Source organism: Catellatospora methionotrophica (assembly GCF_011297335.1).
Classification (GTDB): domain Bacteria; phylum Actinomycetota; class Actinomycetes; order Mycobacteriales; family Micromonosporaceae; genus Catellatospora; species Catellatospora methionotrophica.
This window is the reverse complement of the sequence record NZ_JAAOTJ010000001.1, coordinates 111,305-572,677: the sequence shown is the minus strand read 5'-3', so window position 1 is coordinate 572,677 and position 461,373 is coordinate 111,305. Positions and strand designations below refer to the sequence as shown.

Below are 461,373 nucleotides of genomic sequence, written 5' to 3'. Positions count from 1 at the left end.
TACCCGGCGGCGAGCCGCCCCTTGCGATGACCCAGGCCGATGACGTCGGCGGCCCGTGCCGTCACCGCGTGCAGCGCCTCCGCGCCGCCCATGCCCAGCGGTGCGAGCTGCGGCACCGCGTGGCGCAGTACGAAGTGCGGCTTCACCGGGGCGATGCCCGCGTCGGTGCCGATCACGATCCGCGCCCCCGCGGCGCGCATCCGGCCCGCGTTGGCAGTGAACCCCGGCATCCGGGTGGCGATGCTCGGCGGCACTGTCTGCCCGTCCAGCACGCGGGTGCCGAAGGTGAGGCTCAGCGCGATGCCGCGCGACACGATCACGTCCAGCAGCCCGGCGGGGATCTCGTCGACCGCGTCGGCGGTCATGAAGGTGGCGTGTTCGATGCTGTCGACACCGGCCTGAACCGCCGCCACCACCGCCGATGTGCCGTGCGCGTGCGCGGTGACCCGCAGCCCGAGCCGGTGCGCCTCCTCGGCCACCACCCGCAACTCGTCCACGGAGTACTGCGCCACCTCCGGGCGGCTGCCGGGCGTCATGTGCCCGCCGCTGGCCATGATCTTGATGACGTCGACGCCCCGGTCGGCCCGTGCCCGCACCGCCGCCCGCAGGTCCGCGGCCCCGGCGGCGGTCTCCCCGAGGAAGTGGCAGTGCCCGCCGGGGGTCGTGATCGGCACGCCCGCGGCTACGACCTCGGGCAGCGTATGGTCGCCGTCCCGCGCCGCCGCACGCACCCGCAGCGCCAGGTAGCCGCGGTCGCCCAGGTCCTGCACGGTGGTGACGCCCCCGGCCGCGGCCGAGCGGGCCGCCGCGCACATCGCCTCGTAGGCCGCCGCGTCGTCGCGTTCGGCCAGCCGGGTGACCGGTTGGGCGGAGGCGTCAAACGCCAGGTGCACGTGCGTGTCGACGAGACCGGGCAGCAGCGTGGCCCCGGGCAGGTCGACGATGTCCGCACCGTCGGGCAGGCCTGCTGGACCCCTCGTGACCGAGACGATCCGGCCGCCGTCGACGACCACGGACGGGGCGGCGAGCAGGGGTCCGCCGCCGCCGTCGAACAGGTGGCCTGCCCGCAGCACGAGCAGTCGCGGCCGGGAGTGCGTGTGCGTGGTCATGCTGACAGGATGGTGCGTCGCGTCCGAGCGCGCCACGCACCGCCGACACTCCAGGGTGGACGAGCGCCGGGAGGCAGGCCATGTCGGGTTACCTGTGGGTCGACCGGGCGGCTCCGGAGCAGGCCCGGGTCGGCGGCCGGATACGGATGCCCGCGCTGTCGCCCCCGTGGCTGGTGGTGTACGAGACACCGGAGCGGGTCCTGGTGAACCGCTGGCCGGGACGGCTGCTACGGGTACGGGCCGTGCCCACCGCGTCCGAGCCGGAACGGGCGGCCCTGGCCGCCGCTGTGGCCCCCATCCGCCCCGGTGCCGGTTACACGCACGCCACCAGTGTCGACGTGCTGGAGGAACTGCCTCCAGGGCTGCCGTTCGGAGCGCACGGCGACGCGGTCGCGCGGGTGCTCGACGCCGCGCGGGCGCTGGACGAGGCGACCGCGTACCGCCTGGCGGCGGCCCGGCACCGCGCCGCGCCGCAGGCCTGCCGGTCGGCCTGGCAGCGCTGGCTGGCCGGACCACGGACGGGCGGCGCGGGATCGCCGATCGGGTCCGGGTCCGGGCTGCTGCACCAACTGGTACGCGACAGTGCCCGCTCGCGGGGCGGCCCACAGGCGTGGACCGTCGACGGCGACGGCGAGGAGGTCGTGGCGGAGCCGTGGGAGTCGGCGTACGGCGCGCTGCGGGGGGCGGCGCTGGCCTACGGCGCACCAGACCTGTCGGACGCGGCGACCATGGCCACGGCCTGGAACGTGGTGTACGGCCCGATGGCGTGACGGCAGGGGAGCGGGCCGCCCTGTTTCCCGGACGACGGGCTCGGGCATCGGCGAGCCATGGTGCGAAAGGTGCTCGCCGCCGGATTGGCGCTCCACCTCGCCGCGTGCGGCGGCGGTCAGGCCGAGCCCTCGCGGCCGGAGACCGGCGATCCCCTGCTGGTGCTGCTCAATCAGCGGCGCGCCGAACTGTCCTGCCCGGCGCTGTCCGGTGACCCGCGACTGGCCGAGGCGGCGCGCCGCCATGCGCGGGACATGCTCGACCACGGCGTACGCGACCACACCGGTTCCGACGGCAGCACCGCCGGGCAGCGCATCTCGGCCACCGGATACCCGGCGTCGGCGACCGGCGAGATCCTCTACTGGGCGCGGGGCACCGGGGACGCGCGGCAGGCGGTCGACGCCTGGATGGACAGCCCAGGCCATCGCGAGATCATCAGTGACTGCGGCCTCACCCAGGTCGGCGCCGTCGAACTGGCCGAGGGTGGCGAGTACGTGGCGGTGGCCGACTTCGCCACCGCGTGACCGGTGCGACGGTCAGCCCGCGTCGCGGCCCTGGCGGGGCAGGACCGACAGGACCCGCGCGATGTGGTCGCGGAACTCCACCATGTAGTCGGCCAGGAACGTCTTGACGGCCTCGTCGACGACGATGCCGTCACCGGGGAACAGCGTGTTGTTGAACTGGATGTAGGCCTCGGGTGCGGTCATCTGCCGGGCGTTGCAGAAGCTGAGGACGCCGCGCAGCGCCTGCTGGGCGAGCGCGGTGCCGATCTGGCCGATGGACGCGCCGATGACCGCCGCCGGGATGTGGTCGAACGAGTTCTTGCCCCACGGCCGCGACGCCCAGTCGATGGCGTTCTTCAGCGCACCCGGTATCGAGCGGTTGTACTCCGGGGTGACGAACAGGATCGCCTGCGAGCGGTGGATGGCGTCCTTGAGCGCGACCGCCTCGGGCGGGTAGTTCGCGTCGTGGTCGGGGCTGTACAGCGGCAGGTTGCCGATCGGGATCTCGGTGAACGACAGCTCCTCCGGCGCGAGCCGGATCAGCACGCGGGACAGTTCCCGGTTGACCGAGGTCGACGACAGGCTGCCGACGAAGTATCCGACGTGGTACGTGGTCATGGCAGAACCTCTCCTGGCAGTCGGCCCGGCTCTGGGCTGGCTGCGCGCTTCTCGGCTGCGACATGAATGCTTATCAGGATAATGGCGTTATAAGGAATGTTTCGACCGCTTCGCCAGTATCGTCAGGAGCATGATGTCGATCTCTGGGAGGACGCGATGAGCACGACCGATGGCTCGCCTGCCCGTGTCGGCGACGTCGACATGAAGCTGGAGGTGGTGGTGCTCCCGGTCACCGACGTCGCCAGGGCGGAGCAGTTCTACGGCCGCCTGGGCTGGCGCTCGGACCAGACCCCGCCCGGATCGGGCGTCGTGCAGTTGACGCCGCACGGCTCCGGCTGCTCGGTCCACTTCGGCACGGGCCTCACCTCGGCGACACCCGGTTCGGCCAAGGCGTTCCTGATCGTCAGCGACATCGTGCGGGCCCGCGAGGCGCTGGTCGCCGCGGGTGTGGACGTCGGGGAGGTCTTCCATCTCGGCCCCGACGGGCCGATCACCGGGCCCGATCCCGAGCGCGGCACCTACCGTTCGCGGGCCGAGTTCGCCGACCCCGACGGCAACACCTGGGTGATGCAGGAGGTCACCGATCGGCTGCCCGGCCGGGTCGATCCAGGGGAAACCACGTACGCCACCGCGACCGACCTGGCCGACGCGATGCGGCGCGCCTCCGAGGCCCACGGCGAGCACGAGAAGCGCATCGGCGCGGCGGATCCCGACTGGCCGACCTGGTACGCCGCGTACATGGTGGCCGAGGCCGCAGGGCAGCCGCTGCCGCAGTGACACCCGAACCCGCACCCGGCTGAGGACCTTCTGCTGGTATGCACAACGGATGAGCGATCCCTACCGGACTCTCGGCACCGGCTACGCCGAGCAGCGCCGCCCCGATCCCCGTCTGGCCGCGATCATCGACGACGCGCTCGGTGACGCCCGCACCGTGGTCAACGTGGGGGCGGGGACCGGCTCCTACGAGCCCGTGGACCGGGCCGTGCTCGCGGTGGAGCCGTCGCCGGTGATGATCGCGCAGCGTCGGCCGGGCAGCGCGTCCGTGGTACGGGCCGTCGCCGAGCGGCTGCCCTTCGCCGAAGGGAGCTTCGACGCCGGCCTGGCCGTGCTCACCGTGCACCACTGGACGGACCCCGCGCGCGGGCTGGCCGAGCTGCGCCGCGTCTCGCGCCGCCAGGTGGTGGTCACCTGGGATCCCGCGGTCATTTCGCGGTTCTGGCTGGTCGCCGACTACCTGCCCGAGATCGCCGACGCCGAGCGAGGGCTGGCCACCTGCGAGTTCATCAGCCGGGAACTGGCCCCGGCGCGGGTGACGGCGCTGCCGGTGCCGCACGACTGCACCGACGGTTTCCTGGCCGCGTACTGGAACCGGCCCCACGCGTATCTCGACCCGGCGGTCCGGGCTTCGATCTCGTCGCTGGCCAAGCTCGACCCGGTCCGGGTGGACGAGGCGATGCGGCGGCTGCGCGCCGATCTGGACAGTGGGGCGTGGCAGGAGCGCCACGGCAGCCCGGACGCCACGGGCACGGCCGACGTCGGCTACCGGCTGGTGAGCACGCCGTAGCGCGGCGCACGCGGCTCGGCGGGTGCCGAGCCGCGTGCGAGCGTCGTTCAGGGCGTGGTCAGGTCGAACCGGGACACCGTCACCGCGCCGCCTAGGGCCTGGGTGGCGTAGTTGAAGATGGCGAACCGGTAGCCCATGAAGAACTGCCAGGCGTTGTTGAGCGTGAACGCCGCGCCCAGCGAGGTGAAGTTGGTCCCGTCGGTGCTGTAGGAGAAGCGGGCCTGGCGTCCGCTGCCGGGTCTGATGTCGGCGTTGGCGCGCAGCCAGATCCGCCCGCCGGAGATCGCCGCCGAGGCGTTCTCGGTGCCGGTGCCGGTGCCGGTGGTGTTCCAGCTGCTGTCCATGGTCAGGCCGTTGGTCATGACGACGCGGGTGGTGCCGTTGTCGCGTTTGACGCCGATCCACGCCGAGGAGTCGCGCAGCATCGCCAGGCCTGCCCGGTCACCGTCGCGCATCGTCGAGTAGTCGAGCTGGATCGTGGCCGTCGAGGTCGGCCCCTGGATGCGGTGCGTGAGGGTGTTGCGGGCGCTGTAGAGGTCGCCGGTGACCGTCGCGGTCTGCAGGCGCAGACCGTTGTTGACGGCGTACCGGCTGGTGTCGGGGTTGTGGTTCCACTCCCACTGGGGTCCCAGTGCCGTGCCACTGAACGTGTCCGTGCCGATCATCGGTTTGACCGTGCGGGTGGTCAGCGGCTTGGGGTAGCTGGTGCCCCAGGCGCCGTTGACGAGCTGGATCTGCGGCCAGCCGTCGGCGGTCCAGGTGACGGGGGCGAGCACGGGGATGCGCCCGCCGGGGTAGGAGTCGACGAACGCCATGTAGTACCAGGCGCCGTTCTGGGTTTGGACGAGGCCGCCCTGGTGGGGCACGCCGCCGCCGGAGACAGGTCCGGGCAGGTTGAGCAGCAGTTGCTGCATCGTGTACGGGCCGAACGGGCTGGACGACTTGAGGATGTACTGCCCGTTGGCGGGCCGGGTGAGGAAGATGTAGTAGCTGCCGTTGCGCTTGTAGAACCGGGCCCCCTCCAGGGTGCCGACCGATGACGGGGTGCTGAAGACCTGCTGGGTGCGGACCTGGCTGAGCCCGTCGGCCGACAGCTGCGCGACGCTGATGTTGCTGTTGCCGTACGCGACGTACATCGTGTCGTTGTCGTCGACGAGCAGCCCCGCGTCGTAGTAGCAGTTGTTGATCGTGGAACGTTTCGACCAGGTCCCGTCGACGGCCGAGGCCGTGTAGACGTAGGTCTTGTTGAACTCCATGCAGCCCATCCAGTAGAACGTGCTGTTGGAGGGGCGGTAGTTCAGCGTCGACGCCCAGATGCCCTTGACGTAGGCGCGCCCGCCGCTGAGGTTGTACGCGCTCGAATGGTCGAGCACCGGCACCGAGTGCCCGGCGAACTCCCAGTTGACCAGGTCGTACGAGCGCAGGATCGGCGCGCCGGGTGAGTAGTGCATGGTGGAGGCGGAGTAGTAGTAGGCGTCGCCGACCCGGATGATGTCGATGTCGGCGAAGTCCTGCCACAGCACCGGGTTGGTGAAGGTCCCGCCCGGCGGCGGGCTGGACGGCGGCGGCGTGCTGCCGACCGGCACGAGCTGCCACTGCTGGTTGTTGCCGCCCCAGTCGTCGTACTGGACGATGTTGGCTCCGTCGGCGGTCGACGCGCCCTGCACCTCCAGGGCCTTGTTGCTGTTGCGGTTGATGAACCGGACGTAGCCGTCGGTCGAGTCGGCCAGCCGCCACTGCTGGTTGGTCCCGTTGCCGTCGGCCCACTGCACGACCGACGCCCCGTTGGCCGTGGAGAGGTTGTAGACGTCGAGGACCTTGCCGGAGTGGCGGGACTTGATCCGGTAGTAGCCGTTGCCGGAGTCGACGAACTGCCACTGCTGGTTGTTGGCGGTGCCCCGGGTCCACTGGGTGATGCGGCCGCCGTCGGCGGTGGAGAAGTTGTACACGTCCAGGGCTTTGCCGCTGTTGCGGTTGACCAGGACGTACCAGGCGCTGGTGTCCACGGTGGCGGCCTGCGCGCCGGTGGTGGCGACGACGGCCAGGCCGGTGGCTGCCAGCACGGTGACCAGGGCGCCGGCCAGGGTCGTGCGCCAGGCTCTGCGCGGTGGGCGCGCCTGCGGGGTGGTGCCGATGCCGGTCACGGCATCCTCCTGTCCGAGATGACGTGGGTTATCGGCGGATGAGCTGCCACTGCTGGTTGGCCCCCGCCCAGTCGTCGTACTGGACGACGTTCGCGCCGTCGGCCGTCGACGCGCCCTGCACTTCGAGGACCTTGCCGCTGTTGCGGTTGACCAGCCGCAGGTAGCTGCCGGACCACACGACGCGCCACTGCTGGTTGGTGCCGTTGAGGTCGGCCCACTGGACGACGGCCCCGCCGTTGGCGGTGGAGAAGTTCGAGACGTCGAGGACCTTGCCGGAGTGGCGGGACTTGATCCGGTAGTAGCCGTCGCCGGAGTCGGTGAACTGCCACTGCTGGTTGTTGGCGGTGCCGGTCGTCCACTGGGTGATGCGCCCGCCGTCGGCGGTGGAGAAGTTGTACACGTCCAGGGCCTTGCCGCTGTTGCGGTTGACCAGCGTGTACCAGGCGCTGGTGTCGATCTGCGTCGGCGCGGGGCTCGACGGGCCGGGGCTGGACGGCGTGCCGCTGTTCAGGGCGTTGAGCGTCGAGGTGTAGGCCTGCTTCTTGTTGCCGGACGAGTCGAACAGCAGCGGGTTCTGGCCGGTGCGCCAGGAGTCGCTGTCCCGGATGCCCCACACGGTGATGCCGTTGCAGCGCGACACGGCCAGGCAGGCGCGGGTGACGGTGTCGTACACGGCCGCCTGGTTCGAACCGGAGATGTCGAGCTCGGTGATCTGCACGTCGACGCCCAGGTTGGCGAAGCGCTGCAGGTTGGCCTGGTAGTCCGACGACACCGAGTTGCTCAGGTGCGACTGGAAGCCGACGCAGTCGATCGGCACGCCGCGGGACTTGAAGTCCTGCACCATGTTGTAGATGCCGGTCGACTTCGCGTTGATCCCGTCGGTGTTGTAGTCGTTGTAGCAGAGCTTGGCGTTCGGGTCGGCCGCGCGGGCGGTGCGGAACGCGACCTCGATCCAGTCGTTGCCGGTGCGCTGCAGGTTCGAGTCGCGCCGCCCGCCGCCGCCACCGTCGGCGAACGCCTCGTTGACCACGTCCCAAGAGTGGATCTTCCCGCGGTACTTGGTGGCGACCTGGGTGATGTGGTTGACCATCGCCGAGCGCAGCGCGCTGCCGCCCATGTTCTGCGCCCAGCCGGGCTGCTGGGAGTGCCAGACCAGGGCGTGCCCGCGGATGGCCATGCCCCTGCTCTGGGCGTGGCTGACGATGCGGTCGGCGTTGGTGTAGCTGAAATTGCCCTGGGACGGCTCGGTGGCGTCCCACTTCATCTCGTTCTCGGCGGTCACCGAGTTGAACTCGCGGTTGAGGATGTTCGCGTAGGTGGAGTCGCTGAGCTTGAACGCGGCGATCGCGGCGCCGAAGTAGCGGCCCCGTTCGGCCGCCGACGCGCCGAGGGTCGTGCCCGCGCTGGCCGAGCTGGTCAGGGCGATGGTGGTCAGGGCGGTGGCGGCCACGAGCAGCGTCGCGGTCAGCGCCGCCCGGAACGATCGGCTGTGCGGTTTCCGTTGCATCTTCGTCTCCTGAAGCGGGTGGGCAGGTCCGTGGAGGCCCGCCCGGACGGTGTCCGGGCGGTGCGGCAGTGCGCTGGTGCACCGATCCGGGCGAGCCTGGGCGGGCCCGGCGGTCGGGTGGTGCCGGTGATGCCGGGTTGCTCTGCCGGGCCCGCAGATCGCGGAGAGTGACCTGCGGACCCGGCAGAGCGACGGTCAGCGCTGCAGGGTGAGCAGGCCGGGCCGGTAGGGCAGCAGACCGTAGTCGCCGCCGGAGTTGGGCGAGCGACCCTGGTAGAGCAGCTGCAGGTTGCAGGGGTCGATGGTCATGGTCTGGTCGGCGTTGCTGCGCAGCAGCTCACCGTGGCTGATGTCGTTGGTCCAGGTGGCTCCGCTGTTGGCCTTGCCCGCGAACGGGTTGCTCTCGCTGGCGGCCTGCGGGGTCCACGAGCCGCCGAGGCTGGTGGCGGTGAAGGAGCGGAAGTACCGGCCCTGCGAGCCGATCGCCTCGACGATCATGAGGTACTGGTTCTGCCCGGCGACCTTGTACACCTGGACGGCTTCGAACAGGTTGTTCGTCGAGTCGCTCATGATGACCGTGGAGGTCGAGCCGAAGCTGCCGGGGAAGTTGCCGATCGGCATGCTCGCCCGGTAGATCTTGCCGTTGTCCCCGGCGAAGAACAGGTACATGTTCGTGCTGTCACCGATGACCGCCTGGTCGATCGGTCCCGTGCCGGAGCCGGAGATGCTGCCGGAGAACAGGGTCTGCGCCGACGACCAGCCGTTGGGGTTGGTGGGGTCGCTGGAGGTCCGGTAGGAGAACGCGGTCGGGCCCCACTGGTAGGCCAGGATCCAGATGTTGCGCGGGGCGAAGTAGAACAGCGAGGGTGCGACAGTGCCCGACGACATGGTGTTCTGGCTGGCCGAGGCCATGTCGGACCAGTTCGTGAACAGGCTGAAGTTCATCGAGCCCCAGCTCGGCCCGTTGTCGTGCGTGGTGGCGTAGACCAGGTGACGGCCGTTGTAGGGCGCGTACGTGAAGTCCTTCAGCGACACCCAGCCCGATTTCGGGTTGGCCAGCGAACCCGTCGACGTCCACCGGTAGGACGACGGCAGGGAGCAGCCGCCCGGCGGCGGTGACGACGACGCGCTCGGGCTCGGCGTCGGGTTGGACCCGACCCGGACGAGCTGCCACTGCTGGTTGTTGCCGCCCCAGTCGTCGTACTGGACGATGTTGGCTCCGTCGGCGGTCGACGCGCCCTGCACCTCCAGGGCCCGGTTGCTGTTGCGGTTGATGAACCGGACGTAGCCGTCGGTCGAGTCGGCCAGCCGCCACTGCTGGTTGGTCCCGTTCAGGTCGGCCCACTGGACGACGGCTCCGCCGTTGGCGGTGGAGAAGTTGTAGACGTCGAGGACCTTGCCCGAGTGGCGGGACCTGAGGCGGTAGTAGCCGCTGCCGGAGTCGACGAACTGCCACTGCTGGTTGTTGGCGGTGCCCCGGGTCCACTGGGTGATGCGGCCGCCGTCGGCGGTGGAGAAGTTGTACACGTCCAGGGCTTTGCCGCTGTTGCGGTTGACCAGGACGTACCAGGCGCTGGTGTCCACGGTGGCGGCCTGCGCGCTGGTGCCGGCGACGACGGCGATGCCGGTGCTCGCCAGTACGGTGACCACCGCCATGGTCAGCACGGCTTGCCACGATCGTCGTCGGGCAGTGGGCGGGGTGCGGGTGATGATGCCGGTCACGGCATCCTCCTTGGAATCAGTCGGGACGAAAAGGGCAGGTCGAGGGCGCGACGCGGCGCCGTCGTAGGCCGCGCGGGTGTCAGGACGGCCGTCCACGGTGCTGCAGGGGGAATCGACGGTCACAGGTCACCGTGGAGCGCGTCATGGAAGACGCCGCCCGCTCCGGGCGGTGGCCGAGGCGCTGCGTGTGTCACGCGCCTGCTGTCCGTCAGTCGAATGTGACCGATAACATGCCGGGCGTCAAGACGACCGAAAATGTTTCAATCGCATTTCTTGCCGCTAGGCGGTCAGCGGCGTCCGGACCCGGAACGCGCTGTCGGCCCGGAACGCCGCCGATCCGTCGTTCTGGTCGACCCACAGCTGACCGCCGCGCCGGTGCATGAACCAGCCCGGATAGTTCGACGACTCCAGCTGGACCGTGCCGGTCCCGGCCACCGGGCGTACGCAGAAGGTGGCGTCGCCGCGGAACAGTGCGGTGTCGATCCGCTCGTCCAGCCGCAGCCGCCACGACAGGTGGCGCAGATACCGCCCGTCAGCCGACCGCAAGGATAAGCACTTCGGATCGTTCAGCCCGGCGACGACCTCGAAGGTCGCCTGCTCCCGTGCCGCGGAGGCGCTCGCGGCCGACAGCGCGGCGAGCACGCCCACGCTGTCGGCGGTGGTGACGTACAGGCCGGGTCCGCCGCCGGCCTCCAGCGACACCGGCCCGGCCGTCAGCGCGCGTGCCGGGCTCGGCTGCACCCGGCTCGGCGTGGGACTCGGGCGGGTCGCCGACGGGCGCGGCACGGCCGGGATCGCGGGTGCGGCCGTCGTGGCCGCAGGCGGCGGCGCGGCGGCCGCCGGGGGCGATGGCGGCGCTGCCGCGGGCCAGGCGATCACGGCGACCGTGGCCGCGGCGACCACGGACCCGGTCGCGGCGGTGGCCGTCACCGGCGCGGCGGCGAACACCTTCGCCAGGTGGCCGAGCACGCCCGCCTTGGTGGCGGCCAGCGTCGCCGATGAGGTCGCGGCGGCCGTGGCGCCCTTGCCGAGCACGGCCGCGGCCAGCGCCAGCGGCACGGGCAGCACGGCGAGCCCGGTGAGCAGCCGCTCGGCGGCGACCAGATCGCCGCTGCCGGCCGCGCAGTCGGCGCAGGCGAGAACGTGCCGGGTCAAGCGCTTGCGCCAGGCCGAGGCCGGTACGCCGTCCCAGCCGGTCACCACGTCGTCGAGCCCGGCACAGCGGGGCCGCCGGTCCAGGGCCGCGACGAAAACGCGGCACTGTTCCAGTTGCTGGCGCATGCGCTGCACCCGGACCCCGGCGTGGGCGACGCTGACGCCGGCCGCTGACGCCAGCTCTGTGCGCGTCAAGCCGCCCGCGACCTCCAGCCACCACAGCGACAGCAGCACGCGGTCGTCGGTCTCCAGCCACTGGGCCGCCCGCGCCGCCTGCCGACGCTGCGCGGCGATGCCCAGCCGCAGCACCGCCAGGTCCTCGAAGGACGCGTGCACGTCGGCTACCCCGGTCAGGGCGTCGAGATCGCCGTCGGGCCGCGGCGTACGCCGCCGCTGCAGGTGGGTGCTCACCTGGCGCACGGCGATCGTGCCCAGCCAGGCCCGGAAGGTGTACGGGTCGCGCAGGCCGCGCAGCTCGCGGACGGCGCGGACCATGGTCTCCTGAACCACGTCGTCCGCGTCGGGGTCGGCGTCCAGAGCCCGGCGCACGATGGTGTAGACGAACGGCAGGTAGGCGTCGAGTAGAGCTTCGAGCGCGCGCCGGTCGCCGGCTTGCGCCGCGGTGACGAGTGCGGCGTCGTCGGGGCTGCTGGTCGGCATGTCCATATCGCTGTCGTGGCGGATCGGGGGAGTTGACTTTGGCTGACGGCGGTCGTCCCGTCAAGGCGGCCGTGCGTGGTTCGGGCAACCGTCACCAGGTGCGACTTCACGTCGGGTTGCCGCATAACGACTTTTCTCGACAACGATCTGGGCGCGACACGCCGGAAAGCATGTGGTGATAAACGTTATGCAGGCTCGATCAAAGTGGTCGCCGTGGCTGATGTCCACTTCGTTTCGGCAGCTATTCGGGATGCTTCCTGCGGGTCTCCACCTGGTGATACGTGCCACGAAAGCGGATTGCCCAGACCATTCCGCGGCAGGGGGACGGTGACTGCCCACTTGAGAACGGAGGGGGACTCTGGCAGTCTCGGCGCATACCGGATCGGCGTGCCCGCGTCGGCTCCGGTCGCATTCCACCGTTGCTCGACTGCTCTGGACGTCGCCGAACCAGGCGCAGTGATGTGAGCGCTAACATAGATGGAGGTAGCTCAAGGTGGGTCGAGGTGCGTCGCCCCGTTCCTCGTTCCGCTCTCCGGCTTCGAACACCGCTCCCGGTGTGGTCACGGCACAGTCAGGCGTCGACCGCACCGGACCGTCCCATCGGAGGTCCTGACCGGAAGGTTGCCTTTCCCGGTGGCATGCGCCGATCAGTCGAGCCCGGTGCGGCCCTCGGCCCAGTAGCCTCGCCCCCCACCCGTGCGTATCTTGGGGACGGTTCCGCCCGATTGCCTGGCAAGTCGAGCGATCATGCACGGGTTAGGGCGCCGCTGCGCCCGTTCGTGCCGCTTCCGTCGGTGGAGCCGCTACGGCCGGTTTCAAGATCGCCTTTCGTGCCATCTTGTGCTGTCTGACCACGCATGCCGACACTAAACAGCGATCTTTCGCGGTGGAGCCTCCCGCGAAGTCGGCTGCCGCAAGACCAGTGCCTTCATCGCCGCGTTCCGCCGCGCCACCGGCCGCACCCCGGCACCTACCTGTCCGGCTAGACACGTTCCGCCGGCCGTAACGGCCCGGACGTCTCCCGCTCCTGACCTGCGCTTTCGGCGCGACGGCCCGACCAGGCACGATCGGACGGCGTACGGCAGACGAGCGGGTCCAGCACAGCGATCGACAAGATCCGTTGTCTCGGTCAGGTAACAGCTATCAACACGTATTGCGCAACCACATCCGCTAGTCACATCCTGGCAACCTCGCTGAAACGCAACTCGTGTTGACGGAGGTTGGAGTGACGGTACGGCGCGCTGACGTGGCGAAGCTGGCAGGAACATCGCCGGCTGTCGTCAGCTATGTCCTCAACGGGGGACGCCCGGTCGCCGCGCACACCCGTGCGAAGGTGCTGGCCGCGATCGAGCAGCTCGGCTACCGGCCCAACGGCATCGCCCGGTCGCTGCGCATGAACCGCACCATGACCCTCGGGCTGGTGGTGCCCGACAACGCGAACCCGTTCTTCGCCGAGCTGGCCCGCGCCATCGAGGAGGAGGCGTTCGCCCGCGGCTACACGCTGCTGATCGGCAACGCCGCCGAGGACGACCAGCGCCAGACCACCTACGTGCGTACCTTCCTGGCCCGCCAGGTCGACGGGCTGTTCCTCGTCCCGGCACACGGCCCGGTCGGCTGCCTGGAGGAGCTGGAGCGCTCGCGGGTGCCGTGGGTGTCGCTGGACCGGCAGGTCGACGGGGCCACCGCCCCGGCGGTGCTGGTCGACAACCGGGGCGGCGCGCGGGTCGCGGTCGAGCACCTGCTCGCCCACGGCCGCACCCGCATCGCCTGCATCGCCGGGCCGCGCGACGTCATGCCCGCCACCGACCGCGTCGCCGGGTGGCGCGACGCGCTGACCGCGGCCGGGGTACGCCCCGCCGACATGCTCGCCTGGCACGCGCCGTTCGGCCGCCGCGCCGGGTACGAGTCGACCCGGGCGATCCTCGCCGACCCGCGCGACCGCCCGGACGCGATCTTCGCCGCCAGCGACCAGCAGGCGATCGGAGCCCTGCGGGCCATCGCCGAGCTGGGCCTCGGCTGCCCCACCGACGTGGCCCTGGCCTCGTTCGACGGCATCGCGCCGGGGGCGTTCACGACTCCGGGGCTCACCACGATGGTGCAGCCCTTCCCGCAGCTCGGCCGGGTGGCCATGGACCACCTGCTCGGGCAGCTCGCGGGCACCGAACAGCAGCCGCAGGTGCTGCCTGTCGAACTGCTCGCCCGCGGCTCGTGCGGCTGCGACGACCCGCCCGGCGGCGGCCGCGCCAGCGCACCGACCAGTACGAACGAAATGGGGAAACGATGACCAGGGTGGCGGTGGTCGGCAGCGTCAACCTCGACCTGACCGTGGCGGTGTCGCACCTGCCCGATCCGGGCGAGACCGTGCTGGGCTCGGAGGTCTCCTTCCGGCCCGGCGGCAAGGGCGGCAACCAGGCCGTCGCCGCGCGCCGGATGGGGGCCGACACGATCCTGTTCGCCGCGGTCGGCGCGGACCAGTTCGGCCTGGACCTGCGCACCGCGCTGCAGGCTGAGGGGCTGCCCGCGGGGAGCCTGACCACGATCGACGGCGCGGCAACGGGGCTGGCCATGATCGTGGTGGAGGGTGCGGGGGAGAACACGATCGTCGTCGCTCCCGGCGCGAACGAGCTGCTCGACGGCCAGCCGCTGACCGCCCAGCTGCCGCAGCTGCTGTCACCGGGCGCGGTGCTGCTGCTGCAGCTGGAGATCCCGCTCGCCACCTGCCTGGACGCGGCCCTGCTGGCGCGCGCGGCGGGAGCGACGGTGCTGCTCAACGCCGCTCCGCTGCCGAAGGTGATGGACCCCGTGTTCGCCGAGCTGCTGGCGGCCGTCGACGTGCTGGTGGTGAACGAGGGCGAGGCGTGGCACCTGAGCGGGCAGCAGGGCGCACCGCCTCGGGACACCGCCGGCTGGCAGCGCCTGGCCGCGCAGCTGACCGCGCACGGACCACGCGTGTGCGTGGTGACCCTCGGCGGCGACGGCGCGGTGCTGGCCGGACCGGACGGGGAGCTGGCCTGTGCCGGTTTCCCGGTGGCGGTGGTCGACACCACCGGCGCGGGCGACGCGTTCTGCGGGGCGCTGGCGGTGTCGCTGGCGCAGGGCCGGGGACCGGCCGAGGCGCTGCGGCGCAGCTGCGCGGTCGGCGCGCTGGCCACCACCCGGATGGGCGCGCAGGCCGCGCTGCCCACCGCCGCCGAGGTCGACGGGTTCCTGACCGGGAACGGGAGGGCCTGATGCGGCGCGACGGGATCTGGCATCCGCGGCTGGCCGAACTGCTGGCGGCGCTGGGCCACTACGACAGCATCGTGCTCGCCGACGCGGGCCTGCCGGTGCCGCGCGGGGTCGAGACCATCGACCTGGTGTGGGGGCGCGGCGAGCCTGCGCTGCTGCCGGTGCTGCGGGCGGTGGCCGGTGAGCTGGTCGTCCAGGAGGCGGTGGTCGCCCACGAGCTGACCGACGCGGCCTTCCTGGCCGGGCTGCGCGAAGCGGTCGGCGGCGTGCCGGTCGCGGCCGTGGACCACGAACAACTCAAGGCGCTGTGCGGCCGGGCCCATGCGGTCGTACGCACAGGCGAGGCGACGCCGTACGCCAACGTGATCCTGCGAGCGGGAGTGGCTTTCTGATGGTGAACGACGATTACGCCGAGCGCGTGTACGCCGGGGTGCTGGGCAAGGTCATCGCGGTGTACCTGGGCAGGCCGTTCGAGGGCTGGACCCACGACAAGATCACCGCCGAGCTGGGCGACGTGACCTACTACGTCAACGACCGGCACGACGTGGCACTCAAGCACCACCTGCTGGTCGTCGCCGACGACGACATCAGCGGCACGTTCGTGTTCCCGCGGGTGCTGGCCCGCCACCCGGAGCCGACCAGCGTCCAGGTCGGGCACACCTGGCTCAACGAGATCGTCGAGAACGTCAGCGTGCTGTGGTGGGGCGGGCTGGGCAACTCCACCGAGCACACCGCGTACCTGCGGATGAAGGCCGGGGTCGTGCCGCCGGAGAGCGGTTCGATCGCCCGCAACGGCACCGTCGTCGCCGAGCAGGTCGGCGCGCAGATCTTCGTCGAGGGCTTCGCGATGACCCGGCCGGGCGACCCGGCCGCCGCCGCGGACCTGGCCGAGCGCGCCGCCCGGGTCAGTCACGACGGCGAGTCGATCCACGCCGCCCGCGTGGTCGCGGCACTGGTCGCCGGGGCGTTCACCGAGTCCGACATGGACAAGCTGCTGGACACGGCGGTCGGCCTGATCCCGGGGGACAGCCTCATCGCCCAGGTCGTCGCCGACGTGCGGGAGTGGTCGGCGCAGGCGTCCGACTGGCGCGAGACCCGCACCCGCATCGACGAGAAGTACGGCTACCACCGCTACGGCGGCAACTGCCACGTGGTGCCCAACCACGCCACGGTCATCCACGCGCTGGTGCACAGCGGCGGCGAGTTCGCCGAGGCGATGAAGGTCGTGTGCACCTCCGGCTGGGACACCGACTCCAACGCGGGCAACGTCGGCGCGATCTGCGGCGTACGCCTCGGACTGGCCGGGCTCGCCGCACCGGACTGGCGCGGTCCGATCGCCGACCGCATGTACCTGCCGACCGTCGACGGCGGCTCCAGCGTCACCGACGCGGCCACCCAGGCCGTCATCCTGGCCAACCACGGCCTGCGCTGGGCCGGACGCGAGCCGCTGGTCCCCAAGGACGGGGCGCGTTTCCACTTCGCGCTGCCCGGCTCGGTGCAGGGCTTCACCGCGTCGTCGGGCACCGGCACGCTGAGCAACACCGCCGGGCGGCTCGACGTCGACGGCCCCGCGACCGTCACCACCCCGACGTTCACCCCGCCCGAGGGCCTGGACATGCCCATCTACGGCATGGTCGCCAGCCCGACGCTGTACCCGGGGCAGACCGTCACCGCCGTGTTCACCGGCGACGCGCAGGTCAGCCTGCTCGTCGGCTACTACGGGGCCGACGACCAGCTGCACACGGTCGCCTCACCGCAGCAGGCGGCGGGCACGCTGCGCGTCCGGGTGCCGGACCTCGGCGGATACCCGGTGGCGTTCGTCGGGTTCCGCACCGACGGCCCGGTGGCCCTGGACCGGCTCACCTGGGACGGCGCACCCGAGGTGCGGCTGACCCGGCCCGCCGGTGGCGGCACGATGTGGCGGCGGGCCTGGGTGCAGGCCGCCGACCAGTGGTTCGACCGCTGGCCCGAGCCGTTCCGGCTGGTCCAGAACCAGGGCACCGGCCTGCTCGTACAGGGCGAGGCGGGCTGGCGCGACTACACGGTCACCGCCGACGTCACCCCGCACCTGGCCCGCGCCGCCGGATTGGCCGCCCGGGTCCAGGGCGCCCGCGACTACTACGCCCTGGAACTGGCCGGACGCGACACCGCCCGGCTCGTATGCGGCGACCGGGTGCTGGCCAGCGCGCCGCTGCCGTGGGAGTTCGGCACCACGTACACGCTGCGCCTGACCGTCGCGGGCAGTCGGCTCACCGGCTCCGTCGACGGGACGGTCCTGTTCGACCTGCACGACGAAACCCTCGCCCACGGCGGCATCGCGCTCGTGGTCACCGAGGGCCGCACCACCACGCACGAAGTGAACATCACGCCCCTCACCTCCTTGGAGTCCTGATGAACCTCGCGATGAACCGGCGCCGGCTGCTCGGCACAGCCGGCCTGACCGCCCTGGGCCTGACCGCGCCCGGCCTGCTGGCCGCGTGCGCCGGTGAGGAGGAGCCGATCGTGCCGGGCGACAACGCCCAGGGCAAGATCGACCTCTGGATCGACGTGCAGGGCGACGCCAACCAGAAGTACTTCACCGACAACGTCGTGGGTAACTTCGAGAAGGCCCGCCCGAAGATCGACCTGAACGCGACCTTCTACAAGGGCGAGGACCTGCGCCGCCTCATCCAGACGTCGCTGCAGGCCAAGTCCGGCCCCGACGTGGTCCGCGGCCCGTCGGCCACCCAGACCATCGCCTGGAGCCGCGCGCACATCCTGGCCGACCTCACCCCGTACGCCAAGAAGTTCGGCTGGGAGTCGAAGCTGGCCACGTGGGCCATGCAGGCGTTCACCAACGACGGCAAGCTCTACGCCCTGCCGATGCGCGTGGACACCATGCTGCTGTACTACAACAAGTCCCTGTTCGCCACGAACGGCTGGCAGACCCCGACGAACCGGTCCGAGCTGGAGGCCATCGCCGCCGACGCCCACGGCAAGGGCATCGTGCCGTTCGGCTCCTCCAACGTCGACTGGAAGGCCGCCGGCGAGTGGCTGATGACGGTCTTCTGGAACCACTACTCGGGTCCCGACGCCCTGCACCAGGCCCTGTCCGGCCAGATCCAGTTCACCGACCCCGTGTTCGTCGAGGCCGTCGAGCTGGTCAAGTCGTACTTCGACAAGGGCTGGATCGCCGGTGGCACCGACAAGTACTTCTCCGTCCCGTCGACCGAGATCGGCGCGAACTTCGGCAAGGGCACCGTGGCCATGGTGCCGCAGGGCAACTGGTTCATGAGCCAGGTCGGCCAGTACTTCGGCGCCAAGGCCAAGAACGACAACGAGTGGGACTGGATGCCCATGCCCGCGCTGCGTCAGGAGGTCAAGTACCCGCTGTTCGAGATCGGCATCGGCGGTTCGCTGGCCGTCAACGCGGCCAGCAAGAACAAGGACGCCGCCGCCGAATACCTCGACTGGTACTACGGCGACAAGGCCGCCGCGCTCAAGCGCATGGCCGACGTGCCCTCGACCTACAACATCCCGGTCGACTTCGCCGACGCCGACATCCCCTCGACCATCGACGCCCGCGCCGGACGCGTGCTGACCTCGGTCAACAAGGCCGTCGCGACCGGTGACTACGGCTACGTCACCTGGACCTGGTGGCCGCCGAAGACCGACGTGTTCATCTACGAGGGCCTGGAGCAGGTGCTCACCGGCAAGCTGACCCCGGCGCAGTACTGCCAGCAGCTCGCCGACAAGTTCAAGGCCGAGAAGGCCGAGGGCAACATCCCGCCGCTGCCCGCACGGGGTCCGGCGAAATGATCGCGCCGTCGGTGACGACCATGGACACCGCGCCGACCGGGGGTAGGCCGAAGTCGCGCGGCAGCAAGCGGGCCTGGCTGTTCCTGAGCCCGCTGCTGATCCTCAACGGCCTCGTCGTCCTCGGCCCAGCCCTGGCCACGGTGTACTACGCGTTCACCGACTGGTCCGGTCTGGGACCGGCGACCTTCATCGGGTTCGACAACTTCACCCGCGCCTTCGCCGACCCGGCCGTGCACGACGCCCTGTGGCACAACGTCATCTGGTTCGTGCTGTTCGGCTCGATCCCGACGGCGATGGGACTGCTCGGCGCGTACCTGCTCTCGCAGGTCAAGCGGTTCCAGGTGCTGTTCCGGGCGCTGTACTTCATCCCGTACGTCGTGGCCAGCGTGGTCAATGCCGCCGTGTGGAAGATGCTGCTGTCACCGACCAGCGGCATCGGCCACGCCATGGGCATCGACCACGCCTGGCTCGGCGACCCGGACACCTCGCTGCTCAGCGTCAACTTCGTCGTCGACTGGCACTGGTGGGGCTTCCTGGCCGTGGTGTACCTGGCCGCGATGCAGGGCGTCGACCCGGAGCTGTACGACGCCGCGAAGATGGACGGCGCCAACCGCTGGCAGCAGTTCACGTCGGTGACCCTGCCGGGCATCCGCCCGACCGTGGTCTTCCTGAGCCTGATGACGGTCATCTGGACGCTCAAGGCGTTCGACTACATCTTCATCATGACCGGCGGCGGCCCCGCCGGGTCCAGCGAAGTCGTCTCCACGCTCATGTACAAGCAGGCCTTCAACGAGTACGAGGCCGGCTACGCGGCCGCCCTCGGCCTGACCATGACCGTGATCATCGGCTTCGTGCTCGCCGGCTACCAGTACCTCAAGCGAAAGGGGTGGGAAGAGTGACCACCTCGACCCTGGAGCGGCCCGCGACGAAGGCCGCACCGCGGGCCGCCCGGCCGATGCGCAGCGAGCGCCGCGCCATGCCCGTCTACTACCTGATCCTGATCGCGCTGGCCGTGTTCGCGATCGGCCCGATGATCGCGCTGCTGTTCAACGCGTTCAAGAACAACGCCGAGATCGGTGCGAACCCGCTGTCGCCGCCGACCTCGCTGAGCCTGTCCAACTTCACCGAGGCGTGGACCCGCGGCGACTTCGCCACCACCATGCTCAACAGCGCGATCCTGTGCCTGGGCTCGGTCGTGGGCACCTGCTTCGTGGCGGGCCTGGCGGCGTACGCGCTCAGCCACCTCAACGTGCGCGGCGGCAACGGCGTGGTCGCCTACCTGTTCCTGTCCAGCGCCCTGCCGGTGCAGCTGTTCGTGGTCCCGCTGTTCTTCATGTGGACCAACCTCGGCCTCACCGACACCCGCCCCGGCCTGATCCTCATCTACATCGCCACCGACGCGCCGTTCGCGGCCCTGCTGCTGCGCTCGTTCCTGCTCAAGATCCCACACGACTTCACCGAGGCGGCCCGCCTGGACGGCGCGTCCGACTGGCAGATCGCCTGGCGGGTGGTGCTGCCGCTGGCCTGGCCGGGGCTGCTCACCGTCGCGCTGATCGTCGGGCTGTGGTCCTGGAACGAGTTCTTCTGGGCCATCACCTTCATCCACGACCCCGAGCTGCGGCCCATCTCCACCAGCTTCATGGCGTTCCAGGACCAGTACTCCACCGACTGGGGCCTGACCAGCGCCGCCGCCATCTTCATGCTCGGACCCGTGGTCCTGCTGTTCCTGCTGCTCCAGCGCAAGTTCGTCGCCGGGCTGACCTCCGGAGGTATCAAGTGACCACCCGCCCCAACGTCATCCTCATCATCGCCGACCAGCTGCGCCGCCAGGCCCTGGGCTGCTACGGCGACCCGAACGTGGCGACCCCGCACATCGACGCCCTCGCCGGGCAGGGGACCCGCTTCGACGCCGCGTCGTCGAGCTACCCGGTGTGCGTGCCGTTCCGGTTCAGCCTGGTCACCGGCGAGCACGCGCACACCCGGTTCATCCCGTCGATCGAGTGGCGCATGTCGCCGGCCGAGCGCACCATCGCCGACGAGTTCAACGAGGCCGGATACCACACCGCGCTGTTCGGCAAGTGGCACCTGTACGGCAACTTCGGCCACTACCCGGGCCACAACGTCGTCAAGGCGTCGCGCACCCCGGTGCCCCGGCCGTTCCAGGGCCGCTTCCAGCGCTTCGCCGGGTTCGACATCTGCAACGACCCGTGGGACACCTACTACTGGAACGAGGACGACCCGACCCCGCACAAGATCGAGGGCTTCCAGACCGACGGGCTGTTCGACCTGGCCATCGAGTACGCCGACGAGCGCGCCCGCGACGGGCAGCCGTACGCCACGGTCCTGTCCGTCGAACCGCCGCACCCGATCTTCACCGCGCCGGAGGAGTACCTGCAGCGCTGGGCCGACCGGCCGGTGCAGGTGCGCGACAACGTCGAGCTGGCCAAGGAGTACAACAAGCGCGGCCCGCACGGCAAGGACCTGCTCGACGACCTGCGCACCTACTACGCCATGATCGAGAACCTGGACGACAACGTCGGCCGCCTCGTCGAGGCCCTGCGCGCCAACGGCCAGCTCGACAACACCGTCATCGCGCTCACCGCCGACCACGGCGAGCTGCTCGGCTGCCACGGACTGCTGGCCAAGCAGCGGCCCTGGGAGGAGTCGATCGGCATCCCGCTGATCGTGTCCGGCGGCGGCGTCGCCACCGCGCGGACCGTCGACGACCCGGTCTGCACCGAGGACCTGTTCCCGACCCTGCTCGGTCTGGCCGGGATCACGCCACGCGACCCGAAACCCGGCCTGGACCTGACCCCGCTGGTCAACGGCACCACCGAACACCTCGACCGGGAGGCGGTGCTGCTGGAGTTCGTCGCCGAGATGCGCCCCGGCCTGCCGTTCCACGACGAGACGTGGCGCGGTGTGCGCAGCCGCCGCTACAAGTACACGGTGCTCGGCGACGCCCACGGCGGCAAGCCGTGGCAGTTCTTCGACCTGGAGACCGACCCGTACGAGCTGACCAACCTCGTCGACGCGCCCGAGCACGCCGAGCAGGCCGCCCACCACCACGGGCTGCTGCGCGACCTGCTCGCCAACACCCACGACCACTACGTGCTGGCCCCCGCCTTCGGGCAGGACGGGCTCAACGAGTGGGACCCCGAGGCGAAGTTCCAGCGCCGCTTCGGCTGACCTTCGCAGGACACCGCAAGGCAAGGACACCGCAAGGCAAGGACACCGCAGACAAGGAGCACCGCCCCCATGCTTCGCAGATCCGGTACCACCCTGCTCGTCACCGCCCTCCTCAGCGCCCTCGTCGCGGCTCCGGCCGCGGCGAACGGCGCGCCCTACACCGGCAAGCAGTACGACTTCGGCGGCGGGATCACCCAGATCTCCGGCACCGTGCCGACCGTCGACGCGATCGCCGACAACATCGCGGCCTCGGCGGCGGCCACCGTCGCCGAGATCGCCACGCACCGCGACACGCTGCCCTACGGCGGCATCTACCCGGCCTTCGGCACCCCCGACCAGCTGTCGGTGTATCCGGGACCGGCCGGGGTGACCGCCTCCGACCAGTACAGCGTCACCGCCGCGCTCGGCGCGGGAGCCCCGCAGAACTCGTTCGCCTACAAGATCCTGGCCCGCAAGACCGACACCAACCGGGAGCTGGACACGTCCTGGACGTCGTTCTCGTTCTCCGGCCCGGTCACCGTACGGGTGACCAAGCTGTCCGCGGGCGCGGCGACCGGCTGCCTGGTCCGGCCCTACTCGGCCGCGATCGCCACCAGCTTCGCCAACAACGTGTGCACGTTCACGATCACCCAGCCGGGCAACCTGTCGGTGGAGTTCGAGCCGAACATCCACAACCCGGTCCTGCACCCGATGATGGTGTTCGCCAACCCGCCCGAGGTCGACGTGCCCTCCCCGAGTGACCCGAACGTGCGGTACTTCGGTCCCGGCAAGCACTTCCTCGGCGCGGGCCAGCAGTTGGTCAGCGGGCAGACGATCTACCTGGCGGGCGGTGCCTTCGTCGAGGCCGCGTTCATCGCCAACGGGCCGGTCAGCAACCTCGCCATCAAGGGCCGCGGCGTCATCTCCGGCCTGTTCATGGACACCGGCAACCAGGACCTGAACAAGGACCAGCCCGGCATGATCGACATCGCCGACCAGGGCTCGCAGAACGTGCTCATCGAAGGCGTCACCTTCGTTGACGCGCCCCGGTTCAACGTCCGGGCGCTCGCGCAGTACACCACGATCCACAACGTCAAAACGATGTCGTGGTGGTACAGCACCGACGGCATGGTCGGCGGCCACAAGAGCCTGCTGGAGAACAACTTCGTCAAGTCCAACGACGACTCGATCAAGCTGTTCTGGGGTGACACCATCGCCCGCGGCAACACGATCTGGCAGCTGGAGAACGGCGCGTCGTTCATGATCTCGTGGAACATCCACGAGGACCCGCAGACGTTCCACGTCTACGACAACGACGTCATCCACGCCGAGCACTACCAGATCGCCAAGACCGCGATCTTCCGGGCGCTGCACGCGGGCAGCGGCACGCTGAGCCGCTACCTGTTCGACGACATCCGCGTCGAGAACGCCACCTGGCGGCTGTTCTACCTGGCCATCGAGAACAACAAGTGGTACGACCCGGCCCAGGGCTACGGTGAACTCGACCAGATCATCTTCCGCAACATCTACGCGTACACGACGTACCAGCAGCCCAACGTGGTCCAGGGCATGGACGCCACGCACAAGGTCCGCAACGTCAGCTTCCAGAACGTGTACGCCAACGCCACTTGCTTCAACAACGCGCAGGCCGGCAACTTCCAGATCGACCAGAACACCACCAACGCCATCCGGATCTACAAGAGCACCGACGGAAGCTGTCACACGTGAGCCACCCGAACATCGTCATCGTCCTGGCCGACGACATGGGATGGGGTGACCTGGGCTGCTACGGCTCGGCGATCCCCACCCCGCACATCGACGCGCTCGCCGCCCGGGGCGTGCGGGCCACCGACTGCCACGCGGCGTCGGCGGTCTGCACCCCCAGCCGGTACGCGCTGATGACCGGGCGCTACGCCTGGCGCGGCCCGCTGAAGAACTTCGTGCTGATGGGCCACGGCCCGGCGCTGATCGAACCGGAGCGGCCGACCCTGGCCAACCTGCTGCGCACCGCCGGTTACACCTCCGGCGCGTTCGGCAAGTGGCACCTGGGCCTGGGCTGGCGGCACCGCGACGGCAGCGTGCGCGACGCGTTCGCGCCCGGTGCGCGGCTGCACGACGACGTCGAGACCGACTTCGGCCGCGACGTCGACTACACCGCCCCGTTCACCGGCGGGCCGCTCGACCTGGGCTTCGACCGGTTCTTCGGCATCGCCGGGTCACTGGACATGCCGCCGTACGCGTTCCTCGATCAGGACCGCACCGTCGGCATCCCCGACCGGGAGAAGCCGTACTACCTCACCGAGCAGCGCCCCGGCCTGGCCGTCGACGGCTTCGACGAGGCGGCGGTGGACCTCACGTTCGCCGCGAAGGCCGTCGACTGGATCAGATCGGTCCCGGCCGACCAGCCGTTCCTGTGCTACGTGACGCCCAGCGCCCCGCACCGGCCGTGCGTGCCGCCCGACGTCGTACGCGGCGCGTCCGGGCTCGGCGACCGGGCCGACGCGGTGTGCCTGGTCGACTGGATGGTCGGGCAGCTCGTCGCGGCCGTCGACGAGCGCGGCCAGCGCGAGCAGACCCTGTTCATCATCACCAGCGACAACGGCGCCGTCACGATCTTCGACGACGACGGGGACAGCAGCGTGCACCGGCCCAACGGCGACTGGCGCGGCCAGAAGGGCGACCTGTGGGACGGCGGCCACCGCGAGCCGTTCGTCGCCAACTGGCCGGGCCGGCTGCCCGAGGGGGCGGTGCTCGACGCCCCGATCTGCCTGACCGACGTGCTGCCCACGGTCGCCGCCGCCACCGGCGTCGCCCTGCCGCAGGGGGCCGCACCCGACGGCTTCGACCTGCTGGACGCGCTGGCCGGAGACGCTTCGGCGGCCCCGCCCGCCGACCGGCCGCTGGTCCACCACAGCCTGGGCGGCCGGTTCGCGATCCGGCGCGGACCCTGGAAGGCGATCTTCGCCGAGGGCTCCGGCGGCGGCTTCTCCGAGCCGTCGATCTCGGCCCTGTTCAGCTCCGGTTCCGGCAAGGCCCACGCCAACCCGCCGTGGGACCGCGACCACCCGCAGGGCCAGCTCTACGACGTCGCCGCCGACCCCGGCGAGACCGTCAACCTGTGGCACGACCGCCCGGAGGTCGTCGCGGACCTCTATCAGGCGCTGCGGGACATCTGCGGCGACGCGTCCAGCGGCCTGCCGTTCGACGTCGTGACCGGCCCGGCGCGGGCATGACGGACAATGTGCAGGTGACGGCCTGTTGCGGGCCCAGTGCCCACCCCGCGTCCTCGTCCGGCGAGCCGCCCCGCGAGCTGGGGTTCGCCGTGCCCGCGCACGACCCGCTGACGGTCGTGCGCGGCATGGTCGCCATTCCGGGCGGCATGTTCCGGATGGGCAGCGAGGACCCCGACACGTTCCCCGCCGACGGCGAGGGCCCGGTGCGGGAGGTGACGGTCGCCGGGTTCCGGATCGACCCGAAGGCCGTCACCAACGCGCAGTTCGCGAGGTTCGTCAAGGCCACCGGCTACCGCACCGACGCCGAGCGGTTCGGCTGGTCGTACGTCTTCCACCAGTTCGTCGGCCGGGAGGCCGCCGCACACGTGCTCGACGCGCACGTGCCGGGAGCCCCGTGGTGGCTGCCGGTGGGCGGGGCGACCTGGCGCGCGCCCGAGGGCCCCGGCTCCGACGTCGGCCAGCGCGCCAACCATCCCGTGGTGCACGTGTCCTGGCATGACGCCGGCGCGTACGCGGCGTGGGCGGGCAAGCGGCTGCCGACCGAGGCCGAGTGGGAGAAGGCCGCGCGCGGCGGCCTCGACCAGGCGCGCTTCCCGTGGGGCGACGAGTTCACCCCGCGCGGGCAGCACCGCTGCAACACCTGGCAGGGCACCTTCCCCCGGCACAACACCGGCGACGACGGCCACCTCGGCACCGCCCCGGTCGACGCCTACCGGCCCAACGGGTACGGGCTGTTCAACACGTCGGGCAACGTGTGGGAGTGGTGCGGCGACTGGTTCAGCGCCGACCTGCACCGCGACGGCGCCCCGCAGACCGACCCGCGTGGCCCGGACAGCGGGCCGGGCCGGGTCGTGCGCGGCGGCTCGTACCTGTGCCACGACTCGTACTGCAACCGCTACCGGGTCGCCGCCCGCACCATGTCCACTCCGGACAGCACCACCGGGCACACCGGGTTCCGCTGCGCCGCCGACGAACCGGGACTACCCCGATGAGCTCCGAACGCCTCGACGTCGACGTACGGTTCCTGCTGGCCAACGAGCGCACCCTGCTCGCCTGGCTGCGTACCGCGCTGACGATGCTCGCCGGGGGAGTGGCGCTGCTGCACCTGGCCGACGCCCGCCCGGCCGCGACCGCCTCCGCGCTGGGCATCTTCGCCCTCGGTATCGTCACGGCCGTGATCGGCTACGTGCGCTACCGCGCGGCGGGCGCGGCCATCCGAGCGGGCGACCTGCCCGCCTCCGGCCGCGGCGCCATGCTGGTCACCGTGGGCGTCGTCGTCTTCGCCGCCGCCATCGTCGCCGTCTACCTGGCCGACCTCAACTGACGATCGCCGCAGTGTCGGGCAGAGTGCACGGACCAGGGGCCCATTGCTGCGGCTTCCCGGAGGCCACGGCATCCCTTCGCTGGTGCTCTGCCAAGCTCACCAGGGATTCTTCGGTATCTGCTGCCCGTCGCGGAGGTAGGAGAGTGCCCACTGCGCCTCCTGCCGCAGGAGCGGGGTGAGGCCGGGCTCCTGCAGTTGCGCCTCGTACAGGGTGATACCCCGGCCGGGATCAGCGTCGGCGACGGCGCGGATCGCGTAGCTCCGGACCACGAGGTGCGGATCACGCAGGGCGCCCTCGATCGCTTTGCGCGCCTTCGGGTCGGTGTGCGTGGCCAGCGCTCGCACGGCGTTGCACCGGTGCAGGAAGTCGGGATGCCTTGCCTGCTCGCGCAGGATCTTCGTCGCGCGCGGATCGTCGATGTCGCCGAGGATCACGATCTCCGTGGTGCCGACGCGGCGGGGTAGCTGCGCGAGGAACTGCTCCGGCGCGATCGAAGCCGCGAGGTGCAGCACAGCCGACCAGCCGTCGACCAGGTCGCGGCCGTTGGCCCGCGTGACGAGCCGCGCCTTGGCCCTGCCGTAGTACAGGTCGAAGACGCGCATCGCTCCCGGCAGCCCGGCGGCTCGCAGGGTGTCCTCAGCGTGCGGTTCCCAGTCGAGCGCGGCGGCGATGGCGGCATCGAGGCTGTCGGTCATCGGCGGACGATAGCACCGGTCGCAGGGGCACCACCTGGAGTCATGCCGTCGTGGGCGCCGGGGCACGGGGTTCCGTCACGCCGGTCGAGCCGAGTTTTATTCTAGCGCTAGAATATGCGCCGTGACGCTGACCGACGCCGAGCTGACCGTGCTGGGACTGCTGCTCGAACAGCCGCGCCACGGCTACGAACTGGAGCGGGTCATCGAGCAGCGCGGCATCCGAGCCTGGACCGCGCTGGGCTTCTCCTCCATCTACTACCTGCTCGACAAGCTCGCCGGGCGGGGCCTGATCGAGGCCGTCGGGGAGGGGCCGCGACCGGCGAAGTCGCGAGCCACCTACCGGGTGACCGGGGTGGGCCGCGACCTGTGCGCGGCGGCGACGCTGGAGGCGCTGTCCGCCCTGACGCCGGTGCGCTCGCGGGTCCTGGTCGCCATGGCGAACAGTCCGGGGCTGGCGGAGCAGGACGTGGCGGCAGGGCTCACCAGGCGGCTCGCGGCGCTCGGGGAGCAGTTAGCCGAGGTGCGCGCCGCCAGGGCGGCTCAGGCTCCGCTGCCCGCCGCCGCGGTGGCGATCTTCGACTACTGCGAAGCCATGCTCCAGGCCGACGCCGCCTGGGCCGAACGCACCCTCGGTGCGCTGACGAAGGAGACCGCGTTGGACAGGTACGACGTCAAGAAGGCCCGCCGCGACCTGTACACCGCACCGTCGAAGGACTTCACCGAAGTCGACGTGCCCGAGCTGCGCTACCTGGCGGTCGACGGCGAGGGCGATCCGAACACCTCCCCGGCGTACACCGAGGCCGTCGAGGCGCTGTTCACGGTCGCGTACACGCTGAAGTTCGCCGGCAAGAAGACCCTCGACCGGGATTTCGTGGTCGGCCCTCTCGAAGGGCTGTGGCGGGCCGCCGACCCTTCGGTTTTCATCACCCGGGACAAGGCCGCCTGGGCGTGGACCATGCTGATCAGCCAGCCGGACTGGATCACCGAGGAGATGGTCCGCGCCGCCGTGGCCGAGGCCGCCAGGAAGAAGGACAATCCGGCGCTGGCCGCCGTCGGGCTGCGCACCCTGGCCGAGGGCAGAAGCGTGCAGATCCTGCACATCGGATCGTACGACGACGAAGGCCCGATCCTGGACCGGCTGCACCGAGGCTATCTACCCGAGCGCGGCCTGACCTTCAACGGCGACCACCACGAGATCTACCTCAGCGACCCGCGCCGCACCGAACCGGCCAAGCTCAAGACGATCCTCCGCCAGCCCGTCAAACCCGCCTGAGCCGGGACTCCATTGTGTACGGTCGACGGCGGACACCACGCGATGCGGAGGCGTTGATGGCTGCTGACGTGCCGGACCGGCACCTGGCGCACCTGGTGGCGTCCGAGAGCAACCCCAGCGGCGGCTACAGCGAGTACGCCCTGCAACCGCTGGGGGTCGCGCGCCCGCCGCACGGGAAGATCACCGTACCGGTCGTCTGCGACGTCTGCGGCATCCCGGTCGAGTGCACCGTGTACAGCGTCGACGCCACGCGCCGGTTGCGGTGGCGGTGGTGGCTGCTCGCGGCCCTGTGCGCCGTCGGGGCCGTGGTGCTGGCCGGTGCGGTCGGCGCGACGTTCGCGGACCACCTGCCGGACCGGCCTGCCACCACCCCGGTGGCCTGGTTCATGGTCGTCGGCTTCATGGCGGTGCCGGGACTGGCCGTGCTGGCGTTCTACCGCCGGCGGGACGCGCGGCGGGAGGACGGCCTGCGCGTGGTGGCACGCTCGGGTGCGCACAGCCTGCGCCCGCCGGGCGCCAGGTTCGACTCGTGGTACGCCACCGAGGGCGGCGGCGAGTAGCCGGATCGTCCGGCGGTGAACCGTGATCGTGTGATCGACCCCACGAATCGTTTGGTGCCCTAACGATATTCGCTATCGTTAGGGAGTCAAACGTTAGGCACTCGAACGAATGAGGTCGCCATTCATGATCACGCCATTCCGGATCGACATCCCCCAAGCCGACCTCGACGACCTGACGGACCGGCTCGCCCGAACCCGCTGGCCCGACGAGGTCCCCGACGCGGCCGGAGAGTACGGCTTTCCGCTGGTCCGGCTCAAGGAGCTGGCCGAATACTGGCGCACCGGCTACGACTGGCGTATCCACGAAGCCGCGCTCAACGAGCTGCCGCACTACATCACCGAGATCGACGGCCAGAACATCCACTTCGTCCACGTCCGGTCCGCGAACCCCGACGCGCTGGCGCTGATCCTCACCCACGGCTGGCCGGGCTCGTTCCTGGAGTTCCTCGATGTCATCGAGCCGCTGTCGCGCGACTTCCACCTGGTGATCCCGTCCATCCCCGGCTACGGGTTCTCCGGGCCGACCCGCGAGCGCGGCTGGGACGCCGTCCGGGTCGCGCGGGCCTGGGCCGAGCTGATGCGCCGCCTCGGCTACGAGCGCTACGGCGCGCAGGGCGGCGACCTCGGCGCGGGCATCTCGATGATGCTCGGCGCGGTGGCACCCGAGCAGGTCATCGGGGTGCACGTCAACTACCTGCCGACCCGGCCCGATCCGGCTGTCGTGGTGTCCGCCACCGACGAGGCGCGCCTGGACAAGGTCCGCGCGCTGATCGCGAACCGGCCGCCCTACCAGGCCCTGACGGCCCTCACCCCGCAGACCATCGGCTACGCGCTCACCGACTCGCCGGTCGGCCAGCTCGTGTGGATCGCCGAACGCTTCGCACAGTGGACCGACCCCGCCACCCCGGTCAGCGACGACCGGATGCTCACCGACATCTCGCTGTACTGGCTGACCAGGACCGCGGCCTCCGCGGGCCGCTTCCACCACGACACCCCGCGGGGTGGTCCGCTGACGTGCCGGGTGCCGCTCGGCGTGGCCGTGTTCGCCCACGACATCACGCAGGCGGTGCGGCCACTGGCCGAGCGGCTCTACGACGTCCGGCACTGGTCGGAGTTCGACCGTGGCGGCCACTTCGCCGCGATGGAGGTCCCAGACCTGCTCGCCGGGGACGTCCGCGAGTTCTTCCAGGCGCTCGGCACGGCGGCTGACCGGTGAGGCGGCTTCAGGCGGCCAGGATCCGCGCCATGGTGCGCCGGCCCATCCGGCTCATCGCCGGGTTGCTGTCGACGTAGTACCAGCCCACGCCGATCGCCTGCTGGAACGCCCAGGCCATGCCACGTTCCCAGGTCGCGTCGTCGCAGCCGAGAGCGGCCCGCAGCACCTGCCGTGGCCCGGGGTCGAGCAGGTGCCACGCGCCGACCAGGTCCAGTGCGGGGTCGGCCGGGTCGAGCCCGCCCACGTCGAGGACCCCGGCCAGGCGCCCGCCCGCGACGAGTATGTTGCCGGGGATCAGGTCGCCGTGGCTCATCACGTCCGGGGCGTCACCGCGCGGCAGTTCCCGCAGCCGCGCCCACATCGCCCGCAGCCGTGGCACGTCGAACAACGCCTCGCTGCGGTCCAGGCAGTGCCGCACCCAGTCGTCGTGCCCGCGCAGCTCACCGCCCCGGCCCCGGCCGCCGAACGTGCGGCCGCCGGTGTCGATCGCGCGCACGTCGCCGATGAACAGGGCGAGGTCGCGCGCGAACGCCGCCGAGCCGCCGGGGTCGTTTTCGGTGGCGATGACGCCGGGCACCCAGGTCTGCACCGACCACGGCAGCGGGTATCCGCAGCCGGGCTCGCCGAGGGCGACCGGCTCGGGTGTCGCGAACCGGGTACGCGATGCCAGCTCGCGACCCGCCGCCGCCTCGGCCACCAGGTCCCGTCGGATCGCGCCGACGTCACCGGCCTGCAGCGGCAGGCGCGCGGTGAGCTCGTCGCCGATCCGGAAGATGGCGTTGACCGTGCCCTGCGAGCGCACTCCGGCAACGGGCAGGTCCCGCCACTGCGGGAACTGTTCGGCGATGAGCGAGGCGACGGTCTGCGCGGTCACGGAGAGCTGTCCGGGATGCATCTGCACCCGGGCAGCATCGCCGGGACCGGCGCGGCGCGGCAACCGCTTTCGCGGCCCCGCGCCGTGCCACGCAGACGCAGGTCACTTGGCCGAGGGGTCGCTGACGCGGCCGATGAACAGCGGGATGCGGTCGGGTCCGCCGACGATGGCGAACGCGAACGGCCGGTCGGCGACGAACCGCGCCGTCGGCGTCGGCGGCCCGCTCATCGCCATGGCGATGCCCGTGACGGCGGCGGCCTCGGTGCCGTACTCGTCCACGGTGATGTTGGCCTTGTGCACCGCCTTCGCGATGAACAGCCCGGGGGAGATGCCGCTGAAGTCCGCTCCGCCGCCGAAAGCCTCCTTGACACCGAGCGCGGGCAGCACGGTGCCGAGATCGATGTCGGACGCGAAGTCCCACTTCGGGAAGGCGACCTCGACCTGCTGTTCGGTGAACGAGCCCCGCAGCCGGGCCAGCACCTGCCCGGCCAGGGTGTCCTCCGGCTTGCCGCCGGGCGGCGGCAGGATCAGCCACATCGCGTACGGGCCCTCGGCGTAGGGGAGTTCGACCGCGGTGACGCCGCCCGTCTCGGCGTAGCGGGTCCGCAGGGAGGCGCGCATGGTCGGCGTCTGGATCACCGTGCCGTCGGCTGGGGTGAACGCGGCGTCGGCGACGTCGAGGAAGTAGGCGCGCCAGTCGGCCTTGAAGTAGATGGTGTTGGCCAGCACCAGCATCGTGCTCGCCGGGAGGGTGTCGAACACCTCCTTGATCCGGCCTGCCGTCTGGCGGTCCACCCAGGCGTTGATCTGCTTCGTCGCGTCGCCGCCGAAGTCGACCGGGCGCACACCCGCCGCGTACTGCTCGGCCAGGGTGCGCAGGAAGTCCGCGCCGATGGTGAGGCCCTGCCGCGGGAACAGGGCGTTGCCGATGCTCACCACCGGCGGGTTGCGCTTTCCGTTCGGGTCGCGCGGGCCCTTTTCCGGCTCTGGCGGGATGTCCACGGTGGCGAGCCGCGCGCTGATGGCGTTGTACGCTTGGTCGCGGCCGGTGGCCGGGAACCCGAAGACGCTGTCGAGCTCCTTGGCGGTCGTGCCGCCCGCACCGGCGCGCACCATCGAGAACGCGAGCGCGATGCTCAGCGGCGAGGCGACGAAGTTCTTCCCCGGCTCGGCCGCCGCCTGGAACACCCGGTGGCCGAAGGCGGTCAGCCCGTCGGCGGTGGCCCCGACCGGTGCGTCGGCGGGCGGGGCGACGTGGTCCACGCCCGCCGCGGTTACCAGTTCCGGGCCGCCGTCCTCGCCGCCGCAGCCGACGAGCGGCACCGCTGCGGCAGCCGCCAGTCCCAGCAGCAGCGCCCGCCGCGTCGCGGTGGCGGTGTCCAGATGTCCTACGTGCATGGTCCCCTCCATTGCCGGTAGTCGACACCTGAGACGCCGCGCTGCCCGTCGCCGGTTCCCCCTCGCCGTGATGGCACGGCCGCGCCGTGGACAGTCAACCGTTAAGTTTGTTAACTTCGACCCCCAGACATCGACAGGTGCCGACGAAAATCCGTTGCTACGTGCCGGAACTCGTACGCGCCCCGGAGCGAGGTGGATCCGATGCGCAGACTGACGGTTCTCATCACGGCGCTGCTCGCCGGGCTCGCGGGCGCGGTCGTCGCGACCCCGGCCGCCGCCGCGCCGACCGTGTGCGCGCTCTACTGCGACACCCGCGACCCGTCGCTGGCCCGCCAGGAGACGTTCCCCGTGCCGGAGGTCAACCTCAACGGGCGTCGCCTGGTCCTGCACGTGTCCGACACCGACCGGATGGCCTGGGCCAGCATCGACCACGGCGTGCTCGGCGACTCCGTGTGGCTCGACCGCACCTGGACCAACGGTTCCACCTGGGACGGCCTGCTCGGCCGGGCCAGCATCCCGGCGACCTGGACCGGCACCCGCACCCTGATGTACAACGTGGGCGATCCCGCAGCGCACCGGCGCGGCATGGTCCGCGCGTGCGGCGACGCGGGCGGTGTCACCTGCACCGCCTGGGCGTACACCAAGGTCTGCGACGCGGTCTGCGACGGAGCCGATCCGGCCACCGCCGTCGGCGACAACCAGCCCGTGCCGGGCACCACGATCAGCAACCGCCGCATCGACCTGCACCTGGACAACCGCGGCCTGGCCTGGGCCACGCTCGCCGCGGGCACCGCCGGTGACGAGGTGTGGCTGGACCGGTCCTGGGACGAGGGCGTCTCGTGGCCGGACGGCTCGTCGCTGGGCCGGATCAGCGTCCCGTCCGGGGCTGCCTCGGTGCGCACCACCATGGTCAACAGCCGTGACCCGCGCTCGCTGCTCTACGGCGGCGCGGTCCGTGCCTGCGGCCGGGCCACCGGCAGCGCGAACGGCAGCTGCACGGCCTGGGCCCGCCCCGCCGCCGACCGCCCGGCCGCCGCCGCGGACGCGCTGGCCTGGGCCTACCGCACCGACACCGCGTGGTGGCCGTCGAGCTGGTGGAACTCCGCGGTCGCGGTCACCGCGCTCGCCGACTACGCGGCACGCACCGGCCGGACCGACTACCGCTGGCTGATCGACCGGACGTACGAGCTGAACAAGGGCGTGATGCCCGCCGGGCAGAAGAGCGGTGACGCGATCGAGGGCAACTTCATCAGCCGCGCGATCGACGACACCGGCTGGTGGGCGCTGGCCTGGGTGCAGGCCTACGACGTCACCCGCGACGCGAAGTACCTGAACATGGCCGTCACCATCGGCAACTACATGCACTCGTACTGGGACGGGGTCTGCGGCGGCGGGGTCTGGTGGAACCGCGAGCGCACCTACAAGAACGCGGTCACCATCGGCCTGTACATCAAGCTCACCGCCGCGCTGCACAACCGCATCGCGGGCGACACGCTGTGGCTGAACCGGGCGAACGCGGGCTGGAACTGGTTCTCGGCCAGCGGCATGGTCAATGCGTCGGGGCTGGTCAACGACGGGATCACCGGCGGCTGCGCCAACAACGGCCAGACCGTGTGGACGTACAACCAGGGGCTGGCCATCGGCGGGGCGGTCGAGCTGTGGCGGGCCACCGGCAACGCGGCACTGCTGACCAGGGCGCGGCAGCTGGCCGACGCGGCGATGAACTCGACCGTGCTGACCCGCTCGGGCATCCTCACCGAGTCCTGCGACCCGGCCAACAGCTGCGACGACAACCAGAAGCAGTTCAAGGGCATCTTCATGCGGTATCTGATGGACCTCGCCGACGCCTCCGGGGTCGCCGCGTACCGGACCTACGCGCAGCGGCAGGCCGACACGATCTGGCAGTCCGACCGCGACAGCCTCAACCGGATCGGCCAGCGCTGGACCGGCGCGACCCCGAACGCCCGCGACTGGCGCACCCAGGCCTCCGGGCTCGGCGCGGTGCTCGCGGCCACGGCCGGTCCGTCGACCCCGCCCACCCAGCCGCCGACCGAGGCCGCGTGGACGGTGAACACGTCATATGCCACCGGCGCCGTCGTGACGTACGCCGGGGCGCGCTGGCAGTGCCGTCAGCCGCACCTGTCGCAGGTCGGCTGGGAGCCGCCGAACGTGCCCGCGCTGTGGCAACGGCTGTGAAGGGCGGTAACTCGGCTGCGGGCGGGCCGGGCCCGCCGTAGGCTCCGGGCTGGGTAACCGGCGGACGGAGATGATCAGGTAATGGCCAGTCAGCTGTATGCGGTGTGCTTCGACGCGTTCCGACCGGGGGAGCTCGCACGGTTCTATGCGGGGGTGCTGGGGCGGCGGCTGGCCGACGACGGCGTCACGATCCTGCCCGACGGCGACCCGGGATACCTGCTCCGTTTCGTGCCGACCGTCGAGCCCAAGACCGCGCCCAACCAGGCGCACTTCGATCTGACCAGCACCTCGCTGGAGGATCAGCGCCAGCGGGTGGACACGGCGCTCGCGCTCGGCGGAGCACGGCTGGACATCGGCCAGGGCCCGGACGCGGCCCACGTGGTGCTCGGCGACCCCGACGGCAACGAGTTCGACGTCATCGAGCCCGGCAACAACTTCCTCGCCGGATGCGGCGTCATCGGGGCCCTGGCCTGCGACGGCACCCGGGCGGTCGGCTACTTCTGGAGCGCGGCGCTCGGCTGGCCGCTGGTCTGGGACCAGGACGAGGAGACTGCGGTCCAGTCCCCGCACGGCGGCACCAAGTTCACCTGGGGCGGCCCGCCGGTGCGGGAGAAGACCGGCCGCAACCGGCTGCACTTCGACCTGACGCCGCCCGCCGGCGACCGGGAGGCCGAGGTCGAGCGCCTGCTCTCCCTCGGCGCGACCCGGCGCGACGGCGGGCAGTGCGAACCCGGCTGGACGGCGCTGGCCGACCCCGACGGCAACGAGTTCTGCCTGCGCTGACGTGCCGTGGGCCCGGGACAACCCGGGCCCACGGCCTCAGGACGTCACGGCGCCCACGGCGCGGCCGTCAGCCAGCTGGTGTCGGCGGCGAAGTTGGCCGGGGCGTCGGCGGCCAGCGTGCCGCCGTTGCCCGCCGCCCACACCTCGCTGTTGTAGTGGCGCAGGTAGCGGTTGGCGAAGTTGTACGACTGCCACGACAGCCCGCTGCCGCTGTTGCCCGGCTGCGCGCAGAACGTCGCGTCGGCCGCGTACAGCGGAGCCGAACTGAACGCGTCCAGCCGGACCCGGTAGTCGGTGTGCCGCAGGTAGTAGCCGGGGAAGTTGCGCGACTCGAACGAGTAGCACGAGTTGTCGGCCAGCCCGGTGACGATCCGGAACGTAGCGTCCTGCTTGAGGGTGGCCGCCGAGGCACCGGCGACCTGGGCGGTGTAGCCGAGGTAGCCCTGGTGGCGCACGTACCGGTCGGTGAAGCCGGGGGTGGTCGCCTGCAGCGACTGGTACGACCCGGCGGTCACGTTCGCGTCACTGCGCCACCAGGCCGTGGTGAGCCGCCACGTGGTGTCCTGGGCCCAGTTGGCGGTCGCGTCGCTGGGCAGGGCGCCGCCGTTGCTGGCGATCCACACCTGGTTGGCGTGGTGGCGCAGGTAGCGGGTCGGGAAGTTGTACGACCGCAGCGACACGCCCTGCCCGCTGTTGCCGTCGGCCGCGCAGAACGTCGCGTCGGCGGCGAACTGGGCGCTGCCGTCGTCGGCCGCCAGCCGCACCTGGTAGTTGTAGTGCCGCAGGAAGCTGCCGGGGTTGTCCCGCGACTCCAGCGAGTAGCAGCCGCTGCCCGCCAGCCCGGTCCGGACCAGGAACGACGCGTTCTTCTTGTCGGTGGCGGCGCTGGTCGCGGTGATGGCCGCGGTGACGGCGACCCCGCCGGAGTGGCGTACCGACCGGTCGGTGTAGCCGGGTGTGGTGGCCCGCAGCGATGTGCCCTTGCCGACGGCCAGCAGCGGCGTCGCCGAGCCCGTGGTCGACAGGGTCAGCACGACGACCGAGTTCGCGGGGAAGGTGCGTACGAAGCTCGCCCCGGCGGCCGTGGTCGTGGTGGTGGGCGCGATCGTGTTCGGGGCGGTGATGCTGTTGCGCGCGTTCGGGTCACCGGTCAGCGTGGTGACCGTCGCCGTGCCGCCGACGGACGTCGCTCCGTTGATCGTCAGCTGGGTCTCGACCGCGCTCGCGGTCGGGTTGACCACGGTCACGTAGACGGTGCCCGACGTGGTGCGGGTGGCCACCGCGCGCACGTCGGCGGACGCGCCGGTCAGCTGCGCCGGCACGACGTGGTCGCCGAGCAGCGTGCCGAACATCTTCTGCACGTGGTAGGACGGCGAGCCGTACGAGGACACCGCGTTGAAGCCGATCAGGTTCGACGACCACTGCCAGTTGTCGACCGAGGTCAGCGCCGGGGCGTAGGCGGCCGCCATGACCAGGTCGGCGTTGCGGACCAGGCCGGTCATGAACGCCGCCTCGCCGATCGCGCCGGACAGGGTGCCGGTCGGGTTCGCCGAGCTGCCGTTGGTGACGCCGTACTCGCCGACGAGCACCTTCGGGCCGTTGCGGTCGGCGCTGTCGTAGCGGGTGGCCAGCGCGGCGATGCCGGCCGGGTTGCCGTTGTAGTAGTGGTCGTCGATGACGTCCATGGGCCGGGAGGTCACCGGCATCGACGCGACGATCTCCAGCTGCGGGTACGCGGCCTTGATCGCGTCGTAGAACATCGGGTACCGGTAGGCGTTGTAGCTGCCGCTGCCGTCGAACCAGTCCTCGTTGCCGATCTCGACGTAGCGCAGCGGGAACGGGGCCGGGTGGCCGTCGGCGGCGCGGCGCGCGCCCCAGGTGGTGCTGGTGCTGCCGGTGATGTACTCGATCTCGTCCAGCGCCTCCTGGACGAACGGCGCGAGCTGGTTCTGCGGCGTGACACTGCCGTTGAGCGTGTATCCGGCGAACACGCCCAGCAGCGGCTCGGCCCCGGCCTGCTCGGCCATCAGCAGGTAGTTGAGCAGGCCGAAGTGGTCGGTGGACCAGTAGCCCCAGGCGTCGTTGAGGTGCCCGGCGCGCTGCTCGACCGCGCCGATGGTGTTCTTCCACGCGAACCGGTTGGCCAGCACGCCGCCTTCGAGGTAGTTGCCGCCGGGCACCCGGATGAAGCCGGGGTTGGTGTCGGCGAGTTTCTGCTGCAGGTCGGCGCGGATGTTGCCGGTCGGGGCGAACGTCGGCGCGTTGCACTGCACCACGGTCAGCCACAGCGTGCGGCCCGCGCCGGTGCCGTTGGCCGACACCACGAACCGGTTGGCGGTCGACACCGGCGCGGACGCCGACGTGGTCAGCGTGGCCGTGTAGCGGGCCCAGCCCGTGCCCACGGTGCCGACGGGCGCGCTGGCGTACACGGTGCCGCCGGTGCTCTCCAGGCTGACCGTGACCGGCCCGAACGCCTGGTCGGCGCGGGCGAAGAAGGAGACCTGGTACGTCGCCGACGGGCGTACGCCGACGCCGTAGAACCCGGCGTTGGCGGCCCCGACACGCTGGCCCGCGCCGTTGGCGCCGACGGTCAGGCGCAGCGAGTTCGGGTTCGCGGCGTTCAGGCCGTTCGCGGTGTCCAGGGCGACCGCGCCGGTGCCGCCGCCGGAGGTCAGCAGCGACCACGAGGAGATGCCGTTCTCCTTCATGGTGGCGTTGCGGACCGTGTTGGCGTTGAGGCCGCCCTCGACGGAGTGGTTGATGTCCTCGACGATGTGCCCGAACTGGGTGCTGTTGACGGCTGCGGTGGTGTGTCCGGCGTCGACGGTCAGCCAGGCGGTCGGTGCGGCCGAGGCGGGCGCGGCCGGGACGGTCGTCGCTCCGGCCGCCAGGGCCAGGGCGAGCAGGATGGGCCGTGCTCGGTGCTGCATGGGGCTCCTCCAGGGACGGTGAAGGGGCGACCGCCCGCCGCTGCGGGGAGGCTCCGGTGTGCCGGAGCGCCGACGGGACGATCGTTGTGAGCGATCACATTCGCTGCTGTCACTGTCTATCCGTCCGGAAGCAGGGCGTCAACGGTTTACGAAAGTTTTCGATGGCGCTCCGTCGCCGTGGCGCGGGGACAGCACGTGACGCCGGCTCGTGGCACCATGCGGCATGGCCGACGTCAATCCAAGAAAGATCGCCGGGATCGTGCTGACCCCGGTGCTGGCTGTGGTGCTGCTGGTGGCGGGGGTGCTCGCGACCGTGCTCGGCTGGGGTCTGACCACCGGCAGGACGATGGACCACGCGGACGTGGACTGGGTCTACCTGCTGGCTGCCGTGGTCGTCTCCGGACTGTTGGCCGCGGCCGCGTACCGCCTCGCGGGTCCGCTGCGGTTGCGCGGCTGGTATGCGGTGCTCGCGGTCCTGGTCCCGGCGGTCGTGTTCGCTGTCCTGCAGTGGGACAAGACCCCGAACAGGCGGGACGGCGGCCTGGTCTGGCTGGCGGGCCTGGTGGTCGTGCTGGCCGTCGCCGCGGTCCTCGCGCGCCGGGGCATGGTCCGGGCGGCGTGGATCGCCGGGGTGCTCGGGGCCGTCGTGATCGCCGACGTGGCGGTGCTGGTGCAGCTCATGCCGTCGGCCGTGGCCGCCGCCGACCCGGCCGAGATCCTCGACCGGTCGTACGCGCCGCTGTGGCTGGTGTTCGCGCTCGTCGACTACGACTTCGGCCTCGACCCGGCCACCTGGTACATCGGCGACGCCCTCGACTTCCGGGAACTCGGCTATCCGATGTACACGCTGATCGCGCTCGGTTTCGTCGTGCGGGCCATGCGGCCCGCATCCGAGCCCGCTATCGAGCCGGTGTCGCAGAGCTGACGCGGATTCGCTGGGCGGGGCGGTCGGCCGCGTGGCAGCCGACCGCCCCGTCGTTCAGTTGACGGTGATCACCACACTGCTGGAATGGGTGGCCCCGACGCTGTCGGTCAGGGTCAGCCAGGCCGTGTAGGTGCCCTTGCGGCTGTAGACGTGGCTGGCCGACGCGGCGTGCACCGTGGCGGTGTTGTCGCCGAAGCGCCACTCCCGGTCCACGATGGTGCGCCCCGGCGGGGCCGTGGACGTGCTGTTGAAGGCGACGGTCAGCGGGCCGGTGCCGGTGGTGGGCGTGGCCGAGACGGTCAGCGTCGCGCCGGTTTCGGACTTGACGCCGCGCCCGTTGAAACGCAGCCAGTCCAGCGCCATGATGTCGGGGTCGCCGGTCTGCCCGGACTTGACGAACTTGAGGTAGAGCGTGAACGTGCCGCCCGGATTGGTCAGCGGGATCGTCGGCGACACCACCGAGTCGTAGCTGCCGGTGACCGGGATGGTCGCCGTGCCCAGCAGTGCCCCGGTGGGGGAGCCGTTGCGGAACTCGATCGTGCCGCCGGTGCCGCCGGAGCTGGCCCCGACCACGACGCCGCCGATGTTCTGCAGGTTGACCGGCCCGATGTTGATCCAGTCCCCGTTGTCGACGTCGCCGAGGCGGCGGCCGGCCTGCGCCGTGGCCCGGTCGAGCACGGTGACACCGGAGGAGGCGTCGAAGTGCTCGGCCTCCATGCTGCGGGTCTGCAACTCGACCTGCAGCGAGCCCACCAGGGCGGGTGCCCCGGTCGCGCCGGCGTCGGTGTACTGGGCGCTGATCAGGGTGAACAGGTTGGTGCCCGGTCCGTGGCCGTCGCCGCCGCCGGACTCGGTGACCAGCGTGCCCGAGCAGCCGACGTAGTTGTCCAGCGGGTGGGCGTGCGAGTCGTGCCCGAGCAGGGTCTGCACCACGACACGGTTGCAGTCGATCGTGGTGTCCTCCGGGTCGGTGACCGTCACGGTGTACGGGATGCGGTCGCCGAACTCGAAGAACCCGCCCTGCGGCACGTTGATGGTCACCGTCGGGCGGGTGTTGCCGACGGTGATCTCGGTGCTGGCCACCGCCGTCAGCCCGCCCGCGCCGGTCACGGTGAGCCGCGCGTTGAACCGGCCCTTGACCGTGTACGTGTACGACGGGTTCGCGGCCGTGGAGTCGACGGTGCCGTTGCCGTCGAAGTCCCACGCGTAGCTGGTCGCCCCCACCGATCCGGCACTGGAGAACGTCACGGCCAGCGGTGCCGGGCCGTTGTCACGGCTCGCGGTGATCTTCGCCGTCGGCGGCACCCCGTTGGCCACGTAGTCGATGCGGTAGATGCCCGCGCCCTCGTTGGAGCCGCCGCGCCCGCTGCCGGACCCGGCCCCGAAGTCGATGACGTACAGCGACCCGTCGGGCCCGAACTCGGCCTCGAACGGCTGGATCCAGCTCATGCCCGCGAAGATGCCGTTGATGGACTGCAGCGAGCCGACCGTGGTCGCCCCGAAGCGCGGGTCGGTGAACGTCTGCGCCGTCTGGTGCAGCGACAGCGTCTTCCACCACTGCCGGGTCAGCTCGTACACGATCCACTTGCCTTCGAAGTACTGCGGGAACTTCGAGATCCGGGGGTTGGCCGGGTCGTAGTCGTAGACGGGGCCGGCCATCGGGCCGCCGCCGCCGGTGCCGAGCTCCGGGAACTGGGCGGAGGCCGAGTAGGCGTACCAGACCAGGGCGGAGCGGGCGGCGGGCAGCGTGGTCAGGCCGGTGTTGTTCGGCGAGTTGTTGACCGGCGCGGCGCAGTTGAACTTCGCCCCCGAGGTGCTGGTCGCGAAGTTGTAGTCGTTGAAGGCGATGTTGTTGCCGATGCAGTACGGCCAGCCGTAGTTGCCCGCGCTGGTCACCCGGTTGAACTCCACGGTGCCCTCGGGGCCCCGGTTGGCGTTGGCGGCCGTCGCGTCGGGGCCGTAGTCGGCGACCATGACGGCGTTGGTGGACGGGTCGATGGTGATGCGGAACGGGTTGCGGAAGCCCATCGCGTACACCTCGGCCCTGGTCTTGGCCGTGCCCGGCGCGAACAGGTTGCCCGAAGGGACGGTGTAGGTCCCGTCGGCCTGCGGCCGGATGCGCAGGATCTTGCCGCGCAGGTCGTTGGTGTTGCCCGAGGTGCCCTGGGCGTCGAACGCCCGGCGGCCGGACCGCTCGTCGATCGGGGTGTAGCCGCTGGACTCGAACGGGTCGGTGTTGTCGCCGATCGCGGCGTAGAGGTTGCCGTCCCGGCCCATCGCGATGGACCCGCCCATGTGCGAGTTGGCGCGGGCCTCCCCGCGCAGCGTCGGGACCGTCAGCAGCCGCTTCTCCGAGCTGAGCGCGATCGTCGACCCGGTGACCGTGAACCGGGACAGGTTCAGCTGGTTCAGTGTCTTGTCCGACCACAGCAGATACAGCCAGTTGTTGGTGGCGAAGTTGTTGTCCAGGGTCAGGCCGAGCAGCCCGTCGGACTGGCTGGTCTGGGCCGGGGTGTAGGCGAAGTCGATCAGCGTGGTGACCGCCAGGGTCGCCTGGTCGATGACCTTCACCTTGCCGGTGCGCTGGATGTAGAACACCCGCCGGTCCGGCGCGACAGCCAGCTCGAACGGGTCGGCCAGGTCCTCGGTCACCAGCGGGACGCGCTGGAACTGCCCGTTCTGGGTGGCGCTGCAGTCGCCGGCGACCGCCCCGGCGGCCCACTCGATGCCGTAGCGCAGGTGGTCGAGGAAGTACGGCTCGGAGAACGACGAGATGCTGTGCCCGCCCGCGGTGAACCAGGACCGGCCGCCGTCGTAGTTCTGGCACCACGAGTACGCGTGGTCGACGCCCTCGTTCATGCCGGGGATGCCGTCGCGGACCTTGATCTGGGCCAGGGTGTGCACCCGGCCGGTCGGGTTGGTGATCCAGTTGTACCACTCCTCGCTGCGTTCCCACAGCTCAGGAAGGTTCTTTGTGGACGGGTGCGCACGGTCGAGCACCTTGACCCGGCCCGGGAACACCCCGCCCGTGGAGCTGAAGTCCGGGTGCTGGTCGAAGATAGTGCCGACCAGCCCGTCGTACCAGGCCCAGTCGCGTTCGCTGGCCGACGCGGCGTGCAGGCCGACCCAGCCGCCCCCGCCCCGCACGAAGTTCTGCAGCGCCAGCCGCTGCGCGGCGTTGAGCAGCGCGCCCGAGGCGGGCGTGGAGTTGGTGTTGTTGAAGACCAGCGCGTCGAACCGGGCCAGGTTCGCGTCGGTGAACGCGGCGGCGTCGGTCGTCGCCTCGACCTCGAAGTTGTTGGCGACGCCGAGCTGCTGGACGGCGGCCACGCCCGCCGGGATCGAGTCGTGGTAGAAGTTCGTGACCTTGGAGAAGACCAGCACCCGGAAACGGGGTGCGGCGGAGGCGGGGCCGGCCACCGACGTCGACAGCACCAGGGCGGCGAGGGCGACGATGGCGGGCACGATGAGACGACGGCGAGTCATGGTGGGGCACTCCCGTGGGGACGGAGGGAAAACGCTTACCGGTCGCCGAAGACGCACATCGTAAATTGGTGAAGGCGAATGCGTCAACAGGTGCGGCAGTCGTGCCGCAGCACCTGTCGCAGCCGTCCCTTAGGGTCTGCTCGGCGATCAAGGGTGCGGAACATGCGGAGGACGCGATGCTGGACATGCCGGGCGGCACGCTGGCGCTGATGGCGCTGATCCACCGGGCACGCAGGGACGCCGCGTCGGCGGACCCGGCCGCGCTGCGTACGACCGCCGGGCACCTGCTGCGCCAGCTCGGTGACGGCACCCTGGCCAACGCCGACCGGCAGGAACTGGACCGGATCTACGACGAGGCGTTCCCGCTCACCGACCCGACCGACGCCGCCGATGTGCTCGACGCGCCCTGGCCGACCACGGCCCGGCTCGGCGCGCTGGAGAAACTGCTCGACGAGCGGTCCTTTCCCGACAGGAGGCTGGATCCGCTCGCCGAGGCCGCGCTCGAAGCCGGCGACCTGCGGCTGTTACGGGCCATCGCGCGCACCCCGCTCGGCGTCGTCTGCGACGACTCGTGGCCGCCGCTGCTCGACGCCCTCCAGGCGGCCGGAGAGCTCGACGACGAACTGGTCACCCGGGTCGCCGCCGACGAGGACTTCGTCCGCGCCCTGGTCAACCCCGCCAAACCCGTGGTCCACGCCGCGACCGGCGACCGGTTCCGGCCCGCCTGGGACGACCACGTCTGGCGGATGCTCCACGCGCCGGACCCCGACTGGGACCGCGTCCAGATCCGGCCCCGGCCGCGCGGGCTGCGTTTCGTACGGTGGGCGCTGGACTTCACCGGCAACTGGCGCGTCGCCCGGCACATCGGCGCCGCCGAGCTGACCCCGGCCGAGCGGGCCGAGCTGGTCGAGTGGCTGCGCGACGCCCCGGCCGAACGCCGCGAGCAGGCGTTCACGCTGCGGCTGGGGGCCGGGGACGCGCAGGTGCTGCTGCCGCTGCTCGGCCTGGCCGGCGGCGAGCGGCTGCTGCGGCTGATCCAGGCCGGTCAGGCGGTCAACCGGGTGCTGCGCCTCGACCGCGCCGCGATCCTCGCCGCGGCCGCCGCTCTCGGTGACGCCGCCGCGGCCCGGCTGCTGAAACTGGCACCCAACGACGTGGTCGCGGCGGCGCTCGGCCTGCGCCGCGGCCCGATCATGACGCGGGTCGCCAAGGACTCGCCGGTCGGGATCACGGCGTACGGGATGCTGCCGCTCGCCGACGGCGAGACCGCGCTCGACCGCTGGGTGGCGCTGCGCGACGTGCACCGGCGCGGCATGGCGCTGTCCGCCGGGGAGCGCCGCCGCCAGCACGAGGCTGCCGTGAACGTCGCCCTGGAGCACCTGGCCCAGGTCGGCGGCTACCCGCACGCGGCGGCGCTGGACGCCGCCGGGCAGGCCCACGCGCCCACGCCGGTGCCGCCGCCGCTGGTCACCGGCGGGTACACGACCGTGACCGGGTTCGACGGCGGTGAGCCGGCGCTCGTCGCGACGAAAGGCTCCCGCGTCCTGAAGACGCTGCCCAAGGCCGTACGCGACGACAAGGCCCTCGCCCCGCTGCGGGAGCAGCACGAACTGCTGCGCGGGCACACCGCGCGGCTGCGTACGATGCTGCACCGCCTGGTCACCACGGGCACGCCGCTGCCGCCCGCGGAGCTGGCCCGGCTGCGCGCCACCCAGGCCGGTGCCGCCCTGCTGCCGCTGCTGGTGTGGCAGGACGGGGAGGGGCGGTTCGGTCTGCTCGACGAGGTGGACACCAGCGGCCCGGTGACCGCGGCGCACCCCGCTGAACTGGCCGCCGCCGGGGTGCTGGGCACCTGGCAGGCCGAGGCGGCCCGGCGCAGGCTGTGCCAGCCGACGTCGCAGCTGTTCCGCGAGTGGTACGCGCCGACCCCCGACGAGGCCGCCGGGCAGGCCACCCGCTTCACGGGCCGCGCGATCGACGGCGGCGCGGCGGGCAGGCAGCTCGTGGCTCGTGGCTGGACGCTGCTCGATGGCGCGCCGCCGCAGGCGATCAGGTGCTTCGGTGCGTACACCGCCGTGCTGGACGGCGTCACGACCGGCTGCTGGAGTGCGGGCGAGGTCGGCTTCGCGCGGCTGGGGTTCCGCGACGGCGGCACCGCCGTGCCCGCCCGCGAGGTGCCCGCGCGAGTGTTCTCCGAGGCGGTACGCGACCTTGACCAGGCAGCCCTGGCGGGACGGCGCAGCGCCGGCGACTACGCGACCGGCCTGGCCCGCGCCCGCGCGGACCTGATGACCGCCGTGTTCGGCGACCGGATCGACCGGGTCACCCGGCACGGCGACACCGTCGTGGTCGACGGCACGCGCGCGGGCTACCGGGTGCACCTGGGCACCGGCGAGGTCATCGTCGGCACCGGCCGGCAGCTCCGCGACCTGCCGTACTCCTTCGGGGAGAACCTGCACCGGTCGCTGTTCCGCACCGTCGACACCCCCGACTACCCGACCCTGCGGGTGCTCACCCGGATCATGCTGCTGGCCGAGGACGAGAAGATCACCGACGAGTGGACGCTGGAGAAGCTCGGCCTGATGGTCCGGACCCCGAACGTGTGCAGCGCGTGCGGCGGCATTCACTGACCCCGTCCTGTGGCGATCAGGGCGCGTGCGAGCCGCGGTGGCGCTCCTGCTCGACGACGGCGTCCAGATCGGCCAGCCGGTCGAGCTGGCGCAGCGGCTGGGCGAGCCGGACGTTGCCGTGCAGCCGCTCCCGGTTGCGGTCCAGGAACGCCCAGTACCCGGCCGTGTAGGGGCAGGCGTCGTCGCCGAGCCGGTGGCGCGGGTCGTAGCGGCACGGGCCGCAGTAGTCGCTCATCCGGTTCAGGTACGCGCCCCCGGCCGCGTACGGCTTGGTGGTGATCGCGCCCGCGTCGGCGTACTGGCTCATGCCGACGACGTTGGCGGTCATCACCCACTCGTAGCCGTCGACGAAGTTGCGGTGGTACCAGTCGGCCAGTGCGGCGGGCTGCCAGCCGCGCTGCAACGCGTAGTTGCCCAGCACCATCAGCCGGGGGATGTGGTGCACCCAGCCGCGGTCGCGCACCCCGGCGAGCACGTCGGACAGGCAGCGGGCCTGCACGGCGTCGGCGTCGAGGTCGGCGAACCAGCGGGGGAGCGCGCGGCGCGCGGCGAGCTTGTTCGAGCTGGGGTAGCGCTCGCCGAGGTGCCAGTACAGGTGCCAGATGTAGTCGCGCCAGCCGATGAGCTGCCGGATGAAGCCCTCCGCGCTGGCCAGCGGCACCCGCCCGGCGCGGTGGGCGGCCTCGGCCCGGTGCACGGCGTCGAGCGGGTCCAGCAGGCCGAGGTTGAGCGGCGCGGACAGCATGCTGTGCGCCAGCCACGGGTCGCCGGTGAGCATCGCGTCCTCGTACGGGCCGAAGGCGGCGAGCCGGTGCGTGACGAAGTGCCGCAGCCGGGCGTCGGCCTCGGCGTGCGTGACCGGGAACAGCCGGGGCCCGTCGCGTCCGGTGAAGACGATGCCTTCCTCCTGCCAGCGGTCGAGATCGGCGCGGACCTCGGCGTCGATGTCGTCCTCGGCGGGCATCGGCGGGGGCGGCACGTCCAGCCTGCCGTCGGCCGGGGGCGGCTCGCGGTTGTCGGCGTCGAGGTTCCAGCGCCCTCCGGTGGGCTCGTCGCCGTCCATGAGCACGTCGTGCAGGACGCGGGCGTGCCGGTAGAAGTCCTCCATGCGCAGCCGCCGCTTCCCGGCCGCCCAGGCCGTGAACTGGTCGGGGGACGTGACGAAGCCACGCGGGCCGTGCACGGTGACCCCGGTCGCGCGCAGCAGGTCCCGCGCGGCGCGCGACGTCGGGTGGCAGGCGTCGAGCGGTTCGCGTACCTTGGCCAGCGCCTCGCGGTAGGTCTCGGTGCGCAGGTGCAGTGCCTGGTCGCCGAGTTCGGCGGCGCGGTGGCGCAGCGCGGACAGCACCAGGTGCGCCTTCTGGCGGTGGAAGGCGCGGCGGCGGAACACCGACTTGGACTCGACGAGCAGCACCGGCTGGCCGGGTTCGTCGAGGAAGTGTGGTCCGAGCTGATCGGCGAACAGCCAGCGGCGCATGGTGCCATTGTCGGCCAGGCCGACGCTGTTACCCGCTGATCTGCGTGGCGTGTCCGGCGGCGGTCGGATGGACGCTCTGCCCGGCGGCGTCGTGTCCGGCGGCGAGTCCGCCGTCGACGATGGCCACGGCCAGCGGCCGGACCGCCTCCGGGGTCACCAGCTCGGCCGGGCCGGTCACCAGGGCGAACAGTGCGCCGCCGTACATCACGAGCATCGCCGGGATGGCGGCCGGTGGGATCGGGAGCCCCACCTCGGCGTGGTGGCCGCCGGTGAAGTCGGCCATCGCCGCGCTCAGGTCGTCGATCGCGGCCGCCAGGGCCGGTCTGCGCAGGCCTTCCAGGCGCAACTCGAAGATCGCGAGATACCGCGTGCGGTGCTGGCCCGCGGATAGCAGGAGCGAGCCAGTGATCAGGTCGATCGCGCGCGTGCGGTCGTCGGCGGCCGTGCCGCGCCCCGCTGACGGGTCGTGGTCGCGGGCGGCCTGCGCCATGTCGGCCTGGTGCTGCTCGATCACGCGCCGGGCCGTCGCCACGAGCAGCGCCTCGCGGGTGCGGAAGTAGTTCGACGCGGTCCCGGCGGGCAGCCCGGCCCGGTGGTCGACGGCCCGGTGGGTGACGCCGTGGACCCCGGACTCGACCAGCAGCGCGATGGCGGCGTCCGCGAGTGACGCCCGCCGCTGCTCGTTGGGTGGTGGCACCCGGTGATTATATGGCACCATCCGTTGTACAACGATCGTAGTGAACGGAGATGTCGTGGAGATTCTGATCGCCGGAGGCGGCGTCGGCGGACTGGCCCTGGCCCGCGGCCTGACCGGCTCCGGTCACCGGGTGCGGGTGCTGGAGGCCGCGCCCGCGCTGCGTACCGGAGGCGCCGCGTTCACGGTCTTCAGCAACGGGGCGGCCGCGCTCGCCGGACTCGGCGTGCCCCTCGCGGGCTTCGGCGGGCGGCTGGACACCCTGCGGTTCGACACCGCGGCCGGGGCGACGATGGTCACCGCCGACCTGGCCGGCGTCGCGCGCCGCATCGGCTTCCCCGTCGTCAGCACGCCCCGCGCGCGGCTGATCGAGCACCTGGCCATGGGCGTCGACGTCGAGTTCTCCCGCGAGATCGTCGGCGTCGAGGTCGGCGAGAACCGGATCACCGTCACCGACGCCACGGGCACCCGGCACGAGGCCGATGTCCTGGTCGGCGCGGACGGCCACCGTTCCGCCGTACGCCGCGCGGTCGTCGATCCGGCGCCCGCCGCCGAGAATCAATGGACCACCTGGCAGGGCCTGACAGCGGTGCTGCCCGAACTCGCGTCCGGCAGCACCGGCGTCTGCGTCGTCGGACCCGCCGGGCTCGTCGGCATGCTGCCCTCCGGCGGCGGACTGCTGCAGTGGTGGTTCGACGTGCACCAGCCGCTCACCGGGTCACCCGCCGCCGCGCTGGCCGAACGTTTCGCCGGCTACGGTCCGCTGGTCGCGGCGCTGCTGAACGAGATCCGCGACGCGGACCTGGAGGCGTTCCGCCACGTCACCCACCGCATCCCGGACCAGTGGGGCAGAGCAGGGGTGACGCTGCTCGGCGACGCCGCGCACGCCTTCCCGCCCACCCAGGCCCAGGGCGCCAACCAGGCGCTCGAAGACGCGTGGGTGCTCAACCGGGTGCTTCGCGAGACCCGGAGCTCACCCGCCGACGCGCTGCGGCGCTACGAACGGCTGCGCGCGCCACGGGTCCGCAAGGTCTCCCGCCGGGCGGCCAGCGAACGGACCAACAAACCCGTGCCCGCGGCACTGCGGCTGCTCACCAGCCTCATCCCGCGCAGCGCCATCACCGCGGCGTACGCGGCACAGCTGCGCGGCGTCAGCAGCGTCCTCAACGGTGAGGCCTAACGCGGCGTCACCAGACCGTCGAGCAGGACGGCGGTCACGTCCTCGCCGACGGTCACCAGGACACGGCCGTCGGCGGAGAAACCGCCCACCGTCATCTCCGGTGCGGTCCACAGCACCTGACCCGTGGCGTCGAACAGCACCGCACCGGCGTCGTCGACCGCGTTGACCAGCGGGCCGTGTCCACCCCACACGCACCGGGTCGACACCGCCGCCAGTGGCGAGTCCGCCGCGAGCTTCGCCGGGACGCCGGACGGCATGACCAGGCGCGTACCCGTCACCGTGTTCCCGGCCAGGTCCAGCACGCACGCCGCGGGGCGTACGTGCCGGGAGCCGCCGGTGTCCGGCAGGCCGCCCGCGACGGCGAGGCCGGTGCCGTCGGGGGCGAACGCCAGGGCGTTGACGGCGGCCAGGCCGGTGTCGTGGCACAGCAGGACCGCGCCGGTCGCGGCGTCGCGAACGACGACCCCGCCGGACGTGCCCGCGTGCGCGAGCCGCGCACCGTCCCGGTCCAGCGCCACCGGCCCGCAGTATGCGGCGCGCACGTGGTGCAGCAGCTCGCCGGTGCCGGTGTCGACGAGGTGGACGCCCCGCGCCGCCGAGCCCGCCACGACCCGCCGCCCGTCGCCGCTGAACCCGATGCGGACCGCCGTGTGCGCCATGTCGCCGTCGGCGGGGTCGGTGGTCTCGGCGAGCGCGAGCTGCCACAGCGGCTCGCCGCCGGGCGTCCGCCAGGCGTGCAGCCGCCCCTCGACCGAACACACCGCGACGGTTCCGTCCGGGCTGAGCTGGGCGTCGAGCGCCTCGTCGTGGAAGCCGGACCCGTCGAGCAGCATCGCCGGGGCGGTTTGGCCGCCGGTGCCCCATACGACGATGTCGCCGCCGTTGTGGTGCCACTCGGCGGCGGCGCACAGCAGCAGCCAGCTCGGGTCAGCCGGAACGGCGACCGCGGTGGCGCCCTCGGAGAAGCACGCGAAGTCGGTCTCGTCGCCATCGTCGGCCCCGGCGGCGGGCGGGCGGCCGTTCTGGACGTCTTCGAGGTCCCCGAGCGCACGCCAGGCCGCCGCCGCGTGCCAGGGACGGTGCACGCCCCGGCCGCGCTCGTCCCACCAGCCGTCGGGCATCGGCCGCAGATCGGCAGGCCAGGTCCGCAGATGCGACACGGCCGCGAGCATGTCCCGGGGCCCGGCGTCGGCGAGCAGGCGGCACACCTCTCGCCAGGCTTCGGCCGAGGGCGCGGCGGCAAGGAGCTCCCGCAGGGTGGAATCCATGGCGTCTCCTCCGTCGTCCCCGTCTTCGGCCGGAGCGTAGCGGGGCAGGCCCGCCCTGAGGGTGACGCCCGCCCCCTCGGGAACGAAACGCCACCTCCCCGGTGGCCGTGGTGCCGGTGGGGCCGGATCGTCAGACGTTACGCGAAGGCGGAGGACCATCTGAATCCTGAAGTAAAGTCACATTTGGTCTCCGTATCGCCGGGTGAGCACCCGGACGAGACCGCGGTGGCCGAAGGCGGTGCTCATGTCCGCAGACGCAGGCGCCCGCACGCCCCCCATCGACGGCGCTGGAGGACCGTGCAGAGGCGTTAGGGAACGATCCTGGCTGGGGTACGCGATCCTGTGGCTGGCCCTGCTGGCGGCCTACGTGACCGCCAACGGCCACGACCTGGCCCAGGCGATCGTCTTCACGGTGGCGAACCTCGCCTCCGTGCTGGCGATCCTGGTCGGCATCCGGCTGCACCGGCCCACCCGGCGGCAGCCGTGGTACCTGCTCGCCACCGGCCAGGCCGTCTACCTGGCGGCGAACATCACCTGGTATCTCGCCCCGGCGGTCGAGGGCCGGCCCACGGCCTTCCCGTCACCGAGCGCCGAACTGTTCCTGCTCTCCTACCTGATCAGCGCGCTCGCGCTACTGCAGCTCATCCGGGCCCGCCGGGTCGGCGGGGACTGGTCGGCGATGCTCGACGCCCTCATCATCGCCATCGCGTTCAGTTGCGTGAACCTGGTGCTCGTCGTCGCACCGCAACTGGCCGAGACCTCACTCACCCCGTACGGTCAGCTGCTCGCCGGGATCTACCCGTTCCTTGACATGATCTTCCTGGTACTGGCGATCAGGCTGTTCCTGGGCGCCGGAGGCGCCCGTGGCGCGCTCGCCCCGCTGGCCGCCTGGGCGGCGGCGCTACTGCTGGCCGACATCGCCTACGGCCTGGGCCAGGTCCGCAGCGCCGGGCAGGACGGCGACTGGTCGTTCCTCGGCTACCTGGCGTCGTTCCTGTTCATGGGCGTCGCCGCGCTGCATCCGGCGATGCGGGCCGTCACCGCCGAACGCGAGCAGCCGCGCATCGCGGGCCGGGTCAGGCTCATCGCGCTCGGGCTGTGCGGCATCCTCGCGCCGGGGATGGTCGTCGCCACGGTGAGCAAGGGGCACCGGGCGATACCGATCATCCTCGCCTGCGCCTCGGCGCTCATGTTCGTGCTGCTGATGCTGCGCGTCGGCGACCTGATCTCGAAGATCATCAAGGCCGGGCACGCGGAGCGGCAGCGCCTGCAGCAGTTCCTGGAGGCCATACCCATCGGGGTCGACGTACGCGACGCCGAGACAGCCCGGCCCGTGTACGTCAACAAGGTGGCCGGCCACCTGCTCGGCTACGACCCCGCACAGGTCATTGGCTACGACGGCTACCCGCACCTGTTCACCAGCGGCACCGCCGAGCCGTTCCCGCCCGAACGCCTGCCGCTCGTGCAGGCGCTGCGCGGAAACGTCAGCAGCGTCGACGACATCGAGGTCGAACACGGCGCGCAGCGGCGGCACCTGCGCGTGGTGGCCGCGCCGATCCGTGAGGGCGAGCGCATCCGGTACGTGCTGACCGCGTTCACCGACATCACCGCCGAGCACCGGATGGCCGACGAGCTGCGCCAGCTCGCCGTCGTCGACGAGCTGACCGGGGTCAACAACCGCCGGGGTTTCCTGCTCGCCGCCCGCACCGAGCTGGCCTTGGCCCGCCAGGCCCGCCGCGCCGGGGTGCTGCTGTTCATCGACGTCGACGGGCTCAAGGCGATCAACGACCGGCACGGCCACAGCGCGGGCGACAGCGCCCTGCTGAGCGCGGCTGACCTGCTCCGCGCCAGCATCCGCCGCCACGACGTGCTCGGGCGCATCGGCGGCGACGAGTTCTGCGTGATGCTCACCGAGGCGAGCACGCTCGGCGACGCCGACCAGTGGGCCGGGCGCCTGCGCGAACGGGTCGCCCGCCACAACGAGTCGGCCCGGGAGCACTACCGGCTCGCCGTCACCGTCGGGGCGACGGTCTTCGACCACGACACGCCGGGCACGATCGAGGATCTGATGGCCCGCGCCGACGAGGCCATGTACCAGGCGCGGGCACAGGACGACGGGCGGCCGGGCAAAGGCCCGGTCCGGATCAACGGCCGGGCACGCGGCGCGAGGCCGCACGAGCCGACCGGCCCGTAGCGCGCTGCGCCGATAGCCGCCGGGCGGCCGATGTCATCGGGTGCGTCGCCATCGCGACAGCCGGTGGTGAGCAGTCTGTCTCAACAGCCGACCGCAGTGTCGCCAATGGAGGATCAGCCCCCGATCGTCACGCCGATGGCAGGTCACCCGGCACGGGGCATACTGCGGTGATCACGCCTGGGAGCAGTGCGGCCCGGGTTCGCCATCGAGAAAGCGAGCGCCTGTTGAAGGCAGATCGTCGTCAAGTGCTGTCCATCGGCGTGTCCGCCGTCGTCGCGGCCGCCACCGCGCCGCTGGCGGCGTCCCCGGCCGCCGCGGCCGGTCCGCAGATCATCGGGCTGGGCCTGCTGCCCGGGATGACCGACAGCGTCGCCACCGACCTCAACGAGCACGGTGTCGTAGTCGGCAACAGCTCCGCGGGTCAGGTCTCCCGCGGGTTCCGCTGGAAGAATGGTGTCCTGACCGACCTCGGCTCCCTTGGCGGGCAGCGGGTCAACGTCACCGGGATCAACAACAACGGCTGGATCACGGGCACCAGCACGCTCGCCGACAACGTCTCCAGCCGCGCGTTCCTGTGGCGGCCGGGGCAGCCCATGATCGCGATCGGCCCGGCGGAGAGCTACGCCGACGACGTCAACGACGCGGGTGTCGTGGTCGGCCACGGCTTCGATCCGGGCTTCGGACGGCGGGGCTTCCGCTGGGAGAACGGCGTGACGACCGTCGTGGAGGACGTGACCGGCGGCTCCGATCTGGACTGGCGCAGGTTCGTGCCCGTGCAGGTCAACGGCAGCGGTGTGATCGCCGGTGACTGCCGTGACCTGGCCGCCCGGTGGGTGAACGGTGTGGTCGCGCTGGCCGGGGTGGCCGGTGCCTGGTCCGGCGGCGTCAACGCGGCGGGCGACGTCACCGTCACCGAGTACGCGCCGGCCGAGCGGGCGTACGTGTGGAAGGCCGACGGCTCCACGCGGCCGCTGCAGGTCCCCGCAGGCGCGGACCGGGTCTGGCCGACGGGCATCAACGCCGACGGCGACGCGGTCGGCAGCGCCAACACCGGCAACAACAACATCAGCCGCGCGGTGTACTGGTCCGAGACCGGCGTGGTGCACAGCCTGCCGAGCCTCGTGCCCGGCGGGCAGGCCGGCGCGACCCGGATCAACAACGCCAGCCAGGTCGTCGGCTGGGCGCGCGCGGCGGACGGCACGAACCGTGCGGTGCTCTGGAAGCCCTGATCCAGAAGTCGGCCCCGCTCGGCACCAGGCGCCGCACGAGGGGCGGACAGTCCTGGCAGTGGTTCTCGCCGGGCGTGCTCGTTGCGGGACGCTCAAGCGTCCGAAGACGAGCACGCCCCGGCGGCGTCCACCTGCCGGGCCGTCACGGCAGGTACGCCAGCATCCCGACCTCGGGGGCCAGCACTCCGGGCTGGGCCAGCGACCGGAAGTCGTCCTCGACCGACGCCCGGTCCGGCACCCCGGCGCGTACGGCGCGGTAGCGGACCGCCGACCAGAGGAACACGTCGAGGTCGTCGAACTGGGTGTGCCCCTCGATGACCTGCTCCTCGTGGAACCACGTCGCCACCCTGCCGTTGGTGAGCACGACGTAGTAGTTGCCGGATCCGTCGGCCCCGATCGACCACACGTCGTCGCTCGGCACCGGTGTTGCGTAGTCGGCGTCGAGGATCTCGCATTCGTTGGCGGCGAAGTCGAACCCGTACGACCAGTCGAAGACGTCCAGGAACTGCGCCATGGTCCGGGAGCGGACCCGGAGGTCGAACGCCGACAGCGCGGCGGCAGCGGCGGGCGGGAGCTTCGCGAGGAACGGCTCGACTGGCCGGACCGACGCCGGGAGGTCCACCCGTGATGCGCCGGGGAACCAGCGGGCCAGGTCGGCGTCGAGGTCGCGGTCGACATACCCGCTGACGTGATCAAGCGTGAGCGCCATCGGCAGATGGTAGCGGCCGCACGGATCGCCCAGACCGCGCCGGTCGGGGCGAACCTGCTGGATTAGTCTGCGCTCACGTGAACGACTGTCCACATGACGCCGGGGGAGAGCACGGGTGGAGCCGGAGATCATCGATCTGGGCGAGATCGGGGACCACGCGGATCCCGGCGGTCACCCGCGACGCCCGGCCCGCCATCTCAGGCTTCTGGCCATGGCGTGCGCGCTGCTGATGGCCGCCTCGCTCAGCGCTGCGGCCCCCGTGCGGCCGATCTTCGAACAGGTCGCCGTGCTGGACCTGACCGGCTCCGCCGCGGTCCGGCTCGACGCCGTCGAGTTGGTGGGCGACCTGGTCCTGGTGCGCGGCGACGAGGCGCTGTCGGCGTACGCGCTGGACGACGGCTCGCTGCGCTGGCGGCTGCCGCAGGCCGCGGTCCGCCAGCGCGACGTCGTATCCCCCGCGCTGGTGCCCGGCGTGCTGGTGCTGACCGACGACTTCGAGGACGGCAGGTCGTCGGTGAGCGTCGTCGACGTCGCGACCGGGGCCGTGCGGTGGAGCACACCCGGCAGCGTCGGGGTCGTCGGCGAGTACGCGCTGGACAGCCGGATCCGCACGGTGTCGCCCGGTGACCACCTGCCGTCCGAGCCCGCCGCGATGGACCTGACCGTGCGCGAACTGCGTACCGGCCGCGCCCGGTGGACGCTGCGGGGTGAGCCGTTCGCGGCCGCCGACGAGACGAGGATCGAGGGCTGGTCGGTCACCCCGCGCGGCGAGTTCACCGTGTAAGACCTCGGCGACGGCCGGGTCCTGCGCCGCGGGAAGGTCGCGTTCCCGCCCGGCGAAGCGCGGTTCGCCACGGTGTACGGCGGGATGCTGGTGGTGTCGTCCCAACTGTCCAACGGCGACTTCATGGAGATCAGGTACGACACGCTGACGCTGCGGGTGGTCGCCCCGACCGGCTCGCCGCTCAGGTTCGCCTGCGGCGAGTACGTCTGCCAGGTCGGTGACGCGGGCGGCAACCGCCTCCCGCTGGCGGTGCTGGATCGCGACACCTTGACCGAGCGCTACCGGCTCGCGCCCGGCATGCACCTGATACCGACGACGCAGGGTGCGATCACGGTCGCGGCCGACGCGACGGCGGCGCTCGGGGCCCCCGCGCGCCAGCTGATCGACCTGGCCGACGGCCACCCGCTGCTGGACCTGACCGGCTGGGGGCTCCAGCTCGCGTTCGACGAGAGCCGGCAGGCGCTGCTGGCCCGCCCGACCCCCGACGGCACACAGTTCGCGCGCATCGAGAACGGGCAGGTCAGACTGCTGGGCACGCTGCCACCGGTCCGCCAGTGTCACTACGCCGCGCAGCGACTCGCCTGCGTGTACGGCGGCAACCGGCTGGGGGTCTGGAGTATCGCCGCGCCGATGTCCTGAGCCGGGCGACCCGCCGCAGCCGTTCGTCCACGAGCGGGTGACGTTCGTCACTCGGCGTGTTTGTCGGCGGCGGGCGACGGCAGCGTCCGGGCCTGCGTCATCGATCACCTCCGCTACACGGCGTGATCGACCAGTGACGGCTAAGTGTTTGTCGGCGCCGACGGGGCTCGTTACGTTGGTGGTCGCATCACGGTTCAACCGACTCCGGGCTGTCCGGAGACCACCCGAGAGCTATGGAGCGTTCGTGACCTACCGGCCAGAGCTGCTGAAGGAAAGCGAACGCTACCGAGGCCGCCGACGCGCACCGGTGCCCTCCCGCCGCAGGTACGCCGCGGTGCTCGCGACCGCCGCCGTCGGCGCCGGAGCGGTGGTGCTCAGTTCGGGCGCGGCCATCGACGACGCCAAGACCGACCCGTTCACCGGTGAGGTGGCCGCCTACGCGCAGTCGCAGGGTGACGGCGCGCGCGCCGACGCCGCCGAGCGCGCCAACCGCAGCGAAGAGCGCACCATGGCCGCGACCGCCGACACGGCCGTCGCGTGGGTGCTGCCGCTGCACGACTACGAACTGCGCACCCGCCACGGCGACCCGCGCCAGGGCATCGACCTGACCGGTCTGCCGGAGGGCACGCCGTTCGCGGCGGTGCACGCGGGCACCGTGACGCAGTCGGGCTGGAACGGCGCGTTCGGGATCTCGATCATCATCGACCACGGCGACGGCGTGCAGACCGTGTACGCGCACGCCAGCAGGGTCCTGGTCCCGGTCGGCCAGAAGGTCGCCGCCGGCGACATGATCGCCCTGGTCGGCAACACCGGCCTGTCCCGCAGCCCCCACCTGCACCTCGAAGTGCACGTCAACGGCGTACCCCAGAACGCGCTGACCTGGTTCCAGAAGCAGGGCCTCGACTTCGACCTGGAGATCGAGTCCCCCTACGGCGCCTGACCCACCACCCCACCCCGGCCTCCGGCCGCCCCCGCCCCACCCCCTGCCGCAACTCTTAAAGAGTTGCGGCATCAGGCTGTCCCCGAGGCCGCGACTCTTTAAGAGTTGCGGCAGGAGGGGGCGCGCGCCCGTGGCGGGCGGGAGGGGGGTGGCGGGCGCGTTTGTGCCATTTCGGGGTGTTCGGGTTGACTGGATTGGCGGGAGACAATATCGTTCTCAGTCTATAAGTTAACTTAACTAACACTCGCGGTCGGCATCGTGACGCGGACCCTGCCTGAGCCCCCGGGAATCCGGTCTCGCGCGGTCGGCCGCCAGGAACGGAGCCCACCGATGAACTCCCCGCCGATCAGGCGCATCGCGCTCTTCGCCGCCGCGCTCTGCGTGGCCGCGACCGTCGAGGTCGCCGCCGCCGCACCGGCCGCGGCCGACACCGTCGGCCCGATCACCGGCGTCGCGTCCGGCAAATGCATCGACATCCCGTCCGGCACCACCGTCAACGGCACCCAGCTGCAGATCTACACCTGCAACGGCACCGCCCCGCAGACCTGGACCGTCGGCACCGACGGCACGATCCGCGCGCTGGGCGGCAAGTGCCTCGACGTCGCGGGCGGCGTCAACGCCAACGGCACCAAGGTGCAGATCTGGGACTGCTCGACGACCAACCCCAACCAGCAGTGGACGTACAGCAGCACGGCCCGCACCCTGGTCAACCCGGCCACCGGCAAGTGCCTCGACGTCGTCAACGGCTCCACCGCCGACGCCGCCAAGCTGCACCTGTGGACCTGCATCGCGAACCTGACCAGCCAGCAGTGGAACCTGACCACCGGCCCGCCGCCCGCGTTCACCGACTACCAGGCCGAGAACGCCACGATCTCCCAGGGCCTGGTCGAGTCCAATCACGCCGGCTACACCGGCACCGGCTTCGTCAACTACGACAACGTGACCGGGTCGTACGTGCAGTTCACCGTCACGGTCGCCACGGCGGGCGTCTACCCGCTGACGCTGCGCTACGCCAACGGCACCACCATCGACCGGCCCATGGACGTCACCGTCAACGGCAGCCCCGCCGCCCCCGGACTGTCCTTCCCCGGCACGGGCGCCTGGCCGACCTGGGTCGACAAGACGATCACCGCGAGTCTGACCGCCGGCACCAACACGATCCGGGCCGCCTCGACCACCGTCAACGGCGGCCCGAACCTGGACCGGCTGCGGGTCACCGCGCCGTCGGACAGCCAGCCGCCGACCGCGCCCAGCAGCCTGCGCGTCGTCGGCGTGGTCCGCCCCACCGGCGTCGACCTCGCCTGGAACGCCGCGACCGACAACGTCGGCGTGGCCCGCTACGTCGTCTACAACGGCGGCAACGTCGTCGCCGAGGTCGGCGGCAACATCCTCACCGCGACGCTGACCCTGCAGCCGAACACGTCGTACGTGTTCAGCGTGCTGGCCTACGACGCGGCGGGCAACCCGTCGCAGGGCAGCAACAACCTGCCCGTCACCACCCCGCCCAGCACCGACGCGCAGCCGCCCACCACGCCGGGAAACCTGCGCGCCACCGGCGTCACCGCGAGCACCGTGACGCTGGCCTGGAACGCGTCCACCGACAACGTCGGCGTACGCGGCTACCGGGTGTCGCGCAACGGCACCCAGATCGCCGACGTGCCGGACCTGACCGCCACCGACACCGGCCTGACCGCCGCGACCACGTACCAGTACACGGTGCTGGCCTACGACGCCAACGGCAACACGTCCCCGGCCAGCACCGTCCTGCCGGTGACGACGTCCACCCAGGCCGGTGGCGGCGACCCGGTCTTCGACCGCAACGTCAACACCCAGCTCGACCTGCCGTGGGGCATCGCGTTCCTGCCCGACGGCAGCGCGCTGGTCGCCGAGCGCGACCGGTTCGAGATCGTCCAGGTGACCCTGGCCGGGCAGAAGACCGTCGTCGGCACCATCACCGAGGCGGTCACCACCGCCGGCGAGGGCGGCCTGCTCGGTCTGGCCGTCGGGCCGAACTTCGCCACCGACCACTGGGTGTACGCGTTCCACACCGCCGCCTCCGACAACCGCCTGGTCCGGTTCAAGTTCGAGAACGGCGTCATCGGCGCTCGCGAGGCGCTGGTCACCGGCATCGCCAAGAACCGTTTCCACAACGGCGGCCGGGTCAAGTTCGGCCCCGACGGCTACATCTACGTCACCACCGGCGACGGGCAGGACAGCAGCCGCTCGCAGAACCTCAACTCGCTCAACGGCAAGATCCTGCGGGTCACCACCACCGGCGCGGCCGCGCCCGGCAACCCGTTCGGCACCCGCGTCTACAGCCTGGGCCACCGCAACCCGCAGGGCCTGGCCTGGGACTCGCAGGGGCGGCTGTGGTCGTCGGAGTTCGGCGACAACACCTGGGACGAGCTCAACATCATCACGCCGGGCTCCAACTACGGCTGGCCGACCTGCGAGGGCACCTGCAGCAACCCGTCCTTCGTCAACCCGGTGCGCACCTGGAGCACCGCGTCGGCCTCGCCGAGCGGCCTGGAGATCGTCAACGACTGGATCTACATGGCCGCCGTACGCGGCACCCGGCTGTGGGTCATGCGGATCACCGGGAACACCACCGACACTCCGCGCGCCTTCTTCAACGGCTCCTGGGGACGGCTGCGCACCGTGGTCAAGACCCCCGACGGCGGGCTGTGGCTCACCTCGACCAACAACGACATGAACGGCGGCACGCCGACCGTGCTCAACAACGTCATCGTGCGCCTGCGCTTCGCCTCCTGACCGGCCCGCGGGCCCGCGCGCACCCGCTCGCGGGCCCGCACCCCAGACCAGCAAGGAGTTCCTGCATGAAGATCCTCAACAGGCCGTTGCGGGCGGCCGGGCTGGCGTCACTGGTGACGCTGGCGGCGCTCGCCGTCGGCGTCACCCTGCCCGCCTGGGCCGCGCCCACCCGCTACGAGGCCGAGTCGGCGACCATCTCACAGGGTGTCGTCGAGTCCAACCACGCCGGGTTCTCCGGCTCCGGCTTCGTCAACACCGACAACGCGGTCGGCTCGGCCGTGCAGTGGTCGGTGACGCTGCCCAGCGCGGGCAACGCCACCCTGACCATCCGGTACGCCAACGCCAGCGGCGCCAACCGGCCCGCCGACATCATCGTCAACGGCACGACGGTCGCCGCGGCCAGCGCCTTCAACGTCACCAGCGCGTGGACGACCTGGACCGACAAGTCCGTCACCGCCCTGCTGGCCGCCGGGACCAATACGATCCGGGTCGCCGCCACCACCGCCCAGGGCACCGCCAACCTGGACTACCTCGACGTCGAGGTGATCACCGCTCCGAGCGAGACGCTGCTGTCACGCGGCAGGCCCGCGACCGCGTCGTCGGTCGAGGACGCCACGCTGCCGGCGGCCAACGCCGTCGACGGCAGCACCACGACGCGCTGGGCCAGCGCGGCCGGGGTCGACCCGCAGTGGGTACGGGTCGACCTGGGCGCGCCGTCGTCGATCACGCGGGTGGAGCTGAACTGGGAGGCGGCGTACGCGACCGGCTACCGGATCGAGGTCTCCGCCGACGGCTCGGCCTGGACCAGCGTCTACAGCACCACCACCGGCAACGGCGGCACGGACGCGATCACCGGGCTCGGCGCGAACGGCCGCTACGTCCGGGTGTACGGCACGGCGCGGGCCACCCAGTGGGGCTACTCGCTGTGGGAGTTCGACGTGTACGGCACCGGACCGTCGGTGCCGCCCAGCCCGTCGGCCCCGCCCAGCCCGCCGACCGGCACGACGCCCGTCGCGATCAACGGGCAGCTGCGGGTCTGCGGCGTGAAGCTGTGCAACCGCTACAACCAGCCGATCCAACTGCGCGGCATGTCGACGCACGGCATCCAGTGGTATCCGCAGTGCGTCAACGACTCCTCGCTCAACGCGCTGGCGACCGACTGGAACGCCGACGTGCTCCGGGTGTCGATGTACGTCCAGGAGGGCGGCTACGAGACCAACCCGCAGCTGTTCACCGACCGGGTGCACGGCTACATCGAGCAGGCCACCGCCCGCGGTATGTACGTCATCGTCGACTGGCACATGCTCACCCCCGGCGACCCGAACTACAACCTGGCCCGCGCCCGCACCTTCTTCACCGCCATCGCGCAGCGCCACGCGAACAAGACCAACATCCTGTACGAGGTCGCCAACGAGCCCAACGGCGTCGGCTGGCCGGCGATCAAGAGCTACGCCGAGCAGATCATCCCGACCATCCGGGCCATCGACGCCGACGCGGTCGTGCTGGTCGGGACCCGGGCCTGGTCGTCGCTGGGCCTGTCTGACGGGTCCAGCGAGACCGAAGTGATCAACAACAAGGTCAACGCGACCAACATCATGTACACGTTCCACTTCTACGCCGCGTCGCACGGCAGCAGCTACCTCAACGCGCTGTCGCGGGCCGCCGACCAGATCCCGATGTTCGTCACCGAGTTCGGCACCCAGGAGGCCTCCGGCGACGGCCCGAACAACTTCACCCAGGCCCAGGCGTACCTGGACCTGATGGCCGCCAAGAAGATCAGCTGGACGAACTGGAACTACAGCGACGACTTCCGCACCGGAGCCGTCTTCACCACGGGCACCTGCGGCACCGGGCCATACGCCGGAACCAGCAGGCTCAAACCCGCCGGGGTATGGGTGCGCGACCGCATCCGCACCGCCGACAACTTCCCGACCGGCTGAGCCGGGCGCGGTGCCGCTCCGGAGTCCCCGGGGCGGCACCGCTCAGTACGGCGCGGGGATGAGCATGTCGATGCAGCGCCAGATGACGGGCTGCCCGACCTGCCCCAGCATCGGGCGGCTGCACACCTCGATGTCGATCCAGCCCTCCCACGACCACCCCATGACGGTGTCGATCTCGTTCAGGCAGGCGTCGCCGTCGAGCCAGTTGTTCCAGGTGCTGACGTGGACCTTGGCGCAGGTCATCGCGCCGGTCGGGTCCAGCGACGACAGCGCCGAGCGCAGGTCGCCGGGCAGGTGCTGGCCGTCGCCGTCCAGTTCGACGCCGGGCCGCTTGATCGCGTACTCGTAGGTGGAGCCGGTCAGGTACTTCCAGCGCATCCCGGTGCCGACCGAGCGCAGCGTGGGGTCGTTCTTGGAGCTGGGGATCCACAGGTGCAGCGACTCCTCGTACGAGGTCGACTGCGGGTATGAGTGCTGGATGACGACGAGCAGCTTGCCGTCGAAGTGCTGCTGGTAGGCGTACGTCTTGGTGACGCCGTTGCCGCAGGCCTTGACGTCGGCGAGGTAGCCCACGCCGTCGGCGTAGATCAGCGCGCGGGCGCACATGCCGTCGTCGGCGGTGTCCTGGATGGTGCCCAGCGTGGTGCGGTCGCCGCCGCTGTCGGTGCCGTAGCCGGTCAGCTTCACCCCGGGAAGCGTCGCGCTGTACTGGTACGACGTGCCGGTGTAGTAGTCCCAGGACGCGCCCCAGCCCGCGCCGCTGGGCAGCGCCTGCGCCGGGGCCGCCACGAGGAACGGCGCTGACGTGAGCGCCACGGTCACGGCCAGCAGCAGACGCCGGAACCGGGTGGTGCGGGGACGAGCGGACACGGCTGCCTCCGAAGGGGACGATCGACAGCTACACCTTCGCCGCTGCGGCGCTTTTCGTGGTCGTGGCGTCGGCGACGCGACAGCGCCACAGCGGACGTCACCGCTGTGGCGCTGCCGGACGCTCAGTTCGGGTTGGCGGCGTGGGTGAGGGTCTCCCAGGCGACGAACAGGTTGTTGGTGCCGGCGGGACGCTGGTTGAGGGTGAGCGTCTGGGTGTTGGTCATGCCGATGCCCAGCCGGAAGTTGAGCGCGTTGAAGCCGACCTCGGTGATCGGGCCGAGTCCCAGGTGCAGGCTGCCGCCGCACAGCCACGACGGCGGGGCCGTGCCGAGCTGGTACTTGCTGTGCAGGCCCAGCGCGTGGCGCAGCCGGTCGGTGAACTCCGGGTAGAGGTCCTGGCCCTGGATGCGGCTGGTCTCGGCGATGTGGGTGGCCGAGGAGATGCCGTAGCCGGTGTGCGTGAAGTCGCGGCAGGTCTCCTGCGACAGCCCGTCGACGAAGGTGCTCTGGCCCTGCCAGTAGTTGATGATCTCGCTCGGGGTGTCGATGCCGCCGCCGGGCCCGTACGGCACCGAGCCGTCGGTGGCGAGGTAGAAGTAGGCGCGCATACGGTTGCGGAACCTGGTCACCGCCCGGTCGTAGGCGCTGCGGTCCTCCAGGAACACCGCGATGCCCAGCGTCGCCTCGTTCATGCTCAGGTCCCAGTTGCCGTTGCTGGTGGTGTTGCCGTTGATCACCTCGGGCAGGTACACGTTGCGCAGCATGGTGGCGAACCGGTTCACGTTGGGCCAGCCCGTGTACGTGTAACGGATGATCTCGGCGGCGCGCGGCCAGGTCGACCCGGCCCACGCCGTCTGCAGTGGCGCGTTGCTGTTGGTGTGGTCCACGATCACCGCCGACCAGGCGTCCATGATCTGGATCGCCTTGTCCGCGTACCGGTTGTCACGGGTGATGTACCAGGCCAGCGCCATCGTGTACGCCGCGATGGCGTCCTCGCGCTCGTCGGTGCAGCCGAGGTTGGGATTGGAGTACGAGCCGCATTCGACCACGGCACGCGGCTTCGGGGCACGGGTCAGCGAGGCGTAGCGGCTGCCCATCATCTGGTCGTACGCCTGCCGCCAGGGCTGGGCGTTGCTGTTGACCTTGCCCCGGACGAAGTCGAGCTGCGCGCGGCTGACCAGCACGCCGGGGTGGGCGAAGGTGGCGGGTGCGGCCTCGGCGCGGCGCTCGGTTCCGGCGGGGACCACGGCGAGCGCGGTTCCGAGCAGGGCGATCAGGGCGAGGGTGAGCGGCATCCGCCGTCGGGTGTGGAGCATCGGCGTCCTCCCTGAGACGGCTCGGGAGCGGCCAAGCCATGAACTGTAAGGTAACTTTCCTTACTAAACATGGCTGATCTCAGGACTGTCAACACCTTCGATATGCCGTCGTCAGCCGCCGTAGGGCCGGGTGATGATTTCGAGGTTGTGCCCGTCCAGGTCCTCCCAGTACAGCCCACGGCCGCCGTCGTTGGTGTTGATCTCGTTCGGTCTGCCGTGGAACGGATCGGCCCAGTAGGTCAGCCTGCGCTCGCGGATGCGCGTCCAGATCTGGTCGAACTCGTCCTCGGTGACCAGGAACGCGTAGTGCTGGGTGCGGATCGGACCGTCGGCCCGTACGACGTCGAGCGACACGCCGTTGGCCAGGGCGACTACCCGGAACGGGCCGTAGCTCGCGGCGGGGGCGAGGCCGAGCAGGTCGACCAGGAAGTCGGCGGTGCGGTCGCGGTCGGTGGCCATGACGATGGTGTGATTGAGCTGTACGGGCATGGTGTCCATACTGCCCGAGAGCGCCGCTGGGGCGGCATGCCTTCACGGGGCCGCCCCAGCGGTGTCCCGCGCCGCTTGGCGCCGGACCGGTCACAGGTGCGCGATGACCAGGTGTCCGGTGGGGTCGAAGTAGGTGTAGTAGTGGTAGTCGCCGTCGGCGGGCTGCCCCACACCGGCCGCGGCCTGCTCGCCCATGTCGCTGGCGTGGAAGCAGGTCGGGATGCAGCCCTCGGAGTAGCCGTAGAAGACCGAGCCGTTGTCGCCGCGGAAGGTCACGTACAGGTCGGCGGTCGCCGACGACAGGCCGGGCGCGTGGGTGCTGCCCGCCGACGCGGTGACCTGTGACCGGTGGCTCAGCGTCGCCGACCCGGTGAACGAGCCGACCTGGATGCTGTGCGCGGCGTCGCCGGACGCCCAGGCCAGCACGATGCCCAGGTTGCTGCTGCCGCTGTCGTCGTAGACGAGCGCGGGACCGGCGACGCTGGTCTCGGGCAGCACGACGCGGTGGGTCAGCGTCATCGTGCCGCCGGTGGCGCAGGCCGCGCTGTTGAGGCGGCCGACGTTGAGGTGCCCGGCCGGGTCGATCCAGGCCACATGGCGTACGCCCGCGGGGTCGGTGGCCAGCGCGGGCGCGTGCGCGGACGCGACCCCGGTGAACGCGGTCCGGCAGGTCAGCGCCGCGCCGGTGGTGTACGCGGCGGTCAGCGTGTTGCCGTTGTCGCCCGCGGGCCACGCGACGTAGACGCCGGTGCCGTCGGAGTCGAGCGCCGCGCCCTCGCCCTGCGGCACCCGCTCCTCGCCGGGCACCTTGGTGATGCGCAGCCCCGCGCTGGTGGAGTAGCCGACGACCAGTTGCTTGGCGGCAGCGGTGCCGGACGATCCGGCCCAGGCGATGTACATCCGGGCCCCGGCCAGCGCCAGCGCGGGCCTGCCGCTGCCGGTGTTGCCGAGCGTGAGCGCGGAAGCGGGCACGCCGCCGGTGGCGGCGAGCACGGTGGCGGCGATCGTGGCGGCGCAGAGGCGCAGCGTGAGCCGTCGACGTTTCATGGGTGGACTCCTGGAGAGAAGGGAAGCGCCGGCGTGGGAGAGCGCTCTCCGGCGGCCACAGTCTCCGGCCCGCACGCGATGCCGTCAAGAAAGGCGTCGATACCTGGACAGTCGGCCGGGCTCAGTGGGGGAACTGTCCCGCCTGCCACATCTCGCGGGTCAGCTCGTACTCGACCTCGCCCAGGTCCGCTCCCGGCAGCGGGTCGTCCCAGGTGGGGAAGTACGTGCGCACGTATCGCATGCCGATGGCCTCCATCACGCCGCGCGACCCGGCGTTCACGGCCATGGTCTGCGCGATCACCCGGCTCTGCCCGACGCCGTCGAAGGCGTGCCGCAGCAGGGCGCGGGACGCCTCGCTGGCGAAGCCCTTCCGCCAGTGCCGACGGAGGATGCGGTAACCCAGGTCGCTGACGGTCGGATCGGCGGGCTGGTCGGGGCCGTGCGCCGGGGGCAGCATCATCAGCCCGATGAACTCGCCGTCTTCCTCACTCGCTGGTGGCGTCGCGCCGGGTGCGCCGCCGACGGGCCCGAACGCTGTCCAGAAACCCAGGCCGTCCACCTTGCCCGCGTGGGCCATCCGGTCGGCATGGGCCGCGACCACCTCATCGCGGGGGCGTGCCCGGCCGAAGAGGTAGCGCAGCACCTCCGGATCGGAGTCGAGCTGCACCTCCAGCTCGAGGTGCCGGTCGGCGAGCGGAACCAGCAGCAGTCGCTCAGTGCGCAAGATCGGTTGGGCCACCCGGCAACGCTCACACGCCCGCCCCCGCCGCGCAAACCGTTTCCGCCGTCACCGCAGCCTGAGCCGCGCTGGATGCCGGGTGCGCGGGGGGTTTGGGGCGATATATTTATGTTCGGCGAGTCGAGAGTAGGAGGGGCGGATAATGCATGTCAATGCGGTCAGTCCCATCGAATGGGCGATCGAGATGCTGTACCAGTCGAAAACGGCCGATGACGTCCAGAGCGCCCTGCGCTGCAGTGCCCGCGCCGCGGTCCAGGCGCAGGGGGTGACCATCGTGCAGCTGGAGGACGGCCAGTGCCACTACCTCTACGAGGACGCGATGAGCCCGCTCTGGGCGGGCCAGCGCTTCCCCGCTACGACGTGCGTGAGCGGGTGGGCGATGCTCCACGACCAGACCGTGGCCATCCCGGACATCCGCACCGACGAGCGCATCCCGCAGGCGGCCTACCGTCCCACGTTCGTCCGCAGCCTGCTGATGGTGCCGATCCGGGTGCAGGGGTCACCGGTCGGCGCGATCGGCGCCTACTGGGCCGAGCCGCACCAGGCGACCGCCGCTGAGGTCGACGTCCTGGAACGGCTCGCCACGGCGGCAGGACAGGCGCTGACCGGCATCTCCGTCGACCGTCCGGGCCTCGGCAGCGGCCTGGCGGACGGCGCGATGGCCGGCTGAGGCGGCCGGACAGCGTGCGGCGGCGGGGATGACCGCCCACATGCGACAGCAGCCCCCGTCGCCGCCCGGCCGAGCGGACGCCTGTCGGGTGCTGCGTGACGCGGCGGTCGACCTCGTCGTGGCCTCGTCCGCCGGGGAGGTGGTGGCGGCACTGGACCGCGCCGTCACCCGGCTCATGCCGCCCGGGTGGGCCCATGAGCTGTGCCTCAAGCTGATCGAGGATCCCGACCCGGCGGACGGCGACCTGAGCGGCCGAGACCCGGGCGGAAAGCTCCTGCCGATCGAGGTGGACACCGCGGTGGGCCGCGCCGGGATCCTGCTGGTCGACCCGGTCACCGCGGGCGACGTACACCTGCGACCGGATCTCGAAGCACTGTCGGTGCAGGCCGCACTGGCGATGGACCGGATCAGGCTGACCGCCGAGGTGGACCGGCACCGCCGCTTCCGCGAGATCGAAACCCTGATGGAGCAGACCCGCGACGTGGTGCTGATCGTCGACGCCGACAGCTGCATCCGGTACGCGAGCCCGTCGGCGCGCCACGTCTTCGGCACCTCCGCCCTGCGCCACGTCAGGCTGCTCGACTTCGTCGCCGCCAGCCAGCGGCCGGCGGCCGCGTTCCTGCTGCGGCACGTGCAGGCGGGCTCGGGCGAGAGCCGCGCCGACTGGACCATCCAGGCGCTGGACGGCCGGACACCGGTGGTCGAGGTCACCTGCCGCGAGCTGCGGCCCGGCGACGCGGCCCGCGACGTGGCGCTCACCCTGCACGACGTCACCGCCCAGCGGCGGCTCGAGCACGACCTGACCGACCGCATGTTCCACGACGCCCTGACGGGGCTGCCCAACCGGGTTCTGTTCGCCGAACGCACCGAACACGCCGTCGCCGCGGGCACCGGCCCGGTCGCCGTCGTCCTGATCGACCTCGACGACTTCGGGTCCGTCAACGACAGCTTCGGCCACGCCGTCGGCGACGAGGTGCTGCACCAGCTGAGCGTGCGGCTGCGCGACATCATCGGCGACCAAGGCCTCGCCGCCCGGTACAGCGGGGACGAGTTCGCCGCGCTGATCACCGACGCCGACACCGCCGCCGACGTCGAGCACACCGCGATCCAGTTGTGCCGGGCGCTGGCCGTGCCGATGCGCACCAGCGGCGGCGCGGTCGTCGTCTGCGAGGCGAGCATCGGGGTCGCCACCACCAGGAACGCCCGCAGTGCGCACGAGCTGCTGCGCAACGCCAACCTGGCGCTGCGGGCCGCGAAGTCGGCCGGGGCCGGGCAGTGGCGGCGGTACGAGCCGTCGATGACCGACCGGACGCGGCAGTCGGAGCTGCGCGCGGCCCTGGGCCGGGCGGTCGGCGAGGACACCCTGTTCCTCGAATACCAGCCGATCGTCGCCCTGGGCACCGGGCGCACCGTGGGGTTCGAAGCCCTGCTGCGCTGGCAGCATCCGGCCCACGGGCGGCTCCTGCCGGGGGAGTTCATCGACCTCGCCGAAGAGTCCGGGCTGATCGTCCCGATCGGCGAATGGGTGCTGGCGAGCGCGATGCGCGCGGCCTGCCGGTGGTCTGCCGGGGCGCGGGCCCGTGCCCCGTACGTCAGCGTCAACGTCTCGGCGCAGCAGTTCCGGTCGGACGACTTCGTCGACACGGTGACGCGGCTGCTCGCCGAGACCGGGCTGCCCGCGCAGCGGATCGTCCTGGAGATCACCGAGAGCCAGCTGCTGCGCGACGACGACAAGGTGTGGCACGCGCTGGAACTGCTGCGGGCCAGGGGTGCGCGGGTCGCCATCGACGACTTCGGCACCGGCTACTCCGCGCTGGGCTACCTGCGGCAGATCCCGCTCGACATCGTCAAGCTGGACCGGGTGTTCGTCCGGGGGCTGGGCACGTCCCGGCGGCAGCGGGACCTGGTGGAGGGCATCGTCACGCTGACCCGGGCACTGAACCTCGACATCGTGGCCGAGGGCATCGAGACCGAGCACCAGCGCCAGGCGTCGGCCGCGACCGGGTGCCGGTACGGCCAGGGCTATCTGTTCTCGACGCCGCTGCCCGAGGCGCAGACACTGCGCTGGCTCGCCGACGGGCGCGGATCGCCCCGGGCCGCGCCGGTCACAGCTCCTTGAGCAGTTCGGACAGGATGATGCGCCCGGCCGCCTCGATCAGCGCCAGGTGCGAGAACGCCTGCGGGAAGTTGCCGAGGTGCCGTCCGGCCTCGGCGTCGAACTCCTCCGCGTACAGGCCCAGCGGCGAGGCGATGGTGAGCAGCCGTTCCATCATGTCGCGGGCGCGGTCCAGCCGCCCGGTCGCGGCCAGCGCCGACACCAGCCAGAACGAGCAGATCAGGAACGTGCCCTCCTTGCCGCTCATGCCGTCGTCGGTCTCGTCGGTGCGGTAGCGCAGCACGTACCCGTGCTCGGTCAGCTCGGTCGCGATCGCCTCTACGGTGTTGTGCAGCCGCTCGTCGTGCGGCGGCAGGAAGCCGAACAGCACCGCCAGCAGCGTCGAGGCGTCCAGGGCGTCGGTCGCGTAGTGCTGGCGCAGCACGCCGCGCTCGCTGACGCCGTGGGCGAGGATGTCGGCGCGGATCTGCTCGGCGGTGTCGCGCCAGGCCGCCGCGCGGGTGCTGTCGCCCCGGATGCCGGCCAGGGTCGCGGCCCGGTCCAGGGCCACCCAGCACATGAGCTTGCTCGACACGTAGTGCTGCGGCTCGCCGCGCGCCTCCCAGATGCCCTGGTCGGGCTCCTGCCAGACGGCGGTCGCGCACTCGGCCTGGGAGACCACGATCGGCCACAGCCGCCGGGGCAGCCGCCTGCTGTGCCGGGTGTGCAGCAGGATCGAGGCGAGCACCGAGCCGTACACGTCGTTCTGCCGCTGGTCGAAGGCCCCGTTGCCGATGCGCACCGGCTGCGCGCCGTCGTAGCCGGACAGGTCGTCGCGGGTCGACTCGGTCAGGTCACGGCGACCGTCGATGCCGTACATGATCTGCAGTGAGCCGTCCTCGGTCGCCTCGACGTCGGCGACGAACTGCATGAACTCCTCGGCCTCCCATTCGAGGTTGAGCCAGTGCAGCGCCTTGAGGGTGAACGTGGTGTCGCGCATCCACGTGTAGCGGTAGTCCCAGTTGCGCTCCCCGCCGGGCGTCTCGGGCAGCGACGTGGTCAGCGCGGCGACCGTGGCCCCGGTGGGCATGTAGGTCAGGCCCTTGATGACCAGCGCCGAACGCTGCAGCGGGTCGCGCCAGCGGTGGTCGGGGATACGCGCCCCGGCCAGCCAGGTGCGCCAGTACTCGGTGGTGGCCTCGATCATGGCGTGCGCCCGGCTGCTGTCCGGCGGGACCCTGGACGGGTCCGCCCAGGACAGCGTGCAGTACGCCCGTTCGCCCGCGTGCAGCACGTGCCTGCCCCGGACCCGCGTCCCCTCGATGCCCAGCGGCAGGTCCGAGCGCAGCCGCAGGTCGGGCGAGCCGTTGACGGTCGCGGCGATCGACGGGTCGTCGGCAGCCAGCGCCCACGCGGCGGGCGTACGCCCGTAGTCGAAGACGGGTTCGCAGACCATTTCCAGCTCCACCTGGCCCTTGAGGCAGACGGCGGTGCGTACGAGCAGGTGGGCGGCGTCGTCGTCGGCCGGTGGCCGGGTGTGCGGGGTGACCGTGTCCGCGCCCTCGCGCGGGCCGATGATCAGCGCGTCGGTGACCAGCAGCCAGCCCGACGTGGTCCGCCAGGTCGTCTCCAGCACGTTGGTGCCCGGCCGGTACACCCGTGCCGTCGGGTGCGCGATGGCGTACGGGCCGAACCGGAACATGCCCGCCTCGCGGTCCAGCAGGCTGCCGAAAACGCTGGGGGAGTCGAAGGCGGGCACGCACAGCCAGTCGACCGACCCGTCGGGGGCGACCAGCGCCCCGGTGTGGCAGTCGGACAGGAACGCGTACTGCGCGATCGGCGGGAACGGTGAGGGCACCGTGGTGTTCTGCTCGGCGGTGACGCGGGCGTCGATCGCTGTCATGCGGCCACCCCGTCGTCGCCGTATCCTGGCAGCCTTGCGGCTTTCAGCACCATGACACCATTTTATGGCATATCTGACGGCAGGGGCGATCCCATCGAAGTGCGCCTTCGGCCGGTCGAGCCGTGTGATGATGGCGGCCGGAAGCCATGAACGCGGACGTCGCCACCGGGGCGGGTCGGGGGGCGGGCATGAGTGCGGAAACCAGCGTCGTCATCGTGGGCGGCGGCTTCGCCGGGGTGGCGTGCGCGCGCCGCCTGGCCGGGACGGACGGCATCCGTGTGGTGCTGCTCGACCGCGGCGGATTCCAGCAGTTCCAGCCGCTGCTGTACCAGGTGGCGACCGCCGAGCTGACCTCACAGGACATCCGCTTCGACCTGACCCGGATCTTCCGCCACCGGCCCGGCGTCGAGGTGCGCCAGGCCGACGTGACCGGCGTCGACCCGCAGACGATGACGGTCACCCTGGACGGCGGCGAGACCCTGACCGCGGACTACCTGGTCGTCGCGGCGGGCGCGCAGCCCAACTTCTTCCACACCCCGGGGGCTCGCGAGCACTCGTTCCCGCTCTACAGCGTCGAGGACGCGCGGCAGGTCCGGGGCCGCATCCTCACCGTGTTCGCCGATGTCGCCCGCGAGCCGCGGCTGGTCGACGAGGGCGCGCTCAACTTCGTCATCGTCGGCGGCGGCCCGACCGGGGTCGAGACGGCGGGCGCGCTGTCCGAACTGATCCACGACGTGCTGCCGGGCGTGTACTCCCAGGCACCCTGCGGCCACGCGCAGATCATCCTGGTGGACCGTGGCCACGCGCTGCTGTCGGCGTTCTCCGACCAGGCGGGTGCGTACGCGGCCAAGCAGTTGCACCGCCGTGGCGTCCAGGTGCGGCTGGGCACGTCGGTCAAGCAGGTCGACGCCGACTCCGTCACCCTGGGCGACGGCGAGGTGATCAAGACACGGCTGGTGGTGTGGGGCGGCGGCGAGCAGGCCGCCGACGTCGCCACGACCGGCGGTCTGCCGACCGGGCGGGGCGGGCGCATCGACGTCCAGCCCGACCTGACCGTGCCCGGCCACCCCCGCGTGTACGCCCTGGGCGACATCGCGAACATCCCGTCGGGCGACGAGCCCGCCCTGCCTCAGCTCGGCAGCGTCGCGCAGCAGTCCGGCCGGTGGGCGGCCGACAACATCATCGCGCAGGTCGGCGGCAAGCCGCCGCACCCGTTCCACTACCGCGACAAGGGCATCATGGCGATGATCGGCACCAAGGCCGCGATCGCCGAGATCGGCCCGCACCGCCACGAGCTGCACGGCCGGTTCGCCTTCGTCGCGTGGCTGGGCGTGCACCTGGAGCTGCTGGGCGAGGTCGACGCGGAGCTGAAGGCGTACATCGCCTGGGCGCAGGAGTTCTACCTGCGGCCGCACCACCGCTCCGCCGCGCTGCTCGACCCGTCGCGCATCGACACCCCGCGCATCGACTGGAGCACCACGGACAGCTGACCGGCCGCTGACCGCGCCCGCCTTACCGGAAGGTAAGGCGGGCCTGTCTGTCCATCCCGGAAATGTCACCTCGCGGCCATATCGTCGGCCATCGACCGGGCGACATATTGGTCTCGGCAGCCGGCACGCAACCGGCGCGACGAGAGGCTGAGGGCGATGAGCACGATGAGCAGACTGCGTTTCCCGGCCGTCACGGCGGCGATCGTGCTGGCACTGACCGGATGTGCCGCCGGAACCGGCAGCGGTGAGGGCGACCCCACCGGTCCGGCGGCGTCAGGCAGCCCCGCACCGGCGGCGGTCACCGAGATCCAGATCAACAAATCCTATTGGTACGCCGGATTCAAGGTCACCGTCGGCACCGCGCGGATCGTCGCGTCGTCCTTCGGCGAGGGCAAAGCCGTGGCGATCGAGGCCGTCTTCCAGAACCTCAGCCCCGAATACCCGCGCAGTCCCACGTCCGACATCGCGCTGACCGTCGGCGACCGCACCTACGCCGAGCTGGACAACCCCCTGTCGAAGCTGACCGAGGTCCCCGCCCAGCGCAGCCAGCCCGGCGTGTACGCCGTCACCGTGGACGAGCACTTCGTGCTCACCGAGGCCGTGCTCGTGGTCGGCAAGCCCACGCTGCGGCAGGCGACGGTCCCGTTCAACGGCCCGGACGGGCTGATCCCGCTGGAGCCCAAACCGGTGTCGATCACCGGCAAGGTGCTGCGGGAGAAGACCGGCAGCGTCTTCATGACCGTGTCCGAGGCCGAGGTGCGCGCCGACGAGCCGCTGCTGCACGGCCAGGCCCCGACCGGCCAGGAGTATCTGCGGGTGACGTTCACCGCCACCAACAACACCGACGCCGGGTTCGCCTGGGTGTTCGACCGCGACCTGCACCTGAGGATGCCGGACGGCACGTCGCTCGCGACCGCCGACAACTGCAGCCGCGCCCAGATCTACCCCGCGCCGCACGCCACGGCCACCGGCGGGCTCGCCTGCTTCCTCGTGCCCGCCCCGGCCACCGGCTCGTACGTGCTGAGCTGGGACCGGTTCGACAAGGGTGCGCTGGCGATAGCCGTCGATTGACGGTCGTAGAATGCCCGCGATGACGGTGGACGCCGGCCGCGGTGACGGAGCACAGGGGACCGGTGCACCCGCGCCGGTCCTGCATCCTGGCGACCCGCGACAGGCGGGCGGTGTGCGGTTGCTCGGGCGGCTGGGCGAAGGCGGCATGGGCGTCGTCTTCCTCGGCCAGGCCGCCGACGGGCGGCGCGTCGCCTTCAAGGTGATCCGGCCCGACTACGCCCGCGACCGGCACTTTCTGGCCCGGTTCGCGGCCGAGGCCGCCGCCGCCCGCCGGGTCGCGCGCTTCTGCACCGCCCAGGTCCTCGACGCGGGGACCGACGGCGACGTCGCCTATCTCGTCACCGAGTACATCGAGGGGCCGACGCTCACCGCCGCGCTGGAGACCGACGGGCCGATGCGCGGGTCCACGCTGGACAGCCTGGCCATCGGCATCGCGGTCGCGCTCAACGGCATCCACGCCGCGAGCATCGCGCACCGCGACCTCAAACCCGGCAACGTCATCCTGTCGCGGGTCGGGCCCAAGGTCATCGACTTCGGCATCGCCCGCGCGCTCGACGACCAGGCCCGCCTGACCGCGTCCGGTGACATCGTCGGCACCCCGGCGTACATGGCTCCCGAGCAGTTCCGGGGCACCGCCACCACGGCAACCGACGTGTTCAGCTGGGGCGCGGTGGTCACCTACGCCGCGACCGGGCGGCCGCCGTTCGGCACCGGCGCGCCGTACGAGCTGATGCACCGCATCCTGACCGACCCACCGCGCCTGGACGGCCTGGAGCAGCCGCTGCGCGGCCTCGTCGCGCAGGCCCTGGACAAGGACCCGGATCGCCGCCCGACCGCGCGGGCGCTGCTGCTCGCCCTCGTCGGCGACGCCGCCGACCCGATCGACGCGGGCACCCGCATCCTGTCGGCACAGTGGACCCCGCCGCCCGCGGCCGCGACCCTGCCTGACCCGGCACCGACCAGGCTGGACGACGACCCGGCGCGGACCGGGCCGGGCGACGGCCCCGCGCGGACCGGGCCGGGCGACGGCCCTGCGCCGACCAGGCCGGGTGACAGCCAGGCCACCGGGCCGCTGCTCGGCCGCCGGGTGGTAGAGCGTTCACCCGCCGGACGGTCCCGCCGGACGCGGGCACTCGGCGCGCTCGCCGCCGCGGCGCTGGCCGCCGTGGTCGTCGTGGCGGCGTCGCAGGGCTGGTGGGGCGGCGATCCCGGCGGGCAGACCCCCGGTGGTGACCCGTCCGTCTCCGCGTCGGCAGGCCAGCCGTCCACACCGGCCGGCCGGGTGTCCACACCGGCCGGGCAGCGGACGCCGTCGGTGGGCGGTTCGGGGCTGCAACCGATCACGATCGGTGTCCGGGTTCCGGAGCAGGGCGAAGTCTCGCTGGGCTTCGAGAAGACCCGCAGCTACCTGCTGCACCTCGACACCGACCGCCGCCTCTACCTGACCGGCTACGTCTGCCGGGACCTGGTGCCCTGGCAGCTCTTCCACCTCGGCGGTGCCCGCGTCGCCGGGGAGAACCTCGGCTGCCTGCAGTACGGTCCCCTGACGCTGCGCGCCGGGGACTACGAACTGCGGCTCGGCGGAGACGGGTTCGAGGGCAGCTTCGCGCTCAAGGTGACCGCCCGGTGAGCGGCGCGGCGGCGCACCTGGAGATGTGGACGGCGGCGGGCGCGTCGGCGGTGCCGCTCGCCGGTGACCGGGTCACCCTCGGCAGCGCCGACTCCAACGACCTGGCCGTGCCCGGCGACCGCCTCCTGTCGCGGCTGCACGCCGTGTTCGAGCGCTACCCGGCCGGCTGGTGCGTACGCGACCTCGGCTCCCGCAACGGCACCTTCGTCAACGGCCGCCGTATCTGGCAGGAGCACGTGCTGGCCGACGGCGACGAGATCCGCGCCGGGTCGTCCCGGTTCGTGCTGCGCTCCGGTAGAGCGCCCGCCGGTCAGGTCACCGAGGCGGGCGCCGCCCCGCCGGAGCTGACCGGCCGCGAACGCGACGTGCTCGTGCAGCTGTGCCGCCCGCTGCTGGCCGGGGCGGTGTTCACCGAGCCCGCGTCCAGCCGCGAGATCGCCGCCGCGCTGGTCGTCACCGAGGCGGCGGTCAAGCAGCACCTGCTGCGCCTGTACGAGAAGTTCGGGATCGCCGGCGAGGGCGAGCGACGCCGCGCCCGCCTGGCCAACGAGGCGATGGCCCGCAACGCCATCACCCGCGCCGACCTCGGCTGAGCGCGCAGTCGCCGACACTGGTGACATCGCCGATGCGCGTACCACCGGTCCAGGACGAATGTCGGCTTATGAAGCTCCCACGCGCCTACCGCGCGGCCCTCGCGGCCGCGGTGATCGTGACGCTCCTCCCGGCCTCGCCCGCGCTCGCCGACCAGCCGACACCCGTCTCGTCCCCGGTGGTCTCCGGGCCGATCCCGGGCACGGTGCCCGGCGACCGGCTCGCCGAGGCCGTCGAGGACACCTACCCGTTCTTCTCCACCCCCGACGACCTGGCCGCCAGCGGCTACGTCGAGCGCGAGTTCTACCTGTCGGGCGTCGCCGACGGCTGGGACCAGCTCGGCAACCAGGTCGCCACCGACGTGCCGTACCGGACCCGGATCGTGGTCCGGCGACCCGCCCAGGACCGGAATTTCAACGGCACCGCGCTGGTCGAGTGGCAGAACGTCACCGCGGGCTACGACCTGGACGCGCTGTGGAACGGCGAGGCGATGATGCGGGCGGGGTATGCCTGGATCGGCGTCTCCGCGCAGCGGGTCGGCGTCGACCAGCTGCGCGGCTGGAGCCCGGCCCGGTACGGCGCGCTCGACGTCACCGGCGAGGGGCGGTTCACCGCCGACGAGCTGTCCTACGACATCTTCGCCCAGGCGGCCCAGGCCGTCCGCGCCCGTGGCAAGGACGCTCCGCTGGCCCGGCTGGGTCTGCGTACGGTCCTGGCGATCGGCGCGTCGCAGTCCGCGGCCCGGATGACCGTCTACTACCAGAGCATCCTGCCGCAGGTCGCGCCGGTGTTCGACGGGTACGCGTTCATCGTCGGCAGCGCGCCGACCCGGGTCGGTCCGGAGCCGGTGTTCCAGGTGCTGTCGGAGACCGACGTGCGCACCCCGGTCCGGCCGTCGCCCGACACTGACAGGTTCCGCCGCTGGGAGGTCGCCGGTGGCGCGCACTCGGGCTGGCGCGGCCAGCAGTACCGGGCCCCGATCTCAGTGCGCGACCTCGGCACGGCGCCGGTCTACGACTGCGCCCAGCCGCCGTTCAGCCGGGTGCCGGTCGACCACGCCACCGCGGCGGCGTACGACCACCTGGTGCGGTGGGTCCGCACCGGCGTCGCGCCGCCGACCGCCCCGCCGCTGGTGTTCAACGCCGACGGGACCAAGGCGCGCGACAGCCTGGGCCTGGCCCTGGGCGGCATCCGGTATTCGCAGGTCTCGGTGCCGACGGCGGTGAACACCGGGGACAACGCCGGGCAGTCGTTCTGCTTCCTGTTCGGCAGCCACCAGCCGTTCGACGAGGCCACGCTGCACGGGCTCTATCCGAGCCGGGCGGGCTACCTGGCCCGCGTCGCGCTCGCCGATCTCGGCAACGTCCGTGCCGGATACCTGCTGCCCGCCGACGCCCGGGAGAACCTGCGGGCGGCGGTCGGCTCCGGAGTGGGCGGCTGAGCACCGGCCTGCCGGTGGGCGGGGGTGGCGCGGCAGCGGCGTGCCGCGTCACTCCTTGCCGGTCAGCCGTCGGGCCAGCACGTCGACGTGGCTGCCGGGGAACTCCTTCACCGCGGTGAGCAGCGTCACCGTGCCCTCGCGCAGGGCCTGGCGCAGCCCTGTCAGGGCCTGCCGCGCGGCGGGGTCGTCGAGCTCCGCCTCGTACCGGGCCACGAACTGCTCGTGCCGCTCCTCGGGAGCCTCGTGGTACCAGCGGCGCAGCTCGGTCGACGGGGTGAGCTCCTTGGGCCACTGCGCGACGTGGGCCCGCTCCTTGGCCAGGCCGCGCGGCCACAGCCGGTCCACCAGGACCCGCAGGCCGTCGTCGGGCGAGGCGGGCTCGTACGCCCGGCGCATCCGCAGGTTCGCGGCCGGGCCGCGTCTGGTCGGCATACGTTCATTGTCCGGCGGCGCGGACCCGCGCGAGGGGTTACCGCGCGCGTTTCGCGGCGAGGCGTTCGGGCACCGGCCACCGCACGTCGCGGGCCAGCCCCAGCTTCTCGAAGATCCAGATGAGCCGGGCGGCGGGGTCGATCTGGCCGCGCAGCACACCGTGGCGAGCCCCGGTCGGATCGGCGTGGTGGGAGTTGTGCCAGCTCTCGCCGAACGACAGGATCGCCAGGGGCCAGAAGTTGGTGGCCCGGTCCTTGCTGACGAACGGCCGGTCGCCGACCACGTGGCAGATCGAGTTCACCGACCAGGTGACGTGGTGCAGCACGGCCATGCGGACCAGCCCGGCCCAGAAGAACGCGCTCAGCGCACCCGCCCAGGTGCCGGTGACCAGGCCACCGACCAGTGCGGGGGTGAGCAGGGACACCGCGACCAGCGGGCCGAACAGGCGGTCGACCACCTGGATGTCGCGGTCGGCGACCAGATCCGGGGCGAAACGCTCACGGTTGCTCAGCTCGCGCCGGAACATCCAGCCGATGTGGGCGTGGAACAGGCCCTTGAGCACCGCGCTGACGCTGGTGCCGTAGCGCCAGGGGGAGTGCGGATCGCCCTCGCGGTCGGAGTAGGCGTGGTGGCGGCGGTGGTTGGCGACCCACTGCGTCGGCGAACCCTCGACGGCCAGCGACCCGGCCACGGCCAGCGCGACCCGCAGTCCCCGGCGCGCCTTGAACGATCCGTGCGTCAGGTGCCGGTGAAACCCGGCCGCGATGCCGAATCCGCTGATCAGGTAGGTGGTGATCGCCAGGGTGACGTCGACGCCGGACAGTCCCCAGCCCCACGCGACCGGGACGGCGGCCAGCAGGCCGATGAACGGGGTCACCACGAAGATCCAGATCGCGATCGCGCCCGCTCGGGACTGCGGCGCGGCGAGCATCGGCTTCGGCTCGTTGACGGGCCGGGGGGCTTCGAGGCGGTCGGCGACCGCCGGCGGACTGGTCACAACCATGCGACTCCTGTCTGAGATCTTCCGTACCTGCTGCGGATAGCGACACGGCCGGGAGCCCAACGGGTTCCCGGCCGTGTTCAAGCTTGCTTTACAGGACGCGAACGCCCGCCGCCTGAGGGCCCTTCTGGCCCTGCACGATGTCGAACTCGACCTTCTGGTTCTCCTCGAGGCTGCGGAAGCCGTTCGACTGGATCTCAGAGAAGTGCACGAAGACGTCGGCGCTGCCGTCGTCGACGGAGATGAAGCCGAAGCCCTTGTCAGCGTTGAACCACTTCACGGTGCCCTGTGCCATGTTGTCTCCTCCTTGGGAGTGGGTGCCGCACCTTGCGACGACCCGAGCCGTTTGCCCCAGCGGCCACATCCGCCCCAAGAGGAAGACGAAACCACCCGCGCGACCTGATCCAGCGGGTGTCAAAAGATCGACTACTGAACTCGCAAAATCACGACCTGGAACGGTACAACTCTCCCACGTCGGATTCTATTCCCTGCGGGCGGTCTCCCGCCTCGCCGAAAAGACAGCTATGACCAGGGTATATCTGGACGCATCAGTCCGCCCTATGAGGTCCGACACCCTGGTCGTCCTGCGTCCCGGCCGGCGTTCGCCGCACTAGAGTCAGCGGTGGGCGGGATCCGCGCCCGGCTGTCGGCATCATGTTCGCGCACCCGTCGAGGGGGAGTCGTGGCCAGCACCTCAGTCATCGCACGCGCACCCGCGCTCACCGGTCAGACGGTCGTCGTGATCGGCGGCAGCGGCGGCATCGGGCTCGAAACGGCCCGGCTGGCCCGCGCCGAGGGCGCCGACGTCGTGCTGACCGGCCGCGATCCGGGACGCCTCGAACAGGCCGCGAGCGCACTCGGCGCACTGGACAGCGCGGCGTTCGACGCCACCGACCCGGCCGCTCTCGAACGGTTCTTCCACGGACTGGCCACACCGGTCGACCAAGTGATGATCACTGCGGGCCGGCCGTACTACGGGCTGCTGGCCGACATGGACGTCGAGCAGGCGCGCCGCTCGTTCGACGAGCACATGTGGCTGCCGATCAACGTTGCCCGTCTCGCCATCGGCCGGGTCCGGCCGGGCGGGACGCTCATCTTCATGGGGGGCACCGGGGCTCGCCGCGCGCGTCCGGGGCTGACGATCGCCGCGATGGGCACCGCGGCGCTGCCCGCCATGACCGCGAACCTCGCCCTCGAACTCGCGCCGATCCGGGTCAACCTCATCGCCGCCGGTTTCGTCGACACGCCCCTGTCCGCGCAACTGCTCGGCGAGGACCTCGACCAGCGCCGCGAGCAACTGCGCGGCACGCTGCCCATCCGGCGGGTCGTCGGACCGGCCGACGTCGCCGCGCTGGCCGTACACCTCATGACGAACACGGCACTGACCGGTGCGACGTACGACATCGACGGCGGTCAGCAGCTGCTGCCCGGCTGAGCCTCAGAGGCCGTCGACGATGTTCTTGGCTTCGCGCAGGCCGAGGCCGGTGTGCTGGCGTACCAGCTTGATCGCTTCGATGGCCCGGCCCTGGTGTTTGAGCGCGCTGGCGTTCGCCATCAGGTCGGGACCGGCCAGGCGCTGCGCCGTGGGCGGCAGTCCGGCCGCAGGCGGCGACGGCAGACCTCCGGCCGCGATCAGGTCGACGGCCCTCACCGCCTCGGCCAGGGACACCCCGGTGGCCTCCCGCCACAGCTTCACCGCGGGGACCTTCTTGCGCTGGGCCATGAGCGAGCGGACCTGCTGCACCAGGGCGTCGCCGCCCGCGGCGGGCGCACCGGCGTGCGCGGCGTGCGCCGAGCGGGCGTGCTCGGTGTTCCGGGCGGCCATCGCGGACCCGAGCAGGTCCGTCGGGTCGGCGCGGCGCCGCCGGACCAGGAGCAGCACGATGACGGCGAGCAGCAGCACGATGACGGCCATCAGGATCTCGGTCATCGCCATACGCTACCGGCCCGCCGCCCGCCGCCAGGTGCTCCCGGCGGCGCGTCCACACCGGACCGGACGGGACGGGACCTGACGCGCACACCCGGCACCGGTTCACGAGGCTGTCGGCACGGCTGCCTCGGCCCGCCGGGCGGGGTCCGGGGTGTCCGCCAGGCGGCGCGCCTGCCGGCCGACCATGACGACCGAGGCCAGCAGCGCCAGGCCGCCGATCGCGTGTAGACCGAAGACGAGGCTGCCGGGGGTGCCCGCGCCGAGTGCCAGGGCGACCTTGGCGATCACCACCTGGACCGTGGTCATGCCGGTGACCAGCAAGCTCGTCCAGATGAGCCGCCGGGGCAGCCGGGCCGCCGCGGCGACGGCGGCCATCAGCAGCGGCAGCAGGAAGATCACGTACCCCAGCACGTGGTGGGGCCGGTAGGCCGCGTCGTCGGTGGTGGCGCCGAACGCGCCGCTCGCGGCGAAGTAGAACTCCGCCACGACGACCAGCAGCAGCAGGGCCGCCATGGCGGTGAAGACTTTACGCATCGGAACTCCCCGGGTCGGTCGCAACGCGGCCGGTGTCGCTCGGACACCGGCCGGATCACCGCGCTCTCGCGCTGGCAGGATGGTGTGTCGCAGGTCCGACGACGCAGCCGGTGGCGATGTGAGGCGACGTGCCCCACCTCACATTCCGGGTGGGCTGGGCGGGGCGCGAGGACCGGGGGAGACGTGGACATCCGCAGCGACATCGCGGACGGCGGCGACGCGATCATGAGCGAACGCCGCCAGCTGATCAATCGCGCGTACCGGCTGCTCGGGTCGTTCAGCGAGGCCGAAGACGCCGTACAGGAGGCGTACGCCCGCTGGTACGCGATGCCCGCCGGGCAGCAGTCCGGCATCGCCTCGCCCGGGGCCTGGCTGACCACGGTCGCCGGGCGTATCTGCCTGGACCTGCTCGGCTCGGCACGGGCCCGGCGCGAGCGCTACGTCGGCGACTGGGTTCCCGAGCCGCTGCCCGACGCCGCCGAGTGGTCGGGCGGCGACCCGGCCGACCGGGTCACCCTCGACGAGTCCGTCAGCATGGCCTTTCTCGTCGTGCTCGAACAGCTGACCCCGGCGGAGCGGGTCGCGTTCGTGCTGCACGACGTCTTCTGCCACTCCTTCGGCGAGGTCGCCGAGATCGTCGGGCGCACCCCGGCGGCCTGCCGCCAGCTGGCCTCCTCGGCCCGGCGGCGCATCCGTGCGGCGCGAACTCCGGCAGACCCGGCCGCCCGGCAGGCGGACCTGGTCAGGGACTTCAAACGCGCCTGGGAGGCCAGGGACATCGGCGCGCTGGTCGGCCTGCTCGACCCCACCGTCACGGCCGTCGCCGACGGCGGCGGCCGGGTCGACACCGTGCTCGGCCCGATCGAGGGCGGCGAGCAGGTCGCCCGCTATGCCGTCCGGATCGCCGACTGGGTGCCGGCGATGACGATCCTGGAGCGTACGGTCAACGGCCGCCCCGGCCTGGTGGCCGAACGGGACGGCGTCGTCATCACGGTCATGGCGTTCGACGTCGCCGACGGCCGGATCAGGCGCATCTGGGCGGTGCGCAACCCCGACAAGCTCCGGCCGTGGACCGGGCGCACACGATGACCAGCCCCGCCCGCACGTAAGATCACCGGACGCGCAGCACCGAGCGGGGGACCGATGACCGACACCGCCGTCACCGTCCCGCAGCCTGCGGACGGGATCAAACCGGCAGGCAGGGTCCGGCGGCGGCTGCCCGGCCTGGCCCTCGGCGCCGTCCTCGCCGTGCCGTCGGCGCTGCTCATCGTGCGGCTGACCGGCCTGGACGCGGGCACACCGCTCGCCGTGCCGATCGTGCTCCTGCCGTACTCGGCCGTGCTCAGCGTGTTCCTGCTAGCCGCCGTGCTCGCCGTCGCCGCGCTGCGTACGCGCTGGGCGGTTGCCGTCTGCGCGGTCCTCGCAGTGGCCCACCTGGTGCTGCTGACGCCCCGCTTCACACCGGACGGGCGGCAGGTCCCCGCCCAGGCGGCGCAGCTGCGCGTGGCGACCGTCAACGCCGACGTCGGCGCGGCGGATCCGGCCGCGCTGGTGCGGCTGGTGCGGGCCGAGCGTCTCGACGTGCTCGCCGTGCAGCAGCTGCCGCCGGCGGGCGTCGCCGCGCTGACCGCGGCCGGCCTGGACACGCTGCTGCCCTATCACGAGCTCCGCCCCGAGTGGGACGCCTCGATCTACTCCCGGTTCCCGCTGAACCGGGGTGGCGCGCTGGCCGCCGACACTGCCTGGCCGCAGACCACCGCGGAGCTGACGGTCGGCACACGTACCGTGCGGCTGGTGGCCGTGCACACCTACTACCCGGTCGGCGACCCGGAGCGCTGGACGCGCGACATGGCCGCGCTGGCCTCCGCCGCCCGTGACAGCGGCCCGGACACGGTCTTCCTGGGTGACTTCAACGCCACCCTCGACCACGCGCCGATGCGCGACCTGCTCGCCGCGGGGCTCACCGACACCCATGACGAGCTCGGCCGCGGCTGGGCCCGCACTTGGCCGGTCGGGATGAACCTGCTGCCGCCTCTGGTGCAGCTCGACCACGTCCTGCACGGCCCCGGACTCGCGGGCGTCTCCGCAGGCGAGCGGACCGTGCCGGGCACCGACCATCGGGCCGTCGTCTCGGTGCTGGCACTACTGCCCGTGTGACCAGCGGGAACCCGCCGCGACAGCGTCGCGCTCAGGCGGCGATCACGCGGGTCAGCCGCCGCCGTGCCTCGTCGGCGGCGGGGTCCCCCAGGTCGTCGTAGATGCGCACGGCCCGCCGCCACGCCTCGGCGGCCGCGAGGGGGTCCGCCATCGCCTCCCGCGCCTCGCCCAGCCGGGTCAGGGTCTCCGCCTCGTGGTAGCGGTTGGCCGAGTCCCGGAACCGTTCGATGGACTGCTCGTAGCACTCCACGGCCCGGTCCAGGTCACCGAGGCGCTGGTGGGCGAAGCCGAGGCTGTCCAACGTCGCGGCCTGGCCCACCCGGTCGTCCATCTGCCGCTGCTCGTCGAGGGCCTGCGTGCAGTCGGCGACAGCCTGCCGGTAGTCGCCGTTGAGGGCGTGCAGGTAGCCCTTGGTGTTCAGCGCCCGCGCCTCGGCGTACCGGCTGCCCATCAGCCGCGACACCCGCAACGCCTCGACGCTGTGCGCCAGCGCCTCGGCCAGCCTTCCGCGCGCGGTGCAGTGCTCGGTGTAGTGCCGCAGCGTCAGGGCGAGGCCGTCCAGGTCGCCGAGCTGGTCGTACAGCGCCAGCGCCCGCTGTACGCGGTGCTCGGCGGCGTCGTGGTCGCCCAGGCGCATGAGCGCACGGGCCAGCATCCGGTTGGCCAGCGCCTGGGCCGCCACGTCGCCGATCCGCTCCGCCGCGGTGAGCGCGGCCTGCTGGGCGGCCAGCTGCTCCTGGAACAGGCCACGGGGGGCCAGGTAGGCGGCCAGCGTCCAGGCGAGCTGGCAGGCGTACCGCTCGAAGCCGGTCTCCGCGGCCTGGCGCAGCACCCGCAGCAGCACGGGGTGCTCGGCGTTGAACCAGGCCACGGCGGCGGCCCGGTCCGGCATCGGCGAGTGGACGTTCGACGGCAGCGCGGGCACCGGGTCGACCGGCGTCCACGTCGGCTGGAGCAGCAGCGCGGCCGGGTACGCGCTGTGCAGGTAGTGGTCGTACATCCGGCTGACCGCGGCACCCCTCGCGGCGGGCTGCTCCGCCGCCCGTGCCAGCTCGGCCGCGTACGACCGCAGCAGGTCGTGCAGCGCGTAGCGCTCCGGCAGATGCTCGGCCAGCAGGTGCAGCCGGGTCAGCTCGTGCAGCAGCGGCGTGACGGCGGCCCGGGGACACCCGAGCAGCGCCGCGGCGGCGTCGCCGGTCAGGTCCGGGCCCGGGTGCAGGCCGAGCAGGCGCAGCAGCCGGGCCGCGTCCGGGCTCAGGGCCCGGTGCGACCAGGAGAACACGCGCCGGACGTCGCCGTCGGCCAGCGCCCCTAGCCGGTCCTCGGCCGGGCGCAGCTGCGCGGCCACGGCTTCCAGCGGGAACGTCGGCTTGGCCGCCACCCGCGCCGCCACCATCGACAGGGCCAGCGGCAGGCGGCCCGTCGCCTCGATCATCTCGGCGGTCGCCGCCGGTTCCGCGGCGAGCCGGTGCGCGCCGAGCCTGCCGCGCAGCAGGCTCATCGACTCCGTGGCGGTGAGCACGTCCAGCGTCAGCGGCCGGGCGCCCTCCGCCGCGACGAGGCTGGTCAGCTGGTCACGGCTGGTCACGACGACCACACAGCGGCCCGCGCCGGGCAGCAGCGGGCGCACCTGCTCGGCATCGCGGGCGTTGTCGAGCACGAGCAGCATCCGCCGGGAGGCCAGCAGGCTCCGGTACAGACCCGTCCGGGCGTCGGTGCTGCCTGGAATCCTGCCGGTCGGCACACCGAGCGCCTCCAGGAGCGCGACCAGCGCGTCAGCCGGGGACAGGGCGTCGGCGTCGGCGTATCCGCGCAGGTTCACATACAGCTGGCCGTCGGGGAACCGCGCGATCACCCGGTGCGCCCAGTGCAGGGCCAGTGTGGTCTTGCCGACGCCGGCCATCCCGCTGACGGTGACTATGTCCACACTGGACGATGTCGCGTCCGCGTTGTCCGCGACGGCGTCGAGCAGGGACAACTCGGCCGCGCGGCCGACGAACCCTGGCCGGGCGAGCGGCAGCTGGCGAGGGGGCGCCTGCGGCGGCTCGCGACCCGGATCGGGTGGCGCGGACACCCTGCCGAGGCGGTGGTGCAGGATGTCGTCGTGCAGCCGGACCAGCTCCGGGCCGGGGTCCATCCCGGTCTGCTCCGCTAGCACCCGCCGTGCCTGCCGGAACGCGGCCAGCGCGCCCGACACGTCGCCGATGTGGTACAGGCTCGCCATGAGCTGCGCCCAGGCGCGCTGCCGCAGGGGATGCCGGTCGAGCAGGGCGCGCAGCCGGGGGATCACCTCGGCCGGTTCGCCGAGCGCGAGCCGGGCCACGGCGTAGTCCTCCTCGGTCAGCAGCCGCCGCTCCTCCAGCTGGGTGACCCGTCCCGTGAGCAACCGCGGCAGGGGCAGGCCCGCGAGCGCGGGGCCGCGCCACATGGCGACCGCCGCGGACAGCTCGGGCTCCGCGCCCACCGGGTCGCCCGCAGCCAGCGCCGCCCGGCCCCGCGCCGCCGCGGCGTCGAAGCGGTCCACGTCCCGCTCGCCCGGCTCGACCCGTAGCAGATAACCGCCTGGCGTGGTGAGGATGCGCTGCTCGGCGGTCGGCGGGTCGGTCAGCGCCAGGCGCAGCCCACGTACGTAGGTGCGTACGTTCGCGGCGGCCGACGCGGGGGGTTGATCGCCCCACAGCATCGACGCCAGCTCACCGGTGGTGACGGACTCAGACGGCCGCAGCAGCAGCGCCGCCAGAATCAGCTGCTGCTTGGTCGAACCGAGCGGGACCGGTCGGCCGTCCAGCGACACCGCCAACGGGCCGAGCAGGTCGAAGTGGATGGACAATCCTCACCTCAGCGTGCCGAGCGCCAGCGGTTGCGGCCAAACGGTTGCGGCCGACGGTTGTACAGCGATGTGCACAAATTGTAGGCCGGTCACCGTACCATCCGGCCGCCCAGCACCTCGAATTCTCTCGATCTTCATTTTCCCTGTGTGCGTCCCGATCCCCCCGTTGAAAGGCACCCCATGTCAGAAAGACTTCTGCGCGCCCTGTCCGGCGTGTGCGCGACGTTGCTGGCCGTGCTGGCGGTCGGCGCCGGCCCGGCCCGCGCGGCCGGCCCGATGCCGTTCTTCCAGCTGCCGTTCCCCTGCGGCGAGACGTGGCGGATGGCCACGTACGCCGGCCACGACGACTACGACATCGACATGACGTTCACGGGCGGCGCCAGCAACGGCCGCCTGATCCTGTCCGCGGCGGGCGGCACCATCAGCGCCGGGTACAGCAGCGGTGGCGGCAACTACGCGGTCATCGACCACGGCGGCGGCTGGCGCACCACGTACATGCACATGATCCAGCCGGCGATCCACAGCTCGGGCTGGGTCGACGGCGGCGTCCCGATCGGCTGGGTGGGCAGCACCGGCAACTCCACCGGACCGCACCTGCACTTCGAGGTGACCCGCGACGGCGGCAAGACCGAGGCGTACTTCAACGGCTCGCCCTCGGGCATCACCTCCGACGGCAGCGCGGCCACCGGCCCGATCTACGTCAACGGCCCGGTGTCCCTGGCGCGCAACGCGACCAGTGCCAACTGCAACGGCGGCCAGCAGGTGTACGAGGCGCACAGCGCCAACGGCTGGCGGATGATCCCGGTCTCCGGTCCAAACGGCGCGGTGACCGCCACGGCCACCGCCGTGATCCAGGTCGGTGGCGCTAAGATCATTTATAGCAGCAAGGGCGGCCAGATCTTCGAGGCGGGCAGCAGCACCGGCTGGAACAACCTGCACACCGGCATCAACGGCGCGCAGGGCACGGCGCTCGCGGCGCTGAACCTCAACGGCGAGAAGCTGATCTACAGCGTCATCGGCGGTTTCGTCCACGAGGCCAGCAGCAACAACGGCTGGCGCAACCTCAACACGGGCATCGGCGGGGTGAGCAACACGTCGATCGCGGTGATCGCGCTCAACGGCGTGAAGTACGTCTACAGCATCGTCGGCGGTTACGTGCACGAGGCGCACAGCGCCAACGGCTGGCGCAACATCAGCACGGGCGTGCCCGCCTCGGCCGTCGCCGCGATCACGGTCGGCACCACGAAGATCCTGTACGCGGTCAACGGCGGCGCGGTGTACGAGGCGGCCAGTAACGCGGGCTGGGCGTACATGGGCACCGGCATCTCCGGCGTGTCCGGCGCGACGATCGCGGCGGCGAACCTCAACGGCGAGAAGCTGATCTACACCATGTACGGCGGTTACGTGCACGAGGCGAGCAGCAACAACGGCTGGCGCAACGTCAACTCGGGCGTGACCGGCTCACGCACCAGCGTGCTGACGCTCAACGGCGTGAAGTACCTCTACCCCAACTGAACCAGCGGCCGGAGCCGCCGTCCGAGGGGAATCAGGCGGCGGCTCCGGCTTGTGGTCAGGAACTTCCAGGGCGGAAAGCGTTTGCGCGGCCGGGGCGGCGGGGCCATAGTGCTTTTCGGGCCGGTGGCAGAGCCGGGTTATTGCGGCGTCCCGAGCCACCTGCCGCACCGGTCCTGGACTGATCGACAAGCGGCGCACCTGTTCGCAGGTCGAGGTCGGGCTACCGTGGCGGATCGAACGTCCAGCTGTTCTCCACGTTCTGCCCGCCGCGTCGCAGGACCGGCCCGAGCAGCACGTCGAGGTCGGGTTCGATCTTCGCCAGCAGGTCGACACCGAAGACGCACAGTGAGCGTTCCCATGGATCACCGAAGGTGCCCAGGCGGATGTCGCCGGTGGTGTAGACGCGGTATTCGCACTGGTCAGGGTAGGCAGGGCCAGGCGTCAGTGGCTGCCCCGGTCTGCCCACGAGCCGGGGGTCGAAGTGATAGCCCTGCGTGCCTGGGTTCAACGCGTACACACGCTCGCCGGGTCGGGTGCACGAGCGCAGGCCGCGTTCGATGATGCGGTGCAGTTCGCCGACGAGGCTGTCGTCACCGTCGATGGCGGCGAGGTGCCAGGTGACGGAGTCGGCCGGCTCGACGAGTCCGTGGTCGGGTGTCTGCGGCGGGAACTCCCACCGCGCGGCGAATCGCTCCATGACGAGTTCGTCGTGCGGGTCGCCGTCGACCCGCCGCACGGGGCGCATCCGCATGGTCGGTCCCGGCGGTGCCCAGTGGTAGGTCTGCACGGTGGTGACCTGCTGAAAGCCTTGATCGACGAGCATCGTCCGCAGGTCGCCGTCGGCTTCGGCGACGAAGTATCGCGAGTCCGATCCCGCCTGCCGACCGGGGTAGTCGCGGCGTCGCGCGGTCCAGTCGATCCACCCCGCCAGGAAGGCGGGATGGTCAGCGGTCAGCCCGCCGATGGCGACGAACTGCGTCTCGCCGACGAACTCCGCCCAGGCGGCGGCGCGCATGCGGCCGTCGGTTTCGAGAATCAGCAAGTTGCGGTCCCAGTGTTGGGAGCCGCCGTCCGCCTCAAGCTCGGCCAGGGTCTTGAGGTGCGGCGACGACCGCTCGGCCATCGCCCGGATCTCGGGCAGCAGCGCGTCGTCTCCGTAGGCGAAATCACGGACCCGCTGACCGGCGGGCAGTGGCCGTCCGACGGCCACCTCGTCGATCGCGCAGATCAGGACCGGGCGTAGCCAGCCGGGGGCGAATCCCGCGTCGAGCAGGTGTGCTGCCACCCCGGCCGGGTCGTGGCCGAATACTCTCCATTCCACCGGTTCGGCGCGGGCGGCGAACGCGGCCTGCTGGCGCCGGATCAGGTCCGCGAGGTCGGCGTCGGGGGCACCCCGGAAATCGACGGTGCCATGGGTGCCGTAGTGGGTGCGTACGACGGGGCCGTCGACCTCCGTCACCGCACCCAGCGGCGCGAACCGGGGCGTCCGGCCGCGTAGTTGACTGTCGTGTTCGGCCAGCAGGTGGTCGACGTCAGGGTTCACTCAGGACACACCTTCTTGGCTCGGCCGGACCTGGCGGAGATCACCGGCGCAGGTTAACGGATTGCGGCCCGTGTGTCAGGGACGTTACGGCCAGATATTGACAGCGTTGATTGAGCACCCTAGGGTCTGGACACCCGCCGTGTAATGAAACGTTTTAATCACGCGATCCCCCTCATAGGAGTCGCCATGCACCGTCCCGTCACCGCCCCCTACGCCCGTGGCCGAGTGGCCGTCGCCCTCGCCGTCCTGCTCGCCTCCGTCGCGATCCTGCCCGCCGCGCCCGCCGACGCCGCCACCCCGGTCAGCGTCAGCGGCGCGCACTGGATCTGGTATCCCGAGGGCGATCCGCGCACCACCGCGCCCGCCGCCCACCGCTACTTCCGCAAGACGTTCACCGCGCCCACGGGCACGGTCAGCGACGCTCAGCTCGTCCTCACCGGCGACGACACCGTCGACGTGTGGCTCAACGGCAAGCCGCTCGCGGGCTCGGCCCGCGTCGTCGACGCCTGGAAGAGCGCCGTCTACGTCGACCTCGCGCCCGCGCTGGTCGCCGGGACCAACACCCTCGCCATCGCCGTGCAGAACACGGCGTCGGGCCCGGCCGGCCTGCTGGGCAGGGTGTACGTCGCGAGCTCCGGCGGCGTCACCGACCTGGTCACCGACGGCGGCTGGAAGGCGTCCCAGAGCTCGCCGACCGGCTGGGAGCAGCCCGGCTTCGCCGACGGGTCCTGGCCCGCCGCCACCGACCTGGGCGCGTACGGCATCGCGCCGTGGAACAGCTCCGTGGTCGCGCCGACCATCACGGGAGCGTCCCCGTTCGCGGTGGGGGAGGGCACCGTCGAGCGGCGGGTCAACCCGCTCGGCGTGGACGCCGGCGCGCCCCGGTTCGGCTGGAAGCTGACGTCGAGCACCTTGCAGCAGTACCAGGCCGCGTACCAGGTGATCGTGGCCAGCACCAGCGCGAACGCCACCAACGGCACCGGCGACGTATGGGACAGCGGCCGCGTCTCCAGCCGCCAGGCCGTCGACGTCGCCTACGCCGGGGCCGCGCTGACCTCGCTGCGCCGGTACTACTGGCGGGTGCGGGTCTGGGACACCCAGGGCCGGGCGAGCGGCTGGAGCGCCGTGCAGTACTTCGAGACGGGGCTGCGCAGCCCGGCGTCGGAGTGGCAGGGCTCGTACATCGGCCAGCCCGCCGTCACCGACGGCCTGACCGGGGCCAGTTGGATCTGGTATCCCGAGGGCGACCCGATCGCCGGGCTGCCGCCGATGACCCGCTACTTCCGGCGCACCGTCGCGCTGTCGTCCGCGCCGACCCAGGCCAGCCTCGTGGTGACCGGCGACGACACCGCCGACGTATGGGTCAACGGCGTGCAGGTCAGCAGTTCGCCGCGGGTCACCGACTCGTGGAAGCAGGCGACCGTGGTCGACCTGGCGGGACGCCTGACCAGTGGCAACAACGTCATCGCGGTGGCGGCGCAGAACACCACCCAGTCGCCGACCGGTGTCATCGCGAAGCTCACCGTCGCGGGCGGCCCGACCGTCACCACCGACGCGGGCTGGAAGGCGTCGCAGTCCGGCCCGTCGGGCTGGCAGCAGGTCGGCTTCAACGACAGCGGCTGGGTCGCGGCGCGGGCGCTGACCGCGTACGGCACCGGGCCGTGGGGTGCGAACGTGATCGTGCGGCGCGCCGCGCCGCTGCTGCGCAAGGGCTTCACGATCAGCAAGCCGGTCGCCTCGGCGCGGCTGCTGACCACGGCGCTCGGCCTGCACGAGACCCGGCTCAACGGGGCGAAGGTCGGCGCGGACACGCTCGCGCCCGGCTGGACCGACTACAACAAGCGCCTGCAGTACAAGGTGTACGACGTCACCGGCCAGCTGCGGCAGGGCACCAACGCGCTCGGCGCGTGGCTGGGCAGCGGCTGGTACTCGGGCAGCATCGGCATGGCCGGGTCGCAGCGCTACGGCACCCAGCCGTGGTACTCCGCGCAGCTGCACATCAGCTACACCGACGGCACCAGCGCCGTGATCCGCACCGACAACACGTGGAAGGTCGCCACCGGCCCGATCCGGGCCGAGGACCTCTACACCGGTGAGGAGTACGACGCCCGGCTCACCGTGAACGGCTGGGACGGGCCCGACTACAACGACGGCGGCTGGGCCACCGCGGCGGTGCGCTCCGGCGCCGCGCCACGGCTGGTGTCGCAGGTGGACAACGGGGTGACCGTGCAGAGCGAGCTGCGGCCCATCTCGCTCAACCAGCCCAAGCCCGGCGTGTGGGTCTTCGACCTGGGGCAGAACTTCACCGGCTGGGACCGGCTGCGGGTCACCGGCGCGGCCGGCACCGTGGTCACGCTGCGCCACGCCGAGGTGCTCAACGCCGACGGCACCATCTACACCGACAACCTGCGGGTCGCGGGGCTTGCCACCGACCGGTACACCCTGGCCGGGACCGGCGCGCAGGAGGTCTGGACGCCGCGGTTCACCGTGCACGGCTACCGCTACGTGGAGGTGACCGGGTTCCCGGGCACGCCGAACCTGGATACGATCACGGGTCTGGCCGCGTGGACCTCGGGTGCCCAGCTGGGCACGCTGACCACGTCGAACAGCCTGATCAACCAGCTCCAGCAGGCGATCCTGTGGGGGCAGCGCTCCAACATGCTGTCCATCCCGACCGACTGCCCGAACCGCGACGAGCGGCTCGGCTGGACCGGTGACATCGCCTCGTTCGCCGCGACGTCCACCTTCAACATCGACATGCAGGGGTTCCTGGACAAGTTCGCCGACGATCTGACCGACGCCCAGCACGCCGACGGCGCGTTCACCGACACCGCACCCGACGCCTGCTGCGGCGCGGGCACGGCCGGATGGGGCGACGCGGGCGTCATCGTGCCGTACACCCTGTGGCAGCGCTACGGCGACCTGCAGGTCGTCAACCAGCACTTCGACGCGATGGCCCGCTGGGTCGACTACCTGCGGTCCACGTCGGGCGCGGACCTGATCCGCAACACCGGCGGCTACGGCGACTGGCTCAACGTCAACGACGACACCGCCCGGGACCTGATCGCCACGGCGTTCTTCTCCTGGTCGGCGCGGATGGTGTCGCGGATGGCCGCGGCCACCGGGCGCACCGCCCAGGCGAGCAGCTACGGCACGCTGGCCGACCAGGTCGCGACCGCGTTCACCAATCGGTGGGTCGCCGCCGACGGCACGGTCGCGGGCAACACCCAGACCGGGTACGTGCTGGCGCTGGCGTTCGGGCTGCTGCCCGCCAACCGGGTCGCCGGGGCGGTGAACAAGCTCGTCGCCGAGGTCGCCTCGGCGGGCGGGCACCTGACCGTCGGCTTCCTCGGGGTGGAGAACCTGCTGCCGGTGCTGGCCGACAACGGCCGGGCCGACATCGCGTACCAGATCCTGCTGCAGCCGGGCTATCCCGGCTGGGGCTACATGCTGGGCAAGGGCGCGACGACGATCTGGGAGCGCTGGGACGGCATCCAGACCAACGGCGCGTTCCAGACCCCCGGGATGAACTCGTTCAACCACTACGGGCTGGGCTCGGTCGGGGACTTCCTCTACCGGCAGGTCGGCGGCCTGTCCTCGGCGAGTCCGGGATACCAGTCGCAGCTGGTCGCACCGCGTCCCGGCGGCGGCCTGACCTCGGCGAAGTCGGCGATGCAGACCCCGTACGGGCAGGCGGTCAGCGACTGGTCGGTGTCCGGCGGGGTGCTGACGCTGCGGGTCACCGTCCCGGCGGGCACCTCGGCGACGGTACGCGTCCCGGCCGCCTCGGCCGCCGCGGTGACCGCACCGGCGCAGGCCGTGGCGTTCGGCTACAGCCAGGGCGCGGCGTCCTACCACCTGCCCTCGGGCAGCTACGTGTTCACGGCACCCGCGTGACCACGAACCGCTGAGTGAGCGGCCCGCCCCTGCTCGGGGCGGGCCGCTTCGTCGATACGTGCTACCGTTCCGGCATGATCTCGCGTCGACAGGGCTGGTGGCCCGCCTCCTAGGCGGTCCTCCCCTGCACGCGTACCCCGCGGCCGCCTCCGGAAGAGGCGGCCGTCGTCGTTGACACGCCCCGACCGGTCGGCCCGACCTGACGAGGACCGACGATGGACTGGACCACGACACTCACCACCCTGCTCGCCGGACGTGACCTGACCGCCGGCCAGTCCGTGTGGGCGATGAGCCAGATCGTGCAGGGCGAGGTCACGCCCGTGCGGCTGGCGGCGTACCTGGTCGCGCTGCGGGCCAAGGGCGAGACCGCCGCCGAGGTCGCCGGGGCCGCCGACGCGCTGCTCGCCCACGCCGTGCCGGTCGAGGTCGCGGGCCCGGCCGTGGACATCGTCGGCACCGGCGGCGACGGCACCGGCGCGGTGAACATCTCCACCATGGCCGCGATCGTGGTCGCCGCGACCGGCCTGACCGTGGTCAAGCACGGCGGCCGGGCCGCGTCGTCGACCTCGGCCGGGTCCGGCGACGTGATCGAACACCTCGGCATCCCGCTGAACCTGCTGCCCGAACATGCCGCGAAGGTCGCCGAGCAGGCAGGCATCGTGTACCTGTTCGCACCGGCGTTCCACACCGGCATGAAGCACGCCGGTCCGGTGCGCCGCGAACTCGGCGTGCCGACGATCTTCAACGTGCTCGCCCCGCTGATCAATCCAGCCCGCCCGGCACACCAGCTCGTCGGCGTCGCCGATCCGCGCTTCCTGCCGGTGCTCGCCGACGTGCTCGCCGCCCGCGGCTGCCAGGCCCTGGTCGTACGCGGCGACGACGGCCTGGACAAGCTCTCGACGGGTACGACGTCGCAGGTCATCGAGGTGCGCGACGGGCAGGTCCGGCGCGGCGTGCTCGACCCGGCGCGGTACGGCATCGCCCGGTCCGCGCCCGGTGCCCTGCGCGGCGGTGACGCCGCCGCCAACGCCGCGACCGTGCACGCGCTGCTCGACGGGAAACCCGGACCGGTGCGCGACGCCGTGCTGCTCAACGCGGCGGCGGCCTGCGCCACGACGGACGGCGGCGACCTCGACGACCGGATCGCGGCTGCCCTGGTCCGCTGCGCCGACGCTGTCGACACCGGCGCCGCCGCGACCACCCTGCGACGCTGGATCGACGCCTCCACGCCCGCGGCGGGATCAGCTCGACGTGGCGAGGTGGCGCACCAACTGCGTACCTGAGGTGACGCCGCCCGTGTCGCGGGCGGCGCCTCGTTCACACCGGTGGACGGCCGGGTGGCGTCCACGGCAGCGCGAGGCGCATGAGGACCTCGCCGTCCGGGTCCAGTTCGCCGGTCGGCACGAATCCGAGCCGCTCGTAGAACCCGGCCGGGCCGCCGTCCTGGGGCACGTAGCTGGTCAGCAGCTCGGTCGCGCCCTCGGCGGTCACGAGGTCCGCGACGTGCCGCACGATCGCCAAGCCGTAGCCCCGGCCCTGGTGGCGCTCGTCGACGAGCAGCTTCCACAGGAACCATGGGCCGTTGATCTCGGGCGGCTGCGGCTCGACATCCCAGCTCAGCATCACGAAGCCGACCGGCTCACCGGCGGCGTAGACGGCCCGGAACCAGGGCTTGGCGTGGGGGTGCGCCGCGGCTTCCTTCAGCGAACCGCGCACCGACGAGACGAACCGCTCCTGCCCGGGCCCGACGCGCAGGTCGAGGACGGCATCGCGGTTGCTGTCGGTGATCTCGCGGAGAACCACAGGCATGCGGCGAGCCTAGCAGCGTGCCCGGCAGGCCGAGCGGGGGTGAAGCACGCCGAGGGAGCGGCGGTCGAAGCCGGAGGGATCTTGCGGCCGTAGACTGCTCGGCATGGACGACTTGACCCTGGACCGGCTGATCGCTCGTACCCTCGTCGCGGACTACGACTGGGACGAAGAGCAGGCCGAGGAGGCGGTGGCCGCGTGGCGGGACCGCGGGTCGGACGGGGGCTGGGACGCCGACGCCATCGCCGAGGACATCCACCGGGCAGCCGAGGACGAGGACTGAACCGGAGTTAGCCGATCGAGACATGGTTGATCGTCTACCTGACAGCTCGGAGACGGGGTTGAGGCTACCGTCGCGGTGATCACTTCCCGTGGAGGAACCGTGTCCCCTCGCCGTCGCGCCATCCTTTCTACCGCCACCGCCCTGGTCCTGGTGCTGTCCGCGCCAGGCCTGGCAGCGGCTTCCGTCTACCTGTCGAACGACTCGGTCACCCTGTCGACCACGCCGCAGTCCTACAACTACAGCACCACCAACACCTCCTGGTCGGTGATGGCGCTGCAGTCGCCGCCCGGCGCCGACTTCGACCTCGCGCTGTCCGGCAACGGCGTCGCGCTGGGCACCAGCACGCAGGGCGCGGGCCGCACCGACTTCATCGCGGTCAACTCCAACGGCGGTTTCCAGCCCCTCGGCCGCTACCTGGCGACCGTCACCGCCTACAGCGGGTCGGGAACCTACGCGGTGCAGCGCCAGACCGGGACCAGCACGATCGTGCTCCCGGCGATCACTCACCCCGGCAGCACCGGTGCCTCCGATCCGGACCTGGCGTTCGCGGTGCTCGCCGACGACGACATCGTCTCCGTCGCCGACATGTGGCTCACCGCCGGGCAGGCCTTCTGGGCCACCACGCCCACCGCCGCACAGCACCTCTACCTGGTCAAGAGCGCGGTAGGCGCGCCGTCGACCTACGCGCGCAACCGGAACGCGGCGGCGTCCGGCCAGTCGGTGGCCGTCGTCGACGGGTGTACGAAGTACACGCCCACGGTCACCGGATGGCACGCCCTGGTGTTCGTCGGCGACCGGGAGCCCGAGCTGCCGCAGGTGCCCGCCGACGGCATCGCCCACGCGCTGAAGCTCGTCGACCCGGCGACCCCGAACACGTGCCCGGTGAAGAACTTCCCCGCCGCCACCCCGTGACGCGACCGCTGCCCGCGGCTCAGGCAGGGTCGTGGGCGGCGGTGTCCCGGGCGTCGGCGGCTGCGGATCGTGGCGCCCGGGCGGCTCGGCGGGTGGTGCGGCTGCTCGACTCGCGGACGACCAGTTCGGGCCGGAAGACCACGTGCCGGTGCTGGTGGCGGTGCGGGTCGTTGGCCTCCTCCAGCAGCAGCTGAGCGGCGGCCCGGCCGAGCTGTTCGCGGGGCTGGCGCACCGAGGACAGCGGCACGGCCGCCGCGGCGGCGAAGTCGATGTCGTCGTAGCCGACGATCGCGACGTCCTGCGGCACCCGTACGCCCCGCATGGTCATCTCCTGCAGCACGCCGAGCGCGAGCAGGTCGTTGGCGCAGAACACGCCGGTGGGCCGCGCGTCGGGGGACAGGTCGGCGATGCGCTCCCCGGCGCGGCGGCCCGCCGCGACCGTCAGGTTGGAGGTCGGCAGGACCTGCAACTGCTGCTTGCCGGTCAGCGCGGCGACCAGCCCGGTGTGCCGGTCGGTCACCTGCGGCAGGGAGAACGGGCCGCCGACGAACGCGATGCGCTGGTGGCCCTGCTGGGCCAGGTGCTCCCCGGCAAGGCGGCCGCCGAGCACGTCGTCGACCGCGACCGAGCAGCGGTTGTGCTGCCCGGAGCCCCGGTCGACCAGCACGACCGGGATGCCGCGCTCGATGAGCTGCTCCAGGCGGGTGTCGACGGCGTCGCTGACCGGGGTGATGAGCACGCCCAGCACCCGCTGCTCCTCCAGCACGTCGAGGTGGCGGCGCTCGCGGGCGGCGTCCTCGCCGCTGTTGAAGATCATGATGTTGACGCCGCCGTCCTCGCCGGCCGTCTCCGCGCCGCGCAGCACGTCGGTGAAGAACGGGTTGGCCAGGTCGAGGGCGACCACGGCGATGGTGCGGCTGCGCCCGGCCCGCAGCTGGCGGGCCGAGTCGTTGCGGACGTAGCCGAGTTCGGCGATCGCCTCCAGCACGCGCTGGCGGGTCGAGGGCGCCACCATGTCGGGGTGGTTGAGCACGTTGCTCACGGTCCCGATGGAGACCCCGGCCCGCTGGGCGACCTCCTTGATGTTGCTGGTAGCCATGGCCCCTCATGCGGTAGGCGGGTGGTCGGCGGATTCACCCTACGCGGCAAATGAAACGTGTCAACAGCCGTTCAACCCGCTGCCAGGTGCTGCACGGGCTGTCTGTGCAGGTCAATCGGGACTTCGACACCGATGATTGACAGGATGGCAACGGGATCGTAGCGTACGAGCCCATCGAGCTCGAAACGATTCAATCATCACTGAGCACTGTGGATCGGAGGTGCCCGTGCCCGCCGAAAGCCCCGTCCTGCTGCACGTCGACCGGCTGACCGTCGAGTTCCCCGGCGTACGCGCCCTGGACGGCGTGCACTTCGACGTGCGGGCCGGTGAGGTGCACGCGCTGGTGGGGGAGAACGGCGCGGGCAAGTCCACCCTGCTCAAGGTGCTCGGCGGGCTGCACCGTCCCGCTGCGGGCGAGATCCGGCTGGGGGAGCGGCGCTACCGGCCGCGCCGTCCCGCCGACGCCCTGCACGCGGGCATCGCCGTGATCTACCAGGAGTTCAACCTCTACCCCGACCTGACCGTCGCGGAGAACGTCTTCTCCGGACGCGAGCCCTACCACCGCCTCACGCGCGGCATCGACTACGCCGAGCTGAACCGCCGCACCGCGCAGCTGTTCGGCACGCTCGGCGTACACCTGGACCCGGCCCGGACCGTCGGCAGCCTGACCGTCTCCGAGCAGCAGCTCGTCGAGATCGCCAAGGCGCTGTCGGTCGACGGGCGCATCATCGTGATGGACGAGCCGACCGCGGCCCTGTCCGCCGACGAGGTCACCCGCCTGCTCGACGTCGTACGGCGGCTGCGGGCCGAGGGGCGCGGCGTCGTCTACGTCAGCCACCGCCTCGACGAGGTGTTCGCCGTCGCCGACCGGGTGACCGTGCTGCGCGACGGCCGCCACGTGCACACCGGCGACCTCGCCGAGACCAGTCAGGAGGATCTGGTGCGGCTGATGGTCGGCCGCGACGTGTCCGCCGCGACCCGCCGCACCGGCGCGGTACGCGACGACGTCGTCCTCGACCTGGACCAGGTCAGCGCGGGCCGGCAGCTGCGCGAGGTGTCGCTGCGGGTGCGCGCGGGCGAGATCGTCGGCATCGGCGGCGTCGCCGGGGCCGGTCAGCCCGAACTGTCCCAGGTCGTCTTCGGGGCGCTCGGCGTCGACACGGGCGCCATGACCCTCGACGGCAGAACCTACCGGCCGTCCACGCCCGCCGACGCGATGGCCGCCGGGGTCGGCTTCCTGCACGAGGACCGCAAGTCGTCCGGCATCCTGCCCGACCTGTCGGTGCGCGACAACCTCACCGTCTCCGTGCTGCACCGGGTCCGCGCCGCGCTCACCCGGCTGCTGTCCCCGGCGGCGCAGACGGCCGTGTTCGCCGAGCACCGGCAGCGGCTCGCGATCCGCGCCACCGGGCCCGGCCAGCTCATCGGCCAGCTGTCCGGCGGCAACCAGCAGAAGGTCCTGTTCGGGCGCGCGCTCGCGCCCGGCGGGCGGCTGCTCGTGCTCAACGAACCCACCCGCGGCGTCGACATCGGGGCCAAGATGGAGATCCACCAGCTCATCGACGAGGTCACCGCGGCCGGTACGGCCGTGCTCATGATCTCCAGCGACCTGCCCGAACTGCTCGGCGTCAGCGACCGCGTGTACGTGCTGGCCGCCGGCCGGATCGTCGGGCACCTCACCGGCGACGACCGCACCGAGGAGAACGTCATCGCCTGCGCCACCACGGGACGGCGCGTCTTCTCGGAGGTGGCCGCGTGACCGGCCTGCTGCGCCGCGCCCCGCTCGCGCTGCCCCTGCTCGGGGTCGCGGTGGCGCTCGCGCTGACCACCGACAGCTTCCTGACCGGCGGCAACCTGGAGAACGTGCTGGTCGCCGCCGCGATCGTGGCGATCCCCGGCCTGGCGATGACGCTGTGCCTGGCGATGGGCGAGTTCGACCTGTCCATCGGCTCGACCGTCTCCCTGGCCGGAGTCGTCTGCTGCTCGGCCATCATCGACGGGGTGCCCGCCCCGCTGGCGATGCTGCTCGCGCTGGCGGCCGGGGCGCTGGTCGGCCTGGCCAACGGCCTCGTCGTGACCAAGCTCGGCGTCACGCCGTTCATCGCGACGCTGGCCACGCTCGTGATCGTGCGCGGGCTGTCGCTGGCCTACACCGACGGGCACGACCAGATCGTCAGCTCGGCCACGCTGAAATACCTCGTCGGCGGACGGCCGCTGGGCGTGCCCATGCCCATCCTGCTCGCGGTCGTGGCAGGTGCGCTGGCCTGGTGGACGGTCAACCGGACCCGCTTCGGGCGCTGGGTCTGCGCCGTCGGCTCGCACCGCGAGGCCGCCCGGGTCTCCGGCCTGCCCGTCGACCGGATCAGGATCGCCGTGTACGTCCTGGTCGGCATGTCCGGCGGGCTGTGGGGACTGCTGATCTCCAGCCAGCTGCAGAAGGGCAACGGGCAGCTGGGGCTCGGCTTCGAACTCGACGCGATCACCGTGGTCGTGCTCGGCGGCACCGCGCTGCTCGGCGGCCGCGCCTCGGTGCTGGGCACCGTGCTCGGCGCGGTGCTCATCGAGACCATCCGCAACGGCCTCAACCTGCTCAACACCCCGCCCGCCTACCAGCGCATCAGCGTGGGCCTGCTGCTGGTCACCGCGCTGGCGCTGCTGGCCCTGCGGCGCACCCCCGCCCCCGCGCCCGCCGTCCGGGAGGTCACCGCATGACCACCACCGACACCCGCACCGCCGCACCGGAACCGGTCCTCGCCGACCGGGCCGAGCGCCCGTCGCTGGGACGGCTCTGGGACACCTGGGGCATCACCGCGATCCTGCTGCTCCTGCTCGCGCTCACGCCGCTGGTCGCGCCCGGCTTCCTGCAACTGGAGAACCTCCAGTCGGTGCTGCGCGAGAGCGCGTACCTGGGGATCGTCGCGGCGGGCATGACGTTCGCCATCGCCGCCGGGGCGTTCGACCTGTCGGTCGGCGGGCAGCTCGCGCTGGTCAGCGTCGTGACCCTGCTGGCGTACGGCGCGGGCGGCACCCCGGCCGCGGTCGGCGCGGCGATCGCCACCGGGCTGGCCTGCGGGCTGGTCAACGCGGGGCTGATCACGAAACTGCGGGTGCCGCCGTTCGTGGCGACACTGGGCACCCTGTTCGTGTTCCGGGGCGTGGCCTACATCCTGACCCAGGACGGGCCGCAGACCCTGCCGTACGACCAGATCGGCTCGCCGTTCGTGAAGATCGGCGGGCTGAACGTCGCCGGGGTGCCGCTGCCATTCGTGATCATGCTCGTGGTGTACGCCGCCGCCTGGGTCCTGCTGCGGCGCACCGCCACCGGCCGCCGCGTGCTGGCCTACGGCTCGTCGCCGGCGGCCGCCCGGTTCTGCGGCATCTCCGCCGGGCGTATCCAGCTGTTCGTCTTCGCGCTGGTGGGGCTCAGCGTCGGCATCGCCGCGCTGACCTACATCACGCGGGTGTGGACCGCCGACGGCTCGGCCCAGGACGGGTTCGAGCTCAAGGTGATCGCCGCCGTGGTGCTCGGCGGCACCAGCCTCAAGGGCGGCAAGGCCACGCTGATCGGCACGTTCTCCGCCGTGCTGCTGGTCAGCGTGCTCAACGACGTGCTCGTCGGGCAGGGCGTGCCCTCGGCATACCAGCGCATCGTGCTCGGCTGCGTGCTGATCGTCGCCCTGACCGTCGACGGGCTGCGGACCCGCTTCGCCGTGCCCGGCTCACTGCGGCGTGCCGTGGCGGGCCTGGCCGGAAGATCAACCGATCCCGACAGCGCCTGACCCCCGGGTATGCCGTCGGGCCAGGCGCTCGACCGAATTTGAAACGAATCAACCGTCCCTAAGTCCCGACACTGGAAGGAACATCGCCGATGTTCAAGAAGGGTCTCCTCCCGCTCGCCCTGGCCGGTGCGCTGGTCCTGACCGGCTGCACCGACTCCAACGCGACCGACCCGAACGCCCCGAAGGACGACAAGGTCGTCGTCGGCTTCTCCGTGTACGACATGCAGTACGAGTTCTTCCAGAAGATGGAGAAGGGCACCCGCGAGGCCGTCACGGCCAAGGGCTGGGAGTTCAAGCTCCACGACGAGAAGAGCGACGAGAACGAGATGGTCACCGGCGCGCAGGCGCTCATCGACTCCGGCGTCGACGTGCTCATCATCAGCCCGTTCAAGCCCAGCGCGCTCGGCCCGATCATCGCCAAGGCCAAGGCCAAGGGCGTGCCGGTGATCGTCGACGACATCGGCGGCGGCGGCGCTCCCTACGACGCGATCGTCATCTCCGACAACAGCGGCGGCGGCAAGCTCGCCGCCGAGTACATGGCCAAGCAGATCGCCGCCAACGGCAAGACCGGCAAGAACGTCGCCTCGATCACCTGCGAGCCGTCCGCGGTCTACGCCGCCCGGCGCAACGCGGGCTTCAAGGAGGCGATCGAGAAGGCCGGGTTCAAGGTCGTTGCCGAGCTGTCGGGCAACTCCAAGGCGGAGGAGGGGTACAAGGTCATGAAGGACATCCTGGCCAAGAACCCCGACGTCGCGGGCGTGTTCGCCTGCAACGACCCGATGGGCGTGGCCGCCGCCAACGCGATCAAGGACGCGGGCAAGAGCCCGGTCAAGGACATCGTGGCCGTCGGCTTCAACGCCGACCCCGAGGCGCTGACCGCGATCAAGGCCGACGGCCTCGCCGCGACCGTCGCCCAGGACCCGACCGCGATGGGCGCGCTGACGGTCAAGCTCGCCGAGCAGGCCCTGAACAAGACCGCGATCACCTTCGACAACGCGGCCGAGCGCGAGGTCTACAACCCCGTGCAGCTGATCTCCAAGGACAACGTCGACACCGTCAAGTGATCCGGGGGCGGGTGGCGGTCCGCCGCCACCCGCCCACCCAGCCAGGAGAGTCACATGAACGACCACGCCGCCGTCAAAGCCGCCCTGCGCGCCATGCGCATCGAGACGCCATCGTGGGCGTACGGGAACTCGGGCACGAGGTTCAAGGTGTACGCGCAGGCCGGGGTGCCCCGCGACGCGTACGAGAAGGTCGCCGACGCGGCGACGGTGCACCGCCTGACCGGCGCTGCGCCCAGCGTGGCCCTGCACATCCCCTGGGACCGCGTCGACGACTACGCCGACCTGGCCCGCCACGCCGCCGAGCACGGCATCCGCCTCGGCGCGATCAACCCCAACGTGTTCCAGGAGGACGACTACAAGCTCGGCAGCGTCTGCCACCCCGACCCGGGCGTACGCCGCAAAGCCATCGACCACCTGCTCGAATGCGTCGACATCATGGACGCCACCGGCTCGAAGGTGCTGTCGCTGTGGTTCGCCGACGGCACCAACTACGCCGGGCAGGACTCCGTCGCCGCCCGCCAGGACCGCCTCGCCGACGCGCTGCGCGAGGTCTACGACCGGCTCGGCCCCGACCAGCGCATGCTCGTCGAGTACAAGCTGTTCGAGCCGCACTTCTACAGCATGGACGTGCCCGACTGGGGCACCTCGTACGCGCACTGCGTCGCGCTGGGCGACAAGGCGCAGGTGCTCGTCGACACCGGACACCACGCACCCGGCACCAACATCGAGTTCCTGGTGACCGTGCTGCACCGGTTCGGCAAGCTCGGCGGCTTCCACTTCAACAGCCGCAACTACGCCGACGACGACCTGATGGTCGGCGCGGCCGACCCGTTCCAGCTGTTCCGCATCGCCCACGAACTCGTGCGCGCCGACGCGATCCGGCCCGACTCCGGGGTGGAGTACATGCTCGACCAGTGCCACAACCTGGAGGCCAAGGTCCCGGCGCTGATCCGCTCGGTGCTCAACGTCCAGGAGGCCGTCGCCAAGGCGCTGCTCGTCGACGCCGCCGCGCTGTCCGCCGCCCAGTTGGCCGGTGACGTGCTCGGCGCGCACGGGGTGCTGATGGACGCGTTCAGCACCGACGTACGCCCGCTGCTCGCCGAGCTGCGTACCGAGCTGGGCATCGATCCCGACCCGATCGCCGCCTACCACGCCAGCGGATACCAGCAGCAGATCGAGGCCGCGCGGATCGGCGGGCGGCAGGCCGGGTGGGGCGCGTGACCACCGCGGACCTGCCCGCGCAGCTCGTCGCCCGCTCGCGGCGGCTGGGCGGCGACCGGCGCAACACCAACTTCGGCGGCGGCAACACCTCCGCCAAGGGCACCGCCGCCGACCCGGTGACCGGCGGCGACGTCGAGCTGCTGTGGGTCAAGGGCTCCGGCGGCGACCTCGGCACGCTGACCACGGCCGGGCTCGCGGTGCTGCGGCTGGACCGGCTGCGCGAGCTGGCCGGGACCTATCCGGGCGCGGACCGCGAGGACGAGATGGTCGCGGCGTTCGACTACTGCCTGCACGGGCGCGGCGGCGCGGCCCCGTCCATCGACACCGCCATGCACGGCCTGGTCGACGCCGCGCACGTCGACCACCTGCACCCCGACTCCGGTATCGCGCTGGCCACCGCCGCCGACGGCCCCGAGCTGACCAATAGCTGCTTCGGCGACCGCGTGGTCTGGGTGCCCTGGCGGCGGCCCGGTTTCCAGCTCGGCCTGGACATCGCCGAGGTGCGCCGCGCTCACCCCGCCGCGATCGGCGTGATCCTCGGCGGGCACGGCGTCACCGCCTGGGGCGACACCAGCGAGCAGTGCGAAGCCAACAGCCTGGAGATCATCCAGGTGGCGCAGCGTTTCCTCGACGAGCACGGCCGGGCCGAGCCGTTCGGGCCGGAGCTGGACGGATACACCCCGCTGCCCGAGGCCGACCGGCACGAGCGGGCCGCCGCGCTGTTCCCGATCCTGCGCGGGCTCGCCTCCACCGACAGCCCGCAGGTCGGCCACTACACCGACAGCGGGCCGGTGCTCGACTTCCTGGCCCGCGCCCGGCACCCGCACCTGGCCGCGCTGGGCACCTCCTGCCCGGACCACTTCCTGCGTACGAAGGTGCGCCCGCTGCTGCTCGACCTGCCGCCGACCGCCCCGCTCGACGAGACCGCCGCCCGGCTGCGCGAGCTGCACCAGGCCTACCGCGCCGACTACACCCGTTACTACCAGGAGCACGCCGAACCCGGCTCGCCGCCGATGCGCGGCGCGGACCCGGCCGTCGTGCTGGTGCCCGGCGTCGGCATGTTCACCTTCGGCGCGAGCAAGCCGGCCGCCCGGATCGCGGGCGAGTTCTACCTCAACGCGATCAACGTGATGCGCGGGGCCGAGGCGGTGTCCCGGTACGTGCCCATCGACGAGCGGGAGAAGTTCCGCATCGAATACTGGGCCCTGGAGGAGGCGAAACTCGCCCGGCTGCCCAAGCCCCGGCCGCTGGCCGCCCGGATCGCACTCGTCACCGGGGGCGGCTCGGGCATCGGCCGCGCCATCGCCCACCGCCTGGCCGCCGAGGGCGCGTGCGTCGTGGTCGCCGACCGCGACGGCGACGCCGCCGACCGGGTCGCCGCCGAGCTGGGCGACACCGACACCGCGATCGGCGTACGCGCCGACGTCACCGACGCCGCCGCGCTCGCCGACCTGGTCCGGGCCGCCTGCCTGGCGTTCGGCGGCGTCGACCTCGTCGTCAACAACGCCGGGCTGTCGATCTCCAAACCGCTGCTGGAGACCACCGAGGCCGACTGGGACCTGCAGCACTCCGTGATGGCCAAGGGCTCGTTCCTCGTCTCCCGCGAGACCGCCCGGGTGATGACCGCGCAGGGCATGGGCGGCGACATCGTCTACATCTCCAGCAAGAACAGCGTCTTCGCGGGCCCGAACAACGTCGCCTACAGCGCCGCCAAAGCCGCCCAGGCCCACCAGGTGCGGCTGCTCGCCGCCGAACTCGGCGAGCACGGCATCCGCGTCAACGGCGTCAACCCCGACGGCGTCGTCCGCGGCTCCGGCATCTTCGCCGGAGGCTGGGGTGCGAAACGAGCCGCCGTCTACGGCGTGCCCGAATCCGAACTCGGCGCCTACTATGCCCAGCGCACCCTGCTCAAACGCGAAGTGCTGCCGGAGCACGTCGCCAACGCGGTGTTCGTGCTCACCGCCGGGGAGCTGTCCCACACCACCGGCCTGCACATCCCGGTCGACGCCGGGGTCGCCGCCGCGTTCCTGCGCTGACCACGAAGGAAGGCACATGACCGAGATCGCCACCGTCGCGGCGGCCGACCTGGGCGCGTCCAGCGGCCGGGTGATGCTCGCCCGCGTCGGGCGCGACCTGCTCGACCTGTCCGAACTGCACCGGTTCGGCAACGAGCCGGTGCGCGTCGGCGGCACCCTGCACTGGGACGTGCTCGCCCTGTACCGGGGCGTCCTCGACGGGCTGCGCGCCGCCGGGCGCGCGGCCCCCGGCGGCCTCGACGGCATCGGCATCGACTCGTGGGCCGTCGACTACGGGCTGCTCGACGCCACCGGGGCGCTCATCGGCAACCCGGTCGGCTACCGCGACGAGCGCACCGAGGGCGTCATGGCCCGGGTGCACGCCCAGCTCGACCCGGCCCGCCTGTACGCCGTCACCGGCCTGCAGAACCTGCCGTTCAACACGATCTACCAGCTCGTCGCGGCACGCGGCACCCCGGCCGCCGCCGCGGCCCACCGGATGCTGCTCATGCCGGACCTGCTGGCGTACTGGCTCACCGGTGAACAGGGCGCGGAACTCACCAACGCGTCCACGACGGGGCTGCTCGACGCGACCACCGGCGACTGGTCGACCGAGCTGATCACCGCACTGGACCTCGACCGGGACCTGTTCGCGCCGGTACGGCAACCGGGGGAGCGGATCGGCACGCTGCGACCCGACGTGGCCGAGACGACCGGCCTGAAACCGTCGGTGCCTGTGCTCGCGGTCGGCTCGCACGACACCGCGTCGGCGGTCGTCGGCGTCCCCGCCGACGGCGACCGGTTCGCCTACATCTCCTGCGGCACATGGTCGCTGGTCGGCCTGGAGCTGCCCGCGCCCGTGCTAACCGAAGCGGGCCGACAGGCCGGGTTCACCAACGAGGCCGGTGTCGACGGCACGGTCCGCTACCTGCGCAACGTGATGGGCCTGTGGCTGGTCCAGGAGTCGCTGCGGGTCTGGTCGGCCCAGGGGCGGCCCGACGATCTGGCGGCGCTGCTGGACGAGGCGGCCCGGCAGCCCGCGTTCGTCAGCGTCGTCGATCCGGACGACCCGGTCTTCCTGCCGCCGGGCGACATGCCCGCCCGCATCGCCGACTTCTGCCGCCGCACCGGCCAGCCCGCACCCGCGTCCCCGGCCGCGCTGGTGCGCTGCATCGTGGAGAGCCTGGCCCTGGCCCACGCGCGTACGGTGCGCCGGGCCCGGGAACTCGCCGACCGCGACGTCGAGGCGGTGCATCTGGTGGGCGGCGGCGCGCGCAACGAGCTGCTGTGCCAGCTCACCGCCGACGCGTGCGGGCTGCCGGTCGTCGCCGGCCCGGTCGAGGCGACCGCGCTCGGCAACGCCCTCGTCCAGGCCCGTGCCATCGGTGCGATCGACGGTTCCCTGGCCGACCTGCGCGGCCTGCTACGCCGCCACACGCCGACCCGCCGATACCTGCCCAGCACCGATCCGGGTCCGGCCGCGTGGACCGGACTTCAGGCCCGGCTCTACAGATGATCACGGCCACCAGCAGGAAATGTCGGCGGTGGTTCAGGGGGCTCGGCCTAGTATCGACGGTGCCCGCCCAAGGCGCGTCTAACCGGTAAGGGCGCGTCCGCAGTCGGAGAGGGTGGCTGCCCGTTCGAGCCGGGCCGGGTCCGTTAGCGCGCCTCGTGCGGGGGTGTTCGGGGTGTGCTGGGATTCCGGCATAACATCGCGAAATGGTACGAGACACTTGGGTGTTCAGGTTGCCGCCTGCCGACGCGAAGGGTGCTCGACGTGCTTATTCTTGCGATTCTGGTGTGGGGTTTCCTGGTCGGCTGGCTGGCCTGGGTGATCGTCCGGGGCGGCGGGTTCCGCGAGGTGCGCTGGCCGCAGGCGGTGGCGGCCGGTCTGCTCGGATCGTTCGTCGGCGGGCTCGGGATCAGCCTGCTCAGTGGCGACGGCCTGGCGCTGCGGCCGTCCGGCCTGATCGGCTCGGTGATCGGGGCCATCGTCGTCCTGCTGATCTGGGGCGCGGTGCAGCGCCGGCGCGAGCGCTGAACCGGACGCCCTCCCCGGCCGGCTGCGCGCCTTCCGCCTGCATCGGGCCGGTGATCCTGTCATCCTGGAGGTGCGGCGGCCGCTCATGCCACCGTGTGGGGTAGGTCAGCGCATGAAGTACGACGAGTCGGTCATCGACCCGAGTGTGCCGCCGAGCGGCACCGGGTGCGTGGAGTGCGAGCAGACCAGCGGGTGGTGGCTGCACCTGCGGCGCTGCACCGCCTGCGGCCATATCGGATGCTGCGACAACTCCCCGGCCCAGCACGCGACCAAGCACGCCGCATCGTCCGGGCACGCGGTGATCTCCAGTTTCGAGCCGGGCGAGGACTGGTTCTGGGACTACCGCACCGAATCGTTCATGAACGGGCCGAAGCTCACCGCCCCCACCCACCACCCCGCCGACCAGCCCACGCCGGGGCCGCGCGGCCGGGTCCCGGCGAACTGGCAGTCCGAACTCAACCCGTGACCTGAGGCGGCCGTGTCCGCTCCCGGCGACCTGGCACGATGGCACTCGTCGTGACACCGCTTGCGTCGCTTACCTCAGGAGCCTTCCGTGCCCATGATCCAGCTGACGGCACCGGCGGGCGCGCTGACGCCCACCGGCCGTGACACCATCCAGAAGACCCTGGCCGCGGTGCTGCTGCGCTGGGAGGGCGCACCCGACAACGCGCTGTTCCGCAGCCTGGCCTGGACCTATCTGCACGAGCTGCCCGCCGGGGCGCAGACCACCGCCGAGGACGACGCGCCACGGTTCCGCGTGGAGATCACCGTCCCGGTGGGCGCTCTGTCCGAACGCCGCAAGTCCGGCCTGGTCGGCGAGATCACGACCGCCGTGCTGGACGCCGCCGGGCTGACCGAGGCCGACGCGCTGCGGGTGTGGGTGCTCATCCACGAGCAGCCCGACGGCACCTGGGGCGCGGGCGGGAAGATCGTGCGCTACGCCGACCTGGTCGCCCTCGCCGCTCAGTAGGGGTCGCGCAGCAGCGGCAGCAGTTGGTCGCCCTGACGGGTGATCTCGGCCAGGTACGGGGTGTCGGACAGGACGAAGTGGGTGACCCCGAGCTGCTGGTATCGGCGCAGCGAGGCGGCGACGTCCGCGGCGGAGCCGACCAGCCAGGTGGTGCCCGCTCCGCCGCCGCCGAACCGGCCCGGGGCGGTGTAGAGGTTGTCGTCCAGCACGTCGCCGCGGGCGGCCAGGTCGAGCAGCCGCCGCTGGCCGACGGCCGCCCGCCAGAGCGGGTCGAGGGCGACCGGGTCCTGCCCGTCGGCCATCTTCGCGACCTTGGCTTCGGCGTCGGCCCAGGCCTGCTCGGTGGTGTCCCGGACGAGGGTGGTGATGCGCAGCCCGAACTCCAGCGGGGCGTGTTCGCGTCCCAGCTTCCGTTCCAGGGCCCGTAGCCGCTCGATGCGTTCCCGGACCCCGTCGAGCGGTTCGCCCCAGAAGAGCTGGACGTCGGCGTCGGTGGCGGCGACCTGTTCGGCGGCCTCCGACGCACCGCCGAAGTAGAGCCGGGGGTGCCTGCGGTCGCCGCGCACGACCGTGCGGGGCACCACGGTGGCGTCGGTGACGCTGAAGTGCTCGCCGCGGTAGGTCACGTTCTCCTCGGTCCACAGCCTGCGGACGATGCGCAGGAACTCCCGGGTGCGGTCGTAGCGCTGTGCCTGGTCGCCGTCGCTGTCGCCGTACGCGGCGAGGTTGTCCTTGCCGGACACGACGTTGACCAGGACCCGGCCGCCGGTGAGGTGGTCCAGGGTCGCGGCGGCGGAGGCGAAGTGGGCCGGTCGCCAGTAGCCGGGCCGGGCCGCGATGAGCGGCTGGAACGTCGTGGTCTGCGTGGCCAGGGCGGTGGCGACGGTGAACGTGTCCGGCCGTCCCCAGCCGGTCCCGATCAGCGCGCCGCCCCAGCCGTGCTCCTCCAGCGCATTGTGGTGATATGGCCGTGTGGGCGAGCGGCACCTGATCTGTCGCTAGCATTGATATGTGCCGGTTCCGGAACATTCGTCGGCTGCGCTGGACGAGGCCGCGGAGACGTTCGCGAGCCTGCGACCGCGCCTGTTCGGGATCGCCTACCGCATGCTCGGCAGTGCGGCAGAGGCCGAGGACATCGTGCAGGAGGCCTGGCTGCGGTGGCAGGCCTACGACCGTGACTCGGTGCGGGATCCGGCGGCGTTCCTGGCCACGACGACGACGCGGTTGGCGATCAACGACCTGCGCTCGGCCCGTTCGCGACGCGAGACCTACCTCGGGCCGTGGCTGCCCGAACCCGTCGACACCGCGGCAGACCCGGCGCTGGGCGCGGAGACGGGCGAGGCGCTCGAAATGGCGATCCTGGTGCTGATGGAGAAGCTGTCACCGACCGAACGCGCGGCATACGTGCTGCGCGAGGCGTTTCATTACCCGTACGGGCAGATAGCGGACATCGTGCAGGCCAGCGAAGACAACGCCCGCCAGCTCGTCAGCCGGGCCCGAAAACGGGTCGCCGAGCAGCGCCGCGAGGCCGTACGCCCGGCGGAGCAGCGCCGCCTGCTCACCGCGTTCCTGGCCGCCGCCCGCGAAGGCGACCTGGTCCGGCTGGAGGAGCTGTTCGCGGCCGACGTGGTCAGCTACTCCGACAGCGGCGGCGCGGTGCGGGCAGCCCGGATCCCCGTCGCGGGCCGGACGACCGTGGCGAAATTCATCGCGGCGTTCGCCTCGACCTACTGGACCGGCGCCGAATTCAGCTGGGTCGAGGCGAACGGCGGGGCGTCGGTGCTGGCCTCACGCGACGGCACGGCGTTCGTGATGTTCACGATCAGCGCGTCGGGCGACGGCATCGAGCAGATCATGTGGGTGATGAACCCCGCCAAGCTCGCCGGTATCGCCGCGGCGGCCCCACCTCGCATGGGGACCGGTGACACCGCGTGACGGCTGCCACGTGCCCGACCGCGCCGGAGCTGTCACAGGTCGCGGGGCTGCCCGGTCTTAGCTGATGGAGGGCCGGCGACTGCCGCCCTCAGGGACAGGAGGTCTGTCATGAAGATCGTGGTGATCGGCGGAACCGGCCTGATCGGGTCGAAGCTCGTCGCCGGGCTCACCGAGCACGGCCACGAGGCGGTGGCGGCGTCACCGAACACGGGCGTCGACACCCTCACCGGTGAGGGTGTCGCCGACGCGCTGGCAGGCGCGAGCGTCGTGGTCGACGTGTCGAACTCGCCCTCCTTCGAGGACGCGGCGGTCATGGACTTCTTCAAGACGTCCACCCGCAACCTGCTCGCCGCCGAGGAGGCCGCCGGAGTCGGGCATCACGTCGCGCTGTCGGTGGTGGGCACCGAACGCCTGCAGGACAGCGGCTACTTCCGTGCCAAGAGCGCCCAGGAAAAGCTGATCAAGGACTCGGCGATCCCGTACTCGATCGTGCACGCGACCCAGTTCTTCGAGTTCGTCCGCAGCATGTCCGACGCGGCGACCGTCGGCGACACCGTCCACTTCGCGCCGGTGCTGTTCCAGCCCATGGTCAGCGACGAGGTCGCCGAAGCCGTCGGCCGTACGGCCGTGGGCACGCCGCTGCACGGGACCGTCGAGATAGCCGGGCCCGAGCAGTTCCGGATGGACGAGTTCTTCCGCGAGGCGCTGGCCGCGCGCGACGATCCGCGCGAGGTGGTCAGCGACCCGAAGGCCGCGTACTTCGGCGCCCTGCTGGAAGAGCGCACCCTGCTGCCCGATGGCGGCGCACTGCTGGGCGAGACGCGTTTCGGCGACTGGCCGGGCCGGACCGGCGCGCCCGCGAAGTGACATCCCGGGGCGCCCGGTTCAGCACCGGCATCCCGAGTATGGAGGAGACATGAACACCCCGACCGGCGACGGCACGTTCCTGCACGAGCTGCAGAACGAAGTCGAAGCCGAACTGACCATGGCCGAGAACGCGCCGACGGAAGAGGAGGCCGCCGCCACACCGATGGACGAGTGGATGATCGATCCGGCGTACGCCCAGAGCGAAGAGGTCGGGCTGCGCAACCTGCTCCGCGCGGTGCAGGCCGTCGAGGACGACGCCGGGCCGGGCGAACGGGGGCGGTCATGACCGCCGGGCATCTGGCCAACCTGCCCGGAGCGTGTCCCGTATCGGCATACGCTCGGCAGGTGAGCAGCGCTCAAGCACACCCGCACGGCAGCCGGGTGGCCGCCCGCGACCACTGTCTCAGCCTCGCCCGCGCCGTGGACCGGCCCACCGGGGCGGCCCGCTACGGGCGCATGTTCCCCGGCCTCGCCCCGCTCGGCACCGACCCGCAACTGCTGATGCGCGCGGGCGTCGACGGCGGGATCTGCGACGCCGCCGTGGCCCTGGACAGCCTCGACCCCAGCCGCGACGACGCCACCGAGGCCGCCGGATGGCCGTTCTTCGGCCAGCTCATCGCCCATGACATCACCGCCGACCGGTCACCGATCATGGGCGGCGTCGACCCGGAGGCGCTGCGCAACGCCCGCGCCCCGAAACTGAACCTGGAGATGCTGTACTCCGACGGCCCGATCGGCTCGCCCTACCTGTACGACATCGCCGACCCGGCGAAGTTCCTGCTCGGCCCGGACGGCGGCGACGTGCAGCGCAACGTCCAAGGGGTCGCCCTGATCGGCGACCCCCGCAACGACTCGCACCTGTTCGCGCTGACCCTGCACATCGCGCTGCTGCGCGCGCACAACCGCATCGTCGACCGGCTGCGCGAGGCGGGCGTGCCCGACCGCGACATCTTCGACAAGGCACGCATCACCCTCACCTGGCACTACCAGTGGATCGTCGTGCACGACTTCCTGCCCCGCCTGGTCGGGACGGAGCTGGTCGAACAGGTGCTCGCCGAGGGCGGCCGGTGGTTCGCGCCGCCGGCGGGACAGGCGTACATCCCGCTGGAGTTCGCCGACGCCGCCTTCCGCTACGGCCACGGCCAGATCCGGCACACCTACCAGCTCGCCGACGGCGGCTCCACGGTGCCGCTCTTCCCGGACCTGGTCGGTTTCGGCCCCGTGGCCGCCGATCGTCGCCTCGACCTCGCACAGGTCTTCGACCTGCCCGGCCACCCGCCCGCGCAACGGGCCAAACGCCTCGACGGGCGGCTGGCCGCCAGCCTCATCGGCCTGCCCGAGCAGGTCACCGGCGCGGTCGACACCGAGGCGTACCGCTCGCTGGCCGTCCGCGACCTGCTGCGCGGCGACACCACGGCCCTGCCCAGCGGCGAGGCGGTCGCGCGGCTGCTCGGTTCCGAGCCGCTGAGCGCCGGAGAACTGGCGCAGGACTGGCCGCAGGGCACGCCGCTGTGGTTCTACATCCTCAAGGAGGCCGAGCACCGTGGCGACGGCGACCGGCTCGGCCCGGTCGGCGGCCGTATCGTCGCCGAGGTCCTCATCGGCCTGATGCGTGCCGACACGGTGAGCTACCTGAGCCTGGAACCGGACTGGCAGCCGAACCTGCCCGCGGCCGGGCCGAGCTTCGGCATGGCCGACCTGCTCACCCTCGGCTTCGACGGCGTCCCCACGGCGTGACCGCGTCCCGGCAGGGCGAGCGCGCTTCAGAGATCCACCACGATCCGATGCGGAGGCATCCCATGGCAGACAATGTTCCGCAGGAGCTGAACTCGACGGCGTTCACCATGCTCCAGGAGGTGGTGCCACCGTTCATCCCGGCCGGCGCGCACGCGATGACCATCGTCGTCGAATACCCGCCCGGCAGCCCCGGAACACCGCCGCACCGGCACTCCGGCCCGGCCTTCGGTTACGTGCTCGAAGGCGAGATGGTGTTCGAACTGGAAGGCGAGCCCGAGCGCGTCGTACGCGCGGGCGAGGTGTTCTGGGAACCGGGCGGCGACGTCATCCACTACCAGGACGGCAACAACCGCGACGACACGCCGGTGCGGTTCACCGTCACCATGCTGTGCGCACCGGACCAGCCGATGCTCGTCCTGGTGGACGAGGAGGAACTGGCCCGGCGCAGGGACCGGCGCGCCCCCAGGCCGTCGTGAGCCGAGGGCGGGAGCCCGCACCGCGCCACTGATCTGACGGGCCGGACCCGCGCCGACGGGTAGCCCCACGACCTCGCCGCCGCGACCCGGCCCATTGCGTGGGCGGGGGCAGACCCGCGCACTGTGGACAGTTCACCGTGCCCGGCTACGATCGCGCCGATGATCGCAGACAGCGACGGTGGTGACTTTCGCCTACTCGGCCCGGTGGAGGTCGTCGTCGACGGCGAGCCGTTGCGGTTCGCCCGTCGCCAGCAACTCGACCTGCTCGCCTTCCTCATGCTGCGCGCCGGACGTGTGGTGGCGACCGGCGAGATCATCGAGGCGATGTGGGGCGGAGCCGCGCCGCGCACCGCGAACGTCCAGGTGCAGAACATGGTGTCCGCGCTGCGAGCCGCCCTCCATGGCCGCAGCGGGCCGCTGGCCACGGTGGACCGTCAGGCTGCCGGCTACGCGCTGCACATCACCGCCGGCAGGCTCGACCTGGCAGCCTTCACGCGGCTCGTCGGCCAGGCCCGTGAAGCGCGTACGCCCGCCGCCGCCGTCGGTCTGCTGCGCGCGGCGCTCGGGCTGTGGCGAGGCACGCTGCCCTTGGCCGGGGTGCGGGCCACGTTCGTCACCGCCGCTCGCCCATACCTCATCGAGCAGCGCGACAGGGCGCTGGAGCAGCTCTTCGACGCCGAACTGGGCTGCGGCAACCACGCGGCGATCGTGCCGGAGCTGACGGACGCGGTGGCCGCCGACCCCGTCCGGCAGCGATTCGTCGCCCAGCTGATGATCGCCCTGCACCGCAGCGGAAGAGTCACCGACGCGCTCGGCGTCTACCGCAACGCCCGGCACACCCTGTCCGACGAGTACGGCCTCGACGTCGGCCGTGAACTGCAGGTCCTGGAGCGGCGCATCCTGCTCGGCGACCACACGCTCGACCTGCCGCTGGAACCCGACCGGGCCGTGGCAGGTCAGGCGGTCGCGCAGCCCGTCCGGGCCGCCCTTCCGGTGCCCGCCCAGCTGCCGTTGGACGTCCGCGGTTTCGCCGGGCGGGGCACGCAACTGGCACACCTCGACGCCCTCGCCGACGGTGCCGCCGCGACACCCCCCGAGACGGTGGTCGCCGTCCTCATGGGCACCGCGGGAGTGGGCAAGACCGCCCTCGCGGTGCACTGGGCCCAGCAGGCGGCGGCCAGGTTCCCGGACGGTCAGCTGTATGTGAACCTGCGCGGATTCCACCCCGCGGCCCGGCCGGTGGAGCCGGGGGAGGCGTTACGCGGCTTCCTCGACGCGCTCGGCATCGCCCCGGAGCGGGTGCCGGCCGGTCTGGACGCGCAGGCGGCCCTGTACCGAAGCCTGGTCGCGGGCCGGCGGATCCTGGTGCTGCTCGACAACGCGGTCGACGCCGACCAGGTCCGGCCGCTGCTGCCGGGCGGGCGTGGCGGCATGGTGCTGATCACCAGCCGTGATCAGCTGATCGGCCTGGTCGCGCTGGAGGGCGCCCATCCGGTGACCCTCGGCGTGCTGTCCGGCGTCGAGGCGCGCGAGCTGCTGGCCGGGCGGCTCGGCGGAGCGCGGGTGGCCGCGGACGTCCAGGCCGCCGACGAGATCGCGGTCCGGTGCGCGCGCCTGCCGCTCGCGTTGGCGATGGTCGCCGCGCGTGCCGCCGTCCATCCCGCTCTTCCGCTCAGGGCGCTGTCCGCCGAGCTGTCCGCGGTCCGCGAACGCCTGCGGCCGCAGGACCCCGACGACTTCACCACCGACGTGCAGGCCGCCTTCTCGTGGTCGTGCCGGCGGCTGACGCCCTCGGCCGCGAGGCTGTTCCGGCTGCTCGGGCTGCACCCGGGCGCGGACGCGGGCGTGAGCGCGGCCGCCAGTCTGGCCGGAGCTCCGGCGGATGCGGTACGCCCGCTGCTGACCGAACTCGCACGCGCACATCTGATCACCGAACACCTGCCCGGCCGGTTCTCGCTGCACGACCTCCTGCGGGGATACGCGGCGAAGCTCGCGCAGCTCAACGAGACCGAGCCGGACCGGCGTGCGGCACTGCGCCGTGTCCTGTCCCACTACCTGCACAGCGCCTACGCCGCGGCGCTGCGCATCTATCCGCACCGTTACCGGCTGGACCTGGCGCCCGCCGATCCCGGCGCGGCGGTGACGCGGTTCGGCGACGTGAACGAGGCCTCGGCCTGGTTCACGTCGGAACACGCCGTGCTGCTGACCGCGCTGAACACGGCCGCCGACGAGAACCTCGCCACGTACGCCTGGCAGCTGGCCTCCGCTCTGTCCACCTACCTGGACCGGTACGGGCACTGGCACGACTGGGTCGCCACCGGGCGCACCGCCCTGGCCGCCGCCGAGCGCTGCGCCGACCGGGCCGGGCAGGCACACGCGCACGGCAGCCTTGGCCTGGCCTACAACCGGCTGAAGCGGTACGGCGAGGCGCACGCCCACCTGCGCCGCGCCGACCGTGCCTTCGGCGAGCTGGACGACCTCGTCGGTCAGGCATACACCAACCTGCGGATGAGCCTGGTCCACGAGGGCCAGGGCGACCGGCACGCGGCGCTGCTCGACGCGCGGCACGCGCTGGACCGGTTCCAGTCGGCAGGCCACCACATCGGCCGGGGACAGGCCCTCAACAGCGTCGGATGGCTGCACGCCCAGCTGGGCCAGCACGGCGACGCGGTCAAGTACTGCGAGCAGGCGGTCGAGGTGCACCGGGAGCTGGGCGACCGGGAGGGCCTGGCCAACGCGCTCGACAGCCTCGGCTACGCCCACCACGGCCGGGGCGACCACCGGCAGGCGACAGTCCACTACCAGGAGGCCCTGGTGGTGCTGCGCCAGCTCGCCGACCCCTACTACGAGACGATCACCCTCACCCATCTCGGCGACACCCACCACGCGGCAGGCGACCGGAGGCCCGCCGCCGACGCCTGGCAGCTGTCCCTGGCGATGCTCGACGAACTGGGCCACCCCGACGCGGGCGAACTGCGGGACAGGCTGGCCCGGCTCGACGAGGCATGACCCGTGTGAAGACCGGATGTGCTCCCGTATGAGGCGCTGCCGCAGGATGAACACGCCTCCGTCCGTCCACATGTGAGGGACCGCGGACAGGACCGGCGGCCACGCTGCCGACCGGCGACGATCCCTCCCGTGCACCGCTACCGCCATGGAAACGATCGCCGTGTCGCACAAGGAGCGAACATGACCCAAGACGACGAACACACCTGCTGCGGGGGCGGCGGCGAACCCGCACCGGGCCTGAGCCGCCGGGCGATGCTGCGCGCGACCGCGCTCGGCGCGGGCGCCATGACCGTGGGCGGCGTGCTGCTGCCCGGCGTCGCGCACGCCGCACCCGCGATCTACAACCCGTTCGGCGCGTACCCGATCACCGACACCTGGGCGGGCCACCTGGCCCGGGGCTCACTCGGCGGCATCGACTTCGGCATGGGAGTGGGCACACCACTGCCCGCCTGCGGCGCGGGCACCATCCAGAACATCCCCTACAACGGCTCCGGCGGCCACACCGTCACGATCCACCACGGTGAGGGCTACCGCAGCCAGTACATGCACCTGTCGCAATTCCTGCTCGGCAACGGCGCGAGCGTCGGCGCAGGCGCGATCGTCGGGCGCTCGGGCGGCGCGGCCGGGGCGGACGGCTCGGGCAGTTCGACCGGCCCGCACCTGCACTGGCACATGATCGACCCGGCGGGAACCAGAATCAGCCCGCTGGTCTACATCGGGCAGAATCCGGGCGGGCAGTCGCGCCAGGTGTACGAGGCGGCCAGCAACAACGGCTGGCGGGCCCTGCCGATCTCCGGCAGCGCCGGTGCGGTCACCGGTTCCGCGGTCGCCACCATCGCGCTCGGCACCACGAAGATCGTGTACAGCCTCAACGGCGGCCGGATCTACGAGGCGGCCAGCAACGCGGGCTGGCAGAACCTGTGGACCGGCGTCCAGGGCGCGCAGGGCACCGCGCTGGCCGCGCTGAACGTCAACGGCGTGAAACACATCTACAACGTCGTCGACGGCTACGTCCACGAGGCCGCCAGCAACAACGCCTGGCGCAACCTGAACAGCGGCATCAGCGGCGTCGGCTCCTCCTCGATCGCGGCGATCCAGCTCGGCGGCGTCAAGTACGTCTACAGCATCGTCGGCGGCTACGTGCACGAAGCACACAGCGCCAACGCCTGGCGCAACCTGAACACAGGCATCCCCGCCTCGGCGGTCGCCGCGATCACCCTCGGCACCACGAAGATCATCTACACGGTCAACGGCGGTCGGATCTACGAGGCGGCCAGCAACGCCGGCTGGCAGAACCTGTGGACCGGCATCTCCGGCGTATCCGGCAGCACCCTGGCCGCGACGAACGTCAACGGCATCAAGCACGTCTACACCAGCGCGGGCGGCTACGTGCACGAGGCTGCCAGCAACAACGCCTGGCGCAACCTCAACTCCGGGGTCGGCGGGTCGACAGTATCCGCGCTGGCGGTCGGCGGCGTCAAGCTCATCTACGCCTCCTGACCTACCAACCCGAGAACGCGCGACCACAGGCGCGGACGGGGCGGGCTCCCGCCCCGTCCGCGCCCTGCCCGGCCTGCGTGAACGCCGACCTCGCTGTCGGGTAAACGTCGAACCTGGGTGCTCTGGGCGGCCATAGAATGCGCCGGGTGGATATCCCGTCGCTGTGGCGAGAGCTTGAGCGAGTCCTGACGCCGATGCTGGCAGAGTTCCGGTCTAAGCGATCGCTTCGTGTCGAGCGCAAGGCGGATGCCACGCTGCTATCCGAGGCTGACGAAGCAGTACAAGCCCAGATCATCAGGTCTGTGCGCGCGGTGGACCCCGACGGGGTGATTCTTGGCGAGGAGGGTGCGCACGGTCGTGATCTGTTGCGCGGGTGCAGCTCAACCGGCCGGATTTGGATCATCGACCCGATCGACGGCACGGCCCAGTTCGTCAAGGCTGATGGCCGTGAGTTTTGTAGCGTCGTCTGCCTCGTTGAGGACCACAGGCCTGTCGCGGCGTTCGTGCTGGCCCCGGAGATCGGTCCTGATCGCACTCCCGTTTGCGTGCGATTGAACGGACAGGGTCACGCAATCGAGATCAACGGCAGGCAGGTCGCCGGGTTGGCGGCGACCGATGAGCCACAGACGGTCTCGGTCACACGGAGTTCAGGAACGCAAGAGCGGTCCTACGAGCAGCAGCTCACTTCACACGGCTACCGGCTGAAGACGCGCACTACGTCACAGACACTCGACATGGTGCGGGTGTGTGTCGACCTGTCGCCCTTCACCGAGCCGGCGCTTGAGCCGTTTGGCCTGTTCTTCCGTCGGCGGCAGAAGATCTGGGATGGGGCAGCCGGTTTGTGCTTCGCCTTCGCCGCAGGACTCTTCGTCGCTGACGGCAGTGGCCGTCCCCGGACGGAGATTGACATCGAGCTCGGTTTGGAAGATCCGGTGTTCGACAGCACCCTGATCGCCACGGATTCCGTTGCCGCCCAGATCGTGGTGGCGGCGTCGGAGGTCTGAGCCGCTCCTTCCGCATCGCCCGGTTTGCGCTCCGTGGGGCGCATCCGCATGTCAGGCGATGGCCGAGCACCGTGCGGGCTATTCACCTACCTGACCGTCCGGTTATGCAACGCCACCGACTGGTGCTGCCGTGGTCGGGTGTGTGCCGGTTGGGGTAGACGGCTGAGGCAGGCGAGCGTAACCACGTCAGGCCGCTCGAATTGTCTGCAGAGCGGCCCGGAAGGCCGCCCTGCATCGCATATTAATGCCGAGTCGGCAGATCGAGCAGCATGCCGTCGTAGAGAGGCGAGTCGGGGAAAGGGCGTACGCCGCCGATGCGCTGCCACCCCCAGGAACGGTACGCCGACCGCGCCGGGCTGTTGATCGGGTCGACCAGAAGTGTCGCGCGCTCTTCGGTCCGGTCGTGCAGGAAGGTGTCGTGGAGTCGGCGGGCGTAGCCGCGCCGCCGGTACTTCTCCTTGACCATGATTTCGCAGATCGCGACGGTGCGCATGCCATCCTCGATCAGCATCTCGGGGTCAACCTCGTCCTGGAGCCCGCTCCACCAGCCCGAGCCCTCAGGCAGCCGGAAGCCCAGTACGTAGCCAGCCAGTTCGTCGCCTACGTAACCCAACGCCAGCGCGAATCCTGCTCGCGAGGCGTAGGCGCTCAGCCGGTCCTGGTAGCGAGGCAAGGAGAAGAACGGGTCCGTGGCGATCTCCGTGGCGTAGACCTCCGCATATGTGTCGAGCACGAGGTCCAGGTGCTCAGCCAGCCCCGCCGCATCGTGGGTGGTGATGATCAGGTCGGAGTGAGTGGTGTGCAAGCCGTGCTCCTTGCGGGTCTAGACGAGGGCTCTGTACCTGGTGACGAAGTTCGTGGCCACCGGGGCAGTGTGGTGCGACGCCATTTTGTTGGCGACCGCCCCGAGTTCGGTGGACAAACGCCAGCTGGTGACGTTGCCGGAGAGGTCATCGAGTGCCGAGTGGGCTGCTGCGGCGGCCTGTTCGACCTCCTGGGCATCGAGGCTGGCCAGGGCGAGGCGAACCTTGTAGGTGGCTCGATTACGGGCGAACCCGTCGGGGTGTGCGTCGATCGACTCGTTGAACAGGCGGATCGACCGGTCGGTCTCGCCCAGCTCCATGGCGCAGGTGGCCTCGATACCGTCGAGTTCATGCCAGGTGACGAACGCCAGCCATTCGGCGACCGGTCGATCCTCATCGCGTTCCAGGTATCGCCGTGCCGTGGAGAGAGCGCGCTCGCACGAGCGCTTTTCGCCGGTGAGCGCGGAGGACATGGCAACGCGAAGCATGGGAATGATCGACAGGCGTGCGTGCTCGTCCGTGGCGCATGCAGCACGTTCGGCCGCATCCGCCCATCGCCGTCCCTCCTTCGGGCTGCCCAGGACGTTGGACATGAAGGCGAGGTTCGCCAGGGCGTGTGTCTCGGCCTCGGCGTCCTGGGCCTGCCGCGCCAGGCCCAACGCCTCGTGGTAGCTGTTGCGCGCTACATCATGTCGACCCGCGTCGAATGCGAGCCAGCCAGCGCACATCTGGACGCGGCTCGTGGCATGGAGAAGCGCTTCCTCGACGTCGCCGGTCAGTACGCCGTTCTCCAGCCACCACCGAGCCTCCGTGGCGTAGCCGACGGCGACCTGCCACAAGCTCTCGCCGCCGAATTGGTAGTCCATGGCGAACAGGCGGTCGACGTGGCGGGGGATCTGAGCTACATCGGAGAGGCCTAGGCGGTAGCCGGCCTCTTTGCGTCCGGGCAACAGGCCGCCGAGTACGGCTCCCATCGTCCCGGCCATCAAGGTGCGCCGTTTCATAGCCTCCGACGTTACCCGTGCCGCGAGGCGGCGTGCGTTGCCTGCTTTCCACGCCGACATCAGTCGGCCGTCCGCACCCAGTGCGGCGTCGAGTGCCTGGGCAACGGCTTGGGAGACGCCTCGGTCACTCTTGCTGAGCTTGCTGATGTAGCCGGGATCGACGTTCGCGGCGACACCGACTTGGCGCACGGACAGGCCTGATTCGGCCCGTAGACGTTTCAACACGGTGCTGAATGCCTCTTCCACGATTCGCTCCTTGGCCTTCAGGCGTTGCCCGGCCCGTGGCGCTACAGGCAACACCTACTGAGTTCGTCACGCACCGTGCACGCTGAGCGGGCGCGGGGCGGTCGTCGAACGTCCGGGTCGCGGCCGCTTCGCAACTAAGTAGACGGTACGCCGGACGGTCTGGGGGATCAACGATGGTCGCTGACGCGAGTCCTACCGAGAGTGACCCTGCCCCCATGGTCACGAGAGCCAAGGAGGTGATCGCGGTGCACGCGGAGGATGCCGATGGATGGTGCACGGGATGCGCGGTCGAGTACGGCTTTGCGACACCGCACCCGTGCACGGCCCGCCGGTGGGCCGACCGGACGCTGTCAATCGCTGGCCGACCATGGGGGACGGGCACATGACAGCGGCGATCATGGCGCGGGGATCTGTGCGGCTCCCTACCACGGCTGAGGAGGCCCAAACACTGGTCGAACGGCACCTGCACGGCGTGCCCTGGACAGGCCGGTGCGTCGCCTGTGGCGAACCGGCACCGTGCCGCTCCCGCGAGCTGGCTCATGCGGCGTTTCAGCGGCTCGGCAAACTGCCGCGGCGCCGCCCCAGACTTCCGGACGCTGCCACCCGGTAGGTCCGGAGCGACGGCCGGCTTGAGCCATCTCCCATGTTCTTCTTGCTGGCTGCCGCAGTCGGGGCGGCGGCAACGCTGCCGCCGCCCCACCCCACAACCTTGGAAGGGAGCAGGGCAACGCGCGCCACCGCAGAACTCCGTCCGGGCGCGTTGGTGATCTTGCCAGGACCTAACTACCGGTCAGCTCGCGGGACATGACCCGGCGCATCGCGGTGACCACGTCTCGCGCGGGGAACCTCTCCGACGCGGTGGCCTCCGCCCGGAACAGGGTGGAGGCCATCCGCTCGGGCGAAGAGCATCGCAACACGGCGACGAGCCACGCTTCGAGCAGCGTCGGATCGTCCGGCAGAACCAGGGCGGCGGCGTCGGGTGTCGGTGTGGGTGTCTCCGGTGGGGGTAAGGGCACCCCACTGGAGACGTACGCCGCCGCAGGCAGCCCGACCCGGTACGGATGGACGCAGGTGGGAGCGCCAGTCGCAAGGTTCGCGCGCCATCCGTGCCGGGGGTCGAACGGGTGGCCGACGCCTGGCCTGTCGACGACGTCGAAGTCCCCGAAGCGGAGCCTCTGAGCAGGGCAGACAGCACACGTCGCATCGCGGACCTCATCATCCGGCTGAAAAAACCCATCGAGCGACATAACGGGAAGGCTAACGCGGCCTGATCCGTCAGCGAACGAGGGGCGATAGCCCGCCGGTCAAGCGGTGCTTGCACGCACCGCGCCGGGGCGGCTCCACTGTGCCGTCGGGCGGCCGTCGAGCCGCCACGGGCGGTCGCTCACCCGAGGCCAGCCGTCGGGGGAGTCCTCCCAGCTCTCCTGCCGGCCGTACACGGTCAGGTCCAGGGCGTGGTAGCTGGTCATCAGCGCCTCGACGCCGCGCCCGGTCGTCCAGTAGGTCTCGTACACCTGGTCGCCGTCACGCAGGTAGCAGGCGATGAACCCGAAGCCGCGGCCGTCGGCCAGCGCCGGGTCCGTGTCGCGGGCCGAATACCAGGGGAACAGGTAGCCCATGAACCGCATCGCGACGAACGCCTTCCTGGACGTCCGCAAAGCGGCGGCCAACCGGGCGGTGCCGTCCGGTGACCTGCTGGAGTGGTCGACCGAGATCGGCCCCTACCCTGACGCGCTGCTGTCCGACGACGACCCGCAGACCAGCGCGCCGGGCCGCGAGACCGTCGAACTGGCCTGATCGCGGCACTGATGTACCTGCCCGGACGGCAGCGGGCCGCCTTCGTGCTGCGCGACGTGCACGGCTGGACGCCGGAGGTCGCGGCCGCGCTCGGCGTCCCGGTCACCGCGGCGGCAACGCTGGAACCCTGGGCGCCGGAGCCGGGTCTAGGCGGCGCAGGTGACCAGGCTGCACCAGCGGCGCATGCTGGTCTCGTCCATGAACAGCCACCGGCAGTGGGAGTCCGCGCAGGACCGGACCGTCAGCCGCCGAGGGTCGGCGAGCAGTTCGGCGGCGCTCCAGGCGGCGGCGTGCAGGGGCAGGCGCAGCCCGGCTTCGAGGCTGGGCCGCCAGCGCCCGCCGCCGTTCTCGTCACGGGTGAACTCCAGGGTCCGGGCGGCGGCCTCGGCGGCGCGGGCGACCGCGTCGAACGCCGCGTGGCCGGGGTGTCCGGTCAGGCAGGCGTACACCTGGCCGCGCAGCGCGCGTGCCTGTGCCAGGGTCCGGTCGGCCTCGGCCGGGTCGCGCCCGGCCAGGGTGAGCAGCCGGGCGACGGTCGGGTCGTCGGCGAGCCCGGTGTAACCCGACCAGACGGCGAGCGTGCGGTAGGAGCGCAGCCACTCCGCGCAGGGCTGTGGCGCCGGGTCGCCCCAGCCGGCGAAGGTGTTGCAGAAGTCCAGGGCGGGGTGGCCGCCGACGGTCCAGGGCAGCGTCTCGTCGCGGATGCGCACCTCGAACACGGCGCGGCGGGGCTGTTCGAGGCGGTTGTCGTTGCGCAGGATACGGCGGTGCAGTTCCTGCAGGTCGGGGCCGGGGTCGACGCCGAGTTCGGTGGCCAGGGCCTGCCGGGTGGCCTCGTACAGCAGCAGGGCGTCGGCCTGGCGGGCGGAACGGTAGTGGGCGGTCATCAGGATGCCGACGAGCCGTTCGCGAAGGGGGTGACGTTCGGCTAGCCCGGCCAGGTCCTTGATCACGCGGGGGTGTCTGCCCAGTGCCAGTTGCGCTTCGGCCCGCGCTTCCAGGGCCACGAGCCGGGCCTCCTCGAGCTGGGCGTCGAGGCGGTGGCGCAGCGCTTCGTCGGCGACGTCGGCCAGCAGCGGTCCCCGCCACAGCCGCAGCGCCCCGTCCAGCAGGCTGGCCCGCGCGGCGGGGTCGGCGGTGTCCAGTGCCCGCTGTACGGAGCGGTGGAAGTCGGCGACGTCGACGCGGTGGTCGTCGGCCTCGACGAGGTAGCCGTCCGCGCGGGTGGTGATGCGCACGCCGTACGGGCTCAGTGCGGCGCGCAGGCGGCCGATGTACGTGTAGACGGCACCGCGTGCGGTGGCGGGGGCGCTGCCGTTCCACAGCAGGGCGATGAGGCGGTCGATGGTGACCAGGTGGCCGAGGTCGAGCAGGAGCAGGGCGAGCAGGCAGCGTTCCTGGCGGCGGCTGGCGATGTCCACGAGGCGGCCGTCGTGGCAGGCCTCGAACGGGCCGAGCAGGCGGAACTCCATACGGGTAGGACGCTCGTCCCTGTCCCGACGGTTGACCTTGCGGCGTGTCGAGCGGGTGGTGAGGCGCGCCGTGAGGCAGGCATGTCGTCGCCGCGGCATGGCCAGGTTCATCCGGTAAGTCCTTTTGCGATGGTCAGGCCGTGGTGAGCCGGTCGGGCCAGGCTGGGCGGGCAAGCGAATGCAACAGGAAGGGAGCTTTCATGCGTCGAGCAGTCATGGCGTCCGTGGTGATGGTGGCCGCGCTGCTGGCCGGGGCCGCACCGGCCCAGGCCGCCGCACCGACCGGCGGGCACGGCGGCTGGGTTCCGGCCCCGTCGGCCGCCTTCGAGCAGCCTGCCGGTGCCCGCTGCGACTTCGCCATCCGCAGCGAGCCGATCCGGGACGAGGTGCGCCAGCTCGTCCTGGAGACCAACGCCGACGGCACACCCAAGCGCGTGGTGTACGCCGGTGACCTCATCGTCAAGTTCACGAACCTGGCGACGGGGGTGTCCGCCGAGGTCGACGCGAGCGGCACCGCGCTCGTCGACTACCACACGGACGGGTCGATGACCTGGTACGTGGTCGGCCCGGTGATCTTCGGGTTCCGGGACGACGGCAGCACCCTGCCCCGTGGCATGTGGTTGATCGACGGCGTCTACACCCTCGCGTTCTCGCCGACGTTCCATAAGACCCTCACGATGGTCCACGGCACGACGACCAATCTCTGCACGCTCGTGGACTGAGTCACGCGTGGCCGGGTGGCAGAACGCACCCGGCCACGCGCCGCCCGTTTGTGGCGCGGATCGCCCGCGCGCGGGCCGCCGCGTACGACCGGGTTCGATACCGTGATCACATGAGTGACGACATCGCGCCCGCCCGTACGGGCCGCCCGTCCCTGCGGGCGATGCTGGAGCGGGCCGAGTCGGGGGTGCTGCTGCTGGGCATCACGCCGCCCCGGCGCAGCGTCTCGCCGGAGCAGGCCGCGCAGATCGCCGAGGTCACCCTCGCCCGGCTGGCCACCGTCGACCTCGACGGGCTGATCCTGTACGACATCGACGACGAGAGCGACCGCAACCCGGCCGAGCGCCCGTTCCCGTACCTGCCGACGATGGACCCGGCCGCGTTCCACCGCGAGCACCTGGATGCCTGGCAGCTGCCGTCGGTCATCTACCGCTGCGTGGGCAAGTACACCGAGCCGGAGTTCGCGGACTGGCTCGGCGAGGTGGACGCCGACCGGGTGCTGAGCGTGTTCGTCGGGGCGTCGTCGAAGGACAAGGGCGTGCGCACGGGACTGACGCAGGCGTACGCGATGCGCGACCGGCTGCGCGCCGACCTGCCGCTGGGCGCGGTCGCCATCACCGAGCGTTACCTGCGCAGCGGTGACGAGCACCTGCGCATGCTGACCAAGCAGGATCGCGGCGCGACGTTCTTCATCACGCAGGTGGTCTACGACGTCGACGCGACCAAGAGCCTGCTGTCGGACTACTACTACACGTGCGCGCAGAAGGGCGTCGCGCCCCGGCCGGTGATCTTCACGCTGTCGGTGTGCGGCTCGCTGAAGACGCTGTCGTTCCTGCACTGGCTGGGCGTGAACGTGCCCCGCTGGCTGGAGAACGCGCTGCGCTACTCCGACGACCCGTTGACCGAGTCGTACCAGCAGTGCCTGGCCACGGCCCGGGAGCTGGCCGCGTTCTGCGGGCGGCTGGGGGTGCCGTTCGGGTTCAACGTCGAGAGCGTGTCCATCCGCAAGGTCGAGATCGAGGCGTCGGTCGAGCTCGCCCGCGAGGTCCGCGAGCTGCTGCGGGGCTGATCCCGGCCTACCAGTAGAAGTCGGGTTCGGTGGGGACCAGCCGGTGCAGCAGCGGCTGGGCCGCTTCGATGATGAGATCCCGGTCGTAGGTGACGACGAAGTCGAACTCCTGATCGTCGTGGCTGCCGGGGCTGCCCAGGTCGCAGGCGAACAGGCCGCCGGCGAAGTGGGTGCCCAGCACGACGACCGTCCACTCGCTGAGCAGCGGATCATCGGGTTGCAGCGGGCCGCCGCGGATACCGGCGACCGGCTGCGGCGGCATGTCCTGGGCGTACACCGCCGTGAAGACGCATTTGGCGGCGAGCCGGCCGTAGCGCCGCAGGGTCGGGGCGTCGAACCGGCGGGCCTGCTGGAACGTCGCCATCAGCACCGCGGGCTCGGCCAGTTCCAGGCACTTGTTCTCCAGGTGCATGCTCAGGCAACGGAGCATCTGCCTGGTGGTGCGGAGGGTGGGCCGGTGTTTGCGGACGACCTCGTACGGGGTCGCCCCGGTCGTGGTGGGGGCGTCGACCTGCGCGAGCACGAGGTCCGCGGGCGGAAACGTCCCGGGCAGGGGCCCGGGGCGGCCGAACAGCCAGCCCTGGCCCAGCGTCGCCCCCATTGATCTCGCGATGGCGAGGTGGCGCGGGGTCTCGATGCCCTCCGCCAGCACGGCGGCGCCGGTCCGTTCGGCCTCGGCCAGCACGGCGTTGATGACGGTCGACAACGACGGCGTCACCGGGCCCTGCACGATGGCCCGATCCAGCTTGATCACGTCGGGGCTCAGCAGGGGCATCATGGCAAGGCTGGTGGGATCGGCCCCGACGTCGTCGAGGGCGATGCGGATCGACCGGCCGCGCAGTGCCAGGATCGTGGCCAGCAGCGAAGCCGGGTCGGCGGCCAGGGAGCGCTCGGTCAGTTCCACGACGCACTGCAGCCCGGCGAGTGCTTGCTCGTGGAGGGCGAGCACGTCCGGCGGCGGCTCGGAACGCAGCGTCGCGGGCTCGACATTGATGAACAGCGGCACCCCGCGCGGCAACCCGGCGTCCAGCGCGCCCCGGAAGGCGGCCGACCCGCACGCCCAGTCGAGCTCGGCCAGGCGCCCGGCCTGCGCGGCGTGCCGGAACAGCGCGTCCGGCATGGCGAACGCGGTGCCGGCGGGCCCGCGAGCCAGCGCCTCGTAACCCACCGTCTGGCCGCCGTCCAGCGCGACGATGGGCTGGTAGACCGCGTGGATCCGGCCACCGGAGAGCACCGCGTCGAACGCGCCCGCGTTCACCCCGACAGGCCCTGCACCGTCATCACGACCCCTCTGACCGTTTCCGCCAGCCGCGTGGCGCCAGTCTGGATCTTCACCCCAAAGCCTATCGGCAACCAGCCCTGACCTGGGGATAATGCGCATCTGGGGGTCGGTGGTGCGTCAGACTCCGGGGGCGGTATGGAAGACCACCGACCACGGCGCCGATGCCCCGGTCGCCCGCTCCGGCGACGGCGGCGTGGCGGTGCTGGCCAGGATCTCACCGGCGAGGGCGGCGAAGCGCTGGGCCGCCGGGTGCGGCGACCGGCGCGGCCAGACAGCGGTGACCTGCTGCCACAACGGGTCACCGGTCAATGGCCGCCAGGTCACGCGCGGTTCGCGGCGGGTCGTGGACTCTCGGTCCAGCGCCACGCCCTGCCCGGCGAGGACGAGGCCGCACAGGAACTCGGGGTTGCGGGCGTGCCGGACCCGGCTCGGCGTGAAGCCCTGCTCGCGGCATACCGCCAGCAGGTGGTCATGCCAGGCCGGGGCGGTCGCGCGCGGGAAGACGACCAGGCCGTGCCCGGCGAGGTCGGACAGCTCCAGCTCGCTCGACCCTGCCAGCGGGCTGGTCCGGGGCAGCACCACGCCGAGCCGGGTCCGGGTGGCCGGGCCGGTGTGCAGGTCGACCTCGTCGATCGGCTGGTGCACCAGGCCCACGTCCAGCCGGGCGGCGGCGAGCAGTTCCAGCTGCTCGGCGGTCGTCAGCTCCTGCAGGTCGACGTCGAGTCCGGGGGCCTGCTCGCCGAGCCGCCGCAGCAGCTCGCCGAGGACCGCGGCCGGGGTCTCCGGGGGCACTCCGGCGCGCAGGGTGCCGAGCGTGCCGTCGCGGATGGTGCTCATCAGGGTGCGCAAACGCTGCTCGGCGGCCAGGAACTCGCGGGCCTCGTCGCGCAGCGCGTGTCCGGCGGCGGTCAGCGCGGTCTCGCGGGGCAGCCGGTCGAACAGGGTGACCCCGAGTTCGTCCTCCAGCCGCCGCATGGCCTGGCTGAGCGGCGGCTGCGCCATGCCCAGGATCGCCGCGGCCCGGCTGAAGTGCAGTTCCTCCGCGACGGTCAGGAAGTAGCGCAGGTGTTTGGAGAGGTCCACCGTCCGACCATAGGCTGACCCGATGTCGATCACGAACCGGATCGCGGACGCGTTCGCGGCGGCGGACATGCGCGGCTGGCTGCACGCCCGCGACCTCGACACCGGCCGCGAGGTCGCGGTCGGCGCGGACGACCAGGTCGTCATCGGGTCCATCTTCAAGATCCTGCTGGTACTGGAGTTCGCCCGGCAGGCCGCCGCGGGCTCCCTCGACCCGGCCGACCGGGTGCTGGTGCGCGCCGGGGACCGGCTCGGCGGCTGGGGGACCGCGGGCTGCGCCGACGACGTCGAGATGTCGCTGCGCGACCTGGCCTACTTCACCATGTCCGTCAGCGACAACACCGCCGCCGACCTGCTGCTGCAGCGCGTCGGCCCGGACCTGCTGCCGCTGCTCGCGCAGGAGCTGGGCCTGACCCGCACCCGGTTGATCGGCGGGCCACGTGAGCTGCTGGCGACCATGATCGCCGACGTCGGGGCGCGCGACGACGAGGAGTTCGCGCGCATCTTCCCGGACCTGCCCGACGAGCAGGTCCGGGCGCTGCGCGTGTTCGACCCGGCGCGCACCAACTCCAGCACCCCCGAGGAGGTGACCCGGCTGCTCGGGCTCATCTGGCGCGACGCGGCCGGGCCGGCGCAGGCCTGCGCGGACGTGCGGGCGCTGATGTTCCGGCAGCTGTTCTGGACCCGGCTGGCCGCCGCGTTCCCGCCGGGCGTACGGGTGGCGGGCAAGACCGGCACGCTGCCCGGCCTGCACATGGAGGCCGGGGTCGTGGAGTATCCCGACGGCGGCCGCTACGCGGTGGCCGTGTTCGCCAGGACCGAGCGGCTGTCCATGCCCCGGCTCGAACTCGACCTGGTGCTCGGCAGAGCCGCGAAACTGGCCGTGGACGACCTGCGCGGCGAGTGACCTGGGCCACTTGTCGGACTCGTCGGGCATCGTCTGAACTGCGCTGATATCCGAATCGATATGGCCGGTGCCGCCCTGTGATCTTGGACGGTGCCACCGGCCGGGTGTTTCGCTGCGGGGGTCATCTTGATCCACCGCACGAGGGGAAACACCCATGTCGAAGCACCCGGTCGACCGCCGCCGCTTCCTGCGTACCGCCGCCGCGGGCACTGCCATGGCCGCCATCCCGGCGACCGCCGCACCCGTCCTCGCCGCCCCGGCCGCCGCCGCGCCGAGCCCCCGGACCGGCACCGGCAACCGGCAGACGGCGACGCTGCGCTGGCTGGGCACCTCCGGCTGGCGCATCGAGGTCGGCGCGCGCACCCTGCTCATCGACCCGTACCTCAGCCGGTACGACACCGGCCTGTTCCGCCCCCCTTTCAACCCCGCGACCGAGCTCAAGGTGGACCCGACCGCGGTCGCCGCGCACGCGGGCAAGGCGGAGAACGTCTTCGTCACGCACACCCACTGGGACCACTTCAACGACGTCCCGCACATCGCCAGGACCACGGGTGCGCGGGTCTTCGGCACGCTGACCGCGTACCACCTCGGCCTCGCCTCGGGGGTGCCGTCGGGGCAGCTGAGTCCGGTCAAGGGCGGTGAGGTGCTGGAGTTCGGCGACTACTTCGTGGAGGTCGTGTCGGCGCTGCACAGCCGCAACCCGTCCTACTCGATGGCGTTCCCGGGCGTACGCACCAGCCCGGGGATTCCGGCCCCGGTCACCATCGCCGACCTGCCCGAGGGCGACACGCTGTGCTACCAGGTCACGGTCAAGGACGGGCCGAAGATGTTCTTCATGGGCGCCAGCGACTTCGTCGAGCGCAACCTGGACGGGCTGAAGCCCGACGTCGCGATGCTGGCCCTGCCGTCGACCGGCAACACCCACGACTACGTGCCCCGGCTCATCGAGGCGCTGGACCGCCCGGCGGTCGTGGTGCCGGTGCACTGGGACAACTTCGAGACGCCGCTGCAGAACCCGCCGGTGGTCGCGCCCGCCGACGCCGACAAGCTGGCCGCGTTCGAGGCGGCGATCCGGCAGGTCGCGCCGCGCACGACCATCCTGCGGCCGCAGTACGCGACGCCGTACACCTTCTGATCCATGAGGCACGGCCGAAGCGTCCCCGCGGGGGCGCTTCGGCCGTCGAGGGCGTCAGGCGCGCGGCAGGCCCAGTTCGCGGCGCAGCCTGCCCTTGAGCATCTCCAGCTCGGCGTCGGTGGTGTAGACGTGGTCCTGGTCGAGGGTGACGGCGACGAGGTGGCGGCTGGGGTTGCGGCTGACCTCGTAGTAGTAGATCGCGCCCTGCTCGACGTCGAGCACCAGCCGGACCAGCGGGCCGGTGTGCAGGTGGGCGAGCTGCGGGTCCAGGTCGTGCCGCAGCCGGCAGACCTGCTCGCCCTGGGCGTGGTAGAGCTCGCGGCGCTGGTGCGCGCTGAGCCCGCGTACGCGATATCTGGCCTGCTCGAAGGTGTCCACGCTGAACACGCGCTGGGCCGGTGCGCTCGGGTCGGCGTCCGGCGGCTCGTACATGGCGATGTAGTGCAGCCGCTCGACGCTCAGCGCGTCGCGGCAGGCCTCCAGCAGCGCCCGGTCGCTGGAGTCGGCCTCGTAGACGCCCGCAACCGGCGACACGGCGATCTCCTCGACGGGGACCCGCGTCGTCCTCGGATTCTCGATGACCTCCTGCCCGTCCTCGACCCGGAAGTAGAAGCAGCCGACGGCGAAGACGGTCACCCCGAGCAGCAGCGTCGTCATGCCCACCACGTCCTGGACGAGATCCTTGTCCTCGAACAGGTCGAACGCGGCCGTGACCAGGAATCCGTGGATCGCCGTGCCCAGACCGGCCAGGATCAGGAACGTGGCGCGGGCACGCTGCATGTTCAGCCAGCCGGGCCGGAACAGATACAGGCCGGCCGCGGTGATGCCGACCACCACGACCGTCACCGCCGCCCGGCCGAAGTTGAACGACTCGTCGCCCAGCAGGGCCAGCAGGATCTCGAAGATCAGCGGGAGGGCGATGGAGCTGGCCAGGATCCCGGCCATCCGCTGCGACCAGGCGATCTTGGGTACGGCCGTGGGGTCTGCTGTGGACATCGCGCACCTGTCTGGAGAGGGATGGTGCGCACATCGTATGTGGACGATGAAAGGCGCGGGCCCTCCGATCGGGCCGCAGGTGATGGGCCATGTTTGTGCCGGAATTCGCGCGGGAATCGCCGTCGTGAGGCCGTACTCGTCCGGAGCCGGTCCAGGGCACGCGAGGGGCACCCCATGGACGCGTTCGAACCCGGCACCGTGCTGACCCGCCCCTCGCCGGACCTGCGGTTCGCCGGAAGTGAGCCGAGCGTGTCCGAGCCGGTCTGCGACGGCTGCGGGCAGCCCGCGCCCTGCCCGGCGGTCACGCACGCCTACCACCGGGAACTGGCCGCCGACTTCGCGCACGGCTACTCCGGGCTCTGAACGCGCCAAGACACAGGTTCTTCCCAGCTTCGCCGACCGTCGGCGGAGAGCTCGCGTCTCCACTTAACGTGATTCCATGCGAAAAGCCCGAATCGTGGGGATGATGGTCGTCACCTCGTCCCTGCTGGCCGGTTGCGGCCTCCTTCCCCCGAGCCTGACCGGGCAGGTCGGCCTCGCCGGCATCGGCGACCCCTACTTCCCCACGTACGGCAACAGCGGTTACGACGTCGAGCGCTACCAGCTGAAGGTCAAGTTCGATCCGGCCACGGGGCGGCTGGACGGGACCACGACGGTGCGGGCCAAGGCGACCCAGCCCCTGGACGCGTTCCACCTCGACCTGTACGGCCTGACCGTCAGCGGCGTCAAGGTCGACGGCCGGACCGCCAAGACCGCCCGCGAGCAGGACGAACTGGTGATCACCCCGGCCGTGCCGATCGCGTCCGGCGCGGCGTTCACCACCGAGGTCGTCTATGGCGGGCGACCCGCCGACACCCCCGACAAGGACGCCGAGGGCAACGGCTTCTTCACCAGCCGGCGCGGCGCGGTCGCGGTCGGCGAGCCGCAGTCGGCGGCGGCCTGGTTCCCGGTCAACGACCACCCCCGCGACAAGGCGCTGTACGACATCGAGCTGACGGTGCCGCCCGGCTACAGCGGTATCAGCAACGGGCTGCTGCGCGGGCGCACCGAGGACGGCGGCTGGAGCACCTGGAAGTGGGAGGTCACCTCGCCGATGGCGTCCTACCTGGCGCTGATGGCCGTCGGCAAGTTCCGGGTGACGCAGGGCGAGCACCAGGGCAAGCCGGTGATCACCGCGATCGCCGAGAAGGTGCCGGTGGGGGAGGCCGACCGCAACCTGGCCCGGACCCCGGAGGTCGCCGACTTCCTGGAGACGATCGCGGGGCCGTACCCGTTCGACGCGTACGGCGGGATCGTGGTGGCCGAGAAACGCGTCGAGGACGAGATGGAGAGCCAGACCCGTCCGGTCTACACGGCCGAGACCTGGGCCGACGGCCCCGACACGGTGATCCTCGCGCACGAGCTGGCGCACCAGTGGTTCGGTGACAGCGTGTCGGTCGACACCTGGCGCGACATCTGGCTCAACGAGGGCTTCGCCACCTACGCCGAGTGGCTGTGGCAGGAGCACGACGGCGGTCCGACCGTGCAGTCGCAGTACGACAAGCGGTACGCCGACAAGAAGTCGGACCTGTGGAAGGTCCCGACCGGTGACCCGGGCCGCGAGGAGATCTTCTCCGACAGCGTCTACGAGCGCGGCGCGATGACCCTGCACGCGCTGCGCAAGCTCGTCGGCGACGACACGTTCTTCGGCATCCTGCGCACCTGGACCGCCGAGCACAAGGACGGCAACGCCAGCACCGCCGACTTCATCGCCCTGGCCGAGAAAGCCTCCGGCCGCCGCCTGGACGGCTTCTTCGACCAGTGGCTCTACACCACCGGCCGCCCGTCCTGAACCGCGTGAGCAGGCCTGCCCCGGCGGGGGACATCCGCCGGGGCAGGCCTGCTGCTATGCCACCTCGATGTAGTCGAGTTCGGCCCAGCGGCTCAGGTACGTCAGGCGCACGGTGTTCCACCCGGCGGCCAGCGTCACCCCGACCGGGGCCTGCCGCCAGGTCTCCCAGCCGGTGTTCGGGTAGTTGACCGTCGTCGGCGCGCCGCCGTTGACGGTGAGCGTGTGCTGCGCGTCGCCGAAGCCCGCCGCGTAGGCGACGTTGACCGTGTAGGACCCGGCTCGTGGTGCGAAGACGCTCAGCTGCACCCAGCTGTCGGCGTAGTCGATGTACGCCACGGCCTGGCCCTGGGACGCGGTCGTGGTCGACCGGATCGCGCAGCGGTTCAGGGTGCCGCGCTCGGCCTCGGTGCGCACCCGGCTGCCCCGGACCACCGGGAAGCCGCCGGCCCAGCCCAGGGCCGCCACGTACATGCCGCGGGCGCTGTAGTTGTTGATCCAGCCGTGGAAGACGAGGCTGTCCCCGGCCGCGTCGCGGATCACGTCCGCGCCGCCCGGCCCGCGTACGGTGCCGTCCACACTCGCGGTCGTGATCAGCGAGCGGTACGCCTTCGTGTACGGCCCCGTCAGCGAAGCCGAGGTCGCGTAGCTGGTCTGGTAGCCGTCGCCGCCGTACCCGCCGAGCGAGTAGAACAGCACGTACTGCGTGCCGACCTTGGTCAGCACCGGGGCCTCGATGACACCCGCCTCCTCGGGCAGCCCGCTGCGCAGCAGTTCGACCCGGCCGCCCTGCAGCGTGACGCCGTCGGCGGCGACGCCCTGCAGCCACAGGCTGGTCGGCTGGCCGATCGCGTTGCCGTCGTCCTTGTACAGCAGGTAACGCGCGCCGGTGCTGTCGACGAAGCTGGACGCGTCGATGTCACCGCCCTCCCCGCCGTTGCAGACCAGCGGCTGCGTGCCGACGGCCGTGAACGGCCCGATCGGCGAGGTGGCCAGGGCCGCGCCGATGCACTGCCGGCCCACCGTGCGGCTGCGGGCCGTGTAGTAGAGCACGTACCGGCCGTCAGCCCGCCGGAACACTTCCGGGGCCCAGGTCAGGCCGCCGCTGGCCCACGCGCCCAGGGTCGGCATCGCGTTGCCGCGCCGCGTCCACGGCCCGGTCAGCGAGGTCGCCGAGGCGACCGGCACGTTGCCGAAGCCGTTGTTGGTCGAGTACGCGTAGTAGACCCCGTCGAAGCGCGAGACGTCGGGGTCGGGGAAGTCGCTGCCGATGACGAGCTGCGGCGCGGCCGTGGCGGCGGCCGCCGCGGCCGGGGTGGCGGCGAGCGGGACGGACAGGGTCGCGGCGATCGACGCGAGCGCCAGCAAGGTAGAGACGACAGACGATGGCGAGCGGGGCATCGCTCCTCCTCAGGTCGTTTTCGGAACTGGAAAGAAAGCATCCAGAAAGAGGAGGGTATCGAAGTATGACGTTGTAGTCATCCGCTCGCCGCCCGCGTCCCGACCCTGCCATGTCAGCTCTCGGTGCCACCCCACGGCTTGAACCGGCGGACCTCCTGCGGCCAGCCGCACGCCTCCGCGATCTTGCCGGCCCACATCCTGGCCGTCGCCTCGTCGGGCACGTTCACCACGGTCAGCCCGCCCAGGAACTCCTTGGTCTCGACGTACGGCCCGTCGGTGAACAGCAGCGTGCCACTGGTCGCGTCGGCGCTGAAGGCGGGCTCGTCCTCCTCCAGGCCACCGGCGAAGACGAACTGCCCGGCCGCCTTCAGTTCCTCGACGACCGCCCGGGACAGCGGCCCGCGCCCGCGGAACCACTCCTCGCTGTGGTCGCCGACCCACTGCTGGTTGAAGTAGATGAGGTACTCGGTCATGGCTGCTCCTCTGCTCGGCCGGACGGCGTCCGACTCCATCTTCACTACGAACGGCCTCCAGTCGATCCGACACTCGCCGGCGGAAATCTTCGGCACGCGGACGCTGGCGGGCCGGAAAGCGCTTGCCATACGATCGGTCTCATTCCTGCGAACGGAGGGACCTCCGCCCGCGCCGCAAAGTTCGCCATAGCAGCCCTACCGGGGTCGATCGACCATCGGCCCATGGCGTTTGGGGAGATTCGGTGCAACAAAGCTGCACATAGTAGGCATTGACTGACTTGACTGTATCTTCCTAGGTTGGGAAAAAGCGCATTCCCACCAGGGAGGTCCTACCGTGCAGGAATCGCACGTCCCGCTTCGGCGGCGCAGGCGCGCCCGCAGCGCCCTGGCCGCCGGGGTCAGCGTCACCGTCACCGCGCTGATCCTGACCATCGGCGCGGCCGCCAACGCGGCCACGCTCCTGTCCGACGACTTCAACGACGGCAACGCCAACGGCTGGAGCACCTCCGGTGGCAGCTGGTCGGTGGCGTCCGGCGCCTACACCCAGTCGAGCACCGGCGCGAGCGCCAAGGCCCTGGCCGGTTCGACGTCCTGGTCGACCGCCACGGTGTCGGCGAAGGTCCGGGCCGACACGTTTAGCGGCTCCGGCTCGCGCGGGCTCGGCGTCGCGGCCCGCGTGCAGAGCACGTCGAACTTCTACGCCCTCGTGCTCACCCCGACCGCGGTGCAGCTGCGCAAGGGCAGCACCACCGTGCTGGCCTCCGCGCCGTACGCCACGGCGACCGGCACCTGGTACACCCTGTCGCTGAGCGCGACCGGCGGCACGCTGGTCGGCACGGTCAACGGCAGCCAGCTGGTGTCCGTCACGGACGGCTCGTACGCGACCGGCCGCGCCGGACTGATGGCCAACTACACCGCGGCATCATTCGACGACGTCGTGGCCACCGACGCGGCAGGCCCGAGCCCGTCGACCCCGCCGTCCGGTTCGCCGTCGACCCCGCCCTCGGCTTCGCCGTCCGCGCAGCCGTCGCCGAGCACCAGCCCACCGCCGCCGCCCACCGGGCTCGTCGGCTGGGCCACCCAGGCGGGCGGCACCACCGGCGGCGCGGGCGGGGCCACCGTCACGGTGAGCACCTGGGCCGACCTGCGGACCCAGGCCCAGGCCGCGGGCACCCGGACCATCCTGGTCAACGGCATGCTCAGCGGCTCGGGCACCATCGAGATCACCGCGAACAAGACCATCCGAGGTGTCGGCGCGAACTCGGGCGTATCCGGGACCACGCTCAACATCGAGGACATGCACCCGGCCAACGTCATCATCCAGAACCTGAACATCCGCGGGGTGCCGGGCGGCGACGCGATCCAGATCGAGAACGCCACCCACATCTGGATCGACCACAACACGATGTCCAGCACCATCGAGAGCGACGTCGACTTCTACGACGGCATGATCGACATCACGCACGGGGGCGACTACGTCACGGTGTCGTGGAACGTCCTGCGCAACCACTGGAAGGACTCGCTGGTCGGGCACTCCGACGGCAACGCCGGTGAGGACGTCGGCCACCTGCGGATCACGTACCACCACAACTGGTTCGACCGGACCTTCGAACGCAACCCGCGGGTGCGGTTCGGCGAGACGGTCCACGTCTTCAACAACTACTACTCCAACATCGACAACAACAGCTCGTCGTACGGCATCGCGTCGACCATGAACGCCGGGGTGCTCGTCGAGGGCAACGTGTTCGAGAACGTGGTGCAGGCGTGCTGGTCGGCCAGCGGCTACGCCGACTCCGACCCGGGCCGCCTGGTCGCCCGCGACAACCTGCTCACGAATGCGGGCCCGTGCGAGACGAACGGCTCGGTGGCCTCGGTGCCCTACGGCTACACCGCGCAGGGTTCCGGCGCGGTCAAGTCGTCGGTCACCGCCGGTGCCGGAGCGGGCAAACTCTGACCTGCCGGTGAACCCTCACCAAGGGTCGGCGACCGGTGGAGAACCGGTCGCCGACCCGTGTCACCGGTCGCCCGGCACCGGGCGGCTGCGCGCCTGCGTCGCCTCATGGTCCGCGCTCGCGGCGGCTGTCCAGGGCCAGGGGACCGCGCCGAGCGCCGCGTCGACCAGCAGCCGTTCGACCTCGCGCAGGAAACGCTCGGCGACGTCCGGGGGCAGGTGGGCGGTGTCGCCGGTGACGGCCAGTCCCAGGCCGCCGGGCGCGTCGATCACCTCGAACCGCATCAGCCAGGTGAACGTGTCCAGGCCCTCGGCGACCGCGAAACCCGTGTCGGCCAGGGCGGCCCGCAGCGCGGCGGCGTCGGGGCCGTCGCCGGGCAGTCCAGCCTCGGGGGCGAGCCGGATGTCGTTGAAGTAGCAGTGCTTGTTGACCCCGGTGGCGTACGGCAGCCCGGCCGCCTCGTGCGCCTGCGCCATCTGCTCGGGGTCGTAGTACGCGTGCCGGTACGCCTCCACCGCCGCGTGCCAGACGCGGGGCAGCGCCTCGGCGAACGCGGGCCGGTCGGCCAGGCTTATCACCAGCAGGCCGAGCTGGTTGAGTTTGGAGATCGCCTCCCGGTATCCGTCGGCGGACCGGTTGTTGACCATCGTGTAGATCCCGCACGTGTCCTGCCCCGACCAGGCCGCGACGACCCCGGCGACCGCCGTCAGCAGCACCGTCGAGCTGGACACCTGCTCACGCCGGGCCACCGCCCGCGCGGCCGTGTCGGCGGCCCGCGAGGTCAGCACGCAGCGCTGGAAACGCGGCGCGTGCGCGGGTCCGACGACGGGCAGCGTGTCGGCGGGCAGGCGGTGGTGGCTGTCCAGCCAGTACCGCACCGCGCGGGCGTTGCGGCGGCGCAGGCGGTCGGCGTCCTCCAGCCGGGCGATGTCGGCCGACTGCGCGGGCGGCGGCGTCGGCACCGCGCCACGCAGCAGGAGCAGCCGCAGGTCACGCAGGACGACCTCGGTGGCCCGGAAGTCGACGGTGGTATGGCTGAACACGACCGCGATCTGGCACACCCGCTCACCCGACACCAGCAGCGCGACCCGCTGGGGCCACTCCCGGCCGTGGTCGAACGGGGTGCTCGCCAGCTCGGCCGCCACCTGTGCCGCGAGCGCCGCGCCGTCGTCGGCGGGCGGCTCACCGATCGCGATGACCAGCACCGGCTGCTCGCCCCGCGCGGCGACGACCTGCCGCAGCTGCCCGCCGACCTCCTGCACGCGGGTACGCAGCGAGCTGTGCCGCCCGACGAGCGCGCCGACCGCGCGCAGCGCCGACGGCACGTCCAGGGCGGCGCGGCGCGGGGCGGCGACCACCCGCCGCAGGCTGAACATCGCGTGGCTCGGCCCGTGGCGGCGGATGGCGATCCACAGGGCACGCTGCCCCCAGGTGAGGGGCGCGCCCGGGTCGGCGGCTCCGTCGAACGGGGCGCTCAGCTCCATGGCTGACGCGGTGTCGGGGCGGCCGTCGGTGGACATCACGACAGCGTAGGACGTCTATGGCGGAAAGCGCTTTCCTCCGTTCGGCCGATCCCTGCCCGCCGCCCTCGCAGGCACACTCGTCTCGACATGCGGGCGAGATGCCGATCCCCGCGACCAGGTCGCGTTAGGAGACGTTCTCCCATGCCCGGGATCGGCGAACCACCGCTGCAACCATGCCGGACAGTCCCCGGGCTGCTGGCCTGGCGGCGTGCCCGCAACCCCGAAGACGTCGCCATCGAGGTCGCGGGCGTCGACACGCTGACCTTCACCCAGTGGGACGACGCCGCGACCGCGGTCGGGGCAGCCCTGCGCGCCAGAGGAGTCGCCGCTGGCACGCCGATCGGGCTGGTCTTCGCGGGCCGCGACTGGACGAGCTTCGCCGTCGCCTACTGCGGAGTGCAGCGAGCGGGCGCGGTCGCCGTGCCGCTGCCCGATCAGCTGCCCCCGGCCCGGCTGGCGCAGCTCCTGGCCGCCTGCGGCGCGAGCGTCGTGATCGAGGGCCGCGACGACGTGGACGCCCTGGTCGCGACCGGCATCCGGGAACCCGGCGACGCCGCCGACGTCTCCCGTCCCGGCGAGATCGCGCAGATCCTGTTCACCTCCGGCACGTCGGGACAACCCAAGGCCGTCGCCGCGACCCACGCCAACCTCACCGACGGCGCGGTGATCCACCCCAAGCGCCTGGCTCTGGCCCACTCCCGGCGGTTCCTGCACGCGTTCCCGATCGGCACCAACGCCGCGCAGACCATGCTCGTCAACGCGCTGACCGCCCGGCCCGCCGCGCTGACCCTGCCGCGCTTCACACCCCGCCGGTTCGCCGCCCGGCTGCCCGAGGTCGGCACCGTGTTCCTGGTGCCCGCGACCGCGATCGAGCTGCTCGAATCGGGAGCGCTGGACGGCTTGGACCTGTCCGGCGTACACCTGGTCGGCTCGACCGCCGCGCCGCTGCCCCCGGCCGTCGCGCTGCGGCTCAACCGGGCGTTCCCGAACGCGGCGATCGTCAACCACTACACGTCCACCGAGGCGGCCCCGGCCCATACCAACATGGTCTTCGACCCGGCCCACCCCGACGCCGTCGGCCGGGTGACCACGGGCGCGGTGCGGATCACCGACGCCGACGGCACGCCGCTGCCCGACGGCGAGGTCGGCCACGTATGGCTGCGCTCGCCGCACGCCCGCCGCTACCTCGGCGACGAGCCCGCCACCCGCGACACCTTCCGGGACGGCTGGGTGCGCATGGGCGACCTGGGCCGCCTGTGCGACGGCCACCTGTTCCTGTCCGACCGGGACAGCGACGTGGTCAAGTCGGGCGCGTACAAGATCTCCACGTTGGAGGTGGAGGCCGCGCTGCACGAGCATCCGGGCGTCGCCGCCGCCGCGGTGGTCGGGGTGCCGCACCCGGTGCTCGGGGCGCGGCTGGCAGCGGTGATCGTGCCCCGCCCGGACGCCGACGTCGGCCTGCCGGACATCAGGGCGTTCCTCGCCGAGCGGCTGGCCGACCACCAGCTGCCCGGCGACCTGCTCGTGCTCGATCAGCTCCCGCGCAACGACGCGGGCAAGGTCCTCAAACGACAGCTGGTGGGACTCTTCCCCGCCCGCACCGGAGGTGACGCGTGAACCCGATCAGTCACGGCGTGTGGTTCACCGAGCAGGCGGCGGTCGCCGGCACGGCGTACCACATGGCGCTCGGGGTGTGGTTCGACGGCGAGCTGGACCGGCACGCCCTCGGCGAGGCGTGCGCCGCCGTCGTCGCCCGGCACCCGGTCCTGGGCTGCGCCGTCAGCCTCGACGGCGACCTGCCGCGCCTGGTCCCGGCCGCCGAGAAGATCACGCTGAGCGACGCGCCGCACAGCCAGGCGCGGGTACGCGAGGAGATCGCCCGCCCGTACGACCTGAGCCGCGGCCCGCTGGCCCGGTTCACGCTGCTGCGCGAGACGCCGACCCGGCACCTGCTCCTGTTCACGGCCCACCACCTGGTCTTCGACGGCATGTCCAAGGACCTGCTGCTGGCCGACCTCGCCGCCGCCTACCGGGGCGCGGACCTCGCACCGCTGCCCGCGCTGTCCGGCGAGGAGCCCGGCGAGCACGCCGTGGAGTCCGCGCGAACCTACTGGGCCGCCCACTGGACCGAGCCCGGCGAGCTCGTGCTGCCAGAGCTGACCGGCACCCCGTCCGCCGCCGAGCCCGGCCACGCCGTCGAACTCACGCTGCCGCCGGTCGACATCGCCGGTCTCAGCCGGTTCGAGGTGCTGCTCGCCGCCGTGCACGTGCTGCTGGCCCGCTACGGCAACGCGGACCTGCCCGTCGCCGTCGGGCTGTCCACCCGCGACGAGCACACCACGCCGAGGATCGGACTGCACGTCAACGAGCTGCCGGTCAGCGTCGCCCCGGCCGTCGGCCGCTTCGGCGACTACGCCCGGGAGCTGCGTACCCGCCTGCGGGAGCTGTACCGGCACCGCACCGTGCCGTTGGCCCACGTCGTGGGCGGCCTGCGCGCCGCACCGGCGCTCACCCCGGTGTCGGTCGGCTACCGGCGGCGCGGCCCCGCGCCCAGCTTCCCCGGCGTCACCGCCGACGTCGCGTGGGCGCTGTTCCACGGCTCCGCCCGCAACGCCCTGCACGTGCAGATCGTCGACGGCCCCGCCGGCGACCTCGCCGTCAGCCTCCAGCACAGCCCCGCCCACCTGCCCACCGACGCCGTACGGCGGATCGGCGAACACCTGCGCACGGTGCTGGCCGCCGTCGCCGCCGACCCGGACACCGACGTCGCCACGCTGCCGGTCATGCCCGCCGCCGAGCACGACACCGTGCTGTACGGCTGGAACGACACCGCCCGCGACCAGCGCGGCACCGTCACGCAACTGCTGGCGACCCAGGTGGAACTGCGCCCACACCATGTCGCGGTCGTCGACGGCGACCAGCGGCTGACCTACGCCGAACTCGACGATGCCGTCGCCGCGCTGGCCGCGCGGCTGCCCGGCCCTGGGGCGCTCGTCGCGATCCGGATGCCGCGCGGCTGGCGGGCGCTGGTGGCGATGCTGGCGGTGATGCGCGCCGGGGCGGCGTACGTGCCCGTCGACCCCGCCTATCCGGTGGCCCGGCAGGAACTCATCCTCGACGACGCCCGGCCCGCGCTGGTCCTCGACGGACTCGACCACGTCCCGGCCCCGGCGGCCGGTGGCGAGGTGCCCGCGGGCACCGCCTACGTCATGTACACCTCGGGCACCACGGGACGTCCCAAGGGTGTCGTCGTGCCGCACTCCGCGCTGGCCAACCTGCTGCTCGGCATGGCCGAGACGGTCGGGAGCGGGCCGGGGGACCGTTGGCTCGGGCTGACCCCGCTGTCGTTCGACATCTCCGGACTGGAGCTGTTCCTGCCGCTGGTCACCGGCGGGCGCCTGGTCATCGCCGGGGAGGCCGGGGCGCTCGACGGCCGCGCCGTCGCCGCGCTGATCGCCCGCGAGGCGGTCACCCACGTGCAGGCCACCCCGTCGGCCTGGCAGATCCTGCTCGAAGCGGGCTTCGACGGCCGGTCCGCGGTCACCGGGCTCGCCGGGGGCGAAGCCCTCCCGCTCGACCTGGCCAGAAGGCTGCGGTCCACGGTCACCCGGCTCGTCAACGTTTACGGCCCGACCGAGACGACGATCTGGTCGACCACCGACGACATCCCCGCCGCACCCGACACCGTCACCATCGGCCGCCCGATCGCCAACACCCGGTGCTACATCCTCGACGGCGAAAACCGTCCCCTGCCCATCGGCGTATGGGGCGAGCTCTGCATCGGCGGCCACGGCGTCGCCGACGGCTACCTGCGCCGCCCCGACCTCACCGCCCAGCGCTTCGGCCCCGACCCGTTCACCGGCGGTCGCCTCTACCGCACCGGCGACCGGTGCCGGTGGTCGGCCGACGGCCGCCTGACGTTCGGCGGCCGCACCGACAGCCAGGTCAAGGTGCGCGGCCACCGGATCGAGCTGGAGGAGATCGAATCCCACCTGCGCGACGTCCCCGGCATCGCCCAGGCCGCCGTCGCGCTGCACGGCGGCGAGCTGGCCGCCTACCTCGTGGCCCGTGGCACCGCCCCGGACGCCGCCGAACTGCGCCGCCTCCTCGGCACGAAGCTGCCCGCCGCGACCGTACCGACCTCCTGGACGTTCCTGGACCGGTTGCCGGTGACGCCCAGCGGCAAGCTCGACCGGGCCGCGCTGCCCGCACCGGTCGCCGCCCGAGCACCGTCGACCGTCGCCGTCGCGGCCGACCACGACGACGAGCTGGTGCGGGTGCTGCGCGACATCTGGCAGGAGGTGCTGGCCGTCGACGACATCGGGCTCGACGAGGACCTGTTCGACCTCGGCGGGCATTCGCTGACCATCACCCGGATCAATGTGCGCATCCTGCAGCGGCTCGGCCGCGACGTGCCGCTGGAGGTCTTCTTCGAGGCCCCCACCATCGCCGAGATCGCCGCGTACCTGCGGGAGCGGCCGTGAACCTGGACCAGCGGATGGCCGCACTCGTGCAGGACGTCACCGGCGGGGCGGTCACCGCCGGACAGGCGCTCAGCGGCGGCTCGCTGCGCGCCCTGGGGCTGGACTCGCTCGGCGCGCTGCGGCTCATCGACGCCATCGACCTGGAGTTCGGCGTCGAGATCGACCTCGGATCCGGGGCGGACACCCTCGACGCGATCACCAGGATGGTGGCGGACCGGTCATGAGACACCTGCCGCTGTCGGCGCTGCAACAGCGCTTCTGGTACCTGTGTACCGCATACCCCGGGGACGCGTCGCCGATCCTGGTGCTCAACTGGCGGCTGCGCGGCCCGCTCGACGTTCCCGCCTGGCAGGCCGCCGTCAGCGCGGTCGTCGACCGGCACGAGAGCCTGCGCACCGGCTTCGCGCTGCGCGACGGTGAACCCGTCCAGGTGGTCATGCCGCCCGCCGGGATCGACACCGACGTCGTCGACCTGCGGGGACTCCCGTCGGACGAGCGGGAGGGCCGGGCCGCCGAGCTGCTGTCGGCGCGTACGCACCGGTTGCTCGACTTGACCGCTGACCCGCTGGTCGGCTCCCGCCTGCTGCGCCTGGCCGACGACAACCACGTGTGGTGCTTCACCATGCACCACCTGCTGGCCGACGGCGCGTCACTGCGCATCGTCGGCCGCGAGATCCGCGCCGCCTACCTGGCCGCGCTCGACGGCGCCACACCCGGCCCGCCCGAGCTGGAAATGCAGTACGGCGACTTCGCGCAGTGGCAGTCCGAGCAGGACCAGGCCGGCGACCTCGCGTACTGGCACGAGCGCCTGGCCGGGGTCCCGCCCCTGGAACTGCCTACCGACCTGCCCAGGCCGGTGGAGAAGTCCGCGCACAGCGCCGAACACCTGCGGCAGATGAGCCCCGCGCTGGCCGCGCAGGTCGTCGAGCTGTCCCGCAGGTCCCGGTGCACCCCGTTCATGGTGCTGCTGGCAGCGCTGCAGGTGCTGCTCGGCGAACGCAGCGGACAGGACGACTTCTGCGTCGGCACCCCCGTCGCCGGGCGGGTGCGCGCCGAGTTCGAGCCGGTGGTCGGGCTGTTCGCCAACACCCTGGCCCTGCGCGCCGACCTGTCCGCCGACCCCAGCTTCGCCGACCTGCTCAAACGCACCCGCAGTACGGTCATCGCCGGGCTGCAACGCCAGTCCGTGCCGCTCGGCCGGGTCATCGCGGCGCTCGGCGTGCCCCGCGATCCGGGCCGGACCCAGCTGTTCGACGTCGTGTTCAGCATGCGCAACGACACCATCGCGTCGGTGTCGCAGCTCGGGCCGCTGCACGTCGAAGGGTTCCCGCACGGGCACGCCAAAGTGCTGCACGACCTCGTGTTCGACATCTGGCGGCTCGACGAGACGGGCCTGCGCGCCGGTATCCGCTACGACACCGCCCTGTTCCGGCCGGAGACCGTCGACGAACTGGCCCGCCGGTACGAGCAGATACTCGCCGCCGTCGTCGCGCGGCCCGGTGACCGGCTCTCGGCGCTGGCGGCCCGCCATGGGTAGGCACATCGCGTTCTTCAACATCCCCGCCATCGGGCACGTGTACCCGACCCTGCCGGTCGTCGAGGAGCTGACCCGGCGCGGGCACCGGGTCACGTACTGCACCACCGAGGACCGCAGGGCGACCGTCGAGGCGGCGGGCGCGGTCGTCCAGCCGTACCGGTCCCTGCGACCGGCCGACCACGACCCGTCGCTGCGGGTGCCCTGCCGGGGCGGTTACATCAGCCAGACGCTGCTCAGCTTCCTCGAAGAGGCCGAGGCGACGTACGCGCAGCTAGCGCCCCGCTACCGCGACGACCGGCCCGACCTCGTCGTCTTCGACCGGATGGCGTTCGCCGGGCGGGTGCTGGCCGCGCGGCTCGACGTGCCCGCGATCCAGCTGTGGCCGATGCTCGTCTCCAACGAGCACTGGTCGATGGGCCAGGCGCTGGATGCCTTCGACCCCGCCGACCCGGTCCTGCTGACGTACGTGTCCCGACTGGAGGCGTTCCTCGCCGCGCACTGCCCCACCCTGGACCCCGCGCAGTTCCTGAGCCCGCGGCCCGAGGCGCACCTCGCGTTCTACCCGCGCTCGTTCCAGTACGCGGGGGAGCGGTTCGAACCCGGTTACCGGTTCGTCGGGCCGTGCCTGCGCCGCGCCCCCGGCCGGTGGCGGCCGCCCCGCGACCGTGACGTGCTGCTGGTGACCCTCGGCACCGTGTACAACGCCCGGCCCGACTTCTACCGGCACTGCATCGAGGCGTTCGGCGGCAGCGACTGGCACGTCGTACTCGGGGTCGGTGAGCGCATCGACCTCGCCGACCTGGGCCGCGTGCCCGCCAACGTCGAGGTGCACCGGTTCGTGTCGCAGCTCGACGTGCTCGCCCACGCCACGGCCATGGTCAGCCACGCCGGGATGGGCGGCGTCATGGAGGCGATGAGCCTGGGCGTGCCCGTGCTCGCCGCCCCGCAGACCCTCGAACAGGAGGCCAACGCGCTGCGGATCGAGCAGCTCGCCCTCGGCGCACGGCTGCCCGACGACCACGCCGACCCCGGCGCGTTCAAGACGGCGATCGAACTCATGGTCAAGGACCCGTCGATCATGGACGGCGTGGACCACATGCGCCGCGCCATCACCGCCGCCGGCGGCGCGACCCGCGCCGCCGACATCATCGAACAGTGCCTGCGCTGAGGGTCAGGTGAGGGCGTTCTCGCCGGACAGCCAGGCGGCGTGGAGCTTCGCGTAGGGGGAGCCGGGCATCGCGAGCAGGTCGTCGTGGCGGCCACGCTGGACCACGCGGCCGTCGTCGACGACGATCACCTCGTCGGCGCCACGGGCGGTGGCCAGCCGGTGCGCGATCGTGATCGTCGTACGCCCCCGCGACACCCGGTCCATCGCCGTACGCAGGCGCACCTCGGTGGCGGGGTCCACGGCGCTGGTCGCCTCGTCGAGGATCAGCAGGTCCGCACCGGTGGCATGGGCACGGGCGAGCGCCACGAACTGCCGCTCGCCGACGCTGAGGCCCTCACCGCGCTCGGCCACCACCGTGTCGAGCCCGCCGGGCAGTCCTGCGGCCCAGTCCAGCAGCTCCAGCTCACGCAGCGCCCCGGCAACCTCGTCGTCGGTGAGCGCCCGGCCGAACCGGACGTTGTCGACCAGTGAACCGCCGAACAGGAAACCCTCCTGCGGCACCATGACGACGCGCTCGCGCAGGCAAGCCAGCCGTACCCGGTCCAGCGGCACCCCCGCCAGCAGCACCTGCCCCCGGCTCGGTGCGGCCAGGCGTGCGACGAGCTTCGCCAGCGTGGTCTTGCCCGCCCCGGTCTGGCCCACGACCGCGACCCGGCTGCCCGCCGCGATCTCCAGGTCCACGTCCCGCAGCACCTCGGCAGACGTGTCCGGGTAGACGAACCCGACTCCGCGCAGCGTCACCGCGACCGGGCCGGGCGGCAGGTCGACGGCCTCGGCGTGGTCGGCGGGGTCCGGGGCGACGTCGAGGATGTCCAGCACCCGCCGCCACCCGGCGACGGCGTTCTGCAGGCCGTTGAGCATCTCCCCGGCGACCTGCGCGGGCAGTGCGAACTGGGCCACCAGGAACAGGAACGCGGCGATCTCGCCGACCGTCATCCGCCCGCCGACGCCCAGCAGCACCCCGACCGCGGCCGTCGCCGCCATCGCCACCCCGGTCGCGATCTCCCCGGCGGAGTACGCGGTGACGGTCAGCCGCGACGCCCGCTGCGACGCCAGCCGGTGCGCGTCGACGGCCTCGTCGAGGCGGGCGACGGTGCGGGCCGACACGTCGTAGGAGCGGATCACCTCGGCCCCGACGACGCTCTCCGACACGACCGCGAGCATCTGCGCCGACCGCTGGCGCACCGTGCCGTAGGCGTCGGCCAGGTCACGCATCGCGGCCCGGACCACCCAGCCGACCGGCGCGAACACCGCCAGCACGACCAGGGCCAGCGGCCACGAGTAGACGACCATGACCGTGCCGGTGACCAGGGTCTGCCCGACGCAGATGAACAGGACCACGCCGTTCCACTGCAGGAACGAGGTGACCTGGTCGACGTCGGAGGTCGCCCGCGCGACCAGCGCGCCGCGCTGCTGCGCGCCGACGTCCAGCACCGGCAGCTCGTGCACGTGGCGGAAGACCTTCACCCGCACCGCCGCCAGCGCCGTCTCGCTGACGTCGAACAGGCGCAGCATCATCGCGTACCCGCAGATCATGGACAGCAGCAGCACGCCCAGCCCGGCCGCGCCGATCACCGCGACCACCCCGGCGTCCGGGCCGCCCGGACCGCGCAGCCCGTCGTCGATGCCGCGCTGCACCGCGACCGGCACCGCCGCCCGCCCGGCGGTCATGCCGACCGCGAGCAGCAGCGTCACGGCCAGGCCCTGCCGCAGTTCGGGCGACAGGCGCATCGCCCGCCGCAGCGTGTCCCACATCGTGCCGCCGCCCTTCACACACCCACCCGCCGGTCGTACGCCGCCAGCAGCTTCCGGTAGCCCGCCACGTCCCGCATCAGCTCGTGGTGCGCGCCCGTCGCGACGACCTCGCCCCGGTCCAGGTAGACGACCTCGTCGGCGAGCGCGATCGTGGGCCGCCGGGTCGCCACCACGAGCATCGCCGGGCCGCCGGCAGCCGCGCGCAGACCCGCGACGACGTCCGCCTCGACGACCGGGTCGACGGCGCTGGTGGCGTCGTCGAGCACGAGCAGCGACGGTTCGCCCGCCAGGGCGCGGGCCAGCGCGAGCCGCTGGCGCTGCCCGCCGGACAGGGCCGCGCCGCGCTCGCCGAGCGCGGTGTCCAGGCCCTGCGGCAGCAGCCGGACGAAGTCGTCGGCCCGCGCCACGGCCAGCGCCCGCCACACCGCGTCGTCGTCGATGCCGGGCCGTCCCAGCGCGACGTTGCCGCGCACGCTGTCGGCGAACACGAACGGCACCTGCGGCACGTACGCCACCGCCGCCGCGTACGCCCGCGCCGTCAGCTCCCGCGCGTCGACCCCGCCGACCTGCACCATTCCGGACTCCGGCGGCAGCAGCCGCGCCGCGACGGCCGCGATCGTCGACTTGCCGCAGCCCGTCGGCCCGACCAGCGCGACGACCCGGCCCGGGGCCACCCGGAACGACACGTCACGCAGGTTGCGTACGTTCACCTGCCGCAACCGCAGCTCGGCCCGGTCACCGCCAAGCGAGGCCGTGCCGTGCGGCAGGTCGTCGGCGGCGGCGAGGACCCGGTCCACCCGCTCGGCTCCGGCGACCGCCCGGGGCAGCGCGCCCAGCAGCCAGCCGATGGCCCGGATCGGCATGTCCATCAGCGCGAACAGGAACGCGGCGGAGGTCAGGTCACTCAGCCCGAGCGAGCCCTGCTCGCACCGCCACGCTCCGACGACCAGCACGGCGATCGTGCCGACCTGGGGCAGCGCGTCGATCACCGGATCGTGCCAGGCGCGGGTCCGGCCGATCGACACCAGCGACTGGCGCAGCTCGCCGACCTGGTCGGCGAACCGCCGCGTCTGGTGATCCGCGCGGCCCATCACCTTGACCGTCAGCGCCCCGTCGAAGCTCTCGTGCGCCAGCGCGGTCACCCGTGCCCGCAGCGACTGGGCCGTGCGGTAACGCGGCGCGACCCGGCGCGAGTAGACGGCGAACACCGTGAGCAGGCCCGGAAAGACCACCACACCGACCAGGCCCAGCGTCCAGTCCACCGCGAACAGCGCGATCAGCGCCCCGGCCAGCAGGAACACCGTGGCGACGGCGTACGCGAGGCTGCCCGCCGGTGAGGCCGCCGCGTCGACGTCCGAGGACGCGTTCGACAGCAGCGCCCCGGTCGGGTTGTCGCGGTGCCAGGCGGGCGGCAGGTCCAGGTATTTGCGCACGATGGCCTTACGCTGCCCCGCCTGCAGGCTCTGCTGCAGGTAGACCGCGCCGAGGCGGCGGCTGAAGATGCCGACCACCTTCAGCGCGCTCAATCCCAGCAGCGCGGCGGCGGCAGCGGCCAGCAGTCCGGCGTCGACCCGGCCACGGTCCAGCATCGGCGCGACCACGTCGGCGACGACCGCGCCGATCGCGAACGCGCTGCCGATCGACAGCAGCACGACCAGGCCCGCGCCGCCGAGCGAGACCAGGAACAGGCGCGGCTCGGACCGGATCATCCGCCCGCAGAGCCTGGCCCCTCGGGCGATCAGCTCCCGCGCCGTCACCGCAGGGCCTCCACCCAGAGTGCGGCGACGGTGCGGGTGAACGCGGCCTCGTCGAGTCCCGGCCCGGCGGCGCGGGCCGTGGTGGCCGACCGGGACAGGCTCGTCCCCTCCTGGGAGTCCCTGGCCAGGATCGCGTCCAGCCCGGACGGCGCGGGCAGGCCACAGTGCGCGAACAGCGCCCCGAGCACCGCCCCCGGACCGGCCAGCAGGTCCTCGTACGTCGCCGTGAACAGGTCGGCGCCCCGGTGCCGCAGCGCGAGCGCCCGTTCCAGCTGGGCGACCCATTGGCAGGCCATGACCTCCTCCGGCGACAGCAGGCGGCCCATCCGCCGCCGCCACCGGCCGACCAGCGGGATCAGCCGCCCGAGACGGTCCTGCACTGCCGCCGGGTCGGTGTTCAGGGCCGGGTCGTACCCGGCGAAGGCCCGCGCGGTCGACCGTGCCCACGACAGCGGCTCCCGGTACAGGAAAACGGACGCGAACTGCGGGAACTCCTCGTGCAGCAGCCCGGCCAGCTCGACGGCGAAACTGCGCGGCTTGATCACGACGGGGTGCCCGCGCGCCAGCACCCGTACGCAGGCGCGGGTCAGGTCGCGCAGCTGCGGCCCGGTCAGTCGCGGGGCGAGCATGACCAGCTGGGTGAGCACGTCCGGTTCCGAGATCCCGGTGAGGCCGCCGCGTTCGGCCAGCGCGGTGGCGACCAGCGTCGAGCCGCACCGCCCGGTGGAGTAGAGGAACACCCCGCCCGGCTCGCCGGGTGTGGACAGCGCGAACAGCTCGTCGTAGGACAGGGTGACGACCTCGGTCGCGTGGGCGTACTGCGCCTGGAAGTAGAACGGCGCGCCGCCCGGGTCGACGCCGGTCCTGGTGAACAGGGCGCGGCGGTTGTCGTGGTCGAGGCAGTACAGGCTGTGTCCGGGTTCGTCCAGGACGACCTGTGGATCGACGGGGGCCGCCTGCCCGCAGCGGAAGTCTGCGGGACCCGCCACCGCGAGCGGGTAGGGCTTTGCCTTCTCCACGAGGGCGAGCCGCTGGGCCATCACACCGTCCCAAGGAAGAAGACGGGGGCGGCATGCCGGCCGCCCCCGTCTGCACTTCTCGGCCTCGACCCGAGACCGAACCACGCGAACCCACGCTACGGGCAAGCGCTTTCCGTGAACAAGCATGTGCATGTGCAGATTTGTTGCATGACCTCAAAGCAGGTGGATAGCGCCAATTCCGGCGTACTACAGCAGCCAGAGCGGCACGGCCGCAGCGAGGGCCTGCGCGCCGGTGTCGTTGGGGTGGATGTGGTCGCCGCTGTCGTACGCGGGCAGCACCCTGGTGGGCGCGGCCGGGTCGCGCAGGACCTGGTCGAAGTCGACCAGCGCGTCGAACTCGTTGTCGCCGCGCAGGTAGGCGTTGACCGACTGGCGGACGGCCTCCTTCTCCGGCGTCCAGGACGAGTACCCCTCGAACGGGCCGAGCGTCGCGACGACGGTCCGCAGACCGCGGTCCTTGGCCTGGACCGCCAGCTGCCGCAGCCCGCCGATGATCCGGTCGGCCGGGTATCCCGACAGGTGCACGTCGTTGATCCCCAGTTCGACGAAGACGGTGCGTACGCCGGGCTGGCTGAACACGTCGTCGTCGAGGCGGGCCAGCGCGCTGTCGCCCAGCGCGGGGGAGTTGAGCGTCTGCCCGTCCCGGGTGACCTGGTTCCCGGCGAGGCTCACGTTGAGCACACCGGGGTCGCCCAGCGCGGGCCAGGTGCCGGTCACGCGCCCGGCGAGGTAGTCGGGCCAGCGGGTGTTCGCGCCGAGCGTGGCGCCCGACCCGTCGCTGATCGAGTCGCCGAGCACCACCACCGTGCCCAGGCCGGTCGGGGTGAACGCCTCGATCCCGGCCAGGTAGTAGAAGTGGTTGTACGCGGCGGTCTGCCCGCTGCCGTCGAGCTCGCCGGCCCGGTCGCCCGCGTAGACGTAGGAGGTCTGGCGGGCCGTCCAGTGCCAGGACGCGGCCCCGGTCGCGACCGGCAGGTACAGCGTTACCGCCAGCTCCTGCAACGCTGCCACCGGCAGGTCGACCGGATCGCTGATCACCTCCGCGCCCTTGTAGACCACGGTCGACGCGCTGCCGCCGAAGGTGACCGGCCGGATGCTGCCGGGCTGCAGCGTCGGCGAACCCGCCGCCACGGGCAGGCCGACACTGGCCCGGCCGATGCTCAGCGGGCCGGTGCCGTACGCGTTGGTGAACCGCAGCCGCACCTGCTGCCCGCCGAGCGAGATCCGTACGAGCTGGCGGATCGACTGGTCGGCGAAGCCGTTGAGCGAGCTGCCGGTGTTGGCCAGGCTCGGCGCGGTCAGCGCGGTGCCCCAGGTGCCCACCCAGCGCGGCGGCAGGCCACCCGAGGCCGGGCCCGCCGCGGCGACCAGGGTCGTCGCGACCAGGCCGAGCCCGGCGAGCGCGGCCACGGCGCGGCTACGTTTGATCATCACAGGTGGAACCTCCGTCGATTCCGAGGGGATGACGCGCGACCGGACGGGTCGCGCGGTGAGGCGGGCCGCCCAGGGGCACCGGGCGGCCCGCCCGTCTACCTGCGCGGCGCGGTCAGAAGCGCGCTCCGACGTCGGCTCCGCTGGCCGGGCGCAGGAAGGTGGAGGAGGGGATCGAGCCGTCGGCGGCCCGCGCCCCGGTGATCGTGGACGGGTCGGTGCTCTGCAGCGCCCAGCTGCCGCCGAGGTCCCACGAGTTGCCCGAACCGCCGGAGTTCGCGCCGAGCGAGACCGCGGTGCCGTTCGCGACCGCGAGGTTCCTGGTCAGCGTGCTGTCGGAGCGGTTGGCGTTGAACCCCGTGCCCGGGTTGTCCCAGGCGGTGCAGCGGTCGATCAGGTGCTGGCCGGGATTGTTGTTGTCGATGAAGCCGCCGACCGCGTTGTCCCAGGTCATGCTGTTGCGTACGGTGTGGCTCGCGGACACGCCGTTGCCGCCGAGCTTGAACCCGTTGCCGTCGCCGGTGTAGTTCGGCAGGTTCCACCGGTTGAACCCGTTGCCCCAGGACAGGCTGTTCTCCAGCAGGATCGGCGAGGAGAACATCCAGAAGTCCAGCCCGTCGTCGGCGTTGTTCCACAGCCGCGCGCCGCGGACGACGTTGCCGGTGCCGGAACCCTCCTTGATGGCCAGGCCGTCGGCGCTCTCGCCGTTCTTGCGCGGGTCGCGGTTGCCGTAGCTGTCCAGGTTGAGGATCAGGTTGTTGCTGGACGAGCCCTGCAGGTGCAGGCCGCTCTCGTAGTTGTCGCGGGTGATCAGCCGCTCGAACACGCTGTTGTTGGTGTCCAGGCCGAACACGGCGTACGGCCCGTGGATGATCTCCAGGCCGACGATGCGCCACCAGTCGCCCTCGATGTGGATCGCGCCGCGCTCGGCGCGCGGGATCGTGGAGTCGATCGCGCCCGGCGTGTACGACATGTTCTCGCCGTCGAGCACGACCTTCTCGCTGCCGTAGTTGCGCAGCGTGATCGGCTGGCTCGACGTTCCGTTGCGCAGCAGCTGCACGTTCGTGCTCGGCGCGTACGTGCCGCCGCGCACGAAGATCGTGTAGCCCGCCTGGGCCAGGTCGACCGCGCGCTGGATGGTCTTCAGCGGCGCGCTGAGGGTGCCCGCGTTCGCGTCGTCACCGGTGGTCGCCACGTACAGCGCGGTCGTTGGCGGGGTGGTGGTGCCCGCCTCGAACTCCAGGTAGTCGACGTTGGCCAGGCCGGTCGACGTGGTCGGGGTGAGCCGGACGGTGTTGCTGCCGGCGTTGACGTTCACCGTCAGGGTCTTGGTGGTCCAGGCGTCCCAGGCGCCGGTGCCCTCGAAGGACACGGTCTGCGCCGTCGACCCGTTCACGGCCAGGGTGGCGGGCCGGGCGGTGGTGGTGCCGTTGGCGAAGCGTACGCCCAGGGTGGCGGTGCCCGCGGCCGGCGCGGTGACGGTGAACTGCACGTAACCGCTGGTGTTGTTGGTGCCGTTGCAGAAGCCGCTGCCGGAGAACCCGGACCAGTTGCTGTCGATCGTGCCTGCGCAGACGGCGGGCGAACTCTCGGCCTCATGCCGGGTCGGGGCGGCCGAGGCCGTGGGTGCGGGCAGCGCTAACACGGCGACCAGCGCCAGCGCGACGCCCGCGGCCGATGATGTGACTCTCATGTGTCTCCCAAGCTGGAGCGGCCTGACGTGGGCACGGGGTGCGGACGGCAGGCCGCGGGGCGGGGTGACGCGCGAGGGTCCTCGCCCGGAGGGGACCCGGAACGTCGATGCGACCCAGTCTCTGGAAAGCGCTTGCCCATGCGCAAGGGTTGACGCTTGCAGATTTGTTGCAGGCCGATCCGGACAGCACAGATCCGGAATCGACCGCCCGCGCCAGGCGAGTATGGGAAGTTGGGGCGATGGGGGCTAAAGCGTTCCTGGGTTTCGTGCCATGGATCATCTTCTGGGTGGTGAGCGGACCGAGCACGTGGGAGTTCGCGGCCGGTGGCGCGCTGGTCGCCGCGCTGATCCTGCTCATCCCGTCGCACGAGCGCGGCCGGATCAAGCTGCTGGAGATCGTCTCCGTGCTGTTCTTCGGCGCGCTGACCATCGCGGGGCTGGTGCTCGACCGCAGCGGACTGATGTGGCTGGAGGAGTACGCGCAGACGATCTCCAGTGCCGTGCTCGCCGTAGTCGTGCTCGGCTCACTGGCCTTCGTGCCGTTCACCGAGCAGTACGCCCGCGAGCAGGTGCCGCAGCGGTTCTGGTCCACGCCGCAGTTCAAGCACGTCAACCGGATGCTGACCCTGGTCTGGGGCCTGGTGTTCGCCGCCTGCGCGGTGCTCGGCGTGCTCGCCCAGCCCGATCACGGCGGCTCGCCCTGGCTGAACTGGATCATCCCGATCGCGCTGCTGGTCGGCGCGTTCAAGTTCACCGCCTGGTATCCCGAGCACGTGAAGGCCGAGGCGCGCGCCACGGGGACGGCCCCCGCCTGAGCGCGGTCACGCCCCGCTGGGCAGCGTGGAGTCGTCGTGGGCGTCCATGTACATGTCGGACGCGATCTTCCAGCCGTCTGCCTCGCGCACGAGCGCTTTCAGCGAGAAGTTGCGCCGCACCGGCATCGCCGACCCGTCGGCGCGCTGCTGCCCCTCACGTTCGAGATAGGTCTTCACCACCGCCACGTCCGCGCTCAGAAAGCGGATCTCGGCCGTCGGCGGCCCGAGCGGCCGTCCCGCGGCGAAGTGCCGGTCGGCGAACAGCCCCGCCAGGTAAGCCGCGATCTGCGCGCCGCCCGTCCGGCTCGTGCCGAACGCGTTCGTCCAGTCGGCGTCCGCGGTGTAGAGCTCGGCCACTCCGTCGGCGGACAGGCTGCCGAACGCGTGTCCGAGCCGCGCCATCACCTCGCCGATCGCTTCCTCATCCTGCGGACTGCCCGTGACACCGGCCATGCCCGCAGCCTACGACCGCCCACCTGCCCGGAACCGCGAAAACCCACACCCGCCCGGAGGCCCGAAATTATGATCATCATGGCGTATGCGGAGGGAATGCCATGACCACGACACAGCACCCGCCCCTGCGGCGGCGCGAGCAGTCCGGCTGGGCGATCATCGAGAACGCGCCGGACACCGTCCGGCACCGGGTGCTCCTGCTGCCGGGACTGTTCTGCACGGCCGAGTTCTACACCGCGATGCTCGCCGATCCGGCGCTGGCCGACGCGGGAGTGCTCGCGATGGGCGCCGACCCGCCCGGTTTCGCGGGCCGGCCCGTGCCGTCCGGGTTCGACTACAGCATCGAGCGCTACGCCGCGATGGTCGAGGACTTCGCCGCGCAGGAGGCCGTCGGCCTGATCGTGGGGCATTCCTACTTCGCCAACGTCGGCATCGAGATCGCCGCCCGTGGCCGCTATCCGGGCCGCCTGCTGCTGCTGTCGCCGTCGTTCTCCCGCGACGACGAGGAGCACGACCTCATCTCCCTCGACGAGGCCGGGCACGTGCCGGTGCTGGGCACACTGGTCTGGCTCGGCATCGACCCGACCCTGAAGAAGGGCATGCGCGACCGGCTGCCCTCGGACCGGTTCACCGAACTGTTCGCGCAGATGAAACGCAACCCGCACGCCGCGAACCGGCACCTGGTCGCGGGCTTCTTCGACCACCTGCGCCGCCACGGCGAGCTGGCGTCCCGCCTGGCGGGCACGGACAACGTGGTGTGGGTCGGCCGCGGCGACCGCGACGAGGTCGGCTTCACCGCGCAGGAGCAGGCCACGATCGAAGCCGCCCCGCACGTGACCCTGAAGACCATTCCCGGGGCCGCCCACTTCTCGATCACCGACGAACCGCACGAGGTCGACGAACTGATCCTGGAGCTGCTGACCCTCCATCCCGCCTGAGGCGCCTGCATCCGGCGCTGCTCGGCGAGCGCCGGCCGACCCGGTCCGGCGGATACTCGCCCGCGCGCCAGGAACTTAATCGGCGCGCCCCCAGACTAGTCGGCGCGGTAGCTTGGCCGCGTGATCGACGATCTGGACGACATCCGTGCCCTGCTGCCCGGTGTGGACGTCTCCCCGGTGGACGCCCTCGGCGGCAGCGACCGCTCGGCGGTGCGCCGGGCACGGATCAGCCGCCCCGGCGAAGCGCCGACGACGGTGATCGTGAAGACGTTCGACCAGCCGGGGAGCTGGGCACGCGAGTCCGCCGCGCTCGCACTGCTGCCGCCGGGCACGCCCGCGCCACGGCTACTGGCCGCCGGGGCGTCGCCCCCCGTCGTGGTCATGTCGGACCTCGGCACCGGCCCGAACGTCGCCGACGCCCTGCTCGGCACCGACCCGGCCGCCGCCGAGGCCGCCGTGTACGCGTGGGCCGAGGCCATCGCGGCCGTGCACCGGGCGACCTCCGGAATGCGCGACGCGTTCCGCGCCGAGCTGGACGCGCGGGCGCAGCCGGGGTCCGCGCCGCTGACCTCGGTCGCCGCGACCCTCGAACAGAACATCGCCGACCTGCGCGAGGCGTGCGCACCGCTCGGCGTCGCCGTGCCGGAACCGCTCGCCGACGCGTTCCGCGCCCACGCCGCCCGCCTCGGCGACGACGCCGCCTCGGCCCTGTCGCCGAGCGACGCCTGCCCGGACAACAACGTGCTGACCGGCGACGGCCTGGCCCTCATCGACTTCGAGCACGCCGAGTGGCGGCACGTGGCCTGGGACGTCGCGTACCTGCGGGTGCCGTGGCCGTCGTGCTGGTGCTCCTGGCGGCTGCCGGACGAGGTGGCCGACCGCGCGATCGCCCGCTACCGCCAGGCCGCCGCGCCCACCCTGCCGTACGTGGCCACGCCGGAGTTCGACCGTGACCTGAGCGCGGCCACGGACCTGTGGGCGGTGCTCTACTCGTCGTGGTTCCTGCCGCAGACGCTGTCCGGCGACCCGGTCGCGTCGGCGAAGCTGGACTCCCCACGCCGCCGTGCGCTGCTGCTGCACCGCCTCGACCTGGCGAGACGGACGTCGGCGGCACCGGAGACCGCGGCGTTCGCCGAGGCGCTGCGTACGGCCCTGGTGTCCCGCTGGGGCGAGGTGCCGCTCGCCCTGGCCCGCGCGTTCAGGTGCTGACCGCGCTCTATTCGAGGTTCTCCCGGGAGATCGGCGGCCCGATCCGGAGGTCGCGGAAGGTGGCCGCCAGCCCGGCGCGCTCCGGCGAGCAGCACATCACGCCGACGTCGACGGTCTCCGGCAGGTCGAGGTGGCCGAGCCGGAGCAGCTGCCACGGGCCGTCCGTGCTGCGGCAGTGCACGGTCAGGGCCTCGCCGAACCGGGTGACTCGCATCGCGACCTCGCCCGGGTGTCCGGGCATCGTCGCCATCGACACGTCGGAGAACTCTCGCGTGTAGACCGTGCTGACGTGCAGCGCCCCCGAGGTGATTTCCAGGCCGGTCTTGAGCCAGTTGCGCTCGTCGGCCCGGACCATCATGCCCGCCTGGTCGAACCGTGTCGTATGGGTCGCGGACACGACGACCTCGGCGGTGAAGTCCCCGGTCACGGGCAGGTGGTAGAAGTGCCCGTCGTCGGTGGTCCACCCGTAGAACGTCCTGCGCCAGAAGTCCGTCCGCAGCTCCGTGACGGCGCGCAGCACCCCGTCGGTCAGCGACCACTCACTCGGCTCGTTGAGCCACGACATTCCCGTCAGCACGGCGCAGAGCGTATCCGCCGAACCGGGTTGCCGCACGCCCGTAGATCTCCTGGCGAGGCCGGATCTTGAAATCGATTTCGCGCTGTTGGGCAAGGTTTTCCGAGGTCAGTTACGCAGGGTCTGGAGGGCTCTTGACGAAACCGATTTCCTGGGGTTCACTGCTAGCCATCCTGCTCCCGACGGGAAGGCGGACACATGGCGGCAACGCCCGTGAAACCCCGCCGTCGTGACAGGACGGCGGCGTTGTTCCTCGCCGTCGTGGTCGCGTCCGCCGGCTGCGCCACCCGAGGAGGGCAGATGAACCCGACGCAGGATCGTCCCTTCGTGCTGGCGGGTGTGTCCGGCGTGCGGCGGGTCGCGCAGTTGACCGGGCCGGACTCGATCAACCACACCGACCGCGTGGGCATCGCGGGCACCGACCTGGGGTCGATGTTCGAGGCCGACGGCAGGGTCTGGTTCGTCTTCGGCGACACGTTCGGCAGGCGGGAGCCGGGATTCACCGGCGGCGGCGGGGACGAGTGGCGTTCCAACGCCCTGGCCCACACCACCGACACCGACCCGGCCGACGGCATCGTCTTCGACGGCTTCGTCGTCGACGAGCAGGGCCGGGCCAGGGAACTGCTCGGCTCGGAGAAGGTCGACCACAGCGAGATGACGGTGATCCCGACGTACGGGTTCGCCGCGAACGGTGCGATGTACCTGGCCTACATGTCCGTCCGCCACTGGGGCGAGCCGGGCGAGTGGGAGGTCAATCACGCGGGCCTGGCCAAGTCAGTTGATCACGGCCAGACCTGGGTCAAGCTCGCCGCACCGATCTGGCCCGGCGACGGCAACTTCGTTCAGGTGAGCGTCGCGCAGGTCGACGGGGAACTCTACTTCTGGGGCGTCACGCACGGCCGCTTCGGTGGCGTGCGGCTGATGAAGGTCGCCCCGGCGCAGGTCGAGGCGGCCGACGCGTACCGCTACTTCGCCGGTACGGCGTCCGACGGCGCACCGATCTGGTCGAGCGACCCGGCGGCGGCGCACACGATCGTCGAGGACACCGTCGGCGAGCTGTCCGTGGTGTGGAACGAGCACCTGTCCCGGTGGCTGATGTCCTACACCAACGGCGGCGGCGCGGGCGCGAGCCTGCGCGAGGGCCTGACGCCCTGGGGCCCTTGGGGTGACGCGATCACCCTGGTCTCGGCGGCAGCCGTGCCGGGGCTCTACTCGCCGTACATGCTCCCGCGGTACACCGCCGACGGGGGCAGGACCATCTATTTCACTCTCTCGGTCTGGGATCCGTACAACGTCTTCTGGTATCGGGCCGACCTGGTCAGCAGAGCCTGACGCAGGCATCATGACGGACTGCGCCCCGGTCACGGGGTGCGGCAGGAGGAGGAGCAATGCGCAGACGCGGCATAGTTTTGCTCGCGATAGCAGCTGTCACCGCGTCCACCGCGCTCAGCGGATGCGGTGGCGGCAGTGAGGACCCGGCAGGCAGGACCACGGTCACGTTCTGGCAGCAGAAGTTCGAGGACTACCAGCAGGCGTGGTTCAAGAAGCACGTCGACGCGTACAACGCCACGCAGGACAAGGTGAAGATCGACCTGCAGGTCGTCCCAGCCGACACCTGGGCGCAGAAGCTCAAGGCGGCGCAGGCCGCGGGCAAGGCCCCCGACATCGCGACGACCAGCTACGGCAACGTCGCGCCGGGTGTCGCGCAGGGCCAGTTCGCCTCCCTCGACGAACTGCTGCCCGCCGAGGCGTTCACCGACGTCAAGGACAACGTCAAGGGCTTCGTCACCGTCAACGGCAAGCACTACGCGTACCCGATGCTGGTCGAGCCCTCGACGGTGCTCTACTACCGCACCGACCTGGTGACCGCCGCCGGTCTGGACCCGAACAGCCCGCCGAAGACCTGGGCCGACCTGGTGCAGTGGGCGACGAAGCTGACCAAGGGCAACGTCAAGGGCATGACCATCGCGTCGGCCGGGCCGGACCTCGGCTGGTCCAGCTGGGGCCTGCAGTACAACGCCTGCGGGCGGCTGCCGGTCAACGACGACTGGTCCAAGTCGACGGCCACCGAGCCGTGCTTCGAGAAGCTGCTGGACTTCTACAAGACGCTGTACTCGGGCGGCCTGATCCCCAAGACGCCGAAGGTCGGCTACGCCGACGGCGCGCCGTACGGGCAGGGCGAGGTCGCCATGATGGCCGGTGGCTCGTGGGTGATCGGCCAGCTCAAGAACGACTTCAAGGCGATGGTCCCGAAGACCGCCGTCGCGGCGTTCCCGTCGTTCGACGGCGACGCCACCAAGACCACCGCCACCCTGGGCGGCTGGACGCTGACCGTCGACGCCAAGTCCAAGGGCAAGCAGCAGGCCGCCGACTTCGTCAAGTACCTGCTGGCCGGGGACCCGGCGCTGATGGCCGACTTCTTCAAGACCAGCGGGTTCTCCAAGTACACCGTGCGCACCTCGGTCGACCAGGCGCTGGCGAGCAACCCCGACGCGACCTCCGACCCGTTCATGAAGGTCATCTCGGAGAAGGTGGTGCCGTTCGGCAGGCAGGAGCCCGCGTACCCGTGGGACATCTCGCTGGCGTTCGGCACCGCGATCGAGTCGGCGATGAAGGGCAAGGCCGACGTGCCGACGTCGCTGAAGACGGCCGCGGCCGCGATCGACGACGTCATCAAGAAGCAGTCGCTGGCCGGGACTGCGCCTAAGTAAGCTGCCGGACTCCGGTGCCCGGGAAGCGCGCTCCGCGTCCCGGGCACCGCTCTTCGAGGGGAACGACGTTGACTGCTCTCGACTCCCGGGTCGCCGCGCCGGCGGACCCGGCCCCGGACGGCGCGCCGCCGCACGGCCGCAGGCGCCCGGCCCGGCACGGGCGGGACAACCGCACCGCGTACCTGATGATCGCCCCGATGGTGGTGCTGCTGGCCGTCTTCGTGATGTGGCCACTGGTCTACTCGCTGTACCTGAGCACCTTCAAAATCAGCTTCTACACCGAGCCGGAGTTCGTCGGGCTCGACTTCTACCAGTACGTGCTGGAGAGCCCGCGCTTCTGGGAGTCGATCTGGGTCGGCCTCTACTACGCGGTGCTCACCGTGCCGACCGGCATCGTCATCGCGCTGCTGCTGGCCAGTTTCATCAAGACGCTCAGCAGGCGCGCCGCGTCGTACATGAAGACCACCGTCTACCTGCCCGCGGTCGTGTCGACGGTGGTCGCCTCGGTGCTGTTCGTGTTCATGTACCAGGACGACGGCGTCGTCAACGCGATGCTCGGCGTGCTGAACCACGGCCCGGTGAACTGGCTCAACGACCCGTCGTACGCGCTGCCCGCCATCGCGGTGCCCGGCATCTGGCTCAGCTTCGGCGTCACCACGCTCATCCTGCTGGCCGGACTGCTCGACATCCCGGAGAACTACTACGAGTCGGCGCAGCTCGACGGGGCGGGCTTCTTCCAGCGGCTGTTCCGGATCACCATCCCGCTGCTGAAGAACGTGCTGCTGTACCTGCTGGTCACCGGTTTCACCCTGGCGATCCAGCTGTTCGAACTGCCACTGATCATGACGAACGGCGGCCCGGTCGACGCGACCATGACGCCGAACCTGTACATCTTCGCCAGCTTCCGCGACCTGACGCCGTACGCCACCAGCTTCTCGCTCACCGCGTCGCTGATGCTGTTCGCCGTGCTCGGCGCGATCTCGCTGGTGATCTTCAGGCTCGTCAACTCCGACAAAGCCATCGACGGCTAGACGCGCAGGGGTAACCATGAAAAAGACCGTCCCCCAGCGGATCTTCTCCGCCGTGCTCATGACGCTGATCAGCGTCAGCGTGATGTTCCCCCTCGCCTGGATGGCGATCGCCGGGTTCAAGGGCAAGACCGAGGTGCTGCGCTCGCCGTTCCAGTTCTTCCCGCAGATGTGGCGCTGGGACAACTACTCCGCGATCCTGGCCGATCCGCAGTTCATGCGGGCCATGGGCGTCACCGTCGTCGGCGCGCTCATCTTCACCGCGCTGAGCCTGACCGTGAACACCCTGGCGGCGTACGCCTTCGCCCGGCTGGAGTTCACCGGCAAGCGCTTCTGGTGGGTCTACTGCCTGACCCCGATGTTCATCCCGGCGATGGCGATCCTGCTGACCTCGTTCATGGTGGTCTCCGAGCTCGGCATGCTCGACACGCTCGCCGTGCTGATCATCCCCGGTTCCGCGTCGGCCGCGCAGATGTTCTTCATCCGGCAGTTCTACCTGGGCTTCCCGATGGCGGTCGAGGAGGCGGCGCTGGTCGACGGCGCGACCCGCTGGCAGATCTTCACGCGGGTGTTCCTGCCGCAGTCGGCGGCCCCGTTCGTGGTCATGGGCATCGCCTCCTACCTGGCGTACTGGAACGCCTACGTGTGGCCGGTGCTGACGATCACCGACCCGGACCTGACCCAGATCATGCAGTTCCTGGGCAACTTCCGGTCCGACCGCGGCAACGACTGGGGCCTGCTGATGGCCGGTTCCACGCTGGCGTCGATCCCCACGATCGGGCTGCTGCTGGTCTTCCAGCGGTTCATCGTCAACGGCGTGCGCATCTCGGGCATCAAATGAGCACCGGCATCGTGCACATCGGCGTCGGCGGCTTCCACCGCGCGCACCAGGCGATGGTCCTGGACGACCTGCGGGTGCTGGGCCTGGCCGAGGACTGGGGCATCTGCGGTGTCGGCGTGCTGCCCGGCGACCGGCGCATGCGCGACGTGCTGCACGCCCAGGAGTTCGGCTACACGCTGGTGCTCAAGCACCCCGACGGGCAGCAGACCGCGCGTGGCATCGCCTCGATCGTCGACTACCTGTTCGCCCCCGACGACCCGGAAGCCGTCATCGAGAAGATGGCCGCGCCGGAGGTCCGCATCGTGTCGCTGACCATCACCGAGGGCGGCTACCACGTCGACCGGATCACCGGCGAGTTCGACGCCACCGACCCGCGCATCGCCGCCGACCTGGCACCGGACGCCGTGCCGCAGACCGCGTTCGGCCTGATCACCGAGGCGCTGCGCCGCCGCCGCTCCCGGGGCGTGGTCCCGTTCACCGTCCTGTCCTGCGACAACGTCCAGGGCAACGGCGACGTCTGCCGCCGGATGCTGACGGCCTTCGCCACCCGCAAGGACGCTGAACTCGGCGCGTGGATCGCCGCCGAGGTCGCGTTCCCGAACTGCATGGTGGACCGCATCACGCCCGCGACGACCGACGAGGACCGGGCGGCGATCACGGCCCGGTTCGGCGTCGACGACGCGTGGCCGGTGGTCGCCGAGCCGTTCTTCCAGTGGGTGATCGAGGATCACTTCCCGGCCGGGCGGCCGCCGTTCGAGGCCGCGGGCGTGCAACTCGTCGCCGACGTCGAACCGTACGAGCTGATGAAGCTGCGCCTGCTCAACGCCAGCCACCAGGGGCTGTGCTACTTCGGGCGGCTCAGCGGGTACGAACTCGTGCACGAGGCGGCGCAGGACCCGCTCATCGCGCGGCTGCTGCGCCGCTACATGGACACCGAGGCCACCCCGACCCTGCACCCCGTGCCCGGCGTCGACCTCGACCGCTACAAGGACACCCTGCTCGAACGGTTCGCCAACCCGCACGTACGCGACACCATCGCCCGGCTGTGCACCGACTCGTCGGACCGCATCCCCACCTGGCTGCTGCCCGTCGTCCGGCACCAGCTCGCCACCGGCGGCCCGGTGCGCCTGTCGGCGGCGATCGTCGCCAGCTGGGCCCGTTACGCCGAGGGCGTCGACGAGCACGGGCAGCCGATCGACGTCGTCGACCGGCAGCGGGACGGCGTGCTGGCCCATGCGGCCCGCCAGCGCACCGAGCCGCTGGCGTTCCTCCGGCAGCGTGACCTGTTCGGCGACCTGGCCGACGACCCGCGCTTCACCGCCGAGTACCGCTGGGCGCTGGACTCGCTGATCCAGCGTGGCGCGCAGGCGACCCTCGCGGACCTGTAGGACGACCACGAAGGGCCGGTGACCTGGCAGGTCACCGGCCCTTCGCGTGGAGTCCGTCAGAGCTTGACGTCACCGCACAGGTGCACGGCGAGGCCCAGCTCGGCGAACAGGGCCGCCTTGGCCAGCAGCGCCCGGTCGGCGGCGTCGGCGTCGGGGGCGTACGCCACCTGCACGTGGTTGGCCTTGTGCCGGGCCATCAGCTGGTCGCGGCTGACGCCGTCGAGCACCGCGTGCATGATCGGCCACTGCCGGGTGGTCGCGTCGAGGCGGCGCTGCGTCTCCTCGGCGGGCAGGTCGGCGACGTGACCTCGGCCGATGTCGACGTGTAGCGCCCCGTCCATGACGAACACCCGCGACCAGACGATCTCACCGGGCACCGCGACCCCGCTCAGGGTGCCGCCGCCGAGCGGGAAGTACATCGGCGGCTGCCGCATGCTGTAACTGTGCTGGTAGCCGCCGTGGTGCGACGCCGGTGCCGAGCCGGAGATCTCGAACACCCACACGAACTCGCCGCCGTACTCCCCGCCCCACCGGATGTCGTGCAGGGTCGTCGCCGGGTCGAATCCCATCGCCGTCCAGATCCGGTTGGTGACCAGCGCGTCGACCGCCACACCCCAGTCCACTTCGTTGAAGTGCGGCAGGGGCTGACCGGCGTACAGCTCGCGGGACCCGTCGCGGCTGAGCACCGGCGGGCGCTCGGCGTTGTTGAGCAGCCCTTCGGCCAGGTCGCTGGCGGGCACGGTGTCCTTGAGACCCTGCTGGTACTGGATGCCTACGGCGTCCAGGCCGAAGTCGTCGCTGATCCGCAGCGCCGCGACGTACATCTTGAGCTGGCTGTCGACCTGCGCCTCGGTCAGCTCGCTCGCCTCGTCGGTGCCGAAGTGGAAGGTGAACCCGCGCTCGTCGAGCCAGCGGCGCGCGGCGGCGGCCTCGTCGTCGCCGACCCGGGCCATCTCGGCGACCAGCGCGCTCTGCGACAGCCGCTCCTTGAAGATGCCCAGCGGGTTGAGCAGCTCGTCGTCGAAGATCGCGTTGTACATGCCCATGCAGCCCTCGTCGAACACGCCGACGACGGCCTTGTCGTCGCGCAGCTGCCGGGCCAGCGCCGTGCCGAGCTCCACTTCGGGCGCGGCCGGGTCCAGGCCGGGCAGGTCGCGCACGTGGGACTGGTCGTGGCGCAGTTCGCCGGTGTCCAGCCAGGTCCGCAGCCCGTCGCGGGCCCACGCGTCGGTGAAGTCCTCGCTCCACAGGGCGGAGTGCGCTACCCCGGCCTTGGTGAGGCTCGCGGTCAGGTTGAGCAGGCCGACCAGGCCGGGGAACTCCCCGGACCAGTTCGCCACGATCAGGATCGGCCCCCGGTGGGTACGCAGCCCGGCGAGCACGTGGTGGCTGTACTGCCACACCGCGTCCACGACGACCAGCGGCGCGTCCACCGGGATGTCCTTGAACACCTCGATGCCGTAGCGCTGGCTGTCGATGAAACCGTGGCCCTTGACCGGGTCGAACGGGTGCGCGCGTCGCGCCGCCCAGCCCAGCTCGGCCAGGGCCGCGCCGACGGCGGCCTCGAACTGCTGCTGCGCGGGCCAGCAGGTGATGTTGGCCGACGGCCGCAGGTCACCACTGGCGATCGTGTAGACGGTGCGGGGCTGCGCCGACGGGCGCCGCGTCGGGGCGGGCAGGAGGTAGCTCGTCATCGACGGTCCTTCCGGTCGTGGGGGTCAGGGACGGTGAGCGGGAGGGTGTCGCCCGCGGCGAGCCGCACCGGGCCCGCGGCCAGCGGACCGAGCACGGGATGGGCGACGGTGAGGGTGGCCAGGTCGAGGTGGCCGCCGAGCAGGCGCAGCGACGCGCCGCCGGGGGACAGGGCCAGCTCGCCCCAGCCGGTGCCGGTGGTGAAGACGGTCCGCAGCCCGTCGCCGCCCCAGCGCGGCGCGAACGACAGCGTGCGGGCGGCGGCGTCGTAGTCGGCTCCGCTGAGCGCGACGACCAGGCCCCAGCTGGCCAGGGAACGGGCGTAGTGGTTACCGCACTCGACCTCGTTCCACGGGTTGCGCCGTATGCCGTCGTGCCGGGCACGGACCGCACGGACCAGTTCGAGCCCCTGCTCGACCAGCCCTTCGAAGACCAGATGGGTGGCGACCTGGTACTCGATGCCGGTCCACACCTCGTCGCTGTAGACGAACGGGATACGCGGTCGCCCGCCGCGCGGCCACGAACACAGCAGCAGCCCGGCCTCGTCGTTGAGGGCGTACGTGCGCTGGACGCTGTGGTGGCCGCTCAGGTCGGCGCGGAAGTTGTGCCGGTGGACGGCGGCGACGGCGCTGCGCACGTGCTCGGCGGGCAGCACATGGCCGAGCCCGGCGAGATGCGCGAGCAGCTGCCCGAACACCTGGTCGGACAGGCAGCCCGTGCCGTACTGGTAGCGCCGGGCGTCGACGTCGTCGAGCTTCTGCTCGTAGTACTCCCCGTTGAACAGCAGCTCGTCCATCAGCGATGCGCCGGCCTGCGCCGCGTCGCGGTAACGGGATGCCGCCGCGCCGTCGCCCAGCCGGTCGGCGATGGCCGCGCCGGCGGTCAGCGCGGCGAAGAACATCGAGTTCGCGAGCGAGTTGGGGCCGTGGAACTCGATGTCGTACGTGTTGTGCTGCTCGCTGTCCAGCACGCCGTCGCCGTCGGCGTCCCAGGCGGTGAACGCGAACTCCAGCGCCCGTCGAGCGCCCGGCCAGCAGTCGGCCAGCAGCTCGTCGTCGCCGCTGAACCGCCACTCGCGGTACAGCCGTACGATCGCGCCGAGCTGCCCGTCGACGGCGGGATGGAAGTCCCACGGCGCGTTGCCGAACACGCTGTTGGCGCGGAAGTTCATCCGCCCGTCGGGGCGGGTCTCGTGCACGAACTCGGTGCGCCGGGCGTCGCGTTCCAGCTCCGGGAACAGGAACGCACACGTCTGCGCGTAGTTCCACACGTGGGTGCAGGTGCCCTCGCAGCTGCCGCCGTCGTCGAAGCTGCCCTCCCACGCGGCGAACCGGCCGCCCTCCAGCCGGAAGCAGGTGGTGCTGCGCAGCACGACCAGCGTCGCACTGACCGCGTCGACCACCTCGTGCGGCAGTGTGCCGCCGAACAGCGCCCCGTGGAACGCGCGCGTCTGCTGTTCGAGTGCGGGCAGTTCATCGGCCAGGTGCCGGGCGACGGCCCAGGCGTCGGCGTACGCGCTGGCGTAGTGGTTGCGCACCACCTCACCAGCGCGGGCGTTGTCCAGGTTGATGTTGCCCTGCCAGGCGCGCGGCCGGTTCGGGAAGTGCCAGGTCAGCAGGAACTCGAAGTCGCGGCTCTCGCCGGGGGCCAGCCGGTGCGCGATGGCCAGCGAGCCGACCCGCAGCCGGGTGAACCAGTCCGGGTACGGCGGCTCGTCGATGCTGAACGCGGTCTCCGGGCTCAGCCGCCCGGTGGTGCGCAGCTCGTCCCAGAACACCTGGACGCCGTCCTGCCAGAACCCCGACAGCCACTGTGGTTTCGCGGTGACCCGCGGGTCCGTGGTCGCCAGCACGGCCGTGCCGTGGCGCGGGTCGTCGTCGGGCAGGTCGCTGCCGAACCGGATGCCGCGCAGCCCGCCGTCCTCGGCCCACGCGTTGTGCGGCTGCCCGGCGTAGCGCGGGAAGTGGTGCACGTCGTAGCCCGTGACCCCGACCGGGTTGGCCAGCGACCCGGCGACGGTCACGTCGACCTCGACGTCCAGCGGGTTGGTCACCGTGTAGCGCAGCACCGCGCCGGGAATGCCCGAGGCGTCCGCGTCCAGCGGCACCAGCGGCGTGAACGCCGTCAGTGCCACGTCGACACCCAGCCCGTCATCGGCGAAATCGATCCGCAGCAGCGGATACTCCCCGCGCATCCGGCTGTCGCGCAGCCGGGGCAGCCCGGCGAGCTGGCCGGCGTAGTAGCCCTGGTCGCCCTCGTGCGGCCCGGTCAGCCGGGACTCCAGGATGCTGGTGACGGCGGTGCCGCCCACGGGCTGGGCGCGGATCGCGAAGAAGCTGAACGGCAGCCGCGCGCCCTTGGCGGGCCGGTTGGCCAGCTCCCAGTCGCGCAGTTCGCCACGCGCGCCGACCGACACGTTGCCGGTGCCGATGCCGCCGAGCGGGAAGGCCGCGGCCGTCGCTTGCGGACCGAGCCGATTTTCAGGGTGTACGGGCATGAGGGGGCACATCTCCGTCCGGGGGTCGACGGGCTGGCGGGTCAGCGGGTGGCGCGGTGCCGCTCGCGGGCGGCGAGGGCGTGCACGGTCGGCACCGTGGCCGGATACAGGTCGAGGTACAGGGCGTACAGCTCGTCATAGTCGGCGCGGACGGTGGCCCGGGGCGTCCGCGTCTCGACGATCGGATTCCACTGCTCGATGTCGGGGCCGCCGACCGCCGACGCGGCCAGGAAAGCCGCCCCGAACGAGGCCCCGATGGTCTGGGCGGGGATCGCCTGCGCCAGGCCGGTCACATCGGACACGAGCTGGGTCCACAGGCTGCCCTGCGCACCGCCGCCGACCGCGACGATCCGCTCGACGTGCCCGCCCGCCTGCTCGATCGCGGCCACGTTGTGCCGTACGCCGAACGCCGTCGCCTCCAGCGCCGCCCGGTACAGGTCGCCGCGCGTATGCGACACGGTGAGCCCGGCGAGCACGCCGCGCGCGTCGGGATCGGCGACCGGGGTCCGCTCCCCGGCGAAGTACGGCAGCATGAGCAGCCCGTGCGCGCCCGGCCCGGCCTCGTCGGCCAGCTCCAGCAGCTCCGGGAAGCCGGGGGAGCCGAACAGTTCGCGCAGCCAGCCGGTGATCGCGCCGGAGGTGGCCATGCCCCCGGCGAGGTTGCGGGTGCCGGGCAGCGCGCCGACCGTGCCCCACAGTGTGGGCGAGGTCAGCGGCCGGTCCACGGTGTTGATGAGGAACATCGTGGTGCCGTACATGAGCATCAGGTCGCCGACCCGGAACGCGCCGACGCTGATCGCCTCCGACCAGGCGTCGATCGTGCCCGCGATCACCGGCGTGCCCGCCGTGAGACCGGTTTCGGCGGCCGCCGCGGGGCTCACACCACCGATGGTGTCGCCGGGCCAGACCAGCGGCGGCAGCTGCAACCCGGCGGCGACCTCGCCGACCCACGGGCCGTACCAGCCCTGCGCGCCCGCGTCGTACATCGGGGTGCACTGGCTGGCCGAGTGGTGGTCCAGATAGTACGCGCCGGTCAGGTGCCAGCCGAGCCAGGTGCTGGGCTGGAACAGGCGCCAGTCGCCCGCGACGGCCTGCGGCTCGTGTTCGGCCAGCCAGGCCAGTTTCGGGCCGACCGCCTGGGTGCTCAGGGACGAGCCGCAGCGCTCGCGGATGACCTCGGCCCCGCCGAGCGCCCCGGTCAGCCGCTCGATCTGCGCGGTGGCCCTGGTATCGATGCCATACAGCATCGCGGGGCGGCGCGGCTCGCCCGCGAGGTCGGTGACCAGCACGCACGGGCCCATGCCGCTCACCCCGACCGCCCGGACCGGTCCGGCCTCGGGCGCGGCCAGCAGTTCGCGGATGATCCCGGCGGCCTCGTCCCACCACACGTGGGCGTCCATCTCGACGTGACCCGGCGCGGGCCGCCGCACCTCGTGCTCACGGGTGGCGGTGGCGACGATCGTGCCGTCGAGCGCGACGAGCACGCCCTTGCTGCTCGACGTTCCGATGTCGACGCCGAGGACACAGGCTTGCCTCAACATGCCCGTACCCTGTCAGAAATCGATTTCACCGTCAAGCACCGGCGGCTCCGGGACGGTGCGGCGCGGCCTCAGCCGACGGGGGTCAGCTGGTTGCGCAGCACGATGGTGCGGGCCGGCTGGTCGTCGCCGCTGATGCGCTCCAGCAGCAGTTTCGCGGCGGTGGTGCCCAGATGCCGGGCGGGCATGTGCACCACGGTGATCGGGATCGGCACCAGCGGCAGGAACGGCAGGTCGCCGAAGACGGCCACGCCGGTGGCCGGGGGCAGTTTGCCCTGCTCGGACAGCACCCGCAGGGCGCCGACGCTCATCAGGTTGTTGGCCACGAACACCGCGTCCGGCGGCTCGGGCAGGGCCAGCAGTTCACTCATCGCCGTCGCTCCGCCGTCCACGCGGAAGTCGGCGAAGCGCAGGTAGCGGTCGTCGGTCGTCCCGTTGCCCGTGACGGCGTCGCGCCAGCCGTCGGCGCGCTGGGTGGCGGTCTCGACGTCGCTCGGGCCGGTGATGCAGGCGATGCGCTGGAAACCCTGCTCCACCAGGGCCTGGGTGGCCGCGCGGCCACCCGCCCGGTTGTCGACGATGACCGCGTCGACGTCCACGCCGTGCGGGCTGCGGTCGACCGCGACGACCGGGCACTTGCGGGCGATCAGGCCGCTCAGGTCGCTGTTGCCGCCCGCCGCCGCGATGATCACGCCGGCCATGGTGGCGCTCAGCGCGATGTCGAGGTAGCGCAGCTCCTTCTCGTGGTCCTCGTCGGTGTTGCACAGCACCACCGAGTATCCGGCGGCCCGCGCCACGTCCTCGACGCCGCGCGCCAGCGCGGTGAAGAACGGGTTCTCGATGTCCGGGATGACCAGGGCGATCACCTCGGAGCTCTGCAGCCGCAGGGTGCGCGCGGTGCGGCTCGGGGTGAACGACATCTCCTTGGCCGCCCTGCGCACCGCCTCGGCCTTCTCGGGGGACACGTTGGCGCCGTTGAACACGCGCGAGACGGTGGCGGGGGAGACCCCGGCCGCGGCGGCGACCTCGTAGATCGTTGGCATCGCGCTTCCTCATCGATCGGCCGGCTGCCCGCCGGTGGAGCTGGGGTCCGGGCTCGGGGCGTCGGCGACCCGTTGACACGGCAGCCCCATCACCCTACCTTAATGAAATCGATTGCACGCGGTGCCCTCTGCCCGCCGTCGAGCCTGCCCCGATTCTTCGAGGAAAGTGTTGGTCACCGTGGACCTCAGTACGATCGCACGGCTGCGGGCCGTGCAGACCCGCTCGATCAGTCCGGAGAACTTCGACGGATCGGCAGGCGGCGGCGGCCGGGCGACCGAGGGCACCGGTGCGGCATGCGCCCGCGATCTCGGGCCGGGGTGGAAGATCTCGCCCAGCGTCGACATCGCCGCCGGACAGACCTTCGACCTCGCGAACATCGCCGGACCCGGCAGGATCACCCACATCTGGATCACCACGCACAAGGACAACTGGCGCACCCTGCTGCTGCGGGCGTACTGGGACGGCAGCGACGAACCCGCGATCGAGGTGCCCTACGGCGACTTCTTCTGCAGCGGCTGGGGCGAGTTCGCCCAGGTCGACTCGCAGGTCATCGCCGCCAACCCGCACGGCGGCTTCAACTCCTACTGGCCGATGCCCTTCGCCGACGGCGCGCGCCTGACCGTGGAGAACCTGTCCACGGTCAGTGTCCGCGTCTACTACCAGATCACCTACGAGATCGGCGGCGACTACTCCGGCCAGGGCTACCTGCACGCCCAGTGGCGGCGCAGCAACCCGCTGGAGTATCTGAAGACCCACGTGCTCGTCGACGGCGTCGAGGGCAGCGGCCACTACGTCGGCACCTACCTGGCCTGGGGCGTCAACAGCAACGGCTGGTGGGGCGAAGGCGAGATCAAGTTCTACCTCGACGGCGACGAGGACTACCCGACGATCTGCGGCACCGGCACCGAGGACTACTTCGGCGGCGCGTGGAACTTCGACGTGCCCGGCAAGGGCTACACCGCCTACTCCACGCCGTACCTCGGCATGCCGCAGGTGATCCGCCCCGACGGGCTCTACGTCAGCCAGCAGCGCTTCGGCATGTACCGCTGGCACCTGCCCGACCCGATCCACTTCGCGCAGCGGCTGCGCGTCGACATCCAGGCCCTGGGCTGGCGCTCCGGCTGGCGCTACCTGCCGCTGCGCGACGACATCGCCTCGACCGCGCTGTTCTACCTCGACCGGCCCACCGCGCGTCGGCCGCGTACGCCCAGCGCCGACGACCTGGAGATCCACCTAGGGTCGGCCCCCGTGCCCGACCTCGGCGCCCAGCCGCCGCGCCTGCCGGACTGACCGGCCCACGTTTCACCGGGACGGCGGGCCGCACCCCGGCGGCCCGCCCTGCCCGCGACAGGGAGGAGCACCGCACATGCACAGGCACCACGGGCTCAGATCCATCCCGCGTTTCCTCGCCGGCGTCGCGCTGACGCTCGGCACCGTCGCCGCCACCGGCCTCGTCCTCGCGACACCGGCCGCGGCCAGCCCCGCGCACACCCCGGCCAGCCTGGTCCAGAAACTCACCGGCCCGAACTCGCCGAACAACACCTACGGCCGCTGGAACCTCAAGGCGACCGACCTCGGCATCCTCTGGGACAACAACGCCGGGCAGACGATGGCGCTGTTCGGCGACACGTTCGGCGACGCCTGGATCGGCCCCGGCGGCGGCGCGTTCGGCGCGGGCGACCTGAACTGGCGCAGCAACGTGCTGCTGCGCTCCACCGACTCCAACCTCGCCGACGGCATGTCGTTCGCCAGCGCCGTCACCGCCGCCAACGGCCGCGCCCGCGAGATCCTGCCCGGCCTGCACCAGCCCGACAACACCGGCGAGGTCACCAAGATCCCGACGGCGGGCATCGCCGTCGGCAACCGGCAGTACGTGTCGTTCATGTCGGTGCGCCACTGGGGCGTGCCCGGCCAGTGGACCACCAACTACGCCAAGCTCGCCTACTCCGACGACAACGGCACCACCTGGTCCACCACGAACACCCCGACCTGGAACAACCCGGCGTTCAACGAGCAGTTCCAGATGCACGCCTTCGAGCGCCGCGACGGCTACCTCTACGTCTTCGGCACCCCCAGCGGCCGCGGCGGCAGCATCCGGCTCGCCCGCGTCCCCGAGGCGCAGATCCTGACCCAGAGCGCCTACCAGTACTGGAACGGCAGCACCTGGGTGACGAACAACCTCGCCGCCGCCACCCCGATCGTCGGCGCGCCCGCCGCCGAGCTGTCCGTGCGCTACGACGCCTACAGCGGCCGCTGGCTCATGATGTACCTGTCCGGCGAGGACATCATCCTGCGCACCGCGACCAGCCCCACCGGCCCGTGGAGCGGCGCGCAGGTCGCCGTCAGCTCCGCCGACTACCCCGGCCTGTACGGCGGCTACATCCACCCGTGGAGTTCCGGCGGCAACATCTACTTCGCGATGTCGCAGTGGGACCCGTACAACGTCTACCTGATGAAGATCCGGATCAACACGGCCGGGCAGATCGTCGACCCGAACCTGATGGGCGACCCCAGCTTCGAGCGCGGCGCGCTCAACGGCACCGGGACCGGCGGCTTCTGGGCCTGCAAGGGCAACTGCGGCCTCGACGCGGGCTACTGGGGCTACACCGGGGTCCGCAACGGGTTCGCCCGCTACAACAGCGGCTGGCACGACCTGCACCAGACGGTCGCCGTCACCGCGAACACCAACTACCAGCTCAGCGGATACCTGCGCACCTCACCCAACAGCGACAACGGCTTCTTCGGCGTACGCGGCACCAACGACGTGGTCATCGCCGAAGCCAACTTCCGGGCCGTCGGCGCCTGGACGCGCTTCACGGTGAACTTCAACAGCGGCTCGCGTACCGCCGTCACGGTCTTCGGCGGCGTCTGGACCGACCACGGCGACATCTGGATCCAGCTCGACGACTTCTCCCTCACCCGCGCCTGAACCCCGGCCGACCCTCCGGAGGAAACATGGACCAGCACATCCCGCCCCGCCCCGTCAGCCGTCGGCGGCTGCTCACCGGCGTCGCGGCCGCAGGCGTCACCGGCGCGGCCGCCGGCCTGCTCGGCGCAACCCCCGCGCACGCTGCGGGCGACGGCTTCGGCCTGCGCATCGTCGGCCGCAACGAGAACGGGGGGCGGCTGCAGTACTACCGCTTCGCCACCGACGCGATCGAGTGGGACCCCGCGGTCAACATCCTGCTCCCCGACGGTTACCACACCAGCGGCCGGCGCTACCCGGTGCTGTACCTGCTGCACGGGGGCGGGGGAGCGGACTTTCGTACCTTCCACCTGCAGGACAACATCATCAACCTCACCGCGGGCCGCGAACTGATCATCGTCATGCCTGACGCGTCCACCGGCTGGTACAGCAACCCGGTCAACTCCCTGGCCGGGCCGCGCAATTGGGAGACCTTCCACATCGGCCAGCTGCTGCCCTGGGTGGAGGCCAACTTCCGCACCTTCGCCGAGTACAACGGCCGGGCCGTGGCCGGTTTCTCGATGGGCGGCTTCGGCGCCCTGAAGTACGCCGCCAAGTACTACGGCCACTTCTGCTCCGTCAGCGCCCACTCCGGCCCGGCCAGCCTGCGCCGCGACTTCGGCCTGGTCGTGCACTGGGCCAACGCCACCTCCGCCGCGCTCGACCTCGGCGGCGGCACCGTGTACGGCGCGCCGTTCTGGAACGAGGCCCGGGTCAGCGCCGACAACCCGATGCAGCGCATTCCCAGCTACCACAACAAGCGGATCTTCCTGGTGGCCGGGACCTCACCGGACCCGGTCAACTGGTTCGACACCGCCAACGAAACCCAGGTCCTGGCCGGGCAGCGGGAGTTCCGCGCCGCGCTCGGCCAGGCCGGGATCCCGCACGAGTGGCACGAACGACCCGGCGGGCACGTCTTCCGCCACGACATGTTCGTACGCGACCTCGACGGCATGCTCGCCCGCCTGCGCCGCGCAGGCTGACCTCGCGGAACCTCAGCCTGTCAGCCGGTGGCCTCGGAGCCGCCGGCTGACAGGCACGCAGGGGAGATCTCCGTGAACACCACGTGACGGACGAGCAGGCCGGTGCCGTCGTCGACGTAGGGCTCGCCCGCGACGCGCGCACCACAAGCCAGGTAGAAGGCGACGGCGGATTCGCGCGCGTCCGCCCACATCACCTGCTCATCACGGGCCCGAGCCCGGTCCGCGACCGCGGCGAGCAGCCGCCGCCCGAGCCCGCGTCGCTGGTACGCGGTGTCGACCGCCATCGCCCAGAAGTAGCGCGCAGGGATGCCCGGTTCATCAGGGCACGGCCAGCTCATGTGCGAGACGGCTGCCACAACGGCTTCACCGTCGGTCAGCGCCGAGTGTTCTGCTTCTGCGTCGATCCGAATCGCCGGAGACGCCCAACCCAGTACCTCCGACCGCAGCCGGTAAGTCCGTGGCACGGCGACGCTCGTCAGTTCCACACGGCCACTGTAGCCGCAGGTGCCAGGAGTAGCCTCCGTCCGTGGTTAACTCCGAGGAGACCGGCAGGAGTGGGCCGACACCTCCGCGAGTCCTCGCAGTCGACCTTGCGACGGCGCTGAGCGAACTCTGTGACACGGACCCGGATCGGGCCGGCGCGGCCTATTCCTCGTTGTGGCCGAGCGTGTTCGCCAATGGGCGGCTCACCCCGCACACGGCCTGGGCTGTCGGCGAACTCGTGGCGGTGCTCGGTGATCCCGCGCTCGGCGCCGGTGACGCCACCATCCGCAACGGTGTCCTGTTCCTGTTGCGCGAGATCGCGCGAGTGACGGCGGACGTCGATGCCGTACGGGTGTCGAAGGGCGGACCGCTGGCCGACTGCTTCGCTCTGCTGCCGGAGGTGTTCGCGTCGGTGTGGCCGATTCCTCCAGGCTGGCCGTCATGGACCCGGACGATGGCGGCCAGCACAGCGGCGATGCTGGTCAGACATCCCCGATTGGTTACCCGTCGGGCTGACGTGATCGCGTACCACCAGGAGACGGCCCTGGCGACCGCCGACCGCCGTGAGTGCGCCAGTCTGGTCTTCGGGCTCGGAGAGCTGGGCGTCGCGCCACGCAATTGGCTGGACGATCCGAGGCTCGCCGTGCGGACCTGTGCGGCCCTCGCCCCGGCCCTCTCCGACGACCCGGACGCGACCGAGGTGCTGGCGCGGGCGGCTGAACGCCCACGCGCATTCGACCACTCGTTCACCGAGCCGTTCGTGCCTGCGGCCCATCGCATGATGTACCTTCCGCAGCTGCGCGAGCCACCGCACAGAGCGCTCATCCGAACTGTTTGCGAACGAACCGGAGACTTCGGCCGGCTCGTGCATGGCGCATTGTCGGCCGTCGGCCTGCGTGGCGCTGTGAGGCCGGTGGCCGAGTTCGGGCCGTACCTGCGCCACGCTTTTCCTGCCGGGCTGCCGGTCGGTGACGTGGTCTCGACCGAGCAAGAGAGGTTCGCCCGCGCTCTCACCGACCGTGACGAACTCTGGGATGGGACCTGCGCCGGCGTCGGTGAGATGTTCGCGGCGGCGGGTCTGCCGCACGACCGCGAACAATGGTGCGAAGTACGCGTTCCTGTGGCGCTCGATGGAGCAGGGCGCCCCACCTACGACGGCGTCAGAATCTTTCTGACACTGCCGACATGGTCGGTCAGAGCCAGCCCTCAGCTGTTCCTCAGCGCCGACCGGACTGATCCCGACCTGCTGCGCAAACTGTTGGACGTCGTGTCGGCAGGGGAGGTCGCAGTGGAGTTCGAAGGGCCGTTGCAGTTCTCCGCCGCCGCGACGGGCGTCGAGGCCGGGCAGCTCGACGTCGGCGAACTCGTCGCCCGCGGGCCGTACAACTGCCAACCGCACTACGGGGTGGGTGTCGCTGCGGCGCTCAGCCTGTGGGTGAGCGCGTACCAGTGGCGTGACGGAATCGCGTACCGGCAGCAGTTCGTGGACGGCGTGCCCGCGGGGCCGGTGGAGACGCTCGGCCCCGCGGATCGCGCCGACGGCTACCGGTTCGTCTTCGAACTCGACCCCGAGTGGGTGCCGCCGGGCATCCGGTTGCCTGGCTGAGTACCCGTCGTCACTGCGGCGGATCCTCACCGGTGAGGCCGTCGACGGCCTCGCGCAGCAGGTCGGCGTGGCCGACGTGCCGGGCGTATTCGTCGTGCAGGTCCACCACGATGCGCCGCAGGTTGGGCGGCGTGCCGTCCCCGTCGGTCGTGTACTTCGCGGGCTGGTCGAGCCCGCCGTCGGCGAGTGACTTCGCCATCGCGGTCCGCGAGCGCTCGACCGCGCCCTGCCACAGCCCGTACAGCTCGGCAGGGGAGTCGTCGGCCGCGCTGCGCCAGACCCAGGCCGGATCGGCGGCCTCGGGGGAGTCCAGCGGCGCTCCAGGGGCCTCGCCCGTGAAGTCGATGGTGTACCGCTCCTCGACCGCAGCCATGTGCTTGAGCAGGCCGCCGAGGGTCAGCGTCGACGGCGGCTGCCTCCGGTTCAGTCCGGCCGCGTCCAGCCCGCCGCACTTCCAGGCGAACGTGGCGCGGGAGCGGTCAAGGGCGAACATCAGCATCTCGACCTCGCCGGCCGTCATCGACGGTTCGTGGCTCGTGGTGCTCAGGAGGATGTCGTCGGTCATGGGAGCAGGCTAGGTTCGGTTCCGGACGTTCCACTTCCGGAACTCGCGCGATTTCGTGAACCGCAGGAAGGACACCCGAGTGACAGCCGACGTGAGCCCGACCGCGCGGGCGCTGATGGCGCTGGAGCTGCTGCAGGCCAACCCTGGGATCACCGCCGAGCGGATCGCCGACAAGCTGGGCGTGTCCGAGCGGGCGGCCCGCCGCTACGTCGGCATCCTGCGCGAGGCGGGCATCCCGGTCGAGTCGATGCGCGGCCCGTACGGCGGCTACCGGGTGGGCCGGGGGCTGCGGCTGCCGCCGCTGGTGTTCAGCGCGACGGAGGCACTGGGCCTGGTCATGGCCGTCCTCGACGGCCACCACGACGCGGGCGACCCGACCAGCCCCGTCGGCAGCGCCCTGGGCAAGATCGTACGGGCGCTCCCGGAGCAGGTCGCCGCCCAGGCCGAGGCCGTACGCCAGGCCACCGCTCCGGCACCCGACCGTGGAGCCGCCCGGCCCGACCCGCAGACGACCACCGAACTCGTGCGCGCCGGTGCCGAGCGGCGGCAGGTGCGGCTGCGCTACCGCTCCGAGGCCGGTGTGGAGCGGGACCTGGACGTGGACCCGTGGGCGGTCGTGGTGCGGCACAGCCGCTGGTATCTGCTGTGCTGGTCGCACACGTCGGACGGGCGGCGGGCATACCGGATCGACCGGGTCCGCGCCGTCGACATCCTCGACGACGGGTTCGTGCCCCCGGCCGACCTCGACCCGGTCGCCACGCTGGAGGAACACCTCGCGGTCGGCTGGGAGTACACCGTGGAGGTGATCATCGAGGCGCCCGCCGCCGACGCGGCGCGGCACGTGCCGCCGAACCTGGGACGAGTCGAACCCGTCGACGACGGCACCTGCCGCCTGCTCGGCACGACCAGCAATCCCTGGTGGTACGCCCAGCAGCTCACGGCGGTTCCGGTGGCGTTCCGGATCGTCGGCGGACCCGAGATCCGCCACACCGCCCAGGTGCTCGGCCAGCGCCTGCTCGCGGCCTCCGGCTAACCGGCCGACCTGTCCTCGAACGTCTCCCGCAACGCCGCGTCCAGCGGGCGGCCCGACGGCGGCTCGACGAATAACCTCGCGAGCATCAGCCCCGCGAAGTGAGCCGGGTTGATGCCCGATTCCTTGCGCCCGAGGTACTGCAGCACACCACCGGAGCGGACGGCGGCCCGGACGATCCCGGCGGGCAGGTGACGGACCCGGCGCTTGCGGCCGACCGCGGCGGCGATACGCCCGATCAGGTCGTGCCAGGTCAGGTTCTCGTCGGCGACGGGGATGTCCGCGCCGTCGGCCCGCTCCAGCGCGTCGACCGCGACCTCGGCCACGTTGCGGGCGGTCGTGGCCGCCGTCCCGCCGACGGGCGCGGCCAGCGGTGCGCGGGACCTGGCCCAGCCGTCCAGCGGACCGGCCCAGTTCGGCAGGCGGTCACCGGCCCGGCCGAAGACGAACGGCAGTTCCAGCACCGCGATCGGCAGCTCCGGTCCAGCCGCCGCGCGGGCTTCGGCCGCCTGCTCGACCCGGCACCGGATGTAGACGTGGCGCTGCGGCAGACGCCATTCGGGGTGCAGCCGGTCGAAGTAGGTGTAGTACGAGCCCATGATGACGCCGCGGGTCAGGCCCTCGGCGCGGGCTGCGGTGAACAGGCGCACCACCGGGTCGACCATGTCCCGGCGGAACGCCGGGTGGATCGGCTTGGGCAGCGGCCGCTGCTCGTCCGAGCGGGCGGCGTACACCACCCCGTCGTGGCCCGCCAGCAGCGACCGCAGCTCGTCGACGGACGCCGCGCCGAGGTCGAGCACGTGGTCGACGCCCGGACCGGCGGACCGTGCCATCGTGGTCGCGGCATGACCGCGTTCACCCAGCACGTCCACGACGTGCGCGCCGATCAGGCCCGTTCCGCCCACCACCAGAATTCTCACGGTCGCATCGTCCACTCCGGACCGGTGGGGCCGTCACGCGGGGTCACATCACCTCACCCGTGCGCGCGGCGGCGGCGGCATAGTCCCGCAGCTCCCGCGGTGCGCCACGGTTGCGGGCCAGCCACCGGTCCACGATCGTCCGTGCCGCCCGGGGTGCCTTCCCGTGTGCGTGGCCCAGGCCGTGCAGGGCCGCCCGCTGGCACGCGACCGACGGCAGGCCCGCGATGTCCTCCAGCACGTCGAGCACGGTGTCGTCGCCCAGGTCGAGGGCCGCGATGTCGAAGAACATGAAGCACACGTCCTGCAGCTTCGGGGTGTTCCGCTGCGTTTCGACCTCGATCCGTGCCGCGAAGACCTCGGCGTACAGCGTGCCGATCGACCGGATGGCGGTGGTACGCAGCACCACCGGGACCTGCCGGGAGCTGAGCACGCCAATGGTCCCGGCATCGGTGATGTCGCGCACGCCCCGGGCGACCTGGTCGTCGGAGTGGTGCCGCAGCAGGGCGCCCGCGTTGCCGAACAGCTCCCGGATCCGTTGCGCCGTCGCCGCGGGCGTGTCCCGGCGGGCGTACCGGTCGAACCACTCGTGGGGCCGGTCGTCCCACGAGCCGTCGTCGTCGGCGGGCCGGTCGAACAGGTATGCCAGCCATGCTTCGAAGCCGTCCACGACCCGATTGAACCGACCGCCGCCGGGTCTGTCGAGCAGGTTGACCTGTGCCGTGCCGCCGGGCAGCGCTGCGGGAGCCCGTCAGGCCTGGTCCAGCCAGGTGCAGTGGACGATGGTCGCGTCGTCGGCCGCGACCGCGTGCCGCGCCTCAGCCCGGCGGACCCGGTCGATGATCTCGCCCGGCCCGTGGGTGGCGAGCAGGGCCATCGCGTCCGGCCAGCCGGTCGACGCGAACCGGTCCACGAGTCGGCTGGCGCCGTTGCTGAGCAGTGCCGCGCCGGTCAACCCGGCGACCGCGCAGGTGCCGGTCAGCGCCTCGTGGGCCGCGCCCGGGTCGTCCTTGGCGACCCAGAAGCCGCCCGGCCGGTTCCGGCGGGCGCGCAGTTCCCGCAGCACGCGCCGGTACTCCTCGCTTGCTGGCGTCCTGCCCGCGAGCTCGGACGCGTAGGACCGGCTGATGACGACCTCACGCGGATCGGTGACGACCAGCGGTTCACCCTCGGCCCGGTTCAGCACGAGTGTCGCGTCGCCGAGCACCAGGTGGTCGAGCCGGTCGCCGGACACGCGCAGCATGGCGACGGCCGCCGACGGGCTGATCGGGTCGGCGACGTCGCAGGTGTCCCGATGCTCGCCGGTCACCTCGTCGATGGCCATGGCGAGCACCGCCGTGAGGCTGGACGCCGGGTCGAGGGTCAGCAGACCGAGCAGACTGCCACCGAGGCGTACGGCATACCAGGCCACGCCGTGGCGGCAGACCGCCTCCGCGCCGGGGATGCCCGCGCCGTCGACCAGCACCGCCGCGGTCGCCGTCGCCGCGGCGAAGTCCTCGTTGACGCGCCCGTCGTGCCCCGGGACGCTGGCCATCGTCACTCGCATCGCCGCTGCCCTCCCACCTGGCCGGTCGCCGTGTCCCACGGTCGCGCCTGCCGCGTCGGCCGACCAGTTCGGCAATGTACCGCGAGGTCGGGCAGGATGGCCGAAGCCCGTGACCGATCTGCCTGGAGCTCGTGTGAGTCTCGTCCTCGTCCCCATGTCCGCCGCCGACTACGAGCACCGCGCGGCCGCCCTGCGTCGGCGCTACGCCACCAATCTGCGGCAGCAGCGGGGCATGAGCGGCGCGGACGCCGAGGCAGAGGCGCTGCGCCAGATGGCGGAGGTCCTGCCGCAGGGGCTGGACACCGCGTGGGCGATCCTGCGGTCCGCGCAGGTCGACGGCGTGACGGTCGGCTGGGTCTGGGCCACGCTGCCGGGCGCGCCGGGCCGCCCCGAGATGGCCTGGCTGCACAACGTCGAGGTGGACCCGGAACACCAGTCCCGAGGCCACGGCCGCGCGATGGTCCTGGCCGTCGAGGACGAGCTGCGCCGGCAGGGCGCCACGCGGTTCGGCCTCAACGTGTTCGGGGGCAACACCCGGGCGATCGCGCTGTACGAGAGCCTGGGCTTCACGGTCATGGCCCAGCAGATGGCCAAGCCGATCGCCTGACCGGTCAGCGCGGGACGATGCGGGTCGTCGAGGTGCGGGCGGCCAGGGCTGCGGCCATCGTCGGCCGCCCGGGGTATTGCGCGGCGCGGGGCCGTCCAGGACCATCGGTTGATTGCCATGAGTCATCGTCTCGGGGGAGGCCCGTGTGGACAGCATCGTGCGTCACCAGCCAAGAATCGCCTTCGACGCGGCCAGGATTCTGACGGGTGTGTCGCTCGCCGACACCGGCCTGTTCGCCTGGTACTGCGACCAGCTCGGGACCCTGCTGGGGCCGTCCTACCGCCGGGATCTGCTGGCCACCCGCAAGGAGCTGACGACCTCGCCGCGCCTCAACGCGCGCGACGACGAGGGCGGCAAGTGGCGGGTCAGGCTGGAGGACGCGCTGCGGACCCGGCCCGAGGTCGCCGAAGGCCTGTACCAGCTGACGATGTCGGCTCGGGTGAGGCTGCCGCGCATCGGCTGATGCCGTCGCCCGACCATCGCCGGTGACGGCCCGGCTGCCGGTTCAGGCGGCAGCGCGGGCCGCTCGCCGCCGCGCGCCGAGCCGGCGGCGGCGCATCCTGCCCAGGGCGGCGAGCCCCACGGCGGCACCGAACACGAGCGGCGCGAGCACGACGATCCCCACCGGCCACAGACCGGCCCCGGCGGCGTCCACGAAGTACTCGCCGTAGACGCTGTAGACGACCGCGGCGGGCATGGTGACGGCCAGGCCCGTGACCAGCACGCTCAGCCCCCATCGGCCGCCGGCCAGCGCGATGATCGCGAGCGCGACCGGCTGTGCGGCGTCCTGCCAGGTGAGCGGGACGTGGTAGTCGCTGGATCCTGGCGCGTCGGGCACCAGCGCCGCCGCCCATGGCGTGCACAGGACCGCGGCGGCACTCGCGGCCGCGGCGATGACGGCCGCTTTCACCCACTCGGGCAGTGTCACGGACACCTCTCTCGGAAGCTTCTGGGTCGGCATCATCGCACCCTTCCACCACATCGTGGGGGGTGGCATGGGCGGGTGTGACGGCACCCCCCTGCGGAGGGAGTGCCTGAGGCCGGAGTTCCATGACTTTCGGTGTGCGGCGCGTCGTGACGCGCACCGCCGGGTGGGCCGGATCGTCCGGCCCACCCGGCTCAGTGCGATCGTGGATCGATGTGGACCTTGGGTCCCGGCCCCGCGCCCGCGATCGGCGCACCGGCCAGCACCGCGCCCACCCTGTCCAGGCCGACCGTGGCGGCGACGAGCGGCCGCGGATCGACCTGTCCGGTGGCGTACGCGGCGATCGTGGCGGCGAGGCCGGGGGAGGCGGACAGGACACCGACGGCGGTGACGTCCTTGAGCGCCAGGGTGCGGGTGTCGATGTGGCTCGGCGAGCCCGCCAGGCCGATGCAGACGACGCGCCCACCGGGTTCGACCAGGTCGAGCGCCCTGGCGGGCAGGTACGCGGCGTTGGTCGCGTCGATGACGGCGTCGAACGCGACGTCGGGCAGTTCCCGCTCGGTCCACGCGGTGAAGCCGAGGGACCGGGCGAAGGCCAGCGAGGCGGCGGTGTGGCCCATCAGGTGCACCTCGGCCCCGGTCGCGCGGGCGAACATGGCGGTGAGCAGCCCGATCGTGCCCGGACCCAGGATGAGCACCCGATCGCCCGGCGTGAGCGCGGCGGCACGCGCGGCCCGCAGGGCGTTGCCGCCCGGCTCGACCAGCGCCCCGAGTGCGGGGTCGACGTTGCCGGGCAGTTCGTGCAGCGAGGTGACGGGCACGGCCAGCTGCTCGGCCAGCGCGCCGGGGCGGCCGCCGCGGATGCCGACCTCCTGCCGGTCGGCGCACACGTGCTGGTGGCCGCGTTCGCAGCGCCGGCAGCGGCCGCAGCCGAGCATGGTGTCGCCCATGACGCGCCTGCCGCGCCAGGCAGGGTCGACGCCGTCGCCGACCGCGCGGACGATCCCGGCCCACTCGTGGCCCAACCGCATCGGGAACCGGGCGTGCCCCTCGTGCAGGTATGCCATCTCCCCGGTGAAGAACTCGACGTCGGTGCCGCAGACCCCGACCCGTTCGACGTCCACGACGACCTCACCGGCGGACGCGACGGGCGCGGGCACCTCCTGCACCGAGCACTCGCCCGGCGCGGTCAGCACCGCCGCGCGCATCGTCGCGGCGCTCACCGCGGGCCGGGTTCGCGCAGCAGCGCGTCGATGAGGTCCCGCATCGGAGGGAGCAGGTCCTGCGGTCCGGCCGAGGACAGCGGTTCCAGGCCGGTGGAGGAGCGCAGCAGGACGATGCCGAAGCCGGTGGCCAGCGCGACCTGGGCGCGGAGCATGATGCGGTCACCGTCGGGGTGGCCGGGCCGCCAGCCTGCGGCCGTGGCCAGGCGCTCGGCGAACGAATGCACGGTGTTGCGCCTGATCCGGTCGGCCTGCTCGTCACCGGAGGACCGCAGCAGCAGCAGGAACTGGTCCGGGCGGCTGCCCACCCCGGTCCCGGCGAGGTGCTCGGCGATGGCGGAGGGCACCCCGTCGAGGGTCACGTCCGGGGCCACCGCGTGGCTGAGCTCGTCGACCGCGCCGACCAGGCACGCCTCGAACAGGCCCTCCTTGGAGGTGAAGTAGCGGCTGATCAGCGCGACGTTCACCCCGGCCTCGTCGGCGATGTCGCGCACGGTCGTGCCGGTGTATCCGTGCGCGGCGAAGCGGCGGCGGGCGGCGTCGAGCAGTAGTTGCCGGGTGCCGGCCGCGTCGCGGCGACGCGGCCCCGCCGGGTGCTCGGGGGAGGCGTGCAGGCTGGTGGTGGCCATGGATTCCTCTCACTCCCGTACCAGGATAGCGAGCTCCGAACGTGACGTAAACAACTGCTTACCAGTGATGTAAACAACTGTTGACCGCGCTTCGGGCGCGTAATACTCACCAAGTCAGCAGATGTTTACAACATGCTTGGAGCGTTCTTCATGACGCAGACGATCGTGGGGCCGGGCACCGCCGGGTCCACCGAGGGCCGGCCGGACGCGCCGACGGGCCGCCGCACCGGTGGCGGCCTACTGGTGATGTACCTGGCACTGGGCGGACTCGCCTTCGCGGTGCTGCAGTCGCTGGTCGCCCCGGCGATGTCCACCATCGCGGGGGACCTGAAGGTCACCACCGCCAGCGCCAGCTGGATCCTCACCGCGTACCTGCTGTCGGCCTCGGTGCTGACACCCATCCTCGGCCGCCTGGGCGACATGGTCGGCAAGCGCCGCGTGCTCATCGCCGTGCTCGCCGTGCTCGCGCTGGGCACCCTGCTCGCCGCGCTGGCCCCGAACCTGGGCGTGCTCATCGTCGCGCGGGCCCTGCAGGGCGCGGCGGGCGCGATCATGCCGCTGTCGATCGGCATGGTCCGCGACGAACTGGCCCGCGAGAAGGTCAGCGCCACCGTCGGCCTGCTGTCGGCGATCTTCGGCGTCGGCGCGGGCGTCGGCATCGTCGCCGCCGGGCCGATCGTCGAGCACCTGTCCTGGCACTGGCTGTTCTGGCTGCCCCTGGTGCTGGTCGTGGTGGCGCTGCTCGGCGCGATCTTCGGGATGAAGGAGTCGCCGGTGCGCAAGCCCGGCAAGCTCGACGTGCTCGGCACCGCCATCCTGTCGGTCTCGCTGGTGTCGCTGCTGCTGGCCATCAGCAAGGGCCAGTCCTGGGGCTGGGCCTCGGCGCAGACCATCGGCCTGCTCGCCGTGGGCGCGGTCACCATGATCCTGTTCGTCGTGGTCGAGCTGCGGGTCAGCGAGCCGCTGGTCGACATGCGGCTCATGAAGATCCGCGGCGTATGGGCCACCGACCTGGTCGCCCTCATCCTCGGCTTCGCGATGTTCGGCTCGTTCCTGCTGGTGCCGACCCTGCTGCAGCTGCCTGCCGCCACCGGCTACGGCTACGGCAAGTCGGTGTCGGAGGCGGGTCTGTTCCTGCTGCCCACCGTCGTGTCGATGGTGGTCTTCGGACCGCTCGCCGGGCTGCTGGTCCGCAAGTTCGGGCCGAAACTGCCGCTGTTCCTGGGCGCCGTCGCCGTCGTCGGCGGCTTCACGCTGCCCGCCATCGCGCACAACGTCGAATGGCAGGTCGTCGTCTCCGGCCTGGCTGTCGGCGCGGGCATCGGCCTGGCCTTCGCTGCCATGTCCAACGCCATCATCGAGAGCGTGCCGGCCACCCAGACCGGTGAGGCCACCAGCGTCAACACCATCGCCCGGACCATCGGCAGCAGCATCGGCGCGGCCGTCGTCGCCGCCGTCATCACCTCGAACAGCACCCCGCGCGGCCTGCCGACCGACGCGGCGTTCAGCACCGGGTTCTGGGTCTGCGCGGGGGTGGCCGTACTGGCCGTCGTCGCGTCGCTCGCCCTGCCCTCCGCGCACCGCCGCCACGAGCAGGCGGTGGCCGCGGGCGTCGACGACCTCCCGCCCGAGCCCGCCGAACTGCACCTGCCCCACCTGCACACCGGACACCACCGCGAGCAGGCCACCGCAGGCCGGTGACCTGCCGGCCGGGACCGTCCCGCACCGGGCGGTCCCGGCCCCTGCCATGCGGCGATCCCGCTACACCGCCCGTCCCGGAGAACGAGCCGGACGGCCTGCGGGCCGACGCCCGGCTGCTCCCTAGGATGTCTCTGCCTATTGGACATTCGGCGGCCGGTCGACGGCCGCCAGGGGAGGAACCTCAGTGGTACGGCTGGGAGTGCGGCGACGCCTACGCGTCTGGTTCGACGGCACGATGGACCGGGGCACGCCCGCCCTCATCGGCTGGCTCGGCCTGGCGTCACTGGTTCTGATCACCGTCGTGACCGGACTCGCGATGCTCTTCGCCGCCGACGACACCGCGCGCGACGGGGGCTGGTCCGCCGTCCTGTGGCGCAGTGTGCTGCGCACCCTCGACCCGGGCACCATGGGCGCAGATGGCGGCAGCTCGTTCTACCTGGCGCTGATGCTCCTCGTCACCATCGGCGGCATCTTCCTCGTCAGCTCTTTGATCGGCGTGCTCACCACCGGGCTCAACGACGCCATCACGAACCTGCGCAAGGGCCGCTCCCAGGTGACCGTCCAGGGCCACATCGTGGTGCTCGGCTGGTCCGACCAGGTCTTCACCGTGGTAGGGGAGCTGGCCGCGGCCAACCGCGGCTCGCGCCGGTCCACGGTCGTCGTGCTCGCCGACCGGGACAAGGTCGAGATGGAGGACCAGATCCGGGCGCGGGTCGGCGACACCGGCCGCACCCGCGTCGTCTGCCGGTCCGGCAGCCCGCTCAAGCGCAGCGACCTCGACCTGGTCAACCTCGACACGGCCCGCGCGGTGATGGTGCTGTCGCCCACCGGCGACGACCCCGACATCGACGTCATCAAGGTGCTGCTGCTGCTGAACAACCGGCCCTGGCCGTCCGCGCGCCCGCACGTGGTCGCCGCGGTGCAGGAGTCGGCCAACGTCGCCGCCGCGAAACTCGCTGCGGGCAAGCACGCGCTGGTCATCGACGCCGACGACATCGCCGTACGCATGGTCGTGCAGTCGCACCGGCAGTCGGGCCTGTCGACGGTCTGCACCGACCTGCTCGACTTCGCGGGCAACGAGATCTACATCCGTCCCGAGCCCACCCTGGCCGGCCGGTCGTACGGCGACGTCCTCGGCGCGTTCGAGGCGGGCTCGCCGATCGGCCTGCGCCGCGCGGACGGCACGATCGCGGTCAACCCGCCGACCGACACCGTGCTGGGCACGGGCGACGAGGTCATTCTCGTCGCCGAGGACGACCTGCTCATCGAGCTGGCCGCCGACCCGGCGCGGGTGCACGCCGACGCGATCGTGCTGGTGCCCGACACGAAGGTGGCCCCGGACCGGACCCTGGTGGTCGGCTGGAACTCGCGTGCCGACCGGGTGCTCGACCTGCTGGACCGCTTCGCCGAGCCCGGCTCGGCGGTGGACGTCGCCGCCCCGCTGCCGCCGGAGGAGGCGCTGGCGGCGAGCCGGGAGAACCTGACCGTCGGCTACCAGCGCTGCCAGCCCACCAGCCGCCGTGACCTGGAGCGTATGGAGCTGGGCGGTTACCAGCACATCATCGTGCTGTCCGACGACTCCGCCGCGCCCGACCACGCCGACGACCGCACCCTGGTGACGCTGCTGCACCTGCGTGACATCGAGGTCAACCTCGGCGAGCCGTACTCGATCGTCACTGAGATGAACGACGACGGCAACCGCGAGGTCGCCCAGGTCACCAAGGCCGACGACTTCGTGGTCTCGGCGCGGCTGATCAGCCTGCTGATGACCCAGCTCGCCGAGAACCGGCACCTGTACGAGGTGTTCGCCGACCTGTTCGACGCCTCCGGCGCGGAGATCCACCTGAAGCCTGCCGCCGACTACGTGCAGCCCGGCGCGGAGGTCACCTTCGCGACCGTGGTGGAGTCCGCCCGGCGGCGCGGGGAGTCGGCGATCGGCTACCGCAGCCACGACAACGCCGACCAGCCGCCGTTCTACGGCGTCATGCTCAATCCGCGCCGGTCCAGCCTGGTCCGGTTGGACGCGGGCGACAGCGTGATCGTGATCGCCACCGACTGAACAGGCCGCGAGCAGGGCCGTGGCCGCGACCACCACGGCCCTCTGGCAGTCGGACGCTACGCTGCCCTCCATGTCAGACTCAGCACGGCAGCCGCAGCCCCAGCTTCGCGGCCCGACCGAGGTGCACTCGGCGTCGCCCGGTGCCGCGCCTGGCGCGCGTCCGCGGATCCGGCTGCTCGGCAGGATCCTGATCGGGCTGTCGGGGGTCGCCTGGCTGCTCGCGCTCGTGCTCACCGTGTTCGTGGTGCTCGCCTTGCTGGCGGGCGAGCTGGAGGGCATGGCGGTGCTGTCCGGCATCGTCATGATCGCCATCGCGGCGGGCGTCGCCTTGACGATCACGGGGGTGACGCTGCTCTACGTGTTCCTGTCCCGCCGCCGCAGGGCCTGACCGGGCGCTGCGCGGGGCCTGTCGGCCCAGGGGAGCGCGACGGCGGCTCAGGCGTTTCGGGGCGGCAGCAGGACCAGGGCGTGGTTCTTCGGGCCGCGGAAGGCGAGTTCGACGTGTTCGGCCCGGCCGCCGAGGGCGCGGTGATGGGTGGTGATCGCGGTCAGCAGCTCGTCGCGGCCGAGTCTGCGGTCGCGGTCCCAGAAGTTGCAGCACGGCACGACCAGCACGGGCCGGACCCTGGCCGAGTCCACCACCTCGCGCAGCGCCTCGTCGGGATGCAGGCCCACGATCAGGTCGTAGTAGTCGGCCAGCGAGGCGAGGTAGGGCTCGGCGCGGGCGGGCACGCCCTTGAGCGTCCAGCCGCGCGGGTCAACCACCTCCGCCTCCAGGCCGAACCGCTTGCGCAGCAGCCGGGTCAGCATTCCCTGACCCCCGGCCACGTCGGCCACGTACCGTGCCTGCGGGAACCGGGCGGTCACGAAGTCGGCGAGCACGTCGAAGCGGGCCTCGTCGCCGTGGAAGCGGTGCCGGGTCATGCGGCCAGGGCCGCGTACCGGCCGCCGACCTCGACGAGGTTGCGGTGCGAGCCGGACTCGAGGATGCGGCCGTGGTCGAGCACCGCGATCTGGTCGGCGTCGCGCACGGTCGACATGCGGTGCGCGATCGTGATCGTCGTGCGCCCGCGGCTCAGCTCGTCCAGGGCGCGCTGCACGGCCCGCTCGGTCTGGGTGTCCAGGGCGCTGGTCGCCTCGTCGAGCACCAGGACGCGCGGGTCGCGCAGCAGGGTGCGGGCGATGGCGATGCGCTGCTTCTCGCCGCCGGAGAAGCGGTGCCCGCGCGAGCCCACGACGGTGTCGTAGCCCTCGGGCAGGCCGGTGATCAGGTCGTGGATCTGTGCGGCACGGGCGGCCCGCTCGATCTCGGCGTCGGTGGCGGTCGGCTTCACGTAGCGCAGGTTCTCCCTGATCGTGGTGTGCAGCAGGTAGGTCTCCTGGCTGACCACGCCGACGATACGGGCCAGGTCGGCCAGCCGCAGGTCGCGCAGGTCGACGCCGTCGACGGTGATGCGGCCAGCGGCCGGGTCGTACAGCCGGGAGATCAGCGCGGCGATGGTGCTCTTGCCCGAGCCGGTCTCGCCGACCAGGGCCAGCGAGCTGCCCGCGGGCACGTCGAGGCTGACGCCCGCGACGGCGGCGGTCTCGCTGCCGGGGTAAGCGAAGGTGACGTCCTCGATGCGCAGGTGTCCGGTGACGCGGGCGGGGTCGAGTTCGACCGGGTGCGCCGGGTCGTCCACGTCGACCGGCAGGTCCAGGTACTCGAAGATCCGGGCGAACAGGGCCAGTGAGCTGGTCAGCGAAACACCGACGTTCAGCAGGCCCATCAGCGGCCGAAACAGGTTGGCCTGCAGCGCCGTGAACGCGACCAGGGTGCCGATGCTCAGCGTGCCGGCGGTCGCGGGCAGGCCCGCGCTCAAGTAGATGACCGCGGGGATGGCGGCGAAGATGATGCTCATCGAGGCCATCCGCCAGCGGCCAGCCAGCTCCGAGCGCAGCTCCAGGTCGATGAGGCGCGCGGACGAGTTCGTGAAGCGCTCGACCAGCACGGGGCCGGTGCCGGTGGTCTTGCTCAGCTGTACCCCGCTGATCGACAGGCCCTCGTCGATGGTGACGTTGAGGTCGGCCAGCTCGCGCTGGCGCTGCGCGGTGATGGTGCGGCGCATCCGGGCGACGCGGCGGGTCAGGTACACGGCCGGGGGGACCACGACCAGGGAGACCAGCGACAGCCGCCAGGACAGGGCGGCCATGGCCACGGCGGTGGCGACGGTGGTGGTGAGGTTCGACGCGACGGAGGTCGCGGTCGAGGTGACGACGGACTGCATACCGCCGATGTCGTTGGTGATGCGCGACTGCACCTCGCCGGTGCGGGTGCGGGTGAAGAAGGCGATCGACTGCCGGTGCAGGTGGGTGAAGACCTCGGTGCGCAGCCGGTGCATGATCTGCTGGCCGACGGTGGTGGAGATCCATGTCTGCACGACGCCGAGCGCGGAGGTGAGCCCGGCCACGGCGACCATGCCCAGCACGAGCCAGACCAGCAGGGTCAGGTCGGCCTGGGGCAGGGCGACGTCGATGACCTCGCGCAGCAGGAACGGCGTGGCCATGGCGATCACCGACGATGCCACGATGATCGCGGTGACCACGGCGAGCTGCCAGCGGTGGGCGGTGAACAGGGTGCCGATACGGCGCAGCGATACCTCGCGGGCCTGCGCCTTCTCCTCGGCGGTGACGGTCTGCGGGCCGCCGCGGCGGCCTCCTCGTTCCATGGGTTGGCTTTCCAAGGGGGCGGTTCCTTCCGTGGGTGGATGCTGAGGTTACCTCAACATGAGGTTCCAACAGCAACCACTGGTACGGTATTCCCGTGGACGAGCACGAGGAAGCAGGCCTGTCGGAGGCCTTCTGGGCGGTCGCCCGCCGCCTGCGGCACCTCACCAAGGACGCCCTGGCCCCCTGGCAGATCACCCCGTCGCAGTCACGTGCCCTGCACGTGCTCGGCCGCCAGGAGGCCTTGCGCCTCAACGAACTCGCCGACCAGCTGCGCATCGCCCCCCGCTCGGCCACCGAGGTCGTCGACGACCTCCAGGCCCGCGGCCTGGTCGAACGCCGCCCCGACCCCGCCGACCGCCGGGCCACCCTCGTCGCCCTGACCGACCCCGGCCGCGAAACCGCCCGAGCGATCGAATCAGCCCGCCGCGCCGAAGCCGACCGCTTCTTCAGCGCCCTCAGCCCCGAAGACCAAACCCACCTCTCCCACCTCCTCCGCAAACTCACCTGACCCCCCACCCCACCCACCCCTGGCGCAACTCTTAAAGACTCGCGCCCTCCCGGGTGGGTGAGGGCGCGAGTCTTTAAGAGTTGCGGAAGGAGGGGCGGCGAGGCCGAGGGGGCGTCGCCGACCGGGGCGGTCAGGCGGGGGTGAGGCCGCGTTCGATGGCGGCGATGATCTGGGGGCGGAGTTCGTCGGCGCGGATGATGGCGTCGACCGAGCCGACCTGGACGGCGCGCTGGATGCTGTGCACGCTGTCGAACTCGGCGGCGACCTCGCTCAGCTTCTCCGCCCGGACCGAGGCCCGTACGTCGAGCAGCTCGCCGACCAGGGCCGCCTTCTCGCCGCCGGTCGCAGCCGCGATACGCGTCTCCAGGTCCACCACTCGCGCGTCCTTGGCGGTACGGGCGTTGACGTCGCCCGCGAACACCACGGCCGCCGCCGGAGCCCCGCCGAGCACCGACGCGAACGAGCCCTCCAGTGCCAGCACGGTCATGTTCGGGTTGAGCGCCTTGGAGAACACGACGAACGCGCCGCCGTGATACCGGGAGATCACGCAGAACACGATCGGGCCGCGGAAGTTGACGATCGCCCGGCCGATCTCCGCGCCGTACTCCAGCTGGAGTTTGCGCATCGACTCCGGTGAGCCGTCGAACCCGGACAGGTTCGCCAGCACGACCAGGGGCCGGTTGCCGCTCGCCGCGTTGATCGCCCGGGCGGCCTTGCGCGACGACTGCGGGAACAGCGTGCCCGCGGTGTACGTGTCGGGGCCGTCGGTGGGCGGGAAGCCGTGCCGCGGCACCGAGCGCGACTCGATGCCCAGCAGGCAGACCGGGATGCCGCCCAGGTGCACGTCCTGTACGACGGTGGTATCGGCGTCGGCCATGCCCGCCCAGCGCTCCAGGATCACGTGGTCCTGGTCGGCCAGGGCGCGCATCAGGGTGCGGATGTCGAACGGCTTCTTGCGGTCGGGGTTGTGCTCGCGGGAGAAGATCTGCCCGACGGTGGTGAAGTCGCTGTCGGGCACCGCGTGCGGGTAACCGGAGATGTCCCGGTCGACCGGGTCGCTGGTCGGCGCGCGGCGCGGTCCGGCCTCACCGGGCGCGACGTAGGTGTGCTCGTGGTGCGACATCAGCACGCCCTGGGCGGCCCGCAGGTCCGGGGCCCAGTACTGGGCCTGGCCGTTGGGGCCCATCACCCGGTCGTAGCCGCCGATGCCGAAGTTGTCCTCGGCCGACACGCCGCCGGAGAAGTCCAGCGACTGCTTGCCGGTCAGCACCATCGCCGAGTCCGGGGTCATCACCAGGATGCCCTTGGTGTGCATCAGCATGGTGGCCTCGGCGTTCCAGTACGGCTGCGCGCCGACCGTGATGCCCGCGACCACGATGTTGATCTCGCCGCCGTCCTGGGTGAACTCGACGATGCGCTTGAGCGCCGCGGCGACCCAGTCCATGTTCTCGGTGCCCGAGTCCATCGAGATGCGCGCGCCCGCCGACAGGGCGAACCAGTCGACCGGCACCTGCATCCGCTCGGCCAGGTTCAGCGCCGCGATGATCCGCGCGCACTCCGGCTCCGACAGCGCGCCCAGCGCCTTGGTCGGGTCGCCGAGCAGCGCCACCCGGGTGACGCCCTCGGGGTAGCGCGCGGTCGGTGTGCTGACCACACCGGCCACGATGCCCGCCTTGTTGCGCCCCCGGGGCCGCTCCACCGGAACCAGCTCGCCCGTGTCGTCGAGGTCGTGCTCGGTGAACGTGCCGCCCCGGCCGGACAGCAGGCCGGTCAGCTCGTACGGGTAGGTGGTGCCGCGGCGGCGGGCCGACAGCACCTTCTGCCGGTAGTCGTCCAGCGGCTCGATCGGCTCGGTCGTCGGCGAGGTCACCGACATCCGCGCGCCCGCGTCGAAGGACACCTCGACCGCGACGTCGGCCATCTCGCCGGTCAGCTCGTCGCGCTGGCGCCCCAGGACCAGCACCTGCTCCAGGCCCGCCCCGGCGGTGCGCGGCAGCACCCGCTGGATGACCGCGTTCAGCTCCTCCACGGTCAGCTCGCTGGACGGCCAGACGTACAGCGTGATGCGGTTGGTGTCGAGGCGCTTCTTGGCCGGTCGCCGTGCCTGGACCTTGCGGATCGCGTCCAGGCAGCCGTCGAGCATGCCTTCCAGCGCGGGCAGGGCCAGCACCCGGCCGTCGGCGTCGCGCAGCGGCGTCAGGTCGCGGACCTGGGCCATCGCCGCCAGGCGCTCGTCGGCCGGGTTGTCCGGGGCGACGCAGCGGAAGAGGTAGACCTCTTCGTCGATGGACGGCAGGCGGGTCAGGTCGAAGTTGCGCAGCCGCGGCAACTGCAGGCGCTCGGCGATCTGCGGGTGCAGCCCGCGGATGACCCGGTCCTCGCCCTGTCCCGGCCGGAACGTGAAGTGGTGGTGCATCGCCGCGCCGGTGGGCCCGGCCACCGACACCGTGACCCGCTGCACCACGTCCAGCACGCCGGTGCTGTCGAGCACCTCGCGCAGCGTACGGGCCATGGCGTCGGTGTCGGGCTGATCGGCCCAGGTCAGGTACACGTCGGCGAACGACGTCCCCTCGGCCAGCTCGGCCGTCCTGGCCAGGGCGGCGGGCAGCCCGGCGAAGTCCGTCGCCGTGGTGACCAGGCGGTAGCGCTCGCCGTCGCGCTCGTACGTGGCGGTGAAGAACGTGTGCCCGGCGACCTCGGCGCAGCGGGTGTCGCTGATGCCGCGGCTGCCGTAGTAGCGGCGGCTGAGCACCTCCAGCATCGGCCCGTTGTCGACGCCCTTGCGGCCGATGCGCTGGGCGAGCAGCCGGACCAGCGGCTCGGGGGAGGCGACCATCTTCGCGATGCGCTCGTCGCGGTCCGGCGCGGCCGGGTCGCGGTCGAGATGGCGCAGGTGGTCGCGGACCTCGTTGTAGACCTCGGCGCGCTTGCGGCGCAGCATCGGCTGGGCGGCCCAGCGGAACACGATGCTGCGGGCCAGGTCGCCGACGACCGGGAAGCGGACCTGGGTCGCCCAGATCAGGTGCTCCAGCGCCTGGCCGACCGGCTCGCGCTGGGCCTCGCCGGGGATCGGCTCGGTCAGCCACTGCTGCAGCAGCGACACGATCACCGCGACGTCGGCCGAGGACCGCTGCTGCGCCAGGAAGATCCGGAACACGGCCTCTTCGAGCGCGGGCGTACGGTCGAAGCCGTCGACGCCGTAGTGCGCGAGCACCCGGGCCAGCCGCTGCCGGAACGCCTCGGGCAGCCCGGCCCGGTCGACGTCCAGGCTCTGCAGGTACGCGTGGAAGAACTCGCGCGGGCTGTGCACGCGGGTGTCGGCCTGGGTCTCCTCGCCGGCCGGCCGGTTGCGGGTCAGCTCGGACAGGTCCGCGAAGACCTGCAGCAGCTCGACCTCGCCCTCGATCGGCACCCGGCCCAGCTCGGCCCGCCCGGCCAGGTAGGACGACAGCGCCCGGCGCTCGTCGCGCGGGTCGAGGTCGTAGCCGAGCAGCAGGCTGCGCAGGTCGGCCAGGCCGCGGGCGACGCGGGCCTCGGCGGTCAGGCCGTCGGGCTCGGGCGGCAGTTCCAGGTCGACGGCGTCGGTCGTGGCGGCCTCGGCGTCGGTGGCGTCGCCGATCGGCTCCAGGCGCATCAGCGGCGCACCGGACTCGACCTGGCTGCCCACGGAGACGCTGAGCTCGCGGATCTTCGACTTGACCGGTGCGCGCAGCACCGTCTCCATCTTCATGCTCTCCAGCACGAGCACGGGCGCGCCCGCCTCGACCTCGTCACCGAGCTTGCAGGGGGTCGCCACGACCAGCGCGGGGGCGGGGGAGCGCAGCACGCCGCCCTCGTCGCGGCTGACGCGGTGCGTGACGCCGTCGACCTCGACCAGGTGGATCGGGCCGTGGGTGTCGGTGACCAGCCGGAACCGGCGGCCGTTGACCAGGACCCGGCCGGTGTGCTCGTCGAAGCGCTCCAGCTCGACGTCGACGGTCGGCGCCTGGTCGATGCCGACCCGGAAGCGGTGCGGTCCGATCTGCGCGACGGACACCCGGTAGGCGGCCCCGCGCAGCTTGAGGTCGATCGGCCGGCCGCTCTTGTGCTGGACCTGCGGGCGGCCGCCGTGCGCGGTGGACAGCAGCCGCTGCTGCTCGACCAGCGCCTCGTCCTCGTACGCCTCGATCGCGGCGGCGGCCAGGGCGATGCCGGAGTGCTTGGTGGTGACCAGGCGGCCCTGCGCGCGGACCCGGTCGATCCAGCCGGTGTCGGCGCTGCCGTCGATCACCTCGGGCTGGTCGAGCAGGTCGAGCAGGAAGCTCTTGTTGGTCGCGCCGCCCTCGATGATGACGGTGGTGTCGGCGACCGCGCGGCGCAGCCGGCCGAGCGCCTCCTCCCGCGTACGCCCGAAAGCGATGATCTTCGCGATCATCGAGTCGAAGTCGGCGGGGATCACGTCGCCCTCGCTGACGCCGGTGTCCACCCGGACGCCGGGACCCGCGGGCAGCGTCAGCCGCTCGATCCGGCCCGGCGAGGGCGCGAAGTCGCGGTCGGGGTCCTCGGCGTTGAGCCGGGCCTCGACGGCGTGACCGACCTCGGCCGGGATCAGGTCGCCCAGGCGGCCGCCCGAGGCGACGTGGATCTGGGCCTTGACCAGGTCGAAGTCGGTGGTCGCCTCGGTGATCGGGTGCTCGACCTGCAGGCGGGTGTTGACCTCCAGGAAGGCGAACAGCTTCTCACCGGGGTGGTAGAGGAACTCGACGGTGCCCGCGCCCCGGTAGGCCACCGCGAGCGCCAGCCGCTCGGCCGCCGACTTCAGCTCGGCCACCTGCGCGGGGGCGAGCACCGGCGAGGCCGACTCCTCGATGACCTTCTGGTTGCGGCGCTGCACCGAGCAGTCGCGCACGCCCAGCGCCCACGCGGTGCCCTGGCCGTCGGCGATGACCTGGACCTCGACGTGCCGGGCGCCGGTGACCAGGCGCTCCAGGAAGACGATGCCGCTGCCGAAGGCGCGCTTGGCCTCCAGGCTGGTGCGCTCGTACGCGTCGGCCAACTCCTCGTCGCTGCGTACGACGCGGATGCCGCGCCCGCCACCGCCCGCGGTGGCCTTGAGCATCAGCGGGTAGCCGATCGCGGCGGCCGAGCGGGTGGCCGCCTCCAGGCTCTCCACCGCGCCCCGGCTCCACGGCGCGACCGGCACGCCGACCTCCTCGGCGATCAGCTTCGAGCCGATCTTGTCACCGAGTTTGCGCATGGCCTCGGCGCTCGGGCCGATGAAGGTGACGCCGATCTTCTCGCAGAGCTCGGCGAACGCCGGGTCCTCGGCGACGAAGCCCCAGCCCACCCACGCGGCGTCGGCCTGCATCTCGACCAGGGCGCGCTCCAGCACGGCATGGTCGAGGTAGGGACGCGCCGAGGCGGGGCCGAGGCAGTAGCTGTCGTCAGCCTCGCGGACGAACGTGGCGGTGCGCTCGGCCTCGGTGTAGAGGGCGATCGTCTCGATCGGTGGGGCACCGCTCTCGGCGTTGATCTCGCGGACGGCGTGGATCAGCCGCATGGCGGCCTCTCCCCGGTTGACGATGGCGATGCGACTGAACACCGATCAAGCCTTCCCAATGACTGAACTCGGGACCCCTTCAGGGCGGATCCCCGTGAACAACCCTTCCAGCTACCGGCCAGTAGGAAACCGCTGTACCCCTCAGTAGGCGACAGCTAGTTTTGTGGAGATCCCACAAATTGAGCTGGAGTGTAAACGGACATTAGCCCTTATAGCAAGACAAGATCCTCGACCTTTGGGGGTCGTATGGAGCATGGGTGTTGGTTTCATGGTCGCGTGCCTGTGGTCGCGGCGGCCACTTTCACGCTGCTGAACCTCGGCGCCTATAGCGGGGTTCGTGGCGATCTGACGGGTCCCTGATAGACGCTGGCCTATGACATCGAGTTCGATCAGCGAATATTCGATGTGATAGGCCAGCGTCTATGGGGGTGGGGGTGGGGGTGTCAGCCCTGGCTGAGGCGGTCCAGTTCTTCGAAGATGGTCAACTGTAGGCCGGCGGGGGCCTCGAGGCGGGAGTTGAGCGAGTTCCACGGTGTGCGCACCGGCTCCGCGACCAGCTCCGCCCCGTTCGCGACCAGGGTCGCGGTGACCGTGGCAGCGTCGTCGACCTGCAAAGCGACCCGGATCTGCCCGGCCACCCGGCTGCCCACCTCGACCGCGTCGATGTACGCGGCGTGCGGCGGGTCGGCGAGTTCCAGCGTCGCGCGCCCCGCGTCGAGGATGGTGACCCGCCCGCCCGGCGAGGAGAACGCGCCCAGCTCGCCCATGCCGAGCACGTCGCGGTAGAACCGCAGCGCCTCGTCGTAGTCAGGTGCCGTGACGACCAGCCGCAGCTCGCGGACCATGGATGCCTCCTGAAGTTCGTGTTCTACAGGGCAACCGGGCGGACGGGGTGTTTATGCCGCGCAAAGCCCGAGACGGTGATGATGGCCCCGGCACCGGGCGAGTGTGATCAAGTCGTGGGGAGATGGGGGTTTCCGCGCTCATCGCGTGCGGTATGCCGAGCTCAGCGCGGGCGCAGCGGCGTCGGCGGAAATGCGGAGGACCCCATGGCATCGGCACCACACACCGGAATCTCAGCTCGGCAGGCGGAAGCCGGCCGTTATGACCTGGTCGTGCTGGCCAACCGGCTGCCCGTCGACCGCACCACCGACGAGGCTGGCCGGCCGGGCTGGCGGCAGAGCCCCGGCGGGCTGGTCACCGCGCTACACCCGATCATGAAGCAGCGGGCGGGAGCCTGGATCGGCTGGCACGGCCTGCCCGGACCCGCGCCCTCACCGTTCGTGCATGACGACATCCACCTGCACCCGATCGCGCTGACCGCCGACGACGTCGAGGGCTACTACGAGGGCCAGTCCAACGCGACGATCTGGCCGCTCTACCACGACGGTGTCGAGCAGCCGGTGTTCGACCGGGCCTGGCAGGACCGCTACCGGGCGGTCAACCTGCGTTTCGCGCAGGCTGCGGCACGGGTCGCCGCACCCGGAGCGCTCGTCTGGGTACACGACTACCACCTGCAGCTCGTCCCCGGCATGCTGCGCGAGCTGCGCCCCGACCTGCGGATCGGGTTCTTCCTGCACATCCCGTTCCCGCCGGTGGAGCTGTTCTGCCAGATGCCGATGCGGGAGGAGATCATGCGCGGCCTGCTCGGCGCCGACCTGGTCGGATTCCAGCACGCGCAGGGGACCCGCAACTTCCGTACGCTCGCCGCGGAGCTGCTCGGCGCGGAGATCACCGACACCGGGATCCGCTACCAGGGCCGTGACGTGGCCGCCGACACGTTCCCGATCTCGATCGACGTAGCCGAGCAGCAGCGACTCGGCACCGATCCGGCGGTCCGGTCGCGGGCGGCGCAGATCCGGCGGGAACTCGGCGACCCCCGCACGGTCATCCTGGCCGTCGACCGGCTCGACTACACCAAGGGCATCGAGTGCCGCCTGCGGGCGTACGAGGAGCTGCTGTCGCGGCAGGGCCTCGATCCCGCCGACACGGTGCTGGTGCAGGTCGCCGTGCCGACCCGGCAGCAGATCGACCAGTACCAGGCGCTGCGGGAGCGGGTCGAGCGCGAGGTCAGCCGGATCAACGGCGAGCACGCCGGGATCGGCCGTATGCCCGTGCACTACCTGCACCAGTCCTTCGACCGCGCCGAACTCGCCGCGCTGTACCTGGCCGCCGACGTCATGGCGGTCACCCCGCTGCGCGACGGCATGAACCTGGTCGCCAAGGAGTACGTCGCCACCCGCGCCGACGGCACCGGCGCGCTGGTGCTCAGCGAGTTCGCGGGCGCGGCCGCCGAACTGCGCCAGGCGTGGCTGGTCAACCCGCACGACCTGGACGCGCTGGAGCAGGCGCTCGCCGGTGCCGCGTTCGCCGACGCCGACGAGCAGCGCCGCAGGATGGCACCGATGCGCGAGCATCTGCGCCGCCACGACGTGAACGCCTGGGCCGCCGGTTTCCTGAACCGGCTGGGCCGGATCGCGGTCGGTTCCCGCACGCCCGCACCGCAGCGTGCCGCCGGGTCGCGTGGCCGCTGGGCGGAGCACGCCCGTGGCTGGTCCGCCCGCCCTGCCGGGCGACCGGTCGTGCGGTCGTCGTCCGGCGACACGGCCGCGCTGGCCCGGGACTGATCCCCGCTCCGGTTGCCGGGTTCGGCAAGGATCTCGATACTCCCTACGACCTTGATCAGAACCCTCGGGTATGACGAAAGGACACCTGTGAAGCGCACACTCCTCCACACCATGACAGCGGCGGTCGTCGTGCTCGCCGGCACGACGGTGGCCGCCGCACCGGCCATCGCCAGCGACGCGCCCGGCTTCGTGTGCAACCTGAACCAGAACACGTGGCTGCGCACCGATCCGCACGGTTTCGTGCTGCGCACCCTGACGGCGGGACGTGGTTTCCGCTGGCACGGGCAGGCGATCGACGACGGCTCCAGCGTATGGATCTACGGCCACGGCGCTGAGGCGCCCGGACAGGACGGCTGGATCCCGGCCGCCAACGCCAACTGCTGACGTCTCCGTGGGTGGCCGCAGGGGTTCTGCGGCCACCCACGGGCGTCTATGATCGCGTGGATTCCAACCTGGGGAGATCCTCGTGAACCGTTTGCTGACGTCTGCCGCGGCCGTGCTGGTCGCCGCCGCCGCCTCCACTGTGGCCGCCGCGCCCGCGCACGCCGACGTGCTGTGCATGACCAGGGAGAACGCGCCGTTCTACGCGTCGATCGACGGCTACGGCGGGACCGGCTACCTGTTCACGCTCAGCCCCGGGCGGGGCTTCCGGGCCGACGGCGCGGGATACAACGACGTGTACGGCCGTAACTGGCTGCGGGGTCACGGCGCCGAGCACCCCAACCGGACGGGCTGGGTGCTGCACAGCCACACGACCTGTTAGGACGGTGCGGCCCGGCCCAGCACCTCGATCATCACGGCGATGTCGCGGTCGGCGTAACCCAGGTCCCGTGCCCGGGTGAGGACGCCGTCGGCGACTGTCGCCGCCGGCAGGGCCAGGCCGGACGGGGCAGCGGCGGCCAGCGCGAGGCGGATGTCCTTCTGCATCAGCGCCACGTCGAACCACGCGTCCGCGAGCGGGTCGAGCAGGAAGCCGGCGCGGGCGCGCAGGGAGGGCGAGCCGACGGCGCTGCCCAGCATCACCTCGATCGCCTTCTCGCGGTCCACGCCGCCCCGCTCGGCCAGCAGCACGCCCTCGCTGAACGCCAGCAGCTGCACGGCGAGGCTGTCGTTGATGGCGAGTTTCAGCAGCAGCGCCTGGGCGTTGTCGCCGACGTGCGTCACCTGCGTGCCGAGCTGACGCAGTAGCGGCTCGGCCTGGTCGAACGGTGCGGTGTCGCCGCCGACGATGATGGCGAGGCTGCCCGCGTCCACGGCGCGGACGCTGCCCGAGACCGGGGCGGCCAGCATGTGCGCGCCGGTCGCGCGGACCTGCTCGCCCAGGCGGCTGCTGGCGGTGGGGCTGACGGTGCTCATGTCGATGTAGAGCTTTCCCGGCGTCAGGCCCGCGAGGATGCCGTCCGGGCCGGAGGTGATCGCCGCCAGGGCGTCGTCGTCGGTCACCATGCTGAACACGACCGGCGCGGCGGCGGCGGCCGCGCGTGGCGTGTCACACCAGATGAGACCGCGTTCGGCCAGCGGGTCCGCCTTGGCCCGGGTGCGGTTGGTGCCGTACACCTGGTGACCGAGGCCGAGCAGGCGACCGGCCATCCGGCCGCCCATCGTCCCGAGGCCCACGTAACCGATCGCGCTCATCGCCTGCTCCCTTCGGCCGCTCCCGTCCAACCTAAACGCGCCGCGGGGGCCGGGTGCGGCATTCGGCCCTCGCCGACGGCCGGGGGTTGGGTACCTTGAGGGCATGATCACGGTGACGTCCAACGACGTGCGGGTGCTCGCGCGGTCCCGGGACCACGAGCCGGTGCTGGCGGTGGTCGGCGGCGAAGTGCGGGTGATTGCCGAGGCCGAGGTCGGCGACGACGACAGGGTCGTCTGCACGCAGCGGATGCTGGTCCACGAGCTCGGCGACGAGGTCAGCGACATCGAGGCGCAGCTGTTCGCCGGTCGGCTGACCGCCCTGCTCGCCGAGTAGGGCCACCACGCGCGGGATGGCGCTTTGACCAGCGTCGGCGATCCGTGGTCGATAATCTGACTGCCATGGCGAACCGAGCGGCGGGCCGGCGATGACCCCTACGCCCGCACCGGGATCCTCCGCCCCGGCGCGTCCGGGCGCGGTGCTCGCAGCGCTGATCATGGTCGCGGCGGTCGCCAACCTGAACCTGGCCGTGGCCAATGTGGCCCTGCCCGACATCGGCCGGGCCTTCGACTCGTCACAGACGGCGCTCAACCTCGTCGCGGTCGCGTACTCGCTCGGCCTGGCCTGCTCGGTGATCTACCTGGGTGCGCTGGGGGACCGGTACGGGCGCAAACTCATGCTGGTCACCGGCATCGCGCTGTCCGTGCCCGCGTGCCTGCTCGCCGCGTACGCCCCGAGCGACACGACGCTGATCGTCGCCCGGCTGCTCGGGGGACTGTCGGCGGGCATGGCGTATCCGACGACCCTGGCCCTCATCGCGGCGCTGTGGTCGGGCCCGGCGCGCACCCGCTCGATCGCGCTCTGGTCGGCGATCGGCGGCGCGATCGCCTCACTCGGCCCGCTGGCGGCGGGCTTCGCGCTGGAGCGGTTCTGGTGGGGCTCGGTCTTCCTCATCACCCTGCCACTGGCGGCGCTGGCGCTGGTGATGGCCGTGATGCTGGTGCCCGCGCACGTCAACGAGACCACCGAACCCGTCGACAACCTCGGCGGCGTGCTGTCGGTCGTGCTGGTCGGCGCGGCGATCCTGGCCATCAACTTCGCGCCCGTGCCGAACGCCGCAGCCCTGGTCGCCGGACTGGCCGTGCTCGCCCTGGCCGCCGTCGCCGCGTTCGTGCTGCGCGAGCGCCGCGCCGCCAACCCGCTCTACGACCTGCGTATCGCCTCGCGGCGGGTGTTCTGGGTGGCCGCCTGCGCGGGCGTCATCGTGTTCGGCTCGCTGATGGGCGCGATGTTCATCGGCCAGCAGTTCCTGCAGAACGTGCTCGGCTACTCCACGGTGCAGGCCGGGACGGCGATCCTGCCGGCCGCGGTCCTCATGGTGCTCATCGCGCCGCGTTCGGCGAAGCTGGTGGAGACGCACGGAGCCCGGTTCACGCTGCTCACCGGATACGTGTTCGTGCTGGGCGGCTTCCTGACGATGCTGCTGCTGTGGCGCGAGGGCATCGGCTACTGGCAGGTGGGGCTCGGGTACGCGCTGATCGGCGCGGGGGTCGGCTTCGCGGGCACGCCCGCCTCCCACTCGCTGACCGGGTCGGTGCCGGTGACCAAGGCGGGCATGGCCTCGGGCACTGCCGACCTGCAGCGCGACCTGGGCGGCGCGGTCATGCAGTCGATCTTCGGGGCGCTGCTCACCGCGGGGTACGCCAGCGCCGCCGCGGCCGCCGTCAGCGCCGCCCCGCCCAGCGCGGCGGTCACCGACAGCGTGCAGACGCAGCTCACCAAGTCGTTCTCCAGCGCCGCGGCCACCGCCGAGCAGTACCCGCAGTACTCCGCGCAGATCGTCGCCGGGGCGAAGGCCGCGTTCCTGCAGGGCGACCAGTGGGCGTATCTCGCCGGCGTCATCGCCGTCCTGATCGGCGCGGCCCTGGTGTACGCCTTCTTCCCGTCGCGCGCCGAGGAACGCAGGCTGCTCGCCGCGTACGCGGCCGAGGACACGCACGCCTGATCCCCGGATTCGTCACCCGCCAGGGCAAAACTGGCAAGCCAGGGCAACGGGACCGTCGGTAGCCTGACCCCATGCCCCCACGCCTGCCGCACCCCGATCCTGGCATTCCGGATACGAGGGGCCCGGTGCGGTATCTGTGGTGGCTGGTCGCCAGCCAGTGGCCACGGGCGCTGCGCGGCAGCGTCGTCGGCAGCGCGTGGATGATCGGCCTCGCCGTCCGGCCGTACCTGATCGCCCGGGCCATCGACGACGGGCTGCGCAAAGGTGACACCAGGGCCCTGCTGACCTGGGTCGCCGCGATCATCGGCGCGGGGGCGGTCGTCGCCTGGCTGGGCATCATCCGGCACCGCACGATGACCTTCCTGCGCGAGGACGCCACGGCCCGCTCCGCGCAGGTGATGCTGCGCCACCTCGCCCGGCTGGGCGCGGTGCTGCCGGGCCGGGTCCCGGCCGGGGAGATCGCGACGGTGTGCGGCACCGACATGTCCCAGGCGTCGTGGGCGCTGACGATGACCGGGCCGGGCGTCGGCGCTGTCCTGACCTACGCCGTCGCGTCCGTGGTGCTGTGGGAGGTCGACCCGATGCTGGCCGCGTTCGTGCTGCTCGGTGTGCCCGCGGTCGTGCTCGTGGTGGGCCCGCTGCTCAACCGGCTGCAGGGCGTCGACACCGACTACCGGCACGAGCTGGGCGAACTGACCAACCGGGCCGGGGACATCGTCGCCGGGCTGCGGGTGCTGGCCGGGGTCGGCGGCCGGGACCTGTTCGCCCGCCGCTACGCCGACCGGTCGCAGCGCCTGCTCCGGCAGGGTTACCGGGTCGGCGCGATCGTGAGCTGGGTGCAGGCGCTGACCGTCGGCATCCCCGCCCTGTTCCTGGCGGCGATCGTCTGGCTGGCCGCCCGGATGGCCGCCGAGGGTCAGATCACCGTCGGGGAGATGGTCGCCGTGTACGGATACGCCGCGATCCTGTCGGTGCCGGTCTGGTTCCTGCTGGAGGGCGGCTTCATGGCCGTGCGGGGCGTCGTGGCGGCCCGCCGGATCATCGCGGTGCTGCGCATCCCGCCCGAGCCCGGCACCACCGGCCACGCTCCCGACGGCCCGGCCGAACTGCACGACCCGCAGTCGGGACTGACCGTCCCGATCGGCCGGATGATCGGCGTGGCCGCCGAGGACCCGGCCGACGCCATCGCCCTGGCCGACCGCCTCGGCCGCTACACCCCCAGCGAGGTGACCTGGGGCGGGCGGCCGCTCGGTGGCGTCGACCCGGCCGCGGTCCGGGCCCGGATCCTCGTCGTCGAGCACGACTCCTACCTGTTCCCCGGCACGCTGCGCGAGGTGCTGCGGGTCCATGACGGGCTCACCGACGCGCAGCTCGCCGCGGCGATCCGCACCGCCTCCGCCGACGACATCGTCGAGTCGCTGCCCGGTGGGCTCGACGCGGCGGTCGAGGCGCGCGGCCGCAACCTGTCCGGCGGCCAGCGCCAGCGGATCCGCCTGGCCCAGCACCTGCTCGCCGAGCCGGACGTGCTGATCCTGGTCGACCCGACCTCGGCCGTCGACTCGCACACCGAGGCGCGCATCGCCGACCGGCTGCACGCGTACCGCACCGGCCGCACCACCGTCGTGCTCGCCACGTCACCGCTGCTGCTGGACCGCACCGACCTGGTGGCCTACCTGCGCGACGGCAAGGTCGCCGCGGTCGGCACCCACGACGAGCTGCTGGCCACCGAACCGGGCTACCGGGCGCTGGTCGTACGCACCGCCGGTGAACCCGACGCCGCCACCGGAGCCCGCCGATGACCGGCGACGCCACGCACACCGCGGGCCCGGCCCAGGCCCTGCCCGTCGCCGACCGCGGCACCGTACGCCGCTCGGTGGCCGAGCTGGCCCGCGCCGAGAAACGCTCGGTGAGTCTGGCGCTGGCGCTGCACATCGCCGCCGCGGTCGCCGGGCTCGCCGCGCCGTGGTTCATCGGCCGGATCGTCGACCGGGTCAGCGCCGGTGCGCCCGCCTCCGGCGTGGACGTGCTCGCCCTGGCCATCGCGGGCTGCGTGGTGGCGCAGATCCTGCTGTCGCGCACCGCGCAGAACGTCGGCAACCGGTTCGGCGAACGCGCCAACGCCACGCTGCGCGAGGACTTCGTCGCCCGTACGCTGCGCCTGCCGATCGGCGTCGTCGAGCGGGCCGGCACCGGCGACCTGGCGACCCGCAGCTCCGTCGACGTCACGACCGTCGGCAACGCCGTCCGCCAGGTCGTGCCGACCGTGCTGATCGCGGCGATCCGGCTGCTCCTGATCGTCGGCGCGGCCTTCCTGCTGCACCCGGCGCTCGGCATCCTCATCCTCGCCGGGGCCCCGACATCGCTGACCGTGGCCCGCTGGTACCTGCGCCGCGCCCCGCAGGCCTACCTGGCCGAGGGCGAAGCCGGTTCGGAGCTGACGGAGTCGCTGACCGCGACCGCCGAGGGCGCGCGCACCGTGGAGGCGCTGCGGCTGGCCGGCGCCCGCACCCGCGAGGGCACCGCGCGCATCGCCCGGCAGTGGCAGACCCGCCGGGCGACCCTGGCCCTGCGCACCGTCTTCTTCCCCGTGGTCGAGACCGGATACGCGCTGCCCGCGGCGGCGATGCTGCTCGCCGGGGGCTACTTCCTCAGCGAAGGATGGGTGACCCTCGGCGCGGTCGTGGCGGCCACGCTCTACGCCCAGCAGTCGATCGAACCGATCGACCACATCATGATCTTCCTCGAGCAGGCGCAGCGCGGCGTCGCCTCACTGTCCCGGATCCTCGGCATCGGCCTGGTCGCGCCCGAACCCCGCGGCGTCGCCACGGCCCCGCCCGGCCAGCGCCTGGTCGTACGCGGGGCGCGGTTCTGCTATCCCGGCGGCCGCGACGTGCTTCACGGCATCGACCTGGAGGTGCGGCCCGGTGAACGGCTCGCCGTCGTCGGCCCGTCGGGCGCGGGCAAGTCGACGCTGGCCCGCCTGCTGGCCGGAATCGACCTGCCCCGCGAGGGCGTGGTCAGCCTGGGTGGCGTCGCGGTGACCGATCTCGACCCCGCCGAACGCCGCCGCCGCATCGCCCTGGTCACCCAGGAACACCACGTGTTCATCGGCACGGTGCGCGACAACCTGGCCTTCGCCGCGCCCGGCGCGAGCGACCAGGACATGTGCCGGGCCCTGGCCGCCGTCGACGCCGACTGGTTCGCCGAGCTGCCCGACGGCCTCGACACCGCGCTCGGCGACGGCGCGCGGGCGCTGCACCCGGCCGACGCGCAGCAGCTCGCGCTGGCCCGGCTGGTGCTGGCCGACCCGCACACGCTGATCCTGGACGAGGCGACGGCCGCGCTGGACCCGACGACGGCACGGCGCACCGAACGGTCCCTGGCCGCGGTCCTGCACGGCCGGACCGTGATCGCCATCGCGCACCGGCTCTACACCGCGCACGACGCTGACCGGGTGGCCGTGCTCGAACAGGGCCGGATCACCGAGCTGGGCAGCCACGACGAGCTGGTCCGCGCGGGCGGGGCGTACGCCGCGCTGTGGCACTCCTGGCACGGCGACAAGGCCTGAGGCTCACGGCGTCAGCGACGGTTCGTCCGGGGCGGACAGGCTCAGCACCGTGCCCACCACCGCGGGCGAGGAGCTGACCCGCGCCTCCAGCGCGCGCAGGCGTACGGCCAGGTGGGATTCGGTGTCGTCACCGGCCAGGTCGACGTCGCCCACCACGGAGATCATGCGCGGGCCGACGACCTCCAGCCGCAGGTAGGTGACCCGGGTGACCTCGGGCATGGCCAGCAGCGAGCGCAGGACGGCGGCCCGCACCCGCGGATCGGCCTCCTGCCCGACGAGGAACCTGCGGTTGCGGTTGATCAGCACGCCCGCGACGACGACGAGCAGCACCCCGACCAGGATCGACCCGACGGCGTCGGGCACCGGCGAGCCGGTGAGCTGGTGCGCGCCCAGCCCGGCCCCGGCGATGACCAGGCCGATCAGCGCGGCGGCGTCCTCGGCGAACACGGCCCGCAGCGCCGGGTCGGAGGTGGCCAGCACGTGCTCGACCAGGTCGCGTTCCATGACCCTGGCGTCCGCCCTGGCCTGGCGCACCGACTGCAGGAACGACACCCCTTCCAGCAGGAAGGACAGGGCCAGCACGGCGTACCCGAGCAGGAAGTCGCCGGCGGGTTCGGGTGAGCGCAGCTGGCTGACGCCGTGGGTGACCGAGAACGCGCCACCGGCCACGAACAGCCCGACCGCCGCGAACAGCGACCACACGTACGCCTCACGCCCGTGGCCGAGCGGATGGCCCCGGTCCGGCGGGCGGGCCGCGCGGCGGTTCGCCACCACCAGGAACACCTCGTTGCCGGTGTCCGCCCAGGAGTGCGCGGCCTCCGCGGTCAGCGACGCCGACCTGGTGACCAGCGCGGCGAAGGTCTTGGCGACCGCGATCAGCAGGTTCGCGCCGAGCGCGACGGCCACGGTGAGCACGCTGTCGGACCCCGGCGCGTCACGGCTGATCGCGAAGCCCAGGCTGAAGGGCTCCTCGTCCGGTCCCGGCTCCGGCGGCAGGCCGGGCCGGCTCATCGGCGCGGACCTGTACGGCTGGTCATCTCGCCCCCACGGTCGTCAGACACCGACCATATCCGGCCTGCTCGTCGACTCGGTCGCCGTGTCGCGATGAGTTTCGGGTTTCTCGTTCGTCTTGTCTGGTGACCTGAGAAGAGGCGTCGCGCGACGCCGGACCCCGGAGGACACCATGACCACCGCACCGCACGGCCGCCCGCCCGTTGCCGACCTGGCCACCTGGCAAGCCGCTCGCGACGAGCTGCTGATCCGCGAGAAGGCCCACACCCGCGAGGGCGACGCCATCGCCGCGGCCCGCCGCAGGCTGCCGATGGTCGAGTTCGACCCGTCGGTCAAGGTGGTCGGTGCCGACGGTCCGGTCCCGTTTCTGGAGTTGTTCCAGGGGCGCGACGAACTCGTGGTCTACAAGCACATGTGGCACGACGGCGCACCGCACCAGGGCCAGTGCGAAGGCTGCACCACCACCGCCTGGCACGTGCGCGACGCCGTCTACCTCAACGCCCGCGGCGTCTCGTTCGCGGTGCTGACCACGGGCCGGTGGGACGAGGTCGCCGACTACGTCGCGTTCATGGGCTACACCCAGCCGTGGTACTCGGTCCGTGACCTGCCGGCCCCGATCGGGGAGAGCATGGGCTCGATCACCTGCTTCCTGCGCGACGGCGACCGTGCCTTCCTCACCTACGCCACGACGGGCCGCGGCAACGAGCCGGCCGTCCCGATGTTCGGGCTGCTCGACATGACGGCCTACGGCCGCCGCGAGGGGTGGCAGGACGACCCCGAGGGCTGGCCCGCGCCGCCTGAGGCGGGTTCGCCGGTGGGCGGCCACGGCGCGCCGATCTGCTGGTACTGGCGTACGGACGCGGACGGGACCGCCGACTGGGGCCCCACCAGCCGCCCGACGCCGCAGTGGACCCGCCACGGTGCGACCCCCGAGCAGACCCTCGGCCGCCAGGGGGACTGCCACTGACCTCGGCGCGGCGCGGCGAAATGAGGTCGCGGCGCGGGAGGGATGGTGGTTACGTAGGACGGGACAGCCGTTCCACGAGTGAGGAGCAGGACATGCGAGCGACGTTCGGATCTTTCGAGGCTCTCCTGTCCACTCATTCGAAGGATTTGACGTTTGTCGCTCCGTACGCTCAATCTCGGGATCTTGGCCCATGTCGACGCCGGTAAGACGTCCCTGACCGAACGGCTGCTGTACGCGGCCGGGGTCATCGACGCGGTCGGCAGTGTCGACTCCGGCACGACGCAGACCGACTCGCTGGCGCTGGAGCGCGAGCGGGGCATCACGATCCGCTCGGCGGTGGCGTCGCTGCGCATCGGCGACACCGCTGTCAACATCATCGACACGCCCGGTCACCCGGACTTCATCGCCGAGGTCGACCGTGTCCTCGGGGTGCTCGACGGGGCGGTGCTCGTCGTGTCCGCGGTCGAGGGAGTGCAGCCGCAGACCCGGCTGCTCATGCGCGCGCTGCGGCGGCTCGCCGTACCGACGCTGATCTTCATCAACAAGATCGACCGTGGTGGCGCGGACGCCGAGCGCACCCTGGCCGAGCTGACCCGCCGCCTGGGCGTGGCGACCGCGCCGATGACCCGGGTCGACCGTCCCGGCGAACGCGCCGCGCGGGCCCGGCCCGACACCCGCACCCTCGCCGACGTGCTGACCCGCGAGAACGAAGCGCTGCTGGCGGAGTACGTCGCGGACGAGTCCAGCCTGACGGCGCGGCGGCTGCGCGCGGAGCTGGCCGCCCAGACGGCCCGGTGCGCGGTGCATCCGGTGTTCGCGGGTTCGGCGATGACCGGCGCGGGAGTGGACGCGCTGATGGCGGGGCTGGCCGACTTGCTCCCTGCGGCGGCCGGGGACCCGGCGGCGGCGGCGAACGGCCGGATCTTCAAGATCGAGCGCGGCGCGGCGGGGGAGAAGGTCGCCTACGTGCGCCTGTTCGACGGCACCCTGCACGTGCGGGACCACCCGACCGGCGGGCGGGACCGGATCACCGCGCTGCACATGCTGGAACGCGGCACGTGGACACCGTGCGACAGCGTCACCGCGGGCGGCATCGCCACCCTGCGCGGCCTGGCCGCCGTACGGGTCGGCGACGCCCTCGGCGCGGCGCGGACGCTGCCCGGACACCATTTCGCCCCGCCGATGCTCGAAGCGCTGGTGGTGCCCGCGTCCCCCGGCGACGGGGCCCGGCTGCGCTCGGCCCTGGCGCAGCTCGCCGAGCAGGACCCGCTGATCGGCGTACGCGCCGACGCCAACCTCGGCACCGCGGTCTCGCTCTACGGCGAGGTGCAGAAGGAGGTCATCCGGGCGACCCTGCTGGCCGAGTTCGGCGTCGAGGCCGACTTCCACGAGACGACGACGCTGTGCGTCGAGCGCCCGGCCGGCGTCGGCGAGGCGGTCGAGCGGCTCAACACACCGTCCAACCCGTACCAGGCGACCATCGGGCTGCGGATCGAACCCGGGCCGCCCGAATCCGGAGTCGAGGTCCGGGTGCCGGTCGACTACCGGTACGCACCCCTGTACGTCTACCGCACCCTGGACGTGTTCAAGGAGAGCATGGGCGAGTACGTGCGCGACGCGCTGTACGCGGGCCCGCACGGCTGGCCGGTGACCGACTGCGTGGTGACGATGACCGAGTCCCGGTACAGCGTCGTGGACGGACCGCCGTCACTGCGCGGGCCGGCGAGCACCGCCGCGGACTTCCGCAAGCTGACGCCGCAGGTCATGGCGCAGGCGCTGGCCGCGTGCGGCACCGTCGTCTGCGAGCCGCTGGCCCGGGTGACCCTCGACATCCCCGCGTGGTCGCTCGGGCCGGTGCTGAGCGCGCTCAGCAGGTTGCAGTCGACGGTGGCCGAGCAGGTGGCGCGCGGCGACGAGATGACCGTCGTCGCGACGCTGACCGCCGCGTATGCGCAGCGGCTGCACCGGCTCCTGCCGGAGGCGACCGGGGGCGAAGGTGTGCTGGAGTCGGCGTTCGCGGGATACCGGCCGGTCCGCGACGCGTCGACTCTAAGATGGGTTGAGGGGTCCAGATCATGACTGGTCGGTCTCGGATACGGTCGCCGCACTGATGACAGCCTTCGAGCGGGTGCGCCTGCCCGCGTTCGGCGGGGCGGCCGCGTGGCTCAACACCGAGCCACTCGGCCCGCCCGAGCTGCGCGGCAAGGCCGTCCTGGTCGACTTCTGGACGCTGACGTGCATCAACTGGCTGCGTACGGTGCCTTACGTGCGCGCCTGGTCGCAGGCCTACCGCGACGACGGCCTGATCGTGATCGGCGTGCACACCCCGGAGTTCACCTTCGAACGCGACGTCGACCGGGTCCGGCAGGCGGTCGCCGCACGCCGGATCGACTACCCGGTCGCGATCGACAACGACTACGCCGTATGGCGCGCGTTCGACAACCACTACTGGCCCGCCCTGTACTTCGTCGACGACGCCGGGGTGGTCCGCGACGAGCACTTCGGCGAGGGCCGCTACGACCGGTCGGAGCAGGTCATCCAGCGGATGCTCGGGGTGCGGCGCGAGCTCGTCTCCCCGCTCGTCGAAGGGCGCGGCGTGGAGGCGGAGGCCGACTGGCAGCAGCTGCGCTCGCCGGAGACCTACCTCGGCTACGCGCGCGGCGAGAACTTCGCCTCCGCCGGCGGCATCGCGTACGACGAGCGCCGCGACTACGACGTGCCCGCCGACCTGCGGCCGAACCACTGGGCGCTGGCCGGGCCGTGGACGGCCGAGCGGGAGAACGTGCTGCTGGACGCGGCTGGCGGCAGCATCGCCTGCCGGTTCCACGCCCGTGACGCGCACCTGGTCATGTCCCCGGGCGACGGCGGCCCCATCCCGTTCCGCGTGCTGGTCGACGGCGCGCCACCCGGCGACTCGCACGGCGGCGACGTCGACGCGAACGGCGAGGGACTGCTCCAGCAGGGACGGCTGTACCAGCTGCTGCGCGAGCGCGGCACGGTCGGCGAGCGGAGCCTGCGGATCACTTTCGGCGCGCCGGGTGCGCGGGCGTACGCGTTCACGTTCGGGTGAGGGAAGTCCACGCAGGTGGGTGAAAGATCACTCACCGGTGCCGTCGCGCGTGTCCGCCGAAGTCACCGGCAGCCGCTGCCCTTAGGGTGTTGCCCATGCTTCCTCCGCTTCACCGGGCCGTCCGTCCGGTTCAGACACACGCCCACCGGACGACGGCCCGGATCGGGGCATGAGCCAGGTTCTCGTACGCGGTCCGCAGGACGACATCGTCGCCGCACCGCCGTCGCCGCCACCGCTCGGGATCACGGCCTGGTGTGCCAGGATCGCCCAGTCGCGTGGCTTCGAAATCACCATCATGGGAGCCATCGCGGCCAACGCGGTGCTGCTCGGCCTGGAGACCTATCCCAGCCTCCGGTCGTCGGCATGGCTGAACGCGCTGGAGTGGCTGTTCCGGGCGCTGTTCATCGCCGAGATCACGGTGCGCCTGCTCAGCTACGGCAGGCGTCCGCAGGACTTCTTCCGCAGCGGCTGGAACGTCTTCGACCTGGCGGTGGTCGCTGCGGCGTTCATCCCCGGCCTGCACGGCGACTCGGCGATCCTGCGGGTCGTCCGGATCGCGCGGGTGGTGCGCCTGATGCGTTTCATGCCGGGTCTGCGCACCATCGTCACCGCCCTGCTGCGCAGCCTGCCGGGCGTGGGCGGCTTCCTCGCCCTGGCGATCGTCACGCTGTACGTCTACGGCATGGGCGGATGGCTGATCTTCGCCGAGCACCAGCCCGAGCAGTACGGCACCATCGGCCGCGCCGTGCTCACCCTGTTCGTGCTGCTTTCCCTGGAGAACCTGCCCGACCTCATTGAGCAGGGCATCGCGATCTCGCCGTGGACGCTCGTCTACTACATCAGCTACGTCCTCATCACGGCGAACCTGCTGGTCAACATCCTGGTCGGCGTCATCATCAACTCGATGGAGGAGGCGCGGCGGCTGGAGCAGGAAGAAGCGTCCGGCTCCAGCGAGGCTGTTGAGACCGTGCCCGTCCGCGCCGATCCGGTCGTGATCAACCAGCGGCTAGGTGATCTGCGAAGGCTCCTGGACGAGCTGGAACAGGACCTGGCCGACCGGGACGGCGGGTCCACGCGCCCGGACCGCGAGCCGGCTCGCGGCTGATCTCGGGTGGCGGCCACCACGTACCCTTCGATAGTCGCAGGTCGATCGAAGGGTACGTGGTGGCCGACTCCGCAGCGTCGAAGGAACGCGGCCTGGGCCCGATGCTGGTCATCGTGGCTCTGCTGCTGTGCGTGGGCACCCCGGCGTGGGTGTTCTACCGGCAGTGGGCCGACCCGCGCACCAAGGCGGGCATGACCGAGGCCGCCACGGCCTACCTCGACGCGTTGCGCGACGGCGACCTGCCCGCGGCCTACCGGTGGGTCTGCGCGAGCGAGCAGGAGAAGTATCCGCTGGAGCAGTGGAGCCGCTACCACGACGAGCCCGACATCGAGAGTTACACGATCACCGACGTGGTGATTCAGGACCTCACCGAGGCTCCCGCGAGCTACTCCGTCGACGCCGACCTGCGCTACGCCGACGGCCGCACCCAGCTCTGGCACTACGTGCTCTATGACGAGAGCGACGGCTGGCGTATCTGCTACGAGACCGGCATCAGCCGGCCGCCCGCGTAGGTCGAAATTGTTTCGAGCCAATTCATCGACACTCTTGACACTCTCGATGTTATCGCTAACATTCTTTTAACACGGATCTGACCTCCCCGTGAGGTACGGGAAACACCGCGCCCGGACCTGCAGTCAACCGGCTCGACTCTGGATCGGCATCGGATGCCGGAGCGCGCAGGCGCAGGTGTGGCCGGTAACAGTCCGTGCCGTGCGCTGCCCTGCCGTGCGCTGAAGTCCGGACCCGATCATCAGGCCCGCACTCCACGTACCGAGGAGCAACGCATGACACACCGACCACGGCGGTTCGGGCTCGGCGCACTCGCCGCCACCCTGCTGCTGTCCCTCGGCCTCACCGCGCTGCCGCAGCCCGCGGTCGCCGCCGAGACCTACGCGGCCTACCTCATGGCCCACTTCACCGGCGAGAGCGCCAGCGGCGAGCAGATCTACTTCTCCGCCAGCACCGACGGTCTGCACTGGACCGACCTCAACTACTCCCAGCCGGTGCTGCGCTCCACCGTCGGCGAACTCGGCGTACGCGACCCCAGCCTCGTGCGCTCGCCGAACGGGGACAGGTTCTTCCTGCTCGCCACCGACCTGCGCATCGCCAGCGGCAAGGGCTGGGACGCCGCGCAGCACGCGGGCAGCACGTCCCTGGTCGTCTGGGAGTCCACCGACCTGGTCACCTGGTCCGCGCCGCGCCTGGTCAACGTCGCGGGCAGCATCGCCTCGGCGGGCTGCGCCTGGGCGCCCGAGGCGATCTGGGACCCCGCCGCGGGCAACTACCTCGTCTACTGGGCGACCATCTCCCCGCGCAACGGTGTCGACAAGGCGCGCATCTGGTACTCCCGGACCACCGACTTCCGCACCTTCACCACCGCCCAGCCCTACATCGACCGGCCCGGCAGCCAGGGCATCATCGACACTCAGCTCATCGAGATTCCCGGCAGCGTCGGCGGCTACCGCTACATCCGCGCCTCCGGCGACGGGCAGATCTCGATCGAGGGCAGCAACCAGCTGCTCAGCGGCTGGACCAGGCTCGGCGACATCGCCCACCTCGGGCTGACCGGCGCGCAGGTCGAAGGCCCGATCATGCACCAGTACAACAACCGCAACGAGTGGGGACTCTGGGTCGACCAGTACGCCACCGGCCGGGGTTACCTCCCGCTCACCTCCACCAACCTGGCCGCCACCGGCACCTACCGCACTCGCGCGGCCTCGGAGTACGCGCTCGGCGCGAGCCACAAGCGGCACGGCTCCATCATCGGCATCACCCAGGCACAGTACGACCGGCTGCGCGGCAAGTGGGGCAGCGGCACCGCCCGGCGGCTGCAGTCGTTCAACTTCACCGACCGCTACGTCCGGCACGCCAACTTCGACGTGCGCATCGACCCGAACGTCAGCCCGCTCGCCGACTCGCAGTGGCGGCTCGTGCCTGGCCTGGCGAACGCGGCCTCCGGCTACGTGTCGTTCGAGTCGGTGAACTTCCCCGGCCACTACCTGCGGCACAGCAACTACGACTTCGCCCTGGTACGCGGCGACGGCTCCGCGCAGTTCGCCGCCGACGCCACCTTCCGGCAGGTCGCCGGGCTGGCCGACGCCTCCGCGGTGTCCTTCCAGTCCTACAACAACACCAGCCGCTATCTCCGCCACTACAACTACCTGCTGCGCCTCGACCCGGCGGCCACCGCCACCGAGCGCGCCGACGCCACGTTCCGACTCGTCACCAGCTGATCCGCCGTTTCCGAGAGCGAGGTTCCGTGACAACCTTCCACCACCGACGCCGGGCGGTCTCCCGAGCGCTCGCCGTGTGCCTGGGCGCGTCCCTGCTGACCGTGGCCGCCGGTGAACCCGCGTCGGCGGCCACGATCCCGACCGGCGCGCGGTCGCTGCAGTCGGTCAACCTGCCCGGTTCCTATCTCCGGCACAGCAACTATCTCGGCAGTGTCGCCGTGGTGGGTTCCGGCAGCTCCGCGCAGGCCAGGAGCGACGCCACCTTCACCGTCGCACCCGGCCTGGCGGGCGGCGCCGGGTGCGTGTCGTTCCAGGCCGCCAACGGCATGTGGCTGCGCCACCGGGACTATCGCGTACGCCTGGAGGCCAACAACGGCAGCGCCACGTTCTTGGCGGACGCCACCTTCTGCGTGCGCGACGGGTCGGCCTCCGGCTCGGTGCGCCTGGAGTCGTCCAACTTTCCCGGCCGCTACCTGCGCCACCGCGACAGTGAACTCTGGATCGACCCGCCGGCCACCAACGCGGGCACCTTCGCCGCGGACAGCTCGTTCCAGGTGACGGCCCCATGGGTCGCGGGCCGCCGCAGCCCGGTCATCAAAGGCCTGTACGGCGACCCGAACATCGCCTACCTCAACGGCCGCTACTACGTCTACCCGACCACCGACGGCTACGCGGGCTGGAGCTCGGCGCGGTTCAAGGCGTTCTCGTCGACGGACCTGGTCACCTGGACCGACCACGGCACGATCCTGGACCTCGGGCCGCAGGTCAGCTGGGCGGACAGCCGGGCCTGGGCGCCGACGATCGCCTACCGCGACGGCCGGTACTACTTCTACTTCTGCGCCGACACCAGCATCGGCGTCGCGACCTCGACCAGCCCGACCGGCCCGTTCACAGACCCGCTCGGGCGGCCGCTGGTGGCTGCCGGGTTCCGCAGCGGCCAGATGATCGACCCGCACGTCTTCACCGACGACGACGGCGTGTCCTACCTGTACTGGGGCAACGGCTACGCCTACGGGGTGCGCCTCAACGCCGACATGATCTCCTTCGACGCGGCCCAGGTCCGTACGTTCAGCCTGCCGAACTTCCGGGAGGCCCCGTTCACGTTCAAGCGCAACGGCGTCTACTACCTGTCCTACTCGGTCGACGACACCCGCTCGGAGAACTACCACGTCGAGTACGCCACCGCCGCCTCGCCGTTCGGGCCGTGGACCCATCGCGGCACGATCCTGTCCAAGAACCTCAGCCTCGGTGTCAAGGGCCCGGGCCACCACTCCGTGGTCAGGGCCCCGAACAGCGACACCTGGCACATCGCCTACCACCGGTTCGCCATCCCGGCCGGAGACGGCATGAACCGCGAGGTGACCGTCGACCAGCTGCGCTTCAACACCGACGGCACCATCCAGCCCGTCGTGCCGACCCTCTGAGCCGAAGCCGGGCGCGGATACCGGTGAAGGTTGTTTACCGAGCGGCTCGAGCGGGCACCCCAGTGCTGTAGCAAGGTCCCACGCGCAGAAGGAGAACAGGTCATGACCGTCGCCGGAATCATCTCGGCCATCATCGTCGGCCTCGTCATCGGCGCTCTCGGCCGGCTGGTCGTGCCCGGCCGGCAGAACCTGCCGATCTGGCTGACCATCATCGTCGGCATCGTCGCCGCGCTCATCGGCACCGCCATCGCCCAGGCGGTCGGTGTGGCTGTCACCGACGGCATCGACTGGATCGAGCTGGTGTTCCAGATCGGCCTCGCCGCGCTGGGCGTCGCGCTCATCGCCGGGGTGCGCGGCCGCTCGGTCGTCTGAGCCGCCGTACGTCACCAGCAGGGCCCGGGACGGTTGTCCCGGGCCCTGCCCGTGTCCTCCCATCGGCGTTAACCCCACGATCAACCGGGTAAGCGAGGGGGGTGACTGAGCAACCTGTGGTCCTCGGCAAGCGCTACCGCCTCGTCGAGCGGATCGGCTCCGGCGGCATGGCGGTGGTGTGGCGCGCCCACGACCAGGTCCTGCACCGTACGGTCGCGGTCAAGATGCTCTCGCCGCACCTGGCCGCCGAGCCGCACCACCTCCAGCTGCTGCGCACCGAGGCGCTGGCGGTCGCGGGCCTGGCCCATCCACGGATCACCAGCGTCTACGACTACGGGCAGCAGCTGCTCGACGGCCACGAGCAGCCGTACCTCGTGATGGAGCTGGTCGACGGCGTCACGCTGCGCCAGGCGCTGCGGGACACCCCGTCCGGGCTGTCCTGGCAGGACGTGGCGTCGATCACCGGGCAGGTCGCGGCGGCCCTCGCCGCCGCCCACGCGCGGGGCATCGTGCACCGCGACGTCACCCCCGCCAACATCATGCTGACCGCGGACGGGGTGAAGGTGCTCGACTTCGGCATCTGCGTGCTCACCGGCTTCGACGACGGCGCATCCGACGAACTGGTGGGGACCGTCGACTACGTCGCGCCCGAGCGGGTCACCGGCCGCAGCGCCGTGACGGCCGCCAGCGACGTGTACTCCCTCGGCATGGTCATGTACCGCTGCCTGTCGGGGCGGCTGCCCTGGGAGCGCACGACACCCACCCGGCGGCTGCGCCAGCATGTGTTCACCCCGCCGCAGGAGCTGCCGCCGGTGCCGGGCATGCCGCAGGAGGTGGTCGAACTGTGCCTGAGCTGCCTCGCGAAGGACCCCGCCGACCGGCCGAGCGCCGCGCGGATCGCCACCGCGCTGGGCCGGTGGAGCGTGCCGGAATCCCGCGCGGCGGGGGCGGCCCCGGCGGAGGAGAGCACCAGGCTGCTGGCCGTGCCGGCCGAACTCACCCGGCGCGACCGCCAACCGGTTCCCGGACTGCGCACCCGGCTGGCCGCCTCGGTGCGGACCATGCCGGCCGAGCGCCGGGTCGGCCTGTCGGCCGGTGCGGTCGCCGTCGCTGTCCTTACCGGTGCGCTGGTGGTCAACGGGGGACCGGTGGCGGAAGCGGGCGCCGCCCAGGTGCCCGTGCCGCCGGACGGCTGCCAGGTCAGCCTGCAGGTCCACGCCACCGGCACCGGCTATACGGCGACGCTGGCCGTCAACAGCTTCCGCGACCGGCCCCGGCCGTGGCGGCTGACCTTCACGGTCGGCGACGGCTGGAAGGTCGGCGGCCAGCGGCCGGCGACGGTCCAGCAGGACGGACCGCAGACCATCGTGACCGGCCCCGTCGACCTCGTCGCGGGCAAGCCGGTCACCGTCGGCCTGGTCGGGTCGGCGAAGACGGCGAACGCCGCTCCGGCGCGGTTCGTGCTCGACGGCACCGCCTGCCAGAGCAACGTCAACGTGTTCAGCGCCGCGCCGTCACCGGCGGCCGCGACCGAGCCCGTGAAGCGTGAGCCGGTCGGCCCTGCCGAGCCGCACGGCAAACCCAAGCCGAAGCCCAAGCCCAAGAAGAAGCCCTAGGCGGGCCCGGCCGCCCTTCCGACGCCCGCGAAGGCGATGGAAGGGCGGCCGGGAGGCGACCCGATCCCGGTTCGTCAGAGCTGCTGCTTGTCGCCGTGGTCGATCGCCGAGCTGTCCCGCATCTGCAGGTAGGGCTCGCTGTCGGCGGGGTGGCCCGCGACGATCGCGCGCTGGCGTTCGAGTTCGGCGTCGAGTTCCGCGCCGAACAGGATCGCCAGGTTCGAGATCCACAGCCAGACCAGGAAGACGATGATGCCGCCCAGGCTGCCGTATGTCTCGGCGTACGAGCCGAAGTTGGCGGCGTAGTAGCCGAACCCGGCGGACGCGGCGATCCACAGCACGACCGCGACCAGCCCGCCGGGGCTGATCCAGCGGAAGCCGCCCTGGCGGGCGTTGGGGGAGGCCCAGTACAGGATCGCGAACAGCAGCGCGATCAGCACGATCAGCACCGGCCACTTGAAGATCTGCCAGGCGGTCACCACCGGCCCGGACAGCCCGAGCGCGCCGCCGAGCGCCTCGGCGAGCCGCCCGCTGACCACGACGATCAGCACGCTGGCGACCAGCAGCACCCCGGTCGCCAGGGTCACCGCGAGCCGGATCGGCAGCCGCTTCCACAGTGGTCTGCCCTCGGGCACGTCGTAGATGGCGTTGGACGCCTGCATGAACGCGTCGACGTAACCCGACGCGGACCACATCGCCACCGCCAGGCCGATGATCGCGGCGATGCCCGCCTTGCTGTCGTTGGCCTGCACGTTGTCCAGGGCGGCGGTGAACACCTCGCGGACCGCGGTCGGCATGATCGGGGTGACGTCGTCGAGTACGGAGTCGACGAGCCGGTCGTCGAACAGGCCGACGGCGGCGGCCAGCACGAGGATGCCGGGGAACAGCGACAGCACACCGTAGTAGGTCAGGGCGGCGGCCCACACCTGCAGGCTGTCGGTGTCGAACTCCTTGACGGTCCGGACCAGCACCTGCCACCAGGACCGCAGGCTGAGGTCGGTGGGGCTGCGCGGACCGGCGTCGGGCGGCGGCGCGGGCACGGGCTTGGACGAGGGGTCGGGCTTCATGGTCCTGCCATACCGCCGGCCCCACCCGCGCTAACTTCCGCTCCGGCGCGGCCGCCGTGACGGAGCGACCGGAGCCGCATAAGCGGTCGCCGGACGGGTATCGGCCTGCCAACACCACACCATCAAGGGGAGATGACCATGCCGAGCAAGGATGACGCCGTCGCCAGTGCGCAGGACGCGCTGAGCACGGCCTCCGCCGTCGTCGCCGAGAAGGCCGCCGAGGCCAAGCAGGCCGCGATCGACACCGGACACGCCCTGGCCGCCGGTGCGGGCGAGCTCAAGGCCAACGTCGCCCACACCGCGGTGGCGGCCAAGGACGCGGCGGCCGAGGCGATCACGGCGGTCAACGACAAGCTGCCGCGTACGGCCGACGAGTGGGAGGCCGCGGGCCGCGACGTGCTCGACAGCATCCGCCGCAACCCCGCCTCGTGGGCCGCCGTCGGCGCGGTGTTCCTGGTCGGCTGGCTGCTGGGCCGCAGCGCGGCCGGGTCGAAGAAGTAACCGCCGATGTCGGGTACGGAGATCGCGGCGCTGATCGCCTCGGGAGCCTTCGCGATGCTCGTGCTGGTGCTCGCCGTGCCGATCCTGCGGCTGCGCCGCACGGTCGACGCGACCACCGACATGATCCGCGAGGTGACCGCGAAGACCGGTCCGCTGCTGGACAACGTCAACCAGACGGTGGGCGAGGTCAACACCACCGTGGGCCAGGTGCAGACCACCTTGGACGGCATCAACCTGCAGCTGGTACGCGTCGACGCGGTGACCGGTCCGCTGTCGGCCGCCGCGGCGAACGTCGCCAAGGTCGCCACCGCGGTGACCGGAGCGTCGAACTCGCCGATCGGCAAGGCCGCGACCCTGGCGTTCGGCATCCGCCGCGCGCTCGCGGCACGCAACAACCGGTGACGACGTGACGGCCGGGCCCGGCGTACGGGCCCGGCCCCCCACGCCCCCACGTGGGCAGCTCGCCCCCTCGGCCCTTCCAACATAGACGCTGGCCTATCTCATCGAGTTCGATCTACGAATTCTCGATGAGATAGGCCAGCGTCTATTCATGGGGGTCGGGTCGGGTCAGCTCTGCTCGGGCGGTCAGGTTCGGGTTGTCGTCGGCGGGGTGGTCGGGTTTCGCCTCCGGCCCACCGTGCCGAGTTGTGCTCGCAGTGTCGTGGCCAGGTCGCCGGCCGCGATCAGCTCCTGCTCGGTGAGCGGGTCCACGAACAGCTCGCGGATGGCGCGCAGGTGCGGCACGGTCGAGGCGCGGAACGCCTGCAGGCCGGTCGGTGTCAGCACGATCTCCGCGCCCCGGCTGTCGGCGGCGCACTCCTCGCGGCGGATCAGCTCGCGCCGCTCCATCCGCCCCAGGTGATGCGACAGACGACTGCGCTCCCAGTCGATGTGGGCCGCTAGCTCGGACGAGCGCATCCGCTGCCCCTCGGCCTCGCTGAGCGCGAGCAGCACCGCGTAGTCGCCCGACGACAGCGACGACTCGCTCTGCAGCCGTGCGGTCAGCTCGGCCCGCAGCGCGTCGGCCGTCTCGATGAAGTCGCGCCAGATCCGCAGCTGCTCGGTGGTCGGCAGCTGCCGGGTCCGGCGCGGCCGTGGTGTGTTCTGGGTCATCCCGCCTCCGATTGACATGTCAATCATACCGGAGCTACTAATTGACATGTCAATCAGTGGCCCGCAGTGAGGGGGAGATCATGACCACCGAGGGCTTCCAGCTGGGCCTCAACTCGTTCGGCGAGGTGGCCACCGACGGCGACCGGGTGCTCAGCGACGCCGAGACCGTACGGCTGATCGTCGAGGAGGCACAGCTCGCCGACGCCGTCGGGCTGGACGTGTTCAGCGTCGGCGAGCACTACCGCGACGGCTTCACCGACTCGGCGACGCCCGTGCTGCTCGCCGCGATCGCCAAGGCCACCGAGCGGACCCGGCTCGGCACCTCGGTCACCGTGCTCAGCACCAACGACCCCGTACGCCTCTACCACGAGTTCTCGACCCTCGACGCGGTGTCCGGCGGGCGGGCCCAGCTCGTCCTCGGCCGTGCCTCGGCGACGGAGTCGTTCCCGCTGTTCGGCTACGACCTGGCCGACTACGAGCGCCTGTTCGAGGAGAAGCTCGACCTGTTCATGCGGCTCCAGCGCCAGGACACGGTCACCTGGTCGGGCACCGTACGCAGCCCGCTCACCGCCCAGCGGCTGCACCCGCGCATGCCCGAGGGCGGCATCCCGACCTGGATCGGGGTGGGCGGCAGCCCGAACTCGGTGCTGCGCGCCGCCCGCTACGGGCTGCCGCTCATGATGGCGATCATCGGCGGCCGGCCGCAGCGCTTCGCCGGCAACGTGGCGCTCTACCGGCGCGCCCTCGAACAGTTCGGGCACCCGCCGCTGCCGATCGGGCAGCACTCGCTCGGCCTGGTCGCCGACACCGACACCGAAGCCGTGGAGACCTGGTGGCGGCACTGGCAGCCGGTCGTGGCCGAACTCGCCCGCGAACGCGGCTTCTACAGCCCGTCCCGCGAACGCTACGAGGCCGAGATCGACGGCGGTGCGCTGTTCGTCGGTTCGCCCGAGACGGTCGCCCGAAAGATCGCCACGATGGTCCGTGACCTGCGGATCAGCCGCTTCGACCTCAAGTACGACATCATGCGCCTGCCCCGGCAGGCCCGCGCTCGCAGCATCGAGCTGTTCGGCCGCGAGGTCGCCCCGCGGGTGCGCGAACTGCTCAGTAGGGAGCCCAGCCATGTCTGACCTCGTGTTCGGCCTCGACACCTTCGGTGACGTGCCCGACGACGACCACGGCCGCCCGGTGTCGTACGCCGCCGCGATCCGGCAGGTCGTCGAGGAGGCGGTGCTCGCCGACGACCTCGGCGTCGACGCCTTCGCCGTCGGCGAGCACCACCGCCCGGAGTACTCCGTCTCGACGCCCGAGACCGTGCTGGCCGGAATCGCGACCCGCACCTCGCGCATCCGGCTCGGCTCCGGGGTGACCGTGCTCAGCTCCGACGACCCGGTCCGGGTGTTCCAGCGCTTCGCCACCGTCGACGCGCTGTCGCAGGGCCGCGCCGAGGTCATCCTCGGCCGGGGCTCGTTCACCGAGTCGTTCCCGCTGTTCGGCTACGACCTGGCCGACTACGACGTGCTGTTCGAGGAGAAGATCGACCTGTTCGTGAAGCTGCTCGACGAGCGGCCGGTCACCTGGAGCGGGACCGTACGCCCTCCGCTGCGCGACGCCGACGTGTTCCCGAAGACCGACGCGGGCCGCCTGAAAACCTGGGTCGGGGTCGGCGGCTCCCCGCAGTCGGTGGTGCGCACGGCCCGCTACGGCCTGCCGCTCATGCTCGCCGTCATCGGCGGGCAGCCCAGCCGGTTCGCCCCCTACATCGACCTCTACCGGCGCGCCGCCGAGCAGCACGGCACCACCGCGCACCCGGTCGGCATGCACTCGCCCGGTTTCGTCGCCGACACCGACGAGCAGGCCAAAGAGATCTTCTGGCCGCACTACCGGGTCATCCGCGACCGGATCGGCGCGCTGCGCGGCTGGCCGCCGATCCGGCGCGCCGAGTTCGACAGCGAGGTCGAGCACGGCTCGCTCTACATCGGCTCACCGGAGACCGTCGCCCGCAAGATCGTCCGTACCGTCGGCGCGCTCGGCGTGGGCCGGTTCGACCTGATCTACACCGCCGGCGCGCAGCCGGTCAGCGCCCGCCTGCGCGCCGTCGAGCTGTACGGCGCGAAGGTCGTCCCCATGGTCCGCGACCTGCTCGCCTGAACCCCGAAGGAGATCACGTGAACGGCTCGGACGGTCACTTGACCCTCGCCATCCTCGGCGCGGGCAAACTGGGCACCGTGCTCGGGCGGCTCGCCGTGGCCGCCGGATACCGGGTGCTCATCGCCGGTTCCGGCGACCCGGCGAAGATCGCGCTGACGGTGGAGGTGCTGACCCCCGGCGCGGTCGCGACCACGGCCGCCGACGCGGCAGCCCGCGCGGACATCGTCGTGCTCGCCCTGCCGCTGGGCAGGTATCGCAGCCTCGACGCGGACACGTTGCGCGGCAGGCTCGTCGTCGACGCGATGAACTACTGGTGGGAGGTCGACGGCAGCCGCGACGACCTCACCGACCCGCGCACCTCCTCCAGCGAGACCGTCCAGGCGCACCTGGCCGGGGCACGGGTGGTGAAGGCGTTCAACCACGTCGGCTACCACGACATCGAGGAGCAGGCCCGCCCCGCCGGGGCGGCGGGGCGTACGGCGGTCGCGATAGCGGGCGACGACCCCGCCGACGTGGCGGAGGTCGCCGCGCTGGTCGACGCGCTCGGCTTCGACCCGGTCCTCGCCGGGCCACTGGCGCGGGGCGTCAGCTTCGAACCCGGCACGGAGCTGTTCGGCGCGGACGTCGACGCCGCCGAGGTCCGCGCCCGGCTCGACCGCTTCCCGCAGTCCGAGCGAGGTCGGGTCGTCGCCCAGGCGCGCGGCCCGGAGTGAGCTCAGCCGTGCCGCGCGGTGGGGCGACGCGGGTGCGGCTGCGTCGCGGGTTCCGGCGTGGCCGCCTGCGTTATCAGCCGCAGCATCCGCCGGTCGCTGCCGTGGCCGCCCGCACCACCGGCAGGGTCAGCAGGTCGCCCGCGATTCCGGTGGACAGGCCGCGCGGACCTTCCGCAGCCGATGCGGGCGTGCCGCAGCACGCGGCGTCGTCGGCGCTCAGCGCGGCGCTGCTGGAGCACACCCCGGTCTCGGGCAGTTCCAGTCGCACGTCGCGGGCGGCGGCCCAGTCTCCGGCCAGAGCGGCGACCACCGAGCGGACCTGCTCGTACCCGGTGGCCATGAGGAACGTCGGCGCGCGTCCGTACGACTTCGCGCCGACGGTGAAGTAGCCGGGTTCGGGATGGGTGAGCTCGTCGACGCCGTGCGGTGGCACGGTGCCGCAGGAGTGCCGGTTCGGGTCGATCAGCGGCGCGAGCGCGCGGGTCGAGCCGAGCACGGGGTCGAGGTCGAGCCGCAGCTCGGAGGCGATCGTGTGGTCGGGCCGAAAGCCGGTGGCCGCCACGATCCGGTCGGCGGTGACGCGCTCGCCGCTGCGGGCGGTCACCGTCACCCGGCCGCCGTCCACACTGACCGACCGCACCGAGAACCCGGCGTGCAGCGTGATCACACCGGAGTCGACCAGCGCCCGTACGCGGGACCCGAGCGCGCCGCGCGCGGGCAGGGCGTCGGCGTCGCCGCCGCCGTAGGTGCGGGTCGCCGCGCCGGTGCGGATCGCCCAGCTCACCGCGGTGCCTGGCGCCTGCGCCGCGAGTTGTGCCAGGGCGAGCAGCGTGTTGGCGGCGGAGTGGCCAGCGCCGACGACCAGGGTGTGTCGCCCGGCGAAGCGGTCGCGGTCGGCGCCCAGCACGTCGGGCAGCGCGCTGTCGAGGTATGCCGCTGCCTGGGGCTCGCCGTGGGCGGGCAGGCCGGAGCCGCCCAGGACGTTCGGGGTGGGCCAGGTGCCGGAGGCGTCGACGACGGCTCGTGCGGTGAGTTCCTCGCCCGTGGCCAGGCGGATCAGGAACGGGGTGTGCTCCCGGCCGTCGGTGCGGATCCGGTCGACGCCGTCGCGGCTGATCGCGACCACCTTCGCGCCGTATCGCACGCGGCCCGCCAGCGCGGGCAGTGCGGTGAGCGGTTCCAGGTAGCCGGTCACGATCTGCGCGCCCAGCGGCAGGTCGGCCAGGTCCGGCGCGGTCCAGCCGTCGGCCTCCAGCAGCCGGCGGGCCGCCTGGTCGAGGTTGAACCGCCAGGGGCTGAACAGCCGCACATGCCCCCAGCCGGCCATGGCCGCGGCCGGGCCGTCGCCGGCCTCCAGGACCAGGAAGTCGAGGCCGCGCTCAGCCAGGTGGGCGGCGGCGGCGAGGCCGACGGGCCCCGCGCCGACCACCACGACGGGAAGGTGACTCTGGCCTGCTTGCTTAGAAGATTCTCTAATCATGGTTCCAGGTTGCCGCCTACTTAGACATCTGTCAACTCAGCACGTTGCCGCCTGCTTCGAAACCTGTCAACCTAGACGTATGCCCAAGCAGCTGACCGTGCTCGATGCCGAGGTGTGCTGCGCGCCCCTGGCCACCGCTGCCGTTCCGGCGGACGCCGCCGCGGATGTCGCCGCCGCGTTCAAGGCCATGGGTGACCCGGTGCGGTTGCAGCTGCTGTCGATGATCACCTCGGCGGCGGCGGGGGAGATCTGCGTCTGCGACCTCACCCCGGCCTTCGAGCTGACCGGGCCCACCATCTCGCATCACCTGAAGGTGCTGCGTGAAGCAGGTCTGGTCGAGTCGGACCGCCGCGGCACGTGGGTCTGGTACCGGGCCAACCGCTCGCGGCTGGCGGCCCTGTCGGCTGTCCTGGACGTCACGCCGGCCGACTGACGGTCAGCCCGGCACCGGATGTTCATGTCTGCGAACTTGCGGCGCTGACGTCCCGCCCTGTCTCATAAGCGGGTGGTGATATCAGTTCCCGGTGATGCCTCGGAGGTGGTGCGGCTGCTGGCCGATCCGGCACGCGCCGCCATCGTCGACGTGCTCGCCGCAGGTCCCGCCTGCACCTGCCATCTCGTCGAGGACCTGGGCCTGACGCAGCCCAACATCTCCAACCACCTGCGCGTGCTGCGTCACGCCGGGGTGGTCAGGGCCGAACCGCACGGCCGCTACACCTACTACCACCTCGACCCCGACGTCCTCGATGCCGCCGCCGCACACCTGAGCGTGCTTGCCGCGCGGGCGCGGGCCACCTCCGGCGACCGCCGGGAGTGCTGATGGCCGCTCCGCTTCCCCGACGGCTGCTAGCCGAATGTCTCGGCACCACGCTGCTGGTGACCGCCGTCGCCGGATCCGGGATGGCGGCGACCCGGCTGTCCCCGTACGACATGGGCCTGCAGTTGCTGGAGAACTCCACGGCGACCGTGTTCGCCCTGGCGGTGCTGATCGTGATCCTCGGCCCGCTGTCGGGCGCCCATTTCAACCCGGTGGTCACAGTCGCGGCGTGGTGGTTGGGCCGCCGGGATGGCGCGGGACTGCCGGGCAGGGACGCCACCGGGTACGTCGTGGCGCAGACGCTCGGGGCGATCTGCGGCGCGGTGCTGGCCAACGCGATGTTCGGGGTCGCCCAGGGCCTGTCCGCGACGGTCCGGACCGGGCCCCGGCTGTGGCTCGGCGAGACCGTCGCCACGGCCGGGCTGCTGCTGCTCGTCTTCGCGCTGGTGCGCACCGGCCGCACCGCCCTCGCCGCGCCCACGGTCGCGGCGTACATCGGGGCCGCCTACTGGTTCACCAGTTCCACCAGCTTCGCCAACCCCGCCGTCACCATCGGCCGCGCCTTCACCGAGTCCTTCGCCGGGATCGCCCCGGCCAGCGTGCCCGCGTTCGTGACGGCGCAGCTCGCCGGAGCGCTGATCGGCGTCGCGCTGGTGCTCGCCCTCTACCCGCTCGCCGCGAACCCTTTCGAGGAGAACCGTGATGACCGACCCGACACCCAGCGTCCTGTTCGTGTGCGTGCACAACGCGGGCCGATCCCAGATGGCGGCCGGGTGGCTGAGACACCTCGCCGGTGACGCCGTCGAGGTTCGCTCCGCCGGGTCGGCGCCCGCCGACCAGGTCAATCCCGTCGCCGTCGAGGCGATGCGCGAGGTCGGCATCGACATCACCGGGCAGGCGCCGAAGATCGTGACCCCGCAGGACGCGGCGGCCTCCACCGTGGTGATCACGATGGGCTGCGGCGACGTCTGCCCCTACTTCCCCGGCCAGCGCCACGAGGACTGGAAACTCGACGACCCCGCCGGACAGGACATCGCAGCCGTCCGCCTGATCCGCGACGAGATCGGCGACCGGGTCCGGGCACTGGTCGCCGAGCTCCGCCCCGCCGGCTGACCGGCCCGGGCCGCAAGCGGTGGCGGGAGCAGCGATTACACTTCGCCGGACGCTGACAGCGACGCCATCGCGCCACGCCCCGGGTGCCACGACGTCGACCCCACGCCGAGGAGCATCCGGTGACCCCCCACGACCTCGACGCCGCCGGTGAGCACGCCGAGCACTCCCACGCCCACGCGCACGGCCCGGTCCCGGTGTCGCGGCGAGCCACCCGGCTGACCCTGGCCGCGCTGATCCCCGCCGCCGTGGTCACACTGCTCGGCCTGATCCTGCTGTGGCCCGGCGACCTCAAGGCCGAACCGTGGACCGGTGCGGTCAACCACGACGGCGTCGTGGCGTCCGTGAAGGTCATCGACTGCGCCGACGCCGCCGAGCCGCCGGTGCAGACCCCCGAGCAGACCGCGCCACCGGTGTGCGGCGAGGTCGTCGTACGGCTCGCCGACGGCAAGGCGGTCACCACCACGATCCCGTCCGGGCCGGGCGCGCCCGAGGTCGAGGCGGGCGACAAGGTCGTGGTGATGGAGACGGAGTCGTTCGACGGGTCGGGCGTGATCACGTACGACATCGCCGACCACGACCGCACCGACGGGCTCTGGGCGCTGGTGCTGGCGTTCGTCGGCGCGGTGATCGCGTTCGGGCGCTGGCGCGGTGTGTGGGCGCTGGCCGGGCTGGCGTTCACGTTCGCCGTGCTGCTGATGTTCGTCGTGCCCGCGATCCTGGAGGGCAGCTCGCCGCTGCTGGTCGCGATCGTCGGCTCGGCGGCGATCATGCTGGTGGTGCTCTACCTGACGCACGGCTTCAACGCGCCCACATCGATGGCCGTACTGGGCACGCTGATCGCGCTGGCGCTGACCGGCGGGCTGTCCGCGCTGTCGGTGTCGCTGCTGCACCTGACCGGTATGGCCAGCGAGGAGTCGCTGTACGTCACGTTCGTCAACGCCGACATCAACATGCCGGGGCTGCTGCTGGCGGGCATCCTCATCGGCGCGCTCGGCGTGCTCGACGACGTCACCGTCACCCAGGCCTACACGGTCGCCGAACTGGCCAGCGCGAACCCGAACCTGGGCTTCGGGGGCCTGTACCGGGCGGCGTCGCGGGTCGGCCGCGCGCACATCACCTCGGTCATCAACACCATCGTGCTGGCGTACGCCGGTGCGTCGCTGCCGACCCTGCTGCTGCTCACCGCGGGCGGAGCGCCGCTGGGGGAGATGCTGACCAACGAGTTCCTGGCGCAGGAGATCGTACGCTCGGTGGTCGGCACCATCGGGCTCATCTCCGCCGTGCCGATCACCACCGCCCTGGCGGCCATGGTCAGCCATGGCACCACCGGAAAGGTCACCCCGCCGCGCCGGTCCCGCCCGCGCCCAGCAGACGCGCTGGAGCAGGCCTGGGGACTACCACCGGAGCAGACCACCCCCCGGCACCCATCCCCGACCGGACACGACCACGCCTGACCGCCCAGCCACCCGGCCGACCACCTTCACCAGGCCGACGCGCCCGCCCGCCCCCTCTGCCGCAACTCTTAAAGAGTCGCGGCATCCCGACCGCAGCGAGGCCGCGAGTCTTTAAGAGTTGCGGCAGGGGTGGGTGGTCCGGCTGGATGCCGGCGCGGGAGGCGCCGCTGGCGTTGACGCGGGTGTGCGGTGGGTGCATGTCGGTATTCCGACGGCGAAGTGAAGAGCTGAGAACGGCTCAGGAAGCGTCTGTGGGGTCGAGCGCTTCGGTGTGGCTGCTCAATTCGGGCAGGAATCAGGCACGGCCGATCCGGGGTTGCCGCCGGTCGGTCAGGCGCAGGCCGATGCCGCGTACCGCGTCGATGGTGGCGCCGGTGCCGAGCTGGCGCAGCTTGTGCCGCAGGCGCTTGACCACGGACTGCACGTCGGACTTGCCGTCCAGCGCCGCGTCACGCCATACCGTGCGGTGCAGTTCGGCGTAGCTCCAGACCCGGACCGGCTCGGTGGTAAGGCAGGTCAGCAGGTCGAGTTCCAGGCGGGTCAGGTCGATCTCGCGGTTGCGGCAGCGGGCCGTGGACCGGGCCGCGTCGATGACCAGGGACGCGTCAGCGGCGGCGGACGCCTCGGCCCGCTGCTGCACGGGGGCGATCAGCCGCCGCAGCTCGTCCAGGTCGGCCACCAGCAGCAGCGGGGCGATGCCGTCCAGGCGCTCGGCGAGCCGGATCCGCTCGTCAGGGGAGGGTGCGACCGCGATCAGCAGCGGGAACGGCCCACCGTCCTGATCGGACCCCGTTGCCATTCGTTCGTCGTCCTCGGTCACCGTAACCGCCCGGCATCGGTGGGCTCGTCGCCCACTCTCGTCATGGTCCTGACAGTGATGGGCAAGCGCGTCGCTTGCCTGGCAACCGTTAGCGACAAGTTGCTCACGTCAGGTTATTGATCGTCCTTTCTGCTCGATCATAGTGTCCAAACGGGCAACCGGCGTGACCCGCGCGGTTTTGTTGGTGGGCATGGAGGTGGTTCGCCGGTTCGCAACGTCGCGGCGCTACCCCCTGCACCCTCACCATGGCCTGTTTCACTCTGGGTCGTTCTGAGGGAGGTAGCACCGATGTTCAGACGTCCACCACAGCGGCGCTCGGCCAGATCACTGGTCGGCGCCGCAGCGGCGATGATCCTCGCCGTGACGGGGGTGGCGGCCACGGGCTCGGCCGCGCTCGCCGCGCCGGGGACCGCCGCAGCGGACAAGATACGACCGGAGCTCGCCAAACAGCTCCAGGCCAAGAGCGAGAGCGACTTCTGGATCCGGTTCACGGACCGGGCCGATCTCAGCAAGGCCAAGGACATCAAGGACTGGGCGCAGCGCGGCACCGCCGTCGCCGACGCCCTGCGCAAGACCGCCGAGCAGAGCCAGGCCAAGGTGCGCGACGAGCTCGACGCCGCGGGCCTGAAGTACGAGACGTTCTGGGCGTCCAACGCGATCAAGGTGTCCGGCGGCTCGCTGGCCACGGTGCAGAAGTTCGCCGCCCACGCCGAGGTCGAGGGCCTCTACGCGCCGATCGTCTACCAGGTGCCCGAGACGACCCAGGGCACCGACGAGCAGACGGTCAACGCCCTGGAGTGGGGCATCGCCAACATCAACGCCGATGACGTCTGGTCCCAGTACGGCGTCAAGGGCGAGGGCATCACCATCGCCAACATCGACACCGGGGTCCAGTTCGACCACCCGGCGCTGGTCGCCTCCTACCGGGGCAACAACGGCGACGGCACGTTCGACCACAACTACAACTGGTTCGACGCCGCCGGCGCCTGCGCGACCGCGCCCTGCGACGACGACGGCCACGGCACGCACACCATGGGCACCATGGCGGGCTCCGACGGCGCGAACCAGATCGGCGTCGCCCCCGGCGTCAGGTGGATCGCCGCGAACGGCTGCTGCCCCAGCGACGCCGCGCTGATCACCTCCGGCGAGTGGATGCTGGAGCCGACGGACCTCAACGGCCAGAACCCCAACGCCGCCAAGCGCCCCAACATCATCAACAACTCGTGGGGCACCGAGCTGCCGTCCAACGACCCGTTCATGGAGGACGTGACGCTGGCCTGGGCCGCGTCCGGCATCTTCGGCACGTGGTCGAACGGCAACAACGGTTCGGCGTGCCAGACCAGCGGCTCGCCGGGCAGCCGGATCAGCAACTACTCGACCGGCGCGTACGACGTCAACAACAACATCGCGGGCTTCTCCTCGCGCGGCACCGGGCAGGGCGGGGAGATCAAGCCGAACATCTCCGCGCCCGGCGTGAACGTGCGGTCGAGCGTGCCGGGTGACGGATACGCCAGCTTCAGCGGCACCTCGATGGCGGCCCCGCACCTCGCGGGCGCGATCGCGCTGCTGTGGTCGGCGGCTCCGGCGCTGGTCGGTGACATCGACGCGACCCGTACGCTGCTCAACGGCGCGGCGATCGACAAGGCCGACAGCCAGTGCGGCGGCACCGCCGCCGACAACAACGTCTACGGCGAGGGTCGCCTGGACGCGCTGGTGCTGCTCAACTCGGCCCCGATCGGCGACACCGGCACCCTGGCGGGCACCGTCACCGACGCCACGACCGGCAGCCCGCTGGCCGGCGTCACGGTGACCATCACCGGCTCGGTCGACCGCGAGGTCACCACCGGGGCGAACGGCACGTACTCCACCCTGCTCCCGGTCGGGGACTACCAGGTGGCGTTCGCGCAGTTCGGGTACTCCGGCGTGACGCGGGCGGCGACCGTCGCCGACGGCGCGACCACCACCGTCGACGTCGCGCTGAGCCCTGTCCCCAGCGTCAACGTCAGCGGTTCGGTGACCGACGGCTCCGGGCACGGCTGGCCGCTGTACGCGAAGGTCACCGTCGAGGGCCAGTCGGGCGTCTACGACCACACCACCCCGGTCAACGGCCGCTACACGGTCAAGGTGCCGGCGGGTGCGACGTACAACCTGAAGGTCGAGACGCTGTACCCCGGTTACCAGACCGTCACCAAGCAGGTCGTCGTGGGTTCGGGCAACGTCACCGCGAACGTCGCGGTGCCGGTCGACGCGACCAAGTGCACCACGGCTCCCGGTTACGGCTACGGCTCGGACGGCGAGTACGAGACCTTCGACGGCACGACCGTCCCGTCCGGCTGGTCCGTGGTGGACAACGCGGGCAAGGGCCAGGTCTGGAAGTTCACCGACGACGGCAACCGGGGCAACCTGACCGGTGGCAGCGGCGGCTTCGCCATCATCGACAGCGATGACTACGGGCTCGGCGGGGCGCAGGACTCCTCGCTGATCAGCCCCGTGGTCAACCTGACGGCCGTCACCGCTCCGGTCATCCGGTTCAACCAGGACTTCAACCAGCTGGGCTCGGACCGGGCCGACGTCGACCTGAGCATCGACAACGGCGCGACCTGGACGAACGTGCTCCGGCAGGCGGCGGACTTCCGCGGTCCGCGCACCACCGAGATCGCGATCCCGCAGGCCGCGGGCAAGGCGCAGGTGCAGGTCCGCTTCCACTACTACGACGCGTCGTACGAGTGGTGGTGGTCGGTCGACAACGTGCTGATCGGCAGCCAGGTCACCTGCGCTCCGACCGACGGCGGCCTGGTCGTCGGCAACGTCCGCGACAAGAACGACGACAGCTACATCAACGGCGCGACCGTCACCAGCGGCTCCAGGCCGGCCGAGAAGGCCGTCACCACGGCCACCCCGGACGACCCGGAACTGGCCGACGGCTTCTACTGGCTGTTCTCGTCGCTGACCGGCACGATCCCGTTCACCGCCTCGGCGGGCAACTACGTCAGCCAGACCAAGCAGGTCGGCGTACAGCCCGACTGGGCGACCGCGGCGAACTTCGTGCTCGCGGCGGGCCGGCTCAAGGTGGCGCCGACCGCGGTCAGCGCCACGGTGCAGATGCCCACGGGCGCGGCCACCAGGACGTTCACCGTGACCAACACCGGCGGCGCGCCGGTCGAGGTCGAGTTCGGTGAGCGCGAGGGCGGCTTCGAACTGCTGCGCGCCGACGGTTCGCGGATCACCAAGCAGCAGATCCTCGGCAGTGCCGGGGCTCCGGTGCAGCGGCTCACCGCGCCGACGTCGTTCGCCGCGAACGCGGCGTCCGGCAAGTCCTCCGACGCGGCGTCGCCCGCGGTGGGCCCGCAGGCCGACCCGTGGACCGACATCGCCGACTACCCGGCCAACGTGATGGACAACCGGGTCGTCGTCCTCGACGGCAAGGTCTACTCGATCGCGGGCGGCAACGGCACGGCCTCGTCGGCGAAGAACTACGTCTACGACCCGGTCGCGCAGACCTGGACGGCGATCGCCGACCTGCCCGGAGCCCGCAACGCCATGAGCGTGGGCGTCGTCGGCGGGAAGATCATCGCGACCGGCGGCTGGGGTGCCTCCGGTCCGGACGCGGGCACCTGGTCGTACGACCCGGCCGCCAACACCTGGACGGCGAAGGCCGCCAACCCCGCGCCGCGCGCCGCGGCCGGTCAGGCCGTGGCCGACGGCAAGCTGTACGCCATCGGCGGCTGCACCACCGCCGCCTGCACCCCGATGTCGAACGACGTGGTCCGCTACGACCCGGCGACCGACACCTGGGCGGCCGTGGCCGACTACCCGAAGTCGGTGGCGTTCGCCTCCTGCGGCGGGATCGACGGCACGGTCTACTGCACCGGCGGCAACGACGGCACGGCCGCGCAGAAGGCCGGTTACGCCTACGACCCCGGCGCTGACAGCTGGACGCCGATCGCCGACGCGCCGGTCGACAGCTGGGCCAGCTCGTTCGCGGTGGCCAGCGGCAAGCTGCTGGTCGTCGGCGGCTCGCAGGGTGGTGCCATCACCAACGCGGGCTTCGCGTTCGACCCGGCCACCGGCTCGTGGTCCAACCTGCCCAACGCCAACACCGCCCGGTACCGCGGCGGCGCGGCGTGCGGCTTCTACAAGATCGGTGGTTCCTCGGGCAACTTCAGCGCGATGCCCGACAGCGAGGTGCTGCCGGGTCTGGAGGGCTGTGCCGCGGCCGCGGCCGACGTGAGCTGGCTGACGGTCGACAAGACCGCGGTCACGCTGGCGCCGGGCGCGAAGGTCGTCGTCACGGTCGGCATGTCGGCCAACGTCGACCAGCCGGGCACCTACACCGCCTCGGTCTCGATCAAGGAGAACACGCCGTACACGGTGGCGCCGGTCGCGGTGACCATGAACGTGACGCCTCCGAAGACCTGGGGCAAGCTGCTGGGCACCGTCACCGGGACCAGCTGCCAGGGTGCGGGCGCGCCGATCGCGGGTGCGGTCGTCCAGGTCGACTCGTGGGCGAACTCGTGGACGTTCGCGACCGACGCCCAGGGCAAGTACGCCTACTGGATGGACAAGCGCAACAACCCGCTGACGCTGATCGTCGCCAAGGACGGCTGGAAGCCCCAGACCCGTCAGACGAGGATCAACGTCACGACGCCGACAGTGGAGAACTTCACGCTGTCGCCGATCAAGTGTTGACGCCTGACCGCTGAATGACCCGGCCCGCCCGATCACCCCGATCGGGCGGGCCGGGCCGCGTCCGGGGTGGCCGCGCTCAGACCGGGGCGAGCCGGAACCCGACCCCGCGCACCGCGAGGACCGTCACCGGCGCGTCCAGCCGGGTGAGCTTGTGCCGGACCCGCCGTACCACCGAGTGCATGTCGGAGCCGCGGCCGAGGTGCTTGTTGCCCCACACCTCCTGGTGCAGCCGCTCGTAGGTCCAGACCTGGCCGGGCGTCTCGGTCAGGCAGACCAGGAAGTCGTGCTCCAGCCGGGTGAGGCCGACCTCCCGGTCGCGCCAGCGCAGCAACCGGCGGTCGGAGTCGACGGCCAGTTCCGCCGGTGGCGGCGGCACGGGCTCCGCAGCGCGCACCGGCACGGCCGGGGCCGGGGTCGGGACGGCGGTCGGGGCAGGCTCGGCCACGCCGAGGAAGTCGCGGGCCTGCTCGACGCTCGACACGATCAGCAGGGCGGGGCTGCCGCCGAGCGTCCGGGCGAGCTGGCGGCGCTGCGCGGGCGACGACGCGATGCCGATGACCAGCGAGGCGACCGGAATTCCCCGCATCTGCCCGCCCCTCCGGTTCTCCATGATTGCGTGTGATTTCCATGCCACCGGCCGAAAGATCCTCAATCGGTGCCCTGACCCTAGTGGCATGCGGCGATGATGGAAACATTCACGGCCATGATTCTTGGCGGGGGCCGGGGCGCTTCACCGGATACGCGAAAGGGAGGTGTGCAAGCCCTTCGCTTGTCCCTCCCGCACTTTCATTCTAACGGACGTGTCACCCGCTTCGAATCCGCCCGAATGACGATCTTTGCGCGCGCAGCCGCCCATATGCTCGTGACTCAACCCCATTCGTCACTGCCTGGGAGCACTGTGTCTGACGCCAGAACAGCCGAGATCGCCGCCGAACAGCAGCTCGTCGACCGGGTGTACGACCGCACCGAGGCCATGCGGGAACAGGCCCGGATGGTGGCCGCCGACGGACACGGGCGCGCCGCCGCCGGGCCCGCAGGTGGGCTGGTGGAACGCGACGCGATGGTCCACCACGCGGCGGGCAAGCTGCGGGCGCTGGACGCCGAAGCCGAAGGGCTCGTGTTCGGGCGGCTCGACTTCGACGACGGCGAGACCTACCACATCGGCCGCCTCGGCGTACGCGACGAGGACCGCGAGCCGCTGCTCATCGACTGGCGCGCGCCCGCCGCCGCGGCGTTCTACCGGGCCACGCCCGGCGAACCGCTCGGCGTCGTACGCCGCCGCGTCATCATCAGCCGCGGCCGCGAGGTCGTCGACCTCGACGACGACCTGCTGTCCCCGGACGACGCCGGCGACCTGCGCGTTCTCGGCGAGGGCTCGCTGCTCGCCGCCCTGCAGCGGGCCCGTGGCCCGCAGATGCGCGACATCGTCACCACCATCCAGCGCGAGCAGGACGAGGCGATCCGCGCGCCCGCCCGGGGCGTCACCCTGATCACCGGCGGGCCGGGCACCGGCAAGACCCAGGTCGCGCTGCACCGCGCGGCGTACCTGCTCTACACCGACCGGGGCCGGTTCGCCGACGGCCGGGTGCTGGTCGTCGGCCCGTCCACGGTGTTCACCAACTACATCAGCCGGGTGCTGCCCGCTCTCGGCGAGGACAGCATCCACCTGCGCGCCATCGGCGAACTCGTCGAAGGCGTGACCGCCGTACGCCGCGACCCCGCCGCCGTCGCCGAGATCAAGGGCAGCACCTGGATGGACGAGGTGCTGGGCGAGCTGATCTGGCAGGCCCCGCCGACCGCGCCGCAGGAGTTCAAGCTGGTGTACGCGGGCCAGGTCCTCAAGTTTGGCCCGGTCGAACTGGCCGGGGTGCGGGAACGGGTGCGCACGCTTGCCGCGTCCACCGCCACGCTGCCCAACGCCGCCCGCCCGCTGGCCGCCAAGGCGCTGCTGGAGGCGCTGTGGGCGGTGGTCGACGGCGAGCACCTGGAACGGGACCTGTTCACCGACGACGTCGGCGACCGCCCCGAGTTCCGGCGCTTCCTGGCCGCCTGGTGGCCCCGGCTGACCCCGGCGGACGTGCTGGCGTGGCTCGGCGACGCCGACCGGTCGCGCGGCGTGCTCGGCGACGCCGCCGAGACGCTGGCAGCCTCCTACGGCGGCGACTGGTCGGTCGACGACGTGCCGCTGCTCGACGAGCTGAACGAGCTGCTCGGCGAGCCGCCGGCCGCCCCGGCGGCCCGGATCGAGCCGGCGCGGCTGCGGGAGCTGACCATGGGCCCGCAACTGGTCGACACGTTCGTGCTCAGCCTGGGGCTGCACGACGGCTGGAGCCTGTACGCGCCCGGCCTGCCGACCCCGATGGCCGTCGCCGGGCAGTCGATCGACAACGACGCGATTGCGCAGGCGCAGCGCTGGGCGGCGGCGATCATCCTGCGCGAGGGTCACCAGGTGGTGAGCTGGACCGACGGGTACGACCCGTACGGCGAGGACGGTTACGTGCCGGTGCTGGCCGAGCCGCTGCCGGTCGCCGAACCCGACGACGAGCCCGCCACCTGGGACGACTACGCGCACGTGATCCTTGACGAGGCGCAGGACCTGTCGCCGATGGAGTGCCGGATGATCGCGCGCCGGGCGGCGTACGCGTCGATGACGATCGTCGGCGACCTCGGCCAGGCGACCCATCCGCTGGCCGCCGCGACGTGGCGGGTGCTGCTGGCGCGGCTCGCCCGGCGCGACGCGCGGACCCTCGACCTGCGTACCGGTTACCGGGTGCCGCAGGTGCTGGCCGCGTTCGCGGCCCGGATGCTCGCCCCGGGCATCGCGCCGACCCGGTCGTACCGGCCCGGGGGAGACCTGTCGGTCCGGCAGGTCGAGGAACTGGCCGCCGCGGCCCGTGAGGCCGCACGCCGCGCGCCGGGCGAGGGCAGTGTCGCGGTCGTCGTGGCCGACCACATGAGCGACGCGATCGCGGCGGCCGTCGACGCGCCCCACGTCACGGTGGTGCCCGCGGGGCTGGTCAAGGGACTCGAATACGACCACGTGATCGTGGTGGAGCCCGCCGCGATCGTGGCGGCCGAACCGCGCGGCCAGCAGCGGCTGTACGTGGTGCTGACCCGCGCCGTCGCGAGCCTGGAGATTCTGCACCACGAGCCGCTGCCCGCCGCCCTCGCGAGCGAGCCGCCAGCGCGACCGTGAGGTGACGAAGGAAGGGCACCTTCCACAACGCGGGAGCGTTAAGAAGGTGCCCTTCCTTCGCCTGAATCAGTCGGTGCCCGACTCCATGGCGGCGTTGTCGAGGGCTTCGTCGTCGGTCGGGGCGTGGCCCCGGGACGCGATCGTGTCCGCGCCGCCCTCGGGCAGGACGCCGATCAGCTGGTGCGGGCCGGGCTGTACGGCGGCGGTGACCTGCAGGTGCGAGTTGCCGCCGACGATGCCGAGCTGCGCGTACTGCTCCAGCTTGGAGCGCGAGTCGGCGATGTCGAGGTTGCGCATGGTCAGCTGGCCGATGCGGTCGACGGGGCCGAACGCGGAGTCCTCGGTGCGCTCCATGGACAGCTTGTCCGGGTGGTAGCTCAGCGACGGGCCGGTCGTGTCGAGGACGGAGTAGTCCTCCCCGCGCCGCAGCCGCAGCGTCACCTGGCCGGTGATCGCCGAGCCGACCCAGCGCTGCAGGGCCTCGCGCAGCATCAGCGACTGCGGGTCGAGCCAGCGGCCCTCGTAGAGCAGCCGGCCGAGGCGGCGGCCGTCGTTGTGGTACGCCGCGACGGTGTCCTCGTTGTGGATCGCGTTGACCAGGCGCTCGTAGGCGGCGTGCAGCAGGGCCATGCCGGGGGCCTCGTAGATGCCCCGGCTCTTGGCCTCGATGATCCGGTTCTCGATCTGGTCGGACATGCCCAGGCCGTGCCGGCCGCCGATGGCATTGGCCTCCAGGACCAGGTCGACGGCGGAACCGAACTCCTTGCCGTTGATGGTCACCGGGCGGCCCTGCTCGAAGCCGATCGTGACGTCCTCGGCGTCGATCTGCACGGTGCTGTCCCAGAACCGCACACCCATGATCGGCTCGACGATCTCGATGCCGGTGTCCAGGCGCTCCAGGGACTTGGCCTCGTGCGTCGCGCCCCAGATGTTGGCGTCGGTGGAGTACGCCTTCTCGGTGCTGTCGCGGTAGGGCAGGTCACGGGCGAGCAGCCACTCCGACATCTCCTTGCGGCCGCCGAGCTCGCTGACGAACTGCGCGTCCAGCCACGGCTTGTAGATCCGCAGCGACGGGTTGGCCAGCAGGCCGTAGCGGTAGAACCGCTCGATGTCGTTGCCCTTGAAGGTCGAGCCGTCGCCCCAGACCTGCACGCCGTCGTCGAGCATGGCGCGCACCAGCAGGGTGCCGGTGACGGCGCGGCCCAGCGGGGTGGTGTTGAAGTAGGCGCGGCCGCCGGACCGGACGTGGAACGCGCCGCAGGCCAGCGCCGCGAGGCCTTCCTCGACCAGGGCGGCGCGGCAGTCGACCAGCCGGGCGATCTGCGCGCCGTAGGCGGTGGCGCGGCCGGGCACCGAAGCGATGTCCGGTTCGTCATATTGGCCGATGTCTGCGGTATAGGTGCATGGAATGGCACCTTTTTCGCGCATCCACGCGACAGCTACTGAAGTGTCGAGGCCGCCGGAAAAGGCGATTCCGACGTGATCACCGACAGGAAGGGACGTTAGCACCTTGGACACCTGCAAAGTATATGCACACCGCCGTATGACTATGCAAGTTGACCCTCGGTGGAGTGACGTTCTGCGGCGAAGATCGCGGCTTGTGGTCGAAACCTGTGGCTGAACGCGAGGTTTCGACCGCAAACGGCGATCTTCCTTGTGGAACTGGGGCTTCGGCCGCGCGGCGATTGCGGCGACCGGCCCGGCTGCCCGCCCCGGGCGGTCTAGCCTGTGAACGGGAGCGACCGAGGGCTGGTGGGAGCGATGTCGCAGGCACGGCTGGCACTGCTCGACGGCAGCACCTTCTTCACCACGAACGGGCTGGGCGACACCGACGGGCCCGAGGACGGTCTGTACTTCGCCGACACCCGGCACCTGTCGACGTGGCGGCTGACCATCGACGGGGCCGAGTTCCACCTGCTCAGCTTCGACACCCCGCAGTACTACTCGGCGCGTATCTCGGCGACCCTGCCCTCGGTGAGCGTCGGGGTGAACCCGACCCTGTCCCTGTGGCGCGAGCGCATCGTCGCGACGGGCGTACACGAGGATCTGCACCTGGAGAACTACAGCGACCAGGAGCGGGAACTCACCCTGGAGCTGTCGCTGGGCGCGGACTTCGCCGACGTCTTCGAGGTCAAGGACGCCAAGATCGGCTCCCGGCCGGTGACCACCGCCGTCGGCCCCGACACGATCACCTTCGGGTATCACCGCGACGGCTTCACCCGCGCCACGAAGGTCTCTTTCACCGAGCCCGGTGACCTGCACCCCGGCGGCATCCGCTGGGCGATCCGGCTGCCCGCCCGCGGCTCCTGGACCACCTGCATCGACGTGACCTGCACCGACAACGACGGCGAGCACGAGCTGCGGGTGGGGCACGGCGGGTTCGGCCAGCTGGAGCCGGACATGCCGCAGACGATGCAGCAGTGGCTGGACGACGCCCCCGTCCTGCACACGATCTTCGACCCGGCCCGGCACGCGTACCGGCACGCCCTGATGGACCTGGCCGCGCTGCGCTTCCACCCGCTGCGCGGCATGGAGCACTCGGTGCCCGCTGCGGGCGCGCCCTGGTTCATGGCGCTGTTCGGCCGGGACAGCCTCATCACCGCCTTCCAGGCGCTGCCGTTCCAGCCGCGGCTCGCCGCCACCACCCTGGAAGCCCTGGCCATGGTCCAGGCCACGGCGTCCGACGACTTCCGCGACGCCGACCCGGGCAAGATCCCGCACGAGCTCCGGCACGGCGAGCTGACCTTCACCGGCCGCACCCCGCACAGCCCCTACTACGGCACCCACGACGCGACCCTGCTGTTCCTCATCCTGCTCGACGAGTACGAGCGCTGGACCGCCGACACCGCCCTGGTCCGCCGCCTGGAACCGGCGGCGCGCGCCGCCGTCGCCTGGATGCGCGGGCCGGCCGATCCCGACGGCGACGGCTACCTGGAATACCGCACCAGGTCGTCGCAGGGACTGGTCAACCAGTGCTGGAAGGACTCCTGGAACTCCATCATGTTCGCCGACGGCAAGGTCGCCGAGCCGCCGATCGCCACCTGCGAGATCCAGGGGTACGCCTACGACGCGCGGATACGCACCGCGCGTCTGGCCCGCGACGTCTGGCACGACCCGGCCTTCGCCGACCAGCTCGAACATGAGGCCGCCGCGTTACGGGAGCGGTTCAACACGGACTTCTGGATCGCCGAGCGCGGCCATTTCGCGCTCGCCCTCGACGGCGGCAAACGCCAGGTCGACGCGGCCACCTCGAACATCGGGCACCTGCTGTGGAGCGGCATCGTCGACGACGAGCACGCCGAGGCCACCGTCGCGCTGCTGCTCGACCCGAAGATGTCCTCCGGCTGGGGCATCCGGACCATGTCCAGCGCCGACCACGGCTACAACCCGATCGAGTACCACAACGGCACCGTCTGGCCGCACGACACCGCGATCATCGCCGAGGGCCTGCGCCGTTACGGTCACCGGGCCGAGGCCGCCGAACTCGCGCTCAAACTCATGGAGGCCGCCGCCGCGTTCGGCTACCGGCTGCCCGAGGTCTTCGCGGGCTTCGACCGCAAGGGCGACAAGCCGGTGGAGTATCCGACGCCCTCCTCGCCGCAGGCCTGGTCGGCGGGCTCGGTGCTGATGGTGCTGCGCACCCTGTTCGGCCTCGACGCCGACGGTGCGACGCTGCGCTCAGCCGAGCGCCCGGCGGGCTTCGACGGCCCGGTCCGCCTGGAGAACGTGCCCTTCCGCGGCGGTCGGCACATCATCGAGATCTGACGCGGGCGGCTAGTCCGTTCCCGCCGCACTCGTGCCCGGCCACGATGCGGTGAGGTCCCCGGTGACGTCGTGTAGCAGCCGCAGGAACGTCGCCACCATGGGCGTCACGCCGTGTTCGGCGAGTGTGACCGCGTGGATGCTGCGGCTCAGCCCCGATCCGGTCAGTTCACGGTGGACGGTCCCCGGCAGGCGGCTCAGGGCCAGGCGCGACACCAGGGCCACGGCGACTCCGGTGGCCACGAACGCCTGCGCCACGTCGTACGACTCGGTCTCGAACCGCACCCGTGGCACGAAGCCCGCCGCGGCGGCCGCCCGGTCGAACTGGGCCCGTGCCGCGTGACCGGCACGGATCGTCACCCACGCCTCGTCGCGCAGGCTGCCCAGGTCGATCGCGGGCGCGGCGGCGTCGCGGGCGAGCGGGTGGTCGTCGGGGAGCACGGCGACCATCGGGTCGATCAGGAGCGGATGCAGCCGTACGTGGCCGGGCGGCACGGGCGGCTGATCCCACGCCGCGATGACCGCGACGTCCATCTCGCCCGCGGCGACCGCGTCCACGCCGCGATCGGAGGTGATGTCCATGATCGACAGGTCGGTGTCGGGATAGCGGTGCCGCAGGGCCGTCAGCGCTGGTGGCAGCAGCCGCAGCGCCGCCGCCTGGAACGCGCCGATGCGCAGCCGCAGCGACAGCCGGCCCAGCAGGCCGTCGAGTGCGGCAGTGGCGCTCGCGGCCGCCTCGTCGACGACGCGGCCGTGCTCGGCCAGCATCATGCCCGCCTCGGTCAGGCTCGCTCCCCGTGGACCGCGGCGCACCAGGGGCGCTCGGCAGTCGCGCTCGGCCCTGGCCAGTTGCTGCGTCACCGCCGCGGGCGTCAGGCCGAGCGCCTGCGCGGCAGCCGCCAGCGAACCGTGGCGGCCGATCAGCGCCAGCAGTCGCAAGGTGTCAGGCCCCGGTGGCATACACGAATCTTAAGTCAGAGGGCTTGATCTTTAACTTCTCTGAAGGCCGACGGTTTGCCATCGTGGAGCCATGCCCACGCATCTTCCGCTGTTCATCGGCACCACCTGGCTGCTGGCCATGCTGCCCGGCGCGGGACAGGCGCTCATGCTGCGCCAGACCCTGCACGGCGGACCCCGTGCCGCCTGGGCCAGCATCGCGGGCACCTGCACCGGCCTGCTCGCATGGACCGTGGCCGCCGCCGCGGGACTGTCGGCCGTCCTGCTCGCCAACCCTCACGCCTACCAGGCGCTGCGCGTGGCCGGGGGCGTCGTGCTCGCCGTGCTCGGCCTCAGCACCCTGCGCTCCGTACGCCGCCGCCCCGCGTTCGATCCCAGCCCGTCGGCGGGAGTCCGCACCACGGGCTACTGGGGCGCGTACACCGCCGGGCTCGCCACCAACCTCGGCAACCCCAAGGCCGGGGTCTTCGCGATCTCGCTGCTGCCGCAGTTCGTCACGCACGACGGGCCGGTTTTCGCCTCCAGCGTCGCCCTGGGAGCGCTGTGGGCGCTGGTCACCGCCGCCTGGTACGTCGTGTTCACCTGGACGGTGAACCGTGGCCGCACGCTGGTGTCGAAGCCCGCCGTACACCGCGGACTGCAACTGCTCACCGGCGGCACCCTGCTGTGCCTGGGCGCGGCGGTGGCCCTGGGCGGATGACCACGCACAGTCGGTGGCACATACGAGACGGCGCGGCCCGAAGGGGCATCGCGCCGTCTCGTAGATCGCCCCTGATCAGGCGAAGCGGAACAGCGGCGGGAACACCAGCAGCACGACCCAGGCCCAGGCCGCGTACACGGCCAGGTAGCGGGTCTGCCAGTGCTCCATGCGCCCGAAGGGCAGCCGGCCGCGGACGAATCCGAGCAGCAGCCACGCCGACCAGGCCAGGTTGGCCAGCAGCACCAGGTTCTCGCCGAGCGCGGCGGTCTTGTTCGCGGTGAACCCGAACTCGGTGATCCGGCCGGTGATCGCGGCCAGCACCAGCACGTCGATGAGCAGCGCGGCGACCACCAGGGCCAGTTGCAGCTTGTCGAAGACACCGGGCGGGGCCGCCGGGTCGCGGGCGGAGATGGAGTACAGCACCAGGCCGAGCACCACGACCAGCAGCAGGTCGAAGATGATGAGCACGTCGCGCTGCACGTCGATGCCGTTGGTGGTCCAGGCGATGGCGCCCAGCAGCACCAGCAGCGTGACCGTGAACAGCGGGGTGAACACCCGGGTCAGCACCGGCGCCATGTTCTCGATGACGCTCTGCTTCGCCTCGACCAGCCAGGCCGCGACGACGATCGCGGCCATCGCGCCGCAGGGCACCAGCCACGTCCCGACGAACGTCTCGGCGTCGATGCCGATGGCCGAGAAGATGTTCACGGTGAACGCGGTCAGCACGCCGCCGCCCAGCGCGATGAGCACGAAGTAGATGAGCCACTCGCCGGTGAACCGGATGAAGTCCATCCGCCTGCGGTCCGAGCGCCACTCGCCGCCGGTGTAGGCGACGCCGACCACGAGCCACAGCGCGATCGGCAGGTGGATCGTGCTCAGCACGATCGTCTGCGTGTCCATGCCCATCGGGTACGCGTTGACGGCCACCGCCCCGAGGGCGAACAATCCCGCCAGCACGGCGATGAGCCCCGGCTTCAGGCCGCGCCGCCACGCGAAGTAGGCGGCCAGCGGCGCGAGCGCGAACAGCCCCATGTTGCGCAGGTAGAAGCCGCTGTCGTCGTCGGTCATGTCCACGCCGAACAGGGCGGGCGCCTTGATGGCGAGCGCGGCCGCCGCCGCGAACGCGATCATGATCAGCAGGTCGCGCCGCTTGCCGGTGCTCGCCGTGGCGGCGTCGTCGCCGGTCAGCACGAGCTGCTTCCACAGCCGCTCGGAGTGTTCGCGGGCGAACTCGCGGGACAGCTCGTCGAGGCTGCCCATGCGCTTGACGGCGATCAGGAACGCCTCGTCGGGGTGCAGCCCGGCGGAGGTCAGCTCGGTGATCCGGTCGCGGAGGTGGTCCTCCAGCTCCTCGGCGTCGGTCTGGTGCAGCTCGCGGCGGCGGCGCATGTACGCCCGCCATTCGGCGATCTGCTGCTCCAGGTCGCTGTTGCTGTCCACGGTCATCCGGTCACCCCCCAGTTCGGCGCGGGGATCGGGCGCAGCGCCGCGCCCGCGTTCCACACGCCCCGCAGGGTCTCCACGACGGCCGCCCACTGGCGGCGCTGCTCGGCCAGCTCACCGAGGCCCTGCTCGGTGATGCGGTAGTACTTGCGCCGCCGCCCCTCGATCGGGGTGTGCCAGGTCGCCTCGACGTGGCCGAGCCGCTCCAGCCGGTGCAGCAGCGGGTAGAGCAGGCCGTCGGTCCATTCGAGGTGCCCGCCGGACAGCTCGTTGACCTGTTTGAGGATCGCGTACCCGTAGCTCTCTCCCTCGGCCAGGATGCCCAGCACGAGGGGGGTCGCCGAGGCCGCGACGAGATCTTTCGTGATGTGCACGAGGACACCGCCTATACCTAGAACTGCTATGCATACTAGATCTAGGTGTCGGCCGGTGCAATCCCGGCTCGGCGATCATGATGTGGCAGGCTGGGCGGGTGCAGCAGGATCCCCTCATCTCCGCCCAGCGGCTCGCCAGCCTCGGTGACCACGCCGGGGCGCTCCGGCTCGCCCGCGAACTCGAAGCCGGGTACGCCGCCGACGGCGACGACGGCGCGACCCTGCTCGTCTGGGTACGGCTGTGCATGGCCCGCTGGCTGGCCGTGCAGCAGGAACCGGACCGGCCCGCCGCGCTGGCCGAACTCGACGCCGCCGAGCAGGTCTGGCGCTCGGCCGCCGTACAGGGCTCGGAGATGGTGCACGTGCTCGGCGCCGAACTCATGTCGCTGCGCAGCTTCGTGCTGCGCCAGCTGGGCCTCGCCGCCGAGAGCCTGGCAGCGGGGGAGCAGGCCTTGGCCCTGTTCACCGAGCTGGAGCAGACCGCCCCGGAGGTGCTGTCGGCGGTGGGGCAGGTGCCGCTGCTGCTCAACCGGGGCGCGGCGCTGGGCGACCTGGGCCGGACCGCCGAGTCCCTCGCACCGCTGGCCCAGGCCCTCGACGTGCTGCGCACCGCCGCGCCGCGCAGCCACCCCGAGATCGAGATCGAGCTGCTGGTGCTGCGGGGCACGTCGCTGACCCTGCTCGGCCGCTTCGCCGAAGCCGAGGCCGCCGAGACCGAGGCGATCGACCTCGCCCGTACGCAGACCGGCCGCGCCGCCCGGCACCTGCTGGCCACCGCGCTGACCAACCACGCCACGACACTGACCCGCATGCGCCGCCTCGACGAGGCCCTGGCCGAGGTCGGCGCGGCGATGGCCGTGCTGCGCGACGTCGACGGCGAACCGGCCACCGCGGCCCAGCGCCGCCGCTGGGCGATGCCGCTGTCCACCGAGGCCGAGGTCCTGCTGGCCCAGGGCCGCCGGGCGGACGCCGCCCGCTCCGCGCGGCAGGCCGAGCCGATCCTGCGGGAGTACGCCGAGCGCGCTCCCGCGCTGGTCGCGGGCTCGCTGGCCAACGTGTGCCTGCTCATCGGCGACGCCGAGGACGACCCGGCCTACGCCGCCGAGGCGTACGAGCGCCTGAACGCGCTGAACGACCTGTATCCGGGACGCTACGAGTACTGGTGGCGGCGCGCCGGGGAGCTGGTCGCCCGGCTGCGGGACAGCTGACGCCGCCGCCGCGTCAAGAAACGGGCCGCCGCCGTAGTGATCGCGTCAAGGCCCTGGCGTGCAGGCGTCCGGGCCGGATGTCATGGTGGCGTGACAACGACCAGGCCGCCCTTGAGCCACCCCGCACTGCCGCCGGAGGGTTCGCGATGACCCTCGGCGACGTCCTGCCGTCCCTGCGCTCGTCCCTGCCGCCCCGTGGAGTCGACCGCGAGCTGTGGCCGCTCACCACCGCCCACGGGCGCGCGGGCCTCAGCGTCGGCGGCGTGCCGCTGGTGGAGATCGAGCAGGAGTACGGCACGCCCGCCTACGTCCTGGACGAGGCCGACGTCCGGGAACGCTGCACCGCGTACGCCGCCGCGTTCGGCCCCGCGCAGGTCTACTACGCGGCGAAGGCACTGCTCAGCCGTGGCCTGCTGCGCTGGATCGACGAAGCCGGCCTGGGCCTGGCCGTGTACTCCACCGGCCAGTGGCGCCTGGCGCTGGCCGCCGGTTTCCCGCCCGAGCGCATCGTGGTGCACGGCGACGTCGACGCGCGCGGCGCGGGCCGGGTCGTCATCGAGTCCGCCGCCGACATCGCCCGGCTGACCTGCACCCGGCGGCCGCTGCGGCAGCGGGTCATGCTGCGGCTGCTGCCCGCGCAGCTCGGCTTCACCGCGCCGGGCCTGCCCGCCTGCCCGAGCGAGGACCGCTTCGGCGTGCCCACCGCCGGGGCCGAACTCGCCGCGCTCGTCGACGAGATCACGTCCAGCCCGCTGCTGGAACTCGCCGGGCTCGACGTCTACCTCGGCTCGCAGCTCGCCCAGTTCGGCGGCTACGAACACGCGATCACCCAGCTCATCGCCGCCTGCGCGGAACTGCGCCGGACCCACGGCGTACGCATCGAGGAGATCAACCTCGGCGGCGGGTTCGCCGTCGCGCACCCGGGGCAGGACAGCACGCTGCCCGTCGACCCGTTCGCGGCCCGGATGCGCCGGGTGCTGTCCCTGGCCTGCGACCGCGCGGGAGTGCCACGGCCTCGGCTGTCGGTGACCCCGGGCCGGGCCGTCGTCGCCCGCGCGGGCGTGGCGCTCTACCGCGTCCTGGCCGTACGCCACGAGCCGGGCCACCAGCTCGTGGCCGTCGACGGCGGCCTGAGCGACAACCCGCGTCCCGCGCTGTACGGCGCCCGCTACACCGCCGTCCTGGTCGGACGGCCGAGCCACGCGGACACGGTGCCGACGACGGTCGTCGGCCGCCACGACGAGACCGGAGACGTGCTCGTCCGCGACGAACCGCTGCCCGGCGACCTGCGGCCCGGTGACCTGCTCGCGGTGCCCGGCTGCGGCGCGTACCACTTCCCGCTCGCGTCGAACTACGACCTGGTCGGCCGCCCGCCCCTGATCGCGGTCCGCGAGGGTCGGGCACGGCTGCTCGTACGCCGGGAGACCCTCGACGACATCCTGCGCCGGGACGCCGCATGACCGGGCCGGGGTAAAGCGGTGGCGGGCGCACCGCCGCACGGGCAGGCTGCTCCCGTGATCGAACTTCGGGTGCTGACCACCGACGACTGGCCCGTCTGGCGGGAACTGCGGCTCGCCGCGCTCACGGAGGCGCCGTACGCCTTCGGGTCCCGGCTGGCGGACTGGCAGGGCGACGGCGACCGCCCCGAGCGGTGGCGGGCCCGGCTCGCCATCCCAGGCTCGTACAACCTGGTGGCGACGCTCGACGGCCGCCCGTCGGGCATGGCCGGCGGCGTGCCGACCGACGACCGGGCCGTGGCTGAGCTGATCTCGATGTGGGTGGCTCCGGCCGCCCGAGGCCGGGGAGTGGCGGACCGGCTGCTGGCGGCGGTCGAGGCCTGGGCCCGGCAGGGCGGCGCGGACGTGCTGAAACTGGCCGTGGCCGACGGCAACGATGCCGCCGCCGCGCTCTACCGACGCCACGGCTTCCAGCTCACCGCTGAACCCGGTGACCTGATGCCGGACGGGGTGTTTCGGGAACAGATCATGGCGAAGGCGCTCGACCGCTGACCGTGAGCACCTGTCGGTGGATCACTCGTTGAGCATCTCCGGGTGCGGCGCGAGATAGTTCTCGACCGAGCCCGCCACATATCGCACAACGAGCGCCAGCCGAAACGATCCTACGCAATGTAGGTGACCGCTCGGCCGGGCTCGCTCTGTCGACGCCGGGCACGGCAGCCGGATCACCCCCGGCCGATGCGGCGGTGTAGCTCCTCCTCCGACACGTCCTCCAGGTGGGTGAGGAACACCCACAGGTGGCCCGCCGGGTCTCGGAGGATGACCGTGCGGTCGCCGTGGAACATGTCCGTCGGCGGCTGCAGGATCACGGCACCGGCCGCTTCCGCCCGCCTGGCCAGGCTGTCCACGTCCGGCACGTACACGTGCAGGGTGACCGAGGTGCCGCCACCGAGTGCCGTCGGCGCGGCGAACGAGCCGGCTTCGGCCTCCTCGACGCTGGCGTCGCCGAGCATCAGCACCGACCGCCCGATGGTGACCTCGGCGTGCAGGATGCCGCCGCCGGGCGCGCCGATCCTGATGTCCTCCGTCGCGCCGAACGCCCGCTGGTAGAAGTCGATCGCCGCGGCCGCGTCGTCGACCATGATGTGCGGGATCACGGCATACCGGTAGCGGTCGGGGATCTCGGTCTGCGCGGTCATCGGTGCCTCCTCGGTGGGCAGCGGCTGTCGCGGCCCTTAACGCAACCTAGAAGTTCAAGTCAGGTTCAGGTCAAGAGCCGCTGCGTCAGCCCGGTCCACGGTGCGGGCGAACCGATCCAGCCTGGCGTGGCTCGGGTGGGTGGGCAGACCCCGGTTAGCTGCTTACTATCGGTAAGTGACGACTGCCAGGCTCTCCGCGTACGTGCCCGACCACCATGGCGCCAGCGACGCGGCGTGCCGCGGCTTCCAGCCGGTCCTGGAGCTGCTGGGCCGCCGCTGGGTGGGCATGATCATGCTGGCCGGGCGGCGGGGCGCACGCCGGTTCGGGCACTACCGCGCGTTCGCCGACGGCATCTCCGACCGCGTCCTGACCCAGCGCCTGCGCGAACTCGAACAGCACGGACTCATCGAGCGGCAGGTCATCCCCACCACCCCGGTGCAGATCCTGTACTCGCCCACGGCGCGTGCCGTCGAGCTGATGGACGCCCTGCAGCCGCTGTTCGACTGGACCGCCCGCAACCCTGGCGTGTTCGGCTCTCCGCAGTAACGAGAAGGTCAGGCGGTCGCCTGCTTGGTCACCTCGACGACCAGGTGCTTGGTCACCGGCTGCTCGCTCTGGGTGCTGGTGTCGGCGAGCCCGCACAGCACGTTCAGCTCCGGCATGTACCCGGCCGCGTTGCCCGGCGGGATCGGATGCTCGACGGCCCGGTAGCCGTACACGGTGCGCTGCGAGCCGTCGCGGGAGAAGCTGGTCACGTCGATCAGGTCGAACTCGGCCAGCCCGCGCGCCCGCATGTCGTCGGCGTTCATGAAAATGATGGTGCGCAGGCCCTTCACGCCGCGGTAACGGTCGTCATTGGAGTAGATCGTCGTGTTGAACTGGTCGTGCGAGCGGACCGTCGTCAACGTCAGGCGGCCCTCGCCGGGGTCGACGTCGTCGGGCAGCGGCCCGGTCCAGAACTCCGCCCGGCCCGACGGGGTCAGGAACACCCGCTCGCGGGCGGGCTGGTCGAGCCGGAAGCCGTGCGGGCGGCGGGCGCGGGCGTTGAAGTCCTCGAACCCCTCCAGCGCCCGGGACATGATGTCGCGGATCCGGTCGTAGTCGTCGACGTAGTCCTGCCACGGCGTACGGCTGTCCGGCAGGGTGGCCTGCGCCATCCCGCCGAGGATGGCGCACTCCGAGCGCAGGTGCGGCGACACCGGGTCCTTCATCCCGAACGAGATGTGCACCATCGCCATCGAGTCCTCGACGGTGACGCCCTGCTCCCCGGCCGCCTGTATGTCGCGTTCGGACCGACCCAGGCAGGGCAGGATCAGCGCGCGCCGCCCGTGTACCAGGTGGCTGCGGTTCAGTTTCGTGCTGACCTGCACGGTCAGGTCGCAGTTGCGCAGCGCCTCGAAGGTGCGCGGCAGGTCGGGCGCGGCCAGCACGAAGTTGCCGCCCATCGCGACGAACACCTTCAGCTCGCCGCGCCGCATCGCCTCGATCGCGTCCACCGTGCCCAGGCCGTGCTCGCGCGGCGGGTCGATGCCGCACGCCTGGGCCAGCCGGTCCAGGAAGGCCTTGGGTGGCCGGTGGTTGACGCCGCAGGTGCGGTTGCCCTGCACGTTGCTGTGCCCGCGCACCGGCGACGGCCCGGTGCCGGGGCGGCCGATGTTGCCGCGCAGCAGCAGCACGTTGGCGATCTCGCGGACCGTGTCGACGCCGTGCTCGTGCTGGGTCAGCCCGAGGCACCAGGCGATGATGACGCGCTGCGAGGCGATGTACGACCCGGCCAGCGCCCGGATGTCGACCTCGGTGATCCCGGAGTCGCGCACGATGTCGGCCCACGACGTGGCGTCGACGGCCGCCCGGTAGTCCTCGAAGCCGGACGTGTGGCTGTCGATGAACTCCCGGTCCAGCACGGTCGGGTCGCCGTCCGCGGCCTCGAACACGGCCTTGGCCACCCCGCGCAACAGGGCCAGGTCGCCGCCGATGTTGACCTGCACGTTCCTGGTCCCGGTGCGGGTGGTGCGGAAGGTGGCCATGTCGACGAGTTCGTGCGGCACGATGGTGCGCCGCGACGCGGCCTCGATCAGCGGGTTGATGTGCACCAGGGTCGCGCCGCGCCGGTCGGCTTCGGCGAGCCAGGTCAGCATGCGGGGCGCGTTGCTGCCCGCGTTGTCGGCCATCAGCCAGATCGCGTCGGCCTGCTCCCAGTCCTCCAGGTCGGTGGTGCCCTTGCCGGAGCCGATGGCTGCCTGCAGCGCCCGGCCGCTGGCCTCGTGGCACATGTTCGAGCAGTCGGGCAGGTTGTTCGTGCCGAACTCGCGTACCCACAGCTGGTAGAGGAACGTTGCCTCGTTGCTCAGCCGCCCGGAGGTGTAGAACGCCGCCTCGTTCGGGCTGCCCAGGCCGCGCAGCGTGGTGCCGACCATGGCGTACGCGTCCTCCCAGGAGATCGGGACGTAGCGGTCGGTGTCCGGGTCGTAGGTCATCGGCTCGGCGAGCCGCCCCACGGCCTCCAGGTCGTAGTCGGTCCAGTTCATCAGCTCGGCGACCGGGTGCGCGGCGAAGAACTGCCGGTCGGCCCGTGGCGGGGCCATCTCCCACGTGACGTGCTTGATGCCGTTCTCGCAGATGTCCAGGCGCAGCCCGGTCGGGTCGTCGGGCCAGGCGCAGCCGGGGCAGTCGAAACCGCCGTCCTCGTGGTTCATCACCAGCAGCGCCTTCACGCCCTCGACCGGTTCGGGGGAGCGCAGCAGCACCTTGCCGACGCTGCGTGCCGCGCCCCAGCCCGCGGCCGGGTGGTGGTACTCGTGCCGGGAGTAGTCGCCGTCCGGGACCGGCCCGCGCCCGAGCGCGGCGGCTCCGGGCACGGCGCCCATCATCAGCTGCTCGGCGTCTGCTGCGGGTTCCGGTGACGGTGCCATGGGCTCGACCTTCCTCGCGGTGACCTATCCACCAGATCAGGGCCGCAGCCGACGCACACCTGACTTCAGGAAAGACTGAATTCACCATCTAATGTACTGTATGGTGAAAACGGACGCAGTCCTGCCAAACGCTGCCGTACCGCCGCCCGCCAGGCATCTCTCCGGCCGCCGACGCCTCCTGGCAGTCGGTCGCCGCCGATCGCGACCCGGCGGCCGGTTCGCCTAAGGTGTGACGAATGGAGCTGACAGGGGAGTACGTGCCCGGAACCTGGGACATGTCCGTCAAGCAGGTCGAGGCCTACGAGTCCAGCGGGGGCACGAAGGGCACCACGATCATGGGTAAGCCCGTCGTGGTCGTGACGATGCGGGGCGCGAAGTCCGGGAAGATCCGCAAGACCCCGCTGATGCGGGTCGAGCACGACGGCAGCTACGCCCTGGTCGCGTCGGTCGGCGGCCGGCCGAGCAACCCCGACTGGTACCACAATCTCGTCGCGCACACCGACGTCATGCTCCAGGACGGCCCGGTGCGCCGGGCGTACACGGTCCGGCTGGCCACCGGTGACGAGCGCCGCGTGTGGTGGGACCGGGCGGTCCAGGCGTTCCCGACCTACGCCGACTACCAGCGCAAGGTCACCCGCGAGATCCCGGTGTTCGTCCTCGACCCGGCCTGACTCCGCCGCCTGCGGCTGACGGCGCGGCCCGCGCCGTCAGGCGAACAGGGCGAAGTAGATGGCGGCGTGGTGGCAGGCCGCGGCGACCACCGTGCAGGCGTGGAAGAACTCGTGATGGCCGAACACGCCGGGCCAGGGGTTCGGGCGGCGCAGTGCGAACAGGACCGCGCCGACGCTGTACCCGAGGCCGCCGATCGCGAGCAGCACCAGGGTGGGCACTCCGCCCGCGTTCAGGAAGTCGCGCAGCACGAGCACCGCCGCCCAGCCGAGGATCAGGTACAGCGGGGCCGACACCCAGCGTGGCGCGTGCGGCCAGACGCTCGCGATCACGGCCCCGGCGAGAGCCCCGGTCCAGACGGTCGCCAGCAGCGCGGTCGCCTTGGCGGGACTGAGCAGCAGCACGCAGAGCGGGGTGTAGGTGCCGGCGATGAAGACGTAGATCATCGCGTGGTCGAGGCGCCGCATGGTCCGGTAGCCCTGCGGGCTCCACACCCGCCGGTGGTACAACGCGCTGACGCCGAACAGCGCGCATACCGTCACGCTGTAGACCGACGTGCTGACCAGCGGAGCCGCGCCCGGCCGGGTGGCGGCGAGGCCGCCCATGACGGTGCCGCCGACGACGGCGGCGTAGAAGGCGTACACGTGCAGGCGGCCGCGTAGCGAAGGCTGACCGAAGTCGGCGAGGACGGGGCGTACCTCGGTGCCGGTCACGCCGCCTGCCGCAGCTGGTCCAGCGAGCGGGTCAGCAGCCGCGAGATGTGCATCTGGGACATGCCCGGCTCGGTGGCGATCTGCGTCTGGGTCAGCTCGTCGTCGAAGCGCAGCGCGATGATGCGCCTGTCCCGTGGGGACAGCTCCGCGAGCCGCTGGCGCAGCCTCATCCGGCTGTCGACCGCGGCGAGCTGGGCCGTGCTCGGCATGTGCCGCAGTTCGACGGTCAGGTCCTCGGTCGTTTCGGCCAGGTCGCGATAGAGCTCCTGCACGCGGCGCGGCACCCGGACCTCCCAGGTGGTGTCGCGGAAATGCCGCCGGATCTCGCCGATGACGGTGGGCACGGCAAATCCGGCGAAGGGCAGGCCGCGCCCGAGGTCGAACCTGTCGATGGCCTTGACCGGCCGGAGGGGGGAGGTGAGGGAGGGACGTGCGGTCATGTCGACCTTTCGGACGCGTCGGGTGTGCGGGCGAACGGCGGCACGGTCACCGGCCTTCGGCGGGCAGGCCGGCCCACCGAAGTCAGGAGGCCCGGCGCTGGCGGGCGTCGCGCTCGCGGTTCATGGCGTCGTCGGACGTTCAGGCGGGCACGGTCGGATGCCCGGTCGTGTGGAGACGCGCGAAGACCGCGGGTCGGAGAATGCGGCTGCCAGCCTGGGGTGTGGCCGGTGACCGAAGGGTCGCGCGTGGGCGGCGGAGAAGCCAGCAGCGGCCAGGGGACCCAGACGATGGCCTTGACTCTACGCGGTCGCACCGGCGAACATCAGTGGCCTTTACGGCAGCCCTGCCCGGTCGCCGAACCCGCCGTCGCGCACACGGCGCAAGGACCGCGCGGACCAGCTCGCCGGGCCCTCGCGCGACGCGACGGACCTCTAATATGGAGGCTTCGTCGTGCCGGACCTGTCCGCGCCGACCGGTGTGGAGAGGACGTGGGCAGAAGATGTCTGCCGAGGAACGGCTGAACGCGAGCATGGTCTCGATCAACGTTCCGAACGGCCATCCGATCGGTGCGGGCTTCGTGGCGGCGCCGGACCTGGTCTGCACCGCCGCGCACGTCATCACCAAGCTGTTCGCGCGCTCGGGTGGCGAGACTGGCGTGGGCACAGCGGTAGAGGTCCGTTTCCTGGCCACCGGCACCACGGGCACGGCCGTGATCGAGCTGTGGCAGCCCCGGCGCGAGACCGACATCGCCGTCCTGCGGCTGACCGGCCCCGCACCGGAGCGGGTGCGGCCGGTCCGCCTGGTCGACGAACCCGACGCGTGGGGGCACCACTGCCGGATGTTCGGCTTCCCCGAGCACCATCCCGACGGCGTCTGGGCGATGGGCACCATGCACGGCCGGCAGGGTTCGGGCTGGCTGCAGATCGACGACGACCGCAACGCCGGATTCTGGGCGACGCAGGGTTTCAGCGGCGGCCCGGTCTGGGACGACCAGCGCCAGTCCGTCACCGGCATGATCGTCGCGACGGAGGCCCTGGCCGGGCGGCGGACCGCGTACGCCCAGCCCGCTGCGGCGCTGCTCGCCGCGCTGCCCGAACTGGCCGGCTGGGCGGAGCCGCCGGGCCGCTGGGACGACAGCCCGTTCCGCGGCCTGGAGCCGTTCCGCGAGCAGGACGCGCCGCTCTACTTCGGACGTTCGGCCGAAGCCGCCGAGCTGGCCGAGACCGTGTGGCGGGAGCCGTTCACGGTGCTCAACGGGGCGTCCGGCACCGGCAAGTCGTCGCTGCTGTCGGCCGGAGTGCTGCCCCGGCTGCGGGCCCGGCCCGCGGTGATCGTCGGCCTGCGCGTCGCCGCCGGGGTCACCGCCGAGGGCGTGCTCACCCGTGCCCTGTCGCAGGCCTTCGACCTGCCCGGTGTCACGACCGCCGACATCGCCGCCGCGCTGCGCGCCGGGCACGTCGGCGACCTCGTCGTGCGGGCCCTGGACCAGGCGTACGCGCAGCGGCTCATCGTCATCGTCGACCAACTGGAGGAGCTGGTCGGCCACGACCCGGCCCAGGCGACGGAGCTGTTCACGCTGCTGCGGGCGCTGTGGGAGTCGACCCGGACCGTACGGGTCATCGTCACGCTGCGCTCGGACTTCCTCGATCAGGCCGCGGCCCTGTCCGAGCTCGGTCCGGCATGGACGCACGCGATCACCTACCTGGCCCCGCTGACCGGCGACGGGCTGCGCGAGGCCGTCGAGGGGCCGCTGTCGGCAGCGGGCCGCGCGGCCGAGCCCCGCCTCGCCGACCGCATCCTCACCGACGCGGGCGCGACTGCGGGCGCGCTGCCGATGGTCGAGTTCCTGCTGGAACGGCTGTGGCGTTCCGAGCCCGGCGACGTGCTGACCCACGAAACGTACGACACGCTCGGCGGGGTCGGCGGCGTCATCGCCGGGTACGCCGAGGAGGTGCTGCGGGAACGGATCCCGCAGGCCGAGCTGCCCGCGGTGCGCGCGCTGATGCTGCGGCTGGTGCAGCCGACCGCGGCCGGGACCGCGCTGCGCCGCCCGGTGCGCGCCCAGGAGCTGACCCCGCCGATGCTGGCCGTCGCGCGCGAACTCGCCGCCGCCCGGCTCGTCGTCACGTCGCAGGACCGCGACACCGGCGCGGTCACCTACGAACTGACCCACGACGCGCTGACCCGCCGCTGGCAGCGGCTGGAGGACTGGCTCAGGGAGTCGGCCGAGTTCTGGCAGTGGTACGAGACCCTGCGGGTCAGCCGCGAGCAGCAGGAGCCACTGCGCGGCGCGCGGCTGGAGGCGGCCCGCACCTGGCTGCGTACCAACGGCGACGACCTCACCCCGGCCGACCGCGACTTCATCCTGGCCAGCCGGCAGCGCAGCCGCCGGTTCACCTGGGCCTGGCGCTCGGCCGCCGCCGCCCTGGTGATGCTGCTGGTCGCGACCGGTGTATCCGCCTACTTCCTGCAGGATGCCAACGCGGAGTTGCAGGCGCAGGTGCGGGAATTCAGCGCCCGCGACCTGGCGGCCGAGGCGACGCGGCATCTGTCGACCGATCCCGACAAGGCGGCGCTGACCGCGCTGACGGCCTACCAGAGCAAGGTGCTGCCCGAGTCGACCAGCGCCCTCTTCCAGGTGTACGCACAGTTCAACCAGGTCAAGCGCATCCTGCCCGACACCGGCGACGTGACGGGCATGGCGGTCATGTCCGACCCTCCGTCACTGCTCACGGCAGGCCGCGACCTGCGCCGGTGGCGGCTGGACGGTGCCGGTCGGCCGGTTGCCGAGCAGCTGGCGGACCGGGCGCAGAGCGTCGTCACCGACCGGTCGGGCACCCGGCTGGCCTTCGTCGGCGCGGACACGGTGACGGCCGTCCAGCCCGACGGGCGGCGGTTGACCCGCAAGTTCACCTACAAGGTCAGGCTGGAGCGGTTCGACCCGTCCGGGCAGGCGCTGCTGCTGAGCGTGCAGCCCCGCCCGGAGGACCCGGTCCGGACCGTGATCTGGGACCTGGGCACCGACACCGACACCGAGCTGCCGCAGGTCGGCGCGACCGCCGCCTGGTTCGGTCCGGATGCCGGCACCGTGCTCGTCAAACGGGAGTTCGACGACACCGAGGTCTGGGACGTCAAGACCGGCCGCGTCGTACAGAGGATCACCGAGGACGTGGTGGGCGTCAGCCCGGACGGCACCCGGCTGGTCCGCTGCCCGAAGTCCACCAACCGGACGGCGATGCGCCTGTACGCCCTGCCCGGTATGCGGGAGGCCGGGAAGCTCACCACGTCGTGCCTGGGCGCGTTCGGCAACCAGCTCGGGTTCGACCCGGCGGGCGAGGTCATGCTCGCCATGCCCTGGGATGTGGACGCGGCCGGAAGTCAGCGTATCCAGGTCGTGCTCACCGACACCGGTGAGGCGACCACGCTGGCGCTGCCGCTGGGCGTTCAGGACTTCGGCGACCGGGTCGTGCCGGTCGCCGTGCCGCACGCCGGGGGCTGGCTGGTGGCGTACGCCGGGGGCGGTGGTGTGGTGCTCGCCGACGTCGCGCGCGACAGCCTCACGCAGCTCGGCGCCGACCTGACCGCCTACGACGCGGAACCGGTCGACCTGATCGGCCCGCTGGCCGTGGCGCGGGCGGCTCGTCCGGTCCGGCTGTGGGACCTGGCCTCGGGCCGCAGGATCACCGCGGACCTGCCCGCCCAGGAGCGGGTGCTGATCGCCGACGACCGCTACCTGTTCACCGCGGACGACTCCCACACCAGGCTGTCGCTGCGCGACCCGGCCGACCCGAGCCGGGTCCGGCACGAGCTGGCCACGCCGCCCAGCCCCGGCCTGCCGCCGCCGACCGGTGGGACCGGGTTCGGCTGGGCGTGCATCGTGCGTACGGACAGCATGCTGGTGCACTTCAACGGCAGCGTGATCCGGCGCTGGGAGTATCCGAGCCTGCGCCCGCTGGAGCCGGTCACCCCGACCGTCGCCGACGGCGTCGATCCCCGGTCGCAGACCGGCACCTGCGCGTACGACACGGCCCGGCAGGTGCTGGCGGTGAACACCTCGGATGCGGACATCGCGATGTGGAACGCCGACACCGGCGAGCGGCTGGGCGCGTTCTCCGTCGACGGGTTGCAGAGCGTACGCCAGGTCGCGTTCGATCCGGCCGGGGACCTCATCGCGGTGCTCGGCGAACGCGGCCAGGTCCGGGTCGTGGACATGCTCGGCCAGCCGGTGTCGACGGTGACCGCGCCGCAGAACACGCTGATCGAATCGTGCTGCCGGATGCACGCGCTGCGCGGCGGCCTGATCTACCTGCAGAGTGGCGAGCAGTTCCGGGTGTGGGAGATCGGCACGGCGAAGGTGCTGTCCACACTGGTGCTGCCCAAGTCGCGGGACTTCCAGGGCCTGGAGCGCAGCAGCATCGACGGCGCCGGCACCACGCTGACGGTCAGCGGCACCGCGTTCGGCGTGCAGCGGTTCGACCTCGATCCGCAGGGCTGGCGGCAGCACCTGTGCGACATCGTCGGGCGTGGGCTGACCGCGGCTGAGCGGGAGCATGCCGCCATCCACCCCGACGACGAGGACCTCTGCCCCGGCTGGAAAGGCTGACCATGCAACCGCTGATCGAAGTGACCCTCGAGGACGGCACGCAACTGCTGGTCGAGCCGAGTGACGGCGACCGTGACGAGCTGGTCGCGGCGGGCGTCGGCGACCACATCACCACCGCCCGCGACAGCTTCCAGACGATGATGAGCCGGCTGCGCCCGGTGATCCAGACGGTGACCGACCAGATCGGTTCGCTGCCCCGGCGGCCGGACAAGTTCACCGTCGAGATCGGCATCAAGATCACGGCCGAGTCCGGGGTGGTGATCGCCAAGGCGGCCAGCGAGGGGCACCTGACCCTCACCATGGAGTGGTCAGGTCCGGAGCGCGGCCCGATTCCGGCGCCCCGGCAGGCGGGGGAGTAGACGCGGCGGCGCTCCCCGCCCGGGCTGCGGGGAGCGCCGTGTCCGGTGGTCAGGCCGCGATGAAGCCGCGGATCTGGGTCAGCACGCTGGTGTTGGTGAGGAATCCGAGGTGGGTCTCGCACAGCACGTTGGTGTTGGTCGCCCCGTCCAGCCGGGTGCTGGTGTACGGGATGATGATGCCGTCGCAGGCCGAGTACCAGGTGCGGTACTTGGCGGTGCCGGGCGTCTCGTCCCCGTCGGCGAGGTCGAGCAGGAACAGCGAGCCCGGATACATCTCGATGCACGAGACGTTGATCAGGCATGCCCCGGCGTACGTGGTGCCGTGGTTCGCGCCCGCGATGGACGCGACGTGGCTGACGTTGGCCGAGCCGCCCATCTCCTCCAGGTACCAGCGGGTGACCAGGCCGCCCATCGAGTGGTTGACGATGGCGACCTTCGACGCGCCGGTCTGCGCCTTGACCTGGTTCACCTTGTCGCGCAGCCCGGCCGCGCTGATCTGGTTGGACCCGGCCCAGTTGTAGTCGTAGGTGTAGAGGCGGGTGAAGCCGCCGGCCCGGAAGACCGACAGTGCGGTCGTCCAGTTCGAGCTGTTGCCGATGAAGCCGTGTACGAAGATGACCGGGGTGCTGGTCGCCGCGTTCGCGGGTGCGGCCGGGGCGACCACGAGTGCCGCGGCGGCGACCAGGGCCGCGCCGACGGCGATGAGGCGTTGGCGGATACGCATGGGGAGCCCTTCGTGGGGACGGTGCCGTAGTGCCAACGAGCATCGGAGCAGCGGCCCGCCGTCGGCATCGGTGTAATCGCCGGTTCGCCCGTGTCGCAGGGAAGTGCTCGCTGTATCGCCACATCGGCATGTGTCGACGTATAGTGTCAGCCGGTGGTACGGCGGCCACTTTCCACGTTCCCGTGTGTTCGGTTTCGTTGATTCGAGATGGAACGTGAACGAAGCCGACCCGACCCCGAGGGAGAGCCGATGGGCCACCGTCCCCGCCGCATCGCCGTCACCACCCTGCTCGCCGTCCTCGCCGGCATGCTGCTCGGCGCGCCCGCGGCCCCCGCCGCGCCGCCGGACTACACCACCAGCGAGGCGGGCAACCCGTTCGCCGACGGCTGGTACGCCGATCCCGACACCGTCGTCTACGGCGACCGCTTCTGGGTGTTCCCGACGACGTCGAAGAGCTACGCCGAGCAGACCTACCTCGACGCGTTCTCCTCGACCGACCTCGTCAACTGGACCAAACACGCCAACGTGCTGACCAAGGCGAACGTCTCCTGGGCGGCGTACGCCATGTGGGCGCCCGCGCCGATCCAGCGCAACGGCAAGTACTACCTGTACTTCGCGGCCAACGACATCCAGAACAACAGCAGCCTCGGCGGCATCGGCGTGGCCGTGGCGAGCCAGCCCCAGGGCCCGTACGTCGACGCGCTGGGCCGCCCGCTGATCGCCCAGTTCCAGAACGGGGCGCAGCCCATCGACCAGGACGTCTTCATCGACGACGACGGCCAGGCCTACCTGTACTACGGCGGCTGGGGCCACGCGAACGTGGTCAAGCTCAACGCGGACATGATCAGCCTCGGCACGCACCCCGACGGCAGCGTCTACAAGGAGATCACGCCCGCGGGCTACACCGAGGGCCCGCAGATGTTCAAGCGCAACGGAAAGTACTACCTGATGTGGTCCGAGGGCGGCTGGACCGGCCCCGACTACTCCGTCGCGTACGCCATCGCGAACTCGCCGCTGGGCCCGTTCACCCGGCTGGGTCGGGTGCTCGCGCAGGACTCCGCCGTGGCGCGCGGCTCCGGGCACAACTCGGTGGTCAACGTCCCGGGCACCGACACCTGGTACATCGTCTACCACCGCCGCCCGCTCAGTGAGACCGACGGCAACCACCGGCAGCTCGCGTACGACCGGATGGTCTTCAACGCCGACGGCACGATCGCCCCGGTGACCATGCGGGTGCGCGACAACTTCGCCGACAACAACGCCTACGGCTGGCGCACCTACGGCGGCTCCTTCGCGGCCACCGGCGGCCGGTACACGGCCGGAAGCTCGCTGGGCGGCAAGGCGCTGCTGGACACCAACTTCGGCGACCTCACCTACGACGCCGACGTGACCGTGACCTCGGGCGGCGGCGACGCCGGGCTGATCTTCCGGGTCACCAACGCGGGCACCGGCGCCGACGCCTACACCGGCTACTACGCGGGCATCAGCCCGGCGGGCCGGGTCGTGCTCGGCCGGGTCAACAACAACTGGACCCAGCTGGCGGCCCCCGCCATGACCGTCGCCGTCGGCACGACCTACCGGCTGCGGGTCACCGCGATCGGATCATCGATCAAGGTGTACGTCGACGACATGGCCACGCCGAAGATCAGCGTCACGGACGGCACCTACGGCACCGGCGCGACCGGCGTCCGGGTGTTCAACGCCGCTGCCGCCTTCGACAACGTCGCGGTCGGCCCGCCCGTCGGCGCGGGGACCAACCTGGCGCTGAACCGCCCGGCGACCGGCACCACCCCGTGCACCGCGTCCGAAGGCCCGGAGAAGGCCGTGAACGGCGCCGTCAACGGCGGCAACGCCGACAAGTTCTGCTCGGCCGTGTCCGGGGCGTGGCTGCGCGTCGACCTCGGCGCGACGCGGGCCATCAACCGGTTCGAGGTCGCCCACGCCCAGGCCGGCGGGGAGTCGTCGACCTTCAACACCAGGGCCTTCACCATCGCGGTATCGGCCGACGGGGTGACCTGGACGCAGGCCGTCAACGTCACCGCAAACACCGCGGCGACCAGCACCCACCCCGTGAACGTCACCGGCCGCTACGTCCGCCTCAACGTCGGCACCCCGGCCCAGAACGCCGACATCGCCACCCGCATCTACGAGCTGCGCGTGTTCGGCTGACCCGTTTCCGCTCGCCGCCCGCGCTCGGTTGACCGGGTGGCGGCTCCAGCGCCCCGCCAGATCCGATCTGGCGGGGCGTCTGGCGCCTATCGGGTGGCGGGGTCGGTGCACCGTGCGACCCGGCCGCTGACGTGGGCGACGAGAGGAATGTGATGGCGGTGAACAGCACCAGCCTGGCGGTGGAGACCTCCGGACTGGTCAAGACGTTCGGCAAGACCCGGGCGGTGGACGGGCTCGACCTGGCGGTCCCCGCCGGGACGGTGTACGGCCTGCTCGGGCCCAACGGGGCGGGCAAGACCACGGCGGTGCGCATGCTGGCCACGCTGCTGCGCCCGGACGGGGGACAGGCCCGGGTGTTCGGGCACGACCTGCGCACCGAGGCCGACGCGGTACGCACCCGCGTCAGCCTCACCGGCCAGTTCGCCTCCGTCGACGAGGACCTGACCGGCACCGAGAACCTGGTCCTGCTCGGCAGGCTGCTCGGCTACCGCCGACCGGTCGCCCGCGAGCGCGCCGCGCAGCTGCTGGCCGCGTTCGGGCTGACCGAGGCCGCCGACCGGCAGGTGAAGAAGTACTCCGGCGGCATGCGGCGGCGTATCGACATCGCCGCCAGCATCCTGAACACCCCGGACCTGCTGTTCCTGGACGAGCCGACGACGGGCCTGGACCCGCGCAGCCGCAACCAGGTGTGGGAGATCATCCGCGCGGTGGTGGCGCAGGGCACCACGGTGCTGCTGACCACCCAGTACCTCGACGAGGCCGACCAGCTCGCGGGCCGGATCGCGGTCATCGACGAGGGCCGGGTCATCGCCGAGGGCACGCCGGGCCAGCTCAAGTCCTCGATCGGGGCGGGCACCGTGCACCTGCGGCTGCGCGACGCGGCCCAGCGGCCGGAGGCCGAGCGCCTGCTGGCCAAGGTGCTGGACACGACCGTGCAGCCGGAGGCCGATCCGGTCGCGCTGACCGCGCGCGTCGGCGGCTCGGGCGCGGCCGTGGACGCCGCAGCGGCCGGTTCCCGGGCGCTGGCCGAGCTGGCCGGGGCGGGCATCGTCGTCGACGAGTTCTCCCTCGGCCAGCCCAGCCTCGACGAGGTCTTCCTGGCCCTGACCGACAAGGCCGCCAAGGCCGCTACCGGCACGGAGGTGGCCGCGTGAGCACGACGACCGTCGCACCGGAGTCCACGGCGTACACGCCCTCGGCGGAGAGCATCGCCGCGGTGCTCGCGCCCGGCGAGAAGCCGCGGCGGCCCGGCCCGCTGTCGGCGTCGCTGACCTTCGGCTGGCGCGCCATGCTGAAGATCAAGCACGTGCCCGAGCAGCTGTTCGACGTCACGATGTTCCCGATCATCATGACGCTGATGTTCACGTACCTGTTCGGCGGCGCACTGGCCGGTTCGCCGCGCGAGTACCTGCAGTACCTGCTGCCAGGCATCATGGTCACCAGCGTCGTCATGATCACGATGTACACCGGCGTCGGCCTCAACACCGACATCGAGAAGGGCGTCTTCGACCGCTTCCGCACCCTGCCCGTATGGCGGCCCGCCGCGCTCGTCGGCATGATCCTCGGCGACCTGCTGCGTTACGTGCTGGCCGCGCTGGTCATCATGGGCGTCGGCCTGGTGCTCGGCTTCCGCCCCGGCGGCGGCGTCATGGGCGTGGCCGCCGGGATCGGGCTGCTGGTCGTGTTCTCGTTCGCGTTCTCCTGGATCTGGACCTGGTTCGGCCTCATCCTGCGCAGCGAGAAGTCGGTGATGGGCGTCAGCATGCTGGTGCTGTTCCCGCTGACCTTCCTCAGCAACGTGTTCGTGCAGCCCACCACGATGCCCGGCTGGCTGCAGGCGTTCGTGGACGTCAACCCGATCACGCTGCTGGTCGCGGCGGTGCGCTCGGTGATGGCCGGGGCACCCGACGCCGGGGCGATCACCTGGGTGCTGGTCGCGAGCGCGGTGTGCCTGGTCGTGTTCGGCACGCTGACCATGCACCGGTACAACCGCAAGTGAGCGACGCTGCCCTGGCCGCTGTCACAGCTGCCAGGGCAGCGCCGTGCGCGGGTGGTAGCCGCAGGCGTTGCCCGTGGACACGCTCTCGCGCAGGTGCGCGGCCAGTTCCGGGTGCAGCTCGTCGAGGCGGCGCAGGGTGTCGCGGATACGGGCGGTGACCGCCTTGCGGGCCCGCTCGCCGTCGTCGCCGAGCCGCCGGTCGCGCCCGCCCAGGCCCGCCGCCGCCCGCAGCTCCACCAGCAGCGCGTCGCGTTCGGACTCCAGCGCCGCCCGCCGGGCCGCGTCGTCACGCCGGGCGGCCGCGTCGAGCGCGTCGTCGAGCTGGGTGAGCCGCTGCCGGTAGTGCGCCTTGGCGGTCTCGTCCAGCACCGGGTCCGCGCCCATGCGCCGCGCCGCGACAGCCGTCGCGCCGCCGGACGGGTCGGCCAGCTCCACGGCCGGGATGTCCGTGCCAGGGTGGCTTAGCAGCTCGTGCAGGTCGCGCAGGCCCTTGGCGTCGGGCAGGTGCACGGTGCGGCCCGCGTACCGCAGTCGCCAGGTCGCGTCCTCGCGCCGGAACTCGCAGACGTCGGTCGTGCCGTCATCCCGGTCGTGGCCCGCGCGCTCACCAGGACCGGGGCTGTCGGCGTGGCCCGCGCGCTGATGACGTCCCGTGCCGTCGGCCCGGTCCGTGCGCCCGGCAAGCCCGGCCCGGTCGGCGGGCATCGGGCCGTGTCCCAGCGGCCCCGCCAAGGCCGCCGGGAGCGCCATGCCCAGCTCGGCCGCGTCACGGCTCACCTGGTCTCGCAGTGCGGCGGCGGTCTGTGCGTCGCCTGGTGCGCCGCGCCCGGTCAGCGCCCGGATAAGGCCCGCACGGGCGCGTACCGCCCACGGCCTGGCCTGCATCCGGTCGGCGGACTCGGCGGCGGCTGTATACGCGGCGATGGCGTCGTCCCAGCGCCGCTCGGCCGCGTCGACGTCGGCCAGCCACAGGTCCAGCGGTCCGCTGACATCGCAGCCCCACAGCGACATCGCCCACTCACCGCGATACGGCGTCAGCGCCTCGCGAGCCCCGGCGCACCGGACCGGATCACCGGTGGCGGCGGCGAGCTGTGCGCGCAGGCGCAGCCACAACCGGGTGACCGACGTCGGGTACGGGTCATGCTCGCTGCGCGCCTCAGCGGCCGCGATCAGCCGCACCGCCCCGGCCGCGTCCCCGCGCTCGACCGCGGTGATCGCCTGGACCAGCGGCAGGTACGGGTGATCGCGTACCTCCAGCCGGGCCAGGATCCGCTCCGCCTCGTCGGGCCGGCCGCGCTGCATCGCCAGTGCCCACTCCAGGTGGTAGTGCATGAAGGCGAAGTCCGGATGGCCGTGGCCGTCGATGTCCCGCAACTGCGTCAGCAGTGCCTCGACCCGGTCGAAGTGGCCCGTCGTGGTGGCCACGATCGCCTGGTCGACCAGCAGCGAGATCCGCATGCGCGGGCTGCCGTCCCGCTCGGCCGCCGCCACGAACGCCCGCAACTGCTCCAGGTAGCCCGGATCGCCGAGTTCCAGCAGCGCCACCCAGCGGAACGACGCCGCCAGCGCCTCCGTGCCGGTGTCCGCCGAGCGGCGGCTCACCTGCTCCATCTCGGCGGTCAGCGCCTCGCGCTCGCGCGCCCCGCCCGGCCCCCAGCTGATGTCGTGCCGCGCCCACAGGCTGAACATCAGCGCCTCGTCGTCGCGCCCGGTCCGGGCCAGCAGCTCGGTGCGCATGATCAGGCTCTGCGCCAGCTGCTCGGGTGTCGCGGCGTCCGCGCCGTCGGCGATGAGCAGCCGGTACGCGTCGCGCAGCAGCCCCTCGCGCAGCTCGGTGTGCGGGTCGCCGTCCCGGCCGTGCCGGTGGACGATCAGCGCCACCCAGGACAGCAGTTCCCCGTCGCCGGTCTGCCGCGCCACCACGGCGGCCTGCTCGAACAGCTGCCAGCCCTCGGCCTTGTCGCCGACGTGGTACACGCTGCGGCCCAGGGCCATCAGCACCCGCACCCGCTGGGCCGGTTCGCGGACCAGCTCCAGCGCCCGCCGGTAGTGCGCGATCGCCTCGTCGGTGGCCATCCGGTCCCCGGCGTCGGTGGCCGCCGCCAGCAGTCGCGCCACCGCGATCTCGGGCTCCAGCAGCGGACCGGCGAGGTAGGCATGCCGAGCGAGATCGGCGGGCAGCACCTGCGCCGCCACGTCCGTCGACGTGTCGGCCGCGTTCACCACCGCCGCGTGCGTCTTCTGCCTGGCCTGCTCGCCGAGCCCGTCGTGCAGCGCCTCCCGGACCAGGTCGTGGGTGAACCCGTAGCGGCCCGTGTCCAGCACCGCGACCAGCCGGGCCTCGCCGGCCAGCGCCAGCAGCCGATCCGCCTCGGGTGCCGCGATGCCCGCGGTCGCCACGAGCACCTGCTGCGGGAACTCCCGGCCGAGCACCGCCGCGGCGGACAGCAGCGCGGTGACGTCCGCCGGGAGCAGCGCCAGTCGCCGGGCCAGCGCGTCGCGGACCCCCGGCGCGACCGCGGTGACCCCGCCGCCGCTGTGCCACAGCCGCGCCGTCTGCTCCACGAAGAACGGGTTGCCGCCGGTGCGCCGGTGCACCTCCTCGGCCAGCTCCGGGCCCGGCACGGTCCCCGCCGTACGCGCCATCAGTTCGGCGACCTCGTCGCGGCCCAGGCCGCCGAGCGTGACCGTGGTCGCTTTGACCGACAGCGGCAGCATCGGCTCGCGCAACGGGTGGCCGGGCGAGTCCACCTCGACGTCGCGGTATGCGCCGAGCAGCAGCACCCGCTCCGACCAGGTGTGCTGCGCCGCGAACCGGAGCAGCCGCAGCGATGCCGCGTCGGCCCAGTGCAGGTCGTCCAGGCTCACCACCAGCGGACGGCGCTGCGACAGCGTGACGAACGCCGTGGTGACCGCGTCGAACAGCGGGAACTCGCCTTCCAGCGCGGGCAGCCCGTCGTCGTGGCCCGCCTCGCCGAGCAGCACCGACAGACCGGGCCCGGCGGCCTGCCGGGCCGCCGCCCAGCCGTCCTCGCCGACGGCGCGGCGGATCGCCCGCAGCACCTGCGTCCACGGCCAGAAACCGGGCGCGCTCCCGCCTTCCCAGCAGGTTCCCGCGACTACCAGCGCCCCGGCCGCGCGGGCCTGCGCCATCGCTGCGGTGAGCAGCGTCGTCTTGCCGATGCCCGCCTCGCCCGCGACCAGCACCAGCCCGCCGTGCCCGGCCATCGCGCGGGCGACCTCGTCGCGCAGCACCGCCGCCGGGTGGGCACGCCCGATCAGCCCCGCGGTCATGCCGTGGCCCGCGTGGTCGTGGCCGGGGAGGTGCGCTCGATGCCCATCGGGGCACCAGGTTATCCGCCGCCCCGGACATCACCGCCGGTGCGACACCCGTGGCCGAGACTTTTCGCACCGGCAATGCCGTTGTAGCCCCGATGTAGGGCGAATGTAGTCAATGCCGTCATCGTGAACCGGTCGGTGTCCATCGGTGGGAAGGAAGCCCATGCCACGTCGTCATCGCAGGTTCGCGCAGGTCGCCGCGCTGGCGGGGGTGCTTCTCGCGGCAGGGTTCACGACCCCCGCCGCCTCGTCGGCCGCGCCGGCCCCGGCGGCCGCCGTCGCGGACCGGGTGCTGCGGGTCTACAACAACAACATCGAGAACCTGGTCACCAACAACTCCGACGGCTCGTGCACCCGGATCTCCGGACCCGACCAACTGACCTCGATGCTGGTCGACGACGCCGGGCGCACCGGCACCGCCGGAGTGGTCGCCCCCGACGTCCTCATCGTGCAGCAGGTCCGCGGCACGGGGCAGGCCTCCGCGTACGCCGACCAGCTGTCGGCGAAGTTCGGCTACCCGGCGGGCACGTACCAGGCGATCGTGGTCTGGGACGACCCCGAGCCGTGGGGCAGCACCCACCGGTGCGACGACCAGTCCCTGGGCGACCTGAAGAAGAAGCAGACCAACGGGATCATCTACAACACCCAGCGGCTGAGCCTGGCCGCCGGGGACGTGTCGAAGTACTGGAGCGCGGGCTGGCTCAAGCCGGGCACCTCCTACAACAACGGCGCGGGGTGCACGCTCTACAAGCCGCCGAGCAACGACAGCGGCAGCACCGACGCGTGGAAGTGGAAGCGCACCAGCGCCATCGCCGCCCGCTTCACCGTCAAGGCGACCGGCACCAGCGTGTTCGTGGCGACGATGCACCTGCCGCAGGAGAACCGGCAGAACGCCTGCGCGGGCGACGGCGACAAGGGCGTCGGCAGCACCGGCATCCACCTCGGCGCCGACGCGACGACCCTGCTCAACGCGTCCACGATCCGCATCGTCGGCATCGACGCCAACCGCACCGGCATCCCGGCGAGCACGCTGAGCGGGTACGGCATGACGGGCTACGGCACGGCGGCCACCAACGGCTCCAGCAAAATCGATTACCTCTTCATCCGGGGCACCGTGCAGTCCTCCCCGATCAGCCACACCGTCCCCGGCACCAAGTCCAACCACCGCGCCCTATACGGCTTCATCGCCTTCTGAGAAAGGAAGGGCACCTTCTGCAACGCATAGCGTTGTTGTGAAGGTGCCCTTCCTTTCGCTGTAAAGCGTGAGCTGGGCGGTCAGTGGGCTGGGCGGCTGAAGTCGGGCAGGATGAGCGAGCCGTCCTCGGCCAGGGTGAAGCCCGGATTGTGGGCGACCTCCCAGACGTGGCCGTCGGGATCGGCGAAGAAGCCCGCGTAGCCGCCGTAGAACGTCTCCTGGGCGGCCTTGGTCACCGTCGCCCCCGCCTCGGAAGCCACGGCCATGATCGCGTCGACCTCGGCCCGGTCGCGCACGTTGTGCGCCAGGCAGATGCCGCCGAAGCCGTCGCCGCCCGGGTCCTGGACACCGGCGTCGGTGGCGACCTTGTCCCTGGCCCAGAGCACCACCGCGATGCCGCCGGTCTGGAAGAACACGGTCTGCTCGATCTCCTGGCCCCGCCAGCCGAGCCGCTCGTAGAACGCCCTGGCCCGGCCCAGCTCGGCGACCCCGAGCGTCACGATGCTGATGCGCTGCTCCATCACTGCACGATAACGTCGACGGTGGTAGATCGGGTGGCAGGGGGTCGGCCGTTTGGTTAGGGTGCGGGGCGGCGCCCCACCGGGCGCGCACCCCATCGAAAGGCGCAAGACATGACCTCCCCCTCCGGTATGCCGTCGCGGCGGCAGCTGCTCACCGGCGCAGCCGCGGCCGTCGTCGCGGGACCGCTGGTCGCCGCAGCTCCGGCGCAGGCGGCCGGGCACGGGCAGCCGAAGACCTACGACCTGACGGTCCTCGGCACCTCGGACACCCACGGCAACGTCTTCAACTGGGACTACTACCGCGACAAGGAGTACGACGACAGCGCGCACAATGACGTCGGCGTCGCGAAGGTCGCCACCCTGGTCAACCAGATCCGTGCCGAGCGCAAGGGCAAGGCGACGCTGGTCCTCGACGCGGGCGACACGATCCAGGGCACCCCGCTCGCGACGTTCTACGCCAAGCAGGAGCCGATCACGTCGACCGGGCAGCGGCACCCGATGGCCCGCGCCATGAACGTCATCGACTACGACGCCATCACGCTGGGCAACCACGAGTTCAACTACGGCCTGCCGCTGCTGGACCTGTGGATCCGCCAGCTCGGTTTCCCGGCGCTGGCCGCCAACGCGGTCAAGGCCCGCTCGGGCAAGCCCGCGTTCACGCCGTACGTCATCAAGAAGGTCTCCCTGGGCCACGGCGCGCCGTCGCTGCGCGTGGGCATCCTGGGCCTGACCAACCCCGGCGTGGCGATCTGGGACAAGGCCAACGTCGAGGGCAGACTGCGCTTCGAGGACATGATCGCGACCGCGGCGAAGTACGTGCCGATCATGCGCGACCGCGGCGCGGACATCGTGCTGATCTCCGCGCACGGCGGCGACAACGGCGTGTCCAGCTACGGCGACCTGCTGCCCAACGAGAACCCGACGGCCCTGATCGCCCAGCAGGTGCCAGGCATCGACGCGATCCTGTTCGGCCACGCCCACAACGAGGTCGTGGAGAAGTTCGTCGCCAACACCGCCACCGGCGAGCAGGTGCTGCTGTCCGAGCCGTCCAAGTGGGGCCAGCGGGTCACCCGGATGGACTTCACGCTCACCCGCGACCGCGGCCGCTGGCAGGTCACGGCCAAGCACGCCACCATGCTGAACACCAACACCGTCGTCGAGGACCCGAAGGTCGTCGCCGCGGTGAAGGCCCAGCACGACAAGACCGTGGCGTACATCAACCAGGTCGTCGCCACCTCGGTGGTGGAACTGTCGGCCGAGCAGTCCCGCTACGTCGACACCCCCATCCTCGACTTCATCAACAAGGTGCAGACCGACACGGTCGCCGCGGCCATGGCCGGCACCCCGCAGGCCGGGCTGCCGGTGCTGTCGATCGCCGCGCCGTTCAGCCGCACCGCGCTGTTCCCGGCGGGCGACGTGAAGATCAAGGACGTCGCCGGGCTGTACATCTACGACAACACCCTCGAAGCCGTCGTGATGTCCGGCGCCGAGGTCCGGGCCTACCTGGAGTACTCGGCGAAATACTTCCGGACGCTCGCCCCCGGTGCGCCGGTCGACCCGGCCGCGATCAGCGACCCGGCCGTGCCGGACTACAACTACGACACGTTCTCCGGCGTCGACTACGACCTCGACATCAGCAAGCCGGTCGGCCAGCGCGTCACGGCCCTCCACCACGCCGGTACGACCACCCCGGTCGCCGACACCGACCAGTTCGTGGTCGCGGTGAACAACTACCGGCGCAGCGGCGGCGGCGGCTTCCCCGGCATCGTCAAGACGCAGGTCTACAACGCCCAGCAGGAGATCCGGCAGCTGCTCATCGACTGGGCGCAGGCCAAGGGCGTCATCGACCCGGCGGACTTCTTCCAGCAGAACTGGCGCCTGGTCCGCGAGGGCGTCCCGGTCTTCTGAGCCGATCGCGCCGCCGGTGGTGTTGCCGCGCCACCGGCGGCGCGTCCTGATCCGGCAGCCGTACGGGCGGCATACTCGACGGGTGACCGACTCCCCGCCCAGCCCGACCGCGCCGTACGGCTCCCGCAACGAGGTGTTCGCCGCGTACCTCGACTACTACCGGGCCGACCTCATCACCACCGTCGAGCGCCTGCCCGAGGCCGAGCTGCGCCGCAGCCGCCTGGCGTCGCGCTGGACGCCGGTGGAGCTGCTCAAGCACCTGCGGCACGTGGAGCTGCGGTGGATCGTGTGGGGTTTCGAGGGGCAGGACGTCGGCTACCCGTGGGGCGACCAGCGCGACGGCCGCTGGCACGTGGACCCAACCGAGTCGCTGACCGAGCTGGTCGCCGTGCTGCGGGCGCAGGGCGAGCACACCCGCGAGGTCGTGCTCGCCACGGACCTGTCGACGGTCGGGCAGCCCGGCGAACGCTGGGAGGGCGCGGACCCGGCGACCCTGGAACGGGTGCTGTTCCACCTGCTGCAGGAGTACGCCCGGCACGCCGGTCACCTGGACGTCGTGGCCGAGCTGGCCGCCGCCGACGACCCAGCATGATCGTCTGGTAGCGTCCGGGTCACGCGACGGACCGAGGAGGTGAGACCCATCAACGCGACATCAGGCTGGGTGCTCCCCCTCCGCGAGGCAGCACGGTCCCTCTGAGGTAGGTGGCCGTCGGGGCGCCCGCAGGCATCCCGGAAGGCGGACCATCCCATGACGACCTACTTCGGCTCCGACGGAGCCACGCTGCACTACGACGAGCTGAACCACGGTGCCGACGGCACGCCTGTCATCGCGCTCGCCGGTGGCGCGGCGATGCACCCGCGATACCTGGGCGACCTCGCCGGGCTCGGCGACACGCGCCGCCTGATCGTGCCCCACCTGCGCGGCGTGGGACGGTCCCCGCTGCCGGAGCGGGTGGAGACGGCCTCGTTCTGGCACCAGGCCGCCGACCTCGAACAGCTGCGCGTCCACCTCGGCCTGGACCGGATTCTGCTGCTGGGCCACTCGGCGGGCACCCGGCTGGCGATCAGCTACGCGGCGCGCTTCCCGGACCGGCTCGCGGGCCTCGTGCTCGTCACCCCGCCCGCCGCCTACCTGGTCGGCGAGCCCTCCGACACCCCGGCGCTGATCGACGCCCGGCGCGGCGACCCCGCCTTCGACACCGCGGTCGCGGCCTGGGCGACCGGACCCGCCAGCCACGACGACGACGGCTTCAACGCCTGGTACCGGTCGGTCGCCCCGCTCGGATACGCGGCCTGGGGCGAGCGCGAGCAGGCACACGCCGCGACGGCGCTGTACAGCTTCGCCGCGAACCGGGCCTACTTCAGCGTCGAACCACCCGCTGACCTGGCCGCGCGCCTGTCCGCAGTGACCGTGCCGGTGCTGGTGGTGGCCGGTACGCAGGACTGCAGCGCCGGGCTGGCTCCGGTCCGGGCGCTGTCGGAGCTGTTCCCGGCGGGCGAACTGGCCGTCATCGAGCGCTGCGGTCACCACCCGTGGGTGGAGCAGCCGACCGCGTTCCGGGCCGCCGTCGACGCCTTCCTGCACACGCGCCTCTGACGAGGGAAGGGCACCCTTCCACAACGCCGCGCGTTGTGGAAGGGTGCCCTTCCCCTCAGGTCAGCCGACCGGGTTCCAGCCGTCGGTCCCGGCCAGGTATGCCTGGGCGGTGAACCGAGGCGCGTCCACGTCGGCCAGCTGTGGCCGGTCGGCGGTGACGGTCGAGCCCGGCCCGGTGTTGTGGTACTCGGTGAACCGGGCATCGCGCCACGAGAAGCCGGACATGTCCGTCCACGGCGCGTCCTTGATGTGCGCGCCGAGGGCGGAGTCGCGGACCAGCACCTGCGCGATCGCGTTGACGTCGCCACTGGGGTGCCACGGCCGTCCGAGGTGGACGCTCTGCGCGGCGATGCCGGCCGGCGCGGTCAGCGTGCATTGGGTGAACAGGTAGCCGTACGGGTTGGTGATCGTGGTCGAGGCCGCGGTGACGTACCCGTTGTTGCTGGACGAGTCGCGGTTCAGGGAGCGGATCTCGCAGCGGTCGAACACCGCCGTGCCCCGGCCGAAGATGAAGTCGACGTCGCCCTCGATGTAGCAGTCGCGGTAGTACGCCCGGCTGACCGTCGCCGCGTTGGGCGAGCTGGGCTGCAGGGTGTCCTGGTTGCCGAGGATCCGCACGTTGTCGAAGACGAGCCGGTCGCCACGGGTCGTCACCGCGACGGCCTGCTCGGCGCTGTAGTCGTGGGCCGCCTCGTCGAAGCTGTTCGCGAAGGTGAGGTCGCGCGCGGTGAAGTCGTTGCCCTCCAGCATCACCGAGGTGCTGCCGGTGGTGCCGTAGGTTCCGCTGCCGTCGGGTTTGGGCGTGCCGCTGGCGTTGTCGTACGTGATGACGACGTCGGCGGCGTTGCCGGTGGCCCCGGCGAACGAGACCAGCGGCTTGTTCGCGGGCACGGTCACCAGTTCGCGGTACGTGCCGGGCTTGATGCTGATGGTGACCCGGCGGGTGTTGTTCGCGGGCACGGCGTCGACGGCGGCCTGCACGGTGGTGTGGTGGCCGCTGCCGTCCTTGGCGACCACGATCGTCCCGGCCGGCGGCGGGCTGGCCGACGGCGAGGCCGACGGGCTGCTCGACGGTGGGGGAGAGGCCGGCGAGGCGCTGGGGGAGGGCGCGGCGCTGTCGGACACGGTCACGTCGTCGAAGGACGCCGCCGCGTAGAAGGTCGCCACACCGATGCCGCCCGTGGCGAACTGGGCGTCGGTCGCGGTCAGCGCCGTCGCGCCGTTGACCGTGCCGCGCAGGGTGGTGCCCGACACCGACAAAGCCAGCGTGTACCAGGTCCCGGCCGTGACGGTGACCGCGCCGGTGGCCAGGGTGGTGGACGAGCCGCCGACCAGTTTCTTCAGCTCGACGGTGTGGTTGGACCGCAGGGCCAGGTAGTAGTAGCTGGTGTTCGACTGGGCGCGGGCGAGGACGGCGGTGAACCGGTTGGACCCGTTGAAGGCGGTGGGTTTGACCCGCGCGGTGACGGTGTAGTCGCGCCAGGACGACGTGCCGGTTCGGGCGCGGGCGTCGGCGCTGGTGCTGGACTGGCGCAGCACCCTGCTGCCGTCGGTGGCGACGGTCCAGCCGCCGCCCGAGGACGTCCAGCCAGCCGAGTTGCCGTCCTCGAAGTCGTCGGCGTAGAGGGTGGCCGCGGCGGCGGTCGGGGTGAAGGCGAGGGTGGCGAGCGCGGTGGCCAGGGCCAGGCCCGTGGCGGCGGTCGCGGCCGCGCGCCAGCGTGATCGGGGGTGCGGGTGGGGCTGGGTCATGGGGAGCTCCATTCGGTGGGGCGTCGGCGTCCCGGGGGACGTCGCACGGAAATGGAAAGCGCTTTCCGGCGAAAGGTACGCGCCCGTACGCCCTGATGTCAATCGATGCCTGTCGCCCGCCGCCGCGTTCTCGACGTCTGTCGGGCGGTGCCCGTGTCGAGGCCGTCCGGGCAGGGCGTATCGTCCAACAGCGGTGCGCGATCATCGTTGCGGCGCACCGGTCGACATGGAGGTGTCGGTGACCGAGTCGGTGGCGCACAACGCGCCTGACAGTGCCCTTCCGGCAGGGCTGGCGGTGAGCCACCAGACGGCCCTGGACATCATGGGTATCGCGATCGTGTGCTACTCCGTCCTGATCGAGCAGGAGGAGGGGCGTCCCGCCCCCGACGCCGCCCAGGTGGCGCAGTGGGAGCGCGAGCTGGAGGCGGTCGCCGAGTCGCGCCGCTCCCTCGACGCCCGCGACACCGACCGCGTGCGGCGGCTCGCCGACGAGCACGTGGCCCTGGTCCGGCGCCTCGACCGGATGATCGACGACAACTGACCACTCCATGCCACGTCGGCACACCGCCTGAGGTTGGTGGGACGGCTGTGGCGGGTGGCGGCATTCCCGGAAACCCCGAGTTGTGGGGAAATCTGAGTAAAGCGTGGATTACTCAGATTTCCCGATTTACTCGGTTAGGCTGGCGGCTCCTGTGAGCTCAGCCCGCAAGGTGCCTTGGGAGGGCGAAGTGACGCCACTGGCAGTGGGCGGTCTGCCCCTGATCCGACGACCGGCGATGGTGCCGATCGTGCTGATGTTGACCGGAGCAGTACTCGCCGCCGTCACCCTGGCGCAGGTCCCGCTCGCCATGGAGAAGGTCCCGTTCTGGGTGATGGCGTTCCTGGCGCTGGCCGCCGCGACCGTCACCTACCTGCCCGCTTCGGGCCGGGCCACCGGCGCGGTGATCAGCCCGTCCCTGGTGTTCACCTTCGCGATACTGCTGTGCTGGGGCCTCGGCCCGGCGATCGTCGTGCAGGCGCTGGCGATGACCGTGATCGCGGTCCGGGCCCGGCAACCGTGGCGCGACGCCCTGCTCGGCGCCGGGCAGTACGCCGTCGCGTTCGGCGCGGCGTACCTGGTGCTGCTGGTCGGCGAGCCCGACCCGTTCCATACCGTCAGCTCCGCCGACATGGTCAACGACACCGTCGCCGTCGCGCTGGCGGCGCTGGTCTTCGTGCTCGTCTACGGCTGGACCGCCCTGGTCACCCAGCGGCGCGCCACGTCGCGGGCCGGTCGCGCCCAGCCGCAGGAGAGCCTGCGCGAACGCCTGACCGCCATGCGCGACCCCGTCGTGCACCTGGGCGCGCTGACCATGCTCAGCCCGGTGCTTGCCGTGGCCGGTCACGTCAGCCTCGGCTTCGTGCCCCTGGTGCTCGTGCCGCTGTACGCCGTCGAGCGCATGGCGCGCCTGTCGACCGACCGTCAGCGGGCCGCGCTCACCGACCCGCTCACCGGCCTGGGCAACCGGGCCAGCCTGCAGTCGGCGTACAGCGACGCCCTCGCCGAGCCGCTGCGCCAGGGCCAGGGTCCGACGCTGCTGCTGCTCGACCTCGACGGCTTCAAGTACGTCAACGACTCGCTCGGCCACGAGACCGGTGACCAGCTGCTCACCGCCGTCGCCGAGCGGCTGCGCGGCGCCCTGCCCGCCGGTGCGCTCGTCGCCCGGCTCGGCGGCGACGAGTTCGGTGTGCTGCTCGACGAGGCCGACGCCGACCGGGCGCTGCGCACCGCCCGGTGCATCAGCTCCGCCGTCAACGGCCCGGTCCGGCTCAGCGGCCTGGAGGTCGAGGTCACCGCCGCGGTCGGCGTCGCGGTCAGCCCGCAGCACGGCGAGGACTTCGCCACCCTCATGCGCCACGCCGACATCGCCATGTACGAGGCCAAGCGCGACAACGCCAGCGTCGCCCTGTACCGCCTCGGCACCGACCGGCATCCGCAGCGGCTGGCCCTGATGGACCAGGTCCGCCACGCCGTCGTCACCGAGGACCGCGACCGCATCGCGGTGCACTACCAGCCGCAGGCCGACCTGGACACCGGCCGCATCGTCGGCGTGGAGGCCCTGCTGCGCTGGACCGACCCGACCGGGCGGCCCGTCTCGCCGGCCACGGTGATCTCGGTGATCGAGCACACCCCAGTGATGCACCAGCTCACCGACCGGATCATCGACGACGCCGTCGCCCAGGCCGGGCGCTGGCGCGCGGCAGGCCTCGACCTGCGCACCTCGGTCAACGTCAGCATCCGCGACCTGTTCCGCGACGACCTCGTCGAGCGGCTGCGCGACCGGCTGCGCGAGCACCGGGTGCCCGCGCGCATGGTGCAGCTGGAGATCACCGAGAGCGCCCTGATGGCTGACCCGGCGCGCGCCATGCGGACTATCGACCAGCTGCGCGACCTGGGCGTCGGGCTGGCGCTGGACGACTTCGGCACCGGCTTCTCGTCGCTGCAGCACCTGCGGATGATCCCGCTGGACGAAATCAAGATCGACCGGTCGTTCGTCTCGGGCATGACCTCCGACCAGCACGACAGTGCGATCGTGTCGTCGGTCATCGCGCTGGCGGGGACGCTGGGGTTGCGTACCGTCGCCGAGGGCATCGAGGACGCGCAGACCCGGCGGCAGCTGCGCGCGGCGGGCTGCTCGCTGATGCAGGGCTACCTGCTCTCGCCCGCGGTGCCCGCCGAGCGCATCCCGGAGCTGGTCGCGGAGACGGCAGCGGCCTCGATCAGCGCGGTGGAGGATCGCACGGCGCCGTCCCCGCTGGTCGACATGGTTCCGGGCCAGCAGGCCGCGCGCTGGTGACCGGCGGCGTCCGGCCCGGATTGACAACGGCTCCAGCGGAATTCGTCCCGGACGACTACGCATGTGAGCGCATCGATCCTGGACCGGGGCCGCCGCACCCGGTAGGTTGAGCGAATCTCGATGGAGGTTCTGGTGGGGCAGGCTGCTGACGCGGGTGTGTCGGGAACATTCCGGTCGCCTGCGCCGACCCCCGCTGGACCCGGCCCGTGAACGAGAGCCTTCGCGGCACAACTCGCCGAGCGGGAGCCGGATGTGCCGCATTCGTGCCATCCGCTGGCTATATATTGTCGTCTGGCCCTACGATATTACCCTGAGTGGTCACGTGTAAGCGGTTCGGGTTTACGTGTTGTCGCTCCTCGTCAACCTGGGCCGGGTACGGTGTGCCATTGACCAAGCAGGCCTGACCCGAGCCGAGGAAACGTGATAGACCTGGTAGTCGTCAAGACAGGGGACGGGCGGCAGCTCGCTGTCGAAGTCAGCGGAGCGCGCGACGGCTTTCCGGTCTTTCTCCTGCACGGCACTCCAGGAAGCAAGAGCGGACCCCGGCCGCGACCCATCGCCCTCTACCGGATGGGCGTGCGGCTGATCAGCTACGACCGTCCCGGCTACGGTGACTCCACGCGTCAGCGGGGCCGCCGGGTCATCGACGCGGCCCAGGACGTCAAGGCCATCGCCGAGCACCTGCAGATCGACAGGTTCGCCGTCGTCGGGCGCTCCGGCGGCGGCCCGCATGCACTGGCCTGCGCGGCCGCCCTCGGCGACCGGGTCATCCGCACCGTGGTGCTCGTGGGCCTGGCTCCGGCGGCCGCCCCGGGACTGGACTGGTTCGAGGGCATGGCCCCGTCGAACGTCGACGAGTACGGCGAGGCCGACGCGGATCTCGCGGCTCTCATGGAGACACTGCGCAACCGGACCGCCGACGCGCTGGCCGATCCCGACAGCATGCTGCGATTCCTCGCCCCGCAGATGAGCGCACCCGACCGGCGGGTCATCGACGACGTGACCATCCGCCGCCTGCTCCACGAGACCTACCGGGAAGCGCTGCAGCGGGGGCCGGAGGGGTGGATCGACGATGCGCTCGCCTTCCGCAAGCACTGGGGCTTCGAGCTGTCGGAGGTGAAGTCGCCGGTGCGCCTGTGGCACGGCGCCGACGACACGTTCTCGCCGGAAAGCCACAGCCGGTGGCTGGAAAGCCAGCTCCACGACGCCGAGGCGGAGATCCAGCCCGATGCCGGGCACTTCGGCGCGATGGAGATCCTGCCGCGAATCCTGGCCTGGGTGGTCGGACAGGGCACGGAGACGACCGCCCACGCGCCCGCGACCGCGCGATGACACGGCTCGGCTGCGCGGCCCGACGGTTCGCCGGGCCGCGCAGCCGAGCGGCCGATCAGTACGGGTGAGGATCGACCACGCGGTGCACATAGGTCCCCAGGCGCAGCGCGTTCACGCTGGGGTGCTTTTCGCCGATCGCGTCGGCCAGCTCGTTGATCACCGGATCAGGTCTGGCCTCCGGCCCCGCCGCGCCTTGCGCCTGCCGCATCAGGGCCAGGTTCGCCCGGCAGCGCAGCGTGTCAGCGTGCCGTTGGCCGAGCGTCGTGACGAGCAAGGCGAGCGACTCCGCGGTGAGCGCCGCGCCCTTGGCCAGGTCGTCGTTCTCGGCCATGCACACCGCGTGGTTCATCTGCGCGGCGAGGGTGAACGGGTGGTCGGGGGCTAGCTTCAGCGCCAGGTGTTCGGCCGCCTGCTGGGCCAGCTCACGCGCGCCGTCGGCGTTACCGGTCGAGCGCAGCACCGCCGCGAGGTTGCTCATGCAGATCAGCGTGTGCGGATGCTCCTCGCCGAGCAGCGTGGTGTAGGACGTGACGACGGTCCGCAGCTCCGATTCCGCGGCCTTGTTCTGGCCGGCGGCCAGCAGGGTGAGAGCCCGGCTGAGCTGGCAGGCGCGGGTCTGTGGATGCTCCGGACCCAGGCTGAAACGCAGCTGCTCGTATGCCGACTGCAGCAGCGCCAGCGCCTCGGCTGCCTCACCGGCGGCGCGCAGCGACACCGCCAGGTTGGCCTGGGCCAGGAACGCCTCGACCCGGTCGGCTCCCCGGTTGGCCACGATGTCGGCGTGCATCCTCTGCAGCAGGCTGACGGACTCCTCGTACCGTGCCGCGTCGCGCAGATCGCGGCCCAGGTTGGAGGCGGTGGTGAGGGTGGACGGGTGGCTCTCGCCCAGCAGTTCCTGCATGTTCAGGAACGTGGCCTGATCGCGTTCGAGGGCCGCCCGGTAGTCGCCCATCAGCCGGTGGGACACCGCGAGGTTGTTCGACGCGTTCAGGGTGAGGTTGTGGTGCTCGCCGAACACGTCGACCCAGGCCTCGTACAGTTCGCTGTCCATCGCCAGCGCCGCCGCGTACTCGCCGAGGCCGCGCAGGTCGGCGGCGAGGCTGCCATTGGTGCGCAGGGTCTGCGGGTGGCGGGGGCCGAGCAGTCGGCGTTGCTGGGCCAGGACCGATTCGTCGAGCGAGCGCGCGGCCTGGAACCGTGAGGTGGACCGCAGGATGTTGGCGACGTTGAACTGGAGTTCGAGTAGCTGCTGCCGCAGCCCGGTGTCGGTTTCGCCGTCCTCGGTCAACCGCCGGATCCAGTCCGCGCCGATCCGGTCGGCCAGGCTCTCCGCCTCGTGCGGCTCACCGCTCTGGTGCAGGAACCGTACGCGGTCGATCAGCAGGCGCCGGACGTTCGCGTCGGTGCAGGTGACCGCCTCGGAGACCACCAGGTGCGGCCAGAGCAGGCGGAAGGCCGCCCAGTGCTTCGGATCGTCGACCTCGCCGTCCGGCCGGGCGGCCGCCAGGATGAGGTGAGCCTCGTGCCTGGTGTCGACCAGGTCCTCGGGCGTCATGCGCTCCTGCACGATCTGCTGGAGGAGGCGGTGCACGTGGATCTGTCGCGCCTGGGTGTCGAGCTTGATCAGCGCCAGCTTGTTGAGGTGGTTCGTCAGGACGCCGCGCATGAGCGGTTCGGACATGGCCGGATCGGTCGGGGCCAGGGCGACGCCCATCCGGTGACTGTTGAGCAGGTCGAACGCGACCTCGGAAGCCAGCACCGAACACAGCTGGAGCATGCGGTACGCGGCAGGGGACTGTTCGGCCAGCCGGTTCAGCGACAGGGTCCAGGTCGTCTGCACCGACTGGGTGGTGGCCGTGCCGTCCTCCACCGCGCGCAGGTAGTCGGCGATCGGGGTGCTGGATTCGGCGAGCAGGGCGCCGGCGGCGGCCACGGCGATCGGCAGGTCGCCGAGCGCGGCGGCGATGCGTTCCGCCTCGTTCATCGTGAGGGAGGGAAGCCGCAGCTGGAGGTGGGAGATGCTCTCCTCCCGCTTGAAGACGTCGATGTGCAGCGCCTGCGCCTGTTCGCTCCACTCCCGGTTGCGGGAGGTGATCAGCACGTGGCCGCCGCCGTGCGGCAGCAGCGGGGCCACCCGTTCGAGGACCTCCGCATTGTCGAAGATCAGCAGCCAGCGCTGCGCGGACTCGGCGCCGCCGAGTGACTGCAGGACCAGGCGGACGTTGTCGGTCGCGGCCGGGTCGAGGTTGAGGCCCAGGCGCTCACCGAGTTCGAGCAGCGCGGAGTCGACGAACTCCGGCGGATCGGCGTTCACCCACCACACGACGTCGTACGCCGTGGCGAAGCGGTGCGCGTACTCCAGCGCCAGCTGGGTCTTGCCCACCCCGCCCTGACCCTGGACCGCGACCGGCAGTACCACGGCTGTGCCGGCGGATCGGAGCTGGGTGCGCAGGTCACGCAGCACGCCGTCGCGACCGGTGAACCGGGGGTTGCGCGCGGGCGCGGTGAACACCCGGCGGCGGACCTCGCCGGGATAGCGGATCGCCGGTGAGGTCGCCTGGTCGCCCACAGAGCGCCCGACCAGGCGCAGCACGCGGGCGGTGGCTTCGGCGACCGGCTGGCCCACGACGAACGCGGAGTTCTCCAGGGCGATGTTGCTCGACGGCCGCACGTCGGCGACGTAGACCGCCAGTGGCGTCGACTGGCTCAGCGGCTCAGGCAGCGTCGGCGGAACGCGGTAGTCGGCCGAGATGATGGACAGCGTCCGCCTGCCCGGTTGCTCGGGCAGCGTGAGCACGTCGGAGCCGCCGAGGGTCACCTTGACCCCCGCGGAGACCAGCAGCCGCTCGATCCACTCGGCCCACACCTCGTCGCGCGGGTGGTAACGCAGCAGGATCTCGTTCGTCTCCACCCGGCGCTTGAACCGGTCGAGTTCACGCAGCCGCAGCACCTCGTCCATCGGCGGCATGTGGTCCACTCCGCCGTCGGTGATGTACGAGGTGAGCTTCTCGTAGGCGCCGAGCATGGAGTTCGGCGATCCAGGCACGTCACCGAAGGTCGCCAGGATCTCCTCGTACGCGTAGAAGGCCCGGTAGGGAACCTCCACGGTCTTCCAGTACTCGGCGTGGTCCTCGGGGGTGGGCAGCGACGGCAGGTCGATGAAGCGCTGGCGCGCCAGCGACCGGCCCGCGTCGGCGCGCTCCTTCTCCGCCGGGTCGACCCGCATGGGGACCGGCAGCACCCGGATCTTGCGATGCTGCTGGGTCAGGGCCACCTGTGCCGCCACCTGCGCCGCGCCGTCGATGCCCTGCTCGCTGAAGGTGAAGCAGTCGACGAGTGTGTCCGGCAGATGCAGGGTGCAGATGTCGGCCACGTCGCTCAGGCCGGTGCGGCTGTCGATGAGGGTGTAGTCGTAGTTCTGCTTCATGTTCGCCCGCAGGGCGGTGAAGAAGTCCGCGCCGCCGAGGCGGTTGTAGAAGTTGTCCCAGTCCAGGCCGCCGAGGGTGACCGCGTAGTAGTTGTTCTGGTTGCCCGCGGTCAGGAAGTCGATCCTGCCGCCGTTGCCGAACTCCCACTTGACGGTCAGCGCGAAACGCGAGACCTTGGCGCATTCGGCCTGCCACTCCTGCGGGCGCTGCGCGTTGTTCTTGAGCGTCTGGTCCTCGTACTGGCGGACCATGTCGATGACGCCCGGCGCGCGCCGTACGGTCTCCGCGCTGAGGAAGGGCCGGAAGAACCGGTGCAGCCCAGGGGATTCCAGGTCCCAGTCCGCGACCAGCACGCGTTTCCCGCTGGCGGCGAGGATCCAGGCGACATTGGCCAGCGCCATGGTGCGCCCCGTGCCGCCTTTGAAGGAGTAGAACGTCACGACCTGGCCGGTAGGCGTCTCATTCATCAGAATCGGTGCCTGTCTGAAGAGTGGATGATCCGGGGTTGCGCAGTGTCAGGCGCTCGGCCGGGTTCTCCGCGGGCGGGAAGACCCTTCCGTATTTCAGGTATCGCCTGCGCGCTTGGCTGATCAGTTGTGCTAGATGGCTGGCGCTGGTCGATGAGAGACTCGTCTGGAATTCTTCCACCTCGGTGACGCGCTCCACCGGTGGCGCGCCCAGCGCGGTGAGTCCATTGTCGATACGGTCGGCCAGCAGTGCCGACTGCTCGCCGTCCGGGCCCGCGCGATCGATCACGACCAGGGGCGTCACCCAGGTGGGCAGGTTCTGCAACGCCGCCGTCAGCTGCCGCGCGCCCTCGGGGGTCGCCGCGCATCGGGGGTCGATCAGGATCAGGGTGGGGCAGTGCTCGAACCGGTCGCGGGTCATCGCGTAGTCGCCGGCGAAGGTCGCCGAGCCGAGCCGCTCCGCCACGCCGACGGCGTAGTCGGCCGGGCGCACCTGCGGATGGCCGGTGAACGGCCGCCAGGACCGGATGGCAGGCTCCTCCTGCTCCGGCGCGAGCACGGCGATGATGAACTGGGCGTCGTCTGCCGTCGTGGCGGGTGACTCGCCGGGGTTCGGCGCGGGTGAGGGCGGCAGGTGATGCCACTTCGCGCTGTCGACGATGCGCTGGGCGAGGCGGTGCAGCACCCGCTGGTAGCTCGTCCGGTACGGGGCCAGCATGTACAGCGCGCGCATGCCGTCCTTGGGGTAGATGGGGGCGTCCGCGCCGAGCTCGAGCGCGGCGGCGAAGTCGTCCGGCCTGCGGTCCCAGGACGTCAGCGGCACCCAGATGACGGGCATGACATGGCGGTCGACGGCGGAGACCCCTGCCGTCGTCAGCCGTTTGAGGTAGGCGTCCCGTTCCTGTTGCGGCTGCGACATCTTGAGGTAGAGGGGCGAGTAGAGCGGCACCAGCACCTGGGCGCTGCCCAGCGCCGCCCGATGCGCTCCGTGACGATCGGTCTCCAGGTCGGGCGCCTGGCCGAGGTATCCGACAGGCTCTGCGGCGAGTCCGGCCGCGTCACGGACGGCCTGGGTGAGGTCGTCGAAGAACCCGTTCACGTACGGGTCGCCGCCGTGGGTGTGCGCGTAGTTCAGGAAGAAGTAGAGGGGCGCACTCTCCTGGTGGAGTACCGTGTCGCCGCTCATCGTGATGACTCCTTCGCGAAGACGTTGCGCAGCTCGCTCGAATCAAGGTCGAGAGGTTCCACGTAGTACCGGCGGTGGAGATCCACCACGCGCCTGGCGAGCCGCCACACCACCTCGCGGTAGGCGTTGGTGGGTTGCAGGTTCAGCAGCCCGTAGATGCCCTCCTGCAGGTACAGCCGGCGCAGGGCGGGGGTGCTCGAGTTCTGCGGGCTGAAGCGCTGAACCCGGTCCATCACGGTGGGCAGCTCCACGGTGTCGAGCGGGGTCCAGATCACCGGGAGGATCGGGCACTTCCGCACGGGCACGCGGGTGTCGCGTTTGATCACCCGGCGGCGGGTGAACCCGTCCCATTCCATCCCGCACCAGCTGCTGGCGACCAATGAGGATGAGATCAACGGAATGAACACCTGGCAGCCGCCCAGCGCCTCGGTGAGGTCGGCGACCCAGTCCTCGCCGCCCTGGAACGTCTGGTCCATGAAGCCGACGTACTCGTTGGGCGCGCGCCCCACCAACTCGCCGACGTCGGCGGACAGATCGTTGAAGAACATCGAGACACGGTCGTTGCGGGCTGTCTCCACCTCCAGCGGCAGCGCGTGCGCGTGCCCGTAGCTGAGGAAGAAGACCGGCAGGTCCTGGTCGTCGACCACGTGGTCACCGGGTGTCACTCGCCCGGCTCCCTGCCCGGCTGCGGTGGACCCCTGGCCGTCGCCGTGCCGAAACTGTCCCGCCGCGCGAACGGCTGTGCGTCACGTTCTTCCCCCCACTGTGCGAATCGAGAAGACCCGGGTGACCCAGCCGCCGCCCATTCATCGATGATGCCGCAGCCGTGCCACCCGGTCGTGGCACGGCGGTCACGCACGTTCGCGCAGCCGATGCCGAGCGCAATGCCTGCCCCGGCGTCGCGCGGCGCACGGCGCTCGCTGTTCCGTGATCGACAGGCTCCGATCAGGCCCTCGATCCACCATAGAGAAATCGGAGCACTGTGTCATCAGCTGACTACGCCGACAGTGTCTGATGCGCGACGCGGCGTTCCTGCTCGGTGCGGCGTCAGAAACTGCTCAGCAGTTTCACGAACGCGTCGTTGATCAGTTCGGGGTCGCGCGCGTCGAAGGCCTTGCCGCCGGTGACCTTGGAGATGGACTCCAGGGTCTTCAGGTCGGAGCTCTTGTCGAACGCGATGCAGAAGATCTTCACCGGACGATCGGGGTCCAGCGTCACGTCCTTGAGCAGCTTGGCGAGATCGTTGTCCTTGTCGTACTCGTTACGGCCGTCGGTCAGCACCACGACGGCGTTGATCCGGGTACGGTCGTAACTGGTCAGCATCTGCCGCTGCGCCGCCCGGATGGTCGTGTACAGGGCGGTGTTCCCACCGGTCCGCATCCCCTCCAACCGCGCGCCGAACTGCGCGAGGTTCAGCTGCGCCACCGGCAGCTGCGCACGGTAGGGCAGCTTCGCTCCGGGCTGCTCGGACGAGAACGCCCACAGTCCGACCCGGTCTTCGCTGTTGAGCAGGGCGATGCCCCGCTTGGCGGCGTCGGTCGCGATCGCGAACCGGGTCTGCGCGCCGACCTTGTTGGTCGTCATCGAGCCGGACACGTCGACGGCCATCAGGATGTTGGCCTTCTTGCGCAGCGTCGCCCAGCTCGCCTTGATGCCCTGGACCACCTCCGGCGACGGCGGGTCGAAGTAGGTGCCCGCGGACTTCCGGCCCCCGACCACCTTGACCAGGTCGTCGGACGCGGCCTGCTCGTGGTCGCGGAACCCGATCGCGGCGAACTTCGCCTGCTGCGGCTCGTCCTGCAGGAACGCCAGGAAGTCCGCCGCCCCGGCCCGCTGCGCGTCGTCGGCCTTCGGCAGCACCACGTACGGGTGGTCGAGGTTGAAGGTTCCCTCTTTCGGGTACAGCGCGACGAGCTGCTCGCGGGGCTTGCGGCCCTCGCTCAGCGCGCCGGTGTTGTAGAGGTAGACCAGCTCCTCCTGGGTGACCACGGCGCTGAGGTCGGTGGCGGAGACCTCGCCGGCGGCCGTGGCGAGGTCGGCGGCGGCCAGCGAGCGCAGCAGGTCGACGACGTCGTCGCTGTAGTGGGAGACGTTCGCCTCGATCTGCCGGACGAACCTGGTGACCTTCGGGTCGCGTACGTCGGCGGCGGTGAGGTCGCTGGAGGTCTTCGTCGCGGCGTAGTACGTCGCGATGGTGGCGGCCAGGCCGGAGGTGGACAGGTTCGGGTTGTCCTTGCCGAACGTGAAGCGCTTCCACTCGGGCTTGCCGAACGCGGCCCAGCCCTGGTCGCCGGACATGCCGAGGATGTCGCCCCAGCCCAGCTCCCCCTGCTGCTGCAGGTAACGGGCCTTGGTGGCGGGCATGGCGATGACCAGCGGGCTGTTGGCGATCGAGGCGTACTCGCCGGGGGTCTGCTCGGCCTGTCCGGCGGCCTTGTCGAGCAGCCGCAGCTGGCCGGTCCACAGGGTGGAGGTCGGCAGCCACACCTGGGGGCGGGGGCTGCCGGTGCCGGACAGCTTGTCCCAGTCCCCGGCCAGTGCCTCCATCGCCTGCCCGGAGGTGAGGCCGGTGACCTTGACGTCGGCGCACCGGCCGCCGAAGCGCCGCCTGCTGTTGTTGTAGCGCTCGGCGAGGTCCTTGACGAGATCGCTCTTCTCGGTGGAGGAGACGACGTCGAGGGCCACGCAGTCGCCACGGTCCCCGGCGACGGTGGACACGTACGTGTAGGAGCCCGCGATCAGGGCGATGCCGACGGTCGCGGCGAAGGCGACGGGCAGCCACCTCTGGGTACGGCGCGAAGCCATGGCATTCCTCCTGTGTCGCGGTCGGGTCAGCGCTCGGACGGGCGGGGCCCGCCGTCGTCGAGCGCGACGGCGGTGAACAGGCGCACCAGGTAGACGACGGCGAACACGCCGCCGCCGACCGCCGCGCCGGTGCCGGGCTGCGCCGACGGCAGGTAACCGGCGGCGAAGCCGCCCGCGCCGAGCAGCAGCGCGGTGGCGATGCCCAGCGGGTCGCCGACCTGCCGCAGCAGCCGCTGCGACCGGCCGCCGGCGGCAGCGGGGTCAAGCGCCGGTGAGCCGTGGCCGGGGCCGGCCGTCGACGGCGCGGCTGCCGTTGGTGACGCGGCCCGGGTCGGGGGCTGCGGCACCGCCGGGACGTGCGGTGGCTGCGCGTGGGGGTCGGTCGGCAGCCGGGGCGCGGAGACGGTCGGCGGGTGCGCGGCGGTCGCGGTCGGCGGTGCGGGCTGCGACGCGGCCACGGCCGGGGCGGACGGCTGCGCCGCGGCGACGGTCACGGACGGCTGAGCCGCTGTCGCGGTGACGGGGGAGGCCGTGACCGTCGGCTGCGGGGCGGCGAGCGTGGGGACGTCCTGGCTCGACTGGAGCAGGGCGGTGGCCGCGTCGCTGCCCTCCTGGAGCGCGTCGACCAGCGGCACCGGCGCGGCCGGGGTGGCCTCGTGGCCGAGCAGGCGCATCAGCAGCTGCTGCGCGGTCGGGCGGGCGTGCTGGTCCTTGGCCAGGCAGGCGACGACCAGGTCGCGCAGGGTGCCGGTGAGGTTGTCCAGGTCCGGCGGTTCGGACAGCACCCGGGCCATCACGGTGGCCATCGAGTCGTGCCCGAACGGGCCGCGCCCGGACGAGGCGAAGCCGATGGTGGCCGCCCAGCCGAAGATGTCGCATGCCGGACCCACGTCGACGTTGTGGAAGCGCTCCGGGGCCATGTACGGCACGGTGCCCATGACGTGGCCGGACATGGTCTCCGCGCCGAGCGCGCGGGCGATGCCGAAGTCGATGACGCGCGGGCCGTCGCCGCCGAGGATGACGTTGTCGGGCTTGAAGTCGCAGTGCACGATGCCCGCCTGGTGGATCGCGGCGAGCGCGGTCGCCGTGCCGACGGCCAGGCGGTAGAGCGCGTTGCCGGCCAGCGGCCCGTGCTCGCGGACCTGCTGGTGCAGCGTCGGTCCGGTGATGTACTCGCTGACGACGAACGGCAGCTCGGTGTCGATCTCGGCGAACAGGATCTGCGCGGTGCAGAACGGGGTGACCCGGCGCGCGGCGGCGATCTCCTTGGCGAACTGCGCCTTGGCGCGCGGGTTGTGCTGCAGGTCCACGTTGATCGTCTTGACGGCGACGCGGCGCTCGCTGCCGTCCACGCCCAGGTAGACGACGCCCTGGCCGCCCTTGCCGAGCCGCCCGAGCAGCCGGTACGGGCCGAGCGAGCGGGGGTCGTGACTTGTCAGCGGACTGACGTCGGGTGCGGGATCGTCCGCCGTGCCGGCCATCTGCCCTCCTGAATCCCGATGATCCATCAACGAGCCGCAAGGATAGCGTCGCCGGTCCACCGCTGTTACCCGGAGGTGAGGTCTCCTCACCCGTTGGGCGGGCGCTCTGAATAGGAAACCAATCTTGCCTATCGACGCATCGTCAGTTAAGAATGTTTACGAACGGTTTCACCAGGTGGTCCTGGAGGGGCAGAACCCGTTCCTCGCCCCGCTATGCACGAAACCGGAGGACCCGTCGTGTCCAGAACACTGCGCACCACCGCGAGGTGGTGGCTGGCCGCACTAGCCGCCCTGCTCACCGCGATCACCGCGACCGTCGTCACGGGCGCGGGCACCGCGCAGGCCGCGCCCGCGTTCAAGGTGCTCGCCTTCTACAACGGCACCTGGGACGCCGCGCACATCGACTTCGACAAGGAGGCGCTGGTCTGGTTCCCGCAGGCCGCCGCGCAGAACAACTTCACCTGGGAGGCGACCACCGACTGGAGCCGCCTCAACACCGGCAACCTCGCCCAGTACAAGGTGATCATGTTCCTGGACGACGCGCCGCCGTCCGGGCAGCGCGCCGCGTTCCAGCAGTACATGCAGAACGGGGGCGCGTGGATGGGCTTCCACGTGACCGCGTTCAACACCGACCCGAACACGTGGAGCTGGTACTACAACACGTTCCTGGGCACCGGCGCGTTCGTCTCCAACACGTGGGGGCCGACCAGCGTCACCATGCGCACCGAACGCGCTCACGCGTCCACCACGCGGCTGCCCGCGACGTGGACCTCGGCGGTCAGCGAGTGGTACTCGTGGCGCAACGACCTGCGGCAGAACCCGAACATCGACATCCTGGCCTCGATCAACCCGAGCAGCTACCCGGTCGGCACCGACCCGAACCAGACCTGGTACAGCGGCTACCACCCGCTCATCTGGACCAACCGCAACTACAAGATGCTGTACGCGAACTTCGGGCACAACGCGATGAACTACAGCACCAACACCCGGCTGTCCTCGACGTTCGCCAGTGAGGTGCAGAACCGCTGGCTGATCGACGGCCTGCTGTGGCTGGGCGGGGTCACCGCCGGTCCCAGCCCGTCGGCGTCCCCGGCCTCCCCGGCACCGTCGGCCTCGGCCGGGCCGATCTCGCCGACCGCCTGGTACACCGTGGTGAACCGCAACAGCGGCAAGTGCGTCGACGCCCGTGCCGCCGCGTCGGCCAACGGCACCGCCATCCAGCAGTACGCCTGCAACAGCAGCACCGCGCAGCAGTTCCGCTTCACGCCGACGAGCGGCGGCTACACCCACGTCGACATCCGCCTCAACAGCGCCCGGTCGCTGGACGTCACCAACGTGTCCACGGCCGACAATGCGCCGATCCAGCTGTGGACCTACAGCGGCGGCAACAACCAGCAGTGGCAGCCCGTCGCGGAGGGCGGCGGCTACTACCACCTGGTCAACCGCAACAGCGGCAAGTGCCTCGACGTACCGGCCGCCTCCACGGCCGACAGCGTCCAGCTGGTGCAGTACGCCTGCAACGGCACCGGCGCGCAGTCGTTCCGGCTGGTACAGCAGCCGTAACCACCAGGGGAGGGCGAGCGGGCCGGTGCCACGCGCACCGGCCCGCTTCGTCGTCACCGATCGGCGCGCGGTCGTCCGGAAGAGTCGCTCTGACCGGACATAGACAGATCGGAGCCGGTGCCCGCGACGGCGCTTACGGTAGGCGGCGTGACGGCCCCCCAGCCTCCTTACCCCACGTCGCCGCAGGCAGCGCCTTCCGGCGTGTCGGCCCAGCCGGGACGATCCGGGCAGCAGCCCGGCATGTCCGGTGGCCCCGTGTCGGCGGCCGGGCCGTCGGGCGGCGATAGCGGCGTCGGGCTGCCCACGATCAACCTGCCGCAGGGCGGCGGGGCGGTACGCGGCCTCGGCGAGAAGTTCGCCGCCAACCCGGTCACCGGCACCGGCTCGCTGTCGGTGCCGCTGCACCTGACCAAGGGCCGAGCCGGGTTCGGGCCGAACCTGTCGCTGTCGTACGACTCCGGGCGCGGCAACGGCCCGTTCGGGTTCGGCTGGGGCCTGTCGCTGCCCGCGGTGTCCCGGCGCACCGACAAGGGGCTGCCGGAGTACACCGACGGCGACGTGTTCCTGATGACCGACACCGAGGACCTGGTGCCGGTCCCGAACCCGGTCACCGGCTATCCGGCCGGGTACGCCGTGGACCGGTTCCGGCCCCGGGTGGAGGGCGCGTTCAACCGGATCGAGCGCTGGCGTCGCGCCGACGGCGACGTGCACTGGCGCTCGATCACCCGCGACGGCGTGACCACGGTCTACGGCGCCGACGACGGCTCACGGGTCCAGCGGGACGGCCGGGTCTGGTCGTGGCTGATCAGCTCGTCGTACGACCAGCACGGCAACGCCGTGGAGTACGAGTACCTGCCCGAGGACGCCCGTGGCGTCGACCTGACCGCCGCCCACGAGCAGCACCGCACCGCCGCGGACCGGAGCGCGCAGCGGCACCTCAAGCGCATCCGCTACGGCAACCGGGTCAGCCTGCTGGCGTCCGAGCAGGCCGACCAGGGCTGGCTGTTCGAGGTCGTGTTCGACTACGGCGACCACGACCCGGCCCGGCCCGTGTCCACGCCCGACCGGGACTGGACGGTGCGGCCCGACCCGTTCTCGGCGTATCGGCCCGGTTTCGAGGTGCGCACCTACCGGCTGTGCCGCCGGGTGCTGATGCTCCACCACTTCCCGAACGAGCCCGGCGTCGGCGCGGACTGCCTGGTCAAGGCGACCGAGTTCGGCTACACCACCGACGAGGCGGCGGGTTCGTTCCTGGCTTCGGTGACCACGCGCGGCTACCGCCGTGACGGCGAAGGCTACGTCGACCGGGCGATGCCGCCGGTCGAGTTCGCGTACCGTCCTGCGACGCTGCGGGCCGAGGTCGGTGAGGTCGACGCCGACAGCCTGCGCAACCTGCCCGCCGGGCTGGGCACGACCGGCTGCCGCTGGGTCGACCTGGACGGCGAGGGGCTGTCCGGGATGCTGCTGGACGCCCCCGGCGGCCTGTACTACAAGGCGAACCTGGGCGGCGGCCGCTTCGACACCGCCCGCGCGCTGCCCAGCGTGCCCAACCAGGTCGGCACGACCCTGGTCGACCTGGCCGGGGACGGGCAGCTCGACCTGGTCTCCTACACCGGCCCGCTGCCCGGTTTCACCGAGCGCGCCGATGACGGCTGGGCGCCGTACCGGCCGTTCGCGGCGCTGCCCGCGATCGACTGGCAGGACCCGAACCTGCGCTTCGCCGACCTCGACGGCGACGGCTTCCCCGACCTGCTGCTGGCCGAGGACAGCGGGCTGACCTGGTACGCGTCCCGTGCCGAGGAGGGTTTCGGCCCGGCCCGGCGGGTGCTGAACCCGCTCGACGAGGCCGACGGGCCACGGCTGCTGTTCACCGAGGGCCGGGCGGCGGTGCACCTGGCCGACATGTCCGGCGACGGCCTGCTCGACCTGGTCCGTGTCCGCAACGGCGAGGTCTGCTACTGGCCGAACCTGGGCCACGGCCGGTTCGGCCGCCGGATCGTCACCGACAACGGGCCGCTGTGCGCGACCGAGGAGCAGTTCGATCCGCGCCGGGTGCTGTTCGCCGACGTCGACGGCTCCGGCGTCACCGACCTGGTCTACGCCGGTCCGCGCGAGGTGCGGCTGTACCGCAACCGGTCCGGCAACGGCTGGACCGACGGCGACCTGCTGACCGCGACCCCGCAGGGTGACCTGGCCGTCGCCGACCTGCTCGGCGCGGGCACGGCCTGCCTGGTGTGGTCGGCGACCCTGCCCGGCTCCGAGCGCCGCAGCCTGCGCTACCTGGACCTGTACGGCGGCGGCAAACCGCACCTGCTCACGCAGGTCGTCAACAACCTCGGCTCCCGCATCACCGTCGACTACGCGCCCTCGACCAGGCACTACCTGGCCGACAAGGCCGCCGGGCGGCCGTGGCAGACCCGGCTGCCGTTCCCGGTGCACGTCGTGGACACGGTGACCACCGAGGATCTCGTCGCGGGCAACGCCTTCGTCACGTCGTACGCGTACCACCACGGCTTCTTCGACGGGGCGGAACGGGAGTTCCGGGGCTTCGGCATGGTCGAGCAGTGGGACGGCGGCCGGATCGGCGCGGTCGCCGGGGACCTGCCCGTCGGGCCGCGCACGCTGACCCGGACCTGGTACCACACCGGCGCGTTCGCGTCCGGCGGCGAGGCCCTGTCGGCCCGCTACGCCACCGAGTACTGGCCCGGCGACCCCGAGTTCCGGCTGCCCGACACGGTGTGGCCCGACGGCGACGTCGACCCCGACGACCTGCGCGAGGCCTGCCGGGCGCTGAAGGGCCTCATCCTGCGGCAGGAGGTGTACGCCGAGGACAGCCCGCTGCCGTTCACCGTCACCGAACGCGACTACGCCGTCGACCTGCTCCAGGCCAGGGGCGCCAACGCGCACGCGGTCTGCTTCGCCCGGCCCCGCGAGACGCTGCAACTGCACTACGAGCGCCGCGAGTACGCCGTCGAGGCCGGTGGTCTCACCACCACGGTCATGGACCCGCGCATCACCCACGAACTGGTGCTCGACACCGACGACTTCGGTGACGTGCTGCTGTCGGCGTCCGTCGCCTACGGCCGCCGCCACCCCGACGCCGACCTCGACCCGATGCTCGACGCGGCGACCCGCGACGCGATCCGGGCCGTGCAGACCGGCGTACAGATCAAGGTCACCGCCAGCGCGTTCACCAACCCGGTGCAGACCGCCGCGGTCTTGCGCGCCCCGCAGCCCGCCGAGGTGCGCACGTACGAGCTGGTGCACGTCACGCCCGAGCCGGGAAAGCCGTTCGCGCTCGACGCTCTGCACGCGACCGTGCTCGCTTCGGCCGAGGTGTCCTACGAGCAGCCGCCCGTCGCCGGACCGTGCCGCAGGCTGCTGGAGCACACCCGGGTCCGCTACCGCCGCGACGACCTGGGCGGCCCGCTGGCACCGGGCGTGCAGGAGCCGCTGGGGCTGCCGTACGAGAGCTACAAGCTCGCGTTCACGCCGGGTCTGCTGGCCCAGGCCTACCGGCGCGGGGCGGAGAACCTGCTGCCGCAGCCCGCGCTCGTGCTCGGCGTCGAGGGCGGCTACGTGTACGCCGACGGCGGCTGGTGGATCCCGTCCGGCCGCCTGCTGTACTCGCCGCACCCGGCCGACACCGCCGCGCAGGAGCTGGCGTACGCCCGGGAGCACTTCTTCACCGCCAACCGGCACGCCGACCCGTTCGGCGCGATCGGCTACGCCCGCTACGACTCCTACGACCTGCTGCTGCTCGACAGCGTCGACGCGGTCGGCAACCGCACCTCGGCGGGCGAGCGCGCGAAGGCGGCCACGCCCGACGCGGAGACGCTGACCCCCCGGCTGGACTACCGGGTGCTCGCGCCGACGGTGAGCAGCGACGCCAACCGCAACCGCACCGAGGTGCTGTTCGACGCGCTCGGCCTGGTCACCGCGACGGCACGGCGCGGCAAACCCGAGGAGTCGCTCGGCGACACGCTGACCGGGCTCGACCCCGAACCCGACGCCGCCGCCTACCTCGCCGACCCGCTCGGCCAGGCCGGGCTGCTCGGCGGGGCGACGATCCGGTTCGTCGTCGACCTCGGGGCGTTCCACCGCACCCGCGACGACGCCCGGCCCGCGCCGGTGGGCACGGGCCTGCTGCGCCGCGAGACCCACGGCCCGAACCCGGGGCGGGTGCAGCACCGCATCACCTACGCCGACGGGTTCAGCCGCGAGATCCAGGTCAAGGCGCAGGCCGAACCGGGCCCGGACGGGCCGCGCTGGGTCGGTTCCGGCTGGACCGTCTTCGACGACAAGGGCCGCCCGGTACGCCGCTACGAGCCGTTCTTCACCGCCACCCCTGCGTTCGAACTCGCCTACACGGCGGGCGTCAGCAACGTCGTCGCCTACGATCCGGTCGGCCGGGAGGTCGTGCTGCTGTCGCCGGACGGCTCGTACACCAAGACGAACTTCGACCCGTGGCGGCACGACGTCTGGGACGCCAACGACACGGTGCTGCTCGACCCGCGTACCGACCCCGACGTGTCGGCGCTGCTGGCCGGCCACTTCACGACCCAGCCGCCCGGCTGGCAGACCTGGCACCAGCGCCGGATCGGCGGTGCGCTCGGCCCCCGCGAGCAGCGGGCCGCGATCGAGGCCGCCGTGCACGCGGCCACGCCCGGTGTCGGCCACGCCGACGTGCTGGGCCGGGTCGTGGTCACCGTCGCGCACGACCGCCACACCACCCCCGGCACCGGGGTCGTCGTCGACGAGCGGCACCCGGTGCGCGACGTGCTGGACATCGAAGGGGCCCGGCAGTCGCAGGTGGACGCGCGCGGCGTGACGGTGAACGCGTCGGTGTTCGACGTGGCCGGGCGCGCCATCGCGACGCGCAGCCCCGACGCGGGCGACCACTGGTACGTGCCCGACGTGCTCGGCGTGCCGATCCGCCGCTGGGACGCGCGCGGGTTCGCGGCCCGGCACTCCTACGACGCGGTCCGCCGCCCGGTCCAGTTGTGGATCACCGAGCCGGGCGCGCCGGCCGAGATCCTGGCGGCGCTGACCGTGTACGGCGAGGGCGTGCCGTCGGCGGCGGCCGACAACGTGCGCGGCCGGGCCCGGTACACCTTCGACGGCAGCGGCCTGCACACCTCGCACCGGCACGACTTCAAGGGCAACCTGCTGGCCTCGCGGCGGCAGCTGGCCAGGGCCTTCGACAGCACCCCCGACTGGTCGGCGCTGGCCGGGGTGGCCCCGGCGGGCATCGAGGCGGCCGCGCAGCCGCTGATCGAGGCGGAGCCGATGTCCACCGCCACCGACTACGACGCCCTGGACCGGCCGGTGATGCAGGTGCTGCCGGACACCACCGTGCTGTCGCCGCGCTACAACGAGGCCGGGCTGCTGGAGGCGCTGTCGGCGCGGCTGTCCGGCGCGGTCGGGCAGACGCCTTACCTGGTCGCGGCCGACTACCACGCCACGGGCCGGCGGGTGCGGGCGGAGTACGCCAACGGCACCGTCACCGAGCAGGCCTTCGACCCGCTGACGTTCCGGCTGCGCGGCACCGTGACCAGGCGCGGGACGGTCGCCCTGCAGGACGTGTCCTACGTGCACGACCCGTCCGGCAACACCGTCGACACCACCGACCGGGCGCAGCGCACGGTGTTCTTCGACGGCGAGGTCACCTCCGGCGACAGCCACTACGTGTTCGACTCCCTGTACCGGCTCATCGAGGCCACCGGCCGGGAGCACGCCAGCCTCGGCGTACAGCCCGACGGGGCCAACCCGGCCGCGCGGCCGGTCCCGCACCCTGACGACGTCAACGCCGTACGCGCCTACACCGAGCGCTACACCTACGACCCGGCGGGCAACATCACGTCGATGGCGCACGTCGCCGGGGTCGGCAGCTGGACGCGGAACTACACGTACGCGGCGGGCTCCAACCGGCTGCTGTCGCACACCGTGCCGGGCGGGCCGGGCAGCGTCGCGTTCACGCACGACGCGCACGGCAACATGACCGGCCTGCCGCACCTGGGCGCGCTCGGCTACGACCACCACGACCAGCTCGTATCGGTCGACCTCGGTGGCGGCGGCAGCGCGCACTACACCTACGACGGGGCGGGCAGCCGGGTGCGCCGGGTGCTGCGCCGGCAGGGCGGCGTCGTCGAGGAGTTCGTCTACCTCGGCGGGTACGAGGTGTACCGGCGGCGGGTCAACGGGCAGGTCGTCTTCGAGCGGCAGACCGTGCACCTGCTCGACGGCACCCGGCGGCTGGCGATGGTCGAGCGGACCGCCGTGGACACCTGGCAGCCGCAGCAGACCGGGACGGTGCGGCACCGGTTCGCCTACGACGACCAGATCGGCTCGGCCCGGCTCGAACTCGACGACACCGGGGCGGTGATCTCCGCCGAGGAGTACCACCCGTACGGCACCACCGCGCTGTGGCTGACCGCGCCCGAAGTCAGCGCCCGCCGCTACCGGTACACCGGCAAGGAGCGCGACGACGAGACCGGCCTGTACTACCACGGGGCCCGCTACTACCTGCCCTGGCTGGGCCGGTGGAACAGCTACGACCCGCAGGCGCACCGCCCCGGCGAGAGCACCTACATGTACGTGCGCGGCAACCCGATCCGCTACCACGACCCGGACGGGGCCGACTGCAAGGAGCTGGCCGAGCAGAAGCAGCCCTGGTGGAGCTTCCTGGCCCCGGCGCACGCCGGGTACGCGGTGCGCCCGCAGCTCAACCCGTGCCTGAAGGACAACCCGGGCTGGCAGCGCTGGGAGGCCGAGGGCCGCCGCGACATGCAGAACGGGGCCCTGGCCGGGCAGCGCGTCGGCTTCGGCGTCGGCACCGGCATGGCCGCCGCCGGCTCCATCGCGACCGTGGGCCTGATCTACGGCGGTATGGCACTGGGTTCGCTGGCGATGACCGCGCAGGAGTCGCTGCTGTTCTGGACGCTGGCCAATCCGGCCAAGGCCGCGGTGATCAACGTGCTCGGCCAGTTCGCGATCGGGATGGTCGACCCGCACCCGCCGGGCATGTCGCCGCTGGACGCCAACCCGCTCATGGCCGCCGGGCACACCGCCGGAGCCGAGGTGCGCTCCCTGGCCCAGGTCGCGGGCGCCGAGGAGATGGTCGTCCGTTCGGTGCGCATGCTCACGCCCCGGCAGATCATGACCGCGCTGCGCGAGACCTGGGCGCTGGACAAGGAGGCGTTCGGCGCGATGTGGCGCGGCGTCATCCTGGAGGGTGCGCTCGCCGGGACCCGCTACCGGTTCCTGGAGTGGGTCGGGCGGCTCAACAACGGCTTCTTCAAGACGATCGACTTCTACGCCAAGGAAGCCAAGCTCGGCATCCAGCTCAAGACGCTGCAGGGCGTGCCCGGCGTGTCGGCGTACAAGGGGTTCATCGACGAGCTGGCCGCGATGAAGAAGGCCGGGGTGATGCCCGACGGCCGTGCCCTGTCCAACGTGGCCCTGGACATCGCCACTCCGGCCAACTACGCGGGCCCGGTCGGCAAGGCCGCCGAGTACGAGGCGGCGCTCAAAGCGATCAAGGACTACGGCGCGGAGAAGGGCGTGCTCGTGCGGGTCTTCGGCCTGACCGAGCAGGAGATGACCAACGTCATCGTCTCGCCCAAGCAGTGACCCCGAGCACCGAGCGACAGACACAGGCAGGAGAAGGGCTCATGCAGATCAGCGGCCGCGCCTATTTCGACGACGGGCGGCCCGCCCCGGACGTGACGCTGCGGTTCGTCAGCGTCGGGTTCAACGGCCGGGCCGACGTGCTCGCCGAGACGCAGACCGGCGGCGACGGCGCGTACGCGGTGACCGTCGAACGCGACGGCCCGGTCAACCTGGAGGTCCGCGCGGTCACCGCTGACGACGGCCGGGTGTCGCGCTCCGAGCGTCCGGCCGACGGCGACGAGCCGACGGTCCGGCTCGATCCGCACGCCGCCGACGTGCTGCGCGGCGGTGTGTCCGTCGCGGACGCGCTGGGCGGCGGCCCGGGTCGGGGCGGTGACCTGGCTGACCTGCGCCGGGCCGGGCAGGTCGAGGAGGCGTTGCAGCTCGGCGTGGCCGACCGGGTGCGGGCGCGGACGATCGTGCGCCAGGCCGGGGAGGGCGTCGAGACCCGCCTCACCGCTGTGCGGCACGGGCTGCGGGACCGGCTCGACGGGCCGCTGAACCTGGTCGTGCCCGCCGCGCTGCGGCCGCTGGCCGCCGAGTACTCCCGGCTCGACGCCGACGTGCGCCCGCACCTGGGCGACGCCCGGCTGCGCGGCGCGGTCGAGGACGGCGCGACCAACGACCTGACCCTGCTGTCGTCGGCGACGAGCTGGGACGCGCGGCTGCTGGCCCTGGCAGCGACCGCCGACCGGCTGTCGCGGGGCACCGGTGTGGAGCCGCCCGCCCTGTACGGGATGCTGCGCGCCGGGCTGCCCACCGACCCGGTGCAGCTGGCCCGCGTAGGGGCCGACGCCGTGGACCGCGCGCTGCGCAACGCGGCCGAGGCCGGGGTCGTCGCCCTCGACGAGGAGCAGATCCGGGGCGCGGTCCAGGCGCACGAGGCGTATGCCGGGAAGATCCGGCGGCGGCTGGTCAGCGCGGGCACCGTATCCAGCTGGGGCGACGTGCTCGCGGCCACGAAGCTGCCGCAGGAGCAGGCCGGGGTGCTGGAGACGCTGTTCGCCGAGCACGGCCGCGCCGCCGACGTCGACGGCTTCTGGCAGGCCGCCGAGCAGCGCGGCCTGCCCACCGACACGCTGCGCACCAGCGCCCGCCTGGCGCACCTGACCCTCAACAACGCCGACCTGATCGGCGACCTGCAACGCGACGTGCGGACCCCGGACGACCTCGGCCCAGCCCTGGTCCGCGACGGCCTCTACCGCCCCGAGCGCTGGTCCGAGCGGGTCACCGCACTGGCCGGTCAGGACCCCGAGCGGCTGGACGCCCTGATCCCGCCCGCCTACGACGGCGCGGACACCGCGCATCGGCTCACCGCGTACGCCGCCGACATGGCGCGCAAGGTGCGGCTGTCGTATCCGACGCAGGTCGTCGGGGACATGGTCGCCACCGGGGCGCTGCGGCTGCGGCACGACGAGGTCAAGGGCGACGTCGCGCGGGTGCTGGACACGGCCGCGAACCGGCACGGCTTCGCGCTCGGCCGTACGCCGGTCAACACGTTCCTGGCCGAGCACGGCGGCGAGCTGTTCGCCGGCATGGGCGAGGAGCAGATCACCCAGACGACCGCGCAGGTCAAGACACTGGCCCGGCTGTACCAGGTCACGCCCGACGACGAGTCGATGCAGGCGATGCTGCACGCCGGTTACGGCTCGGCGTTCGACGTCACCGCCGTGTCCTACGAGACGTTCATGGACACCAAGGCGCACCTGTTCGCCGACCGGTACGTCGCCGACCGGATCTACCGCAAGGCGCAGCAGGTCACCACGGTCGTGTACAGCTTCCTCGGGGTGGTGCAGCAGGCCGGGACCGAGGTCGTGCTGCCGGTGGCCAGTCCGCCCGCCGCCGCCGTCGAGGAGGCGAAGAACGAGCTGATCAAGCAGTATCCGACGCTGGAGACGCTGTTCGGCTCGATGGACTTCTGCGAGTGCGACCACTGCCGCTCGATCCTCGGCCCGGCCGCGTACCTGGTGAACCTGCTGCGATTCCTGGACCCCGCGCCCGAGGTGTGGGCCAAGCGGCTGGCCGACTGGAAGACCGCGCACGGCGGCGCGCCGTACCCGTACGCCGACGTGCCGACCTGGAAGGCCGACGGCGAACCGGCGCCGATGACGCCGTACGAGGTGCTCACCCAGCGCCGCCCCGACCTGCCGAAGCTGCCGCTGACCTGTGAGAACACCAACACGGCGCTGCCCTACCTGGACATCGTCAACGAGATCCTGGAGCAGTACACCGCCGAGAGCACCCTGGTCGGCATGCCGGTCTACGACACCGGCAACGCGACCAGCGAGAACCTGATCGCCGAACCCGCCAACCAGCTCGCCAAGGCGTACACCGCGCTCAAGGCCGCCCGCTACCCGCTGACCCTGCCGTTCGACCTGTTCCTGGCCACGGTGCGCGAGTTCTGCGGCCACTTCGACGCGCCCCTGTGGACGCTGCTGGACACGCTGCGCCCCACCGACGCGCTCTACCCGGCCGGTGCCGAACCTTACGGCCGCGCTGCCGTCTTTCTCGAACGCCTCGGCCTGACCCCCGACGAGCAGCGCCTGCTCACCGACCCGAACCCGCTGCCCACCTGGACCGGCCTGTACGGCTACGACGGCACCGTCACGCAGGCCCAGGCGCTGACCGAGCTGTCCGGCGCGGTCACCCTGTCCCGGCGGCTCGGCGTCTCCTACCGCGAGCTGGTCGCCCTGGTCCGCACCGGCTTCGCCAACCCCGGTCTGCACGCGCTGGCCACGCTGCGCCGCCTCGACCTGGACATGGAGGACGCGCTGCGCTACCGGGCCGCCGCCGGGCACGCGCCGTTCACCGCCGAGGAGCAGGCCGCCCTGGAGGCCAAGCTCGGCCCCGACGGCGTCACCTGGCTGCAAGGCGTGGATCTCACCGCGCTCGGTAACGTCCTGGTGCTCGCCGATCCCGGCACCGACCCCGGCTTCACCAACACGGTCCTGCGCCACCTCGACGGCAGCGCCGCCCAGCCGCTGGACTTCCTGCTGCTCAACCTGTTCGTACGGCTCCAGCGGCGGCTGCGCTGGCCGATCGCCGACCTCGACCGGGCCCTGCTGACGTTCCTGCCGTCCACGCCCGACCCGCGCACCCCCGCCACGGTCGGCGCGGCGCTGCGCAGCGCCCTGCTCGGCCTGGCCCACCTCGACGTGCTCGCCACCGACCTCAAGGCGGGCAAGCGCGGCCGCACCGACCTGCTGGCCCTGTGGGCGGACCTCGACGACCAGCGCTACACCGAGCTGTTCCGCTCCGGCGCGGCGCCCGACGCCGACCCGGCGTTCGACCACCCGCTGGGCGACTACCTGTCCGACCCGACGGTGCTGCTCGCCGACCACCTGGCCGCGGTGCAGTCGGCGCTGCGGCTGACCGCCGACGACATCGCGGCGATCCTGGCCGCCGCCACGGCGTACACGGTCGCCGACGCGCCGCTGACCATCCCGGTCGTGTCGGTGCTGCACCGGCACGGGCTGCTGGCCCGGCTGCTGAAACTGCCCGTCGCGGATCTGCTCACTCTCCAGGGGCTGACCGGCCTGGACCCGTTCACCCCGGCCGCCGCCGCCCCGGTCGCCGACCTCGCCGACGACCACGTGTTCACGCGGACCATGGCGTTCGTCGACGCGGTGCGCGCGGTCAAGGACGTCGGCGTCGAACGGCTGAACTACCTGCTGCGGCACCGGTTCGACCCGCTGGGCACGTACCGGGCCGCCGCCGAGCCGCCGTTCGCGCTGCTGCGCGGCCTCGCGGCCGAGGTCACCCGGATCAGGGCCGAGCACGCCCTGCCCGCCGACCCGGCGCTGTTCACCGACGACGTGCTGCGGGCGCGGCTGGCGCTGGTGTTCCCGCCCGACGTCACCGAGGCCCTGTTCGGCATGTGGACCGACACCGTGCCGCTGCGAGCGGTCCGGCCGGTCGCCCCGCCCGACGCCCTCGACCCGGCCGCGTTCGCCGCACTGCCGCAGGTCACCGTCGTCTACGACCCGGTACGCCAGGAGCAGCAGCTCGTGCACCGTGGGGTGCTGCGCGACGGCGAACGGGCCGTGCTGCTGGCCGCGGTCACCGGTCCGCAGCCCGCGTACCTGGCCGCGCTGCTCGACGACGTGCAGGCGCAGGGCCGGGCGCTGTTCGACCGGCATCTGCTGCGCACCAGCGTGCCCGGGGTCGGCGAGGCCGGGTTCCTCGCGGCGGCCGACTTCGACGTGCTGTTCGCCGCGCCGCCGCTGACCGCCGCCGCCGACCGCGACCGGCGTGCCCTGCTCGCCGGGGCGCTGCTGCCGTACCTGCGGGACCGGCTCACCCGGCAGGCCGTGATCGATGCCGTCGCCGCCGACCTGGGCGCCGACCCCGCGTTCGCCGCGTCGCTGCTGACCACGCCCGCGCTGCTCGACCGGCCCGACCAGCCCGGTCAGGCGCTGCTCGGCGCATACGCGGGCGCGGCCGGGCCGGGGCTGAGCACGGACACGTCCGGCGGGGCCGTCACGCTGTCCGGCTACGTCGAGGTCCCGGCGAACGGGCCGTACCGGTTCACGGTCGCGGGACTGCCGGTCGGCACGCCGGTGTCGGTGCGGTTCGAGCACCTGACCGACGCGCTGCTGCACACCACCACGTCCGCCGCCACGCCCGAACCGTCGGCGTTCACGGAGCTGAAGGCGGGCCAGCCCTACGCGATCACCGTCCGCGCCGCCGGGGCCGCCGCGCCCCTGCTGCTGGTACAGGGCGAGACGGTGCCCAGGGGGCCGGTGACGCAGCTGGTCAGCTACCCGCGTGACGGCGTCGACGCGCTGCACCGGGCACACCTGGTGCTGGGCAAGGCGACGGCGCTGCTCGGCGCGCTCGGCATCGGCGCGGCCGAGGCCGCGCACCTGCTCACCCATCCGGCCGACTTCGGCGGGCTGGACCTGGGGGAGCTGCCGACGCGGGCCGCCGACGACACCGACGTGCGGGCGCGGGCACTGTTCGGGCAGGTGCTGCGGCTTGGTGCGTACGCCCGGCTGAAGGGTGAGCTGGGCACCGACCTGACGCCGCTGTTCGCGGCCGCGCGCCGCACCTTCCCGGCGGAGGTCGCCGCCGCCGACGCGCGCGAGGCGACCCTGGCCGGGCTCGCGGCGGCGGTCGGCGCGGTCACCCGGCGCGATCCGGCGGCCGTGCGCGCGGCGATGGACCTGCTCGGCGTCACCGCCGCCGTCGGCGCGGGCGACCCGTTCGGCGTCGAGGCCGCCGCGCTGGCCGACGAGCGCGGCCTGGCCCGGCTGTGGCAACTGCTGCAGCTCGCGGGCCGGTTCGGGGTCAGCCCCGTGGCGCTGTCGGCGTGGGCGAACCCGGAGCCCGACGCCGCCGTCGCGCAGGGCATCCGCGACACGCTGCGGGCCCGCTACGAGCCCGACGTGTGGCGGGCCGTGGTCAAGCCGATCGCCGACCGGCTGCGCCAGGCCCGCCGGGACGCGCTCGTCGCGCACCTGCTCCAGGCGATGAACCTGGACCGCCTGGAATCGCTGTACGAGATCTTCCTCGTCGACCCCGGCACCGAACCCGTCGTGCAGACCTCCCGGCTGCGCCAGGCGATCTCGTCGGTGCAGCTGTTCATCCAGCGCTGCCTGCTCAACCTGGAACCGAAGGTGAGCCCGTCGGCGATCGACGCCGCGCACTTCGCCTGGATGAAGCGTTACCGGGTCAGCGAGGCCAACCTCAAGATCCTGGTGTGGACGCCGAACTGGCTGGAGCCGGAGTTCCGCGACGACAAGACGCACCTGTTCGCCGAGATGGAAAGCGCGCTGACGCAGACCGACCTGACCAACGACGACGCCGAGGACGCGCTGTTCGGCTACCTGCGCGGCCTCGACGAGATCGCCCGCCTCGACATCCGCGCCATGTACGTCGAGCAGGCCGTCGACCCGTCCGACAACGTCGTGCACGTCGTCGGGCGTACGTTCGCCGCGCCGCACAAGTACTTCTACCGCACCCTGGCGCACCGCTCGTGGACGCCGTGGGTGCCGGTCACCGCCGAGATCGAGGGCGATCACGTCGCCATCGCGAAGTGGCGCGACCGGGTGCACCTGTTCTGGGTGACCTTCGTGCCCGAACCCGGCAAGCCCGACACCAGCGGGCTCGGCGGGTCAGGCGCGGCCACGCTGACACTGGACCAGCTGAGCGGCCTGAACGCGCTGCTGTCGGTCAACGTCAAGCTCGGCTGGACGCACCGCTTCGGCCGGGACTGGAGCCCGGCCGGGTCGACCGACGTCATGAAGGTGCCACTCGGGAAGATCGTGTCGTTCGACGCGAAGGACGAGCACGTGCACGCCACCACGGCCGCCGACGGGGCCGTGTGGATCCACCTGACCGGCCGGCTCAACACGGCGTTCCGGCTGATCAGCAGGCACGCGACCCCGACGCTGAAGACGGCCGCGCAGCCGCCGCGCCCGCCGTTCGCCGAGCTGACCGACAGCGACCAGGGCCGCTGGGACGGCAAGGGCGCGCTGTCGTCGTTCTACGTCGAGAAGATCACCACCAAGAGCGGCGTCGTGCAGCCCGCCTGCCCGACCAAGCTGGCGATCCTCGGCAAGATCTCCGAGTACACCCTGGTCACCAACGGCACGCCGATCGGCGGGATGCCGTCCGACGTCGGGAGCCTGGTGCTGCCGTTCTTCGTCGCCGACGAGCACGCCACGTTCTACGTCGAGCCGCGGCTGACCGAGCGCACCATCGAGCAGGGCGACCGGCTCATCTTCACCAACCCGCTGATCGAACCGCACTTCGAGCTGCCGCCGCTGGTCGCGCACGTGCCGGTGCCGCCCGGCCCGCCGCAGTGGGAGGTCGACCCGCGCGTGCTGTACGAGATCAACCCCAAGTTCGACACGGTCACCGCGCTGGGCGCGACCGTCGCCTACGGCGACACCGTCATCGGCCCGCAGGGCGGGCACTTCTTCGCCGGAGGCGCGCTGTGAACCTCAAGGACCAGCTCACCCAGCAGTTCCACGGGGGCACCGCGCTGTCGAGCCAGCTCGGCGTCTACAAGATCAATCGAACGACGGTCGTCGAGCGGGAGATGGCGTACCGGTTCTTCGGCCACTTCCACCCCTACGTGCACGAGCTGATCCACGAACTCGTCGAGCGTTCGGTCAGCGGGCTGCAGGCCGCCGACACCGACTACCTGCGCACCCCCGACGGCAAGGTGACTACCCTGCCCGACGGGCGGCCCCGGCCGCGCCTGTACGAGGAGTTCTTCGCCGCGTACGCGCCCGGCGCCCGGATCACCGGCGACCGGCCCGTCAAGGACCTCGACTTCACCGCCACCGGCGCGTACTCCTGCTACAACTGGGAACTCTTCTACCACGTGCCGATCGCCATCGCGACGCACCTGATGCGCGCCCAGCGCCACGAGGACTGCCAGCGCTGGCTGCACTACGTCTTCGACCCGACCGCGGTCAGCGTCGACCCGTCGCCGATGCGGTTCTGGAAGGTGCGGCGCTTCCACGAACTGGAGGTCGTCAGCATCGAGAAGGTGCTGGCCAACCTGTCCACCCAGGCCGACAAGAAGCTGCTCGAAGACACCCTGGCCGCCATCCACGACTGGAAGGACCACCCGTTCCGCCCGCACGTGGTGGCCCGCTGGCGGCAGAGCGCCTACATGGTCAAGACCGTGATGTTGTACCTGGACAACCTCATCGCGTGGGGCGACCTGCTGTTCGCCGAGGACAGCGGCGAATCCATCGGCGAGGCCACCCAGCTGTACGTGCTCGCCGCGCAGCTGCTCGGCCCGCGCCCGCAGGCGGTGCCGCGCAAGGGCTGGCAGCAGCCGCAGTCGTACGAGTCGCTGCGCCCCAAACTCGACGCGCTCGGCAACACGTTCACCGAGCTGGAGGTCGACATCCCGTTCGACCAGCTGCCCGCGCCCAGCGCCCCGTCGGACGCCGCCGCGCTGCAGACCGTCGCCAGCATCGGCGGGGCGCTGTACTTCTGCGTGCCGCCCAACGAGAAGCTGCTCGGCTACTGGGACACCGTCGCCGACCGCCTCTTCAAGATCCGCAACAGCCTGAACCTGCAGGGGATCTTCCGCCAGCTCCCGCTGTTCGACCCGCCCATCGACCCGGCGCTGCTGGCCAAGGCCGCCGCCGCCGGGCTGGACATCTCCTCGGTGCTCGCCGGGCTGCACCAGCCCGCGCCGCTGGTCCGCTTCGCGCTGCTCGTGCAGAAGGCCACCGAACTGGCCCAGGACGTCAGCTCACTCGGTGCGCACCTGCTGTCGGCGATCGAGAAGCAGGACGCCGAGACGCTGTACGCGCTGCGCGCCCGCTTCGAGCGCAGCCTGCTCCAGCGCACCGAACTGGTCCGCTTCCAGCAGTGGCAGGAGGCCATCAAGGCCCGCGAGGGCGTGGAGAAGTCGTTCGCGTCCGCGCTGACCCGCTACCGCTACTACGAACTCCAGCTCGGCAAGGCCGACGCCGAGATCACCGTGCCGGGCCTGGACGACCTCGACCGCGCCGCGATGGCGAAACTGCGGTTCACCTCCAGCGAGGACCCCGCCCCGCAGCCGCGCCCGCTCGACGTCGACATCGCCAAGAACCTCACCGACGCCGACGGCAAGCTCATCTCCTCGTACGAGGCCAAGGAGCTGCAGTTCCTCAAGGCCGCGCAGGCGCACCGGGACATGGCGATCGAGGGCGACACCCTCGCAGCGATGCTCAGCACGGTGCCGACGTTCGGGGCCAGCTTCGAACCGTTCGGCACCGGCGGCACCATCTCCTTCGGCGGCGGCAACCTGGCCGCGCACGCCTCCTGGGCCTCGTCCAGCTACAAGCAGAGCGCCGAGTCCGACACGCACACCGCGGTCGTGGCGGGCAAGGTCGGCGCGTACGCCCGCCGCCAGCTCGACTGGTCCTACCAGAGCAACCAGGCGCTCAGCGACATCGCGGTCACGCTCAAGCAGTGGCGGGCCGCGCAGATCCGCGAGGCCGCCAGCCAGCAGGAGTTCCTCAGCCACCAGCAGCAGATCGCCGAAGCCGAGCAGATCGAGCAGTTCCTGGCCGGGGAGAAGGTGCAGGGCGCGACCAAGACCAGCACCGCCGCGCTGTACACCTGGCTGCGCCGGGAGATCCGGGCCCTGTACAACTCCGGCCTGAGCCTGGCCACCGACGTCGCCCGCAAGGCCGAGCGCGCCCTGCAGTACGAACTCGGCGACCCCGGCCAGTCGTTCCTGCAGCCCGGCTACGCCACCGGCCGCGAAGGGCTGCTCGCGGGGGAGAAGCTGCTGCTCGACGTCAAGCGCATGGAGCACGCCTACCACGACCTCAACCGCCGCGAGCTGGAGCTGACCAAGAACGTCAGCCTGCGCCAGCTCAACCCCGAAGCCCTGATGCGGCTGCGGACGGACGGCTTCTGCGAGGTCGACCTGTCCGAGCACCTGTACGACCAGGACTATCCCGGGCACTACTTCCGCCGGCTGCGCGCCGTCGGGGTCAGCATCCCCGCCAGCGCCGGGCCGCACACCACCGTCGCCTGCACCCTGACCCTGCTCAACAGCAGCATCCGGGTCACCCCGCAGCTGGCCGACGGCGCGTACGAGCGCGACGGCGAGGACACCGAACGCTTCCGGGACAGCTACGGCCGCGTCGAGTCCATCGCGACCAGCAACGCGGTCGGCGACTGGGGCACCTTCGCCGGGCCGAACGCCCGCGACGAGCGCCTCGACCCGTTCGAGGGCCAGGGCGCGATCAGCGCCTGGCGCATCGAGCTGCCGAAACTGCGCCAGCACGACTACCTGGCCATCCCCGACGTGATCCTGCACGTGCGGCTGACCGCCCGCGACGGCGGCCTGCCGCTGCGCCAGGCGGCCGAGACGGCGCTGGCCGAACGCATCGCGGCAGCGGGCGCGGTCGGCAGCGTGCGGCTGCTGTCGCTGCGCCAGGACTTCCCGACGGCCTGGGCGAAGTTCCGCTCCGCCCCGGCGGCGGCCCGTACACCGTTCACGGTCACGCTGCGCCCCGAGCACTACCCGTTCTGGGCCGACACGGCCAGCGCGGTGCTGCGCCGCGTCGAGCTGTTCGCCCAGCCCGGCACGGCCAGCGCGGTCACCGTCACCGCCGACGCCGCGGGCACCCAGCCGGTGCTGAACCTGTCCAAGGACGGCGCTCCGGCCGGGCTGCTGTGGGGCAGGCTGCCCGACGCGGCGACCCCGCCGCCCGCGCTCGGCGCGTTCACCTGGCACTTCGACAGCACCGGCCTGGAAGACGCCTGGCTCGTGCTCACCTGGGGCACCGAGTAGGCGCCTCCCGTCATGGGTTCTGAGGACGGCCGGCGGCCGGGGTCCGATGCGGACCCTGGCCACGGCCCCTCAGCTCCGGCGCGGGTGTGGCGGCTCGCCCGGGGTGCTCCCGCCGGACGGCGGCTCGTTCGAGTAGCCACCTGTGGCGGGCGGCAGGTTCCGGCCCCGGCTGCGCGACTTGTACGACGAGTCGGCCGACGAGTACTTCGCCGCCCGCGCGGTCATGCCCAGTTCGGTCTGCTGGGCCAGGTAGTTCAGCGACGACACCTCCTCGTCGAGGTCGGCGCGCAGGTAGGCCGGAGCCGCGGCCAGGGCGTCGGTGACGGCGCCCCGCGCCCGGTTGATCTCGGCGAGCGCCGCGTCGGACGCCCCGGCGCTCAGGTGCCGCGACGCCCGGCGCTTGGCCTCCTGCACCTGCAGGTACACCAGCTCGGTGCGCACCACCGGGTCCGGGATGCGGCCCGCGGCCTGGTCGCCGGGCACGACGTTGACGTGCAGCGGCACGCTCACGGTGTGCTGGGTGAGGCCCGGCAGCTCGACCCAGGTGAACTCGCAGGTCGCGACCTGGGCCAGGCCGAGCGCGGCGATCGCCGGGATGTCGAAGACCAGCAGCAGCTTGCGGGTCTCGTCGGCGTAGAAGCCGCCCAGCTCGGCCAGCACCGTGTTCCCGGTCGTGGTCACGGGCAGGTCGTTGGCGATCCGCACCGCGCGCACCTGCGGCGACAGCGTGATCTGCAGCGACGCCGCCTGAGCGGTCTGCGACAGCAGCCCGTCGACCTCACCGGCGATCAGCGCCGAGGCGGTGTCGGCCTCCTCGGCGAACAGTTCGTTGCCGACCCCGCCCCGGGCGATCGCCGACAGCAGCCGCTCGTCGTAGCCGAGTCCGAAACCGAGGGTGGACGAGGTGACCTTGTCCGCGTACGCCTTGGCGGCGACGCCGCTGAGCGCGTCCGGGTCGGTGACCCCGGCGTTGGCGCGGCCGTCGGACACCAGCAGCAGCGTCGCGCCGCCCGCGCCGGCGACCCGCTTGGCCTCCTGCAGCCCACGCAGGTAACCGGCGGACAGATCCGTGCTGCCCCGCGCCTGCAATTCGGCGATGGCCCGCTTGACGGCGAGTTTGTCGGTGAGCGGCCCGGCCGGAACGGTCACCTCGACCCGGTCGTCGAACGCGACCAGCCCGAAATTGTCCTGCGGATCGAGGCGGTCCACCAGATTGATCAGAGCCGTCTTCGCGCCGTCGAGCCGCGCACCGCCCATCGACCCGCTGCGGTCCAGCACCACCTGCAGCGTCGACGGCGGTCGCGGACCCTCGGCCTCAGGTGCGGGCGGCGCGGTCAGCTCGATGAGCACCGACAGCTGGTCGTCGGTCTCCACGGCGACGACGTCGACGTCCAGATGGGCGGTGATGTGCACGATGTCTCCTTCGGGCGTCGATACCGGACCCGGTGCACAGTAGGGGGCCGCGTCCAGCGGGTTTGACCGGCGCTTGCTGCGGAAACGGAGGCACCCATGGGGGAAAACAAGAAACTTCGCAAAGGTGACAAGGTGGCCTGGCGCAGTCACGGGCAGACCGTGCACGGCACCGTCGACGAGAAGATCACCGACCGGACCGAGGCCGCCGGGCGCAGCGTCGCCGCGTCGGAAGACGACCCGCAGTACCGGGTGACCAGCGACAAGACCGGCCGCGACGCGGTGCACAAACCCGAGGCGCTACGCCGTGAACGCTGACGACCGCGACCAGACCTGCCGCGACTTCGCCGAGGCCGTGAACATGACCGCGTCCACGCTGGAGAAGTGGCTCGACACCGACGACTCCCGGGCGGTCGGCCAGAAGGACGGCGGTCACGAGTCCACCGGGCACGCCTCCGGGCGGCGCATCGTCGGCCTGCTGCACACGAAGAAGGCCGACCTCGGCGACGACGACCTCGCCCACATGCGCAAGGTCGTCGGATACGTGCACCGCCACCTCGCCCAGCGACCGTCCGGCGACATCACCGACACACCCTGGCGGTACTCCCTGATGAACTGGGGCCACGACCCGCTGCACCGGTGACCGCTTTGCGGGATCATGATCACGCGACTTAGGGTGCGTGCGTGCGTGACATCCCCCGGGTCGTATGGATCCTCGCCGTCGGACGATTCGTCAACGCTGCCGGGTCGTTCGTCTTCACGTTCCTGTTCCTCTGCCTCACCGGACCCCGGCAGCTGCCGCTGGAGCAGGCGGGCCTGATCAGCGGCGCGCTCGGCGTCGGGCTGCTCGCGGGCAACTTCACCGGCGGCTGGTTCGGCGACCGGTACGGCCACCGCCGCGTCATGCTGCTCGCCTCCACCGTCGCGGGCGTCGTCACACTGCTCATGCCATGGACCCCCGTGGCGCTGCTGGCATTGTCGACGGCGCTGCTCGGCTACAGCGGTGCGACGGCGGGCACCTCGCAGGGCGCGCTGACCGCGCTCGCCGTGCCCGCGGGCGACCGGCGGCGGGCCGTCGCCATCAGCCGGGCCGCGTTCAACGCGGGCTGCGTCATCGGGCCGCCGGTCGGCGCACTGCTCGCCGTGGAGCACTTCACCGTGCTGTTCGTCATCGACGGCCTGGTCATCCTGGTGGTCCGCGCGGTCACCGCGGCGCTGCTGCGGGCCGAGCCCGAGCGGCAGGCCGCCCCCGCCGGGGAGCGTCCCGCCGGGCTGTGGCGCAGCGTGTTCGCCGACCGGGGCCTGCTCATGCTGCTGCCCGCGATCGTCGCGGTCGACGTCGTCTACCGCCAGCTCTACTCGACGCTGCCCGTCTACCTGCGCGACAACGGCCAGCAGCTGACCGTGTACGCCGCGGTGCTCGCCGTCGGCTCGGGGCTGATCCTGCTGCTGGAGATCCCGGTGACCATGCTGCTGCGGCGGCTGCCCGCGGCGGGCATCATCGCGGTGGGATACGTGCTGGTGGGCGTCGGCATGGCGCTGTTCGGTCTCGGCACCACGGCCGCCGTCGTGATCGCCGCGATGGTGGTGCTGACCGCGGGCGAGATCCTCTACAAGACCACCGCCACCGCGCATGTGCTCGACCGCGCCCCGGCCGAACTCACCGGCCGCTACCAGGGCCTCTACACCGGCGCGGCGACCAGCGGCACCATGCTCGCCGCCCCGCTCGGCGCACTGCTCTACGGCATCGCCCCGGCCGCCCTGTGGCCCGTCTGCGCTGTGCTGGCAATCTTCGCGGGCGCTCTCGCCTGGCGCTCAGGCCGCGTCGCGACTCCGGCCGAAGCCCCGGAACCGGCGCTCGCCTAAGGTGGCCACCTGCGGCAGTGCAGTCTCGGGGAAACTGCACGATCGTGTGCCGTGACGGGTGCGTTGCCCCCGAAACTGCACAGCGACGGGCAGGCCCACCGGCACGCCGCCGATGCGCGATGATCGGGGGATGTCGTCGGTCTCACTTGCTCGCCCGTTCGCCGCTGCGGGGTTCGCCGCCGTCTTCACCGGGGTGCTGGCCGTGTCCGCGCTGCACGTGCTGCCGCCGACGGCCGCGATCAGCCCGATCCGGCGGACCATCAGCGAGTACGCGTACTACGAGACGGGCTGGGTGTTCAACCTCGGCGTGCTCATCCTGGCAGCGGGTTCGCTGGCCGTGTTCGCGGCGCTGGCGTACGCCAAACTGATCCGGCCCGCCTCGTTCGCCTCGCTGGGGCTGCTGCTGTGGTCGGCAGGTCTGGCGGCGGTGGTGTACTTCCCGAAGCACGACTGGTCGGTGGGCCCGTCGACGCACGGCACGATCCACCGGATGGCGAGCCTCGTCGCGTTCCTCAGCCTGCCGCTGGGTGCCCTGCTGGTCACCGTCATGTGGCGGCGGGAGCGGCGCTGGCGCGGCAGCGTCTGGCTGACCGCGATCCCCGCCCTGGCCGCCCTCGCCTTCTTCAGCGTCATCATCGGCGCCTACCTGCTCACGCCGTATACCGGCCCGCCGTGGTGGGACGTCATCCCGCTCGGCTTCGTGGAGCGCGGCCTGGCCACCTTCGAGGTGCTGACGGTGCTGGCACTGGGCCGCTGGGCGTGGCGGGCAGCGGCTGTGCCAGCCCCCGACGACGCACCGACCCCGGCGTCGTAGCGCCGAAGCCCGTCATGATTCGTTTTCGTGGTCGCTGGACGCCCCTATAGGGACAGCCAGCGCCCACGAAAACAGATCATGGAACGCGGCAGCGGTCAGACGGTGACCGGTGCCGGGTCGGTGGCCGGTGGCCGGGTGGCGGGTCCGCGGCGGTCGGCGCGGCGCAGGAACGTCCAGGTGGTGAGGCCTGCGGGGATGACGAGCCAGCAGGACAGCAGCCGGTAGCCGAGCACGGTAGCCGCGGCGGCGGCCGGTTCCGCGCCCGCGGCGGTCAGCGCGGCGAGCAGCGTCGCCTCGATGACGCCGATGCCGCCCGGCGTGATCGGGATCTGCCGGACCAGCTGCGCGGCGACGTACACCGTGCCGAGCTGCAGCAGGTCGAGTGGCAGGTGGAAGGCCTGCGCGACGGCGGCGAGGCAGGCCATGTCGCCGAGCCAGTTCAGTGCCGCGAAGCCCAGCGCCGCGCTGCGGTGCCGCCGGGGCATGCTCTCGGCGATCGCCACGACGCCGCGCAGCAGCTCGCCGAGCCGTTGCAGCTGCCGGCGGATCAGGCCGGGCCAGGCGACGGGACCGGTGGCGGGCGCTTGCGGTGCGGCGGCCCGGTAGGCGACGTCCTGCCCGTCGAGCGGTCCGGCAGTCAGCGGCACGTGAGGCCGGGCGAACTGGCGCATCAGCAGAACCGCGCCCGCGATGCTGACGGCCAGCACCGCGACGGTCAGCACCGGCTGCTCCTGCCAGGTCGGGCCGGGCGCGGCCAGGAAACCGAGCAGGAAACCGGCGGCGTACAGCAGCACCAGCGCCCCGAACGAGCAGATGCCGGACATGATCACGACAGCGGTGGCGGACTCGCGGTCGGCTCCCCAGCGGCGGAACCGCTGGTACGCGAACCCGGCCGACACGGCGGTGCCGGCGGGCATGCAGATAGCCAGCGCGGAGCGCGTATAGGTCAGCGCCAGCGTCGCGCCCAGCCCGGCCCGTACGCCGACGCCGCGCAGCAGGCTGATGTGCTGGCGCGCGAACAGGGACATCGACAGCACCTCGGCCAGTACCGCGACGCCGATCCAGGCCAGGTCGCTGTCGGCGAGCACGGGGGTGATCTCGTCGAACCCGGGGATCTGGCCGCGGACGGTCTGCAGCGCGAGCACCACCACGGCCACCGGCAGCAGCCTGCGCAGCCAGCGCCGCCAGCCGGGTGTGGCGGGCGGGGCCGTGGTGGCGCCGTCCGGTGTCGCCGCAGGTGGCGCGCTGGGTGGGCGTGGCAGGCGGCGACGTCGGGCAGCCCGTTCGCCGGGTAGCGCGGCCTGCCGGCGCGGGGACCGGTAGGGCCGGGCCCGGCGTCGGCAAACCTTCGGCGCGGATGCCCGGCGAAGTGCCTTCACGAGGACGGACCTTACCGCCCGGGAGCGGCCCGGCGAGCGACTCGTAATCTTGCACACAGCGCAAAATTTGCTGAATGCCGGTCAACCGGCACGTGGCCCGCGCGTTATGCGAACGGCTCGGCGGCCCGGTCGAACGCGGCCCGCACCGCGTCGGGCAGGGCTGCCCCGCCACGCTGCTCGACCCACAGGCCGAACGCGCAGCGCAGCGTCGCCATAAACACCGCGGCCAGCACCCGCGAGCGCGCCGGCTCGTCGGGATGGCCGGGGTCGCGGGCGGCGATCTCGGCGGCGAGCTCCTGTTCGAGGGTCGCCTGCGCGGCCGCCTGCTGGGCGAGCAGCGACGGGTGGCGGCGCAGCAGCCGGGTCTGCGCGACCCAGTTCGGGTCGACCTTGCCGAGCTGCGTGAACTGGGTCTGCGCGGCGGCGGTCATCGCCTGCCAGGGCGACTCCCCGGCGGGGCGGGCGCGCAGCAGGTCGAGCAGGCGCTCGATGCGTACGCGGTCGCCGTAGAGGAGGGCGTCCTCCTTGTTGGCGAAGTAGTTGGAGAACGTGCGCCGCGACACGTTGGCCTCGTCGGCGATGGCGTCCACGGTCACCGCGTCCAGGCCGCGCTCGACGGCCAGGCGGAGCACGGCCTCGTGCAGCGCCTGGCGGGTCGCTTCCTTCTTGCGTTCGCGCAGGGTCGTCGTCGGCTCCACGAGCAGGAGACGATACCGGCCGCCGTGGCGGAATGCACATCGGGAAACTTTGCACACTGCGCAAGTTCGGGTGCATATTCGATGCCATGAGCAACCCCGGCCACACCCCCCGCCACCTGCGCATGGGCCACCGCGAGATCCTGGAGTCCCTGAGCGGGCTGCTGCTCGTGCTGTTCGTCGCCATGATCAGTTCGACCATCGTCTCCACCGCGCTGCCGCGTATCGTCGGCGAGCTGAACGGCACGCAGACGCAGTACACCTGGATCGTCACCGCGACCCTGCTCGCCGCGACCGCCACCACCCCCGTCTGGGGCCGCCTGGCGGACATGTTCAGCAAGAAGCTCCTGGTCCAGATCGCGATCGTGATCTTCGTGATCGGTTCGCTGCTGAGCGGCTTCGCGCAGGACACCAACCAGGTCATCGCGGCCCGCGCCGTGCAGGGCATCGGCGTCGGCGGCCTGCAGGCCCTGGTGCAGATCGTGATCGCGGCGATGATCCCGCCGCGCGAGCGCGGCCGCTACAACGGCTACCTGGGCGGCGTGATGGCCGTGGCGACGCTGGCCGGGCCGCTGCTCGGCGGCGTGATCGTGGACACCTCCTGGCTGGGCTGGCGCTGGTGCTTCTTCGTCGGCGTGCCGATCGCCGCGATCGCCTTCGCGCTGCTCTGGCTGACCCTCGACCTGCCCCGCGGGCACCGGATCAAGGCGAAGATCGACTACGTCGGCGCGGCGCTGATCGCCATCGGTGTCAGCACGCTGCTGGTGTGGGTGTCGTTCGTCGGCAACTCGTTCGACTGGGTTTCGTGGCAGACGTTCGCCATGGTCGGCGCGGCGGTGCTGGTGCTGGCGGCGGCGGTGTGGGTCGAGTTGCGGGCGGAGAGCCCGGTCGTTCCGATCACCGTGATCAGCAAGCGGGTGCCGGCGCTGTCCATCGTCGCCAGCCTCGCGGTCGGCATGGCCATGTTCGGCGGTGCCGTGTTCCTCGGGCAGTACTTCCAGATCGGCCGCGGCTACACCCCGACCGAGGCCGGACTGCTCACCATGCCGATGATGCTCGGCGTCCTGATCTCCTCGACAGTCACCGGCCGCCTGGTCACCAAGACCGGCAAGGTCAAGCCGTACATCGTCACCGGCGCGATCGTGCTGGTCGCCGGGTTCGCCGGGCTGTCGTTCATCGACCACGACACGCCGCTGGCCATGATCGGCACCGGCATGCTGCTCGTCGGCCTGGGTGTCGGCATGACCATGCAGAACCTGGTGCTCGCGGTGCAGAACACCGCCGCGCTCAAGGATCTGGGCGCGGCCACCGGCTCGGTGACCTTCTTCCGCTCGCTCGGCGGCACCATCGGCGTCTCGGTGCTCGGCGCCGTGCTGGCCAACCGGGTCCAGTCGATCATCGCCGCGCACCTGGCCGCGGCGGGACTGCCCGCGGGCTCGGGCGGCGGCTCGCTCAACCTCAAGGCGCTGCCGCCCGCCGCCCAGACGATCGTGCGCGAGGCGTACGGCGACGCCACCGGCCACATCTTCCTCATCTCCGCCGCGATCGGCGTGGTCGGCGTCATCGCCGCCCTGCTGCTGCCCGAGATCGTGCTGCGCTCCGGCGTCGAGGCCCCCGTCCCGACCGCCCCGGAGCCCGCCCCGGCCCAGGTCCCGTCGCACGCCGACGCCCGCTCGCATCGCCCGACACCCGCCCACGCTCCGGCGATGGCCCACGCCCGCACCCCGGAACCGGCGCACGGCCACGTAACCGCCCGGCCGCACACGCCGGCTCCCGCGTTCGCCTACGCGCCGTCCAGCCCGTGGCCGCCGCACGCCGACGGTCGCACGCAGGCTGCCGCGACGAGCCGAGGCCACGGGCAGTACGTCCCGGCGCAGGCCGGTGAGCGTTCGCCCGAGGGTGCGCCGTCCTACGGCTACGGACCGGCGGCGGTTCGGGTGCCCCACGGCTTCGGCCCGATCCCGGGTGACCTGCCGACCACGGCCCGCCCGCACGCGGCGGCCGCCGACGGTCGGACCGCATCGTCCCGGCACGGCCGGGCCTGAGCGAGGAGGGCCGGACCGTGGACGTCCCGCAGCAGCGCGCCGAGCACTACGGACCGGCGGCCGCCCCGTGCGCCTTCGAGCGGGGCACCGACGGACCCCGCGTGATCATGGTCGGCGTGGACGGCAGCCCGACCTCGGAACGGGCCGCCGCCTACGCCGCCGGGCTGGCCCGCAGGCAGCGCAGCCGCCTGGTGGTGGTCTTCGTGGGGGAGCACGCCGGGCTGGTCGGGGCGATCTACGGCCAGGCCGCCGCCGCGGTCGTCGAGACGGCTGAGGAACTGGCGGCCGAGCTGCGCGAACAGGTGCGCCGGGCGGCCGAGGAGATGGACCTGCCGGTCACCTTCGTGGTGCGGCGCGGGGACGCGTACGCCGAGCTGCGGGCCGCCGCCGACGAGCTGAAAGCGGACATGCTGGTCGTCGGCGCGTCCGCGCAGGCGGGGCACCGGTTCGTCGGCTCGGTGGCGACCCGGCTGGTCAAGCAGGGCCGCTGGCCGGTGGTCGTGGTTCCCTGACCAGCCGGCCGGTCGGCCAGAAACCTGCCAAAAGGTGCGAACGCTAGTAACTTGGAGAGGTCCTGGCGGTTCGACGGGGGAGTCTGACATGTCCGACACACTGGCCACGAGCGTACCGACGTACCCGTTCGGCAACGCCGGGCTCGAACCGCTGCTGCCGGACCTCGGCCCGGACGGGGTGGGCCGGGTGCAGCTGCCGACCGGCCAGCAGGCCTGGCTGTTCACCCGGCACGAGCACCTGCGTGAACTGCTGCGCAGCCCGGACTTCTCCAGCGACTTCACCCGGCCCGGCTTCCCGCTGATCCGGCCGATGCCCGAGGACATGCCGCGCCGCCCGGACGGCTCGCTGATCCGGATGGACCCGCCGGAACACACGAAGTTCCGCCGCATGCTCACGCCCGAGTTCATGATCAAGCACATCCGCACGCTGGAGCCGCTGATCCGGCAGACCGTCGTCGACGCCCTCGACGAACTGCGCGCCGCCGGGCAGCCCGCCGACCTCGTCGAGCACTTCGCGCTGCCGGTCCCGTCGATGGTGATCTGCCACCTGCTCGGCGTCCCGTACGCCGACCACGACTACTTCCAGGAGCGCAGCCGCATCCTGCTGGCCTGGTCGAGCCCGCCCGAGCAGGTCCGCGACGCGATCGAGGAGATGCGCGAATACCTGACCCGGCTCATCGCCGTCCGGCGCGGCGAACCCGGCGAGGACATGATCAGCCGCCTGGCCGCCGAGCGCGTCGCCACCGGCGAGATGACCGAGGAGGAGCTGGTCGGCCTGTCGGTGCTACTGCTCATCGCCGGGCACGAGACCACCTCCAACATGATCGGCCTGAGCGCGCTGGTGCTGCTCGAACACCCGGAGCAGCTGCGCCAGCTGCGGGAGCGGCCCGAGCTGATCGACGACACCGTCGAGGAGCTGCTGCGCTACCTGACCATCGTGCGGACCGGGCTGACCCGCGTCGCGACAGCCGACACCGCTGTCGGCGGGCACCCGATCGCCGCCGGGGAGGGCGTCATCGCGCTGCTGTCGGCGGCCAACCGCGACGCCGCCGTGTTCCCCGACGGCGACGCGTTCGACCTGCACCGCGGCTCGCACCAGCACATGGCGTTCGGCTTCGGCATCCACCAGTGCATCGGCCAGCCGCTGGCCCGCGCCGAGCTGCGCATCGCCCTGTCCGAAATGATCACCCGGCTGCCCGGCCTGGCCCTGGCGGTCACGCCCGACCAGGTGCGCTACCGCGACGCGGTCGTGTTCGGGGTGCAGCGGCTGCCGGTGACGTGGTGAGCGGACGGCTGCGGGTCGCCGTCGACCGGGACGCGTGCTGCGGCTCGGGCAACTGCGTACGCACCGCGCCCGAGGTCTTCGACCAGGACGAGGAACTCGGCCTGGTCGTCCTGCGCCAGCCCGAACCGCCCGAGTCCGAGTACGACGCCGTCCGCGAGGCCGCCTACAACTGCCCCGCCGCCGCCATCGACCTCACCGAACCCTGACCCCGCTGGCAGGCCGGATGTGGGCGGCGGGTCACGCCCAGGGCAGGCGCAGGGATTCGAGTTCCGGGTCGGCGAGCAGGGTTTCGATCAGGGCGGCCGGGCCGGCGAGTTTGGTGCCCCACAGGTCCCAGTCCGACCAGGTCACCCAGGAACGGTCGGCGGGCCAGAGGTTGGCCGGGGAGCCGCTGCCGCGCTCGTCGTCGTAGAGCGCCGCGGCCTCGCCGAGCGGCCCGGCCAGCACGTGCGGCTCCTGGTCGGGGGCCGCGCCGCGGGCGATGTACGCGAAGCAGGCCGTGTCCGGGCCGGACCAGGCGATCAGCACGTCGAGCAGCCGCAGCCAGCCCTCCCGGTCCAGCGAACCCTCACCGGGCGGTTCGATGCTGGCGGGCCAGCTGCCGTCGGGGTGGGCGCCCGGCAGGCTGCGGAAGTCCGGTGCGCTGCCGGGCGGCACGACCGGCTCGTCGGTACGCGCGGCCAGCTCGGCCCAGCGCAGCCGCCGCCAGCCTGTCCCCGGATGCTGCGAGCGGCCCACCGCGCCGCCCGTGTCGACCACACCCCACTCGTCGAGGTTGATCCCGCCGATCAGCTCCGGCTCGACCATGCCCGCGTCGAGCAGGCTGCGGCGCAGGTCATGATGGGTGGTCTGGGTCGCCCCGGACTCCCACTCGTACATCGCGTGCAGGATCCACGCCGCGTCCGGCCGCGCGCCGGGGTCGTATCCGGTCCACGCCCCGTCCGGCCGCAGCTCGGCAAGCCAGTCCGCTTCCTCGGGAGCCACCTCGCGCCAACCGTCGCCCATGGTTCATCTGACCACATGATCCACCCGTGTGGGGTGCGGCCCGCTGGCGGATGTCGCGGCGACCGGCCATCGTGGACGCCACGTTCGGCCGGTGGACGGCCGCGCCGCGATCGCGATACTGGACCGATGCCGTCAATTCTCGCCGACGCCGCCCCGCCGCCGGAGTACATGGGACTCGGGCTGGCCGCGGTCTGCGTGTGCCTGCTGGCCGCCGTCGCCGCCGTCGTGCTCGTCGTCGTGCTGGTCAAGCGCTCGCGTAAATGAACCCCGCCAGCACCGAGGCGGCGTTCGCGGCGACCGCGAGCACGGCCAGCAGCGGGTCGCGCCGACCCAGCCACCAGGCCAGCAGCACCGCCTCCGCGCCGCACACCGCCAGCTCCGCGACGAGAAGGACCAGCGGGTACGCCTCGCGTGCGGTCCACGGCCCGAGCAGCCACCACAGCAGCGGATGCGTCGCCAGGTTCACGCCCAGCCCGCACAGCACCGCCCGCCGCCACGGCACCGCCCAGCCCCAGCGCAGCGCGGCCGCGTACGCGGGGATCTCGACGGCCAGCGTCAGCGCGAGCGCGGCCGGGTAACGGAGCACGCCATGACGGTAGCCACCCTGCCCGCCCCGCGCACCCCCGCGCCGCCGCGCGCGACCGCCCTCGCGCTCGGCTTCGCCGCCTGCGCGGCCGTGGCCCTGTTCGCGGCCCTGCGCGCCCCGCTGGCGACCACGGTGCTCGGGCTCATCGCGTTCGGGGTGCTGCACAACGTGCTGGAGCTGCGCTACGTCGCGGGCCGCTTCGCGCACATCCTCACCGGACGGCTGCTGTGGACCGCGCTGGCGCTGGTCACCGCGATCGTGTTCTGCCGCGTGCTGGCGCTGCGCGTGCCCGAGATCGTGCTCTGCTACGGCGTGCTCGCCGCCGGGGTCTGGCACGCCGTGCCGCGCCGCTGGCTGCCGCTGTCGGGACTGGCCCTGGCCGGGGCGGCCGCGGTGTCGCTGACCTGGCCCGCGTACCACTTCGTGGTCCTGGCCCATCTGCACAACGTCGTGCCGCTGTTCTTCCTCTGGGAGTGGTCGCGCAGGCTCACCGGGCGCGAGCGGGCGCTGTTCCGGGCCGCGCAGCTGGGCTGGGTGCTGCTGGTGCCCGCGCTGCTGCTGGCCGGGGCGTTCGACCCGCTGCTGGCCGACGGGTCGGCGGCGGTCGTGGCGTTCGCGGGCACACCGGAGGCCATCGCCGCGCCGGTCAGCCCACCCGGCCTGACCGCGGGCCTGCGCTTCCTCGCGGTGTTCGCGTTCCTGCAGGCCATGCACTACGTGGTGTGGCTGGGATTCCTGCCGCGGTTCGCGCCCGACGCCGCGGCCGCGTTCGCCCAGCGCGTCCCGTGGCTGTCCGGCTGGCGGCCCTGGGCGCTCGGAGCCGCCGCGGCGCTCGTGCTCGGCGCCCTGTTCCTCATCGACTACGGCCAGGGCCGCACCATGTACCAGGCCCTGGCCAGCTACCACGCCTACCTGGAGTTCCCGGTCCTGCTCGCGCTGCTGTTCGCGACCCCGCGCCCCGCCTGAGCCCGGCCGTCACTGCTCCGCCTGCGCGGGCCTGCCCTCCAGCAGTGCCATGCCGAGCGGGGCGAGCCGGTGCTCGACGCTGTTGCGCCGCCGCTCGCTGTACACCAGCCCGGCCTGGCGCAGCACGGCCAGGTGCTCGCTGGCGGTGCTCGGCGACTGGCCCAGCCGCGCGGCGATGGAGCTGGTCGAGCCGCCCTCCGCGCACAGTTCGAGGATCGCCGCCCGGGTCCGCCCGACCAGCGCCGACAGAGCCTCCTGGTGGCGTACGGCCAGCAGCCCGGCGCTGCGGTCGACCTGGTAGACCAGCACCGGCGGCAGCGCGTCGTCGATGAGCGTGATCGGCCGGGAGCCGCGCTTGAAGAACGACGGCACCAGGACCAGCCCCCGCCCGCCCAGGTGCAGGTCGCGGTCGCGGGGGTAGCCCTCGATCCGCAGCACGCCGTCGCTGAAGCTGAGCGACGGGTGCAGCGAGTTCAGCAGCGCCGCGAGACCGCCTGCGGCGACCGCGCGGCAGCGCGCGGCGTGATCGGCGGCGAACGACGCGGTCACCCAGTGCCACTGCGGCCGCACCACGGCGTCGTAGTAGTCCCGCATACCGGCGGTCAGCTCGCGCAGCGCCGTCACCCGACCCGCGCTGAGATCCTGCGCGGCGGCGGGCAGCGCCCCGCGATCGGCGGCGACCATGGCCACGTCGCGGCTGAGCCGGTCCGGGCGGGTGCCGACGACCGCCTCCAGCCCGTCGTCGACCCCGCCGTCGCGCGGACTGGGGGTCAGGAAGTCCGGGAAGTCGCCGTACGCGCGGTTGACGCCGAGGAACAGCTCGGAGCGCTCGCGCAGCGCGGTCCCGGCGCGCAGCGACTGCTGCGCGGACCGGTGCCAGCCCAGCAGCAGCGGATCCTCGTTGCGCCGCCCGAGCAGGTGGGAGCTGAGCGTGATCTCCCACAGCGGGTCCGGCGCGGTGACGATCCGGGTCTGGATGAGGTCATGCGAGGTGAAATGGATGCAGTACACGACGATCCGCCTGACCCCTCAGCCCCGGACCTGTCCGCGCAGAGCCTGCCCCATGACGCCGCCCCTCTCCCACACTGCCGGTTTTACGCTTGCGGGCAGGTTAGTGGTTGCCGTGGACCCGGCACCAGACCCGCGTCCGCGATCAGACGTGCAGCCCCGGCGGGAAACCGGTCCAGCGCAGCCGGTCCGGCAGGTGCGCCAGGTCGTTGAACGACACCAGCGACGGCGGCCGCCCCACCCGGTACAGCAGCACGGTGATCCCGCAGTTGGCCTGGTTGATGCCGATCCAGCGGGCCGGCGGCGCGTCCAGCGCGTGCCGCACCAGCCAGCCGATCAGGAAGTTGTGCGTCACCACCAGCTCGTGCGTGTCGTGTTCAGCGGTCGCGGTGTAGCGCCGCTCCGCCTGCGCGATCAGCGCCGCCCCCTCGGCGATCTCGGCGGGGGAGTAGCCGTCGAGAAACCCCTTCGCGAAGGCGGGCAGCTCGGCGGCGGGCGGCAGGTACGGCACGTAGTCGCCGGCCAGCGGCGTCTGCTCGACCGGCACACCCGGCAGGTGGGACGTGATCAGCGCGGCCGTCTGCGCCGCCCGTTCCACCGGGCTGTGCTGCACCGACGCGAACGGCACCGACGCCAGCCGCGCGCCGGTCAGCCGGGCCTGCTCACGCCCGGCCTCGGTCAGCCGCCCGTCCGCGGTCGCCTCCCCGTGGCGGACCAGATACAGCAGCCGGTTCGCGGTCACGACTGCTCCCGCAGCGCGGCGTACTCGGCCGAGGCCAGGAAGTCCGTGATCGCGCGGGCGGTGCCCGGGGTGAACTCGCGCTCCCGGAACACCTCGCCGACCGGCGTGAACACCATCGCCGCACCCTCGCCGAGCACGACGTCGTCCTGCACCGCCGAGGTCACCCCGTAGAAGTAGTGCTTCACCCGGTGGTGTTCGGGCACCGGCTGGACCAGGAACAGCCGCAGCGGGGCGTCCGGACGCAGCGACGCCTCCTCCATCAGCTCGCGCGGCGCGGCCTGCTCGGCCGTCTCGCCGGGCTCGATATGGCCGCCGGGCAGCGCCCACATGTTCGGGAAGCTCGGGGCGTGCTCGTCACGCAGCTGCAGCAGCAGGTCACCGGCGCGGTTCACGAGCAGCACCACGGCGAGCTGCACAGGCTTGTCATCCATTCGGCCCAGCCTAGGTCAACCGTGATCGGCTTGCGGGCCCCTGTCACAGTGATGGCCCACATCCGCGTCACGGGGAGAGACACATGGCAGACGGCGTACGGCTCCGATCGCGCAGCGTGGTGCTGGGCGCGGCGTTCCTGGGACTGGCGGGCAGCACGGCCGCCTGCGGCTTCGGCCCGGACGCGCCGGACGACCCGGTGTACCAGCCGAGCGCGGTCGACTACCAGCAGCCCTCGTACCAGCCGCAGCCGGTGGTCGTGGTCCCGTCGCCGGTGCTCTCGCCGAGCCCGACGCCCGCGATCGTCAAGCCGTCGCCGGTGCGCACCTCCGCCGCCCCGGTCGTGGTGCAGGCGGTCGACGACGACAGCTACGTCTTCTACTGCGTCGACGAGGCCGAGGTGATCGTCGACCCGTACGAGTGCGACGGCGACCGCGCCTACGGCACCGACTGGCCCTATTACCTGGCCTACTCCACCGCGTACCCGCGCACCCTGCGCGTCGGCCAGCGGGTGCCGACCGGCGGAGACATGTTCAACGCGGGCGACACCTCGGCCCGGTCCGACTGGGGCCTGCCGTCGAAGGTCACCAACGGCAGCACCGTGCGCTCCGGGATCGTCGGCGGCACCGGCAACGGCACCACCGCGGGCAGCTGAGCGGTGCGCCGGGTCGACCACGGCACGCCCAGGCCCGGGTGGGCGGAGACCAACCGCTCGCTCGGCCTGGTCTTCAACGACACCGTCGCCGCGGACGGCACCGTCGCGTCGTACTGGCGCGAGGGGCCGTTCTACGACTTCGACCTCGACGAGATCCTGCTCCTGGAGCAGGCCGCCGCCACCCTGCACGGCATGTGCGTGGCGGCCGGTGACCGCATCGTCGAGAGCTGTCCGCGCACCGACCCGGCGGTACGCCGCGAGGCCTACCTCACCTCGGTGTGCACGCCGCAGACGTGCCTGCTCAGCCGCGCCGGGGTGCCCGAGTACGTGCACGAGCAGGTCATCCGCACCTGGTACGACAACAGCCCGCAGGCCTGGACGCACAGCGACAAGGACCTGTTCGGCACGCACGCCCACACCCGGCAGAGTCCCGACTGCTCACCGCACGTCTACGGCCGCTTCGACATCTGGTACGGCGGCCGCGGCACCACCCCGAAACTGCTCGAATACAACGCGCAGACACCCACGTCGCTGCTGGAGGCGGCCGTGGTGCAGTGGAAGTGGCTGGAGGAGACCGGCCACACCCACCACTACGACCGGCAGTGGACCAGCGTGCACGAGCGCCTCATCGAGGCCTGGCGGCGCAACCTCGGCGAACTCGTCGCCGCCCGCCCCTGGCTCCCGCAGCGCCCCACGGTGTACTTCGCCTACGACGGCAGCGAAGCCTCCGGCGAGGACCTGATGAACGCGGGTTACCTCGCCGAGACGGCCCGGCAGGCGGGCTACCCGGTCGAGCTGATCGAGGTCGCGCAGATCGGCGTCGACATGGCCGACGGGCGCATCGTGTACGAGCCGAGCAAGGGTGCGCCCGGGACCCCGATCGACGTCATCTTCCTGCTGTACCCGTGGGAGTGGCTGTGGCACGAGGAGGGCGGCCGGCCCATCTTCGCCAACATGGCCGACCCGACCAAACGCGGCACCGTCTGGATCGAACCGCCGTGGACGGCCGCGCTGTGGTCCAACAAGGCACTGCTGCCGGTGCTGTGGGAGCTGTACCGCGACGACCCGGTGCGCCGGGAGCTGCTGCTGCCCGCGTACTTCGCCGACGAGCGGCCCGCCGACCTGACCAGCTACGCCCGCAAGCCGATCTGGTCCCGCGAGGGCGCGAACGTCGAACTCGTCCGCGACGGCACCGTGCTGGCCAGCACCGGCGGCGAGTACGGCGACACCGGCATGATCGTCCAGGGCCTGGCCGAGCTGCCGACGTTCGGCGGCCGGTACCACCCCGTGCTCGGCGTCTGGATGATCGACGGCGAACCGGCAGGCATGGGCATCCGCGAAGGCACCGGCACCGACGGCCTCATCACCCGCAACACCGCCGCCTTCGTCCCGCACACCATCGGCTCCCACCGCTGAGGCGCGGGCTGTCGCTCATGACGTGGCGTGCTGCCTGCGGTGCAGTGCGCGCATCTGGGCGGCGAGTTCCGGGGCCGGGCCGTCGACCGGGACACCCGGCGCGACCTGCTGGATCGGCAGCGGCAGCACCGGCCCGCGCGGCAGGCCCATCTCGTCGCGCCAGGCGGTGAGCTGCGCGGACGAGACGGCGTACACGATGCGGCCCAGGCCGACCCAGGCGTGGGCGGCCGAGCACATCGGGCAGTGCTCGCCGGAGGTGTAGACGGTGGCGGCGGCGCGCTGCGCGGGGGACAGGTGCCCGGCGGACCAGCGCGCGATCTCGAACTCCGGATGCCGGGTCTCGTCCCCGGCCGCGACGTGGTTGTGGTCCTCGAACAGCACCGTGCCGTCCGCGCCGACCAGCACCGACCCGAACGGCTCGTCGCCGACGGACAGTGCCAGCTCCGCCAGTTCGACACAGCGCCGCAGATGCCCGAGATCCGTTTCGTCGACCACTGTCACTCCCGTTCGGTGGATGTCCTCACGCAGCAGCGTACCGACCGCCGCTTTCGTGATCATGGGGGAGCGTGGCGACGGGCCGCGTGGCAAAATCCGCCGCATGGAGTTCAAGGACGTGATCCGCCGTCGCCGTATGGTCCGCCACTACGCCGACCGGCCGCTGAGCCCCGAGGTGATCGAGCGCATCCTGGCCAGTGCCCTGCGCGCGCCGTCGGCCGGGTTCTCCCAGGGCTGGGCCTTCCTGGCGCTGACCGAGCCAGCCGACCGGGCACGGTTCTGGCCGTTCGTGCCGACCCGCGTGGCGCAGACCCCGACGATGCAGCTCGCCCCGCTCGTCGTCATCCCGCTGGCCCACAAGGCCGCCTACCTCGCCAGGTATGCCCAGCCGGACAAGGGCTGGGAGGACCAGGCCGAAGCTCGCTGGCCGGTGCCGTACTGGCACATCGACACCGGGATGGCGTCGCTGATGATGCTGCTGTCGGCGGTCGACGAGGGACTGAGCGCCTGCTTCTTCGGCATCATGCCCCAGCAGGGACCCGACTTCGACGCCGTCACCGAGGTCCCGGCGCACACCGACGCGCTGCGCGCCGCGTTCGGCATCCCCGCCGAGTACGTCCCGATCGGCGGCATCTGCATCGGCTACCGCGCCGACGACGCCCCGGCCCAGGGCTCGCACGTCGCCCAGCGCCGTCGCGGCACCGCCGAGGTCATCCACCGCGGCCAGTGGGGCGTGCACGCCTCCTAGTGGCGGGTCAGGGTGCCGACCAGCCGGTCGCGGCGACGACATCGTCCGCGATGGCGATGACGGACCGGCCGTCGGTGCCGATCCGCACCACGTCGGCTGGGGCGTCCCGGTCCAGCCAGGCGGCGGCCCGCGCGCTGCGGGCGACGTGCACGTCGAGCCCGCTGCCCAGCTCGCGGGCCGCCAGCCGCCCGTTGGCGACCTCGTCCGAGGCGGTGAGCAGCACCCGCACGATCCGCACCGGCGCATTCAGGGCCCGCGCCAGCTCTTCGGCGTACAGCACGCTCACGGTGTTGGTGTAGACCAGCCGCCGGTAGCCGAGCGCGGAGAAGTTGCGCCAGAGCGCGGCGAGGTTGTCGAGCACGATCCGGGACCGGTCGGGGTCACCCGCGGGCGGCGGGTACACCTGCCCGAGGAAGTCGCCCTCCAGTTGCACGTGGGCGACTCCGGCCGCCTCCAGCCGCGCGCACACCTCCAGGGCGACGGTCGACTTGCCGACGCCCGAACGACCGCCGATGAACAGCACCTCGACCTGATCCGCACCCATCGGACCATGATGTCCGCACCGCGCCACCGCGTCGTGCGGGTTTCGCGATGGTAGGGCTGTCCCCACCGTCACCTCGGCGGGCAGCGGGATGGGAACGGGCTGCACGGACGCATAGCGTCAGGGGCATGACGATCCTTCGCCGCCTCGGCCTCGACGCCGCGTACAACCTGCTGGGCCTGCCGCTCGCGGTCGCCTCCTTCGCGCTGTGCGTGCCGCTGTTCGCCGCGGGCGTCGGCACCCTGGTGACGTTCTTCATCGGGGTCGCCTTGCTGGCGGCGGCGCTGCTGGTCGCCCGCGGGTTCGCCGATGTCGAGCGGCTGCGCCTGGAGAGGCTGTACGGCCGCCCGGTGCCCCGCCCGCGCTACCAGCCCGCACCCGAGGGCACCGGGTGGATCCGTCGGATGGCCAACCCGCTGCGCCAGGGCCAGGGGTGGCTCGACCTGCTCTACGGCATCGTCAACCTGCCCGTGGCGATCATCACCTTCGTGTTCACGCTGACCTGGTGGGCGCTGGCACTCGGCGGGCTGACCTACTGGATCTGGGGCCGGTTCGTGCCGGAGCCCGACGGCCAGAACATCGTGATCATCAGGCTGCTCGGTGCCGACGACGAGTCCACCCGGACCGTGTTCAACACGATGGTGGGCGTCTTCGCCCTGGTCACCGTGTACGCGGTGCAGCGGGGCATGGCGGCCCTGCACGCCGGGTTCGCCTCGATGCTGCTGACCCGGCTCGCCCAGCTGCAGGGGCGGATCGACCACCTGACCGAGGGCCGCGCCGCAGCGGTGTCGGCGGAGGCCGTCGCGCTGCGCAAGCTGGAGCGCGACATCCACGACGGCCCGCAGCAGCGGCTGATCCGGCTCGCGATGGAGCTGTCGCGCGCCCGCCGCCAGCTCGCCGACGACCCGGACGCCGCCGGGCACACCATCGAGGACGCGCTCGGGCAGGCCAAGGAGACCCTGGACGAGCTGCGGGCGCTGTCGCGCGGCATCGCCCCGCCGATCCTGGCCGACCGGGGCCTGGCCGCCGCGCTGACCTCGCTGGCCGAACGCTCCACGGTGCCGGTGACCCTGGACGTAGCCGTCGAGGGCAGGCTGGCCGCGTCGACGGAGAACGCCCTGTACTTCGCCGCCGCCGAGGCGCTGTCCAACATCGCCAAGCACAGCGGGGCCGCCTCCGCCCGGATCGAGGTCACCGAGCAGGATGGTCGCGTGTACCTGATGGTGACCGACGACGGCGCGGGTGGCGCGCACGTGGCCAAGGGCCACGGCCTGGCCGGGCTCGCCGACCGGCTGCGAGCCGTCGACGGCGAGTTTGCGGTCGACTCCCCGGCGGGCGGCCCGACGATCCTGGTCGCGCAGGCGCCGTCGACCGTGCCGGTGGCGTGATCGTATGCGCGTCGTCGTCGCCGAGGACAGCGTGCTGCTGCGCGAGGGCATCGTCCGGCTGCTGATCGAGGCGGGCCACGAGGTCGTCGCCGCGGTCGGCGACGGGCCCGCCCTGGTCGAGGCCATCGCCGCGCACACGCCGGATGTCGCGGTCGTCGACGTGCGCATGCCGCCCAGCCACACCGACGAGGGCCTGCGCGCGGCGGTGCAGGCCCGCCGGTCGGCTCCCGGCACGAAGGTGCTGGTCCTGTCGCAGTACGTGGAGCTGGCGTACGCCGACGAGCTGCTCGCCGACGGCCGGGGCGGGGTCGGCTACCTGCTCAAGGACGCGGTCGTCGACGTCGACGGCTTCCTGGACGCGCTGGCCCGGGTCGGGTCCGGTGCGACGGTGCTCGATCCGCAGGTCATCGCCCAGCTGATGCTGCGTGGCAGGAGGGACCCGGTGCGTACGCTGACCCCGCGCGAGCGCGAGGTGCTGGAGCTGATGGCCCAGGGCTACTCGAACACCGCGATCGGCCGGGCGCTGGTCATCGGCGACGGCGCGGTCGAAAAACACATCGGCAACATCTTCACCAAACTCGACCTGGCCCCCGACGCCGACCAGCACCGCCGCGTCCTCGCCGTCCTCGCCTACCTACGCTCCTGACACCCCGCCCCGCCACCATCCGCGGCGTCGCGGACGCTGCCGTCAGCCCGGCAGCTTGGCGGCGAGGATCTGGACTGTGCGGATCTCGGGGGGCTTGCTGAGGAGTTCGCCGGCGCGGCCCATCAGCGCGCCGGCGACGTCGCCGTCGAGGTGGGCCTGCAGCGCGGCCTCGTCATCGAAGGCGTCGACCAGGGCGAACGTCGACTCGTCGAGGCGGAAGGCGAACCACGCCACGGTGCCCTGCTCCGCCTGGACCAGCGGCAGCGCACCGGCGAGGAACGAGGCGACCTCGTCCTCCATGCCGGGAGCGGCGTGCAGTGTCGCCAGCAGACCGATCGTGACCATGCGCGGCTCCTGTCCTCGTCGCCCTCCGCGAGAGTATCGAGATCAGCGGTCCGATATAGGCGATTGATCCGTGTCGACCGGCGCGGCGGCTGTCGAGCGCGATCCGGCCTGCGTACGCCAGTGCCTGGCCTACGCTGGGCACATGGGCGGGCAGGCCGCTGGCGGCCGCAGGGTGCTGGTCACCGGCGCGACCGGGTACATCGGCGGACGGCTCGCCCCGCGGCTGCTCCAGGCGGGGCACCGGGTGCGCTGCCTGACCCGGTCGGCGACCCGGCTGCGCGACACGCCCTGGGCCGACCGGGCCGACATCGCCGAGGCCGACGTGCTCGACCACGCCGCGACCCGGCAGGCCCTGCGCGGCATCGAAGTGGCGTACTACCTGGTCCACTCGCTCGGCTCGCCGGGGTTCGCCGACGTCGACCGGCGGGCCGCGCAGACGTTCGCCGACGCGGCCCGGCAGGAGGGCGTACGCCGCATCGTCTACCTGGGCGGACCTGCCCCGCAGCGGGACGCCGAGGCGTCGGCGCACCTGCGCTCGCGTGACGAGGTCGGCAGGATCCTCACCAACTCCGGCGTCCCGACCGTCACCCTGCGCGCGGCGGTGATCATCGGCTCCGGCTCGGCGTCGTTCGAGATGCTGCGGCACCTGACCGAACGGCTGCCGGTGATGGTGACGCCGCGCTGGGTCGGCAACCGCATCCAGCCCATCGCGGTCCGCGATGTGCTGCACTACCTGGTCGGCTGGGCGAGCGTGCCCGGCGACGTGAACCGCTCCTTCGACATCGGCGGCCCCGACGTGCTCACCTACCGGGACATGATGAGCCGGTACGCCCGCGTCGCCGGGCTCAACCGGCGGGTCGTGGTGCCGGTGCGCACCCTGTCGCCGTGGCTGTCGTCGCTGTGGGTGGGCCTGGTGACACCGGTGCCGGGCGCGATCGCGACCCCGCTGGTGGAGAGCCTGATCCAGGACGCGGTCTGCCACGAGCACGACATCAGCCGGTACGTCACCGACCCGACGGGCGGGCTGAAGCCGTTCGACGAGGCGGTCCGGCTCGCGCTGGTGCGCGTCCGCGACGCCGAGGTGGAGACCCACTGGTCGACCGGCTCGTGGACGCGCGCCCCGGCCGAGCCGCTGCCCACCGACCCGGACTGGTCCGGCGGCAGCCTCTACGTCGACGAGCACACCGAGCGGGTCAAAGCCGCGCCGTCGGCACTGTGGGACGTCGTCTCCGGTGTCGGCGGCGACAACGGCTGGTACTCCTCCGACCTGGCCTGGACCGCGCGCGGCCTGCTCGACAAGGCGTTCGGCGGCATCGGCCTGCGCCGGGGCCGCCGCGACCCCGCCGTGCTGCGGCCAGGGGAGACGGTGGACTTCTGGCGGGTCGAGGACGTGGAGCCGGGACGGCTGCTGCGGCTGCGGGCCGAGATGCAGCTGCCAGGCCGGGCCTGGCTGGAGATGCGGGTCGGCGACGACCCCAAGGGCAGCCGGTACACCCAGCGCAGCGTCTTCGCACCACGTGGCCTGGCCGGGCACGTGTACTGGCGGGCCACCGCCCCCATGCACTCGCTGATCTTCGGCGACATGGCCCGCAACATCGCCCGCGCCGCCGAACGCTCCTGACCGCCGATCAGGCCCGCAGCACGTCCGCGAACAGGTCGACCAGCGCCGTCGCGCATGCGCCGTCCGGGTCCTTGTCGGGGTTGTAGCAGCCGACCGACACCCCGGCCAGCGCGTCGGACCCGGTCAGCGGCCGCATCAGCTCGTGCAGCTCGGGTAGCCCCAGCCCGCCCGGCATCAGGTAGTCCGTGGCCGGGAACGCCTGCTGGTCGAGCACGTCGACGTCGAGATGGACCCAGTACGAGCCGTCCTCGGCCAGCGCGTCGCGGGCCGCCGCGCCCGCCCCGGCCATGCCCTGCTCCCGCAGGTCGCCGGGCGTCAGCTCGGGCAGGTAGCCGAGTTGCTCGGGCAGCACCGAGCCGTACTCGATCGCCTCGGCGCGGTCGCGCGGCCCGAGCAGTCGCAACCGGTCAGGGTTGACCAGAGGCCCGCCGACCAGGTCGACCCAGTCCACGGGTCCGTGCCCGGTCACCACGGAGATCGGCATGTCGGCCGGCTCGCCGGTGGGGGAGGTGCGGCCGTCGTAGAGGTCCAGGTGCCCGTCGAGGTAGGCCAGGCCGGTGCCGCCGACGGCGTCCCGGGCCCCGGCGAGCACGGCGGGCAGCAGCGTGCAGCAGCCGCCGAGCACCAGCGGCCGGTGACCGGCGGTGATCAGCTGGCGCACGTGGCGGCGTACGACATCCGTCATGGTCTGGACCGAGGGCCAGGCCAGCACGCCGGTGCGCGCGTCGCGGTCCCTGCCGACCAGGCGCACCGGAAGGTCCCCGCCGTCCCGGCCGCCGATCGCCGCGACCATCCCGGCGGCTCGCAGCGCACCGGGCGACAGCTCGGTCCCGAATGGCGGATCGCCCGCCTCGGGCACCCCGACACAGTCGATCGGCACACCCACCACAGTGATCATGAACCGAGTCTCACCGCCTCCCGCACCCACGGCAAGCAGGCACGCCGCTGCGTCACGCCGCTCCGGCACCGCCGCGCCGGCGGTCGTCGGCCCAGAACATCGCCAGCCCGACCAGCAGCAAGCCGGTGGCCACCCATACCGCCTGATCGCCAAGGTGCACGGTGGCCAGGCCGCCGAGCAGCGCGCCCGAGGCGAACGAGCCGATCGCGGGCCACAGGTGGCGTGCCTGCGCACCCGCCTCACGGTCGTGCCGGACGACCGCGCCGTAGACGGCCTGGGCGGCGTTGCGCAGATTCGTGGTGGTGACCGTGGTGTTGAACGTCCAGTGACCGATCATCCCGAACGACGTGATCTGCACCGACGCCACGAACGAGATGAGCACCGCGACCAGGTCGTCGGACACGCCGGACGGCAGCAGCCCGACCAGCACCAGGACCAGGATCTCCAGCAGCAGCGCGGCCCGCACCGGCCGCCGCAGCGCGGCGGAGACCCGTGGTTGCCGGAGCGTCTCGGCGACCCACACCCCGACCACGAACGCGATGATCGGCGGCACGTGGCGCAGGGCCTCGCCCCACTGCGCCTGCGCCGCCTGAACACCCAGCAGGACCATGTTGCCGGTCTGCGCGGTCGCGAACACCCCGCCCCGACCCAGGAAGGTGTACGCGTCGAGGAACCCGGCGGCCATCGCGAGCAGCGCGATCAGGCGCAGCGACCGGGACGTCCGGTAGGGGATCCCGCCCGGTTCCGCCATCGCCGCCCTCCTGCCGCCGCCTACCCTCGATGCTTCCGCCTGATCGCCAGACCTGTGTCGGGATCGGGCGGACCCGGCGCAGGTTCGGTCCGGCGCGCTGTCGGCGTCGGTGGGTGGGTGGGGCTAGCCGGTTGCGGTTCTCGCGGGTGCATGCCGGATATCGGTCGGAGTCGGCCTGTTCGGGCCTAAAGTGATCATGTGGTCAAGGGCTCCGCGCGTGTCTGGGCACGCGAGACCGTGGAGTTCGGGCGGGTGACCGGGTTCAGCGACGGCCTGTTCTCCATCGCGATGACGCTGCTCATCGTCGAGGTCGCCGTGCCGCACATGGTCCACACCGGGGACACCCGGGAGCTGCTGGACCGGCTGGAGGACCTGATCCCGGAGTTCGTCGGCTTCTTCCTGTCGTTCGCGCTGATCGGCCGGTACTGGGTGGCCCACCACCAGATGTTCAGCGTGCTGCGCGGCATCGACTACGGCCTGATCTCGCGCAACCTCGTCTACCTGGCCTTCATCGCGTTCATGCCGTTCCCGACCGCGCTGCTCGGCGACTACTTCGACAACCCTCTCGCCGTGATCGCGTACGCCGTCACCGGCGCGATCGTCAGCGCCCTCGAAGTGGTCCTGCTGCGGTACGCCTGGAAGACGGGCCTGCTGCGCGTGAAGGTGACCCCGCAGGTGATGCGCTGGGGGTCGATCATGTCGCTGGCGCCGGTGGCGGCGTTCCTGGTCTCGATCCCGGCGGCGTTCGTCAGCACCCCACTGGCGGTAGCGATCTGGCTCCTGGCGGTCCCGTTCGGCATCTTCATGAACCGCCGCGCCCCAGCGGGCGCAGACGTCCTGGAGTAGGTCAACCCTTAAGGAGTCGCGGCCTCAAGGCCGGACTGATGCCGCAACTCTTTAAGAGTTGCGGCATAGGGGGCATAGGGGGCAGGGGCGGCAGGGGCGGCGTCAGTGGGCGGCGGCGATGGCGGGTTCGTCGGCCGGGGTGGTGTCCGGGGTGCGCTTGGCGACCCAGCGTTCGAAGAGGAGGCCGAGGAACGGGGGGATGGACGCTGCGCCGCCGACGAGCAGGCGGGCGAAGCTCCAGCGGTGCACGCGGGCGGTCCACAGCAGCGTCACCAGGTAGAAGACGAACATCGCGCCGTGTACGCGGCCGAAGACGAACACGCCGATGTCGTTCTTGACCACGATGTACTTGAAGAACATGCCGACGAGCAGCCCGGCCCACGAGATCGTCTCGGCGATGGCGGCGTAGCGGAACCAGCGGCCTGCGGTGCTCGACATGTATCTCTCCAGGTGGTCGACGTCGACGGGGCTGATCATAGAGCCGCGTCGGGGTCCCCGGCCGGACCCGCCACGCTGCTGTGATCGGCGCGACCCTAACCGCCGACCCAGGAAGCTTGCTGGCAGGCACGCGAAAACCACCTGAAGATCTGGGCGTACGCCGCAGAGTCGCTGGTCGGGGCTGACATCGAAACGCGGCATTGACGCGACCTGAGAAGCGCTCTAATTTGAACATGTGTTCAGAACGGATGTTCAGAATCATGTTGCGCCCGTGGGCATCTCCCGGACGCCGACCCTCACCCGAACCCGTGACCTGCCCGGACGCTGCGACGTCGCGGTGCTCGGCGGCGGGCTCGCCGGGCTCGCCACCGCGCTGCGGCTGCAGGCGGCCGGGCTGTCCACGGTCGTCTTCGAGGCGCACGGGCACGCCGGTGGCTGCGCCGGCTACTTCCGGCACCGGGGCTTCTCCTTCGACGTCGGGGCGACGACCCTGGTCGACTTCGCGCCCGGCGGTGTCGGCGACGAACTGCTGGCCAGCACCGGCGCACCCGCGCTGGACGCCGAGCAGCTGCCCGGATACGTCGCCTGGCTGCCCGACCGGGTCGTCACCCTGCACCGCGAGCAGTCGCGATGGCACGCCGAGCGGCTGCGCACCCTCGGCGACAGCCGGGCCCACCGGCGCTTCTGGGCGGAACTGGACCTGCTCGCCGAGGTGTTCTGGGCGGCCAGCAGGTCCGGCATCCGGCTGCCGGTGCGCACCCCGGCCGACGCGCTGCACGACCTGCGCGCGGTCGGGCTGCGGAACCTGCCGCTGGTCCGCCACCTCGGCCGGACCATGGGCGACGCGCTGCGCGCACACGGACTGCGCGGCCAGGACTCCCTGGTGTCGCTGCTCGGCATGCTGGTCGAGGACACCGTGCACAGCACCGTCGACCGGGCACCGCTGATCAACGCCGCGCTCGGGGTGACCATTCGCGGTGCTGGCCTGACCCGCCACCGGGGCGGCATGCACGGGTTCTGGCGGGCCCTGGTCACCCACTACCGGGCCCTCGGCGGGGACCTGCGCACCGGCTGTCGTGTACAGCGCGTCACGGATCGGCAGGACAGCCTCCTAGGACGGCGTAGACACGGTGACCCAGGGTTCACCGTGCACACCGCGCGCGGCAGCGTCGACGCCGATGCCGTGGTCAGTGCGCTGCCCGCGCCGGTCACGGCAGAGGTGGCGGCGGGCACGCCGGTCGCGGCGGGGCTGCGGCGCTACCTCGTACGCGACGAGCCCGACCTGGGCGGGGCGGTCGTGGTGTTCCTCGGCGTGCCCGAGCACGAGGTGGCGGGGCAGGAGTTCACGCACCACCAGCTGATGCAGGACTACCGGCGGCCGCTGGGGGAGGGCAACAACATGTTCGTGTCGGTGTCCTCGCCCGGTGACGAGATCAGCGCGCCGCCCGGCCACCGCGCCGTCATGATCTCCACGCATACCGAGCTGGCGGGGTGGCAGGGGCTGTCCGAGGCGGAGTACGCGGTGCGCAAGCGGGAGATCGGGCAGAGGCTGGTCGAGCACACCCGCCGGGTGTACCCGAGGCTGGGCGAGCAGGCCGTGGTCTGGCAGGTCGGCACGCCGCGCAGTTACGAGCGGTTCACGTGGCGGCCGCAGGGTGCGGTCGGCGGGGTGCGGCAGACGCTGCGCAACTCCAACCAGTTCGCGGTGCCGCACCGCACCGGGCTGCCCGGGTTCTGGCAGGTCGGCGACACGACGTGGCCGGGGCTGGGCACGGTGGCGTGCGTGCTGGGCAGCCGTCTGGTCGCGCAGGACGTGCTGCGGCACGCGCCGACGGGGGTGCGGTCGTGAGCCGGAAACTGCCCAGCCTGAACGAGGTCGGCACGGATCTGCTGGCCGTGTCGCCGTGGCGCACCCGGGTCGCGCTGGTCCGGCCGTACGCGATGATCGGTGTCTTCGTGCTGGTGGCGTGGGCCGGCTGGTGGTGGCTGACGCCGCTGGTGGTGTTCGGGGTGTTCGTGTCCGTGGTGACGGTGACCCACGACGTGGTGCACCGGGCGCTGGGGCTGACGCCCCGGCAGACCGAGTGGGCGCTGTTCTTCACCGGGCTCGTGCTGCTGGAGAGCGGCCACGCGTACCGGTCCACGCACCTGCAGCACCACCGGCTGTTCCCCAGCGACGACGACCCGGAGGGCTACCCGGCGAACCTGTCGCTGTTCGGGGCCGTCTGCTACGGGCCGGTGTTCCTGGTCCGGTTGTGGTGGTGGTCGTGGCGGCGGGCCCGCGGCGACCGGGGGCTGCGGACCTGGCTGCTGGCCGAGGTGGCGATGCCCGTCTCCGCGCTGGTCGGCGGCGTGCTGCTGTGGCCGGTGACCCCGGCGCTGCTGGCGTACGCGGTGATGGCGATCGTGGGCAGCTGGGTGTACCCGTTGCTGACCGTGTACCTGCCGCACCACGACTACGGCGACGAGCCGCTCACGCAGACGCGTACGCTGCGCGGGAGGGTCATCCCCGCGATCTTCCTCGAACTGACCTACCACCTGGAGCATCACCTGTACCCGCAGATCCCCAGCCACCGCCTGCCGGAGCTGGCCCGCCGCCTCGACCCGCACCTGTCCGCGGCGGGCGTGCGCCCGGTCCGGGTCATCTGATGCCGCCACGCGCCGACACCCGGGCGCGGGTGCTGCACGCGGCCGCCCGGACCCTCGCCGACGAGGGCTACGGCCGCTGCACCGCCCGCGCCATCGCCAAGACCGGCGGGTTCGCGCCCGGCGTCATCTACTACCACTTCACCGACCTCGACGACCTGTTCGTCGCCACGTCGCAGTTCACCAGCGAGGCCCGGCTCGCCCGCTACCGGGCCGAACTCGACGGCGTCGCCACCGCCGCCGACACCCTCGCCCGGCTGCGCCGCCTCTACGACGAGGACGGCGCGGCCGGTCACATCGCCGCGGTCCAGGAGCTGGTCGCCGCGGCGAACGCCAACGCCAAGCTGGCCGAGCAGGTCAAGGTCCAGACGGCGGTATGGCAGGACTTCGCCGCCGGGATCATCGAGCGCCTGCTCGCGGGCACGCCACTGGCCGAGCTGATCCCGGTACGCGAGGTCGCCACGGCCGCGGTCGCGCTGTACCTCGGCATGGAGATGCTGTCCCACCTCGACGCGCACCGCCTCGGCCCGGACGCCCTGTTCGACGCCGCCGAGCGGTTCGCGCCGCTGGTCGACGCCTGGCGGCTCAGCCTGGCCGACCAGGCGGACTGACCGGGCCACGAGAAGATCCGCGGCGACCGGTAACCAGAGCACGGCAGGCGGACATCACCGGGTATGGAACAAGACAACGCGGCCGCAGCAGGGCGCTTCAAGGAGCTGTTCGACGCCCATTACGCGGAGCTGACGCGTTTCGCCACCCGTCGGGTGGGCCCCGACGCGGCCGGAGACATCGTGTCCGGCACGTTCCTCGTCGCCTGGCGCCGCTTCTCGCAGCTGCCCGCCGAACACCCCCGGGCCTGGCTGTACGCCACCGCACGGCACCTGATCGCCAACGAGCTGCGGGCCCGTGCCCGCCGGGAGCGGCTGTCCGCGAAGGCGGCCGTCACGGCCGAGGCCGTCGTGGACGACCACGCCGGTCAGGTCGGTGAGCACCTGCGGGTGCGCGCCGTGCTGGCTGGGCTGTCGCCTGCCGACCAGGAGGTTCTGCGCCTGGCCGAGTGGGAGGCGCTCGACGTGGCCGAGATGGCGATCGTGCTCGGCTGCAGCCGGGTCGCGGTCAAGGTGCGGCTGCACCGGGCCCGGCGCCGGTTCGCGGCCCGGCTGCTGGCCACCGAGGAGTCCGGCGCCCCGGCGACATCCCGCCCGCCCATGCCGTCCATCGTCGCTGAAGGGACCCGTTCATGAACGACCGCAGCAGCACCGCCCTCGCCCGGCTCCGCGCCGCCGACCCGGCCCCGGCCGCCCCCGACCCGTCCGACCCGTACGCCCGCGCGATGCTCGACCGGGTGCTGACCACGGCCGACGCGCCGCCCTCGCCGGTCCGTCCCGGCCGCCGCAGGCTCGCGATGGCGCTGGCCGCCGCGTCGGTGCTCGGCGCGGCCGGGGTGCTGGCGGTGGCCGAGCCCTGGGCCGCACCGGCTGAGGCGTACTCGGTCGGCACCAACGCCGACGGGTCGATCGAGGTGAGTTTCGACGCCGCCGAGCTGACCGATCCCGCGAAGCTGAACGCCGACCTGGCGCGTGCGGGTGCCCGCACCGTCGTGATGGGCTTCGCGCCTGCCGAGCAGTGCACGGGCGGGACCACGATCGACGTCTATTACGAGCTGCCGCTGCCCGGCACACCCGAGCACGCCACGACGCCGATCGACTACCAGCTGCGTGAGGACGGCGTCTTCGTCGTCATCCGGCCGCAGTACCTGCCGCCCGCCGACACGCTGGTGATCGGCTACGCCGTCCACGACGGCGCGGAGGGGCGTACCACCATGGTGCGCCCGGTGGTCGTCATGACGGTCCCGACCTGCCTGGCCCGCCCGACCCCGCCGGTGATCGCGCCGAACTGACGTCGGCGTGGCCCCGGTCGGCGGTCCATCAGCGGGCCGCCGACCGGGCAACCGGATTGCCGATGGCAGGGCTGCCCGGCAGGGTGGACCCATGGTGATCGACGGGGGACGGCGGTGACGCCGCCGGTACGCAGGCTCGGGCGGATCTACGCGGCGCTGCGGGCCTGCGACGAGGGTGTGCTGTTCTTCCCGGTGTACGCGCTGCTGATGGCCGACTCGGGGCTGTCGACCGCGCAGGTGACTTCGCTGTTCGTCATCTGGAGCGCGGTCGCGTTCGCGCTGGAGGTGCCGTCGGGGGCGTGGGCGGACACGTACTCGCGGCGCAGGCTGCTGGCCGCGGGGGCGCTGGCGCGGGCGGCCGGGTTCGCGGTGTGGTTCCTGTGGCCGGTGTACGCCGGGTTCGCGATCGGGTTCGTGCTGTGGGGTGTGCGCAGCGCGATCAGTTCGGGGACGAAGGAGGCGCTGCTCTACGACGAGCTGGCCGCCGAGGGCGCCACGGACCGCTACACCGCGCTCGCGGGGCGCGCGGCGACGGTGGCCATGGTGTCGATGCTGGCCGCGAGCGCGCTGGCGGCCCCGGCGTACAAACTGGGCGGTTATGGTCTGGTCGCCCTGGGCAGCGTGCTGGCCTGCCTGGGCAGCGCCGCAGCGGCCTTGGCCCTGCCGGAACGGGCGCGCGTGCGGCCGGCAGGCTCGCCAGGTGCGCGGGCTTACGTGCGCAATCTCCGTGACGGGCTGGCGGAGGTGCGTGCCGACCGGCGGGTGTGGCAGGCCGTGCTGATCGCGGCGGCGGTGCCGAGCCTGAGCGCCCTCGACGAGTACGGGCCGTTGCTGGTCCGGGACCTGGGCGTGCCTACCGCCGGGGTGCCGCTGGTCATCGCGGCACTGATCGCGGCGATGGCGCTGGGCAGCGCGCTGGCCGAACGCTGGCGGGCGACACCGCTGGCGACCGGGCTGACCATCACCGGAGCGGGTCTGGCGCTGGCGGTCGGTGCGCTGGACGGGGGAGTCGCAGGGTTGGTGCCGATCGCGGTCTGCTTCGGACTGCTGCAGCTGACCCGGGTGCTGACCGAGGCCAGGTTGCAGCACACGATGAGCGGGCACACGCGCGCGACGGTGCTGTCGGTGTCGGGCTTCGGCGCGGAGCTGGGGGCGCTGGCCGTGTACGGCTGCTTCGGTCTCGGCTCGCTGTGGCTGGGCATCGCGCCGCTGGCGGCGGTGTTCGCGGTTCCGATCGTGCTGGTCGGGCTGGCCGCGGTGCGCTGGCTGCCCGGGGACGGCACCGCTCGGGCAGCCACCGAGGCCGCCTGAGGCGCCCGTCCGATCGGGACGGTGGCGGCTCGGCGGGATCTTCGATCGCCGTCCACCGGCGATTCGCCGCGCGGCCATATGCGCGGACCGCCTGGGCGCATAACATCTGCATCCATCTATCGATTCGGATGCAGGGAGAGCACTCATGCTCGACAGGTTCAGGGTCACCGGGCGATCCCTGGTGGTGGCCGTGCTGACCGCCGCGCTGACGACCGCCGGGCTGGCCGCGCCGGCTCCGGCGGGTGCGGCGGTGACCCGGGCGCAGCTGGCGCTGCGCTGGGCGCCGATCCACTACCAGGACGTCGACGCCACCGGCAGCCACGCGCTGAACGGCAGGTCGGACTACATCACGAAGGTCGACTTCGACGGCGACCTCAACGGCCGCAACAACTGGGACCGCACCGGCCAGGCCGGGGTGTCCCTGGCCGCGCACGCCTACTACTCCGTCGTGGAGACCGGCACCCACTGGTACCTGACGTACCTGTTCTTTCACCCGCGGGACTGGACCGACCACCCGTTCTTCGAGACCGAGCACGAGAACGACGGCGAGGGCGTGCTGCTGGTCGTCGAGCGCGACGGCTCCGACTACGGCCTGCTGCGCGCCGCGGTCACGGTCGCGCACACCGACTTCTACTCCTACACCCCGTCCGGCAGCACCTGGACCAGCGGCCGGGAGGGCGTCGACGGCACCCTGCAGCTGCAGTCCTCGCCGCACGACGGTTTCGCGCACCCGGTCACAGCACAGGAGGCCAAGGGTCACGGGCTGAAGGCGTACCCGCAGTACAACATCAACGGTGACGGGATCGTGTACTACCCGTCGACGGTCGCCGAGACGCCGAGCAGCGGCGACGACCGTGACGTGCGCTACCAGCTGATCGACATCTTCGCGACCGGCGGCCTGTGGGCGCAGCGCGCCAACACCACGCTGTTCGCGAGCGCGGGCACGTTCGCCGGTGACGACTCCGGCGACTGCGGCGCGGGCACCTACGACTGCAGCACCAACTCGGCCAACGCCCCCTGGGGCTGGGACGACGGCAACGACCTGCCCGCCCGGGGCCAGCTCGCCACCGACCCCGCGAAGGTCGCCGCGGAGTACTTCACCATTCCCGGCGCCCTCTCCCGCACCTACACCGCCAACCCGTACACGTCCTGAGGCGAAGGAAGGGCACCTTCCCATCGTTTCCCGATGTGGAAGGTGCCCTTCCGCATCACTTCGGCAGGATGCCGTGCAGGAAGCGGGGCAGGCCGTAGTCGAAGACGGCGTCCAGGCCCAGCTCGAAGTCGGGGATCTGCGCGACTCGGGCGATCATCGGGTAGCGGCCGGAGCCGACCAGGTCGTCGAACGCCTGGCCCTGGCGCTCCATCCACTCGTCACTGGACAGGCCGGTGTGCTGGGCGGCCTGCGCCTCGGTGGCGAAACCCATGGCCAGGCCGCGTACGAAGGCGAAGACGGCCAGGTGGATGTGCATCATCTCGGTCACCGACAGTCCCAGCGGCTCCAGCGCGGCCAGCGCGAACTCGGTGTACTTGATGCCGTGCGGCGCGAGTTCCGGCCGGGTGATCGACATCGCCGGGGCGAGCCAGTGGTGCCGCCGGAAGATGCCCCACAGCTGCCGGTTGACGAGCGTGAGCTGCGCGTGCACCCCCTTCGGCGGCACGGCGGGCAGCGGCGCTTCGGCGAACGCGGCGTCGATCATGAGCCGGACCAGGTCGTCCTTGCCGCGTACGAAGCGGTAGAGGGTCATCGTGGCCAGCCCGAAGTCGGTGGCCAGCCGGCGCATGGACACCGCCTCCAGGCCCTCGGCGTCGGCGAGCGCCATCGCGTGCCGGACGAGTTGCTCACGGGTCGGCTCGGCGGCAGCCGGGCGTGGACGCCGCTCGCGCCGGGCGGGTTGGGCGGGTTCGGCCTGTTCGGCGACCACCGTGCCGACCCCGCGTACCGCCTCGACCAGGCCCTCGGCGCGCAGTGTCGCCAGGACCTTGGTCGCGGTCGCGATGGCCACGCCCCACTCGGCGGTGATCTGCCGGGCTGACGGGATCCGGTCGCCGGGGCGCAGCTGCCCGCCGTCGATCTGTGCGCGGATCTGCCCGACGATCTGCCGGAACGGCGCCTCAGTGCTCACGCGTACTAGTACACCAGTCCCGGTCTCGCGAGCACTCACGGCGTCCACCTCGGTCGGTGTACTAGGTGGCGTACTAGTACACCTGAAGGCTTATTGCAGTCCACGACGTTGCCTCTCTACGGTGATCCCGGTGACGCGTACAGCGTACATAGAGATCGGGGAGAGACTGATGAACAAGAACACCGTACTGATATCGGGTGCCAGCATCGCCGGACCGGCTCTGGCCTACTGGCTGCACCGGCACGGCTTCGCGGTGACCGTCGTGGAACGCGCCCCCGGCATCAGGCCCGGCGGGCACGCCGTCGACATCCGCGGGGTCGCCAAGGACGTCTGCGCGCGGATGGGCATCATGGGTCAGATCACCCGCGACCGGGTGCACGAGGAGGGCTTCGCCTGGGTCGACGCGGACGGCCGGCGCACCTCGGAGATGCCCGCGAGCCTGGCCGGCGGCGAGGGCCTGGTCGCCGAGTACGAGATCCTGCGTGGCGACCTCGCCGACATCCTGTACGACGTGACCCGCGCCGACGTCGAGTACCGGTTCGGCGACCGGATCACCGCGCTGGCCGACGGGGCCGACGGGGTGAAGGTCGAGTTCCGCAGCGGACGCACCGAGGTCTACGACCTGGTCGTCGGCGCGGACGGGGTGCACTCCGGGGTGCGGGCGCTGGCCTTCGGGCCGGAGGAGCAGTTCATCAGGCAGCTCGGCGCGTACACCGCGTACTACACCATGCCCGCCCAGGCCGGTATGGACCCGCACTGGTTCCTCATGCACGGGGTGCCCGGCGGCCGCTGCGCCGGTATCCGGCCGGAGAACGACCGGACCGCCAAGGCGATGCTGACCTTCCGCTCGGCGGGACACGCCGTCGACCCGCGCGACTCCGACGCCCAGAAGCGCCTGCTGGCGCAGGTGTACGGCGGCGACGGCTGGCGCGTCCCGGCGATGCTCGACGCGATGTGGGACGCCCCCGACTTCTATTTCGACGTCGTCGGCCAGGTGCACATGCCGCACTGGACCTCGGGCCGGGTCGCGCTGCTCGGCGACGCGGGCTACTGCGCCTCGCCGATCAGCGGCCTGGGCACCAGCCTGTCCCTGGTCGGCGCATACGTGCTCGCCGGGGAGCTGGCCGCGGCGGGCGGCGACCACGGGCCCGCCTACGCCGCGTACGAGGAGCAGATGCGCGGCTACGTGACCCAGTGCCAGAAGCTGCCGCCGGGCGGCGTCAACGGGATGCTGCCGATGTCGGCGGGCGCGATCCGGCTGCGCGACGTCAGCACCCGGATCATGATCCGCCGCCCGTTCTCCCGGCTGCTGCGGCTCCAGGCGGGCAAGGCCGACGCGATCAGCCTGAAGGCCTACTGAGAAACCCGTCGTCCCAGGAACCGCGCCGGTGCGGCTCCTGGGACGACGGCGTTGCGGTGAGGCCACGGCCCCGGCTCCGGTCAGCGCGGCTCTCCACCCGAGAAGCCGCCGCCCCGCGAAACGCCGGTCGCCCCACGCCGTGACCTGATCGCCTTCTGCAGATCGGCCAGCTGCCGGGACAACCGCACGAGCTCCGCGATGAGGTGCCTGCCCCGCTGCCGCAGGACGGCGATGTCGCCGTCGAAGTCGGCCGGCTCGGCCGTGCCGGCCCGCCGTGACCAGTCGTGCCCGTTCGGCTTGTCGGCCCAGCTCATCTCGTGCTCCTCTCCATCGGCTCGCAACTACCCCGTCCGGGCCGTCCGAAAACGGACTTTCTCCGTGGCGTCGGCGGGACGGTGCGTGAGCGTGGTCACGAGACCGGTGGACCGAACACGACCGGCCCGACCAGCCCGGCGGCCAGGGCGACCTCGGCGGCGACGTAGCCGTCGGGGCGCAGCGTCAGCACCCGGCCCTGTGCCTCGGCCAGCAGCGCGTCCGCGGTGGCCCAGACGGCCGCGTGCGGGAACGGCTTCGCGTCCCCGGTACGGGTGTCGACGACCTGGTACTCCTGCCGAAGGCCGTCGGGCCGGGCGATCACCTGGCTGCCGTCCGGCGACCAGGCGAACGGGCTGTCGGGCATCGCCTTGATCGGCAGCGACCGGGTCGGCACGCCGGTCGTGGCGTCGAACAACTGCACGCTCGCGACCAGCTCGGCCGCCTCGCCACCGGCACGGTTCGCGACCGCCATCGCGATCTCCTTGCCGTCGCGGGTGAAGACGAACGAGCACTGGCTGCAGTCGTACCGGGATCGGTCCACCCAGTGCACGGAGGCCTTGCCGGACGCCACGTCGATCACGGCGAAGCCCATCGCGAACGGTTCCTTGCGGCTGGTCGTGACGACGAGCCGGTCCCCGTCGGGGGACCACGGATCCAGGCGCAGGCTGAGCGCCGGGGCCTGGTTCAGCCGGGTCGCCTTGCCTCCGGCGATCTCGACGACCTGCGGATCCTCGCCGGTCACGGCATAGCGCAGGCCGTTCGCGGCGAGCATGGCGTTTCTGGGCAGGACTCCCGGCACGTAGACGTTGCGGGCCCGGTCGAGCACCCGGTCGTCCATGGCGATGACCTGCCAGCCGCCCGGCAGCAGCACCGGTGCCTGCCCGACCGTGGACGGCGACGGCACGGCCGGCGGCGACGAGCCTGCCGAGGGCGTCAGCCCGGACGGTGGTGTGGCGCAACCCGCCAGGGCCGTCGCGGCCGTGGTCAGGGACAGCAGCCCGCCCAGGAACGCCCCGCGCCGGGTATGCCGCAGCCGCCTGATCATGTGTCGCCTCCGTGGTCAGGACGCCGCACGCCCGTCCGATGGGGACGCACAGCCTGATGCGGCTGACCGGCCCCGTGTCGGGGGCCAGGATAAGCGCCGCCGCGCTGACGCGCAGTCCCCGCGCTCAGCGGCGGTCGTACAGGAAGCGGCGCAGGGTGCGGCTGAGCCACGGCATGACCAGGTAGGTCAGGATCGGCGCCAGGATCATGGGCAGGATCGCCGCGCGTACCACCGGCGGCAGTGGCAGCTCGCCCAGGTGCTCCGCGCCCAGCAGCTGGAACACCAGCACGCACGGGTACACCCCGAGGAACGACACGATCGTCATCTTCCACCGCGGCGGGGGCAGCACCGGGCGGCCGGGCAGGCTGAACCACGTCTCCATGCCGGTGGTCGTCTCGCGCTGCTCGGCCTCCTCCGCGATGCCCTTGAGGTGGCGTACGACGACCTCGCGCTCCGGCGAGGTGAGCCACCTGCTCAGGTCACGGCCGTTGCGGAAGCGCAGCACGCAGTGATAGCGCGGCTCCGAACCCTCCTGGATGTCGCCCGGCCGCAGCCAGGTCACGCCCTGATGCCCGGGGAAGCGGGACGAGGCCTCGTTGACCTCTTCCAGCCAGCGTTCGAAGTCCGCTTCCCGGCCGGGCACGACAGACCAGGTGAACAGCACCGAGACGGGTTCGTCGTCGGGCGAGGGAGCGGGTTCGGTCACCGGCGGCGCTCGCGCTACAGCAGGTCTTCGACGGTGATGGGCAGCCTGTGGTGGCGGCGGCCGGTGGCGTGCCAGATCGCGTTGGCGATCGCGGCGGCGGTGCCGACCATGCCGACCTCGCCGACGCCCTTGACGCCCAGCGGGTTGACGACCGTGTCCACGGTCTCGATCGTCTCGATGACGACGTCGGGCGCGTCGGCGTTGACCGGCACCAGGTACTCCCCGAGGCTGGCGTTGGCCCAGCGGCCGTCCGGGCCCATGATCGTGCCCTCCAGCAGGGCGTGGCTCATGCCCCAGAGCATGCCGCCCATCAGCTGGCTGTGCGCGGTCTTGCGGTTGAGGACCCGGCCGGGGTCGAACACCCCGATCAGCTGCCGCACCCGGCACAGGCCCAGCTCCGGGTCGACGGCGACCTGCGCGAACTGCGCGCCGAACGTCATCGTGCCGTACGGGGTGTCCAGACCGGGCGGGATCCAGGTGCCCAGCGCCTCCGCGTCGGCCATCATGGCCCGTTGCAGCAGCTCGGCGTACGTCTCGCCGGTGTCGGGGCGGTCGCGCAGTGCCATCCGGCCGTCACTGACGACCACCTGCGCCGGGTCCGCGCCGTGCAGCGGGGAGTGCTCGTCGGCGACGGCCTGGGCGATGAGCTGGTCGCGCAGCGCGGTCGCGGCGATGTGCACCGCTGCGCTGACCATCCCGGCCCCGGCGGAGCCGACGGCGGCGGCGGTGTTGGGCAGGTCGCTGTCGCCGTACTGCACGCGCATCCGCTCCAGCGGCACGCCCAGCCCGTCGGCGGCGACCTGGGTCATCGCGGTCGCCGAACCGGTGCCGATGTCGGAGAAGCTGGACTGCACCACGGCGCTGCCGTCGGCGAAGATCCGGGCCCGTGCGCGCTGCGGGTTGCCGGGCGGCGTCACCGGGTAGCCGGAGCTGGCCATGCCCCAGCCGAGCAGCCAGTTCCCGTCCCTGGTCACGCCGGGGCGCGGGTCGCGTTCGGACCAGCGGGCCAGCTCCGCGCCGCGCCGGTAGCAGTCGCGCAGCCCCTTGCTGGACCACGGGTGCCCGCTCATCGGCTCGTTCTCGGCGTAGTTGCGCAGCCGCAGTTCCAGCGGGTCGAGGTCGAGCTTGGCGGCCAGCTCGTCCATGGCCGTCTCCATGACGAACATGCCCGACGCCTCACCGGGGCAGCGGGTGAACGTCGGCGTCATGGTGTTCGCCTTGATCAGGCGGTAGACGCCCTCGTAGTTCGGGCAGGCGTACATCTGGGAGGCCACGCCCAGCGACGGTTCGGCCCAGTCGTCGAAGTGCGAGGTCGGCGACAGCTTGTGGTGGCGGATCGCGGTCAGCCGGCCGTCGCGGTCCGCGCCCAGCGTCAGGTGCTGCTCCTGCTCCTCGCGGTGCCCGACGGAGCTGAACATCTGCTCGCGCGACAGGGCCAGCCGCACCGGCCGGTGCACCGCGCGGGCGGCCAGGGCGGCCAGGGCGGGATGGTCCCAGATCATCGCCTTGCAGCCGAAGCTGCCGCCGACGTGGTCGGTCACCACGCGGATGTGCGAGGGCATGACGTTCAGCAGCTCGGCGACGGTGTGCAGGGTCGCGTTGGGGCCCTGGGTGGCGTCGTAGAGGGTGAGCCGGTCGCCCTCCCACACCGCGGTCGTCGCCGAGCACTCGATCGGATTGTGGTGGTTGGCCGCGCAGTGGTACGTGTTCTCGACGGTGACCTGCGCCCGGTCCAGCGCCGCGGCGACGTCCCCGCGCGCGACCCGCCCCGGGATGAACCCGGCGAAGATCTTCTCCGCCTCGTACGCCCGGTCGCGCCCCTGCTCGACGGTGGTGACCGACGCGGTCTCCCGACAGGTGACGCGTACCAGCCGGGCCGCGTGCTCGGCCTGGTCCAGCGTCTCCGCCACCACCATGGCCAGGTGCTGCCCCGCGTAGTGGATCACCTCGTCCTGCATCGGGAAGAACGTCTGCCCCGACGCGGGCCCGCCGAACAGCGACGGCAGCAGCGGCGGCACCGAGCCGCCCTTGGGCAGGTTCAGGTGGTGCAGCACGGCGAGCACGCCCTCGGCCCGCTCGGCGTCGTAGGTGTCGATGAGCTCCACCCGCCCGCTCGGCACCCGCGAGGTGACCAGCACGGCGTGCGCCAGTCCGGGCAGTGCGATCTCGGCGGAGTAGCGGCCCGCGCCGGTGACCTTCGCCCGCCCGTCGACCCGGTCCAGCGGGCGTCCGATCGCGGCGGTCATGACACCGCTCCGCGCGCGGTCAGGGTCTCCAGCGCCCTGATGATCGTGCGCTGCGCCAGCTCGACCTTGAACGCGTTCATCGGCTGCGGCACCGCGCCGGCCAGCTCCGCCGCCGCGGCCCGCGCGAACGTCTCGCGCGTCGCGGGCGCCCCGCGCAGGAGGTGCTCGGCCGCGCGGGCCCGCCACGGCTTGGTGGCCACGCCGCCCAGCGCCAGCCGCACCTCGGCGACGGTCCCGTCCTCGACCGTGAGCGCGCACGCCGCCGAGGCGAGCGCGAACTCGTACGACTCCCGGTCGCGCACCTTCAGGTAGAGCGAGTTGCGGGCCGCCGCCAGCGGCGGGACCTCGATCGCGGTGATCAGGTCGCCGTGGTTGAGCGGGTGCTCGCGCTCCGGGGTGTCGCCGGGCAGCAGGAAGAAGTCGTCGGCGGCGATCGCATGGTGCCCGGCGGCGTTCTGCACGTGGATCATCGCGTCGAGCGCGACCAGGGCCACCGCGGCGTCCGACGGGTGCGTGGCGATGCAGTGCGGGCTGGTGCCCAGCACGGCGTGCCCGCGGTTGACCCCGCCGATCGCGCCGCACCCGGTGCCCGGCTCGCGCTTGTTGCAGCGCGCCTCGGCGTCGCGGAAGTACGAGCAGCGCACCCGCTGCATCATGTTGCCGCCCATCGAGGCCATGTTGCGCAGCTGCGCCGACGCGCCCAGCAGCAGCGCCTCGGACAGCACCGGGAACCGGTCCACCACGACCGGGGCCAGCGCGACGTCGTTCATCCGGGCCAGCCCGCCGATGCGCACCGCGCCGTCGGGCTGCACCTCGATGTGGTCGATCGGCAGGGAGTTGATGTCGACCAGGCGCTGCGACGGCTCGGCGTAGATGCGCAGCATGTCGATCTTCGTGGTGCCGCCGGCCAGGTAGGCGCTGGTCGGATCGGCGGCGACGGTGGCGATGGCGGTGGCCACGTCGCTGACGCGTGAGTAGCTAACGGGTCGCATCCTTGCGCACTCCTCCCACGCCGTCGCGCACGTCGCGGATCGCCGTGCGGATGTTCGGGTACGCCGCGCAGCGGCAGATGTTGCCGCTCATCCACTCGCCGATCTCGGCGTCGGAGCCGGCGTGCCCCTCAGCCAGCAGCGCCACCGCCGACATGATCTGCCCCGGCGTGCAGTAGCCGCACTGGAAGGCGTCCTCGGACAGGAACGCCTTCTGCATCGGGTGCAGGCTGCCGTCGACGGCCATGCCCTCGATGGTGGTGATGTCGCGGCCCTCGCAGGCGATGGCCAGCGTCAGGCAGGCGACCACCCGGCGCTTGTCGACCCATACCGTGCACGCGCCGCAGGCGCCCTGGTTGCAGCCCTTCTTGGCGCCGGTCAGGTTCATGTGGTCGCGCAGGCAGTCCAGCAGGCTGACCCGGGGTTCGATCCGCACCACGTGCGTGGCCCCGTTGACGTTGAGCACCACGTCGACCGGGCCGGGTCCCTGCACCGCGTCCGGCAACCGGGAAGCCACCATCGCTCCTCCTCTTCCCGTTCCCGCACTTCAGATCACGCTATAGCAGCTGAACCGGCACATAACGGCAAATGGCGATAGTGTGCCGCGTACCCAGCGGCGTGGCCTCCGGCCTGCGAAGAGGCTCCAGGAAAGCGGACATTCTGCCTGCGCGCGATGTCCCGGCGGGCGAGGATCGGCACATGACGGTGACAGAGCGACCGGGCGCCGGGCACACCGCCGGTGTGACGCATCTGCGTGACGACGATCTGAGCAGGCTCGACGCGTGGTGGCGGGCGGCCAACTACCTGACCGTGGGCCAGATCTACCTGATGGCCAACCCGCTGCTGCGCGAGCCGCTGCGGCCCGAGCACATCAAACCGCGGCTGCTGGGCCACTGGGGGACGAGCCCGGGGCTGAACATGCTGTGGGCGCACCTCAACCGGACCATCACCAACCGGGACCTCAACGCGATCTTCATCTGCGGGCCGGGTCACGGCGGCCCGGCGATCGTGGCCAACACCTGGCTGGAGGGCACCTACAGCGAGTTGTACCCGAGCGTGGACCGCAGCGAGTACGGCATGGCGCGGCTGTTCCGGCAGTTCTCGTTCCCTGGCGGCATCCCCAGTCACGTCGCCGCCGAGGTGCCCGGCTCGATCCACGAGGGCGGCGAGCTGGGCTACTCGCTGATGCACGCGTACGGGGCCGCGCTGGACAATCCGGGGCTGCTGGCCGCGTGCGTGATCGGCGACGGGGAGGCCGAGACGGGGCCGCTGGCGTGCAGCTGGCTGGCCAACACGTTCCTCGACCCGGCCACCGACGGGGCGGTGCTGCCGATCCTGCACCTCAACGGCTACAAGATCGCCAACCCGACGGTGCTGGCCCGCATCCCCGAGACCGACCTGATGTCGATGATGCAGGGCTTCGGCTACCACCCGATCCTGGTGTCGGGCAGCGACCCGGTGCGGGTGCACCACGAGCTGGCGTACGCCCTGGACCTGGCCCTGGACGAGATCGCCGCGATCCAGTCGCACGCCCGGCAGGGCTTCGACGGGCAGCGCCCGCGCTGGCCGATGATCGTGCTGCGTACGCCGAAGGGCTGGACCGGCCCGAAGGTCGTCGACGGGGTGCCGATCGAGGGCACGTTCCGGGCGCACCAGGTGCCGCTGTCGGGGGTGCGGGACAACCCCGAGCACCTGGCGATGCTGGAGCAGTGGATGCGCTCGTACCGCCCGGAGGAGCTGTTCGACGCCACCGGCGCGCCGATGGCGTTCCTCGCGCCGCTGGCCCCGCGCGGCTCGCGCCGGATGAGCGCCAACCCGCACACCAACGGCGGCCTGCTGCTGCGCGACCTGGTCCTGCCCGACATCCGCGGCTACGCCGTCGACGTGACCCAACCCGGCGTCCCGCAGGCCGAGGCCACCCGCGTGTTCGGCGTGTGGCTGCGTGACGTGATCCGCGCCAACCCCGACCGGTTCCGGCTGTTCGGCCCGGACGAGGTCAACTCCAACCGGCTCGGCGCGGTGTTCGAGGTGACCGACCGCGAGTTCGACGCGCGCATCTTCGACGGCGACGACCACCTCGCGCCGACCGGGCGGGTCATCGAGGTGCTGTCGGAGCACCTGTGCGAAGGCCTGCTGGAGGGTTACCTGCTCACCGGCAGGCACGGGATGCTGACCAGCTACGAGGCGTTCATCCACATCGTCGACTCGATGGTCAACCAGCACGCCAAGTGGCTGAAGGTGACCCGGGGCATCGAGTGGCGTAGGCCCATCGCGTCGCTGACCTACCTGCTGTCCAGCCACGTCTGGCGCCAGGACCACAACGGCTTCTCGCACCAGGACCCCGGCTTCATCGACCACATGGTCAACAAGAAGGCCGAGATCACCCGGATCTACCTGCCGCCCGACGCGAACACGCTGCTGTCCACGATGGACCACTGCCTGCGCAGCCGCGACTACATCAACGTCGTCGTGGCGGGCAAGCAGCCGCAGCCGTCCTGGCTGAACATGACCGAGGCGGCCCTGCACTGCCGTCGCGGCCTGGGCATCTGGGCCTGGGCGGGCAACGACGCCGGGGGCGTGCCCGACGTGGTGATGGCCTGCGCCGGCGACGTGCCGACGTTGGAGACCATGGCCGCCGTCGACCTGCTCCAGCGCTACCTGCCCGCGCTGAAGGTGCGCGTGGTCAACGTGGTCGACCTGATGCGGCTGCAGCCCGACACCGAGCATCCGCACGGCCTGCCCGACCCGCAGTTCGACGCGATCTTCACCACGGACCGGCCGGTCGTGTTCGCGTTCCACGGCTACCCGACGCTGATCCACCGGCTCACCTACCGGCGCACCAACCACGGCAACATGCACGTGCACGGCTACCGCGAGGAGGGCACCACCACCACGCCCTTCGACATGGTGATGCTCAACGACCTGGACCGCTACCGGCTGGTCATCGACGTCATCGACCGGGTGCCGGGGCTCGGGGTCACCGCCGCCGGGCTGCGCCAGTACATGACCGACGCGCGCCAGCGCGCCCGCGACTACACCCGCGCCTACGGCCAGGACGCGCCCGACATCACCGACTGGACCTGGCCGGGACGGGCGGCGGCATGAACAGTCTCGACGCCGGAGCCGGACCGGCGATGAACACCGAGGACGGCGGCGCCCGCCCCATCGTGGTCGGGGCCGACGGCTCGCCGTCGTCGCTGGCCGCAGTGCGCGTCGCCACCCGCGAGGCCGCCTGGCGGCACCTGCCGCTGCGTATCGTGCACGCGTTCATCTGGCCGCTGATGCACGTCACCATGGGCCCGTCCGAGGCCGGGCCGGGCGAGGGCGGGCTGCGCCACGACGCCGAGCGCACCCTCGCCGAGGCCGCCGCGCTGGCCAACGAGACCGACCCGTCGGTGTCCGTGCTCACCGACCTGATGACCGGCGCCCCGTCCCCGGTGCTGCTGCGCGCGGCCCGCGACGCCGAACTGCTCGTCATCGGCGACCGCGGCCTCGGCGGCTTCACCGGCCTGCTCGTCGGCTCGGTCGCCGTGCAGTGCACCGCCCACGGCCGCACCCCGGTCCTGGTCGTACGCGGCGAGGAGCGCGCCGCCGGGCCGGTGGTCGTCGGCGCGGACGGCTCACTCGACTCGGTGCCGACGATCGAGGCGGCGTTCACCGAGGCCGAGCGGCGCAAGGCGGAGGTCGTCGCGGTGCACAGCTGGACCCGTGCGGGCGGCCACTCCCACGGCGAGCACCACGACCACAAGCACGACACCGCGACCGTCGCCGAGGAGGAGGGCCACCTGCTGGAGCAGACCCTCGCGCAGGTCCGCAAGGACCATCCCGACGTACGCACCCGCGAACACCTGGTGCGCGGGCGGCCCGCGAAGGTGCTGATCGAGCTGAGCAAGCAGGCCCAGCTCGTGGTCGTCGGCGCCCACGGCCGTGGCGGCCTGACCGGCCTCCTGCTCGGCTCCGTCAGCCACCAGGTCCTGCACCACTCCTACTGCCCGGTCCTGGTGGTGCCCCGCGCGACCGGCTGAGCGGCTTGCGGCGTCGATGATCGCCGTCGCGGGTCAAAAGGTGGGGCCTAACCGCAGGTTCTGACCGGAGACAGCGATCATCGACGGGAAGCGGACGGCGCTTACGAAGGCGAAGCCACGTCCCGATGCGGGAGTCGCGCCAGCACCGCAGGGTCGAGCACGTCGGACGGATCCCAGCCCGGGTCGTCGCCGTCGGGGTCGACGACGGCGGCGAGGAACGCCGCCTCGACCGGCCGCAACGTCTCCAGCAGCGCGGTGATCGGGTGCCTGGCGGTGAACCGGGCCGTGGCACCGTCGACCAGCAGCACCGACAGCACGGCGTCGGTGTCGAACGGCAGGCCGGGATGGACGTCGCCGCCCCAGTACAGGACCGGGGTCGGTGTTCCGCCGTCGGCGAACCTGCCCGCTCCGGCGAGCATCAGCAGGCCGGTCAGGGTGCCGTAGGTGTCGGCGTGGTAGTCGTACAGGTAGACCTCCAGCGCGCCGACGTGGTGGCGGGCCAGCGTGAAGCCGCCCGCGGCGCGCGCCGTGAGCAGGTCCAGCGGGGTACGGGTGCGGTCGGCGCGCAGCGCCGCCACGGCGGCGGGTGAACCGGCGAGCGCGGTCAGGTCCCAGTCGGGCGTCTCGCCGTCGGCGCCCCAGCCGCGCCACAGTTCGTCCGGGTTCGCGATCACGTCGAGGCCGGGCAGGGCAGTGGTCAGCCACGTATCGAACCCGTCCCGCGACATCGGCATGCGGGTCGCGAGCATGTAGGACCGGCCGCCCACCGTCCACCTCCATCGTCATCGGACCGCCCGACCCTAACCGATCACGGGCAGGCGGGGTTTCGCGGCGACCGGCCATGCGGTAGAAGTGACCATGGCCGACAGACCCCGATGGATTCCGCAGGCGCCCGGTGTGGTCACGCTGCGCGCCTACGACCGCACCTGGCTGCGCGGAGACGTGCTCGCCGGGGCGACGGTCGCGGCCTACCTGATCCCGCAGGTGATGGCGTACGCCGGGCTGGCCGGCCTGCCGCCGGTGGCCGGACTGTGGGCGGCGCTGCCCGCGCTGGCGCTGTACGCCCTGCTCGGCTCGTCGCGGCAGCTGTCGGTCGGCCCCGAGTCGACGACCGCGCTGATGACGGCGACGGTCATCGCGCCGCTGGCCGCCGGCGACCCCGGCCGCTACGCCGCGCTTGCCGCGGGCCTGGCCGTCATCGTGGGCCTGCTGTGCCTGGTCAGCTGGGCGGTCCGGCTCGGTTTCGTGGCCGACCTGCTGTCCAAGCCGATCCTGGTCGGCTACATGGCCGGTGTCGCGATCATCATGATCATCGGGCAGCTGGAGCGGCTGACCGGGGTGCCGGTCGACGGCGGCACCCTGCTCGGCGAGGTCTGGGCGTTCGTCAAGGGCATCAAGCAGATCCACCCGGCCACCGTCGTGCTCGGCGCGCTCGTGCTGGCCTTCCTCTACCTGGTGCAGCGGCAGTTCCCGAAGCTGCCCGGCCCGCTGCTGGCCGTGCTGCTGGCCACGGGCGCCACCGCGCTGTTCGGGCTGCAGGACTACGGCATCGACACCATCGGCAAGATCCCGTCGGGGCTGCCGCCGTTCACGCTGCCCGACCTGACCGACTTCGCGGACCTGCTGCTCCCGGCGGTGGGCGTGATGCTCGTCGGGTACACCGACAACATGCTCACCGCCCGCGCCTTCGCCGCGCGGCACCGGCAGGAGGTCGACGCCGACCAGGAACTGCTGGCGCTCGGCGTGGCCAACCTGGGTGCGGGCCTGCTGCGTGGCTTCCCGGTCAGCAGCAGCGGCAGCCGCACCGCGCTGGCCGATGCCGCGGGCGCGCGCAGCCAGGTGTACTCGCTGACCGCGCTGGTGCTGGTCGTCTGCACGCTGCTGTTCGCCAGCCCGGTGCTGTCGGCGTTCCCGACCGCCGCGCTGGGCGCGATCATCGTGTACGCCGCGCTGCGCCTGATCGACCTGCCCGGCTTCCGCAAGCTGGCCTCGTTCCGGCGCAGCGAGCTGCTGCTGGCGCTGGCCGCGTTCGCCGGGGTGCTGGTGTTCGACATCCTGTACGGGGTGCTGGCCGCCGTCGCGCTGTCGGTCGCCGAGATGCTGGCCCGGGTGGCCCGGCCGCACGACGCGGTGCTGGGCATCGTGCCGGGGGTGGCGGGCATGCACGACATCGAGGACTACCCGCAGGCGCGCACGGTGCCCGGCCTGATGATCTACCGGTACGACTCGCCGCTGTTCTTCGCCAACGCCCAGGACCTGCGGCGGCGGGCCCTGGCCGCGGTCAGTGACGCTCCGGACGTGAAGTGGTTCGTGCTCAACGCCGAGGCGATCGTCGAGGTCGACATCACCGCCATGGAGGCGGTCGAGGAGCTGCGCAACGAGCTGGCCCAGCGCGACATCGTCTTCGGCATGGCGCACGTCAAACAGGAGCTTATGGACGAAATGGTGTCATTCGGGCTGGCGGAGGCAGTCGGCCGGGACCGGATCTTCCACACCCTGCCCACCGCAGTGGCCGCGTTCCGCGAGCAATACCCGCAAACCTCCGTCTGAGTCACGGAAGTCCTGGTCACGGCGGCTCTTGCGGGACGACCATGGTGGGGGAGGGTGCCGCCATGTTCCACAACCGCACCGACGCCGGGCACCGCCTGGCACAGCGCCTGACCTGGCTCCACGACGCCGACGTCGTCGTGCTCGGGCTGCCCCGCGGCGGCGTCGTCGTCGCGGTCGAGGTGGCTCGCGCCCTGAACGCCCCGCTCGACGTGCTGGTGGTACGCAAGCTCGGCGTGCCGTTCCAGCCCGAAGTGGCCATGGGCGCGATCGGCGAGGAGGGCGTACGGGTGCTCAACCCGAGCGTGCTGACGGCCGCCGGGATCACCGCCGACGCCCTCGACCGGGTCGAGCAGGCCGAGCGGGCCGAGCTGGAGCGCCGCGTGCAGCGGTTCCGGCACGGCCGCGACGCCGAGGCGCTGGCCGAACGCACCGTCGTGATCGTCGACGACGGCGTCGCCACCGGCGCGACCGCCCGTGCCGCCTGCGAGATCGCCCGCGCCCGTGGCGCGTCCCGGGTCGTGCTCGCGGTGCCGGTGGCCGCCGCCGACACCGCCGCCGAGCTCGGCACGGTCGCCGACGAGGTGGTCTGCCTGGAGACCCCGGAGCTGTTCCTGGCCGTCGGCGAGCGCTACGACGACTTCCGGCAGACCTCCGACGAGGAGGTCGTGGCGCTGCTGGAGGGCTCCGCACACATCCTGGAGGGCAGGCACCCGGCATGACCGCGGCAAGACGCCGGAATCCTGCGGTGCGCACGGGCCGAGACCAGACCTGGGTTTGGCTCACACACTGACACGTCATGGCGCGTTAGCGCCGTCCAGTCGAGGGGTAGGGGGCGCGGCATGACGAACTTCCGGATCGTGGTCGGAGTCGACGGTTCCGAGGGCGGGCGGCGCGCCCTGCGCTGGGCGGTGCACGAGGCGGCCGGCCGAGGCGGCACCGTGCAGGCCGTGGCGGCCTGGCGCTGGGACGAGACCGACGACGACGTCATCGGCTCGGCCGCGCGCGAGGTCACCAGCGCCATGCTCGACCGGGAAGTGGGCGCGCTGCCGACCATCCAGCGCGAGGGCGTCGCCATCGCTCGCGAAGTGGTCGAGGGCCGCCCCGCCGACGTGCTGGCCGCTGCGGCTGCCGACGCGGACCTGCTGGTCCTGGGCAGCCACGGCACGAGCCGCCTGATGCACACCGTGCTCGGCTCGGTCAGCGAGGAGTGCATCGGCAAGGCCAACTGCCCCGTCGTGGTCGTGCCGGTCGGCCACGAACTGCCCCACGCCGACCTCGCCGTCCCCGATCCCGCCGGCTGACCCGCCCGCCGATCATCCGAGCTGCCCGGTAAGTCACCCGATGGCGGGCTGACTGTCGGGAAGCCGAACCGGCGGCAGTCGCCCACCGCACAGTACGGGCGCGGCCGCCGCCGCATGCTCGACCGATGACCGACACTGCGGCCGGGCCGACCCGGCGACGGATGCTGGCGGGGTTCGGCGCGCTCGCCGCCCTGGCACTGCTGCCCGGTTGCAAGGAGGCGATCGAGGCCGCGGCGGACAGCTGCCCCGAGGACCCGGCCGAGTCGGGCGGCGTCACCTGGAATCCCGACATCGGCCGCCCGATGTTCTGGGGCGTGCACGACCTGACCAGCGCCGTCCACGGCACCCCGCGCGACCTGCGGGTGTACTACCCGACCTACGGCGGTGCGACCGCCGGTGCGCCGATGCTCAAGCTGTGCCTGACCCGCTGGCCGGTGGTGCTGCTGCTGCACGGCCAGCCGCCCAAGGGCGTGAGCCTCACCCGGTACCACGTGCGGTGGGAGCGGTTCGCGGCCGTGCTGGCCCGCTGCGGGTACGCCGTCGTGGTGCCGAGCCACCCGGCACAGTTGTCGCAGGGCGGCGACGATCCGGCGATCACCGCGGCCGCCGCCGACCTGGCCTGGGTGCGGACCCAGTGGGAGCACCGGCGCTGGATCGACGACCGCGCGGTCTCGACCGCCGTCATCGGGCACTCCTACGGCGGGCTGCTCGGTGCGCGGGTGATGGCGGCCAATCCCGACTTCGCCGCGTTCGTCAGCCTCGGCGCGCCGTACGCCGAACTCAACGACCGGGCGACGGTGCTCACCGGGATCGGCGCGCCGACGTTCTTCGCCTGGGCGGTCGGCGGCAGCGGCGGCGGCCAGATCTTCGAGGACCTGGACGGCACCACGAAGATCTGGGACGGCCTGCCCCAGCCCCGCTACGCGGCCGTCTACCAGGGCGAGCACTTCGACTACCTGCGCCCGCAGGACGTCGGCACCGACCTGCGCGGCCCCTGCCCGCAGCTCGGCGGCGCGATGGCCGACCTGGTCGCGCTGTTCCTGTCCACGCACCTGCCGGTGCCGCTGGGCCGCACCCGCGTCGGGGCCGACCTGATGCCGCCGCAGGTGGACCTGACCCCGCAGCAGGAGTTCTTCGCCGGGGCGCACCTGCAGGGCGTCGCCCAGTTCGCGGCCGCGCCCGGCTGCCGCCTAGATCTGCGCTGGAAGCTCGACGCAGTGACGGGTTCCCGTCGCCTCGGACCGTGAGCCGTGGCACCGAACATGGCTCGTGGCAACGGCATCGGCCCTGGTGAGGACACCGGACGAGGCGGCCCCGGACCGTGTCGGACGGTGTCGTCGGCGGCGCACGGCCGATGGCGTGGGCCAGAGCCCGCACGTTAGAGTCTGCGTCCGTGACGCCACTGTCCGCCGCGATCGACCCGCGCCGAAACTCCCTCAACGCCCTGCGGCTGCTGTTCGCCGCCGCGGTGATCGTGTCGCACGCGCCGCAGGTGGCCGGGTGGCGCGAGCCGTACAAGTGGGGCGACCTGGAGATCGGCGGCTGGGCGGTGGCCGGGTTCTTCGCCGTCTCCGGCTGGCTGATCACCGGCAGCAGGCTGCGGCTGGACATGCGGCAGTTCCTGTGGAACCGGGTCGTGCGCATCTACCCGGCCTACTGGGCGGCGCTGATCGTCACGGCGTTCGTGCTCGCGCCGATGTCGCTGGCCTTCGACGCGGGTGCGGCCTGGGACCCGGTGTCGGCGGTGCGCTACGTGTTCGCCAACGCGACCCTGGTCGAGGTCCAGCAGAAGATTCAGCACACGCTGGTGAGCGCGCCCTACGACGCGACCTGGAACCTGTCGCTGTGGACGCTGATGTACGAGTTCGCCTGCTACGTCGGCGTCGGGGTGCTGCTGTCGTTCGGGTACGCGCGCCGCGAGCGCTGGGTGACCCTGGCCGTGTTCGCCGTGCTGGCCGCAGGCACTGCCGCGTTCGAGTTCACCGACTTCCACGTGCCCGGCATCGTGGCGATGAGCTTCCGCCTCGGGGGCTTCTTCCTGGCCGGGGCGGTGCTCAAGCGGTACGCCGACGTGATCCCCTCGGTGTGGTGGCTGGCCGTGCTCGCGACCGGGGTGCTCGGTGTGCTGTGGGCGACCGGCACCGTGAAGGCGTTCGCGGCGCTGCCGCTGGGCTACCTCACCATGTACCTGGGTGGCCGCCTGCCGCTGCACAAGGTCGGGCGGCGCAACGACATCTCGTACGGCGTCTACATCTACGCGTTCCCGTTGCAGCAACTGCTCGCGATGGCCGGGGCCACCGCCTGGGGCGTGGTCGGGTACGTCGCGGCGACCCTGGTCGCGGTCGTGCCGTTCGCGGCGGCGAGCTGGTTCGCCGTCGAGAAGCCCGCGCTGCGGTTCAAGGATCTCGGCCGCCGCGCCGCGGTCGTCGTGCCGCCCCGCGCGGAGTCCGGCCCGTCCGACGTGACCATGGAGATCCCGGTCGCCCGGCACTGACGCCCGTGCCGGGCTGCCACAATGAATAAGTGATGTTCCGGGGCGAATCGGTCGCTGCCGTCGCGTGGTGCGCGTGTACGGGCTGATCGGCCTGGCCGTCGTGCTGATCGCGTGGGCGGCGGTGTCCGCCCGCGCGGCGCGCTTCAGCGTCACCGTCCCGGTCGCGCTGCTGCTGGCCGGCCTGCTGCTGGCGGGCGGCGACGATGCGCCGGTGCACCTGGACGTGGCGTCGTCGGGCGTGCAGCAGCTGCTGCAGCTGGCACTGGCTCTGATCCTGTTCACCGACGCCACGGAGATCAGCCTGCGTCGCCTGCGCTCGGCCGGCCACCTGCCGCTACGCCTGCTCCTGATCGGCTTCCCGCTCACCGTGCTCGCCGGTCAGCTCGCCGGCACCGCGCTGTTCCCCCAGGTGGGCGTATGGGTCATCGCCCTGGTCGCGGCGGCGCTGACCGCCACGGACGCGAGCCTGGCCACCGAGCTCGTACGCCACGAGCGCATCCCGCCCGACCTGCGTACCGCGGTGACCGTCGAGAGCGGCCTCAACGACGGCTTGGCCGCCCCGCTGGTGGTGTTCTTCGCCGCGGCGGCCGCCGCCGTCGGAACGCCGCGCACCCCCGGCGCGGTGCTCGGGCACACCGTCGTCGAACTCGTGCTCGCACTGGGGGTGGGCCTGGCCGTGGGCGCGGGCGGCGGCGGGTTGCTGCGGTGGGCCCGCGGCCGGGACTGGAGCGCGGCGCGCGCCGAACGGCTGGCCTACCTGGCGATCGGGGTGCTGGCCTTCGAGGCGGCCCACGTGCTGCACGGCAACGGCATCGTGGCGGCGTTCGTCGCGGGCCTGACCGTCCGGGCCGTCGACCGGGACCTGCCCGAGCAGCGCCTGCAGACCTCGCACGACGTGGTGGCGCTGCTGTCGGCCGGGGTCTGGTTCGCATTCGGGTCCCTGATCCCGCACTCGCTGGCCGATCTCGGGGACTGGCGCGTCCTGCTCTACGCCGTGCTCAGTCTCACCGTCGTGCGGATGCTGCCGGTCGCGCTGAGCCTGGTCGGGTTGCGCCGCCGCCCGCGCGAGGTGTGGCTGCTGTCCTGGCTCGGGCCGCGCGGGCTGCCCAGCGTGATCTTCGCGTTGATCGGCGTACAGCAGCTGACCGGTGCCGCGGCGCAACTGGTGGTGAGCCTGATCATGGCCACGGTGCTGCTGAGCGTGCTGGCCCATGGCCTGTCGGCGATCCCGATCGCCGAACGCTGGAGCAGCCCGCCACCGAACCCGTGATCGGCCGCGCCGGACACGGACCCGGACCGGCGTGGTGCAAGATCGTCCGATCTGCCTGGCACCTGGGCGTCAGGATACGCACAACTGCTCGGCAAGTCGGACGATCAACGACGGCGGTCAGGAGGCCAGGATGGCGGCTTTCTGCTGTTCGAATTCGGCGTCGGTGAGGACGCCGGACGCCTTGAGGTCGGCAAGGGTCTTCAGCTGCGTGAGCTTCGCGTCCATGCCGCCCCCGGCGGGCGCCTGTGGCGCGGCCTGTGGCTGATTCGCCTGCTGCTGTGCCAGCTGCTGCTGGTACGCCTGCTGTTGTTGCTGGTAGGCGGCCTGGTCGGCGTACGCCTGCTGCTGGGCGGCCTGCTCGTCCTGCTGCGTCGCCCAGCGGCCCGCCTGCCGCCGTGACACGCGGTTGGATACCGCCGTTGCCGTCCCGGCCACCACGGCCGTGCGCGCCACTCCTCGAAGCAATCCCATGATCATATCCCCCGTCTCGCTGTTCGGGTCACCCGCCGGTCGCGGCCAGCAGCGCCTGCACCGGGATCCGGCCGCCGGCGACCAGCTGCGCGCCGCCGCGCCGCCAGGCCCGTGCCAGCGGAGCCGCCCAGGAGTTCTCGTAGACGATCAGCCCGGCGGAGTTGCCCGGCGCGATGGCACCGGCGGCCTCGGCTAGGTCGTCGGGGTCCAGCAGCCCGGACGACGCGCCCTGGAACACCGCGAACTCGCGGGCGCCGGTGGCGTCCATGTCCTCGATCTTCACGGCGGTGACGGTGCCGTCGGCGTCCTTGCGGATGAAGGCCAGGTCGAGGATGCGGATCACACCCCGGTCCACGAGGTCCAGCAGCAGCGGGATGCCCTCGCCGGTCATGTGGTTGCCGGGGAACTCGATCACCACGTAGTCGACCGGGCCCATCTCCTCGAACTCGCTCACGTCGTCGTTCTGGCTCATGTGGTTCTTCCTCCCAGCAAGCGTGGTGACCGCCCGCCCGCGCCCGTGCCTGCATCGTAGGCACGGGCGGGGTGGCGGCGAGCGTGAATCGGCGAGGCGGCGGCCCCGCGTGGTCATACCGACGCCGGTGACCTCTTGCGCTTGGCGGCGGCGGTGCCGAGCTCGGGACGCCCCCGGCCCTGGCGGTCGGTGTGCAGCAGGCCCCGGCCGAACGCGTCGACCCGGCCCCAGCGGCCGGGGATGCCCAGCAGCTCGATCTGGCCGATGCCCACCGGCAGCGCCGCGTCGACCACCAGGCTGTCCTCCAGCGGCTGCAGGCCCAGCATGGTCCGCAGCAGCAGCAGGGGAGCGCCGGTCGACCAGGCCTGCGGGCTGCACGCGGTCGGATACTGCACCGGGTACTTGGTCTCCTCGCGCGGGTAGCCGCCGAACGCCTCCGGCAGCCGCCCGTCGAAGTACTCGGCCGCGTCGAGGATGCCGGCCGCGATCTGCGCCGCCTCCTTCTTGAAGCCGTACCGGCGCAGGCCCCAGGCGATGAACGAGCAGTCGAACGGCCATACCGTGCCGACGTGGTAGCCGATCGGGTTGTAGCGCTTCTCGCCCAGGGCCAGGGTGCGCACGCCCCAGCCGGAGAACAGCCGGGGCCCCAGCAGGTGGCGGGCGACCGCGCGGGCCCGCGACTGCGGCACGATGCCGCTCCACAGCAGGTGCCCGATGTTCGAGGTCAGCACGTCGACCTGCTTGCCCTCGGCGTCCAGCGCGAGGGCGTAGTACTCGCCGTCGGCGACCCAGTAGTCGCGGTTGAACCGGCGCTTGAGGTCGGCGGCCTGCTTCTCCAGCTTGTTCGCGTAGTCGGGGTCCTTCCAGATCAGCCGGGCCAGCCGCGCCCCGCGCATGCGGGCGTCGTAGGCGTAGCCCTGCAGCTCGCAGGTGGCGCGCGGGAAGCCGGGCAGGGTGCCGTCGCGGTAGGAGATGGAGTCCCAGGAGTCCTTCCAGCACTGGTTCTCCAGGCCCGACTTCTCGTTGCGCCGCTGGTACCAGACGTAGCCGTTACCGAGCAGGTCGGCGTACTCGTCGACCCAGCGCAGCGCGGCGCGGGCCTCCAGCTCCAGGTCGCGTACCAGTGCCTTGTCGCCGGTCCAGCGCTCGTACTCGTCGAGCAGCACCACGAACAGGGCGGTGGCGTCGGCGTTGCCGTAGTACGGGCTGTGCGGCTGCTCCTGGAACGCCGCCGACTCGCCGTAGCGGATCTCGTGCAGGATCCGGCCGGGGTCCTCGTCGCGGAAGTCGTCGAACCGGCTGCCCTGGCGCGCGGCCAGCTCCCGCAGCGTGGTCGCGGCCAGCTCGGGCGCGAACGGCAGCGCCTGCAGGCTGGTGAAGATGCTGTCCCGGCCGAACATGGTCATGAACCAGGGCAGTCCCGCCGCGGGCAGGCTGCGCCCGGCCGAGGTCAGCGGCGAGAAGCGCAGCGCGGCCAGGTCGATCAGGCTGCGCCGGTAGGTGCGCCGCAGCGGCCCCCACTCGCACTCCAGCTGGGGTGCGCCGTCGAGCCACCGGTCAAGGTCGGCGCCCATGTCCTCGGCCACCTGCGGGCCGCCGAGCCGGGTCCGCTTGCCGCCCCGGCCGATCAGCAGCGGCGTCACCCGCAGCTCGCAGGTCCAGCTCTCCTGCGGCTCGACCCGGATCCTGTACGTGAGCCCGTGCTCGTCCATCTTCGCGCGCGGCTCCGAGGTGATCTCGGTGGCCCGGTGGAACGTGTCGCGCCGGTAGCCGAAGGTCAGCCGGTCCCGGCCGACCTCGTGATACAGCTCGCCCTTCTTGCCCTCGTCGTTCTTGACGTCGAACAGGTCGGAGAAGTCGCTGGCGGCCTCCATGTGGATGGTCAGCTCGACGGCCTGCTCGCCGTGGTTGAGCACCGCGAGCCGTTCCCGGAACCCCTCGGTGACCGTGCGCTGGCGCATCACCGACAGCTTCGCGTCGACGTAGACCGTGCCGCCGCCGGGGGCGAGGAAGAACCTGGTCTCGAAGTACTGCAGGTCGTCGACGGACAGGGTGCCCAGGCGGTGGCCGTCGACGGTGAGCACCCACGTCGACAGGAAGCGGGTGTCCCAGGCGAACAGCCCGGACGGGTCGGTGCGGGACGCCTCGATGTCGCCCCGGTCGTCGCTGACGACGAACGTGTTGCCGTTGAGGATGCGGACCTGCTCAGCCATGGTCGGCCGCCGGGTGGGTGCTGCGGATCGGCCCGCGGAACACGCGCTGGAACAGCTGCAGCAGCTCCAGGTCGCCGTCGGCTTCCAGAGCGCCGCGCAGCAGCGCGGCGAACGCGTTGTCCTTGCCGGTGACGATGTCGGCGAACACGTCGGCGTCGGCCGAGATCGCGCAGTCGGCCTTCTGGTTGTGCCGCGACACCGCGAACCTGCCGTGATCGACCGCGACGAACCAACGCTCGCTGCTGCCTTTCTCGCCGATCTCGAATCGGATGTTGCCTGAGCTGCTGCGCAGTAACGGTTCTTCGCCGCGCTGGGCGAGGTCGGCGAAGAACTGGTCGGTCGCCGTGGGCATGTGCACCATCTCCTTGAGAGGGCGGGTCCCAGGTGTGCGGTGCGGCAGCATCCGGCACGGTCCGATCAGGTCGCGGCGGTGCCGCGCGGACCCGTCGAGTAGGTGTCCTGAGCCTACCGGCGCTGCGCGTTTCGAGTGCTTTTATCGCGTTTTAGGCAGCGGTGGAGCGGGGGAGGCGTCCACGGCCGGTCGCCGGTTGCGCTGGGACCAGGTATAGGCCAGCGCGCCCAGCGCGACGAGTGCCAGCAGCAGCAGGCCGATGGTGTACGAGCCGGTGGCCCCGTACACCGCGCCCATGACCAGGGGCGGAACGAATCCGCCGAGCCCGCCGACCGCGCCGACGATGCCCGTCACCGCGCCCACCTTCGGGCCGGGCATCACCTGCGCCAGCAGCGAGAACACCGCGCCCGCGCCCGCACCGAGCATGGCCGCCATCACCAGGAAGGTGAACGTCGCCCACGGGTACAGCGGCGGCGCGAACGCCTGCCAGGCCGCCATCACGGCCAGCACCGCCAGGCACACCGACAGCACCTTCGCCGCCCCCACCCGGTCGGACAGCCAGCCTCCCGGCGGACGGAACAGCACCGCGACGAGGGTGAACCCGGCCGCTTTGAGCGAGGCGTCGCCCTGCTCCAGGCCGTACTGGCTCTGCAGGTAGGTGACCAGGTAGACGGCGAACGACACGTAACCGCCGAAGGTGACCGCGTACAGGCCCGACAGCGGCCAGGTCATCGGCTGGCGGGCGGCGTCGGTGAAACGGCGCGAGAACGGTTCGGCGGGCACCGTGCGCCCCGGCGGGTCGCGCAGCACCAGCCAGGCGACGACGCCGTACACCGCCAGCACCGCCGCGCACAGGTAGAACTGCGCGTTCGGGCCGATCTCCCGCATCGGCTTGGTCAGCAGCGCGGCGATCGCGGTGCCGCCCATGCCCATGCCGATGACGCCCAGCGCCATGCCGCGCTTGGTCGGCGGGAACCAGCCGTTGCCGTGCGGGATCGCCGCCGCGAACGGGGTGCCGCCGATGCCCAGCAGGAAGCCGACGACCAGCATCGCCGGGTACGAGTCCCGGGCCACGGTCAGCAGCAGCACCGGGACGATGGTCAGGAACGCGATCGCGGGCAGCATCCTGCGCGCGCCTAGCACGTCGGTCAGCGCGCCGACCGGGATCCGGCCCAGCGAGCCGACCAGCACCGGCACCGCGACCAGGACCGACTGCTGCACCGAGGACAGCCCGAGGTGAGACTTGTAGTACGCCGAGAGGGGACTGATCAGGCCCCACGCCCATGCGGTGAGCAGGAAGCCCAGCGCGGCGAGGATCAGGTTGGTGTACGCCCCGCGCGGCACCCGCACGGCGACGGCCGGGGCGCTCACCGGTCGTGCCGTTCGCCGAGCCGCCACGCCCACAGCGCGACGCCGAACGAGGCCACCCCGAACGCCGCCGCCCACCAGGCGGTCCTGGTCTGGCCCTGCATCCACGCGTTCAGGCCGACGCCGATCGCCCAGAGCTGGCCGACCAGGATGGACAGCACCAGCGCCAGCCGCCCGGACAGCATCGAGGACCGTTCCGGGTCCGTCTCGCCGCCCGCGCCCGGTCCAGGTCCGGTGCTGCGGATGCGCGGGTCACCGTACCCGCTGGTGGGTTTGATCTCGGGGTATCGCGCCTGCGTCATGCCTGCTCCTCACGGTGTACGTCAGCGATCGCGCGGTCGGCCGGGTAGCTGCTCACCGGATTGCAGCGTGCCCACCGCCCAGATGCCGCCGTCGCGCTCCTCCAACAGCACCCGCGGCAGCGGCCGGGGCGGCGGCCCCGCCGTCACCGCGCCCGAACGCGGGTCGAACACGCCCTCGTGGCACGGGCAGTACAGCTCGCCCTGCTCGCCCCGGTCGGCCCGCCACAGCACCCCGCAGGCCAGATGCGTGCAGATCGAGGAGTACGCGACCAGCGTCCCGTCGGCCATCCGCAGCGCCACGGCCCGGTCCTCCTCGCCGGGGTAGGTGAACGCCACCGACTGGCCGGGCGGCAGCTGCTCGGCGACCAGCTTCGGCGGCGCGGCCCCCTCGCCGTGCCGGTGGAAGATGCCCGCCGCGACCGCGACACCGCCCGCCGCCAGGCCGCCGGACATCGTCACGGCCAGGCGCAGGTAGTCCCGGCGGCTGGTCAGCGAGTCCGCTGCGATGCGCTCCCGCAGCGCCGCGACCTCCTGTTCGGTGTGCCCGTGCGGCCCGTCGAGGTGTCCGGTGCCCGCCTCCCGCTCCCTGCTGCGCGGCTCGGCGCTCACAGCGGGTCCCCCAGCACGTTGTCCGCGGACGGCTCCAGGTGCCCGGCCGGTTGCGGGCTGCCCGTGACGCGGGCGTGCTCCCCGGCCCCGCCGGGCAGCGGCTCGTCCACGGGGCGTCCCCGGGGCACCACCATCGCCACGCCCGTCGAGATGATCGACCCGTCGAAGTCGAACGTGCTGGCCACCTCCACGCCGGGCCGCTCGGTGCGCAGCTCTTCGAGGGTGCCGTAGAAGATCGACCCGGTCGGGCAGACGGTCGCGCACATCGGGGCCAGGCCGTACGACGTGCGGTCGTAGCACAGGTTGCACTTGAACTGGAGCTTCGCCTCCAGGTCGATCTTCGGTACGCCCATCGGGCAGGCGCTGACGCAGTTGCCGCAGCCGATGCAGCGGCTCTTGTCCGCGTCGTGCACGACCCCGTCCGGGGTGACCAGGATGGCCTCGGCCGGGCACACCTGCGCGCACGGCGCGACCGGGTCCTCGCAGTGCATGCACACCGTCGGGCTGGACGCGACGCTGGCGCCCTGGTCCAGATAGTCCAGGTGGATCATCGACTTGCCGCGGTGCGAGTCGCACTCCCGGCACGCCGACACGCAGGCCTGGCAGCCGATACAGCGGCCCGGGTCGATCACGATGGTGCGTCCCATCATGGCTCTGACGTGCCCCTTCCCTGCGACGAGGTGGGTGGCAGCGGTTCGCCGCGCGAGCGCTGGGTGTCGGCGTACGGTTCGCGCCCCGGCGGCATCGGCGGCGCGGGCACCGCCGTGACCGCGTCGGCCGGCTCGATCCGGCAGGCGCACACCTTGTACTCGGGGATCTTCGAGCGCGGGTCGAGGGCGTCGATGGTCAGCTCGTTGGCGGCCACCGGATACGGCCAGTGGTACGGCACGAACACCGTGTCGGGCCGGATCGCCTCGGTGACCAGCGCCGGGAACGTCGCCGCGCCGCGCCGGGTGACCACGGTGACCGCGTCGCCGTTGGCGAACCCGTGCGACGGGTGCACCTCCACCCACGGCCGGGGCGTCTGCTCGACCAGCCCGCCGAGCCGCCGCGTCTGATTGCCCGACAGGAAGTGCGCCACCGTCCGGCCCGTGGTCAGCGTCATCGGGTACGTGTCGTCGTACGGGTCGGCGGGCGGATGCCAGCGCACCGCCTGCAGGTGCACCCTGCCGTCGGCGTGGTACGTCTTCCCGCCCTCGAACAGCCGCGGCGTGCCCGGATGGTCCAGCGTCGGGCACGGCCACGCGATGCCGCCGGTCTCGTCGAGCCGGGCGTACGTGATGCCGTAGTAGTCGTTGACCGTGCCTCGCGAGGCGATCCGCAGCTCCTCGAACACCTGCTCGGAGTCCGCGAACGCGAACTTGTCCCCGGCGCCCAGTCGCCGGGCCAGCTCGCACAGCACCCACGTGTCGGTGCGTACGCCCGGCAGCGGCTCCTGGGCCTTGCGGTGGCGCACCACGCGCGCCTCGGCGTTGGCCATCACCCCGTCGTCCTCGGCCCAGCTGGTCACCGGCAGCACCAGGTGCGCGTTGGCGGCGGTCTCGGACAGGAAGAAGTCGCATTGGGCGTGGAACTCCAGGGCGTCGTAGCCCTCCTTGACCACGGTGTAGTTCGGCAGCGACACGAACGGGTTGTTGCACATGCCGAACAGGCCGCGGATCTCGCCGCGGCGCATCTGGTGCACCATCTCCATCATCGAGGTGCCCGCCTGCGGCAGGTCCTCGACGTCGATGCCCCAGATGTCGGCGACCTGCATGCGGTGCACGGGGTCGCTGATGTTGCGACCGCCGGGCAGCATGTCCGACTTCTGGCCGTGCTCGCGCCCGCCCTGCCCGTTGCCCTGCCCGGTGATGGTGCCGTACCCCGCGCCGGGCTTGCCGAGGTTGCCGGTGGCCACGCACAGGTTGATCACAGTGAGGCAGTTCTCGACACCCTGGGTGTGGTGCTCGATGCCGCGCGCGTGCCAGGCCATCGCCTTGCCGGCCGTCGCGAACATCCGCGCCACCTGCGTGACCTGCTCGACCGGGATGCAGCAGATCTCGGCGGCGCGCTCCGGCGGGCACTCGGCGGCCGCCGTCCGGACCTCGTCCCAGCCGGTCGTGTGCTCGGCGATGAACGCCTCGTCCGTCAGGCCTTCTGTGATCACCACGTGCAGCACCGCGTTGAAGAACGCGGCGTCGGTGCCCGGCCGCAGCGCGACGTGGATGTCGGCGGTGCGGGCGATGCTCGTCTCGCGCGGGTCGATCACGATCAGCTTCGCGCCCCGGTCGCGCGCGCCCCACAGGTACTGGGTCATCACCGGGAAGCACTCGCCGACGTTGGACCCGGCGATCAGCAGGCAGTCGCTGAGCAGGCAGTCCGCGAACGGGTTCGCGGCCCGGTCGATGCCGAACGACAGCTTGTTGGCCCCGGCCGCGCTGACCATGCACAGCCGCCCGTTGTAGTCCACGTGTCGGGTCCGCAGCGCCACCCGCGCGAACTTGCCCACCAGGTACGTCTTCTCGGTGAACAGGCTCGCCCCGCCCAGCATCCCGAACGCGTCCCGGCCGTACTCGGCCTGGATGCGCTGGATGTGCTCGGCGGTGGTGTCCAGGGCCTGCTCCCAGGAGACCGGGCGCAGGTCGTCGGCGCGGCTCTGGCGATACAGCGGCGCGGTCAGCCGGTCCGGGTGGTTGACCTGCTGGTACGCGTTCAGGCCCTTCGGGCACAGCCGCATCCGGTTGATGTCGTGGTCGCGCGGCTCGACACCGAACACCTTGCCGTCGTGCACGCGCAGGTACATGCCGCACTGCACGCCGCAGAAGCAGCAGTGCGTGGCGACCAGCGTCTCCTCGCCCCGGATGGCCCGCCAGCGGTCGGCCGGCAGCCCGCCCGCGTCGCGGAACCGGCCGGTGCCCGGCGGGGTGATGTTCGGGTCGAGGGGGATGGTCATGTCAGAACCCCGGCTTCACGGTGGTGCGGTAGGCCTGGCCGCGCCGCAGCCGCTTGCATCGCGGGCAGACCTCGGCCATGGCGTCGAAGTCCAGCTTCAGGTCGCGCATGGTGGCCCGCAGGTTGTCGACGTACGCCGTGGTGTCGATGGGCTCGCCGCAGTTGCGGCAGCGCCGGATCTCCCCGTGCTCGGTGTACTTGAACAGCTGCATGCCGACCGCCGCGGGGCGCTGGGCGATGTGGAAGAACTTGCCGAACGGCAGGTACAGCAGCGTGAGCACCACGGCGGCCATGTGCAGCACGGCCAGGAACTCGTAGCCGCCGCCGTGCAGCGCGACGCTGGAGAACGTCAGCAGCAGCCCGGTCACCGAGATGATGATCAGCGCGAGCAGCGGCACCAGGTCGTAGCCGAAACGCTGGCCGGTGCTCGCCTCCCGGTCGCGCATGCGCCGGATCAGGAAGTACGTGGCACCCGCGATGACCAGCACGGCGGCGATGTCGAGGCCGTGGAACAGCAGCCAGCCGAGCACCGACAGGGCGTTGAACCCCACCACCGGAAAGCCCCAGATGTTCATGGTGTACTGCGGCCCGGCCCCGGTGTTCGCCGTGAAGGTGAACCAGCCCCAGGTCAGCGGAAAGGTGATCGCGGCGGCCAGCAGGCAGCCCCAGAAGATCAGCTGATGGGCGGCCCAGCGGGCCCGCGAGCGCGCGCCGAGGAACTTCTGGAAGCCGAGGTAGGTCGCGATCATGCGGGGCAGCGCGGTCGGCGTGCGGCGCAGGTTCTGCCAGGACAGCGCCGCGCCCCAGCCCTTGCGGAACAGCCGCCGCGCGCCGGGGGAGGAGATCCACACCGTGTAGCGGTAGGCGATGCCGAAGGCGAGGAACACGCTGGCGATGGCGTACGGGGCCAGCGCCGAGTCGAAGTTGTGCAGGCCCCTGCTGCCGAGGAAGATCGCCGCACTGAGCACCAGGGCGGTGACGATGCCGACGAGCACGGGCCTCATACAGCCGATGCTATGTAACCGGCATATCCACCGTATGAGGTTTATGGGACTTACTGTCACAGATGCCGCGATCTGAGATCACGCTGAGTGATCCAGTTTTCGCGTGGCCGCGCCCGGTCCTGGGGTGCCGCGACAGCGGCTTTCGACTACCTGCATACCGTGAGCAGTGTTAAGGCAACGTTAATCGGGCGTGGATTCTTGTCACACGGAAGATTCCAACGGCGGCACGGGAATCCGGGCGCACCGCCGGTAGCGTACGCACAGTGACGACACAGCTGGCGGCTCCCCGCACCCGCACCTCCCGGCCCCGCTGGCGGGCGGCCGTCGTCGTGCTCGCCGCGCTCGGGCTGGCCGTGGTGCTGGCCGGGCACCGCCTCGTGCCCAACGTCTACAGCTTCGGCAGCCTGCTCGACTCGGTCGTGCCGCTGTTCGGGCTGGCCGTACCCGTGCTGGCGCTGGCCGCCCTGGCCGCCCGCTCCCGCGCCGCGCTGCTGGCCGTCGCGCTGCCCGCCGCCGTCTGGGCGGCCCAGTACGGCAGCGCGCTGCTGCCGCCCCAGGGCGGGCCCGCCGAACTGCGCGTCGTCTCGCAGAACCTGTTCGCCGACAACCCTGACCCGGCCGCCACCGTCACGGCCCTCGCCGCCGACGGGCCCGACCTGATCGCGCTGCAGGAGTCGACCGACGGCGCGGTCGCCGCGGCCGCCGAGCGGCTGCGCGAGACGTACCCCTACCACGCGATCAAGAGCACGGTCGGGCTGCTCAGCAAGCACCCGATCGGGCAGGTGAGCAGCCTCGACAGCCGCACGAACTGGATCCGGGGGCTGCGGGCGGTCGTCGACACGCCGCAGGGCGACGTCACGGTCTATGTCGCGCACCTGCGCTCGGCCCGCATCAACGAGACCGCCAGCCGCGACCGCAACATCCAGGCCCTGGCCGACGCGGTACGCGCCGACGACGCGCAGCGGGTGCTGGTCCTCGGCGACCTGAACACCTCCGCCGAGGACCGGGCCTTCGCCCCGCTGTCGGCGCTGCTACGCGACGCCCAGGCCGACGCGGGCTGGGGGTTCGGCCTCACCTGGCCGTCGGCGCTGCCGGTGCTGCGCCCTGACCAGGTCCTCTACCGGGGCCTCGACGCCACCGACGCCGGTGTGCTGCGCACGCCGGGCACCGACCACCGGGCCGTGACCTCATCGTTCGCGTTCCCGGCCAGCTAGGGCGGGCCGGGCCTGCCGCCGACAGGCCCGGCCCGTGCTCACTTCGCGATGAGCAGCAACACGGCACGGCCACGCAGGGTGTACGCGGTCCCGGCCCCGCCGATGAGCGCCTCCCCGCCCGGCGCTGCGACCTGGTTCGCGCCCTCGGCCCACGGCGCGGTGTCGGTGACCCGGTACCACTGCTTGCCGGCGGGCGGCGCGGGCAGCGTGAAGACCACGTCCCCGGACCAGCCGTTGTACGCGGTGTACAACCCGCTGTCGCCGAACTCCGTGCCGTCGATCCGCCAGGCCAGCGCGTGGTTGTTCGCGTTGCCCCAGTACGCCCCGTCCGGCGCGGCCCCGGCCGGCGTGAACCACTCCAGCTGCCCCAGGCCGTTGGCGTTGCCGTCGGCGGCGGTGTAGAAGTTCACCGGCCGCAGCGCCGGATGCGCCTTGCGGAACGCGGCCAGCCGCGACGTGTACGTCCTGAAGTTCGTCTCGTCCGTGGTCAGCGACCAGTCCAGCCAGTTCGCCGACGAGTCCAGGTTGTACGGGTTGTTGTTGCAGCCGACCGACCGCAGCGTCTCATCGCCGCCGGTCATCATCGGCGTGCCGCCCGACAGCATCAGGAACGCGAACGCGTTGCGGGCCGCCTTGCGCTGGTCGGCCGCGACGCCGCCCTGATCCCAGGAGATGTTGTCGTCGCTGCCCCCGTCCGACGGCCCGTACGGCCAGGCCTGCCCGTTGTTCTTGGCGTTGCACGCGTACAGGTCCCGCTGGGTGAACCCGTCGTGGGCCACCATGAAGTTGACCGAGTGCCACGGCCTGCGGCCGTCGTCGCCGTACAGGTCCGACGACCCGGCGAAGCGGGTGGCCAGCTCGCTCGGGGTGACCGCGTCCACGCCCAGCTTGTTCTGGTCGCGGCGCAGCGTGTCGCGGTAGATCCCGTTCCACTCCGACCACGCCGCCGGGAAGTTGCCGACCTGGTAGGTGCCCGCGCCGATGGCCCACGGCTCGGCGATCCAGTCCACGCCCGCGCCACCGCCCGCCGGGCGGGCCGGCATCTCGGCGGTCAGCCGGTTGAGCGCGGTGCCCGCGTCGGTGCGGCTGTAGCTGAAGCACCCGTGCTGGCAGGTGTTGCCCAGCACCGAGGCCAGGTCGAAGCGGTAGCCGTCGACGCCGAGGGTGTTCTTCCAGTACGCGATGGAGTCGACGATCAGGTTCTGCGCGGCCGGGTTGCGGGTGTTGAAGTTGTGCCCGAGCCCGGTGTTGTCCATCGAGCCCTGCATGTCGGAGGTCAGCGAGTAGTACGCCGGGTTGTCCAGCCCGCGCCAGGAGAAGATGTGGTACGTGTTCTTGTCGCTGATCGCGCCACCCTCGGCGGTGTGGTTGTAGACGACGTCGACGAGCACCTTGATCCCGGCGTCGTGGAACGCCTTCACCATGGCCTTGAACTCCCTCGTCGGCCCGCCCGGCGTCCTGTCGTAGGCGTAGCGCCGGTCCGGGGCGAAGTAGTTCTCCGTCATGTACCCCCAGTAGTTGTCGCCCGTGGTGCTGGCCGGGCTCGCGTCGTTGGCGTCGTTCTGGGTCTCCTGCAGCGGCAGGAACTCCACCGCCGTGACACCGAGCGACGCCAGGTACGCCGCCTTCTGCCCGGCCGCCTTGTAGGTGCCGCGCTCGGCGGCCGCGATCGAGGTGTCCGCCCTGGTCAGGCCGCGCAGGTGCACCTCGTACACGATGTCGTCCTTGAAGGCCCTGGTCGGCTTCGTGCCGACACTCGTGCTGTCGGCGGCCAGCACGATGCCCTTGGGTGCGATCGTGCCGGTGTCCACGGCCCGCTTGGCCGGGCCCGACGAGTAGTCGCTCACCGCCCCGTCGGGCAGCGCGGTGTCGTGGCTCATCTCTCGGGCGTACGGGTCCAGCAGCAGCTTGTTGGGGTTGAACCGGTTGCCGACGGCGTCCACGTCGGCGGCGAACCCGGCCGTCGACCCCTTCGTCCAGCTCGCGCTGTAGGGCCAGTTCGGGCCCCACGCCCGGTATCCGTAGTAGACGGTGCCGGTCACGCCCGCGGCCTGCAGCGCGGCGACGCCGACGGTGACCGCCCAGACGTCCCCGCTGCCCTTGGTGAGCAGGTAGGACGCCTTCTCCTGAGCGCCGGTCGGCGCTGCGTAGACGTACACCGCGATGCGGGTCGCCCGCGACGAGTACACCCGGAAGTTCACATTGCCGCCGGAGTAGCGGCCGCCCAGGCTCAGCGTGTCGATCCCGGCCTGGGCCGGGGTGGTGGGGGAGACGAGGGACAACCCGGCGGCCACCAGCGCGGCGGCGAGCACGGACCTCCAGAGGCGACGCATGGTCTTCCTTCCCGGAACGGGGGTGGTGCCCGGCGCTGAAATTTCTTGCAAAGTGTGACTCAGGTTACGTGCAAGTTTCAGGCCCGTAAAGATGCGCCAACCCGAGCGGCACGCCGCCGGGCGAGCGAGGATGGAGGCGTGGAGGACGTGCGGTCCGCGGCCGACGGAACAGCGGCCGAAGTGGTCATCCCCGTGAACGGCGCCGCGCTGGCGGCCCACCTGGCGATACCCCCGAAGGCGACCGGCGTCGTCGTGTTCGTACACGGCAGCGGCAGCAGCCGGCACAGCCCGCGCAACCAGTACGTCGCGACCCTGCTACGCGACGCGGGCCTCGGCACGCTCCTGTTCGACCTGCTGAACGAGGCCGAGGAGAACGACCGCGGCAACGTGTTCGACATCGGGCTGCTCGCCGGGCGGCTCGGCCAGGTGCTGGCCTGGCTGCGGGCCCGCCCCGAGGCGCGGGGCCTGCCGGTCGGCCTGTTCGGGGCCAGCACCGGCGCGGCCGCCGCGCTGTGGGCCGCGTCGAACGCCGACGCCGACGTCGCCGCGGTCGTCTCGCGCGGCGGACGCCCCGACCTGGCCGGCGGTCACCTCGCCGCGGTACGCGCGCCGACCCTGCTCATCGTCGGCGGCCTCGACCACGCCGTGCTCGACCTCAACCGGCACGCGGCCGCGCAGCTGACCTGCGAGCACGTCATCGAGATCGTGCCCGGCGCGACCCACCTGTTCCAGGAGCCCGGCACCCTGCAGCAGGCCGCCGTCCTGGCCCGCGACTGGCTCGCCCACCACGTGCGCTGACCGACGTCGTACGCAATCCTCCGAGTGCGACGAGGCGGGCAGGATCGCCCACGTCTCAGCCCGAGCCTCAGGGGCGTCCCCCGGCGGTCACCGGTGCGAGAATGCCGTCCACGAGCCTGCGAACGGCGTCGGTTTCCGGCGAGGCGCCTGTGCGGTCGGCGTAGAGCAGATGCGCGGAGCCGATGAGCACGGCCGCCAGCGTGTCGGGGTCGGCGCCGCGGGCGATCCGGCCCACGTCCTGCTCCGCCCGCAGGTATGAGCCGATCATGATCGCCGCCTCGGTCAGCACCGGGATGCCTGCCGGCCACTTCTGCCGCAGCCGGGCGCGCAACTCGTCCCGGAAGGTGAGCAGGGCGACGATCGCCACCGCGACCGACTGGAACACCGCGCTCAGCGCATCGGTGAGGTTGCCGCCGACCGTCGCCGTTCCCGCGAGTTCCCGCAGCGCGGCGGCCTGTGGCGCCATCTGGTCGACGCGGTCGAGCACGTATTGGGCGAGGAAGTCGTCGAAGTCGTCGAAGTGCCGGTGCAGCACGCCCTTGGCGCACCCGGCCTCGGCGGTGAGCGCCCGGCTGGTCAGCGCGCTCGGCCCGTCCCGCAGCAGGATCCGGTCGGCGGCGTCGAACAACTGCTCGCGTACGTCGCGAATGGCCACCCCGGTAGGCATCGCACGCCTTTCGCGCTGTGTCGGCGGCTCACCCGTTGTCGAGTGGGCATCTGCCCACTAGTGTGGGCACATGCCCACTCTACCGCGACAGCAGCCGCCGTCCGCACCGGAGCCGCACCTGCACCGGCAGGTCGCGGAGTCGTTCGGCACCGATCCCGAACGCTACGACCGTGCACGTCCCCGCTATCCCGACGCCCTGGTGGAGCGGATCCTCAGCGGGAGCCCCGGCCCGGACGTCCTCGACGTCGGCTGCGGCACGGGCATCGCCGCCCGCCAGTTCCGCGCAGCGGGGTCCAGGGTGCTCGGGGTCGAACCCGACGCCCGGATGGCCGCGTTCGCGCGCGGCACCGGGATAGCCGTCGACGTCGCGACCTTCGAGGACTGGGAACCCGCCGGTCGCCAGTTCGACGCCGTGGTCGCCGGGATGGCGTGGCACTGGGTCGACCCGGTGGCGGGGGCGGCCAAGGCGGCGCGGGTGCTGCGCCCGCGGGGGCGGCTGGCGCTGTTCTGGTACGTGATGCAGCCCCCGGCTGAGATGGGCGACGCGCTACAGGAGGGTTTCCGGCGTGCGCTGCCCGACTCGCCCTTCACCATGCCGGCCGCCAGCGCATCCATGCTGGACGGATACCAGCTGATGCTGACGAAGGCCGCCGACGGGATCCGGCTGGCCGGCGGGTTCGGGCAGGCCGAGCAGTGGCGTTTCGACCGCACGCGGACCTACACCCGGTCCGGTTGGCTGGACCAGCTCGCGACCAGCGGCGCGCTCACCCGGCTGCCGGCCGGGCTTCTCGCGCAGGTGCTGGCGGACGTCGGGAAGGTGATCGACACGATGGGCGGGACCGTCACCGTCCCGCACACGACTCTTGCCGTCACCGCCACCCGCGCCGTCTGACAGCCGGAGGCAGCGCGGCGAGCCGCCTGTCTCCGACGATCAGACGACCGAAGAGCGCTGGTCAGGGGCCAGCGGCTGCAAGCCGGCGGCGATCCGGTCGAAGTCGTCGTCGTGCAGGACGTCCTCGGGGTGCTCGGCCCGCAGCTGCTGGCGCACGGCGCGGTAGAACTCCTGCAGCGCGTCGTTGAGCCGGGCGATCGGCGGGACGTCGGCGTAGTGCTCGGCGCGTGGATCCCGGTTGTCGACCCCCTGCATCGCCACCGCGTAAGCGTGGTGCATGACCCTGCGCGCCGCGTCCTGCACCCGCCGGTTGCCGACGAGCCGCAACTGCTCCATGGCGATCCGGAGCCTCTCCTGCGCGTCGTCGATACGCTGCTGGCGGGCGGCCTTGTCGGTGCTGTGGCGGTAGCGCTCCGCGTGGTGACGCACGCTGCGCGCCGCCTCGGCGAGGACGGCGCTCTTGTCGAACAGCACCGCGTCCCAGCGCGCCCGCGTGTCGCCGGCCATCTTCCGGCTGTTGACGAAATAGGCGACCAGCGAGGTCAAGGTCGCCGCCAGCACGGCGCCCAGGAAGGTGAGCCCGCTCGTCTGCCACATGTGACCAATGTAGAGGCTGCCGACACCCCGCCGGGTGCAACGGCAGACGGCGTGTCGCGACCTCCGGCGACGGTGCCGTCGGGGCGTCCGGCCGGGCATATAGTGCCGATCATGTGTACGGTCGCCGTCAGTTTCGAGCCGTCGTCACCGATCCCGCTACTGGTGCTCGCCGTGCGCGACGAGCTGCTGGTCCGGCCTTGGGAGCCGCCCGCGTCACACTGGCCGCGCCACCCCGGTGTGCTCGGCGGTCTCGACCTGGTGGCCGGGGGCACCTGGCTGGCCGTGGACCCGGCCGCCCGTCGAGCCGCGTTCGTGCTCAACGGGCGCGGGCGGCTGGCCCCGGAACACGGCCGCCGCTCGCGGGGCGACCTGCCGCTGCTGGCCGCGGCCGGGAAGTCCGTGCCGGGTGACCTGCGCGCCTTCGACCCGTTCTACCTGATCACCGCGGAGCTGTCCGGCGTGGTGATGGTCGGCTGGGACGGCGACGTCCGCACCGATACGGTCCTGCCGACCGGGCCCACCGTGATCGTCAACAGCGGCGACGACCCGGCCGAACCCCGCGCCGCGCACCTGCTGGCAGCGCTGCGCGCCACCCCGCGACCGGACCCGGCCGACGGCTGGGGCGCGTGGCCGGACCTGGCGGCCGGTCAGGGCGTCGGCCGCGACGACCCGCGCGCCCTGATCCTGCGGCGCACCTTCGGCGACGACCTGCGCTACGGCTCCAGCTCGGTCACCCTCCTGGCGCTGGGCCCCGACCTGGTCCGCTACGACTTCGCCGCCGTTCCCGACGCCCCAGGCCCCCTCACCCTCACCCGGATCGCCTAAGCACATCCGGACTGAAGATCCGCTTTTGGAGACCATGTGCAACCTATGGGTTGCGCCTCGGCGGCTTGATGTGCAACTGTGGAGTTGCACATCAAGTGACGGCGTTGAAGGAGTCAGTCCATGAGCGAGGACCGGATCGAGCGCGAGACCCTGATCGAGGCGTCCCTGGAACGGGTCTGGGAGCTGGTCGCCCAGCCCGGGTTCTGGGTCGCCGACAAGGCGAGCCTGCCCGGCACCGTGGCCAGGGAGGGGGAGACCCTGCTCGCGAAGAACCCGCACCACGGCGACTTCCCGGTCCGGGTCGAGAAGGTCGACCCGCCGACCTACCTGGCGTACCGCTGGGCCAGCGCCTTCCCCGGCCAGGAGCTGCGCGAGGACAACAGCACCCTGGTCGAGTTCACGCTGACAGCCGAGGGCCACGCGACGCGCCTCCGGGTCGTCGAGAGCGGGTTCGCGTCACTGGCCGCCCCGGAGGAGCTGCGCAGCGGTGCGGTGCGGGACAACTCGGGCGGCTGGCCGCTGGAGCTGGAGGCGCTCAAGGCGCGTGCCGAAGAATCCTCCGTGTGACCGACGAACCCGAAGCCGTCTCGCCCGTCGACGGCGTGCTGGCCGCGCTGGCCGACCCGACCCGGCGTCAGCTGCTCGACCTGCTGGCCGCGCTGGGCGAGGTGACCGCGACGACGCTCGCCGAGCACCTTCCCGTCTCGCGGCAGGCCGTGGTCAAGCACCTCGCCGTGCTGGACGCGGCCGGGCTGGTCGGCGGGCACCGGGCCGGGCGCGAAGTCCGGTACGCGGTACGCCCCGAGGCGCTGAACGCGACGGCGCGCTGGATGGCGGCGCTCGCGTCCGACTGGGACCGCCGGCTGGCGACCATCAAGCGGATCGCCGAGGCGGCCGAACGAGACGAGGCAGTGCAGCGCACCACCGACCACGGATGAGGTGACCACGATGATCGATCACAGGACCGGCACCAGGCAGGAATGGCTCGCGGCCCGGCTGGAGCTGCTGGCGGAGGAGAAGGAGCTGACCCGGCGCGGCGACGAGGTGGCCCGCCGGCGGCGGGAACTGCCCTGGGTACGCGTCGACGAGCAGTACACCTTCGACACCGACGACGGCCGGGCGACGCTGGCCGAGCTGTTCGCGGGCCGCTCGCAGCTGCTGGTGTACCACTTCATGTTCGGGCCCGACTACGAGGCGGGCTGCCCGTCCTGCTCGGCCATCGCCGACGGGTTCGACGGCTCGGTCGTCCACCTCGCCAACCACGACGTGACCCTGTGCGCGGTGTCGCAGGCCCCGCTGGCGAAACTGCAGGCCTACCGCCAGCGGATGGGCTGGAGCTTCCCGTGGGCGTCGTCGTACGGCGGCACGTTCAACCACGACTTCCACGTCACGCACACCAGGCAGGAGTGGGAGTCGGGGGCGGTCGACTACAACTTCCGCTCGATGGACGTACGGCCCTCGCCCTCGGGTGAGGAGCCGCCGATGCTGAACCAGATCGCGTCGTCAGTCGGCGTGGACTGGCCGACCTACCGGCAGCAGGGGCCGGGCATGAGCGCGTTCGTGCTGGACGACGGCGTCGTCTACCACACGTACTCGACCTACGAGCGGGGCGTGGACGCGCTCTGGGGCATGTACCAGTGGCTCGACCGGGCGCCGCTCGGGCGCAACGAGTCCGGCTTCTGGTGGCGCCGCCACGACGAGTACGACCAGCGGTGACCGTCGTCGTGGAATGAACGGGGGGATGCGGCCGCGCCGGTGAACGATCACCGGCGCGGCCGCGTCGTGCTACGCGGCTTCGGGTGCGGGCAGCGTGCCCAGGCAGGACCACTGGACGGTGACGGGACGGTAGCCCAGGCGCGCGTTGATGGCGAGCATCGGCGCGTTCGACTCGTCGTTGGACGTGTACGAGGCCGTCACGCCGCCCGCGGCGGCCCGGTGCAGGGCCACGATCTTGGCAAGCCGGGCCAGGCCACGGCCGCGGTGCTCGGGCAGCGTCGCGGTCATGTCCGACCACATCCGCTCCCCATCCCGCTTGACCAGCGTGAACGCCACGATCTGCCCGCCGTCGAGCACGGCCGTGCTGGCGTCCTTGTCCAGGCCCACGTTGTTCCACACCTCGTAGCGCCACGTGTCGAAGGAGATCGCGTCGGAGGGCACGTCGCCGGGCTCGTCGGCGCTGGCCGCGACGTACGCCGTGTAGAGCACCCGCTCGTCCAGGCCGGACAGCGGCACCACGCCGACCCCGGCGGGCGCGTCCGGCGTGGGCGGCGCGAGCCGGGTCTCCAGCATCGAGTAGCGCAGCTCGCGGCTCGGCGTGAACCCGCGGCCACGGGCGAAGTCCAGCGACTCGCCCTGCACCCAGGCGCGCACCCGGCGTACACCGAGCGCGGCCAGGTGCCGGGAGGCGGCGTCGAACAGCAGCGCGCCCGCGCCCCGGCGGCGATGGTCGGGGTGCACGTGCAGCAGCGAGATCTCGCCGAAGTCGGCCTCGGAGGTGGTGATGTTCCGGAACGCCGAGGTCCAGCCGACGATCTGCCCGCCGTCCTCGACCACGAACGCGGTCCAGTCCCCGTCCGGCGGGTCGGCGAGCATCTGCCGCGTCGAGGCGACCCCGCGCACCAGGTACGGATACACCTCGGCGCGCAGCGCGACCACGGCCGCAGCGTCGTCGGGCACAGCGTTACGGATTCTCATCCGGCCATCCTGACCCCGCCTACCATGATCGACAAATCGATTTACAGGCGGCGAGGGCAGCGAGCGACCAGTTAGCCTGCGGCGGTGCCGCTGACATTCCCCTCGCACGCCGCGCTGCCACTGCCGCTTAAACTGTGGCGACCGCGCTGGTTCGACGGCGTCGCGCTGACGGTCGGGGCGGCCTCGCCCGATCTGGCGTACGCCCTGGACGGCTCGGGTCTGCCGGTGTTCCCGCTGTCGCACCAGTGGCCGGGCCTGGTCCTGTTCTGCCTACCCGTGACGCTGGCCGGGGCGCTGCTGGTGCGCCGGACGGCGGCCGTGGCCGCCGCGCACCTGCCCCGGCGGCCCGCCGCGCTGGCGCTGCGCGACTACGGCGTGCTCGGCACGACCCGGCCCGCGCTCGCGGTCAGCGTCGTGTCGGCGCTGCTCGCCGCCGCGAGCCACCTGGTCTGGGACCGGATCACCGAACCCGCGCCCGTGCTCGACCTCGTGTCGACTATCGGCGGCGCGCTGGTGGCGCTGGCGCTGGCCGTGCACGTGGGCCGCCACCGCCTGCTACGGGCCTGGCACGGCGACCCACCGGCCCGCCCGGCGCGCCCGGTGCTGTTCTGGTCCGTCGCGGCGACGGGCACCGCCGTCGCGGCAGGCGTCGCGGCACAGCTGCCCGGTGCGTTCCTGCTGCACACCACGGGCGCCCGCCTCCTGATCGGGCTGGCCCTCGCCGTCACGGCAGCCGCCGCGGCGGTCACGCTCGCGACGCCGCGTGCCGCACCGGCGGTCGCGACCGGCGACTGACCTCGCGACCTGCTTCGCCCGGACGCGCCCGCACGCTTCGGACGGGTCGAGCCGCGGCCGGCGTCGCCCGGACGCGCCCGCGCGCTTCGGACGGGGGTCAGGCCGCGAGCGGTGCGGCCGCGTGCGTCAGGCGACGCGCAGGCTCTCCCCGTCTATGCCGACGACGTCGCCCCGGTGCAGCTGGCGGCCCCGGCGCACCTCCACCTCGCCGTTCACGGTCACCTCACCGGCGGTGATGCGCAGCTTCGCCTCGCCGCCGGTCTCGATCGCGTTGGCGAGCTTCAGGAACTGGCCCAGGCGGATCATGTCATCACGGATCGGTACGTCGGTCACGCTGCCATCTTGCCCCAGCGGCGGTCCGTCGATGCGCAGCGGCCCGCGATCGTCAGAGTCCGGTGAGGAACGCGCGCAGCGCCCGCTCGTACGGCTCGATCGTGGTGAGGTCGGCGTACTCGTCGGGGCCGTGCAGGCCCGCGCCGCCGATGCCGAAGATGACCGCGTCGATGCCGCGCTGGGAGTAGAAGCGCCCGTCGGCCGCGCCGTGCTTGCGCAGGAACCCGGCCGGGTAGCCCTGCGCCCGCGCCGCCTGCTGCAGGGCCAGCACCTCGGGCCGGTCCCGGTCGGCGTGGTGCGGGGCGTCGGCGTGCTCGACGGCCACCGTGACGCCCGGCCCGCAGATGTCGGCCAGGTGCGCGGCGATCTGCGCGGCGGTGCGCCCGTCGAAGCCGGGCTCACCGGGCGGGAAGCGGATGTCCAGCCACGCCTCGGCCAGCGCCGGGACCTGGTTGAACGCCGTGTTCGGGGTGCCCAGCCGGGCCAGGTTCACCGTCGTCGCCCAGGCCTCCGCCGTCGGCAGCGGGTACGCCGCGTGTATCGCCCGGACCGCCTCGGTCAGCCGCAGCAGCGCGTTGTCGCCCTGCCACGGGTACGCGCTGTGCGCGGCGCGGCCGGTCGCGGTCAGCCTGGCCTGCAGGATGCCCTTGGAGTCGGTGACGATCTCCAGCCCGCTGAACTCGCCGATCACCACGAACTGCCCCGTGACCCCCTGCTCCACCTGGTGCAGGGTGCCGTTGCGGCCGCCGATCTCCTCGTCGGTGACCAGCTGCAGCGCCAGCGGGTACGGCAGGGTCGGGGCCAGCTCGGCGAACACGTGCGCCATGACCAGCGCCGAGATCTTCATGTCCTGCGCGCCCCGGGCGTACAGCCGGTCGCCCTCGCGGCGCGGCGTGAACTGCTCCGGCGGCGCGGGCACCACGTCCAGGTGCCCGTTGAGGATCACGCGGAACGCCGGGCGGCCCGCCCCGGTGTCGCGGTAGAGCAGCGCGCTCGGCTTGCCCGCCGACGAGAAGCGCTCCACGGCGAAGCCCGGCCCGACCATGTCGAGGACCAGCTCCAGCGCGCGGTGCAGTTCGTCGGGGCGGTCGGCGGTCGACGGCACGGCGAGCAGCCGCTCGGCCGTACGCAGAAAAGTCTCCAGCTCCACCCCGCCATCCTGCCGCACTCGCGCCCGCGGGGCATCCGGTGTCGTACCGCGTGGATAACATCGCGCCGATGGACGCACTGCGGCTGGCCTCGTGGCGTATGCGCAACCTCGGGCTGCACGCCGCCACCGACACGACACCCCAGGGCGTGGTCGGCCGGCTGGGCGCGGTGCAGTCGCAGGACTACGGCCCTGCGACCTGGTCCGTCGGGGAGCGCATCAGCGGTGCCCGCGAGGACCTGGTGCACGGCGAGTTCGCCGACGGGGCGCTGCTGCGCACCCACGTGCTGCGGCCGACCTGGCATTTCGTCACCCCTGACGACATCTGCTGGATGCTGGCACTGACCGGTCCGCGGGTGCACCAGCTCAACGCCTACTACTACCGCCAGCTCGGCCTCGACGAGCAGTTGCGCGGGCGCTGCTCCGGGCTGCTCTCCGAGGCGCTGGCGGGCACCCAGCTGACCCGCAAGGAGCTGACCGCGCTGTTCCAGGAGGCGGGCATCGGCACCGAGGGCTTCCGGATGGCGTACATCCTGATGCACGCCGAACTCGAAGGCCTGATCTGCAGTGGCGCGATGAAGGGCAAGCAGCACACGTACGCGCTGCTGGCCGACCGCGCCCCGCAGGCGCGGACCCTGGAGCCCGACGAGGCCCTGGCCGAGCTGACCCTGCGCTACTTCAGCAGCCACGGACCGGCCACGGTGAAGGACTTCCGCTGGTGGTCCAGCCTCACCCAGGCCGAGATCCGGCGCGGCATCGGCCTGGTCGGCGACCGGCTGGACAGCCTCACCGTGGACGGGCTGACCTACTGGTTCGCGGGTGAGCCGCCGCGGACGCCCGCGCCGGACGGGCCGGTCGCGCACCTGCTGCAGGGCTACGACGAATACCTGGTGGGCTACACCGAGAGCAAGCACCTGCTCGACCTCGGTGGCGTCGGCGACGGGCAGCGCTGGGACCGGCCGGTCTTCAACGGCGTGCTGATCATCGACAGCCAGGTCGCCGGGCACTGGAAACGGACCGTCGGGCGCACCGGGGTCGCGATCGAGATCCTGGTCTACGCCCCGCTCGACCCCGGCCGGTCAGCGGCGGTGCAGGCCGCCGCCGACCACCACGGCCGCTTCCTCGGCCTGCCCGCCACGGTCACCACGACAGCCCTCTGACGGGCTATCCGCGCACCGCGCCCGAGTTCTTGTCGGCCATCAGCCCGGACGTGTCGACGGCCTCGAAGTTCGAGCCCGACAGGTTCTTCAGGGCGCGCAGCGCGTCGTTGGACCAGCGGTCGTCGGGCGCGCCGGACAGGTACCAGGGCGAGCCGTTGTCGGCGACGATCACGCCGTACTTCTTCATGGCCTCGGCGATGATCCGGGCCTGCTTGGGCATCTTCGAGGTGTCCACGCTCGCCTTGAGGCGCAGCCGCAGGCCCATCGGCGGCAGGTTCGCGTCCGCGCTGTTCGAGGCGGCGTGCCGGGCGGGCCACAGGTAGGTGTTGCGCGAGCGCGGCACGGTGATGCGCAGCGCGTGGGTGATGCGACCGGCGGCGACCTCGTCGTAGCGGACCAGCCCGGCGAAGATCGACAGTCCGGCCGCGTCGGCGGAGGTCCAGCCCGCGGGGCGCAGCTTGTTGGAGCGCAGGTCGTAGATCGCGCCGGACCCGGCCCGCCAGCCCGCGCCGGACGGGTACGCCGCGAAAAGCTCGTACACCTTGCAGCCCGCGGCGTCGTACAGGATGACGTGGCGGTCGCCGTCGCTGCCGCGCCCGCCTTCGACCTTGGCGTCGGCGGGCACGGGATAGGGGCCCTTGTCGCTCTCGCCCGCGTACTCGAAGCTGACCTTGACGGTCTTCTGGCCGGGCTTGATCGCCGTGACGGGAATGCCGATCGGCGCACCCTCCCACAGGCCGGAACCGAAGTCGGGGTGCATGTGCGCGCCCGCGCCGATGCTGTTCACCAGCGCGCCCGACGAGCGGTGCACGGGCAGCTTCGACACGTCGGCCCGCCACACGCTGTTCGCCGGGAACACCCCGCACGCCGCCGGCGCGGCCGACGGCGACGCCTTGGCGCTCGGGCTCGCGACCGCCGACGCGGAGACCGACGGTGCGGCGCTGCCTGGCACGAACACCGGATCGGACGGTCCCGCCGCGCCGGGGGCGGTGCTGCCGCACGCGGCGAGCCCGAGGACGGCGGCCAGGGCGGTCAGTCGCAGCGGCACTGCGGCGAGAGATCGTGAAAGCACGCGCAGAATCTAGACCCACACTGTCGTACGGGCACAGCCAACTGCCCCGTTGCAGGGATTATGGCCGTTAGGTGAGGTTTGTCCGCGTAGCCTCGGTACATGCTCAAGACCGTGCGCGCGCTGTCGTGGTGGGCGGTGATCCCGCCGGTGTGCGTGATCCTGCTCGCGGCGGTCTGGGGGCACAAGGTCGGCGGGTTCGGGCTGGTCGTGGTCGGCATCGCGCTGGTCGGCGCCGTCATCGTCGCCGTCCACCACGCCGAGATCGTGGCGCACCACGTCGGTGAGCCCTTCGGCACGCTCATCCTCGCCGTCGCGGTCACCGCCATCGAGGTCGGCCTCATCATCATGCTGATGACCTCGGCCCCGCCGGGCCCGTCCACGCTGGCCCGCGACACGGTCTTCGCCGCCTTCATGATCGTGTGCAACGGCGTCGTCGGGCTCTGCCTGCTGGTAGGCGGCCTGCGCCATCGCGAGGTCGAGTTCCACGTCGAAGGCGTCACCGCGACCCTGGCCACGCTCAGCACCGTCGCCACCCTCGCCCTGGTGCTGCCGTCGTTCACCACGAGCAGCCCCGGCTCCACCTACTCCGGGCCGCAGCTCGCGTTCGCGGGCACCGCCTCACTCGTGCTGTACGCGGCGTTCGTCTTCGTCCAGACGATCCGGCACCGCCACTACTTCCTGCCGCTGGAGACCGACGACGAGGAGCACCCCGCCGCCGGGCCCGGCCGCAAAGCCGCCGGGGTCAGCCTGCTCATGCTGCTGCTGTGCCTGGTCGCCGTGGTCGGCCTGGCCAAGGTGGAGTCACCGGCGATCGAGCACGTGGTCGCCGTGGCGGGCGCGCCCCGCGCCGTGGTCGGTGTCGTCATCGCCCTGCTGGTGCTGCTGCCCGAGACGGCCGCGGCGGTGCGCGCCGCGTCCCGCAACAAGATCCAGACGAGCTTCAACCTGGCCCTCGGCTCGGCCGTGGCCAGCATCGGGCTGACCATCCCCGCGATCGCGATCGCCTCGATCTGGCTCAAGGACACCCTCGTACTCGGCCTGGACCCCAAGGACATGGTGCTGCTCGCGATCACCGTCGTGGTCACCACGCTGACCGTCGCCCCCGGCCGCGCCACCCTGATGCAGGGCATGGTCCACCTGACCATCTTCGGCGTCTTCCTGTTCCTGTCCTTCGTGCCGTAGGGCGGTGCTCGGGGCGGCGGCTATCGCATCGATGTCCTACGTTGCGGGCATCGAAGCGCGTGAGACCCGCCTACGGTGCGAGGCGGCACACCGCGTCGGCGATGACCTCGGGCCGCTTGCAGAAGGCGAACCGGACCAGGTGCCGCCCGGCGTCCTTGTCGTCGTAGAAGACCTGCGCGGGGATCGCCACGACGCCGCTGCGCTCGGGCAGGGCCAGGCAGAAGTCGACGCCGTCGGCGCCGCCGAGCGGGCGGATGTCGGCGGTGATGAAATACGTCCCCTCGGCCCGGAGCACACCGAACCCGGCGTCGACCAGGCCGGCGCGGAGCAGGTCGCGCTGGGCCTGCAACCCGGCGGTGAAGCCGGTGAAATAAGCGTCGGGCAGGCCCAGGGCGACCGCGACGGCGGGCTGGAACGGCCCCGCGTTGACGAACGTCAGGAACTGCTTGACCCGCAGCACCGCCGAGACCAGCGCGGCAGGCCCGCTCGCCCAGCCGACCTTCCAGCCGGTGCACGAGAACGTCTTGCCCGCCGACGAGATGCGCAGGGTGCGCTCACGCATGCCGGGCAGGCTCGCCAGCGGGAGGTGCGGCGAGCCCGCGTCGTCGAAGACCAGGTGCTCGTAGACCTCGTCGGTGACGGCGTACGCGCCGAACTCCTGGCACAGCTCGGCGACCAGCGCCAGCTCTTCGCGGGTGAAGACCTTGCCGGTCGGGTTGTGCGGGGTGTTGAGCAGCACCAGCCGGGTACGCGGCCCGAACGCGGCGCGCAGCTGCTCGGGGTCGAACCCGTAACGCCCGTCCGATCCCGGCCGCAGTGTCACCGGCCGGCGGACCGCCCCGGCCAGGGCGATGCTCGCGGCGTACGAGTCGTAGTACGGCTCGAAGCAGACCACCTCGTCACCGGTCTCGCACAGCCCCAGGATCGCCGCCGCGATCGCCTCGGTCGCCCCGGCCGTGACGACGACCTCCCCGTCCGGGTCGTACTCCAGTCCCCAGAACCGCCGCTGGTGCGCCGCGACGGCCTCCCGCAGCACCGGCAGACCCGGCCCCGGCGGGTACTGGTTGAATCCGCCCCGCAGCGCGGCCGCCGCCGCTTCCAGCATCTCGGCAGGCCCGTCGGTGTCCGGAAAGCCCTGCCCCAGGTTCACCGCCCCCGTCTTCACCGCGAGCGCCGACATCGTCGCGAAGATCGTCGTCCCGAACGGGCGCATCCGCTCCACCAGCGGATCGCCCCCACCAACCCCAGCCGTCATCCCTCCATCCTCACCCACCCCACCGGCGGAGCCGGACCGGGCTGCAGTTTCGGGGAAACCGCAGCTTGCGGCGCGGTGACCTGCAGCTGGCGGACCGGCAGCGCGACGGCGTCGAGCAGCACCGCCGCGCCAGCACCAGCGGGATCAGGGCGTGCAGCCGGTTCATACCGCTGAGGAGTCGCGGCGACGGGCGAGGGTTCCCGGGACGACCCGGACGCGGGTTGCGGGCCGCCGGGCTGGCCGCCTGTTAGCGTCGGTATACCGCTGCTCGACTTCTGACCTGGAGATCCTCATGCCTTCGACGATCCGGCGGGCCGTGATCCCGGCCGCGGGGCTCGGCTCGCGGCTGCTGCCGCTGACCAAGGCGATCCCGAAGGAGATGCTGCCCGTCGGCGACAAGCCGGTGATCGAGCACACGGTGCGTGAGCTGGTGGCCTCGGGGATCACCGACATCACGATCGTGATCTCGGGCGGGAAGTCGCTGATCCAGGACCATTTCCGGCCCAACCCGGCGCTGGTGGCGCAGTTGCGGGCGGACGGCAAGACGGCGTACGCCGACGCGGTGCAGGAGATCGCCGAGCTGGCGGCGCAGGGTCACATCACCTACCTGGACCAGCACGGCCCGTACGGCAACGGCACGCCGGTGCTCAACGCGGCCCGCAACTTCGACGACGAGCCGATGCTGGTGCTGTGGCCCGACGACGTCTTCGTCGCCGAGGTGCCCCGCGCCCAGCAGCTGATCCGGGCGTACGAGGCGACGAACTGCCCGGTCCTGGCGCTGATGCCGATGGACCCGGAGCACTCGCAGCGCTACGGCGTGCCGGTGGTCAAGGAGGACCTCGAAGGGGGCCTGCTGCGCATCACCGGGCTGATCGAGAAGCCCAAGCCGGAGGACGCCCCGTCGGCGTACGCGGCCCTCGGCGGTTACGTGATCACCCCGGGCATCGTCGACGAGCTTCGCGAGCAGACCCAGCGCTGGTACGACCGGCGCTCCGGCGAGATCTACCTGACCGACGCGATCAACGCGTACGCCGCGACCCGGGCCGTGTACGGGCAGGTCATCTCGGGCCGCTGGTACGACACCGGCAACCCGGCGGACTACCTGGTCGCGCAGATGGCCACGGCGCTGGCGCACCCGGAGTACGGCCCGCTGCTGCGCGACCTGGCCAAGAACCTGGACGCGGCGGGACGGCCCGACGCGGGCGTCTGAACGTGGGCGAGGGCCCCGGCGTGTCGCCGGGGCCCTCGCGTCGCGCTGCCGGAGACCTAGAGGGTCAGGGTCCAGCTGTTGATGTAGCCGGTGTCGGCCGAGGCGGCGTCCTGGACCCGCAGGTTCCAGGTGCCGTTGCGGACCTCGGACGACAGGTTGACGGTGTACGTCTGGTTGATGTTGTCGGTGCTGCCGCCGGCCCGGTTGTGCAGGACGTAGGTGCTGCCGTCCGGCGCGACCAGGGTCACGACCAGGTCGCCGATGTAGGTGTGCACGATGGCCACCGCGACCGTCGAGGTCGACGACGCGTTGCCCGAGCAGCCCGCGATCGTGATCGCGCTGTTGACGGTGGTGTTGTCCGGGATGGTCACGTCGGTGCCGTTGGTGCCGGAGCAGGTCGGCGTGGGGGTGCCGACCAGGTTCAGCGTCCACGTGTCGATGGTGCCGACGTCACCGGACGCCGCGTCCTGGACCCGCAGCTTCCAGGTGCCGTTGGCGGCTTCGGTGGACAGGTTCACCGTGTACGTCTGGCTGATGTTGTCGGCGCTGCCACCGGCCCGGTTGTGCAGCACGTACGCGCTGCCGTCCGGCGCGACCAGGCTGACGACCAGATCACCGATGTAGGTGTGCAGGATGTTGACCGCGACCGTGCTGGCCGCGCCCGCGTTCCCGGCACAGCCGGAGATGGTGATCGAGGACTCGACGGTGGTGTTGTCCGCGATCGCCACGTCGGTGGGGTTGGTGCCGGAGCAGCCGGGCGGGCCGTTGACGGTCAGCGCGAACGTCGTGGTCCGGGTCGAGCTGGCGCCGGTGCCGGTGATGACCACCGCGTACGTGCCGGGGGTCGTCGAGCCGGTGGTGGCGATGGTCAGCGACGAGGTGCCGCCGGCCGAGTTGATCGACGTCGGGCTGAACGTCGCCGTCGCGCCGCTGGGCAGGCCGCTCGCGGTCAGGTTGACCGTCTGCGCGCTGCCGTTGGTCAGCGTCGAGGTGATCGTGCTGCTGATCGAGCTGCCGGGGTTGACCGAGCCCGCCGCGGGCGCGGCCGCCAGCGAGAAGTCGTTGCCGGCGGGGCAGGCGGCGTCGCTGCCGGCCACGTTGACGGCGGTCCAGGCGGCCTGGACGGCCTTGTACTCGGCCGAGCAGAGGCCGTGCAGGTCGGTCGCGGCCGACAGGGTGTACGCCCGCGAGGTGTTGGCCGGGGTGGAGGTGTTGACGTAGCGGGTGCTGGAGGTGAAGTACACGTCCAGCGCGCGGTACCAGATCTTCTCGGCCTTGGCGCGGCCGATGCCGGTCATCGCCGGAGCCGAGCCGCAGAGCGGGCTGGTGCCGTACGCGGTGGCGCCGGTGCCCTCGGCGAGGTTGAAGAAGAAGTGGTTGCCCGGGCCTGAGCTGTAGTGCACGTCGACGCTGTTGGTGCTGGTCGACCAGCAGCCGTGCGACGCGCCGTCCAGGGTCGGGTTGTACATGTAGCGCAGCGGGGTCCCGTTGCCGTTGATGTTGATCTTCTCGCCGACCTGGTAGTCACCCGGGTCGGACGGCGCGGCCGCGTAGAACTCGACCATGTTGCCGAAGATGTCCGAGGTGGCCTCGTTCAGGCCGCCGGACTCGCCCGAGTAGACCAGGCCCGCCAGGGCCTCGGTGACGCCGTGGCTCATCTCGTGGCCCGCGACGTCCAGCGACACGAGCGGGCGGCTGTTGCCCGAACCGTCGCCGTAGGTCATCTGCGCGCCGTCCCAGAACGCGTTGACGTACGCGTTGCCGTAGTGGACGCGGCTGGGCACACCCGCACCGTTGCCGAAGATGCCGTTGCGGCCGTGCACGTTCTTGAAGTAGTCGAACGTCGCCGCCGCGCCGAAGTGCGCGTCGACACCGGCGGACTGCCGGTTGGCGTTGGTGCCGTCACCCCACGCGTTGTCCGCGTCGGTGAACGTGGTGCAGGTCGAGGAGCCGTTGTTCATGTCGCAGGTGCGGCCGTTGCCGCGCACCGGGTCGATCATCTGGTACGTCGAGCCCGACAGGGTCGTGTCGATGCTGACGTTACCGGTGTAGATGCCGTTGCCGGTGCCGGTGACCATCTTGATCTCATCGAACGAACCCAGGAACGCCCCCGTCGCCGCGTCGGTGATGACGTGCAGCTCGGACGGCGTCTGCTTGTCGGTCCCCATGCCGGTGACGACGGTCTCCCAGGCCAGCTTGCCCTTGCCGCTGCTGGCATCCACGAACAGCTCGGGGGAGCCGACCGTGGCGACGGTGCCGGAGAACCGGGCGCGGGCGGCCTGGGCGGCCTTGGCGGCGGTGATCTGCGGCGTGGTGGACAGGGTCAGCGGGGCCGCGAGGCCCACCGACGATCCCTTGTAGACGCCGTTGGCGGCGGTGTGCACGACGAAGTCGCCGCCGTAGACCCGCAGGCCGTGGAAGGTGCGGTCGTAGCGCACGTGGGTGCCGCTGCTGTCGCTGATGGTGCGGTCGATGCGGTACGCGTCGCCGCTGGCGGCGCGCACGTCCGACGGGTGCTCGGCGAGCGCGCGTTCGGCGGCCGCGACGCCGACCGGTGCCGAGGGCGCGGGTGCCGCGTTGCCGGACGTTGCCGACACCGACAGCATGGCGCCCACGAGTAGGGCGACGCTGCCGGTAGCGAGGGTTCTTTTCACGAGTCCTCCCCGACTCAGTGGAACGTGGCGGTAGCCACTGAGAGCTATATATATAGAAGGTGGGAGAACTTTGGAAGTGATTCGCATATCCATACGTCGATGACAGAAGTTTCGTGACCGCTGTTGACAGGCGTTGTAAGGGGCGCTGTCTCGGCATCAGGTGATCGACTTGAGTCGATCGGCGAGCGATGTGTCCGGTAGGCGACTGCGGGGGAGTGACGACGCAAGATTGTAGAGAAGTCTTTCTAAAGCTATCTTTAGGATATGACCGACCGTCCCACCGTGGACCTCACCGACCCCGTCGCCCTGCGCGCGTACGCCCATCCGCTACGCATGTCGCTGGTCGGCCTGCTGCGCCGCGAGGGCCCGCTGACCGCCACGCAGGCCGCCGACCGGCTGGGGGAGAGCGTGCCCAACTGCTCCTTCCACCTGCGCCAGCTCGCCAAGTACGGCCTCGTCGAGCGCGCCGAGGGCGCCGACGCCCGGGAGAAGCCCTGGCGGGCCACCGCGCTGTCGACCCGGTGGGGCCGCGAGTCCGACGACGCCGAGACCCGCGCCGCCGTCGACCAGCTCGACGGCGTGCTCATCCACCGGCTGTACGAGCGCGCCCTGCGGTGGCTGGCCCGCCGCGACGCCGACCCGCCGCAGTGGCGTGCCGTCACCGGCCCCGGCGACGACCTGGCCTATCTCACCGCCGAGGAGCTGGGCGAGCTGTCCCGCCGCATCGACGACCTGTTCGACGCCTACCGCGACCGCCGGACCGATCCGTCCCAGCGCCCGCCCGGCGCGCGGCCGGTCCACCTCGGCTACTACGTCACCACCATCGACCAGCCCTGACGCCCGGAGGCGCACACCCCCATGACCGCCACCGCCGCCCCCGAAACCCGCCGCTGGCTGCCCCCGCTGCTGCGGCAGACCCCGTTCCGCCGGTACTGGACCGGGCAGAGCGTCTCGCTGATCGGCGACCAGATCACCGAACTGGCGCTGCCGCTGTTCGCGGTGCTCGTCGCCCAGGCCGGCCCGGCCGAGATGGGCTACCTGACCGCCGCCGCGCTCGCCCCGAACCTGCTGTTCTCGCTGCTGTTCGGCGGCTGGGCCGACCGCCGGCCGTACAAGCGCACCATCATGGTCGTCGCCGACGTCGGCCGCGCCGTGGCGCTGCTGGCCGTGCCGGTGCTGTACCTGCTCGACGCGCTCACGATGACCCAGCTCTACCTGGTCGCGTTCACCGTCGGCACGTTCAGCGTGCTGTTCGAGGTGTGCCGCACCACCCTGTTCGTGTCACTGGTGTCGCGCGAGGACTTCCTACCCGCGAACGCGCTGCTCAACGGCTCACGGGCCTTCTCGTCGGTGGCCGGGGCCAGTGCGGGCGGCCTGCTGGTGCGCCTGGTCGGCGCGCCGTTCGCGCTGCTGCTCGACGCGGTGTCGTTCCTGTTCTCCGCGGTGATGATCGCCCGGGTCGAGGTCACCGAACCGACGCCGGTCCCGCGGCGCGGCCTCGGGCTGCGCGAAGGCCTGTCGTTCATCGCCCGCCACCCGGTGATGCGGGCCGCGGTGAGTGCCAGCACCACCATCAACCTGTTCAACTACATGTACGGCGCGCTGGTCGTCCTGTACGTCACCACCGCCCTGCACATCACCCCCGACGTACTCGGCCTGGGACTGGGGCTGGCGGCGGTCGGCGCGCTGCTCGGCGCGGCCGTCGCGCGCAGGCTCGCCGACCGCTTCGGCGTCGGGCCCATGTACGTCTTCGGCTACCTGATGTTCCCGGCCCCGCTGATCCTCATCCCGCTCGCCCACGGGCCGCACTGGCTGATCCTGACGATGGTGTTCTGCGCCGAGTTCCTGTCCGGCTTCGGCGTCATGGTGCTCGACACCGCCGGCGGTTCGCTGCAGGCCAGCGTCATCCCCGACGAGCTGCGCGCTCGCGTGACCGGCGCGCACCGCACCATCAACTACGGCATCCGCCCGATCGGCGCGGTCATCGGCGGTGCGCTGGGCACCGCCCTGGGCGTACGCGAGACCCTGTGGATCGCCACCATCGGCTCGCTGGCGGGCGTGCTCTGGCTGATCACCTCCCCGATCCCGCGCATGCGCCGCCTGTGACCCAGCCGAGCAGCGCGGCACGCTGGCCACCGCGTTCTGACACGGCGGTGCGCGGGACCGGCGTCCGGTCCGCGCACCGCCGTCCGGCAGGCTGAACCCGCTCATGCTCGGCCGGGGCCGTGATCGGCGAGGCGGCGAAGCCGCCGACCCTATGGCGCGCGGTGCGCGTAGAGCATCGCGCCGGGCGTGCCCTGGTCGAGTTTCACCAGCAGTTCGGCGGTCACGATGAATCCCGCGTCGCGCAGCCAGGCCGCGACGGACTCCGGGCGACGGTGGTGGACGTGGACCTTCATCGGACGGCCGCCGTAGCCCTGCGTCTTGACCTTCGACGTATCGCCCACGTGGAAACCGACCAGCAGCGGCGCTCCGGGCCGCAGCACCCGCCGGAACTGGCCCAGCACCCCGGGGACCGCGTCGCCGGGGATGTGGATCAGCGACCAGAAGGCGAGCAGCCCCGCGGCAGAAGCATCGGCGAGGTCGAGGTCGGTCATCGAGCCGACGTCGAACCGCAGCTCGGGGTACTCGCGTCGGGCGATCGCGATCATCGCGGGGGACAGGTCGATCCCGAACACGTCGAGTCCCAGCCCGTGCAGATGCGCCGCGATGTGGCCCGGGCCGCAACCGACGTCGACCACCGGCCCGGGGCCGCTCGCGCGGACCAGGTCGGCGAACAGGTTCAGGCCCGCGCGCAGGTACGGCTCGGCGGCGACCGAGCCGCGGGTCTGGTCGGCGTAGCTGTCGGCGACCGTGTCGTACGAGGCCCGGATGTCGGCAAGCCAGTCAGGGGGCGGTGCTGTCATCGAACTTTGCTCCTAAGGGACCAGGGCGGCTTGCGGGGCGGTGACCTGCGGACGGGTGCGTCGAGCCCAGCGGACGGCCGCCGGGACCGCCGCGCCGGTGGCCGCGAAGACCAGACCGAACAGTAGCCAGCCGGGCCAGCCCCAACCCACGACGACCGTGGCGAGCAGCGCCGGTGCGACGACCCCGGCCAGCGCGAAGCCCGTGCCGTACATGCCCTGGTACTGGCCTTGCGAGTGCTCGGGTGCGAGGTCGAACGAGATGCCCCACGAGCCGGCGGCCTGGCGCAGCTCGCCGAGCACGTGCACCAGCGCCGCGGCGACCAGCACGACGGCGGCCATCCATGCGGACCGCCCGGCGGCGAGGCTGTAGAGCACGCACGCGCCGAGCAGCAGCAGCCCGGAGGTGCGCTGGGCGAGCGCGGCCCCCTCGGCGGTGGCGGTGCCCCGGCTGGCGCGGATCTGGAACAGCACGACGACGGTGGCGTTGAGCAGGCCGAGCATGGCGACGATCCAGGCTGGTGCGTTGGTGCGTTCGACCACCCACAGCGGCACCGCCACGTTGAGCATGCCGTAGTGCACGCACAGCACCCCGTTGAGCGCTGCGAGTGTCAGGTAGGGGCGGTCCCGCAGCACGATCAGGGCGGGTCCGGACGCCCGCCGGGGCTGCGGCGCGACCGGAGGAACCCGCAGGACCAGGGTGGACGAGAGCAAAGCCAGGGCGGCGCAGGCCACGAGGATCGCGACATAGGCGGGCCGGGTGTCGTACTTCAGAGCGATGCCCGCGATCAGTGCTCCGAAGCCCCAGCCGACGTTGATGACCGAGCGCAGCATGGCCCGGGTGCGCACGCGCTCCTCAGCCGGGACCGATCCGGCGATGAGGGCCCCGTTCGCGGCGCCCATGCCCGACTCGAGCACCTGGACCCCGGCGGCTACCAGGACGAACCCGGCGAAGCCGTGAACGGCCAGGTAGCCCAGCATGAGCGCGGCCCGCGCGACGCCGAATGTGACGGCGACCCGGCGCGGGCCGACCCGGTCGGCCAGGTGCCCGGCGGGCACTCCCGCCAGCAGCCCCGCGACGGCCGCGACGGTCAGACCGAGCCCGACCTGCCCGGCGGACAGGCCCACCGACCGGGTGAAGAAGATGACGCTGATCGTGATGAACAGCCCGCGTGCCGTCGACCCGGCGAGACTGCTGAAGACCAGGGCACGGGTCGCGGGGTGCTCAGGCAGCAGGTTGATCATCCGGGAGCGCACCCTGGGCAGGTTAACCGGCCTGCTCGTCGCGTGCGCGCCCGTTTTACGTGGCCCCTGTCACGGAAGATCGCCGTTTCGGGGCAGAACCTGTGGCAGCGGCCGAGGTTCTGCCCCGAAACGGCGATCATGGCCCGGATTGTCGGTGCTAGTGGATCACCAGGTCAGGGTCGTCTCGCGATAGCCGCCTGCGCTGGTGCCCCGGTAGGCGACGACGCGTACCGGGTAGGCCTTGCCGGCGCCGCAGGTTTGATTCGTCAGCGTCTTGCTGCCGCTGGCACCGGCGGGGAACGAGTTGCCGTTGACCTCGATGCGCACGCCGTCCGCGCCCTGGGTGGTCCAGTTGACCGTGAAGTCGCCGAGTCCGATGACACAGCTTCCTCGGGTCACCGTCAGTTTCGTCGTACGCGGCGAGTTCGGCCACTTGCCGGTGTAGGTCCGCCGGGAGCCTGCGGTGCTGCCCTTCTGCGGGACGGCCCGGATCAGGAAGGACGTGTTCGGCTCGCAGACCATCTGGAAGGTGGCGGAGGTGCTGGCGGCGTCGTACCCGCCGAGGAAGTCGTTCGACTTCGGCCCGTAGAGCTGCACGTTGTCGCCTCGCGTGAGGGCCCACGTGACGTCCACGTAGCCGATCCAGCCGCCGGCGTCGGTGAACTCGTCGCAGCGGATGCCGGTCACGGACAGGCGGGTGATCGCGGGTCCGGTCGCCGGTGCGGTGGACGTGGCCGGTCGGGCCGAAGCCGTGGCGCTCGGCGGTGTCGATGCCGGAGCGCTCAGGGTGGCCGATGGTTCGAGCTTGGTCTCGAACGTCGGGTCGTCGGCCGCCTTCTTCGACGCGCAGGCGCTGCCGCCGAGCAGCAGCGCAGCGGTCGTGATCGCGGCACCGACCCGCGAGCCGACGCTGCGGGCGGGCGTGACGATCCGGCTGGTGCGGGCAATGCGAGGGCTGGAAAGGTTGCTCACCGGACGCCGACTCCTTTGACATCTTGACCTTGCGGCCACCATCGTCGCGCCGGATCGGGCCGTCCTCAAGGTCCAGACGGCCATTCATGAGTCGGATTCGCGATCATCGTTCGCGACGCGCCCGGTGCCGGCCGCGAGGTCCTCGGCCGCCTGGCGTGGTGATCGGCAAGCCAGGCGGCCGAGCGCGTTCACGTCGTGACCACGGCCTCAGGAGTATCGGGACTGCTCGACGGCGACGACAACCCGCTTGTCGAGCTGTTCCGTCACCGTCCAGAGCAGATCCGGGTTCGCGGAGTCCTCCCAGTAGGAGAGTCCTTCGGTCCAGCCCTCCCAGGCGAACATGCGGGCCGAGGTGCCCGGCTCCCAGTAGTACATGCCCACCGGTGAGCTGGCCCCGAACCACCAGCGGCCGTTGTGCGACACCGCGCCCTGGACGTGGACGTAGGTGTAGTTGAGGGCCTGGGTGGCGTGGACCAGCCCGTCGCTGCCGGCCTTGAACGCCTTGGTGGCGGCGTCCAGCGGGTAGCGCACGGCGTGGCGGGTGCCGGAGGTCTCGATCCACTCCGTCGTGACCAGTGAGAGCTGTGCCCTGTCCAGACCCAGCGTCGACCACTGCAGCGGAGAGCTGCCCGCGTTGCGTACGGTGCCGACCGAGGGTAGGACGTACTTGTAGCCCGCCGACTCGTAGCTGCCGTCGGACTGACGTCCGATGCCGCTGCCGGTGTCGTCCACGCGCCAGATCTTGCGCATGTCGAAGATCTCCAGGCCGGTGCTGCCGTTGCTCACGTACAGGTAGTCGCCGTACCAGGAGATGCCGGAGGCGTGCAGTAGGTACGGGCGGAAGTTCGGATTGCCCGCGGTGTCGATGTACGGCTGGACCAGCATCAGCTTGCGGTACTTGTTCGGGTGGTCGCCGTCCCAGTCCGCGAGGATCACCTTGGTCCGGGTGGTGTCGTAGTCCCCACCGCACTCGCTCTTCTGGTACCAGCTCGTCACGATGAGCTGCCGCCCGTCGTACTCGCCGCCCGTGGCGTCCCGGGTCGTGGTCAGACCCTGCGGGAACGTGTGGCAGTCCGTGGTGTCGGCGTCGTTGAAGCAGAACCCGGTCAACGGCCCGACGAGTTTCGGTATCGAGTCCGTGTTGCACAGACCCCGCCGGTCGTAGTTCGCGTCGTCCATGACGGCGGAGACCGTGACGTTGGGTAGCAGCGCGTCCAGCCTGCCGGCCGCAGTGCCATACGCGGCGTAGTTGGCCCTGATCGCGAATGGGGTCGTGGAGATGGGCACCGGGGTCGCCACCGCCGCTGTCGCGGGGGCCGCTCCGCCGATCACCACGAGGAGAACGAGGCTCGCCAGTGACGCGAGCACGCCTCTCATCCTGAAACGTGTCATGCCGGAATACTCGCGGCATTGATTACAGTCTCTCTACATATCCGCTCAAGATCGGAACGTCGGACGGGGATCGCCGTTTCGGGGCAGAACCTGCGGTGGCACCCGAGGTTCTGCCCCGAAACGGCGCTCATGGCCGGGCCGCAGCCGCGCCGAGCTGCGGGGGCGGCGGCCCGGGGCGGGTCAGCGGACGCCGAGGAGGTGTTCCAGGGCGAGCTGGTTGAGCTGGACGAAGGCGCCGCCCTTGGCGGCCTGGGCGTCGACGTCGAAGTCCTCGTAGGAGGCGCGGTCGGCGAGCAGGTCGTCGAAGGTCTCGCCCGCGCCGAGGGTCGGCACGGCCAGCTCGTCGTAGCGGGCGGCGGCGCGGGCCTCGGCGACGCGCGGGTCGGCCCGGAATGCCGCGGCGCGCTCCTTGAGCAGCAGGTACGTGCGCATGTTGGCGGCCGCCGACGCCCAGACGCCGTCGAGGTCCTCGGTGCGCGAGGGCTTGTAGTCGAAGTGGCGCGGGCCGGTGTACGCCCGGCCGCCGTCGGCCGCACCGAACTCGAGCAGGTCGACCAGGAAGAACGCGTTGACGATGTCGCCGTGGCCGAACACCAGGTCCTGGTCGTACTTGATGCCGCGCTGGCCGTTGAGGTCGATGTGGAACAGCTTGCCGTGCCACAGCGCCTGGGCGATGCCGTGCAGGAAGTTCAGGCCCGCCATCTGCTCGTGCCCGACCTCGGGGTTGAGGCCGACCATGTCGCGGTGCTCCAGGCTGTCGATGAACGCGATCGCGTGGCCGATCGTCGGCAGCAGGATGTCGCCGCGGGGCTCGTTGGGCTTGGGCTCCAGCGCGAACTTCAGCCCGTAGCCCCGGTCGATGCTGTACTGGGCGAGCATGTCCAGGCCCTCGCGGTAGCGCTCCAGTGCGGTGCGCACGTCCTTGGAGCCGTCGTACTCGGTGCCCTCGCGGCCGCCCCACAGCACGTACGTCTGCGCGCCCAGCTCGGCGGCCAGGTCCATGTTGCGCATGACCTTGCGCAGCGCGTACCGGCGCACGGCGCGGTCGTTGCTGGTGAAGCCGCCGTCCTTGAAGATCGGGTGGGTGAACAGGTTGGTGGTGGCCATCGGCACGACCAGGCCGGTCTCGGCGAGCGCGGCCTGGAAGCGCTTGATGATGGCTTCGCGCTCGCTGTCGTCGGAGCCGAACGGGATCAGGTCGTCGTCGTGGAACGTGACACCGTACGCGCCGAGGTCGGCGAGGCGGTGCACGGACTCGACCGGGTCGATCGCCTCGCGGGTGGCGTCGCCGAACGGGTCACGGCCCTGCCATCCCACGGTCCAGAGGCCGAACGTGAACTTGTCGGCCGGCGTCGGCTGCGTCATGTCATCTCCCTGAAATCTTGTTTGTTCAGCCATTGAACTTATAGGGTGTGGCATTGTCAAGACCATGCCGCCCCGCCCGCCGCGCCGAGACGATCCGGTGCGCCAGCGCAGCCTGCGCGACCACAACCTCGCGCTGGTCCTGCGCCATGTCACCGCCGCGAACCGGCCCCCCTCCCGGGCCGAGATCGCGGCGGCCAGCGGGCTGACCCGGGCCACCGTCTCCACCATCGTCGACGAACTGATCGCCGGGGGGCTGGTCGCCGAACTCGAACCCGTGTCGCGCTCCGGTGTCGGCCGTCCCGGCACCGGCATCGTGCCCGCGGGCACCGGCCCGGCCGGGCTCGGCATGGAGGTCAACGTCGACTACCTGGCAGTCTGCGCCGTCGACCTGACCGGTGCCGTACGCCATCGTCAGGTGCGCCACCTCGACCAGCGTGAGCACAGCCCTGCGCAGACCTGGCAGGCCCTCGGCGAGCTGGCCGATCAGGCCGTGGCCGCCGTCGCGGCGCGGGGGCTCACCCCGGCCGGGGGCGTGATCGCCGTGCCGGGACTGGTCGAGGGTGACACGATCCGGATCGCCCCGAACCTAGGCTGGCAGCAGGTCGCGCTGCCCCGGCCGGAGGATCTGGGCGGACTGCGCGGCCTGCCGCTGGACGTCGCCAACGAGGCCACCCTCGCCGCGCTGGGGGAGCGGCACGCCACGGGGCTGCGCAGCTTCCTCTACGTGTCCGGCGAGATCGGCATCGGCGGCGGCATCGTGCTCGACGGGGAGCTGTTCGGCGGGTCGCGCGGCTGGGCAGGAGAGATCGGCCACGTCACCATCGACCCGCAGGGTCCCGACTGCCACTGCGGCTCCCGGGGCTGCCTGGAGCAGTACGCCGGTGAAGAGGCGATCCGCGCCGCGGCGGGCCTGCCCGCGGGCGCGACGGTGCTCGCCGACCTGGCCGCCGGGGCCGCCCGGGGCCACGCGCCGGTGCTGGACGCTCTCGAACAGGCCGGCACCGCCCTGGGCGTGGCGCTGTCCGGGGCCGTGAACCTGCTCGACATCGCCACCGTGGTGCTCGGCGGCCACTACGCCGAACTGATCGACTGGCTGCGTCCGGCCATCGAGCGGGAGCTGACCCGGCGCGTGATCACCGCGCGCTGGTCCCCGGTGAAGGTGCGTGCCTCCGCGCTGGGCGCCGACGCCGCCCTGGTCGGCGCGGCGCGCGCGGTCACCCAGGCCATCCTCGACGACCCGGCCCGGTTCCTCGCCACCCGTACCGCGGCCGAGTAGCCGCGCGGGTCGCCCGGGGTGGCGTTCAGCCGGCGAACGCGAACGCCGGTTCGTGCGCCTCGCGCTGCTCGACGGCGGCCGCGTCGTCCGTGTCGTCGGTGACCGCCACCGCGAACGCGGCCAGCCCGACGGCGGTGACGTCCTCGGCCAGCGCCCAGTAGCGGTCGGCGACCTGGGTGCGCCCGTCGAGCGCGGCCCGCACGTGGTAGCCGCCGTACGCGCCCAGGCCGGCGCCGGTCGCGCCGAGCGCCGCCCCTGCCGCTGCCCGCCCGATACCGCGCCCGTCCGACCAGCCGAGCAGCCCGCCCGCCAGGCCGCCGAGGGCCAGCCGGGCCAGCAGCGGGCCCTTGTTCAGGCGGCTGGGGGTGCTGGGCAGCTTGTCGGCCACCAGTTCGGTCGCGGCCGTGGCGACCAGGCTCTTGCGGACGAGCGGGCTCGACAGCACCTGGCTCTGCACCATCGAGGAGAATCCGCGGCTCTTCTTGCCCTTTTTGCGTCCGCCCCGGCTCATCGCGACCGCGAGCGCGGCCAAGCCGAGCTGCGAGCGCATGCCCGTGGCCATGCCCAATGCCAGCGGCCGCAGAATCGTGATTGCACCCATGTCTACAGGCTATGCCCGCCGTGACCGCGCCGAGACCAGGTCGGCGAGCCTGCCCCTGTGTCGCTCGGAAGCAGCCTCACCAGAGCCCCGCCGCGCGGTCGCCGCTGACGCGGCGTCAGGCCCGGCTAGTCGCCGGTGTCCGGTTCGGGGCGCATCGGCAGGGTCAGCGGGGTGCCTGGCCGCCCATCCGCTCTTCGCAACGGACGCCGCGCCGCAGTGCCGACAGGAACCGGTCCAGCTCGGTCCCGGGTTCGGCGGTGGCCAGGAGCATGGGGTCCCGGCGCCGAGAGGCCGGGACCCGGGTGCTGGCGAAGTAGGAACCGTCGGACATCGGCGAGACCATACCAGGGTGGGGGACGGACGCCGAACGGATCAGGCGCGGCAGACGAAGGTGGCCCGGGCGGTTCCGCTGTTGGTGGAGGTGTACCAGTCGGCCCGCACCGTGTGGCGCGTCGGGCCGGGGGTGCACGGGCCGCTGGGCCAGCCGACCTGCACACCGTCGACGTACCAGGCGGACACCTGGTAGCCGGGCTGGATGTCGCAGTCGTACCAGCTCGCGTGCGACTCGCACTCGACGATGGACACGGCCTGCGCCGGTTGCGCGACGGCGACCGCGGCCAGGGGCGCTCCCAGCACCAGTGCCGCTGCTGCAAAATGTTTGCGAAGAGACATTGATACATCGTAACTATTCTTCAGGCATTGGTCATCGCCTGTGTGGGGGCGCCGGCGGTCACGGCTGCGCCGGATCTGCCGTCGGTGTCCGCTCGGTGACTATGGGCGAGGACCTGATCTCGAATCTGTTGGGTCCGGCAACAAAACGGTAACCGGCGTTGACAGGCCCGCAACGGGCGGAGAAGTCTGGGCAGGCGCGTGAGACAACGATGTCAAGAATCAGATGGAGGAAGTATGCGTCTTTCCAGGCGAGTGGCAGCCGTGGCCGTCGCTTTCGGAACGATGTTCGCGACCGTGGCCTGCAGCAGCAGCGAAGAGCCCGGCGAAGGCAGCAAGAAGGTCGAGGTCTTCACCTGGTGGGCCGACGGTGGTGAGAAGGCCGGTCTCGACGGCCTGGTCGGCGTCTTCAAGACCGACTGCGCCGGTTTCGAGTTCCTCAACGGCGCGGTCGCGGGCGGCGCGGGCAGCAACGCCAAGCAGGTGCTGGCCTCGCGGCTGCAGCAGAACGACCCGCCGGACACGTTCCAGGCCCACGCGGGCGCGGAGTTGTCCGACTACATCAACGACGACCAGCTCGAGGACCTGTCGGCCCAGTACACCGAATGGGGTCTGACCAACGCCTTCCCCAAGGGTCTCATCGACAACCTGACGGTCGACGGCAAGATCTACTCGGTGCCGGCCAACATCCACCGCGCCAACGTGCTGTGGAGCAACAAGACCGTGCTGGCCAAGGCCGGCATCACCAAGGACGCCACCACGCTGGACGGCTTCTTCGCCGACCTGGACAAGCTCAAGGCCTCGGGCGTGGCCGCGCCGTTGGCCCTGGGCAAGGACTGGACCCAGCAGATGCTGTTCGAGGCGCTGCTGATCTCCAAGCTCGGCCCGGAGAAGTTCAACGGCCTGTGGAACGGCACCACCTCGTGGACCGGCGCGGACATCACCGACGCCATCACCACGTACAAGCGGCTGCTGACGTACACGAACAAGGATCGGGACACCTTCGACTGGACCGACGCCGAGAAGCTGCTGATGGACGGCAAGGCGGCGTACCAGCTGATGGGTGACTGGGAGGCGGCCGACCTCGACGCCAAGGGCTTCAAGGACTACGGCTGGTCGGTGTTCCCGGGCAACGGCAACACGTTCCAGTGGCTGGCCGACTCGTTCGTGCTGCCCAAGGGCGCGAAGAACGCCGACGGCACCAAGTGCTGGCTGAAGACGGTGGGCAGCGCGACCGGCCAGGCCGCGTTCAACCAGAAGAAGGGCTCGATCCCGGCCCGCACCGACGTGGGCACCGACGGCTTCCCGGCGTACCAGCAGGCCGCGATGGCCGACTGGAAGACCGCGACCCAGGTGCCCAGCTGCCCGCACGGTTCCGCGTGCGCGCAGACCTGGCAGGGTGCGGTCGGCTCGGCGCAGGGCAAGTTCTCCAGCGACGGTGATGTCGCCGCGCTGCAGAAGGCGCTGGCGTCGGCCGCCGCGGAGTTCGGTCCGAAGAAGTAAGTTCGCCGCAAGGCAACGAAGGGCGCCTTCCGCACCTGGAAGGTGCCCTTCCTTACCGAGGAGGTCGCGTTGCGCCACCGGAGGCGGACCTGGATACCCGGGCTGCTGCTCATCTCACCGTCGCTGATCCTGCTGGCCGTGTTCGTGTACGGCCTGATCGGCTGGACGGTCAACCTGTCCCTGCAGGACCGCCACAACGCCCGGCCCGCCAAGGGCTACGTCGGGCTCGACAACTACACCAAACTGTTCACCAGCGACATCAACGACCGGTTCGTACACTCACTGAAGAACCTCGTCGTCTTCACGCTGGTCTTCATGGTCGGCACCATCGTGCTCGGCCTGATCTGGGCCCTGCTGCTGGAGCGCCGCGCCAAGGCCGAGGGCTTCTGGCGCACGATCTACCTGTTCCCGATGGCGGTGTCGTTCGTCGCCTCCGGCGTGGTGTGGCGCTGGCTGATGAACACCGGCCAGGGTGACAGCGCAGGCGGCATCAACGCGATCTTCCACGGGCTGGGGCTGAGCTTCCTGGAGAGCCCCTGGTGGACCGACCCCGACTGGGGCATGGCCGCGATGGCGGTACCCGCGATCTGGCAGCTGTCCGGATACGTGATGGCGCTGTTCCTGGCCGGGTTCCGGGGCATCCCCGAGGAACTGCGCGAGGCCGCCGTCGTGGACGGGGCCACCACCTTCCAGCTGTACCGGCAGGTGCTGTTCCCGCAGCTGACCCCGACCATCCTGTCGGCGCTCATCATCACCGGGCACATGTCCATGAAGATGTTCGACCTGATCATGTCGGTGTCCGGGGCGCAGTGGCTGACCGAGGTCCCGGCCGTGTACGTCTGGCAGACCCTGCTCACCCGCGACTACGCCAAGGCCGCCGCTATCTCGGTGTTCCTGCTGCTGATCGTCGCCGTGGTGGTCGTGCCGTACCTGATCCACGTCAACCGCTCGGAGAAGCGCTCATGAGCACCGAGACCGTCGCCGCCGCGCCCGCCGCCACCGCGCCCCCGCGCGGGGCGCCCGCGCCGCGCCAGGGCCGGCCCAGGCCGGTGGCCCGCACCCTGCGCTACGGGCTGCTGGTGCTGTTCGTGCTCATCGTGCTGATGCCGCTGTACGTGCTGGTCGTGACGAGCTTCAAGTCGGGCCGCGAGATCGGCGTCAACGGGCAGTGGAACCTGCCGGAGACGTGGACGTTCGCGTCCTGGGCGAAGGCGTGGTCCGCGCTGGGCCCGTCCTTCGGGCGCACGTTCGAGCTGGCGATCCCGGTCGCGCTGATCTCGTCGCTGATCGGCGCGGCGAACGGGTTCGTGCTGTCGCGCTGGCGTTTCCCGGGCGCGGACGTGGTGTTCACGCTGATCCTGTTCGGCATGTTCATCCCGTACCAGGCGGTCATGATCCCGCTGCGCGAGGTGGTGCTCTGGCTGGGCATCGCGCCCGGCATCCCGACGCTGATCTTCGTGCACACCGTGTACGGCATCCCGATCTGCACCCTGATCTTCCGCAACTACTACGCGACGATCATCCCGGAGGAGCTGATCGAGGCGGCGCAGATGGACGGGGCGGGGCTGCTGCGCACGTTCCGGTCGCTGATCCTGCCGGTGTCGATCCCGGGCTTCGTGGTGACCGTCATCTGGCAGTTCACCTCGTCCTGGAACGACTACCTGTTCGCGATCTTCCTGTCGAACAACCGCAACGGGCCGATCACCATCGCGCTCAACGCGCTGGCCGGGGCGCAGTCGCCGGACTACGCGGCGGCGATGGCCGGTGCGCTGATCACGTCGCTGCCGACGCTGCTGGTGTACGTCCTGCTGGGCCGCTGGTTCATCGGCGGCCTGATGGCGGGCTCGGTCAAGAGCTGACCGTCGTGCGGGGCGCCTGGCGGGCGCCCCGCACCTCGGGGCTCACATCACGTGCTTGAACGGTGCCCAGCCGTTGCCGATCTGGACCCGCGCGGACAGGGCGAGGCCGTTGTTCGGGTAGTACCAGAGCAGCCCGGCGGCGTCGACGCCGAGCACGTCCGCGCTGCCGTCGCCGCTGAAGTCGACCGCGTTGACATGCGTGAACGGTGCCCAGCCGTTGCCGATCTGGACCCGCGCGGACAGGGCGAGGCCGTTGTTGGGGTAGTACCAGAGCAGGCCTGCGGCGTCGACGCCGAGGACGTCGGCTGCGCCGTCGCCGCTGAAGTCCGCCGCGACCACGTGCGTGAACGGTGCCCAGCCGTTGCCGATCTGGACCCGCGCGGACAGGGCGAGGCCGTTGTTCGGGTAGTACCAGAGCAGGCCCGCTGCGTCGACGCCGAGGACGTCGGCTGCGCCGTCGCCGCTGAAGTCGGCTGCCATGACGTGCTTGAAGGTGGCCCAGCCGTTGCCGATCTGGACCCGTGGGGACAGGGCGAGGCCGTTGTTGGGGTAGTACCAGAGCAGGCCTGCGGCGTCGACGCCGAGGACGTCGGCCGCGCCGTCGCCGCTGAAGTCGGCTGCCATGACGTGCTTGAAGGTGGCCCAGCCGTTGCCGATCTGGACCCGTGGGGACAGGGCGAGGCCGTTGTTCGGGTAGTACCAGAGCAGGCCTGCGGCGTCGACGCCGAGCACGTCGGCTGCGCCGTCGCCGCTGAAGTCGGAGACATGGTCGTGCCGGCCGGAGGAACCGCCGCAGTTGGCGCTGGTGACGTTGCGGGCGGGGCTGCCCTCCGAGGTGATGCCCGATGCGACCCCGTTGAAGTACGCCTGGGTCCGGCCACCGTCGCGCCACACCTCGTAGTGCAGGTGCGGGCCGGTCGAGTTGCCGGTGCTGCCGACCCGGCCGATCTCCTGGCCCTGGCCGACGCCCTGGCCGCGGCCCACCGACGGGGCCGAGATCATGTGGTAGTAGTGGGTGAACCAGCCGCCGCCGTGGTCGATGATCGCGTAGTTGCCGCTGCGGCTGCCGAAACCGGTCTCGGCCACGACACCGCCCGCCGCCGCGAGGATCGGGCGGTTGTTGCTGCCGCCGCCGGTGAAGGTCATGTCGATGGCGTAGGCGCCGTGGCCGGAGTAGGTGGCCAGCCGCCAGGTCTCACCGCAGGGGAAGGGCAGCTGGAAGTACGGCATCGGCCCGGCCGCGCGGGCGGGGCCCGCGCCGACCGCGAGCACGGCCAGCAACGCGACGAACAGGGCGGACAGGGTGCGCTTGACTCTGCTGGTCAAAGGGGGGACTCCCATCAGGAGGGCGGAATTGCCGCCGCACCATAGATGGGGGCGCATATATTGCGCGTACAATCCGACGATCGGCCGCTGTCGCGCGCGATCGGGGGTGTAAGGACCCGATCGCGATACGGTACTGTCCTCGGCATGGCGGAGCAGCGATTCCACACCGGTAGCCACGACCTGCCCGTGTCGGCGGCGTTGGACGAGTTCATGCGTACGGGCTGGCTCGATTCGGAGCACCACGACCTGCCCACGGCCGAGGTGGCCGCCTGGACCCCGGCCCGGCGGGCCCGGCTGCACCAGGCGTTCCCCGGGCACCGCGTCGTCGTCCCGGCAGGCACCTTCCAGGCGCGCTCCAACGACCAGGACTACCGCTTCCGGGCGCACTCGGCGTACGTGTGGCTGACCGGCGACCAGTCCAGCGACGGCGTCATCGTCGTCGAGCCCGACGGCGACAGCACCCTGTACCTGCGACCCCGTTCAGCCCGCGACAACGGCGAGTTCTTCCGCGACCGCCGCTACGGCGAGCTGTGGGCGGGCCGCCGCCCGACGCTCGGCGAGAGCACCCGCGCGCTCGGGCTGACCACCCGCCACCGCGGCGAGTTGGCCGCAGCCCTCAAGCCGGACACCCCCACGCTCGTGCTGCGCGGCCTGGACGCCGAGGTCGACGCCGCGGTCGCGCCCGCCGACGGCGACGCCGAGCTCAAGGCCGTGCTGGCCGAACTGCGCCTGGTCAAGGACGCGTGGGAGATCACCCAGCTCGAAGAGGCCGTCGCGATCACCACCCGCGGCTTCGAGGACGTCGTACGCGCCCTGCCGCAGGCGAAGGCGACCTCGGAACGGCTGCTGGAGGGCGTGTTCTGGCAGCGTGCCCGGCTGGAGGGCAACGAGGTCGGCTACCACTCGATCGTCGCCGCCGGGGCACACGCCGCGACCCTGCACTGGATCGACAACGACGGCCCGGTCCGCGACGGCGACCTGCTGCTGCTCGACGCCGGGGTGGAGACGCGCTCGCTCTACACCGCCGACATCACCCGCGTGCTGCCGATCTCCGGTCACTTCACCCCGCTGCAGCGCGACCTGTACGAGCTGTGCCGCAAGGCCAACGACGCCTCGCTCGCCGCGCTGGTGCCCGGGGCGGCGTACCGCGACTTCCACCGCGCCGCGATGCGCGTCTACGCGTACGGGCTGGCCGACCTCGGCATCCTGCCCGTCTCGGCGGAGCAGGCCCTCGACGAGGACAGCGGACTGTACCGCCGCTGGACCCTGTGCGGGTCGGGGCACATGCTCGGCCTGGACGTGCACGACTGCGCCGCCGCGCGGTCCGACCGCTACCTCGACGGGACGCTGACGCCGGGGCACGTGCTCACCGTGGAGCCGGGCATCTACTTCCAGCCCGACGACGGGCTGATCCCGGCCGAGCTGCGCGGTATGGGCTTCCGGATCGAGGAGGACCTGCTGATCACCGAGACCGGCTACCGGATGCTGTCCGACGGGCTGCCGCGCACCGCCTCCGACGTCGAGTCCTGGATGCACAGGCTGGCTTCTTAACATTTCGTTCACAGGTCTGCAATGGACTCCCGTGGTCGGCATGCTGACTGCGCGTGAGGCCTTCCGCGGGGGACTGTGGAGTCCGCGCCGTCACGCGGCGTGATTCCCGGTCCTCCAACGAAAGCGAGCGCCTGTGAAAACTGTGAGACGGATGCTGTCCGCATCGGTCGCCGCCGCCATCGCGCTGTCGGTGACGTTCAGCGCCGCCCCGGCCTCGGCCTCCGGCGGGCTGCACGCCGTCGACCTGGGCACCCTCACCGGCACCTGCTGCAGCCAGGCCTTCGCGATCAACGATCACGGGGTCGTCGTCGGCAGCAGCCAGGTGGGCGCCGGCGAGAACCCGCCCGAGCACGCGTTCCGCTGGAAGGACGGGGTCATGATCGACCTCGGCACCCTGGGCGGAACCCGTTCCGGCGCCGCGGCGGTCAACAACAACGGGTGGATCGTCGGTGGCAGCACGCTGTCCAGCGGCGCGATGCGTCCGTTCCTGTGGCGGCCCGGTCTCGGCATGATCGACCTCGGTTCGCTCGGCGGCGAGAGCTTCGCCACCGGCGTCAACGACGCGGGCATGGTCGTCGGGCAGTACGTGCTGGCCGGCGAACTGCGCGGCTTCCGCTGGGTCAACGGGGTGCTCAGTGACCTGAACACCCCCGACGGCACGGGCTTCAAGGCGAGCGGGGTCAACAAGAACGGCAAGATCTCCGGTACGCACGTCAGCCAGCCCGCGACCTGGAAGAACGGCCTCACGGTGCTGTCCGGCCTGGTCGGCGACGGCACCGCGGTCAACGACAGCGGTGACGTGTCCTACGACTCCGCGCAGTACCCGGCCTCGGTGGGCGTGTGGCGGGCCAACGGCACGCTGCTCGCGCTGACGCCGCCGCCGAACACCGTCGACGCCGCCACCACCGGCATCAACGAGAGCCGGCACACCGTCGGCTGGCGGGCCACCGCCGCGGGCAACTACCGGGGCGTGTACTGGTCGGAGTTCGGCACGCCGAACCTGCTGCCGGGCCTGGTGGCGGGCGGGCAGTCGATGGCGTGGGGCGTGAACCGGCTCGGCCAGACCGTGGGGCAGGCCAACCTCACCGCCACCGGCGGCGAGTACCACGCCGTGCTCTGGACGAACTGAACGCGGCCGGGCCGGGCGCGTGCGCGCGTCCGGCCCGGACCGTTCCCACCCGCGCCGTGACACGGCGTGGACTCCCGCCCTTCGCCAGGAAGCGAGCGCGCCAGTGAGAACCGTTCGTCGCGTACTGTCCGGATCGGTCACCGCGCTGGTGCTGGCGGTGTCGCTGCCCGCCGTCGCGGCCGCCGCCGCGGGGCCGCACATCGTCACCCTGGGCACCCTGGGCGGCAGCTGCTGCAGCGAGGCCATGGCGATCAACGACGACGGCGTCGTGACGGGCTACGCCATGATCGACGTCGCGCGCAACACCCACCACGCCTTCCGGTGGAAGGGCGGCGTGATGACCGACCTCGGCACGCTGGGCGGCGACCGGTCGTTCGCCACCGCGATCAACGACAACGGCTGGATCGTCGGCTACAGCGAGCTGACCCCGGGCGACCTCGTCACGCACGCGTTCCTGTGGCGGCCCGGCATCGGCATGACCGACCTGGGCCTGCCGGGGTCCGCCAGCCTCGCCACCGGGATCAGCGACAGCGGCGTGATCGTGGGCCACTACCTGCTCGACGGCGACTTCCACGGCTTCCGCTGGGCGGCCGGGGTGACGACCACGATCACAGGCCCGGACGGCGCGCGTTTCATGCCCGCCGGGATCAACAAGTACGGCAAGCTGGGCGGCACCCTCGGCACGACCCCGCCCGGCGATCCGGCGACCTGGAAGAACGGCCAGGTCGTGGCCTCCGGGCTGATCGGCAACGCCACCGCGATCAACGACAACGGTGACGTGTCCGGCACGTACGGGGACTCCCGGCAGGGCGCGTTCGTGTGGCGGGCCGACGGCACGGTGCTGCACCTGAGCATGCCCGCCGGTGGGGAACAGGCCCTGACGACGGGGATCAACGAGAGCAGGCACACGGTCGGCTCGCGCAGCGCCGTCGACGGGTCGACGCGCGCCGTGTACTGGTCGGAGTTCGGTACGCCGCGCCTGCTGCCGGGCCTGTGGGCGGGCGGCTGGTCCGGCGCGCAGGATGTGAACCGCCTCGGCCAGACGGTCGGTATGGCGTACCGCACCGGGTCGGCCTACGACTACGTCGCGGTCATGTGGACCCGCTGACAGGGCGCGACCTCACGGCGACAGGTCCGCATAGGAGCGGCCGGTCGGCATGCCGACTGCGCGACCGGCCCCGGCGGGGGACCGTGGAGGTTCACGCCGTCACTCGGCGTGAACCTCCACGAGGAAGTGAGCGCCCGTGAGAACAGTCCGCCGGATACTGTCCGTATCGGTGATCGCCGTCGTCCTGGCGACATCGTCGCAAGCCGCCCCGGCCCTGGCGGCCGGTCCCCAGGTCGTCGTGCTGGGCAACCTGCCCGGCGGCTGCTGCAGCCAGGCGTTCGCCGTCAACGACCAGGGTGTCGTGGTCGGCCAGAGCATGGTCGGCACGGGAGAGAACCCGCCCGAGCGGCCGTTCCGCTGGCAGAACGGCGTGCTGACCGACCTCGGCACGCTGGGCGGTCCCCGCGCGGTGGCGACCGCGATCAACAACAACGGCTGGATCGTCGGCTACAGCGAGCTGGCCGGCGGGGGCGGCCTCGCGCACGCGTTCCTCTGGCGGCCCGGCCACGGCATGACCGACCTGGGTTCGCTCGGGGAGACCAGCATCGCCACCGGGATCAACGACAGCGGTGTGGTGGTCGGCCGGTACGTCGCCGACGGGCAGCTGCACGGCTTCCGCTGGGCGAACGGGGTCATGGCGAAGATCGTCACGCCGACCGGCGAAGGGTTCGACCCGGTGGGCGTCAACGGGAACGGCAAGATCGGCGGGTCGCTGACCGCCGAGTACTCCGGCGATCCGGCCTGGTGGAAGAACGGGCAGACGGTCGCCTCCGGGCTGAGCGGCCACGCCAGCGCGATCAACGACAACGGTGACGTGACCGGCACGTACTGGGACGGCACCCAGGGCGCGTTCGTGTGGCGGGCCGACGGCACGGTGCTGCACCTGACCATGCCCGCCGGGGCGCGGTTCGCCGCCACGAACGGGATCAACGAGAGCCGCCACACGGTGGGCACCCGGACCACCGCGTCCGGCAACGTGCGAGCCGTGTACTGGTCGGAGTTCGGCACACCCCGCCTGCTGCCCGGCCTGGTGCCCGGCGGACAGTCGACGGCGTACGGCATGAACCGGCGCGGCCAGACCGTCGGCCAGGCCAACCTCACCGCGACCGGCGGCGACTACGTCGCGGTGCTCTGGACCAGCTGAGGTCCCACCGGGTGCCCGGATCTCGCATCCGGGCACCCGGCCCGTGTCATCGGCCGAACGGGCGAGCCGCCTGTCGGCAATGGATGGTGGCACCGGTCGGCAATCCGATTGCGCCGTCAACAGATCGGAGGAGACTGCGGGGATCAGGCCCCACGGGGGGCGTGTTCCTCTCAGAGAGCGAGAGCCTGTTGAAGGCAGATCGTCGTCAAGTCCTGTCCATCGGCGTGTCCGCGGCCATCGCGGCCGTCACCGCACCGCTGGTGGCCTCCGCGCCGGCCGCCGCGGCCGGGCCGCAGATCATCGACCTGGGCCTGCTGCCCGGCACCACGCACAGCGGCGCGGCGGACCTCAACGAGCACGGCGTGGTGGTCGGGAGCAGCAGCACCGCCAACGGGCCGGGCCAGGTCGCCCGCGCCTTCCGCTGGAAGAACGGCGTGCTGTCCGACCTCGGCACGCTCGGCGGCCAGCGGACGGGCGCCAGCGGGATCAACAACAACGGCTGGATCGTCGGTTCGAGCACTCTCGCCGACAACGTGACCACCCAGGCCTTCCTGTGGAAGCCCGGTCTCGGCATGGTCGCGGTCGGTCCCGCACGCAGCGTCGGTGTCGACGTCAACGACGCGGGTGTCGTGGTCGGCTACTTCTTCGACCAGGAACTGGGCAACCGCGGCTTCCGCTGGGAGAACGGCGTCACGACCCTGGTGGAGAACACGAACGTCCCCCCGGGAGATCCCCTGTACCGCAGGTTCCTGCCCACGCAGATGAACAACGACGGCGTGATCGTGGGCCAGAACCAGGACCAGGCCGCGCGGTGGGCGAACGGCACCGTGACCCTCGTCGGCGAGGGCGGTGCGTGGGACGGCGGCATCAACGCGCAGGGCGACGTGACCATCTCGGCCACCTGGCCGCAGGAGATCGGGTACGTGTGGAAGGCCGACGGCACCACGCGGCCGCTGCAGATCCCCGCCGGCGCCGACCGGATCAATCCGGTGGGCATCAACGCCGACGGTGACGCGGTCGGCATCGCCTCCACCGGCAACACCAACATCAGCCGCGCCGTCTTCTGGTCGGAGACCGGTGAGGTGCACGGACTGCCGAGTCTCGTGCCCGGCGCGCAGGCCCACGCGATGAGGATCAACAACAGCAGCCAGATCGTCGGCACGGCGTACGTCGCCGACGGCACCTACCGCGCGGTGCTCTGGAAGCCCTGACCGTACAGCTCCACGCGGGCCCCGGACGTCGGTCGATGTCCGGGGCCCGCTCCGGTGCCGGAAACCGTGCGCCGTCGCGGGCGCGCGTCGGCTAGGCTCGCCCGTCGTGACCGTGCTGTTCTGCGCCGACCCGCTCGCCGCCACCCGGACCGATCCCCACTTCGCCGCCCAGGCGCGGGCCGTGCGCGACGCCGGTGGCGTCACCGCCCTGCTCGACCACGACGCGCTGCTGTCCGGCGACCTCGCCACCGCGGTCCGGCGGATATCCCGCGACCTGGGCGAGGTCTGGTACCGGGGCTGGATGATCCCGGCCGGCCGCTACGCCGAGCTGGCCGACGCGCTAGGCGCTCGCGGAGTGAGCCTGCGCGTGGCTCCGGCCGCCTACCGGGCCGCGCACGAGCTGCCCGGCTGGTACGCGACCCTGACGCAGGTGACCCCCGGCAGCGTGTGGACGCCGTGGCAGCCGGGCGAGCCGCCGACCGCCGATCAGGTCGCCGCGCTGGTCGCGCCGCTGGGCGGCGGACCGGCCGTGGTCAAGGACTACGTCAAGTCGCGCAAGCACGAGTGGGACGAGGCCTGCTACATCCCCGACCTCGCCGACGTCGCGCACGCGCACCGGGTCGTGTCCCGCATGGTCGAGCTGCAGGAGGAGTCACTGCAGGGCGGGATCGTGGTACGCCGCTTCGAGCGTTTCGCCCAGCGCGACGGACACACCGTGGAGGCCCGCGTCTGGTGGGTGCACGGCGAACCGGTGCTGGCCGGTCCGCACCCGGACACCCCGGAACTGTTCAGCGAGCCCGACCTGACCGCGATCGCCCCGCTGGTGACCGCGTTCGGGCACCCGTTCGTCACCACCGATGTCGCGCTACGTGACGACGGCACGTGGCGGGTGGTCGAGCTCGGTGACGGTCAGGTCAGCGATCTGCCGACCGGTGTCGATCCGTCCACCGTGCTCGACCGGCTGACCTGAATCACAGCAGGTCACAGCCCCGGTACCGGTTCCGGGACTCAGAAGGCGGGCAGCTCCGCAGTCCGGGCCGCCCGCCGGTTGCGCTGACCGGGCACGCGACCCACCGGCGGGGTGCTACCCCGGCTGACCAGGGACGTCTCGAACACCATGGGTTCCTCGGCGACCGGCTCGCCGCGCAGGCGGCCGATGAGCGCCCGCGCCGCGGCCGCACCCATGTCCGACCATGGCACCCGCACCGTGGTCAGCGGCGGCAGCGTGTACGCGGCGGGCGGTACGTCGCCGAAGCCGACCACGGCGACCTCACCGGGCACCTGCCGCCCCGCCTCCTGCAGGGCCCGCAGCGCACCGGCCGCCATCGGGTCACCGTGGGCGAACAGGCCGTCGAAGAACAACCGGGCCCGCATCAGCCGCTGCACGGCGTCGTAGCCGCCCTGCTCGGTGCCGTCGGCCTCGGTCACGTGGCTGGCCCGCAGCACCGCGCCCGTGCCGGTGAGCCGGTCGGCGAAACCCTCGGCGCAGGCCGCCCCGGCCGGATCCCCCTCGGGTCCCGTGATCATGGCCAGCCGCAGTCGGCCCGCGGCCAGCATCAGCTCCGCCGCGCGGCGGCCGCCGTCGGTGTAGTCCGCGCCCACCGACGGCAGCGGCGCAGGGGAGCCGCCGGTGTCCACGACCACCACCGGCAGGCCGTCGCGGTGCAGGTCACGCAGGTGTTCCAGGGCCACGCCGGGGTCCACCGCGAGCACGCCGTCGACCGCGTGGCCGCGTACGTTGGCCGCGAAGCGCTCCAGCGCTGGTGCGCCGCCCGCCGCCGAGTGCAGCAGCAGCCCGTAACCGGACGGCTCCACCACGTCGGCGACGCCCTGCAGCAGCTCCGGCATCCACGGCGTGTGCAGCGTCGGGGCGAGCACCCCTAACGTACGGGTGCGCCCGCGAGCCAGGTCGACGGCGCGGGAACTGGGCACGTACCCGGTCTCGGCCATGATCTCCTCGATGCGGGCCTGGGTGGCCCGGTCGACGTCGGGGCGGCCGTTGAGCACGCGCGACACCGTCGCCTTGCTCACCCCGGCCAGCCGGGCGACGTCGGCGATCGTCACGCGCATGTGGACCTCCGAGAGAATTGCCGCCTCGCGGGACCGGTACCGGACCGGTGGCGGCTACACACGGTAAGCGGCCGCGAGGCCGTGATGTCAAGACCGGTCGGTTATCCGGTCGGCGCGAACCGACTACCCGGCTAGGGTGTCCGCCATGCCGTACATCTCCTCCGTCGTCATCCACTGCCGTGACCCGTACCTGATGGCGCCCTTCTGGAGCCTGGTCACCGGCCTGCCGGTGCACGAGGAGGACGCGGTGAAGCTCGCCGGGCGCAGCCTGGACGAGCACGAGTCGGTGCTGCTGCACGACCCGTCGGGCACCGAGCCCGACGTGTGGCTCGCGCAGGCGCGCGACCTGCTCCCGGTCGGGCGCATCCACCTCGACATCGTCGCCGACGACGACGAGCGGGCCGCGATCGTCGCCGCCGGGGCGGTGCTGGTCCGCGAGCAGGAGCACCTCACCGTGTACGCCGATCCCGAGGGCAACGAGTTCTGCCTGCTCCGCGAGCGCCACTGAGCCCCGCGCGGGTTGGCGGGCATCCCGCCGACCACGGCGGAGCGCCGCGACTACGATGATCACATGCACGCAACGGTGATCTACGGCCCGCACGACGTACGGGTCGAGGACGTCCCCGACCCGGTCCTGGTGCACCCGGCCGACGCCGTGGTCCGGGTGACGCACGCCTGCATCTGCGGCAGCGACCTGTGGGCCTACCAGGGCGTCGCCGCCCGCGAGCCCGGCCAGCGCATCGGCCACGAGTTCCTGGGCGTGGTCGAGTCCACCGGAGCCGACGTCACCGGTGTCAAACCCGGCGACACGGTGGTGGCCCCGTTCGTCTGGTCCGACGGCGTCTGCGAGTTCTGCCGCGAAGGCCTGCACACCTCGTGCCCCGTCGGCGGCTTCTGGGGCCAGCCCGGCTCCGACGGCGGCCAGGGCGAGGCGGTGCGGGTGCCGTACGCCGACGGCACGCTGGTCAAGCTGCCGTCCGGGCTCGGCGACGCCGAACTGGTCAAGATCCTCGCCTTGTCCGATGTGATGTCGACCGGGCACCACGCCGCGCTCGCCGCCGGGGTGCGCCGGGGCGGCACCGTCGCGGTGGTCGGCGACGGCGCGGTCGGGCTGTGCGGGGTGCTCGCCGCGCACCGGCTCGGCGCCGAGCGCATCATCGCGCTGGGCCGCCACGACGCCCGTACGGCCTTGGCCAGGCGATTCGGCGCGACCGACGTGGTGCCCGAGCGGGGCGACGAGGCGATCGCCGTGGTGCGGGAACTGACCGGCGGCCAGGGCGCGCACGCGGTCATCGAGGCCGTCGGCACCGAGCAGTCGATGCGCACCGCGATCGGCGTGGCCCGCGACGGGGGAGCGGTCGGCTTCGTCGGGGTGCCGCACGGCGGCTCGGCGGGCGTCGACATCGGCGACATGTTCGGCCGCAACGTGGCGCTGCGCGGCGGGGTCGCCCCGGCGCGGGCCTACATTCCGGAGTTGCTGGCCGATGTGCTGGCCGGGACGCTGGACCCGTCGCCGGTCTTCGACGCGACCGTCGGGCTGGACGGCGTGCCGGGCGGATATGCCGCGATGAACGATCGGAAGGCGCTGAAAGTGCTGGTGCGCCCGCACGGCGGGGCGGTGTAGTTTGAGCGCCGTGGAAGAGACCGACCAGGCCATCGTTTCGGCCCTGACCGCCGACGGGCGCATGTCGTACACGGACCTGGCCGAGAAGGTCGGGCTGTCCGTGTCCGCCGTCCACCAGCGGGTACGCAGGCTGGAGCAGCGCGGCGTCATCACCGGGTACGGCGCGCGGGTCGACTACAACGCGATCGGCCTGCCGCTGACCGCGTTCGTGGCGATCCGCCCGTTCGACCCGGCGCAGCCCGACGACGCCCCCGACCGCCTGGCCCACCTGTCCGAGATCGAGTCGTGCTTCTCGGTCGCGGGCGAGGACTTCTACATCCTGCTGGTACGCGTCGCGTCACCGGTCGACCTGGAGCGCCTGCTGCAGGAGATCCGTACGTCGGCGAACGTCACCACCCGCACGACCGTGGTGCTGTCCACCCCGTTCGAGCAGCGCGCGCCCCGCATCCACCTGGCGGAGTAGCCCTACCAGGAGCAGCAGGGCAGCGGCGCGGGCAGGAACAGCGCGGTGAGCCCGATGGCGGCCAGCCCGGCCAGCACGGCGGCCACACCGGTGGCGAACCAGACCACCGCGGGCCGCTGCCGCGCCGGAACCCGCCGTACGTGGCGCACCCCGGCGGTGACCGCGCCCGCCAGCACCACGCCACCGGCGAGCAGCACCGGCACGCCCCAGCGGTCGTTCACGGCGTAGCCCTGAAACAGCAGCGGCCTGGCGACCATCAGCAGCAGGCCGGGCGGCGGGGCGAGCACGGCGACCGCCTGCGCCGCCAGCAGCCAGGCCCGTTCGGCGCCCGAGCCGCCGCCGGACTGGTGGAACAGCTGCACCGCCAGCGTGCCCAGCCCGGCCGCGAGCAGACCTGCCGCGGCCACGTGCCACAGCCAGTACCGCAGCACCAGGTCCTGGTCGGAGCGCTGCACCACGGCGACGATCGTCCAGCCCACCGCGGCGAAGATCGCAGCGCCGCCGATCCCGGCCACGCCCGCTAGGAACGGATACCGCAGCCGCCGGGCCGCCTCGTCGGAGGCCCAGGCGAGCATGCCGAGGTGCAGGTCCGTCGTCGTGCCGGTCACCGGTTCGGCCATGTCACCACCGTATCGCTCGATACGACCGCGCTCACGGCCGTCCGTCGGGATTCTGTCCGATGTGGTGTTAAGAAGCCGTTAGCGTTCGGGCCGACAGGGGCGTGCGGTTCCCGGTACGCCACCGGAAACCGCACGCCCCTGCCCGTCGTACTACTCGGAGCCGCCCGCGCTCTGCTGCTCGCGGTACTGCGGGACGGCCAGGCCGCCCCGGCCCCAGTTCTCCAACTCGACCTCGTCGATGACGACGAATGTGGAGTCCAGTGGTTTGTTCAGCACGTCGAGCAGCAGCTTGCTGACGCCCTCGATGAGGGCCGACTTCTCCGCGGCGGTGGCCGCCGTCGCGCCGGGCGTGGTGCCCTCGCGGGTGATCTGGATGTTGACGATGGGCATGGCCGTTCCTCTCCGGTGGGTGAGCGGGCTCAGTGACCGGCGTTCTGGCCGCCGTCGACGTGCAGGATCTCGCCGGTAACGAACGGCGCCGACTCCAGGAAGACCACCGCGTCGACGATGTCGCTGGTCTCACCCATCCGGCCGACGGGGTGCAGACCCGCGTACGTCTCGTGGGTCTCGGCCGCGTGCATCGGCGTCTTGATGATGCCGGGGGCGACGGCGTTGACCCGCACGCCGCGCGTCGCGTACTCGATGGCCAGCGACTTGGTGGCCGAGTTGAGCCCGCCCTTGGTCAGCGAGGCGAGCACCGACGGCACGTTCTTGTCGGCCTGGTCGACCAGGCTGGTGGTGATGCTGACGATGTGGCCGCCGCCGACCTCCAGCATGTGCGGCAGTACCCGCTGGGTCAGGTGGAAGAACCCGGCCAGGTTGATCGCGGTGACCGCGGCGAAGTCGTCGACGGTGTAGTCGGTGAACGGCTTGGCCAGGAAGATGCCGGCGTTGTTGACCAGTGTGTCGATCCGGCCGAAACGCTCCAGCGCGGCCCGGGTGACTCGCTCCGCGGTGTCGGCGTGGGCGATGTCGCCCTGCACGGTCACGATGTCCGGGTCGGTGGAGGCGGCGATCGTGCGGGAGGTCGCCACGACGCCGTAACCCAGCTTGCGGTATGCCTGCACCAGGCCCGCGCCGATGCCCTGCGAAGCGCCGGTGATCACTGCGACCTTACGTCCGTTTTCGAAGCTCATGATGCGTTTCCTTTGCTGGTAGTGCCAGCCGCCGCGTTACTAGACGACCGGTCTAGTAAAAGGTAGATGACTGGTCGTGTATCGTCAACGGCATGGGCAGGAAGAGTGACGCGCGGAACAAGATCCTCGAAGCGGCCAAGGCGCTGATCGAGCAGCGGGGCTACTCCGCGCTCGGCGTCGCCGAGATCTGTACGGCGGCCGGTGTGCCGAAGGGCAGCTTCTACCACTTCTTCGCCTCCAAGCAGGCGCTCGCGCTCACCGTCATCGACGAGCACTGGGCCGCCCAGCGGCAGCAGTGGAGCGAACTGCTCGGCAGCGGGCGCGAGCCGCTGCGGCGGCTCGCCGACCTGTTCGAGGCCACCGAGGAGTTCCAGCGCGCGGCGCTGCGCCAGGAGGGCATGGTCGTCGGCTGCATGTTCGGCAACCTGGCCTCCGAGCTGAGCAGCCAGGTCCCGGAGATCCGCGACCGCCTGCAGGAGATCTTCGAGACGCAGATCGACATGATCGAGAAGGTCGTCGCCGAGGCCAAGGCCGCCGGTCAGACGGGCCCGGCCGTGGACACCCGCGAGGCGGCGCGTTCCATCGTGGCCCAGATCGAGGGCCGGGTGCTGCTGGCCAAGCTGCTCAACGACCCGGCCCAGCTCGGCACGCTCTGGCAGAACAGCCTTGGCCTGCTCCAGGTCCCGGCCGACGCGCGCCCCGCCGCCTGACGGATCGCGGACACCGGCCGGTGCCGGAACGCGAGCGCGTCTAGCCTCTGCGCCATGACCTTTCTCGACACCCCCGCCGAGTCGCCCCTGTACGCCGCCGAGACCGGCCCCGTCCCCAACTACCTGCGGGTGTTCGCGCTGCGCCCCGAGGCGTACGCGGGCTGGGAGCACCTGGCGGGCAGCGTGCGCGACGGCATGGACCTGCGCCGGTACGAGCTGGTCACGCTCGCCGCGGCCCGGCGGCTGGGCTCGGACTACTGCACCCTCGCCCACACCAAGGTGCTGCGCGACCGCTTCTACGACGAGCCGCAGTTGCGCGCCATCGTCGCCGACCACCACCGCGCGGGCCTCGACCCGGTCGACGTCGCGATCATGGACTTCGCCGACCGGGTCGCCGCCGACCCGACGGCGGTCACCAGCGAGGACGCCGCCGTGCTGCGGGAGTTCGGCCTGTCCGACGCCGACGTGCTGCAGATCGTGCTCGCCGTGTGCATCCGCCGGTTCTTCAGCGGTGTGCTGTCGGCCGTCGGCGCCGTCCCTGACGAAGCACTGCGGGCCTAAGTCCGCATCGGCCGTACGCGGCCGATGCGGACTTCCTCAAACTCAGCCGAATCGCAGGTTCGCGAGGGGGACCGTCGAGTTGAGCAGGTTGATCCAGCTGCTCTGGCCCGCGTCGGAGTAGCGCCATTGGGTGCCGGAGACGTTGAAGACGTCGGTGCGGCCGTCGCCGTTGAAGTCGCCCAGGCGCAGGTCGGCGAGGGGGACCGTCGAGTTGAGCAGGTTGATCCAGCCGCTCTGGCCCGCGTCGCAGTAGCGCCATTGGGTGCCGGAGACGTTGAAGACGTCGGTGCGGCCGTCGCCGTTGAAGTCGCCCAGGCGCAGGTCGTCGAGTCCGACGGTCGATGCGGCGAGGTCGATCCAGCTGGTCTGGCCTGCGCTGGAGTACTGCCAGGTGGCGCCGGTGGCCCGGAAGGCGTCGGTGCGGCCGTCGCCGTTGAAGTCGCCGAAGCGCAGGTCGGCGAGGGGGACCACCGAGTTGAGCAGGTTGATCCAGCTGCTCTGGCCCGCGTCGGAGTAGCGCCATTGGGTGCCGGAGACGTTGAAGACGTCGGTGCGGCCGTCGCCGTTGAAGTCGCCCAGGCGCAGGTCGTCGAGTCCGACGGTGGACGCGGCGAGGTCGATCCAGCTGGTCTGGCCTGCGCTGGAGTACTGCCAGGTGGCGCCGGTGGCCCGGAAGACGTCGGTGCGGCCGTCGCCGTTGAAGTCGCCGAAACGCACGTCGGCGAGCCCGACGGTGGACGCGGCGAGGTCGATCCAGCTGGTCTGGGCTGCGCTGGAGTACAGCCAACCATCGCCGGTGGTGAAGATGTCGGTGCGGCGATCGTTGTTGAAATCCAGCTGGCGGCCGGTGAGGAGCTCACCGCGGCGCGGGCGGACCGGATTGATGTTGTTCAGGACGAACTGGTTGGTCGCGTCGGTCATGTAGCGGTTGAGGAACGGCGAATAGGTCTTGACGTCCAGGCTGTCGGCGGTCGGGTTGTACGTGAGGACCCGCAGGTAGCTGTTGGGGTCGCGGGAGCTGTTGTTCTGGTAGTCGGCTTGGATCTGGTGGACCGTGTTGCCATGGATGCCCTGCTGGGTGATCCTGCCGGCGTTGTGGTAGTGACCGGAGAAGGTGAACCGGAAGTTGGCGTGCCTGCTGACCAGCTCGTTCCACAGCCGAGTGCCGTTGGTGTCCTTCGTGTTGCCGTTCTGGTAGGCGTGCGTGACCAGAATGGCGTTGTGGCCCGGGTGGGCTGCCACCACCTGGTTCGCCCAGGCGATCTCGGCGGCGCTCGGTGCGTACTTGAGCGCCAGCACCAGCCAGTCCGCTCCGCCCGCGGTGAAGGTGTGGTAGGTGTTGTCGTTCTTCGCGGCAGGGTAGGTCCCGCCGAACGACGGCAGCCCGGTGAAGGTGGAGCGCGGGTAGTGGGTGTTGTACCGCGTCGTGGTGCGGGTGGTCGAGGCGGTGCCCGGGTCGAGGTCGTGGTTGCCCGGCGCGATGATGTAGGGGACGTCGTCGGTGGGCAGGCCCATCGCGCTCTTGCTGTTGTTCCACTGGGCGAGCTGGTCGGAGTTGTCGACCACGTCGCCGACGTGCAGGACGTACTCGATGTTCCGCGCGGCCTGCTGGGTGTCCACCCACTGCATCTGCGACCGGAACACCTCGGGCCAGTACTCGGAGGCGTACTGGGTGTCGGGCAGCATCACCAGGGTGAAGTTCTCGGCGGCCTGCGCCTGCGCTCGCGCCTGCGGCGCCTGTGCGTATGACGCCGTCGCCAGGAGCGTGAGCGACGACGCGGTCAAAGCGAGAACACGTGCCACGTTGCCGACCCTCATCCTGGCCCCTCCAACGATCGGTAGCCCCCCACGGGGCGCGATGCCGACGGGATGGCACCGATGTTGGAAAGTTTCGATGTTGAGAAGCGGTGTTGCAACCAATCTTCATTCATCGATTTACATTCGTTATAGTTCCGGCCGGCCCTGGCGCGGGCTAGCACCTGCCGCCCGCGCCCCGTGGCGGCCGCGCGACTGCGCGTTGAGCCGGGCGGCCTGCCGTGTGAGGTGGTCCCGCTCGGGGATGTTGGGGGCAGCCAAGGCGGCTTCGGCGTAGAGCCGTGCCGCGACCCTCGGGTTGCCGTCCCGCTCGTGCAGGTACGCGGCGGCGGCGGTGTGCCGGGGCAGCGCGGGGTCGAGCTCGGCCAGGGCGGCCAGCCCGGCCCGTGGACCGTCGGCCTCACCGACCGCTACCGCCCGGTTGAGGCGGGCGACCGGGTTGTCGGTGAGCAGCAGCAGCTCGTCGTACCACTCGACGATCTGCACCCAGTCGGTCTCCTCGGCGGCCTGCGCGTCGGCGTGCAGCGCGGCGATGGCGGCCTGGGCCTGGAACTCGCCCAGCCGGTCGAGGGCCAGGGCCGTCTGGAGCACGTCGACACCCTCGGCGATCAGGCGGGTGTCCCATAGGCGGCGGTCCTGCTCGGCCAGCGGCACGAGGCTGCCGTCGGGCCGGGTCCGTGCCGGGCGGCGCGCGTGGTGCAGCAGCATGAGCGCGAGCAGGCCCGCCGCCTCCTCGTCGCTGGTCCTGGCCGCCAGCTGCCGGGTCAGCCGGATCGCCTCGGCGGCGAGGTCGACGTCGCCGGAGTAGCCCTCGTTGAAGACCAGGTAGAGCACCCGTAGCACGGTGGCGAGGTCACCGGGCTGGTGGAACCGGACGCCCGAGACGGTCCGCTTGGCCCGGCTGATCCGCTGGGCCATGGTCGCCTCCGGCACCAGGTAGGCCTGCGCGATCTGGCGGGTGGTCAGGCCGCCGACCGCGCGCAGGGTCAGCGCGACGGCCGACGCCGGGGTCAGCGACGGGTGCGCGCACAGGAAGTACAGCTGGAGCGTGTCGTCGGCCGCCTCGACCGGACCGGGCGGCGGCTCGGACTCGACGCGCTCCTCGCGCCGCCGCCGGGACGCCTCGGCGCGGGCGTCGTCGAGGAACTTGCGCCAGGCGACCGTGACCAGCCAGCCCTTGGGGTCCTGCGGCGGCCCGTCCGGCCACCCGCGGACGGCCTCGACCAGGGCTTCCTGGACGGCGTCCTCGGCCGACGCGAAATCTGCTCCGCGCCGGACGAGGACACCGATCACCGCGGGCACGAGGTCCCGCAGCAGCGGCTCGTTCACTCGGTCGCCGTGGGCAGGCAGCCCACGAACGGCCGGACCTCCAGCCACTCGCAGCACGGCTCGCCGCCGGGTCCCGGTGCCGCCGACAGCTCCCCGGCCAGCTGCACCGCGCGCTCCCACGAGTCGACGTCGATGACGTACCACCCGGCGATCAGGTCCTTGGTCTCGGCGAACGGCCCGTCGGTCACCGGCGGCCGCCCCTCGCCGTCGTGGCGTACGAACGTCCCGCCGGGCGCGAGCGCCTGGGTGTCGACGAACTCGCCCGACTCCTGCAACCGGGCCGCGAAGGCGCGCATGAAGGCCATGTGCGCGTCGACCTCCTCGGGCGTCCACTGGTCCATCGTCGCGTAGTCCACCGCGCGCTCCGGGCCGCCACGGTAGTGCTTGAGCAGCAGGTATTTGGCCATCATCTTCTCCTTACGGGTACGGCCCGGGTCGGCCGTGTGCACCGGGGACGGAGCGGGAAGCCGGTTCTCGACATCCCCGCCGAAGAAATCGTCAGCCGATCTCCTGGGCCAGCGCGACGATGATCCCGCCGGGGCCGCGCAGGTAGCAGAGCAGGTAGCTGTCCTGGAACCGGGCCACCTCGCCGAGCAGCTCCGCGCCGTGCGGGCGCAGCCGGGCGATGACGTCGGCGATGTCGTCGACGGCGAACATCACCCGGTGCAGGCCGAGGGTGTTGGGTGGCGGGCTCTGCGGGTCGGCCGGGATCGCGGCCGGGGTGTGGTACCTGGCCAGTTCCAGCCTGCCGGGGCCGCCCGGGACGCGCATCATCGCGATGTCGCAGCGGATGCCGGCGAGCCCGACCGACTGGTCGGCCCAGGGGCCCTCGATCTGCGCCTCGCCCTCCAGCTCCATGCCGAGTTCGGTGAAGAACGCGACCGTCGCCGCCAGGTCCTCGACGACGATGCCGACGTTGTCCATGCGCTGAATCGCCATGGTGGTCTCTCCCTGTCCGTCACGTGGCCGGGCACGGCCACCGGTATGTATACCCGGGGGACGGAGCCGACGCCGCGTTCTCGACATCCGCGGCGGGCGGACCTCAGCTGTTCCAGCGCAGCAGCACGGGGGTCTCGCGCTCGTAGCCGAGCACGTTGACGGTGGCCGTCTCCAGGCGGAACAGCGCGCCGTCCTGCGGGGGCAGGCCCAGCCAGCGGGCGGTGAGCACGCGCAGCAGGTGGCCGTGCCCGACGAGCGCGACGTCGCCGCTGGCCAGCATCGTGCGGGCCCGTTCCAGGACGCGGTCGCAGCGGGCGCCGACCTGGGCGGCGGTCTCGCCGCCGGGACAGCCGGACTGCCACACGGTCCACTCGGGACGCTCCTGGCGGATCTCCACGGTGGTCCGGCCCTCGTAGGCGCCGTAGTTCCATTCCAGCAGGTCGTCGTCGGTGGCGGTGATCTCCAGCCCGGCCAGCGCGGCAGTGCGCCTGGCCCGCTGCAAGGGACTGCACAGCACCGCGGCGAACGCCCGCCCGGCCAGGCGTCCGGCCAGCTGCGCGGCCTGGCGTTCACCCTCGGCGGTCAGCGGCAGGTCGGTGAAGGAGGTGTGCCGCCCGTTGGCGCTCCACTCGGTCTGCCCGTGCCGGACCAGCACGATCTCTCGCATGGGCGACGATCCTCCCCGCTCGTGTTCCTGAGGACAACTTAGCGGTGATCAGCGCCGAACGGACGCTTTCGGCCGTCGCGTCCCGAACCTGGCGGCCTGAACCGCGCCTGGCACCGGGCGACTGACGTGATCTGCATGGTTTCGCCTGTGGAGGTCGTGGGACTCACAGAATTGAGGTATGACGGACGCGCCGCTCACGCCGCACTACGCGCGGGTCGACCAGAGCCCGCCGCAGATGCAGGCGCGGCTGGTCGCGTACCTCGACCGGGCCGCGGCCCACGAGGCGATCACCGGGATCAGGGCACGGGCCTGCGAGACGCTGCAGATCAAACCAGGCCATCACGTGCTCGACGGCGGGTGCGGCCTGGGGGAGGAGGCGTGCTCGCTGGCGCTGCTGGTCGGCGTCGACGGCCGGGTCGACGGGATCGACAACTCGCGCAGCATGCTGGCGCTGGCCGCACAGCGATACGAGCGCTGGCACCAGACCCACCCCGACGCCGGGACCGTCCGCTTCCGCACCGGGGACCTGGCGCGGCTGGACTACCCGGCCGGGGTCTTCGACGCGGTGCGGTGCGAGCGTACGCTGCAGCACCTGCCGCAGGCGGAGACCGTGATCGGGGAGCTGGTCCGGGTGACCCGGCCGCAGGGGCGGATCTGCCTGGTCGACACCGACTGGGACTCGCTGGTCTTCGACGGGATGCCCGCCGAGGTGCTCGCGCCGATGCTGTGGCGGCTGCGGCACCACAGCGTCATGTGCAACCCGTCGATGGGCCGTACGCTGCGCAACCGGCTGCGCCGGGTCGGGGTGTACGAGCTGGAGTGCCATCCGATGACGATGTGCTTCACCGACCCGGCCGAGGCGCAGCACGTGGTGCCGTACTTCGAGCGCGACCTGCTGCTGCACATCGTGGGGGAGGAGGACGGCGACACCACCGCGATGGTCGACCGGTGGCTGGACACCGTGCACGAGGCGGACGCGCGCGAGGACTTCCTGGTCGCGCTGACGGTGTGGGTGGTCGCGGGCACGGTCCCGGACTGAGACGGTCCTGCCTCCCGGCTGCGTGAACAGCGGGAGGCAGGACCGGCGTCGTGGGTCAGGCCTGGGCGGTGAGCTGCTCTTCGAGCTGCTTGCGCCACCACTTCTGGCCCGACTCGGGCAGGGTGTCGATCGGGTCGTAGTACGCGTAGCGCTGCGACAGCACGTCGACGTTCTGGTCGGCCTCGATCGAGGTGCGGTAGTTCTTGGTCCAGTACGAGATGCCGTTCTCGCGGTCGTACTCGGTGACCATGTGCACCCAGCGCTTGCCGACGAACGGCACGTCGCAGACGATGCGCGGGGTGGCGTAGCCGGGCAGGTAGCCCATGATGTCGTGCTGCAGCTGCTGGGCCGCGCCGACCGACACCCGCCAGTGCTCGGCGTTGGGGATCATGTCGCACATGTAGAAGTAGTACGGCAGGATGTTCGCCTCGCCCTGCAGCGCGAAGCACAGGTCGAGCAGGTCCGGCGAGGTCGCGTTGACGCCGCGCATGAGCACGCCCTGGTTGCGCACGTCGCGTACGCCGACCTCGAGCGCCGTCTTCGCGGCCCTGGCCACGGACGGGGTGATCGAGTTGGCGTGGTTGACGTGGGTGTGGATGGCCAGGTTCACGCCGCGCCGGCGGGCGGTGCGGGCGACCCGCTCCAGGCCCTCGACGACCTCGGGCTGCAGCCAGTGCTGGGGCAGGCCCATCAGCGCCTTGGTGGCCAGCCGGATGTCGCGGATGGTGTCGATCTCCAGCAGCCGCATCAGATACGACTCGAGGTTCTTCCACGGCACGTTGGCCACGTCGCCGCCGGACACGACGACGTCGCGCACGCCCGGGTGGGCCTTGAGGTAGGCGATGTGCGCGTCGTAGCGGTCGACGGGCTTGAGGGTCAGCTTGAGCTTCTCGACCGCCGGGGTGGAGTTGCCGACCAGGTCCATGCGGGTGCAGTGGCCGCAGTACTGCGGGCAGGTGGACAGCAGCTCGGCGAGCACCTTGGTGGGGTAGCGGTGGGTCAGCCCCTCGGCGACCCACATGTCGTGCTCGTGCAGGCTGTCGCGGCTGGCGTGCGGGTGGCTGGCCCACTCGGTGAGCCGGTCGGAGGCGACCGGGATCATGTAGCGCCGCACCGGGTCGGCGTAGAACGCCTCGGTGGTCAGCTCCTCCCGCGCCATCGTGTTGATCATCTGCGGGGGGACCAGCATCGACATCGTGGCCAGGGCCTTCTGGTCGGCCTCGAGGTCGGCGTAGAAGCGCTCGTCGACGGTGTCACCGAGCACGGCGCGCAGCTGCTTGATGTTCTTGATGCAGTTGACGCGCTGCCACTGCGCGGACTCCCACTGCGCGAGGGTCACGTCGCGCCAGCCCGGGAACCGGGTCCAGTCCGGTTCGATCAGCTCTACGCGGCGGTACTCGTAGGGTTGCCCAGCGTTCATCGGTGGCCTCTCCTTTGCGGTCCCGTTGACCATACTGGAAGTTCTTCGGCGTACCAACTAGTCTGCCGTAGAATTTCCCGCACAGTTCAAATCTAACCGCAATTTTGGTTTTGATCTCGCGGGTGCACTTCACTTTTTAGGAGAACCGGACAATGACGTCACCGATCGGCCTGCACCGGGTCCTGGAACCGCGCGGGGTATTGCCCCAGGCGGCACTTCGCCTGGACAATGCGTCGGAAATCGGGGCAGACGAGGTGCGTATCGCCATCGAGCGGCTCAACCTCGACGCGGCCAGCTTCCGCCAGTTGGCCACCAAGCACAATGGCGACGGGGCGGCTGTCCGGGCCGAGGTCCTGGAGATCATCGGGGCGCGCGGCAAGATGCAGAACCCCGTCACCGGCTCGGGTGGCATGCTGATCGGCACCGTGGAGGCGGTCGGCCCGGACTCCCCGCTCGGCCTCAAGGTCGGCGACAAGGTCGCCACCCTGGTCTCGCTCACGCTGACCCCGCTGTCGATCACCGACGGCCTCAAGCGCTGGGACGGCGGCGGCGAGCAGGTCCCCTGCGAGGGCCACGCGATCCTGTTCGCCCGCTCCATCGCCGCGGTGCTGCCCGCCGACCTGGACCCGGAGCTGGCCCTCGCGGTCATGGACGTGTGCGGAGCGCCCGCACTGACCGCGCGCGTGGTCGCCAAGTACGACAACCCGACCGTCGCCGTGATCGGCGGCGCGGGCAAGAGCGGCTCGCTGTCCCTGGCCGCCGCGAAGGCCGCCGGGGCGAGCCGCACGGTCGGCGTGGTGCCGATCGAGCGCGAGCGCGCGACGCTACAGGCAGCGGGCCTGGCCGACGCCGTCGCGCTCGCCGACGCCCGCAACCCGGTGGCGCTCGCGGACGCGGTGAGCGCGGCGCTGGGCGGGCGGGCCGCGGACGTGACCGTGGTCTGCGTCGACGTGCCCGGCTGCGAGCACGGGGCGATCCTGTCGACCGCCGACGGCGGCACCGTGATCTTCTTCTCGATGGCGACCAGCTTCGCGGCGGCGGCCCTGGGTGCCGAGGGCCTGGCGGCGGACGTGACGATGCTGGTGGGCAACGGTTACGTGCCCGGCCACGCGGCGTACGCGCTGGATCTGCTGCGCCAGGTCCCGGCGGTGCGAGGGCTGTTCGAGTCCCGTCTGCACCACGAGGCCTCGCGGGCCACGTCCGGCACGGCAGACTGACGTAATGCAGATCTCCGCCTTGCCGGCCGAGCGTACGACGCTCTGGCACAACGCCGTCGTCCGCAGCCCCGCCGACCCCGGCGCCACCGCGCTGCTCACCCGTGGCCAGCACATCGTCTGGCTCGGGCCGCTCGCCGACGCCCCGACCGCCGACCTGCGCGTGGACCTGGGCGGGGCCCTGGTCACCCCGGCGTTCGTCGACGCGCACGTGCACGCCACCGACACCGGCCTGGCCCTGGCCGGATTGGACCTGTCGGCGGTGCGCAGCGCTACCGAGCTGCTCAAGGCCGTCGCCGAGTTCGCGTCCGGGCTGGGACCGGAGGCGGTCGTGCTCGGGCACGGCTTCGACGAGAGCACCTGGGGTGCGGCGCAGACCCCGCCGACGGCGGGTGAGCTGGACCGGGCGGCGGGCGGGCGCAGCGTGTACCTGTCCCAGGCGTCGATCCACTCGGCGCTGGTCTCCTCGGACCTGCTGGCCCTGTCCGCCGACGCGCCCGGCTATGACGCGTCGGGCTGGGTGCGGCGCGACGCCCACCACGTGGTCCGTGCGGCCGCGTTCGGGCAGATCACGATCGTGCAGCGGCGCGACGCGCAGATGCGGATGCTGCGCCACGCGGCGAGCCTGGGCATCGCGGCCGTGCACGAGTGCGGCGGGCCCGGCACGTCCAGCGAGGACGACTTCACCGAGCTGCTGCGCCTGTCCGGGCAGGGCCTGCCCGAGATCTACGGGTTCTGGGGCGAGCTGATGGGCGCGGCCAAGGCCCGCGAACTCGGCGCGGTCGGCGCGGGCGGCGACCTGTACGCCGACGGCGCGCTGGGCTCGCGGACCGCGCACCTGGGCGAGGACTACCTCGACGGCGAGCGCGGCTGCGGCCACGGCTACGTGACCGCCGAGCAGGTGCGCGATCACCTGCTCGACTGCCACCGCCACGGCATGCAGGGCGGCTTCCACGCCATCGGCGACGCGGCGATCTCGACGGTGGTCGCCGGATTCGAGCTGGCGGACCAGGTGCTGGGCACCGACGCGCTGCGCGACGCCCGGCACCGGGTCGAGCACGCCGAGATCATGGACAAGCGGCTGATCGCGGCGTTCGTGGACTACGGCATCGTCGCCTCGATGCAGCCCGCGTTCGACCGGCTGTGGGGCGGCGAGCACCAGATGTACGCCCAGCGGCTCGGGGTGGCGCGCAGCCTGGCGTCGAACCCGATGGGGCAGATGCACAACACGGGCGTGGCGCTGGCGTTCGGGTCGGACAGCCCGGTGACGCCGCTGGACCCGTGGGGCAGTGTCCGGGCCGCGATGCAGCACTTCAACACCCATCAGCGGATGAGCGCGAAGTCGGCGTTCGCGGCGCACACCCGTGGCGGCTGGCGCGCCGTGCACGAAGACGCCGAGGGCGTGCTCGTGCCGGGCTCCCCGGCGACGTTCGCGGTGTGGCGTACCCCGGCCGGCCTGTCCGGCACCCTGCCCAGTCTTGAGCAGCACGACGAGCTGCCGGTCTGTGTCCGTACCGTACTGCGTGGAGAAACGATCTATGAGCAGCAATAAACTTGGCCTCGATCCGGCGCTGGTGCACCGGGCACGGGCGCTGGCGGCGAAGGCCGGGCGGCCCGTGGTGGAGATGGCGCAGTCGCACACCACCGTGTCGGTGGAGCGGGCCGTGCTGCGGCTGGCCGGGGTGACCGGCGCCGACCCCGACGGCATCCCGTGGGTGAACCGCCTGGTCGACGCGGTACGTAACGACGTCGGGCTGGGCCACGGCGTGGCGCTGCCGGTGTTCCACGCCCTGGCCGAGCACGGCCTGGAGCCGACGGGGGAGCAGCTGACCCTGCTGGCGCAGAAGGCTGCCGCCGGTTCGGTGCGGTTCGACCTGCCCTCCGGTAGGGCCGTCACCGCCGCGAAGAAGGCGTCGCGCCGTCAGGTCGCCGCGGGCATCAAGCAGATCGACCGCAACCGGGCCGACCGCGACAAGATGATCAAGCGGTACGGTGACCCGAAACAGCGGCCGTGGATCTACCTGATCGTGGCGACCGGCGACATCTACGAGGACATCCCGCAGGCGCAGGCGGCGGCCCGCGCGGGCGCGGACGTCATCGCGGTGATCCGCTCCACCGGGCAGTCGCTGCTCGACTACGTGCCCGAGGGCGCGACCCGGGAGGGTTTCGCGGGCACGTACGCCACCCAGGAGAACTTCCGCCTGATGCGGGCCGCCCTGGACGAGTCGAGCAGGGAGCTCGGCCGCTACGTGCGGCTGACCAACTACGCGTCCGGCCTGTGCATGCCCGAGATCGCGACGCTGGCCGGGCTGCAGCGGCTGGACATGATGCTCAACGACTCGATGTACGGCATCCTGTTCCGCGACATCAACCCGATCCGCACGTTCGTGGACCAGCGGTTCTCCCGCCAGATCCACGCCCGCGCCGGGATCATCATCAACACCGGTGAGGACAACTACCTCACCACTGCCGACGCCGTCGAGGCCGCGCACACGGTGACCGTGTCGCAGCTGCTCAACGAGTACTTCGCGCACGAGGCGGGGCTCGCCGACTGGCAGCTCGGGCTCGGGCACGCGTTCGAGATCAACCCGGAGCTGCCGGAGTCGTTCCGCCTGGAACTGGCCCACGCGCTGCTGGCCCGGGAGCTGTTCCCGGACGCGCCGCTGAAGTGGATGCCGCCCACCAAGCACATGACCGGCGACGTGTTCCGCGGCAACCTGCTCGACGGGTTCTTCAACCTGGTCGGGGCGCTGACCGGGCAGAGCATCCTGCTGGTCGGCATGATGACCGAGGCCGTGGTCACGCCGTGGCTGTCCGACCGCGACATCGCCCTGCAGAACGTTCGCTACGTGCTCGGCGCGGCGGGCAACCTGCACGAGGACTTCGTGCCCGCCCCGGACGGCTTCATCCAGCGCCGCGCCCACCAGGTCCTCGACGAGGCGATCAGCCTGCTCGAAAAGATCGAGGGCGACACGCTCCTCAACGCGATCGCGGACGGCACGTTCGGGATCATGAAACGGCCCGCGAACCGGGGCAAGGGCCTGGACGGCGTCGCCGCGCACGACGACGGCTACTACAACCCGGCCACCGAGATCCTGGAGACCCCCGGCAAGGAGCAGCAGTGAAGACCGTCATCCGCCCGTACGGCGACACCACCGGCGACGGCATGACCCAGGTCAGCTTCACGCTGCCGCTGCCGCACGACAAGAAGGCCGAAGGGGCCGCGCTGCAGCTCGCGGCGAAGATGGGCCTGGAACCGGCGATGCTGGTGCACGCCAAGCAGATGGGCGACGGCTTCACCTTCTTCGTGATCTACGGCAGCGTCCGGCACCTGGTCGAGCTCGACAAGGTCGTGGTCGTCGAGCGTGACTTCCCGCTGCTGACCGCCAAGGAGGTCAACACGGTCGTCAAGCAGAAGATGCGCCGCAAGCTGTCGGTGGTCGGGGCGTGCATCGGCACCGACGCGCACACCGTCGGCATCGACGCGATCCTCAACCTCAAGGGCATCGCCGGCGAGAAGGGCCTGGAGTACTACCGCGAGCTGAAGGTCGTCAACCTCGGCGCGCAGATCACCGTGCCGGAACTGGTCGCGGCCGCGAAGGCGGAGAAGGCCGACGCGGTGCTCGTCTCGCAGGTCGTCACCCAGCGCGACGCGCACCTGCACAACACGCGGGAGATGTCGGCGGCGTTCCGGGAGGCGCTGCCCGCCGACAAGCGGCCGCTGCTGATCGTCGGCGGCCCGCGCTTCGACGAGCTGATGACCGGCGAGCTCGGCGTGGACCGGATCTTCGGCCGCGGCACCACCCCGCGCGAGGTCGCCAGCTACCTGGTGCACGCGCTGATCACCGAGAAGGCCGACCGGAAGAAGGCAGTGGCGGCATGAGCGAGCGCAGCGAGCGGATCATGGGGCACGTGAAGACTCATGCCGGTGACGAGCGAAGCGAGGAGCGGGCATGAGCGTCGGATTTACCGTTACCCACCGGAAGTACGTGCCGTACGGCCACGCGCACTACGCGGGCAACCTCGTCGACGGGGCGTACGCCCTGGCGGCGTTCGGTGACGTCGCGACCGAGGTGTGCATCCGGCTCGACGGCGACGAGGGCCTGTTCGCCTCGTACTCCGACGTGCAGTTCAAGGCCCCGATGCGGGCCGGGGACGTGCTGGAGATCGTGGCGACGGTGGCCCGGATGGGCACCCGCAGCCGCACGATCGACTTCGAGGCGCGCGTGGTGTGCCGGGGCCGCCCGGACCGGTCGGAGTCGGCGGCCGAGGTCCTGGACCCGCCGGTGACCGCGGTGACGGCGACCGGCACCGTGGTGGTCCCGCCCCAGTGAGCCTGCTGTGCTGTGTCGACGTCGGGTCGACGTTCACCAAGGCGGCCCTGGTCGACACGGGCAGCGGTGAACTCGTCGCGACCGGTTCGCACCGTACGACCGTCGGCACCGACGTCCTGCACGGCCTCGACGCGGCGGTGGCCGCCACGGGCCGGGCCCCGGACGGGCTGCTGGTGTGCTCATCGGCCGGTGGCGGGCTGCGGCTGGCCGTCGTCGGTTACGAGCGCCTGGTGACGGCGCAGGCCGGGCACCGGGTCGGGCTGTCGGCCGGGTCGCGGGTCGTGCACGTCGCCGCGGGCCGCCTCGACCGCGCGGGGCTCGCCGAGCTGCGCGCCGCCCGCCCCGACGTGGTGCTGCTGGTCGGCGGCACCGACGGCGGCGACGCCGAGACGATCACCCACAACGCGACCCGGCTGGCGAGCGCCCGCTGGCGGGTGCCGACGGTGCTGGCGGGCAACGCCGACTGCCGCGAGCAGCTCGCCGCGCTGCTGTCGGGGGCGGGTGTGCCGGTCGTGGCGGTCGACAACGTGCTGCCCGCGATCGGGGTGCTCGACCCCGGCCCGGCCCGCGCGGCGATCCGGCAGGTGTTCCTGCAGCACGTCATCGGCGGCAAGCGGCTGTCGCGCGGGCCGCGGTTCGCCTCGCTGGTGCGCGCGGCGACCCCCGACGCGGTCCTGTCCGGGGTCGAGCTGCTGGCCTCGCGTACGGCCGAGGACCTGCTCGTCGTCGACGTCGGCGGGGCGACCACGGACGTGTACTCGGTGCTGACCCCCGATGCCGAGCAGCTGGCCGGGGTCCGCGACGAGGTCGCCGGGGTGCTGTGGGCGGCCCGTACGGTCGAGGGCGATCTCGGCATGCGCTGGTCCGCGCCCGGAGTCGTGGCCGCCGCGGCCCTGGAGAAGATCATCTCACCGGACGAGGCGCAGGCCCTGGAACAGGCGGCCGCCGCCCGCGCGGAGCATCCCGGCTACGTGGCCGACGACGGCACCGAACGGGCCGTCGACCAGCGGCTGGCCGAACTGGCGGTCACGGTGGCGCTGCGCCGCCACGCCCGCGGCGAGGCCGTCGTGGCCGGTGGGCCGCGCCGGGGCGGGCGTGACCTGCGCGCGGTGCGGACCGCGATCGGCTCCGGCGGCGTGCTGCGGCACAGCCCGCCCCAGGTCGCGCAGGCCGTACTCGGCGCGGGCCTCGGCGACACCGCGGGCGGCTGGGCCCTGCCACGAGCCGCCCGAACGGTCGTCGACGTGTCCTACATTCTGGCGGCGGCGGGACTCCTCTCGGTGGAACATCCCGACGCCGCGGCGGCGCTGCTCGCCGCTGAGCTGGGCTGACTCACCCGAATGCGGCGTTCGTCACCCTCGGTGACCACATCGTGAAATTGACCGTGCGAGGCCGCGCCGGTACCGTCGTGAGGTCCTTCACCGTGCCTGCCGCCGTCCGGCGGGCGTCGCCGATCAGGCGGCCTGGCACGGCAGGCGCCAGCACCGATCAGTAGAAAACGATCGGCACCGGTTCAGGCACCGGACGCCGATCGGCCCGAAGGTCGAGGGCTGGCGGCGTTGAAGTTGGGAGTGCGGGGCGCGGCCATCACCGGCCGCGCCCCGGCCTTTATCCCGGACCGCCGCAGTTCGAGCAGGCTGCGCCTTCGGTTCCGCTGATGCGTGCGGTATCCCCGAAACTGCAGCCCACAGGGTGGGCGCGACGGTGCCGAGGGGCTGCGGGCAGGGCTGTGTAGCCTTGCAGCGGCACCTGGCCGCCGATCTTGGCGTGGGTGCGTGTGAGCGCGCGCGGCGGCGAGAGATTGGTGACGTGGTGACTGTGCAGACCCTCGCTCCGGCGGACGGCGACAGCGGACCGGACAAGACGCCCGGCGGTATGCCGACCGGCGCGGACACCCCGCTGCGGCTGCCCGTCGCGCTGGGCCTGGCGGTCGTCGCCGGGCTGGCGCTGCTCGTCGCGTTCCCGCTGTACGGCCTGTGGTGGACCGCCCCGATCGGCGTCGCGCTGATGGCCGTGGCGGTACGCGGGCGCAGGTTGCGGGCCGGGTTCGGCCTCGGCCTGGTCACCGGGGCGGTGTTCTTCGGTCCGCTGCTGGCGTGGACGAACCTGCACGTCGGCTACGCCCCGTGGATCCTGCTCACCCTGTTCCAGGCCACCTACCTGGGGCTGCTCGGCATGGCCCTGGCGTGGCTCAGCCCGTTCGCGCGGCACAGGCCGTGGGTGTGGCCGGCCGGGATCGCACTGCTGTGGGTGGCGCAGGAGGCGCTGCGCGACCGGGCCCCGTTCGGCGGGTTCCCGTGGGGGAGGCTCGCGTTCAGCCAGGCCGACGCCCCGACCCTGGCCCTGGCCGGGTACGGCGGCGCGCCCCTGGTCACCTTCGCCGTCGCGGCGGCGGGCGGGCTGCTGGCGTACGCCCTCGGGCAGGCCGTCGGCGCACGGGCCTGGACTCGCGCCGCGGCCGCGACCGGCGGAGCGCTCGCGGTGGTGCTGGTGGGACTGGTGCTGCCCACGACGACCCCGGACGGGCGCGCCGTGACGGTCGCCGTCGTGCAGGGCAACGTGCCGCGCCTGGGCCTGGACTTCAACGCCCAGCGCCAGGCCGTGCTCAACAACCACGTCGCCGCGACCATGGCCCTGGCCGACAAGGTGCGGGCCGGGCAGGTTAAGCAGCCCGACCTGGTCGTATGGCCCGAGAACGCCTCCGACATAGACCCGCTGCGCAACCCGGGCGCCGCCGACGCGATCAACACCGCCGCCCGCGCCATCAACGCGCCGATCCTGGTCGGCGCGGTGCTGTCCGGCCCGGAGCAGGGCCAGTCCCGCAACGCGGGCATCGTCTGGCCCGCCGACCTCGCGCCCGGCACGCGGCCCGAGCAGATGTACCTCAAGCAGCACCCGGTGCCGTTCGCCGAGTACCTGCCGCTGCGCCCGATCGTCGAGCCGCTCGCGCAGGCGATCACGAACCAGGCCAAGCTGCTGCGCACCGACTTCGTCGCGGGCACCGCGCCCGGTGTGCTGACCCTGGGCCCGGCGAAGGTCGGCGACGTGATCTGCTTCGAGGTCGCCTACGACGACGTCGTGCGCGACACCGTGCGAGCAGGGGCGCAGCTGCTCGCGGTGCAGACGAACAACGCCACGTTCGACGAGTCCGAGGCGATGCAGCAGATGGCCATGGTGCGGCTGCGGGCCGTCGAGCACGGCCGCGACAGCCTGATGGCCTCGACTGTCGGTGTGTCCGGATTTGTAACTTCCGACGGAAATGTGCATGATGCATCTGGTTTCAACACCGACGCGGTACTCGTGCGCGACCTGCACCTCGGCTCCGGCACCACGCCGGCGACGAGCCTCGGGCCGTGGCCGGAGTACCTGCTGACGCTGGCGGCGCTCGCGCTGCTGGTCGCGGCGGGCGTGGCGCGCAGGCGCCGGCCCGCGCCGGTGGAGGACACTGGACAGGCAGCATCGGCATAGACGTGGAGGTCCCGGTGAGCGGCGACGAGACGGAGATCGGGTATCCCGGCGTGGGCCGGGTCCTGGTGATCATCCCGACGTACAACGAGTCGGAGAACGTCCGCCTGATCGTGCCCCGGGTGCGCCAGGCGACGCCCGACGTCGACATCCTGATCGCCGACGACAACAGCCCGGACGGCACCGGCGCGATCGCCGACGAGATGGCGGCCGCCGACGACCACGTCAAGGTCCTGCACCGGCCCGGCAAGCAGGGCCTGGGCGCGGCGTACATCGCCGGGTTCGACTGGGCCCACGAGCACGGTTACGACGCCGTCGTCGAGATGGACGCCGACGGCTCGCACGCCCCCGAGGAGCTGCCCCGGCTGCTGGACGCGCTGCGCGGCGCGGACGCGGTCATCGGCTCGCGCTGGGTGCGCGGCGGCAAGGTCATCAACTGGCCGGTGCGGCGGCTGATCCTGTCGCGCGGCGCGAACTTCTACACCCGTGTGGTGATGGGCATGGGCGTCAAGGACGCCACCGGCGGCTACCGCGCCTACCGGCTGCCCGTCCTGCGCAAGATCGACGTCGAGACGGTGACCTCGCGCGGCTACAGCTTCCAGGTCGAGCTGACCTACCGTACGCACCGCAACGGCTTCCGGATCGTGGAGGTGCCGATCACGTTCGCCGAGCGCGAGCACGGCGTGTCCAAGATGAGCGGCTCGATCATCAAGGAGGCGCTGTGGAAGGTCACGGTGTGGGGTGCGCAGTCCCGTCGCGAGCGCGTGCGGCGTATGTTCAAGCCGAGTGATCGCTGGCCGTGAACCCGGGCCGGCTCGACCGGCTGGAGGTGACCGGATGCGCAAGCTGCGGTGGGTGCCGCTGGCCGTGCTGTGCCTGGGCGTGGTGGAGTTCGCCGTGTTCTGGGGCGTCAGCAGGCTGCTCGGCGTCGGCCTGACCCTGCTGCTGGCCGTGGTCCTGATGCTGCTCGGCGCGGTGCTGCTGCGCAAGGAGGGCCTGTCGGCGTGGCGGCGGCTGCGCGACGCGCGCCAGGCCGGTCAGCCCCGCGGTGACCAGGCCCTCGACGGGGTCGTCGGGCTGATCGCGGCGCTGCTGCTGATCATCCCCGGACTGTTGACCGCGGCCGTCGGGCTGCTGCTGCTTGTCCCGCCGGTGCGCACGCTCGCTCGCGGGCGGGTGCGTGCCGCGACCGAGAAGCGCATCCCGGCCTCGGCCGCCAACAACGTGTTCGGGCCGCGCAAGGTCCGCGTCAGCACCCCGCACCACCAGCCCCAGCAGTCACAGCCGCCCGGCTCGGGCCCGACCGGGCCGGCCAGCACGCCGACCGAGGTCATCGAGGGCGAGATCGTCGACTGACAGCGCGAAGGCGCCCACCCCGAGTTCGGGGTGGGCGCCTTCGGTGTGTCGATCAGCGGCCGCGGCGGGTGCGCACGTCGGCCAGCCGCTCGTTGAGGATCTCGTCGAGCTCGGCCATCGAGCGCCGCTCCAGGAGCATGTCCCAGTGCGTACGCGGCGGCTTGACCTTCTTCTGCTCCGGCTCGGTACCGTCGACCAGCCGTGCCACACTCCCGTCGAACTTGCACTCCCAGGTGCCGGGCACCTCGGCCTCGACCGCGAAGGGCACCTCGAAACGGTGGCCCTGAGCGCACAGGAACTCGCGCATCTGACGCGGCGCGAGTTCGGTGTTGCGCTCGGACTCGTAGCTCACGGCCCCCAGTCGGCTTCCCCGCAACATCCGATCGCCCATGTCAGCTCCTCACAGTCGTAAGTCTTCCGCGTGATGCAACGACCTGGACGCCACGACGATTCCCCGTCGTGACCCATGCCGCTGTCGCACCCTATTCCGCAGAGCGCCTCATGTGTACCGGAGAGCCGCGATATTGTCCGGTTGGACCTGTTTTGCGGGGTACATCACATCCGGGGGTAACGCGATGGCCACCACGGCGGTGCCGGCATCGGGAAAACCGGTCAAGACCTGGTTCGGCCACCCCGGCGGTCTGGTCGTGCTGTTCCTCACCGAGATGTGGGAGCGGTTCAGCTTCTACGGCATGCGGGCCATCCTCACGCTGTTCCTGGCCACCGAGCTGACCGACGGCGGCTTCGGGATGGACGACGTGGCCGCCGCGTCGCTGTACGCGATCTACAACTCGATGGTGTACTTCATGGCCCTGCCCGGCGGCTGGATCGCCGACCGGATCCTGGGCACCCGCCGCAGCGTGCTGTGGGGCGGCATCATCATCGCGCTGGGCCACTACAGCCTGGCCTTCTCCGCCCGCTCCATGTTCTACCTCGGCCTGGTCCTCATCGTGCTCGGCACCGGCCTGCTCAAGCCCAACATCTCCGCGATGGTCGGCGAGCTGTACGACAAGCACCCCGAGCTGCACGAGTCCCGCCGCGACGCCGGGTTCACCCTGTTCTACCTGGGCATCAACCTCGGCGCGTTCTTCGCCCCGCTGCTGACCGGCATCTTCGCGGCCCGCAACGACTGGCACGTGGCGTTCGGCATCGCCGCGGTCGGCATGACCATCGCGGTCATCCAGTACGTGCTGGGCTCCCGGCGGCTCGAAGGCGTCGGCCTCAAGGCGCACAAGCCGCTGCTGGCCCACGAACGCAACAAGATCCTGAAGATCGCCGGGATCGTGCTCGCCGTGATCGTGATCCTGCTGGCCGTCGACGTCGCGGCGGGGACCTTCAAGGCCGACCACGTCAAGAACGCGCTGACGATCCTGGCGCTGGTCGTGCCCGCCCTGTACTTCATCATGATGTTCCGCGACCGGACCCTGACCCACCAGGAGCGCTCCCGCGTCAGCGCGTACGTGTGGATCTTCATCGGGGCGACGCTGTTCTGGATGATCTACGACCAGGCCGGCAGCCTGGTCAACCTGTTCACCAACGAGAAGGTCGACCGCACCGTCGGCAGCTTCGAGATCCCCACCGCCTGGTTCCAGTCCGTCAACCCGGTGCTGATCCTGCTGCTCGCACCCGTGTTCGCCTGGATGTGGACCAAGCTGGACCGCCGCCAGCCCGCGACCCCGGTCAAGTTCTCCCTGGCGCTGCTCGGCATCGGCCTGTCGTTCCTGGTCATGGGCGCCGCCGGGGCGGCCGCGGCGCGCGGGCTGATCTCGCCGTGGTGGATCGTGCTGGTGTATCTCATCCAGACCTGCGCCGAGCTGCTGCTGTCCCCGGTCGGCCTGTCCGTCACCACCAAACTCGCCCCGCTGCGCTACGCCAGCCAGGTGATGGGCCTGTGGTTCCTGGCCACCGCCGCCGGCAACGCGCTCAACACGTGGGTGACGCCGCTGAGCGGCAAACTGTCCGACGCCGCGTACTACGGCAGCCTGGGCCTGCTGGCCATCATCGTCGGCGTCTGCTTCTGGTTCGGCGCGCGCCGGATCGGCCAGCTGATGTCCGGCGTGCACTGAGAGGCGACAACCGATGACCATCCTTGCCGAGAACATCACCGTCGAGCAGCTGCGCGACGAGGTGGCCGCGCTCGCCGGGCGGTGCCTGTGCGACCCGGTCACCGAACTGTTCGGGCCGCTGCTGGAGGCCCAGGAACGGGTGTTCAGCCGGCTGGAGAACGACCCGGAGCCCGACCACGTGCGCGAGCTGTACCTGCTGGCCGCGCTCGTGTCCGGGATGCTGGCCAAGGCCCACCACGACCTCGACCGCGAGCACCAGGCGATGTCGCTGGCCCGAATGGCGTACGTGTGCGCCGACAACATCGGCCACCCCGGCCTGCGGGCGTGGAGCCGCGGCCTGCAGAGCCTGCTGGCGTACTCCGGCGGACGGCCGCAGGAGGCCGCGGCGTTCGCCGACTGCGGCTCGGGCATCGCCGCCGAGCAGACCGGATCGGTGGCCTCGTGGCTGGCCTGCGCGCAGGCTCGGGCGCTGGCCAGGCTCGGGCACGCCGAAGCCGCGCGGCTGGCCCTGGTGCGCGCCGACGACCTGCGCGAGCACCACACCCACGACGACCTCGACGCGCTCGGCGGGATCTTCCTGTTCGCGCCCGCCCGCCACCACCACTACGCCGCCGACGCGTACGCGTGCCTGCCCGACCAGCGCGAACGGGCGGTGCACGAGGCGACCCGGTCCATCGCCCTGTACGCGGCGTCGCCACCCGAGCAGCGGTCCTTCGGCGACGAGGCCGGCGCGCGGTGCGTGCTGGCGCTGGTCCGGGTGCGCGACGGCGACGTGGCCGCGGCCCGCGACACCCTCGGCCCGGTGCTGCGCCTGGACCTGCCCCGGCGGACCGCCGAGGTGATGGCCGGAGTGGCCCGGGTCGCCGACGCGCTGCGCGACTCCCGGTTCGCCGACGTGCCCGAGGCACGGGCGCTGCGCGAGCAGATCGAGTGGTTCGCCCAGCGGCCCGCCTCGGCCCTGTCGAGCTGAACCGACGCACACCGGGACGCGGTCACGTCACGGCTGCTCCGTGATAGTTGGAGTGGTGGTCTGCGGTGACCCGGCCCCGGACGACTCAGCCGCCGTAGTGGACCAGTTCGATCAGCAGGTCGGTCGTCGGGTCGAGGACGAAGGCCACGCGCATGTCGTCCTTGGCTCCGCAGCGTGGGGTGCGGTCGATCGGCAGGAAACCCGCCCGGCGCAGTCTGGACAGTTCCTCAGCCAGGGAGTCGACCTCGAATGCCAGGTGGTAGAGCGATGAACCGGACATCGCGACCCGCCGGGTGATCGCGGCGTCGGGCCGGGTCGGTGCGACGACCTCCACCGTGGTGCCCTGCGGATCGTCGCCGGCCTGCCAGAAGTCGCAGGAGACGCCGTAGTCGTCGGCTGCCCCGGACGCGGCCAGGACCAGCCCCAGCCGTTTCATGAGTGCGGTGCCCTCGTCTGCGCTGGGGCTGGCGAAGCCGACGTGGTCGAGGCGGACGATCACGCCGGCGGGGCCGCGTCGACGGCCTCGGCCAGCTGCCGCAGGCTGTGCCCGGGGATCATCAGCTCGTCGGGTAGCTGGCGGTCGAACTCGGATTCGGCCTCGGCGAACAGTTTGATGTGGCCGAGTGAGTCCCAGGCCTCGACGTCCTGCGGGCTGGTCTCCGGCCCGTGCGGCGGCTCAACCCCCATGACGCGCGTGAACACCGTGGACAGCCGCTCGTAGGTACTGGTCGCGTTCATGACGGTCATGGTGGTCCCTTTCGGTGATGTGCGGGCTCCCGTGGAAGGGCCCACGGGACAGGTCGAAGCGGTAGGTTCGGATCCCGTCGCCGCTGTCGGGCGTGGGTGTGAAGCCGTGGCGGTCGTAGACGTCGGCGGTGACGCTGTTGCGGGCGGTCGGCTGGTAGAGGCCACGTAGTTCGCGGCATCCCCGCTGACGGGCCCATCGCACTGCCGAGGCGAGCAGTGTCGTCTCCGCCGTGCGGCCGATCACGCGGCAGCTCAGCAGCAGTGTGTCGACGGTCGCGGTGTCGGCGTCGGCGTGGGCGAGCAACAGGCCGACGACGCCGTGGCTGGCGAGACGGTCGGTGAGGGTGAGCGTGGCGGTGTACCAGTCCGGGTCGTCGATCAGCGGGAGGAGTTGCGCGGCGGTACGGCGGCGGGTGGTGAGGTTGAACTGGTTGGTCTTCACCACGAGTTCAGCGGCGCGGGTGAGGCTCGCGACCTTGACCCGGTCTACGGAGGCGCGCATGTGGAGGCTGTCGAGAAAGGCCTCGTGTGTCGCGAACGTCGGCGACAGGGCGTCGGCGGCGGCCACGGCGGCGTAGGAGGTGGCACGGGTGGTGCCGGCGGTGCCAGCGCGGTGGGCGGCGAGCCCCCGGGTGGCGGCGAGCGCGGCGGCGTAGCCGGAGGGGTGGCGCGGCAGATTCACCACGTGGACTTCGGGCAGTGCCGCGGCGACTTCGGCCCGCTCGGCGGGGTTGTCGTCGACGAAGACCATGCTTTCCAGCCCGAGGCGCAGTCCGTCGGCGATGGCGCGCAGCTGTTCGGGTTTGGGCTGCCAGCCGGCTTCGATCCAGGCGAAGTCCGACGCTCGCAGCAGCATCCCGGGGACCTCGTCGAGGGCCCGTACGGCGAGCTTGTGGTCGTTCTTGGAGGCGACCGCCAGGACGATGCCCCGCTGTCGCAGAGCGAGCAGGTGGCGCTGCAGGGCGGCGTGCGCTTCGCCGGTGGCGCCGGTGTCGAGGGCGACTGCCGCTATGCCGTCGTCCCCGACCACGCCGGGCCACAGCGTGTTGTCGAGGTCGACGACCACGCAACGGCGGGTGAGTCCGCAGTCGGCGGCGATGGTGTCGGCAATGGCCGCGGCCAGCTGGGGCAGCGCGTCCGCGGCGAACGGCTGGCGGATCTGGTGCCAGAAGCGGGTGTCCTCCCAGGTGTCCAGACCCGAGCGGGAGGCGAGGCGCTCGACGTCGACGAACAGGGCGTTGTCGGCGCATGCGGCGGCGAGACGGGCGTTGAGCCGCCGGATCGTCGCCGACGGAGCCTCCGGGTCGACGAGTGCCTGCTGCCCATAGGGGTCTGCGGGCGGTGTGCCGAACCCGAGTAGGACCGGTCGGGCGGTGGTGTGTTCGTGGACCATCCGGACCAGCGACGACCAGCGGTCGAAGGCGCGGTTCTCGAGTTCTCCGGCGCTGTGGCGGCCGGGCGCCTCGAGCACGTCGTGCCAGGTGCCGGCGAGGACCGTGTAGTCCGCGTCGCCCACGCGCGCCCGTCGATCCGGGTCGAGCAGCTCCGCCTCCAGCCGTCCGAAGGGTGCCAGGATCGGGGTGAGGCCGAGGCGGTGAGGGCGGGCGGCCACCGGCAGCAGCTCGGCGACGAGGTCGAGCATGACGGTGGACAGCAGGGCGACGCGGACGTCACGTCTGTGCGGCATGGCAGGGGCTGCCGCTGCTGCGGCGGCCTGTCGCCAAGCGGCGTAGCCTGCGCGGGGGTCGGGTGCGTCCGGCATCTTCAACGCACCGTGCCACTGAGCGCGGGCGTGTCGGCGGGCAGGAAGCCGGTCCGGGTGAAGTAGGCGAAGTAGCGGTCGAGCAGCGCGTCGTCCAAGGGTGGGCAGACCAGTCCGAGAGCCCCCAGGCGGTCTCGCGTACGTGTGCTGTCCACCGGGGGCATCCTGGTGCCGAGCGTGTCGTCGACCAGCCGGGCGATCAGCATCAGCATCCGGTCGGCGGCCTCGCGCCGCCCAGCGGTCGTCAGGATCTGCCGCCACTGCTCCACGGGCACCAGCGTCACCGTCCGGCCGAGGCGGCTTGCCGCTCGGGCGACGTCTGCCATGTCCGCCGGGCGCGGGTTGTGCAGGTGGAACGTGTGCGGCGTTCGGGCGGGCGCCGCCTGGGACAGGGCCACGATGGCGCGGGCGGCGAAGTCGACCGGGGTCAGGTCGATCCGGACGTCGACGTCGGGAAGGGCGCCGAAGCGCAGTCCGGCCCGGATCAGCATCCAGAGTCCGTCGTTTCGCTGGCATAGTCCGCTGTCGGCGTCACCGCTGATACGCCCCAGGCGGTGGATGGCTCCGGACAGCCCCGCGGAGAACGCTTGTGCCGTCAGACGTTCGGCGGCGCGTTTGCTCTGGCCGTATCCGCCCTCGGGGACGGGCAGCCGGTCAAGGGCGGTGTCCTCGTCGACCGGCGCGGTCCGCCCGCACGCGTCGAATACCGCGAGACTGGACAGGAGGTGGAACCGTGCACCGGCCGCGTCGGCGAGGTGGAGTGCCGCGCGGGTGCCCGCGACGTTGGCGGCTTCGAGCCTGGCGAAGCCGGCAGCATGGTTGGCGTCGGCAGCGGCGTGCAGCACCAGGTCCACCGACCGGCTCAGCGCGTCGAACGTCGGTGCGTGCAGTCCCATCCGGTCCCGGGTCAGATCGCCGGTCACGATGGTGATGCGGCGGGACGGCAGCGGTTCGGCGTCCCACGCGAGGCCTTCGCCGAGCCGCCGCCACCCGGCGGCGGGGTCCGGGGCACGTACGAGGCAGACGACGTCTGCGTCAGTGGCAGTGAGCAGGGTCTTCAGCAGGAAGGAGCCGACGAACCCGGTGGCGCCGGTCAGCAGCACTCGTTCGGTCACGAACTCGGTAACGAACGCGCCTGAACTGTGGTGACGTTATGTGAGATTACAGTCACGTGCTGTAGTTTCGCCGGGCGGCTGATGGCGGCGGTCACGGTGCTCGGCCTGTCGAACACGCCGCAGGGGCGAAGGTCAGGCCGTGGCGCCGCTGTCGTTGGGGTTGATGGCGGTGTCGAGGAAGAACTGGTCGATGCTCTGCACGGACCGGATGAAGTCGTCGAGCTGGACGGGCTTGGTGACGTAGGCGTTGGCGTGCCCCCGGTAGGCGCCGTTGACGTCGTCGGGGGCGGCGGAGGTGGTCAGCACCACGATCGGGATGCTCGACAGCGCGGGGTCGTTCTTGAGGACCGCGAGCAGTTCGCGGCCGTTCATGCGGGGCATGTTCAGGTCCAGCACGATGAGGTCCGGTCGCGTGTTGTCGGCGGATCGCAGGTGCTCCAGCGCCTCGACGCCGTCGCGGGCCCGGTTCACGGCACGGGCGCCGCCCTTGTCCAGCAGCGCCTCCTCGATGAGCATGGCGTCGGCTTCGTCGTCCTCGATGAGCAGGACGGTGTAGGTGCGGGCGAGCGCGGCGTTCATCGTGGTTCCTTCGGGTTCAGTCGGGTTGGTTCTGGCGAAGACGAGTCCGGGCCAGCGTCTTCGGGCTCCCTGCCGGGTGATGTTGCAGGCAGCGCCGAGCTGGGCGTAGTTGGCGCCGGCGGTGGCGGCTTCGGTCGCGGCCGACGTGATCTGCCGGTTGACCGACGTCTGCAGCTTGAACAGCACCTCGAGCCGAGCCAGTGCCGCTTCGCGGCTGGACGGACCACCGGGTGTCGGCGGTCCGGTCCAGCCGGCCAGCAGACCGGCGAGCGCGACGTCGACCTGGTCCTGCTGCACAGGCTCCGGCACGTCACTGTCGATCACGGCCTCAGCTTAGGGCTTCAGCCGGAGCGACAACAAGTGTTGTCGCCGCGTAGGCTCCGCGTGACCTTTCCGGGTCCTTTACCGGTGGCGGCCCCTCATCCGTGGAGTCTGCCGGTGACCGCCCCCGCCACCCCACCGGCCGGCGGTCGGCGCTGTGAACCTTCCGCCGGCTGGTCCGGCCGGGGCCGACGGCTGATCTCCAGCAGGCCGGTGAGCAGTTCAGCGTCGAGGACGCCCGCCTGCACGGTGGCTGGCTGGAGGCGCACCCGCCGCCACCTGGGACTTTCGTCCGACTGTCCGCGTCAGCATCCTCCAATGTATACGGCGTGTATGTCGAGCGTCGTACGATGAGATTGGGGAGCTTCGATGTTTGGGGGAGGTCGTGCCGCGGTGGCGGCCGACCATGCGCGAAGGCTCGGTCATCCAGCGGCGGCTCGTCGGAGCCGCCGCCCGACGCCAGGGTAGGGGACTGATGGGAGACCTTCACGCGGGCGGGGCGACGCGGTGACGGGCGTGTGTTTCCGGGCACTGGGTCCGGTGCACGCCGAGGTCGGCGGGGACTGGCTCGACCTCGGACCGGTGCGCCAGCAGGCGGTGTTCGCCACGCTGCTGTTCAACGTGGACCGCGTCGTCACCCCGGCGACGATCCTGCAGAACGTGTGGGGAAGCCGCGAGCCGCTCACCGGCACGAAGCTGATCCCGCCGTACATCTACCGGCTGCGCCGCACGCTGCAACCCGCCCAGGGCGGCCGGGACGCTCCGGTGATCGAGACGTTGCGCATCGGCTACCGGCTGCGCCTCGGCGAGGCCCGCACCGACGTCGCCGACTTCGACCGCGCGGTCGAGTTGGCCGCGGCCGCCGAGTCGGCCGGCGACCTGGCCGGCGCGGCGGACCTGCTGGCCGAGGCGGAACGCAGCTGGACCGGGGAGCCGCTGGCCGGACTGCCCGGACCGTATGCCGAGAGCCGACGCAGGCAGCTGCTGGAACGCCGCGTCGGCTGCCTCGAACACCGCCTGGAACTGAAGGTGCGGCTCGGGGAGTGCGACGCGGCCATCCCCGGGCTCATGGCGCTGCAGCGTGAGCACCCGCTGCGGGAACGGCTGACGATTCTGCTGATGACGGCGCTCTACCTGACCGGCAGGCAGGGTGAGGCGATGGACGTGTTCGGCACCGCCCGCGCCCGGCTGGCCGCCGAGTTCGGCGTCGAGCCGACCCGCGCGCTGACCGACGCCTACACCGCGTTGCTGCGCGGTGAGCTGAGTCTTGCCGGTCTGCGGCCGCCGGGTGCGGGGCCGCCCGGTCCGGCGTGACATGTTGCCGTCGCCGACGGCCGGGTCAGCTGCCCGTTCCCGGGGCGGGTGCGGTGCGGTCGGCGAACTGTTCGAACACCGCGAGCAGTTCCGGCTCGTAGCCGGTGTCCGGCAGCCACGGTTTACGGGTTCCGATGAAGTGCACGATCCGGGCGCCGTCGAGCAGCCGCCCGCGGTCCACGCCGCCCTGCCGGTTGACCGCCGAGCTGGGCGCGGGGGTCACCTGCGGTGCGGGCGCCAGCCGGTTCCACGGTTCGGGCAGCTCGTGCCACTGCCCGGCCAGCAGGAGGTTCAGCGGGTCCTGCTCGTAGTAGGCGAACGGCCGGTGCTCGCCCAGCAGCGCGACGGTGCGCTCGGTGACCTGGTGGCGACGCCACGCGGCGACGTCGACGACCATGACACCGGCGTTGAAGTAGCGCGGGATGCGCAGCGGGCGTCGCGGGTCGGCGCCGAGCAGGCGGCGTACGTACATGCCGGCGATCCACCGGTCGTCGACCGCGCCGAGGATGCCGCCGCCGAGGTCGTGGCCGGCAAGTTCGGCGAGGTCGCCGAGCACGACGGTGTCGGCGTCGAGGGAGACGACCCGGTCGACGCCGGGCGGCAGCAGGAGCGGCAGGAGCACCCGGGTGTACACCTCCCAGTGGGTGTAGCGGTCGTGGCGGTGGAACGAGCCGAGCAGTTCCCGCTGGGCGGTGTCGAGCCGCAGCCAGGTGACCGGCGTCCCGGCGGCCTCCAGCCGGCGCTTGCTCGACTCGCGCAGGTCGATGTCGACGACGTAGGCCCGCAGGGGACGTGACGAGCCGGCGGCGGCGGAGGCGAGGGTCGCGGCGGCGCCAGGCGCGTACGCGTCGTTGACGACCAGGAACAGGGCGAGGTCATGCTCGGGCATGGCGGGCGGCCCCCAGGGACTCGATGTGGTCGACGGCGCCGTCGGCACCGGGCAGGGCGCGCAGCTCCCGCTGCGCGGTGGTCGCGGCGGCGCTGAAACCGGGGTCGTCCACGATCCTGGCGATCATCGCCGACAGCGCGCGGGGCCGCAGGTCCAGCACACCGGCGTGGATGCCGCAGCCCAGGGCCTGGATGCGGTCGGCGTTGTAGCGGCGCTCGAAGTTCTGCCCGGGGCAGGCGATGGCGGGCACGCCGTGGAACAGCGACGCCAGCGCGCTGCCCTGCCCGCCGTGGAACAGCAGGCCGCGGCACTCGGGTAGCAGCTCGTCCAGCGGCAGGTAGTCGAAAAGGCGCAGGCGCGGGTCGACGTCCTGGATGCGGCCGTTGGCGTTGGTCACGCACCAGATCTCGACGCCGGCCAGTGCGGCGCTGCGGGCCAGGGAGCGGACCATGGTCTGGGTGTTCCAGCCGACGGTGCTCAGGTATGCCAGAACCAGCCGCTGCGGCCGGGGCGGCAGGCCGTCGAGTCCGCGCCGGTTGGTGCCGTCGAGGTAGCCGATGTAGCGCAGCGCGGGCACGTCGGCCAGCTCCGGTTCGAACCGCTCGAAGCTGCTGGCGATCTTGCGGTCGGCGGACCAGAACAGCAGTTCGGTGAACGAGTCGACGGACAGCCCGGCGTGGACCCGGGCGCTGTCGCGGGCGAGGTCGTCCAGCGGGTGCCCGTACGGCCTGGCCTGTGTCCGGGGGTCGGTGCCCACCGAGGCCATGGCCACGGACGGCACGCCGTGGCGGCGGGCGGAGATGAGGGCGGTGGGCCGCATGTCGGTGAGGATGGCGTCGGGGCGCACGTCGGCGATCACGTCGTGTTCGAGGTCGAGCAGGTGCCGCCAGTAGCCGGGGTCGTCCATGCCGAGGGTGGTGAACACGTCGTAGATGTCGCCGATCGCGCCGACCGTGCCCGTGCCGGTCGCGCCGCCGAAGCCGCGTACCGGGAACGCGTTGTCGGTGAGCAGGCTGGAGCTGGGCGGGCAGGCGTGGAACACGACCTCGTGCCCGCGCCGCCGGGCAGCCTGCGCGACGGCGAGCATGTAGATGGTGCAGCCCCAGGTGCCGGAGGCGGAGGGGTACGGCATGCAGAGCAGTCTCATGCCGCCGTCCCGTCGAACCACCGGTCGTGCAGGGCGCGGGCCCGCCGCCGGACGTGCTCGACCCCCGCCGCGGTGTTGTACGCGGCGAACGGCGGCCACTGGAACACGTACACGGACAGCTCCTCGGCCAGCACCGCCAGCCGGGTGACGGCCGGGTCGTGCGGCTGCTCGGCGAGGTAGCCGTCGAGCAGGTCGGGCGGCGCGCTCACCCCGCCGGGGGCGGCGCGCACGTTGAGGAACGCCAGATCAGCGGCCGGTCGGCCGGTGCCGCAGACCTGCCAGTCGAGCAGGTGGCGGCGGTCGCCGACCAGCGTGATGTTGCCGGTGTGGCAGTCGCCGTGGATGAACGCGGGCGGCAGCGCCGCAGCCTGCCGGCGGAGCTCGTCGCGCCGGTCGACGAGTTCGGCCAGCCGGGGCAGGGTCGGCCGCCAGAAGGCCTCGACAGCGCTCAGGTCGGCTGCGGCCATGGCGTCGCGCAGGTCGTCGGGCCGCTGCCAGTCCGGGGCGGGCGTGCGGTGCAGGCGGGCCAGGTCGCGGCCCAGGCCCGCCCAGCCGGCGGCGGTCCACGACCGGGGTTCGCGCGCGACGCCGGCCGCGGCCAGCAGCAGCGCGACGGCGTCACCGGTGTCGGCGTGGGCGAGCAGCCCCGGTGTGCCGACCGCGACAGCGGGCGCGAGTTCCCGGTAGAAGCGCAGTTCGCGCCGGGCGGCGGCCAGCGCGTGCGGGCCGCGGTCGGCGGGGGTGAGTTTGACGTACGCCTCGGCGCCGTCGGCGGTCAGCACCGCGTGCACGCCGGCCCCGGAGCGGGATTCGAGCCGGTCGACGGGGTGCCGGGCGAAGGCACCCCACTGGTGCAGGGTCGCTGCGAGCAGGTCAGCCATGTGCCGTGGTGCTCCTCGTCTGGGCGGCGGTGGTGTCCGGTTCGGGCGGCGGGAACGACGCGTACTCCAGCAGCGGCGCGAGCGGCCCCCCGGCCAGCGCGTCGAGGTAGTGCCGGCGCAGGGTCGCCAGCGCCGGTCCATGGGGGACCGTCAGGTCGTCCAGGCGGGTCACCTCGGTGAGGGCGGCCAGGGTCCCGGCCAGGGCGATGCCGTCCGCGGCGGCCAGCGCGGCCGTGGTGACCGGTTCGCGGCGAAACGGCACGCCCACGTGCGCGGCGATGCGCTCGACGACGTCGACGGTGATCGAGGCCAGGCAGCCCTCCCAGTCGGGGGGCGTGCTGACCCGGCCGCCGTGCTCGACGAGCACGGCGGCTCCGGCCGCCTCGGCCAGGCGGCCCTGGGCGTTGAGCAGGATCGCGTCGTCGTATCCGGCGGCCTGCGCGGCCAGCCGGGCCAGCCGCGACAGCTGGTAGTTGGCCACGGCCTTGAGCTGCGGCGGCAGCGCGTCCGGGCTCGGCCGGCGCAGCGCGCTGAGCTGCGCCCGCACGGTGCCGGGGGAGTCGTCGGCCTGCGCGAACGCCGCGATGGTGAGGCTGCACGGGCCGGCCTGCGCTGTCAGGCGGGCGCCCAGCGCCATGGGCCGCACGTACGCGGTGCGGGCCCCGGTCGCGTCGAGTTCGGCGCGGGCGACCTCGGCCGCGGCGGCGAGGATCTCGTCGGTGCCGTACGCCACGGGCAGCCGCAGCGCGCGGGCGCTGGCCAGCAGCCGCCGGGCGTGGGCGGCACCGGCCAGCAGCCGGATGCCGCCGTCGTCGGCGCGGTCGGCGCGCATCCCCTCGAAGACGGCCACCGAACGCAGCACGGCGTCGGACATCAGCGGCACCGCCAGCGCCGACCAGGGCCGCAGGGCCCCGTCGGCCCATACGGTGCCGTTCTGTGCGTCGTTCACGTCTCCCTCAGCTTCCTGCCGGTTCCGGGTACCGCCACGAGGCGGCGAGCGACACCAGGCGGGTGTCCAGCTCACGCAGGGTCTGCGCGAGGCTGTGGTGGGTCTCGGCGTGCAGGCGTGCCCCGCGGCCCAGGTGCAGGCGCAGGGCGTGCCCGTCGAGCAGGTAGTCGAGCTTGTCGACCCATTCGTGCGGGTCCCCGGCGCGGGCGAGCATGCCGTTGCGGGTGGTGCCGACGGTGTCCTGGACGGCCGGGCTGTCGGCGGCCAGCAGCGCGCGACCTGCCGCCATCGCGCGCAGCAGCGCGACCGTGCGGTCGCCGCCGCCGGGCACGAGGATCACGTCGGCGTCGTGGTACAGGCCCGCCAGCGCGGCGGTGTCGGATGGCGTGAGTACGGCGGTGTCGGGTCGCCCGTCCCAGAGGTGGCCGGTCGTGCCGTCGCCGAGCACGGTCGTGTGGATGCGGTGCCGTCCCGCCGCCAGGGTGGCCAGCACGTCGGCGAGGAATCGCTGCTCCTGGGCGGCGGTGCCGGTGGCGTCGACCAGCAGGCGCAGCCGTCCGTCGTCGCCGCGGCCGCCGGGCGCGGGCGGCGGGCCGACGTCGATGCCGGGCGGCACGACGAAGACGCGGTGCGGGTCGGCGCCGTGGTGCCGGGCCGTGGCCAGCTGGCGGCGGCTCTCGGTGATCAGCATCGCGGCGGGCAGGTGCCGGCACAGCAGCCGCCCGTAGCCGGCGGGCGGCGGGTCGGCGTCGAACAGCCGGGGCGGCAGGAACACGGCCAGGGGGATGCCGAGGGTCGCGGCCAGCACAGCGGCGGCGGTCGGCGCTGCGGTGCCGAGGGACAGCACCGTGTCGCAGCCCGGCCGCAGCAGTGTCAGCGCCTGACCGGTGTCGGCGCCGCAGGGCGACAGCAGTGCTCGGGCGTGCCGTCCGGTGTGGTCGGCGGCGGTCGGCGTGCCGGACGCGGTGGCCAGCAGCGTCACCTCGTGGCCGAGCCCGGTGAGGCCCTCGGCCAGCGTGCGGGGGTTGCGCGACCAGTCGTCGGCGGTCGGCAGGCAGGCGTCGGCGACGATCGCCAGTCTCACGGGGCCTCCCCGGCGAACAGGGTCGACCGGCGTACCAGGGCGGTGATCTCCCACTCCTCGGGTCCCCACGGGAGGTCGGGCAGCGCGTCCGGTGCGGCGGCCGGTGTGGCGGGGGCCGGGCGGGCGTGTCCGCTCACCGCCTCGGCCAGGGCCTGGGCCAGTAGCGGGGCGAGCACGAGTTTGCCGGGCACGCCCGCGGCCACGTTCGCGTGACCGGTGGGCAGTAGGGCCATGGTGGGCGCGCCGAGCGCGACGGGCCGGGTCGGCTCCGCCTTGACCGCCGCGTACACCCCCCAGCGGGTGTCTGGCGACTCCCACAGCCCTGGCAGGAACCGAAGGACCGTGGGCGCGATGCCGGACAGCCAGTTGGCGCGGCTGTGGCCCAGGTCGGCGGTGGGCGCGTAGCTGATGAAGTTCGACAGCAGGCTGTAGCGGTGCCCGCCGCCGGTGCGCGGCACGGTGAACAGGCCCAGGGCCTCCTGCTCCGGGATGGCCAGCGCGTGTGCCGGCGCGGCCGCCGACCGGGCCACCAGCATGAACGACAGGCGGTGGGCGAGCCGGTCGGCGGGCGCGGCGCGGGGCAGCAGTGCGGCGATCCCGGCACCGGCGGCCAGGACGAACGCGTCGGCGTTCACCCGGAACAGCCGCTGCCCGGCGCGGACGGTCAGGGAGCGGGCCGTGTTCCCGTACGCGGTGATGCCTGTCGCCTCGGCCCGGCGCAGGGCCACCCGTGTGCCCGCCAGGAGCGGACGCAGCACCCGCAGGGGCACGACGGCGCGTTCGGGGGCGTGCAGGGCCCACGCGCAGGCGGCGCCGGGCGTGGCGTGCTGGTACGGCAGCCGCAGGTGCCGCCACACCGCGGTGACCGCGTCGAGGGTGCGCGGGTGCAGGCCGCCCACCCGGCAGTCGACCGCCGCCGGGTCGGGGTGCTGGTCGAGCAGCCGCGCCCAGGCTCGCGCGCCCTGGTCGAGCAGTTCCACATCGGCGGTGCCGGTGTCGGGGAAGATGCCGCCGCGGTGCAGCCATCCGTGTGCCTGGCCGCTCTGTGCGCAGCAGGCGGCGGCCTGGTCGAGGACCAGCGCGGCGATGCCCCGCCGGTCCAGTTCCAGCGCGGTCAGCAGCCCGGTGACGCCGCCGCCGACCACGACGACGCCGGGCCAGTCCAGTCGGGCCTCGGGCAGCGGTTCAGCGGTCATCGGCGTCCACCTGGATGCGGGTGATGTAGACCAGCGGGTGGCCGCGCCGGGCCAGCAGCGCCTGCAGGCGCGGCAGGTTGCCCTGCGGGATGCTGCAGTGCCATGTCCCGGCGTGGTCGCGTACGCCGACCTCCAGCCATCCGGTCACCTGCTCCTGCGGGGCGGGCAGGGTCTGCTCGACGGCCTCGCACCAGTCCGGTTTCGGCCGCGCGCCCAGCGCGGCGGGCGCGCCGCCGGTGACGGCGAAGCTGAGCGCCCGCCCTGACGCGGCCGTCGCCACGATCGCCTCCCGGGGCCCGGCGACCAGGTAGCTCGCCGGGTCGAGCCCGGCCAGCAGGGTCCGGACGCGGTTCATCGCCTCGCAGCGCACGGTGCCCGCCTCGGGGTCGACCCAGACCGTCGCCGCGCCGATCCGCAGCGGGGTGCGCACCGTCACCGGCAGCCGGTGCCCGGGGCTCACGACGTCGCTCCGGTGTAGCGCCGCAGGCCGCGCCGGAACAGCAGCAGCGCCAGGGCGACCAGGGCCGCCGTCGACGCCGCCCCGGCCGCGAGCGCGCCGGCCCAGCCGGGCCGGGTCAGCGCCGCGGCGGGCAGGGTGACCATGCCCGCCAGCGGGATCACGTACGTCAGCGCGGTCCGCAGTGGACGCTGGTAGATCCCGGCGGGGTAGCGGCCGACGTCCCACAGCGAGGCGGTCATCGGAGCCAGTTCCAGCCGCCCGGCCCAGAAGCCCAGGCACGCCACCATCAGTGACAGCGCCCAGCTCAGGGCGATCGCGCAGCAGGCCAGCACCGCGGCCGCGGCGATGTTGAGCGGTCCGGGCGGCTCGGGCAGCCGCGCCGCCCCGGCGGCGATCACGCCCAGGCCCAGCAGCGTCTGGCCCAGTGCCAGCGGGGCGTGGTCGCGGCAGCTGACGGTGAACCAGCTCGGTGCGGGGCGCAGCAGCGCCTCGTCCATGGTGCCGTCGCGGATCGTGCCGACCATCCGCGACAGGCTGGGGTCGATCAGCGCGGCGCGTACGCCCGACACCGTCGCGAACATGCCGATCAGGACCAGCGCCTGGGGCCGGGTCCAACCGGCGAGGGTGTCGGTCCGGTGGTAGACGGCCAGCGTCGCGGCCAGCGCCGCGACCACTCCGGCGACCGACTGGCCCAGGTCGAACAGCAGGTTCACCCGGTGCGTCAGGGTGCGGCGCACAGCCAGCGAGAAGGTCGCGCCCAGCAGGCGCAGCAGCCGCATGTCACCCTCCCACGGCGGTGTGGCGGCGCAGGCCGCGCCGCCACAGCACGACCGCCAGCGCACCCGTGGCCAGCAGCCACCCCGCCTGCACGAGCAGCCCCCGGACCGGGCCCGCCCCGGCCGTGGCGATGTCGGCGGGCAGGCCGAGCATGGCGTAGAACGGCAGGTAGGGGGCCAGCTCCGCCCACGGCCGCGGGAGCAGGTCGACGGGTACGGCGGTGCCGCCCAGCAGGTACAGCACGGTCGTGGCGAAGGCGGTGATCGCGTGCACCCGCTCGGTCCAGAACGCGGTCAGTGCCAGGCACCAGGTGAACAGGAACCGCAGCAGCCCCGCGCCGAGCCAGGCGGGCAGGGCCGCGGCCAGCGCCCCGGGCGGGAACGACACCGTCGTCGTGGCCGCGACCAGCACGACGACCGGGACGGCGGTGAGGCCGATCCAGGCCCGGATGGCGAGGTTCTCGCCCAGCGGCCCGAGCACCGCCGGCTGCGGGCGCAGCAGGTCGTCGGCGATGGTGCCCTTGTAGATGCGCTGGGCGAAGGTGTGGTTCTCGTACGAGGCGGTGGTGGCGGCGACGAACAGCACCGCCAGGTAGTAGCTGGTGACCCGGCTGCTGTCGGGCAGGACGGCGTGCCACACGGCTAGGCCGACCAGGGGCGGCACGAGCTGCCCCGCGGCCAGCGCGAACACGAACCACCACGCCCCGGACCAGGTCAGGAACTGGCGTTCGACGTTGAGCCAGAGCAGCCGCGGCAACCGGGTCATCGGGCCCGCGTCCCGGTCCGGCGGTAGATCTCGTCCATCAGCACGTCCAGCGGGGCTTCCTTGATGCCGAGGTCCAGCACCCGGGTGTCGGCCAGCAACCGGCCGACGGTGTCGGGCACCTGGTCGCGGGCGACGCTGAGCTGGTAACGGCCGTCGCCGAGGGCGTGCGCGCCGGCGGGCGGCTCGGCGTCGTCGGCGAGGACGACCTCGACGAGCCTGTCGCGCCCCACGTGCGCGGTGAGTTCGGGCAGGGAGCCGTCGTAGACCTGCGCGCCGTGGTTGATGAGCACGACGCGGGGGCACAGCTCGGCCACGTCGGCCATGTAGTGGCTGGTCAGGATCATGGTGGCACCGGTCTGGGCCACGTAGCGGCGCAGGAACCGGCGGGTCTGCACCGCCGCGGACACGTCCAGCCCGATGGTCGGCTCGTCGAGGAACAGCACGGCGGGGCGGTACACCAGGGCCATGGCGAGCCCGGCCCGCATCCGCTCGCCGAGCGACAGCGCCCGCACCTGCCGCTCCAGCAGGCCGCCGAGGTCGAGCAGGTCCACCAGTTCGGCGAGGTTGCGCCGCAGCTGCCCGGCGGCCACGTCGTACACCAGGCCCTGGTATTGCAGACTGTCCATGACGGTCAGCTCGGGTGCGCCGCCCAGTGGCTGGCTGCCCCGGACCAGGGCGATGCGGCGCAGGTGGTCGGGGTGGCGGTCGAACGGCTCCCGGCCGAGGACCCGGACGCTGCCGCCGGTGGGCCGCAGGATCCCCGCCATGATCTTCATGAGGCTGGTCTTGCCCGCGCCGTTGGGCCCGATCAGGCCGACCGCCTCGCCCGCGCCCACCTGGAAGCCGATCCCGTCCAGGGCGGTGACCTCGCGGGTACGGCGCTGCCAGAGGCTGCGTATGGCCGCGCGCACCCCTGCCTCGCGCACCGGCACCCGGTAGACCATGGACAGGTCGCGTACGTCGATACCTGGCGATGTCATCGGCACCGCCCGAGCCTACGATCAGGACGGTTGCCTAACAATGCCGCCATCCGGACAGCCTGTCCGGTGTGGAACATCGCCCTGCCGGTCACCGGGCAGCCTCCACCCGCAGGCCGGGCCGCCGCGCCAGGCGCTGGTCCAGCGCCGCGACGACCAGCTCGGCCACCGCGGGGGCGTACTTGAACCCCACCCCCGAGCAGGCCACCAGCGTGGCCGCGTACGGCGACGCCCAGCGCAGCGTGAACGCCCCGCCGGGTGGAGTGCTGTAGCAGCCCGCCACCGTGCTCCGGGTCAGCGCGGGCCCGAGGTCGGGCACGAACCGCGCCAGCGCCGCCGCGTCCCGCCGCCAGCTCGCCTCGGCCCGATCCGGCGGGCTCGATGCCGCCGCCGGCTGGGCGAAGTGGCCGAACTGCAGCCCGCCGGAGGTCAGCGGGATGGCGCAGAAGCGTTCGTCCCCGTGCCCGAACACGTAGTACGCCGACCCGCCGAGCGCCGCCTCGGCGAACGTCGCCACCTGCATGTAGGTCGGTTCGACCCGCAGGCCGGGCACCCGCGCCCAGGCGGGCAGCCCGGTGCTCCACGCCCCGACGCAGATCAGCAGGCGCGCGGCGGTCACCCGCCGGTCGCCGACGCTGATGCGCACCGGTTCCTCGGGTGCACGGGTGGCCAGTTCGGCTCGGCGGCCGAACAGCAGCGTCGCGCCGTGCGCCCGAGCCCGCTCGCGCAGGGCCAGCACGGCGGCGCGGGCGTCCAGCAGGCCGCAGCCGCGACTGCCCGCGACCTCCCAGCCTGCGGGCACCGCCAGGGGCAGCCGCAGCGGATGCCCGGCGGGCAACGACCGGTCACGACTCCCGAGCGAAGGCCGGCCGGACGCGGCTAGCAGCGGGCGGGCGGCCGGTGGCCTTACGAACACCCCCGCGACGGCACGCAGCAGTGGCGACGGCTGCGCAGCGGACAGCGCCCGCCACTGCCGGGCCGCGCGGCGGGCCAGCCCGTCCAGCTCGGGCCGATCCGGATCGTGGGTGCGCAGCATCCGGACCGGACCCTGCGACGCGCCGCCGACCTCGTCCGCGCCCGACTGCTCCACGGCCAGCACCCGCCGCCCGCAGCGGGCCAGCGCGTCCGCGACGGCGCTGCCGTACACGCCCAGCCCGATCACGGCGACGTCGACGGCGGTCATCACGCGCCACCACCCCGGTTATCGGCCCATGTCGATAAATATTGTCTGATGTCGATAGAATGTGGTGCGAAGGCGGCCAGGTGCCGCCGGTCCACGAAGGAGACGGGCACGTGAACCCCATTCCCGGCAGCTACCTCCGCACCCTCACCCCGCCCGTCCTGGCCGGCGAAGGCGAGCAGGTGAGCGCCGCCACGCTGTCGTACTTCGGCACCAACGTCGCCCGCCGTCTCGGCCTGACCCCGGCCGCACTGCGCGCCCGGCTCGGCGACGCGCCGTTCGTCACCGCGCTGATGGACACCCCGCTGGGCTGCACCGCGATCTTCACGCTGCCGCTGACCTACCGCGACATGGTGCGCGACGACGCCACGACCGTGCACTACGCGCAGGCCGCCATCGCCCAGGCCCGCGCCATGGGAGCCGGTCACGTGTCGCTGGCCGGACTGCTGGCGTCGGCCACCGGCTACGGCCGCCTGCTCGACGCCCCCGACGGAACCCTCACCACCGGCCACGCCACCACCGTCGCCGCCATCGTCCGGACCGTCGAGCACGTGCTCGACGTCAGCGCCCGCCACTGGGCGCACGAGGCCGTCACCGTGCTGGGACTGGGCTCGATCGGCCAGGCCACCGTCACCGCCACGCTGGCCACACTGGGCGCGCCCCGCCGTCTCGTCCTGTCCGACCTGCCCGGCAAGCGCGCCGCCGTCGAGCAGTTCGCCGACCGCCTGCGGCAGGAGCGGCCGGGCCTGGACGTGGCGGTCGCCGACGCCACCGCCCCCGGCGGCCACGGCCACCGGGCGGGGCTGGTCATCGGCTGCACCAGCACACCCAACGCGCTCGACGTCGACCGCCTCGCCCCCGGCTGCATCATCGTGGACGACTCCGTGCCGCACTGCTTCGACGTCGGCCGGGCCTACGCCCGCGTCGACGCCGCCGCCGACCTGCTGCTGGCCAACGGCGGGCTGCTGGCCCTGGCCGAGCCGTTCCCGGTGCGCTCCTACGCCCCGCCGCTGCTGCACGAGCTGGGCTGGAACGCCGGCGTTCACCATGACCGCACCATCACCAGCTGCATCCTGTCGCCGCTGCTCATGGCGGCCGAGCCGGAGCTGCCCGCGACGTTGGGCATGGGCGTGCCCGTGCCCACTGTGGTCGCGAACCTGGCCGTGCTCGACCGCCTGGCCGTCACCGCTCCGCCGATCCGCTGCGCGGGCCGCGCACCCGATGCGGCGTACCTGGCCCGGTTCGCCGAACGCTTCGGCACGGCCCCGGCGGCAGACCCGCCCGCGCGTGCGCCAGGCGCGGTCACGGCAGCCGGTCCTGCGGCGCCGAACCACTGAGGATCATGACGACGTCGTCGTGCTGCGACAGCTCGCCCTGCTCGGCGGCCTGGCGCAGCCCGGCCCAGCAGATGAACGCCGACTTCTCGGTCGCGTACTCCAGCGGCGCGCCCAGCTCGTCGCACACCTGAGCCAGCAGGTGCGCCTCGGCCTCCACGCGCACGTCGGGGACCGGGTCGATCCGTGACCCCGTCTGCTCCAGCAGCCGGCGCATCAGCGGCAGGGTCCGGTTCGGGTTGGTGGACTGCAGCGTCGGCTCGAACGCGTGCTCGGGCGCGACCATCTCGGCGAGGTCGATCTCGGCGCGCCCGTCGCGTACGGCCGCCCCGAGCAGCGCCGCGTCCCTGGCCTGGAACAGCCGGAACGTGTGCTGCCCGACCGAGCGCAGCCCGGCCGCGCGGGCCCGCTGGATGCCGCGCTCGATGCCCAGCGGGCCGTAGCCGCTGGCGATGGTGACCGCGATGACCGACGCCCCGGGGCAGTGCTCGGCCAGGGCCAGCCCCAGCGGTGCCTTGCCCTCGATCTTCCACTGGCTGGGCGTCAGCCGCAGCGCGCCGGTGTCCTTGCTGTACGCCGCCGCGACCTCGGCCGCGTCGGCCATGTTGCCCGGCACCGCGATGATCGGCGACGTGCCCAGCAGCGCCGTCGGGCACTTGTACGCCGAGGCCTGCGGCACGAACCCGGTGCAGGTGACCCCGGCCCGGTCCATGTAGAACTGGTACGCCCGCGCGGTGTTGCCGGAGCTGTGCATGCACACCGCCGACAGGCCCCACTCGCGGCACTTGGCCGCCAGCAGCACGCCCTCGTTGTCCTTGAACGTGCCGGTGGTGTTGCGGGTCTGCGGCAGCACCCGCACCGACGCCACGCCCAGCGCCGCGGCCAGCCGCGGACTGTCCAGCGGGACCAGCGCCTCGGCACTGCTGACCAGGTGGTCCGGCTGCGCCACGGGCAGCAGCGCGGCGTACCGCCCGACGCCCGCCACGTCCGTCACGGCCCGGCTCCAGTCGTCGAACCGCTCCACGGACGGGGTGAGCGTGCCGCCGCAGCGTACGCACAGCCACTCGGTGGGGCCGTCGACCGGACCGTCACCTGCGTCGGCGGAGCAGTCTGCACAAACCAGTCTCATCACACGTTCTCCTCGGTCGGTCCGGGCTCGGGTCCGAGCTGTCGGCACAGCTGCAGCAGGTCGGCGACCCGTCGGCTGACCGAGGACGGGTCGTCGTGGCGGTCCGCCAGCGCGGCGCCGCCCATCGTGAAACCCCACGCGCCCGCACGGGCGATGTCGGCGACCTGCGACGGGTCCTTGACCCCACCGGCGACCAGCACCGGCACCGAGGCCGCCCGCGCGGTGCCGGCCAGCAGCGCGGCGGCGTCGTGGGCGTGCTGGCGGTACGGCATCAGCACCATGCCCCCGACCCCGGCGTCGCTGAGCTGCCCGGCCATCGCCGCCAGCTCCTCCGGGGTGCTGGACAGGGCCAGCGGGCTGCCCGACAGCGAGCCCACGAACGGCCAGTACCGCGGGGCGTCCGGGTCGGCCAGCCGCGCGGCGAAGTCGGGCCGCCAGCGGGCCACCACCTGGTCCACACCCAGGTCCAGCGCGAGCCGCAGGCCCTGTTCCTGGCCGTGGTCGCTCAGGTCGGCCAGCTCCAGCAGCACCTGGCGGCCGTCGGCGTGCGCGGCGTCGGTCAGCTTCCGGGCCGCGCTGGGCTCGACGCCGACGTCCTTGAACGCGACGTGTGCCAGGCCGTCGACCTCCAGGCCGCGGTACACCTCGACCGCGTCGGGGATGGTGACGTCCCGCTCGGTCAGCATCAGTACGAAGTTCACCGCCATGACGCCTCCTTCTCGTACGGGTGCGGCGCGTGGCCGCGTGGCCGGGCCGTCACGGCGCCGGGGGCTGGATCGGCAGTGGGACGACCTGCCAGGTGGTGCCGTCGGCGAACCCGACCGTGTCACCGGGCCGGACCGCGACGTCCAGGTGCGCGAAGCACAGCTCACGTCCGGCCCGGGGCGAGTGCCCCGCCGACGTGACGTAGCCGGCGGGTCCGCCCGTGGGCAGCGCCGGCAGCGGCTCGCCGATGCGGCGGCGTCCGGCGTCCGGGTCGGCGGCGCGCAGGCCCCCGATCCACAGCCGCCCGCCCCAGCGGGCCGGGTCGCTCAGCGCCTGCCGCCCGACGTACTCACCGGTCCGCTCCGGCGACACCACGTGGCCCAGCCCCGCGTCGAACAGGTAGGTGCCCCGGTGGATGTCCAGCGGGCACAGGTAGAACGCGAAGTCGGGGCATTCCAGCCGGTACGTGGCCAGCAGGTCCCAGCCGCACGGGGTGAACACGGCCGGCTCGGCGGTCATCGCCTGCCACGCCTCGTGCGTCACCTCGGCGCTGGCCCACAGCTCGACGCCGATCACGGTGCGCACGACCCACGCGTCGGCGCCCCAGCGGGTGCGCACCGGCATGCCGCGAAACGTGCCGAGCGTGGCCAGCCGCGCGGCGTGCGTCTCGGACAGCAGCCGCGCCATCGCCTCCATCCGGCGGGGCCCCTTGATGTTGAACGAGCTGAGGTCGGCCTCCTGGGCGACGGTGCCGGGGTGGCGCTCCAGGGCGTCGTACAGCCAGGTCGGGGGGTTGGTCTCGCCGCCGATCGAGACCTGGAACGCGTCCGGGCCCACTCGCAGGACCACGCCCTCGGTGTCGACGGTGCCCTCCGGTGTCGTGAAGATCGCGAAGGTGGCCTGGCCGACCTCCAGCCGGTCGAAGCGGCGCGGGCTGAGCAGGTTCAGCACATCGGCGGCGTGCGGGCCGGTCAGCGACAGGTAGTACATGCCGCCGCACGGGAACACGCCCGCACCGGCGGTGACCGCCTGGTACTGGTCGGCGAAGCTCAGCCCGGTCCAGCTGCTCACCGCGGCGACGTTGCCGCCCAGCACGCAGTAGCCGGTCGGCTCGCCGTAGCGGCGCGCGATGACCGCGAAGGCGTCACCGGGGTCGCTGCGGCGCAGCACGCTGGGGCGGGCCAGCAGCGCCGGGTGCGCCGGCGGCAGCACCCGCCAGGCCCACTCGTCGGTGGCCAGCGGGCTGCGCAGGCTGGTGTGGAAGCGGGGGCCGGCATCCCACGGATGCGCGACCGGTGCGGTGGGGGTGTGGGTGCTCAGCTGCCTGCTCCCTCTCGCTGGGGTCCCGCGCCGGCCAGCGGCACCTTGCCGGTGGCGGTGCGGGCGATGGTGTCGACGAAGCGGACCTGCCGGGGCACCTCGACGGCGCGCAGCCGCGCCCGGCAGAAGGCCAGCAGCTCCGCCGCCGACGCGGTCGTCGAGCCGGTCTCGACGAGCAGCACCGGCACGGTGCCGAGCTGCTCGTGCTGGTCGACGACCACGGCGTGGTCGCCCAGGCCGGGGCAGTCGGCCAGCACCCGCGACAGGTGCGCGAGGTCGACGGACTGGCCCGCGACCTGGATCACCTCGTCGACGCGGCCGGTGACGACGAGCTGCCCGCCTGCCAGGCGGCCCAGGTCGTTGGTGCGCACCGCGCCGCCGGGAAACGGCCGCAGCTCGCCGTCGTGGCGGTAGCCGGAGCCGCAGCTGGTCCCCCCGATGACGATCCGGCCGGCACCGTCGGCCGCCGGTTCGAGCGTCAGCTCGACCCCGTCCAGCACGCCGCCGACGGTGTGGCGCAGCTCGTCGAGGTCGGCGGAGGTGTTGACGGTGACCGTGCCCGCCTCGACGAGGCAGTACGAGCTGCGGGGCGGCACGCCCAGGTGGGCGTGCACCCGGTCGAACGTCGCGGCGGGCAGCGGCGCGGAGCTGCACACGGCCCAGCGCAGAGCCGCGGTGCGGCGCGGGGCGCGCTGCCGGGCGAGGATCTCGAAGGTGTACGGCACGCCGTAGAGCAGCGTCGGCTCGGCGGCGTCCAGCTGCCGCCCCGCCCACGCGGCCTGCGCGCCGCCCAGGCGGCCCAGGTGCACGCTCGCCCCGGCCAGCAGGCCCGGCAGCAGCACCATGCCCAGCACCCCGGCCAGCGACAGCGGCAGCGGGGAGTAGAGCACGTCCCGGCCGGACAGGCCGAGCCGGTCGGCGTACGCCTGCACGTTGCGCCACAGCGCCCCGTGGCTGAAGCTGACGCACTTGGCCTGCCCGGTGGTGCCGGAGGAGAAGACGTCCAGCGCGGCGTCCTGCGGGTCGCACACCTGCGCCACGGCTCGGCCCGGGTGCGCGAGCAGATCGGCGTAGGCGGCCTGCCCCGGCCCGGCGTCGGCGGACACGGTCAGCACCGCCCCTGTCTGGCGCAGCACCGCGGCCCGGTGCACGGCCGGCGCCCCGGCCGGCAGCACCGCCGCCCGGCCCCCGACCCACCAGACGCCGAGCATCGCGGCCAGCAGGTCCGCGCCGCCGCCGTCGTCGACCAGCAGCACGCCGTCGCCGGGTCGCACCCCGCGCTCGTGCAGCGCCGCGGCGGCCGGGCGGGCGGCGGCGACCAGGTCGGCGGCGGCGAGCCGGGCGCCGTCGACGACCACGGTGCCGGTGCTGGCGCGCGCGAGGTCGAGCAGGGTCGGGGTGGCCATGGCGCTACGCCTGCTCCGTCGCCGGGTCGCTGAGCCTGCCCACGGAGGCGACCAGGCCGTCCAGGGACGTCCACCAGTCGGTCTGGGTCTCGATGATGCGGTCGGAGTCGATGTCGAACTCCTCCTCCAGCGAGACCATCAGCTCCAGCACCTGCAGCGAGTCCAGGTCGGTCAGCTCGTCGGCGCCGGGTTCGAGGGGGTGGCCGAGGATCCGTTCGACGACCGCGCGGATCCGGTCCCGGATCGCCTGCTCGCCCGTGATGGGTGTGCTCATGTGGTGGCTCCCTGTCTGGTTCGGCACGTCAGTCGAAGCGGACGGCCCGGGGCCGTACCGGCTGGCCTTTGAAGTCCTTGGCGATGCTGTCGACGAACTCGACCCGCTGCGGCACCTTCGTGGCACTGAGCTGTTCCCGGCAGTACGCCAGCAGCTCCGCGGCGGTGGCCGGCCCGTCGGCGACGACCCGCGCGACCGGGATCTGGCCGAGCCGGTCGTGGGCCTCGCCCGACACCACGGCGTCGCGGACCGCCGGGTGGCGCAGCAGCACGTCCTCCAGCTCCTGCGGGTCGAGCTTCGCCGCCCCGAAATGGATCTTGTGGTCGTCCCGGCCGGTCAGGTGCAGGAAGCCGCGCGGATCGAGGAAGCCGACGTCGGTGCTGACCACCCAGTCGCCCTGGAACGTCTCGGCCGTCGCGTCGGGCCGGTTGCGGTAGCGGGTCGCCGTGTACGGGCTGCGCACGCAGATCCGGCCCGCCTCGCCCGCGGGCAGCACCCGCCCGTCCGCGTCGCGGATCTGCACGTCGACCCCCGGCAACGGCCGCCCCACCGACGTCGCGAGCAGGTCCGCGTCGTCGCTGTCGTTGTAGGCCACGTGGCCCGACTCGCTGCTGCACATGATGTTGCGTACGGCGATGCCCGTGTCGCGCATGAACTGCCGGGCCGTCGACGGCCGCAGCCGCGCCGAGGTCGTCAGCGCCATCCGCACCCGCTTGAGCCGCTCGGCCTCGGGCGCCTTGCGTACCGCGAACTCGTACGCGTAGGGGGTGCCCGACACGACCGTGATCTCCTGGTCGTCGATGGCCTGCCAGAACTGGCGACCCGACTGCAGCGCGACGGTGGCAACCGTCGCACCGGCATACAGCGCGGGCAGCACGGAGGTCGTCGACAGCGCCGTCGTCATCGCCGTCACCCGGTCATCGGGGCTGAGCCCGATCGCCAGGGCCAGCTGTTCGATGTCGTCGCTGAGGCGGCCCACCTGCCGGTCGACGCACTTGGAGCGCCCCGTCGTGCCGCTGGTGAACGTCTGCAGCCAGGCGTGCGCCGCCGCCGTGCCCGGCTCGGCGGCCGGGCCGTCCAGCAGCGTCGCGAACGACACCGACCCCGGCGCGTCCGGCGTCACGTCCGACACGGTCACCACCGGGCTGCACTCGGCCAGCACGTGGTCCAGCTCCCTGGCCTTCAGATACGGCGGCAGCACCGCCACCCGCAGCCCGAGCGACCATCCCGCCAGGGTCAGCGCCAGCGACTCCTCCAGGCCCGGGTGGGACACGACCAGGCACACGTCCTGCCCCTGCGGGAAGTGCCGCCGCAGACCCCCCGACAGCCGCCGGATCAGCTCCACCAGCTCGGCGTACGACGTCGAGCGGTCGTCACCGACGATGGCGGGACGCCGGTCCGACCGGTGCGCCAGCACCGCCTGCACGATGTCGGCCATCTGCCGCCACCTCACCTTCCAGGGCACCAGGCCCCTGAGTCGTGCGCGACGGCAGGTCGCCGCCGCGGCCGGTCACAGGTCCGCGACCAGCTCCCGCAGGCGCGCCTCGCCGACGCCGTACTCGTCGCGCAGGATGCGGCTGACCCGCGCGTACGCCGCGGCGAGGCCGCCGGGCTGGTGGTAGCGCTTCAGATGCCACAGGTGCCCGAAGGCGGGCGGGCCGACCTCCCAGTGCCGGTCGTGCGGCGACCACAGCGCGCCGAACACGTTGACGACCTCGTGCCCGGCCTCGGCCGTCAGGTGCGTGGCCAGGACCTGCTCCGCGACCGTCATGTGCAGCGCGGCGTCGCGGCCGGGCGTGCCCGGGTTGCCGTCGAGGAACGCCAGCCCCGCCGCGCTGATACGCCGCGCCAGGTCCGCGTCGGCGGCCCGGAACAGCGCCGTGTTGCCCACGTACGGCAGCGACGGCGGCAGGCTCACCCCGGCCGGGTTCGCGACCTCGTGCAGCCGGGCGTAGAACGGCGCGTCACCGCGTTCCAGGTGCGCGAAGTGGCTGCCCGTCCCCTCCAGGCGCAGCTCGCCGAGCAGAAAGGCGTCCGTGTCGACCAGCACCGAACCGGGATGGCGCGCCATGCCCAGCAGCTTCGGCAGCGCGAAGCACTCCGCCCGGCGGTAGCGGCCGTCGAACTCGGTGGCGTCGAACACCTCGACCCGGTCGTAGCCGTCGAGCAGGCCCAGCGCGTCCAGCCAGTCGGCTGTCGGCTGGTCGGCCAGCAGGTCGATCGGCCCGGCGTGGCGCTGCCACGACAGCACGCCCAGCAGCCACGTCGGCAGCGCCAGCCGCCGGTACGGCAGCGGGCGCTCGCCGGGCACGTGCCAGTACGAGTGCAGGCCGCGCAGCTTCCCGGTCATCGGCCCGGCACCTCAGACGCCGATCCGGCGCCACGGGCCCCAGAT

The 461,373-nt window shown here is 72.0% G+C and carries 394 protein-coding genes and 4 pseudogenes (2 of these 398 only partly in view); 224 read left to right on the top strand and 174 right to left on the bottom strand.

From position 1 onward, the window contains the following. A protein-coding gene (locus tag HAV40_RS02550) for an amidohydrolase family protein (RefSeq protein ID WP_166378553.1) crosses the window boundary here: on the bottom strand, positions 1-1,109 show its 5' portion. The gene continues 121 nt to the left of window position 1, outside the view; only the first 1,109 of its 1,230 coding nucleotides appear in the window; it begins with the start codon at positions 1,107-1,109; its stop codon lies beyond the left edge, outside the window. A gap of 80 nt (positions 1,110-1,189) precedes the next feature. Between HAV40_RS02550 and HAV40_RS02545 the strand changes: the two genes are divergently transcribed. After that, complete coding sequence (locus tag HAV40_RS02545) at positions 1,190-1,879, top strand: hypothetical protein (protein WP_166378551.1); 690 nt, start codon at positions 1,190-1,192, stop codon at positions 1,877-1,879. Between the two features lie 57 nt (positions 1,880-1,936). Continuing rightward, positions 1,937-2,401: a CAP domain-containing protein gene (locus HAV40_RS02540; protein WP_166378549.1), complete on the top strand. Its 465-nt coding sequence runs from the start codon at positions 1,937-1,939 to the stop codon at positions 2,399-2,401. A gap of 12 nt (positions 2,402-2,413) precedes the next feature. On the opposite strand, the gene HAV40_RS02535 is transcribed toward HAV40_RS02540, so the two are convergent. After that, complete coding sequence (locus HAV40_RS02535; protein ID WP_166378547.1) at positions 2,414-2,998, bottom strand: NADPH-dependent FMN reductase; 585 nt, start codon at positions 2,996-2,998, stop codon at positions 2,414-2,416. 156 nt (positions 2,999-3,154) lie between these two features. Between HAV40_RS02535 and HAV40_RS02530 the strand changes: the two genes are divergently transcribed. After that, the gene (locus HAV40_RS02530; protein ID WP_166378545.1) at positions 3,155-3,775 is read left to right on the top strand and encodes a VOC family protein; all 621 of its coding nucleotides are present in this window, start codon (positions 3,155-3,157) and stop codon (positions 3,773-3,775) included. A 49-nt stretch (positions 3,776-3,824) separates the two neighbouring features. Next, positions 3,825-4,562: a class I SAM-dependent methyltransferase gene (locus tag HAV40_RS02525; RefSeq protein ID WP_166378543.1), complete on the top strand. Its 738-nt coding sequence runs from the start codon at positions 3,825-3,827 to the stop codon at positions 4,560-4,562. A gap of 47 nt (positions 4,563-4,609) precedes the next feature. Here the strand turns inward: HAV40_RS02525 and HAV40_RS02520 are convergent, their stop codons facing one another. The 4 genes from HAV40_RS02520 to HAV40_RS02505 all read right to left on the bottom strand — a co-directional run bounded on the left by HAV40_RS02520 (position 4,610) and on the right by HAV40_RS02505 (position 11,750). Beyond that, positions 4,610-6,706: a family 43 glycosylhydrolase gene (locus HAV40_RS02520; RefSeq protein WP_409364970.1), complete on the bottom strand. Its 2,097-nt coding sequence runs from the start codon at positions 6,704-6,706 to the stop codon at positions 4,610-4,612. A gap of 28 nt (positions 6,707-6,734) precedes the next feature. Further along, positions 6,735-8,213 (bottom strand): glycoside hydrolase family 10 protein, encoded by a 1,479-nt coding sequence (locus HAV40_RS02515; RefSeq protein WP_166378541.1) that lies wholly within the window; start codon positions 8,211-8,213, stop codon positions 6,735-6,737. Between the two features lie 195 nt (positions 8,214-8,408). Beyond that, positions 8,409-9,869 (bottom strand): non-reducing end alpha-L-arabinofuranosidase family hydrolase, encoded by a 1,461-nt coding sequence (locus tag HAV40_RS02510; protein ID WP_166380042.1) that lies wholly within the window; start codon positions 9,867-9,869, stop codon positions 8,409-8,411. A gap of 345 nt (positions 9,870-10,214) precedes the next feature. Then, the gene (locus HAV40_RS02505; RefSeq protein ID WP_239086299.1) at positions 10,215-11,750 is read right to left on the bottom strand and encodes a sigma-70 family RNA polymerase sigma factor; all 1,536 of its coding nucleotides are present in this window, start codon (positions 11,748-11,750) and stop codon (positions 10,215-10,217) included. A gap of 1,225 nt (positions 11,751-12,975) precedes the next feature. Here HAV40_RS02505 and HAV40_RS02500 point away from each other — a divergent pair. From HAV40_RS02500 to HAV40_RS02445, 12 genes are all read left to right on the top strand, one after another. Continuing rightward, the gene (locus tag HAV40_RS02500; RefSeq protein WP_166378537.1) at positions 12,976-14,034 is read left to right on the top strand and encodes a LacI family DNA-binding transcriptional regulator; all 1,059 of its coding nucleotides are present in this window, start codon (positions 12,976-12,978) and stop codon (positions 14,032-14,034) included. Then, positions 14,031-14,981: a ribokinase gene (locus tag HAV40_RS02495; RefSeq protein ID WP_166378535.1), complete on the top strand. Its 951-nt coding sequence runs from the start codon at positions 14,031-14,033 to the stop codon at positions 14,979-14,981. The genes HAV40_RS02500 and HAV40_RS02495 overlap by 4 nt, the downstream gene beginning before the upstream one ends. Continuing rightward, positions 14,981-15,370 (top strand): D-ribose pyranase, encoded by a 390-nt coding sequence (rbsD, locus tag HAV40_RS02490; protein WP_166378533.1) that lies wholly within the window; start codon positions 14,981-14,983, stop codon positions 15,368-15,370. Before HAV40_RS02495 ends, rbsD begins: the two co-directional genes overlap by 1 nt. Beyond that, positions 15,370-17,370: an ADP-ribosylglycohydrolase family protein gene (locus tag HAV40_RS02485; protein WP_203671351.1), complete on the top strand. Its 2,001-nt coding sequence runs from the start codon at positions 15,370-15,372 to the stop codon at positions 17,368-17,370. The genes rbsD and HAV40_RS02485 overlap by 1 nt, the downstream gene beginning before the upstream one ends. After that, on the top strand, positions 17,370-18,776 hold the full coding sequence (locus tag HAV40_RS02480) for an ABC transporter substrate-binding protein (RefSeq protein ID WP_166378531.1): 1,407 nt from the start codon (positions 17,370-17,372) through the stop codon (positions 18,774-18,776). Before HAV40_RS02485 ends, HAV40_RS02480 begins: the two co-directional genes overlap by 1 nt. Positions 18,777-18,796: 20 nt before the next feature. Beyond that, positions 18,797-19,675 (top strand): carbohydrate ABC transporter permease, encoded by an 879-nt coding sequence (locus HAV40_RS02475; RefSeq protein WP_239086319.1) that lies wholly within the window; start codon positions 18,797-18,799, stop codon positions 19,673-19,675. Beyond that, complete coding sequence (locus HAV40_RS02470) at positions 19,672-20,556, top strand: carbohydrate ABC transporter permease (RefSeq protein ID WP_203671347.1); 885 nt, start codon at positions 19,672-19,674, stop codon at positions 20,554-20,556. The genes HAV40_RS02475 and HAV40_RS02470 overlap by 4 nt, the downstream gene beginning before the upstream one ends. Further along, the gene (locus HAV40_RS02465) at positions 20,553-21,965 is read left to right on the top strand and encodes a sulfatase family protein (protein ID WP_166378529.1); all 1,413 of its coding nucleotides are present in this window, start codon (positions 20,553-20,555) and stop codon (positions 21,963-21,965) included. Before HAV40_RS02470 ends, HAV40_RS02465 begins: the two co-directional genes overlap by 4 nt. 69 nt (positions 21,966-22,034) lie before the next feature. Continuing rightward, positions 22,035-23,672: a hypothetical protein gene (locus tag HAV40_RS02460; RefSeq protein ID WP_166378527.1), complete on the top strand. Its 1,638-nt coding sequence runs from the start codon at positions 22,035-22,037 to the stop codon at positions 23,670-23,672. After that, on the top strand, positions 23,669-25,177 hold the full coding sequence (locus HAV40_RS02455) for a sulfatase family protein (RefSeq protein ID WP_166378525.1): 1,509 nt from the start codon (positions 23,669-23,671) through the stop codon (positions 25,175-25,177). Before HAV40_RS02460 ends, HAV40_RS02455 begins: the two co-directional genes overlap by 4 nt. After that, positions 25,174-26,169, top strand: coding sequence for a formylglycine-generating enzyme family protein (locus HAV40_RS02450; protein WP_203671345.1), 996 nt, complete (start codon positions 25,174-25,176; stop codon positions 26,167-26,169). The genes HAV40_RS02455 and HAV40_RS02450 overlap by 4 nt, the downstream gene beginning before the upstream one ends. After that, positions 26,166-26,501 carry a YidH family protein gene (locus HAV40_RS02445; RefSeq protein WP_166378523.1) on the top strand — a complete coding sequence of 112 codons (336 nt, stop codon included), beginning with the start codon at positions 26,166-26,168 and terminating at the stop codon, positions 26,499-26,501. The genes HAV40_RS02450 and HAV40_RS02445 overlap by 4 nt, the downstream gene beginning before the upstream one ends. A 96-nt stretch (positions 26,502-26,597) precedes the next feature. Here the strand turns inward: HAV40_RS02445 and HAV40_RS02440 are convergent, their stop codons facing one another. Beyond that, on the bottom strand, positions 26,598-27,197 hold the full coding sequence (locus HAV40_RS02440) for a HEAT repeat domain-containing protein (RefSeq protein ID WP_166378521.1): 600 nt from the start codon (positions 27,195-27,197) through the stop codon (positions 26,598-26,600). Positions 27,198-27,318: 121 nt separating this feature from the next. On the opposite strand from HAV40_RS02440, the gene HAV40_RS02435 reads away from it, so the two are divergent. The 3 genes from HAV40_RS02435 to HAV40_RS02425 all read left to right on the top strand — a co-directional run bounded on the left by HAV40_RS02435 (position 27,319) and on the right by HAV40_RS02425 (position 30,246). Beyond that, positions 27,319-28,470: a GyrI-like domain-containing protein gene (locus HAV40_RS02435; RefSeq protein WP_203671343.1), complete on the top strand. Its 1,152-nt coding sequence runs from the start codon at positions 27,319-27,321 to the stop codon at positions 28,468-28,470. A gap of 56 nt (positions 28,471-28,526) precedes the next feature. Next, positions 28,527-29,030, top strand: a complete 504-nt coding sequence (locus HAV40_RS02430) for a hypothetical protein (protein WP_166378519.1) — start codon at positions 28,527-28,529, stop codon at positions 29,028-29,030. A 124-nt stretch (positions 29,031-29,154) separates the two neighbouring features. Then, entirely contained in the window at positions 29,155-30,246 is a 1,092-nt protein-coding gene (locus HAV40_RS02425) for an epoxide hydrolase family protein (protein WP_166378517.1), read from the top strand. A gap of 7 nt (positions 30,247-30,253) precedes the next feature. Here HAV40_RS02425 and HAV40_RS02420 read toward each other — a convergent pair whose 3' ends face one another. Continuing rightward, complete coding sequence (locus HAV40_RS02420) at positions 30,254-31,141, bottom strand: aminoglycoside phosphotransferase family protein (RefSeq protein WP_166380036.1); 888 nt, start codon at positions 31,139-31,141, stop codon at positions 30,254-30,256. Positions 31,142-31,222: 81 nt separating this feature from the next. Then, complete coding sequence (locus tag HAV40_RS02415) at positions 31,223-32,518, bottom strand: serpin family protein (protein ID WP_166378515.1); 1,296 nt, start codon at positions 32,516-32,518, stop codon at positions 31,223-31,225. A gap of 201 nt (positions 32,519-32,719) precedes the next feature. On the opposite strand from HAV40_RS02415, the gene HAV40_RS02410 reads away from it, so the two are divergent. Both HAV40_RS02410 and HAV40_RS02405 read left to right on the top strand, forming a co-directional pair. Further along, on the top strand, positions 32,720-34,714 hold the full coding sequence (locus HAV40_RS02410; protein ID WP_166378513.1) for a glycoside hydrolase family 76 protein: 1,995 nt from the start codon (positions 32,720-32,722) through the stop codon (positions 34,712-34,714). An 81-nt stretch (positions 34,715-34,795) separates the two neighbouring features. After that, positions 34,796-35,497 carry a VOC family protein gene (locus tag HAV40_RS02405; protein WP_166378511.1) on the top strand — a complete coding sequence of 234 codons (702 nt, stop codon included), beginning with the start codon at positions 34,796-34,798 and terminating at the stop codon, positions 35,495-35,497. A gap of 44 nt (positions 35,498-35,541) precedes the next feature. On the opposite strand, the gene HAV40_RS02400 is transcribed toward HAV40_RS02405, so the two are convergent. Next, entirely contained in the window at positions 35,542-38,427 is a 2,886-nt protein-coding gene (locus HAV40_RS02400) for an AbfB domain-containing protein (protein ID WP_166378509.1), read from the bottom strand. A gap of 223 nt (positions 38,428-38,650) precedes the next feature. Here HAV40_RS02400 and HAV40_RS02395 point away from each other — a divergent pair, with 223 nt between their 5' ends. Further along, entirely contained in the window at positions 38,651-39,352 is a 702-nt protein-coding gene (locus tag HAV40_RS02395; protein WP_166378507.1) for a hypothetical protein, read from the top strand. A 54-nt stretch (positions 39,353-39,406) separates the two neighbouring features. On the opposite strand, the gene HAV40_RS02390 is transcribed toward HAV40_RS02395, so the two are convergent. Further along, entirely contained in the window at positions 39,407-42,838 is a 3,432-nt protein-coding gene (locus HAV40_RS02390; RefSeq protein WP_166378505.1) for a ThuA domain-containing protein, read from the bottom strand. Between the two features lie 176 nt (positions 42,839-43,014). Here HAV40_RS02390 and HAV40_RS02385 point away from each other — a divergent pair, with 176 nt between their 5' ends. Next, the gene (locus HAV40_RS02385; RefSeq protein WP_166378503.1) at positions 43,015-45,468 is read left to right on the top strand and encodes a DUF4132 domain-containing protein; all 2,454 of its coding nucleotides are present in this window, start codon (positions 43,015-43,017) and stop codon (positions 45,466-45,468) included. 16 nt (positions 45,469-45,484) lie between these two features. Here HAV40_RS02385 and HAV40_RS02380 read toward each other — a convergent pair whose 3' ends face one another. Both HAV40_RS02380 and HAV40_RS02375 read right to left on the bottom strand, forming a co-directional pair. After that, complete coding sequence (locus tag HAV40_RS02380; protein ID WP_166378501.1) at positions 45,485-46,945, bottom strand: cryptochrome/photolyase family protein; 1,461 nt, start codon at positions 46,943-46,945, stop codon at positions 45,485-45,487. 28 nt (positions 46,946-46,973) lie between these two features. After that, positions 46,974-47,642, bottom strand: coding sequence for a TetR/AcrR family transcriptional regulator (locus HAV40_RS02375; protein WP_166378499.1), 669 nt, complete (start codon positions 47,640-47,642; stop codon positions 46,974-46,976). Between the two features lie 55 nt (positions 47,643-47,697). Between HAV40_RS02375 and HAV40_RS02370 the strand changes: the two genes are divergently transcribed. Beyond that, entirely contained in the window at positions 47,698-48,819 is a 1,122-nt protein-coding gene (locus HAV40_RS02370) for an FAD-dependent oxidoreductase (protein WP_166378497.1), read from the top strand. Here the strand turns inward: HAV40_RS02370 and HAV40_RS02365 are convergent. Next, positions 48,816-50,087, bottom strand: a complete 1,272-nt coding sequence (locus HAV40_RS02365; protein WP_166378495.1) for a WD40 repeat domain-containing protein — start codon at positions 50,085-50,087, stop codon at positions 48,816-48,818. The genes HAV40_RS02370 and HAV40_RS02365 overlap by 4 nt on opposite strands. A 244-nt stretch (positions 50,088-50,331) precedes the next feature. Here HAV40_RS02365 and HAV40_RS02360 point away from each other — a divergent pair, with 244 nt between their 5' ends. Both HAV40_RS02360 and HAV40_RS02355 read left to right on the top strand, forming a co-directional pair. Further along, a complete protein-coding gene (locus tag HAV40_RS02360) occupies positions 50,332-52,281 on the top strand; it encodes a sensor domain-containing diguanylate cyclase (protein ID WP_166378493.1) in 1,950 nt (649 codons plus the stop codon). Between the two features lie 245 nt (positions 52,282-52,526). Then, positions 52,527-53,510 (top strand): hypothetical protein, encoded by a 984-nt coding sequence (locus HAV40_RS02355; protein WP_166378491.1) that lies wholly within the window; start codon positions 52,527-52,529, stop codon positions 53,508-53,510. A 142-nt stretch (positions 53,511-53,652) separates the two neighbouring features. Here HAV40_RS02355 and HAV40_RS02350 read toward each other — a convergent pair whose 3' ends face one another. Further along, positions 53,653-54,219 carry a hypothetical protein gene (locus HAV40_RS02350; protein WP_166378489.1) on the bottom strand — a complete coding sequence of 189 codons (567 nt, stop codon included), beginning with the start codon at positions 54,217-54,219 and terminating at the stop codon, positions 53,653-53,655. A 115-nt stretch (positions 54,220-54,334) separates the two neighbouring features. Between HAV40_RS02350 and HAV40_RS02345 the strand changes: the two genes are divergently transcribed. The 6 genes and pseudogenes from HAV40_RS02345 to HAV40_RS02325 all read left to right on the top strand — a co-directional run bounded on the left by HAV40_RS02345 (position 54,335) and on the right by HAV40_RS02325 (position 61,294). Then, positions 54,335-55,003, top strand: coding sequence for a PQQ-binding-like beta-propeller repeat protein (locus HAV40_RS02345; protein ID WP_166378487.1), 669 nt, complete (start codon positions 54,335-54,337; stop codon positions 55,001-55,003). Between the two features lie 93 nt (positions 55,004-55,096). Next, positions 55,097-55,642, top strand: coding sequence for a hypothetical protein (locus HAV40_RS02340; RefSeq protein WP_166378485.1), 546 nt, complete (start codon positions 55,097-55,099; stop codon positions 55,640-55,642). Positions 55,643-55,886: 244 nt separating this feature from the next. After that, positions 55,887-56,582 carry a M23 family metallopeptidase gene (locus HAV40_RS02335; protein WP_239086298.1) on the top strand — a complete coding sequence of 232 codons (696 nt, stop codon included), beginning with the start codon at positions 55,887-55,889 and terminating at the stop codon, positions 56,580-56,582. Positions 56,583-56,912: 330 nt separating this feature from the next. Then, on the top strand, positions 56,913-59,354 hold the full coding sequence (locus HAV40_RS02330; protein WP_203671339.1) for a PQQ-dependent sugar dehydrogenase: 2,442 nt from the start codon (positions 56,913-56,915) through the stop codon (positions 59,352-59,354). 65 nt (positions 59,355-59,419) lie between these two features. Further along, positions 59,420-59,887, top strand: a pseudogene (locus HAV40_RS38245) (CBM35 domain-containing protein); the annotation flags it as partial. Positions 59,888-59,920: 33 nt separating this feature from the next. Then, complete coding sequence (locus tag HAV40_RS02325) at positions 59,921-61,294, top strand: cellulase family glycosylhydrolase (RefSeq protein WP_409364971.1); 1,374 nt, start codon at positions 59,921-59,923, stop codon at positions 61,292-61,294. A 42-nt stretch (positions 61,295-61,336) separates the two neighbouring features. Here HAV40_RS02325 and HAV40_RS02320 read toward each other — a convergent pair whose 3' ends face one another. The 5 genes from HAV40_RS02320 to HAV40_RS02300 form a co-directional block, all read right to left on the bottom strand. Beyond that, complete coding sequence (locus tag HAV40_RS02320; RefSeq protein WP_166378481.1) at positions 61,337-62,164, bottom strand: hypothetical protein; 828 nt, start codon at positions 62,162-62,164, stop codon at positions 61,337-61,339. A 122-nt stretch (positions 62,165-62,286) separates the two neighbouring features. Continuing rightward, positions 62,287-63,480, bottom strand: coding sequence for an alginate lyase family protein (locus HAV40_RS02315; protein WP_166378479.1), 1,194 nt, complete (start codon positions 63,478-63,480; stop codon positions 62,287-62,289). Between the two features lie 111 nt (positions 63,481-63,591). Next, a complete protein-coding gene (locus HAV40_RS02310; protein WP_166378477.1) occupies positions 63,592-63,969 on the bottom strand; it encodes a VOC family protein in 378 nt (125 codons plus the stop codon). 90 nt (positions 63,970-64,059) lie between these two features. Next, positions 64,060-65,016, bottom strand: a complete 957-nt coding sequence (locus HAV40_RS02305) for a hypothetical protein (protein ID WP_166378475.1) — start codon at positions 65,014-65,016, stop codon at positions 64,060-64,062. Between the two features lie 121 nt (positions 65,017-65,137). After that, positions 65,138-65,755: a GNAT family N-acetyltransferase gene (locus HAV40_RS02300; RefSeq protein WP_166378473.1), complete on the bottom strand. Its 618-nt coding sequence runs from the start codon at positions 65,753-65,755 to the stop codon at positions 65,138-65,140. 142 nt (positions 65,756-65,897) lie between these two features. Between HAV40_RS02300 and HAV40_RS02295 the strand changes: the two genes are divergently transcribed. Both HAV40_RS02295 and HAV40_RS02290 read left to right on the top strand, forming a co-directional pair. Next, positions 65,898-66,425 carry a GAF domain-containing protein gene (locus tag HAV40_RS02295; RefSeq protein WP_166378471.1) on the top strand — a complete coding sequence of 176 codons (528 nt, stop codon included), beginning with the start codon at positions 65,898-65,900 and terminating at the stop codon, positions 66,423-66,425. A 40-nt stretch (positions 66,426-66,465) separates the two neighbouring features. Then, positions 66,466-68,544, top strand: a complete 2,079-nt coding sequence (locus HAV40_RS02290) for a putative bifunctional diguanylate cyclase/phosphodiesterase (protein ID WP_166378469.1) — start codon at positions 66,466-66,468, stop codon at positions 68,542-68,544. Here the strand turns inward: HAV40_RS02290 and HAV40_RS02285 are convergent. Continuing rightward, the gene (locus HAV40_RS02285; protein WP_166378467.1) at positions 68,531-70,423 is read right to left on the bottom strand and encodes a glycoside hydrolase family 15 protein; all 1,893 of its coding nucleotides are present in this window, start codon (positions 70,421-70,423) and stop codon (positions 68,531-68,533) included. The two genes, HAV40_RS02290 and HAV40_RS02285, sit on opposite strands and share 14 nt — an antisense overlap. 188 nt (positions 70,424-70,611) lie before the next feature. On the opposite strand from HAV40_RS02285, the gene HAV40_RS02280 reads away from it, so the two are divergent. From HAV40_RS02280 to HAV40_RS02260, 5 genes are all read left to right on the top strand, one after another. After that, positions 70,612-71,913 (top strand): NAD(P)/FAD-dependent oxidoreductase, encoded by a 1,302-nt coding sequence (locus tag HAV40_RS02280; protein WP_166378465.1) that lies wholly within the window; start codon positions 70,612-70,614, stop codon positions 71,911-71,913. A gap of 165 nt (positions 71,914-72,078) precedes the next feature. Beyond that, positions 72,079-72,984 (top strand): hypothetical protein, encoded by a 906-nt coding sequence (locus HAV40_RS02275; protein ID WP_166378463.1) that lies wholly within the window; start codon positions 72,079-72,081, stop codon positions 72,982-72,984. 19 nt (positions 72,985-73,003) lie between these two features. After that, entirely contained in the window at positions 73,004-74,614 is a 1,611-nt protein-coding gene (locus tag HAV40_RS02270; protein ID WP_166378461.1) for a serine/threonine protein kinase, read from the top strand. After that, positions 74,611-75,207: an FHA domain-containing protein gene (locus HAV40_RS02265; RefSeq protein WP_203671337.1), complete on the top strand. Its 597-nt coding sequence runs from the start codon at positions 74,611-74,613 to the stop codon at positions 75,205-75,207. The genes HAV40_RS02270 and HAV40_RS02265 overlap by 4 nt, the downstream gene beginning before the upstream one ends. A 68-nt stretch (positions 75,208-75,275) precedes the next feature. Then, a complete protein-coding gene (locus HAV40_RS02260; protein WP_203671330.1) occupies positions 75,276-76,646 on the top strand; it encodes an alpha/beta hydrolase domain-containing protein in 1,371 nt (456 codons plus the stop codon). Positions 76,647-76,694: 48 nt separating this feature from the next. Here the strand turns inward: HAV40_RS02260 and HAV40_RS02255 are convergent, their stop codons facing one another. From HAV40_RS02255 to HAV40_RS02245, 3 genes are all read right to left on the bottom strand, one after another. Further along, positions 76,695-77,078, bottom strand: a complete 384-nt coding sequence (locus HAV40_RS02255; RefSeq protein WP_203671329.1) for a DUF488 domain-containing protein — start codon at positions 77,076-77,078, stop codon at positions 76,695-76,697. Positions 77,079-77,115: 37 nt separating this feature from the next. After that, positions 77,116-78,009 (bottom strand): acyl-CoA desaturase, encoded by an 894-nt coding sequence (locus HAV40_RS02250; protein ID WP_239086310.1) that lies wholly within the window; start codon positions 78,007-78,009, stop codon positions 77,116-77,118. A 160-nt stretch (positions 78,010-78,169) separates the two neighbouring features. Beyond that, complete coding sequence (locus HAV40_RS02245) at positions 78,170-78,373, bottom strand: cold-shock protein (protein WP_120322455.1); 204 nt, start codon at positions 78,371-78,373, stop codon at positions 78,170-78,172. 387 nt (positions 78,374-78,760) lie between these two features. On the opposite strand from HAV40_RS02245, the gene HAV40_RS02240 reads away from it, so the two are divergent. Then, positions 78,761-79,513 (top strand): SDR family oxidoreductase, encoded by a 753-nt coding sequence (locus tag HAV40_RS02240; protein ID WP_166378457.1) that lies wholly within the window; start codon positions 78,761-78,763, stop codon positions 79,511-79,513. Positions 79,514-79,516: 3 nt separating this feature from the next. On the opposite strand, the gene HAV40_RS02235 is transcribed toward HAV40_RS02240, so the two are convergent. Further along, a complete protein-coding gene (locus HAV40_RS02235) occupies positions 79,517-80,008 on the bottom strand; it encodes a ribosomal protein L7/L12 (RefSeq protein WP_166378455.1) in 492 nt (163 codons plus the stop codon). A gap of 102 nt (positions 80,009-80,110) precedes the next feature. After that, positions 80,111-80,542 (bottom strand): DUF6220 domain-containing protein, encoded by a 432-nt coding sequence (locus tag HAV40_RS02230; RefSeq protein ID WP_166378453.1) that lies wholly within the window; start codon positions 80,540-80,542, stop codon positions 80,111-80,113. A gap of 183 nt (positions 80,543-80,725) precedes the next feature. On the opposite strand from HAV40_RS02230, the gene sigJ reads away from it, so the two are divergent. Both sigJ and HAV40_RS02220 read left to right on the top strand, forming a co-directional pair. After that, a complete protein-coding gene (sigJ, locus tag HAV40_RS02225) occupies positions 80,726-81,631 on the top strand; it encodes an RNA polymerase sigma factor SigJ (protein WP_239086296.1) in 906 nt (301 codons plus the stop codon). A gap of 54 nt (positions 81,632-81,685) precedes the next feature. Further along, the gene (locus tag HAV40_RS02220; RefSeq protein ID WP_166378451.1) at positions 81,686-82,699 is read left to right on the top strand and encodes an endonuclease/exonuclease/phosphatase family protein; all 1,014 of its coding nucleotides are present in this window, start codon (positions 81,686-81,688) and stop codon (positions 82,697-82,699) included. Between the two features lie 31 nt (positions 82,700-82,730). On the opposite strand, the gene HAV40_RS02215 is transcribed toward HAV40_RS02220, so the two are convergent. After that, positions 82,731-85,529 carry an AfsR/SARP family transcriptional regulator gene (locus HAV40_RS02215; protein WP_203671328.1) on the bottom strand — a complete coding sequence of 933 codons (2,799 nt, stop codon included), beginning with the start codon at positions 85,527-85,529 and terminating at the stop codon, positions 82,731-82,733. A gap of 180 nt (positions 85,530-85,709) precedes the next feature. Here HAV40_RS02215 and HAV40_RS02210 point away from each other — a divergent pair, with 180 nt between their 5' ends. After that, entirely contained in the window at positions 85,710-87,044 is a 1,335-nt protein-coding gene (locus HAV40_RS02210) for a M23 family metallopeptidase (RefSeq protein ID WP_166378449.1), read from the top strand. Positions 87,045-87,264: 220 nt separating this feature from the next. Here the strand turns inward: HAV40_RS02210 and HAV40_RS02205 are convergent, their stop codons facing one another. After that, positions 87,265-88,587: a DUF2716 domain-containing protein gene (locus HAV40_RS02205; protein ID WP_166378447.1), complete on the bottom strand. Its 1,323-nt coding sequence runs from the start codon at positions 88,585-88,587 to the stop codon at positions 87,265-87,267. Positions 88,588-88,773: 186 nt separating this feature from the next. Between HAV40_RS02205 and HAV40_RS02200 the strand changes: the two genes are divergently transcribed. Together HAV40_RS02200 and trpD are read left to right on the top strand one after the other, a co-directional pair. Beyond that, positions 88,774-92,484 (top strand): family 78 glycoside hydrolase catalytic domain, encoded by a 3,711-nt coding sequence (locus HAV40_RS02200; RefSeq protein ID WP_166378445.1) that lies wholly within the window; start codon positions 88,774-88,776, stop codon positions 92,482-92,484. A gap of 215 nt (positions 92,485-92,699) precedes the next feature. Further along, complete coding sequence (trpD, locus tag HAV40_RS02195) at positions 92,700-93,767, top strand: anthranilate phosphoribosyltransferase (protein ID WP_166378443.1); 1,068 nt, start codon at positions 92,700-92,702, stop codon at positions 93,765-93,767. Positions 93,768-93,801: 34 nt separating this feature from the next. Here the strand turns inward: trpD and HAV40_RS02190 are convergent, their stop codons facing one another. Beyond that, complete coding sequence (locus HAV40_RS02190) at positions 93,802-94,293, bottom strand: GNAT family N-acetyltransferase (RefSeq protein ID WP_203671327.1); 492 nt, start codon at positions 94,291-94,293, stop codon at positions 93,802-93,804. Between the two features lie 103 nt (positions 94,294-94,396). Here HAV40_RS02190 and HAV40_RS02185 point away from each other — a divergent pair, with 103 nt between their 5' ends. After that, positions 94,397-94,573 carry a hypothetical protein gene (locus HAV40_RS02185; protein ID WP_166378441.1) on the top strand — a complete coding sequence of 59 codons (177 nt, stop codon included), beginning with the start codon at positions 94,397-94,399 and terminating at the stop codon, positions 94,571-94,573. Positions 94,574-94,672: 99 nt separating this feature from the next. After that, complete coding sequence (locus HAV40_RS02180) at positions 94,673-95,485, top strand: hypothetical protein (protein ID WP_166378439.1); 813 nt, start codon at positions 94,673-94,675, stop codon at positions 95,483-95,485. 19 nt (positions 95,486-95,504) lie between these two features. On the opposite strand, the gene HAV40_RS02175 is transcribed toward HAV40_RS02180, so the two are convergent. Then, positions 95,505-96,584 carry a LacI family DNA-binding transcriptional regulator gene (locus HAV40_RS02175; RefSeq protein WP_166378437.1) on the bottom strand — a complete coding sequence of 360 codons (1,080 nt, stop codon included), beginning with the start codon at positions 96,582-96,584 and terminating at the stop codon, positions 95,505-95,507. A 226-nt stretch (positions 96,585-96,810) separates the two neighbouring features. Between HAV40_RS02175 and HAV40_RS02170 the strand changes: the two genes are divergently transcribed. The 10 genes from HAV40_RS02170 to HAV40_RS02125 all read left to right on the top strand — a co-directional run bounded on the left by HAV40_RS02170 (position 96,811) and on the right by HAV40_RS02125 (position 107,674). After that, positions 96,811-98,343 carry a sugar ABC transporter ATP-binding protein gene (locus HAV40_RS02170; RefSeq protein WP_166378435.1) on the top strand — a complete coding sequence of 511 codons (1,533 nt, stop codon included), beginning with the start codon at positions 96,811-96,813 and terminating at the stop codon, positions 98,341-98,343. Beyond that, a complete protein-coding gene (locus HAV40_RS02165; RefSeq protein ID WP_166378433.1) occupies positions 98,340-99,296 on the top strand; it encodes an ABC transporter permease in 957 nt (318 codons plus the stop codon). The genes HAV40_RS02170 and HAV40_RS02165 overlap by 4 nt, the downstream gene beginning before the upstream one ends. After that, the gene (locus HAV40_RS02160; RefSeq protein WP_166378431.1) at positions 99,293-100,363 is read left to right on the top strand and encodes an ABC transporter permease; all 1,071 of its coding nucleotides are present in this window, start codon (positions 99,293-99,295) and stop codon (positions 100,361-100,363) included. Before HAV40_RS02165 ends, HAV40_RS02160 begins: the two co-directional genes overlap by 4 nt. An 89-nt stretch (positions 100,364-100,452) precedes the next feature. After that, positions 100,453-101,427: a substrate-binding domain-containing protein gene (locus tag HAV40_RS02155; RefSeq protein ID WP_166378429.1), complete on the top strand. Its 975-nt coding sequence runs from the start codon at positions 100,453-100,455 to the stop codon at positions 101,425-101,427. Between the two features lie 54 nt (positions 101,428-101,481). Then, positions 101,482-102,648, top strand: a complete 1,167-nt coding sequence (gene rhaI, locus HAV40_RS02150) for an L-rhamnose isomerase (RefSeq protein WP_166378427.1) — start codon at positions 101,482-101,484, stop codon at positions 102,646-102,648. Then, a complete protein-coding gene (locus HAV40_RS02145) occupies positions 102,645-104,684 on the top strand; it encodes a bifunctional aldolase/short-chain dehydrogenase (RefSeq protein ID WP_166378425.1) in 2,040 nt (679 codons plus the stop codon). The genes rhaI and HAV40_RS02145 overlap by 4 nt, the downstream gene beginning before the upstream one ends. A 16-nt stretch (positions 104,685-104,700) precedes the next feature. Beyond that, positions 104,701-106,179 (top strand): rhamnulokinase, encoded by a 1,479-nt coding sequence (locus tag HAV40_RS02140; protein WP_203671326.1) that lies wholly within the window; start codon positions 104,701-104,703, stop codon positions 106,177-106,179. 261 nt (positions 106,180-106,440) lie between these two features. After that, the gene (locus HAV40_RS02135) at positions 106,441-106,704 is read left to right on the top strand and encodes a GlsB/YeaQ/YmgE family stress response membrane protein (RefSeq protein ID WP_166378423.1); all 264 of its coding nucleotides are present in this window, start codon (positions 106,441-106,443) and stop codon (positions 106,702-106,704) included. 112 nt (positions 106,705-106,816) lie between these two features. Beyond that, positions 106,817-107,170 (top strand): UBP-type zinc finger domain-containing protein, encoded by a 354-nt coding sequence (locus HAV40_RS02130; protein ID WP_166378421.1) that lies wholly within the window; start codon positions 106,817-106,819, stop codon positions 107,168-107,170. A gap of 93 nt (positions 107,171-107,263) precedes the next feature. Next, entirely contained in the window at positions 107,264-107,674 is a 411-nt protein-coding gene (locus tag HAV40_RS02125) for a tautomerase family protein (RefSeq protein WP_205694001.1), read from the top strand. Here HAV40_RS02125 and HAV40_RS02120 read toward each other — a convergent pair. After that, positions 107,668-108,624: an LLM class flavin-dependent oxidoreductase gene (locus tag HAV40_RS02120; protein ID WP_275413482.1), complete on the bottom strand. Its 957-nt coding sequence runs from the start codon at positions 108,622-108,624 to the stop codon at positions 107,668-107,670. The genes HAV40_RS02125 and HAV40_RS02120 overlap by 7 nt on opposite strands. A gap of 61 nt (positions 108,625-108,685) precedes the next feature. Between HAV40_RS02120 and HAV40_RS02115 the strand changes: the two genes are divergently transcribed. The 8 genes from HAV40_RS02115 to HAV40_RS02080 all read left to right on the top strand — a co-directional run bounded on the left by HAV40_RS02115 (position 108,686) and on the right by HAV40_RS02080 (position 118,202). Continuing rightward, on the top strand, positions 108,686-109,609 hold the full coding sequence (locus HAV40_RS02115) for an RNA polymerase sigma-70 factor (RefSeq protein WP_166378417.1): 924 nt from the start codon (positions 108,686-108,688) through the stop codon (positions 109,607-109,609). A 108-nt stretch (positions 109,610-109,717) separates the two neighbouring features. Beyond that, complete coding sequence (locus tag HAV40_RS02110; RefSeq protein ID WP_166378415.1) at positions 109,718-110,476, top strand: SDR family oxidoreductase; 759 nt, start codon at positions 109,718-109,720, stop codon at positions 110,474-110,476. Positions 110,477-110,525: 49 nt separating this feature from the next. Next, the gene (locus HAV40_RS02105; protein WP_166378413.1) at positions 110,526-110,762 is read left to right on the top strand and encodes a hypothetical protein; all 237 of its coding nucleotides are present in this window, start codon (positions 110,526-110,528) and stop codon (positions 110,760-110,762) included. A gap of 59 nt (positions 110,763-110,821) precedes the next feature. After that, on the top strand, positions 110,822-112,213 hold the full coding sequence (locus HAV40_RS02100) for a peroxidase family protein (RefSeq protein ID WP_239086295.1): 1,392 nt from the start codon (positions 110,822-110,824) through the stop codon (positions 112,211-112,213). Positions 112,214-112,275: 62 nt separating this feature from the next. Further along, positions 112,276-112,689, top strand: coding sequence for a cupin domain-containing protein (locus tag HAV40_RS02095; protein ID WP_166378409.1), 414 nt, complete (start codon positions 112,276-112,278; stop codon positions 112,687-112,689). A gap of 159 nt (positions 112,690-112,848) precedes the next feature. Then, a complete protein-coding gene (locus HAV40_RS02090; RefSeq protein WP_166378407.1) occupies positions 112,849-115,698 on the top strand; it encodes an AfsR/SARP family transcriptional regulator in 2,850 nt (949 codons plus the stop codon). 180 nt (positions 115,699-115,878) lie between these two features. Next, entirely contained in the window at positions 115,879-117,198 is a 1,320-nt protein-coding gene (locus HAV40_RS02085; RefSeq protein WP_166378405.1) for a M23 family metallopeptidase, read from the top strand. 146 nt (positions 117,199-117,344) lie between these two features. Continuing rightward, positions 117,345-118,202, top strand: coding sequence for an inositol monophosphatase family protein (locus tag HAV40_RS02080; RefSeq protein ID WP_166378403.1), 858 nt, complete (start codon positions 117,345-117,347; stop codon positions 118,200-118,202). Between the two features lie 241 nt (positions 118,203-118,443). Here the strand turns inward: HAV40_RS02080 and HAV40_RS02075 are convergent, their stop codons facing one another. The 4 genes from HAV40_RS02075 to HAV40_RS02060 all read right to left on the bottom strand — a co-directional run bounded on the left by HAV40_RS02075 (position 118,444) and on the right by HAV40_RS02060 (position 121,874). Further along, positions 118,444-119,007 (bottom strand): GNAT family N-acetyltransferase, encoded by a 564-nt coding sequence (locus HAV40_RS02075; protein ID WP_239086293.1) that lies wholly within the window; start codon positions 119,005-119,007, stop codon positions 118,444-118,446. Between the two features lie 18 nt (positions 119,008-119,025). Next, entirely contained in the window at positions 119,026-120,255 is a 1,230-nt protein-coding gene (locus HAV40_RS02070) for a helix-turn-helix domain-containing protein (RefSeq protein WP_166378401.1), read from the bottom strand. A 779-nt stretch (positions 120,256-121,034) separates the two neighbouring features. Further along, positions 121,035-121,502, bottom strand: a complete 468-nt coding sequence (locus tag HAV40_RS02065) for a hypothetical protein (RefSeq protein WP_166378399.1) — start codon at positions 121,500-121,502, stop codon at positions 121,035-121,037. 57 nt (positions 121,503-121,559) lie between these two features. After that, positions 121,560-121,874 (bottom strand): DUF899 family protein, encoded by a 315-nt coding sequence (locus HAV40_RS02060; RefSeq protein WP_308441030.1) that lies wholly within the window; start codon positions 121,872-121,874, stop codon positions 121,560-121,562. Between HAV40_RS02060 and HAV40_RS02055 the strand changes: the two genes are divergently transcribed. Both HAV40_RS02055 and HAV40_RS39055 read left to right on the top strand, forming a co-directional pair. Next, on the top strand, positions 121,873-122,052 hold the full coding sequence (locus HAV40_RS02055; protein ID WP_239086292.1) for a hypothetical protein: 180 nt from the start codon (positions 121,873-121,875) through the stop codon (positions 122,050-122,052). The two genes, HAV40_RS02060 and HAV40_RS02055, sit on opposite strands and share 2 nt — an antisense overlap. An 11-nt stretch (positions 122,053-122,063) precedes the next feature. Beyond that, a pseudogene (locus HAV40_RS39055) lies at positions 122,064-122,111 on the top strand (hypothetical protein); the annotation flags it as partial. A gap of 87 nt (positions 122,112-122,198) precedes the next feature. On the opposite strand, the gene HAV40_RS02050 reads toward HAV40_RS39055, so the two are convergent. Next, positions 122,199-123,524 (bottom strand): BTAD domain-containing putative transcriptional regulator, encoded by a 1,326-nt coding sequence (locus tag HAV40_RS02050; protein ID WP_166378397.1) that lies wholly within the window; start codon positions 123,522-123,524, stop codon positions 122,199-122,201. Positions 123,525-123,724: 200 nt separating this feature from the next. Between HAV40_RS02050 and HAV40_RS02045 the strand changes: the two genes are divergently transcribed. Both HAV40_RS02045 and HAV40_RS02040 read left to right on the top strand, forming a co-directional pair. Further along, a complete protein-coding gene (locus HAV40_RS02045) occupies positions 123,725-124,246 on the top strand; it encodes a hypothetical protein (RefSeq protein WP_166378395.1) in 522 nt (173 codons plus the stop codon). Positions 124,247-124,356: 110 nt separating this feature from the next. Next, positions 124,357-125,313 (top strand): methylenetetrahydrofolate reductase, encoded by a 957-nt coding sequence (locus tag HAV40_RS02040; protein ID WP_166378393.1) that lies wholly within the window; start codon positions 124,357-124,359, stop codon positions 125,311-125,313. Between the two features lie 7 nt (positions 125,314-125,320). On the opposite strand, the gene HAV40_RS02035 is transcribed toward HAV40_RS02040, so the two are convergent. Then, on the bottom strand, positions 125,321-126,571 hold the full coding sequence (locus tag HAV40_RS02035; RefSeq protein WP_166378391.1) for a sensor domain-containing phosphodiesterase: 1,251 nt from the start codon (positions 126,569-126,571) through the stop codon (positions 125,321-125,323). A 141-nt stretch (positions 126,572-126,712) separates the two neighbouring features. Further along, entirely contained in the window at positions 126,713-127,678 is a 966-nt protein-coding gene (locus HAV40_RS02030) for a LysR family transcriptional regulator (RefSeq protein WP_203671325.1), read from the bottom strand. A 22-nt stretch (positions 127,679-127,700) separates the two neighbouring features. Here HAV40_RS02030 and HAV40_RS02025 point away from each other — a divergent pair, with 22 nt between their 5' ends. Further along, complete coding sequence (locus HAV40_RS02025) at positions 127,701-128,582, top strand: serine hydrolase (protein WP_166378387.1); 882 nt, start codon at positions 127,701-127,703, stop codon at positions 128,580-128,582. Positions 128,583-128,736: 154 nt separating this feature from the next. Further along, positions 128,737-129,717 carry an MBL fold metallo-hydrolase gene (locus HAV40_RS02020; protein ID WP_166378385.1) on the top strand — a complete coding sequence of 327 codons (981 nt, stop codon included), beginning with the start codon at positions 128,737-128,739 and terminating at the stop codon, positions 129,715-129,717. 54 nt (positions 129,718-129,771) lie between these two features. On the opposite strand, the gene HAV40_RS02015 is transcribed toward HAV40_RS02020, so the two are convergent. Beyond that, on the bottom strand, positions 129,772-130,713 hold the full coding sequence (locus HAV40_RS02015; RefSeq protein ID WP_166378383.1) for a hypothetical protein: 942 nt from the start codon (positions 130,711-130,713) through the stop codon (positions 129,772-129,774). Between the two features lie 174 nt (positions 130,714-130,887). On the opposite strand from HAV40_RS02015, the gene HAV40_RS02010 reads away from it, so the two are divergent. Beyond that, the gene (locus tag HAV40_RS02010) at positions 130,888-131,076 is read left to right on the top strand and encodes a hypothetical protein (protein ID WP_166378381.1); all 189 of its coding nucleotides are present in this window, start codon (positions 130,888-130,890) and stop codon (positions 131,074-131,076) included. 76 nt (positions 131,077-131,152) lie between these two features. Next, positions 131,153-132,544, top strand: a complete 1,392-nt coding sequence (locus HAV40_RS02005; protein WP_166378379.1) for a M1 family metallopeptidase — start codon at positions 131,153-131,155, stop codon at positions 132,542-132,544. 54 nt (positions 132,545-132,598) lie between these two features. Here the strand turns inward: HAV40_RS02005 and HAV40_RS02000 are convergent, their stop codons facing one another. After that, a complete protein-coding gene (locus tag HAV40_RS02000; RefSeq protein WP_239086290.1) occupies positions 132,599-133,909 on the bottom strand; it encodes a family 43 glycosylhydrolase in 1,311 nt (436 codons plus the stop codon). A 146-nt stretch (positions 133,910-134,055) separates the two neighbouring features. Further along, positions 134,056-134,415, bottom strand: coding sequence for a YciI family protein (locus HAV40_RS01995; protein ID WP_166378375.1), 360 nt, complete (start codon positions 134,413-134,415; stop codon positions 134,056-134,058). A gap of 334 nt (positions 134,416-134,749) precedes the next feature. Between HAV40_RS01995 and HAV40_RS01990 the strand changes: the two genes are divergently transcribed. Further along, positions 134,750-136,369: a pectate lyase family protein gene (locus tag HAV40_RS01990; RefSeq protein WP_239086286.1), complete on the top strand. Its 1,620-nt coding sequence runs from the start codon at positions 134,750-134,752 to the stop codon at positions 136,367-136,369. Positions 136,370-136,429: 60 nt separating this feature from the next. On the opposite strand, the gene HAV40_RS01985 is transcribed toward HAV40_RS01990, so the two are convergent. Next, the gene (locus HAV40_RS01985) at positions 136,430-137,887 is read right to left on the bottom strand and encodes a condensation domain-containing protein (protein WP_166378373.1); all 1,458 of its coding nucleotides are present in this window, start codon (positions 137,885-137,887) and stop codon (positions 136,430-136,432) included. A gap of 144 nt (positions 137,888-138,031) precedes the next feature. Between HAV40_RS01985 and HAV40_RS01980 the strand changes: the two genes are divergently transcribed. Genes HAV40_RS01980 through HAV40_RS01960 form a run of 5 tightly spaced genes read left to right on the top strand, consistent with a single transcriptional unit; the run spans position 138,032 to position 145,079 of the window. Beyond that, entirely contained in the window at positions 138,032-139,507 is a 1,476-nt protein-coding gene (locus tag HAV40_RS01980; protein WP_166378371.1) for a class I adenylate-forming enzyme family protein, read from the top strand. Further along, positions 139,504-142,374 (top strand): non-ribosomal peptide synthetase, encoded by a 2,871-nt coding sequence (locus HAV40_RS01975; protein ID WP_203671324.1) that lies wholly within the window; start codon positions 139,504-139,506, stop codon positions 142,372-142,374. The genes HAV40_RS01980 and HAV40_RS01975 overlap by 4 nt, the downstream gene beginning before the upstream one ends. After that, positions 142,371-142,598, top strand: coding sequence for an acyl carrier protein (locus HAV40_RS01970; RefSeq protein WP_166378366.1), 228 nt, complete (start codon positions 142,371-142,373; stop codon positions 142,596-142,598). The genes HAV40_RS01975 and HAV40_RS01970 overlap by 4 nt, the downstream gene beginning before the upstream one ends. After that, positions 142,595-143,911 carry a condensation domain-containing protein gene (locus HAV40_RS01965; RefSeq protein ID WP_166378364.1) on the top strand — a complete coding sequence of 439 codons (1,317 nt, stop codon included), beginning with the start codon at positions 142,595-142,597 and terminating at the stop codon, positions 143,909-143,911. The genes HAV40_RS01970 and HAV40_RS01965 overlap by 4 nt, the downstream gene beginning before the upstream one ends. Further along, positions 143,904-145,079 (top strand): macrolide family glycosyltransferase, encoded by a 1,176-nt coding sequence (locus HAV40_RS01960; RefSeq protein WP_166378362.1) that lies wholly within the window; start codon positions 143,904-143,906, stop codon positions 145,077-145,079. The genes HAV40_RS01965 and HAV40_RS01960 overlap by 8 nt, the downstream gene beginning before the upstream one ends. A 3-nt stretch (positions 145,080-145,082) precedes the next feature. Here the strand turns inward: HAV40_RS01960 and HAV40_RS01955 are convergent, their stop codons facing one another. From HAV40_RS01955 to HAV40_RS01935, 5 genes are all read right to left on the bottom strand, one after another. Further along, the gene (locus HAV40_RS01955) at positions 145,083-146,834 is read right to left on the bottom strand and encodes an ABC transporter ATP-binding protein (RefSeq protein ID WP_166380022.1); all 1,752 of its coding nucleotides are present in this window, start codon (positions 146,832-146,834) and stop codon (positions 145,083-145,085) included. A gap of 14 nt (positions 146,835-146,848) precedes the next feature. Then, a complete protein-coding gene (locus tag HAV40_RS01950; RefSeq protein WP_239086285.1) occupies positions 146,849-148,591 on the bottom strand; it encodes an ABC transporter ATP-binding protein in 1,743 nt (580 codons plus the stop codon). Then, positions 148,588-149,631: a sulfotransferase family protein gene (locus HAV40_RS01945; protein WP_166378360.1), complete on the bottom strand. Its 1,044-nt coding sequence runs from the start codon at positions 149,629-149,631 to the stop codon at positions 148,588-148,590. The genes HAV40_RS01950 and HAV40_RS01945 overlap by 4 nt, the downstream gene beginning before the upstream one ends. Before the next feature lie 186 nt (positions 149,632-149,817). Then, a complete protein-coding gene (locus tag HAV40_RS01940; RefSeq protein WP_166378358.1) occupies positions 149,818-151,062 on the bottom strand; it encodes an SGNH/GDSL hydrolase family protein in 1,245 nt (414 codons plus the stop codon). Between the two features lie 115 nt (positions 151,063-151,177). Further along, positions 151,178-152,755 (bottom strand): right-handed parallel beta-helix repeat-containing protein, encoded by a 1,578-nt coding sequence (locus HAV40_RS01935; RefSeq protein ID WP_166378356.1) that lies wholly within the window; start codon positions 152,753-152,755, stop codon positions 151,178-151,180. Between the two features lie 290 nt (positions 152,756-153,045). Here HAV40_RS01935 and HAV40_RS01930 point away from each other — a divergent pair, with 290 nt between their 5' ends. Next, positions 153,046-153,570: a DUF3159 domain-containing protein gene (locus tag HAV40_RS01930; protein WP_203671310.1), complete on the top strand. Its 525-nt coding sequence runs from the start codon at positions 153,046-153,048 to the stop codon at positions 153,568-153,570. Between the two features lie 6 nt (positions 153,571-153,576). On the opposite strand, the gene HAV40_RS01925 is transcribed toward HAV40_RS01930, so the two are convergent. Further along, a complete protein-coding gene (locus tag HAV40_RS01925; RefSeq protein ID WP_166378352.1) occupies positions 153,577-154,023 on the bottom strand; it encodes a YybH family protein in 447 nt (148 codons plus the stop codon). Between the two features lie 101 nt (positions 154,024-154,124). On the opposite strand from HAV40_RS01925, the gene HAV40_RS01920 reads away from it, so the two are divergent. Next, the gene (locus tag HAV40_RS01920; protein WP_166378350.1) at positions 154,125-154,961 is read left to right on the top strand and encodes an alpha/beta fold hydrolase; all 837 of its coding nucleotides are present in this window, start codon (positions 154,125-154,127) and stop codon (positions 154,959-154,961) included. A gap of 120 nt (positions 154,962-155,081) precedes the next feature. Then, complete coding sequence (locus HAV40_RS01915; protein WP_166378348.1) at positions 155,082-156,170, top strand: phosphotransferase; 1,089 nt, start codon at positions 155,082-155,084, stop codon at positions 156,168-156,170. Positions 156,171-156,177: 7 nt separating this feature from the next. Here the strand turns inward: HAV40_RS01915 and HAV40_RS01910 are convergent, their stop codons facing one another. Continuing rightward, entirely contained in the window at positions 156,178-156,747 is a 570-nt protein-coding gene (locus HAV40_RS01910; protein ID WP_166378346.1) for a DUF1349 domain-containing protein, read from the bottom strand. A 297-nt stretch (positions 156,748-157,044) separates the two neighbouring features. Between HAV40_RS01910 and HAV40_RS01905 the strand changes: the two genes are divergently transcribed. The 5 genes from HAV40_RS01905 (at position 157,045) to HAV40_RS01885 (ending at position 162,712) form a co-directional block, all read left to right on the top strand. Further along, complete coding sequence (locus HAV40_RS01905; RefSeq protein WP_166378344.1) at positions 157,045-158,076, top strand: DUF4185 domain-containing protein; 1,032 nt, start codon at positions 157,045-157,047, stop codon at positions 158,074-158,076. Positions 158,077-158,132: 56 nt separating this feature from the next. Further along, positions 158,133-159,455 carry an ABC transporter substrate-binding protein gene (locus tag HAV40_RS01900; RefSeq protein WP_166378342.1) on the top strand — a complete coding sequence of 441 codons (1,323 nt, stop codon included), beginning with the start codon at positions 158,133-158,135 and terminating at the stop codon, positions 159,453-159,455. Positions 159,456-159,523: 68 nt separating this feature from the next. After that, complete coding sequence (locus tag HAV40_RS01895) at positions 159,524-160,486, top strand: carbohydrate ABC transporter permease (RefSeq protein ID WP_239086274.1); 963 nt, start codon at positions 159,524-159,526, stop codon at positions 160,484-160,486. Between the two features lie 16 nt (positions 160,487-160,502). Then, positions 160,503-161,324 (top strand): carbohydrate ABC transporter permease, encoded by an 822-nt coding sequence (locus HAV40_RS01890; protein ID WP_166378340.1) that lies wholly within the window; start codon positions 160,503-160,505, stop codon positions 161,322-161,324. Beyond that, on the top strand, positions 161,321-162,712 hold the full coding sequence (locus tag HAV40_RS01885) for a mannitol dehydrogenase family protein (RefSeq protein ID WP_166378338.1): 1,392 nt from the start codon (positions 161,321-161,323) through the stop codon (positions 162,710-162,712). Before HAV40_RS01890 ends, HAV40_RS01885 begins: the two co-directional genes overlap by 4 nt. A gap of 56 nt (positions 162,713-162,768) precedes the next feature. Here the strand turns inward: HAV40_RS01885 and HAV40_RS01880 are convergent, their stop codons facing one another. The 4 genes from HAV40_RS01880 to HAV40_RS01865 all read right to left on the bottom strand — a co-directional run bounded on the left by HAV40_RS01880 (position 162,769) and on the right by HAV40_RS01865 (position 169,482). Then, the gene (locus HAV40_RS01880; RefSeq protein WP_166378336.1) at positions 162,769-164,406 is read right to left on the bottom strand and encodes a fucose isomerase; all 1,638 of its coding nucleotides are present in this window, start codon (positions 164,404-164,406) and stop codon (positions 162,769-162,771) included. After that, complete coding sequence (locus HAV40_RS01875; protein ID WP_166378334.1) at positions 164,403-166,901, bottom strand: GH116 family glycosyl-hydrolase; 2,499 nt, start codon at positions 166,899-166,901, stop codon at positions 164,403-164,405. The genes HAV40_RS01880 and HAV40_RS01875 overlap by 4 nt, the downstream gene beginning before the upstream one ends. A gap of 41 nt (positions 166,902-166,942) precedes the next feature. Then, the gene (locus HAV40_RS01870) at positions 166,943-168,442 is read right to left on the bottom strand and encodes an FGGY-family carbohydrate kinase (protein ID WP_166378332.1); all 1,500 of its coding nucleotides are present in this window, start codon (positions 168,440-168,442) and stop codon (positions 166,943-166,945) included. 68 nt (positions 168,443-168,510) lie between these two features. Continuing rightward, positions 168,511-169,482 carry a LacI family DNA-binding transcriptional regulator gene (locus HAV40_RS01865; protein ID WP_166378330.1) on the bottom strand — a complete coding sequence of 324 codons (972 nt, stop codon included), beginning with the start codon at positions 169,480-169,482 and terminating at the stop codon, positions 168,511-168,513. Positions 169,483-169,660: 178 nt separating this feature from the next. On the opposite strand from HAV40_RS01865, the gene HAV40_RS01860 reads away from it, so the two are divergent. From HAV40_RS01860 to HAV40_RS01850, 3 genes are all read left to right on the top strand, one after another. Beyond that, on the top strand, positions 169,661-170,773 hold the full coding sequence (locus HAV40_RS01860; protein WP_203671308.1) for a glycoside hydrolase family 172 protein: 1,113 nt from the start codon (positions 169,661-169,663) through the stop codon (positions 170,771-170,773). Positions 170,774-170,849: 76 nt separating this feature from the next. Then, on the top strand, positions 170,850-172,412 hold the full coding sequence (locus HAV40_RS01855) for a DUF4185 domain-containing protein (protein WP_166378326.1): 1,563 nt from the start codon (positions 170,850-170,852) through the stop codon (positions 172,410-172,412). Positions 172,413-172,438: 26 nt separating this feature from the next. After that, on the top strand, positions 172,439-173,431 hold the full coding sequence (locus HAV40_RS01850) for an alpha/beta hydrolase (RefSeq protein ID WP_166378324.1): 993 nt from the start codon (positions 172,439-172,441) through the stop codon (positions 173,429-173,431). A gap of 20 nt (positions 173,432-173,451) precedes the next feature. Here HAV40_RS01850 and HAV40_RS01845 read toward each other — a convergent pair whose 3' ends face one another. Beyond that, positions 173,452-173,916 carry a GNAT family N-acetyltransferase gene (locus HAV40_RS01845; protein ID WP_166378322.1) on the bottom strand — a complete coding sequence of 155 codons (465 nt, stop codon included), beginning with the start codon at positions 173,914-173,916 and terminating at the stop codon, positions 173,452-173,454. A 41-nt stretch (positions 173,917-173,957) separates the two neighbouring features. Between HAV40_RS01845 and HAV40_RS01840 the strand changes: the two genes are divergently transcribed. After that, the gene (locus HAV40_RS01840; protein WP_166378320.1) at positions 173,958-175,520 is read left to right on the top strand and encodes a hypothetical protein; all 1,563 of its coding nucleotides are present in this window, start codon (positions 173,958-173,960) and stop codon (positions 175,518-175,520) included. A 10-nt stretch (positions 175,521-175,530) separates the two neighbouring features. Here HAV40_RS01840 and HAV40_RS01835 read toward each other — a convergent pair whose 3' ends face one another. Continuing rightward, positions 175,531-176,085 carry a mycothiol transferase gene (locus tag HAV40_RS01835; RefSeq protein ID WP_166378318.1) on the bottom strand — a complete coding sequence of 185 codons (555 nt, stop codon included), beginning with the start codon at positions 176,083-176,085 and terminating at the stop codon, positions 175,531-175,533. Positions 176,086-176,164: 79 nt separating this feature from the next. Here HAV40_RS01835 and HAV40_RS01830 point away from each other — a divergent pair, with 79 nt between their 5' ends. Then, the gene (locus HAV40_RS01830) at positions 176,165-177,118 is read left to right on the top strand and encodes a helix-turn-helix transcriptional regulator (RefSeq protein WP_166378316.1); all 954 of its coding nucleotides are present in this window, start codon (positions 176,165-176,167) and stop codon (positions 177,116-177,118) included. On the opposite strand, the gene HAV40_RS01825 is transcribed toward HAV40_RS01830, so the two are convergent. The 3 genes from HAV40_RS01825 to HAV40_RS01815 form a co-directional block, all read right to left on the bottom strand. Beyond that, on the bottom strand, positions 177,115-178,035 hold the full coding sequence (locus tag HAV40_RS01825; protein ID WP_166378314.1) for an NAD-dependent epimerase/dehydratase family protein: 921 nt from the start codon (positions 178,033-178,035) through the stop codon (positions 177,115-177,117). The two genes, HAV40_RS01830 and HAV40_RS01825, sit on opposite strands and share 4 nt — an antisense overlap. Before the next feature lie 43 nt (positions 178,036-178,078). After that, on the bottom strand, positions 178,079-178,702 hold the full coding sequence (locus HAV40_RS01820) for a hypothetical protein (RefSeq protein ID WP_166378312.1): 624 nt from the start codon (positions 178,700-178,702) through the stop codon (positions 178,079-178,081). A gap of 81 nt (positions 178,703-178,783) precedes the next feature. Further along, on the bottom strand, positions 178,784-179,578 hold the full coding sequence (locus HAV40_RS01815; protein ID WP_239086272.1) for a hypothetical protein: 795 nt from the start codon (positions 179,576-179,578) through the stop codon (positions 178,784-178,786). A 133-nt stretch (positions 179,579-179,711) separates the two neighbouring features. On the opposite strand from HAV40_RS01815, the gene HAV40_RS01810 reads away from it, so the two are divergent. Both HAV40_RS01810 and HAV40_RS01805 read left to right on the top strand, forming a co-directional pair. Then, complete coding sequence (locus tag HAV40_RS01810; protein ID WP_166378310.1) at positions 179,712-180,185, top strand: GNAT family N-acetyltransferase; 474 nt, start codon at positions 179,712-179,714, stop codon at positions 180,183-180,185. 145 nt (positions 180,186-180,330) lie between these two features. Continuing rightward, positions 180,331-180,648, top strand: a complete 318-nt coding sequence (locus HAV40_RS01805; protein WP_166378308.1) for a hypothetical protein — start codon at positions 180,331-180,333, stop codon at positions 180,646-180,648. A gap of 42 nt (positions 180,649-180,690) precedes the next feature. Here HAV40_RS01805 and HAV40_RS01800 read toward each other — a convergent pair whose 3' ends face one another. From HAV40_RS01800 to HAV40_RS01790, 3 genes are all read right to left on the bottom strand, one after another. After that, complete coding sequence (locus tag HAV40_RS01800; RefSeq protein ID WP_166378306.1) at positions 180,691-181,113, bottom strand: hypothetical protein; 423 nt, start codon at positions 181,111-181,113, stop codon at positions 180,691-180,693. 191 nt (positions 181,114-181,304) lie between these two features. Continuing rightward, positions 181,305-182,333 (bottom strand): zinc-dependent alcohol dehydrogenase, encoded by a 1,029-nt coding sequence (locus tag HAV40_RS01795; protein ID WP_239086271.1) that lies wholly within the window; start codon positions 182,331-182,333, stop codon positions 181,305-181,307. Then, positions 182,330-182,962, bottom strand: coding sequence for a TetR/AcrR family transcriptional regulator (locus tag HAV40_RS01790; RefSeq protein ID WP_166378304.1), 633 nt, complete (start codon positions 182,960-182,962; stop codon positions 182,330-182,332). Before HAV40_RS01790 ends, HAV40_RS01795 begins: the two co-directional genes overlap by 4 nt. A gap of 150 nt (positions 182,963-183,112) precedes the next feature. Here HAV40_RS01790 and HAV40_RS01785 point away from each other — a divergent pair, with 150 nt between their 5' ends. From HAV40_RS01785 to HAV40_RS01775, 3 genes are all read left to right on the top strand, one after another. Beyond that, on the top strand, positions 183,113-184,663 hold the full coding sequence (locus tag HAV40_RS01785) for an MFS transporter (RefSeq protein WP_166378302.1): 1,551 nt from the start codon (positions 183,113-183,115) through the stop codon (positions 184,661-184,663). Positions 184,664-184,847: 184 nt separating this feature from the next. Beyond that, complete coding sequence (locus HAV40_RS01780; RefSeq protein WP_203671306.1) at positions 184,848-186,722, top strand: CASTOR/POLLUX-related putative ion channel; 1,875 nt, start codon at positions 184,848-184,850, stop codon at positions 186,720-186,722. Positions 186,723-186,792: 70 nt separating this feature from the next. Next, positions 186,793-187,110 (top strand): hypothetical protein, encoded by a 318-nt coding sequence (locus tag HAV40_RS01775; protein ID WP_166378300.1) that lies wholly within the window; start codon positions 186,793-186,795, stop codon positions 187,108-187,110. 47 nt (positions 187,111-187,157) lie between these two features. On the opposite strand, the gene HAV40_RS01770 is transcribed toward HAV40_RS01775, so the two are convergent. Together HAV40_RS01770 and HAV40_RS01765 are read right to left on the bottom strand one after the other, a co-directional pair. Then, positions 187,158-187,646 (bottom strand): hypothetical protein, encoded by a 489-nt coding sequence (locus tag HAV40_RS01770; RefSeq protein WP_166378298.1) that lies wholly within the window; start codon positions 187,644-187,646, stop codon positions 187,158-187,160. Then, entirely contained in the window at positions 187,643-189,430 is a 1,788-nt protein-coding gene (locus HAV40_RS01765) for an ABC transporter ATP-binding protein (RefSeq protein WP_166378296.1), read from the bottom strand. Before HAV40_RS01765 ends, HAV40_RS01770 begins: the two co-directional genes overlap by 4 nt. A gap of 95 nt (positions 189,431-189,525) precedes the next feature. Here HAV40_RS01765 and HAV40_RS01760 point away from each other — a divergent pair, with 95 nt between their 5' ends. Continuing rightward, positions 189,526-189,939, top strand: coding sequence for a MarR family winged helix-turn-helix transcriptional regulator (locus HAV40_RS01760; RefSeq protein WP_166378294.1), 414 nt, complete (start codon positions 189,526-189,528; stop codon positions 189,937-189,939). Between the two features lie 130 nt (positions 189,940-190,069). Here the strand turns inward: HAV40_RS01760 and HAV40_RS01755 are convergent, their stop codons facing one another. Beyond that, entirely contained in the window at positions 190,070-195,520 is a 5,451-nt protein-coding gene (locus HAV40_RS01755; RefSeq protein ID WP_166378292.1) for an ATP-binding protein, read from the bottom strand. Positions 195,521-195,921: 401 nt separating this feature from the next. Continuing rightward, positions 195,922-196,323: a VOC family protein gene (locus HAV40_RS01750; RefSeq protein WP_166378290.1), complete on the bottom strand. Its 402-nt coding sequence runs from the start codon at positions 196,321-196,323 to the stop codon at positions 195,922-195,924. Positions 196,324-196,527: 204 nt separating this feature from the next. Between HAV40_RS01750 and HAV40_RS01745 the strand changes: the two genes are divergently transcribed. The 3 genes from HAV40_RS01745 to HAV40_RS01735 all read left to right on the top strand — a co-directional run bounded on the left by HAV40_RS01745 (position 196,528) and on the right by HAV40_RS01735 (position 198,868). Beyond that, the gene (locus HAV40_RS01745; RefSeq protein ID WP_166378288.1) at positions 196,528-198,105 is read left to right on the top strand and encodes an alpha,alpha-trehalose-phosphate synthase (UDP-forming); all 1,578 of its coding nucleotides are present in this window, start codon (positions 196,528-196,530) and stop codon (positions 198,103-198,105) included. A gap of 87 nt (positions 198,106-198,192) precedes the next feature. Further along, complete coding sequence (locus tag HAV40_RS01740; RefSeq protein ID WP_166378286.1) at positions 198,193-198,489, top strand: hypothetical protein; 297 nt, start codon at positions 198,193-198,195, stop codon at positions 198,487-198,489. An 82-nt stretch (positions 198,490-198,571) separates the two neighbouring features. Continuing rightward, entirely contained in the window at positions 198,572-198,868 is a 297-nt protein-coding gene (locus HAV40_RS01735; protein ID WP_166378284.1) for a hypothetical protein, read from the top strand. On the opposite strand, the gene HAV40_RS01730 is transcribed toward HAV40_RS01735, so the two are convergent. Further along, positions 198,865-199,740 (bottom strand): NAD(P)-dependent oxidoreductase, encoded by an 876-nt coding sequence (locus HAV40_RS01730; RefSeq protein WP_166378282.1) that lies wholly within the window; start codon positions 199,738-199,740, stop codon positions 198,865-198,867. The genes HAV40_RS01735 and HAV40_RS01730 overlap by 4 nt on opposite strands. A 103-nt stretch (positions 199,741-199,843) precedes the next feature. On the opposite strand from HAV40_RS01730, the gene HAV40_RS01725 reads away from it, so the two are divergent. From HAV40_RS01725 to HAV40_RS01710, 4 genes are all read left to right on the top strand, one after another. Further along, on the top strand, positions 199,844-200,074 hold the full coding sequence (locus HAV40_RS01725; protein ID WP_166378280.1) for a hypothetical protein: 231 nt from the start codon (positions 199,844-199,846) through the stop codon (positions 200,072-200,074). Positions 200,075-200,165: 91 nt separating this feature from the next. Further along, positions 200,166-201,743, top strand: a complete 1,578-nt coding sequence (locus HAV40_RS01720; protein WP_166378278.1) for an MFS transporter — start codon at positions 200,166-200,168, stop codon at positions 201,741-201,743. Between the two features lie 71 nt (positions 201,744-201,814). Next, positions 201,815-203,542 (top strand): ABC transporter ATP-binding protein, encoded by a 1,728-nt coding sequence (locus HAV40_RS01715; protein ID WP_166378276.1) that lies wholly within the window; start codon positions 201,815-201,817, stop codon positions 203,540-203,542. Further along, complete coding sequence (locus tag HAV40_RS01710) at positions 203,539-205,311, top strand: ABC transporter ATP-binding protein (RefSeq protein WP_166378274.1); 1,773 nt, start codon at positions 203,539-203,541, stop codon at positions 205,309-205,311. The genes HAV40_RS01715 and HAV40_RS01710 overlap by 4 nt, the downstream gene beginning before the upstream one ends. Before the next feature lie 3 nt (positions 205,312-205,314). Here HAV40_RS01710 and HAV40_RS01705 read toward each other — a convergent pair whose 3' ends face one another. Continuing rightward, positions 205,315-206,322: a cation diffusion facilitator family transporter gene (locus HAV40_RS01705; RefSeq protein WP_166378272.1), complete on the bottom strand. Its 1,008-nt coding sequence runs from the start codon at positions 206,320-206,322 to the stop codon at positions 205,315-205,317. A 172-nt stretch (positions 206,323-206,494) separates the two neighbouring features. On the opposite strand from HAV40_RS01705, the gene HAV40_RS01700 reads away from it, so the two are divergent. From HAV40_RS01700 to HAV40_RS01660, 9 genes are all read left to right on the top strand, one after another. Beyond that, the gene (locus tag HAV40_RS01700) at positions 206,495-207,289 is read left to right on the top strand and encodes a DUF899 family protein (protein WP_166378270.1); all 795 of its coding nucleotides are present in this window, start codon (positions 206,495-206,497) and stop codon (positions 207,287-207,289) included. A 153-nt stretch (positions 207,290-207,442) separates the two neighbouring features. Further along, complete coding sequence (locus tag HAV40_RS01695) at positions 207,443-209,368, top strand: elongation factor G (protein ID WP_275413480.1); 1,926 nt, start codon at positions 207,443-207,445, stop codon at positions 209,366-209,368. Positions 209,369-209,399: 31 nt separating this feature from the next. Further along, entirely contained in the window at positions 209,400-210,359 is a 960-nt protein-coding gene (locus tag HAV40_RS01690; RefSeq protein ID WP_166378266.1) for a redoxin domain-containing protein, read from the top strand. A gap of 169 nt (positions 210,360-210,528) precedes the next feature. Beyond that, positions 210,529-211,464, top strand: coding sequence for an ion transporter (locus HAV40_RS01685; RefSeq protein ID WP_166378264.1), 936 nt, complete (start codon positions 210,529-210,531; stop codon positions 211,462-211,464). 59 nt (positions 211,465-211,523) lie between these two features. After that, positions 211,524-211,976 (top strand): Rv0361 family membrane protein, encoded by a 453-nt coding sequence (locus HAV40_RS01680; RefSeq protein ID WP_166378263.1) that lies wholly within the window; start codon positions 211,524-211,526, stop codon positions 211,974-211,976. Positions 211,977-212,249: 273 nt separating this feature from the next. Then, positions 212,250-213,698 carry a glycoside hydrolase family 43 protein gene (locus HAV40_RS01675; protein ID WP_166378261.1) on the top strand — a complete coding sequence of 483 codons (1,449 nt, stop codon included), beginning with the start codon at positions 212,250-212,252 and terminating at the stop codon, positions 213,696-213,698. A gap of 26 nt (positions 213,699-213,724) precedes the next feature. Next, a complete protein-coding gene (locus tag HAV40_RS01670; protein WP_203671303.1) occupies positions 213,725-215,122 on the top strand; it encodes a family 43 glycosylhydrolase in 1,398 nt (465 codons plus the stop codon). 102 nt (positions 215,123-215,224) lie between these two features. Then, positions 215,225-215,494, top strand: a complete 270-nt coding sequence (locus tag HAV40_RS01665) for a GlsB/YeaQ/YmgE family stress response membrane protein (RefSeq protein WP_155368429.1) — start codon at positions 215,225-215,227, stop codon at positions 215,492-215,494. A gap of 101 nt (positions 215,495-215,595) precedes the next feature. Next, a complete protein-coding gene (locus tag HAV40_RS01660) occupies positions 215,596-217,110 on the top strand; it encodes a protein kinase domain-containing protein (RefSeq protein WP_166378259.1) in 1,515 nt (504 codons plus the stop codon). A 74-nt stretch (positions 217,111-217,184) separates the two neighbouring features. Here the strand turns inward: HAV40_RS01660 and HAV40_RS01655 are convergent, their stop codons facing one another. Next, on the bottom strand, positions 217,185-218,177 hold the full coding sequence (locus HAV40_RS01655; protein WP_166378257.1) for a YihY/virulence factor BrkB family protein: 993 nt from the start codon (positions 218,175-218,177) through the stop codon (positions 217,185-217,187). A gap of 138 nt (positions 218,178-218,315) precedes the next feature. On the opposite strand from HAV40_RS01655, the gene HAV40_RS01650 reads away from it, so the two are divergent. Further along, entirely contained in the window at positions 218,316-218,678 is a 363-nt protein-coding gene (locus tag HAV40_RS01650; protein ID WP_166378255.1) for a hypothetical protein, read from the top strand. 6 nt (positions 218,679-218,684) lie between these two features. Further along, positions 218,685-219,080: a DUF948 domain-containing protein gene (locus HAV40_RS01645; protein WP_166378253.1), complete on the top strand. Its 396-nt coding sequence runs from the start codon at positions 218,685-218,687 to the stop codon at positions 219,078-219,080. A gap of 183 nt (positions 219,081-219,263) precedes the next feature. Here the strand turns inward: HAV40_RS01645 and HAV40_RS01640 are convergent, their stop codons facing one another. Then, positions 219,264-219,791 (bottom strand): MarR family winged helix-turn-helix transcriptional regulator, encoded by a 528-nt coding sequence (locus tag HAV40_RS01640; protein ID WP_166378251.1) that lies wholly within the window; start codon positions 219,789-219,791, stop codon positions 219,264-219,266. 80 nt (positions 219,792-219,871) lie between these two features. On the opposite strand from HAV40_RS01640, the gene HAV40_RS01635 reads away from it, so the two are divergent. Genes HAV40_RS01635 through HAV40_RS01625 form a run of 3 tightly spaced genes read left to right on the top strand, consistent with a single transcriptional unit; the run spans position 219,872 to position 222,655 of the window. Beyond that, positions 219,872-220,921 carry an LLM class flavin-dependent oxidoreductase gene (locus tag HAV40_RS01635; RefSeq protein ID WP_166378249.1) on the top strand — a complete coding sequence of 350 codons (1,050 nt, stop codon included), beginning with the start codon at positions 219,872-219,874 and terminating at the stop codon, positions 220,919-220,921. Next, positions 220,914-221,942, top strand: a complete 1,029-nt coding sequence (locus HAV40_RS01630) for an LLM class flavin-dependent oxidoreductase (RefSeq protein ID WP_166378247.1) — start codon at positions 220,914-220,916, stop codon at positions 221,940-221,942. Before HAV40_RS01635 ends, HAV40_RS01630 begins: the two co-directional genes overlap by 8 nt. A 17-nt stretch (positions 221,943-221,959) precedes the next feature. After that, positions 221,960-222,655, top strand: a complete 696-nt coding sequence (locus HAV40_RS01625; protein ID WP_166378245.1) for an NADPH-dependent F420 reductase — start codon at positions 221,960-221,962, stop codon at positions 222,653-222,655. A 73-nt stretch (positions 222,656-222,728) separates the two neighbouring features. On the opposite strand, the gene HAV40_RS01620 is transcribed toward HAV40_RS01625, so the two are convergent. Continuing rightward, the gene (locus HAV40_RS01620) at positions 222,729-224,135 is read right to left on the bottom strand and encodes an FAD-dependent oxidoreductase (protein ID WP_166378243.1); all 1,407 of its coding nucleotides are present in this window, start codon (positions 224,133-224,135) and stop codon (positions 222,729-222,731) included. 79 nt (positions 224,136-224,214) lie between these two features. Between HAV40_RS01620 and HAV40_RS01615 the strand changes: the two genes are divergently transcribed. The 5 genes from HAV40_RS01615 (at position 224,215) to HAV40_RS01595 (ending at position 227,519) form a co-directional block, all read left to right on the top strand. After that, positions 224,215-224,568 carry an ArsR/SmtB family transcription factor gene (locus HAV40_RS01615; protein WP_166378241.1) on the top strand — a complete coding sequence of 118 codons (354 nt, stop codon included), beginning with the start codon at positions 224,215-224,217 and terminating at the stop codon, positions 224,566-224,568. A gap of 72 nt (positions 224,569-224,640) precedes the next feature. Beyond that, complete coding sequence (locus tag HAV40_RS01610; RefSeq protein ID WP_166378239.1) at positions 224,641-224,955, top strand: ArsR/SmtB family transcription factor; 315 nt, start codon at positions 224,641-224,643, stop codon at positions 224,953-224,955. Beyond that, positions 224,955-225,749 (top strand): aquaporin, encoded by a 795-nt coding sequence (locus HAV40_RS01605; protein ID WP_166378237.1) that lies wholly within the window; start codon positions 224,955-224,957, stop codon positions 225,747-225,749. Before HAV40_RS01610 ends, HAV40_RS01605 begins: the two co-directional genes overlap by 1 nt. Beyond that, positions 225,655-226,065, top strand: a complete 411-nt coding sequence (locus HAV40_RS01600; protein WP_166378235.1) for an arsenate reductase ArsC — start codon at positions 225,655-225,657, stop codon at positions 226,063-226,065. The genes HAV40_RS01605 and HAV40_RS01600 overlap by 95 nt, the downstream gene beginning before the upstream one ends. A 119-nt stretch (positions 226,066-226,184) precedes the next feature. Continuing rightward, positions 226,185-227,519, top strand: coding sequence for a YibE/F family protein (locus HAV40_RS01595; RefSeq protein WP_239086267.1), 1,335 nt, complete (start codon positions 226,185-226,187; stop codon positions 227,517-227,519). Between the two features lie 295 nt (positions 227,520-227,814). On the opposite strand, the gene HAV40_RS01590 is transcribed toward HAV40_RS01595, so the two are convergent. After that, positions 227,815-228,318: a winged helix-turn-helix domain-containing protein gene (locus tag HAV40_RS01590; RefSeq protein ID WP_166378233.1), complete on the bottom strand. Its 504-nt coding sequence runs from the start codon at positions 228,316-228,318 to the stop codon at positions 227,815-227,817. A 309-nt stretch (positions 228,319-228,627) separates the two neighbouring features. On the opposite strand from HAV40_RS01590, the gene HAV40_RS01585 reads away from it, so the two are divergent. Next, complete coding sequence (locus HAV40_RS01585) at positions 228,628-233,028, top strand: S8 family serine peptidase (RefSeq protein WP_166378231.1); 4,401 nt, start codon at positions 228,628-228,630, stop codon at positions 233,026-233,028. Between the two features lie 76 nt (positions 233,029-233,104). Here the strand turns inward: HAV40_RS01585 and HAV40_RS01580 are convergent, their stop codons facing one another. Continuing rightward, complete coding sequence (locus HAV40_RS01580) at positions 233,105-233,614, bottom strand: helix-turn-helix domain-containing protein (protein ID WP_166378229.1); 510 nt, start codon at positions 233,612-233,614, stop codon at positions 233,105-233,107. 312 nt (positions 233,615-233,926) lie between these two features. Between HAV40_RS01580 and HAV40_RS01575 the strand changes: the two genes are divergently transcribed. Next, entirely contained in the window at positions 233,927-236,224 is a 2,298-nt protein-coding gene (locus tag HAV40_RS01575; RefSeq protein ID WP_166378227.1) for a HelD family protein, read from the top strand. 66 nt (positions 236,225-236,290) lie between these two features. Here HAV40_RS01575 and argG read toward each other — a convergent pair whose 3' ends face one another. Then, entirely contained in the window at positions 236,291-237,733 is a 1,443-nt protein-coding gene (argG, locus tag HAV40_RS01570) for an argininosuccinate synthase (protein WP_239086284.1), read from the bottom strand. 252 nt (positions 237,734-237,985) lie between these two features. On the opposite strand from argG, the gene HAV40_RS01565 reads away from it, so the two are divergent. Then, on the top strand, positions 237,986-239,989 hold the full coding sequence (locus tag HAV40_RS01565) for an amylo-alpha-1,6-glucosidase (RefSeq protein ID WP_166378223.1): 2,004 nt from the start codon (positions 237,986-237,988) through the stop codon (positions 239,987-239,989). A gap of 9 nt (positions 239,990-239,998) precedes the next feature. Here HAV40_RS01565 and HAV40_RS01560 read toward each other — a convergent pair whose 3' ends face one another. Next, the gene (locus tag HAV40_RS01560) at positions 239,999-240,946 is read right to left on the bottom strand and encodes a LysR family transcriptional regulator (protein ID WP_166378221.1); all 948 of its coding nucleotides are present in this window, start codon (positions 240,944-240,946) and stop codon (positions 239,999-240,001) included. Between the two features lie 70 nt (positions 240,947-241,016). On the opposite strand from HAV40_RS01560, the gene HAV40_RS01555 reads away from it, so the two are divergent. Next, positions 241,017-241,643 (top strand): LysE family translocator, encoded by a 627-nt coding sequence (locus tag HAV40_RS01555; protein ID WP_166378219.1) that lies wholly within the window; start codon positions 241,017-241,019, stop codon positions 241,641-241,643. Positions 241,644-241,718: 75 nt separating this feature from the next. Here the strand turns inward: HAV40_RS01555 and HAV40_RS01550 are convergent, their stop codons facing one another. Together HAV40_RS01550 and HAV40_RS01545 are read right to left on the bottom strand one after the other, a co-directional pair. After that, the gene (locus HAV40_RS01550) at positions 241,719-243,089 is read right to left on the bottom strand and encodes a permease prefix domain 1-containing protein (protein WP_166378217.1); all 1,371 of its coding nucleotides are present in this window, start codon (positions 243,087-243,089) and stop codon (positions 241,719-241,721) included. Continuing rightward, a complete protein-coding gene (locus tag HAV40_RS01545) occupies positions 243,086-243,460 on the bottom strand; it encodes a PadR family transcriptional regulator (RefSeq protein ID WP_166378215.1) in 375 nt (124 codons plus the stop codon). Before HAV40_RS01545 ends, HAV40_RS01550 begins: the two co-directional genes overlap by 4 nt. A 98-nt stretch (positions 243,461-243,558) precedes the next feature. Here HAV40_RS01545 and HAV40_RS01540 point away from each other — a divergent pair, with 98 nt between their 5' ends. From HAV40_RS01540 to HAV40_RS01530, 3 genes are all read left to right on the top strand, one after another. Beyond that, the gene (locus tag HAV40_RS01540; RefSeq protein ID WP_166378213.1) at positions 243,559-244,668 is read left to right on the top strand and encodes a hypothetical protein; all 1,110 of its coding nucleotides are present in this window, start codon (positions 243,559-243,561) and stop codon (positions 244,666-244,668) included. A 146-nt stretch (positions 244,669-244,814) separates the two neighbouring features. Next, positions 244,815-246,128: a diaminopimelate decarboxylase family protein gene (locus tag HAV40_RS01535; RefSeq protein WP_166378211.1), complete on the top strand. Its 1,314-nt coding sequence runs from the start codon at positions 244,815-244,817 to the stop codon at positions 246,126-246,128. Positions 246,129-246,182: 54 nt separating this feature from the next. Then, a complete protein-coding gene (locus HAV40_RS01530; RefSeq protein WP_166378209.1) occupies positions 246,183-246,677 on the top strand; it encodes a GNAT family N-acetyltransferase in 495 nt (164 codons plus the stop codon). 173 nt (positions 246,678-246,850) lie between these two features. On the opposite strand, the gene HAV40_RS01525 is transcribed toward HAV40_RS01530, so the two are convergent. Then, entirely contained in the window at positions 246,851-247,324 is a 474-nt protein-coding gene (locus HAV40_RS01525) for a VOC family protein (protein ID WP_166378207.1), read from the bottom strand. Positions 247,325-247,499: 175 nt separating this feature from the next. Between HAV40_RS01525 and HAV40_RS01520 the strand changes: the two genes are divergently transcribed. Then, entirely contained in the window at positions 247,500-247,871 is a 372-nt protein-coding gene (locus tag HAV40_RS01520) for a winged helix-turn-helix transcriptional regulator (RefSeq protein ID WP_203671301.1), read from the top strand. Between the two features lie 8 nt (positions 247,872-247,879). On the opposite strand, the gene HAV40_RS01515 is transcribed toward HAV40_RS01520, so the two are convergent. After that, positions 247,880-250,237 (bottom strand): FdhF/YdeP family oxidoreductase, encoded by a 2,358-nt coding sequence (locus HAV40_RS01515; RefSeq protein ID WP_239086266.1) that lies wholly within the window; start codon positions 250,235-250,237, stop codon positions 247,880-247,882. Positions 250,238-250,473: 236 nt separating this feature from the next. Here HAV40_RS01515 and HAV40_RS01510 point away from each other — a divergent pair, with 236 nt between their 5' ends. Next, a complete protein-coding gene (locus HAV40_RS01510; RefSeq protein WP_166378205.1) occupies positions 250,474-250,908 on the top strand; it encodes a nitroreductase family deazaflavin-dependent oxidoreductase in 435 nt (144 codons plus the stop codon). A 36-nt stretch (positions 250,909-250,944) separates the two neighbouring features. Here the strand turns inward: HAV40_RS01510 and trhA are convergent, their stop codons facing one another. Together trhA and HAV40_RS01500 are read right to left on the bottom strand one after the other, a co-directional pair. Further along, positions 250,945-251,619: a PAQR family membrane homeostasis protein TrhA gene (gene trhA / locus HAV40_RS01505; RefSeq protein ID WP_166378203.1), complete on the bottom strand. Its 675-nt coding sequence runs from the start codon at positions 251,617-251,619 to the stop codon at positions 250,945-250,947. Next, a complete protein-coding gene (locus tag HAV40_RS01500; RefSeq protein WP_166378201.1) occupies positions 251,616-252,059 on the bottom strand; it encodes a sigma-70 family RNA polymerase sigma factor in 444 nt (147 codons plus the stop codon). Before HAV40_RS01500 ends, trhA begins: the two co-directional genes overlap by 4 nt. A 500-nt stretch (positions 252,060-252,559) precedes the next feature. On the opposite strand from HAV40_RS01500, the gene HAV40_RS01495 reads away from it, so the two are divergent. Together HAV40_RS01495 and HAV40_RS01490 are read left to right on the top strand one after the other, a co-directional pair. After that, positions 252,560-256,663, top strand: a complete 4,104-nt coding sequence (locus tag HAV40_RS01495) for an nSTAND1 domain-containing NTPase (protein ID WP_166378199.1) — start codon at positions 252,560-252,562, stop codon at positions 256,661-256,663. A gap of 2 nt (positions 256,664-256,665) precedes the next feature. Continuing rightward, positions 256,666-257,022, top strand: coding sequence for a CU044_2847 family protein (locus tag HAV40_RS01490; RefSeq protein ID WP_166378197.1), 357 nt, complete (start codon positions 256,666-256,668; stop codon positions 257,020-257,022). A 49-nt stretch (positions 257,023-257,071) separates the two neighbouring features. On the opposite strand, the gene HAV40_RS01485 is transcribed toward HAV40_RS01490, so the two are convergent. Beyond that, positions 257,072-257,746 carry an esterase/lipase family protein gene (locus tag HAV40_RS01485; protein ID WP_166378195.1) on the bottom strand — a complete coding sequence of 225 codons (675 nt, stop codon included), beginning with the start codon at positions 257,744-257,746 and terminating at the stop codon, positions 257,072-257,074. A gap of 249 nt (positions 257,747-257,995) precedes the next feature. Here HAV40_RS01485 and HAV40_RS39050 point away from each other — a divergent pair, with 249 nt between their 5' ends. The 3 genes from HAV40_RS39050 to HAV40_RS01470 all read left to right on the top strand — a co-directional run bounded on the left by HAV40_RS39050 (position 257,996) and on the right by HAV40_RS01470 (position 261,914). Then, a complete protein-coding gene (locus HAV40_RS39050) occupies positions 257,996-259,915 on the top strand; it encodes a family 43 glycosylhydrolase (RefSeq protein WP_409364969.1) in 1,920 nt (639 codons plus the stop codon). 152 nt (positions 259,916-260,067) lie between these two features. Then, positions 260,068-261,069, top strand: a complete 1,002-nt coding sequence (locus tag HAV40_RS01475) for an ATP-binding cassette domain-containing protein (protein WP_166378193.1) — start codon at positions 260,068-260,070, stop codon at positions 261,067-261,069. Further along, a complete protein-coding gene (locus tag HAV40_RS01470; RefSeq protein WP_166378191.1) occupies positions 261,066-261,914 on the top strand; it encodes an ABC transporter permease in 849 nt (282 codons plus the stop codon). Before HAV40_RS01475 ends, HAV40_RS01470 begins: the two co-directional genes overlap by 4 nt. A gap of 21 nt (positions 261,915-261,935) precedes the next feature. On the opposite strand, the gene HAV40_RS01465 is transcribed toward HAV40_RS01470, so the two are convergent. Next, positions 261,936-265,208 (bottom strand): AAA family ATPase, encoded by a 3,273-nt coding sequence (locus tag HAV40_RS01465; protein WP_166378189.1) that lies wholly within the window; start codon positions 265,206-265,208, stop codon positions 261,936-261,938. A gap of 208 nt (positions 265,209-265,416) precedes the next feature. Between HAV40_RS01465 and HAV40_RS01460 the strand changes: the two genes are divergently transcribed. After that, positions 265,417-266,448, top strand: a complete 1,032-nt coding sequence (locus HAV40_RS01460) for a hypothetical protein (protein WP_166378187.1) — start codon at positions 265,417-265,419, stop codon at positions 266,446-266,448. Between the two features lie 80 nt (positions 266,449-266,528). Here HAV40_RS01460 and HAV40_RS01455 read toward each other — a convergent pair whose 3' ends face one another. Next, complete coding sequence (locus HAV40_RS01455; protein WP_166378185.1) at positions 266,529-266,969, bottom strand: VOC family protein; 441 nt, start codon at positions 266,967-266,969, stop codon at positions 266,529-266,531. A 111-nt stretch (positions 266,970-267,080) separates the two neighbouring features. Here HAV40_RS01455 and HAV40_RS01450 point away from each other — a divergent pair, with 111 nt between their 5' ends. The 3 genes from HAV40_RS01450 (at position 267,081) to HAV40_RS01440 (ending at position 270,474) form a co-directional block, all read left to right on the top strand. Then, a complete protein-coding gene (locus tag HAV40_RS01450) occupies positions 267,081-268,877 on the top strand; it encodes a bifunctional metallophosphatase/5'-nucleotidase (protein ID WP_166378183.1) in 1,797 nt (598 codons plus the stop codon). A gap of 82 nt (positions 268,878-268,959) precedes the next feature. Further along, on the top strand, positions 268,960-269,469 hold the full coding sequence (locus HAV40_RS01445) for a mycothiol transferase (RefSeq protein WP_166378181.1): 510 nt from the start codon (positions 268,960-268,962) through the stop codon (positions 269,467-269,469). A gap of 156 nt (positions 269,470-269,625) precedes the next feature. Then, entirely contained in the window at positions 269,626-270,474 is an 849-nt protein-coding gene (locus HAV40_RS01440) for an alpha/beta fold hydrolase (RefSeq protein WP_166378179.1), read from the top strand. A gap of 60 nt (positions 270,475-270,534) precedes the next feature. Here HAV40_RS01440 and HAV40_RS01435 read toward each other — a convergent pair whose 3' ends face one another. Continuing rightward, on the bottom strand, positions 270,535-272,223 hold the full coding sequence (locus HAV40_RS01435; RefSeq protein WP_166378177.1) for a pectinesterase family protein: 1,689 nt from the start codon (positions 272,221-272,223) through the stop codon (positions 270,535-270,537). A 193-nt stretch (positions 272,224-272,416) separates the two neighbouring features. On the opposite strand from HAV40_RS01435, the gene HAV40_RS01430 reads away from it, so the two are divergent. From HAV40_RS01430 to HAV40_RS01420, 3 genes are all read left to right on the top strand, one after another. Then, positions 272,417-272,764, top strand: a complete 348-nt coding sequence (locus HAV40_RS01430) for a hypothetical protein (RefSeq protein ID WP_166378175.1) — start codon at positions 272,417-272,419, stop codon at positions 272,762-272,764. A 253-nt stretch (positions 272,765-273,017) separates the two neighbouring features. Further along, positions 273,018-275,060 carry a putative bifunctional diguanylate cyclase/phosphodiesterase gene (locus tag HAV40_RS01425; protein WP_239086282.1) on the top strand — a complete coding sequence of 681 codons (2,043 nt, stop codon included), beginning with the start codon at positions 273,018-273,020 and terminating at the stop codon, positions 275,058-275,060. 420 nt (positions 275,061-275,480) lie between these two features. Continuing rightward, entirely contained in the window at positions 275,481-276,392 is a 912-nt protein-coding gene (locus tag HAV40_RS01420; protein ID WP_166378171.1) for an alpha/beta fold hydrolase, read from the top strand. 55 nt (positions 276,393-276,447) lie between these two features. Here the strand turns inward: HAV40_RS01420 and fxsT are convergent, their stop codons facing one another. The 5 genes from fxsT to HAV40_RS01395 all read right to left on the bottom strand — a co-directional run bounded on the left by fxsT (position 276,448) and on the right by HAV40_RS01395 (position 285,759). Next, positions 276,448-280,287, bottom strand: a complete 3,840-nt coding sequence (gene fxsT, locus HAV40_RS01415; RefSeq protein ID WP_166378169.1) for an FxSxx-COOH system tetratricopeptide repeat protein — start codon at positions 280,285-280,287, stop codon at positions 276,448-276,450. Further along, positions 280,280-281,473: a hypothetical protein gene (locus HAV40_RS01410; RefSeq protein ID WP_166378167.1), complete on the bottom strand. Its 1,194-nt coding sequence runs from the start codon at positions 281,471-281,473 to the stop codon at positions 280,280-280,282. Before HAV40_RS01410 ends, fxsT begins: the two co-directional genes overlap by 8 nt. Further along, on the bottom strand, positions 281,470-282,138 hold the full coding sequence (locus tag HAV40_RS01405; protein ID WP_166378164.1) for a TIR-like protein FxsC: 669 nt from the start codon (positions 282,136-282,138) through the stop codon (positions 281,470-281,472). The genes HAV40_RS01410 and HAV40_RS01405 overlap by 4 nt, the downstream gene beginning before the upstream one ends. Positions 282,139-282,520: 382 nt before the next feature. After that, complete coding sequence (locus tag HAV40_RS01400; protein WP_166378162.1) at positions 282,521-284,278, bottom strand: vWA domain-containing protein; 1,758 nt, start codon at positions 284,276-284,278, stop codon at positions 282,521-282,523. 26 nt (positions 284,279-284,304) lie between these two features. Beyond that, positions 284,305-285,759, bottom strand: a complete 1,455-nt coding sequence (locus HAV40_RS01395) for a serine/threonine protein kinase (RefSeq protein WP_166378160.1) — start codon at positions 285,757-285,759, stop codon at positions 284,305-284,307. 237 nt (positions 285,760-285,996) lie between these two features. Here HAV40_RS01395 and HAV40_RS01390 point away from each other — a divergent pair, with 237 nt between their 5' ends. The 4 genes from HAV40_RS01390 (at position 285,997) to HAV40_RS01375 (ending at position 305,254) form a co-directional block, all read left to right on the top strand. Further along, positions 285,997-287,322 (top strand): ThuA domain-containing protein, encoded by a 1,326-nt coding sequence (locus HAV40_RS01390; protein WP_239086262.1) that lies wholly within the window; start codon positions 285,997-285,999, stop codon positions 287,320-287,322. A gap of 147 nt (positions 287,323-287,469) precedes the next feature. After that, positions 287,470-294,954 (top strand): SpvB/TcaC N-terminal domain-containing protein, encoded by a 7,485-nt coding sequence (locus tag HAV40_RS01385; RefSeq protein ID WP_166378156.1) that lies wholly within the window; start codon positions 287,470-287,472, stop codon positions 294,952-294,954. Positions 294,955-294,995: 41 nt separating this feature from the next. Further along, the gene (locus HAV40_RS01380) at positions 294,996-301,937 is read left to right on the top strand and encodes a neuraminidase-like domain-containing protein (RefSeq protein ID WP_166378153.1); all 6,942 of its coding nucleotides are present in this window, start codon (positions 294,996-294,998) and stop codon (positions 301,935-301,937) included. Then, positions 301,934-305,254 (top strand): Tc toxin subunit A-related protein, encoded by a 3,321-nt coding sequence (locus HAV40_RS01375; protein WP_166378151.1) that lies wholly within the window; start codon positions 301,934-301,936, stop codon positions 305,252-305,254. Before HAV40_RS01380 ends, HAV40_RS01375 begins: the two co-directional genes overlap by 4 nt. Before the next feature lie 69 nt (positions 305,255-305,323). Here the strand turns inward: HAV40_RS01375 and HAV40_RS01370 are convergent, their stop codons facing one another. After that, positions 305,324-306,667 (bottom strand): vWA domain-containing protein, encoded by a 1,344-nt coding sequence (locus HAV40_RS01370; RefSeq protein ID WP_166378149.1) that lies wholly within the window; start codon positions 306,665-306,667, stop codon positions 305,324-305,326. Between the two features lie 132 nt (positions 306,668-306,799). On the opposite strand from HAV40_RS01370, the gene HAV40_RS01365 reads away from it, so the two are divergent. The 4 genes from HAV40_RS01365 (at position 306,800) to HAV40_RS01350 (ending at position 309,344) form a co-directional block, all read left to right on the top strand. Then, positions 306,800-306,982 (top strand): hypervirulence associated TUDOR domain-containing protein, encoded by a 183-nt coding sequence (locus tag HAV40_RS01365; RefSeq protein WP_409364968.1) that lies wholly within the window; start codon positions 306,800-306,802, stop codon positions 306,980-306,982. Further along, the gene (locus HAV40_RS01360; RefSeq protein ID WP_166378144.1) at positions 306,972-307,307 is read left to right on the top strand and encodes a DUF3140 domain-containing protein; all 336 of its coding nucleotides are present in this window, start codon (positions 306,972-306,974) and stop codon (positions 307,305-307,307) included. The genes HAV40_RS01365 and HAV40_RS01360 overlap by 11 nt, the downstream gene beginning before the upstream one ends. A gap of 41 nt (positions 307,308-307,348) precedes the next feature. Next, the gene (locus HAV40_RS01355; RefSeq protein WP_166378142.1) at positions 307,349-308,530 is read left to right on the top strand and encodes an MFS transporter; all 1,182 of its coding nucleotides are present in this window, start codon (positions 307,349-307,351) and stop codon (positions 308,528-308,530) included. Between the two features lie 130 nt (positions 308,531-308,660). Further along, entirely contained in the window at positions 308,661-309,344 is a 684-nt protein-coding gene (locus HAV40_RS01350; RefSeq protein ID WP_166378140.1) for a DUF998 domain-containing protein, read from the top strand. Between the two features lie 95 nt (positions 309,345-309,439). On the opposite strand, the gene HAV40_RS01345 is transcribed toward HAV40_RS01350, so the two are convergent. Beyond that, entirely contained in the window at positions 309,440-310,723 is a 1,284-nt protein-coding gene (locus tag HAV40_RS01345) for a lysylphosphatidylglycerol synthase transmembrane domain-containing protein (protein ID WP_166378137.1), read from the bottom strand. Between the two features lie 104 nt (positions 310,724-310,827). Beyond that, entirely contained in the window at positions 310,828-311,421 is a 594-nt protein-coding gene (locus HAV40_RS01340; protein WP_203671299.1) for a TetR/AcrR family transcriptional regulator, read from the bottom strand. An 86-nt stretch (positions 311,422-311,507) separates the two neighbouring features. On the opposite strand from HAV40_RS01340, the pseudogene HAV40_RS01335 reads away from it, so the two are divergent. The 4 genes and pseudogenes from HAV40_RS01335 to HAV40_RS01320 form a co-directional block, all read left to right on the top strand. Beyond that, positions 311,508-313,040, top strand: a pseudogene (locus HAV40_RS01335) (MDR family MFS transporter); the annotation flags it as partial. A gap of 440 nt (positions 313,041-313,480) precedes the next feature. Further along, complete coding sequence (locus HAV40_RS01330; RefSeq protein WP_239086256.1) at positions 313,481-313,975, top strand: universal stress protein; 495 nt, start codon at positions 313,481-313,483, stop codon at positions 313,973-313,975. 88 nt (positions 313,976-314,063) lie between these two features. Continuing rightward, complete coding sequence (locus HAV40_RS01325) at positions 314,064-315,260, top strand: cytochrome P450 (RefSeq protein ID WP_166378135.1); 1,197 nt, start codon at positions 314,064-314,066, stop codon at positions 315,258-315,260. After that, positions 315,257-315,466 carry a ferredoxin gene (locus HAV40_RS01320; protein ID WP_239086254.1) on the top strand — a complete coding sequence of 70 codons (210 nt, stop codon included), beginning with the start codon at positions 315,257-315,259 and terminating at the stop codon, positions 315,464-315,466. The genes HAV40_RS01325 and HAV40_RS01320 overlap by 4 nt, the downstream gene beginning before the upstream one ends. Positions 315,467-315,497: 31 nt before the next feature. On the opposite strand, the gene HAV40_RS01315 is transcribed toward HAV40_RS01320, so the two are convergent. Next, entirely contained in the window at positions 315,498-316,265 is a 768-nt protein-coding gene (locus HAV40_RS01315; protein ID WP_166378133.1) for a hypothetical protein, read from the bottom strand. Positions 316,266-316,391: 126 nt separating this feature from the next. On the opposite strand from HAV40_RS01315, the gene HAV40_RS01310 reads away from it, so the two are divergent. After that, positions 316,392-316,529, top strand: coding sequence for a hypothetical protein (locus tag HAV40_RS01310; RefSeq protein WP_166378131.1), 138 nt, complete (start codon positions 316,392-316,394; stop codon positions 316,527-316,529). Here HAV40_RS01310 and HAV40_RS01305 read toward each other — a convergent pair. Further along, on the bottom strand, positions 316,510-316,851 hold the full coding sequence (locus HAV40_RS01305; protein WP_166378129.1) for a hypothetical protein: 342 nt from the start codon (positions 316,849-316,851) through the stop codon (positions 316,510-316,512). The two genes, HAV40_RS01310 and HAV40_RS01305, sit on opposite strands and share 20 nt — an antisense overlap. A gap of 3 nt (positions 316,852-316,854) precedes the next feature. Between HAV40_RS01305 and HAV40_RS01300 the strand changes: the two genes are divergently transcribed. Continuing rightward, a complete protein-coding gene (locus tag HAV40_RS01300) occupies positions 316,855-317,817 on the top strand; it encodes a hypothetical protein (RefSeq protein ID WP_239086252.1) in 963 nt (320 codons plus the stop codon). A 9-nt stretch (positions 317,818-317,826) separates the two neighbouring features. Here HAV40_RS01300 and HAV40_RS01295 read toward each other — a convergent pair whose 3' ends face one another. The 3 genes from HAV40_RS01295 to HAV40_RS01285 all read right to left on the bottom strand — a co-directional run bounded on the left by HAV40_RS01295 (position 317,827) and on the right by HAV40_RS01285 (position 319,998). Then, on the bottom strand, positions 317,827-318,828 hold the full coding sequence (locus HAV40_RS01295) for an ArsR/SmtB family transcription factor (protein WP_166378127.1): 1,002 nt from the start codon (positions 318,826-318,828) through the stop codon (positions 317,827-317,829). A gap of 142 nt (positions 318,829-318,970) precedes the next feature. Continuing rightward, entirely contained in the window at positions 318,971-319,567 is a 597-nt protein-coding gene (locus HAV40_RS01290; protein ID WP_166378125.1) for a histidine phosphatase family protein, read from the bottom strand. Further along, positions 319,564-319,998, bottom strand: coding sequence for an NUDIX hydrolase (locus HAV40_RS01285; RefSeq protein WP_166378123.1), 435 nt, complete (start codon positions 319,996-319,998; stop codon positions 319,564-319,566). Before HAV40_RS01285 ends, HAV40_RS01290 begins: the two co-directional genes overlap by 4 nt. Before the next feature lie 83 nt (positions 319,999-320,081). On the opposite strand from HAV40_RS01285, the gene HAV40_RS01280 reads away from it, so the two are divergent. After that, entirely contained in the window at positions 320,082-320,651 is a 570-nt protein-coding gene (locus tag HAV40_RS01280) for a hypothetical protein (RefSeq protein WP_166378120.1), read from the top strand. Positions 320,652-320,654: 3 nt separating this feature from the next. Beyond that, entirely contained in the window at positions 320,655-322,067 is a 1,413-nt protein-coding gene (locus HAV40_RS01275) for a glutathionylspermidine synthase family protein (protein WP_166378118.1), read from the top strand. Positions 322,068-322,082: 15 nt separating this feature from the next. Here the strand turns inward: HAV40_RS01275 and HAV40_RS01270 are convergent, their stop codons facing one another. Beyond that, positions 322,083-322,562: a nucleoside deaminase gene (locus tag HAV40_RS01270; RefSeq protein ID WP_239086251.1), complete on the bottom strand. Its 480-nt coding sequence runs from the start codon at positions 322,560-322,562 to the stop codon at positions 322,083-322,085. Between the two features lie 103 nt (positions 322,563-322,665). Here HAV40_RS01270 and HAV40_RS01265 point away from each other — a divergent pair, with 103 nt between their 5' ends. Further along, positions 322,666-323,310, top strand: coding sequence for a nitroreductase family protein (locus tag HAV40_RS01265; protein ID WP_166378113.1), 645 nt, complete (start codon positions 322,666-322,668; stop codon positions 323,308-323,310). A 7-nt stretch (positions 323,311-323,317) separates the two neighbouring features. Here the strand turns inward: HAV40_RS01265 and HAV40_RS01260 are convergent, their stop codons facing one another. Next, a complete protein-coding gene (locus tag HAV40_RS01260; RefSeq protein ID WP_203671295.1) occupies positions 323,318-323,854 on the bottom strand; it encodes a P-loop nucleotide/nucleoside kinase family protein in 537 nt (178 codons plus the stop codon). Positions 323,855-323,979: 125 nt separating this feature from the next. Between HAV40_RS01260 and HAV40_RS01255 the strand changes: the two genes are divergently transcribed. Continuing rightward, positions 323,980-325,239, top strand: a complete 1,260-nt coding sequence (locus HAV40_RS01255; RefSeq protein WP_203671293.1) for a sensor histidine kinase — start codon at positions 323,980-323,982, stop codon at positions 325,237-325,239. Positions 325,240-325,243: 4 nt separating this feature from the next. Continuing rightward, positions 325,244-325,885, top strand: coding sequence for a response regulator transcription factor (locus HAV40_RS01250; RefSeq protein ID WP_166378109.1), 642 nt, complete (start codon positions 325,244-325,246; stop codon positions 325,883-325,885). A gap of 42 nt (positions 325,886-325,927) precedes the next feature. On the opposite strand, the gene HAV40_RS01245 is transcribed toward HAV40_RS01250, so the two are convergent. Continuing rightward, on the bottom strand, positions 325,928-326,230 hold the full coding sequence (locus tag HAV40_RS01245) for a putative quinol monooxygenase (protein WP_166378107.1): 303 nt from the start codon (positions 326,228-326,230) through the stop codon (positions 325,928-325,930). 142 nt (positions 326,231-326,372) lie between these two features. On the opposite strand from HAV40_RS01245, the gene HAV40_RS01240 reads away from it, so the two are divergent. After that, complete coding sequence (locus HAV40_RS01240) at positions 326,373-327,851, top strand: SDR family oxidoreductase (RefSeq protein WP_166380007.1); 1,479 nt, start codon at positions 326,373-326,375, stop codon at positions 327,849-327,851. A 7-nt stretch (positions 327,852-327,858) separates the two neighbouring features. Here HAV40_RS01240 and HAV40_RS01235 read toward each other — a convergent pair whose 3' ends face one another. Next, positions 327,859-328,749 (bottom strand): arginase family protein, encoded by an 891-nt coding sequence (locus HAV40_RS01235; protein WP_166378105.1) that lies wholly within the window; start codon positions 328,747-328,749, stop codon positions 327,859-327,861. 52 nt (positions 328,750-328,801) lie between these two features. After that, the gene (locus tag HAV40_RS01230; protein WP_166378103.1) at positions 328,802-329,500 is read right to left on the bottom strand and encodes a YoaK family protein; all 699 of its coding nucleotides are present in this window, start codon (positions 329,498-329,500) and stop codon (positions 328,802-328,804) included. A gap of 198 nt (positions 329,501-329,698) precedes the next feature. Between HAV40_RS01230 and HAV40_RS01225 the strand changes: the two genes are divergently transcribed. Further along, a complete protein-coding gene (locus HAV40_RS01225) occupies positions 329,699-330,346 on the top strand; it encodes a TMEM175 family protein (RefSeq protein WP_166378101.1) in 648 nt (215 codons plus the stop codon). Between the two features lie 102 nt (positions 330,347-330,448). On the opposite strand, the gene HAV40_RS01220 is transcribed toward HAV40_RS01225, so the two are convergent. Beyond that, positions 330,449-330,784: a DUF3817 domain-containing protein gene (locus HAV40_RS01220; protein ID WP_166378099.1), complete on the bottom strand. Its 336-nt coding sequence runs from the start codon at positions 330,782-330,784 to the stop codon at positions 330,449-330,451. Positions 330,785-331,055: 271 nt separating this feature from the next. Between HAV40_RS01220 and HAV40_RS01215 the strand changes: the two genes are divergently transcribed. The 7 genes from HAV40_RS01215 (at position 331,056) to HAV40_RS01185 (ending at position 337,794) form a co-directional block, all read left to right on the top strand. Further along, entirely contained in the window at positions 331,056-332,633 is a 1,578-nt protein-coding gene (locus HAV40_RS01215; protein ID WP_239086247.1) for a phytoene desaturase family protein, read from the top strand. Beyond that, positions 332,630-333,433: a fatty acid desaturase family protein gene (locus tag HAV40_RS01210; RefSeq protein WP_239086246.1), complete on the top strand. Its 804-nt coding sequence runs from the start codon at positions 332,630-332,632 to the stop codon at positions 333,431-333,433. Before HAV40_RS01215 ends, HAV40_RS01210 begins: the two co-directional genes overlap by 4 nt. Next, entirely contained in the window at positions 333,433-334,041 is a 609-nt protein-coding gene (locus HAV40_RS01205) for a TetR/AcrR family transcriptional regulator (protein ID WP_166378095.1), read from the top strand. Before HAV40_RS01210 ends, HAV40_RS01205 begins: the two co-directional genes overlap by 1 nt. Before the next feature lie 63 nt (positions 334,042-334,104). After that, positions 334,105-334,674, top strand: coding sequence for an RNA polymerase sigma factor (locus HAV40_RS01200; protein WP_166378093.1), 570 nt, complete (start codon positions 334,105-334,107; stop codon positions 334,672-334,674). Further along, the gene (locus HAV40_RS01195) at positions 334,671-335,330 is read left to right on the top strand and encodes a hypothetical protein (RefSeq protein WP_166378091.1); all 660 of its coding nucleotides are present in this window, start codon (positions 334,671-334,673) and stop codon (positions 335,328-335,330) included. Before HAV40_RS01200 ends, HAV40_RS01195 begins: the two co-directional genes overlap by 4 nt. 114 nt (positions 335,331-335,444) lie before the next feature. Next, the gene (locus HAV40_RS01190; protein ID WP_239086245.1) at positions 335,445-336,641 is read left to right on the top strand and encodes an MFS transporter; all 1,197 of its coding nucleotides are present in this window, start codon (positions 335,445-335,447) and stop codon (positions 336,639-336,641) included. A gap of 145 nt (positions 336,642-336,786) precedes the next feature. Next, on the top strand, positions 336,787-337,794 hold the full coding sequence (locus HAV40_RS01185; RefSeq protein ID WP_239086243.1) for a hypothetical protein: 1,008 nt from the start codon (positions 336,787-336,789) through the stop codon (positions 337,792-337,794). Positions 337,795-337,849: 55 nt separating this feature from the next. Here HAV40_RS01185 and HAV40_RS01180 read toward each other — a convergent pair whose 3' ends face one another. Continuing rightward, the gene (locus HAV40_RS01180; protein ID WP_166378090.1) at positions 337,850-338,764 is read right to left on the bottom strand and encodes a GntR family transcriptional regulator; all 915 of its coding nucleotides are present in this window, start codon (positions 338,762-338,764) and stop codon (positions 337,850-337,852) included. Positions 338,765-338,933: 169 nt separating this feature from the next. Between HAV40_RS01180 and HAV40_RS01175 the strand changes: the two genes are divergently transcribed. Beyond that, on the top strand, positions 338,934-340,124 hold the full coding sequence (locus HAV40_RS01175) for an FAD-dependent monooxygenase (RefSeq protein ID WP_166378088.1): 1,191 nt from the start codon (positions 338,934-338,936) through the stop codon (positions 340,122-340,124). Positions 340,125-340,204: 80 nt separating this feature from the next. Here the strand turns inward: HAV40_RS01175 and HAV40_RS01170 are convergent, their stop codons facing one another. From HAV40_RS01170 to HAV40_RS01145, 6 genes are all read right to left on the bottom strand, one after another. Continuing rightward, entirely contained in the window at positions 340,205-340,438 is a 234-nt protein-coding gene (locus HAV40_RS01170; protein WP_166378086.1) for a hypothetical protein, read from the bottom strand. A 95-nt stretch (positions 340,439-340,533) separates the two neighbouring features. Then, a complete protein-coding gene (locus HAV40_RS01165; protein ID WP_166378084.1) occupies positions 340,534-341,484 on the bottom strand; it encodes a TolB family protein in 951 nt (316 codons plus the stop codon). Positions 341,485-341,608: 124 nt separating this feature from the next. Beyond that, a complete protein-coding gene (locus tag HAV40_RS01160) occupies positions 341,609-342,190 on the bottom strand; it encodes an antibiotic biosynthesis monooxygenase (RefSeq protein ID WP_166378082.1) in 582 nt (193 codons plus the stop codon). Positions 342,191-342,204: 14 nt separating this feature from the next. Continuing rightward, on the bottom strand, positions 342,205-344,436 hold the full coding sequence (locus tag HAV40_RS01155; RefSeq protein WP_166378080.1) for a xanthine dehydrogenase family protein molybdopterin-binding subunit: 2,232 nt from the start codon (positions 344,434-344,436) through the stop codon (positions 342,205-342,207). Beyond that, on the bottom strand, positions 344,433-345,428 hold the full coding sequence (locus HAV40_RS01150) for an FAD binding domain-containing protein (RefSeq protein ID WP_166378078.1): 996 nt from the start codon (positions 345,426-345,428) through the stop codon (positions 344,433-344,435). The genes HAV40_RS01155 and HAV40_RS01150 overlap by 4 nt, the downstream gene beginning before the upstream one ends. Next, positions 345,415-345,942: a (2Fe-2S)-binding protein gene (locus tag HAV40_RS01145; protein WP_409364967.1), complete on the bottom strand. Its 528-nt coding sequence runs from the start codon at positions 345,940-345,942 to the stop codon at positions 345,415-345,417. The genes HAV40_RS01150 and HAV40_RS01145 overlap by 14 nt, the downstream gene beginning before the upstream one ends. Before the next feature lie 182 nt (positions 345,943-346,124). Between HAV40_RS01145 and HAV40_RS01140 the strand changes: the two genes are divergently transcribed. Beyond that, positions 346,125-348,530, top strand: coding sequence for a phosphoketolase family protein (locus tag HAV40_RS01140; RefSeq protein ID WP_166378074.1), 2,406 nt, complete (start codon positions 346,125-346,127; stop codon positions 348,528-348,530). Further along, positions 348,527-349,450: a universal stress protein gene (locus HAV40_RS01135; RefSeq protein WP_239086241.1), complete on the top strand. Its 924-nt coding sequence runs from the start codon at positions 348,527-348,529 to the stop codon at positions 349,448-349,450. The genes HAV40_RS01140 and HAV40_RS01135 overlap by 4 nt, the downstream gene beginning before the upstream one ends. 101 nt (positions 349,451-349,551) lie before the next feature. On the opposite strand, the gene HAV40_RS01130 is transcribed toward HAV40_RS01135, so the two are convergent. Further along, the gene (locus HAV40_RS01130; protein ID WP_166378072.1) at positions 349,552-350,217 is read right to left on the bottom strand and encodes a hypothetical protein; all 666 of its coding nucleotides are present in this window, start codon (positions 350,215-350,217) and stop codon (positions 349,552-349,554) included. A 91-nt stretch (positions 350,218-350,308) separates the two neighbouring features. Here HAV40_RS01130 and HAV40_RS01125 point away from each other — a divergent pair, with 91 nt between their 5' ends. The 6 genes from HAV40_RS01125 to HAV40_RS01100 all read left to right on the top strand — a co-directional run bounded on the left by HAV40_RS01125 (position 350,309) and on the right by HAV40_RS01100 (position 357,065). After that, positions 350,309-352,000, top strand: a complete 1,692-nt coding sequence (locus HAV40_RS01125) for a SulP family inorganic anion transporter (protein ID WP_166378070.1) — start codon at positions 350,309-350,311, stop codon at positions 351,998-352,000. 62 nt (positions 352,001-352,062) lie between these two features. Then, positions 352,063-352,719, top strand: a complete 657-nt coding sequence (locus HAV40_RS01120; protein ID WP_166378068.1) for a phosphoribosyltransferase — start codon at positions 352,063-352,065, stop codon at positions 352,717-352,719. 120 nt (positions 352,720-352,839) lie between these two features. Next, a complete protein-coding gene (locus HAV40_RS01115; RefSeq protein ID WP_166378066.1) occupies positions 352,840-353,301 on the top strand; it encodes a universal stress protein in 462 nt (153 codons plus the stop codon). 125 nt (positions 353,302-353,426) lie between these two features. Further along, positions 353,427-354,548 (top strand): alpha/beta hydrolase, encoded by a 1,122-nt coding sequence (locus tag HAV40_RS01110; RefSeq protein WP_166378064.1) that lies wholly within the window; start codon positions 353,427-353,429, stop codon positions 354,546-354,548. Between the two features lie 146 nt (positions 354,549-354,694). Then, a complete protein-coding gene (locus HAV40_RS01105) occupies positions 354,695-355,795 on the top strand; it encodes an acyltransferase family protein (protein WP_166378062.1) in 1,101 nt (366 codons plus the stop codon). Between the two features lie 67 nt (positions 355,796-355,862). Further along, positions 355,863-357,065: a cation:proton antiporter domain-containing protein gene (locus tag HAV40_RS01100; protein ID WP_166378060.1), complete on the top strand. Its 1,203-nt coding sequence runs from the start codon at positions 355,863-355,865 to the stop codon at positions 357,063-357,065. Between the two features lie 117 nt (positions 357,066-357,182). Here the strand turns inward: HAV40_RS01100 and HAV40_RS01095 are convergent, their stop codons facing one another. The 10 genes and pseudogenes from HAV40_RS01095 to HAV40_RS01050 form a co-directional block, all read right to left on the bottom strand. Continuing rightward, the gene (locus tag HAV40_RS01095; protein WP_203671291.1) at positions 357,183-357,536 is read right to left on the bottom strand and encodes an SHOCT domain-containing protein; all 354 of its coding nucleotides are present in this window, start codon (positions 357,534-357,536) and stop codon (positions 357,183-357,185) included. Between the two features lie 28 nt (positions 357,537-357,564). Beyond that, complete coding sequence (locus HAV40_RS01090) at positions 357,565-358,008, bottom strand: DUF6325 family protein (RefSeq protein WP_239086240.1); 444 nt, start codon at positions 358,006-358,008, stop codon at positions 357,565-357,567. A 176-nt stretch (positions 358,009-358,184) separates the two neighbouring features. Beyond that, a pseudogene (locus HAV40_RS01085) lies at positions 358,185-360,221 on the bottom strand (amylo-alpha-1,6-glucosidase); the annotation flags it as partial. Then, the gene (locus HAV40_RS01080; RefSeq protein WP_166378055.1) at positions 360,214-360,573 is read right to left on the bottom strand and encodes an SCP2 sterol-binding domain-containing protein; all 360 of its coding nucleotides are present in this window, start codon (positions 360,571-360,573) and stop codon (positions 360,214-360,216) included. The pseudogene HAV40_RS01085 and the gene HAV40_RS01080, both read right to left, overlap by 8 nt. Before the next feature lie 141 nt (positions 360,574-360,714). After that, positions 360,715-361,944, bottom strand: a complete 1,230-nt coding sequence (locus tag HAV40_RS01075; RefSeq protein WP_239086238.1) for an MFS transporter — start codon at positions 361,942-361,944, stop codon at positions 360,715-360,717. Next, entirely contained in the window at positions 361,941-362,243 is a 303-nt protein-coding gene (locus HAV40_RS01070) for a DUF6755 family protein (protein ID WP_166378050.1), read from the bottom strand. The genes HAV40_RS01075 and HAV40_RS01070 overlap by 4 nt, the downstream gene beginning before the upstream one ends. Positions 362,244-362,264: 21 nt before the next feature. Then, the gene (locus tag HAV40_RS01065; protein ID WP_203671289.1) at positions 362,265-362,852 is read right to left on the bottom strand and encodes a QcrA and Rieske domain-containing protein; all 588 of its coding nucleotides are present in this window, start codon (positions 362,850-362,852) and stop codon (positions 362,265-362,267) included. Next, positions 362,849-363,502 carry a 4Fe-4S dicluster domain-containing protein gene (locus HAV40_RS01060; protein WP_166378048.1) on the bottom strand — a complete coding sequence of 218 codons (654 nt, stop codon included), beginning with the start codon at positions 363,500-363,502 and terminating at the stop codon, positions 362,849-362,851. Before HAV40_RS01060 ends, HAV40_RS01065 begins: the two co-directional genes overlap by 4 nt. Continuing rightward, positions 363,499-365,784: a molybdopterin oxidoreductase family protein gene (locus tag HAV40_RS01055; protein WP_166378046.1), complete on the bottom strand. Its 2,286-nt coding sequence runs from the start codon at positions 365,782-365,784 to the stop codon at positions 363,499-363,501. The genes HAV40_RS01060 and HAV40_RS01055 overlap by 4 nt, the downstream gene beginning before the upstream one ends. Position 365,785: 1 nt before the next feature. Beyond that, positions 365,786-366,787 carry an MFS transporter gene (locus HAV40_RS01050; RefSeq protein WP_166378043.1) on the bottom strand — a complete coding sequence of 334 codons (1,002 nt, stop codon included), beginning with the start codon at positions 366,785-366,787 and terminating at the stop codon, positions 365,786-365,788. A 263-nt stretch (positions 366,788-367,050) separates the two neighbouring features. Here HAV40_RS01050 and HAV40_RS01045 point away from each other — a divergent pair, with 263 nt between their 5' ends. Then, positions 367,051-368,001, top strand: coding sequence for an endonuclease/exonuclease/phosphatase family protein (locus HAV40_RS01045; protein WP_239086237.1), 951 nt, complete (start codon positions 367,051-367,053; stop codon positions 367,999-368,001). A 38-nt stretch (positions 368,002-368,039) separates the two neighbouring features. On the opposite strand, the gene HAV40_RS01040 is transcribed toward HAV40_RS01045, so the two are convergent. Next, the gene (locus HAV40_RS01040) at positions 368,040-370,334 is read right to left on the bottom strand and encodes an isoamylase (protein WP_166378041.1); all 2,295 of its coding nucleotides are present in this window, start codon (positions 370,332-370,334) and stop codon (positions 368,040-368,042) included. Positions 370,335-370,472: 138 nt separating this feature from the next. Here HAV40_RS01040 and HAV40_RS01035 point away from each other — a divergent pair, with 138 nt between their 5' ends. Next, a complete protein-coding gene (locus HAV40_RS01035) occupies positions 370,473-371,132 on the top strand; it encodes a dienelactone hydrolase family protein (protein ID WP_409364966.1) in 660 nt (219 codons plus the stop codon). A 67-nt stretch (positions 371,133-371,199) separates the two neighbouring features. Here the strand turns inward: HAV40_RS01035 and HAV40_RS01030 are convergent, their stop codons facing one another. Then, entirely contained in the window at positions 371,200-371,799 is a 600-nt protein-coding gene (locus HAV40_RS01030; protein ID WP_166378036.1) for a TetR/AcrR family transcriptional regulator, read from the bottom strand. A 70-nt stretch (positions 371,800-371,869) separates the two neighbouring features. Between HAV40_RS01030 and HAV40_RS01025 the strand changes: the two genes are divergently transcribed. Continuing rightward, complete coding sequence (locus HAV40_RS01025; RefSeq protein ID WP_166378034.1) at positions 371,870-372,691, top strand: class I SAM-dependent methyltransferase; 822 nt, start codon at positions 371,870-371,872, stop codon at positions 372,689-372,691. A 39-nt stretch (positions 372,692-372,730) separates the two neighbouring features. On the opposite strand, the gene HAV40_RS01020 is transcribed toward HAV40_RS01025, so the two are convergent. Further along, positions 372,731-373,288 carry a hypothetical protein gene (locus tag HAV40_RS01020; RefSeq protein WP_166378032.1) on the bottom strand — a complete coding sequence of 186 codons (558 nt, stop codon included), beginning with the start codon at positions 373,286-373,288 and terminating at the stop codon, positions 372,731-372,733. Positions 373,289-373,399: 111 nt separating this feature from the next. On the opposite strand from HAV40_RS01020, the gene HAV40_RS01015 reads away from it, so the two are divergent. The 4 genes from HAV40_RS01015 (at position 373,400) to HAV40_RS01000 (ending at position 375,829) form a co-directional block, all read left to right on the top strand. Then, positions 373,400-374,113, top strand: coding sequence for an NRDE family protein (locus HAV40_RS01015; RefSeq protein WP_166378030.1), 714 nt, complete (start codon positions 373,400-373,402; stop codon positions 374,111-374,113). A gap of 120 nt (positions 374,114-374,233) precedes the next feature. Beyond that, positions 374,234-374,680, top strand: a complete 447-nt coding sequence (locus HAV40_RS01010; RefSeq protein ID WP_166378027.1) for an SRPBCC domain-containing protein — start codon at positions 374,234-374,236, stop codon at positions 374,678-374,680. Further along, the gene (locus HAV40_RS01005; protein WP_166378025.1) at positions 374,677-375,051 is read left to right on the top strand and encodes an ArsR/SmtB family transcription factor; all 375 of its coding nucleotides are present in this window, start codon (positions 374,677-374,679) and stop codon (positions 375,049-375,051) included. Before HAV40_RS01010 ends, HAV40_RS01005 begins: the two co-directional genes overlap by 4 nt. A gap of 10 nt (positions 375,052-375,061) precedes the next feature. After that, complete coding sequence (locus tag HAV40_RS01000; protein WP_166378023.1) at positions 375,062-375,829, top strand: DUF899 domain-containing protein; 768 nt, start codon at positions 375,062-375,064, stop codon at positions 375,827-375,829. Positions 375,830-375,898: 69 nt separating this feature from the next. Here the strand turns inward: HAV40_RS01000 and HAV40_RS00995 are convergent, their stop codons facing one another. Continuing rightward, the gene (locus HAV40_RS00995) at positions 375,899-376,807 is read right to left on the bottom strand and encodes a GNAT family N-acetyltransferase (protein WP_166378021.1); all 909 of its coding nucleotides are present in this window, start codon (positions 376,805-376,807) and stop codon (positions 375,899-375,901) included. An 84-nt stretch (positions 376,808-376,891) separates the two neighbouring features. Here HAV40_RS00995 and HAV40_RS00990 point away from each other — a divergent pair, with 84 nt between their 5' ends. Then, a complete protein-coding gene (locus HAV40_RS00990; RefSeq protein WP_166378019.1) occupies positions 376,892-377,602 on the top strand; it encodes a DUF4184 family protein in 711 nt (236 codons plus the stop codon). Positions 377,603-377,728: 126 nt separating this feature from the next. Here HAV40_RS00990 and HAV40_RS00985 read toward each other — a convergent pair whose 3' ends face one another. Together HAV40_RS00985 and HAV40_RS00980 are read right to left on the bottom strand one after the other, a co-directional pair. Further along, positions 377,729-377,935, bottom strand: a complete 207-nt coding sequence (locus HAV40_RS00985) for an RNA-binding S4 domain-containing protein (protein WP_166378017.1) — start codon at positions 377,933-377,935, stop codon at positions 377,729-377,731. Between the two features lie 52 nt (positions 377,936-377,987). Further along, positions 377,988-379,085: a M20 family metallopeptidase gene (locus HAV40_RS00980; protein WP_166378015.1), complete on the bottom strand. Its 1,098-nt coding sequence runs from the start codon at positions 379,083-379,085 to the stop codon at positions 377,988-377,990. Positions 379,086-379,153: 68 nt separating this feature from the next. Here HAV40_RS00980 and HAV40_RS00975 point away from each other — a divergent pair, with 68 nt between their 5' ends. Beyond that, positions 379,154-380,242 carry a winged helix DNA-binding domain-containing protein gene (locus HAV40_RS00975; protein ID WP_166378013.1) on the top strand — a complete coding sequence of 363 codons (1,089 nt, stop codon included), beginning with the start codon at positions 379,154-379,156 and terminating at the stop codon, positions 380,240-380,242. 4 nt (positions 380,243-380,246) lie between these two features. On the opposite strand, the gene HAV40_RS00970 is transcribed toward HAV40_RS00975, so the two are convergent. Continuing rightward, positions 380,247-381,314 (bottom strand): hypothetical protein, encoded by a 1,068-nt coding sequence (locus HAV40_RS00970; protein WP_166378011.1) that lies wholly within the window; start codon positions 381,312-381,314, stop codon positions 380,247-380,249. 99 nt (positions 381,315-381,413) lie between these two features. Here HAV40_RS00970 and HAV40_RS00965 point away from each other — a divergent pair, with 99 nt between their 5' ends. After that, positions 381,414-382,496, top strand: coding sequence for a calcium:cation antiporter (locus tag HAV40_RS00965; RefSeq protein ID WP_166378010.1), 1,083 nt, complete (start codon positions 381,414-381,416; stop codon positions 382,494-382,496). Positions 382,497-382,566: 70 nt separating this feature from the next. Here HAV40_RS00965 and HAV40_RS00960 read toward each other — a convergent pair whose 3' ends face one another. Further along, positions 382,567-383,751 (bottom strand): pyridoxal phosphate-dependent aminotransferase, encoded by a 1,185-nt coding sequence (locus tag HAV40_RS00960; protein WP_166378008.1) that lies wholly within the window; start codon positions 383,749-383,751, stop codon positions 382,567-382,569. 292 nt (positions 383,752-384,043) lie between these two features. On the opposite strand from HAV40_RS00960, the gene HAV40_RS00955 reads away from it, so the two are divergent. Continuing rightward, positions 384,044-384,961, top strand: coding sequence for a UTP--glucose-1-phosphate uridylyltransferase (locus HAV40_RS00955; RefSeq protein ID WP_166378006.1), 918 nt, complete (start codon positions 384,044-384,046; stop codon positions 384,959-384,961). A gap of 56 nt (positions 384,962-385,017) precedes the next feature. On the opposite strand, the gene HAV40_RS00950 is transcribed toward HAV40_RS00955, so the two are convergent. Then, entirely contained in the window at positions 385,018-387,615 is a 2,598-nt protein-coding gene (locus HAV40_RS00950; RefSeq protein ID WP_203671279.1) for a M4 family metallopeptidase, read from the bottom strand. Between the two features lie 264 nt (positions 387,616-387,879). Between HAV40_RS00950 and HAV40_RS00945 the strand changes: the two genes are divergently transcribed. Together HAV40_RS00945 and HAV40_RS00940 are read left to right on the top strand one after the other, a co-directional pair. Then, a complete protein-coding gene (locus HAV40_RS00945; RefSeq protein WP_166378004.1) occupies positions 387,880-388,452 on the top strand; it encodes a winged helix-turn-helix domain-containing protein in 573 nt (190 codons plus the stop codon). A 21-nt stretch (positions 388,453-388,473) separates the two neighbouring features. After that, positions 388,474-389,721 carry an MFS transporter gene (locus tag HAV40_RS00940; RefSeq protein WP_166378002.1) on the top strand — a complete coding sequence of 416 codons (1,248 nt, stop codon included), beginning with the start codon at positions 388,474-388,476 and terminating at the stop codon, positions 389,719-389,721. 149 nt (positions 389,722-389,870) lie between these two features. On the opposite strand, the gene HAV40_RS00935 is transcribed toward HAV40_RS00940, so the two are convergent. From HAV40_RS00935 to xylA, 5 genes are all read right to left on the bottom strand, one after another. Continuing rightward, entirely contained in the window at positions 389,871-390,521 is a 651-nt protein-coding gene (locus HAV40_RS00935) for a class I SAM-dependent DNA methyltransferase (protein WP_166378000.1), read from the bottom strand. 12 nt (positions 390,522-390,533) lie between these two features. Next, positions 390,534-391,775, bottom strand: a complete 1,242-nt coding sequence (locus tag HAV40_RS00930; RefSeq protein ID WP_239086234.1) for an MFS transporter — start codon at positions 391,773-391,775, stop codon at positions 390,534-390,536. Between the two features lie 153 nt (positions 391,776-391,928). Continuing rightward, positions 391,929-392,735, bottom strand: coding sequence for a hypothetical protein (locus tag HAV40_RS00925; RefSeq protein ID WP_166377998.1), 807 nt, complete (start codon positions 392,733-392,735; stop codon positions 391,929-391,931). A gap of 207 nt (positions 392,736-392,942) precedes the next feature. Further along, on the bottom strand, positions 392,943-394,103 hold the full coding sequence (locus HAV40_RS00920) for a hypothetical protein (protein WP_166377680.1): 1,161 nt from the start codon (positions 394,101-394,103) through the stop codon (positions 392,943-392,945). 204 nt (positions 394,104-394,307) lie between these two features. Further along, positions 394,308-395,492 carry a xylose isomerase gene (gene xylA / locus HAV40_RS00915; RefSeq protein ID WP_166377996.1) on the bottom strand — a complete coding sequence of 395 codons (1,185 nt, stop codon included), beginning with the start codon at positions 395,490-395,492 and terminating at the stop codon, positions 394,308-394,310. A gap of 64 nt (positions 395,493-395,556) precedes the next feature. Between xylA and HAV40_RS00910 the strand changes: the two genes are divergently transcribed. Then, positions 395,557-396,768 (top strand): ROK family transcriptional regulator, encoded by a 1,212-nt coding sequence (locus HAV40_RS00910; protein ID WP_166377994.1) that lies wholly within the window; start codon positions 395,557-395,559, stop codon positions 396,766-396,768. A 25-nt stretch (positions 396,769-396,793) separates the two neighbouring features. On the opposite strand, the gene HAV40_RS00905 is transcribed toward HAV40_RS00910, so the two are convergent. The 3 genes from HAV40_RS00905 to HAV40_RS00895 form a co-directional block, all read right to left on the bottom strand. Beyond that, entirely contained in the window at positions 396,794-397,369 is a 576-nt protein-coding gene (locus HAV40_RS00905) for a hypothetical protein (protein WP_166377678.1), read from the bottom strand. Between the two features lie 163 nt (positions 397,370-397,532). Beyond that, positions 397,533-397,700 (bottom strand): hypothetical protein, encoded by a 168-nt coding sequence (locus HAV40_RS00900; protein ID WP_166377992.1) that lies wholly within the window; start codon positions 397,698-397,700, stop codon positions 397,533-397,535. 41 nt (positions 397,701-397,741) lie between these two features. After that, positions 397,742-398,005 (bottom strand): hypothetical protein, encoded by a 264-nt coding sequence (locus HAV40_RS00895; protein WP_166377990.1) that lies wholly within the window; start codon positions 398,003-398,005, stop codon positions 397,742-397,744. Positions 398,006-398,275: 270 nt separating this feature from the next. On the opposite strand from HAV40_RS00895, the gene HAV40_RS00890 reads away from it, so the two are divergent. From HAV40_RS00890 to HAV40_RS00880, 3 genes are all read left to right on the top strand, one after another. Further along, entirely contained in the window at positions 398,276-399,541 is a 1,266-nt protein-coding gene (locus HAV40_RS00890) for an ABC transporter substrate-binding protein (RefSeq protein ID WP_166377988.1), read from the top strand. Between the two features lie 69 nt (positions 399,542-399,610). Then, positions 399,611-400,507 (top strand): carbohydrate ABC transporter permease, encoded by an 897-nt coding sequence (locus HAV40_RS00885; RefSeq protein ID WP_166377986.1) that lies wholly within the window; start codon positions 399,611-399,613, stop codon positions 400,505-400,507. Beyond that, on the top strand, positions 400,504-401,400 hold the full coding sequence (locus HAV40_RS00880) for a carbohydrate ABC transporter permease (RefSeq protein WP_166377984.1): 897 nt from the start codon (positions 400,504-400,506) through the stop codon (positions 401,398-401,400). Before HAV40_RS00885 ends, HAV40_RS00880 begins: the two co-directional genes overlap by 4 nt. 42 nt (positions 401,401-401,442) lie before the next feature. On the opposite strand, the gene HAV40_RS00875 is transcribed toward HAV40_RS00880, so the two are convergent. Further along, on the bottom strand, positions 401,443-402,726 hold the full coding sequence (locus HAV40_RS00875) for an FG-GAP-like repeat-containing protein (protein WP_240935343.1): 1,284 nt from the start codon (positions 402,724-402,726) through the stop codon (positions 401,443-401,445). Positions 402,727-402,870: 144 nt separating this feature from the next. On the opposite strand from HAV40_RS00875, the gene HAV40_RS00870 reads away from it, so the two are divergent. From HAV40_RS00870 to HAV40_RS00845, 6 genes are all read left to right on the top strand, one after another. Then, positions 402,871-404,277, top strand: coding sequence for an aminopeptidase P family protein (locus tag HAV40_RS00870; protein WP_166377980.1), 1,407 nt, complete (start codon positions 402,871-402,873; stop codon positions 404,275-404,277). 151 nt (positions 404,278-404,428) lie between these two features. Then, positions 404,429-405,406 (top strand): hypothetical protein, encoded by a 978-nt coding sequence (locus HAV40_RS00865; RefSeq protein WP_166377978.1) that lies wholly within the window; start codon positions 404,429-404,431, stop codon positions 405,404-405,406. A 103-nt stretch (positions 405,407-405,509) separates the two neighbouring features. After that, on the top strand, positions 405,510-406,514 hold the full coding sequence (locus tag HAV40_RS00860; protein WP_166377976.1) for a hypothetical protein: 1,005 nt from the start codon (positions 405,510-405,512) through the stop codon (positions 406,512-406,514). 169 nt (positions 406,515-406,683) lie between these two features. Next, positions 406,684-407,658 (top strand): hypothetical protein, encoded by a 975-nt coding sequence (locus tag HAV40_RS00855; protein ID WP_166377974.1) that lies wholly within the window; start codon positions 406,684-406,686, stop codon positions 407,656-407,658. Positions 407,659-407,846: 188 nt separating this feature from the next. Next, the gene (locus tag HAV40_RS00850) at positions 407,847-408,869 is read left to right on the top strand and encodes a hypothetical protein (RefSeq protein ID WP_166377972.1); all 1,023 of its coding nucleotides are present in this window, start codon (positions 407,847-407,849) and stop codon (positions 408,867-408,869) included. Between the two features lie 106 nt (positions 408,870-408,975). Beyond that, positions 408,976-409,839: an ATP-grasp domain-containing protein gene (locus HAV40_RS00845; protein ID WP_239086227.1), complete on the top strand. Its 864-nt coding sequence runs from the start codon at positions 408,976-408,978 to the stop codon at positions 409,837-409,839. Positions 409,840-409,877: 38 nt separating this feature from the next. On the opposite strand, the gene HAV40_RS00840 is transcribed toward HAV40_RS00845, so the two are convergent. Continuing rightward, entirely contained in the window at positions 409,878-410,957 is a 1,080-nt protein-coding gene (locus HAV40_RS00840; protein ID WP_476727375.1) for a LacI family DNA-binding transcriptional regulator, read from the bottom strand. Positions 410,958-411,084: 127 nt separating this feature from the next. Between HAV40_RS00840 and HAV40_RS00835 the strand changes: the two genes are divergently transcribed. The 3 genes from HAV40_RS00835 to HAV40_RS00825 all read left to right on the top strand — a co-directional run bounded on the left by HAV40_RS00835 (position 411,085) and on the right by HAV40_RS00825 (position 413,026). Continuing rightward, positions 411,085-411,447: a VOC family protein gene (locus HAV40_RS00835; protein WP_166377968.1), complete on the top strand. Its 363-nt coding sequence runs from the start codon at positions 411,085-411,087 to the stop codon at positions 411,445-411,447. A 63-nt stretch (positions 411,448-411,510) separates the two neighbouring features. Beyond that, entirely contained in the window at positions 411,511-412,563 is a 1,053-nt protein-coding gene (locus tag HAV40_RS00830; RefSeq protein ID WP_166377966.1) for a zinc-dependent alcohol dehydrogenase family protein, read from the top strand. 10 nt (positions 412,564-412,573) lie between these two features. Continuing rightward, on the top strand, positions 412,574-413,026 hold the full coding sequence (locus HAV40_RS00825) for an Lrp/AsnC family transcriptional regulator (RefSeq protein ID WP_166377964.1): 453 nt from the start codon (positions 412,574-412,576) through the stop codon (positions 413,024-413,026). A gap of 2 nt (positions 413,027-413,028) precedes the next feature. On the opposite strand, the gene HAV40_RS00820 is transcribed toward HAV40_RS00825, so the two are convergent. The 3 genes from HAV40_RS00820 to HAV40_RS00810 form a co-directional block, all read right to left on the bottom strand. Beyond that, the gene (locus HAV40_RS00820) at positions 413,029-413,646 is read right to left on the bottom strand and encodes a hypothetical protein (protein WP_166377962.1); all 618 of its coding nucleotides are present in this window, start codon (positions 413,644-413,646) and stop codon (positions 413,029-413,031) included. 150 nt (positions 413,647-413,796) lie between these two features. Continuing rightward, a complete protein-coding gene (locus tag HAV40_RS00815; protein WP_166377960.1) occupies positions 413,797-414,036 on the bottom strand; it encodes a tautomerase family protein in 240 nt (79 codons plus the stop codon). A gap of 29 nt (positions 414,037-414,065) precedes the next feature. Beyond that, on the bottom strand, positions 414,066-414,782 hold the full coding sequence (locus tag HAV40_RS00810) for an SDR family NAD(P)-dependent oxidoreductase (protein ID WP_166377959.1): 717 nt from the start codon (positions 414,780-414,782) through the stop codon (positions 414,066-414,068). A gap of 92 nt (positions 414,783-414,874) precedes the next feature. Here HAV40_RS00810 and HAV40_RS00805 point away from each other — a divergent pair, with 92 nt between their 5' ends. Together HAV40_RS00805 and HAV40_RS00800 are read left to right on the top strand one after the other, a co-directional pair. Beyond that, positions 414,875-415,492, top strand: coding sequence for a TetR/AcrR family transcriptional regulator (locus HAV40_RS00805; protein ID WP_166377957.1), 618 nt, complete (start codon positions 414,875-414,877; stop codon positions 415,490-415,492). 54 nt (positions 415,493-415,546) lie between these two features. After that, positions 415,547-416,053 (top strand): carboxymuconolactone decarboxylase family protein, encoded by a 507-nt coding sequence (locus HAV40_RS00800; RefSeq protein ID WP_166377955.1) that lies wholly within the window; start codon positions 415,547-415,549, stop codon positions 416,051-416,053. A 42-nt stretch (positions 416,054-416,095) separates the two neighbouring features. On the opposite strand, the gene HAV40_RS00795 is transcribed toward HAV40_RS00800, so the two are convergent. The 5 genes from HAV40_RS00795 to HAV40_RS00775 all read right to left on the bottom strand — a co-directional run bounded on the left by HAV40_RS00795 (position 416,096) and on the right by HAV40_RS00775 (position 420,803). Further along, entirely contained in the window at positions 416,096-417,856 is a 1,761-nt protein-coding gene (locus HAV40_RS00795) for a metallophosphoesterase (RefSeq protein WP_166377953.1), read from the bottom strand. A gap of 141 nt (positions 417,857-417,997) precedes the next feature. Next, entirely contained in the window at positions 417,998-419,197 is a 1,200-nt protein-coding gene (locus HAV40_RS00790; RefSeq protein WP_166377952.1) for an RNA polymerase sigma factor, read from the bottom strand. Beyond that, the gene (locus HAV40_RS00785; protein WP_166377950.1) at positions 419,194-419,604 is read right to left on the bottom strand and encodes a YciI family protein; all 411 of its coding nucleotides are present in this window, start codon (positions 419,602-419,604) and stop codon (positions 419,194-419,196) included. Before HAV40_RS00785 ends, HAV40_RS00790 begins: the two co-directional genes overlap by 4 nt. A 91-nt stretch (positions 419,605-419,695) precedes the next feature. After that, entirely contained in the window at positions 419,696-420,136 is a 441-nt protein-coding gene (locus HAV40_RS00780) for a VOC family protein (protein ID WP_166377949.1), read from the bottom strand. Positions 420,137-420,239: 103 nt separating this feature from the next. Beyond that, on the bottom strand, positions 420,240-420,803 hold the full coding sequence (locus tag HAV40_RS00775) for a histidine phosphatase family protein (RefSeq protein WP_166377948.1): 564 nt from the start codon (positions 420,801-420,803) through the stop codon (positions 420,240-420,242). A 178-nt stretch (positions 420,804-420,981) separates the two neighbouring features. On the opposite strand from HAV40_RS00775, the gene HAV40_RS00770 reads away from it, so the two are divergent. Next, on the top strand, positions 420,982-421,842 hold the full coding sequence (locus HAV40_RS00770) for a methyltransferase domain-containing protein (RefSeq protein ID WP_166377946.1): 861 nt from the start codon (positions 420,982-420,984) through the stop codon (positions 421,840-421,842). 55 nt (positions 421,843-421,897) lie between these two features. Here the strand turns inward: HAV40_RS00770 and HAV40_RS00765 are convergent, their stop codons facing one another. Then, positions 421,898-423,262, bottom strand: coding sequence for a KamA family radical SAM protein (locus HAV40_RS00765; protein ID WP_166377944.1), 1,365 nt, complete (start codon positions 423,260-423,262; stop codon positions 421,898-421,900). Positions 423,263-423,414: 152 nt separating this feature from the next. Between HAV40_RS00765 and kdd the strand changes: the two genes are divergently transcribed. The 9 genes from kdd to HAV40_RS00720 all read left to right on the top strand — a co-directional run bounded on the left by kdd (position 423,415) and on the right by HAV40_RS00720 (position 433,631). Further along, on the top strand, positions 423,415-424,479 hold the full coding sequence (gene kdd / locus HAV40_RS00760) for an L-erythro-3,5-diaminohexanoate dehydrogenase (protein ID WP_166377942.1): 1,065 nt from the start codon (positions 423,415-423,417) through the stop codon (positions 424,477-424,479). Between the two features lie 4 nt (positions 424,480-424,483). After that, positions 424,484-426,028: an amidohydrolase gene (locus tag HAV40_RS00755; protein ID WP_166377940.1), complete on the top strand. Its 1,545-nt coding sequence runs from the start codon at positions 424,484-424,486 to the stop codon at positions 426,026-426,028. Then, positions 426,015-427,601, top strand: coding sequence for a lysine 5,6-aminomutase subunit alpha (gene kamD, locus HAV40_RS00750; RefSeq protein WP_166377938.1), 1,587 nt, complete (start codon positions 426,015-426,017; stop codon positions 427,599-427,601). The genes HAV40_RS00755 and kamD overlap by 14 nt, the downstream gene beginning before the upstream one ends. Then, a complete protein-coding gene (kamE, locus tag HAV40_RS00745; RefSeq protein ID WP_166377936.1) occupies positions 427,598-428,359 on the top strand; it encodes a lysine 5,6-aminomutase subunit beta in 762 nt (253 codons plus the stop codon). Before kamD ends, kamE begins: the two co-directional genes overlap by 4 nt. A gap of 70 nt (positions 428,360-428,429) precedes the next feature. After that, positions 428,430-428,810: a 3-aminobutyryl-CoA ammonia lyase gene (gene kal, locus HAV40_RS00740; RefSeq protein ID WP_166377934.1), complete on the top strand. Its 381-nt coding sequence runs from the start codon at positions 428,430-428,432 to the stop codon at positions 428,808-428,810. Next, the gene (locus HAV40_RS00735) at positions 428,807-430,141 is read left to right on the top strand and encodes a glutamate mutase L (RefSeq protein ID WP_166377932.1); all 1,335 of its coding nucleotides are present in this window, start codon (positions 428,807-428,809) and stop codon (positions 430,139-430,141) included. Before kal ends, HAV40_RS00735 begins: the two co-directional genes overlap by 4 nt. 544 nt (positions 430,142-430,685) lie before the next feature. Then, positions 430,686-432,278 carry an apolipoprotein N-acyltransferase gene (gene lnt, locus HAV40_RS00730; RefSeq protein ID WP_166379995.1) on the top strand — a complete coding sequence of 531 codons (1,593 nt, stop codon included), beginning with the start codon at positions 430,686-430,688 and terminating at the stop codon, positions 432,276-432,278. Between the two features lie 14 nt (positions 432,279-432,292). Continuing rightward, positions 432,293-433,078 carry a polyprenol monophosphomannose synthase gene (locus HAV40_RS00725; protein ID WP_239086211.1) on the top strand — a complete coding sequence of 262 codons (786 nt, stop codon included), beginning with the start codon at positions 432,293-432,295 and terminating at the stop codon, positions 433,076-433,078. A 34-nt stretch (positions 433,079-433,112) separates the two neighbouring features. Further along, on the top strand, positions 433,113-433,631 hold the full coding sequence (locus tag HAV40_RS00720; protein ID WP_166377930.1) for an FxsA family protein: 519 nt from the start codon (positions 433,113-433,115) through the stop codon (positions 433,629-433,631). A 52-nt stretch (positions 433,632-433,683) separates the two neighbouring features. Here the strand turns inward: HAV40_RS00720 and HAV40_RS00715 are convergent, their stop codons facing one another. After that, a complete protein-coding gene (locus HAV40_RS00715) occupies positions 433,684-434,022 on the bottom strand; it encodes an RNA polymerase-binding protein RbpA (RefSeq protein ID WP_155368658.1) in 339 nt (112 codons plus the stop codon). A gap of 184 nt (positions 434,023-434,206) precedes the next feature. On the opposite strand from HAV40_RS00715, the gene HAV40_RS00710 reads away from it, so the two are divergent. Then, on the top strand, positions 434,207-435,697 hold the full coding sequence (locus HAV40_RS00710) for a peptide MFS transporter (protein WP_166377928.1): 1,491 nt from the start codon (positions 434,207-434,209) through the stop codon (positions 435,695-435,697). 13 nt (positions 435,698-435,710) lie between these two features. Continuing rightward, positions 435,711-436,667, top strand: a complete 957-nt coding sequence (locus HAV40_RS00705) for an NsdA family TPR-like regulatory protein (protein WP_166377926.1) — start codon at positions 435,711-435,713, stop codon at positions 436,665-436,667. An 85-nt stretch (positions 436,668-436,752) separates the two neighbouring features. Here HAV40_RS00705 and HAV40_RS00700 read toward each other — a convergent pair whose 3' ends face one another. The 5 genes from HAV40_RS00700 to HAV40_RS39040 all read right to left on the bottom strand — a co-directional run bounded on the left by HAV40_RS00700 (position 436,753) and on the right by HAV40_RS39040 (position 441,194). Further along, complete coding sequence (locus HAV40_RS00700) at positions 436,753-437,166, bottom strand: VOC family protein (RefSeq protein WP_166377924.1); 414 nt, start codon at positions 437,164-437,166, stop codon at positions 436,753-436,755. Then, positions 437,163-437,405: an acyl carrier protein gene (locus tag HAV40_RS00695; protein ID WP_166377922.1), complete on the bottom strand. Its 243-nt coding sequence runs from the start codon at positions 437,403-437,405 to the stop codon at positions 437,163-437,165. Before HAV40_RS00695 ends, HAV40_RS00700 begins: the two co-directional genes overlap by 4 nt. Beyond that, entirely contained in the window at positions 437,344-439,101 is a 1,758-nt protein-coding gene (locus tag HAV40_RS00690) for an HAD-IIIC family phosphatase (protein WP_166377920.1), read from the bottom strand. Before HAV40_RS00690 ends, HAV40_RS00695 begins: the two co-directional genes overlap by 62 nt. 77 nt (positions 439,102-439,178) lie before the next feature. Then, positions 439,179-440,291 carry an SDR family oxidoreductase gene (locus HAV40_RS00685; RefSeq protein WP_166377918.1) on the bottom strand — a complete coding sequence of 371 codons (1,113 nt, stop codon included), beginning with the start codon at positions 440,289-440,291 and terminating at the stop codon, positions 439,179-439,181. 132 nt (positions 440,292-440,423) lie between these two features. After that, entirely contained in the window at positions 440,424-441,194 is a 771-nt protein-coding gene (locus tag HAV40_RS39040; protein ID WP_308441026.1) for a response regulator, read from the bottom strand. 504 nt (positions 441,195-441,698) lie between these two features. Between HAV40_RS39040 and HAV40_RS00675 the strand changes: the two genes are divergently transcribed. Continuing rightward, positions 441,699-442,505 carry an AfsR/SARP family transcriptional regulator gene (locus HAV40_RS00675; RefSeq protein WP_166377916.1) on the top strand — a complete coding sequence of 269 codons (807 nt, stop codon included), beginning with the start codon at positions 441,699-441,701 and terminating at the stop codon, positions 442,503-442,505. A gap of 25 nt (positions 442,506-442,530) precedes the next feature. On the opposite strand, the gene HAV40_RS00670 is transcribed toward HAV40_RS00675, so the two are convergent. From HAV40_RS00670 to HAV40_RS00620, 11 genes are all read right to left on the bottom strand, one after another. Continuing rightward, complete coding sequence (locus HAV40_RS00670; RefSeq protein WP_166377914.1) at positions 442,531-443,394, bottom strand: glycosyltransferase family 8 protein; 864 nt, start codon at positions 443,392-443,394, stop codon at positions 442,531-442,533. Continuing rightward, positions 443,381-444,526 carry a glycosyltransferase gene (locus tag HAV40_RS00665; protein WP_166377912.1) on the bottom strand — a complete coding sequence of 382 codons (1,146 nt, stop codon included), beginning with the start codon at positions 444,524-444,526 and terminating at the stop codon, positions 443,381-443,383. The genes HAV40_RS00670 and HAV40_RS00665 overlap by 14 nt, the downstream gene beginning before the upstream one ends. Before the next feature lie 11 nt (positions 444,527-444,537). Further along, a complete protein-coding gene (locus HAV40_RS00660; RefSeq protein ID WP_166377911.1) occupies positions 444,538-445,422 on the bottom strand; it encodes a phosphotransferase family protein in 885 nt (294 codons plus the stop codon). After that, positions 445,415-446,371, bottom strand: a complete 957-nt coding sequence (locus tag HAV40_RS00655; protein ID WP_166377909.1) for an aminotransferase class IV — start codon at positions 446,369-446,371, stop codon at positions 445,415-445,417. Before HAV40_RS00655 ends, HAV40_RS00660 begins: the two co-directional genes overlap by 8 nt. A gap of 7 nt (positions 446,372-446,378) precedes the next feature. Next, positions 446,379-447,455 (bottom strand): glycosyltransferase family 4 protein, encoded by a 1,077-nt coding sequence (locus HAV40_RS00650; RefSeq protein ID WP_166377907.1) that lies wholly within the window; start codon positions 447,453-447,455, stop codon positions 446,379-446,381. Then, on the bottom strand, positions 447,452-448,651 hold the full coding sequence (locus HAV40_RS00645; RefSeq protein ID WP_166377905.1) for an FAD-dependent oxidoreductase: 1,200 nt from the start codon (positions 448,649-448,651) through the stop codon (positions 447,452-447,454). Before HAV40_RS00645 ends, HAV40_RS00650 begins: the two co-directional genes overlap by 4 nt. Next, complete coding sequence (locus HAV40_RS00640) at positions 448,641-449,111, bottom strand: hypothetical protein (RefSeq protein ID WP_166377903.1); 471 nt, start codon at positions 449,109-449,111, stop codon at positions 448,641-448,643. Before HAV40_RS00640 ends, HAV40_RS00645 begins: the two co-directional genes overlap by 11 nt. Further along, positions 449,108-449,890 (bottom strand): ABC transporter permease, encoded by a 783-nt coding sequence (locus tag HAV40_RS00635; protein ID WP_166377901.1) that lies wholly within the window; start codon positions 449,888-449,890, stop codon positions 449,108-449,110. The genes HAV40_RS00640 and HAV40_RS00635 overlap by 4 nt, the downstream gene beginning before the upstream one ends. 1 nt (position 449,891) lies before the next feature. Then, positions 449,892-450,653, bottom strand: a complete 762-nt coding sequence (locus tag HAV40_RS00630) for an ABC-2 family transporter protein (protein ID WP_166377898.1) — start codon at positions 450,651-450,653, stop codon at positions 449,892-449,894. Beyond that, positions 450,650-451,633, bottom strand: a complete 984-nt coding sequence (locus HAV40_RS00625; protein ID WP_166379992.1) for an ABC transporter ATP-binding protein — start codon at positions 451,631-451,633, stop codon at positions 450,650-450,652. The genes HAV40_RS00630 and HAV40_RS00625 overlap by 4 nt, the downstream gene beginning before the upstream one ends. Positions 451,634-451,721: 88 nt before the next feature. After that, positions 451,722-452,813 carry an NAD(P)/FAD-dependent oxidoreductase gene (locus HAV40_RS00620; protein ID WP_166377896.1) on the bottom strand — a complete coding sequence of 364 codons (1,092 nt, stop codon included), beginning with the start codon at positions 452,811-452,813 and terminating at the stop codon, positions 451,722-451,724. Positions 452,814-452,923: 110 nt separating this feature from the next. On the opposite strand from HAV40_RS00620, the gene HAV40_RS00615 reads away from it, so the two are divergent. Continuing rightward, positions 452,924-454,147: a hypothetical protein gene (locus HAV40_RS00615; protein WP_166377894.1), complete on the top strand. Its 1,224-nt coding sequence runs from the start codon at positions 452,924-452,926 to the stop codon at positions 454,145-454,147. Here HAV40_RS00615 and HAV40_RS00610 read toward each other — a convergent pair. From HAV40_RS00610 to HAV40_RS00575, 8 genes are all read right to left on the bottom strand, one after another. Continuing rightward, positions 454,113-455,273 (bottom strand): pyridoxal-phosphate dependent enzyme, encoded by a 1,161-nt coding sequence (locus HAV40_RS00610; RefSeq protein WP_166377893.1) that lies wholly within the window; start codon positions 455,271-455,273, stop codon positions 454,113-454,115. The two genes, HAV40_RS00615 and HAV40_RS00610, sit on opposite strands and share 35 nt — an antisense overlap. After that, a complete protein-coding gene (locus HAV40_RS00605) occupies positions 455,273-455,980 on the bottom strand; it encodes a hypothetical protein (protein WP_166377891.1) in 708 nt (235 codons plus the stop codon). Before HAV40_RS00605 ends, HAV40_RS00610 begins: the two co-directional genes overlap by 1 nt. 49 nt (positions 455,981-456,029) lie before the next feature. After that, positions 456,030-457,190: an aminomethyl transferase family protein gene (locus HAV40_RS00600; RefSeq protein WP_166377889.1), complete on the bottom strand. Its 1,161-nt coding sequence runs from the start codon at positions 457,188-457,190 to the stop codon at positions 456,030-456,032. Between the two features lie 104 nt (positions 457,191-457,294). Further along, a complete protein-coding gene (locus HAV40_RS00595; RefSeq protein WP_166377887.1) occupies positions 457,295-458,704 on the bottom strand; it encodes a class I adenylate-forming enzyme family protein in 1,410 nt (469 codons plus the stop codon). 4 nt (positions 458,705-458,708) lie between these two features. Continuing rightward, the gene (locus tag HAV40_RS00590) at positions 458,709-458,978 is read right to left on the bottom strand and encodes an acyl carrier protein (protein WP_166377885.1); all 270 of its coding nucleotides are present in this window, start codon (positions 458,976-458,978) and stop codon (positions 458,709-458,711) included. 28 nt (positions 458,979-459,006) lie between these two features. Next, positions 459,007-460,416 (bottom strand): class I adenylate-forming enzyme family protein, encoded by a 1,410-nt coding sequence (locus tag HAV40_RS00585; protein WP_166377883.1) that lies wholly within the window; start codon positions 460,414-460,416, stop codon positions 459,007-459,009. A 72-nt stretch (positions 460,417-460,488) separates the two neighbouring features. Beyond that, entirely contained in the window at positions 460,489-461,328 is an 840-nt protein-coding gene (locus HAV40_RS00580) for a hypothetical protein (RefSeq protein WP_166377881.1), read from the bottom strand. A gap of 12 nt (positions 461,329-461,340) precedes the next feature. Beyond that, positions 461,341-461,373: the end of an alkaline phosphatase PhoX gene (locus HAV40_RS00575; RefSeq protein WP_166377879.1), read on the bottom strand. 1,422 nt of this gene lie beyond the right edge of the window; the window shows 33 of its 1,455 coding nt (coding positions 1,423-1,455); its start codon lies off the right edge, out of view — the gene reads right to left on this strand; it ends in the stop codon at positions 461,341-461,343.

Bases quoted from the DNA above. Each gene is read 5' to 3' on its own strand.
- HAV40_RS00805 (WP_166377957.1), top strand. From the start codon at position 414,875: ATGGGCAGGAAGAGTGACGCGCGGAACAAGATCCTCGAAGCGGCCAAG.
- HAV40_RS01460 (WP_166378187.1), top strand. From the start codon at position 265,417: ATGCCACGTCGTCATCGCAGGTTCGCGCAGGTCGCCGCGCTGGCGGGG.
- HAV40_RS01955 (WP_166380022.1), bottom strand. From the start codon at position 146,834: ATGTGGGACACGCTGCGGCGGGCGATGCGCCTGTCGCCCGAACTGCGG.
- HAV40_RS02055 (WP_239086292.1), top strand. From the start codon at position 121,873: ATGAACCGCATCGCGACGAACGCCTTCCTGGACGTCCGCAAAGCGGCG.
- HAV40_RS02445 (WP_166378523.1), top strand. From the start codon at position 26,166: ATGAGCTCCGAACGCCTCGACGTCGACGTACGGTTCCTGCTGGCCAAC.
- HAV40_RS00830 (WP_166377966.1), top strand. From the start codon at position 411,511: ATGCACGCAACGGTGATCTACGGCCCGCACGACGTACGGGTCGAGGAC.
- HAV40_RS01300 (WP_239086252.1), top strand. From the start codon at position 316,855: ATGACGGTAGCCACCCTGCCCGCCCCGCGCACCCCCGCGCCGCCGCGC.
- HAV40_RS01985 (WP_166378373.1), bottom strand. From the start codon at position 137,887: ATGTCCACCGACGGCCGCCCCGACACCGCGTCAGCCATGGAGCTGAGC.
- HAV40_RS01120 (WP_166378068.1), top strand. From the start codon at position 352,063: ATGTTCCACAACCGCACCGACGCCGGGCACCGCCTGGCACAGCGCCTG.
- HAV40_RS01865 (WP_166378330.1), bottom strand. From the start codon at position 169,482: ATGCCAACGATCTACGAGGTCGCCGCCGCGGCCGGGGTCTCCCCCGCC.
- HAV40_RS01635 (WP_166378249.1), top strand. From the start codon at position 219,872: ATGACCACCGAGGGCTTCCAGCTGGGCCTCAACTCGTTCGGCGAGGTG.
- HAV40_RS01285 (WP_166378123.1), bottom strand. From the start codon at position 319,998: ATGGATGACAAGCCTGTGCAGCTCGCCGTGGTGCTGCTCGTGAACCGC.
- HAV40_RS01485 (WP_166378195.1), bottom strand. From the start codon at position 257,746: ATGCGTATCCGCCAACGCCTCATCGCCGTCGGCGCGGCCCTGGTCGCC.
- HAV40_RS39050 (WP_409364969.1), top strand. From the start codon at position 257,996: ATGGGCCACCGTCCCCGCCGCATCGCCGTCACCACCCTGCTCGCCGTC.
- HAV40_RS01850 (WP_166378324.1), top strand. From the start codon at position 172,439: ATGGACCAGCACATCCCGCCCCGCCCCGTCAGCCGTCGGCGGCTGCTC.
- HAV40_RS02025 (WP_166378387.1), top strand. From the start codon at position 127,701: ATGTCGATCACGAACCGGATCGCGGACGCGTTCGCGGCGGCGGACATG.
- HAV40_RS01115 (WP_166378066.1), top strand. From the start codon at position 352,840: ATGACGAACTTCCGGATCGTGGTCGGAGTCGACGGTTCCGAGGGCGGG.
- HAV40_RS01475 (WP_166378193.1), top strand. From the start codon at position 260,068: ATGGCGGTGAACAGCACCAGCCTGGCGGTGGAGACCTCCGGACTGGTC.
- HAV40_RS00605 (WP_166377891.1), bottom strand. From the start codon at position 455,980: ATGGCGGTGAACTTCGTACTGATGCTGACCGAGCGGGACGTCACCATC.
- HAV40_RS01495 (WP_166378199.1), top strand. From the start codon at position 252,560: ATGTCTGCCGAGGAACGGCTGAACGCGAGCATGGTCTCGATCAACGTT.
- HAV40_RS00670 (WP_166377914.1), bottom strand. From the start codon at position 443,394: ATGCCCGAGCATGACCTCGCCCTGTTCCTGGTCGTCAACGACGCGTAC.
- HAV40_RS02140 (WP_203671326.1), top strand. From the start codon at position 104,701: ATGACCGAGATCGCCACCGTCGCGGCGGCCGACCTGGGCGCGTCCAGC.
- HAV40_RS01060 (WP_166378048.1), bottom strand. From the start codon at position 363,502: ATGATGGGACGCACCATCGTGATCGACCCGGGCCGCTGTATCGGCTGC.
- HAV40_RS01770 (WP_166378298.1), bottom strand. From the start codon at position 187,646: ATGACCCGGCACCGCTTCCACGGCGACGAGGCCCGCTTCGACGTGCTC.
- HAV40_RS00665 (WP_166377912.1), bottom strand. From the start codon at position 444,526: ATGCCGTACCCCTCCGCCTCCGGCACCTGGGGCTGCACCATCTACATG.
- HAV40_RS01165 (WP_166378084.1), bottom strand. From the start codon at position 341,484: ATGATCAGGCGGCTGCGGCATACCCGGCGCGGGGCGTTCCTGGGCGGG.
- HAV40_RS02395 (WP_166378507.1), top strand. From the start codon at position 38,651: ATGGCCGACGTCAATCCAAGAAAGATCGCCGGGATCGTGCTGACCCCG.
- HAV40_RS02285 (WP_166378467.1), bottom strand. From the start codon at position 70,423: ATGACAGCGATCGACGCCCGCGTCACCGCCGAGCAGAACACCACGGTG.
- HAV40_RS02460 (WP_166378527.1), top strand. From the start codon at position 22,035: ATGCTTCGCAGATCCGGTACCACCCTGCTCGTCACCGCCCTCCTCAGC.
- HAV40_RS01725 (WP_166378280.1), top strand. From the start codon at position 199,844: ATGATCACGGTGACGTCCAACGACGTGCGGGTGCTCGCGCGGTCCCGG.
- HAV40_RS02045 (WP_166378395.1), top strand. From the start codon at position 123,725: ATGCGTCGAGCAGTCATGGCGTCCGTGGTGATGGTGGCCGCGCTGCTG.
- HAV40_RS02480 (WP_166378531.1), top strand. From the start codon at position 17,370: ATGAACCTCGCGATGAACCGGCGCCGGCTGCTCGGCACAGCCGGCCTG.
- HAV40_RS00945 (WP_166378004.1), top strand. From the start codon at position 387,880: ATGACCGACCGTCCCACCGTGGACCTCACCGACCCCGTCGCCCTGCGC.
- HAV40_RS01230 (WP_166378103.1), bottom strand. From the start codon at position 329,500: ATGGCGGAACCGGGCGGGATCCCCTACCGGACGTCCCGGTCGCTGCGC.
- xylA (WP_166377996.1), bottom strand. From the start codon at position 395,492: ATGACGCAGCCGACGCCGGCCGACAAGTTCACGTTCGGCCTCTGGACC.
- HAV40_RS00635 (WP_166377901.1), bottom strand. From the start codon at position 449,890: ATGCGGCTGCTGCGCCTGCTGGGCGCGACCTTCTCGCTGGCTGTGCGC.
- HAV40_RS01890 (WP_166378340.1), top strand. From the start codon at position 160,503: ATGAAAAAGACCGTCCCCCAGCGGATCTTCTCCGCCGTGCTCATGACG.
- HAV40_RS01600 (WP_166378235.1), top strand. From the start codon at position 225,655: ATGACCGACCCGACACCCAGCGTCCTGTTCGTGTGCGTGCACAACGCG.
- HAV40_RS01490 (WP_166378197.1), top strand. From the start codon at position 256,666: ATGCAACCGCTGATCGAAGTGACCCTCGAGGACGGCACGCAACTGCTG.
- HAV40_RS00645 (WP_166377905.1), bottom strand. From the start codon at position 448,651: ATGACCGCTGAACCGCTGCCCGAGGCCCGACTGGACTGGCCCGGCGTC.
- HAV40_RS01020 (WP_166378032.1), bottom strand. From the start codon at position 373,288: ATGTGGCAGACGAGCGGGCTCACCTTCCTGGGCGCCGTGCTGGCGGCG.
- HAV40_RS01855 (WP_166378326.1), top strand. From the start codon at position 170,850: ATGCACAGGCACCACGGGCTCAGATCCATCCCGCGTTTCCTCGCCGGC.
- HAV40_RS01565 (WP_166378223.1), top strand. From the start codon at position 237,986: ATGTCGCAGGCACGGCTGGCACTGCTCGACGGCAGCACCTTCTTCACC.
- HAV40_RS01080 (WP_166378055.1), bottom strand. From the start codon at position 360,573: ATGCCCACGGCGACCGACCAGTTCTTCGCCGACCTCGCCCAGCGCGGC.
- HAV40_RS00820 (WP_166377962.1), bottom strand. From the start codon at position 413,646: ATGGCCGAACCGGTGACCGGCACGACGACGGACCTGCACCTCGGCATG.
- HAV40_RS02450 (WP_203671345.1), top strand. From the start codon at position 25,174: ATGACGGACAATGTGCAGGTGACGGCCTGTTGCGGGCCCAGTGCCCAC.
- HAV40_RS02015 (WP_166378383.1), bottom strand. From the start codon at position 130,713: ATGTCCACAGCAGACCCCACGGCCGTACCCAAGATCGCCTGGTCGCAG.
- HAV40_RS01125 (WP_166378070.1), top strand. From the start codon at position 350,309: ATGGCCGACAGACCCCGATGGATTCCGCAGGCGCCCGGTGTGGTCACG.
- HAV40_RS01315 (WP_166378133.1), bottom strand. From the start codon at position 316,265: ATGGGCGACGGTTGGCGCGAGGTGGCTCCCGAGGAAGCGGACTGGCTT.
- HAV40_RS01700 (WP_166378270.1), top strand. From the start codon at position 206,495: ATGACCACCGCACCGCACGGCCGCCCGCCCGTTGCCGACCTGGCCACC.
- HAV40_RS02515 (WP_166378541.1), bottom strand. From the start codon at position 8,213: ATGCAACGGAAACCGCACAGCCGATCGTTCCGGGCGGCGCTGACCGCG.
- HAV40_RS02405 (WP_166378511.1), top strand. From the start codon at position 34,796: ATGGCCAGTCAGCTGTATGCGGTGTGCTTCGACGCGTTCCGACCGGGG.
- HAV40_RS02545 (WP_166378551.1), top strand. From the start codon at position 1,190: ATGTCGGGTTACCTGTGGGTCGACCGGGCGGCTCCGGAGCAGGCCCGG.
- HAV40_RS01730 (WP_166378282.1), bottom strand. From the start codon at position 199,740: ATGAGCGCGATCGGTTACGTGGGCCTCGGGACGATGGGCGGCCGGATG.
- HAV40_RS00620 (WP_166377896.1), bottom strand. From the start codon at position 452,813: ATGACCGCCGTCGACGTCGCCGTGATCGGGCTGGGCGTGTACGGCAGC.
- HAV40_RS00580 (WP_166377881.1), bottom strand. From the start codon at position 461,328: ATGACCGGGAAGCTGCGCGGCCTGCACTCGTACTGGCACGTGCCCGGC.
- HAV40_RS01050 (WP_166378043.1), bottom strand. From the start codon at position 366,787: ATGAGGCCCGTGCTCGTCGGCATCGTCACCGCCCTGGTGCTCAGTGCG.
- HAV40_RS02160 (WP_166378431.1), top strand. From the start codon at position 99,293: ATGACCACCACCGACACCCGCACCGCCGCACCGGAACCGGTCCTCGCC.
- HAV40_RS01615 (WP_166378241.1), top strand. From the start codon at position 224,215: ATGCCCAAGCAGCTGACCGTGCTCGATGCCGAGGTGTGCTGCGCGCCC.
- HAV40_RS01550 (WP_166378217.1), bottom strand. From the start codon at position 243,089: ATGACCGTGGACAGCAACAGCGACCTGGAGCAGCAGATCGCCGAATGG.
- HAV40_RS01645 (WP_166378253.1), top strand. From the start codon at position 218,685: ATGTCGGGTACGGAGATCGCGGCGCTGATCGCCTCGGGAGCCTTCGCG.
- HAV40_RS01195 (WP_166378091.1), top strand. From the start codon at position 334,671: ATGAACGACCGCAGCAGCACCGCCCTCGCCCGGCTCCGCGCCGCCGAC.
- HAV40_RS01605 (WP_166378237.1), top strand. From the start codon at position 224,955: ATGGCCGCTCCGCTTCCCCGACGGCTGCTAGCCGAATGTCTCGGCACC.
- HAV40_RS02350 (WP_166378489.1), bottom strand. From the start codon at position 54,219: ATGGCGCTCACGCTTGATCACGTCAGCGGGTATGTCGACCGCGACCTC.
- HAV40_RS01705 (WP_166378272.1), bottom strand. From the start codon at position 206,322: ATGAGCCGGCCCGGCCTGCCGCCGGAGCCGGGACCGGACGAGGAGCCC.
- HAV40_RS02525 (WP_166378543.1), top strand. From the start codon at position 3,825: ATGAGCGATCCCTACCGGACTCTCGGCACCGGCTACGCCGAGCAGCGC.
- HAV40_RS01010 (WP_166378027.1), top strand. From the start codon at position 374,234: ATGAGCGAGGACCGGATCGAGCGCGAGACCCTGATCGAGGCGTCCCTG.
- HAV40_RS02540 (WP_166378549.1), top strand. From the start codon at position 1,937: ATGGTGCGAAAGGTGCTCGCCGCCGGATTGGCGCTCCACCTCGCCGCG.
- HAV40_RS02280 (WP_166378465.1), top strand. From the start codon at position 70,612: ATGAGTGCGGAAACCAGCGTCGTCATCGTGGGCGGCGGCTTCGCCGGG.
- HAV40_RS02330 (WP_203671339.1), top strand. From the start codon at position 56,913: ATGAACTCCCCGCCGATCAGGCGCATCGCGCTCTTCGCCGCCGCGCTC.
- HAV40_RS01025 (WP_166378034.1), top strand. From the start codon at position 371,870: ATGCCCACTCTACCGCGACAGCAGCCGCCGTCCGCACCGGAGCCGCAC.
- HAV40_RS02430 (WP_166378519.1), top strand. From the start codon at position 28,527: ATGGCTGCTGACGTGCCGGACCGGCACCTGGCGCACCTGGTGGCGTCC.
- HAV40_RS01170 (WP_166378086.1), bottom strand. From the start codon at position 340,438: ATGAGCTGGGCCGACAAGCCGAACGGGCACGACTGGTCACGGCGGGCC.
- HAV40_RS00770 (WP_166377946.1), top strand. From the start codon at position 420,982: ATGACGGACGCGCCGCTCACGCCGCACTACGCGCGGGTCGACCAGAGC.
- HAV40_RS01150 (WP_166378078.1), bottom strand. From the start codon at position 345,428: ATGCGACCCGTTAGCTACTCACGCGTCAGCGACGTGGCCACCGCCATC.
- HAV40_RS00835 (WP_166377968.1), top strand. From the start codon at position 411,085: ATGCCGTACATCTCCTCCGTCGTCATCCACTGCCGTGACCCGTACCTG.
- HAV40_RS01580 (WP_166378229.1), bottom strand. From the start codon at position 233,614: ATGCGGGGAATTCCGGTCGCCTCGCTGGTCATCGGCATCGCGTCGTCG.
- rbsD (WP_166378533.1), top strand. From the start codon at position 14,981: ATGCGGCGCGACGGGATCTGGCATCCGCGGCTGGCCGAACTGCTGGCG.
- HAV40_RS01200 (WP_166378093.1), top strand. From the start codon at position 334,105: ATGGAACAAGACAACGCGGCCGCAGCAGGGCGCTTCAAGGAGCTGTTC.
- HAV40_RS01920 (WP_166378350.1), top strand. From the start codon at position 154,125: ATGACCACGACACAGCACCCGCCCCTGCGGCGGCGCGAGCAGTCCGGC.
- HAV40_RS01450 (WP_166378183.1), top strand. From the start codon at position 267,081: ATGACCTCCCCCTCCGGTATGCCGTCGCGGCGGCAGCTGCTCACCGGC.
- HAV40_RS00880 (WP_166377984.1), top strand. From the start codon at position 400,504: ATGAGCACCGAGACCGTCGCCGCCGCGCCCGCCGCCACCGCGCCCCCG.
- HAV40_RS01235 (WP_166378105.1), bottom strand. From the start codon at position 328,749: ATGATCACTGTGGTGGGTGTGCCGATCGACTGTGTCGGGGTGCCCGAG.
- rhaI (WP_166378427.1), top strand. From the start codon at position 101,482: ATGAACGACCACGCCGCCGTCAAAGCCGCCCTGCGCGCCATGCGCATC.
- HAV40_RS02230 (WP_166378453.1), bottom strand. From the start codon at position 80,542: ATGCGTAAAGTCTTCACCGCCATGGCGGCCCTGCTGCTGCTGGTCGTC.
- HAV40_RS01325 (WP_166378135.1), top strand. From the start codon at position 314,064: ATGTCCGACACACTGGCCACGAGCGTACCGACGTACCCGTTCGGCAAC.
- HAV40_RS02185 (WP_166378441.1), top strand. From the start codon at position 94,397: ATGGACGACTTGACCCTGGACCGGCTGATCGCTCGTACCCTCGTCGCG.
- HAV40_RS01515 (WP_239086266.1), bottom strand. From the start codon at position 250,237: ATGGCACCGTCACCGGAACCCGCAGCAGACGCCGAGCAGCTGATGATG.
- HAV40_RS00710 (WP_166377928.1), top strand. From the start codon at position 434,207: ATGGCCACCACGGCGGTGCCGGCATCGGGAAAACCGGTCAAGACCTGG.
- HAV40_RS00695 (WP_166377922.1), bottom strand. From the start codon at position 437,405: ATGAACGCGACCAGTACCTACGAGCGGCTGTCCACGGTGTTCACGCGC.
- lnt (WP_166379995.1), top strand. From the start codon at position 430,686: ATGCCGACCGGCGCGGACACCCCGCTGCGGCTGCCCGTCGCGCTGGGC.
- HAV40_RS00775 (WP_166377948.1), bottom strand. From the start codon at position 420,803: ATGCGAGAGATCGTGCTGGTCCGGCACGGGCAGACCGAGTGGAGCGCC.
- HAV40_RS02010 (WP_166378381.1), top strand. From the start codon at position 130,888: ATGGACGCGTTCGAACCCGGCACCGTGCTGACCCGCCCCTCGCCGGAC.
- HAV40_RS01400 (WP_166378162.1), bottom strand. From the start codon at position 284,278: ATGGCTTCGCGCCGTACCCAGAGGTGGCTGCCCGTCGCCTTCGCCGCG.
- HAV40_RS00810 (WP_166377959.1), bottom strand. From the start codon at position 414,782: ATGAGCTTCGAAAACGGACGTAAGGTCGCAGTGATCACCGGCGCTTCG.
- HAV40_RS01935 (WP_166378356.1), bottom strand. From the start codon at position 152,755: ATGAGAGTCACATCATCGGCCGCGGGCGTCGCGCTGGCGCTGGTCGCC.
- HAV40_RS01585 (WP_166378231.1), top strand. From the start codon at position 228,628: ATGTTCAGACGTCCACCACAGCGGCGCTCGGCCAGATCACTGGTCGGC.
- HAV40_RS02360 (WP_166378493.1), top strand. From the start codon at position 50,332: ATGTCCGCAGACGCAGGCGCCCGCACGCCCCCCATCGACGGCGCTGGA.
- HAV40_RS01690 (WP_166378266.1), top strand. From the start codon at position 209,400: ATGACAGCCTTCGAGCGGGTGCGCCTGCCCGCGTTCGGCGGGGCGGCC.
- HAV40_RS02235 (WP_166378455.1), bottom strand. From the start codon at position 80,008: ATGACCGAGATCCTGATGGCCGTCATCGTGCTGCTGCTCGCCGTCATC.
- HAV40_RS01110 (WP_166378064.1), top strand. From the start codon at position 353,427: ATGACCGACACTGCGGCCGGGCCGACCCGGCGACGGATGCTGGCGGGG.
- HAV40_RS02295 (WP_166378471.1), top strand. From the start codon at position 65,898: ATGCATGTCAATGCGGTCAGTCCCATCGAATGGGCGATCGAGATGCTG.
- HAV40_RS01555 (WP_166378219.1), top strand. From the start codon at position 241,017: ATGCCCACGCATCTTCCGCTGTTCATCGGCACCACCTGGCTGCTGGCC.
- HAV40_RS02250 (WP_239086310.1), bottom strand. From the start codon at position 78,009: ATGCTCGCCGCGCCGCAGTCCCGAGCGGGCGCGATCGCGATCTGGATC.
- HAV40_RS00765 (WP_166377944.1), bottom strand. From the start codon at position 423,262: ATGAACGCTGGGCAACCCTACGAGTACCGCCGCGTAGAGCTGATCGAA.
- HAV40_RS01765 (WP_166378296.1), bottom strand. From the start codon at position 189,430: ATGGAACGAGGAGGCCGCCGCGGCGGCCCGCAGACCGTCACCGCCGAG.
- HAV40_RS01870 (WP_166378332.1), bottom strand. From the start codon at position 168,442: ATGTTGAGGCAAGCCTGTGTCCTCGGCGTCGACATCGGAACGTCGAGC.
- kdd (WP_166377942.1), top strand. From the start codon at position 423,415: ATGACGTCACCGATCGGCCTGCACCGGGTCCTGGAACCGCGCGGGGTA.
- HAV40_RS01925 (WP_166378352.1), bottom strand. From the start codon at position 154,023: ATGGCCGGTGTCACGGGCAGTCCGCAGGATGAGGAAGCGATCGGCGAG.
- HAV40_RS02220 (WP_166378451.1), top strand. From the start codon at position 81,686: ATGACCGACACCGCCGTCACCGTCCCGCAGCCTGCGGACGGGATCAAA.
- HAV40_RS01980 (WP_166378371.1), top strand. From the start codon at position 138,032: ATGCCCGGGATCGGCGAACCACCGCTGCAACCATGCCGGACAGTCCCC.
- HAV40_RS01040 (WP_166378041.1), bottom strand. From the start codon at position 370,334: ATGCGTCGCCTCTGGAGGTCCGTGCTCGCCGCCGCGCTGGTGGCCGCC.
- HAV40_RS01410 (WP_166378167.1), bottom strand. From the start codon at position 281,473: ATGAGCGGCGACACGGTACTCCACCAGGAGAGTGCGCCCCTCTACTTC.
- HAV40_RS01620 (WP_166378243.1), bottom strand. From the start codon at position 224,135: ATGATTAGAGAATCTTCTAAGCAAGCAGGCCAGAGTCACCTTCCCGTC.
- HAV40_RS02200 (WP_166378445.1), top strand. From the start codon at position 88,774: ATGCACCGTCCCGTCACCGCCCCCTACGCCCGTGGCCGAGTGGCCGTC.
- HAV40_RS02380 (WP_166378501.1), bottom strand. From the start codon at position 46,945: ATGCGCCGCTGGCTGTTCGCCGATCAGCTCGGACCACACTTCCTCGAC.
- HAV40_RS01280 (WP_166378120.1), top strand. From the start codon at position 320,082: ATGGCAGACGGCGTACGGCTCCGATCGCGCAGCGTGGTGCTGGGCGCG.
- HAV40_RS02390 (WP_166378505.1), bottom strand. From the start codon at position 42,838: ATGACTCGCCGTCGTCTCATCGTGCCCGCCATCGTCGCCCTCGCCGCC.
- HAV40_RS00870 (WP_166377980.1), top strand. From the start codon at position 402,871: ATGGCGGAGCAGCGATTCCACACCGGTAGCCACGACCTGCCCGTGTCG.
- HAV40_RS00905 (WP_166377678.1), bottom strand. From the start codon at position 397,369: ATGGGTGCAATCACGATTCTGCGGCCGCTGGCATTGGGCATGGCCACG.
- HAV40_RS01685 (WP_166378264.1), top strand. From the start codon at position 210,529: ATGAGCCAGGTTCTCGTACGCGGTCCGCAGGACGACATCGTCGCCGCA.
- HAV40_RS00865 (WP_166377978.1), top strand. From the start codon at position 404,429: ATGCTGTCCGCATCGGTCGCCGCCGCCATCGCGCTGTCGGTGACGTTC.
- HAV40_RS01650 (WP_166378255.1), top strand. From the start codon at position 218,316: ATGCCGAGCAAGGATGACGCCGTCGCCAGTGCGCAGGACGCGCTGAGC.
- HAV40_RS00815 (WP_166377960.1), bottom strand. From the start codon at position 414,036: ATGCCCATCGTCAACATCCAGATCACCCGCGAGGGCACCACGCCCGGC.
- HAV40_RS01675 (WP_166378261.1), top strand. From the start codon at position 212,250: ATGACACACCGACCACGGCGGTTCGGGCTCGGCGCACTCGCCGCCACC.
- HAV40_RS01500 (WP_166378201.1), bottom strand. From the start codon at position 252,059: ATGACCGCACGTCCCTCCCTCACCTCCCCCCTCCGGCCGGTCAAGGCC.
- HAV40_RS01140 (WP_166378074.1), top strand. From the start codon at position 346,125: ATGACGGTGACAGAGCGACCGGGCGCCGGGCACACCGCCGGTGTGACG.
- HAV40_RS02530 (WP_166378545.1), top strand. From the start codon at position 3,155: ATGAGCACGACCGATGGCTCGCCTGCCCGTGTCGGCGACGTCGACATG.
- HAV40_RS01510 (WP_166378205.1), top strand. From the start codon at position 250,474: ATGGAGCTGACAGGGGAGTACGTGCCCGGAACCTGGGACATGTCCGTC.
- HAV40_RS00960 (WP_166378008.1), bottom strand. From the start codon at position 383,751: ATGACGGCTGGGGTTGGTGGGGGCGATCCGCTGGTGGAGCGGATGCGC.
- HAV40_RS01030 (WP_166378036.1), bottom strand. From the start codon at position 371,799: ATGCCTACCGGGGTGGCCATTCGCGACGTACGCGAGCAGTTGTTCGAC.
- HAV40_RS01425 (WP_239086282.1), top strand. From the start codon at position 273,018: ATGTTGACCGGAGCAGTACTCGCCGCCGTCACCCTGGCGCAGGTCCCG.
- HAV40_RS01640 (WP_166378251.1), bottom strand. From the start codon at position 219,791: ATGACCCAGAACACACCACGGCCGCGCCGGACCCGGCAGCTGCCGACC.
- kal (WP_166377934.1), top strand. From the start codon at position 428,430: ATGAGCGTCGGATTTACCGTTACCCACCGGAAGTACGTGCCGTACGGC.
- HAV40_RS02510 (WP_166380042.1), bottom strand. From the start codon at position 9,869: ATGGCGGTGGTCACCGTACTGGCGAGCACCGGCATCGCCGTCGTCGCC.
- HAV40_RS02505 (WP_239086299.1), bottom strand. From the start codon at position 11,750: ATGCCGACCAGCAGCCCCGACGACGCCGCACTCGTCACCGCGGCGCAA.
- HAV40_RS00935 (WP_166378000.1), bottom strand. From the start codon at position 390,521: ATGACAGCACCGCCCCCTGACTGGCTTGCCGACATCCGGGCCTCGTAC.
- HAV40_RS01155 (WP_166378080.1), bottom strand. From the start codon at position 344,436: ATGACCGCCGCGATCGGACGCCCGCTGGACCGGGTCGACGGGCGGGCG.
- HAV40_RS02040 (WP_166378393.1), top strand. From the start codon at position 124,357: ATGAGTGACGACATCGCGCCCGCCCGTACGGGCCGCCCGTCCCTGCGG.
- HAV40_RS02130 (WP_166378421.1), top strand. From the start codon at position 106,817: ATGAAGTACGACGAGTCGGTCATCGACCCGAGTGTGCCGCCGAGCGGC.
- HAV40_RS02190 (WP_203671327.1), bottom strand. From the start codon at position 94,293: ATGCCTGTGGTTCTCCGCGAGATCACCGACAGCAACCGCGATGCCGTC.
- HAV40_RS02420 (WP_166380036.1), bottom strand. From the start codon at position 31,141: ATGCATCCCGGACAGCTCTCCGTGACCGCGCAGACCGTCGCCTCGCTC.
- HAV40_RS01745 (WP_166378288.1), top strand. From the start codon at position 196,528: ATGGCATCGGCACCACACACCGGAATCTCAGCTCGGCAGGCGGAAGCC.
- HAV40_RS02095 (WP_166378409.1), top strand. From the start codon at position 112,276: ATGGCAGACAATGTTCCGCAGGAGCTGAACTCGACGGCGTTCACCATG.
- HAV40_RS02085 (WP_166378405.1), top strand. From the start codon at position 115,879: ATGACCCAAGACGACGAACACACCTGCTGCGGGGGCGGCGGCGAACCC.
- HAV40_RS01995 (WP_166378375.1), bottom strand. From the start codon at position 134,415: ATGACCGAGTACCTCATCTACTTCAACCAGCAGTGGGTCGGCGACCAC.
- HAV40_RS01590 (WP_166378233.1), bottom strand. From the start codon at position 228,318: ATGGCAACGGGGTCCGATCAGGACGGTGGGCCGTTCCCGCTGCTGATC.
- HAV40_RS00755 (WP_166377940.1), top strand. From the start codon at position 424,484: ATGCAGATCTCCGCCTTGCCGGCCGAGCGTACGACGCTCTGGCACAAC.
- HAV40_RS00965 (WP_166378010.1), top strand. From the start codon at position 381,414: ATGCTCAAGACCGTGCGCGCGCTGTCGTGGTGGGCGGTGATCCCGCCG.
- HAV40_RS01790 (WP_166378304.1), bottom strand. From the start codon at position 182,962: ATGGCCACCACCAGCCTGCACGCCTCCCCCGAGCACCCGGCGGGGCCG.
- HAV40_RS02440 (WP_166378521.1), bottom strand. From the start codon at position 27,197: ATGACCGACAGCCTCGATGCCGCCATCGCCGCCGCGCTCGACTGGGAA.
- HAV40_RS00690 (WP_166377920.1), bottom strand. From the start codon at position 439,101: ATGCCGCACAGACGTGACGTCCGCGTCGCCCTGCTGTCCACCGTCATG.
- HAV40_RS01720 (WP_166378278.1), top strand. From the start codon at position 200,166: ATGACCCCTACGCCCGCACCGGGATCCTCCGCCCCGGCGCGTCCGGGC.
- HAV40_RS02210 (WP_166378449.1), top strand. From the start codon at position 85,710: ATGTCAGAAAGACTTCTGCGCGCCCTGTCCGGCGTGTGCGCGACGTTG.
- HAV40_RS01525 (WP_166378207.1), bottom strand. From the start codon at position 247,324: ATGACCGCGCAGACCGAGATCCCCGACCGCTACCGGTATGCCGTGATC.
- HAV40_RS01240 (WP_166380007.1), top strand. From the start codon at position 326,373: ATGGGCGGGCAGGCCGCTGGCGGCCGCAGGGTGCTGGTCACCGGCGCG.
- HAV40_RS01435 (WP_166378177.1), bottom strand. From the start codon at position 272,223: ATGACCCAGCCCCACCCGCACCCCCGATCACGCTGGCGCGCGGCCGCG.
- HAV40_RS00995 (WP_166378021.1), bottom strand. From the start codon at position 376,807: ATGAGAATCCGTAACGCTGTGCCCGACGACGCTGCGGCCGTGGTCGCG.
- HAV40_RS02365 (WP_166378495.1), bottom strand. From the start codon at position 50,087: ATGGATTCCACCCTGCGGGAGCTCCTTGCCGCCGCGCCCTCGGCCGAA.
- HAV40_RS01265 (WP_166378113.1), top strand. From the start codon at position 322,666: ATGGAGTTCAAGGACGTGATCCGCCGTCGCCGTATGGTCCGCCACTAC.
- HAV40_RS01395 (WP_166378160.1), bottom strand. From the start codon at position 285,759: ATGGCCGGCACGGCGGACGATCCCGCACCCGACGTCAGTCCGCTGACA.
- HAV40_RS00720 (WP_166377930.1), top strand. From the start codon at position 433,113: ATGCGCAAGCTGCGGTGGGTGCCGCTGGCCGTGCTGTGCCTGGGCGTG.
- HAV40_RS01310 (WP_166378131.1), top strand. From the start codon at position 316,392: ATGCCGTCAATTCTCGCCGACGCCGCCCCGCCGCCGGAGTACATGGGA.
- HAV40_RS01665 (WP_155368429.1), top strand. From the start codon at position 215,225: ATGACCGTCGCCGGAATCATCTCGGCCATCATCGTCGGCCTCGTCATC.
- HAV40_RS00590 (WP_166377885.1), bottom strand. From the start codon at position 458,978: ATGAGCACACCCATCACGGGCGAGCAGGCGATCCGGGACCGGATCCGC.
- HAV40_RS02415 (WP_166378515.1), bottom strand. From the start codon at position 32,518: ATGCACGTAGGACATCTGGACACCGCCACCGCGACGCGGCGGGCGCTG.
- HAV40_RS01875 (WP_166378334.1), bottom strand. From the start codon at position 166,901: ATGCCCGTACACCCTGAAAATCGGCTCGGTCCGCAAGCGACGGCCGCG.
- HAV40_RS00780 (WP_166377949.1), bottom strand. From the start codon at position 420,136: ATGGCGATTCAGCGCATGGACAACGTCGGCATCGTCGTCGAGGACCTG.
- HAV40_RS01250 (WP_166378109.1), top strand. From the start codon at position 325,244: ATGCGCGTCGTCGTCGCCGAGGACAGCGTGCTGCTGCGCGAGGGCATC.
- HAV40_RS02495 (WP_166378535.1), top strand. From the start codon at position 14,031: ATGACCAGGGTGGCGGTGGTCGGCAGCGTCAACCTCGACCTGACCGTG.
- HAV40_RS00940 (WP_166378002.1), top strand. From the start codon at position 388,474: ATGACCGCCACCGCCGCCCCCGAAACCCGCCGCTGGCTGCCCCCGCTG.
- HAV40_RS02175 (WP_166378437.1), bottom strand. From the start codon at position 96,584: ATGGCTACCAGCAACATCAAGGAGGTCGCCCAGCGGGCCGGGGTCTCC.
- HAV40_RS00585 (WP_166377883.1), bottom strand. From the start codon at position 460,416: ATGGCCGACATCGTGCAGGCGGTGCTGGCGCACCGGTCGGACCGGCGT.
- HAV40_RS01965 (WP_166378364.1), top strand. From the start codon at position 142,595: ATGAGACACCTGCCGCTGTCGGCGCTGCAACAGCGCTTCTGGTACCTG.
- HAV40_RS02410 (WP_166378513.1), top strand. From the start codon at position 32,720: ATGCGCAGACTGACGGTTCTCATCACGGCGCTGCTCGCCGGGCTCGCG.
- HAV40_RS01945 (WP_166378360.1), bottom strand. From the start codon at position 149,631: ATGGCCCAGCGGCTCGCCCTCGTGGAGAAGGCAAAGCCCTACCCGCTC.
- HAV40_RS01940 (WP_166378358.1), bottom strand. From the start codon at position 151,062: ATGATCAAACGTAGCCGCGCCGTGGCCGCGCTCGCCGGGCTCGGCCTG.
- HAV40_RS02060 (WP_308441030.1), bottom strand. From the start codon at position 121,874: ATGGGCTACCTGTTCCCCTGGTATTCGGCCCGCGACACGGACCCGGCG.
- HAV40_RS01220 (WP_166378099.1), bottom strand. From the start codon at position 330,784: ATGTCGAGCACCGCAGGCCGCTGGTTCCGCTACGCCGCCATCGCCGAG.
- HAV40_RS01440 (WP_166378179.1), top strand. From the start codon at position 269,626: ATGACGACCTACTTCGGCTCCGACGGAGCCACGCTGCACTACGACGAG.
- HAV40_RS01455 (WP_166378185.1), bottom strand. From the start codon at position 266,969: ATGGAGCAGCGCATCAGCATCGTGACGCTCGGGGTCGCCGAGCTGGGC.
- HAV40_RS01885 (WP_166378338.1), top strand. From the start codon at position 161,321: ATGAGCACCGGCATCGTGCACATCGGCGTCGGCGGCTTCCACCGCGCG.
- HAV40_RS01880 (WP_166378336.1), bottom strand. From the start codon at position 164,406: ATGACGAGCTACCTCCTGCCCGCCCCGACGCGGCGCCCGTCGGCGCAG.
- HAV40_RS02535 (WP_166378547.1), bottom strand. From the start codon at position 2,998: ATGACCACGTACCACGTCGGATACTTCGTCGGCAGCCTGTCGTCGACC.
- HAV40_RS02385 (WP_166378503.1), top strand. From the start codon at position 43,015: ATGCTGGACATGCCGGGCGGCACGCTGGCGCTGATGGCGCTGATCCAC.
- HAV40_RS02275 (WP_166378463.1), top strand. From the start codon at position 72,079: ATGAGCAGACTGCGTTTCCCGGCCGTCACGGCGGCGATCGTGCTGGCA.
- trpD (WP_166378443.1), top strand. From the start codon at position 92,700: ATGGACTGGACCACGACACTCACCACCCTGCTCGCCGGACGTGACCTG.
- HAV40_RS00660 (WP_166377911.1), bottom strand. From the start codon at position 445,422: ATGGCTGACCTGCTCGCAGCGACCCTGCACCAGTGGGGTGCCTTCGCC.
- HAV40_RS01535 (WP_166378211.1), top strand. From the start codon at position 244,815: ATGACCCTCGGCGACGTCCTGCCGTCCCTGCGCTCGTCCCTGCCGCCC.
- HAV40_RS00595 (WP_166377887.1), bottom strand. From the start codon at position 458,704: ATGGCCACCCCGACCCTGCTCGACCTCGCGCGCGCCAGCACCGGCACC.
- HAV40_RS01185 (WP_239086243.1), top strand. From the start codon at position 336,787: ATGCTCGACAGGTTCAGGGTCACCGGGCGATCCCTGGTGGTGGCCGTG.
- HAV40_RS01175 (WP_166378088.1), top strand. From the start codon at position 338,934: ATGAACAAGAACACCGTACTGATATCGGGTGCCAGCATCGCCGGACCG.
- HAV40_RS02290 (WP_166378469.1), top strand. From the start codon at position 66,466: ATGCGACAGCAGCCCCCGTCGCCGCCCGGCCGAGCGGACGCCTGTCGG.
- HAV40_RS02050 (WP_166378397.1), bottom strand. From the start codon at position 123,524: ATGGAGTTCCGCCTGCTCGGCCCGTTCGAGGCCTGCCACGACGGCCGC.
- HAV40_RS02305 (WP_166378475.1), bottom strand. From the start codon at position 65,016: ATGAAACGTCGACGGCTCACGCTGCGCCTCTGCGCCGCCACGATCGCC.
- HAV40_RS00800 (WP_166377955.1), top strand. From the start codon at position 415,547: ATGACCTTTCTCGACACCCCCGCCGAGTCGCCCCTGTACGCCGCCGAG.
- HAV40_RS01095 (WP_203671291.1), bottom strand. From the start codon at position 357,536: ATGGGATTGCTTCGAGGAGTGGCGCGCACGGCCGTGGTGGCCGGGACG.
- HAV40_RS02125 (WP_205694001.1), top strand. From the start codon at position 107,264: ATGATCCAGCTGACGGCACCGGCGGGCGCGCTGACGCCCACCGGCCGT.
- HAV40_RS01380 (WP_166378153.1), top strand. From the start codon at position 294,996: ATGCAGATCAGCGGCCGCGCCTATTTCGACGACGGGCGGCCCGCCCCG.
- HAV40_RS02400 (WP_166378509.1), bottom strand. From the start codon at position 38,427: ATGCAGCACCGAGCACGGCCCATCCTGCTCGCCCTGGCCCTGGCGGCC.
- HAV40_RS02005 (WP_166378379.1), top strand. From the start codon at position 131,153: ATGCGAAAAGCCCGAATCGTGGGGATGATGGTCGTCACCTCGTCCCTG.
- HAV40_RS02260 (WP_203671330.1), top strand. From the start codon at position 75,276: ATGAAGCTCCCACGCGCCTACCGCGCGGCCCTCGCGGCCGCGGTGATC.
- HAV40_RS02065 (WP_166378399.1), bottom strand. From the start codon at position 121,502: ATGTCGCTCGATGGGTTTTTTCAGCCGGATGATGAGGTCCGCGATGCG.
- HAV40_RS00910 (WP_166377994.1), top strand. From the start codon at position 395,557: ATGCCGCCCCGCCCGCCGCGCCGAGACGATCCGGTGCGCCAGCGCAGC.
- kamD (WP_166377938.1), top strand. From the start codon at position 426,015: ATGAGCAGCAATAAACTTGGCCTCGATCCGGCGCTGGTGCACCGGGCA.
- HAV40_RS01205 (WP_166378095.1), top strand. From the start codon at position 333,433: ATGCCGCCACGCGCCGACACCCGGGCGCGGGTGCTGCACGCGGCCGCC.
- HAV40_RS01785 (WP_166378302.1), top strand. From the start codon at position 183,113: ATGACGCAGACGATCGTGGGGCCGGGCACCGCCGGGTCCACCGAGGGC.
- HAV40_RS02425 (WP_166378517.1), top strand. From the start codon at position 29,155: ATGATCACGCCATTCCGGATCGACATCCCCCAAGCCGACCTCGACGAC.
- HAV40_RS01715 (WP_166378276.1), top strand. From the start codon at position 201,815: ATGCCCCCACGCCTGCCGCACCCCGATCCTGGCATTCCGGATACGAGG.
- HAV40_RS00715 (WP_155368658.1), bottom strand. From the start codon at position 434,022: ATGGGCGATCGGATGTTGCGGGGAAGCCGACTGGGGGCCGTGAGCTAC.
- HAV40_RS00975 (WP_166378013.1), top strand. From the start codon at position 379,154: ATGGACGCACTGCGGCTGGCCTCGTGGCGTATGCGCAACCTCGGGCTG.
- HAV40_RS01070 (WP_166378050.1), bottom strand. From the start codon at position 362,243: ATGACGCAGGCGCGATACCCCGAGATCAAACCCACCAGCGGGTACGGT.
- HAV40_RS01090 (WP_239086240.1), bottom strand. From the start codon at position 358,008: ATGAGCCAGAACGACGACGTGAGCGAGTTCGAGGAGATGGGCCCGGTC.
- HAV40_RS01260 (WP_203671295.1), bottom strand. From the start codon at position 323,854: ATGGGTGCGGATCAGGTCGAGGTGCTGTTCATCGGCGGTCGTTCGGGC.
- HAV40_RS01900 (WP_166378342.1), top strand. From the start codon at position 158,133: ATGCGCAGACGCGGCATAGTTTTGCTCGCGATAGCAGCTGTCACCGCG.
- HAV40_RS01630 (WP_166378247.1), top strand. From the start codon at position 220,914: ATGTCTGACCTCGTGTTCGGCCTCGACACCTTCGGTGACGTGCCCGAC.
- HAV40_RS00630 (WP_166377898.1), bottom strand. From the start codon at position 450,653: ATGACCCGGTTGCCGCGGCTGCTCTGGCTCAACGTCGAACGCCAGTTC.
- HAV40_RS02270 (WP_166378461.1), top strand. From the start codon at position 73,004: ATGACGGTGGACGCCGGCCGCGGTGACGGAGCACAGGGGACCGGTGCA.
- HAV40_RS01655 (WP_166378257.1), bottom strand. From the start codon at position 218,177: ATGAAGCCCGACCCCTCGTCCAAGCCCGTGCCCGCGCCGCCGCCCGAC.
- HAV40_RS01135 (WP_239086241.1), top strand. From the start codon at position 348,527: ATGAACAGTCTCGACGCCGGAGCCGGACCGGCGATGAACACCGAGGAC.
- HAV40_RS01245 (WP_166378107.1), bottom strand. From the start codon at position 326,230: ATGGTCACGATCGGTCTGCTGGCGACACTGCACGCCGCTCCCGGCATG.
- HAV40_RS01055 (WP_166378046.1), bottom strand. From the start codon at position 365,784: ATGACCATCCCCCTCGACCCGAACATCACCCCGCCGGGCACCGGCCGG.
- HAV40_RS00955 (WP_166378006.1), top strand. From the start codon at position 384,044: ATGCCTTCGACGATCCGGCGGGCCGTGATCCCGGCCGCGGGGCTCGGC.
- HAV40_RS01835 (WP_166378318.1), bottom strand. From the start codon at position 176,085: ATGACCGACGACATCCTCCTGAGCACCACGAGCCACGAACCGTCGATG.
- HAV40_RS02155 (WP_166378429.1), top strand. From the start codon at position 100,453: ATGTTCAAGAAGGGTCTCCTCCCGCTCGCCCTGGCCGGTGCGCTGGTC.
- HAV40_RS02255 (WP_203671329.1), bottom strand. From the start codon at position 77,078: ATGCCGACCAGACGCGGCCCGGCCGCGAACCTGCGGATGCGCCGGGCG.
- HAV40_RS01815 (WP_239086272.1), bottom strand. From the start codon at position 179,578: ATGCGAGTGACGATGGCCAGCGTCCCGGGGCACGACGGGCGCGTCAAC.
- HAV40_RS00900 (WP_166377992.1), bottom strand. From the start codon at position 397,700: ATGTCCGACGGTTCCTACTTCGCCAGCACCCGGGTCCCGGCCTCTCGG.
- HAV40_RS00705 (WP_166377926.1), top strand. From the start codon at position 435,711: ATGACCATCCTTGCCGAGAACATCACCGTCGAGCAGCTGCGCGACGAG.
- HAV40_RS00890 (WP_166377988.1), top strand. From the start codon at position 398,276: ATGCGTCTTTCCAGGCGAGTGGCAGCCGTGGCCGTCGCTTTCGGAACG.
- fxsT (WP_166378169.1), bottom strand. From the start codon at position 280,287: ATGAATGAGACGCCTACCGGCCAGGTCGTGACGTTCTACTCCTTCAAA.
- HAV40_RS02310 (WP_166378477.1), bottom strand. From the start codon at position 63,969: ATGCCCGTACAGCTCAATCACACCATCGTCATGGCCACCGACCGCGAC.
- HAV40_RS02110 (WP_166378415.1), top strand. From the start codon at position 109,718: ATGAAGATCGTGGTGATCGGCGGAACCGGCCTGATCGGGTCGAAGCTC.
- HAV40_RS01350 (WP_166378140.1), top strand. From the start codon at position 308,661: ATGTCGTCGGTCTCACTTGCTCGCCCGTTCGCCGCTGCGGGGTTCGCC.
- HAV40_RS00625 (WP_166379992.1), bottom strand. From the start codon at position 451,633: ATGACATCGCCAGGTATCGACGTACGCGACCTGTCCATGGTCTACCGG.
- HAV40_RS01000 (WP_166378023.1), top strand. From the start codon at position 375,062: ATGATCGATCACAGGACCGGCACCAGGCAGGAATGGCTCGCGGCCCGG.
- HAV40_RS01775 (WP_166378300.1), top strand. From the start codon at position 186,793: ATGTCAGACTCAGCACGGCAGCCGCAGCCCCAGCTTCGCGGCCCGACC.
- HAV40_RS02105 (WP_166378413.1), top strand. From the start codon at position 110,526: ATGAACACCCCGACCGGCGACGGCACGTTCCTGCACGAGCTGCAGAAC.
- HAV40_RS01560 (WP_166378221.1), bottom strand. From the start codon at position 240,946: ATGCCACCGGGGCCTGACACCTTGCGACTGCTGGCGCTGATCGGCCGC.
- HAV40_RS02315 (WP_166378479.1), bottom strand. From the start codon at position 63,480: ATGCTCCACACCCGACGGCGGATGCCGCTCACCCTCGCCCTGATCGCC.
- HAV40_RS01960 (WP_166378362.1), top strand. From the start codon at position 143,904: ATGGGTAGGCACATCGCGTTCTTCAACATCCCCGCCATCGGGCACGTG.
- HAV40_RS01750 (WP_166378290.1), bottom strand. From the start codon at position 196,323: ATGGTCCGCGAGCTGCGGCTGGTCGTCACGGCACCTGACTACGACGAG.
- HAV40_RS02485 (WP_203671351.1), top strand. From the start codon at position 15,370: ATGGTGAACGACGATTACGCCGAGCGCGTGTACGCCGGGGTGCTGGGC.
- HAV40_RS01015 (WP_166378030.1), top strand. From the start codon at position 373,400: ATGTGTACGGTCGCCGTCAGTTTCGAGCCGTCGTCACCGATCCCGCTA.
- HAV40_RS01905 (WP_166378344.1), top strand. From the start codon at position 157,045: ATGAACCCGACGCAGGATCGTCCCTTCGTGCTGGCGGGTGTGTCCGGC.
- HAV40_RS02475 (WP_239086319.1), top strand. From the start codon at position 18,797: ATGGACACCGCGCCGACCGGGGGTAGGCCGAAGTCGCGCGGCAGCAAG.
- HAV40_RS01255 (WP_203671293.1), top strand. From the start codon at position 323,980: ATGACGATCCTTCGCCGCCTCGGCCTCGACGCCGCGTACAACCTGCTG.
- HAV40_RS02090 (WP_166378407.1), top strand. From the start codon at position 112,849: ATGATCGCAGACAGCGACGGTGGTGACTTTCGCCTACTCGGCCCGGTG.
- HAV40_RS01710 (WP_166378274.1), top strand. From the start codon at position 203,539: ATGACCGGCGACGCCACGCACACCGCGGGCCCGGCCCAGGCCCTGCCC.
- HAV40_RS02245 (WP_120322455.1), bottom strand. From the start codon at position 78,373: ATGGCACAGGGCACCGTGAAGTGGTTCAACGCTGACAAGGGCTTCGGC.
- HAV40_RS01465 (WP_166378189.1), bottom strand. From the start codon at position 265,208: ATGACCGCGGGGCTGATCGGGCGTGCCCACCCGGCGGCGGTGCTGCGC.
- HAV40_RS00610 (WP_166377893.1), bottom strand. From the start codon at position 455,273: ATGAGACTGGTTTGTGCAGACTGCTCCGCCGACGCAGGTGACGGTCCG.
- HAV40_RS02020 (WP_166378385.1), top strand. From the start codon at position 128,737: ATGTCGAAGCACCCGGTCGACCGCCGCCGCTTCCTGCGTACCGCCGCC.
- HAV40_RS00785 (WP_166377950.1), bottom strand. From the start codon at position 419,604: ATGGCCAAATACCTGCTGCTCAAGCACTACCGTGGCGGCCCGGAGCGC.